This window comes from Streptomyces agglomeratus, from assembly GCF_001746415.1.
Taxonomy (GTDB): domain Bacteria; phylum Actinomycetota; class Actinomycetes; order Streptomycetales; family Streptomycetaceae; genus Streptomyces; species Streptomyces agglomeratus.
In genome coordinates this window covers 3,230,892-3,683,745 of the sequence record NZ_MEHJ01000001.1, presented here as the reverse complement: position 1 = coordinate 3,683,745, position 452,854 = coordinate 3,230,892, and the positions used below count along the sequence as shown (strand labels likewise).

Below are 452,854 nucleotides of genomic sequence, written 5' to 3'. Positions count from 1 at the left end.
GGGCCACCGGCGCTATGACGACGCCGACCTCGACCGGTTGCAGCAGATCCTGTTCTACCGGGAGCTCGGCTTCCCGCTCGACGAGGTGGCGGCCCTCCTCGACGACCCGGGCGTGGACCCGCGGGAGCACCTGCGGCGCCAGCACGAGCTGCTGTCCGCCCGGATCACGAAACTTCAGGAGATGGCCGCCGCCGTCGAAACCGCCTTGGAGGCACGGAAGATGGGCATCAAACTCACCCCGGAAGAGAAGTTCGAGGTCTTCGGCGACCACGACCCCGAGCAGTACGCCGAGGAAGTCGAGCAGCGCTGGGGCGACAGCGAGGCGTACAAGGAGTCGCGGCGCAGGACCGCGTCGTACACCAAGGAGGACTGGCTGCGGATCAAGGCGGAGGGCGAGGAGAACACCGCCCGCCTGGTCGCCGCCATGGAGGACGGCGCCGCGCCCGGTTCCGTCCGGGCCATGGATCTCGCCGAGGAGCACCGCGCCCTGATCAGCCGCAACCACTACGACTGCGGCTACGACATGCACGTCTGCCTCGCCGAGATGTACGTCGTTGACGAGCGCTTCACCACCTCGATCGACGCGGCGAAGCCGGGCCTGGCGGCCTACCTGCGCGAGGCGATCCTGGCGAACGCCGCCCGCCACGCGTAGCGCACGGCTCGGACGGCTCGGGACGGCTCGGACGGCAGGCACGGTCGTGGGCGCGGGTGAGGGCGCAGCTTCAAGGGCTCAGGGCGCCACGCACGGGCTCCGGGCGGCCCGTGTACGGCTCCGCAGGCGCCCCGGAGCCGTACACGGGCCGGCCCGCCGTCACTCCTTGGTGAGGACGACCGCCGTGCCGTACGCGCACACCTCGGTGCCCACGTCGGCCGCGTCGGTCACGTCGAAGCGCATCGTCAGCACACCGTTGGCGCCGCGCGCCCTGGCCTGCTCGACGAGCCGCTCCATCGCCTGGTTGCGGGTCTCCACCAGCGTCTTGGTGAGCCCTTTGAGCTCGCCGCCGATCATCGACTTCAGTCCCGCGCCGATCTGGCTGCCCAAGTGCCGTGAGCGCACCGTCAGGCCGAACACCTCACCGATCACGCGCTCCACCCGGTAGCCGGGTGCGTCGTTGGTGGTGACCACCAGTACGTCGGACCGCGTGTTCTGCCCGCCGCCGTAATCCTCGATGCTCATTCGCATCCACCTCCTGCCGGACAGCCTGACCGCAGACGGGCTCCTGCGCATCCCCTCGGGCCTACTGGAACCAGGAGCACACCGGTGGCGTTGATAGCTTTGGGCAGCACACCCGCAGACGACGACCCCACCCAGGAGCCCGGTACCCGTGAATACGCTTGCGCTCGGACCTACCTGGCTGGATCCGGACTATCTGCTGGAGCAGTTCGGCCTGATCGGCCTGCTGGTCATCGTCTTCGCCGAGTCCGGCCTGCTCATCGGCTTCTTCCTGCCGGGCGACTCGCTGCTGTTCACCACCGGCCTGCTGGTGACCACGGGCGTTCTGGACACCCCGCTGTGGCTGGTATGCACCCTGGTGGTCATCGCGGCGATCCTCGGTGACCAGGTCGGCTATCTCTTCGGCCGCAAGGTCGGACCGGCCCTGTTCAAGCGCCCGGACTCCAAACTCTTCAAACAGGAGAACGTCGAGAAGGCCCACGACTTCTTCGAGAAGTACGGCCCCAAGTCGCTGGTCCTGGCCCGCTTCGTGCCGATCGTCCGTACGTTCACGCCGATCATCGCCGGCGTGAGCCGGATGAATTACCGCTCGTTCATCACGTTCAACATCATCGGCGGTGTGCTGTGGGGAGCGGGCGTCACGCTGCTCGGCGCCTCGCTCGGCAAGGTCGAATTCGTCCACAAGAACATCGAAGCGATCCTGATCCTGATCGTCCTGATCTCGGTCCTTCCGATCGTCATCGAGTACCTGCGTGCCCGCAGCAAGAACAAGAAGGCCGCGGCCGCCGGAGGCGACCAGGCCGACGGCACGCCCCCCTCCTCGCGCGGCCGCCACGCCAAGCGCTGACCCGGGCAGCCCGGCCCGGGCGGGTACTGACCCGGGCGGACCCTAGAAGCCGCGCGTCCGCTTGGCCGCGCGGCGGCTCGCCCCACGGCCGGCCCCCGGCATCTTCAGGAACAGCCGGGAGATCTCTCCACCCAGATTCACCCCGATGGCGATGGCCAGCGACAGGGCCGCCGCCGTCGACAGGGACGCGAGCCCCTGGTTCAGATCGTTCTGCGCGATGCCCAGCAGTCCGAAGTACGTCGACGAACCGGGCAGCAGCGGACCGATCGCCGCCGTGACGTACGGCAGCGCCGACGCGTACTGGTAGCGCGAGAACAGCTGCCCGAAGAGGCCCACGAGCCCGGCCGCGACAGCCGTCGATGCGACCGCGGAGATCTCGCCGACGTCGTGCATCGCGCCGTACACGATCCACGCCACTCCGCCGTTCAGCGTCACGATGAGCACGGTGTTGCGTTCCTGCTGGAGCAGGATCGCGAAGGCGAAGCACAGCAGCATTGACGCCAGGATCTGCGTCACCGGCCGCTCCACGGTCACCAGGGACGTCGCCGCGTGCAGCTCGGCGTCCAGCTGCACGCCCAGATAGAGCACGACCAGCACGCCGATGACGATGGCGATGAAGAAGTACATGACTTCGAGCAGCCGCGCCGACGCGGTGATGTAGTAACCGGTCAGACCGTCCTGCACCCCCGCCACCAGGGCCCGCCCCGGCAGCAGCGCGAAGAGTCCACCGGTGATCACCGCGGAGGGCCGCACGTCCCACATCGTCGTCGTGGGCGCCAGCGTGAGGGCCACTCCTATGGCGGCGGGCGGCATCGCCGCCACCACGAACTGGTAGAACTCGGGCAGTCCGCGCCCCGCGCACAGCCACGCCAGCCGGTCGCCGAGCATCGCTCCGATCGCGGCGGCCAGGAACACCACGGGACCACCGCCGACCAGCACCGAGGCCGCACCCGCCAGCAGCCCGCTGGACGCGGTCAGCGCCCAGCCCGGGTACGGGTGACGGTTGCGCCGTATCTCCGCGAGGGTGCGGTACGCCTCTTCCAGCGTGACGTCGGTGTCCGGCGACGTGATGTCGTCGATGAGGTGGTAGACGGCCGCCAGCCGCGTGTAGTCGGTGCCCCGGCGGCGTACGGTCCTGCTCGCCGTGACCGGGTCCTCCACCAGTGAGGGCTGGTACGAGATGGACAGCAGCGTGAAGGTGACGTTCGGCTCGCAGCGGTCGAGCCCGTAGGCCCGGCTCACGCCGAACATCGCGGCCTCGACGTCCTCGGCACCCTCGCCGCCCGCGAGCAGCAGCTCGCCGATACGCAGCGTCAGGTCCAGCACGCGCGGCACGGCGGGCCCCGCCTCGTCGTGCCGCTGCACCGGCTCCGGCACCGGCCGGTCGCCCACCGGCATGCGCAGCAGCGTGCGCATCCGGTCCTGCCAGGGAGCCTCCTTGGTCAGCCGGACCATGGGCACCCCGTGGGCCGGGGTGAAGGCGGGCGGCGCGTTGCGGGCGCTGTAGGTGCTCGGGGTGTCGAAGGCCGAGACCTCCGGCGGGATGGGGTGCTCGCCCGTGGTCAGCCCTTCCGGGAGGGCGAACTCCGAGGTGGGGCTGTCCTCCTCGGGCGGTTCCGGCTGCTCCACCCCGGCCGGCGGAGTGAAGGCGCTGCGCGCCTCGTCCGACTGCGGCTTGCGGTCCTCGGGGCCCTCACTCTCGGCCCCGCTGCCGCCGCGCTTCGGCTCCGCCACTACTTGCCTCGCTTCGAGTCCTTGATCCAGTACGTTCGTATGCCCAACCCATGGCCAGACATGCCCAGTATGCGGACGGACGCCTTCCCCTTGCGCGTCGCTCAACACGCGGCGGGCGGTGCACCCCCATTGGGGTGCACCGCCCGCCGCGATGTCAGTCAAGCCCAGGGGCTCGTCAGTGGCTGCCGCCCTGCGCCTGGAGGCGCTTGTACGAAGCCTCGACCTCGGCCTCGGCCTCGGTGCGGCCGACCCAGTCGGCGCCCTCTACGGACTTGCCGGGCTCCAGGTCCTTGTAGACCTCGAAGAAGTGCTGGATCTCGAGGCGGTCGAACTCCGACACGTGGTGGATGTCGCGCAGGTGCTCGACGCGCGGGTCAGACGCCGGAACGCACAGCAGCTTGTCGTCGCCGCCGGCCTCGTCGGTCATCCGGAACATGCCGATCGCGCGGCACTTGATGACACAGCCGGGGAACGTGGGCTCGTCGAGCAGTACGAGCGCGTCCAGCGGGTCGCCGTCCTCGCCGAGGGTGTTCTCGACGAAGCCGTAGTCCGCCGGGTAGCTCGTGGAAGTGAAGAGTCGACGGTCCAGGCGGATCCGGCCGGTCTCGTGGTCCACCTCGTACTTGTTCCGCGAACCCTTCGGAATCTCGATGGTGACGTCGAACTCCACGGGTGGTTCCTCCATGATCAGCACAAACTCCGGATGGCGCTGCGTCCTTCCGGGGCGAGCCCCGGACCGTCGGCCGGTTCGGTAGGCCGGACGAGCCGGGGCGTCATGCTCCCGGCAACACGCAGTGGTTAAGTGTCCCTCACGCAGGTGTGTGATCGCGAAAGGGGCTGGTCCGAGGTGCCGGAGCGCAAAACGTGGCAGCTCGCGGCGATCGCGGCTGTCGCCGGTCTCGCCCTCTCTGCCGGTGCGGTGGCCGCGGCAGGCCCCTGGGACTCCGGTCAGCGTAAGGCCGAGCGGGCGTGGGCCGCCTCCCAGGACGGCACGGGTGGCGCACATCACCAGCCGGGGGCGCCCGACGCCCCGCCGCCCGCCCCCCGGGCGCCCGGCGTGCTCACCGCGCTCGGCAGGCCCGTACCGCCGCCCGCGGCGAGCGGCCTCGCGGACGCCCTCGACCCGCTGCTGCGCGACCCCGCGCTCGGCACGCGGCGTACCGCGTCCGTGATCGACACCGCGACCGGCGCGCAGGTGTACGGGAAGGGCGACGCGGACGGAATGGTTCCGGCGTCCACCATCAAGATCGCGACCGCGGTCGCCGCACTCTCCGCCCTCGGACCCGGCCACCGCATCGCCACCACCGTCACAGCGGACCGCGACGGGGAGAAGACCGTGCTGGTCGGCGGCGGCGACCCGACCCTGGACCGGGACGCGCTGGGCGCCCTGGCCGACGACACGGCCCGCGTCCTGCGCGACCGCGGCGCCGCCGAGACGGAGCTGGCGTACGACACCACGCTGTACTCGGGACCCGACCTTCACCCCATCGGCCCCAACGAGAACATCAGCCCCGTCAGCCCCCTGATGATCGAGGAAGGCCGGCTGGACGGCTCCCGCAGCGGGCCCGCCCCGCGCAGCGCCGACCCCGCCGCCGACGCCGCCCGCGCCTTCGCGCTGATGCTCCGCGAGCGCGGCGTCCGGACGAAGGGCGACCCCGCACCCGGCAAGGGCCCGGCCGGCGCCGAACCGGTGGCCCGGGTCTTCTCCGCGCCCCTGTCCGCCCTCGTCGAGCGCACCCTCACCCACAGCGACAACGACATCGCCGAGGCGCTCGCCCGCCAGACGGCACTCGCCTCGGACGAACCGGCCAGCTTCGAGGGCGCGGGCAGGGCCGTCGAGTCCAGCCTGAGGAAGCTGCGGCTGCCGCTGGACGGCGCCCGCTTCTCGGACGGCAGCGGCCTCGACCGCGACGACCGCATGTCCGCGGCCCTGCTGTCCGGCCTGCTCGCCCGCGCCGCCGACCCGGCCCGCCCCGCGCTGCGGCCCGTCCTCACCGGCCTGCCGGTGGCCGGTTTCAGCGGCACACTGAGCAGCCGGTACGCCGAGGACGCACCCGGTACGGGCATGGTCCGCGCCAAGACCGGCACCCTCAGCGGCGTGAACACCCTGGCCGGAACGGTCGTCGACGCGGACGGCCGGCTGCTCTCCTTCGCCTTCCTCGCCTCCGGCTCCACCGGCCCCGAAGCCGCCCAGTCGGCCCTGGACCGGCTCGCCTCCACGATCGCCAACTGCGGCTGCGAACCGTCCGCGGGGCGGCCGGGCCGGACCTGACCCCCGACAAAGTTCAGGGGTACAGGTGGAGGACAACACCTCTCCGCCGACCGGGTCGACAACGTACGGTTGACGCATGACGAGCATCGGTGGTGCGGAGATGGTCGACTGGAACCTCGCGGTGGCGACCGCGACCCGACTGGTGAGGCCAGGTCCCGAGGTGAGCCGGGACGAGGCGCGCGCCGTCGTCGCCGAGCTCCGCCGGCACGCCAAGGCGTCGGAAGAGCACGTCCGCGCCTTCACGCGGATGATCCCCGAGGGACACGAGCCGCAGAACACCCCGGTCCTCGTCGTCGACCGGGCCGGCTGGATCAGGGCGAACGTCGCCGGGTTCAGGGAGATCCTGCGCCCGCTCCTCGACAAGATGCAGGAACGACGGGGCGACGGACCCGGCGGCGCCGTGCTCGGCGCGGTCGGCGGCAAGGTGACCGGCGTCGAGGTCGGCATGCTGCTGTCCTTCCTCGCCTCGCGCGTCCTCGGACAGTACGAGACCTTCGCCCCGCCCTCCCGCGACCTGCCCGCCGGAACCGGCGGCGGCCGCCTCCTGCTCGTCGCGCCGAACATCGTGCACGTCGAGCGGGAGCTCGAAGTCGACCCGCACGACTTCCGGCTGTGGGTGTGCCTGCACGAGGAGACCCACCGCACCCAGTTCACGGCCGTGCCCTGGCTGCGCGACCACCTGGAGGGCGAAATCCAGTCGTTCCTCGCCGAGACCGAGGTCGACCCGATGACCGTGCTGGAGCGCCTGCGCGAGGCGGCCCAGTCGCTCGCCGGGGGCCGCCCCGAGGGCGAGGCGGGCGAGGACGGCGGCCGCAGCCTGGTCGAGATCGTCCAGACCCCCGCCCAGCGCGAGATCCTCGGCCGGCTGACGGCCGTCATGTCGCTGCTCGAAGGCCACGCGGACTTCGTGATGGACGGCGTGGGGCCCGATGTGGTGCCGTCCGTCGCCGAGATCCGCGAGAAGTTCCAGCAGCGCAGGGCCCGCGGCGCCAGCCGCCTGGACCTGGCCCTGCGCAAACTGCTCGGTCTGGACGCCAAGCTCCGGCAGTACCGTGACGGTGAGCGTTTTGTACGGGCTGTGGTGGAGGAAGTGGGAATGGACGGCTTCAACCGGGTCTGGACCTCCCCGAACACGCTCCCCACCAAGGCGGAGATCGCCAAACCGGCGGACTGGGTCGCGCGGGTGCACCGCAAGGCGGAGTCGTGACACGGATGCGGTCGGTGGCAGGAGAACGCCCCTCCAATCACCCATCCGAGGGACCGTAGGCGCTGGGTAGGCGTGCAATGCTCGGGGAATGGCCCGGCTCTGTCACCATCGACGCACTCTGAGTGACTGGCCTTCTCCTCCCGAGGCACACCAACTTCACCGAAGGGCACCGGACATGGGTCCCCATCCTGCGGTCGCAGCGATACGCCTGGCGGTCCGCCGCGTACTCCACGACGTACTGACCGACATCACCGACAGCACCGGCATCACCCCGCGCGCCATGGCGGGCGGCCCGCCGGGCGCCGCGCCCCACGAGCCGCCACCGGCGCCGCTCGTGCTCGTGGCGTGCTCCGGCGGCGCCGACTCCATGGCGCTCGCCTCCGCCCTCGCCTTCGAGGCGCCCAAACTCGGCATCCGGGCCGGCGGCGTCACGGTCGACCACGGCCTCCAGGAAGGCTCCGACATCAGGGCCGCCGAGGTCGTCACCCGCCTCACCGCGCTGCGCCTCGACCCCGCCGAGGCCGTCGCCGTGACCGTCGGCCGTGACGGCGGCCCCGAAGCAGCCGCCCGCGACGCCCGCTACGCGGCGCTGGACGCCGCCGCCGAGCGCCACGGCGCCGCCGCCGTCCTGCTCGGCCATACGCGCGACGACCAGGCGGAGACGGTCCTGCTCGGCCTCGCCCGCGGCTCCGGCATCCGCTCGCTGTCCGGCATGGCCGCCGTGACCGGCGCCGGCCGCTACCGCAGGCCCTTCCTCCAGATCGACCGGCAGACCGCCCGCAAGGCATGCATGGTCCAGTCGCTGCCCGTCTGGGACGACCCGCACAACACCGACCCCGCCTACACCCGCTCGCGGCTGCGCCACGACGGCCTGCCGGCCCTGGAGAAGGCGCTCGGCAAGGGCGTCGTCGAGGCCCTCGCCCGGACCGCGCAGCTCTCCCGCGACGACGCCGACGCCCTCGACGACTGGGCCGCCGAGGCGGACGCGTCCGTACGGGACGAATCCGGTCAGCTGGAGTGCGTGAAGCTCTACGCCCTGCCCCCGGCCGTACGCCGCCGGGTCCTGCGCCGGGCCGCCATCTCCGCGGGCTCGCCGGCCGGATCGCTCTTCGCGCGGCACGTCGAAGAGGTGGACCGGCTGATCACGGGCTGGCGCGGGCAGGGAGTCATCAACCTCCCCGGACGGGTGGAGGCGCGGCGGCAGGGTGGCAGACTGGTCATCCGGCAGGGCTGATGCGCTGAAGCACTACGAAAGTGACCCCGGTGGACGAGAAGGACATGGGCACCGACCTCAAGTCGGTGCTCATCACCAAGGAAGAAATCGACGCGAAGCTGGTCGAGCTGGCCGCGAAGATCGATGCGGAGTACGCGGGCAAGGACCTGCTCATCGTGGGTGTCCTCAAGGGCGCCGTCATGGTGATGGCCGACCTGGCACGGGCGCTGTCCACGCCCGTCACGATGGACTGGATGGCGGTCTCGTCGTACGGCGCGGGTACCCAGTCCTCCGGCGTCGTCCGCATCCTCAAGGACCTCGACACCGACATCAAGGGCAAGCACGTCCTGATCGTCGAGGACATCATCGACTCGGGTCTGACGCTCTCCTGGCTGCTGTCGAACCTCGGATCGCGTGAGCCGGCGTCGCTGAACGTCTGCACGCTGCTGCGCAAGCCTGAGGCGGCGAAGGTCCAGCTCGACGTGAAGTGGGTCGGCTTCGACATCCCGAACGAGTTCGTCGTCGGTTACGGCCTGGACTACGCGGAGAAGTACCGCAACCTGCCGTTCGTCGGGACGCTCGCCCCGCACGTCTACGGCGGCTGAGCCCGCGCGGCGAGCCGGGCGTCGCCTGCCGGGAACCTCCACCCTTGCCCCGCCGTTGGAGCATGGGAAGGCAGGTTCGTCAGCCGTCCCCGGCAGTCGCGGGTGACAATGCTGGGGTACCGTCCGAAGAACAGTCTTTTTAAACAGCAGCATTTACCTACGGGCAGGAGGGACGGGGCGATTACCGCCCCGTATGGATGGACGTGAAGCGATACTTCCGTGGGCCGGTCATGTGGATCGTGCTGGCCGTCCTCGCCGTGGTCGTGTTGATGCAGGTTGTCGGCTCGTCCGGCGGCTACAAGACGGTGGACACTGCCGAGGTCGTCCAGGCGATCGACAAGAACCAGGTCAAGCAGGCCAAGCTGACGACCGGTGACGAACAGGTCATCAAGGTCGAGCTCAAGGACGGCCAGAAGGTCAAGGACAGCAGCAAGATCCAGGCGAGCTACATCGGCGACCAGGGCGTCGCGCTCGCCAACAAGCTGCAGTCGAAGTTCGACAGCGGGGACATCGACAAGGGCTACACGGTCTCCCCCTCCAAGCAGAACCCGTTCGTCGGGATCCTGCTCTCCCTGCTCCCCTTCGTCCTGATCGTTGTCGTCTTCCTGTTCCTGATGAATCAGATGCAGGGCGGCGGCTCCCGGGTCATGCAGTTCGGGAAATCCAAGGCCAAACTCATCACCAAGGACACCCCCAAGACGACGTTCGCCGATGTGGCGGGCGCCGACGAGGCGGTCGAGGAACTCCACGAGATCAAGGAGTTCCTCCAGGAGCCGGCGAAGTTCCAGGCCGTCGGCGCCAAGATCCCCAAGGGTGTCCTGCTGTACGGCCCGCCCGGTACGGGCAAGACGCTGCTCGCGCGTGCCGTCGCCGGTGAGGCCGGAGTCCCGTTCTACTCGATCTCCGGTTCCGACTTCGTCGAGATGTTCGTCGGTGTCGGTGCCTCCCGGGTGCGTGACCTCTTCGAGCAGGCCAAGGCGAACGCTCCGGCGATCGTCTTCGTCGACGAGATCGACGCCGTGGGCCGTCACCGCGGCGCCGGCATGGGCGGCGGTCACGACGAGCGCGAGCAGACGCTGAACCAGCTGCTCGTCGAGATGGACGGCTTCGACGTGAAGGGCGGCGTCATCCTGATCGCCGCCACGAACCGTCCGGACATCCTCGACCCGGCGCTCCTGCGCCCGGGCCGCTTCGACCGGCAGATCGCGGTCGACCGTCCGGACCTCATGGGCCGCCTCGAAATCCTCAAGGTGCACGCGAAGGGCAAGCCGGTCACGCCGGAGGTCGACCTCCGGGCCGTCGCCCGTCGTACGCCCGGCTTCACCGGCGCCGATCTGGCGAACGTGCTGAACGAGGCGGCGCTGCTGACCGCCCGTACGGACAAGAAGCTGGTCGACAACCACGCTCTTGACGAGGCGATCGACCGTGTCGTGGCCGGACCGCAGAAGCGGACCCGGATCATGAGCGAGAAGGAAAAGAAGATCACCGCGTACCACGAGGGCGGTCACGCCCTGGTCGCGGCGGCTTCTCCCAACAGCGACCCGGTGCACAAGGTCACCATCCTGTCCCGCGGGCGTGCCCTCGGTTACACGATGGTGCTCCCGGACGAGGACAAGTACTCGACCACGCGCAACGAGATGCTGGACCAGCTCGCCTACATGATGGGCGGCCGTGCGGCCGAGGAACTGGTGTTCCACGACCCCACCACGGGCGCCTCGAACGACATCGAGAAGGCCACCGCCACGGCCCGCGCGATGGTCACGCAGTACGGCATGACCGAGCGCCTCGGCGCGATCAAGTTCGGTCAGGACGGCTCCGAGCCGTTCCTCGGCCGTGACATGGGTCACCAGCGCGACTACTCGGAAGAGGTCGCCGCGCTGGTCGACGAAGAGGTCAAGAAGCTCATCGAGACCGCGCACAACGAGGCGTGGGAGATCCTCGTCGAGAACCGCGACGTTCTCGACAACCTGGTTCTGGCCCTCCTGGAGAAGGAGACGCTGAACAAGGAGGAGATCGCCGAGATCTTCAGCCCGATCGTGAAGCGCCCGGCCCGCCCCGCGTGGACCGGTTCTTCCCGCCGTATGCCGTCGACGCGGCCGCCGGTGCTCTCCCCGAAGGAGCTCTCCCTCACCAATGGCGCCACTGCCAACGGTGGGACTCCCGCGGTGACGGCCGGCCCCGTGGACACCCCGGCCACCGAGGCGATCCCGGAGGAGCGCCCCGAGAGCTGATCGTCCGGCCCCCGCGCGGGGCCCGGAATGAACGCCGCGTCCCCCAGGTTTTAGCCTGGGGGACGCGGCGTTTTCGGCGCGGCATATTCGTACGGCCGCCCGCGGCATGTAAAGCACAGGAACGAGGCACAGATGACCGACCCGGTGACGTTGGACGGCGAGGGCACCATCGGCGAGTTCGACGAGAAGCGGGCCGAGAACGCCGTACGCGAACTCCTCATCTCGATCGGCGAGGACCCGGACCGCGAAGGGCTGCGGGCGACCCCGGGGCGCGTGGCGCGGGCGTACAAGGAAATATTCGCGGGGCTGTGGCAGCAGCCCGAGGACGTGCTGACCACGACGTTCGACCTGGGCCACGACGAGATGATCCTGGTCAAGGACATCGAGGTCTTCTCGACCTGCGAGCACCACCTCGTTCCCTTTCGCGGGGTGGCCCACGTCGGGTACATCCCGGCCACCAGTGGCAAGATCACCGGTCTGTCCAAGCTGGCGCGGCTGGTCGACGTGTTCGCCCGCCGCCCGCAGGTGCAGGAGCGGCTCACCACGCAGGTCGCCGACTCCCTGATGGAGATCCTGGAGCCGCGCGGCGTGATCGTGGTGATCGAGTGCGAGCACATGTGCATGTCGATGCGCGGCATCCGCAAGCCGGGCGCGAAGACCATCACCTCGGCCGTGCGCGGGCAGCTGCGGGATTCCGCGACGCGCAACGAGGCGATGAGCCTGATCATGGCCCGCTGAGCTCCGGGCCGGGCGGCGGGAGAGTGCCCGCCGGGCTTTCGCTCCGGCGGTGCGCATGAGCTCCTCGGGCTTTCGCTCCGGCGGTGCGTACGAGTTCCCCGGGCTTTCGCTCCCGGCGGTGGGGCTCAGGCTGTAGGGGCGGCGCCCGTTTCCTCGTCGTCCGGGAGCTTGCAGACCCGCTCCAGGAAGAAGGCCGCCGCGACGACGCCGGCGCCTGCCAGCACGGCCAGGCCCGCGTAGATGGCCTGGTCGCGGCGGGCGGGTACGTCGAGGCTGTTCATCAGCAGGTAGACGCCCACGCCGCCGTACATGCCGCAGACCAGCGACGCGACCAGCGCGCTCGCCTGGCCGAATACCACCGCGCGGGCCGCCATCAGCGGCTCCACGCCCTTCGCGCCCGGCCGGCGCTCCCGCTGGGCGCGCAGCCGGGAGCGGATCGACAGCGCGGTCGCCAGGAGCACGACGGCGATCACGGCAAGCACCACGGGCGCCGCCAGCGGGACGCTCGGCAGCGTGCCGAACGTGTCCCAGAGCCGGGCGCCGCCCCAGGACAGGACGCCGGCCACGGCGAAGAGACCGGCCAGTACCCCGAGCCGAAGTTGCTTCACCGAGAGCGCCCCTCACATCGGTTCATGTCACAGCCGGTCACGATCACGCGTCCGGTCGTTGCCGTCCGTCAGCCTAACGACTACTCGGGCAGTCGGAGTTCCAGATCGGGGCGGGCGAGTACGCCGGTGGCGCCGACGCCGTTCAGCAGGTCCCCCACGGGGCCGCGGCCGGGCAGCTGCGCCTGCGGGTCCACGTCGTGCCACGGGGCCAGCACGAAGGCGCGCTCGTGGGCGCGCGGGTGCGGGAGGGTGAGGAGCGGGTCCTCGGACACCACATCGGCGTACGCCACGATGTCGACGTCGATCGTGCGCGGACCCCAGCGCTCCTCCCGGACCCGGTCGAAGGCTTCCTCGATGGCCTGGCCGCGCTCCAGCAGCGAGGCCGGCGGCAGGGTGGTCTTGATGACGACGACCGCGTTGAAGTACGACGGCTGGGAGCCGGGGTCGACGCCCCAGGGCTCGGTCTCGTACACCGGGGAGACGGCCTTCACGCGCAGGCCGGGGGTGTCCTCCAGGGCGTCGATCGCGCCCTGGAGGGTCTCCAGGCGGTTGCCCAGGTTCGAGCCGAGGGAGATCACGGCCCATTTGGGGTTGGACAGCGTGATGTCCGCAGCGTCGACCTGTTCCACCACGGAGGCGGGCACCGGCTGCACGGTCGGGTCGCTCGTTGTGCGGTTCATACTCGGCTCCGGGTGATGGTGATGGTCACGTCGTCGAAGGGCACCGTGATCGGGGCATCCGGCTTGTGGACGCAGACCTCGACCTCCTTCACCCCGGCGTGCTTGAGGCACTGCTGGGCGATCCGCTCGGCCAGTGTCTCGATCAGGTCGACCGGCTCGCCCTGGACGACGTCCACGACCTCTTCCGCCACGACTCCGTAGTGCACGGTCTTCGCCAGGTCGTCGTCGGCCGCCGCGGGGCGGGTGTCGAGGCTGAGAACCAGGTCCACGATGAAGGTCTGGCCTTCCTCACGCTCCCGGGGGAACACGCCGTGGTGCCCGCGGGCCTTGAGGCCGCGCAGCGCGACACGATCCACGCGAATCACTCCTGCTGTCGTAGAGAACGAGGGCGCCTGCCGAGTGCGGTCGGCCTGCCACCCTTACCCGAATCTACCTGCGAGCACTGACACCGGACGCCCACGGGGGCTATGGACAGAAGCTCTTGGGGCTGGTAGCCGCCCATACCCAGGGGCCCCGGACGCCAACCTTCCACAGGCCCCTACCCACTCAGGCGGGTGTCTCGTCGTCCTCTTCCTCACCGTTTTCGGCCAGAACGGGGGAGCCGTGGTGCGACCACAGCTTCCAGCCGTCCTCTGTGCGGCGGAACACATTGGTGGCCACGATCAGCTGGCCGACGAGCGGGCCCAGTTCGCCCGCCTCCTCGGCCGGGCCGCCGCTGAGGGTGTTCTCGGTGCAGACCACCAGGGCGGTGTCGCCGAGGACGGTCACCTTCACGTCGGTGAGGAAGAACTGGATGTACTCCGTGTTCGCCATGATCAGGGCGTACGAGCGCAGGACCTCGCCCCGCCCCGACAGCACCGGCCAGCCCGGGTGGACGCAGGAGATCTCGTCGTCCAGCCAGATCGCCGACAGCTCTTCGAAGTCGCCGCGCTCCACGGCCTCGTAGAACGCCGTGTTGACCACTTCGACCTGTTCGGCGTCCGTGCGCGCGCGGCTCACAGGGCGCCCTCTACGGCCCTGGCGACCCGTACGGCGTCGGCGGTCGCCCGTACCTCGTGCACGCGTACCGCCCAGGCGCCCTCGTGGGCGGCGATGGCGGAGACGGCGGCGGTGGCGGCGTCCCGTTCACGCGCGGGCGGTGGGGCGGCACCCTCGCCGGCGGAGGCCGCCAGGACGTGGCCGAGGAACCGCTTGCGGGAGGCGGCCACCAGGAGAGGGCGCCCGAGGGCGCGCAGGGCGCCGAGCCGGGCGACCAGGGCGAGATCGTGTTCGGCCTGTTTCGCGAAGCCCAGGCCCGGGTCGACGACGATGCGTTCGGGGGCGATGCCGCCCGCGACGACGGCCTCCACGCGCGCGTGCAGCTCGGCGACGACCTCGCTCACGACGTCGGCGTACACCGCGCGGCTGTTCATCTGCTCACTGAAGCCGCGCCAGTGCATGACGACGAAGGGGGCTCCGGCCGCCGCGACGGCGGGGATCATGGCGGGGTCGGCGAGGCCGCCGCTGACGTCGTTGACCAGGACCGCGCCGGCCGCGACCGCCTGTTCGGCGACGGCGGCGCGCATGGTGTCCACGGAGACGGTGACACCTTCGGACGCGAGGCCGCGCACCACCGGGATCACCCGCTTCAGCTCCTCGTCGGCGTCGACGCGGGAGGCGCCGGGCCGGGTCGACTCGCCGCCGACGTCGATCAGGTCGGCTCCCTCGGCGACGAGGTCCAGGCCGCGCTTGACCGCGGCCGTCGTGTCGAACCAGCGCCCGCCGTCGGAGAAGGAGTCGGGCGTCACGTTGACGACCCCCATCACCGCACAGCGGTCCCACTCCGGCAGACCCTCGACCCGGCCACGCGTGCGCAACGTACTCATGCGTCCAGCGTAGGCGTCAGGTGGTGGTCCCCGGACCGCGCGAACCGCAGAAGACGCGCCCGAGGAGGTCGTAGAGGGCGGTGCGGTCGGCGTCGTCCAGGGCGTCCAGGGCCTCGTGCGTGGTGTGCATACGGGCCCGGATGGCGTCGACGGTCTCCTCGCCGGCGGTGGTGAGCACCACGTTCTTGACCCGGCGGTCGCTGGGGCTGACCTCGCGGCGTACGAGATCGCGCTTCTCCAGCCGGTCGACGATGCCGGTGATGTTGGACGCGTCGCAGGCCAGCACGGTCGCGAGGGCGCGCATCGAGGCGGGGGCCGTGCGCAGCACGCCGAGGGTCTTGGCCTGGCTGGCGCTGAGGCCGGCGTCGGCGGCGGCGACGGAGAAGTCGCCGTAGTAGCCGCTGAAGGAGTCGGCGAGCCGCTCCATGAGCTGTGCCTTGGTGGGGATCGTCCTGATCGTCTCTGCCATGGCACCAGCTTAGCGCGCGAAGCTTGACTATCTCAAAGGTTGAGGTCTACGGTCTTTTCAGTTGCTTGAGATGCTCAAGCAAACTTCCCCCAGTCACCACAGCACACCCACAGGAGCACCACCATGAAGGCGATCACCTACGGCACGTACGGCGGCCCGGACGTTCTCGAGTACACCGACGTCCGGGACCCGAAGGTCGGTCCGGACGCCGTCCTGGTCCGCGTCAGGGCCGCCGCGGTCAACCCCGTCGACTGGAAGATCCAGGCCGGTTACCTCGACGCCGCGCTCGACGCCGTCTTCCCCGTAGTGCCCGGCTGGGACGTCGCCGGTGTGGTGGAGCAGGTGGGCGTCGGAGTGACCGAGTTCGCGCCGGGTGACGAGGTCATCGGGTACGTACGGGAGGACTTCGTCTCGCGCGGCACGTTCGCCGAGTACGTCGCCGCCCCCGTGCGCACGCTCGCCCGCAAGCCCGCCAACCTCTCCTTCGAGGAGGCCGCGGGGCTGCCGCTGGCCGGCCTCACCGCGTACCAGGCGCTCCACCGGCTCCAGGTCACCGAAGGGGAGACCGTACTGGTGCACGCGGCGGCCGGCGGCGTCGGGGCCCTCGCGGTGCAGATCGCGCGCACCCTCGGGGCGCGGGTCATCGGCACGGCGAGCGAGCGCAACCACGACTTCCTGCGCTCCCTGGGGGCCGTCCCGGTGGCGTACGGCGACGGACTGGCCGACCGCGTCAAGGCGCTCGCGCCCGAGGGCGTCGACGCCGTGCTCGACCTCGTCGGCGGTGAGGCGCTGAAGATCTCGCCCGAGCTGCTCGCGCCCGGGGGCCGGCTGGCGTCCGTCGCGGACGGCGCCGTGGTGGGCCTCGGCGGCAGCTACGTCTTCGTACGCCCCGACGCCGCCGACCTGACGGCGCTGACGGAGCTGGCCGAGCGCGGCGCGCTGTCCGTCGAGGTCGCCGCCGTCTTCCCGCTGGCGGAGGCCGCCGACGCCCTGCGGCTGAGCATGGAGGGCCACACCCGCGGCAAGATCGCGATCAGCGTCGGCTGAGCGAAGCGGATCAGGCGGCCGGCTGCCCGGCCTCGTGGCGCACCCGCACCTGTTCGAGGTGGGCGCACGGCCGCCGCCGGCCCGCCGCGGCCGGGCGGGCGAACGGGCGGGGCAGGCCCAGCGTGACGAAGCCCTCCGCCTGCATCGCGGCGAAACCGATGCGCGGCAGGTCGCGGGTGGTGCGGAAGACCACGAACCGCGGCTCCCACCGCGGCCGGAACTTGGCGTTGAACTTGTACAGCGACTCGATCTGGAACCAGCGGGAGAGGAACACCAGCAGGCCGCGCCACACGCGCAGTACCGGCCCCGCCCCGATCTTCTCGCCGCGTGCCAGCGCCGAGCGGAACATCGCGAAGTTGAGGGAGACTCGGTCGACGCCCAGGCGCGGCGCGGCCTGGAGCGCGGCGACGATCAGCAGTTCGTTCATGCCGGGATCGGCGGAGCGGTCACGGCGCATCAGGTCCAGGGACATCCCGTCCGTGCCCCAGGGGACGAAGTGGAGTACGGCCTTCAGGTCTCCGTACGGTGACTCCTGGCCGTGCCCGCCGTCCGCCGCTTTGTGGGCCGTCGCGATCACGCAGTCCCCGTCGCCGGGCTCCCCGATGCGGCCGAGCGCCATGGAGAAGCCGCGCTCGGTGTCGGTGCCGCGCCAGTCGGCGGCGGCCCTGCGCACGCGCTCCAGCTCCGCCTCACCGAGGTCGCCGACGCGGCGTACGCGCGTCTCGTAGCCGCCCCGCTCAATGCGTTTGACCATCTGGCGTACGTTCCGCATGGCGCGCCCGGCCAAGGAGAAATCCGGCACGTGCACCACCGCTTCGTCCCCGAGCTCCAGCGCGTCGAGCCCGGTCTCGCGGGTCCACACCTCGCCGCCGGTCTCGCTGCACCCCATCACGGCGGGGGTCCAGGAGTGGGCCTTGGCCTCGTCCATGAATCGTTCGATGGCGCCCGGCCACGCCTCGACGTCGCCGATCGGGTCGCCGCTGGCGAGCATCACGCCGGAGACCACGCGGTAGGTGACGGCGGCCTTGCCGCTGGGGGAGAAGACGACCGCCTTGTCGTGGCGCAGCGCGAAGTGGCCGAGGGAGTCGCGGCCGCCGTGCCGGGCCAGCAGCTCGCGCAGCCGCTGCTCGTCGTCGGCGGTGAGGCGCGCCGCCGGGTGCTCGGGCCGCAGGGCCAGATAGATGGTCGTGACGGCGGTGAGCAGGCCCAGCGCGCCGAGCGAGTAGCCGACGGTCCAGGAGACCCGGCCCGCGTAGTCGACCGGGCCCTCGAAGCCGAACAGCCCGTACAGGACGTGCTCCAGGCGCTCCGCCACGCTCGGGTCGCCGATGACCTTCGCCGGGTGCGAGCTGACGATGACCAGACCCAGCCCGAGCGAGCCCGCGCCGAGGAGGAAGAAGTTCGCGAGCGCCTTCCAGCGGCTGCGCGGGTCGGGCAGGGCGGCGAACTCGCCCCGGTGGCGCAGCAGGAGAGCGAGCAGGGCGAGCGAGATGAGTACGCCGATGACCGAGTTGCGGTACGCGAACTGCGCGGCCGCCCCGGCGGGCAGCAGGACCACGGCGGCCCGCCAGGCGCGGCGCTTGTGGCGCTTGAGGCCGTGCGCGAGCAGCAGCAGCAGGACGCCCGCGCTGATCGCGAGAGCGGCCGCGAACGGGCCGAGCGCTCCGGGCAGTACCTCGGCGAAGGCGTGCATCCGGCTGTGCCGGAATCGCGGGAAGACGCCGGCGGCGATGTCGAGGAAGCCCACGAAGGTGCAGGCCGTACCGACGAGGGAGGGGACGCGTTCGGGCCTCGGACCCCGCAGGATCCGGCGTACCCGACCGGGAACCGCTCCGGTTTTATCCCCATCTAGCCTGATAGACATCGCTTCCCGTGGCTCCGCGAGATAATTTCTGTCCTTGGGCCGAAAGCAGCCGGACAATTTGCGCTCTCTAGGACGGCTCATCCGGGGAGCGGGTTCACTCGCTCCCGGGAAATTCTCAGGCAGAAAGCTTTCTCCTCATCATGGGCCTCACCAGTAACAAGGTTCTGGCGCTCGCCGCCGTGCTGGCAGTGGTGCTGTTCGTCTCCACCGTCGCGCTCTGGCCCCGCCTGGCGGGCCGCAATTGGCGTGCCGTACTGGGCAGGGTCGGTCTGCTCCTCGTGACCCAGTTGCTGCTCTTCGCCACGCTGGGGCTCGCCGCGAACAAGTCCTTCCTCTTCTACGGCTCCTGGACCGACCTCTTCGGCCAGGAGACCGAGCTGGGTGTCGTCGTCGACCACTCGGCCGGCGCCAGGGACCTCACGGTCGTCGCCACGCAGGGCATGGATGTGCAGGGCGGGTCCAAGCCGGCCGTGGGGGGCCAGATACAGAAGGTCGTCATAGCGGGCGAGCACTCGAAGATAGCGAGCCAGGCGTACGTCTATCTGCCCCCCGAGTATTTCTGGCCGCAGTACGCCGGGAAGACCTTCCCGGCGGCCCTCGTGCTCACCGGCTACCCGGGCACGGCCGAGAACCTGCTCAAGGGCCTGCGTTACCCGCGAACCGCCCACACCCAGGCGCAGAAGGGCACGATGCAGCCCATGATCCTGGTGATGCTGCGGCCCACCGTGGCGCCGCCGCGGGACACCGAGTGCGTGAACGTGCCCGGCGGCCCGCAGACCGAGACCTTCCTCGCCAAGGACATCCCCAAGGCGGTGTCGGAGTCCTACCGGGTGGGCACCAAGCCTCGGAACTGGGGCGTCATCGGGAATTCCACCGGCGGTTACTGCGCCCTGAAGTTCGCCATCCACCACCCGGGGACCTTCGGCGCGGGCGCCGGTCTGTCCGCGTACTACAGGGCGGCGGAGGACCCGACGACCGGCGACCTCTTCCACGGCGACAGGACCGAGCGCAACCGGGCCGACCTGATGTGGAGCCTGGACCATGTGAAGCCGTCGAAGACGTCGTTCCTCGTGACCAGTTCGAGGCAGGGCGAGGAAAATCTCCGGGACACGGTGAAGTTCGTCGGGAAGGTGAGGCCGCCGGCGCGGGTCTCCTCGATCACCCTGGACAACGGCGGCCACAACTTCGGCACCTGGCGGCGCGAGATACCGGCCGCCATGGAGTGGATGAGCGCCCGGCTCAGGGCGAGCTGACCGTCCGCACCTCCACCGCCGTACGGGGAACGTCCTGGGCGTCGGCGTCGATGGAACGGCGCAGCGCCTCGTGCAGACGAGCCGGTGTGAGCACGCCGAGGAAGCGTCCCGCGCTCTCCTCGTCGATGACCGCGATCCACCCGGCGTCGTGCTGGAGCATGGTGGAGAACGCCTGCTTGAGGGAGGCGCCGACGGGCAGCCATGCCTCCATGCGGCGCGCGTGTTCGCGGACGGTCCCGCTCGCGTCACGGACCTGCTCGGCGGAGATCCAGCCGTGCAGGTCGTCGGAGCTGTCCAGTACGACGGCCCAGCGGGCGCCCTCGGCGGCCAGCTTCGAAGCCGCCTTCCGCACGGGGTCGTCGAGGTGGACGACGGGCGGCTGCTCCAGGTCGCCCGGCTCGATGGGCGTGACGGACAGGCGCTTGAGACCGCGGTCGGCGCCGACGAAGTCCGCGACGTACGGGGTGGCGGGCGCGCCGAGCACGGCGGCCGGGGCGTCGAACTGCTCGATCCTGCCCTGCCCGTAGACGGCGATGCGGTCACCGAGCCGGACGGCCTCCTCGATGTCGTGCGTCACGAACAGCACGGTCTTGCGCACCTGGGACTGGAGCCGCAGGAATTCGTTCTGGAGATGCTCGCGGACCACCGGGTCGACCGCGCCGAACGGCTCGTCCATCAGCAGTACGGGCGGGTCGGCGGCCAGGGCCCTGGCCACGCCGACGCGCTGGCGCTGGCCGCCGGAGAGCTGGTCGGGGTACCGGTCGCCGTGCACGGACGGGTCGAGGCCGACGAGGTCGAGGAGCTCGGCGGCACGCTCACGGGCCTTGGCGCGCTTGACGCCGAGGAGGTGCGGGACGGTCGCGGTGTTGTCCAGGACGGTCTTGTGGGGAAACAGGCCCACCTGCTGGATGACGTAACCGATACGGCGGCGGAGCCGGACGGGGTCGACGGTGGATATGTCCTTCCCGTCGAGGAAGATCCGCCCGCCGGTCGGCTCGATGAGCCGGTTCACCATCTTCATGGTGGTGGTCTTGCCGCAGCCGGACGGCCCGACGAGCGTGACCAGTTCGCCCTCGGCCACCTCGAAGGACAGGTCGTCGACGGCGGTGGTGCCGTCGGCGTACCGCTTGGTGACGTGCTCGAATCGGATCATGAGTCCCCATTGTGGCCGGTCCGCTGTCCCCACCATGTTGCGGGAATGTGGCAGGTTCCGGCGGTTGTCAGTGGCCGGGGATAGGGTCGTCAGACATAAGTTCGGGGTCTCGGGGGAGGTGGGGCGGCATGAGCGGCCGGAGCTGTCTGACGGCGAACGACTGGATCTGCGGGGAGTACGTCCGCTCCCGTGGCCAGGAATTGGCCGACGCGACCGTGCAACATGTGTGGATCACCCTGGTCTCGGTGGTGCTCGGCCTGTTGATCGCCTTTCCGCTGGCGCTGCTCGCTCGCGGACGGGACGGACGCCGGTCGCGGTTCGCCGGTCCGGTCCTCGGCCTGACGACCGTGCTCTACACCGTTCCGTCGCTGGCGATGTTCTCGCTGCTGCTGCCGGTGTTCGGGCTCTCGGCGGCCGTGGTCGTCACGGGTCTCGTGCTCTATTCGCTGACCGTCCTCGTGCGCAACATCCTGGCCGGGCTCGAAGCGGTGCCGGCGGAGGCGCGGGAGGCCGCGCTGGGCATGGGGTACGGACGCGGACGGCTGCTGTGGGAGGTCGAACTGCCCCTGGCGCTGCCCGCGCTGCTGGCCGGGGTGCGGATCGCGACGGTGTCGACGGTCGCGCTGACGACGGTCGGCGCGATCGTGGGGTACGGCGGCCTGGGCACCCTGATCGTGGACGGCCTCGACTCGCTCTTCAAGGCGCAGGTGCTCACGGCTTCGGTGATCTGTGTGCTGCTGGCGGTGGTGGCCGACTTGCTGCTGCTGGGCCTCCAGCGGGCGCTCACCCCGTGGACCAGGGTCCGTACGCCCCGCATACGCGGGGGCGTTCGCGCCCCGGCCGGTACGACGCACACGCCCATCACCCGCATCGCGAAGGCCGGCTGATCCATGGGAGCCATCGGGGACGCCTTCACGTGGCTGGCGACCGGCGCCAACTGGCAGGGTGAGAGCGGCGTCTGGAACCGGCTCGCCGAGCACCTGTACTTCAGCGGTGTGTGCCTGCTGCTGTCCTGCCTGATCGCGCTGCCCGTGGCGCTCTGGCTCGGGCACCTGGGCCGGGGCGGCGCGCTCGCCGTCAATCTCTCGAACGTGGGGCGGGCGATCCCCACCCTCGCCGTGCTGATCCTGCTGACCCTCACACCCCTGGGCAGGCTGGGTGACCTGCCGACGATCATCGCGCTGGTGCTGTTCGCCGTACCGCCGCTGCTGACCAACGCGTACATCGGCATGCGGGAGGTGGACCGGGCGGTGGTGGAGGCCGCGCGGGGGATGGGCATGTCGGGGCGGCAGGTGTTCCTCCGGGTCGAACTGCCCCTCGCGTACCCGCTGGTGATGACCGGCCTGAGGTCGGCGGCCGTCCAGGTGGTCGCCACGGCCACGCTCGCCGCCATGGCGGGCGAGGGCGGGCTGGGCCGGATCATCACGGCCGGCTTCAACACGTACAACACGCCGCAGGTGGTGGCGGGCGCGCTGCTCGTCGCCGTCCTCGCGCTGCTGGTGGAGGGCGTACTGGTGGCGGTGGACCGGCTGCTCGCTCCGATGCGCGGGCGCGAAGCGGTGCGGCGGGCGGCCTGACGGTGTCTCCCCCTTCTCTTCCTCTTCCTTTCCTCTCTTCTTCCACTTGGATGGTGAACCTCATGAGCAGGACCTCGCGCACAGCGGGTGCGGTAGTGGCCGTGATCGCGCTGACCGGCGGGCTGGCGGCATGCGGCGGCGAAAGCCTGGAGAAGGGCAAGGACGGCGGCTCGACCGAGGCCGGTGAGGCCGGAAAGAAGGGCTCGCTGGTGGTCGGTTCGGCCGGCTTCACCGAGTCCAAGGTGCTGGCCGAGCTGTACGCACAGGTCCTCTCCGAGGCCGGATACGGCACCTCGATCAAGACCGTGGAGAACCGCGAACTGTACGAACCCGCCCTGGAGAAGGGCGAGATCGACGTCGTACCGGAATACGCCGCTACGCTTGCCGAATTCCTCAACGCGAAGGCCAACGGGCCCAAGGCGCCGGAGAAGAATCCGGTCGCCTCCAGTGATGTGACCGCCACCTTCGAAGCCCTGGAGAAGCTCGCGCAGCCGCGCGGACTGAAGGCGCTGCCGGCCGGCGGGGCCGTCGACCAGAACGCCTTCGCGGTGAGCAGGGAATACGCGGAGAAGAACAACCTCAAGACCCTTTCCGATCTTGGTAAGTCCAAGCTCAAGGTGAAGATCGCGGCCGGCGACGAGTGCGAGATCCGGCCCTTCTGCGCACCCGGTCTGAAGAAGGAGTACGGGATCGACGTCACCGGCGTCGACCCCAAGGGCGTGGGCACCCCGCAGGCCAAGCAGGCGGTCAAGGACGGGGCGGATCAGCTGGTGCTGACCACCACGACCGACGCGACGCTGGAGGGTTTCGGACTCGTGCTCCTGGAGGACGACAAGAAGCTCCAGAACGCCGACAACGTACTGCCGGTGGTCAATGCGAAGGACGCCGGATCGCCTGAGATAGCGGCCGCTCTCGGCAAGCTCACCAAGGTGCTGACGACCGGGGATCTGGTGGAGCTGAACCGCAAGATCGACGCCGACAGGGTGAAGCCCGCCGATGCCGCGAAGGAGTATCTGGAGTCGAAGGGTCTGCTCAAGAAGTAGGCGGAGTAAGGAATTGGGTAACCGCCCGGGAACAGATTGCCGGGCGGGGCCCCATCCGCCGTCTACGCACGGTAAATTTCAGGCCATGCCACGTGGACGCCACCGCCATTCCCCACCCCTGCACAGGATCCTTCCGCCATCCGCGGTCGCCGGCGCGGCGATACTCTGCGCCGCCGGTTCCTGGCTGTTCGCGGAACCGGTGGTGCTGCGCGTCCTGGTCGCGGCGGCCGCGGCCGCCGCGGTCACCGGCGCGGTCCTCATGCGCGGCTGGGACCGTGCGGCGGGCCGGCGGGTGGCCGAGCTGACGCGGGCGCGCGCGAGCGACGAGTGGAAGACCGAGGAGCGCATAGCCGACCTCGAGGCGGACGTCGAGGAGTCGCGCGAGCTGCGCGCCAAGCTGGACGCGAAGCTGCGCGCCAAGCGGGTCGAACTGGCCGCCCTGCGCGGCGAGCACGCCGCGCTGCTGCGGCGCTACGCGACCGCGGAGACCGAGCGGGCCAGCGCGCTGGAAGGCCGCCGGCTGCTGGCCATCGAGGCGGCGGCGCCCGCCAAGGCGCTGCCCGCGGTGAGCAGTACGCCGACGCCGTCCGCGTATCTGCGTGCGGCCATGGCCCTGGACAACCTGTCGCGCAACGCGGCGGAGCAGGAATCCCGCAGGTCGCGCGAAGCGCGGGGCCGTGGGGTGGGGGAGCCGGAGGGGAAGCACGAGGCGGCCGCCGGTAGCGACGCAGTGTCCTCCCCGGACCATGCCCGCCCGTCGTCCGCCGTTGTCCCGCGCCGTGTCGCGGCCGCCTCCTCGGTCGTGCCGTACGCCGACGAGCGCCGCCGCGCCTCGCGCATTCAGGGAGGCTTCGACTTCTTCGGCACCCAGAAGTCGGCCGCCGCGGCGATCGAAGCCGTCCAGCACGAGGATCTCGCGGACGTGGTGGGCGAGGAGGCGCTGGCCGACGCGCACCGGACGGCGGAGGGACAGGCGGTCGGCCAGGTCATCGACCTGACGGCTCACGACGAAACGGAACAGCTCGACGTGGCGGTCCTGCGCAGCGCGATCTCGTAACACGCGCGGAAGGGCCAGTCCGGCGCGGGCAGGCCCGTCCGGCGCGAGCAGGTCCGGCCCGTCCGGAGGGGAGTCAGGCCCGTCCGGCGGGGAACAGGCTCCGCCCGGCAGGGGCGCCCTAGCTGTATTGCCCTGTGAGGTTGGGGACGCGGCTGGCGGGTGGTTTGCCTGCGAGCGCGGTGTGTCCGCGGTGGTGATTGTAGGTGTGGAGCCAGTGTGGGAAGGCGTCGCGTCGTTCTTGTTCTGATCGGTAGGGGCGGGCGTAGGCCCATTCGTCGAGCAGGGTGCGGTTGAGGCGTTCGACCTTGCCGTTGGTCTGCGGCCGGTAGGGCCGGGTTCGCTTGTGGGCGATCCCGGCCGCCGCCAGGGCATCGTGCCAGTCGCGTGAGCGGTAGCAGGAGCCGTTGTCGGTCAGGACGCGCTCGACGGTGATCCCGGCGGTGGTGAAGAACGCGTTCGCCCGGGTCCAGAAGGCGGTCGCGGTTTCCTTCTTCTCGTCGTCGTGGATCTCGCTGTAGGCGAGGCGGGAGTGGTCGTCTACGGCGGTGTGGATGTAGCTGTAGCCGGCGCCGGACCGTGTCTTGCGGCCGGCCTGGCGGCCGAGCGCCTTGTGGCCTCCGCCATCGGGGATGTTGCCGAGTTTCTTGATGTCCACGTGTACCAACTCGCCTGGTGTGGAGCGTTCGTAGCGGCGCACTGCCCGGCCGGTGGCCCGGTCCAGGTGGGTCAGGCGGGCCAGTTTGAAGCGGGTCAGGACACGGTGCACGGTCGAGGGGACCAGGCCGAGCAGGTGAGCGATCCGGGCCGGTCCCCAGCGACGCAGGAGGCGCACCTTGATGATCCGGCGTTCGGTGCGGGTCGGGGTTCGCCGGGGGCTGTGATGCGGGCGGGAGGAAAGGTCCGCCATCCCGGCCTCGCCCAGAACTCGGTAGCGGCCGGCCCACCGCTGGGCGGTGGTTGTCGAGACCTGGAAGCGTTCGGCGGCCCGGCGCAGGGGCCATCCGTCCTCGACCACGCAGCGGGCGAGCCGCAGTCGTCCGGTCTCGGTCAGGGGTGCATTACGGTGGGGCATGAGGGCCTTTCGTCGTTCGGTGGAGATGTCGCAATCCACACCGAACCCGGAAGGCCCTTACTCGTTCAAGATCCCTCAGCCTAGAGCTGCATCACCCGTACACAACCTCCCGGGGCAATACACCTAGCCCGCGGCCGGCCCGCCGCCCGCCCGGACCAGCCCCGACTCGTACGCCAGCACCACCACCTGGACCCGGTCGCGCAGGCCGAGCTTGGTCAGGATGCGCCCGACATGCGTCTTGACCGTGGCCTCCGACAGCACGAGCCGCGCCGCGATCTCCCCGTTCGACAGCCCCTGTGCCACGAGCAGCATCACCTCGCGCTCCCGCTCGGTCAGCCGCGCCAGCGCGCTGTCGACGGCCCGCGTCTCCTTGCCCGTACTCGGCAGCATCGGCGAGAAGCGGTCCAGCAGCCGCCGCGTCGTCGAAGGCGCGACGACCGCGTCGCCACTGTGCACCGACCGGATGGCGGCCAGCAGTTCGCCCGGCGGGACGTCCTTCAGCATGAAGCCACTGGCTCCCGCCTTCAGCCCGGAGAAGGCGTACTCGTCCAGGTCGAACGTGGTCAGGATGAGCACCTTCGGCGCGTCGGGCTCCGCGCAGATGCGCCGGGTGGCCTCGACCCCGTCCAGCCTCGGCATCCGTACGTCCATCAGCACGACGTCGACCGCCGTGGAGCGCAGGACCTCGATGGCCTCCGCACCGTCGCCGGCCTCCGCCACCACCTCCATGTCGGGCTGGGCGGCCAGGACCATCCGGAAGCCGGTGCGCAGCAGTACCTGGTCGTCTACGAGCATCACGCGGATGGACATGGGGTGGGGTGGCCTTTCGTCGGCGTCGGCGTAGTCGGACAGGGGGGAAGGGCCCTCAGTGGGCCGGTTTGAGCGGCAGCAGCGCGCTGATGCGGAAGCCGCCGCCGGGGCGCGGCCCCGCGTCGAGCGTGCCGCCGACCATACCGACCCGCTCGCGCATGCCGATCAGGCCGTGGCCCTGCCCGTCCGCGCCGCCGTCCTCGTACAGCTCGTGCGCCGCGCCCCGGCCGTCGTCCTCGACGAGCAGGCCGAGCCCGTCGTCGAAGTACACGAGCCGGACGCTGGCGCCCACGTCCGGCCCGCCGTGCTTGCGCGTGTTGGTGAGGGCTTCCTGCACGATGCGGTACGCCGTGAGCTCCACCCCGCTCGGCAGCGGCCGCGGTGTGCCCTCGACCTTGAAGTCGACGGTGAGCCCCGCCGTGCGGACGTGCTCGACGAGGTCCTCGATCTGCTGGACGTCGGGCTGCGGCACGTACTCGCCGCTCTCCTGGTGCTCGCCGGTCCGCAGTACGCCCAGCAGCCGCCGCATCTCGGCGAGCGCCTGACGGCCGGTCGTCGAGATGGTCTCCAGCGCCTGCCTGGCCTGCGCTGGCGAGGCGTCCATGACATACGCCGCGCCGTCCGCCTGCACCACCATCACGGAGACGTTGTGCGCGACGACGTCGTGCAGTTCACGGGCGATACGGGCCCGCTCCGCGGCGACGGCCACCTTCGACTGCGCCTCGCGCTCCTTCTCCAGCCGCGCGGCGCGCTCCTCCAGCTCGGCGAAGTAGGCGCGCCGGGTGCGCATCGAGTCGCCCAGAACCCACGCCAGCGCGAACGGCAGGGCCATGACGATCGTGAAGAAGACCGAGGCCAGGACCGTGTTGTCGCCCTGTGGGGAGGGCCAGCGCAACTGCGCGATCGGTGCCGCGGCGAGGCCGCCGACGAGCGCGACCCGTGAGACCCAGCGCGGTCCGTCGCTGGCGGCGACGGTGTAGATGATGACGAGCATGGCCCAGTCGGCCGGATTGACCTCCACGTTGCACACCAGTTGCGCGACCCCCATCAGGATCGCCAGCAACAGCATCTTCTGCGGTGCGCGACGGCGCAGGGCCACCACCAGGCACAGGAGCGTGATGATCGGGAAGGCCGCGATGCGCGGTTCCGTTCCCATGGACGCCTGCACGGCCCACAGCAGGGAGAACCCGAAGAGCATCACAGCCCAGAAGCTGTCGACACTCGTCGGGTGCCTGCGGATGAAATCGTAGAGGCGTTGCACGTAACCCAGCGTAGGGAAATCAAATAGGTGCAGGGGTCAACCGGAGGAGCGATCCGGTGGGCCGGAGCCTACTCCCCAAGGTGGAGACTTGATGCCGTGACGGATGAGTGGGACGGGTGGCGGGAAGCGGCTCAGCAGGCGCTGTACGGTCCGGGGGGTTTCTACGTACGCCCCGGCGGACCGGGCCCGTCCGGTCATTTCCGTACATCGGTGCACGCGTCCGCGCTCTACGCCGGGGCGGTCGCGCGGCTGCTCGCGGAGGTCGACGCGTCGCTGGAGCAGCCGCGGGAGCTGGCGCTGGTCGACGTGGGCGCGGGGCTGGGCGAGCTGCTGGCGGCCGTACTCGCGGCGCTGGCTCCGGAGCTGTCGGCGCGCGTGCGGGCGTACGGCGTTGAGCGCGCGCCCCGGCCGGCCGGACTGGATCACCGCATCGAGTGGCTCACGGAGCCGCCGCCGGGCGTCACCGGGCTGCTGTTCGCGAACGAGTGGCTGGACAACGTCCCGGTGGACGTCGCCGAGACCGACGCGGCGGGTGTCGCCCGCTACGTCCTCGTCCGCCCCCGGGACGGCGAGGAGCGCCTGGGCGACCCGGTGACCGGGCCGGACGCGGACTGGCTCGCGCGCTGGTGGCCGCTGCCGCCGGACGCCGGGCCCGGGTTGCGGGCCGAGATCGGCCGCCCGCGCGACGCGGCGTGGGCCGCGGCCGTCGCGACGCTCGACGCGGGCCTGGCGGTCGCGGTGGACTACGCCCACGAGCGGACGGCGCGCCCCCCGTTCGGCACGCTGACCGGCTTCCGGGCGGGCCGGGAGGTACGCCCGGTCCCCGACGGCACCTGTGACATCACCTCCCACGTCGCCCTGGACGCGTGCGCGCTGCCGGGCGCGGAGCTGCTGTCGCAGCGCGAGGCACTGCACCGCCTGGGCGTGACCGCGGCCCGCCCGCCGCTGGCCCTGGCGACGAAGGACCCGGCCGCGTACGTACGGGCCCTCTCCGGAGCGGGCGAGGCGGCGGAACTGACGGCCCGCGGCGGCCTCGGCGACTTCACCTGGCTGAGACAACCCGTCCCACTGCCCGCCTGAAGCCTCCCCGCACCTCCCGGAGTGCCGGCAGGGGCCGTGCCGGGGCGCTCCCCGCAGGGTGTCGAACGCAACGGGCCCGTACACACCGCAGCGCTGCCCGAAGGTTCGGCACCCGAGGAGACGCCCCGGCGCGGCACCGACCCCGAAGCCCCCCGCCCGGAGCCCCCGCGACGCATTCGGCGGTGCCGGGAGGGGCCGTGTCGGGGCGCTCCCCGCAGGGCGCCGAACGCAACGGGCCCGTACACACCGCAGCGCTGCCCGAAGGTTCGGCACCCGAGGAGACGCCCCGGCGCGGCACCGACCCCGAGTCCCCCGCCCGGAGCCCCCGCGACGCATTCGGCGGTGCCGGGAGGGGCCGTGTCGGGGCGCTCCCCGCAGGGTGTCGAACGCAAGCACCCTGCACACACCGCAGCGCTGCCCGAAGGTTCGGCACCCGAGGAGACGCCCCGACGCGGCACCGACCCCGCAGTCCCGCCCCGAAGCCCCCGCCCCCACACGAAGCCCCGCACCCGCTCACCGGCGGCGATCCCGGCGGGGGGATACTGGCCGCATGACGGAGACCACGGTCGGCATCGGCGGCGCGGCGGAGAGCACCGACATGGTGCTCAACATCGGCCCCCAGCATCCCTCCACGCACGGCGTCCTCCGCCTCAGGCTCGTGCTCGACGGCGAACGCATCCAGCACGCGGAGCCGGTCATCGGCTACATGCACCGCGGCGCCGAGAAGCTCTTCGAGGCCCGCGACTACCGCCAGATCGTGATGCTCGCGAACCGCCACGACTGGCTGTCCGCGTTCTCCAACGAGCTGGGCGTCGTCATGGCCGTCGAGCGCATGCTCGGCATGGAGGTCCCCGAGCGCGCCGTCTGGACCCGTACGCTCCTCGCCGAGCTGAACCGCGTCCTGAACCACCTCATGTTCCTCGGTTCGTACCCGCTCGAACTGGGCGGAATCACCCCCGTCTTCTACGCGTTCCGCGAGCGCGAGGAGCTCCAGGCCGTCATGGAGGAGGTCTCCGGCGGCCGCATGCACTACATGTTCAACCGGGTCGGCGGCCTCAAGGAGGACCTCCCCGCCGGCTGGCTCGGCCGCGCACGCGAGGCCGTCGCCGACGTACGGTCCCGGATGGACGTGTACGACGACCTGGTCACCGGCAACGAGATCTTCCGCGGCCGCACGCGCGGCGTCGGCATCCTGTCCCGCGAGGCCGTGCACGCGTACGGGGTGAGCGGCCCCATCGCCCGCGCCTCCGGGGTCGACTTCGACCTGCGGCGCGACGAGCCGTACCTCGCGTACGGCGAACTCCAGGACACCCTCAAGGTCGCCACCAGGGCCGAGGGCGACTGCCTCGCCCGCTTCGAGATCCTGCTCGACCAGACGCACAACGCGCTGGACCTCGCGGACGCCTGCCTGGAGCGGATGGCCGACCTCGCGCCAGGCCCGATCAACCAGCGGCTGCCGAAGGTGCTGAAGGCCCCGGAGGGCCACACCTACGCCTGGACCGAGAACCCGCTGGGCATCAACGGCTACTACCTCGTCTCGAAGGGCGAGAAGACGCCGTACCGCCTGAAGCTGCGTTCGGCGTCCTTCAACAACATCCAGGCGCTGGTGGAACTGCTCCCGGGAACGCTCGTCGCCGACATGGTGGCGATCCTCGGGTCGCTGTTCTTCGTCGTCGGCGACATCGACAAGTGACCGGCTAGCGCAGCACGCCCTCCAGGAAGTCGCTGCCCAGCCGGGCCACCACCTGAAGGTCCAGGCTGTGCAGGACGTAGCGGCCGCGGCGCTGGGTGGTCAGCAGGCCGGCCTTGCGCAGGACGGTCAGGTGCCGTGAGACCTCCGGCGCGGTGATGCCGTGCGACTCGGCCAGCTCGCCCGTTGTGTACGGGGAGCGGGCCAGATTGCGGCACATCCGCATGCGCATGGGGTGGGCCAGCGCTTCCATCCGCAGCTTCAGCAGCTCGACCGACGCCGGGCCCGGCAGTTCCGGGGCGCCGACCGGGTAGTGGATCACCGGCCGCCAGCCCGGGGCGTGCAGCACCGACAGATGCGGCCACCCGAAACTCGACGGGACGAAGGTGAGCCCGGCGCCGACGTCCGGTTCCACGGCGCTGGTGCGGCCTTCGGCCAGCTTGTCGGCGTGGATACGGACCCGGCCCCCGCCCGCGCCGTCGCTCTCCTTCAGGGCCAGGGCGGGGGAGACCGCGTGCAGTGCCTCCGCGAGCCCCTTGCGGCGCAGCACCTCGCCGTTGTGCCGCGCGTCGGCGGCCAGCTGGACCCGTATACGGCGCCACGTGTCCGCGAAGAACGCCTGGTCGCAGTCTTCGAACAAGCGCCGCAGCCAGGCCCGCACGGACGCCGGGTCGGTCAGCAGACGGCGGGCGAAGTCCGTCTGCTTCGGCCCGCGCGCGGCGGCGAGGTCCAGCGCGCGCTCGCGCATCGCCGAGTCGACGAGCGGGGACGGGCTGCGGGTGCCGTACATGCTGGAGCAGGTGAACTCCAGGGCGGCGGAGACGAATCGCTCGTCGTCCAGCCTGTCCAGCGCGTCCAGGTCCTCGGCGAGCGTCGCGCCCGTCCTGCCGTCGCCGCCGTGCACGCCGGCGAACGGCATGAAGACGTCCGAGAACGTGCTGCGCCACAGGAAGTCCGCCTCGCTCATCCGGTCGGCGAGGTCCGGCTTCAGCGAGGCGGCGGCCGCCGTCGCCCAGCCGTGCAGCCCCGGGTGGTGGCCGGGCTCGGCGAGGGCGTGCAGGGCCATGCCGAGCTCCGCCAGGGGAGAGGTCTCGAAGACGATGCGCTCGGGCGGCAGGCCGGTGATGTCGATGGACACGCTCATGGGTCCATCGTGCCCGGCGCCACTGACAGCCCGGCCGCCGATTGACGGGGCTCGTCAAACGAAGCGCGTCCCGAGGTGCGGGGTGCGCAGAGTGGGCGACATGACCGCCAATCAGCAGCACATGCTCGACGTCTACCGCGCCGCCCGGCTCGGCGAACTCGCGCCGCCCGCACCGGGAATCCACGACTGGCAGGTGTTCCGGGAGGTACGCGACCACCAGCGCTCGCGTGCGGCCGTCGCCGGGCGGCCGGTCCGGACCCGGCGCCTGCGAGCCGTCCTGGCCGGCCTCTTCGCCTCCTCCGCGAAGCGAAGCCCCGGCCCACCGCCCGGCTGCGCCCGCCCCGTGGCAGGCACTGGATCAGGTGCCCGCGGCTAGGCGTACGGGCGGGTCGCCGGCATTCGGTACGTGCGGCCGACGCGCGGGTGACCGGACGTAGCCCAGGCCGGCCGGACGCAGCCCAGGCCGGCCGGACACAGCCCAAGCCTGCCGGGCTCGGCCCAGGCTGACCGGGCTCGGCCCAGGCTGACCGGACACCGCCCAGGGGGGCGGCCTCAGCCCAGGCCGACCGGGCGGAGCCCCGGCCGCCCGCGCCGCCCGCGCCCCGGCCCTCTACGCCCGCAGCCGTCCCACGAAGTCCGCCACGGCCGCCCGTACCTCGTCCGCCGTCCAGGCCAGACCGGCCGAGGACACCGTCACCTCGGTGACCGCCAGCCCCGGCGGCGTGTCCGAGAACCAGCGGCGGAAGAGCGTGACGCCCGTCTGCTCCGCCTGGCACACCGCCGCCTCCGTCAGCAGCTCCGCCGGATACGGCAGCCACACCTGGAACTGGTGCGTGTGCGGCGGCGCCGGATGCACCCGGAACCACGGCACCCCGGCGGCGCGGAAACCGTCCGCCATCGCCGCCGCCACTTCCTTCGCGTGAGCGACGTACTCCGGCAGTCGTGGCAGTTCCCGCTCCAGGCCCAGCATGGCGGAGAGCGCGGCGGGGAACTGCTGGAAGACCTGGCCGCCGTACCGGTGCCGCCAGGTCCGCGCCTCCGCGATCAGGGACGCCGGACCCGCCAGCGCCGCCCCCGACATCGCGTCCAGCGACTTGTAGAAGGACACGTACACGCTGTCCGCCAGCTCGGCGATCTCGGGGAGCGTACGGCCGAAGTGCGAGGCGCACTCCCACAGTCGCGCGCCGTCGAAGTGCACCACCGCATCACGTTCACGCGCGGATTCCACGACCGCTGTCAGCTCCTCCCACGACGGCAGGACGAAACCGGCGTCCCGCAGCGGCAGTTCCAGCATCAGGGTGCCGAACGGCTCGTCGAAATCCCGGACTTCGTCCGCCGTCGGTAGCCTCGCCGCGTGCGTCGGATGGACGGTGCGCAGACCGCTCACCACCGAGAACGCGCCGCTCTCGTGCACCTCCGGATGCGACAGGGGATGCAGCGCCACCGTCGCGTTGCCCGTACGCCCCGCCCAGCACCGCAGCGCGACCTGCTGCGCCATCGTCCCCGTCGGGAAGAACGCCGCGGCTTCCGTTCCCAGGGTCCGGGCGACGCGCCGCTCCAGCTCGGCGACGACCCCGTCGCCGTACACGTCCGCCGGCTCCGAAAGCTCGTACACGGCCCCCGCGTCCGCCGCCAGCGCGGCGAGCTGCCCGCCCACCGTCGACTCCGCCGAGGCACGCGAGAGTATGCGCTCGGACTTCCCCCAGGCCGTCAGCCTGCGCCTGCGCTGCTCCTGCTCGCTGGTGTCTGTCATCAGCCGATCATCGCGTACCGTGCGGCCTCTGCCCACAGCCTGTGGACAGCGAGGCGCCCGCGCGAATCGCTGGCGTAGCATGACGAGAAATCGTCCGGTACCCCCCGCGGACTGGAACGGAAGGCCGTCCCCGCGTGAACGTGAACGCACCAAACGCAGCACATGAGCCCCTGGACGCCAGGGACCGCCCCGCCCGCCTCACCGTCGGCGTGGTCGGAGCCGGCAGGGTCGGCCCCGCACTCGCCGCCGCGCTGCGGCTCGCGGGCCATCGCCCGGTCGCCGTGTCCGGCGTCTCGGACGCGTCCGTACGCAGGGCCGCCGCGCTCCTGCCCGACGTGCCGATCGTCACCCCCGCCGAAGTCCTGGCCCGCGCCGAGCTGGTCCTGCTGACGGTCCCCGACGACGCCCTGCCGGGCCTGGTCGAGGGGCTCGCCGAGACGGGCGCGGTACGGCCGGGGCAGCTCATCGTGCACACCTCCGGGCGGTACGGAACCCGCGTCCTGGAGCCCGCCCTGCGCGCCGGCGCGCTGCCGCTCGCCCTGCACCCCGCCATGACGTTCACGGGCACGTCCGTCGACGTGCAGCGGCTGGCGGGCTGTTCCTTCGGTGTCACCGCGCCCCAGGAGCTGCGCCTCGCCGCCGAGGCGCTGGTCATCGAGATGGGCGGCGAGCCCGAGTGGGTCGCCGAGGAGTCACGCCCGCTCTACCACGCGGCCCTCGCCCTCGGCGCGAACCACCTGGTCACCCTGGTGGCCCAGTCCATGGAACTGCTGCGCACGGCCGGTGTGGAGGCGCCCGACCGGATGCTCGGACCACTCCTCGGCGCCGCCCTCGACAACGCCCTGCGCTCCGGCGACGCCGCCCTCACGGGCCCGGTCGCGCGCGGCGACGCGGGAACGGTCGCCGCGCACGTCGCGGAGCTGCGCGAGCACGCCCCGCAGGCCGTCGCCGGATACCTGGCGATGGCCCGTACGACTGCCGACCGCGCCCTCGCGCACGGACTGCTCAAGCCGGAGCTGGCCGAGGACCTTCTCGGAGTACTGGCCGACGGTTGTGGCATTGACGGAGCACGCACCGACAGGCCGGGCACCGACAGGCCCGGCACCGACGGGTCCGGCACCGACGGGGACACGGGAGAAGACCGATGAGCGGCACCTTCGGGCCGGTCCCCACGCGTGCGGACCTCCAGTACCTGCTGGAGCACTCCGGCGCCCCCGGCCGCACCGCCGTCGTCATGACCATGGGCGCCCTGCACGAGGGCCACGCGACGCTGATCCGCACCGCGCGCCGGCACGTCGGACCCCAGGGGTTCGTCGTGGTCACCGTGTTCGTCAACCCGCTCCAGTTCGGCGCGGGCGAGGACCTGGACCGGTACCCGCGCACCCTGGACGCCGACCTCGCCCTGGCCGAACGAGCCGGTGCGAACGCCGTGTTCGCCCCGTCCGCCGACGAGGTCTACCCGGGCGGCGAACCGCAGGTCCGCATCACCGCGGGTCCGATGGGCGAGCGCCTCGAAGGGGCGTCCCGGCCCGGCCACTTCGACGGCATGCTCACCGTCGTAGCGAAGCTGCTGCACCTCACGCAGCCCGACGTCGCGTTCTTCGGGCAGAAGGACGCGCAGCAGCTCGCCCTGATCCGCCGCATGGCGCGCGACCTGAACTTCCCCGTCGAGATCATCGGCGTACCGACGGTCCGTGAGGACGACGGCCTGGCCCTGTCCAGCCGCAACCGCTACCTCGCGCCCCCCGAGCGCCGCACCGCGCTCGCCCTCTCGCGCGCCCTGTTCGCCGCCCGCGACCGTCTCATCGCGCTGGAAGCCCTGCACGCGCGTGCGGTGGCCCAGGGCGCGCCGACGACGCCCGCGCGCGTGGCCGCCCTCGCGGGCATCGGCGAGGCCCGTGCCGCGGCCGACGCGCACGCCGTCGAGCAGGCAGGGCACGCGGGCCTGAGCGGCCCGGCGGCCGTCCGCGCGGCGGCGGCCACGGTCCTGGACGAAGCCTCCCGCTTCGACCCGCCCCTCGCCCTCGACTACGTCGCCCTGGTCGACCCGTCCGACTTCACCGAGGTCCCCGACACCTACAGCGGCGACGCGATCCTCGCCGTGGCCGCCAGGGTCGGCGCCACACGTCTCATCGACAACATCCCGCTGACCTTCGTCCACGAGACCGGCGCCGCCGGCGACGAGCACGTCCGCGAGCAGGGAGCTTCGGCATGACCCGGACCGGTATACGGCTGAAGGCCCCCGCCCCCGGCTGGACCGTCGACGCCGACGTCGTCGTCGTCGGCTCCGGCGTCGCCGGCCTGACCGCCGCCCTGCGCTGCACCGCCGCGGGCCTGCGTACGGTCGTCGTCACCAAGGCCCGCCTCGACGACGGCTCCACACGCTGGGCCCAGGGCGGCATAGCCGCCGCCCTCGGCGACGGGGACACCCCCGAGCAGCACCTGGACGACACGCTCGTCGCGGGCGCCGGCCTGTGCGACGAGGAGGCCGTACGGGCCCTGGTCACCGAGGGCCCCGACGCCGTACGCCGCCTGATCGACACCGGCGCGCTCTTCGACACCGACCCCGAGTCCGGCGTCATCCAGCTCACCCGCGAGGGCGGCCACCACCGCCGCCGCATCGCCCACGCGGGCGGCGACGCGACGGGCGCGGAGATCTCCCGCGCGCTGGTCGAAGCCGTACGGTCGGCGTCCCTGCGTACGATCGAGAACGCCCTGGTCCTGGACCTGCTGACGGACGCCGACGGACGTACGGCGGGGGTCACCCTGCACGTCATGGGCGAGGGACAGCACGACGGCGTCGGCGCCGTCCGCGCCCCGGCCGTCGTCCTCGCGACCGGCGGCATGGGGCAGGTCTTCTCGGCCACCACCAACCCGTCGGTCTCGACCGGTGACGGCGTCGCGCTCGCCCTGCGCGCCGGGGCCGAGGTCTCGGACCTCGAATTCGTCCAGTTCCACCCCACGGTGCTCTTCCTCGGCGCCGACGCGGAGGGCCAGCAGCCGCTCGTCTCCGAGGCCGTACGGGGCGAGGGCGCCCACCTCGTCGACGCCGACGGCGTCCGGTTCATGCTGGGGCAGCACGAGCTGGCGGAGCTGGCCCCGCGCGACATCGTGGCCAAGGGCATCATGCGCCGGATGCGCGAGCAGGGCACCGAGCACATGTACCTGGACGCCCGGCACTTCGGCGCCGAGATGTGGGAGTCCCGCTTCCCCACCATCCTGGCCGCCTGCCGCTCCCACGGCATCGACCCGGTCACCCAGCCCGTCCCGGTCGCCCCGGCGGCGCACTACGCGTCCGGCGGCGTACGGACGGACCTCCACGGCCGTACGACGGTCCCGGGGCTCTACGCCTGCGGTGAGGTGGCCTGCACGGGCGTGCACGGCGCGAACCGGCTCGCCTCCAATTCCCTCCTGGAGGGCCTCGTCTTCGCGGAACGCATCGCCGAGGACATCGCGGCCCACTCCGCCTCGCCCGGCCCCGCCGTGCACAGCGCGGAGGCCCCCGGCCCGCTGCTCGACCCGGCCACCCGCATCACGATCCAGCGGATCATGACGGCGGGCGCCGGAGTGCTCCGTTCCGCCGCCAGCCTGGACCACGCCGCTCAGGCGCTGGAGGCCCTGTACCGCAGTGCGGCCGACGCGGCGGACCAGGAGAGCGCCACCCACGGCGACGACACCGCCCACGACGTCAAGGACGCCGAGCCGGGCGTGGACTCCTGGGAGGCCACCAACCTCCTCCTCGTCTCGCGCGTCCTGGTCGCCGCCGCCCGCGCCCGTGAGGAGACCCGCGGCTGCCACTGGCGCGAGGACCACCCGGACCGGGACGACGACGCCTGGCGCCGCCACCTCGTCGTACGTCTCACCCCCGGCCGCACCCTCGCCGTGCACCGCACCGAATCCGCGTCATTCCCGCCCGTGAACCCCGGCCCCGTACCAGCTCAGAGGGAGCAGTAACCGTGAGTACGCCCGACAACCCCCAGCTCCTGCCGACCGCCTCCGGCGGCTGCGGCGACGCCTGCGGCTGCGGCGGTGAGGAGACGTACGAACTCGACACCGCCGAGTGCAGCCTCGACCCGGACCTCGCCCAGCTCCTCGTCGCGGCCGGGCTCGACCCCGTCGAGGTGGAGGACGTCGCGAACGTCGCCCTCGCCGAGGACCTCGCCCACGGCGTGGACGTCACGACCGTGGCGACGGTCCCCGAGGAGGCCGTCGCGACCGGTGACTTCACGGCGCGCGAGGCCGGCACCGTCGCGGGTCTGCGCGTCGCCGAGGCGGTCCTGTCCATCGTCTGTACGGACGAGTTCGAGGTCGAGCGGCACGTCGAGGACGGCGACCGCGTCGAGGCCGGGCAGAAGCTGATCAGCGTCACCACCCGCACCCGCGACCTCCTCACCGGCGAGCGCAGCGCGCTCAACCTGCTCTGCCGCCTGTCGGGCATCGCGACCGCCACGCGCGCGTGGGCCGACGTTCTGGAGGGCACCGGCGCCAAGGTCCGCGACACCCGCAAGACGACTCCGGGGCTGCGCGCCCTGGAGAAGTTCGCGGTCCGCTGCGGCGGCGGCGTGAACCACCGCATGTCCCTCTCGGACGCGGCGCTCGTCAAGGACAACCACGTGGTCGCGGCGGGCGGCGTGGCCGAGGCGTTCGAGCTCGTGCGCAAGGCGTTCCCCGAGGTCCCGATCGAGGTCGAGGTCGACACGCTCGCCCAGGTGACGGAGGTCATGGAGGCGGGGGCGGACCTGATCCTGCTGGACAACTTCACCCCGGAGCAGACCGCCGAGGCCGTGGCTCTCGTGAACGGCCGCGCGACCCTCGAATCCTCCGGCCGCCTCACCCTGGCGAACGCCCGCGCCTACGCGGACACGGGCGTCGACTACCTCGCCGTCGGGGCGCTCACCCACTCCTCCCCGATCCTCGACATCGGTCTCGACCTGCGCGAGGCGAAGTAGCCATGCTGCTCACCATCGACGTCGGCAACACCCACACCGTCCTCGGCCTGTTCGACGGAGAGGAGATCGTCGAACACTGGCGCATCTCCACCGACGCCCGCCGTACGGCTGACGAGCTCGCCGTGCTCCTCCAGGGCCTCATGGGCATGCACCCGCTCCTCGGAGACGAGCTGGGCGACGGCATCGAGGGCATCGCGATCTGCTCGACCGTCCCCTCCGTCCTGCACGAGCTGCGCGAGGTGACCCGGCGGTACTACGGCGACGTACCCGCCGTGCTGGTCGAGCCGGGCATCAAGACCGGTGTGCCGATCCTGATGGACAACCCGAAGGAGGTCGGCGCGGACCGCATCATCAACGCGGTCGCGGCCGTCGAGCTCTACGGCGGTCCGGCGATCGTCGTCGACTTCGGTACGGCGACGACGTTCGACGCCGTGTCGGCTCGCGGTGAGTACGCGGGCGGCGTCATCGCCCCGGGCATCGAGATCTCCGTCGAGGCCCTCGGTGTCAAGGGAGCCCAGCTGCGCAAGATCGAGCTGGCCCGCCCCCGCAGCGTGATCGGCAAGAACACCGTCGAGGCCATGCAGTCCGGCATCGTGTACGGCTTCGCGGGCCAGGTCGACGGCGTCACGCAGCGCATGGCGCGCGAGCTCGTGGGCCCGGACGGCGACCCGGACGACGTGACGGTCATCGCGACGGGCGGCCTGGCCCCGATGGTGCTGGGCGAGTCCTCGGAGATCGACGAGCACGAGCCGTGGCTGACGCTGATCGGGCTGCGCCTGGTGTACGAGCGCAACGTCGCCCGGATGTGACCCCGGAGGCGCCCGCCCGGACGTGACCCCGGAGGTGCCGCCCGGAAGTGATCCGGGAGGTGCCGCCCGGGTGTGATTCGGGAGGCCGGCCACGGACGGACCCGCCGCGGTGCGCGCCACGGGGCCGTTCGCGACGCGTCCCGCCCGGCGCGCCGCCGTAGATCAATTAAACCGATTTTGTCCGTTTGGTGCGTATTGTCACCACATGCCCACGCCATACGGATCCCGTGGCGGCATGGCGTTCGGCGCGGACGAGCTGCGTGTGCTCCGACGCGCCCTCGCCATCGCCCTCCATCCCGCGTCTCTGTCCGACGAAGACGTCCAGGACTGCCTGCGCCTCGCCGGCTCCCTGGACGAGGCCGTCCGCGAGGCGGAGCGGCTGCGCGCGTTCCTGCTCGCCGACCTGGCCCGCTACCGCGACGCGCTCCCCGCGGCCGCCAACGGCTATCTGGGGCTCCTCCAGGACGCCCTGGCCACCGGCTACCAGCCGGTCCCCGACGACCTGGTGGCGCTGCGCGGCCTGCGCGGCACACCGGCGGGCGCGGCGCTCCTCGACCGCTGCCGGGCCATCGCGGAACAGTCCGTACGGGCCCGCCTGGCCGGCCGCAGCGCCGCCCCCCTCCCGCGCACCAGGCTGCTGGCCATCGCGGGCGGCCGGACCCCCGCCTCCGGCGAGCCGCCGAGGCCCAAGAAACCGGAGCCCGCCCGCGAGCCCCTGGAGCGTCCTATGCGCCCCACGCCGAAGCCCTCCGAGGTGTTCCCGCCCCGCAAGCGCCCGGTGCCCCCGCGGGAGCGCAGGGCGGCGGGGTAGCTACTCTGGACGGCATGGACTACGTTTCCGCGCTCCTGCCCCCCGTGGTGATGGCCGCGTTCTTCATCGCCCTGGTCACGACGATCGTCAAGACGCAGGGCGGTTCCAACAAGGCCAAGGAAGACGCCGCCGTGGACGCCACGCTCGCGCGCGCCGATTCGGCCCGTCAGGCCGGTACGCCGCAGACCGGCGACGCCTGACCGCCGGACCCCTCTTCACCGGGCGCCGCACCAGGGCGTACGGCTCATTTCGAGTCGTACGCCCTTTTCGCTGCGCAAATAACCTGCCATTACCGATTTCTCCTACTATGGTGGCGCTGTGCCTCGCCAATTGGGAGAGCTGGAAGACGCCGTCATGACGCGCGTGTGGCAGTGGAACCGTCCGGTCACCGTCAGGGAAGTCCTGGAAGACCTTCAGAAGGAACGGTCCATCGCCTACACCACCGTCATGACCGTAATGGACAATCTCCATCAGAAGGGCTGGGTCCGCAGGGAAGTCGAGGGCCGCGCCTATCGATATACGGCTGTCTCCACGCGGGCCGCCTACTCGGCCGCACTGATGAACGAAGCCTGGTCGACGAGTGACAACCCCGCGGCCGCTCTTGTCGCCTTCTTCGGCATGATGTCGGCGGAGCAGCGTGAAGCCCTGGAAGACGCGATGCGCGTCGTCGGGCGCGCCGGCCCCGTCGCGGAACAACCCGCCGGCCCGCCGGAAGCCGCACGGGACAACGAGGGCGAACAGGGCGCCGGAACTCCCGGGGGCCCGGGGCGATAGCGTCGACGTATGCCGTCAGAGCAAAAAGCCATCACCGTCCGGCGGGCGAGGACCAGTGATGTGCCGTCCGTACGCCGTCTCGTCGACACGTACGCGCAGAACCGCATCCTTCTCGACAAAGCGAACGTGACGCTTTACGAGGACATCCAGGAGTTCTGGGTAGCCGAACGCGACGAGGACGCCACCGTGATCGGCTGCGGCGCGCTGCACGTGATGTGGGAAGACCTCGCCGAAGTACGAACTCTGGCCGTCGATCCCTCGTTCAAGGGCGCCGGAGTGGGGCATCAAGTACTGGGCAAGCTGCTCCAGACCGCACGGTGGCTCGGTGTGCGCAAGGTTTTCTGCCTCACCTTCGAAGTCGAGTTCTTCATGAAGCACGGCTTCGTGGAGATCGGAGAGGCGCCGGTCGACGGAGATGTCTACAGCGAGCTGCTGCGTTCCTATGACGAGGGCGTAGCGGAGTTCCTGGGTCTCGAACGAGTGAAGCCGAACACCTTGGGCAACAGCCGGATGCTTCTGCACCTGTGATCGTCAGAAGCAGCCAGAGCCCTATGTCCGAAACGCGCACGTTTCCCGTCTTCTTGAGGTACTGAACCTCGACCGGGGGTTTGTGTTTTCCAGGGAAAAGCGGTTTCCTTTCCGCGTACTGCATTTTCGATGAAAGGAAATCCGGTGGCACAGAAGGTTCAGGTCCTTCTTGTCGATGACCTCGACGGTGGCGAGGCGGACGAGACGGTGACGTTCGCTCTGGATGGCAAGACCTACGAGATCGACCTCACCACCGCGAACGCGGACAAGCTCCGTGGTCTGCTCGACCCGTACACCAAGAGCGGACGGCGCACCGGTGGCCGTGCGGCTTCGGGTCGCGGCAAGGCGCGTGCCGCTGCCACGGGCGGCAACCAGAACACCGCCGAGATCCGTAAGTGGGCCAAGGCGAACGGTTACAACGTGAATGACCGCGGCCGCGTCCCGGCCGACATCCGCGAGGCCTACGAGAAGGCCAACGGCTGAGCATTCGCGTGAGCGGAATTCGTACGCGACAACCGGGCCCGGTGGCATTCCGTCGCCGCCGTGCCCACAAGACGTACGAGATCGGGTGTTTCCCCACGGCACCCGAATCCGGCGAAGGCCGGAAGTGTCGGTTCCACCTCGTGCCGCGGCTCGGGGGGCCGCAGCCATACGGCGGCCCCCTGCGCGCCGGCCCACCCGGGCGGTGAGGGCGCGGTCATCCGCCCGCCCGCGCCCAGTGCGCGCAGGTCGAGGGCCACGCCGCCCCATTCCAGCCAGTCGAGCAGTCCGGGGAGTTCCTCGGCGCTGCCCGCGGCCACCAGCAGCCGCATCCGGCGCCCCATGAGGGCGACAGGCCCTGTGAGCCCCGCGTGACGCCGCAGTACGGCGAAACCCGCGTCCGCGGGCAGCTCCAGTACGTCGAAGCGCAGGCCGGTCAGCAGCCGGACGGGCCGGCCCTCGCCGCCCGGCGCGGTGGCCCAGCCGAGCTCGTTTTCGTACCACTGGGCGATACCGTCTTCGGGCGGCAGCGACAGCGGCGTGCGCGGGAACGGAACCGTGGACGTCATGTCCGGACCAACTCCGGAAACGCCCCGGGGTTACGCTGCGTTCTCGTCCGACTGCGCTGTGTTGCGGCGATGGGGGCGTCCGGGGGCATTCGGCGGCGCAAGGATGTTCGCCCGTAGCTGAGGGAACGGGCGCGCGCCGCATGGAGTGTCAGTGCTTACGGGTAAGACATTCCTAGTGGGAATGGGTCGACACGCCTGCCGGGCCGTCTCACGTTCGCCATCGGCGTAGTGGATGAACGGGTATCTGCTTGGCCTGCGGGAACATCGTCTCCCACCATCAGGTTGGAGCAGGTGTCGGCTGTTCGGCAGCTCGATTCCCCGCGGAGGCGGGGGTGATCCGGACGGATGTCGGCAGTTGGAATGAGCTGTCCCGTCCTACGGGACTAGCATGCGGAAGGACTGGGAGGGGACCGACCCCTCACTGACCGACCGCTCTGAGGAGCGATTAACGATGTTCGAGAGGTTCACCGACCGCGCGCGGCGGGTTGTCGTCCTGGCTCAGGAAGAAGCCCGGATGCTCAACCACAACTACATCGGCACCGAGCACATCCTCCTGGGCCTTATCCACGAGGGTGAGGGTGTCGCCGCTAAGGCCCTGGAGAGCCTCGGGATTTCGCTCGAGGCGGTCCGCCAGCAGGTGGAGGAGATCATCGGTCAGGGCCAGCAGGCTCCGTCCGGTCACATTCCCTTCACCCCTCGTGCCAAGAAGGTCCTGGAGCTCTCGCTCCGCGAGGCCCTCCAGCTCGGCCACAACTACATCGGTACGGAGCACATCCTGCTCGGCCTGATCCGCGAGGGCGAGGGCGTCGCCGCCCAGGTCCTCGTGAAGCTGGGCGCCGACCTGAACCGGGTGCGGCAGCAGGTCATCCAGCTGCTCTCCGGCTACCAGGGCAAGGAGACCGCCGCTGCCGGCGGCCCCGCCGAGGGCACGCCCTCGACCTCGCTCGTCCTGGACCAGTTCGGCCGCAACCTGACGCAGGCCGCCCGCGAGTCCAAGCTCGACCCGGTCATCGGGCGCGAGAAGGAGATCGAGCGGGTCATGCAGGTGCTGTCCCGTCGTACCAAGAACAACCCGGTCCTCATCGGCGAGCCCGGCGTCGGAAAGACGGCGGTCGTCGAGGGCCTGGCGCAGGCCATCGTCAAGGGCGAGGTGCCCGAGACCCTCAAGGACAAGCACCTCTACACGCTCGACCTCGGCGCGCTCGTCGCCGGTTCCCGCTACCGCGGTGACTTCGAGGAGCGGCTGAAGAAGGTCCTCAAGGAGATCCGCACCCGCGGCGACATCATCCTGTTCATCGACGAGCTCCACACCCTGGTTGGTGCGGGCGCCGCCGAGGGCGCGATCGACGCGGCTTCGATCCTGAAGCCGATGCTGGCCCGTGGTGAGCTCCAGACCATCGGCGCCACCACGCTCGACGAGTACCGCAAGCACCTCGAGAAGGACGCGGCCCTTGAGCGCCGCTTCCAGCCGATCCAGGTGGCGGAGCCTTCCCTCCCCCACACGATCGAGATCCTCAAGGGCCTGCGCGACCGTTACGAGGCGCACCACCGTGTCTCCATCACGGACTCGGCGCTGGTCGCGGCGGCCACCCTGGCCGACCGCTACATCTCGGACCGCTTCCTCCCGGACAAGGCGATCGACCTGATCGACGAGGCCGGTTCCCGGATGCGCATCCGCCGGATGACCGCGCCGCCGGACCTCCGTGAGTTCGACGAGAAGATCGCCGGTGTCCGCAGGGACAAGGAGTCCGCGATCGACTCGCAGGACTTCGAGAAGGCGGCTTCCCTGCGCGACAAGGAGAAGCAGCTCCTCGCGGCCAAGACCAAGCGCGAGAAGGAGTGGAAGGCCGGCGACATGGACGTCGTCGCCGAGGTGGACGAGGAGCTGATCGCGGAGGTCCTGGCCACGGCCACGGGCATCCCGGTCTTCAAGCTCACCGAGGAAGAGTCTTCCCGCCTGCTGCGCATGGAGGACGAGCTGCACAAGCGCGTCATCGGCCAGAAGGACGCCATCAAGGCCCTCTCGCAGGCGATCCGCCGTACGCGAGCCGGTCTGAAGGACCCGAAGCGCCCCGGTGGCTCGTTCATCTTCGCCGGCCCGTCCGGTGTCGGTAAGACCGAGCTTTCCAAGACGCTCGCCGAATTCCTCTTCGGCGACGAGGACGCACTGATCTCCCTCGACATGTCGGAGTTCAGTGAGAAGCACACGGTTTCCCGTCTCTTCGGTTCTCCCCCCGGTTACGTGGGATACGAAGAGGGCGGACAGCTCACCGAGAAGGTGCGCCGCAAGCCGTTCTCCGTCGTTCTCTTCGACGAGGTCGAGAAGGCCCACCCCGATATCTTCAATTCCCTGCTCCAGATTCTGGAAGACGGTCGCCTGACCGACTCCCAGGGCCGGGTCGTGGACTTCAAGAACACGGTCATCATCATGACGACCAACCTCGGGACCCGGGACATCTCCAAGGGCTTCAACCTGGGCTTCGCGGCTCAGGGCGACGTCAAGACCGGTTACGAGCGCATGAAGAACAAGGTGAACGAAGAGCTGAAGCAGCACTTCCGCCCCGAGTTCCTCAACCGTGTCGACGACACGGTCGTCTTCCACCAGCTCACCGAGGAAGACATCATCCAGATCGTCGACCTCATGCTGGCCAAGGTCGACGAGCGCCTGAAGGACCGCGACATGGGCATCGAGCTGAGCTCGGAAGCCAAGTCGCTGCTCGCGAAGAAGGGTTACGACCCGGTCATGGGCGCCCGGCCGCTGCGCCGGACGATCCAGCGGGAGATCGAGGACATCCTGTCCGAGAAGATCCTCTTCGGCGAGCTGCGTCCCGGCCACATCGTGGTCGTCGACGTCGAGGGCGAGGGTGAGGCGAAGAAGTTCACCTTCCGCGGCGAGGAGAAGTCGGCTCTGCCCGACGTCCCCCCGATCGAGCAGGCAACGGGCGGCAGCGCCGGCCCGAACATGTCGAAGGACGCGTAACAGCGGGCTGACGGCCAAGAAGGGCGGCCCCGGAACCGAATGGTTCCGGGGCCGCCCTTTTCGTGGTCCGGGGCCCGGTGGCCGGGGTTCCGCCGGCCCGGTTCAGCAGCGGGAGGGCTTGCGCCAGGAGCATTCGAGGGCCGGTGCGGAGTCCGTGCCGGAGGTGGCGGCTCGCGGGGTGGGCGGGCGTACGAGACGGGTGGTCGTGCCGGTCGAGGACGCGAGGGTGGTCACGATCGCGTCCTCGATGCTCTTCACGGACGCTGCCAGGTGGTTGTTCAGGACGATGCTGAAGACGAGCTCGCGGCCGCCCGCGTCCGTCACGTACCCGGAAAGGCCGGAGGCGCCGGTCAGGGTGCCGGTTTTGGCCCGGGCGTTGAGGGCGGCGGGCGTCCTGCACATGCGGGAGCGGAGGGTGCCGCCGATCGCGCGGTCCGGGGCGCAGGCGACGGGGAGCGACTCGTACCAGTCGGCGTACCAGGGCGCGTCGCGTACGGCGAGGAGGAGCTTGACGAACTCGGCGGCCGGGATGTTGTTCATGCGGGAGAGGCCGGAGCCGTCGACCTGGCGGAGAGCGGCCGTGTCGAGGCCCTCCTTCTTCAGGTAGCCGGAGATGCCGGCGAGACCGGCGCTCCAGGTGCCGCTGCCCGCCGTCTCGTGTCCGATGGCCTTGGTGAGGGCCTCGGCGTGCATGTTGTTGGACAGCTTCATGAAGGGACGCACCAGCTCCTTGAGGGGCATGGAGGTGTGCGTCGCGAGGGGCGCGGCGCCGGCCGGGGTGGGGCGGCCGAGGCGGGCCGGGCCGCCGGTGACGCGTACGCCGTGGGCGGCGAGCGCGTCGGCGAAGACGGCGGCGGCGTAACCGGTCGGCTCCCAGACGGTGACCCACTCCTTGGTGGTGCTCGCGTCGAGGGGGACGTTGCCGGTGATGCTGACGGTGTTGGAACCGTGCTCGCGTTCGATGCCGAGGGTGTTCGGCCGGCCGGCGGGGACGGTCGTGGCGCGGATGTCGAGGTCCACGTAGTCGGTGGGCGGCGTCAGGGTGAGCCTGGGGGCCGCGCCGGGCCGGGTCCCGGGGGCCACGGAGACGATGACCGAGCCGGCGTCGTAGTCGGTGTCCGGGGCGACGGTGAGCGCGGAGATCTGGGCGGAGTAGTACGACGACTCGTCGTCGGCGGCCCAGGAGCGGCCGAGACGCTGGGAGTCGAAGCGGGTGTCGTCGGCGATCAGGCGGCCGGTGACGCGCTTGATGCCGGAGGCGGCGACCTCCGCGGCCAGGGCGTCGTAGTCCGCGGCGAGGGTGGTGGGGTCGCCGGAGCCGCGGAGGTAGAGATTGCCGCGGAGCAGGGAACCCTGGCGGGTGCCGGTGGAGAGGGCGTCCGTACGGAAGCGGTAGTCGGGCCCGAGGATCGCCATGGCCGCGGCCGACGTGGGCAGCTTGGTGTTGGAGGCGGGCATGAGGCGGTCGCCGCTGTCGCGCTGGTAGAGCGTTTCGCTGGTGGCGGCGTCGGCCACGACGACGCTCGCGGCGCCGCCGTCGAGGCGGGGGTCGGTGAGGATCGTGTCGATCGCCCCCTTGAGGCCGGTGTCGGAGGGACCGGCGACGGTGGTGGCGGAGGAACTCCAGATGAGGGTGCAGGCCAGGACGACAGCTGCGGGTGCCGCCCACGCGCGGGTACGGCGAGAGGCCGGGCGCTTCGCGCGGTTCACGGGTCTACTCATGCGACAGGAGCATCCCGGACGGGGGCGGCCGGGGGAAGGACGCGGACGGGTGGGCGCGGCGGCCCGGGGGCGTGTCCGGGCGGGTGCCGGTGCGGGTGGGGCGGTGGTGGCGGGTGGGGCGTACCCGCGCGCTGGTCACCCGCGCCCTGATCCGGTCGGCGGCATGCGGGTCGAGGGTCGGCAGATTGGCGGTTGGCGGTTGGCGGTTGGCGGTGGCGGTCGGCAGGCGTCGCGTTCCCTCACGTACCGGGCCGGCGGCCTCCCCAGGGGACGTAGCCGTGTACCCGGACGCCTTCCGGAAGACGGTCGAGGCCGTGTACGGCGTGGCTGCCGTCGGGGAACTGGAGTTCGCGGAGCGCCGGAAGGGCCCTCACCCTCGTGAGGTCGAGGCCGGGTCGCGGCGAATCGATCAACATGCTCACGAGACGGGGAAACAGCTCGCAAGCCCTCTCCAGTACGGCGGTGGAGGTCTCGGCGCCGAGGGAGAGGTGGGTGACGGAGGGAAGTACCAGCGAACCGGGGGCCAGTAGAAGGGACTCTCCCGTGGTCCCCAGCACCGACAGCTTCTCCAGGCGGCTGATTTCCGACCAGTCGTCGTGGCTCTGCGGAGTGCATCCGAAGTGGAGGTAAAGGTTCGTCAACTCGTCGTACCTGGACAGTTCCCGCAGTCCGCCGACGGGACCGGCCGCCTGGCTGAGCCGCAGGACATGCAGCGGGGCCCGCGAGGGGAGGTCGGCGAGCGACCAGTGGGTCTCGTCCCCGCCGAGAACGAGAAACTCCAGGTCACTCAGCGACGCGAGAGCGCGGATTCCGGTGTTCCCGATGAGGTCCAGAGAGACCGTACGCAGGGGCAGCCCTTCGACTCCGGTCAGCTCGACGAGTTCCGGGCAGCCGGCGACCGACAGCTCGCGCAGGCGCTCCTGGCCGCGCAGGAAAGACAAGTCCCGCAGGGACGGGTTCTCGCGGACACGGACGTGGGTGAGTTCGGCCTCTGCCGCGTACCCGCGCAGGGCGCGTTCGGACAGGGCGCCCCTCGCGTCGAGCATCGGCCGGGTGCCGAGTGCGCGCAGGGCCTCCAGTTCGGCGTCCGTCATGGCGGTGAAGTACAGGCCGGCGGGGTCCACACGGGCGATGACGTCGGCGGCGTAGGGCCCGGTCTCGAACCTGGACCACGACCAGATGAGCTGAGCCCGGACCCGTCGGCCTTCGTGTGCGCAGAACCGGGCGAGGTACGGGATCGCCCGGTCCGACGCCACATGGGACGCCGCGACGACGACATGCTCGGCGGTCTCCTCGTCCAGGCCCTCCGGCCCCGGCAGGAGATCCAGGATCACGGGACCGGCCGCGGCGAGTGCGCGGGCCGCCTCGAAGCTGCGCGGCGGGATGAGGGCCGCCGTGCGCGCCTCGACCTCCTGGCGTACGGCGGGCGAGAGTTCGGCGGCCTGTTCCAGGCACGCCGCTGCCAGGAGATGGACGCGGGTCCGGGCCGCGGGGTCCGCGTGCCTGTCGCCGTACGCGATGAGGCCGGCGAAGAACTCCGCTCGCTCGCGCGGGCGCGCGTGGGCGACCGCCATGCGGATGACGTCCTCCCACTGGTCGTCCGCCGCGTGGCCGATCAGTACCCCGAAGTCGCCCTCGTCGACGGCGGCCCGTGCCCCGAGGAAGTCCTGGAAGGTGCGGTGGACGAAGTCGACGGTTCCCGGCGACGGCCGGCGGAGCAGGCCGCTGCGGTGCAGGAAGTGTTCGAAGACCGCCGTCGCGTCACCCAGCGCGGCCATCTCCGGGACGGCGGGCAGGCTGTCGGCGATGATGCTCCGGGCGCGCGAACGGTCCATCTCCGTACGGCCGTTGCGGATCAGCCAGTACGCGAGGCGCTGGAGGAGCTGGATCTGGGGCTCTTCGCGCAGTTCCGGTACGCCCATGTCGCGCTCGCGGTCGCGGCGGACCAGCAGCATGGAGAGCGCCGCCGTGTACAGGTCCTTGCGGCCGAGGGGGAGGAAGCCCCGGCGGTCGCGGTGCAGGGCGCAGATCAGGCCGCACATCAGGGGGTTGGTGGCGAGGCGGCCCAGGTCGGGTTTGGCCCGTACCGCCGCGAGGAGTTGGTGTGCGTACCCGGCCAGGGCCGCGTCCTCGTCCCCGGACCCGGTACGGGCCGCCGCGTGCCAGCGCTCGATGAAGGCGGCGACGCCGGCCGGGCTCATCGCGGAGAGGGTCAGCTCGGTGAAGTCCTCGTCGGCCAGCCAGTCCTCCCGTACGGCCGAGGGGCGGGACGTGACCAGCCAGCGATTGCCGGGGCAGGCGTCGATCAGGTCGCTGAGCCAGGCGCGGGTGCGGGCGCGCTCGGCGTCCGGGATCTCGTCGATGCCGTCGACGAGGACCAGGCCGCGGCCTGCCGTGAGTACGCGGGACTCCCACCCGGCGGGCTGCTCCCCTGCGAGCGGGGAGCCCACGGCGCTCAGGAAGTCCTTGGGCGCGGGGAGCCGCTCGCCGTGGCGGGTCAGGGTGCGCAGGGGGAGTACGAAGGGGATGCGGTCGCGGAGGTAACCCATCCGGTCGGTGGCGTCGCGGCGGGCGGCCGAGACCGCCAGCCACTGCACGAGTGTGGTCTTGCCGGAGCCGGCCTCGCCGCGCAGCAGGACGCGTTCGTGGTCGGCGAGGGCCTGGTCGGCGGGGCGCGAGGCGAAGGCGGGCCGCCCGGTGGCCCGCTCGTCGGCCTCCGGGGCGGACCATTCGCCGGCGAACAGCGTCCGCGGGTCGAAGGCGATCTCGTCGCCCGGGCCGCCAGTCGTCGCCTCCAGGCTCAGATACGCCGCGTCCAGTGGCCACTTCCCGGGGGAATTGCTCAGATCGATGCCGAAGATCGTCAGCTTGCCGTGCTTCTTCGCCATGTGCGCCAGGTAACGCCGCTCGAACGCCACGTCCTGTGCTTCCGGCAGCGGGCTGCGGGCGATGAGGGCGTCGACCTTGGCGATCAGCTCTCCCTGGCGGCGGCTCTGCGCGACCAGCGTCGCCGGAACGAAGGTCGAGCGCTGGGTGAAGAAGTGGACGATGTGCAGGCAGGTGGCGTCGAGCAGGCGCTCGTACAGGTACGTGGCGTCCGCCGACAGGTGGCGCTCGGGTCTGTCGCTCGCGCGGCGCAGGGCCCGCGCGAACCGCGTGTGGCCCATTTCGACGGCCTCCACGTCGCTCAGCGCGAGGTCTCCCAGGGAGTGCAGCGTCGTGGCCAGTGCGCGTACGACGGCCTCCTCCTCGTCGGGGGACACCGGCCGCTCGCCCGTGCGGAGCGCCTGCTTGACCAGCTCGCCGGACAGTCTGTCCAGGTCGGAGCGGGTCAGGGTGCGCTTCTCGCCCCTGAAGGAGACGTAGCCGGAGAGGCGGACCGGTTTGTCGACCAGGCCGGCGCCCGGCCCCTCCGCCACGAAAAGCTTCCTGACCAGCGGTCCGGCCACGCTCGATGCGAGGCGCGTACCGATTACTGCGGGATCCACGTGCCGTCCCCCCGGGGCCTGTGCCGTCCAGTTGATCAGCGTATCGGGGGTCGTGGCGGTGACAAGGCGCACAGGCGTTTTGGGGTCTACGACGCCCGGTAGTGGGGCCGGGCCCCGTGGCGCGGGGGACGTTGGGGCCTCGGGCGGTGGGACCTTCGGCCTCTGTGGGAGGGGAACGAGGAAGCCTGGGCGGATGGCTGGTTCCAGGCCCTCTGGCGTGGGGCTAAACAGGTCAAAGTCGGGTTATTTCGATGCTTTTGCCGGGTGCTGTGGATAGCGTCAAGAGTCGAATACTTGATGACGCTAATACGGCCATTGGTAGTAGATAGGCCATTTTGGGTGGGGCGGGAGCACGGGTTACCAATGTGAAGCCAGCCCGGCGGAGTGCCGGGTTCATTCACGCCTGGAGGTTCCCCCCGTATGACGAAGTTCGACATGTTCTCCCGCGCCCGCACCTCGTCCGTCCGTACCCGTCGCAACGCTGTCGTGGCCGCCGGGCTCGGCGCGTCGATGATGCTGGGCACGGCGGGCGTGGCGTTCGCCGCCGAGGGGACCGCCGCGTCTGCCGTCGAGAAGCAGGCCCAGGTTCAGGCCAAGGCCGCCGACACGGCGAAGAAGGCCGCCGACGCGAAGAAGGCCGCCGAGGTGAAGAAGGTCGCCGACGCGAAGAAGGCCGCCGAGGTGAAGAAGGCCGCGGCGAAGGCCAAGGCCAAGAAGGCGTCCTCCTGGGAGAAGCCCGTCAAGCACTACTCGCTCAGCGCCACGTACGGCAAGGGCGGCGGCATGTGGGCCAGCAAGCACTCCGGCCAGGACTTCGCGGTGCCGGTCGGCACCCCGGTCGACGCCGTGCACGGCGGCACCGTCGTGAAGGCGGGCCCGAACGGTGGCGGCGACGGGCCGGCCTACGGCAACGCGATCGTGATCAAGCACGCCAACGGCACGTACTCGCAGTACGCGCACCTGTCCAAGATCCAGGTGACCCCGGGTGAGACGGTCAAGACGGGCGAGCGCATCGCCCTGTCCGGCAACACCGGTAACTCCAGCGGCCCGCACCTGCACTTCGAGATCCGTACGACGCCGAACTACGGCACGGCGATCAACCCGGTCTCGTTCCTCCGTGCGGAGGGCGTCAGCGTCTGACCTCCGTCAGCGGCTGACCGCGCCGACGCGTGATCCGCGTCAGTGCGTGACCCCGGGAGCCTGGCCGTGTGCCTGGCTCACCAGATCGATGGCGACCTCGAGAGCGGCCTTGCGCTTCTCCTCGGGGTCGCCTTCGGCGTCCCTGAGTACGAACATCCCCGCGTGCATCGTGAAGAGCGCGCTGACGCAGCGGACCTGGTCCGTCAGCACCGCTTCCGGGTCCTTCACCAGGTCCAGCAGCACGAACATGCGCTCCTTGAACGTCTCGCCGATGCTCAGGTCGCGCATCGTCGCCTGGTTCTCGTGCATGAAGCGGAAGAGGGGGGCGGCGGCGGAGAGGGCCAGGCTGTAACGGGTCAGGATCTCCTTCTTCGTCTCCAGGGTGCGCGGCTGCTCCTGCCCCCAGGCGATCAGCTCGTCCATGGGCCTCGTCAGGTCCTGGAAGAGGCTGATGATGATGTCTTCCTTGGTCTTGAAGTGGTAGTAGAGCGCCGCCTTCGTGACGTCGAGCCGCTCGGCGATCTCGCGCAGCGAGGTCTTCTCGTAGCCCTGCTCGGCGAAGAGCTCCATGGCGACGTCCTGAATGCGCTGACGAGTGTTGCCTCTGGACACGCTGCTCTCCCAAGAAAACTTACTTGACGCCCGGCTAGTTGCGGGTCTACCTTCCCCGAGTGTAGTCAACTTGCCGGGCGGCAAGTAAGTATCCGGGGAGCGGGGATCATGGGCGCGACGAAGCGGCAGGGCAAGGCCGGGCAGGGGAAGGGGAGCGAAGCGGCGGCTGAGCCGCGCAGTGTGCGGGTGGTGCTCCTCGCGCTCATGATCGCGATGCTGCTCGCCATTCTGGACAACATGATCATCGGCACCGCCATGCCGACCATCGTGGGCGAACTGGGCGGTCTGGCGCACCTGTCCTGGGTGGTCACGGCGTACACCCTCGCCACGGCGGCCTCCACCCCCATCTGGGGAAAGCTCGGCGACCTGTACGGGCGCAAGGGCATCTTCCTCACCGCCATCGTCGTCTTCCTCCTCGGCTCGGTCCTCAGCGGAATGGCCCAGGACATGGGCCAGCTGATCGGCTTCCGGGCCGTGCAGGGACTGGGCGCGGGTGGCCTGATGGTCGGCGTCATGGCGATCATCGGCGACCTGATTCCGCCGCGTGAGCGCGGCAAGTACCAGGGCATGATGGCCGGCGTCATGGCACTCGCCATGATCGGCGGGCCGCTCGTCGGCGGAACCATCACCGACCACCTGGGCTGGCGCTGGAGCTTCTACATCAACCTGCCGCTCGGCGCGGTAGCGCTGGCGATGGTCACCGCCGTACTGCACCTGCCCAAGAAGGAGCGGTCGACGGCGCGGGTCGACTACCTGGGCGCGGCGCTGCTGACGGTCGGCATCACGGCGATCGTGCTGGTCACGACGTGGGGCGGTACGGAGTATGCCTGGTCGTCGGCCATCATCATGGAACTCGTCGCACTCGGTGTCGCCGCACTCGTCGGCTTCCTCTTCGTCGAGGCCCGGGCCGCCGAGCCGATCATGCCGCTGCACATCTTCCGCAACCGCAACTTCACGCTGATGTCGGTGATCGGCTTCCTGACCGGCTTCGTGATGTTCGGCGCCGTACTCTTCCTGCCGCTGTTCCAGCAGTCCGTGCAGGGCGCCTCGGCGACGAACTCCGGGCTGCTCCTGCTGCCGATGCTGCTGTCGATGATGGTCGTCTCGCTGATCTCGGGCCGGATGACCACCAACACGGGCAAGTACAAGATCTTCCCGATCGTCGGCGGCGGCCTGATGGTCGCCGGGCTGCTGCTGCTCGCCCAGATGGACACCGGGACCTCGCGGCTGACCTCGGGCCTCTACATGGCGGTGCTCGGCGCCGGCATGGGCTTCCTGATGCAGATCACGATGCTCGTCGCGCAGAACAGCGTCGAGATGAAGGACATGGGTGTCGCGTCCTCGTCGACGACCCTCTTCCGTACGCTCGGCAGCTCCTTCGGCGTCTCGATCATGGGCGCGCTCTTCACCAGCCGGGCGCGGGACGCGATGGCCGAGCGCGGCGGGTCGGCCGCCACCTCGCAGTCGGCGCAGCTCGACGCGGCGAGCCTGGCGAAGCTGCCGGAGCACGTGCGGGAGGCGTACCAGTTCGCGGTGGCTTCCGGGACGCAGGCGGCGTTCCTGCTGGGCGGGATCATCGCGGTGATCGGTTTCGTGGCGGCGTTCTTCGTGAAGGAGGTGCCGCTGCGCGGGGCGGGACCGCAGCCGGACCCGGAAGGCGAGCCCGGTGCCGGTGCCGACGGCGCAGCCTCCGCCCGGTCGAGGGTGAAGGAAATCGCCTGAGCCGGTGAGCGGACCGGCACACGTCACGGCCCCCGGCGCTCGCGCCGGGGGCCTTCGCGCGTGGCCCTTCGTGCGGGGGCCATGGTGCGTGAGCGGTCGAACATGTGCCGCCGGGGGAGTGGTCGGTGCGGCCGTCGCCGGACGCACCGCGAGGTAGCGGGTGCCGCGAGGTAGTCGGTCAGTGCCGCGAGGTCGCTAGCGGCGGGAGCGCGACCGCGGCACCGGCCGCGCCCCGACGTCGGGCAGCTGGACGACCGGGAAGCTGCCGGTGGCGGTCGGCGCGTGCTCCGGCAGCCACAGCACCGCGATGGCGCCGCCGTCCTGGTGCGCGTTGCGGAACGTGAGGCGCGCCCCCAGGACCCGCGCCTGGCCGGCGGCGATGGTCAGCCCCAGGCCGTGCCCGCGCCCCGCCCGGTCGCTGCTGCCCGTACGGAACCGGCTCGGCCCCTCCTTCAGCAGCGCCTCGGGGAACCCCGGCCCGTGGTCCCGCACCCGTACGACCCGGCCCTCGACCGTGACCTCGAACGGCGCCCTGCCGTGCTTGGCGGCGTTGCCCAGCAGATTGCCGAGGATGCGCTCCAGGCGGCGCGGATCGGTGTTCACCCACGACTCGTGCACCACACGCACCACCGCGTCCGGGTGCAGGAGCGCCACCCGCCGGCTGACGAACTCGCCGAGCGCGATCTCCTGGAGCTCCGCCCGCTCCGCCGCGCTGTCGAGCCGCGCCACCTCCAGTACGTCCTCGACGAGCGTGCGCATCGCCTGCGCCCGGTCGCGTACGAGTTCCGAGGGGCGGCCCGGCGGCAGCAGCTCGGCCGCCGTGAGCAGGCCGGTCACCGGAGTACGCAGCTCATGGGCGATGTCCGCCGTGACGCGCCGCTCCGCTTCGAGCCGCTCCTGGAGCGCGTCGGTCATGGCGTCGACGGCGCGCGCGAGCTCGTCGGTCTCGTCGCGCACGACGCCGCCGACCGCGTCCCGCACACGCACCTCCGTATTGCCCTGCGCGACCTTGCCCGCGGCCGCGGCCGCCTTGCGCAGGCGGCGCGAGAGCTGGCCGCCGATCAGGACGCCGAGCGCGCAGCCGCCGAAGACGACCGAGACCGACCCGATGACCAGCGCGCGGTCGACCTCGTCCATGATCGCGGCGCTGCGGTCGGTGAACCGGGTGTGCAGCGACAGCACGTCACCGTTGCCGAGGGGCGCGGCGGCCCATACGTCGGGCACGCCGCCCCGGTGCTCCGAGACGTACGTGGCCCGGCGCCCGTTCGCCATGCTGTCCTTCAGCTCTTCGGGCAGCGCCGGGTCGTTGAGCTTGGTGCCGAACCTGGGCTCGCGCGAGGACTCGTACCAGCGCTGGGCGAACTGGAGGCGCTCGACCTGTACGTCGCGGGCGTTGTCCAGCATCGAGACGCGGGCCGCGTTGTGCACGACGAGGCTGAGCGCGACGGCGATGAGTGCGCCGACGGCGGCGATGGCGAGGCTGATCTTCCAGCGGACGCCGGTGCGCAGGGCTAGACGCATGGTGCGGTGGCCCCGATCTGTGTGCGGACGCGGGCGAACGTCATGCCTTCAACTTGTAGCCGAAGCCCCGGACCGTCTCGATCCGGTCCTGGCCGATCTTGGTGCGCAGGCGCTGCACGTGGACGTCCACGACCCGGGTGTCCCCGCCCCACCCGTAGTCCCAGACCCGCTCCAGCAGCTTGTCGCGCGACAGCACGGTGCCCGGCGCGGACGAGAACTCCAGCAGCAGGCGCATCTCCGTCGGCGTCAGACCGACCGGCACCCCGCCCCGCCGGACCTCCATGCCCTCGGTGTCGACCTCCAGGTCGCCGAAGACGAGCAGCCCGCCGTCGGGCGAGACCCCGTCGTCGTACGTACCGCCCGCCGGACCGCCCGCGTGCCCGAAGCGCCGCAGCACCGCCCGGATACGGGCCACGAGCACCGCGCCGTCGAAAGGTTTCGTCACGTAGTCGTCGGCCCCGGCCTCCAGGCCCAGTACGACGTCGATCGAGTCGGCACGCGCCGACAGCATGATCACCGGCACCGTCGACTCGTCCCTGATCCGCCGGCACAGGCTCACGCCGTCCAGCCCCGGGACCATGACGTCGAGCAGCGCGATGTCCGGCTGGTCGCGGCGGAACGCCTCCAGACCGGAAAGCCCGTCGGGCATGGCGGTGACCACGAAGCCGTCGCGCTCCAGCGCGAGCTGGGTCGCCTCGCGGATGACGTCGTCGTCCTCCACGAACAGGACATGGGTCTCGGCCATCCGCTGCTCTCTGTTCCCTCGGGTCTCGTTGCGGGGTTCTAGCGGTCCTGCGGTCGTGCAGTTCCCTGCGGTCGTGCGGTCGTGCGGTCGTGCGGTCGTGCGGTCGTGCGGTCCCCTGCGGTCCCGCAGTCGTCCGGTCGTGCGGTCGCGGGTCTCTCAGTTGTCCGACGGAGCGGTCATGGCGGGCTCCGAGTCCTCCAGGTCGCGGTCCCCGCCGACCGCCCGGCTGAAGTCGTTGTGCACCTGGTCGCGCACGGTGAACCTGCTCCCGGCCCAGCGGTACGTGATCACTTCTTCCCCGGACGGATACGCCATCGGGTCGTCTTTCCCGTACACCGGCTTCGTCAGCACTAGGTCACCGCGGTCGATCTCGGCGTAGACCGCGGGGGCCTCGGCCGCGAAGACATTCTCGTACGCGTCCCCGTTCTCGCGGTACACATACGTCCCGATGCCCACAGCGTCCCCGCACGTCATCACATTCACCACCACGTCGTTGGCCGGCCCGCCGGTCAGCTTCCCGTACGACGTGTCGACCGGGTACTCGTCCCGCACGCACGGCTTCAGGTCCCGCTTCACCGTGTCGCTGACCTTCGGATCGCCCTGGAGGAGCGCCACCGGGTTCACCCGCTTCGCGGTGGCCGACGACGGCTCGCCCAGTGAAGGAGTCGCCCGCGCCACTGTGTCCGTACGCGCCGGACCCGCGTCGCGCGCGCCCGTCCCCCCGGCGTTGCACGCCACCACGAACAGGCCGACGGCGGCGACCCCGGCCACCGCCGTGCCCCCCGCCGCCCATGAGAACCTGCCGCCCCCGTCTAGGCCGCGCAACGCTCCATCCCCCGTTCGTCACCCTGCTCCGCACGCTCCAGGGCGTGCGCGTCCAGTTCGCGGCTCTCCAGCTCCTGCCGGAGACGGGCCAGCGCCCGGTGCAGCGTGCTCTTGACCGTACCCGCCGACATGCCCAGCGCGGCGGCCGTCTCCTCGGTGCTCATCTGCTCCCAGTGTCGCAGCACGACCACGCTGCGCTGCTTGGGAGCCAGTACGCCGAGTATGTCCATCAGCAGGGCGCGGTCCGCGCGCTGTTCCGTGCCGTCCTCGACGCTCGCGTCCGGCAGCTGCTCGGTCGGGACCTCTTCGAGCTTGCGGGCCCGCCACCACTCGGTCCGCGTGTTGATCATGACGCGGCGCAGGTACGCGTCGGCCAGCGACTTGTCCGCTATGCCGTCCCAGCGGCCGTACGTACGCACGAGGGCGGTCTGGAGAAGGTCCTGGGCGTCCACCGGGTCCGGGACCAGACGCCTGGCGCTCCGCAGCAGAGCATCCTGCCGAGTGCGTACGTACTCTTCGAATTCGAGCACCTCGCCGTGCGCCATGTCAGAACCGCCTCCGTCCCACTGACAAACAGACCCCGTGACCTGCTTGCTTACGGCGGAGACGCTACGGAGGGGTTGTCACGGCACTGTGCGGGCCAGCCCTCGGCGGACGCACGGCTGTCCATCGGTTGTGTAACGGAGATGTGCTCAGGCTGTGCTCAGCTCGCGGGGAGCCGGTAGGCGCCGTTTCCCAGCGGTTCGACGAGCCCGTCGGCGACGAGCCCGTCGAGCGCACGGGCCCGCTGCACCGGTTCGTGCCACACCGCGTCGAGCGCGGCCTGCGGAACCGGTTCGGCCGCTTCCCGCAGTACGGCGAGGAGCTTGCCCCGCACCTGGCGGTCCGTACCGGCGTATGTCTGACCGCGCCGGGGCGGCCCCACGTGCGCCGGCTTGCCCGCGAGCCGCCACGCGCACTGCTGTGCGACGGGGCAGGCACCGCAGTCCGGGCTCTTCGCGGTGCACACCAGCGCGCCGAGCTCCATCGAGGCGGCGGCCCACCGGGCGGCCCTCGCCTCCTGGCCGGGCAGCAGGGCGCGGGCGAGCTTGCGTTCGGCGGCGGTTGTGGCGTTCGGCGGGTACTGGACGCCCGTGACCGTACGGGCGAACACGCGGCGGACGTTCGTGTCGAGGACCGGGTGCCGCTGCCCGTACGCGAAGGAGGCGACGGCGGCGGCCGTGTACTCGCCGATCCCGGGCAGCGCCAGCAGCTGGGCGTGGTCGCTCGGTACGTCGCCGTTGTGCCGGTCCCTTATCGCCACGGCCGCGCCGTGCAGGCGCAGCGCCCGGCGCGGGTAGCCGAGCCGGCCCCACGCGCGGACCGCTTCGCCCGGGGCGTCGGCGGCCAGGTCGGCGGGTCGGGGCCAGCGTTCCATCCACTGTTCGTACACCGGGAGCACACGGCTGACCGGAGTCTGCTGGAGCATGAACTCGCTGACCATCACGGCCCAGGCGCCGGCGTCGGGGCGGCGCCAGGGCAGATCGCGGGCGTTGGCGTCGAACCACGCGATGACGGGGGTGTGGAGGGCGGTGGCGGCGGCGGTGGCGTTCGAGTTGATTTCACTTGTCGCAGTCATGGCACCACCGATCCTGACACGTTTCGGCCCACGGCCGGACGAGGCTCGGTACGGACAGACCGGACGATCTGCGGCGGCCCGGAATGATGATCGTGAAAAGTTGGCCACAGGCGGCGGGTGGGGCAGGAGTTGGGCACGATCTCTCGTACAGTTTGCGCCGTGGGATCTATGCGCAATCCAGTCGGGCCGCTTCCCTCCTCCATTTACTGGCGCCGGAGGGCAGTCGCGCTGTCCCTGCTGGTGCTGCTCGCACTGGTGATCCTATGGGTCGTCATGTCCTCGGGCGGCAAGGACGGCAAGAACGACGGCGCCCGCGGCGGCGCCACCCCCGCGCCCTCCACCATCACCCCCGGACCGGGCTCGTCGGGCCCCGCCATCAGCGAGGACCCGGGCGGCCGTGACGAACCGGGCGGCACGGGCGGCGGCAGCGGCGGCGAGGACGGCGGCGGTGGCGGCGAGGACGGCGGAGCCGGTGCGGACGCCGGCGGCGGCGGTGACGCCGGCAGCGACGGCGCGGGCGACGGCGGGTCAGGGTCCGGTTCCGGTTCGGGTTCGGGTTCCGGTGGGAACGGCGGCGCCGGCGCGGGCGCCGGCAGTGGCGTCGGCACCGGCGGCGGTCAGCGCGTACCGGCCGACTCCAGCATCCCCAACTGCAACGCGTCCACAGTGGAGTTGTCCCTGCGCAGCGTCAAGAACGAGTACGAGCAGGGCGAGAAGCCCACGTTCGAGCTGATCGCCGAGAACACCTCGGGCGCGGCCTGCAAGATGGACTTCGGCCCGAAGGCCGCCGTACTCACGATCACCGACGACGACAACAAGACGGTGTGGACCTCGAAGGACTGCCCGGAGGGACCCGGCAGCCTGCTGCTCCGCGTCCCCGCCCACAGCACCGTCACGCACACCGTCGACTGGGACCTCAGGAAGAGCGCCCCGAAGTGCGCGACACCGTCCGCCGCGACGGTCGACGACGGGACCTACCTGCTGGAGCTGCCGGGAGCGAAGTCCCCGGCGACGTTCACACTGAAGAAGGACTAGGCCAGGACCGGCGCGCGCCGGCCGGGCGGAAGGCTGCCGCGAGCGGCGGCCCTCCGCTCAGACGTAGCGCTCCAGGATCGACGACTCCGCCAGCCGGGACAGTCCCTCGCGCACCGAGCGCGCCCGCGCCTCGCCGACCCCGTCGACCGTCTGGAGGTCGTCGACGCTCGCGGCGAGCAGCTTCTGGAGGCCGCCGAAGTGCTCGACGAGCCGCTCGATGATCGCGCCGGGCAGCCGGGGCACCTTGGCCAGCAGCCGGTACCCGCGCGGCGAGACCGCCGCGTCCAGCGTCTCGGGCGAGCCGCTGTACCCCAGCGCTCGCGCCACGACGGGCAGTTCGAGCAGCTCGGAGTGGGGCAGCGCGTCGAGCTCGGTCAGTGCCTCGTCGACGGTGCGGGAACGCTTCGCCGTCGGCTCCGGAACGTAGTCCCGTACGACCAGCTCGCGCTCCGGCTCGACGCCCGCGATCAACTCGTCCAACTGGAGCGAGAGAAGACGCCCGTCGGTGCCCAGCTCCACCACGTACTCGGCGATCTCGGTCGCGATGCGGCGCACCATCTCCAGACGCTGCGCCACCGCCGTCACGTCGCGGACCGTCACCAGGTCCTCGATCTCCAGCGCGGACAGCGTGCCGGCGACCTCGTCGAGGCGGAGCTTGTAGCGCTCCAGGGTGGCCAGCGCCTGGTTCGCGCGGGACAGGATCGTCGCCGACTCCTCCAGGACGCGGCGCTCCCCGTCGACGTACAGCGCGATCAGCCGCATCGACTGGGAAACCGACACCACCGGGAAGTTGCACTGCTTGGAGACGCGGTCCGCCGTGCGGTGGCGGGTGCCGGTCTCCTCGGTCGGGATCGACGCGTCCGGTACGAGCTGGACGCCGGCCCGCAGGATCTTGGTGATGTCCTTGTCGAGGATCAGCGCGCCGTCGAGCTTGCACAGCTCGCGGAGTCTCGTCGCGGTGAACTCCACATCCAGGACGAATCCACCGGTACACATGGATTCGACGGTCTTGTCCATACCGAGGACGATGAGACCGCCGGTGTTGCCACGGAGGATGCGCTCCAGGCCGTCGCGCAGTCCCTTGCCGGGCGCGACGGCGCTCAGCGAGGCGCGCATCAGCGCTTCGGTGCCCGAGCCTCCGCCGGACTTCCCGGATGCTGCTGCCCGGTCGATGGCTGCCACTGCACTCCTCCGGTCACACGGTTGCGGTGCCCTTGAGGCACTGAACTTCGCCTCGCGTACTCGTACGGGTGGGCGAGACCAGGGCAAAGTCTACCGGCGCTGTTCCTCGCCTTGTGGGGCCTGTGCGCGAGAGCGCCGGGGAAGGACCCTGAGAGCGTCTCCCATGTCGGCGACTTCCACGACCTTCATGCCCGCCGGGACCTTCCCCGGGTCGCTCGGGACCAGGGCGTGCGTGAAGCCCAGGCGGTGCGCCTCGGCCAGTCTGCGCTGGACGCCGGTGACCCTCCTGACCTCCCCCGCGAGGCCCACCTCGCCGATCGCGACGAGGTTCTTCGGCAGCGGGGTGTCGCTGGCCGCGCTGGCGAGCGCGAGGGCGATCGCGAGGTCGGCGGCGGGCTCGGTGAGCTTCACGCCGCCCACCGTCGCGCTGTAGATGTCGCGCTTGCCGAGGGCGGTGATGCGGCCGCGCTGCTCCAGCACGGCGAGCATCATCGACACGCGCGAGGTCTCCAGGCCCGAGGTGGTGCGGCGGGGGGAGGGGATCTGCGAGTCGACGGTCAGCGCCTGGACTTCGGCGACCAGCGGGCGGCGCCCTTCGAGCGTGACCGTCAGGCAGGTGCCCGGGACGGCCTCGGCGCGCCGCGTGAGGAAGAGGCCCGAGGGGTCGGCGAGGCCGGTGATGCCCTCGTCGTGCAGCTCGAAGCAGCCGACCTCGTCGGTCGCCCCGTACCGGTTCTTGACCCCGCGTACGAGCCGCAGCCGTGCGTGCCGGTCGCCCTCGAAGGACAGCACGACGTCGACGAGGTGCTCCAGCAGCCGAGGCCCGGCGATGGCGCCGTCCTTCGTCACGTGCCCGACGAGGAGCGTCGACATCGCGCGCTCCTTCGAGGCCCGGATCAGCGCGCCCGCGACCTCGCGGACCTGCGCCATGCCGCCCGGCGCGCCGTCGATCTCGGGCGAGGCGACCGTCTGGACCGAGTCGAGGACGAGGAGGGACGGCTTGACCGCGTCGAGGTGGCCGAGCACGGCGGACAGATCGGTCTCGGCGGTGAGATAGAGGTGGTCGTTGAGCGCGCCGATCCGGTCGGCGCGCAGGCGCACCTGGCTGGCGGACTCCTCGGCCGTGACGTACAGCGTGCGGTGGTCGTCGCTCGCCGCCTTCGCCGCCACGTCGAGCAGCAGCGTCGACTTGCCCACGCCCGGTTCACCGGCCAGCAGCACCACGGCGCCGGGGACGAGGCCGCCGCCGAGGACGCGGTCCAGCTCGGCGACGCCGGTCGAGCGGGCGGTGGCGGTGCGGCCGTCGACCTGGCCGATGGGGAGCGCGGCGGTACTCACGCGGCCGGCGGCCGTCGTCCGTACGGCGGGCGCACCGGTCTCCTCGATCGTCCCCCATGCCTGGCATTCGGGGCAGCGGCCGAGCCATTTGGCGGTCGTCCATCCGCATTCGGCGCAGCGGTAGGACGGCCGGTCCTTGGCGGATGAACGAGAGGTGCGGGCAGCCATGGGGTGACCGTACAGGTCGGCTACGACAGTCGTCGCCGCACGCCGACACTCGTTCGGCGTACGCCCGCTGCGGCCGGAATCCGGCATTCCTGTCCCCTTTTGAGCGAAGTGTTCACCCGTACGGGTTAAAAGTGCTCAAGGGGTACTAAGGGGGCTGTCTCCGTTGCCTACGGTCGCCGGGTGACAAGCAGCAGGCTGGAGCCCCCTACGCACACCACCGGCGCACACCGGGCGCAGAGCCGTGCGCCCCGGCCGGCGCTCGCGCAGGCCCCCCCGCCCCGGTACGAGCCGTATCTCGACGGCCTGTTCACGTACTGCCTGTCGGTGCTCTGCGACCACGACGCGGCGATCGCGGTGCTCGGCGACGTACTCGCCGTCGCCGAAAGGCAGCACGGACGCTGCCCGTCGCGCGAGCCGGAGCGCAAGGCATGGCTGTACGCGCTGGCGCGATGGGCCTGTCTGCGCCGGGTCGCGGAGCAGAAGCGGCGCAGGCAGGGGGCGCACGGCGGCCATCGCGCGCACGCCGCCCCCGAGCAGTCCGGCGTCGCGGCCGTACCGGACGAGACCGCCGTACGACGACAGCGCGAGCTGGCACTGCTGGCGTGGCCCGAGGCCGCCGGCACCACCCCGAGCAGCGCGAAGCACTGGAGCTGGCGGTGCGCCACGGGCTCGGCCCGCGCGAAGTGGCCGCCGTCCTCGGCCTGGACTATCCCGCCGCCCGCGAACTGCTGGCCGCCGCGGCCTGCGAGGTGGAGCGGACCCGGGCCGCGCTCGCCGTCGTCGAGAGCGGCAGCTGCCCGATCGTCGCCCGGCTGACCGGTGACAACCAGGTGCTGCTCGGCGCGGCCCTGCGCCAGGAGCTCGTCCGCCACGTCGACGACTGCCCGCGCTGCCGGCGCTCCGCCGAGCGGGCGGGGGCCGGCGGGCCCTGGCCGGGCACGGTCGCGGCCTCGCCCGCCGCGCTGCCGGTGGTCCGGGCCCCGCGGGCGGCGGCGTACGCGGCGATGACGCACGTGCCGCGGGCGCGGGTGTCCGCGCCGCGCTTCGGCCGCGACGGCTTCCCGCTCGATCCGAAGGACCACGCGGCGCGGCGCGACCGGCTGCGGACCCGCGCGGTCACCACGACGGTCGTGGCGACCGTCGTCGCCGCCCCCGTGTTCGCGCTCTGGGCGGCGTACCGGGGCGCACCGCTCACCGGCGAGAGCCACAGCGGCGCGTCGGTCACGGCGAGCGAGGCGGACAGTACCGACGGGCCCGGCGCCGGCGCGTACCAGGGTCCCGGCGGCGCCGGCGGACCCGCGTACGAGAACACGGGCAACGCCCGCACCACCCCTCACCCCGACTTCACGGCGGGCGGCCCCTCACCGGACGTGTCGGTCGAGGTCGTCAGCGGCGGTACGTCGATGCCGGGCCGGCCCGGGGAGGAGGGCTCGGGGCGGCTGTCGGTCGAGGCGCGGTCCGCCGGCAGCACCACGGTCGTCACGCTGCGGGCGACCGGCGACGGGCCGGTGTCCTGGTCGGCGTGGACGAACGCGCCCTGGCTCTACCTGAGCCAGACCTCGGGCACGCTGGAGCCGGGCCGGTCGCTCACCCTCTACGTGTCGGTCGATCACGAGCGTGAGCCGGCGGGGCCGTGGCGTGCGCGGATCGGGATCGACCCGACCGGTGCGGTGATCGCGGTGCGCGGCCACGGCCGCACCGCCCCGCCCCCGGCGAACCCGGACCCGCGCCCGTCGACACCCCGGCCGCCCACCTCCGCCGACCCGACGCCCACACCCACGCCTCCGGACCCGACGCCGACCGAGTCGACACCCCCGCCGACCCCGTCGGACCCGGTGCCGACCGAATCGACACCTCCGCCGACCCCGTCGGACCCACCGGCGACGGAGCCGGCGTCACCGACGCCGTGAGCGGGGCCTCGACCGCAACCACATCCGCAACCACGTCCAGCCCCTCCGGCGCGTGAGCAGCGGGCCCGGGGCGGAACCCAGCAGCCCGCCCCGGGCCCGTCACGCCGCCGGGCCCGTCATGTCCCCGGCCCCGTCACGCCGTCACGCCGTCCCGTCACGCCGTCGGCGTCGGCGGGTCCGTCGGCGTGGGCGGGTCCGCCGGATGCGGAGCCATCGGCAGCAGCGACGCAAGCCGCTCCTCGCACAGCTCCACCAGCCGCTCGTACGCCGGCTTCCCCATCAACTCCGTCAGCTCCGGCCGGTACGTCACGTACACCGGATCCCCCGCCCCGTGCGCGGACGTGGCCGACGTGCACCACCAGTGCAGGTCGTGACCGCCCGGCCCCCACCCACGCCGGTCGTACTCACCGATCGAGATCTGAAGGACGCGCGTGTCGTCGGGCCGCTCGATCCAGTCGTACGTACGCCGCACCGGCAGCTGCCAGCAGACGTCCGGCTTGGTCTCCAGCGGCTCCTTGCCCTCCCTGAGCGCCAGGATGTGCAGCGAGCACCCCATGCCGCCCGCGAACCCGGGCCGGTTCTGGAAGATGCAGGAGCCCTCCCAGCGGCGCGTCTGGCGCTCGCCGTCCTCGTCGGTCTGGGTCCAGCCCGACTCCGTACCGACGTCGTGGAACTGCCACACATCCGGCGTGAGCCGCGCGACATGCCCGGCGACACGCTTCTCGTCGTCCTCGTCGGAGAAGTGCGCCCCCAGCGTGCAGCACCCGTCGTCCGCGCGCCCCGCCTGGATCCCCTGGCAGCCGCTGCCGAAGATGCAGCTCCAGCGTGATGTGAGCCACGTCAGGTCGCAGCGGAAGACCTGCTCGTCGTCCGCGGGGTCGGGGAACTCCACCCAGGCGCGGGCGAAATCGAGCCCGCCCTTCTCGTCCTCCACCGGCGCCACGGGAGGAACGGCGGGAGGGTTGATCTTCGGCTGCTTTGTGGCTTTGCCCGGCTTCGCCTTTTTCGTCTTCGACACGGGGCCAAGGGTAAGCGCGCCGCCGCAGTAGCGTTCCGCCTATGAGACTCGGAGTCCTCGACGTGGGTTCGAACACGGTTCATCTGCTGGTGGTGGACGCGCACCCCGGCGCCCGCCCCCTGCCCGCCCACTCGCACAAGGCCGAGCTCCGGCTCGCCGAGCTCCTCGACGGGGACGGAGCCATAGGCGCCGACGGCGTCGACCGGCTGGTGGCGACGATCGCCGACGCGCTCCAGGCCGCCGAGGACAAGGGGTGCGAGGACGTCCTGCCCTTCGCGACCTCCGCCGTGCGCGAGGCGACCAACGCCGACGAGGTGCTGGCCCGGGTCAAGAGCGAGACCGGCGTCGATCTCCAGGTGCTGAGCGGCTCCGAGGAGGCCCGGCTCACCTTCCTCGCCGTCCGCCGCTGGTTCGGCTGGTCGGCGGGCAAGCTGCTCGTCCTCGACATCGGCGGCGGTTCCCTGGAGATCGCGTACGGCATGGACGAGGAGCCCGACGCGGCGGTCTCGCTCCCTCTAGGCGCGGGCCGGCTCACCGCCGCCTGGCTGCCCGGCGACCCGCCGGACGCGCAGGACGTGAAGGCGCTGCGCCGCCACGTACGGGCCCGGATAGCCCGTACGGTCGGCGAATTCGCCCGCTTCGGCAGCCCCGACCACGTCGTCGCGACCTCCAAGACCTTCCGCCAGCTGGCGAGGATCGCGGGCGCGGCCCGCTCCGCCGAAGGGCTGTACGTACAGCGTGAGCTGAGTCGCAAGTCGCTGGAGGAGTGGGTGCCCAAGCTCACCGCGATGCCGGCGGCCCAGCGCGCCGGCCTCCCCGGAGTCTCGGACAGCCGAGCCGCGCAACTCCTCGCAGGAGCCCTGGTCGCGGAGGGTGCGATGGACCTTTTCGGCGTCGACACGCTGGAGGTCTGCCCGTGGGCGCTGCGCGAAGGCGTCATTCTGCGTCGTCTGGATCACTTGCCGACCGCCTGACGCCCACCGGGGGAGGGCCCGTACGCTGTCCCTCGTGGCAGAACCAGTGGTGCGCATCCCTGATGCGAAGGTCGCGCTGTCCACGGCGTCGGTGTACCCGGAGTCGACGGCGACGGCCTTCGAGATCGCCGCACGCCTCGGCTACGACGGTGTCGAGGTCATGGTGTGGACGGACCCCGTCAGCCAGGACATCGAAGCGCTGCGCAGACTCTCCGACTACCACGGCGTGCCCGTACTGGCCGTCCACGCCCCCTGCCTGCTGATCACCCAGCGGGTGTGGACCACCGACCCGTGGACGAAGCTGCGCCGCGCGCAGGCGGCCGCCGAGAAACTCGGCGCGTCGGCCGTGGTCGTACACCCGCCCTTTCGCTGGCAGCGGCAGTACGCCCGCGACTTCGTCAACGGGATCTGGCGGATGGCGGACGAGACGGACGTCCGGTTCGCCGTCGAGAACATGTACCCGTGGCGCTACAAGGACCGGGAGATGCTGGCGTACGCCCCCGAGTGGGACGTGACCAAGGACGACTACCGGCACTTCACCGTCGACCTGTCGCACACCGCGACCGCCCGCACCGACACCATGGCCATGGTCGACCGGATGGGCGACCGGCTCGGGCACGTCCACCTCGCGGACGGCAGGGGTTCGGCGAAGGACGAGCACCTCGTCCCGGGGCGCGGCAACCAGCCGTGCGCCGAGCTGCTGGAGCGCCTGGCCCGGAGCGGGTACGACGGCCATGTCGTCATCGAGGTCAACACCCGCCGGGCCATGTCGTCCGCCGAACGCGAGGCCGACCTCGCGGAGGCGCTCGCCTTCACCCGCCTGCACCTGGCGTCCCGGGTGTCGCAGCAGTGAGCGGTTCCGGCAGCGGCGCGGACGACGGCGCCACGGCGCCCGGCCCCCAGCCCCGCCGCCGGGGCCGCCCGCGCCGCTCGCCCCAGGACGCGGGCCCCGGCACCCGCGAGCGGATCCTCCAGGCCGCCCGCGACGAATTCGCGGAGCGCGGCTACGACAAGGCGTCGATGCGCGGCATCGCGAAGGCGGCGGGCGTCGACGCGGCGCTCGTCCACCACTACTTCGGCACGAAGGACGACGTCTTCGCGGCCGCCATCGAGGTGTCCTTCGAGCCGGTCCTCGCGGTGTCGGCGGTCATCGGCCGGGGCGGCACCGAGGGCATCGGCGAGCGGCTGGCCCGCTATTTCATCGGCGTGTGGGAGAACCCGGCGACCCGGGCCCCCCTGCTCGCCGTCGTACGGTCGGCGCTGACGAACGAGACGGCGGCGAAGGTGCTGCGTACGTTCGTGCTGCGGCGGCTGCTGGAGCGGGTGGCGGCGGAGCTCGACGTACCGGACCCGACCTTCCGCGCGGAGCTGGCGGCCTCGCACATGGTCGGGATCGCGATTCTCCGGTACGTGATCAAGGCCGAGCCGCTGGCTTCGGCGGATCCCGAGCGGATCATCGAGCTGGTGGCCCCGACGCTCCAGCGGTACCTGACGCAGCCGTGACGCCGGGCACGGTCGGAGCGGACGCGGGCGCCAGATCCGCGCGTCCTGGCCGGACCGTGACCGGAGGCGGACCACGCCGTCCCGAATACCGGACGACTTGTCCGGATCGTGGATCCGGGGCGTACGCTCGAAGTTACTCTGGTGAGTAAGCCTCGTACGTCCCATCTGCGTCCCACTGCCTAAGGAGCGAGCGACGATGCCCGAGCTGAGGTCCCGCACAGTCACCCACGGCCGCAACATGGCGGGCGCGCGCGCCCTTATGCGGGCGTCGGGCGTAGCGAGCGCGGACATCGGCAAGCCGATCATCGCGGTCGCGAACTCCTTCACCGAGTTCGTTCCGGGGCACACGCACCTCGCCCCGGTCGGCCGGATCGTCTCCGACGCCATCCTGGCGGCGGGCGCCGTCCCGCGAGAGTTCAACACGATCGCCGTCGACGACGGCATCGCGATGGGCCACGGCGGAATGCTGTACTCCCTGCCGTCCCGCGACCTGATCGCCGACTCGGTCGAGTACATGGTCGAGGCGCACTGCGCGGACGCGCTGATCTGCATCTCGAACTGCGACAAGATCACGCCGGGCATGCTGATGGCCGCGCTGCGCCTCAACATCCCCACGATCTTCGTCTCCGGCGGCCCGATGGAGGCCGGCAAGGCCACGCTGGTCGACGGCACCGTCCGCAAGCTCGACCTGGTCGACGCTATCTCGGACGCGGTCAACGACAAGATCTCGGACGAGGACATCCTCCGTATCGAGGAGAACGCCTGTCCGACCTGCGGCTCCTGTTCCGGCATGTTCACCGCCAACTCGATGAACTGCCTCGCCGAGGCCATCGGCCTGGCCCTGCCCGGCAACGGCTCGGTCCTCGCCACGCACACGGCCCGCAAGGCGCTGTACGAGAACGCCGGCCGCACGATCGTCGAGATCACCAAGCGCCACTACGAGCAGGACGACCTGACCGTCCTGCCCCGCAACATCGCCACCCGCGCCGCCTTCGAGAACGCCATGGCGCTCGACATCGCGATGGGCGGCTCCACCAACACGATCCTGCACCTGCTGGCCGCCGCCCAGGAGGCGGAGCTGGACTTCGGCCTCGACCACATGGACCAGGTCTCGCGCCGCGTCCCGTGCCTGGCGAAGGTCGCGCCGAACGTGGCGCCCGGCGGTACGTACTACATGGAGGACGTCCACAGGGCCGGCGGCATCCCCGCCATCCTCGGTGAGCTCTACCGCGGCGGCCTGCTGAACGAGGACGTGCACACCGTCCACTCCGCCACCCTCGCCGAGTGGCTGAAGACCTGGGACGTGCGCGGCGGCTCCCCGTCCGACGAGGCCGTCGAGCTGTGGCACGCGGCGCCCGGCTGCGTCCGTTCCGCGACCGCCTTCTCGCAGTCCGAGCGCTGGGACACCCTGGACACGGACGCCGAGGGCGGCTGCATCCGGTCGGTCGAGCACGCGTACTCCAAGGACGGCGGCCTGGCCGTCCTCAAGGGCAACCTCGCCGTCGACGGGTGTGTCGTGAAGACCGCCGGTGTCGACGAGTCGATCTGGACCTTCGAGGGCCCGGCGGTCGTCTGCGAGTCGCAGGACGAGGCCGTCGACAAGATCCTCCGCAAGGAGATCAAGCCGGGTGACGTCGTCGTCATCCGCTATGAGGGCCCGCGCGGCGGCCCCGGCATGCAGGAGATGCTCTACCCGACGTCGTTCCTCAAGGGCCGCGGCCTCGGCAAGACCTGCGCGCTCGTCACGGACGGTCGCTTCTCGGGCGGTACGTCGGGCCTGTCCATCGGCCACGCCTCCCCCGAGGCGGCGTCCGGCGGCACGATCGCGCTCGTCGAGGACGGCGACCGCATCCGTATCGACATCCCCAACCGCGGCATCGAACTCCTCGTCGGGGACGAGGAACTGGCGGCCCGCCGCGAGGCCCTGGGCGGCGTGTACGCGCCGAAGAACCGCGAGCGCAAGGTCTCGCAGGCCCTGCGCGCGTACGCCGCGATGGCGACCAGCGCCGACAAGGGCGCGGTGCGCGACGTCAGCAAGCTCGGCTGAGCGCTGCCGGTCTTCGCGGCGGGCGGGACGGGGCACAGGCCCGGTCCCGCCCGCCGCCGTTTCACCAGCGCGCCGGATCCCCGTCCGCCACCGCGAACACCGACCCGTCGGGAGCGGTGGCGAAGACCTTTCCGGCGGCGGGGACGGGCGCGGGGAGAGTGGGCGCGAAGGTGTACGGCCCTTTGCCCATCCGGGGTTCGGTCTGGCCCAGCAGCCTGCCGTCGGCGGCGCCGACCGCCAGCAGCCGCCCGTCGGCCGCCGACAGGTAGACGCGGTCGCCGGCCGCGACCGGCCGTGACGCCCGGCTCACCGACGTCTCCAGCCGCCACCGCTGCGCGCGCTTCGCGTCGCCCGTACCGCTCAGATCGACGGCCACCAGGGAGCCGTTGACGCCGAAGAGGTACGCCGTGTTCCCCCGCACGGTGGCCTGCGCCTGGTCGAGCGGCGTGACCAGCGGGATCCGGCGGGCCGCGCGGGTCGTGGTGTCGAGGCGGACCACGGCCCGGGTCACGCCGTCGGTGTCGTCGGCCAGCAGGAACACTGCGCCGCCCGAGGCGCCGACCGGGCTGAGCATGCCGCTGAGCCGCTGTTCCCACAGCGCGGCGCCGCTGTCCGGATCGACGGCCACGAGCGTGGTCGACGTACCGTCCGGTGACGGCGTGGCCGCGTAGACCGGTCCCTCGCCGCCGGGCGAAGCCACCCACCGCCCTCCGGTGCCGCCGTGCCGGCGGGTCCAGCGGGTCGCGCCGGTGGCGCTGTCGACGGCCTGGACGGTCGCGTCGGCGCGCACGAGAAGCACCGACTTCGCCGTATGGAGGACGAAGGAACCGGCGGGGACGCCGACACTCCAACGGCGTTCCCCCGTACGGGGATCGAGCGCCTCCAGCCGGTCCGCGCCGGGCAGGACGACATGCAGGAGACCACCGGCGAGGACGGGAGCGCCGGCGCCCGAGGCGGACCGGGAGGCGCCGGTCTTCTCCTTCGACCAGGCGGCCTTGCCGTCCGCCGGACTCAGGCGCGCGGCCTTGACGCCGCCCGCACCGCAATAGAGGGCGCCGCTCGCGTACGAGCAGGCAGGTGCGTTGCTGCTCCCCGGGCCCGACCACAGCGAGATGTTCCAGGGACGGGCGGCCCGCCCGGCCTCCGTACCCGTGCCCGTCCGCTGAACGGCGGCCCCCGGCCCGCTACGGCCGCCGTCGTCCACCAGGGCGCGAACGCCCAGAACGCCCGCGACGGCCAGCGAGCCCACGGCCACCGCGACCACCGCACGCCGGACGCCGCGCGTGAACACCGGAGCGGCGGCTCTGCCCGGCGCCCCCGGCCCGCCGGGAACGGAACACTCCGCCTCCGCCTCCTCCTCCTCGTCCTTCACCGAGGGCATCCCCGGCGAAGGAAGGCCATCCGCCCCTTCCACCCGTTCCCCGGTCCGCTGCACCGGTATGAACGCCTGGGTGTCGTCGGAGGTCCGGTAGGCGGCGGACCGCAGCGCGGCCATCAGCGCGTCCGGTGTCGGCCGGTCGTCGGGGTCCTTGGCGAGGCAGCGCCGGAACAGCGGGACCAGTTCCTGCGGTACGCCCGCCAGATCCGGCTCGTCGTGCACCACCTGGTACGCGACGATGTACGGACTGTCGGAGTCGAACGGGCCGCGCCCGGTCGCCGCGTGGACCAGTACGGACCCCATCGCGAACACGTCCGCAGCGGGACCGACTTCGCGCGGGCGCTGGAACTGCTCGGGCGCCATGAAGGGCGGCGTACCGATCAGTTTGCCGGTCTCCGTCCGCAGGTCACTGTCGGACGGCCGCGAGATGCCGAAGTCGATGACCTTGGGCCCGTCGGCCGCCAACAGCACGTTGCTCGGCTTGAGATCACGGTGCACCACGCCGGCGCGGTGGATGTCGCGCAGTGACTCGGCAAGGCCGGCGCCCAGCCGCAGCAACTCGTCCGCACCCAGCGGGCCGTTCCGTTTGACGCGTTCGGCGAGAGTGGGCCCCTCGATGAACAAGGTCGCCATCCAAGGCCGTTCGGCGTCCGTGTCGGCGTCCACGACGGGCGCGGTGAAGGCCCCGCTCACCCGTCGGGCGGCCGAGACCTCCTGCCGGAAACGTGCCCTGAACTCGGGATCCGCGGCGAAGTCGGCGTGCACCACCTTGACGGCGAGGCGCAGCCCGGAGCCGGAGGTGGCCAGATGGACCACTCCCATGCCTCCGGAGCCGAGCACGGCTTCGAGCCGGTACTGCCCGGCATAGTCCGGATGCTCCGCTTCCGGGCCCGTCCCGGTGCTGCGCAGCGGCGGCATCGTCCACCCCCGTGTGAATCGTCCGCAAGCGAGACGCACGGAGCCTAGTCGATGATGCGTGCGAAACCGGTGGGGGTTGCTAGCCTGCGCGGCGTACGGAAGACGAACACCGACGGGGGAGGGCCTCATGGCCGTAGGAGAAGTCGAAGACAACGTGGAGAGCGCCGTCGGGGAGGCAGCCGGGACCGGGGCATCCGGGACCGCCGACGCCCCTGACACCGTCGCCACGCTCACCACGGCGGAGACGCTGGCGACCCGGTACTCCGTCGCTCCGGGCTACCGGGTGAACGTGCGCAGCGGCCCCGGTACCCAGTACGGAATAGTCAAGGTCCTGCCGTACGGCGCGCGCGTGCCGATCAACTGCCAGTGCCCCGGGACGACGGTGTCCGGGCCGTACGGCACGACGAACCTCTGGTCCAACATCGCGAACGGCCAGTTCGTCTCCGACGCGTACATCAACACCGGCAGCGACGGCTACGTCGCGGTGCGCTGCTCCGTCTGATCCGCCGACCGCCCGGACCGGGGACAATGGACCCCGTGAGCGAAACCACCGACAGCACTTCGGCCCCCGCCGCCCCCGCCACCGGCGGGGGTCCCCGGCCCGAGCCGATCCGCTTCTTCGGCACGACCTGGCTGAACCACACCGGCGGCTACGGGCTGCGCCGGGCCGGGGTCGCGGCCGGCTCCCTGGCGGCCGCGGCCGCCGGATGCCTCATCCTGCGCTTCGCCTACCAGGGCCTCGCGGTCGCCGACGTCGGCGGCTTCGTGAACATCCTGGTCGTCGCCATGTTCGCGATCTGCGGCGCGATCGCCTTCCGCCAGACCTGGCAGGGGTACGCACGCCGCCCCGACCCCACCACCGAGGCCCAGCTGCGCAGCCTGAAGGGCATCGGCTTCATCGGCTCGCTCCTCGCGTACTTCTTCCGCTCACTCACCGAGGCGCCGGGCGAGAAGCTGCGCCGCACCGAATACGAGACGGCCCTCAAACAGTACGAACGCCGCCGCGGCTCCCGCACGGGCAATCCCGCCGCCCGCAAGAAGCCCTCCAACCGCCGCCGCAGTTGACCCCCCAGAGGCACCGGAGCCGCCGCCGAACGCAGCCGGCCCGGCTCTGAGGACCGGGGGGCCGGTGAGTGATCCCGGCTCCCGCAAAGAGGCGGTGGACGGGCAAGCCCCACCGGGCACCCCACTCTCGCCGGGCCGGGCGACGAGCGGCGCCCCCACTCTCCGCCGGTCGGGCGGCAAGCGGCGCCCCGAGCCGCCGGGTCAGGCCACGAGCGGCGCCCGCGCCACCCCGTCGTCCTCGTCGTCCGCCCCGGAACGAACCCCCGGAACCCCCTCGCGGGCGGACCCCCTCACCGCCACCCCACTCCGCTCCGCCCACCCCTCCAGCGCCGCCGCGCACGCATGGTCGACGTGCCGCAGCCCACCCAGGTCCAGCCGGACCGGCCGGTCCCGCGGCACTGCCTCCAGCGCGTCGAGCAACTTGGGCAGCCGCAGGAACGTCGCATTGCCACGCACCCGCACCCGAACCCCCTCCGCCGCACCCAGATCCTCCGTGTCCACCTGCACATGACTGGTGTCCCAGGCCGTCTTCGCCACCGCCAGCAGCAACCCCACCAGCACTCCCTCGAAGAGGTTCGTCACCACGATCGCCCCGGTGGTCACCACCAGCACGACCGCCTCGCCCCGATGCTCCCGCCACAGCGGCACCACCTCCCGTACGGGAATGAGCTTCCAGCCCGCGTGCACGAGCACCCCGGCCAGCGCCGCCACCGGAATGACCCCGAGCGCCGCGGGCACGGCAGCCGCGAAGACCAGCAGCCACACGCCGTGCAGCACGCGCGAGGCCTTCGTGCGCGCCCCCGCCCGCACATTGGCCGCGCTGCGCACGACGACGGCGGTCATCGGGAGCGCCCCGAGCGCCCCGCAGACCGTGTTGCCCGTGCCCTGCGCGATCAGTTCCTTGTCGTAATGGGTACGCGGCCCGTCGTGCAGCCGGTCGACGGCGGTCGCGCTGAACAGCGACTCGGCGGAGGCGATCAGCGCGAACGCCAGCACCGTCCCGACGACCCCGACCTCCGCGAGCCGCGCGAACGCATCGGCCCCCGGCGGCTGTACGGCGTCCAGCAGCCCGTGCACCTCCACACGCCGCACCGGCAGATCCAGCGCGGCCGTCGCCCCCGCCGCCAGCCCCACCGCGACGAGGGGAGCCGGCGCCACCCGCGCCGCCGCCCGCCACCGGGGCCACCACACGAGCACGGCGACGGTCCCCACCCCCAGCGCCACCGCCACGAGCCCCGCCCCGCCGGACCCGGCACCCGGACCCGACTCGCCCGCCCCACCGAGCCCACCGGCCAGCCCCGGCAGCCCCAGCACCTTGGCCACCCCGCCCGCCGGAGCCGGGGCGTCGGCCATCGCGTACACCTGCCCGGTCACCAGCACCAGCCCGATCCCCGCGAGCATTCCCTGTACGACGGAGACCGAGATGGCCCGGAACCACCGCCCGAGCCCCAGCAGCCCCATGGCCACCTGCACCAGTCCGGCCGTCAGCACGAGCACTCCGAGCGTCCCGACGCCGTACCGCTGTACGGCTTCGTACACGAGCACGGTGAGCCCCGCCGCCGGACCGCTGACGTGCAGGCTGCTCCCGGGGAGCGCTCCCGCGACGAGCCCGCCGACGATGCCGGTGATCAGACCGAGCTCGGCCGGTACGCCGGAGGCGACGGCGACGCCCACGCACAGGGGAACAGCGACCAGGAAGACCACGAGAGAAGCGGTGAAGTCGCTTCGGCACAACGACAGACCACGCAAGGGGAACCTCCGTCTGGACGTCGAAATGCGACGAAACTCATTGTCCGGTAGAGGAGTTGGACAACACAGGACTTTCCGTCACGCAGCGGTTCCCACCGAAGCGCGAAGGAGGCGGATGCTCCGCTTCCGATCGCGCCGCCGCCCGCCTGCGCCGCCGCCGCACGCCCGCACGCCGCCTCCGCCCACCGCACGCGCCCCCATCGCTTGACGCGGCGGACCACCGGGAGGATATTCAACGCATGATGAATTACTTGCCCGGACCTCCCGGTCCCCTCGTCCCCCCGCCCACCGCGGACACCACGACCGGAACAGCGGTGACAGCCCGGGACCTCACGGTCGTACGCGGCCCCCGCACCGTCCTCCGCGCCCTCGACTTCACCGTCCCCCGAGGGGCGATCACCGGCCTTCTGGGCCCCTCCGGCTGCGGCAAGTCGACCCTCATGCGCGCCGTCGTCGGCACCCAGGCCAAAGTCACCGGCACGCTCGACGTCCTGGGCCGCCCGGCGGGTGACGCCGCGCTGCGCTCCCGCATCGGCTACGTCACCCAGGCCCCTTCCGTCTACACGGACCTGACCGTCCGCCAGAACCTGGACTACTTCGCAGCCGTCCTCCAGCCGGGCCGCGACCACCGCGAGGCCCGCCACGACGCCGTCACCCGCGCCATCGCCGACGTCGACCTCGCCTCGCACGAAGCCGTCCTGGCCGGCAACCTCTCCGGCGGCCAGCGCAGCCGGGTGTCCCTGGCGGTAGCCCTGCTCAACACGCCCGAACTCCTCGTCCTCGACGAGCCGACCGTCGGCCTCGACCCGGTCCTGCGCCGCGACCTCTGGAACCTCTTCCACACCCTCGCGGACCGCGGCGCCACCCTCCTCGTCTCCTCGCACGTCATGGACGAGGCCGAGCGCTGCCACCGCCTCCTCCTGATGCGCGAGGGCGAAATCCTGGCTGAGGACACCCCCGACGCCCTCCGCGCCCGTACCCGGTCCGCCACCGTCGAAGACGCCTTCCTCCGCCTGGTCGACGAGGCCGACTCCCGTCAGGAGACCGACCGATGAACGCATCCCGCACCCTCGCCACCGCAGCCCGCGTCCTCGCCCAGCTGCGCCACGACCGGCGCACGATCGCCCTCCTGCTCCTCATCCCGGTGGCGATGATCACGCTGCTGCGCTTCGTCTTCGACGCCTCGCCGCGGACCTTCGACTCCATCGGCGCGTCCCTGCTCGGGATCTTCCCGCTCATCACGATGTTCCTGGTGACGTCGATCGCCACCCTGCGCGAACGCACCTCGGGCACCCTCGAACGCCTGCTCGCCATGCCCCTGGCCAAGGCCGACCTGATCGCGGGCTACGCCCTGGCCTTCGGCGCCCTCGCCGTGGTCCAGTCCGCCCTGGCCACGGCGATGTCCCTCTGGCTGCTGGGCCTCGACGTCGTCGGCTCCCCGTGGCTGCTGCTCCTGATCGCGCTGCTGGACGCGCTGCTCGGCACAGCGCTGGGTCTGTTCGTCTCCGCCTTCGCGGCGTCGGAGTTCCAGGCGGTCCAGTTCATGCCGGCGGTGATCTTCCCGCAACTGCTCCTGTGCGGCCTGTTCACCCCGCGCGACACGATGCAGCCGGCCCTGGAAGCGATCTCGAACGTCCTGCCCATGTCGTACGCCGTGGACGGAATGAACGAGGTCCTGCGCCATACGGACGTCACGGCCACCTTCATCCGCGACGCCGGGATCGTGGCCTTCTGCGCCGTCCTGGTCCTCATCCTCGGAGCAGCGACCCTCCGCCGCCGCACAGCCTGACCCCGCCTCAGCCACGCCCGCCTCCATCGCCACGCCCACTCCTGCGGCATTCCGCCCACCGGACGCCCCGGCCCACCCCCCACCCCCGGTGCGAAGATGTCCCCGAGACGCCCGAGCAACGGCAGCGACCCACGCAGACGCGCGTCACACGCACGCAAGCACGCACACGCAGCCCCACCGGCGAGGTGAACCGCATGACCCAGACAGTCGCAGTCCTCGGCACCGGAAAAATCGGCGAGGCCCTGCTCAGCGGAATGATCCGCGCCGGCTGGCGCCCGGCCGACCTCCTGGTCACCGCCCGCCGCCCCGAGCGCGCCGAAGAGCTCCGCACCCGCTACGGCGTCGAGCCGGTGACCAACGCCGAAGCCGCGAAGCGCGCCGACACCCTCATCCTCACGGTCAAGCCCCAGGACATGGGCAAGCTCCTCGACGAGCTCGCCCCGCACGTCCCGGCCGACCGCCTGGTCATCAGCGGCGCCGCCGGTATCCCCACCTCGTACTTCGAAGAGCGCCTCGCCCCCAACACCCCCGTCGTCCGCGTCATGACGAACACCCCCGCCCTGGTGGACGAGGCCATGTCCGTCATCTCCGCAGGCACGCACGCCACCGCGGAGCACCTTCTCCACACCGAGGAGATCTTCGGCGGCGTCGGCAAGACGCTCCGCGTCCCGGAGACCCAGCAGGACGCGGCCACCGCCCTCTCCGGCTCGGGCCCGGCGTACTTCTACTACCTCGTCGAGGCGATGACCGACGCCGGCATCCTCCTCGGCCTGCCCCGAGCCCAGGCCCACGACCTGATCGTGCAGGCGGCCATCGGCGCGGCCGTGATGCTCCGCGACAGCGGCGAACACCCGGTGAAGCTCCGCGAGGCGGTCACCTCCCCGGCGGGCACCACCATCAACGCGATCCGCGAGCTCGAGAACCACGGTGTACGAGCCGCCCTCATCGCCGCCCTGGAAGCAGCCCGCGACCGCAGCCGCGAACTGGCCTCCGGCAACGGCTGACCCCCACGGCCTGCCCCGGGACCGCAAACCCCGGGCAGGCCAGGCCCAGCCGTCCCTCCAACACGGTCACCGCCGCCCCCGCACCCTCCCGCCTTCGTACGAACGCGTCACCTCGCGCGCCCTGCCGGCAGCGACACGCCAACGGCCCGAACCACAAGCTCATTCACCCCAGCGCCCGCCCTTCCGCAGGTAATGGACAGCAGGTGACCACCTGCCGCGCGCCAATTCGCCCCTCGCCACTCACTTCACCCGGCGGGCAGCAACCCAATGGCCCGATACGCCGCGTCCACCGTCGGCCGTGCCATCCCCCGAGCCCGCTCAGCCCCCTCCTTCAGCACCTGGTCCACATAACCGGGATCGGCAGCCAGCTCCGCATGCCGTTCCCGTACCGGCCGCAACAGCTCGACGACAGCCTCAGCGGTGTCCTTCTTCAGCGCCCCGTACGACTCATATACACCGGCCAGCTCCTCGGGGTTCCCGTCTTCACAAGCCGCGAGCACATCGAGCAGATTCGCTACCCCGGGCTTCTCCTCCCGGTCGTACTCCACCTCGCGCCCGCTGTCCGTCACGGCCCGCATGATCTTCTTCCGCACGACCTCCGGCTCGTCGAGCAAATAGACGATCCCCGCGGTCGCCCCGTGCGACTTCCCCATCTTGGAAGTCGGCTCCTGGAGATCCATGACCCGGGCTGCCACCGCCGGACGCGTCGCCTTCGGCACCACGAAGGTGTGCCCGTACCGCTGGTTGAACCGCACCGCCAGATCCCGGGTCAGCTCGACGTGCTGCGTCTGGTCGTCACCCACAGGCACCTCGTCCGTCCCGTAGGCCAGAATGTCCGCGGCCATCAGCACCGGATAGGTCAGCAGCGACAGCCGCACGCTCTCCCCGGCCGCCCGCGCCCGAACGCTCTTCTCCTTGTACTGGATCATCCGCCGCAGCTCGCCGTCCGTGGCGGTGCATTCGAGTACGTACGACAGTCGCGCGTGCTCATCCACATGGCTCTGTACGAACACAGTGCACAGCGCCGGATCCAGCCCGGCCGCCAGCAGCAGCGTCGCCGCCTGCCTACTGAGCCGCCGTACCCGCGCCGGATCGTGCTCGACGGTCAGCGCGTGCAGGTCGACGACACAGAACAACGCGTCGGCCCGGTGCTGATCGGTCGCGGCCCACCGCCGTACGGCACCGAGGTAGTTGCCCAGCGTCAGGTGTCCGGTCGGCTTGACCCCACTGAAGATCCGCGTCATCTCTCTTGCCTCCTGGTAGGAGCCGCCGCCATCAGCGGCCGGCCTCCCCGGAGGGGAAACGCGAACGGCCGCCGGAGCGGCGGCCGTTGGGTGCGTACGTGTGTGGGCGGCCGCCGTCAGGCGGCCCGCCAGCCCTGGATGCGCGTACGCGAAGTCATGACCCCCACTCTAGCGGCGCGACCCCCGGTTGACAGGGGATTGACGCCTACGTAGTGTTCTCCGAGTTGTCCGACGTGAGCACCGGCCCCGGCCGGCCCCGGACAGCCATTCCGCAGCAACCACTGAGCGAACGACTGTTGTCGTCCCGTTTTTGTGCGTGTTTGCGAAATGAGGAATCCGTGTTCGAAGGAACGCCCCCGATTAGCTCGGGAGCCAGGATTCCGCTAATGTCTCACTCGTCGGAACGGCCTCACAGCCCGAAAGACACTGCATAAACATCCGGCTTCGCCGGGTCGCCGCTGACTGGCAGTCAGGACCGAAAGGACCTGATAGAGTCGGAACCGCCGGAAAGGGAAACGCGAAAGCGAAGAACTGGAAAGCACCGAGGAAGTCGGACACGAAAGAGTCTGATAGAGTCGGAAACACGAAATACCGAACGAAAGCCCGGAGGAAAGCCCGAGAGGGTGAGTACAAAGGAAGCGTCCGTTCCTTGAGAACTCAACAGCGTGCCAAAAGTCAACGCCAGATATGTTGATACCCCGGCCCACTTCGGTGGGTTGGTGGTTCCTTTGAAAAGTCCTGGCTGTCCTTGTGACAGTCCAGGCGAACACAGCGAGGACGCTGAGAACAGCGGGCCATATTCCGGCCCGACCTGTTCCGCTCTTTCGTGTGTGTGATCCCGATTACGGGAAAACATTCATGGAGAGTTTGATCCTGGCTCAGGACGAACGCTGGCGGCGTGCTTAACACATGCAAGTCGAACGATGAAGCCCTTCGGGGTGGATTAGTGGCGAACGGGTGAGTAACACGTGGGCAATCTGCCCTTCACTCTGGGACAAGCCCTGGAAACGGGGTCTAATACCGGATAACACTTCTTCAGGCATCTGAAGAGGTTAAAAGCTCCGGCGGTGAAGGATGAGCCCGCGGCCTATCAGCTTGTTGGTGGGGTAATGGCCTACCAAGGCGACGACGGGTAGCCGGCCTGAGAGGGCGACCGGCCACACTGGGACTGAGACACGGCCCAGACTCCTACGGGAGGCAGCAGTGGGGAATATTGCACAATGGGCGAAAGCCTGATGCAGCGACGCCGCGTGAGGGATGACGGCCTTCGGGTTGTAAACCTCTTTCAGCAGGGAAGAAGCGAAAGTGACGGTACCTGCAGAAGAAGCGCCGGCTAACTACGTGCCAGCAGCCGCGGTAATACGTAGGGCGCAAGCGTTGTCCGGAATTATTGGGCGTAAAGAGCTCGTAGGCGGCTTGTCACGTCGGATGTGAAAGCCCGGGGCTTAACCCCGGGTCTGCATTCGATACGGGCAGGCTAGAGTGTGGTAGGGGAGATCGGAATTCCTGGTGTAGCGGTGAAATGCGCAGATATCAGGAGGAACACCGGTGGCGAAGGCGGATCTCTGGGCCATTACTGACGCTGAGGAGCGAAAGCGTGGGGAGCGAACAGGATTAGATACCCTGGTAGTCCACGCCGTAAACGTTGGGAACTAGGTGTTGGCGACATTCCACGTCGTCGGTGCCGCAGCTAACGCATTAAGTTCCCCGCCTGGGGAGTACGGCCGCAAGGCTAAAACTCAAAGGAATTGACGGGGGCCCGCACAAGCAGCGGAGCATGTGGCTTAATTCGACGCAACGCGAAGAACCTTACCAAGGCTTGACATATACCGGAAACACCTAGAGATAGGTGCCCCCTTGTGGTCGGTATACAGGTGGTGCATGGCTGTCGTCAGCTCGTGTCGTGAGATGTTGGGTTAAGTCCCGCAACGAGCGCAACCCTTGTCCTGTGTTGCCAGCATGCCCTTCGGGGTGATGGGGACTCACAGGAGACCGCCGGGGTCAACTCGGAGGAAGGTGGGGACGACGTCAAGTCATCATGCCCCTTATGTCTTGGGCTGCACACGTGCTACAATGGCCGGTACAATGAGCTGCGATGCCGCGAGGCGGAGCGAATCTCAAAAAGCCGGTCTCAGTTCGGATTGGGGTCTGCAACTCGACCCCATGAAGTCGGAGTTGCTAGTAATCGCAGATCAGCATTGCTGCGGTGAATACGTTCCCGGGCCTTGTACACACCGCCCGTCACGTCACGAAAGTCGGTAACACCCGAAGCCGGTGGCCCAACCCCTTGTGGGAGGGAGCTGTCGAAGGTGGGACTGGCGATTGGGACGAAGTCGTAACAAGGTAGCCGTACCGGAAGGTGCGGCTGGATCACCTCCTTTCTAAGGAGCACTTCTTACCAACCACGGTTGGTCAGAGGCCAGTTCATCGGCGAACGTCCGGTGCTGGTTGCTCATGGGTGGAACGTTGACTACTCGGCACGGTTGGTTGGAACTGTTAGTACTGCTTCGGCGTGGAAAACAGTTCGGATTGACCGGGTCGGGCACGCTGTTGGGTATCTGAGGGTACGGACCATTTGGTCTATATCTTCGCGATGCCGGCCCCAGTGCACTCGTCCGTAAGGGCGGGGTGATGGGTGGCTGGTCGTTGCTTGAGAACTGCACAGTGGACGCGAGCATCTGTGGCCAAGTTTTTAAGGGCGCACGGTGGATGCCTTGGCACCAGGAACCGATGAAGGACGTGGGAGGCCACGATAGTCCCCGGGGAGCCGTCAACCAGGCTTTGATCCGGGGGTTTCCGAATGGGGAAACCCGGCAGTCGTCATGGGCTGTCACCCATACCTGAACACATAGGGTATGTGGAGGGAACGCGGGGAAGTGAAACATCTCAGTACCCGCAGGAAGAGAAAACAACCGTGATTCCGGGAGTAGTGGCGAGCGAAACCGGATGAGGCCAAACCGTATGCGTGTGATACCCGGCAGGGGTTGCGCATACGGGGTTGTGGGATTGCACTTCAACAGTCTGCCGGCTGTTGGGCAAGTCAGAAACCGTTGGTGTAGGCGAAGGACATGCGAAAGGTCCGGCGTAGAGGGTAAGACCCCCGTAGCTGAAACATCAACGGCTTGCTTGTGCAACACCCAAGTAGCACGGGGCCCGAGAAATCCCGTGTGAATCTGGCGGGACCACCCGTTAAGCCTAAATATTCCCTGGTGACCGATAGCGGATAGTACCGTGAGGGAATGGTGAAAAGTACCGCGGGAGCGGAGTGAAATAGTACCTGAAACCGTGTGCCTACAAGCCGTGGGAGCGTCGCGCATTGAGTTTACTCAATGCGTCGTGACTGCGTGCCTTTTGAAGAATGAGCCTGCGAGTTAGCGGTGTGTAGCGAGGTTAACCCGTGTGGGGAAGCCGTAGCGAAAGCGAGTCCGAATAGGGCGATTGAGTTGCACGCTCTAGACCCGAAGCGGAGTGATCTAGCCATGGGCAGGTTGAAGCGGAGGTAAGACTTCGTGGAGGACCGAACCCACCAGGGTTGAAAACCTGGGGGATGACCTGTGGTTAGGGGTGAAAGGCCAATCAAACTCCGTGATAGCTGGTTCTCCCCGAAATGCATTTAGGTGCAGCGTCGTGTGTTTCTTGCCGGAGGTAGAGCACTGGATAGGCGATGGGCCCTACCGGGTTACTGACCTTAGCCAAACTCCGAATGCCGGTAAGTGAGAGCACGGCAGTGAGACTGTGGGGGATAAGCTCCATGGTCGAGAGGGAAACAGCCCAGAGCATCGACTAAGGCCCCTAAGCGTACGCTAAGTGGGAAAGGATGTGGAGTCGCAGAGACAACCAGGAGGTTGGCTTAGAAGCAGCCACCCTTGAAAGAGTGCGTAATAGCTCACTGGTCAAGTGATTCCGCGCCGACAATGTAGCGGGGCTCAAGCGTACCGCCGAAGTCGTGTCATTCACACATATATCCCCAACGGGAGTGTGGATGGGTAGGGGAGCGTCGTGTGCCGGGTGAAGCAGCCGCGGAAGCGAGTTGTGGACGGTTCACGAGTGAGAATGCAGGCATGAGTAGCGATACACACGTGAGAAACGTGTGCGCCGATTGACTAAGGGTTCCTGGGTCAAGCTGATCTGCCCAGGGTAAGTCGGGACCTAAGGCGAGGCCGACAGGCGTAGTCGATGGACAACCGGTTGATATTCCGGTACCCGCTTTGAAACGCCCAGTATCGAATCCATTGATGCTAAGGCCGTGAAGCCGTCCTGGAGCCTTCGGGCAAAGGGAAGTGGTGGAGCCGCCGGTCCAAGGTGGTAGTAGGTAAGCGATGGGGTGACGCAGGAAGGTAGTCCAGCCCGGGCGGTGGTTGTCCCGGGGTAAGGGTGTAGGCCGAGGGGTAGGTAAATCCGTCCCTCGTTAAGGCTGAGACCTGATGCCGAGCCGATTGTGGTGAAGTGGATGATCCTATGCTGTCGAGAAAAGCCTCTAGCGAGTTTCATGGCGGCCCGTACCCTAAACCGACTCAGGTGGTCAGGTAGAGAATACCGAGGCGTTCGGGTGAACTATGGTTAAGGAACTCGGCAAAATGCCCCCGTAACTTCGGGAGAAGGGGGGCCATCACTGGTGATCGGATTTACTCCGTGAGCTGGGGGTGGCCGCAGAGACCAGCGAGAAGCGACTGTTTACTAAAAACACAGGTCCGTGCGAAGCCGTAAGGCGATGTATACGGACTGACGCCTGCCCGGTGCTGGAACGTTAAGGGGACCGGTTAGTGCGCTTTCGGGCGTGCGAAGCTGAGAACTTAAGCGCCAGTAAACGGCGGTGGTAACTATAACCATCCTAAGGTAGCGAAATTCCTTGTCGGGTAAGTTCCGACCTGCACGAATGGCGTAACGACTTCTCGACTGTCTCAACCATAGGCCCGGTGAAATTGCACTACGAGTAAAGATGCTCGTTTCGCGCAGAAGGACGGAAAGACCCCGGGACCTTTACTACAGTTTGATATTGGTGTTCGGTTCGGCTTGTGTAGGATAGGTGGGAGACTTTGAAGCATGCACGCCAGTGTGTGTGGAGTCAATCTTGAAATACCACTCTGGTCGTGCTGGATGTCTAACCTCGGTCCGTGATCCGGATCAGGGACAGTGTCTGATGGGTAGTTTAACTGGGGCGGTTGCCTCCTAAAGAGTAACGGAGGCGCCCAAAGGTTCCCTCAGCCTGGTTGGCAATCAGGTGTTGAGTGTAAGTGCACAAGGGAGCTTGACTGTGAGACCGACGGGTCGAGCAGGGACGAAAGTCGGGACTAGTGATCCGGCAGTGGCTTGTGGAAGCGCTGTCGCTCAACGGATAAAAGGTACCCCGGGGATAACAGGCTGATCTTCCCCAAGAGTCCATATCGACGGGATGGTTTGGCACCTCGATGTCGGCTCGTCGCATCCTGGGGCTGGAGTCGGTCCCAAGGGTTGGGCTGTTCGCCCATTAAAGCGGTACGCGAGCTGGGTTTAGAACGTCGTGAGACAGTTCGGTCCCTATCCTCTGCGCGCGTAGGAATATTGAGAAGGGCTGTCCCTAGTACGAGAGGACCGGGACGGACGAACCTCTGGTGTGCCAGTTGTCCTGCCAAGGGCATGGCTGGTTGGCTACGTTCGGAAAGGATAACCGCTGAAAGCATCTAAGCGGGAAGCCTGCTTCGAGATGAGTATTCCCACCCCCTTTGAGGGGTTAAGGCTCCCAGTAGACGACTGGGTTGATAGGCCAGATGTGGAAGCCCGGTAACGGGTGGAGCTGACTGGTACTAATAGGCCGAGGGCTTGTCCTCAGTTGCTCGCGTCCACTGTGTTAGTTCTGAAGTAACGAACTGTGCCGTTTCCGGTTTGTTCAACTTCATAGAGTTTCGGTGGTCATAGCGTTAGGGAAACGCCCGGTTACATTCCGAACCCGGAAGCTAAGCCTTTCAGCGCCGATGGTACTGCAGGGGGGACCCTGTGGGAGAGTAGGACGCCGCCGAACAATTTTTACGCCCCGGCCCCCGGACTTATGTCCGGGGGCCGGGGCTTTTTTGCGTTTAAGGTCAAGTCATGCGCTACGACCTCATCATCTTCGACAACGACGGCGTCCTCGTGGACAGCGAGCCGATCTCCAACACGATCCTCGCCGCCTACCTGAGCGAGCTGGGGCACCCCACCTCGTACGAGGATTCGATCCGCGACTACATGGGTTCCGCCGTGCACCGGATTCACGATCTCGTGCTGGAGCGGACGGGCCAGCGTCTGCCCGAGGACTTCGACAAGACCCTCCACGCCCGCATCTTCGCCGCCTTCGAGCGGGAGCTGAAGCCCGTCGCCGGGGCGGAGGAGATGCTCGGGCAGCTGGTGGAGGACGGGGTCTCGTACTGTCTCGCGTCCTCCGGCAGCCACGAGCGGATCAGGGTCGGGCATCTGGTGACTGGGCTGGACGAGTGGTTCGAGGACAGCTGGATCTTCAGTTCCCAGGACGTCGGCCGTGGCAAACCGGCGCCGGACCTCTTCCTGCACGCCGCCGAACGGATGGGCGTGCCGGCGGAGCGGTGTGTCGTGGTCGAGGACAGTCCGCTCGGGGTCGAAGCGGCCAGGGCGGCGGGGATGGACGTGTACGGCTTCACCGCCATGACTCCGGCCGACAGACTCGCGGGGGCGACTGGTTGCTTCTCGGAGCTGGGGCGACTGCGGGAATTGCTGGCCTGATCGATCTACCCCAGAGTAGGTGACGGGCCTACGCTGTGCGGCCATGACAGACGCGCGCCTACGGCACGGCAGGGCTTCCCTGGGGTTGAGCTTCTTCGCGCAGGGTGTGGCGTTCGCGCTGCTGGTGACGCGGCTGCCTGCCATCCAGGACCGGTACGGGATATCCGACGGGCTGCTGCCCCTCTTTCTCGCCGCCGTGCCGATCCTGGCCGGCGTGGGCAGCGTCGCCACCGAGCAGTGCGTGAAGCGGGTCCGGCCGAGCCTCGTCCTGCGGTGGTCGCAGCCGGTGGTCATGCTGGCGCTTCTCGGAGTGGCCGCCGGTAGTGAAATGTGGCAAGTGGCCGTCTGTCTCGGGGTGTTCGGGGTGGCGGTCGGCGCGCTGGACGCGTCGATGAACATGCTGGGCGTGAACCTTCAGCGGGCGTACGGGCGCAGCATCATGCTTGGTTTCCACGCGGCGTACAGCCTTGGCGGGATCGCGGGGGCGTCGCTCGCGTGGGTGGGGGCGCACTGGGATCTGACGCTGCTCGTCTCGTATCTGCCGGTCGTGGCTGTGCTGCTGCCCGCGGCGTTCGCCGGTAGCCGGTGGTATGCCGACGCCGTGGCCGAGGCCGGCGTCGCGGTAGGGGGAGGCGGGGAAGGGAAGGCGGCCGGGTCCGGGGTCGGGTTCACGTTGTTGCTGCCGCTGTGTCTGGTCATGACGTTCGCGTACATCGGGGACTCGACGGTCTCCAATTGGAGTGCCAAGTATCTGGAGGACGTACTCGGATCGTCGGAGCAGACGGCGACTCTTCCGTACAACGTCTACATGGTGACGACGCTGGTGGGGCGGGCCGTCGGGGACTTCGGAGTGCGGCGCTTCGGGGCGGTGGCGGTGGTGCGGGCCGGGGCGCTGCTGGCTGCGGGCGGCTTCGCGGTGGTGGCGGGGGCGCCGGGGGTCGGCGTGGGGATGCTCGGATTCACGATGCTCGGGTTCGGGCTGTGCGTGATCGTGCCGCAGACGTTCGCGGCGGCGGGGCGGATCTTTCCCGGGGCGTCGAGCGACGCGGCCGTGGCTCGGCTGAACGTCTTCAATTACGTCGGATTCCTGGTGGGCGCGCCGTTGGTGGGGGCTCTCGGGGACGCGTGGAGTTACCGCGGGGCGATGCTGGTGCCGATGGTTCTGGTGCTGGTGACGCTGGTGTACGCCCGGTCGTTCGCGTCCGGGACCGACCGATACGGTGGCGGGCATGAGCGGGCGCGCGCGGTTGATGTGGGATGACGCGGTAACGGGTTACGACTTCGGGGCGAGCCACCCGATGGACCCCGTCAGGCTCGACCTGACCATGGGGCTCGTACGGGCTTACGGGCTCGACCGGGCGGTCGATGTCGTCGCCGCGCGGGCCGCGGGGGACTCGACGCTGCGGCTTGTGCACCGCGAGGACTATGTGGCGGCCGTACGAGCGGCTTCGGCGGACCCGCGGGGGGCGGACCAGGCGTACGGGCTGGGGACCGCCGACGATCCCGCCTTCGCCGGGATGCACGAGGCTTCGGCGCTGATCGCCGGGCAGTCGGTGGGGGCGGCGGAGGCGGTCTGGCGGGGTGAGGCCGCGCACGCCGTGAACTTCGCGGGCGGGCTGCACCATGCGATGCCGGGGACCGCGGCGGGGTTCTGCATCTACAACGACGCGTCGCTGGCGATCGCGCGGCTGTTGGAGCTGGGGGCGGAGCGGGTCGCGTACGTGGACGTGGACGTGCACCACGGGGACGGGGTGCAGGCGGCGTTCTGGGACGATCCCCGGGTACTGACGGTGTCGCTCCACGAGCATCCGCGGACGCTCTTTCCCGGGACCGGGTGGCCGGAGGAGACGGGCGGGAGCGGTGCGGGCGAGGGCTCGGCCGTGAATGTGGCGCTGCCGGCGGGTACGGGGGACGCGGGGTGGCTGCGGGCGTTCCACGCGATCGTGCCGGAGCTGTTGGCGGATTTCCGGCCGCAGGTGCTCGTGACGCAGCACGGGGCGGACACGCATTTCGAGGATCCGCTGGCGCACCTGGCGGTCTCGCTGGATGCGCAGCGGGCGGTGCAGACGGCGTGTCATGACCTGGCGCACGCGTACGTGGACCGTGGGGCGTGGGTCGCGCTGGGCGGCGGGGGATACGCGGTGGTGGACGTCGTCCCGCGGTCGTGGACGCATCTGGTGGGGATCGCGGCGCATCGGCCGGTTGATCCGGAGTCTGTGATTCCGGCGTCTTGGCGGGATGAAGTGTACGCGCGTACGCGGCAGTTGGGGCCGGGGCGGATGACCGACGGAGTGACGCCGACGTGGGAGGCGTGGGACGCGGGGTACGACCCGGCGGACCGGCTGGACCAGGCGGTGCTGGCGGCTCGGCGGGCGACGTTTCCCTTGCGGGGGTTGTTGGCTTAGCGGGCGGCGGGGCGGCGGGGGCGGCGGGGGCTGGGGGCCGGCGTCGGCCCGGGGTGCGGGGGTCGGGGGTCGGTGACGCCCCGTGGCGTCTCCTCGGGTGCCCAACAATTCGGGTACTCGGCGTGCTTCTGGGCGGTTGCGTTCGACACCCTGCGGGGAGCGCCCCGGTGCGTCCCCTCCCGGCACCGTGGCCCGCGAAGCCGGGGGTGGGGACGGCGACGGCCGCCCGGTGCGTGGGGTGCGCGGCCAGGGGTGGGGACGGTGCGGCCGCCACGTGCGTGGGGTGCGCGGCCAGGGGCGGGGACGGTGCGGCTGCCCGGTGCTGTGGGGTGCGAGGCCCGGGGGTGGGGGCGGTGCGTCCGTTCCCGGTGCTGTGGGTGCGCGGTCGGGGGTGGGTTACGCCAAGTGTGGGGTCTGTCGCGGGTTTTGGGGGAAAGGGGGGTGGGGGTGAGGGAGCATCGGCAGGGTGTTGAGTACCGGCGCTCTGCGTGCGCATCTGTTGGCGGCCCGGCTCGCCGGGACCGTGGCCACCTCCCGGGAGGCGAGCCTGCGGAGCTACCGGCTGTTCGCCGCGCGGGACCCCGGGGTGCTGCTCGGGCTCGACCCCGAACGGGCCTGGGACGAACTCGACGTGATGGCCCTGATGGCCGACAGGTGCGGGGTGTCCGGCGACCCCGGGTGTGTCAGTGGGGCGGATGTGATCGACCCCGATCGGACGCTGGCCGGCCTGGAGGAGTTCGCGGGGCGGCTCGGGGAAGCCGCCGCACGGGGGGTTCCGGTGCTCTTCGGGACCGGACATCCCCATCGGTTACTCGGGTTCTACGCCGATCTCGCAGACGCCTTGTCGGCGGCGGGATGCCTTGTCCTCACCCCGGCGCAGGGGCGATGTGTCGACATAACGACCCGGTTCGGAGTACGTACGCACAATCTTGACTACGTACGAGGAGTCGCGCTGGTGCGAGAACCCGGCGCGCGTGGCGCCGTGAGTGATACCGGCGCACACAGTCATTCGCCCCTCCCGGTCAGGGTCGCGCTCGCCGCTGCCGGGGAGGGTGACGGGCCCCTTCCGGGGCTCGTCGTGGGGGACCACGGATGGGTCTGCGGTGCAGGTCAGTTGGGGTTCGAGGCCATTGGACTGGCCGATACGGACGATCCCGCGCTGTTCGTCGGAGAAGCCGAGGGGCGGGTGTCCGTCGCCGTTCCGCTTGATGATGCCGTGCGGTCCGATTACTACCGACCGCTTACTCGCTATGTACTCAATCGAGCGTGTCTGTCACGGTAGGCGTCGGATCGCTGCTCCTCTTCCCCACTCGTATCACCCGCCCCTAGTCTGGGAGTGAGCGCACAACGACGAAGAGTCACCGGAGGGGAAGCCGGTGCGCGTCGGGTGCGGAAGGTACAGGTGGGTCATGGCTGCTGGCAGCGAGAGGCCTCTCAACGAGGTCAAGTTTCTGACCGTGGCGGAAGTCGCCTCGGTGATGCGAGTGTCGAAGATGACCGTGTACCGATTGGTGCACAGCGGTCATCTGCCGGCGATCCGGGTGGGCAGGTCCTTCCGGGTTCCGGAGCAAGCGGTTCACGAGTACCTCCGAGAGTCCTTTGTGGGGGTGGAATCGGCCTGACGGCGGCCTCGGATTACGTCCCTCTCCCGGTGGCGGGTAGGCTAGGCCCTCGTAGGTCGTGTGGGCCCAGACGCCCCGCACCGAGTGAAGAGAAGTGAGCGAGGGTAGTCGTGGGCTCTGTTATCAAGAAGCGGCGCAAGCGGATGGCCAAGAAGAAGCACCGCAAGCTGCTCAAGCGCACCCGCGTTCAGCGTCGCAACAAGAAGTAAGCGGCCGCTGTACGTGTATCCGCAGCCCTTCCACCGTCATGGTGGGAGGGCTGTGGTGCGTTGTGGCGCCTGTCCGGGGCCGGGTGACCCGTACGGCGCGGGCGGTTCGTGTAGCCCATGTGTGTCTGCTGTCACTTCGGGCGCCGCGCGGTCATCACAGCGCAACGTCCAACCGCTACGGTGGCGCTAGGGGAGACCGAGGGAAGGCGCTGATCTTGGGCAAGGTCGTGCTCGTCACAGGTGTGGCCCGGCAGCTGGGCGGCCGTTTCGTACGGCGTATCCAGCGTGATCCCGATGTGGACCGGGTGGTCGGCGTCGACGCGATCCCGCCCGAGCACCACCTGGGAGGCGCCGATTTCGTTCAGGCGGACATCCGCCAGCCCGCTGTCGCTCGCGTTCTCGCCGAGCACGGTGTCGACACGGTCGTGCACCTGGACGTCACCGGAACGCCGCTGGGCACCGGTGGCAGCCGTACGTCGGTGAAAGAGACCAACGTCATCGGCACCATGCAGCTCCTCGGGGCCTGCCAGAAGTCGCCGACCGTGCAGCGGCTCGTCGTGAAGTCCAGTACGAGCGTCTACGGGTCCGCGCCGCGCGACCCGGCCGTCTTCACCGAGACCACGCCGCCGAAGTCGCTGCCGAGCGGAGGCTTCGCGAAGGACGCGGTCGAGGTCGAGGGGTACGTACGCGGCTTCGCGCGCCGGCGGCCGGACGTGGCCGTGTGCGTGCTCCGGTTCGCCAATATTCTCGGGCCCTGTGCGGATTCGCCGCTGGCCGACTACTTCTCGCTGCCCGTGCTGCCCACGGTGTTCGGGTACGACCCCCGGTTGCAGTTCCTGCACGAGGACGACGTCATCGACGTACTGCGCATCGCCTCGCACGATCCGCGGCGCGGCACCATGAACAGCGGGACGTTCAATGTCGCCGGCGACGGTGTGGTGACGCTCTCTCAGTGCTCGCGGCGGCTCGGCCGGCCGACGGTACCGGTGCTGCTGCCCGCCGTCACCTGGGTCGGCTCCGCGCTGCGGACGGTCGGGGTGACCGACTTCTCGCCCGAGCAGATCCGGCTGCTGACGCACGGACGGGTCGTCAGGACCACCCAGATGCGCGAGACGCTGGGCTTCGAGCCCAAGTACACGACCGCGGAGGCGTTCGCGGACTTCGCGCGCAGCCGGGGCGCGGGGCTGCTGCCGCCCGAGCGGCTTGCCCGTACCGTCGACCGGCTCTCCACTCTCGTTAGCAAGGAGCGCACCTGACATGGCCGATGCCAAGGTCATCCCGTTCGGTGATGATCCGCGGACCCGGCGGGTCCGGCCCAAGTCCAAGGACGCCGGTGCCGGTGGCGCCGGTGCCGGGGCTGCCGCCAAGGAGTCCAGGGGGAAGCGGCCTCCCGGGCGCAAGGGCGGCCCGCTGGCGCCCGTACCCGAGCAGCAGGCGGCGCCCGAGGACGCGGCGCTCGCGCAGCCGGCTCCGGTGGCGCCGGAGGAGCCCACGGCGAACCCGGGCGGCGGGGGCGGCTGGGACCGGCGGATCGCCGGCGGGCTGGCGTTCCTGCGGCGGCGGCTCACCGGTGACTACGAGGTCGACGAGTTCGGGTACGACGAGGAGCTCACCGACAAGGTCCTGATGTCGATGATCAGGCCCCTGTACGAGAAGTACTTCCGGGTCGAGGTCAAGGGCATCGAGAACATCCCGTCCGAGGGCGGGGCGCTGATCGTCGCCAACCACTCGGGGACGCTGCCGCTCGACGGGCTGATGCTCCAGGCCGCCGTGCACGACAACCACCCGGCCGGGCGGCATCTGCGGCTGCTGGCGGCGGATCTGGTGTTCATGCTGCCGGTCGTGAACGAGCTGGCGCGCAAGGCCGGGCACACCCTGGCCTGTGCCGAGGACGCGGAGGAGCTGCTGCGGCGCGGTGAGGTCGTCGGGGTGATGCCGGAGGGCTTCAAGGGGATCGGGAAGCCGTTCAGCGAGCGGTACAAGCTCCAGCGGTTCGGGCGCGGCGGGTTCGTCTCCACGGCTCTGCGCGCGGGGGCGCCGATCGTGCCCTGTTCGATCGTGGGGGCCGAGGAGATCTACCCGATGATCGGGAACGCGCGGACGGTCGCGCGGGTGCTGGGCATCCCGTACTTCCCGCTCACGCCCACGTTCCCGTGGCTCGGGCCGCTGGGAGCCGTGCCGCTGCCCACGAAGTGGACGATCCAGTTCGGTGAGCCGATTCCGACGGACGGGTATCCGGCGGAGGCGGCGGAGGATCCGATGCTGATGTTCAACCTGACGGATCAGGTGCGGGAGCAGATCCAGCACACGCTGTACAAGCTGCTGGTGCAGCGGCGGTCCGTCTTCTTCTGAGCGTCGAGTACGGACAGCGGAAGGCAAAGGTGTGGGCCCGGTCTCCGGTGGAGAGCGGGCCCACGGTGTTGCCTGGTTCGGGTCGCGGCGGGTTACGGCGCGTTCTCCTCCTCGATGCCGAGGCCCGGGAGGATGCCGGGGAGCAGCGGCGGAACCGTGACGTCGGGGACCGGCGGGGTGTTCGGGCCGCCCTTGTCCCTGGAGGACGGTGACGACGGGGCCGGGGTGTCGGCGGACGGCGGGTCCAGGAGGTCGCCCGGGGCGCCCGGGAGGAGGCCCTCCTCCTTGGCGGTGCTGCGGGGGGACGACGGTTTCGGCTTGGCGTCGTCGCCCGTCCGGCCGCCCGCGGAGGTGCTGGTGGAGGGGGCGGGACGGTCCGTTCCCGGGGTGCCCGTGCGGTCCTGGGTGGAGCCGCTGGGGCGGTCGTGGTTCTCGGGCGACTTCGGGGCGCGCGGCAGGAGCGACTGGAGCGGGGCCACCTCTTCGTCTATGGCGTCGAAGACGGAGCTCACCTGGTCGCCCACGTCGGCCAGCTGTACGGGCAGCCTCTCGCGCAGGCTGCTCCACGCTTGGCGGTGCGACTTGGCGAACGACGACAGCGCCTGGATGGAACCGATCGAGCCGTCACGCTCGTAGGCCCGGGTGAGAAGGCGGTGGCCCTCGCCGGCGTCGTGCGTCATACCGCTCAGCGTGCGCCGGACCTCCCCCAGCTGTTCGTGGTCCAGGTCGGCGGCCCGGCCGCGCTCCATGAGGCGGCGCGCCTCCATGAGGCGGGTCGAAGCCTGGTCGAGATAGATCTCGCCACGGTCGGCGTCGTCGCCGGCCATGCCGAGCTTGACGTCTTCCATGCCTCGCTTCAGCCCGTACAGCGAATCACCCGGCAGGGCGTCGGAACTCGCAGCGGCCACTCCGCTGAAGGCTCCCGCGGCCACACCGACGGTGAGTCCGCCCGCAGCGATGCCCTTCGACCAGCGGGAGCGCGGGCGCAGTTTCCGGAGCGGGGAGGCCCGGTGGCTGCCCCGTCCGGTCCGCTGCTCGGGCACCGTAGGGCCCGTCGGCACGCCGCCTTCGGCGACCATCGCTTCCATGGCGGCGATGAGCTGGGCCCGCTGGACGACCTTGACCTCGGGGTCCAACTCCGGTGACGGCAGTGCGCCGAGACCGTTCGCCAGGGCCAAAAGCCGTGCGGGCTCTGGCCCTTCGGCCGTTTCTTCGGGCTGATCTGCCGCCGTGCCCTGGGGCGTCTGTGCCTCCAGCGCTTGGGCGAAGGCGTTCGCCCGCCGGTGCGCCGATACGTTCGCGATCACTGGCGGCACCTCCTCTCGTCATGACGATCGACTCCCCTGGGGGTCCGGAAGGTTGCACGCCATGAGCACATCCACACGATCGAGTGAGTGGCTGCGGACATGGCGTGACCGCAGGGAGCCTGCATCCCGCACAACGAGCGTGTCGGCACTTGGGTTACGCGCGACGGATGATCCGACCACAACGTCATGGAGGGTCATGGCGACGTGACCGACGGTGACCGTGTCGGCTGATCGGCGGGCGCGCTCGGGCGCGTGTCGGTGGTCGGTGGGTGAGGTGGGCGCGGGCGGGTGGATGGGTCGGCGATTTCAGCGGGCGTCGTCGGGGAGGAGGCGGGCGAGCGTACGGACGGCCCGGTACTGGAGGGTCTTGATCGCCCCCTCGTTCTTGCCCATGACGCGAGCCGTCTCGGCGACCGAGAGGCCCTGGAGGAAGCGCAGGGTCACGCACTCCTGCTGCTGCGGGTTGAGCTTGCGGACGGCTTCCAGGAGAGCCGCGTTGGAGAGGGATTCGAGGACGGAGTCCTCCGGGCTGCGCTCGACCTCGTTGGCGTCGAGCATTTCGCCGGTGGTCACTTCGAGACGGAATCGGCTCGATTTGAAGTGGTCGGCGACCAGGTTGCGGGCGATCGTGACCAGCCAGGCGCCGAAGTCGCGGCCCTGCCAGGTGAACGTCGAGATCCGGCGCAGGGCGCGCAGGAACGTCTCGCTCGTCAGGTCCTCCGCGGTCGCCTTTCCGCCGACGCGGTAGTAGATGTAGCGGTAGACCGTGTCGCTGTACTGGTCGTAGAGGCGGCCGAACGCATCGGCCTCGCCGGCCTGAGCGCGTTCGACGAGGTCCATCATGCGTGCGCTGTCGCTGTCGGCGCTGGGCCGACGGGCGGTGGACGTGCCGGTGCCCGAGCCGGCGCCGCGGCTGCGTCTGCCGACCGCCGCACCGCCGTCGGCCAGGGCATAGCAGGGGCCGACAAGTGCAGGGGTGGCAAGGGCGGGGACGGCGTACGCGGTGGGGACGAAGCCGCGCAAGCGGTCCACGACCGTTGCGCGCAGCGTAGCCAGGCCCGAGGCGTCAACCCCGACGTGTGGGTACACGGGACTCCCAGAGGCAGAGCTTCCAACACGTTCAGTGCTAGACCGGTCACTCGTCGTGCTGACGGGTGGGGTCCGGTATGCGTCTGAGGAGAATAACGCTTCGTACAGGCAGCGCTACACCCAGTTGCTAAAATCATCGATTCCGTCGCTTCTGTTACGTCTAGACGACGGTTCCAGTAGCAGTTGGTGATCAGTTGTTGATCGGATCACTTCGTAATCTGCGTGATTGCTGGATGTGTTGTGCCCGAGTGAAAGTGACGGGACTGGCGGGAGCCAGGAGGGGGTAGGGACCCCGGATTGCGCAGCGGCGGGCCGACGCGCCCCGGCCGGTGCCCCCGGTCGTTCCGGGGGGCGTGTTCGGAGGCGTGTCCGGGGGCGTGCTCTGGGCGTGCCGTCAGCGGCGGCGGCGGTGCAGGGCCATGGCCGCCGCGGTGCCGCCGGCGATCGCGCCGACCCCGGCGGCGGCCGGGATGCCGACCTTGGCGGCCTTGCGGCCGGTGCGGTAGTCGCGCAGCCGCCACTCGCGTTCGCGGGCGTACCTGCGCAGTTTCGCGTCGGGATTGATCGCGTACGGATGTCCGACGAGCGACAGCATCGGGATGTCGTTGTGGGAGTCGCTGTACGCCGCGCAGCGGGCCAGATCGAGGCCCTCGGCGGCGGCGAGGGCGCGGACCGCCTCGGCCTTCGCCGGGCCGTGCAGGGGCTCGCCGACGAGCTTGCCCGTATATACGCCGTCGACGGACTCGGCGACGGTGCCCAGGGCGCCGGTCAGGCCGAGGCGGCGGGCGATGATCGTGGCCGTCTCGACGGGGGCGGCGGTGACCAGCCAGACCTTCTGGCCCGCGTCGAGGTGGGCCTGGGCGAGGGCGCGGGTGCCGGGCCAGATGCGCTCGGCCATGTACTCGTCGTAGATCTCCTCGCCGATCGACATCAGCTCGGAGACGCGGTGGCCCTTCACGATGGACAGCGCGCTTTCGCGTGCGTCCTGCATGTGCTCGGGGTCCTCGACGCCGACGAGGCGGAACCATGCCTGCTGCCACGCGAAGCGGGCCAGCTCCTGGCGCTGGAAGAACTTCCGCTTGTAGAGGCCGCGGCCGAAGTGGAAGATCGCGGCACCCTGCATGACGGTGTTGTCGAGGTCGAAGAACGCGGCGGCCCGGTCGTCACCGACGACGGGGAACGGCGGTTCCGGTTCCGCGGGCTCGCCGGACGGCGTCGCGAGGAGGCCGTGCAGTTCTTCAAGCTCCTGCTGTTCCTGCGACGTCTTGCGTGCTGCCTCGGCTGCTGCCTCTCCCGCCAGTACGCTCCGGGCTGTCGCCGAGCGCCTGCGGGGGGTGAGCCATCCCAGTGCGGCCATGTCGTGAGCATAGCCAGTCTGTTCGGTACTTCCGGACCTGCCGGGATGCGTCGGCGTGAACTCTCCGGGGCGCCGGTGTTACGCGGCGGTCGGGCGAGAATGGCGGTATGAGTCCCCTGTTGCGACGTACGCATGCGAAGAGGAAGCCCGAAGAGCGACTGGTCACGCTGATCGGGAAGCCGGGCTGTCATCTCTGTGACGACGCGAGGGCCGTGGTCGAGGAGGTGTGCGGGGCGCTCGGCGTGCCGTGGGAGGAGAAGGACATCACACGGGACGAGGAACTGAACCGGGCGTACTGGGAGCAGATTCCGGTTGTGCTCGTCGACGGTGAGCAGCACACCTTCTGGCGGGTGGACGCGGGCAGGCTGCGCAAGGCGCTCGGGGGCTGAGCGGCCGAGCGGCCGGCGGGTGACCGAAAGAGAGCTAGGCTCATGGGCGATTTGAGCGGTCTCGGGGGCGTAGTCGTGAGGAGTGTGTACGGTTTTGCCCCCTTCGGATCTTCAACGAGCTCGAACGGTCCGTGGTTCCAGGACCGGGCGCCCGGCACGCGTGACCCCGGTCACTTTGGGCGGACAAAACGGACACCATCTTTGTGCACGCGTTCACAAAGGCATAGCCTGCTTGCGACGGGGCGGTCCTGGTACATACGGCCGCCTACAGCCCCGCTCATCCCGCAGGAGCACCGTGGCAACTGGCCGAACTCACCGACCGGCGACCCGTAGCCGAGGCATTCCCGAGGCCACCGTCGCCCGACTTCCGCTGTATCTGCGCGCGCTGACCGCGCTCTCCGAGCGTTCGGTCCCCACGGTTTCCTCCGAGGAGCTCGCCGCCGCGGCCGGGGTCAACTCCGCGAAGCTGCGCAAGGACTTCTCGTACCTCGGGTCCTACGGGACGCGCGGCGTCGGGTACGACGTCGAGTACCTCGTCTACCAGATCTCGCGCGAGCTCGGGCTGACCCAGGACTGGCCGGTCGTCATCGTCGGCATCGGTAACCTGGGCGCCGCCCTCGCCAACTACGGCGGGTTCGCCTCCCGTGGCTTCCGCGTCGCCGCGCTCATAGACGCCGACCCCGCCATGGCGGGCAAGCCGGTCGCCGGGATCCCCGTCCAGCACACCGACGATCTCGAAAAGATCATCAGTGACAACGGCGTCCACATCGGCGTGATCGCCACCCCCGCCGGTGCCGCCCAGCAGGTCAGCGAGCGGCTCATCGCCGCCGGTGTGACCTCGATCCTCAACTTCGCGCCGACGGTCCTGTCGGTGCCGGACGGGGTCGACGTACGCAAGGTCGACCTCTCCATCGAGCTCCAGATCCTCGCCTTCCACGAGCAGCGCAAGGCCGGCGAGGAAGCCGCCGCCGTGGCCGGCGCGGCGGGCGACGTCGTGACGCCCCCGCCGCTGCGGGCGGCCGCGGCCGCGAGCCGGAAGGGACCCGACGGGGACGTTCCCGCCGTGATGCCGGCATGAGTCTTCTGGTAGTCGGACTGAGTCACCGCAGCGCTCCGGTCAGTGTGCTGGAGCGGGCGTCGCTGACCGCTGAGGCGCAGGCCAAGCTGCTCCAGGACACGCTCGCCTCCGAGCCGGCGGTCGAGGCCGCCGTGCTCGCGACGTGCAACCGCATCGAGCTGTACGCCGACGTGGACAAGTTCCACGCCGGTGTCGCCGAGCTGTCCACGCTGCTCGCGCAGCACAGCGGCGTGGGGCTCGAAGAGCTCACTCCGTATCTCTACGTGCACTACGAGGACCGGGCCGTCCACCACCTGCTGTCGGTGGCGTGCGGGCTCGATTCAATGGTCGTCGGCGAGGGACAGATCCTCGGCCAGATCAAGGACGCGCTCGCGCTGGGGCAGGAGCTCCACACCGCGGGCCGGCTCCTCAACGACCTCTTCCAGCAGGCGCTGCGCGTCGGCAAGCGGGCGCACTCGGAGACCGGCATCGACCGGGCCGGGCAGTCGCTGGTCACCTTCGGCCTCGAACAGCTCGCCGCCGGCACGGGTGAGCCGGTCGGCGAGTGGGCCGCGGGCAAGCGGGCGCTGGTGATCGGCGCGGGCTCGATGTCCTCGCTGGCCGCCGCCACGCTCGTACGCACCGGAGTGGCCGAGGTCGTCGTCGCGAACCGCACGCAGGCGCGGGCGGAGCGGCTGGCGGAGATCCTGGGCGAGGCCGGGGGTGTGGCGCGCGCCGTGCCGATGGCCGATGTGGCGCGTGAACTGACACGAGTCGACGTGGTCGTCTCCTGCACGGGCGCGACCGGCCTGGTGCTCACGGCGGAGAACGTCGCCGGTGCGCTCGGGCTGACGGTGGACCACGCCACGGACGCCGCCACCGCGGCGGGACGCGGCGCGGACGCGGGTGCGCCCGCGGGCTGCCCCGAGGCCGCCGTGCCCGCCGCCCGGCAGGCCGCCGACGCCGGCTCCGTGGAGCAGCACGGCGCCTGGGCGGACAACGGCACGGCCGTCGCCCAGGTGCGTACCCGCGGGCAGGCCGGGGTGCGCACCGGCTCGCCGGTGCGGCTCGCGCTGCTCGACCTCGCCATGCCCCGCGACATCGACGGCGGCGTGCACCGGCTCGACGGCGTACGGCTGGTGGACATCGAGTCGCTGGCCGAGGCATCCGCCGACGCGCCGATGGCCGCCGATGTGGACCAGGTGCGGACCATCGTGTCCGACGAGGTCGCGGCCTTCGGCGCCGCCCAGCGCGCCGCACAGATCACGCCCACCGTCGTCGCCCTGCGCAGCATGGCCGCCGATGTGGTGAGCAACGAGGTCGCCCGGCTCGAAGGGCGGCTCCCCGGACTGGACGACAAGCAGCGCGCGGAGATCACGCAGACCGTGCGCCGTGTCGTCGACAAGCTCCTGCACGCGCCCACCGTGCGGGTCAAGCAGCTCGCCAGCGAGCCCGGCGGCGCCGGGTACGCGGACGCGCTGCGCGAACTCTTCGACCTCGACCCGCAGACGGTCGCCGCCGTCAGCAGGGCCGACCTGAACGACACCCCTGACGGTGGGAATAGAGGGCGGGCATGACTACGGATGCCTTGAAGCTGGGGACCAGGCGCAGCAAGCTCGCCATGGCCCAGTCGGGACACGTCGCCGAGGCGGTGCGCCGGATCACCGGGCGCCCCGTCGAGCTGGTGGAGATCACCACGTACGGGGACGTCTCGCGCGAGCAGCTCGCGCAGATCGGCGGCACGGGCGTCTTCGTGACCGCCCTGCGGGACGCACTGCTGAGGGGTGAGGTGGACTTCGCGGTCCACTCCCTGAAGGACCTGCCGACCGCTCAGCCGGACGACCTGACGCTGGCGGCCGTGCCCCGGCGGGAGGACCCGCGTGACGTACTGGTCGCGCGGGACGGCCTGACGCTGGCCCGGCTGCCTGCCGGTTCCCGGGTGGGAACCGGATCGCCGCGCCGCATGGCGCAGCTCAACGCGTACGCGCGGGCGCACGGTCTCGACATCGAGACCGTGCCGATCCGCGGCAACATCGACACTCGTGTCGGATATGTACGGAGCGGGGAACTGGATGCGGTGGTTCTGGCCGCCGCCGGCCTCAACCGCATCGGCAGGACCGACGAGGTGACCGAGTTCCTCCCGGTCGACGTCGTCCTGCCCGCCCCCGGCCAGGGGGCCCTGGCAGTCGAGTGCGCCGCCACGCGCGTCGAACTCGCTGCCGCGCTCGCCGAGCTCGACGACCCGCACACGCGGGCCGCCGTGACCGCCGAGCGATCCCTGCTCGCCGCCCTGGAGGCCGGTTGCAGCGCACCTGTGGGTGCGTTGGCCGACCTGCTGGCCGACGGACAGGTTGTCAACGAAATGCGCCTGCGCGGTGTCGTCGGTACCCCCGACGGCTCCGAGCTGGTGCAGCTGTCCACTACCGGTCCCGTACCCACGTCGCACAACGACGCGATCACTCTCGGACGCGAACTCGCGGACGAGATGCTCGCGAAGGGTGCGGCCGGTCTTATGGGGGAGCGAGCACAATGAGCCCCACCACCACCTCTACGCCAGTACCTTCCGTGTTCCCCGTGTCGGGGCACGTCACATTTCTCGGGGCAGGGCCAGGTGACCCCGGTCTGCTGACGCTGCGCGCCGTCGAGGCGCTCGCGAGCGCGGATGTGCTGATCGCCGAGCCGCATGTGCTCGATGTCGTACGTACGCATGTCAGGGCGGGTGTGAGCACGCCACAGCTGACGGTCGTTGACGATGTGTCAACTGCCGCCGGTATCCCCGCGATCAGGGATGCGGTCAATCTTGTCATGGAGGCCGCGCGGGGCGGCAAGCGGGTCGTCCGTGCGATCTCCGGCGACCCCGGCCTCGACGGCAACGCCGGCGAGGAGATGCTCGCCTGCGCCGCCGAGGGCATTCCCTTCGAGGTCGTTCCCGGTGTCGCGTCGGCCGTCGGCGTGCCGGCGTACGCCGGTGTGCCGCTGCGCGACGGGCGGGGGGCGGACGTGCGGTTCGTCGACGCCCGCAGCGCCGACGACAGATGCTGGTCCGAGATCGGTCAGAGCGACGCCACGGCTGTCGTCTCGACGACGCTGGACGCGGTCGCGTCGGCCGCCGGCGAGCTCGTCTCGGCCGGGCGCAAGCCCGACACGCCGATGAGCGTCACCATCGCCGGTACGACGACGCGGCAGCGGACGTGGAACGCGACGCTCGGTACGGTCGCCCAGGTCCTGAAGCAGGCCAAGGTGCTGCCTTCGCCGGACGGTCACCAGCCCGTCATAGCCGTGGTCGGCGAGCGCAGCGCCGCTGCTCAGCGCGAGCAGCTGTCGTGGTTCGAGTCGAAGCCGCTCTTCGGGTGGCGGGTGCTCGTTCCGCGTACGAAGGAGCAGGCGGCGTCGCTCTCCGACCAGCTTCGGTCCTACGGAGCCGTTCCGCACGAGGTGCCGACGATCGCCGTCGAGCCGCCCCGGACCCCGCAGCAGATGGAGCGGGCCGTCAAGGGCCTCGTCACGGGGCGCTACGAGTGGATCGCCTTCACCTCGGTGAACGCGGTGAAGGCCGTCCGGGAGAAGTTCGAGGAGTACGGGCTCGACGCCCGTGCGTTCGCGGGGATCAAGGTCGCCGCGGTGGGGGAGCAGACGGCTGCCTCGCTGGTCGAGTTCGGTGTGAAGCCGGATCTCGTGCCGAGCGGGGAGCAGTCGGCGGCCGGGCTGCTGGAGGACTGGCCGCCGTACGACCCGGTCTTCGACCCGATCGACCGGGTGTTCCTGCCGAGGGCGGACATCGCCACCGAGACGCTGGTCGCGGGGCTGATCGAGCTCGGGTGGGAGGTCGACGACGTCACGGCGTACCGGACGGTGCGCGCTTCGCCGCCGCCGGCGGACACGCGTGAGGCGATCAAGGGCGGTGGGTTCGACGCCGTTCTGTTCACGTCGTCGAGCACCGTGCGCAACCTGGTCGGCATCGCCGGCAAGCCGCACAACGTGACCGTGATCGCGTGCATCGGTCCCGCCACCGCCAAGACGGCGGAGGAGCACGGGCTGCGGGTCGACGTGCTGTCGCCCGAGCCGTCGGTGCACAAGCTGGCCGAGGCGCTCGCCGCGTTCGGTACGGCGCGGCGCGAGGCGGCTGTCGAGGCCGGTGAGCACGTGACGCGGCCGAGCGAGCGGCGTCCCGGGTCCCGGCGGCGCCGGACCACCTGAGGTGTGGTGAGAGGTGTGGGGGTCCGGGGCGTCGCCCCGGGCCCCCACACGTCGATCGTGCCGACGGGGTGACGGTAAAAGCGGTCGTTCCGGCGGCGTAGCGTGTTTGGCATGACTGTGTATGGATCCTTTCCCGGGGCCCGGCCCCGTCGGCTGCGTACCACCCCCGCGATGCGGCGGATGGTCGCCGAGACCCGTGTGCACCCGGCCGACCTGATCCTTCCGGCGTTCGTACGGGAAGGCATCAGCGAGCCCGTGGCCATCTCGGCCATGCCCGGCGTCCGGCAGCACACGCTGGAGACGCTGCGCAAGGCGGCCGTGGAGGCGGTCGAGGCGGGGGTCGCCGGGATCATGCTGTTCGGCGTGCCGGCCGACGAGAAGAAGGACGGCGCGGGGACCGCCGGCACCGACCCCGACGGGATTCTCCAGGTCGCGCTGCGCGAGGTGCGGGCCGAGGTGGGCGACGACCTCGTGATCATGTCCGACCTGTGCCTGGACGAGTACACCGATCACGGGCACTGCGGCGTCCTGGACGCGGACGGGCGGGTCGACAACGACGCGACGCTGGAGCGGTACGCCGAGATGGCGCAGGTCCAGGCGGACGCGGGCGCGCACGTGGTGGGCCCCAGCGGAATGATGGACGGCCAGGTCGGCGTCATCCGGGACGCGCTGGACAGCATCGGCAGGGAGGACGTGTCCGTCCTCGCGTACACGGCGAAGTACTCCTCCGCCTTCTACGGTCCGTTCCGGGAGGCGGTCGGCTCCTCGCTGCGGGGCGACCGCAAGACGTACCAGCAGGACCCGGCGAACCTGCGGGAGTCCATGCGCGAGCTGGCGCTGGATCTGCACGAGGGCGCCGACATGGTGATGGTCAAGCCCGCCGGACCGTACCTGGACGTGCTGGCGAAGGTCGCGGAGGCCGTGGACGTACCGGTCGCGGCGTACCAGATCAGCGGCGAGTACGCGATGATCGAGGCGGCGGCGGAGCGGGGCTGGATCGACCGCGACAAGGCGATCATGGAGAGCCTCACGGGCATCAAGCGCGCCGGCGCGAACATGATCCTTACCTACTGGGCCACCGAGGTCGCGCGGTGGATCGGCCGCCAAGGTTACGACGTTGTGTGCGACTGAGGTCGGGACGTGTCGGCTTGGCGGTTCGGCTGATGGGTGATTACCGCTCGGCGGTGCGGTCGGAGACGAGTCCGGCGATCGCCAGGTGTGTTTCGTCGTAGTGCTCACGGCGTCCGATGTACCGCTGAAGGGGACGCCATTGCTTGTGCTCAGCGTTGGCGTGCTCGACGCAGATCCGTTCGGAGGACTGTCGCTTGCGGGCTGTCTCCCACGCGGCGGTCTCCTCCGCCGATGCGTCCTTGCCGGGCTTCTTCGGCGGCGCCTGGACCTGGCCGGGAAACCGTTTGGCCAGGCCCCGATATCCGGCATCCACCTTGGCCTTGACCTGCGGGTACTGCTCGAGGAGGTCCTCGATTCCCTCGCTCTTGACCGCGGTCTGGTCATGCATACGGCCCGGCCGAATCGCGCCGGCCCACAGGGTGCGGCCCTTCTCATCGGTGACGACGGTGGCCTTCTTCGTGTTCTGCCGCATCTTGCCCGAGACGAACGCCCGGCGGCCGGGCCGGTTCGCCTTCGGGCGCCGGACGCGTACCTCGGTGTCGTCCAGCCGCAGCTCAACGCCCTTCGCGGCGGCGTAGGCGAAGACGTCGGCCAGGGTGTGCAGGCGCAGTCCCTCCTCGCCAGGGACCGCAAAGCCACGCGCGGCGAGAAGCGGACGGATCTCATGGACCGCCCGGGTGATGGTGGAGCGGTCAACGCCGTAGAAAAGGGCGAGGGCGGCGTGCGGGAGCTGGAACCGCAGGATCACCAGGGTGGCGATCACCCGATCGGTGAAAACCAGCTGATGGACCGGACCTCCGCCCTCGGCCCGTAGACGGTCGTGACCTCGACGTTCGCGCAGCCGGGCGTCCTCCCGTGCCATCCAGAGCGCGGCCAACTCGGCGATGAGCTTGCCGAGTTGATTCCGCGAGATACCAGTGCAGATAGGATGCGAGAGAGCCGTACGGGCCAAGGATCGCTTCACAACTTTCCCAACCCGTACGGCTCACTGCATGTCACGGCCTGATCAGCACTTGGTTTCGTACACCACGTCGTTAGGGCTCGCAGAGAATCAACGTGTTGCTTCCGGTGATGTGGCTCGTTGACGTGGTATGGGCATACCGCAAGAGGTTCGAGATCAACTGACTGCCAAGTTCGGGGTGTTGTTCCCACACCTGGACGAGCGGCAGCAGCGTCTGCTGATGGGAGGAGAGGCCCGCGTCCTGGGGCACGGCGGGATCCGGGCCGTCGCGCGGGCCGCCGGGGCCAGCGAGGCGACGGTCCGCAAGGGGGCGGATGAGCTGGAGGCGGGCGAGGCGCCTTTGGGGCGGGTCCGCCGGCCCGGAGGCGGCCGGAAGAAGGCCGCCGACCTGGATGCGGGACTGCGGCCCGCGCTGCTCGCCCTGGTCGAGCCGGACATGCGCGGAGACCCGATGTCGCCGCTGCGCTGGACGACTAAGTCGACCCGGAACCTGGCCGGCGAGCTGACCCGCCAGGGACACAAGGTCAGTGCCGACACGGTCGGTGACCTGCTGCGGGAGGAGGGTTTCAGTCTGCAGGCCAACTCCAAGACCATCGAAGGCAAGCAGCACCCGGACCGGGACGCCCAGTTCCGCTACATCAACGAGCAGGCCAAGGACCACATCGGCGCCGGGGACCCGGTGGTCAGCGTGGACAGCAAGAAGAAGGAACTGGTCGGCCAGTACAAGAACGCGGGGCGTGAATGGCAGCCCACGGGTGAGCCGGTGCAGGTCAAGACGCATGACTTCCTGGACCGGGAGGGGCCCGGCAAGGCGATCCCGTACGGCATCTACGACATTGCCGCGAACGCCGGCTGGGTCAGTGTCGGCACCGACCACGACACCGCCGCTTTCGCGGTCGCCTCGATCCGCCGCTGGTGGCACGGGGCCGGACAGGGCGACTACCCCCGCGCCCGTCGGCTGCTGATCACCGCCGACGCCGGGGGCTCCAACGGCTACCGCACCCGGGCATGGAAGACCGAACTCGCCGCTCTAGCCGCCGAGACTGGCCTTGAGATCACGGTGAGTCACCTACCGCCGGGCACATCGAAATGGAACCGGATTGAGCACCGGCTGTTCTCCCACATCTCCATGAACTGGCGCGGCAGGCCCCTGACCAGCCATGAAGTCATCGTGCAGTCCATCGCGGCGACCACCACCCGCACCGGACTGAAGGTCCGCGCCGAACTCGACACCGGCGCCTACCCCACCGGCGTGAAAGTCGACGACGCCCAGGTCGACGCGCTGACGATGACCCGCCACCGCTTCCACGGCGACTGGAACTACACCCTCGTGCGCCACGAGGCGCCACTTGATACCGGGTAGGGGTGAAAGACCCCTACCGCCGGCCTGTCGCAGCAGGCTGGTGAAGCTGAGGGCAGCCGATGCGTGGAGATGCACGCGGAGGTGGGAGCAGCCCTGACAACGACGGGACGCGTCGGTACTTCCAGACGGCGCGGGTCCGGCAAGCAAGACGAGACGCCGTACGAGAGGAACCAGTGTCTGACGCCCCGTAAGAGTTCCACCGGCTCCAATCTGGAAGATGCGGGCCGGGTGCAGCGCACGCCACCTCCGGGTGGCGACTCCGAAGCCGATTTGAAGGTGCCGGTGGGGAGGCCACGTTGAAAGCCTGCGGCGTAGGCGTGGCGATGCTGTCGGGGTAGAGCTGGGCGGCTCACTCGTCGACCGGTTGGTGGTGAACGTGGGAAGCGTCCTGGTGTCGCCCTTCCCGTCTGGCAGCCAGTCAGGTGGAGGGCAAGGCCCGTCGTCGGCTGACGACGCCAGGACGTGGCGGAGGCCCCGTAGTAGTCCGAGCGCGTTAATGGCGCGCACATGGCGAAGGGGGCCAGCAACTCAGCAGTCGAGGAACTGGAAGACCGGGAGGTCATCGGTGAATACCGACGAACTGGAGCACGCCACGTATGAGGCGGAGCGCCGGGTACGGGAGATCCAGGCCAAGCTGCACCGTTGGGCCCGTGATGATCCTCATCGCAGGTCGATGACCTCTTCAACCTCTGTGCCGATCCCGCGTTCTTGCTGGTCGCGTGGGATCGGGTGCGGGGTAACAAGGGTGCCAAGACCGCCGGGGTGGACGGCCGCACAGCGGCGTCCATCGCGGAGCAGACGGGCGTTGAGGAGTTCCTCGACGCACTACGAGGCTCGATCAAGGATCGTAGTTTCCGTCCGCTGCCGGTGCGGGAGCGGATGATCCCCAAGACAGGCGGCAAGCTGCGCCGCCTGGGGATCGCGACAATCGCCGACCGGGTGGTGCAGGCGTCCTTGAAGCTGGTGCTGGAGCCGATTTTCGAGGCGGATTTCCTCCCGTGCTCCTACGGGTTCCGTCCGAACCACCGGGCTCACGACGCGGTGGCCGAGGTCCGCCACTTCACGTCCCACGGGTATGAGTGGATCGTGGAAGGTGACATCAAAGCCTGCTTCGACGAGATTTCGCATCCCGACTTGCTCGACCGGGTGCGGCTTCGGATCGGGGACAAACGCGTTCTTGACCTGGTGAAGGCATTCCTCAAAGCGGGCATCCTCGGTGAGGATCGCGTGCTGCGAGAAACCAGCGCCGGAACCCCGCAGGGTTCGATCTTGTCGCCGTTGCTCAGCAACGTGGCCCTGTCGGTCCTGGACGAGTACGTAGCCCAGGGACCGGGAGGACCCGGAAGCAGCAAGCTGGGGCGGGAACAGCGTCGCCGTCAAGGTCTTCCCAACTACCGTATTTCCAGGTATGCGGACGACTGGTGCCTGATGGTCCACGGCACCGAAGGCGATGCCACAGCCCTGCGCGAGGAGATCACAGGGGTCTTGTCCACGATGGGCCTGCGCCTATCCCCGGAGAAGACCCTGATCACCCACATCGATGAGGGACTGGACTTCCTCGGGTGGCACATCCAGCGCCACCGCAAACGAGGAACCAGCCGGTACTACGTCTACACCTACCCCTCACGCAAGGCCCTCGCGGCTGTGATGGCCAAGGTCAAAACGGCGTGCCGGAAGATGGCCACGAACCAACCGCTCGACACCCTGCTCATCCAGCTCAACCGGATGCTGCCGGGCTGGTGCGCCTACTTCCGACCCGGCGTGTCCAGCGCGACATTCCAATACCTGAGCTCGTACACATGGAGCCAGGTCATGAAATGGCTGCGCCGCAAGCACCGCCGGATCACCTGGAAGGACCTCCGCCGCCGCTATTGCGAGGGAGGTTGGCGGCCAGTTGGAGAGGAACGGACGCTGTTCGACCCCGGAAAGGTGCGCACAACGCGCTACCGCTACCGGGGCGCGGCCATCCCTTCCCCCTGGCCGACCACGGCATGAGGACGATCATCGACAGCAAAGCGGGACTTGTGGAGCGCCCGGTGCCATGAGAGTGGCACGCCGGGTGCGGGAAGCGGCCCGAAGAAACGGCTCGATCGAAAGACGAGACCGCGCTTCGGGCCGACTTCACCACGCACACCATGCCCAGCGCGCGCCCACAGCCACCAGCACTCCACACGGCGCGGAACCACGGCTGTGGGACGCCCGGCAGCACACCCGCCTCACCGACCCGGAACTCACCGGCATCGCCCGCTCACAACTGAACACCCTCATCAGCGAGTTGGCGGCCCTCCAGGGTGCCCGGCGAGAGGAACAGCGCCGCCACCGACGCGGTCGCGAACGACAGCGAGCCCCCGGCGCCGGCCCCCGGCAGGCGTTCACCGACCCCGACCGGGTCCTGGCCACGATCCTCTACCAGCGCGGGTGCTTCACCCACGCCCTCCTCGGCGAACTCTTCGGAACCAGCTCGCAGACCATCACCCGCACGATCCAGGACACCCAGCCCCTCCTGGACCAGCACGGCTGCAACGTCCCCCGCTCCACCGCACGATTCACCACCCCCACCGACGTGGCCGCCTACCTCGACGCCTACGGCACCGAGCCCCAAGACAACATCAAACACGCATGTTGATTTTCTGCGAGCCCTTAGACGCGTCCCCCGCCGTGCGGCCAACTGATGCCGTCCCGGGTGGTGCAGAACGCCTGAAACGTGGAAGGCGTTGCACGGGAGGCACTGATGTCGGTCAACTTAGTGGGTTTCCTGGGAGTCGTACTGCTCGCCTACGTCGTTCCCGGGCCGGATTTCCTCGTCATCGTCCGGGCGGCGGCCAGGCGGCGCTGGGCCTTTCGGTGGTGGCCGCGCAGTCGGCCGTGGTCTTCACCGCGATCAAACTGGCGGGCGCGGCCTATCTCGTCTTCCTGGGCGTACGGGCCATCCTGGTGGCCCGGAGGTCCGGAGCGACGGCGGCGAGCACACCGGAACGGGCCGCTCCGCACGACGGGACGAAGCGAGGCAGCTTCGCCGAAGGCTTCCTGACCCAACGTGCTCAATCCGAAGGCCGCGCTGTTCTTCCTGAGCGTCCTGCCCCAGTTCGTCGACGGCGGCGGCTCCGGCTCCGTGACCAGCCAGATCCTGCTGCTCGGCGTGCTCGATGTGCTGATCGGTATCCTGTACTGGCCCTGGGTGGTCGTCGTGGCCGCCAAGCTGCGCGGCCTGCTGGCCCGGCCGGTGTTCCGCCGCCGCTGGGAGCGGACCACCGGAGTGCTGTTCATCGGCACGGGAGCGGGAGTGGCGGCCAGTTGACCCCCGTTCAGCCCCCGTGCGACGCGCCGGCGTACCTCGCGAAGTGCGACCAGGTGGCGGGGGTGAGAGTGAGGCTCGGGCCGTCGGGCACCTTGGAGTCCCGGACGTGGACTGCGGTGGGGCAAGCGGCGATCTCGACGCAGGCGCCGCCCTCGTCGTGGCTGTGGGTGGACTTGCGCCAGGCGTAGGCGACTTCGAGGCAGGCCCCGCCTTGCTCGCTGCTGTAGCTGGACTTGAACCACTCCAGTGCGGTGCTCATTGCTCTCCTAGCAGCCGGTCCAACAGGCCCTTCGTTTCTTCGGAGTTGAGGGCCTGCGTTCGCAGCATCGCATATTTGCGCTCCAGGATGCTCACCTCGTCGGGATGAGAAATGAGCTGGCTGCCGCGTTGAGTCTCGGCGTACCCGAGGTGTTGGTGGTCCGGTGATTCCAGCACGATGAAGGGGCCCGAGAGCCCTGCGTGAGTCTGTCGCCCGAGCGGCATGACCTGTAGGGCGATGCCCGGGAGATCGGCACATGATCGAAGGTGGCGCAGTGTTCCGGCGTGCACGCCATCGCCGCCCAGGCGGTCGACCAGGACCGCTTCGGAGACAATGAAGCTCGCGGTGGCGGGCTCCGCGCGCCGCAGGATGTCCTGCCGTGCCAGCCGGGCTGCGACGCGCTGCTCGATTTCCTCAGCGCGGAGCGCGGGTACGTCTGTACGGAAGACTGCACGGGCATAGCCTTCCGTCTGGAGCAGACCCGGCAGCACCTGGTTCTCGAACCACGACAGCGCGATCGCGTCACGCTCCAAGTCCATGTACTGCTCCGCCCATGCCGGGATCAGGTCGATCTCCGGCATGTTGTCGACCGCCGTCTCCAGTGCGTGTTTGGTGTCCAGCAGGCGGTCCAGCAGCCTCGCCAGGTCCGGCTTGAGCGGTCGTCTGCCCTGCTCGACGGAAGCGACCGTCTCCTCGCCCGCGCAGATCCGTTCCGCCAGCTCCCGCTGTGTGAACCCGGCGTCCTCCCGGAACCGGGCCACCAGCGCGCCCACGAGCTTCATCGCCGAGGCGTTCTTCCGCTGCCGCTTCCTGGGGTGCATGACTGTCCAACTCCCCACCGTCGTCCGTACGTCACGCCTGAACGACCCGTACGGAATTCTTGTACGGGTCCGCGCACTGCATCACCGTAGTCACACTGCGTGACGCTCGCCTCATGAACGAGACGATGCAACACCCGGTGCTGCGCGAGCGGTTCTACCGCCGGGAACGTCGGTCCGTGGCCGCTGCCAGGGACTTCGCGCGCACCGCCCTTGCCGAATGGCAGCTCGGAGTGTGCCTGGACGACGTACTGCTGTGTGTGAGCGAGCTGGCCACCAATGCCCTGGTGCACGGAGTTCCGCCGGGGCGTGGATACCGGCTCCGGTTGTGGCTCTGCGGAGACGTTCTGCGTGTCGAGGTCCACGACAGCGGCAGCGGGCTTCCCCGGGTCCGGGAGCCGGACGGGGAGTCGGGGCGGGGGTTGTTGCTCGTTGCGGCGCTGGCCGACAAGTGGGGGGTCGGGGAGCGGGAGCCGGGGAAGATCGTGTGGTGCGAGTTCGCCGTCGTGGAGGGCGGCGTACCTTCCCGCTGCGTTACTTCTTGAGCAGGTCCACCAGGCGGGACAGCCCGTCCGCCGCGTGGCCCTCCGCCACCGACCGGTCGAGCAGCTTCTGGAACGGTACGAACAGCTCGGGGCTGACGCCCTGGTCGTCGTACGTTTCGATGAAGTTGGAGAACGCCGCCTGGTTGATGCCGAGGCTGGACACGTCCGTCAGGTGCTGCCCGGAATCGACTGCCGCCGCCACGCCCGGGACCACTCCGCCGAGCATGGCCGAGACCCACGCGTGCAGCGGCTCGGCGAACTCCGCGGCCGTGATGTTCTCCGTACGGACCAGGGCGAACGCCTGCGCCACGCCGATGAACATGCCGTACATGCCGGTGAGCAGGGCGATGTCGTGGAGGGCCGCGCGGCCCGGGTCGGTGCCGACCCACTGGGTGCCGCCCAGGGCGGCGAGGGTGGGCCGGTGGGTCTCGTACGCCTGCTCGTCACCGCTGTAGAGGACGTACGCCCCCGGGGTCGCGATCATCTGCGGGACCGCCATGATCCCGCCGTCGAGGTACGACGCGCCCTGCTTCCGCGCCCGCAGGGCGAGCGCGCGGGCCTGGGCGGGGGTGCCGTTGGTGAGGTTCACCAGCGTCTTGCCGGTGAGGTCGACGGCGGCGAGGGTCTCGCCGACGTTGTCGTTGGTCGTGAAGCAGACGATCACCAGGGGGCTCGCCGCCACGGCGTCCGTGACCGTCTCGGCCGGGGTCGCCCCCTGCGCCACGAGGGGGCCGGTCTTGGCGGCGGAACGGTTCCAGACGGTGACCGGGTGGCCGGCGTCCAGGAGGGCGGCGGCGAGGGCGCTGCCCATCATGCCGAGGCCGAGGACGGAGACGGGAGACGCAGGGAAGGGCTTGGACATGGAGGCTCCTGGGTGGAGGGAAGTTTCCGACGTTTCCGGGGCCCTTCGATCCTTGCCGGGCGCTGAGTTGGCGACAAGTACCGACTATTTCGTCAGGTACTCACCTTTTGGTTAGTGGGGAGTGGTGATCCGGGGCACGGCGGCGCACCCTGGAAGGGGGCAGCGGCAATGCTGGAGGTGATCGGCCATGCACACACTCGTCGGATGGCACATCGAGATGGAGTTCGAGGAGCACGACGGCAGGACCAGGGCTGCCGCGATGGTGCGGCTCGGCGACGGCACGGAGCTGCGGGCCCACGGGTACGCCAAACGGCACCCGACGGATGTCGAGCAGCTGCGGGTCGGCGAGGAGATCGCGGCGGCGCGTGCGCTCATGGACCTCGCGTCTCAGCTGCTGGGCAAGGCCCACGGCGAGATCGATGAGGCTGCCGGACGGCCGTCGTATCCGCTGACGAGCTGACGAGCCGGCGAGCTGACGGGAACGACGGCCGAAAGCGGCCGAAGAACGGCGATGCCCCCACCGGACCGGTCCCGGTGGGGGCATCGCCGTATCGCGTGATCAGAGGCGCTCGGGCGTGCGGATGCCGAGCAGGGCCATGCCCTGGTGGAGCGTGCGGGCGGTCAGGTCGCAGAGGAAGAGGCGGTTCTCCGCGACGTCGGGCGCGGGCTCGGGCTTGATGACCGGGCACTGGTCGTAGAACGTCGTGTAGAGCGACGCGAGCTGGTAGAGGTACGCGGTCAGCTTGTGCGGCTCGTACGCCGAGGCGACCTCGGCCAGCGTCTCCCCGAACTGGTCCAGGTGCAGGCCCAGCGCGCGCTCGGCCGGGGCCAGTTCGAGCTCCGGGTGAGCCGCCGCCGTGCGCTCGCCGGCGTTGCGGAGGATCGACTGGATACGGGCGTACGCGTACTGGAGGTACACGGACGTGTCGCCGTTCAGCGACACCATCTGGTCCAGGTCGAACTTGTAGTCGCGCGCCGCGGACGTCGACAGGTCGGCGTACTTGATCGCGCCGATGCCCACCTGGGTGGCGCGCTCGGCGATCTCCTCCTCGGTCAGCCGGCCCTGCTTGTCCTTCTCGCGGACGACCACGGCCGCGCGCTCGACGGCCTCGTCCAGCAGGTCCACCAGCCGGACCGTCTCGCCCTCACGGGTCTTGAACGGCTTGCCGTCCTTGCCGAGGACGGTGCCGAAGGCGAGCTGGACCGCGTGGACGTCCTCGTTCAGCCAGCCGGCCCGGCGGGCGGTCTCGAAGACCATCCTGAAGTGCAGGGACTGGCGGGCGTCCACCACGTACACCAGCGTGCTCGCGCCGAGGTTCTGCACGCGGTCGCGGATCGCGGAGAGGTCGGTGGCCGCGTACCCGTAGCCGCCGTTCGACTTCTTCACGATGAGAGGCGACGGCTTGCCGTCCGGGCCCTTCACGTCGTCGAAGAAGACGCACAGCGCGCCGTCGGAGCGGACCGCGACGCCCGAGTCCTCCAGGATCTGGCAGGTCTCTTCGAGCATGGCGTTGTAGCCGGACTCGCCGACCACGTCCGCGTCGTTGATCTCCATGTCGAGCTTGTTGAAGACCGAGTAGAAGTAGATCTTCGACTCGTCGACGAACCGCTGCCACAGGGCGAGGGTCTCCGGGTCGCCGGCCTGGAGGGCGACCACCCGGTCGCGCGAGCGCGCCTTGAACTCCTCGTCGGAGTCGAAGAGCACGCGCGACGCCTTGTAGAGGCGGTTCAGGGACGACATCGCCGCCTCACCCTCCTCCGGGCCCCCGTGCTGGTGGTCCAGCTCGTGCGGGTGCTCGGTGAGGTACTGGATGAGCATGCCGAACTGGGTGCCCCAGTCGCCGATGTGGTGGCGGCGTACGACCTTCTCGCCCGTGAATTCGAGGATCTCGACCATCGCGGCGCCGATCACGGCGGACCTGAGGTGGCCGACGTGCATCTCCTTGGCCACGTTCGGCTGCGCGTAGTCGATGACCGTGGTGCCCGGGTTCTCGGCCAGCGGTACGCCGAGACGCGCGTCGGCGGCGCGGGCCGCGAGGGTCTCGACGATCGCCCGGTCGGTGACCGTGATGTTCAGGAAGCCGGGGCCCGAGACCTCGATCTCCTTGATCACGTCACCGGCGGGGAGCCCGGCGACGACCTGCGTGGCCAGCTCACGCGGGTTGGCCTTGGCCTTCTTGGCGAGGGCAAGGATGCCGTTCGCCTGGAAGTCGGCCCGGTCGCTTCGTCGCAGCAGCGGGTCGGCGGCTCCGGCCTCCGGCAGGGCTGCCGAGAGGGCGTCCGCGACGCGCTGGTTGACGGTCGAAGCGAGGGAATGGACCGAGGCCATGAGCTGCCGTTCCTGTCGAGAGGAAAGTTGAATGTGCAGACGAGTATTTCATGGGGGGTGTGCGGCCGTCGTCTCGTATAAAGGCAGCAGCCCGGAATACCGGCGGCAGGTCCCGTGACACGGGCGGCAGGGCTCCTGGACACGGGTGACAGGCTCCGGGACACCGGCGGCAGGCTCCTGGACGCCGGTGGCAGGCCCCGGATGCCCGTGGTTCGTCTGGGAGAATGGCTGACGTCAGCCATCGAGAGCTATGAGGGAAAGAGGACGTGCCGATCGTGGCTCAGAGCAGCACAGAGACCGACTGGGTCTCCCGGTTCGCGGACGAGGTCATCGCCGAGTCGGAGCGACGTGCCCCTGGGGCGAAACACGATGGTGCTGCCTCCCCGGTGGTCGTCGTCGCGTCCGGCCTCTCGCCGTCCGGGCCGATCCACCTGGGCAACCTGCGCGAGGTCATGACCCCGCACCTGGTCGCGGACGAGATCCGGCGGCGCGGGTACGAGGTCCGGCACCTGATCTCGTGGGACGACTACGACCGGTACCGCAAGGTGCCGGCCGGCGTCGCGGGGGTCGACGAGTCGTGGGCCGAGCACATCGGCAAGCCGCTGACGTCGGTGCCCGCACCGGCCGGGTCGGCGTACCCGAACTGGGCCGAGCACTTCAAGGCGGCCATGACGCAGGCGCTCGACGAGCTCGGTGTCGAGTACGACGGCATCAGCCAGACCGAGCAGTACACGGCCGGTGCCTACCGCGAGCAGATCCTGCACGCGATGAAGCACCGGGCCGACATCGACGCCGTACTCGACCGGTACCGGACGAAGAAGGACCCCAAGCAGCAGGGGCCGAAGCAGGGCCAGAAGCAGGGCCAGAAGCCGGTCGACGAAGCCGAGCTGGAAGCCGCCGAGGGCTCCGGGGCGGCCTCCGAGGACGATGGCAGTGGCGGCGGCGCGGGGTACTTCCCGTACAAGCCGTACTGCACCGCCTGCGGCAAGGACCTCACGACGGTGACGGCGTACGACGACGACAGCACCGCGCTGTCGTACGTGTGCACCTGCGGGCACTCCGAGACCGTGCTGCTGAGCGAGTTCAACGGCGGCAAGCTGGTCTGGAAGGTCGACTGGCCGATGCGCTGGGCGTACGAGGGCGTGATCTTCGAGCCGAGCGGTGTCGACCACTCGTCGCCCGGGTCGTCGTTCGTCGTCGGCGGGCAGATCGTGCGTGAGGTCTTCGGCGGCGTGCAGCCGATCGGGCCGATGTACGCGTTCGTCGGCATCAGCGGCATGGCGAAGATGTCCAGCAGCAAGGGCGGCGTGCCCACGCCCGCCGACGCGCTGAAGATCATGGAGGCGCCGCTGCTCCGGTGGCTGTACGCGCGCCGCCGGCCGAACCAGTCGTTCAAGATCGCCTTCGACCAGGAGATCCAGCGGCTGTACGACGAGTGGGACTCGCTGGAGAAGAAGGTCGCCGAGGGAACCGTGCTGCCGGCCGACGCGGCGGCGCACTCGCGGGCGATCAGGACGGCTGCCGGTGAACTGCCGCGCACGCCGCGCCCGCTCCCGTACCGGACGCTCGCCTCGGTGGCGGACATCACGGCCGGGCACGAGGACCAGGCGCTGCGGATCCTGAGCGAGCTGGACCCGGCGAATCCGGTCACGTCGCTGGACGAGGTGCGGCCGAGGTTCGACCGCGCCGAGAACTGGATCACCACGCAGGTGCCGGCCGAGCAGCGGACGGTGGTGCGCAGTGAGCCGGACGCGGAGATTCTGGGTTCGCTGGACGAGGCCGGACGGGAGTCGCTGCGGCTGCTGCTGGAGGGGCTCGACTCGCACTGGTCGCTGGACGGGCTCACGACGCTCGTCTACGGCGTACCGAAGGTGATGGCGGGGCTGGAGCCGGACGCGAAGCCCACGCCGGAGCTGAAGGTCGCCCAGCGGTCGTTCTTCGCGCTGCTCTACCAGCTTCTGGTCGGCCGGGACACGGGCCCGCGCCTGCCCACGCTGCTGCTCGCGGTGGGGGCGGACCGGGTGCGGAAGCTGCTCGGGGCCTGATCCCTGCGAGCTGGGAGCTGCGGGCTGCGGTTTGCGGCTCGCGGGTCGTGCGAAGGCCGCCACTTCCGGGAATCCGGGGGTGGCGGCCTTTCGCGTACGAGGGGCGGGGCCGGGACGCATCGCGGGGCGGAAGCGGGCCCGGGCGTGGCCTAGGCGATGTGCTCGGCGTCCAGTTCCCGCTGGTAGCGGATCTCGAAGCGCTTGGCGTAGTCGGACAGCTCGCCGGGGGTCGGCGGCTCGGCCCCCAGGTCCCGGAGGTACGAGCCGAACTCGCGGGCGGTGGGGACGGTTCTGTTCTCGCCGACGTACTTGCGGAACGCGCCGTAGTACCACTCCTCGGGTTCGCTGGCCTCCTCGTACTGCTCCCCGTACTGCTGCTCCTCGTACTGCTGCTCCACGTACTCCGCGGGGAGCTGGCTCCCCTGTTCCTGGTACTCGGCCGGGTCCTGCTCGTGGCGCGGGCCCGGGATGCCGCCGAGGGGGCGGGTGCGGCCGGGACCCGACGGGACCATCACGGGGGCGGGCTCGGGGCCCTCGGCGTACGCGGGGACGTACCCGTTGTCGTACGCCGCCTCCTGGGCAGCCTGGGGGCCTGGGGGGCCTGGGGGCCTGGGGAGCCTGGGGACCTGGGGGACCTGCGGCGCGGCGAACCAGGGGCTGGAGTGGGAGCCGGGGCCCTGCTCCGGGGCGTGGGGGGCCTGGGGGGCCTGGGGAGCCTGGGGGACCTGGGGGACCTGCGGCGCGGCGAACCAGGGGCTGGAGTGGGAGCCGGGGCCCTGCTCCGGGGCGTGGGCGTCCTCGGTGTCCTGGTGGTCCAGGTCGGCGTCCGGGGCCTCGTCGGGCCACTCCTCGTCGGGGTACGGCAGGCCCTGACCCGGGTCCCGGCCCTGGGTCCGGCCGCGGCCCTCGTTCTGCCGCTGATCGCGGTCCACCCCGGCCTGCGACTCCGGCCGCTGCTGCGCCTGTGCCGGAAGCTGGGCCGGCAGGGCTCGCACCTCCTGAAGCTGCGCCTGCGTCTGCGCCTCGGTCTCCGGCGCCGGGGGCAGCAGCGCCGGCTCGATGCCCGCCGCTGCCAGGCCGGCGGGGCCGGTCTGGGCGAGCGGGACGCCGTACTTCGCCAGGCGCAGCGGCATCAGCGACTCGACCGGCGCCTTGCGGCGCCAGCCGCGCCCGAAGCGGGCCTGGAGCCGCGCCTGGTAGATCAGGCGGTCCTGCTCCAGCTTGATCACCTGCTCGTACGAGCGCAGTTCCCACAGCTTCATCCGCCGCCACAGCTTGAACGTCGGCAGCGGCGACAGCAGCCAGCGGGTCAGGCGCACGCCCTCCATGTGCTTGTCGGCCGTGATGTCGGCGATCCGGCCGACCGCGTGCCTGGCCGCCTCGACGGAGACGACGAAGAGGACCGGGATGACGGCGTGCATGCCGACGCCGAGCGGGTCGGGCCACGACGCCGCGCCGTTGAAGGCGATCGTCGCCGCCGTCAGCAGCCACGCCGTCTGGCGCAGCAGCGGGAACGGGATGCGCATCCAGGTCAGCAGGAGGTCCAGGGCCAGCAGGACGCAGATACCCGCGTCGATGCCGATCGGGAAGACCAGCGAGAAGTCCCCGAAGCCCTTCTCCTCCGCGAGCTCGCGCACGGCGGCGTACGAACCGGCGAATCCGATCGCGGCGATGACCACCGCTCCGGCGACGACGACACCGATCAATATCCGGTGTGTGCGTGTCAACTGCATCGCGGCCACCCGCGATCCCCTCCCGTTACGACGGACTTGGCGGGGGTCAGCCTGGCACATGTGTGCGGGTCGCGTTGCGGGGGTATGGGCGGAGCCCGGCCTTCAAGGGGAAGGTCGGGCTCCGGTAAGTGCCTGGAAAAGGCCGGTACGTACTACTTCCCGCTGGCCGCTACTTGTTGGCCGCGGCGACCGAGGCCACGGCCTCCTTCGCCGCCTTCTGGGCGTCCTTCAGCAGGTCCGCGGCCTTCGGGGACTTGGCACCCTGGTAGCCGGCACCGTTGTAGATGACGGTGGCGACGACGTTCTCGGTACGTGTCACGACCGTTGCGTACTTGAAGTCCGCGTCCGTCTTCCGCAGGTCGTACGTGACCGTCGTCGCCTGGTCGCCGATGCCCGCGGAGGGCTCGTCCTTGACCTTCTTCGCACCGTTCGTCGCCTTCACGGCCGCGACCTGCTTCGCGTAGTACTCACCGGCGAGCTTGTCGCCGGGGCCGCGGGTCTGGTCGGACTCGTACCGCATGAAGGACACGGACAGCCAGCGGTACTGCGAGCCGTCGACGCCCTTGTTGTCCAGCCCGTTCCAGGAGCAGCCGCCGCGGGCGGACACGTCGTTCGACTTGTCGGCCGTGCCGGACTTGTCCTTCGCCTCGGGTACCAGCGAGCCGACCGTCTTCTTCTTGACCGACTTGCAGGCGTCGGGCAGTTCGGAGAACGCTGCGGGCGCGACCGTCGGCTTGGCCGACGCCGAGGGCGAGGCGCTGGCGGAGGGGGACGCGTCCTTGTCGCCTCCCGAGTCCGAGGAGCAGCCGGCGGCGACGAGCATCACCGGGACGGCTGCGCAGGCGAGTATGCGAGAGAGTCGCGGGGCTGATCGGTGCATGGTTCCTTCACTCATGGAGGCTGATCGACTGCTAGTCACTGAACTGCTCGGCGAGTCGGCGGGCGAGGGCCTGCGTCTTCTCCTGGAGTTCCTTGCTGTCGGGGAGATCGTTGGTCGTGGTCGGCTGCTCGCTGTACTGGACGGTCACGATGACGTTCGACGTACGGAACACCACGCTCACGGTACGACGCTGAGCCGTCGAGCCCGAGCGGACCAGGGCGTCGTCCAGGAAGGCGGCGTCGCCGAGACCGGCGAGGGTACGCGGTTCGAGGCCCTCCGGAGCCTGGGCGACGGCGCCGCTGTTGCCGCCGGCGCCGGTCGCGCTGTCGGACGCGCCGCCCGTCGGGCCTTCGGTGGCGCTGTCCGCCGAGCTGTCGGGCGTCGCGGTGGTGGAGTCGCCGCCGGGCTTGCCGGCCGCCTTGGAGGGCGGGGCGGTCGGGGGGTCGTCGCTGGAGCCGCTGCCGGGGGAGGCGCTGCTGTCGCCCTCGCCGTCCTCCGTGGCGCCGCCGTCGTCCGGGTCCGCGCCCTCGTCGGGGTCCGCGTCCGGGCTGCGGGTGGGTGCCGGGAGGTCGGCCGCGGTCTCCTGCTTCGCGAAGACCTCCTCGGCGCGGTCGTCGTCGCTGACGTCGGCGTCGTACGAGACGACCCGCTCGAAGTCGACCAGGAGGTGGTGCGTGGCGGCCGGGGAGTCCACCTTCCACTTGCAGCCGACCCGCCGGTCCGTGTCGTACGTCACGGCCGCGGTGCCGTCGTACGCCTTCTCCTGCTGCTCTTCGGGGAGCGTGGCGGCGCCGGGCAGGAGGTCGCGCAGGATGCCGCGGTCGACGGAGCCGCAGGGCTCGCGGAGCGTGCGGTACTTGCCGGGGGCGGCGACCGACGTGTTGGCCTCGCCCGCCTTCGCGTCGGCGGTGGAGCCGTCGGTCCCGGAGCCGCCGGTGCAGCCGGCGGTAAGCGCCGCGAGGAGCGCGACGCCGGTTACGTACACCTTTCGCTGCACGGTCCCAGGCTCCCTTCGATCAGAAATGCGGTTGCCGCGCGATGGCGGCCGGTGGACACAATGTGTATCGCACGCACTGGGCGGAACGCCGGTCCGCTGTCTCATTGGCGGTAGTTGGTGCCAGTTTTGCGTTTTCGGAGTTTCGGGGGAGTTGAGGGGTTATGTCGTATGTAGAGGTACCGGGGGCGAAGGTTCCGATCCGGATGTGGGCCGACCCGGCGACGGTCGAGGGCGGCGCGATGCAGCAGCTCCAGAACGTCGCCACGCTGCCGTGGATCAAGGGTCTCGCCGTCATGCCGGACGTCCACTACGGCAAGGGCGCCACGGTCGGCTCGGTGATCGCGATGCACGGCGCGGTCTGTCCGGCGGCGGTCGGGGTCGACATCGGCTGCGGAATGTCGGCGGTGAAAACATCACTCACGGCGAACGACCTTCCGGGTGATCTTTCCCGGCTCCGTACGAAGATCGAGCAGGCGATCCCGGTGGGCCGGGGGATGCACGACGGCCCGGTCGACCCGGGCCGGCTGCACGGGTTCCCGACGGCGGGGTGGGACGACTTCTGGGGACGGTTCGACGGAGTGGCCGATGCGGTCAAATTCCGTCAGGAGCGCGCCACGAAGCAGATGGGAACGCTCGGATCGGGAAATCATTTCGTGGAGTTCTGTCTCGACACGGACGATTCCGTTTGGCTGATGCTGCACTCCGGGTCGCGGAACATCGGCAAGGAGCTGGCCGAGTACCACATCGGCCAGGCGCAGAAGCTCCCGCACAACCAGGGTCTGATCGACCGTGACCTGGCGGTCTTCATCGCGGACACCCCGCAGATGGCGGCGTACCGGAACGACCTCTTCTGGGCGCAGGAGTACGCGAAGTACAACCGCGCGATCATGATGGGGCTCTACCAGGACGTGGTCCGCCGGGAGTTCAAGAAGGCCAGGGTGACCTTCGACCCGGTCATCTCCTGCCACCACAATTACGTCAGTGAAGAGCGCTACGAGGGCATGGACCTGCTGGTCACCCGCAAGGGGGCGATCCGGGCGGGCTCCGGCGACTTCGGGATCATCCCGGGCTCGATGGGTACGGGGTCGTACATCGTGAAGGGGCTGGGCAACGAGAAGTCGTTCAACTCGGCCTCGCACGGCGCCGGCCGCCGGATGAGCCGCAGCGCGGCGAAGCGCCGCTTCTCGGCGCGGGACCTGGCGGAGCAGACGCGGGGAGTGGAGTGCCGCAAGGACTCCGGTGTCGTGGACGAGATCCCGGCGGCGTACAAGCCGATCGAGCAGGTCATCGAGCAGCAGCGGGACCTCGTCGAGGTGGTCGCGAAGCTGAAGCAGGTCATCTGCGTCAAGGGCTGAGGCGTACGAGGCCCGACGGCCCCGGTGGGCGGCGGGGGCGGGTGCCTCGGGGCTGGACGCGCCGGAGCGCGTCAAGGGTTGCTCACGGAAGGCCCCGGCTGTGGTTGCCGGGGCCTTCTCGCGTGCCCGGGGTGCGGCTGACCTGGGTGTACGGGGGTGAACCCGGAATGTGGATTTATCCCGTTTCGGGGGTCTATGGGGGGTTACTCGGAGGGTGTCCCAGCCAGCACGAGAGACACGGGGCCGGCGTGAGGCCCCCGGCACACCGGCCGGGTTCGCGCAGTCCCGAAGAAGGTGGAATCCATGAGTGGTGTGTCCGCGAACGGCGGTGCGGGGGGAGTCCAGCAGGCCGGGCAGAAAGCGAAGGAGGAAGCATCGGTCACAGCCGGTCAGGCGAAGCAGGCGGCGGGTGAGGTCGCCGGTTCGGTGGCGGAGCAGGCGAAGGCCGTCACGGGTGAGGCCCGGCAGCAGGCCGGTACGGCAGTGCGTGACCTGCGGGGACGCGTGAACGACGAGGTGCAGGGGCAGGCCGAGCGGGCGGCGGGCACGCTGCGCAAGTGGGCGGACGATCTCGACGGCATGGCCCAGAACGCACCCGGTGACTCCCCGGTGCGCGGCCTCGTGGCGCAGGCGGCCGACGGTGGCCACCGCGCCGCCGATTACCTGGACAAGAACGGTCTGGGCGGGGTCGTGGACGACGTGCGCGGTTTCGCGCGGCGCAAGCCCGGGGTGTTCCTCGGCGGCGCGGCACTGGCGGGCCTGGCGGTCGGCCGGCTGGCGAAGGCCGGCAAGGCGCAGTCGGGGAGCAACGGTGGCAGCCGTGCGGGCGACGGCGGGAGCAGGGCCGGCGGCGACGCCGCCACGTTCCCGCAGGACCCGCCGGTGCAGGTGCCGCCGCCCGAGACCGACAGCAGCGCGGCTCGGGCTCCCGGGTGGGCCGGGCTGCCGGGTGCACCGGAGGTGTGAGTGATGTCGACGCATACGCCGCGTGCCGGGTACGACCGTGCCGCGTACGAGCGGGCCCCCTACGAGCGGGCGCAGCTCGCCGAGCGGGTGCAGGGCAGGCCGGCGCGGAGCAGCTCGGTGGGTGAGCTGCTGTCGGACGTCACCTCGGACGTACAGCTGCTCTTCCGGCAGGAGATGGAGCTGGCCAAGCTCGAAATCCGGGAGGAGGCCACCAAGGCGGGCAAGGCCGCCGGGATGTTCGGCGGGGCCGGGTTCGCCGGGTACATGGCGGCGCTCTTCGCTTCACTGGCGGCCGTGTTCGGCCTGGCGAACGTGATGGACACCGGGTGGGCCGCGCTGATCGTCACCGGGGTGTGGGCGCTGGTCGGCGCCGTCCTGTTCGTGATGGGCCGCTCGCGCATGCGCAGCGTCAGCCCGAAGCCGGAACGGACCGTGCAGACACTGAAGGAGGACGCGCAATGGGCACGTCACCCGACCAAGTAAGGGCCGACATCGAGACGACGCGGGAACGGCTGTCCGCCGACGTCGACCGGCTGGCCGACCGTACGAGCCCCCGCCGGATGGCTCGTCGGCGCAGCCGGCGGGTGCGCGGCGCGGTGTCCGGCGTGCGCAGGCGGGTCATGGGTACCGCCTCGCACACCACGGACATGGCTCAGGACCGTACGCAGCAGGCCGCGCAGTCGGTGCAGGAGGGTGCCGGGCAGGCCGCCGACACCGTGCGCCAGACGGCGGGGCAGGCGGGCGACGCGGTCAGGAAGGCGCCCGAGCAGGCGATGCGCCAGGCCGAGGGCAACCCGCTGGCGGCCGGTCTGGTCACGTTCGGCGCGGGTCTGCTGGCCGGCTCCATGCTGCCGAGTACGCAGGCCGAGCAGCAGGCGGCCGCGCAGCTCGCGGACCGGGCCGGTGGGGCCGTCGAGCCGGTGAAGCAGGCTGCCGTGGAGTCCGCGCAGCATCTGAAGGAGGACGCGACGCAGGCCGCTCAGCAGGCGGTGCAAGGGGTCAAGGAGACGGCCGCCGACGCGGCGCGTACGACGCAGGAGCAGGCGCGCGAGAAGGCCGGCGAGGTCACCGAGCAGGCTCGGGAGTCGGGCCGGACGGTGGCGGGCGAGGCCCGCGATCAGGGCGGTGGCGGACCGGACACCGCGGCCGGCGGCCGGAGCGGCGGCATCCCGCCCGGCCCGACCGGCGGGACATAGCGGGCGGCGGAGTCCCCTCACGAGGGCGGCCCGCACCGGGATCACTTCCCGGTGCGGGCCGCCGTTCGTATGTGCTCCGTGCCCGGCTGCCGGGCTGCCCCGGCGCCGACCGCCGCGCCGGCGGCCGTGGGGTCACAGCTCGCGGTGGACCTTGGTGTTGGACGCCTGGGCGCGGGGGCGGACGACCAGGAGGTCGATGTTGACGTGGCTGGGGCGGGTGACCGCCCAGGTGATGGTCTCGGCCACGTCGTCGGCGCTGAGGGGTTCGGCCACGCCCGCGTAGACCTTGGCGGCCTTGTCGGTGTCGCCCCGGAAGCGGGTGGTGGCGAACTCCTCGGTCTTGACCATGCCCGGCGCGATCTCGATCACGCGGACCGGGGTGCCGACGATCTCCAGGCGGAGGGTCTCCGCGAGGACGTGGGCGCCGTGCTTGGCCGCGACGTAACCGCCGCCGTTCTCGTACGTGCCGTGGCCGGCGGTGGAGGAGACGACGACCACCGTTCCGTCGCCGCTCGCGGTGAGGGCGGGGAGCAGGGCCTGGGTGAGGTTGAGGGTGCCGATGACGTTGGTCTCGTACATCTGGCGCCAGTCGGCGGGGTCGCTGGTGGCGACGGGGTCGGCGCCGAGCGCGCCGCCGGCGTTGTTGACCAGGACGGCGAGGGTGCGGAAGGCGGTGGCGAACTCATCGACCGCCGCGCGGTCGGTGACGTCCAGCGCGTACGCCGTCGCCTGGTGGCCGGCGGCGGTGAGTTCGGCCTCCAGCGCCTCGATGCGGTCCTTGCGGCGGGCGGTGAGGACGACGCGGTAGCCGGCGGCGGCCAGTCGGCGGGCGGTGGCGGCGCCGATTCCGCTGCTCGCTCCGGTGATGACGGCGATAGGCGTAGACATGGGGACAGGCTAGCGAGCGCGTGGTGCGTACATGATGACGGCCATCCCGGCCAGGCAGACGAGGGCGCCGACGATGTCCCAGCGGTCGGGGCGGTAGCCGTCGGCGACCATGCCCCAGGCGATGGAGCCGGCGACGAAGACTCCGCCGTACGCGGCGAGGATGCGGCCGAACTCGGCGTCGGGCTGGAGCGTGGCGACGAAGCCGTACGCGCCGAGGGCGACGACGCCGGCGCCGGTCCACAGCAGGCCGCGCCCCTGGCCGTGGGCCCCGCCCCGTACGCCCTGCCAGACGAGCCAGGCGCCGCCGATCTCGAAGAGGGCGGCGAGGACGAAGAGAGCGGCGGAGCGGGCGACGGTCATGCGTTCAGCGTGTCATGCGGCGAGAGGCGGGCCGGGGGGAAGAAATCGGTATGTTCTGGGCATGGTTGCGATGCGGATGCGCAGGGTTGTGGTGGTGGGGGCCGCTGTGGCGGTGGTGGCGACGGGTGCGGGAGGTTTCCGGGTCGCGCCGGAGGCCGATGTGTCGTACCGCGGCCACGCCGTGCTGGACGGAGGGCGGCTCGGGGTCTGGCTGGAGACGGCGAACCGCGGCCCTTCGGTACTGCGGGACGCGACCGTGCGGCTGCGCTTCTCGGTGCCCCTGGCGGGAGAGCGGGAGCTGCCGCCGCACTGCCTCTGGGGCGGGGAGCGCGAGGTGCTGTGCCGGACCGGAGGGCTGCGGGTGAGGGCGGCCGGACGGCAGTTCGCGTTCCACCTGCGGGCGTCGGGCGATCCGTCGGAGGCGGTGGTGCGGATCAGTACGGCGTGGAACGGCGGCGCGACGGACCGCAATCCGCGGAACAACGAGCACGAGGTGCTGGTGCCGGCGACCGGGGACGGCTACTTCTTCTGACCTCTGGCGCGTCAACGCATGTTGGCCTACATTTGTTGACATGAGTGCCACGCCTGCCCCGCCCGCTCCCGACGCTCCGCCGCCGCGCCGGTCCGACGCCACGAAGGCGGCGATCCTCGACGCCGCCCGCGAGCGGTTCGCCGCCGACGGGTACGAGCGCGCGACCATCCGCGCCATCGCCCGCGACGCCGGGATCGATCCGTCGATGGTGATGCGCTACTACGGCAACAAGGAAGGGCTGTTCGCGGCTGCTTCGGAGTTCGACCTGCGCATGCCGGATCTGGGACGGATCGCCGAACTGGGCGCGCTGCCGGGCAGGCACGTCGGCACCGTCCTCGTCGAGCACTTCCTCGACCGCTGGGAGGCGGACGAGGTGCTGACGGCCCTGCTGCGGGTCGGCGTCACCAATGCCGCCGGGGCCGAGCGGATGCGGGCGATTTTCGAGGAGCAGCTCGGCCCCGTGGCCGCCGGCCTCAGCCCGGACCCCGGGGAGGCGCCGATGCGGGCCGTGCTGGTCGCCTCGCAGATACTCGGCATGGCGATGGCGAGATACGTGCTGCGGCTGCCGCCGGCCGCCGGGATGACGCGGCAGGAAGTGGTCGACTGGCTCGCACCGACCGTGCGGCGGTATCTGACGGCGGAGCGGCCATAGGGCCGGCGGTCACGGACGCCCGCCCGCGTCGCACCCTGCCGTACGCCCTCGGGCCGGCGGTCAGGATGCCCGCTGACGTGCTTCCGCGCCGCCGTGCGTGCGCATGGCGTCGTCGACGATCGTCTGAAGGCTGGAGTGGTGCGCGCCGTTCCAGTAGACGCGTTGGCACGCCGTGCACTGGGCGAATACGTCGTACGAGCGCTCCGTGCCGTCCTCCAGGAAACCGCTCACCGACTCCTTGGTGGCGTCCTTGAGGTCGCCGTTGCAGGCGACACACCGCGTCCACGGAGAGAGCGCGGGCGCGAACCGGCTCAGCACGTCGTCGAGCTGCTCCTTCGGCCGGTCGCTGTAGACGTACGCGCCGGCCCACAGCTCCCGTCGCCGCAGCAGCCCCCGGTCCCGGGACAGCAGCACCCGCCGGTCGCGGGCGGAGTAGGCGGCGAGGGCCGGGTCGCCGACGTCCTCGCTGAAGTACGCCGCGTCGATGCCCAGCAGCCGCAGCCGCCGCGCCAGCGTGCCCAGGTGGACGTCGAGGAGGAAGCGCAGCGGCGCTCCCGGGACCTCCTGCGGGCGTCGCACGGCGAGCACCTCGACGCTCTCGCCCGCCGCCGGGATGTGCGCCGCCGCGACCTCGCGGCCGTCGACGAGCAGGCGTCCCGCCTCGGTGAGCGGGATGCCGAGCGACTCGACGACATGGCCCAGCGTCGAGGCTCCGTCGGTGGTCAGAGCCTTGGGCCCGCCGCGCCGGTCCGCCGCGACGAAGAGGTGCAGTTCGGGGGCGACGCTGAGGTGGATCTCCGGTCCGTTCACGCCGCCAGCATGCCATCGGGGCGTACGCCGCATCCAGGGCTTTCCGGCCGGTGAAGGCCCGGCGTGTTCGATGCGGCGTCATGGGCGCGATCCGACCCGACGGTCCGGCGACGCCGACGCGGCGTAGTAGAGGGCGTCCGGCTCGGCCCAGGACTCGCGGATGATGCCCTCGGTGACCGCCATCAGGTCGAGTTCCGCCGACCGGCCGGCGCTTGGCGCGTACGGCGGCGGGGCCGGATGCGTCCGCCGCCACCAGCGGGAACAGGCCGCGTAGATGCCGGTCGCGCACAACAGGACAGGTATGGCGAGGGCCGTCAGAACGTCGCCCACGGCGGGCCTCCTTCAGCGTCGATGCCCGTTGCATCGGCACGCCGAAGTAAATTCTGAAGATCGTATGCGGATCGCGGCCGGGCCGACCTTTGATCGAGGAGTCACCCGCCCGATGACCGGCCCGGCTACTCCCGTCCCGACCGGCGGGTCCCTGCGCGGCGGGTCCGTCCTGCGCGGGTCAGGGCCACACCAAGCAGTACGGCTGATGTCCCGCCTCGTGCAGGCGGTGGCTGAAGTCCTGCCATTCGTGCAGCAACTGGTAGACGTTGAACGCGTCGCGCGGGCCGCCGCGGTCCGGGACCGTGGACCAGATGAAGGCCGCCGCGCCCACCGACTCCTCGCCGATGCCGCGCAGCGGGTCGACGACCGTCATGGGGAGCTTGACCACCGCGTAGTCGGGGTGGAGTACGACCAGTTCGAGCGGCGGGACCTTGTGCAGGGGTATGCCCTCGATGCCGGTCAGGACCATCGCGGCCACCGTTTCCGGCTTGATCTTCGTGAACATGCCGCCCATGCCGAGCTCGTCGCCGCCCAGCTCCTCCGGGCGCATCGAGATGGGCACGCGGGCCGCGGTGGCTCCATTCGGAGCGCCGAAGTACTTGTAGGTCACCCCCACCCGGCCACTCCTGTTTCCCGTGTCCGCCTTCGCGCTCGCGTTCGCCTCGCGCTTGTCCGCCGCCCTCGCCTCGCGTTCCCGCTCGCGCTCACGCCGATGCCGGCCGCGCTGGGCCCGCTCGGGACCCAGGTCGTCGGTCCCCTCGCCCACTCCGCCACCGCGATGCATATCTCCACCCGACCACTCGCGGCCACGGCCGCGCAACCCGATCATCGTGTCAGTGACCTCCCCCACGCCCGTGCGGTGAAACACCAGTCCGCAAGACCGTCGGAGCCTCTGACACCATGGCTTGTGTGAGCTTCCCCTATGACGCCCCAGTTTCGCAGACGCTTTTCGACCGCGCGTCCCTCGTGACGCCCGGCGGCGTGAACTCTCCGGTCCGCGCATTCCGAGCCGTGGGCGGTACGCCCCGGTTCATGGTGTCCGGTACCGGTCCGTACCTCACCGATGCCGACGGCCGTGAGTACGTCGACCTCGTGTGCTCGTGGGGGCCGATGATCCTCGGCCACTCCCACCCCGAGGTCGTCGCCGCTGTTCAGGAGGCCGTCGCCCGCGGCACGTCCTTCGGCACGCCCGGCGAGGGCGAGGTCGCGCTCGCCGAGGAGATCGTCGCGCGCATCGCGCCGGTCGAGCAGGTACGCCTCGTCTCCAGCGGCACCGAGGCGACCATGTCGGCCATCCGCCTCGCCCGCGGTTTCACCGGCCGCGCGAAGGTCGTGAAGTTCGCCGGCTGCTACCACGGCCACGTGGACGCGCTCCTCGCCGCCGCCGGATCGGGCCTCGCGACCTTCGCGCTGCCCGACACGCCCGGCGTGACCGGCGCGCAGGCCGGCGACACGATCGTCCTGCCGTACAACGACCTCGACGCCGTACGGGCCGCCTTCGCCGCGCACCCCGGCGAGATCGCGTGCGTGATCACCGAGGCGTCGCCGGGCAACATGGGCGTCGTCCCGCCGGCCGACGGCTTCAACGCCGGGCTCAAGGCCCTGTGCCGGGCCGACGGCGCGCTCTACATCTCCGACGAGGTGATGACCGGTTTCCGTACGTCGAAGGCCGGCTGGTACGGCGTCGACGGCGTCGCCCCCGACCTCATGACCTTCGGCAAGGTCATGGGCGGCGGCTTCCCGGCCGCGGCGTTCGGCGGCCGCAAGGACGTCATGGCGCACCTCGCGCCGGCCGGTCCCGTCTACCAGGCGGGCACCCTGTCCGGAAACCCGGTCGCGACCGCCGCCGGCCTCGCGCAGCTGCGACTGCTCGACGACCCGGCGTACGCCCTGCTCGACGCGGTGTCGCGGGAGATCCAGGAGCTGGTCACCGGGGCGCTCACCAAGGAAGGCGTCGCGCACCGGCTCCAGTCGGCCAGCAACATGTTCTCCGTCTTCTTCACGGCCGACGAGGTACGGGACTACGACGACGCGCGGAAGCAGGAAGCTTTCCGCTACAACGCCTTCTTCCACTCGATGCTCGCCGACGGCGTCTACCTCCCGCCGTCCGCCTTCGAGTCCTGGTTCGTCTCCACCGCCCACGACGCGCGGGCCGTCGAGCGCATCGCCGCCGCACTGCCCGCCGCCGCCCGCGCCGCAGCGGAGGCGACCGCATGAGCAGCGAGACCACCGTCGTCCACGTGGTGCGCCACGGCGAGGTGCACAATCCGGACGGGGTGCTGTACGGGCGCCGCTCCGGGTACCACCTCTCGGAGCTGGGCCGGCAGATGGCCGACCGGGTCGCCGAGCACCTCGCCGGGCGCGACATCGCGTACGTCGTCTCCTCGCCGCTGGAGCGCGCCCAGGAGACCGCGACGCCGATCGCCAAGGCGCACGGCCTCGATCTGGCCACCGACGAGCGGCTGATCGAGGCGGGCAACGTCTTCGAGGGCAAGACGTTCGGGGTCGGCGACGGCGCGCTGCGCAGGCCCTCGAACTGGAAGCACCTGACGAACCCCTTCCAGCCGTCGTGGGGTGAGCCGTACATCGAGCAGGTCGTACGGATGATGAGCGCGCTGAACGCCGCGCGCGACGCCGCGCGCGGGCACGAGGCGGTCGCCGTCAGCCATCAGCTGCCGATCTGGACGCTGCGCAGCTTCGTCGAGCGGCGGCGGCTGTGGCACGACCCGCGCAAGCGGCAGTGCACGCTCGCCTCGCTCACGTCGTTCACCTTCGAGGGCGACAAGATCGTGTCCGTCGGCTACAGCGAGCCGGCCCGCGATCTCGTGCCGGCACACCTGCTGGCCGGTGCCAAGCCCGTGAAGGGCAAAGCGAAGGCATTCGGCGCGTAAATCTCTGTCCCGATCCGGCCACAGCCGGCAAAAATGTGCCGGTTCGCCGCAACCCGGTTCCGCACCACCGCCTCTTACCCGATGTCCGTTTGTATGACCGGCGGACGTCAACGGGGACGACAAGCGCGGATGGGGCGACGGTATGCGGGACATGAGTCGAAGGGGTCTGCTCGGACTGGGACTGGGAGCGGCGGCCGCGGTCGGCCTGGCCGGCTGCGGCCTTCCCGGTTCCACGGGGCCGGGCTCCGGTGGCAAGGGCGGTGGCGCCGGAACGCCGTCGCCCGCCAAGAGCGGTGACGACGTACGGCTGATAGGCGACGGCTCGACGGCCGACACCGGCAAGCAGCCGAACCAGCCGGACAAGCCCGTCCCCCTCGAGCCGAGCGAGACCCCGCCACAGTTCGTGATCTTCTCCTGGGACGGGGCCGGCGAGGTCGGCAACGGCCTGTTCCCGCGCTTCCTCAAGCTCGCCGAGGACCACGACGCGGCGATGACGTTCTTCCTCTCCGGGCTCTACCTCCTGCCCGAGTCGAAGAAGAGCCTCTACAAGCCGCCGAACAATCCCGTCGGCGCCTCCGACATCGGCTACCTGACCGACGACCACATCAAGGACACGCTGAAGTACGTCCGTCAGGCGTGGCTGGAGGGCCACGAGATAGGCACCCACTTCAACGGCCACTTCTGCGCCGGCTCCGGCACCGTGGGCAACTGGACCCCCGCCCAGTGGGAGAACGAGACCGCGCAGGCCAAGTCGTTCGTCACGCAGTGGAAGACCAACAGCGGCTGGACCGACCTCGACCCGCTGCCCTTCGACTACGAGAAGGAACTCGTCGGCGGCCGCACCCCGTGCCTCCTCGGCCAGGACAATCTGCTCCCGACGGCGAAGAAGCTCGGCTGGCGCTACGACGCCAGCTCGCCCGGCGGCCGCCAGATGTGGCCCGTCAAGCGGGGCGGCCTGTGGGACCTGCCGCTCCAGGCCATGCCGTTCCCCGGTCATTCCTTCGAGGTGCTGTCGATGGACTACAACATCCTCGCCAACCAGTCGAAGAATTCCACCCAGGGCGTTCCCTCGCGCTACCCCGGCTGGAAGAAACAGGCCACCGAGGCTTATCTCGCGGGTTTCCACCGGGCGTACGAAAGCAATCGCGCGCCCTTCTACATAGGCAACCACTTTGAGCAGTGGAACGGCGGAATCTACATGGACGCCGTCGAGGAAGCGCTCAAGGGCATGGCGGGCAAGAAAGACGTTCGCCTGGTGTCGTTCCGGCAGTTCTGCGACTGGCTCGACGTACAGGACCCGCAGGTGCTCGCGAAGCTCCGGTCGCTCGAAGTCGGACAGTCCCCGGCAGGTGGCTGGAAGTCTTTCCTTAAGGCGTCTTGACAAGGGGCTTTACGGGCACCATGGGGGGCGCGGAAGATCACTGGAACGCCCATGCGAAACTTTTCACATGAGCCTCAGCCGTGCCCCCCGCCGCCGCTCGAACCGCACCCGCCGCGCCATGTCGGCGGGCGCCGTCGCGATCGCGGGCGCACTCGCGCTCTCGGCGTGCGGGGGCGACGGCGGTACGTCGTCGGGCTCGGGCGGTGCCAACTTCGTGACCGGTGACAGTGGCATCTCCACGGTCGCCAGGGCGGAACGCCAACCGGCTCCCAAGCTCGACGGCAAGACCCTCGAAGGCAAGAAGCTCGACGTCCGGGACCTCAAGGGCAAGGTCGTCGTCATGAACGTCTGGGGATCGTGGTGCACGCCCTGCCGGGCGGAGGCGCCGCATTTCGCGAAGGTCGCCAAGGAGACCAAGGACAAGGGAGTGGAGTTCGTCGGGATCAACACCCGTGACAACTCCAGGGGTCCCGCGCTCGAGTTCGAAGAGGAGTGGGGCGTCGACTATCCCAGCCTCTACGATCCGATCGGCAAGCTGCTTCTCCGTTTTCCCAAGGGCAGCCTGAATCCGACGCTCGTTCCGTCGACGATCGTGATCGACCGTGAAGGCAAGCTCGCGGCGCGCTATGTGGGCGGCGTCAACGACAAGAAGCTGCGCCAGATGATCGACCCGTTGATCACGGAGAAGTGATCGCGTGAGTCTTCTCGCCGCCGCGGTCGCCGACCACAACCCGACGGTTCTGAGCGGTGCCCTGATACTCGCTCTGCCGATCGCCCTCGCCGCAGGTCTCGTCTCGTTCTTCTCGCCCTGCGTGCTCCCGCTCGTACCCGGCTACCTGTCGTACGTCACCGGAATCAGCGGCACCGACCTCGCGGACGCCAAGCGTGGCCGCATGGTCGCGGGCGCGTCACTCTTCGTGCTGGGTTTCACGGCCGTCTTCACGTCGACCGGGGCGCTCTTCGGTTACTTCGGTTCGACGCTCCAGGAGCACCAGGAGACGCTCTCCATGGTGCTCGGCGGGCTGATGATCCTCATGGGCGCCTTCTTCATGGGGCTGATGCCCTGGATCACGCAGCGCGAGTTCCGCTTCCACAAGCGGCCGGCGGCCGGACTGGCGGGAGCGCCCGTACTCGGCGCTCTCTTCGGCATCGGCTGGGCGCCCTGCACCGGTCCGACGCTCGGCGCCGTCCAGACGCTCGCCCTCAATGACGGGAGCGCGGGGCGCGGGGCCGTACTGACCGTCGCGTACTGCCTCGGCCTGGGTGTGCCCTTCGTGGTCGCCGCCATGGCGTTCCGGCGGGCGCTCGGCGCGTTCGCCTGGGTCAAGAAGCGCTACGTCTGGGTGATGCGCATCGGCGGAATGATGATGATCGCGACCGGCATCCTGCTCGTGACAGGCATCTGGAACGGCATCATTCAGGACATGCAGGGCTGGACCCAAGGCTTCACGGTGGGGATCTGAGTTCCATGAGCAAGACGGAGACGACCGACGAGGCGGCCGCGGCGGACGCGGCCGCCGAGACTGACGAGCAGGAGCTCGGCGCAGCCGGCGCCCAGCTCTCCACCGCCCCCCAGGAGCGGGCGGTCCCCGGCTCCTTCGGCGGCGTGATGCGGCCCGGCGCGGCCGGGCGGATCACCTGGGTCTGGCGCGAGACGACGGGCTGGTCGCGCTGGTTCTGGCGGCAGCTCACGTCGATGCGGGTCGCGCTGATCCTCCTCTTCCTGTTGTCCCTGGGCGCGATCCCCGGGTCTCTCGTCCCGCAGACCGGCGTCGACGAGACGAAGGTCGAGGAGTTCAGGGCGGCGCACGAGACGCTCGCGCCGATCTACGACGACCTCGGGCTCTTCGACGTCTACAGCTCGGTGTGGTTCTCCGCGATCTACATCTTGCTGTTCGTCTCGCTCATCGGCTGCATCGTGCCCCGCACGTGGCAGTTCGTCGGCCAGCTCCGCAGCCGCCCGCCGGGCGCGCCCGGCCGCCTGACACGGCTCCCGGCGTACACGACCTGGCGTACGGAGACGGACCCCGAGCAGGTCCGCGAGGCCGCGCTGGCGATGCTGAAGCAGCGCCGCTTCCGGTCGCACACCGCGGGGGACGCGGTCGCCGCCGAGAAGGGCTATCTGCGCGAGGCCGGGAACCTGATGTTCCACATCGCGCTCATCGTGATGCTGGTGTCCTTCGCCACCGGGCAGCTCTTCAAGTCCGAGGGCGGCAAGCTGGTCGTAGAGGGCGGCGGCTTCGCCAACACGCTCACGCAGTACGACGACTTCAAGTCCGGGTCGCTCTTCGACCGGGACCACGACCTGGCGCCCTTCAGCTTCAAGCTCGACAAGTTCGTCGGGACGTACGAGCGCAGCGGGCCGCAGCGCGGCACGCCCCGTACGTACGAGGCTCATGTGACCTACGCCAAGGGGGCGGACGGCGCCGAGAAGAAGACCGTGATCGAGGTCAACCGGCCGCTGGAGGTCGACGGCTCGAAGGTCTACCTCATCGGGCACGGCTACGCACCGGTGGTCACGGTCAGGGACGGCAGGGGCAAGGTGGTCTTCAAGGACGCCGTGCCGCTGCTGCCCATGGACTCCAACGTCACCTCGTCCGGCGCGATCAAGGTCATGGACGGCTACCGCGACAAGAACGGCAAGAAGGACCAGCTGGGATTCCAGGCGTTCTTCGTGCCGACGTTCGCGGGCGCGGGCAAGGGAACGATGCTCTCGCAGTACCCGGGTCTCGACTTCCCCGTCCTGGCGCTCAACGCGTACCACGGCAGCCTGGGCGTGAACGCCGGCCTGCCGCAGAACGTCTACCAGCTCGACAAGCGCAAGCTGAAGGAGTTCAAGGACGACAAGGGCGCCCTGCTCAAGCAGCGGCTTCTGCCCGGCGAGACCATGAAGCTGCCGGACGGCGCGGGCTCCATCACGTTCGAGAAGGGCGTGCAGGAGTGGGCGACTTTCCAGATCTCGCAGCAGCCGGGCAACGTGCCCGCGCTCTTGGGCGCCATCGCCGCGATCGCGGGCCTCGCCGGATCGCTGTTCATCCAGCGCCGCCGGATCTGGGTCCGGGCCGTACGGGGCGAGGACGGCGTCACCGTCGTCGAGATGGCCGGACTCGGCCGCAGCGAATCCTCGAAGCTCCCCGAGGAACTGGCCGACCTGGCCGCAACGCTCAATTCACAGGCGCCGACGGCACCTGATCCCGCTGAACCTGTCGAAGGAGTCCGCGCGTGAATCTCGCGGCCGCAACCAACGAGAACCTCGCCAACATCAGCAATGTGCTGATCTATTCGTCGATGGCCGTCTACACACTGGCCTTCCTCGCGTTCATCGCCGAATGGGTCTTCGGCAGCCGCAGCAAGGTCGGCCGCACGGCCGCCGCGCTGACCGCGCGGGACACGTCCGCCGCGGCTCCCGCGGTCACGGTCCGCTCCGGCGGCTCCACGACGGTCCTCGACAAGCCGAAGGTCGTCACCCGCTCCGCGGCCGGGACGCGTGACGTGCCGGACGGCCCCGGCGCGTCGGGCGGCACCGAGAAGGGCGACCTGTACGGACGCATCGCCATCTCCCTCACCTCGCTCGCCTTCCTCGTCGAGGCCGGTGGCGTGGTCGCCCGCGCACTGTCGGTGCAGCGTGCGCCGTGGGGCAACATGTACGAGTTCTCGATCACCTTCTCCACGGTGGTCGTCGGCGTGTTCCTCGCGATCCTGGCCGCGGGGAAGAACGTCCGCTGGGCCGGTCTGCCGCTGGTCACCACCGTCCTGCTGGACCTCGGCATCGCCACCAAGTGGCTCTACACCGACAGCGACCAGCTCGTCCCGGCCCTCGACTCGTACTGGCTGTGGATCCACGTCTCCACCGCGATCTTCTGCGGCGCGGTGTTCTACCTCGGCGCGGTCGGCACCCTGCTCTACCTCTTCCGCGACGCGTACGAGGCGAAGCTCGCGCGCGGCGGCGAGCCGGGCGCCTTCGCGGCCTCGGTCCTGGAGCGCCTCCCGTCGGCCGCCTCGCTCGACAAGTTCGCGTACCGCGTGAACGCCGCCGTCTTCCCGCTGTGGACGTTCACGATCATCGCGGGAGCGATCTGGGCGGGCGACGCCTGGGGCCGGTACTGGGGCTGGGACCCCAAGGAGGTCTGGTCCTTCATCACGTGGGTCGCGTACGCCTGCTACCTGCACGCCCGCGCGACGGCCGGCTGGAAGGGCCGCAAGGCCGCGTACCTGGCGCTCTTCGCGTTCGGCTGCTGGCTGTGGAACTACTACGGCGTGAACATCTTCCTGTCCGGCAAGCACTCGTACGCCGGAGTCTGACCGCACCGCGGGCTCCCGCCCCAGCGGGTGCGGGAGCCCGCCCGCGGGGTGAGGCTGGACCCATGGCGGATGTGATCGGTCCCGGCACCTGCGAGCACCACGCACACACGGACGTGCTCCGGTTCACGCTGCACCTGGCGCACCCGGTGCACCGCGTCTGGCCCGCCGTCGCCACCCCCGCAGGTCTGCGCGGGTGGCTCGCGGCCGCCGAGCCGCTGGAGCCGCGGCTGGGCGGGGCCGTCACCCTGCGGTGGCTCAACAGCGACGACAGCGGCGAGAGCACGGCCGACGGGACCACGGGCGGCGAGGGCACGGTCGCCGAGGGCACGGTCACCGCCTGGGACGTCGAGCACGTCGCCGAGTACACCGTCACCGTCCACGACCGGATCCGCTTCCACCTGGCGCCGGACGGGCAGACGAACGGCACGGTGCTGCGCTTCACCAACGAGGTGGCCGTGTCCGGCGAGGCCGAGCGGCTGAGCCGCCTCGCGGGCTGGCACCAGCACCTGGAGTACCTCGTCGAGTTCCTCGACGGCCGCCAGGACTGGTCGGCCTGGACCCTGGACCGCTACCGGGAGCTGTACGCCGCCTACGAGTCACCCGGCGGCAGACAGTCCTGAGCCGGGGCCTTCCCCTCGGGCCACGCGATCTGTACGAACCGCTGGCTGCCGTCCCGCGCGAGCTCCACGATCGGCACCGCCTTGTTGTACGGGTTGCCGTGGTTGTCCAGACAGATCCAGCCGCTCGCGCCCTCCACCTTCAGCGGCCCCTTCATCTGCGGCCACTGCGTGACGACGTCGCCGATCTCCGGCAGCTTCTCGACGGTCGCCTCCCGGATGCCCCGCACGGCCGTGGCCATGGCGTCGTACGCGATGATCGCCTGCCCGTCCCGCAGCGACGTCCTGCCGATGGGCCCGATGTCCGGGTCGGCGGCCTTGTCCAGCAGATCCGTGAACACCTTGTACGCCGCCGGGGAGCCGCCCGTCCTGGGGGCACCGGGCTCCTTCCACGCGTCGGGGTGGGCGAGCGAGGCGTACCGCACGCCGACCTTGCGGCCCAACGCGCTCTTGTCGAGCCGTTCGTCCGCGCCGAGGTAGGAGCCCTCGTCGCCGGTCAGTACGGTGAACTTCCGGTGCTGGCAAGCCCGTTTGCCCAGCGCGTTCACGAACTGCCGGAGCTGGGTGTGGCGTCCGGCGAAGAACACCGTGTCCGCGTCGCGGGTGCCGCACAGCAGCAGGGCGATCTGGCGGAAGGTGTTGGCGGTGGTGCCTTCCTCCGTGGGGTCGGGCGGGGAGGTGAACAGCTGCGGCTCGTACGGGGCGTCGTCGAGCAGGTCGGCGAAAGCCTTCTTGAGGGTGGCCGTGTAGTGGTCGCCGGGTCGCGTGTCCTGGACCAGTACGGCCTTCCTGGCCTCGACCTCGCCGAAGTGGGCGATGGCCCGGGCCTCGTCGCGGTTGGTCGGCGAGACGCGGGCGAGACCGGGGTACGGGTCCGCGCCGGGCCCGTTGGCGATGTCGTCGGCGGTGATCGTGGTCCCGATCACGGGTATGCCGGCGCCGGTCAGCTCCTTGACGGCGGCCTTGGTCTCGGCGCTGCTGGTGGCGACCCCGGAGACGGCCCGCAGGTGGTCGGGCCCGTCCACCATCTCCTTGAGCCGCCCCACGGTCGTGCGCCAGTGCTGGTTGCCCTTGCCGGTGTTGGCGAGCACGAGCCGGATCTTGGGCACCTGCTCGTTGGAGTCGTGATTGGCCGCGTACTGCTGCACGAACGCACCCTGGAGCTCGTGGAGGACCTTGGTGCTCATCCCGCTGTCGGTCGAGGTGATCGGCAGCATCACCGCCACGGTCGCGTACTCGCCGGCCTTCAGACTGTCGTTCTCCCGGTCGATGGCACGGGCGACGTCCTTCAGTGCCGCGACCTCGAAGGCGTAGCCGTCCCCGGAGACCCCCACGCACTCCGCGCCCTCCTCGGGGCGGGCCACGCCGTCCGCGCAGGACAGGTCCGGATTGGCTGCGCGGTAGCCCCCGTACGTGAGACCGGCGACCACCGCGACCGCCAGCAGCACGGTGAGTCCTTTGCGCAGGGGCGTGAACCAGAAGACCCGTCTCCACCAGTCCGTCATGACCCGCCCCCGCTCCGGTGGCCCGGATCGCGCCACTCGCGCACGGCCTGCGGCCAGGAGCGGGAAGCCTGCCAGAGGACTTCGTTGCCGGAGCTGTGCAGCTCCGAAAGAAGCCCGAGCTCGTACCCCATCTTCTCGGTCACCTCGTCGTCCGGAAGGGCCAGCGGATCGGTCAGCTGCCACACCGCGAACAGCAGTCGGCGGATGCGCAGGTGGAGCGCGGTGTCCACGCCGGGCGGCGCGGCCGACGGGTCGCCGCCGCCGAGGGCCACCTGGCGCCGTACGTCCGGATCGTCGAAGTGCGGCGCCGACGCGATGAAACGCAGCTCGTCCAGCCAGACGCGGGCGTCCGCGAGCGCGAAGGTCTCCCGCAGATACGTCACCGCGCCCTCGGTGACGCCCAGCGCCAGCTCGTGGTGGAGGCGGCGGGGGGCGCTGCGGTCCGCGTAATAGCCGCGCAGCGTCTCGTGCACCGCCCGCCACCGGCCCGCATCGTGGTCGCCGTGGCGCAGCCGGTGCAGCAGCAGCGTGCGCAGGAAGGGGTCGCCCACCAGGTGAGCCGGGTCCGAGGGCCAGTGCTCGTCGGCGAGCAGCGTACGTACGTCGCGTACGGCGGCCAGTCCCGTACGCCCCTCCTCGCCCGGCAGCCGTGATGCGGCCAGTGCCTCCGCCGACGGCACGTCGTGCGCGGGGGCGAGCACGGTGAGCCAGTCGAGCCGGGACGGCGGCACCAGCCGCGCGAGCAGCTCCGCCGCCACCTCCTGTCCCTCCCGGTCCTCGCGGAGGGTGACGGGCGCGGCGAGCAGCGAGGCGGGCGTGAACCGTTCCGGGTGCTCGTCCTGGCCGGCCGCCCGCGCGAGGAGGTCGACGCCCACGGGTCTCCCGCCGGTCAGCCGGTGCACGGCGCGGGCCAGCCGGGGCCGGGTGCGCTGGCGGGGGTCGGTCAGGTCGAAGAACTGGCGGACGTGTTCGGGTTCGAGCGGGGTCAGTCCGACGATCACGGCGCCGGAGGCGATCTCCCCGCCGCGCCGCCAGCCCAGTTCGTGCCGGACCTCGGGGAGGGCCCGGCGTACGGCGTGACGCAGCGCGGGGTGGTCGTGGCCGCGCAGGGCGGCGATGAGCACCACGTGGTCGTGCTTGCCGTCGGCGCGGTCGCGGAGTACGGGCTCGACGAGCCGGCGGCCGAGCGGCGCCTGCGCGTTGTCGATCAGGAGTACGGGGCGGCCCACCCGGCGCAGCCGCCCCATTCCCTGGTAGGCGGCGTCCAGGTCGGCCCGCAGCGCGCCGACGAGGTGACGCTCGGCCCGTACCCGGTGCTCACTGCCGCGCCGGAAGTGCAGCGCCAGCAGCGTCAGGCCGCGCTTGGCCTTGCCGCCCGCGCCGGGGTAGTTCCCGTACCAGTCGGCGGAGGAGCGCTGGCTCCGGTTGAACAGGTCGTCCAGCAGGGACTCCACGGTGGTCTCGACGACCACGTCGAGCCCCGGCCCCACACCCGAGGCCATGGCGGCGAACTTGGCGACGACCTTCGTTAGCCAGGTGCGGGTCTGGTTGCGCCAGCGGGAGCCGGGCTCGACCAGCAGGCCGAGCCGGAGGCCCTCGGCGAGGATGTTCTCGTCATCGTGCGGCTGCCAGCCGAGGCTCGCCACGGCGAGGAGGCCGGCGGCCAGCCGCGGGAACTCCACGGCCCCGGCGCCGTGCACGGGCGGCGCGAGCTGTTCGCCGAGCTCGGCGAGGGCCTCGGTGACGGGCGACCAGGACGGCGCGTGCTGGGCGGGGCGTTCCGCGAACTGCGGGCGCTCGCAGTCGATGAGGGCGACGGGCGTGCGCTGCTTGTAGCCGGTGTGCAGGCGCTTGAGTACGGCGGTCTTGCCCATTCCGCGGCCGCCCGCGAGGACCACGGCGGGCAGGTCGTCGCGGTGCTCGAAGGGCACCTTCTGGAATCCGCGCGGAGGCAGGCCGATGAGCCGTGGCGCGAGACCGTCGAGGACTGCCTCGCGGCCGAACAGCTCTCTGTCCACAGTGCCCCCCGCACCAGCAACATGTGTCGCTACGTCAACTCCAGCTTACTTAACGTGAGTTGATATGTGCACGGGTATTCGACTCCCGGGCGGGTTGTTTTGCCGGCCGGGGCGGCGGGCCCCCGGCCCGGCGTTGTTCCCCAAGACGTCGTGGGGAGCTTTCCAGAGGTACGGGACAGGCCGCCCATGCCCCGTGCCCACCCCCCGCCGAGGCCGTTCACCTGGTCTTCCACCGCGTACAACCCTTCGTCCACCACGCGTGTCATATGACACCGAAGCTGCGAACCGGCGTCGGTTCCCCAGACAGGAGCACCACCTTGCGCGTACGTACCCTGGCCGTCGTCACAGCCGCCGTCCTCGCAGTCGCCGGGCTGGGCGTGCCCGCCGCCGCGGCTCCGTCCGGTCTGCCGGACGACTTCAACGGGGACGGCTACCGAGACCTCGCGATAGGCACGCCGAAGGCGAGCGGCGGCACGGTCACCGTCGTCTTCGGCTCGGCCTCGGGCGTCAGCCCCGCCCGCTCGGTGAGCATCACCCAGAACACGCCGGGCATCCCCGGGACCTCGGAGTCCGAGGACAAGTTCGGTGACAACGTCACCAGCGGCGACGTCGACGGCGACGGCTACGCCGACCTGATCATCGGCGCACCCGGGGAGCGGATCACGGACAGGCCGACCGGCTCCGTGACCATCGTCCGGGGCGGGGCCAAGCCGTTCGCCACCGGCGCTCAGATGCTCACCGCGCCCACCGCCGAGGCCCACGCGTTCGGGGAGGGCACCTCCTTCACCGACCTCGACGGCGACGGCGACGCCAACCTCGTGGTCGTCGGCAGCAACTCCTTCTGGTGGTACGAGGACGGGAACGTCACCCAGGACGGCGCGCTCGCGCCGAAGGTGAACCTCCTCCCCGCCAACGTGCGCCTCTACGGGGTCGTCGGCGGCAACTTCTCCAGCACCGGCAGCAGCGACTACGTCCTGCACGGCCAGCGCATCGACACGAACAGCACCACCAGCTATGTGGGCCTGCTGCGCGGCGGTTCCGGCGACCTCGGCTCCGCCTACTCGGTTCTCGCCGAAGGCGCCACCGCGGGCAGCACCGCCTGGGAGCCAGCCGTCTCGCGGGGCGACATCAACGGCGACGGATTCGACGACCTGGTCACCGGCAACACCGCTGTCGGGCTGGGCGGTTCGTTCACCGTGCGGTACGGCAGGGCAGCGGGCCTGCCCGCCGCCGGCACCACCTACACCCAGAACAGTCCCGGCGTGCCCGGCGCCAACGAGGAGTTCGACTCCTTCGGCGCCGCCGTCGCGGTGGGCGACGCGACCGGCGACGGCTACGCGGACCTCGCGGTCGGCGCCTCGTACGAGGACGTGAACGACCGCCGCAACGTCGGCAACGTGGTGCTCCTGAAGGGCAGCGCGAGCGGTCTTTCCACGAGCGGCGCCCAGTCCTTCCACCAGGCCACGACCGGCGTGCCCGGCGCCGCCGAGGCGGGCGACCACTTCGGGTCCTCGCTGCGCCTGCGCGACATCAACGGCAACGGCCGCGCCGATCTGGCGGTCGGCGCGTTCGGGGAGGACGTCCTGCCCAACGGTTACGACGACGGGGCGGCATGGGTGCTGCGCGGTACGGCCTCGGGCCTGACCGCGACGGACGCGGCCTCCTTCAACGCGACGGACTTCGGCTACCCGGTCGTCGAGGGACGCAAGTTCGCCGACGTCTTCGCCCGCTGACGCACGGCGACCCGGCGGCCTCCCTGAGCAGACAACCCTCGAAGCGGCGGGTCAGGACTTGGGAGGCGTCGGGTCCTCGGGGTTGCCGTCCTCGCGCCGCTTGAGCTCCTCCTCGCGGCGGCGCAGGTCCGCTTCCCAGTCCTTCATCACCGACTCGTCCCGGGCGTTCTCGTCCTTGAGGGACTTGAGGAAGTCGGGGTTGTCGTCCGGGGCCACCCACTCCCGCTTGTGCTTGCGGTGCCATTCGGAGGGCGTGCTCCCACCCCGTGCGCCCTTGCGCACCTTGCCGACCGCCAGCCAGGCGACAGGGCCGATCAGCACCTCGCCGAAGAGCAGCACGATGATCACCCAGACCACCTTGGGAAGATGGCGGACCTCTTCCTCCGGGGTGTTCAGGCAGTCGATGAAAGCGTAGATCCACAGCGCCAGAACCAGCAGGAACGGCAGATACCTGAGCATGAGGGCAAGCTCCCAGAGCGCGGACCGCGGGGCGCGGTGGGCGGCCCCGGTGACGGGCCAAGCGTAGTGCGTACCGGATACTGGACCGCATGGCTTACGACGATCTTCGCTCCCTGCTCCGGGCGCTGGAGCGCGAGGGCGACCTCAAGCGCATCAAGGCCGAAGTCGATCCCTACCTGGAGGTCGGGGAGATCGTCGACCGGGTGAACAAGGCGGGGGGCCCGGCGCTTCTCTTCGAGAACGTCAAGGGCTCCGCCATGCCCCTGGCGATGAATGTCTTCGGGACGGACCGCCGGCTGCTCAAGGCCCTCGGGCTGAAGTCGTACGCCGAGATCAGCGACAAGATCGGCGGCCTTCTCAAGCCCGAGCTGCCGCAGGGTTTCGTCGGCGTGCGGGAGGCGTTCGGCAAACTCGGGGCGATGGCCCACGTGCCGCCCAAGAAGGTCAAGGGCGACAGCGCCCCCGTGCAGGAGGTCGTCCTGACGGGCGACGACGTCGACCTCGACATGCTGCCTGCCCTGTTCACCTGGCCCAAGGACGGCGGGTCGTTCTTCAACCTCGGCCTGACCCACACCAAGCACCCGGAGACCGGGGTCCGCAACCTCGGCCTCTACCGCCTCCAGCGCCACGACAAGCGCACCATCGGCATGCACTGGCAGATCCACAAGGACAGCCGCAACCACTACGCCGTCGCCGCGCAGCGGGGCGAGCGGCTGCCGGTCGCGATCGCCTTCGGCTGCCCGCCGGCCGTGACGTACGCCTCCACCGCCCCGCTGCCCGGCGACATCGACGAGTACCTCTTCGCCGGCTTCGTGCAGGGCAAGCGGGTCGAGATGGTCGACTGCAAGACCGTGCCGCTCCAGGTCCCGGCGAACGCCGAGGTCGTCGTCGAGGGCTGGCTGGAGCCGGGCGAGACGCTGCCGGAGGGCCCCTTCGGCGACCACACCGGCTTCTACACCCCGCAGGAACCGTTCCCCGCGCTGACCGTCGACTGCGTGACCATGCGCAAGCGCCCGCTGCTCCAGTCGATCGTCGTCGGCCGTCCGCCGACGGAGGACGGGCCGCTGGGGCGGGCCACGGAGCGCTTCTTCCTGCCGCTGCTGAAGATCATCGTCCCGGACATCGTGGACTACCACCTGCCCGAGTCCGGCGGCTTCCACAACTGCGCGATCGTCTCGATCGACAAGAAGTACCCGAAGCACGCCCAGAAGGTCATGCACGCCGTCTGGGGCGCGCACATGATGTCGCTGACCAAACTGATCATCGTGGTCGACAAGGACTGCGACGTCCACGACCTGCACGAGGTGTCGTGGCGGGCGCTCGGCAACACCGACTACTCCCGCGACCTGACGGTCGTCGAGGGGCCCGTCGACCACCTCGACCACGCGTCGTACCAGCAGTTCTGGGGCGGCAAGGCGGGCATCGACGCCACGAAGAAGCTGCCCGAGGAGGGCTACACCCGGGACGGCGGCTGGCCGGACATGGTCGAGTCCGACCCGGCTACGGCGGCGAAGGTCGACCGCCGCTGGAAGGAGTACGGCCTGTGAGCAGCGCTTCCGCCGCGTTCCCCCGGCCCGGCAGGACGAAGGCGTTCCTGCGGCTCGTGATGATCGAGCACTCGGTCTTCGCGCTGCCCTTCGCGTACATCGCCGCGCTCACCGCCATGTTCCAGCTGGACCGGAACATCCACTGGGGCAAGCTGCTGCTCGTCACGGTCGCCATGGTCGGGCTGCGTACGTTCGCCATGGCGTGCAACCGGATCATCGACCGCGAGCTCGACGCCCGTAACCCCCGCACCGCCAACCGCGAGCTCGTCACCGGCGCGGTCTCGGTCAGGTCGGCGTGGACCGGCGCGCTGATCGCCGTCGTCATATTCCTCGGCGCGGCGGCCGCGCTGAACCCGCTGTGCCTGGCGCTGGCGCCGATCGCCGTCGTCCCGATGGTGGTCTACCCGTACGGGAAGCGCTTCACGAACTTCCCGCACGCGATTCTGGGCCTCGCCCAGGCCATGGGCCCCGTCGGCGCCTGGCTGGCGATCACGGGGGAGTGGTCCTGGGACGCGGTGATCCTCGGCCTCGCGGTCGGTATCTGGATCGGCGGCTTCGACCTGATCTTCGGCAGCCAGGACGTCGAGGCGGACCGCGCGCACGGCGTGAAGTCCGTGCCGGCGCGCTTCGGCGTCCCGGCCGCGCTGTACGGCGCGCGGGCGTGCCACGCGGTGACGACGGCGCTGCTGGTCTGGTACGCGCTGGCCACCGGCGCGGGGGTGTTCTTCTGGGCCGGTCTGGTGGTCGTGACCGTGGCCTTCCTCTACGAGCACACGATCGTGAAGCCGCACGACCTGTCCCGCCTCAACCGGGCGTTCTTCTCGACGAACGGCTTCATCGGGATAGCGCTGTTCGCGTGCGCGCTGATGGACCTGCTGGTGCGCGGCCTCACGGTGTGAGGACGGGTGCCCGGCGCCGGAAGAGGAAGGCGGCGAGCACGCCGCCGATCAGTCCGAACAGGTGGCCCTGCCAGCTGACGGCGGTGTTCGTCGGCAGGACGCCCCACAGCAGCGAGCCGTAGAACACCGCGACCAGCAGGCCGATCACGATGTCGCGCGTGCTGCGGTCGACGAAGCCGCGGACCAGCAGGTAGCCGAGCAGGCCGAACACGACGACCGACGCGCCCGCCGTGACGGAGTACTCGGGGGCGGTGAGCCAGACCCCGAGACCGCCCACGAGCATGATCGTGAGGACCACGCCCGCGAAGCGGCGTATCCCGCCCAGGGCGGCCAGGAAGCCGAGGATCAGCAGCGGCACGGTGTTCGAGGCGAGGTGGTCGAAGCCGTGGTGCAGGAACGACATCGGCAGCACGTCGCGCAGCTCGCCCACCTCGCGCGGGCTCAGCCCGTACGTGTGCAGCGCTCCGGTCGCGGTGTCCAGCGCCTCCAGCACCCACAGCAGCGCGACCCAGCCGAGCATCAGTACGGCGGCGGTCCGGGCCGGACGGCTCCGGCCGCGGCCCTGGTCCACGTCGGTCGGTGGCATGGCATCCCCCTGCGGTGCGTACGGCCGGTATACGGCCTGTCAGTGGAACGTCCCGGGCACCTGACTCGGTTCCGCTCCCGGCCGCCCGGATAAGGTCGGGCACGTGGAGTCAGGACATGCACGCAGTCAGCAGCCGGGGCGGCAGCCGCAGTCGCCGCGCCGCCCCTGGGTCGTCGGTGTCTCCGGCGCGTCCGGCACGCCGTACGCCGCCGCCGTGCTGCGCGGCCTGCGGGACGCGGGGGAGAGCGTGGACCTGGTGGTCAGCCGGGCCTCGCGGCTGACTCTGCTGGACGAGACCGGGATCGCGTTCCGGGACGCGCACTGGCAGGAGGACCTGCGCACCTGGCTGGCGCGCGGCGCGGACGGGAAGCCCGGCACGTTCACGGCCGACGTCGGCGACGTGCGGTACTGGGCGGCCGGGGATCTCGCCGCCGGGCCGTCCTCGGGCTCGTACCCGGCCAAGGGGATGCTGATCGTCCCGGCGTCGACGGCGAGCGTGGCCGGGGTCGCGCTGGGGCTGTCGAAGGACCTGCTGCAACGGGTGGCGAGCGTGACGCTCAAGGAGCGGCGCCCGCTCGTGGTGGCCGTGCGCGAGACGCCGCTGAGCGGCCAGACCCTCAGGCACATGGTGGCGCTGGACGAGGCGGGCGCCGTGGTGCTGCCGGCCTCCCCGGCGTTCTACGCGGGGGCGACGCACATCCAGGATCTGGTGGACTTCGTCGCCGGGCGGGTGCTGGACGCGGCCGGGGTGCCGCACCGCCTGTACCGCCGCTGGGAGGGAGAGATCGGCGGCTCCCGCGAGGACTAGCGGGCGGGCCCGTACGCCGACCTTGATCGTCTGCAAGACTTCGCGGGGCGTTGAGCCCTGCGCGCCTTTGATGGCACACATAAACTCGCGGTATCGCTGAACAATGGAAGGCTTCAGGCATATGGACGCCGTGGACAGGCAGCTCATCCAGGCTCTCAGGGAGAACGGCAGGGCGTCGTACGCCGAACTCGGGCGGCTCGTCGGCCTCTCGGGCCCCAGCGTCACCGACCGCATCAACCGTCTGGAGGCGGCGGGTGTCATCACCGGCTACCGCGCCACGGTCGACGCCAAGTCGCTGGGTCTCGGCGTCACCGCCCTGATCGGCATCTCGCTGTCGGACGCGGCGGACCACGAGGACGTGGCCCGCAGGCTGCGCGATCTGGCGGAGATCGAGGACTGCTGGTTCATCGCGGGCGACGACTCGTACATGCTCAAGATCCGGGCGGGTGACGTCGACGGCCTGGAGAAGACGATCCGCCGGCTGTCCGGCACGCGGGGCGTCTCGCGGACGCGGACGACGATCGTGCTCTCCACGAAGTGGGAGAACCGGGTCGGGGAACTGCCCGAAGAGGGCTAGGCGTACCTTGGGTGGAGCCTGTTTTACGTAGACATATGGGAGGCGGCCGTACATGGACGCGGGGCTGAAGCGCGAGCTGGAGCAGAAGGTCCGGGCCGGGGAGCGGCTGACCCGCGAGGACGGCATCGCCCTCTACGAGTCCGACGACCTGGCCTGGCTGGGCGGCCTCGCCCATGAGGTGCGTACGCGCAAGAACGGCGACGTCGTCCACTTCAACGTCAACCGTCACCTCAACATGACGAACGTGTGCACCGCGTCGTGCGCGTACTGCTCGTTCCAGCGCAAGCCGGGCGAGAAGGACGCGTACACGATGCGCATCGAGGAAGCCGTCAAGCTCGCCAAGGCGATGGAGAACGAGAACCTCACCGAGCTGCACATCGTCAACGGCCTGCACCCCAGCCTCCCGTGGCGCTACTACCCGCGGTCGCTGAGCGAGCTGAAGAAGGCGCTGCCGAACGTCTCGCTGAAGGCGTTCACGGCGACCGAGATCCACCACTTCGAGACGATCTCCGGCATGCCGGCCTCCGAGATCCTGGACGAGCTGATCGAGGCCGGTCTGGAGTCGCTGACCGGCGGCGGCGCGGAGATCTTCGACTGGGAGGTCCGCCAGCACATCGTGGACCACCGCACCCACTGGGAGGACTGGTCGCGGATCCACCGCCTGGCGCACGAGAAGGGCCTCAAGACCCCCTCGACCATGCTGTACGGGCACATCGAGGAGCCGCGCCACCGCGTGGACCACGTGCTGCGGCTGCGCGAGCTCCAGGACGAGACCGGCGGTTTCCAGGTCTTCATCCCGCTGCGCTACCAGCACGACTTCGAGGACATGAAGGACGGCAAGATCCGCAACCGCCTTCAGGCCCGTACGACGATGGCGAGCGGCGTCGACGTGCTGAAGACGTTCGCGGTCTCGCGGCTGCTGTTCGACAACGTGCCGCACGTCAAGGTCTTCTGGGTCATGCACGGCGTGCAGACCTCGCAGCTCGCGCTCCAGCACGGCGCGGACGACATGGACGGCTCGGTCGTCGAGTACAAGATCACGCACGACGCGGACAACTACGGCACGCCGAACAAGCTGGGCCGCGAGGACCTGCTGGAGCTGATCCGGGACGCAGGGTTCCGCCCGGTGGAGCGCAATACCCGGTACGAGATCATCCGCGAGTACCCGGGCCCGGAGGCCGACCGCCGCGAGTCGCCGCAGGCGATGCGCGTCTGACACCGCACGGGCGCCCCTGCGTCCGTTTGTGGTGATTTGTGGGGTGTGGGCCGGCGGTCCGGCGGGTACCCGGGCCGCATGGCCAGTCGCAGCGCGGGTCCTGCCGGAAGCGGCAGCGGGGCGCCCGAGGACGCGTACACCGCCGAGCCCTTCCTCCCCGGCGGCCGTGCCGGTCTCCCCGGACTGCGCGAGGCCGCGGCCGGCTGCCGCGGCTGCCCGCTGCACCGGGACGCGACCCGGACCGTCTTCGGCGCCGGCAACGCCCACGCCCGGGTCCTGCTGCTCGGCGAGCAGCCCGGGGACCAGGAGGACCGGCAGGGCCGGCCGTTCGTCGGCCCCGCGGGCAAGGTGCTGACGCGGGCCCTGGACGAGGCGGGGATCGACCCGGACGACACGTACGTCACCAACGCCGTCAAGCACTTCAAGTTCGAGGTCGTCCCGGAGCGCGGCAAGCGCCGCATCCACAAGGCCCCCAACCTGCGCGAGATGACCGCCTGCAAGCCGTGGCTCGACGCCGAACTGCGCGTGGTCGACCCGGAGATCATCGTCGTCCTGGGCGCGACCGCCGGGAAGGCGCTGCTCGGCTCCTCCTTCCGGGTCACCGAGCAGCGCGGGATGCTGCTCCCCTTCGAGGGGCGCGGGGAGAGCGTGCTGGCCACCATCCACCCCTCCGCCGTGCTGCGCGCCGACGACCGCGAGGCGGCGTACGAGGGCCTGGTGTCCGATCTGCGGATAGCGGCGCGGGCGATCGGCTGACCCGTTTATCGTCGAACGCATGCCGCTGACCTTCGAACTCGACCCGCGGACCGGCCCCGGACTGCGCGACGGCGTCCTCGCCCTGTGGGCGGACGTCTCCAACGCGGGCGGCGCCGTCGGATTCGTACCGCCCGTGACGCCCGACGACATCCGGCCCGAGTGGGTCAAGCACCTGACGGCGATGAGCGACGGCCGCACGCGGCTGCTCGTCGGGTACGACGAGGACGGCGCGGTCGCGGCGACGGCCTTCATCACGCACAACACGCACCGGCTGATGCGGCACTGGGTGTGGCTCTACACGGTCATGGTCCACCCCGCCCACCAGGGCAAGGGGTACGGACGTGACCTGATGGCGGCGGTGGAGGCGGCGGTGCGCGGCTTCGAGGGCATCGACGCGATACGGCTGACCTGCCGCGGCGGCACCGGGGTCGACCGCTTCTACGGCTGCTGCGGCTACAAGGAGGTCGGGCGGGTGCCCGGCGCGATCCGGGTCGCCCCGGGGGACGACCGCGACGACATCGTCATGCTGCTGCCGCTGGAATGACCGGGGGCCCGGCAGGCTTGCCGAGGGCCTGTGCTTGACTGGTAGGGACCCTTTAGGTGCCGTTGAGAAGAAGGTCCCCCGTGAGCACCAAGCACGCAACGATCCGCTACACCGCCATGCGCCTGGGCGTCTTCGTCGCCTGCTTCTTCGTCATCTGGGGCCTGGTCCACTTCGGCGTGGTCCCGGCCGGCCTCGGCGACTCCAACCTCCTGTGGGTCCTGATGCTCGCCATCGTGGTCTCCGCGCCGCTCAGCTTCGTGCTGCTGCGCAAGCAGCGGGACGCGATGTCCGAGCGGATCGTCGAGCGCGTGGACAGCGCGAAGGCCCGGCTGGAGTCCAACCGCAACCAGGAGGACGGCCTGACGCAGTAGGCGCCGCGTAAGGTACGTCACACTCAGCAGCCCGACCGGCACCCCGGTCCCGGACACCCGTCCGGGGCCGGGGTGTTGGCGTGTGCGGGGTGGAGCGGGGCGGTGCGCGGGGGCGCGTACCCAAAGAATAACTTTGATGTTCTCAAAGTACAAGTGTTAACGTTCTCGGCATGACGACAGCAGCCGCGCACTCCCCTGACACGAGCGTCCCGCTCGTGCTGGTGGCGCGCCTCCATGTCGATCTCTGCCGCTGCATGTCCGCGGCCTGTCGCCGCCACATCTGACATCAGAAGCGACATCACGCAGCGGCGACCGCCCACGGCTCCAGCACGTCCCGTGCAGCTCACGGCCGCCGCACCCCCGTCCCCGTATCGCCGTACGTCATCAACGGAGTGTGTCCGTGTCCGCGAACTCCGCGACCGCGCCCGACAGCGCGCCCCAGAAGCAGAAGACCCGCTTCCGGATATCCGACAAGTTCCCCTTCTGGGCCCAGATCATCGCCGGTCTGGTCCTGGGCGTCCTCCTCGGCTGGCTCGCGCGCAGCCAGGACGTCAGTTGGCTCAAGACGACGCTGGAGCAGGTCGGCGGCATCTTCGTCCAGCTCCTCAAGCTGGCCGTCGCGCCGCTCGTCTTCTTCGCGATCCTGGTGTCGATCACCAACCTCCGCAAGGTCAACAACGCCGCCCGGCTGGCCTCGCGCACACTGCTCTGGTTCATGATCACGTCGCTGATCGCGGTCGCCATCGGCATCGCGATCGGCCTGGTCACCAACCCGGGCGCCGGTACGGGTCTCACCCCGAAGGACGGCCAGAAGCCCGAGGGCTCCGGCTCCTGGATCGACTTCCTGACCGGCATCGTGCCGACCGACGTCATCACGCCGTTCACCGAACTGAACGTGCTCCAGATCGTCTTCATGGCCGCCGTCGCCGGAATCGCCGCCCTCCAGCTCGGTGAGAAGGCCGAGCCGATCCTCAAGCTCAGCAACTCGGTCCTGGAGCTGCTCCAGAAGGCCCTGTGGTGGGTCATCCGCCTCGCGCCCATCGGTACGGTCGGCCTCATCGGCTTCGCCATCGCCGACTACGGCTGGAACCTGATCAGCAAGTACGCGACCTTCACCGCCGACGTCTACATCGGCTGCGCCATCGTGCTGTTCGGTGTCTACCCGCTGCTCCTCGCGACGGTCGCCAAGGTCAACCCGGTCCAGTTCTTCAAGGGTGCCTGGCCCGCGATCCAGCTCGCCTTCGTCTCCCGCTCCTCGGTCGGCACCATGCCGGTCACCCAGCGCGTCACCGAGCGCCTCGGTGTGCCGAAGGAGTACGCGTCCTTCGCCGTGCCGTTCGGCGCGACGACCAAGATGGACGGCTGCGCCGCGATCTACCCGGCGCTCGCAGCGATCTTCATCGCGCAGATCTTCGATGTGCAGCTCGGCATCCAGGACTACCTGCTGATCGCCTTCGTCTCCGTCATCGGCTCGGCCGCCACGGCCGGCCTGACGGGCGCGACGGTCATGCTGACGCTGACCCTCTCGACGCTGGGTCTGCCGCTGGAGGGCGTGGGCCTGCTGATGGCGATCGACCCGATCCTGGACATGATGCGGACGGCGACGAACGTCGCGGGCCAGGCTCTCGTGCCGGTCATCGTCTCGGCGCGGGAGAAGATCCTCGACCACGACGCGTACAACTCGGCTTCGGCTTCGCCGGTCGACGCGTACGAGGACGGGCGTGACGCCGGGCGTGACGACGTGCGTGACGCCGACGAGAAGGTCGCCGTGCCGGTCACCGCGTGACCTCCGCGCCCCGAGCGCGGACCCCTCGAAGTGCCCCTGGACGCCTTGCGCCCAGGGGCACTTGGGCTTCGGGGCGCGGGGGCGCCGTAGGCTTGCCGCGGGGCAGCCGTTGGGGTGGGGAGAGGATCCGGGACGTGGGTGGTGCTGTGAAGGGCAAGCGGATGCCGCGTGCCGTGCGTGAGCGGCAGATGATGGACGCCGCCGTGCAGACCTTCGGACAGCGGGGCTACCGGGCCGCGTCGATGGACGAGATCGCCGAGCTGGCCGGGGTGTCGAAGCCGCTCGTCTACCTTTATCTGAACTCGAAGGAAGAGCTGTTCACGGCCTGTATCCGGCGTGAGGCGAGCGCTCTGGTCGAGGCGGTACGGGCCGGTGTCGAGCCCGGCGAACCGGCGGACCGTCAGCTGTGGGCCGGACTGCGCGCGTTCTTCACGCACGCCGCCGAGAACCCGGACGGCTGGGCGGTGCTGCACAGTCAGGCCCGTACGCACGGAGAGCCGTTCGCCGCCGAGGTCGCGGTGATGCGCGAGGAGATCGTCAGCTTCGTCACGTATCTGATCGGGGCCGCGGCGCGCGAGGCGGACTGCGACTCGGAGCTGGCCGACCGGGAGGTCGCGGGCCTCGCCCACGCGCTCGTGGGGGCCGCCGAGTCGCTCGCGGCGTGGGGGAACGGTACGCCCGGTGTCTCCGCGAAGGAGACGGCCGCGACGCTCATGAACTTCGCCTGGGCGGGCCTGGAGAACCTCATGAGCGGTCAGCGGTGGGCGCCCTCACCCCGTGCGTGAGCGCGCGCGGGTTCCGGTGAGGTGGACGCGGCCGTTCACGCCGCGCACCTGGAACGCCTCGCCCGCCGCCGCGTAGGTGACGGTGGCCGGGAGCAGGACCGGCGCCCTGAAGTCCGCCCGTACGGTCGTCACCTCGGCGGGGTTCAGCTCGGCCACGCAGCGCGCGAACGTCCACATGCCGTGGGCGATCGCGCGCGGGAAGCCGAAGAGCCGCGCCGGCAGCGGATGCAGGTGGATGGGGTTGAGGTCGCCGGAGGCCACGCCGTAGCGACGGCCCAGGTTGCCGGGCAGGTCCCAGGTAGCGGCGGCGGGCAGCCGGGCGGGGGGCCGGGCGGGCGCGGGGGCGGGGGCGCCGCTCCCGGGCGTGCGGTGGCGGGCCAGATACGTACTGTGCGACTCCCAGACCAGGACTCCCGCGAGCCGCGCCTCCGTGACCATGGTGACCTCGGTGCCGCGCCGGTGGGGTGTCAGTCGCGCGGCGTACACGGTCAGTCCGGGGCGGTCGTCCGGGCGCAGCGCGTGATGGCGGGTGATCGAGACGGCGGTGTGGACGAGCCCGGTCAGCGGGAGCGGGAACGCGCGCCGGGTCATCAGGCGCAGGGCGAGCGGGAAGCCGGTGACATGCGGATAGGTGAGCGGCAGCGGATCGGTGCAGGGGAAGCCGCAGATACGTGCGTACGCCGCCAGCCGGCCGAGGTCGAAGCGGACTTCGGGGACCGTGAGGCGGGTCGCGGGGAGGTGCGCGGTGGAGGAGACGCCGCGCTTGAGGGGGGAGGTGAGGGCGCCGAGGGCGAGGAGCGGTGCGAGCGAGGTCATGGTCCGGGCTCCCTGCACGGTCGTGGATTTACTCCGGAGTAAGGTTACTCAGAGGTCAGGAACAGGTCGAGACGCCGGCGTCGCCGTACGCGCGGCCGGGCGACGCATGACAGAGGGGCGCCCGGCTGCGGGCGCCCCTCGGTGCACTTCCGTACCTCTACCGCACTGTCCCTGCCGCTACTGGCAGTTGCCCGGGGTGGGCTTGCCCGCGAAGCGTTCGCCCAGCCAGTCCATCGCCGGGAAGGCGCCCGCGGTCACCGCGCCGATGTGGCCGAGGAGCGGGTGCGAGCGCCAGTGGACGTTCGCGCCGCGCCCGCACCAGTCGGCGCGGAGCCGCTTTCCGACGGAGTACGGGATCAGCTCGTCGAGTCCGCCGTGGTAGAGGTAGACGGGGTGGCCGGGGGCGCGGGTGCCGACGTTCGACTCGCTGAGCCGCTGCTGCCAGTCGGGCTGCTCCAGCGGGTTCGTGACGGTGACTTCGGAGATGCGCTGGAAGAGACCCGCGACGGTGTCGACGGCGACGCAGTTCTTCTTCATGAAGTCGACGTAGACGCGTCCCTTGGTGTTGAGGTACTTGTCCAGATCCAGCTCGGGGAACGCCGCCTGCTGCCCGGTGGCGGCCATCAGGATCAGTCCCGCGCCGATGTTGCCGTCGTTGAAGTCGGCGACTTCGAGGAGATCGGCCGGTACGCCGCCGGTCGCCGTTCCCTTGACGTTGAGTTCGGGGGCGTACGAGTCGTGCAGTTCGGCGGCCCAGCTCGATGCCTGGCCGCCCTGGGAGTAGCCCATGATGCCGATGGGCGAGTCGTCGGCGAGACCGCTCCGCCCGGCTTCCGGGTGACGGAGGGCGGCGCGGGCGGCGTCGAGGACGGCGTGGCCCTCGGCACGGCCGACGGTGTACGTGTGGTCGCCCGGGGTGCCCAGGCCCTCGTAGTCGGTGACCACGACGGCCCAGCCGCGCTGGACCGCCTGGTTGATGAGGTTGGCCTCGACGGTGGTGCCCTTGGGGAACCCGGCACTCGGCGCGCACTGGTCGGCGAGCCCGACGGTCCCGACGGCGTACGTGACGAGAGGGCGCGGCCCGGTGCGCCCGTCCTTGGGCACGATGACGGTGCCGGACACGACGTTGGGGGCGCCCTTGGCCGTGGTGGAGCGGTAGGTGATGTGCCAGGCGTTGGTGTGGGTGGGCTGGTTGGGGAGTGGGTGGAAGGAGGTGGGGGCGGAGCTGACGAGGTCGCCGGGGGCGATGCGCGACGGCTCGGTGGCGAGGGCGGCGGGGGCGGCGGCGGTGAAGGCGAGGGCGGTGAGGACGGCTGCCGTTCTCGCCCGGAGGGGGAGGCGGGTGCGGATGGAGGTGCGGGTGCGGCTCGTGTGACTCATACGGCTCTCCCAACGTTCCGACGGGGGGCTGGGGTCGTTGCCGAGACGGTAGTGACTGACCGGTAGGTACGGAGCTGACCGGGAAGCTCAGCTTTGCTGACCCCGGATATCAACGACGCAGGGGTGAAGCAGGGACCGGGGGAGACGTGCAGGTACTTTCAGTGGCCACCCGGCCACCCGGCCACCTGGCCCCCCCTGGCCGTTGGTACGCCCTGCGCCTTCCGGCGCACAGACACGCACGCGCACCCGCGGACATCGCGCGACCCCCTGACCCGGAGGCGGGGAAGCCGAGTGAGTCACGGCCGCGAGCGGTCCGACGCGACCGCGGACGGTTACCTCCCGTCCGGCCGCCCGTGCCGATCCCGGAGCTCACCCGTACGGTCCCCTCCCCCCGCGTGGCCCTCCCCGGCCGGGCAACCGCCCACCCGGTACGCCCCCGGCGTCGTCCCCGTCCAGCGGCGGAACGCGCGGTGGAAGGACGTGTCCTCGGAGAAGCCGAGCCTGGCCGCCAGCTCCGCGATCGGCTCGCGGCCTTCCGCCAGCCCCGCGATCGCGGCGTCCCGGCGCACCGCGTCCTTGAGCTGCTGGAAGGACGTCGACTCCCGCTGGAGACGGCGCCGCAGCGTCGCCGGGCTGACCGCCAGCCGTGCCGCCGTCTCGCCGAGGGAGGGGAGCCGGGGGGACACCCGCAGGGCCTGGGCCAGGGCGTGACGGACCTGTTCGGCCACCGTGGTGCCGTACGCGCGGCGGCTGAGAAGCTCGAAGGGAGCGCGGCTCAGCATCACGTGCAGCTCCGACTCGTCCCGTACGAGCGGGGCGCCGAGCCAGTGCGCGTCGAAACCGGCGCCCGTGCGCCCGGCGCCGAAGCGGACGGGGCAGCTGAAGAGGGTGGCGTACTCGTCCTCGTGCGGCGGTGGCGGATAGTCGAAGTCGGCCCAGCACAGCGGGATGCGGCGGCCTATCAGCCAACTGCACAGCCGGTGCCAGATGATCAGCAGGCACTCGGTGAGGAACCGGTCCTCGTCGCGGTCCGGAGCGCCCCGGACGGTGAACGCCGCCCCGCTTCCCGCCCGTCGCAGTTCGAGGTCCGGGCCGCCCGGGAACAGCCCGTAGAAGGCCGTACCGCGCTCGATCGCCGCCCCCAGGTCCCGGCAGCCCAGCGCGGCGTAACACATCATCGCGAACGTGCCCGGTCTGCTCGGCACGGAGGCCAGCCCCAGGAACTCGTCCTGCGTGGCCCGGTACAGCGCCCGGAAGAGGCCGGCGAACTGCGCGGCCGTGACGCGCGCCCGGTCGTCGCCGAGCAGCAGCGGCGGGATGTTGCCCGCCTGGAGCAGCGGCACGGTGTCGAGGCCACGGCGCTCGGCGCCGCGCAGCACGGCCCGTACGTGGTGCACGGTGATCGTCCGCTTGGCCGTGGTCGCCATGGTGAACGACGGTAGCGGGGATGAGCGGCAAGGTCAGTGGTGGTGACGTTTCCCGTCATCCCCCGTGACCCCCGGCCGTACCTACCGTCGGACGCATGAGTCGAACTCGACGGCCCAAGACGCTCGCGGTGTTCACCGAGTGGACGGGTGCGCGGTACGGGGACCATCCGGCGTTGCGGGCGAAGGGACGGCCACCCGTCTCGTACGCTGAACTGCGCGACACGGTCCGGGCGATCGCCCGCGGACTGATCGGTCCGGGCACCGGGGTCCGGGCGGGCGACCGCGTGGCGATCCTCTCCGAGACCCGCGCCGAGTGGACGTACGCGCACTTCGCCGTCCTCGCGGCGGGCGCGGTCGTCGTGCCCGTGTATCCGACGGCGGGCGACCAGGAGCTGGCGTGGGTGCTCGGGGATTCCGGCGCCACAGTCGTGATCTGCGAGAACGCCGAGCGGGCGGCGCGCGTGGAGGGCGTACGCGCCAAGGCCCCGGCGGTGCGGCACGTCCTGCTGATGGACGAACTGCGCGCGCTGCCCGGTCCGGCCGCGAGCACGGACGAACTCGCCGCCCGGGCCACCGCCGTCGCGGACGGTGACCTGTCTGCGATCGTCTACACGTCGGGCACCACGGGACCGCCGAAGGGCTGCCGCCTCACCCACGGCAACCTGGGGGCCGTCCTCGACGCCAACCTCGATCTGATCGGCGGCGGGCCGGGAGACCGCACGTACCTCTATCTCCCGCTCGCCCACCTCCTCGCCCAGCTCATCGAGTTCACGACTCTCCTGTACGGCGGCGAGCTCTGCTATTTCGGCGGACGCGTCGAGGACGTGGTGAGCGAGCTGGCCGAGGTGCGGCCGACGCATCTGCCGTCCGTGCCCCGGCTCTTCGAGAAGGTGCACGCGGTGGTGCGGTCGCTCGCCGAGTCGCGGGACGGCGGACGCGAGCGGTTCGAGGAGGCGGTACGCATCGGGCTGCTCGCGGCGCGGGGGCGGCTTCCGGACGCGTTGCGGGCCTCCTACGAGGAAGCCGACCAGCAGCTCTACAGCCTGGTCAGGGCCGCCTTCGGCGGGCGGCTGCGGTGGGCGCTGACGGGGGCCGCCCCCATCGCGCCCCAGACCATGGACTTCCTGCGGGCCTGCGGCATCGAGGTCTTCGAGGGGTACGGGATGACCGAGTCGGGCGGTGTCATCTCGCTGAACCACCCCGGCGCGGTCCGTTACGGGACGGTCGGCCGGCCCGTCGCCGGCTGCGAGGTGCGGATCGCGGACGACGGCGAGGTACTGGCGCGCGGGCCGATGGTCTTCCCCGGTTATCACGGGAACGAGGAGGCCACCCGCGAGACCGTCGACGCCGACGGCTGGCTGCACACGGGGGACCTCGGCGCGCTGGACGCGGACGGCTACCTGACGATCACCGGCCGCAAGAAGGACCTGATCATCACGTCCGCCGGCAAGAACCTCACCCCGTCACTGGTCGAGACGGCCGTCCAGCAGCAGTCGCCGCTCGTGGCCCACGTGGTGATGGTGGGCGACCGTCGCCCGTACCCCGTCGCGCTGATCACCCTCGACCCGGAGGAGGTCGCCGCCTGGGCGGCTCGCGAGGGCCGCGACCCGGGCGACGGGGAGGCCCTGCGGGCGGTGGTGCGGGCGGCGGTCGACGCGGCGAACGCGCAGGTGTCGCGGCCGGCACGGCTCCGCGCCTTCGCCGTGCTCGACGAGGACTTCACGGTGGCGGCCGGCGTGCTGACGCCGACGCTGAAGGTCCGGCGGCGGGCGGTCGCCGCCCGGTACGCCGCCGAGATAGAGGCGCTGTACGCGGCGGGCGCCGACACCGGCTGACAGCGCCCGTCACCACGCGGCAGGCACGAGCCCCGTACCCCGGCCAGGAGGAGCCCCGTACCCGGACAGGGGAGTCCCGTACCCCGGACAGGCAGGAGCCCCGTTCCTCGCGGAACGGGGCTCCTTGGGTACTGCATACTCCGACCGCGATCAGGTCGGCCCGGGCAACTAGACCGGGGTGACGTTCTCCGCCTGCGGGCCCTTGGGGCCCTGCGTGACGTCGAAGTTCACCTGCTGGTTCTCCTCGAGGGAGCGGAAACCAGACGCGTTGATCGCGGAGTAGTGGACGAAGACATCCGGGCCGCCGCCGTCCTGGGCGATGAAGCCGAAGCCCTTTTCAGCGTTGAACCACTTGACGGTTCCGGTAGCCATAAGCCCTCCTATGGGCCAAAGGGTTGCCCTGCTCCAGAACCTGCAAAGAAGTCTGAAAACTACAAAAGCCTGCGGGTCACATGCTCCGCAGGCTCTGTACTGCAAGGGAAACCAAACTGCAACTTGCGGCGAGCGTAGCACGCACTTCGAGGAGAGTGGAAGAGGGAAAGATCACGTCACCCGGAAGTTTGACGGCGTCTTCCCGCAGGTCGTTCGGAAGTCGCCGAGTCGCCGAGTCGCCCCGACAGCCCCGCCGTCGGGCGCGGCGGCGGACAGGTCTAGCCTCGCGATGTGGACAATTCAACTGCTGTCGACCACCGTCGCAGCCGGCCACGTGTCGGCCACATCCAGTTCCTGAACTGCCTGCCCCTTTACTGGGGGCTGGCCCGTACCGGAGCGCTTCTCGATTTCGAGCTGTCGAAGGACACCCCTGAGCGGCTCAGCGAGCAACTCGTGCGCGGCGATCTCGACATCGCGCCCGTCACCCTCGTGGAGTTCCTGCGCAACGCCGACGATCTGGTGGCCTTCCCCGACCTCGCGGTCGGCTGCGACGGCCCGGTCATGTCGTGCGTGATCGTGTCCCAGGTGCCGCTGGCGCAGCTCGACAGGGCGCGGGTCGCGCTCGGTTCGACCTCGCGCACGTCGGTGCGGCTGGCGCAGCTGCTGCTGGCCGAGCAGTACGGCGTACGGCCCGACTACTACGCGTGTCCGCCCGACCTCGGCGTGATGATGCAGGAGGCGGACGCGGCCGTACTGATCGGCGACGCGGCGCTGCGGGCCGCGCTGCACGACGCGCCCCGACTCGGCCTGGAGGTCCACGACCTGGGGCAGATGTGGAAGGACTGGACGGGGCTGCCGTTCGTCTTCGCCGTGTGGGCGGCGCGCAAGGACTACCTCGCGCGTGAGCCGGGCGTCGTGAAGAAGGTGCACGAGGCGTTCCTGACCTCGCGCGACCTGTCCCTGGAAGAGGTCGGCAAGGTCGCGGAGCAGGCAGCGCGCTGGGAGGTCTTCGACGCGGAGCTGCTGGAGCGCTACTTCACGACCCTCGACTTCCGGTTCGGCCCCGACCAGCTGGCGGGCGTACGGGAATTCGCGCGAAGGGTCGGTCCGACGACCGGTTTCCCGGCCGATGTCACGGTCGAACTGCTCGGCTGAGCCGGTCGCCGTTCAGCGCCCGCAGGCTCCCCGGCGGGCGTAGAGAGTGACCTGGGCGCCCTTCACCCGGGCCCGGGAGCACGCGTCGAAGTGCCGCCGCAGCGTCTCGCGCTTGACGGCCTCCGCCGCGACGGTGTCCTCCGGCTGCCCGGCGGGATCGCTCAGTACGACGATGCGGCCGGCGGACAGCATCCGGGCGCGGATCCGTTCGGGGGACGACTCCCGCCCCTGCAAGGTCCCGGAGGCGGCGGGGGCCTCCTCCAGCGCCAGATCGACGAGGCCGTCGAAGTGGCCGGGGTAGGAGAGCATCCACTCGCGCCGGCGGGACGGAGCGAAGACCACTCCGTCGCCCTCCCCGGCCACCTCCCGCACCGCGTTCGCGATGGCCGCCACGTCGTCCTTGCGGCTGTCGGGGGTACGCAGGTGAAACGTCACCGGCAGCAGTGCGAGCACCAGCCCGGCGCTCACGGCCGCTCCCGCCACCCGGACCCGCTTGCGGGCGTGGCCGAGGGCCCGGTCCAGGGCCGTCCCGGCCAGCACGGCGAGGCCGATGTCGCAGTACAGGACGTACCGGTCCACGTACATCGGCCGGTGCAGCGAGGCGAGCAGGAGCGCGGCCGTCGGGACGATCGCCAGGGGCAGGGCGAGGAGGTTCAGGGCGCGCGGCCCCGCGCCGGCCGGCGGGTACGCGGCACACACCCCCACCAGCACCGCGACACCCGCGATCTCCAGCCACTCCAGAGCCGTTGGACCGCCGATCCAGGAGACCTGGCCGGACTGGCCCGTACTGAACACCACCAGGGGCAGGAGCCCGAGCGTCACGCACCCGGCGGCCACGGCCCACGCCCGCTTCGCCCGTGCGGCCCACGGCGAGAGCGCCACGGTGATCCCGTGCGCCAGGAGGACGAGCACGGCGAACTCGTGGAGCCAGCCCGCGACCGACAGCGAAACGGCGTAGGCCACCCAGGAGGCGCGGGACGGCCGGGCGGACGAGCGCGCGAGCAGATACGTCGCGAAGGCGACCAGCGCGCACACCATCGCGTACGAGCGCCCCTCCTGCGCGTACATCTGCACCTCGGGAGTCACCGCGAACGCCGAACCGCTCAGGAGGCCCGCTCGCGGGCCGGCCAGGCGGCACGCGGTCAGCCCGACCAGACCGGCGGCCACCGCCATCGCGAGGACGGAGGGGAGCCGCAGCGCGATCAGCCCGCCGTCCCAGACGGCGAAGAGGCCGTGCATGACGAAGTAGTAGAGGCCGTGCACGGCGTCGGCGGCGTCCAGCAGGTCCCGGATCTCGGCCGGGGTGCGGTGCGCGACCTGGTACGTCACCGACTCGTCGCGCCACATGGAGCCCTGGCGCCGTATGCCCCACAGGCCCATGACGAGCGTGAGCAGCGCGGGCACCAGCACGGCCCCTCGCGCGGTGACCGCCCGCCGCCCCCGAACAGCCTCCGGCGCGGCCACCGGCCGTGCCCGTTGTCCGACCTGTGCCATCCGCTCCGCCCCCCAGCATGAGCGGGCCACACTACTGGAGGGCCGGGCGCGACGACCGGGCGCCCGCTGCCGGCTCCAAGGGCTGGCGTAGGCTGGGCCGGTCCGTCCACACCCTGCCGAAAGGGACACTCCGGTGACTGAGAAGGCCGACCTCACAGCCGTCCTCGACCGCGCCGCTGAGGGTGGGCGGATCACCCCGGAAGAGGCGCTGGAGCTCTACCGCCACGCGCCGCTGCACGCGCTGGGCCAGGCCGCCGACGCGGTGCGCCGCCGCCGCTACGCCGGTACCGAGCACATCGCGACGTACATCATCGAGCGGAACATCAATTACACGAACTCGTGCGTCACGGCGTGCAAGTTCTGTGCCTTCTACGCCGCGCCCAAGAGCGACAAGGTGTGGACCCGCGACCTCGACGACATCCTGCGCCGCTGCGCGGAGACCGTCGAGCTCGGCGGTACGCAGATCATGTTCCAGGGCGGTCACCACCCGGACTACGGCGTCGAGTACTACGAGGAGCACTTCGCCGCGATCAAGGCGGCGTACCCCCAGCTCGTCATCCACTCCCTCGGCGCGTCCGAGGTCGAGCACATGGCCCGCATCTCCGGCGTGAGCGCCGAGGACGCGATCCGCCGCATCCACGCCGCCGGTCTCGACTCGTTCGCGGGCGCCGGCGCCGAGCTGCTGCCCGAGCGGCCGCGCAAGGCCATCGCGCCGCTCAAGGAGTCCGGCGAGCGCTGGCTGGAGATCATGGAGCTCGCGCACCGCCTGGGCGTCGAGTCGACCTCGACCATGCTCATGGGTACGGGCGAGACCAACGCCGAGCGCATCGAGCACCTGCGGATGATCCGCGACGTACAGGACCGGACGGGCGGCTTCCGCGCCTTCATCCCGTACACCTACCAGCCGCAGAACAACGCGCTGAAGGGCCGCACGCAGGCCACCCTCTTCGAGTACCTGCGCCTGATCGCCGTCGCGCGTCTCTTCCTCGACAACGTCGCGCACATCCAGGGCTCCTGGCTGACGGTCGGCAAGGAGGTCGGCCAGCTCTCGCTGCACTACGGCGCGGACGACCTCGGGTCGATCATGCTGGAGGAGAACGTCGTGTCCTCGGCGGGGGCCAAGCACCGGTCGAACCGGATGGAGATCATCGATCTCATCCGCAAGTCCGGTCGCGTGCCCGCGCAGCGCACGACGACGTACGAGCACATCGTCGTGCACGACGACCCGGCGAACGACCCGGTCGACGACCACGTCGTCTCCCACCTCTCCTCCACGGCCATCGAGGGCGGCACGGCGCACCCCGAGCTGAAGATCCTCAGCACCAACTAGGAGCCGGGCGCCGTGCTGACGATCCACCGCCCGCTCGGAGGCGTCCGGCCCGCCGCGGATCACCCGGGGCAGGAGCGGACGGACACCGGGCACGCGGTCGTCGTGGACGGGCGGCGCCTCGCCGCCGTCGGGCCGTACGAGGAGCTGTACGCCGCGTACGGCGACCGGGCCCGCGTCCGCGAGTGGGACGGCCTGCTCACCCCCGGCCGGTACGAGCCGGACGCCGCCGCGCTCCTCGGGGCCGCCTACTGGCCCGACCCGCGCGAGGCCGACGCCCTGGGTACCGAGCCCCTGACCGGCGCCGCTCTCGACGCGCTGGACCTGACCGGCGCCCGCTGGGGTGCCAGCGCCCGGCGCGGGGTGCAGCGGCTGCTGGCGCGCGGCACGACCGTACTAGCCGGCCCGTTCACCCGGCCGGAGGTCCGCAACGCCGTGGAGCGGTCCGGCATCCGGTGGTACGAGCAGGCCCCGGACACGGCGCCGCCACGGACGCTCGCTCCGTCCGGTGCCGCCGACTTCGCCGTGTTCGCGGGGGAGAGCGGCGACGGGCCGTGCCTGGTCACCGTGCTCGACGGGCGGCTGGTGTACCGCGGGCGGGTGTGACCCCGTCCGCGCGGTACGGCCGGGGCACGCGGCGAAGGCCGATTCCGCTGACGGCCGCTTCGGGACGTACTGCTTGAATACGGAGCATGACCCGCGCATCCCTGAACAAGCAGCCGCACGAAGTCGCGTCGATGTTCGACGACGTGGCGGCGAACTACGACCTCACCAACGACGTCCTCTCGCTCGGGCAAGACCGGGTGTGGCGCAAGGAGGTCGCCAGGGCCGTGAACGCCCGCCCCGCGCAGAAGGTCCTCGACCTCGCCGCGGGCACGGCCACCTCCTCGCTCCCGTTCGCCGCCACCGGTGCGTACGTCGTCCCGTGCGACTTCTCGCTCGGCATGCTGCGCGAGGGCAAGAAGCGCCACCCGCACCTGCCGCTGACGGCCGGTGACGCGACGAAGCTGCCGTTCCGCGACGACGTCTTCGACGCGGTGACCATCTCGTTCGGCCTGCGCAACGTGCAGGACACGGACGCGGCGCTGCGCGAGATGTACCGGGTGACCAAGCCCGGCGGGCGGGTCGTGATCTGCGAGTTCTCGCACCCGACCTGGGCCCCGTTCCGCACGGTCTACACCGAGTACCTGATGCGCGCGCTGCCGCCGGTCGCGCGGGCGGTCTCCAGCAACCCGGACGCGTACGTCTACCTCGCCGAGTCCATCCGCGCCTGGCCCGACCAGCCGGCGCTGGCGTCCCGGCTCCAGCAGGCCGGCTGGTCGAAGGTCGCCTGGCGCGACCTGACGGGCGGCGTCGTGGCGCTGCACCGCGGCACGAAGCCGCAGTAAGAGCTCCCCGTGGACTACCAGTCCGTCCTGGAGCGGATCGCGAACGACGTCGCGCCCCAGATCGGCCGCGGCCGGCCCGCCGAGTACATCCCGGCGCTCGCCGCCGTCGACCGGCGCCACTTCGGCATGGCCGCGGCGGACATCGACGGCCGGGTGTACGGCGTGGGCGACTGGCAGCGCCCCTTCTCCACCCAGTCGATCACCAAGGTCTTCACGCTCGCGCTGGTCCTGGCCACGGGCGGCGACGACCTGTGGGCGCACGTGGGCCGCGAGCCGTCGGGGAACCCGTTCAACTCCCTGGTCCAGCTGGAGTACGAGAACGGGATCCCGCGCAATCCGTTCATCAACGCCGGGGCGCTCGTCGTGACGGACCGCCTCCAGACCCTGACGGGCGACGCGAGCAGCGAACTCCTCGGCTTCCTCCGCCAGGAGAGCGGCAATCCGGACCTGGCCTTCGACCCGAAGGTCGCGGAGTCGGAGTCCGCGCACGGCGACCGCAACGCGGCCCTGGCCCACTTCATGGCGTCGTACGGCAACATCACCAACCCCGTCCCCACCCTCCTCGACCACTACTTCTGGCAGTGCGCGATCGAGATGAGCTGTGCGGACCTGGCGCTGGCAGCCCGCTTCCTGGCCCGCCACGGGATACGGGCGGACGGCTCGCGCCTGCTGACGCGCAGCGAGGCGAAGCAGATCAACGCGGTGATGCTGACGTGCGGGACGTACGACGCGGCCGGCGAGTTCGCCCACCGGGTCGGGCTGCCGGGCAAGAGCGGTGTGGGCGGCGGGATCGTCGCGGTGGTGCCGGGGCGGTGCACGCTGTGCGTGTGGAGCCCGGGGCTGGACGCGCGCGGGAACTCCGTGGCGGGGGTGGCGGCGCTGGACCGCTTCACGACCCTGACGGGCCTGTCGGTCTTCTGAAGGGGCGCCGGGCGACGCCGGACCGGAGTGGGCGGTGCTGCGCGGCCAACGGGCGCTCGCGCGAACGTGGTTGACGCCGGTCGCCCGCCGGGCAAGATGGGGCCATGCCGCTGCACTGCCCGCACTGCGGGACCGAGGTCTCCGACGACGCCCGTTACTGCCTGAGGTGCGGCCGCGAACGGCCACAGCCGCAGTACGTCCCTCCCGTACCGCTGGAGGCGATGGAGACCGCGACGGCCGCCCCCGCGCCGCCCCACCCGGTGCCTCACACGCCCCCGCCGGTGCCTCACACGCCCCCGCCGGTGCACCACACGCCCCCGCCAGTACCCCTGCCCGCGCCGTCGCCCGTGCCCGCGCCCGCGTCGCGCAGGAGTCCGGTGCGGGTCTGGGCGGTCACGCTCACGGCCGCCTTCCTCATCGGCGGCGGCGCGACCGCCGGGGTGATGCTGCTGAGCGACGACGACGGCGCCGGGCCGTCCCAGTCGCGGGACGACAAGCCCCTCGTGGTCACGAGCGACGCCCCCACGGAGGAAGCGGCGACCCCGCCGGCCTCCGACGCTCCCGCGTCGCCGCCAGCCACCACCGCGACGCCCGGGCAGGAGATCCCCGACCCCCCCGAAGTCCGCGAGACCACGGCGCCCCCTCCCGCCCCCGAAGCCCCTGCCGGCTACCGCCGGGTGTCCGACCCCGCCGGCTTCTCCCTCGCCGTCCCCGACGTCTGGTCCCGCCAGGGCGCCGACCGGGGCCAGATCACCTACGCCGGCTCCACCGGCATGGAGCACCTGCTCATCGGCGTCGTCCGCAACGCCCCGTACGCCTCGTCGTACGACAACTTCCTCACCATCGAGAGGAAGGCCCGGGCGAACCAGAAGGACTTCCGCCGCCTGCGCCTGGAACACAACACCTTCCAGGGCCGTCCGGGAGCGATCTGGGAGTACACCTTCACGGACAAGCAGACGGGCGAGACGCTGCACGCCATCGACCAGGGCTACATCGCGGCGAACGGCACCGACTACTCGATCTACACCAAGGCCAGGGACCGGGACTGGCCGTACGCCCGAAGGACCTTCGAAACGGCACTCGCCACCTGGAGCCTCGACTGACCTCCGACTGACCTCCGGGCGGCCTCCGGCCGACATCTGGCCGACCCCCGACCGACCTCCGGCGGGGGCACGCGCCGACTCCACGCCCACCCTTCCGAAGCGCCGTCCGCACCCCCCAATAGACTGCCTCTGACCTGTGCCCCCAGGGCACGTACGCGATGTCGAGTCTTACGGGAGATCCCGCCGTGACCGAGCCCCTCTCCGAGCACACCGCAGATGTGATCGTCGTCGGGGCCGGACCCGCCGGCTCCACCACCGCCTACTACCTGGCGAAGGCGGGACTCGACGTCCTGCTGCTGGAAAAGACCGCGTTCCCCCGCGAGAAGGTCTGCGGCGACGGTCTGACGCCGCGCGCCACCAAGCAGCTCGTCTCGATGGGCATCGACATCTCCGAAGAGGCGGGCTGGCTGCGCAACAAGGGCCTGCGCATCATCGGTGGCGGCGTCCGCCTCCAGCTCGACTGGCCGGAGCTCGCGTCGTACCCCGACTACGGACTCGTCCGCAAGCGCGACGACTTCGACGAGCAGCTCGCCCGCCAGGCCCAGAAGGCGGGCGCCCGCCTTTACGAGCGCTGCAACGTCGGCGAGCCGATCGTCGACCCCCGCACGGGCCGGATCACCGGCGTCAACGCCAAGCTCGGCGAGGAGAAGACCCCGGTCACCTTCCACGCCCCGCTGGTCGTCGCCGCCGACGGCAACTCCACCCGCCTCTCCCTCGCCATGGGCCTGCACCGCCGCGAGGACCGCCCGATGGGCGTGGCCGTACGCACGTACTTCACCTCCCCGCGCCACGACGACGACTACCTGGAGTCGTGGCTGGAGCTGTGGGACCGGCGCGGCCCGCAGGACCGGCTGCTCCCCGGCTACGGCTGGATCTTCGGCATGGGCGACGGTACGTCCAACGTCGGCCTGGGCATCTTGAACTCCTCCAAGGCGTTCAAGGAGCTGGACTGGCGCGAGGTGCTGAAGGCGTGGTGCGCGTCCATGCCGGCGGACTGGGGCTACACCCCGGAGAACATGACGATGCCGATCCGTGGCGCGGCGCTCCCGATGGCCTTCAACCGCCAGCCGCACTACACCAAGGGCCTGCTGCTGGTCGGCGACGCGGGCGGCATGGTCAACCCGTTCAACGGCGAGGGCATCGCGTACGCCATGGAGTCGGGCCAGATCGCCGCCGACGTCATCGTCCAGGCGACCGCCCGCGCGACCCCCGCCCAGCGCGAACTGGCCCTCCAGTCCTACCCGAAGGTCCTCAAGGAGACGTACGGCGGCTACTACACGATGGGCCGCGCGTTCGTGAAGCTCATCGGCAACCCGAAGGTCATGAAGCTCGCCACCCAGCGCGGCCTGACGCACCCGGTGCTGATGAAGTTCACGCTGAAGATGCTGGCCAACCTGACCGACCCGACGGGCGGCGACGCGATGGACCGCATCATCAACGGCCTGGCGAAGGTCGCACCGAATTCCTGACGAGCCCCGCAGTATGAGTGCTCACCGCTTGGCGGTGAGCACTCAGCCGCGCGGCAGTCGGTCGTCCTTCACGGCGGTGACGAAGGACGACCAGGCGGCCGTGCCGAAGGTGAGTGCGGGGCCGCCGGGGATCTTGCTGTCCCGCACCGGCATGACACCGGGCAGACCGTCGGCGACCTCGACGCAGCTCCCGCCGTCCGCGTTGCTGTAGGACGACTTGCGCCATGCGGCGGCGCACAGGTCGTGGGCTCTGCTCATGCTTTGTAGTCCTCCGCCACCGATTCGATCAGGGACAGGGACGCCTCCGGGGACAGCGCGGCGGCCCGGATCAGATCGTAGGACAGCCGGTACTTGGCCACCATGGCGGGAGTGTCCAACAGCTGTCCCGAGTACTGCCCTTCCGAGTATGCGACCGGCGGTGCCTCCGCGAACGTCATGAGGGCGAACATGCTGCCACTCGCGGCGTGCGCATTGGCGCTGAAGGGGAGCACCTGGACCAGGATCCGTTCGTCGTGCGCGAGGCGGCCGATGTGCGTCAACTGCCGTGCCATGAGGGCTTCTCCACCCACGGGCACCCGGAGCACGGTTTCGTGCAGCACGGCCCACAACACCGGTGTTGTGGGATTGTCGAGCAGCGCCGCACGGTCTGTTCGCGCCCTGACCCGCGTCTCCACCAGCGTGCTGTCCAGCAGGAGTGGTGCGGAAGGCGCCATCAGTGCCCGTACGTACTCCTCGGTCTGCAACAGGCCCGGCACGAGCGTGGGGGCGTACTCGCTGATGGTGACGGCCTCTACCTCAAGCTCGGCAGCGTCGGCGAAGTAGGCGGCGTGCGGACTGCTGTCGATCAGCTCCTTGCACATGCGGGCCAGGAGCCCGTCCGTTCCCAGTTCGCTGTCGATACGCCGGGCGAGGTCGAGCTGAGGCTTGCGGACGGCCGCCTCGATCAGGCCGATGTACGTCCCCGAGACGTAGACCCGCTCCCCGAGCTGTTGCTGGGTGAGCGACACCGCTTCTCGCCGCCGCTTGAGTTCTGAGCCGAAGAACGGCCATCCGACCTTGCCCTGCGCGAAGCTCAGTCCCCTGTTGGGCTTGTTCACCATTGAACTCCCATGCGTGTCAACACCGTTGTCGCCCGCCGTTCCGTCCATCGTATGTGCAGAGCGCAACGACCGGACACGGAACGTGACAGTGCGGCCCCCGGGGGCTTGAGCTTCGGGCGGCGAGGGTCGAGATTCTTTTACTGGGAATGGGGGGTGGGACTGTTCCCGCCCACCCTCCCTGCGGTGCGCCAACTCGGCGGCGTGTCATGGCGGGTGACGTTTCGTGACCGTGTCGCCACGTACCGCTGTCGCCGTGTAGCGTGCGGCACGACGAAAACGACCCCCATGCGGTGGTGGAACACCGCACAGGGGTCTGACCAACAAGATCGTTACGAGGTCGATCTCATGGCTGCTCAGCAGCTTAGTCCCGCCCTGCACGCCCCCGCCCATCCGATGGCCAAGCCCGGGTTCGGGAAACGGTCCGCCCCCGACCAGGAACCCCGCCGCGCCCGCGATTTCGCACATCTGCCCAAGCGTGAAGCGGCCGTCGCCGGTTACATCGACCGGCTGCCCGACGGCGCCGACATCTCCATCAAGGCGCTGGCCAGGGAGCTGGAGGGCTACGGGCAGTGCGCCATCGGCACCGTTCTGCGGCGGCTCTCCGAGGCCGGGCACCTGCGGCGCGTGCGCCGGGACGTGCAGGACGCGGAGGGTGCGCGGTGGGTCTTCCGGACCTTCTTCACACGCACGCCCCGCCCCGACGCCTGGTGGGCCGCGTTCCTGGGGGGCGATGTTCCGCAGTCCGGGCTGGCCGACCCCGCCCCCGTACAGGAGCCGGAAGCGCGCGGGCACGACGCCCTCGCGCGACTCGTCCACCGGCATCCGCAACTCGCGCTGTCGGCAGCGGAATGCGAGGCGCTGGCCGCACTGGCCGGGGAGTGGTTCCGGCGGGGAGCCACCGAGGCGCAGCTCGTGCGGGCCGTCGCCTCGATGCTGCCCGACCCCGTCCGGCACCCCTTCGGCTTCGTACAGAACCGGCTGGTCAAGCGGCTCCCGCCCGAGCCGCCGGCTCCGGTCCGGGGCACGTACGTCATGGAGTGCACCGACTGTCAGGCCCCAGGCACGCCGCAATCCCTGTCCGGCGGCCTGTGCCGCATCTGCCGCAGCGAGCCGTACGTACGCCCGGACGACGGCCGCCTCCCGGCGGAGGTCGTGGGCGGCAAGGCCGAGCGGCTGAGGAACACGGTCCGTACGCACAAGCTCCACTGGGCCCGCTGACGCCCGCGCCGCGCATCGGTGTCGGACCCGGCCGCTAGTTTTGTCGCCATTGCTGGAACGACACGAGGCGGTACGGGGTGGGCGGGTCGGGAGCGGTTGTAGCGGTGTCCTGTGCGGAGGGATGGGACTTCGCGGCGTGTGAGGTGCGCGGACCGATGAGCCGCGAGCGGGCCGCCGCGCGGGACGGCGCCGGGCTGCCGTACGTCGTGGTGTTCCGGGTGGCGGGGCGGGCGGCTCCGGTCGAGGTGTGGCTGGTGTCGTGGCAGGACCACTACCTCGGGGTGTGGGGGTACGACGAGCCGGGGCGGCGGACCGACGAGTTCGACCTGCGGCTGCTGGACGGCGACCGGCTGCTGCGCCGGTACACGAAGAGCCGGCAGTACGACGGGCCGGACGCGGCGGAGTTCGACGAGGACCGCTGCCGCGTCGACGCGCTGGAGCTCTTCGCCGACGGCGGGGCGGTCCGGACGACAAGAGCCGGCCGGTCCGGAGGCTCCCTCTCCACCCGTCCCTCCATCGGGGACGAGCAGCGTTGGCGGGCCCGGCCCGCGTTCGGGGAGTGGGAGCCGTTCACCGCCGGCAAGCAGGGGTTCGACGGGTTGCCGTTGGTCTTCGAGGGCGACGCGGCACCGCTGACGGAAGGCCGGGCCGGCAAGAAGGCGGAGCCGTGGCTCCCGCCCCGGCCCGCCCGGCCGCTCCACCTGGACGCGCTGTTCCGGCCGGGGACCCGGCTGTGGACGAGTTTCGAACCGATGACGGTCCTCGACGTCCGCCCGGTGGGGACCGTACGCGTACCCAGCGGGCGCCTCGTCGTCGACTGCCCGTGGACCGGTGACGGGCGCGAACTGACCGTCGGGGTCCCGGCCGGTGAGTACGTCGTGGAAAGTGCCTGGACCCACTGCGCGTACGAGTTCATGGGCGCGCACGTCGAGCATGAGGACACACCGGCCGTCCGGCTGCGCGTGAGCGACGAACCGGTGGCCGAGTGGGAGATGGGGCTCGCCCCGGAGGACGACCTCAGGGTCCTGCCGGACGGCCACGCCTATGGGTTCAGTACGGACGTCGCCGCCGGAAGCTTCGCGGACGGCGCCGCCTGGCAGCCCCTCTCCGAGCCCTTCCGGCAGGCGGCCGGGCAGCGGGCCGTCGAAGCGGAGGAGCTGGGTAACGGCTTCCTGCGCACGACGGAGGAGGCGCTCTCCGCCGACCTGTTGTCGTTCTGCACCGACGGAGACGGCACGTATGCCGTCTGGGTGGGGAGGTCGGAGTCCGGCGACGTCGCCGCCGTCGTCGTACAGACCGGACACCTCCCCGACCTCAAGGTGCTCGACTGACCAGGAGCTCTCGCTCTCCGGCCGTGCGGTGCCCGCCCGTGCGGTGACCGGCGAAATTGCGGCGGTAGTCGCTGGGGGAGACCCCGATGTGCTGCGTGAAGTGGCGGCGGAGGTTCGCCGCCGTACCGAGTCCGCATTCCTCGCTGACGCGGTCGATCGGGAGGGCGGTCGTTTCGAGGAGCGACTGCGCGCGGGACAGGCGGCGGGCCAGCAGCCACTGGAGCGGGGTCGTGCCGGTCGACTGCTGGAGGCGCCGGTAGAACGTGCGCGGGCTCATGCGGGCCCGGCGGGCCATGTCCTCGACGGTGAGCGGCTCGTGGAGACGGGACGTTGCCCACTGGAGCGCCGGGCCCAGACTGTCGTCGTCGGTCTGCGGCACGGGCTGGTCGATGAACTGGGCCTGCCCGCCCGTGCGGTGGGCGGGCACGACCAGGCGCCGGGCCAGTTGGTTCGCGACCTGGGCGCCCAGATCGCACCGGACCAGGTGCAGGCAGAGGTCGAGGGCGGCGGTGGCGCCCGCGCTGGTGAGGACGTTGCCGTCGTCGGTGTAGAGGACCGAGTCGTCGACCAGGACCTCGGGGTGGCGCGCGGCGAGCGCCGCTGTGTGCTGCCAGTGGGCGGTGGCGCGGCGGCCGTCGAGCAGCCCGGCGGCGGCGAGCGCGAAGGCGCCGGTGCACAGCGACACCATCCGCGCCCCCGAGTCGGCGGCCGCTCGCAGCGCTTCGACGAGTTCGGCCGGTACGTCCTCACCGCCCTCGGCGCACGCTTCGGGGACCGACGGCACGATCACGGTGTCCGCCCCGGCGAGCGCGTCGAGCCCGTGCGGTGTGCTGACGGAGAAGCCCGGGGCGGGGGCTGCTTTCTTCATGCCGCACAGGCGCAGGTCGTACCAGGGGTCTGCGAGGTCCGCGTGCCTGATGCCGAAGACCGTGCAGGCGATCGACAGTTCGTACAGCTCCCAGAGCGGAATGCCGGATTCCTCGACCACGGCCACGGCGACGGTGTGCATGCGCACGAGCGTACGACAGGGGTGGCAGGAATTTTGCGGAGACGGGCAGTCCTGCCACTGTCGGCGGGCGGTGGTCACTGCGAGGGTTGATCTCGCCAAGAAACCACGCACACCGCACAATTGGGGGATTTGCTTATGAACCGCGAAGACGTCACGGTCCTCGGTCTCGGACAGATGGGTACGGCCCTCGCGGACGCCCTCCTCGCCGCCGGACACAACACGACGGTGTGGAACCGCACCCCGGCGAAGGCCGGGCCGCTGGTCGCGCGGGGCGCCACGCTCGCGGCCACGCCCGGCGAGGCAGTCTCGGCCGCCGGACTCGTACTCGTCTGCGTACTCGACTACGACGCCGTACGCGCGCTCCTGGAGCCGGTGACCGGATCGCTCGCCGGCCGTACGGTCGTCAACCTCACCTCCGGCTCGCCCGAGCAGGCCAGGGAGACGGCCGCCTGGGCCGCCGGACACGGCTTCGGCTACCTCGACGGCGCCATCATGTCGACGCCGCCCGGCGTCGGCAGTCCGGCGAGCATGTTCCTCTACAGCGGCTCGCCCGCAGCCTTCGCGGTCCACCGCGAGACCCTGGCCGCGCTGGGCGAACCCGTCGACCTCGGCGAGGACCCGGGCGTAGCCGCGCTCTACGACGTCGCGCTGCTCGGCGTCATGTGGGCGACGCTGAGCGGCTGGCTGCACGCCACGGCCCTGGCGGGCGCCGACGGCGTGGCGGCGACGGCCTTCACCCCGGTCGCGGTCCGCTGGCTGACCGGCGCGGTGACGGGTTTCATGGGGGCGTACGCCGAGCAGGTGGACGCCGGCCACTACCCGGGCGACGACGCCACACTCGACGTACACCGCGCGGCGATCGGGCACCTGGTCCACGCGGGGAGGGACCGGGGCATCGACGGGCGGCTGCCCGAGCTGTCGCAGGCGCTGATCGAGCGGGCGGTCGTCGGCGGGAACGGCTCGGACAGCTATGCGCGCCTTGTTGAGTTGTTCCGCAAGGGGTGAGCGTGGGCGGTCGTCCAGTGAACGCACGACGGAGGGCCGTCGTTCCCGGGCGTGGGAACGACGGCCCTCCGTCGTACGGAAAGAAACTCAGAGCACCCGGACCGCACCGCTCGCGGGGTAGCCCGAAAGGTCCTGAATGACGACGCCCTTGCTCGGGTTGGCGGCGTCGAGGTACTGGCCGTCACCGATGTAGACGCCCACGTGGTACGCCGATCCGGCGCCGCCCCAGTAAAGGATGTCCCCGACCTGGAGGTTGGACGTGCCCACCTGGGTCCCGGCCACCGACTGGTCCTGCGAGACCCGCGGAAGGTCGATGCCCACGGTCTTGTACGCGGCCTGCACGAGGCTGGAGCAGTCCCAGGCGTTGGGGCCGGAGGCACCCATGACGTACGCGTCGCCGAGCTGCGCCTTGAGGAAGGCGACGACGGTCGCGGCGTTGCCGCTCCCGGTGGACGCCGAGGAGCCGACGGACGCGGACGCACCGGTTGACGTGTCCGCGGAGGCGCTGAGCGTCGTACGCTCCGAGGAACGCGAGGCGCGCTCTTCCGCGGCCGCCTTCTCGGCCGCTTCCTCAGCGGCCTTCTTCTTGGCGGCCTCTTCGGCCTTCCGCTTGGCCTCGGCCTCGGCCTTGCGCTCGGCCTCCGCCTTGTCCTTCTTGGCGGCCTTCGCGGCCTTCGCGGCGGCTTCGTCCTGCTGGGCCTGGAGGTCGTAGGCGTGCGCGACCTGCTGGGTGGCCTCGGCGGAGACGGCGACGGTGTTCGCCAGGTCCGCGGTGAGGGTGGGCATTTCGATGGTGGCGGTCACCGGCTCGGCATTCGCCGGCCCGGCAGCACCCGCCACCGCGATGGTGCTGAGGACGCCACCGGCAACTCCGGCACGGAGCGCGACCTTGGAGGCGCTACGACGGGGTTTCCGGTGGCTGGGTATGTGAGCGGTGAGGGACATGGGACAACCGCTATCAGGCGTTCGCGGTTCCCTTCAAGAAACGTGTGCTGCGCCACAGTTGCGCTCTGACGGCTTGAATCCGGCTTCTGCCGGGCTTTATTGACGCCGTAACGGGCAATACGGGCATCGGTGATCATGCCTGTGATCATGGGCTTTCCGCATTACGTCCCAATTGCCCGGCGCCTACCATCCGTTCACACCATTGGCCAAGCCCGCTTTTGTGGAGCCCCCGGCCGAGTGGCACAGGTCACAGATCGGCAACCCTTTGCGGCCTCGTCGGCTCGTGAACGCGCGCACGCGTCCACATTCGTCCGCCGGGCTCCCCCGCAGTGATGAGGCGGCATTCCCATATCACTCACGGGCCTCCCCGTGCGAGTTTGCCTGTAGGTGCCATCGCTTGATAGCGCACACCCCTTGCGACCAGCGGTAACACCATCGTTTGTCACGTCTGGTAGCCACTCGTGCACTTCGCGTATGAAGATCGCCGCACAGTCGCCTTGGTGATCGTTCGTCTGGTGGTGGAGATCACAAAGACGTTGTCGCAACCCGTGTCGCAGATCACAGACCGGCAGGCATAAGATGCGAAGCAGCCGGGCTTGTGAACTGCCTCACATATACGTGATCTTCGCGTGGCGAAGATCGCCGGGGCGGCGTCAGACGCAGGCCCGGGGTGCGGTCCAACGGTCAAGGACGACTGGAAGGAGCGAGGAGCGTGAATGCCTACGCGCCCATCCTCGTGCTCGGCGCCCTCGGGGCTGGGTTTGCGATCTTCTCCGTGGTCATGGCCACGCTTATCGGCCCAAAGCGCTACAACCGGGCAAAGCTTGAAGCGTACGAGTGCGGCATCGAACCGACGCCCACACCCGCCGGTGGCGGCCGCTTCCCCATCAAGTACTACCTGACGGCGATGCTCTTCATCGTCTTCGACATCGAGATCGTCTTCCTCTACCCCTGGGCCGTCTCCTTCGACGCCCTGGGGCTTTTCGGGCTCGTCGAGATGCTGCTCTTCGTGCTCACCGTCTTCGTTGCCTACGCGTACGTATGGCGGCGCGGCGGCCTGGAATGGGACTGAGGGGCTGAGGGGTCACCAATGGGACTCGAAGAGAAGCTGCCCAGCGGCTTTCTGCTGACCACCGTCGAACAGGCCGCGGGCTGGGTGCGGAAGTCCTCCGTCTTCCCCGCGACCTTCGGCCTCGCCTGCTGCGCCATCGAGATGATGACGACGGGCGCCGGCCGGTACGACCTGGCCCGCTTCGGCATGGAGGTCTTCCGCGGTTCGCCGCGGCAGGCGGACCTCATGATCGTGGCGGGACGGGTCAGCCAGAAGATGGCGCCGGTGCTGCGGCAGGTCTATGACCAGATGCCGAACCCCAAATGGGTCATCTCCATGGGCGTGTGCGCCTCTTCAGGCGGAATGTTCAACAATTACGCAATTGTGCAGGGTGTTGATCACATTGTTCCTGTTGATATCTATTTGCCCGGCTGCCCGCCCCGCCCCGAGATGCTGATCGACGCGATTCTGAAGCTCCACCACAAGATTCAGAACTCCAAGCTCGGCGTGAACCAGGAAGAGGCGGCCCGCGAGGCGGAGGAGGCGGCCCTCAAGGCGCTCCCCACCATTGAGATGAAGGGGCTGCTGCGGTGAGCGAGCAGAACAACGAAGCCCCCGGGAACAACGGCGTCCCCGCCCAGCGCGACGACACCGGCGAGATCATCGGCGTGCGCCGGGGGATGTTCGGCGCGAAGAACGGCGGCGACACGACCGGCTACGGCGGGCTCGTACGCGTCGTCTCGCTGCCGGGCGCCACCTCGCGCCCGTACGGCGGCTGGTTCGACGAGGTCGCCGACGAGCTCGAAGGCGCACTGGAGGAGCAGGGTCTCGTCCCGGAGAACGCCATCGAGAAGACGGTCGTCGACCGCGGCGAGCTCACCTTCCACATCGCCCGCGAGCACCTGGTGCAGGTCGCGCGGACGCTGCGCGACGACCCGGCCCTGCGCTTCGAGCTGTGTACGGGCGTCAGCGGCGTCCACTATCCGGAGGACAAGGGCCGCGAACTGCACGCGGTCTACCACCTGCGCTCGCTCACCCACGGCCGGCTGATCCGGCTCGAAGTGAGCGCCCCGGACAGCGACCGCCACGTGCCCTCGCTGGTCTCGGTCTACCCGACCAACGACTGGCACGAGCGCGAGACGTACGACTTCTTCGGCCTCGTCTTCGACGGGCACCCCGCCCTCACCCGGATCATGATGCCGGACGACTGGCAGGGCTTCCCGCAGCGCAAGGACTACCCCCTCGGCGGCATCCCCGTCGAGTACAAGGGCGCCCAGATTCCCGCTCCGGACCAGCGGAGGTCGTACTCGTGACCACCCCACCCGCATCAGCGCGCGAGACCACCGAAGGTCCCGTATATACAGTCACCGGCGGCGACTGGGACGAGGTCGTCCAGGCGGCGACCAAGGCCGACGACGAGCGCATCGTCGTCAACATGGGCCCGCAGCACCCGTCGACGCACGGCGTGCTCCGGCTCATCCTCGAAATCGACGGCGAGACGGTCACCGAGGCCCGCTGCGGTATCGGCTACCTGCACACCGGCATCGAGAAGAACACCGAATACCGGAACTGGACGCAGGGCACCACCTTCGTCACGCGCATGGACTACCTGACGCCGTTCTTCAACGAGACGGCGTACTGCCTGGGCGTCGAGAAGCTGCTCGGCATCGAGGAGCAGATCCCGGACCGGGCGAGCATCATCCGCGTGATGCTGATGGAGCTCAACCGGATCTCCTCGCACCTGGTGTGCATCGCCACCGGCGGCATGGAGCTGGGCGCCACCACGATCATGATCTACGGCTTCCGTGATCGTGAACTGATTCTCGATGCCTTCGAGCTGATCACCGGTCTGCGCATGAACCACGCGTTCATCCGGCCCGGCGGCCTCGCCCAGGACCTGCCCCCCGGTGCGATGGACCAGCTCCGCGAGCTCGTGAAGACCATGAAGAAGAACCTGCCGGAGTACGACAAGCTCGCCACCGGCAACCCGATCTTCAAGGCCCGCATGCAGGACGTCGGATACCTCGACCTGACCGGCTGCATGGCGCTCGGCGCGACCGGCCCGGTCCTGCGCTCGGCGGGCCTGCCGCACGACGTGCGCAAGAGCGACCCCTACTGCGGATACGACACGTACGACTTCGAGGTGGCGACCGCCGACACCTGCGACTCCTACGGCCGCTTCCTGATCAGGCTCGAAGAGATGCGGCAGTCGCTGCGGATCGTCGAACAGTGCCTGGACCGGCTCCGCGAGCCCGGCCCGGTGATGGTCGCCGACAAGAAGATCGCCTGGCCCGCGCAGCTCGCGCTCGGGCCCGACGGACTCGGCAACTCGCTCGACCACATCAAGAAGATCATGGGCACCTCCATGGAGGCCCTGATCCACCACTTCAAGCTGGTGACCGAAGGCTTCCGGGTCCCGCCCGGCCAGGCGTACGTCACCGTCGAGTCGCCCCGGGGCGAACTCGGCGTGCACGTCGTCTCCGACGGAGGCACCCGCCCCTACCGGGTCCACTTCCGCGACCCGTCCTTCACCAACCTCCAGGCCATGGCGGCGATGTGCGAAGGCGGCCAGGTCGCCGACGTCATCGTCGCCGTCGCGTCCATCGACCCCGTGATGGGAGGCGTCGACCGGTGACCGCCACACCAGCGAATCAAGAGGTGAGCCTGGGGATGCCGCAGCTCCCCGCTCCCGACTACCCGGCCGACGTACGCGCCCGGCTCGACGCGGACGCCAAGGAGGTTGTCGCCCGCTACCCCGACAGCAGGTCCGCCCTGCTGCCGCTGCTGCACCTCGTGCAGTCGCAGGAGGGGTACGTCACCCGCACCGGCGTCCGGTTCTGCGCCGAGACGCTCGGCCTGACCACCGCCGAGGTCACCGCGGTCTCCACCTTCTACTCGATGTACCGGCGCAAGCCGGGCGGCGACTACCAGGTGGGCGTCTGCACCAACACGCTGTGCGCGGTGATGGGCGGCGACGCCATCTTCGACGAGCTGAAGCAGCACCTCGGCGTCGGCAACAACGAGACGACCGAGGACGGCAAGGTCACCCTCGAACACATCGAGTGCAACGCGGCCTGCGACTTCGCGCCCGTGGTGATGGTCAACTGGGAGTTCTTCGACGACCAGACGCCCGAGTCCGCCAAGCGTCTCGTCGACGACCTGCGGGAAGGGCGGCCCGTGCGGCCCACCCGCGGCGCGCCGCTGTGCACGTACAAGGAGACCGCCCGGATCCTGGCCGGCTTCCCCGACGAGCGCCCCGGCGCCGTGGGGGCGACCGGCGGCGCCGGGCCCGCCTCGCTCATCGGCCTCAAGCTCGCCAAGGGCGAGGCGCCGCAGCACCGCGTGGTCCACCCGCGCGGAGAGGCCCAGCAGCAGGACGGGCCGCCGCACGATCCTTCGCCGTCCGAGCACCTCAGCTCGCACGACGCTCCGCAGCAGACCTCGGCGTCCGACCCCGCTCACCCGGCCGGACCGGAAACCGAGGAGGGGGAGTGATGACCTTGGCAGCCGAGATCAACGAGACCAGCCCGGAAAAGCTGCTCTCACCCGTCCTGTCGGCGTTCTGGGACGAGCCCGAGTCCTGGACCCTGGACACCTACCGGCGGCACGAGGGGTACGAGGGCCTGCGCAAGGCCCTCGCCATGTCGCCGGACGACCTCATCGCGTACGTCAAGGACTCCGGTCTGCGCGGCCGCGGCGGCGCCGGCTTCCCCACCGGCATGAAGTGGCAGTTCATCCCGCAGGGCGACGGCAAGCCGCACTATCTCGTGGTCAACGCCGACGAGTCGGAGCCGGGGACCTGCAAGGACATCCCGCTCCTCTTCGCGAACCCGCATTCCCTCATCGAGGGCATCGTGATCGCCTGTTACGCGATCCGGTCGAGCCACGCGTTCATCTACCTGCGCGGCGAAGTCGTCCCCGTACTGCGCAGGCTGCACGAGGCCGTACGGGAGGCATACGCGGCGGGCTTCCTCGGCGAGAACATCCTCGGCAGCGGTCTCGACCTCGAACTGACCGTGCACGCGGGCGCCGGCGCGTACATCTGCGGTGAGGAGACCGCGCTGCTCGACTCGCTCGAAGGCCGGCGCGGCCAGCCCCGGCTGCGTCCCCCCTTCCCTGCCGTCGCGGGTCTTTACGCGTGTCCGACTGTTGTCAACAACGTCGAGTCCATCGCGTCCGTTCCCGCGATCCTGAACAAGGGCAAGGACTGGTTCCGCTCGATGGGCAGCGAGAAGTCCCCGGGCTTCACGCTGTACTCGCTGAGCGGCCACGTCACCAGCCCCGGCCAGTACGAGGCCCCGCTCGGCATCACGCTGCGCCAGCTGCTCGACATGAGCGGCGGCATCCGCGCCGGACACCGGCTGAAGTTCTGGACCCCCGGCGGCTCCTCGACGCCGATGTTCACCGACGAGCACCTCGACGTACCCCTCGACTACGAGGGCGTCGGCGCGGCGGGCTCGATGCTCGGCACCAAGGCGCTTCAGTGCTTCGACGAGACGACGTGCGTGGTGCGGGCGGTGACCCGCTGGACCGAGTTCTACGCCCACGAGTCCTGCGGCAAGTGCACGCCCTGCCGCGAAGGGACGTACTGGCTCGTGCAGCTGCTGCGTGACATCGAGGCCGGCAAGGGCCGCATGAGCGATCTCGACAAGCTGAACGACATCGCCGACAACATCAACGGCAAGTCGTTCTGCGCGCTCGGCGACGGCGCCGCGTCCCCGATCTTCTCGTCGCTCAAGTACTTCCGGGCGGAGTACGAACAGCACATCACCGGCAAGGGCTGCCCCTTCGACCCGGCCAAGTCGACCGTCTGGGCCGACAAGCCCGCCCACCCCACGGAGGTGAACGCATGACCGTCACGACAAGTGCTCCCTCCGGAGGCGGCGAGGCGGCGGTCCCGCCCGAAGATCTCGTCTCCCTGACGATCGACGGCATCGAGATCTCCGTCCCCAAGGGGACGCTGGTCATCCGGGCCGCCGAACTGCTCGGCATCGAGATCCCGCGCTTCTGCGACCACCCGCTCCTCGACCCGGCCGGCGCCTGCCGCCAGTGCATCGTCGAGGTGGAGGGCCAGCGCAAGCCCATGGCGTCGTGCACCATCACCTGCACCGACGGCATGGTGGTCAAGTCCCAGCTCTCCTCGCCGGTCGCCGAGAAGGCGCAGCGCGGTGTGATGGAACTGCTGCTGATCAACCACCCGCTGGACTGCCCGGTCTGCGACAAGGGCGGCGAGTGCCCGCTCCAGAACCAGGCGATGTCCCACGGCGACGCGGAGTCCCGCTTCGAAGGCAAGAAGCGGACGTTCGAGAAGCCCGTCCCGATCTCCACGCAGGTGCTGCTGGACCGCGAGCGGTGCGTGCTGTGCGCGCGCTGCACCCGCTTCTCCAACCAGATCGCGGGCGACCCGATGATCGAGCTGCTGGAGCGCGGCGCGCTCCAGCAGGTCGGCACCGGCGAGGGTGACCCCTTCCAGTCGTACTTCTCCGGGAACACCATCCAGATCTGCCCGGTGGGCGCGCTAACCTCGGCGGCGTACCGCTTCCGGTCGCGGCCCTTCGACCTCGTGTCCTCGCCGTCGGTCTGCGAGCACTGCGCGGGCGGCTGCGCGACCCGCACCGACCACCGGCGCGGCAAGGTCATGCGGCGCATGGCGGCCGACGACCCCGAGGTCAACGAGGAGTGGATCTGCGACAAGGGGCGCTTCGGCTTCCGCTACGCGCAGCGCCCCGACCGGCTCACCACTCCGCTCGTCCGCAACGAGGCGGGCGTACTGGAGCCGGCGAGCTGGCCCGAGGCGCTCGAAGCGGCGGCCCGGGGGCTCTCGGCGGCGCGCGGGCGGGCCGGTGTCCTGACCGGCGGCCGGCTCACCGTCGAGGACGCGTACGCCTACGCCAAGTTCGCCCGCGTCGCCCTGGACACCAACGACATCGACTTCCGCGCGCGCGTGCACAGCGGCGAGGAGGCCGACTTCCTGGCGTCGCGGGTCGCCGGACGCGGACGCGACCTCGACGGCAGCGGCGTCACGTACAGGGCGCTGGAGAAGGCGCCCGCCGTACTGCTCGCCGGCATCGAGTCCGAGGAGGAGGCCCCCGGCGTCTTCCTGCGGCTGCGCAAGGCCCACCGCAAGCACGGGCAGCGCACGTTCGCCGTCGCGACGCACGCGACCCGCGGCCTGACGAAGGCGGGCGGCACGCTGCTTCCCGCCGCGCCCGGCACCGAACCGGAGTGGCTCGACGCGATCGCGGGCAATACGGGACTCGACGCCGAAGGGCTCGTGGCCGCCGAGGTGCTGCGCGCCGACGGCGCGGTGATCGTCGTCGGCGAGCGGCTGGCCGCCGTGCCCGGCGCGTACACGGCCGCTGTCCGGGCCGCCACCGCGACCGGCGCCTCCCTGGTGTGGATCCCGCGCCGGGCCGGTGAGCGCGGGGCCGTCGAGGCGGGCGCGTTGCCCGCGCTGCTGCCCGGTGGCCGCCCGGCCACCGACCCGCGCGCGCGGGACGAGGTGGCGGCGGTCTGGCGGGTGGCCGAACTGCCGAGCCGTTACGGGCGCGACACCGGCCAGATCATCGAGGCGGCGGCCACCGGCGAGATCGCCGCGCTGCTCGTGGCGGGCGTCGAGGTCGCGGACCTCCCCGACCCGGTACGCGCGCGCGAAGCCCTCGGCCAGGCCGGTTTCATCGTCTCCCTGGAGCTGCGGCCCAGCGAGGTGACGGACCGGGCCGACGTCGTCCTTCCGGTCGCCGCCGTCGCGGAGAAGTCCGGCACCTTCCTCAACTGGGAGGGCAGGGCGCGCATGTTCGAGGCGGCCCTCAAGCCCGACCAGATGACGCGCACGCTCGCCCCCGAGGACGCGCGGGTCCTGCACATGCTGGCCGACGCCCTTGACGTGCACTTCGCGCTGCCGGACGTACGGGCCGTACGCCGCGAGATGGACCGGCTCGGCGCCTGGGGCGGGGCGCACGCCACCGACCCCGCCGAGTCCGCCCAGCCGCTGCCGCGTCCCGGCGCCGGCGAGGCCGTGCTCGCGGGGCACCGGCTGCTGCTCGACCAGGGCCGGCTCCAGGACGGCGACGAGGCGCTCGCCGGCACCCGGCACGCGGCCGTCGCCCGGCTCTCCGCCACCACCGCGGCGGGCACCGGCGTCAAGGACGGCGACCTGCTGGCCGTCACCGGCCCCGCCGGAACGGTCGAACTGCCGCTCCAGGTTACGGCGATGCCCGACCGCGTCGTGTGGCTGCCGCTGAACTCGACGGGCGGCGGCGTCGCCACCGACACCGGCGCGGTACCCGGACAGGTCGTCCGCATCGGCCCGGCCGCCGCCACCGCCACCAGCGACGTACCGGAGGTGACCGCGTGAACACGATGCTTCTCGCGGCCGAGGACCTGTCCATGTTCGGGCGCGACCCGTGGTGGCTCGTCGCGGTCAAGGCCGTCTTCTGCTTCGCCTTCCTGATGATCACCGTGCTCTTCTCCATCGTGTGGGAGCGCAAGGTCGTCGCCTGGATGCAGCTGCGCATCGGCCCCAACCGGCACGGTCCGTGGGGCCTCCTCCAGTCCCTCGCGGACGGCGTCAAGCTGATGCTCAAGGAGGACGTGATCGTCAAGCGGGCGGACAAGGTGGTTTACATCCTTGCCCCGGTCGTCGCGGCGATCCCAGCCTTCATGGCCATCGCGGTCATCCCGTTCGGCCCGGCCGGCAACGAGATCTCGATCTTCGGGCAGCGCACCACGATGCAGCTGACCGACCTGCCGATCGCGATGCTCTACATCCTCGCGATCGCCTCGGTCGGTATCTACGGCATCGTGCTCGCGGGCTGGTCCTCGGGGTCGACGTACCCGCTGCTCGGCGGCCTGCGCTCCTGCGCGCAGATGATCTCGTACGAGATCGCCATGGGCGCGGCCTTCGCCTCGGTGTTCCTCTACTCCGGGTCGATGTCGACCTCGGCGATCGTCGAGGCGCAGCAGGACCGCTGGTTCATCATCCTGCTGCCGGTGTCCTTCATCATCTACGTCGTCACGATGGTGGGCGAGACGAACCGCGCCCCCTTCGACATGCCGGAGTCCGAGGGCGACCTGGTCGGCGGCTTCAACACCGAGTACTCGTCGATCAAGTTCGCGCTGTTCATGCTGGCGGAATACGTCAACATGGTCACCGTCTCGGCGGTCTCGGTCACCCTCTTCCTGGGCGGCTGGCGGGCCCCGTATCCGATCAGCACCTTCTGGGAGGGCGCGAACCACGGCTGGTGGCCGATGCTCTGGTTCGTCGTCAAGGTCCAGCTGCTGCTGTTCTTCTTCATCTGGCTGCGCGGCACGCTGCCGCGCGTGCGCTACGACCAGCTGATGAAGCTCGGCTGGAAGGTCCTGATCCCGGTCTCGGTGGTCTGGCTGATGCTGGTCGCCACGGTGCGCGCGATGCGTAACGAGAACGTGGAATTCCAGAACATCGTGCTCTACGTCGCCGGGGCGATCGTCGCGATCCTGCTCCTGTCCTTCGTCGCCGACATCTTCCGCGACAAGAAGGAGAAGGAGAAGGCGGCGCGGGACGGGGAGGAACCACCCGCTTTCGACCCGATGGCGGGCGGATTCCCGGTGCCCCCGCTGCCCGGCCAGGAGTTGCCACCCGTGCCCCGCAGGCGACCGCGCCACGAGCGCGAGCTGATTGTCAGTGGTGGGCCGGACACTAAGAGTGACGGTAAGGAGGCCGACGATGCCTGACACCCCAAAGCCGGGGGAAGCCCCCCGGACGCCCTGGCAGAACCCGGTGGCCGGCTTCGGCGTGACCTTCAAGGCCATGTTCAAGAAGCGGCTGACCGAGCAGTACCCGGAGCAGCAGAAGACGACGGCGCCGCGCTTCCACGGCCGGCACCAGCTCAACCGCCATCCGGACGGTCTGGAGAAGTGCATCGGGTGCGAGCTGTGCGCCTGGGCCTGTCCGGCCGACGCGATCTATGTGGAGGGCGCGGAGAACACCGAGGAGGAGCGTTACTCCCCGGGTGAGCGGTACGGCCGCGTCTACCAGATCAACTACGCCCGGTGCATCCTGTGCGGCCTGTGCATCGAGGCGTGCCCCACGCGCGCGCTGACGATGACGAACGAGTTCGAACTGGCCGACAGCAGCCGCGAGTCGCTCATCTACACCAAGGAGCAGCTCCTCGCCGGTCTGGAGGAGGGCATGGTCGAGGCGCCGCACTCGGTCTTCCCCGGCATGGACGAGCAGGACTACTACCGGGGCCTGGTGACCGAGGCCGCGCCGGGCACGGAGCGGCAGGTGGCGCACAGCAAGGGCGAGCGGCCCCAGGAGGCCGCGTCGACCTTCGGTGAGGACGAGCCGACCACGGAGAAGGTGATCGGGGCATGAACGCTCTCGCCGCCTCCGCCACTTCGACCGGCGAGGCCGTGCAGTTCTGGGTGCTCGGTACGGTCGCCGTCGTCGGGGCACTGTGCACCATCCTGATGAAGAAGGCGGTGCACAGCGCGCTGTGCCTGGCCGGGACCATGATCGTCCTGGCGGTCTTCTACCTCGCCAACGGCGCGTACTTCCTCGGTGTCGTCCAGATCGTCGTCTACACCGGCGCGATCATGATGCTGTTCCTCTTCGTGGTCATGCTCGTCGGTGTCACGGCCGCCGACTCCCTGAAGGAGACCCTCAAGGGGCAGCGCTGGCTGGCCGCCGGCTGCGGCCTCGGGTTCGGGATCCTGCTGATGGCCGGGATCGGACAGGCATCGCTGTCCACCTTCAACGGGCTGGGCCGGGCGAACGCCGCGAGCGGCGGAAACGTCGAGGGCCTGGCCGAACTCATCTTCACCAAGTACGTCTTCGCCTTCGAGCTCACCGGCGCCCTGCTCATCACGGCGACCGTCGGCGCGATGGTGCTCACGCACCGCGAGCGCACCGAGCGCGCCATGACGCAGCGGGAGATGTCCGAGGAGCGCGTGCGCGGCAAGCACCTGCCGCCGCTGCCCGCACCCGGTGTGTACGCCCGGCACAACGCGGTGGACATCGCCGGTCTGCTGCCGGACGGCACCCCGTCCGAGCTCACCGTCAACAAGACGCTGCGCGGGCGCGGTCAGATCCGCGACGTGTCGAGCGAGGCGATGGCCGACCTCAAGGCGCTGGAGCAGCGCTCCGAGGAGCGGCTCGGCCGCGAGAACGGCCGCGAGAACGGCCGGGAGAACGGCCGGGAGAACGGCCGGGACCAGGACGAATCGGAGGTCGCCAAGTGAATCCGGTCAACTACCTGTATCTCGCGGCGCTGTTGTTCACCATCGGCGCCGCGGGTGTGCTGATCCGGCGGAACGCGATCGTCGTCTTCATGTGCGTCGAGCTGATGCTCAACGCCTGCAACCTCGCGTTCGTCGCCTTCTCCCGGATGCACGGCAATCTCGACGGCCAGATCATCGCGTTCTTCACGATGGTCGTCGCCGCGGCGGAGGTCGTGGTGGGTCTGGCGATCATCGTGTCGCTGTTCCGGTCCCGCCACTCGGCCTCGGTCGACGACGCCAGCCTGATGAAGCTGTAAGGGGTCGCAAGAATCGTGGAGAACTTGATTGCGCTGCTCGTCGCAGCGCCTTTGCTCGGAGCGGCGGTCCTGCTGTGCGGCGGGCGGCGGCTCGACCGTGTCGGCCACTGGATCGGCACAGCGCTCGCGGCGGCCTCGTTCGTGCTCGGCGTGGTGCTGTTCGGCGCGATGCTGGGATACGACGTCGAGGCGCGGACCATGCGTCAGCACCTCTACACCTGGGTGCCCGTGGAGGGCTTCCAGGGGGACATCGCGTTCCAGCTCGACCAGCTGTCGATGACGTTCGTGCTGCTGATCACGGGTGTGGGCACGCTGATCCACCTGTACTCGGTCGGCTACATGGAGCACGACGAGCGCCGGCGCCGCTTCTTCGGCTACCTGAACCTCTTCCTCGCGGCGATGCTCCTGCTGGTCGTCGCCGACAACTACCTGCTGCTGTACTTCGGGTGGGAGGGCGTCGGCCTGGCGTCGTACCTGCTCATCGGCTTCTGGCAGCACAAGCCCAGCGCGGCGACGGCGGCCAAGAAGGCGTTCATCGTCAACCGCGTCGGTGACATCGGCCTGTCCATCGCCATCATGCTGATGTTCACCACCTTCGGCACCTTCGCCTTCGGGCCGGTCCTCGGGGCGACCGGGGACGCGACCGAGGGCAAGATGACGGCCATCGGGCTGATGCTGCTGCTGGCCGCGTGCGGCAAGTCGGCGCAGGTGCCGCTCCAGTCGTGGCTCGGTGACGCGATGGAGGGCCCGACCCCGGTCTCCGCCCTCATCCACGCCGCCACCATGGTGACCGCCGGCGTCTACCTCATCACCCGGTCCGGCGCGATCTTCAACGCCGCTCCCGACGCCCAGACGGCGGTCGTGGTGGTCGGCGCGGTCACGCTCCTCTTCGGTGCGATCGTCGGTTGCGCGAAGGACGACATCAAGAAGGCGCTGGCCGGCTCGACGATGTCGCAGATCGGCTACATGATCCTCGCGGCGGGCCTCGGCCCCATCGGCTACGCCTTCGCGATCATGCACCTGGTGACGCACGGCTTCTTCAAGGCGGGCCTCTTCCTCGGCGCCGGTTCGGTCATGCACGGCATGAACGACGAGGTCGACATGAGGAAGTACGGCGGCCTGCGGAAGTACATGCCGGTGACCTTCGTGACGTTCGGGCTCGGCTACCTCGCCATCATCGGCTTCCCCGGACTGTCGGGCTTCTTCTCCAAGGACAAGATCATCGAGGCGGCCTTCGCCTCGGGCGGCACGCAGGGCTGGATCCTCGGCACGGTGACGCTGCTGGGCGCGGGCATCACGGCGTACTACATGACGCGCGTGATGATCCTGACGTTCTTCGGCGAGAAGCGCTGGCAGCCCGCCCCCGACCCGGACAAGGTGCCCGGCGTCGAGCCCGGTGTCGAGGTCACGCCCGGCGAGATGCCCCATCCGCACGAGTCGCCCAAGTCGATGACGATCCCGATGATCGTGCTCGCCTTCGGGTCGGTCTTCGCGGGAGGGTTCTTCAGCATCGGCGACCGGTTCGTCAACTGGCTGGAGCCGGTGACGCAGTTCGAGCACCCGCACCCGCCGATCAGCGTCCCGGTCATCACGGGCATGACGGTCGCCGTGCTGCTGGCCGGCGTGGCCATCGCGTACCTCCAGTACGGACGCGGGCCCGTCCCGGTCGTCGCCCCGCGCGGCTCGCTGCTGACCCGCGCCGCCCGGCGCGACCTCCTCCAGGACGACTTCAACCACGTGGTCCTGGTCCGCGGCGGCGAGCACCTCACCCGCTCGCTGGTGTACGTCGACCACACCCTGGTCGACGGAGTGGTCAACGGAACGGCGGCCTCCGTCGGCGGGCTCTCCGGCCGCCTGCGCAAGCTCCAGAACGGCTACGCCCGCTCGTACGCGGTCTCGATGTTCGGTGGTACGGCGATCCTCATTGCCGCGACCCTGCTGATGAGGGCGGTCTGATCACGATGTCCTTTCCCCTGCTCACAGCGACGGCGGTGCTCCCGGCGGTCGGCGCGATCCTGACCGCCGCCGTGCCCGCCGCGCGCCGCACGGTCGCCAAGTGGCTGGCGCTGCTGTTCTCGCTCGCCACGCTGGTCCTGGCGGCCGTCATGTTCATCCGCTTCGAGCCCGGCGGCGACCGCTACCAGCTCACCGAATCCCACGCCTGGATCCCCGACTTCGGGTCAGGTACGAACTGGGCGTGGACGGCATCGCCGTCGCGCTGATCGCGCTCACGGCGCTGCTGATCCCCTTCATCATCCTGGCGGGCTGGCACGACGCCGACCCCCTGGAGACCAAGAGCTCCCGCTGGCGCCCGACCCAGGGCTTCTTCGCCCTGATCCTGATGGTCGAAGCGATGGTGATCCTCTCCTTCGAGGCCACCGACGTCTTCCTCTTCTACATCTTCTTCGAAGCCATGCTCATCCCGATGTACTTCCTCATCGGCGGCTTCGGGGACCGGGCGCACGCGGGCACCGACGCGGCGGCGGCCACCCAGCGCTCGTACGCCGCCGTGAAGTTCCTCCTCTACAACCTGGCCGGCGGGCTCATCATGCTGGCCGCCGTCGTCGGGCTGTACGTGGTCGCCGGAAGCTTCTCGCTCGCCGAGATCGCCGAGGCGCGGGCGAGCGGCGAGCTGGAGATGGCGACCAACACGGAGCGGCTGCTCTTCCTCGGCTTCTTCTTCGCGTTCGCGGTGAAGGCGCCGCTGTGGCCGCTGCACACCTGGCTGCCCAACGCCATGGGTGAGGCGACCGCCCCCGTCGCCGTGCTGATCACGGCGGTCGTCGACAAGGTCGGCACCTTCGCGATGCTGCGCTTCTGCCTCCAGCTCTTCCCGGAGGCCAGCAAGTGGGCCACGCCCGTGATCATCGTGCTGGCGCTGGTCAGCATCATCTACGGCGCCCTGCTGGCGGTCGGCCAGCGAGACATCAAGCGGCTGATCGCGTACGCCTCGATCTCGCACTTCGGCTTCATCGTGCTCGGCATCTTCGCGATGACGAGCCAGGGCCAGTCGGGCGCGACGCTCTACATGGTCAACCACGGGATCTCGACGGCCGCGCTGATGCTGGTGGCCGGCTTCCTGATCACCCGGCGCGGGTCGCGGCTCATCGCCGACTACGGCGGGGTGCAGAAGGTCGCCCCGGTGCTCGCCGGGACGTTTCTGGTCGGCAGCCTGGCGACACTTTCGCTGCCGGGCCTCGCGCCGTTCGTCAGTGAATTCCTGGTACTGGTCGGGGCGTTCGCGGCGTACCCGGTGGCCGGGGTCGTCGCCACGGTCGGCATCGTCCTCGCCGCGCTCTACACACTCGTCCTCTACCAGCGGACGATGACCGGCCCCGTGCGGTCCGAGGTGCGGGCCATGCCCGACCTCAAGGCCCGTGAGCTGGTGGTCGTCGCCCCGCTGATCGCGCTGCTGCTGCTCCTCGGCGTATTTCCCAAGCCGCTGACGGACGTCGTCAACCCGGCCGTGAAGCACACCATGTCCGACGTCCGCAAGACGGACCCCACCCCCGAGATTGAGGCGGAGGCGGCCAAGTGAGCGCATCAGCTGTCCACAGCCTGTGGACGACGGTCGCGGCGCCGAGCGCCGAGGGCGGTTTCACGGCCCCGCACATCGAGTACGCCCAGCTGTCGCCGACGCTCATTGTCGTGGGCGCCGCCGTCGTCGGCGTACTCCTCGAAGCCTTCGTGCCGCGCAGGGCCCGGTACTACGCGCAGCTGTTCCTGTCGGTCGTCGCCGTCACCGCCGCCTTCGCGGCCGTCGTGGCGCTCGCGGCCGGCGGGTACGGCACGACGAAGGCGCAGATCGCGGCGGAGGGCGCCATCGCGGTCGACGGCCCGGCGCTCTTCCTCCAGGGCACGATCCTGCTGGCCTCGCTGGTCGCCGTGTTCACGTTCGCCGAGCGCAGGCTCGACCCGGACGCGCACGGCAACCGCGTCGACTCGTTCGCCGCGCAGGCCGCGTCCGTACCGGGCAGCGAGAGCGAGAAGGCGGCGGTGAAGGCCGGGTTCACCACCACCGAGGTCTTCCCGCTCATGCTCTTCGCGGTGGCCGGAATGCTCGTCTTCCCGGCGGCCAACGACCTGCTGACGCTCTTCGTGGCGCTGGAGGTCTTCTCGCTCCCGCTGTACCTGCTGTGCGCCGTCGCCCGCCGCAAGCGGCTGATGTCGCAGGAAGCCGCGGTGAAGTACTTCCTGCTGGGCGCCTTCTCGTCGGCGTTCCTGCTCTTCGGCATCGCGCTGATGTACGGGTACGCGGGCTCGGTCTCGTACGCCAGGATCGCGAGCGTCGTCGACGGGACGGTCAAGCAGATCGACCCGGCGCTGGCCGACACCATGGGCAACGACGCGCTGCTGCTGATCGGCGGCGCGATGATCCTGATGGGTCTGCTCTTCAAGGTCGGCGCGGTCCCGTTCCACATGTGGACTCCGGACGTCTACCAGGGCGCTCCGACGCCGGTCACCGGCTTCATGGCCGCCGCGACCAAGGTGGCCGCCTTCGGCGCCATGCTGCGGCTGCTGTACGTCGTACTGCCGGGCCTGCGGTGGGACTGGCGGCCGGTGATGTGGGCCATCGCGATCGTCACCATGCTGGGCGGCGCGATCGTCGCGATCACCCAGACGGACATCAAGCGGCTGCTGGCGTACTCGTCGATCGCGCACGCCGGATTCATCCTGGCCGGTGTGATCGCGACCAGGCCCTCGGGCATCTCGTCCGTCCTCTTCTACCTGCTGGCGTACTCCTTCGTGACGATCGGCGCCTTCGCCGTGGTCACGCTGGTGCGGGACGCGGGCGGCGAGGCGACGCACCTGTCGAAGTGGGCGGGGCTGGGGCGGCGCTCGCCGCTGGTGGCCGCCGTCTTCGCGGTGTTCCTGCTGGCCTTCGCCGGAATCCCGCTGACATCCGGCTTCGCGGGGAAGTTCGCGGTCTTCAAGGCGGCGGCCGAGGGCGGGGCCGGGGCGCTGGTCGTGGTCGGTGTGATCTCGTCCGCGATCGCCGCGTTCTTCTACATCCGGGTGATCGTCCTGATGTTCTTCAGCGAGCCGAAGCCGGAGGGCCCGACGGTCGCCGTGCCGTCGCCGCTGACGATGGTGGCGATCGGGACGGGCGTCGTGGTGACGCTGGTGCTCGGTGTGGCGCCGCAGTACTTCCTTGATCTGGCCGGCCAGGCGGGAGTCTTCGTCCGCTGACCGTACGGCCTGTCCCATCCGCGCGACCGCCGCCCGGCGCCCTCCTCGTAGGGGTGCCGGGCGGCTGCTTTCGGGCGGGAGTGTCAGTGGGTGCCCCTATCGTGGGGAGCCGGGCACGGTACGTACGGGGGACAGGGCGATGGACGGGACAGGTGGCATGGTCGAGGCGGTCGAGGCCGGTGCGGTGACGCGGAGCGACGCCCTGGAGACGCTGCACCGCGTCTTCGGGTACGACGCGTTCCGCGGCGAGCAGGCGGCCGTCATCGAGCACGTGGTGGCCGGCGGGGACGCGGTCGTCCTGATGCCGACCGGCGGCGGAAAGTCGCTGTGCTACCAGATCCCGGCGCTGGTCAGACCCGGTACGGGCATCGTGATCTCCCCGCTCATCGCGCTCATGCAGGACCAGGTCGACGCGCTGCGGGCGCTCGGCGTGCGGGCCGGGTTCATCAACTCCACGCAGGACTTCGGCGAGCGGCGCGCGATGGAGGCGGAGTTCCTGGCGGGAGAGCTGGACCTGCTCTACCTGGCGCCGGAGCGGCTGCGCCTGGACGCGACACTCGATCTGCTGTCCCGGGCCAAGATCTCGGTCTTCGCGATCGACGAGGCGCACTGCGTGGCCCAGTGGGGCCACGACTTCCGGCCGGACTACCTGACCCTTTCCGTGCTGGGGCAGCGGTGGCCCGAGGTGCCGAGGATCGCGCTCACGGCGACCGCGACGGACGCCACGCACCGCGAGATCACGCAGCGGCTCGGGATGCCGGAGGCCCGGCACTTCGTCGCGAGCTTCGACCGGCCCAACATCCAGTACCGCATCGTGCCGAAGGCGGACCCGAAGAAGCAGCTGCTCTCGTTCCTGCGTGAGGAGCACGCGGGGGACGCGGGGATCGTCTACTGCCTCTCGCGCAATTCCGTGGACAAGACGGCGGAGTTCCTCTGCCGCAACGGCATCGAGGCCGTGCCGTACCACGCGGGACTCGACGGGGGGACGCGCGCGGCGCACCAGTCCCGCTTCCTGCGGGAGGAGGGGCTGGTCGTGGTGGCGACGATCGCCTTCGGCATGGGCATCGACAAGCCCGACGTGCGGTTCGTGGCACACCTGGACCTCCCGAAGTCGGTCGAGGGCTACTACCAGGAGACGGGCCGCGCCGGGCGCGACGGGATGCCGTCGACGGCGTGGATGGCGTACGGCCTCCAGGATGTGGTGCAGCAGCGGAAGATGATCCAGAGCCGGGAGGGCGACGAGGCGTTCCGGCGTCGCGCGGCGTCCCATCTGGACGCGATGCTCGCGCTCTGCGAGACCGCGCAGTGCCGGCGGGCGCAGCTCCTCGCCTACTTCGGGCAGGAACCCGGTGCGCCGTCCTGCGGCAACTGCGACACGTGCCTGACGCCGCCCGAGACGTGGGACGGGACGGTGCCGGCGCAGAAGGTCCTGTCCACGGTGGTGCGGTTGCAGCGGGAGCGCCGGCAGAAGTTCGGGGCGGGCCAGATCATCGACATCCTGCTGGGCCGCAAGACCGCGAAGGTGATCCAGTTCGACCACGACCAGCTCTCCGTGTTCGGCATCGGCGAGGAGCTGGCCGAGGCGGAGTGGCGGGGCGTCGTGCGGCAGCTGCTGGCGCAGGGGCTGCTGGCGGTCGAAGGCGAGTACGGCACGCTCGTCATGACCGAGGAGAGCGCGGCGGTGCTGAGCAGGGAGCGGGAGGTGCGGCTGCGCAAGGAGGCGAAGGCGGTGCCGGCCGCCCGGGCCGCGAAGGGGGAGCGGAAGGCGAAGGCGGCGGCGGCCAAGGCGGACCTGCCGGCGGAGGCGGTACCGGTCTTCGAAGCGCTGCGGGCGTGGCGGGCGGACCAGGCGCGGGAGCAGGGCGTACCGGCGTACGTCATCTTCCATGACGCGACGCTGCGGGAGATCGCCACGGTGCGGCCGGGGTCGGTGGCGGAGCTGGGGGGCGTCGCCGGGCTCGGCGAGAAGAAGCTGGCCACGTACGGGGAGGGCGTGCTCGGGGTGCTGGCGTCGCTGGGCGGAGCGGAGGCGGGGGACGCGGGGGCTGTGGCGGCGCCGGTCGCCCCGGCGGGCCCGGTGGCTGTGGCGGCCTCCGGGACCGCCGGGCAGGCCGGACCGGCGGCCCCGGCCGCGCCGACCGCTGACGCGGGGGCGGAATGGGACTGGGACGCGGAGCCGGACTGGGACGAGCCGGAGTAGACCGGCGCGCCGGGTCCTCGGACGACGCCGGACGAGAGCGGGGGCCCGGTCCGGCGTCGGGCCGGGTGCTGCGCGGCACCCGTCCACCCGCTCCCGTCCACCCGCCACCGCCCGACCGGCACCGCCCACCGGCACCCACCCGCCCCGCCCCACCGGCGCGTGGCAGGCGGAAGGGCTAGATGGCTGGGGTGATCCGGCCCGTTACCTCGCCCAGGCCGACCCTCGTCCCGTGCGGACCCGGCGCCCACGCCGTCATCGTCACCTCGTCGCCGTCCTCCAGGAAGGTCCGCTTGCCGGTGGTGAGTTCGATCGGGTCGCGGCCGTTCCAAGTGAGTTCCAGGAGGGAGCCCCGCTGGTTCACCTCGGGGCCGCTGACCGTCCCGGAGCCGAAGAGGTCGCCCGTACGCAGCGACGCTCCGTTCGCCGTCATCTGCGCCAGCTGCTGCGCCGCCGTCCAGTACATCGTGGAGAACGGGGGAGCCGAGACCACCTCGCCGTTGATCTTCACCTCGATGCGCACGTCGTAGCCGCCGGGCTCCTCCTCGTGGGAGTCGTCGAGGTAGGGGAGGAGGGGGAAGTCCCGGGCCGGCGGCGCCACCTGAGCCGCGTCAAGGGCTTCGAGCGGCGTCACCCACGCCGACACCGACGTGGCGAAGGACTTGCCGAGGAAGGGGCCGAGGGGGACGTACTCCCACGCCTGGATGTCCCGGGCCGACCAGTCGTTGAGCAGGAACAGTCCGAAGACGTGCTCCCGGAAGTCGGTGAGCGGGACCGGGGTGCCGTGGGCCGAAGGGGTGCCGACGACGAAGCCGACCTCCGCCTCGATGTCGAGCTTGACGGAAGGGCCGAAGGCCGGGGCCGGGTCGGCGGGGGCCTTGCGCTGGCCGCTGGGGCGCACCACATCCGTACCGGACACCACGACCGTGCCGGCCCGGCCGTGGTAACCGATGGGCAGGTGCTTCCAGTTGGGGGTGAGCGCGTCGCCGTCGGGCCGGAAGATCCGGCCGACGTTCGTGGCGTGGTGCTCGCTCGCGTAGAAGTCGACGTAGTCGGCCACGTCGTACGGAAGGTGCAGTGTGACGCCCGTGACGGGATGCAGCAGGGGCTCGATGTCGGCGCGGTGGGCCGGGCTCGTCACCCACGCGGTGAGCGCCCGGCGTACATCGCGCCAAGCGGTACGCCCCGCCGCGAGGAGCGGGTTGAGCGACGGCTGGGCGAGCAGCGCGGCGTACGGAGAGCCCAGGGCGAGCGCCGCCGCCCCCGCGTCCAGCACATGGCCGCCGATACGGACACCGACCCGGCGGCGCTCTGGCTCGTCCGGGGTGGAGAAGACGCCGTAGGGGAGGTTGTGCGGGCCGAAGAGGTCGCCTTCGGCCAGGTCGAGCGGGCTCTGCTCGGGCATCGGTGCTGCCTCGCTTTCCAGGTCGTGGAAGACAACACGTTACGTGGCCGCTGCCTGCGACGGCAGTGCCCAAAGAGTGTGCGATGTCCGGGAAAGCCCTGGTCCGCTCGGGGCTGTCGGGGCCGGTCTCCGTCCGGCCTCATCCGCCCCCGGTCCGCAGACGGCGGCACCACCGCGCCGGCTCGGTCGGGGCGGCGCCGACAGGCCGGACGGCGCCATCGGGCCGCAGAGGCTGTCCGCGGAGGGCATGATCGTCTCTGGGGGCGGTCCGGTGGCCGTTTCGGGGCGCTCGGCGGGCCGTTCGGGGTGTCGGGCCGGGTGCTGGACCGGTGCCGGAGTCGGTGCCGGACAGGGTGCTGGACACGACTCAGGGCAAAGCGTGTGTTCCTGCTGGTTTTCGGCGAGAAGGGTGGATACCGGCGCCCTTCGGACTGTGCTCGGGGCGACGGGAAGGCGCTCACTGTGATCGAAACGCGACCGGATACGCTGACTTGAGTGAAGACAGCGACACATCGACAATCCGTGTGATCGTCAGCAGACAGGAGTGACCCTCGTGACCGTCGTCGGGCCGTTCGGACTGAGCGTGCGGGACCAGGCTCTTGAGACCGATGTCCAGGCCGGGCTGGCAGCCGTCGAGGAGGGACTCCTCGACGCTACCAAGAGCGACGTCCCCTTCATCACGGAGGCCGCCCAGCATCTGGTCCGGGCCGGGGGCAAGCGGTTCCGGCCGCTGCTGGTCATGCTGGCCGCGCAGTTCGGTGACCCCCACGCGCCGGGCATCGTGCCCTCCGCCGTGGTCGTGGAACTGACGCATCTGGCGACGCTGTACCACGACGACGTGATGGACGAGGCGGACGTACGCCGCGGGGTCGCCAGCGCCAATGCCCGCTGGGGCAACTCGGTCGCGGTCCTCACCGGCGACTTCCTCTTCGCGCGGGCCTCGCACATCCTGGCGGACCTCGGGCCCGAGGCCGTACGGATCCAGGCGGAGGCGTTCGAACGTCTGGTCACCGGCCAGATCCTGGAGACGGCCGGCCCGCGCGAGGGCCAGGAGCCTGTCGGGCACTACCTGGATGTCATCGCGGGCAAGACCGGCTCGCTGATCGCGGTCTCGGGGCGTTTCGGTGCGCTGATGTCCGGCGCCGACGAGCGGGTCGTCGACATCCTCACCCAGTACGGGGAGCGCCTCGGCACCGCCTTCCAGCTGGCCGACGACGTACTCGACATCGCCAGCGACAGCCACGAGTCCGGCAAGACCCCGGGGACGGACCTGCGCGAGGGCATTCCCACGCTTCCGGTGCTGCTGTTGCGCGCACAGGCCGCCGAGCACGGGCGTCCGGAAGATCTCGAACTGTGCGCGCTGCTGGACGGGGACCTCTCGGACGACGCCCGGCTCGCCGAGGTGCTGCGCCGGCTGCGCGCGCACCCGGCGCTGGAGCAGGCGCGGCGGGACACTGTCCAGTACGCCGAGGCCGCCAGGGCGTCGCTCGCGCCGCTGCCGGAGTGCTACGCGAAGTCGGCTCTGGAGGAGCTGTGCGACGCGGTGGTGCATCGCGCGGGTTAGTGGCTCAAGTGTGACCCAGGTCACATGGTCGCGTTGAGTGTGGACGCGGATCCTCTGCGTACTCATGCCCGGACGCCGGCGCAGCAGGGCGACGGCGCCGGAACGGGGAGATTTCCGGGCATGAGCGGTATCGCGAGGACTCACATTCGCCGGCGCGGCAGCGTCGTCATCGCCATCACCGCGGTCGCGGCAGCGGCGGGCGTCGCGCTCGCCGGGGCGCCGGCCGTCGCCGATGACGGCGGTGGGAGCGGCGGCGGCAGCGGGAGCGGCGCGTCGTACTTCGTCGCCAGCCTGAACGCCGCCAACGAGGTGCCGGTCCCGGGTGGCCCCGCCGCCGGTGACCAGGACGCCGCCGCGTTGCAGTTCGTCGAGGTCAAGGGCGCCACGGTGACCTTCGCCGTGAAGTGGAGCGGCACCGGCAAGCCGACCGCGCTCCACATCCACCAGGGTGGCAAGGGCGTCAACGGCGGCGTCAGGATCGACCTCACCCCGCGGCTCGACAAGGGCAGGGGCAAGGGCGCGGCGCGGACCGCCACCGGGTCGGTCGAGGTCGCGGACGCGGCGGTGCTCAAGGAGTTCACGTCGAACCCGGCCGGCTTCTACACCAACCTGCACACCGCCGATTTCCCGGGCGGCGCGGTGCGCGGCCAGTTCCACCGGGTCACCCACGGCTTCGACGTCGACCGCGCGCTGCGCAGCTTCCAGGCGCCGGTCCTCAAGGGCAGGCAGATCTATGCGTGCGTGGAGGGGGCGGACGGCAAGCGCGCGTTCCAGCAGAGCGACGTACGGGCCGTACTCGCCGGCGGCATCGACCACTCCTTCGTACGGCCCAACTCCGGTACGCCGCAGTGGATCGCGCCCGATCGCAGCGCGGTCACCGGCTCGCTCATCAGCAGGAGCCCCAACGGCGCGGGCAACATCCCCGAACTCGACCTCAGGGCCGAGCAGTCCGGCAAGAAGCGCGGGCTGCTGGCGCGGACCACCGAGATCCTGCGCCTGAACACGGTGGGCGGCGTGGCGCCGGCCGGGAGCTGCGAGGAGGGGTCGGTCGCGGCCGTTCCGTACCAGGCGGACTACGTCTTCATCCAGGGCTAGCCACAACTACGTGCAAGGGGCACTCGGCGTCTTCCCTCTCTGGCGGGGGAGGCGCCGGCGCCGTATGTCATCCCCGAGCAGTAGATGGAGTTGATCCCGGGGTCTGACGCTTCCAGCCCGCCGGTTTGGTCTGATGGAGACCACCACTCCACACCAATTCGGGTGAGAATGGCGGCGCGGGGTGGACGAGTGCAACTGGACGACGGCCGCCAACCACGGAGGTAGGGCACACATGGCACCGAACGACAGCGCACAGACCACCGAGGGCAAGGACTTCACCGCGAACCGCCGCAAGGCCGCGCGCTACGTCGTCCCTGTCGCGGTGGCGGGGGTGGCGGCGGCGACCATCGGGCTCGTCCCGGCGCTCGCCGACTCCTCTGACCCCGACCTTCCGAAGATCACCGCTCAGCAGCTGATCGAGAAGATCGCGGCGTCGGACACGCAGCGGCTCTCCGGCACCGTGAAGATCAGCACCGACCTGGGCATTCCCTCGCTCGGCGGCATCGCCGGCAGCCTGGCGCCCGAGGGCGGGACCGGCGGCGAGGGTTCCGCCGCTGATCCGCAGGCCAAGCTGATGGAACTCGCCTCCGGTACGCACACGCTGCGCGTCGCGGCCGACGGCCCGGACCGCCAGCGCCTCTCGATCATGGGCAAGGCGGCGGAGTACAGCCTGATCCACAACGCCGGTGAGGTCTGGGCGTACGACAGCGCCTCGAACGAGGCATTCCACGCCAAGGCGCCGGAGGGCGCCGGGGATTCCGGCAAGGGCTCGGGCAAGGACTCCGGTCGGCACGAGCAGCTGCCCGAGGGCCTCCCGACGACCCCCAAGGGTCTGGCCGAAGAGGCGCTGAAGGCCGCGGACGAGACCACGTCGGTGACGGTCGACGGTACGGCGCAGGTCGCGGGCCGGGACGCGTACCAGCTGCTCATCAAGCCCAAGCAGTCCGGTTCGACGATCGGGGCCATCCGGATCGCGGTCGACGCCGAGCACGGCGTACCGCTCAAGTTCACGCTCACGCCGAGCAGCGGCGGCAAGGCCGCGATCGACGCGGGCTTCACGAAGGTCGACTTCGGGAAGCCGTCCGCGGACACCTTCGAGTTCAGCCCGCCCAAGGGCGTGAAGGTGACCGAGGCCGACGAGCTGGACTCCCCCGAGAAGGAGTTCAAGGGGCACGGGAAGGACTTCAAGGGCCAGGAGGACCTGAAGGACTTCGAGGGGCTCAACGTGATCGGCGAGGGCTGGACCTCGGTCGCCGAGATCTCGTCCCCCGGCGGCGAAGCCGGGGTCAAGGCGCCGGAGAAGGGCGAACTGCCGCCGGAGGCCGAGCAGTTCATGGACGCCCTGGGTGACAAGGTGTCCGGCGAGTTCGGCTCGGGCACGGTGTTCAAGACCCGCCTCGTCAACGCGCTGATGACGGACGACGGCAAGGTGTACGTCGGCGCGGTCACCAAGGAAGCACTGGTCAAGGCCGCGAACGCGGCCGGCTGAGCAGGCAACGGCCGAGCAGGTAACGGCTGAGCAAGTAAACGGCGAGCAGGTAGCGGACGAGCGAGCAGGTACGGGACGGGGGTGTCCGCCGTGGAGAGTGAGGCCGTCATCGCCACACGTGGGCTCACGAAACGCTTCCGCGGCGGGCAGCTCGCCGTCGACGGCCTCGATCTCACCGTGCCCGCCGGCAGTGTCTTCGGCTTCCTCGGGCCCAACGGCTCGGGGAAGACGACCACCATCCGGATGCTGATGGGGCTGATCGAACCGACCTCGGGTACGGCGACCCTGCTCGGCCGGCCCGTTCCGCGCGCCGCCCGCGCCGTCCTGCCGCAGGTGGGCGCGCTCATCGAGGGGCCGGCGCTGTACGGGTTCCTGTCGGGCCGCGACAACCTGATCCGTTACGACGCGGCCGACCCGGCGGCCGATCCGCGCACCCGCCGCGCGCGCGTCGCGGCCGCGCTGGACCGGGTGGGTTTGACGGCGGCCGGCGGCAAGAAGGCCAAGGCGTACTCGCTCGGGATGAAGCAGCGGCTCGGGCTCGCGTCCGCGCTTCTCCAGCCGCGCAAGCTGCTCGTGCTCGACGAGCCGACGAACGGTCTCGACCCGCAGGGCATGCGCGAGATCCGCTCGCTGGTGCGTGAGCTGGCGGCGGAGGGTACGACGATCTTCCTCTCCTCGCACCTGCTCGACGAGATCGAGCAGGTGTGCACGCACGCGGCGGTGATGGCCCGGGGGCGGCTCGTCGTCCAGGGCACCGTCGCCGAGCTGGCGGCAGGGGCGCGTGGGCGGCTCGCCGTCACCACACCGGACACGGCGGACGCCACGCGGGTGCTCAAGGAGCTGGGCGTCACTGGCCTCGATGTCACGCGGGAGCGGGTCACCGGGGAACTGCCGCCGGGAGACACGGACCTGGCGGACCTCAACACCGCACTCGTGCGGGACGGAGTACGGGTGAGGTCCTTCGGCGTCGAACGGGCCTCGCTGGAGGACGCGTTCGTGGCACTGACGGGGGACGGTTTCGATGTCGCGGGCTGAACCGGAAGTGCGGCCGCGGCCGGAGGAGAGTGCGCGGGGCCGCAGCCCACTGTGGACCCTCGGCCTCTTCCGGTCCGAGCTGACCCTCACGTTCCGGCGCTGGCGCACGCTCGCGCTGCTGGGGGTGCTGGCGGCCGTACCCGTACTCATCGCCATCGCCGTGAAGACCGGGGCGGGCGACGGTTCGCCGTCCGGTGGCGGCGGAGGCGGAGGCGCCGCGGGCCCGGCCTTCCTCACCCAGGTCACCGGCAACGGGCTCTTCCTGGTCTTCGCGGCCCTGGCCGCGACCCTCCCCGTCTTCCTGCCCATGACCGTCGGCGTCGTCGCCGGCGACGCGGTGGCGGGCGAGGCGAACGCGGGCACGCTGCGCTATCTGCTGGTCGCGCCGGCCGGCCGGACCCGGCTGCTGCTCGCCAAGTTCGCTTCCACGATGGTCTTCTGCCTGGTGGCGACCCTGGTCGTGGCGGTATCGGCGGTGGTCACGGGGGCCGTGCTGTTCCCGCTGGGCGACGTCACGACGATCTCCGGTACGCGCATCGGGTTCGGTGACGGCCTGCTTCGGGCCCTGCTGATCGCGGTGGTCGTGGCGGCTTCGCTGGTCGGGATAGCGGCGATCGGCCTGTTCCTCTCGACTCTCACCAACAGCGGCATCGCGGCGATGGCGGCGACGGTCGGGCTGCTGATCACGGTGCAGATCGTGAACGCGATCCCGCAACTGGACGCGCTGCACCCGTACCTCTTCCCGAACCACTGGCTGTCCTTCGCCGACCTGCTGCGCGAGCCGGTCCCCTGGGACGGCGTGATCGACAATCTCCGGCTCCAGGCGCTGTACGCGGCGGTGTTCGGCTCCGCCGCCTGGGCGCGCTTCACGACGAAGGACATCACGGCCTGAGAGACGGCGCCGTACGGCCCGGCCCCCGCCGGGGCCGGGCCGTACAGGTGGGGTTCACGAGCCGTGCGGCCGCGGCGGACCAGCCGCGGCGCCGGGGATCACAAGGGACTGCCGGGGATCACCGGCGGTGCCGCCGGGCATCACAGGCGACTGCCGGGGATCAGAAGGTGAGCTTCCAGCTGTCGATGTAACCGGTGTCCTGCGCGGCGATGTCCTGGACCCTCAGCTTCCAGACGCCGTTGGCCACCTCGCTCGACGCGTCCACCGTGTAGGTGGCGATCACGTTGTCGGCTGAGTCGCTGCCGCTGGAGCTCTTGAGCCGGTAGGCCGTCCCGTCGGGCGCGACCAGGTCGACGACCAGGTCACCGCGCCAGGTGTGCTTGATGTCCACGCCCACGCCGAGCGTGGCCGGGGCGTTGCCGGTACGGCCCGCGACGGTGACGGAGGAGGTGACAGCGGCGCCGTTGTCCGGGACGGCGACGTCGGCGGTGTTCTCGTACACGTCGCCGGGCGGGACGACCGGCCCGCTGCCCAGCGTCCAGATGGCGTGGGCGATGGCGTCGCTGTTGCGGTCCAGGGCGGTGTCGTTGATGTTCGCCGTGGTGTCGCAGGACGAGTGGTAGCAGCGGTCGAAGGCAGTGCCCGCGGTGCCGCCCCACTTCTGGACCTGGGCGCTGGTCTTCGTACGGCTGGCACCCGTGAAGAGGCCGCCGACCGGTATGCCCACGTTCTTGAAGCTGGCGTGGTCGGAACGTCCGTCGCCCTCGGTCTCGATCTCGGTCGGGACGCCGATGCCCGCGTAGTAGTCCTTGAAGGTCTTCTCGATGGCGGGGTCGTCGTCATAGACGAAGTAACCCGGGTTCGGCGAGCCGATCATGTCGAAGTTGAGGTAGCCGGAGAACTTCGAACGCTCCGTGGTCGGAAGGCTGTTGACGTACGCCTTCGAGCCGACGAGGCCCAGTTCCTCCGCGCCCCACCAGCCGAACCGCAGGTGCTTCGTCGGCTTGAGCTGGGCGCGGGAGACGGCGAGCGCGGTCTCCAGGACGCCGGCGGAGCCGGACCCGTTGTCGTTGATGCCGGGGCCGGAGGAGACCGAGTCGAGGTGCGCGCCGGCCATCAGGATCTGGTTCGGGTCGCCGCCCGGCCAGTCGGCGATCAGGTTGTAGCCGGTCGCGCCGCTGGAGGTGAACGTCGTGACGGTGGTGGTGAATCCGGCGGCGTCCAGCTTGGCCTTCAGATAGTCGATGGACGCCTTGTAACCGGGGCGGCCGTGCGCCCGGTTGCCGCCGTTGGCGGTGGCTATCGACTGGAGCTGGGTGAGATGCGCCTTGACGTTGGCGAGGGGTATGTCGGGGGCGGCGAGTGCGGCGGCCCGGGTGGTCGGGGCGGTCGGGGCGGCTGACGCGGCGGGCGCGGTGGCGGCGACCAGGCCGGTGAGGGCGAGGGCGACTGCCGCGGTACTGCCGGCGGCGGCCGTGCGTCTGCGGGTGGAGAGGCGCGAGAGGCCGGCGAAAGTGGAGAGGTTCATGTGGGGGCTCCGGATTCCGTACGGGGACAGACGGAACGTGCGAGACGCCCCGTGCCGCGGTGAGCGGCGCGGGGCGTTGGAGCTGGTGGTGCATGAGCCGTGCATGGCGTTGCATGGGCTGTGCGTGCTGCATGTTCTGGGAGAGCTTGACTCTGCGTCAAGAGCGGAAACCGGTCACCGGTGTTCGGATGCCGGACGGCGGTACGCGAGGTACGCGAGCCCGCCGTGCGTGGCCGCGCCCCGGTCGACGGCGAAGAAGATCGAGTCCGCGCGAGTGGTGAAGGGGAAGGTCTTCGCGTGTGGCGTGTCGCCGCAGTCGAGGCGCCGCCGGGTCTCGGCGCTGCCCGAGGTGACGGTGAGGGTCACCGAGCCCCGGCCCGCGCAGGCGGCCTCGACGGCAAGGCGGGTGCCGGGTTCGATCTGGCTCTGGTTGTCGGAGCCGTCGATACCGCCGGCCGCCGACAGTACGAACGTGCCCGCGTCGGAGAGCGCGTCGGAATCGGTCAGGGCCGCCGTTGCCGCGTCACTGAGTTGCTGCTCGCTGGGCGGGCCGGGCTCGTGAGTCTTGCGGGGCAGGGTGCTCACCGCCCTGGGAGGTGACTCCGGCGCTGATGGTGTGGTGCAGGCGGCCGTGCCGGCGAGAAAGGTGAACGCGGCGAGTGCCGCGCCGGCCGGGCGTACAGCGTTCTTCATGTGTCCCCCGTCGGTCGGTCCGGTCAAGGCACCATGGCGCCATGCGGGGCGCGCCGCCCCCCACTTGAGCCAAGTCAGAGCTTCGGTGGGCGCGCGATTCCGTGGGGCGCGGATTCGGTGGGCGCGCAAAGCGGTGGGCGCGGATTCGACGGAGGCCGATCCGTCGCCCTCGGGCGGGTCCGGCTGTCCCCGTCGTACGGATCGTCCGGATGCCGGACGGCGACCGGATCCCGTCATGCCGGTCGGCCCGGAAAGTGGGCCACGAAAGTCGGCCCGGTAAGTCGGGCCGCGAAAGGGGCGTTGGGCCGATCGCGTCGGGCGGTCGGCGAGCCGGGATTGCGCTAACCGGTTATAGTGGTTACGTGATCGCGCCTGCAATGGATTCGCCGCCCGGACTGACTCTGCGTACTCCGGAGGGCCGCCCGTATCTCTTCGACCCGGGCGCCCTGTGCCTCGAACTGCTGCCGACCGGCGGCCCCGGCCTGCTCGCCCGGTACGAGGTGCTGCACGAGCCGGCCGATCTGGTGCGCTGGGCGGAGCGCAGCCGGCTGCCGGCCGGGCTCGCCCCCGCCGTGAGCGCGAGCGAGCTGGTGGACGCGCACACCCTGCGCGACGCGCTCCACCGCCTGGCGACCGACCGGGCCCACGGCCGCGCACTGGGCGCGTCCGACCTCGACGTGGTCAACCGGTTCGCCGCGCGGGAGCCGCTGGTCGCCCGGATCGACGTGGGCGCGGGCGTGGGCGCCGTGCGGGCGTGGGCTCCGGGCGCCACCGGGTCCCAGCTGCTGTCGACGGTCGCCCGCGACGCGATAGACCTGTTCACCGGGCCGTACGCCCGCCGCATCCGGGCCTGCGGCTCGCACGACTGCTCCCTGCTGTTCGTCGACACCTCACGCCCCGGCCGCCGTCGCTGGTGTGCGATGGAGCGGTGCGGCAACCGCAGCAAGGCGCGCGCCCACCGGGCCCGCCAGAGCGAGAACCAGGCCGGGACGCGGGCCGAGGACCCGGCCGGGCAGCACGCCGGAAGCGAAGGAGAGAGCTGATGCCGACCGGACTCACGAAGGACGCGGGCTGGGAGATCGGGGTTTCCCGTACGCTGCCCCGCCCGCCCGCCGCCGTATGGGAGTTCATCGCGAGCCCCGAGGGTGTCGGGCTCTGGCTGGGCCCCGGTGCGGAACTGACCGCCGAGAAGGGCGCCCCGTACCGTACGGCCGACGGGGTCACGGGCGAGGTCCGCAGCTACCGGCCGGGTGACCGCGTCCGCCTCACGTACGGGAGTACGACGGTGCAGGTCGCTGTCTCCGCCGCCGGAGCGAGCGGCGAGAAGGCGGTACTCCGCTTCCATCAGGAACACCTGGCCGACGCCGGGGAGCGCGAGGCGAGGCGGACCCACTGGCGCGCGGTCATGGACGAGATCGCGGCCGCACTGGGTGACGGCTGAGGGACGACTTGGGGGACGGCTGGGGGACGGCTGGGGGCGGCTGAGGAGCGGAGTCAGCGTGCGGAAGCCGTGGCGGGGGCGGCGGCAGGGGTCTCTTCCCCGGCCGCGGCACGGGCGTCGTAGTCGGCCCGGGCGGCCGCGATCTCGTTCTGGTGCTTCTCGGTCCAGGTGACGAGCGAGCGGATCGTGGTGTGCAACGTCGCTCCGAGCGGAGTGAGTTCGTACTCCACGCGCGGCGGCACCACCGGATGTACCGTGCGCTTGACGAGCCCGTCGCGCTCCAGTTGGCGCAGCGTCACTGTCAGCATGCGCTGGCTGATGCCGTCGATCTTGCGCCGCAGTTCGGTGAAGCGCAGTACGTGGCTGTCGAGCAGCGCGATGACGAGCAGCGACCACTTGTCTGCCACGCGGTCGAGGATCTGCCGCACCTCGCAGTCCTCGCGGGTGTCCCACTGGAAGGGGTCGGTGTCGCCGTACGTCCCCTGGGAGTCGGTGACTTCGCAGTTACTCGGTGACTTCAAAGTGCCTTCTTCCATGGGACCTGATGCTGCCTCAGGATGCCAATGGTTACAAGAGAGAACCGACCGGCATCCCGATAACCGACCCGATACGAGGCTCCCCATGACCCGACGCGCGTGGGCACTTCTGCTCGTCCTCTGCGGCACCATCTTCCTCGAAGGCATCGACGTCGCCATGCTCTCGGTGGCCGTGCCGTCCATCAGATCCGACCTGGAGCTGCCGACCGGCACCGCGGCGTGGGTGATGAGCGCGTACGTCCTCGGTTACGCCGGATTCACCCTGCTCGGCGGCCGTGCGGCCGACCTGCTGGGCAGACGGCGGATGTTCCTGACCTGGCTCACGGTCTTCCTGGGCTTCTCCATGCTGGGCGGCTTCGCCACCGAGGGATGGATGCTCGTCGTCGCCCGCTTCGTGACGGGCGTGGCCGCGGCCTTCATGACCCCCGCCGCGATGTCGATCATCACCACCTCGTACGAGGAGGGCCCGCAGCGCAACAAGGCCCTGCTCGTCTTCGCCGGCACGGCCGCGGGCGGCTTCTCGCTCGGGCTGGTCATCGGCGGACTGCTGACCCAGTTCGGCTGGCGGTGGGTCTTCTTCGCCCCGGTCCTGCTGGGCGGGGCCGTCCTGCTGGCCGCGCTGCGGCTGCTGCCGGCGGAGGCGCGGCCCGCCCGCCGCGGCGGCTCCTTCGACTTCGCCGGCGCGGCGACGGCCGCAGGGGCGATGCTGCTGCTGGCGTACGGGATCGTACGGCTGGAGCACGGCTTCGACGGCTGGCAGCTCACGGGGGCCGTGGTGGCGGCCGGGCTGCTGCTCGCGACGGCGTTCGTCACGGTCGAGCGCCGCTCGCCCGCGCCCCTCGTACGGCTCGGCATCCTGCGCAAGGCGTCGATGGTCCGAGCCGATCTGGGCGCCCTGCTGTTCGTCGGCTCCTTCTTCGGCTTCCAGTTCATGGTGACGCTCTACCTCCAGGAACTGCGCGGCTGGTCGTCGCTGGAGACGGCACTGGCCCTGGTGATCATGGGAGTGGACGCGGTGCTGGCTCCGACGCTCCCCCCGCGCCTGGTCAACCGCTTCGGCAACGCGCGGGTGATCTTCGGCGGATTCCTGCTGGCGATCGTGTCGTACGCGCTGTTCCTGCCGGTGGGGCTCGACTGGTCGTACGCCCTCATGCTGCCGACGCTGTTCCTGACGGGCGCGGCGTTCGCGCTGGCGTACGGACCGCTGACGATCGCGGCGACGGACGGCATCGAGGAGCGGGAGCAGGGTGTGGCGGGCGGCCTGCTCGCGACCGCGACGCAGTTCGGCTCCGCCGTCGGCATCTCGGCGGTGACGGCGGTGTACGGCCTGGTGGTGGCCGGCGGTGACGGTTCCCCCGGAGCCACCCTCGACGCCTTCCGCGCGGCGCTGGCGGTACCGGCGGTGATGGTGGTCGTCGGAGCGGTGATCACGGCGTTCGGCCTGCGGGGCGGGCGGAGGCGGGCGGTCGACGCACCCGGGGCCACGGCGCCCGCCGCGGCTCGGCCGGGGTCGGTCCCGGTGGCGTAGGCGGAGGCGCGGGGGGTGCGGGCGTGCGGGGGGTGAGCCCCGGCCCTTGCTCCCCGGACGCAGAAGGGCTGGACGTGGTTGCGGGAGCCGGTCAGTGCTCTGCCGCAGCCATGTTCCGGCTCAGGGCCGCGCCGCCCACGGTGCGGACGTGGACGTCGGCGCGGGCTCGGCCGGCACGGGGCCGGTGCCGGACGCACCACCCGCTGCGGCACCCGCGCACACACCCGTACCCTCACCGGCGCCTGCGGCAGCACCGGCGCCTTCACCCGCACCGGCCCCCGCGCCCGTACCGGCACCCGAGGCACCCGCCGCACCCGCACCCGCCGCACTCGCACCCGCACTAGCGCCCGCGGCCACCGCGGCAAGCCGCAGCGCCTGCGCCCGCCCACGCCGGGCCGCCCGCAGCGCGTCCCACGTCAGCAGCGCCAGTGCCGCCCACACCAGCGAGAACCCGGCCCACCGCTCCGGCGGCATCGCCTCGTGGAAGTACACGACGCCGAGCCCGAACTGGAAGACCGGCGCCAGATACTGCAACAGCCCCAGCGTCGACAAGGGCACCCGTATCGCCGCCGCCCCGAAGCACACCAGCGGCACGGCGGTCACGATGCCGGTGGCGGCGAGCAGCGCCGCGTGGCCCGGTCCCTGCGTACCGAAGGTCGCGCCACCGTGCGACCCGATCCACAGCAGGTAGCCCAGCGCCGGCAGGAACTGGACGGCGGTCTCGGCGGCCAGCGACTCCACGCCGCCCAGATTGACCTTCTTCTTGACCAGGCCGTACGTCGCGAACGAGAAGGCCAGGACCAGCGAGATCCACGGCGGCCGCCCGTACCCGACGGCCAGTACGAGCACCGCCGCGAGGCCCACCGCGACCGCCGCCCACTGGGCCGGGCGCAGGCGTTCCTTCAGCAGCAGCACGCCCATGGCTATCGTGACCAGCGGATTGATGAAGTAGCCGAGCGATGCCTCGACGACCTGGCCGTTGTTGACGGACCAGATGTAGAGGCCCCAGTTGACGGTGATGACGGTCGCGGCGAGGGCGATGAGCCCCAGCTTCCGGGGCTGACGGACGAGCTGCCCGACCCATGCCCACCGGCGTACCACCACCAGCGCCAAGCCGACGACGGCGAGGGACCAGACCATGCGGTGGGCCAGGATCTCCATCGCGTCGGCGGGTTTGAGGAGCGGCCAGAAGAGGGGACGAGCCCCACATTCCGTAGGCGCCGATGCCGTACAGCAACCCCGACCGCTGTTCGTTGACCGACTTCACTCGCCCTCCCGACCCGCGCACATCATCCTGCTGAAGGTAGCGCCGACCTGGCCCGGATGTCATGTCCGTATCCCCATACGGTCATGACATCCGGCGCGCGGGGCACGGAAAGGCGGGCGCGCGGGGCGTGAAAGAGGGGCGCCCGGTCCCTCAGGACCGGGCGCCCCTCTCACCCACCGGCGCGGTGACGTCAGCCGACGGACGTCAGCCGACGACCGTCCACGTGTCGTTGCCCGCCAGCAGCGCCGCGAGGTCGCCCTTGCCGTTCTGCTCGATGGCGGCATCGAGCTGGTCGGCCATCAGAGTGTCGTAGACCGGGCGGTCGACGCTGCGCAGCACCCCGATGGGGGTGTGGTGCAGCGTGTCCGGATCCGCGAGGCGCGAGAGCGCGAAGGCCGTCGTGGGCGACGCCGCGTGTGCGTCGTGGACCAGGATCTGCGACTCGTTCTCGGCGGTCACCGCCACCACCTTGAGATCTCCGGTCGCCGCGTCCCGTACGACGCCCTTCGACCCCTCGGCACCGAAGCGGATCGGCTGCCCGTGCTCCAGCCGGATCACGGCCTCCTCGGCCTGCTGCTTGTCCTTCAGGGCGTCGAACGCGCCGTCGTTGAAGATGTTGCAGTTCTGATAGATCTCCACCAGCGCCGTGCCGGGGTGGTCGGCGGCCTGCCGCAGCACCTCGGTGAGGTGCTTGCGGTCGGAGTCGACCGTACGGGCGACGAAACTCGCCTCCGCGCCGATCGCCAGCGACACCGGGTTGAAGGGCGCGTCGAGCGAGCCCATCGGCGTCGACTTGGTGATCTTGCCGATCTCGGAGGTGGGGCTGTACTGGCCCTTGGTCAGCCCGTAGATCCGGTTGTTGAACAGCAGGATCTTCAGGTTGACGTTGCGCCGCAGCGCGTGGATCAGGTGGTTGCCGCCGATGGACAGCGCGTCGCCGTCACCGGTCACCACCCACACGCTCAGGTCACGCCGCGAGGACGCGAGGCCGGTCGCGATCGCGGGCGCGCGGCCGTGGATCGAGTGCATGCCGTACGTGTTCATGTAGTACGGGAAGCGGGACGAGCAGCCGATCCCGGAGACGAAGACGATGTTCTCCTTCGCCAGTCCGAGCTCGGGCATGAAGCCCTGCACGGCGGCGAGGACCGCGTAGTCGCCGCATCCGGGGCACCAGCGCACTTCCTGATCGGACTTGAAGTCCTTCATGGACTGCTTGGCCTCGGCCTTGGGCACCAGCGAGAGCGCCTCAGTCATGGGTGGCCTCCTTGAGAGCCGTGGCCAGCTGCTCGGCCTTGAACGGCATGCCGTTGACCTGGTTGTACGAGTGGGCGTCGACCAGATACTTCGCTCTGAGCAGGGTGGCCAGCTGTCCGAGGTTCATCTCGGGCACGACCACCTTGTCGTAGCGCCCCAGGACTTCGCCCAGATTCCGGGGGAACGGGTTGAGATGGCGCAGGTGCGCCTGTGCGATGGGCGTCCCGGCGGCACGCAGCCGGCGTACGGCGGCCGTGATCGGTCCGTACGTCGAGCCCCAGCCCAGCACCAGGGTCCTGGCCTGGTCCGGGTCGTCGACCTCCAGGTCCGGGACCTCGATGCCGTCGACCTTGGCCTGGCGGGTGCGGACCATGAAGTCGTGGTTGGCCGGGTCGTACGAGATGTTGCCCGTGCCGTCCTGCTTCTCGATGCCGCCGATGCGGTGTTCGAGACCGGGCGTACCGGGCACGGCCCACGGGCGGGCCAGGGTCTGCGGGTCGCGCTTGTACGGCCAGAAGACCTCGGTGCCGTCGGCGAGCTCGTGGTTCGGCCCGGTCGCGAACTGCACCCGCAGGTCCGGCAGCTCGTCGATCTCCGGGATCCGCCACGGCTCGCTGCCGTTGGCCAGGTAGCCGTCGGACAGCAGGAACACCGGCGTCCGGTAGGTCAGCGCGATCCGCGCCGCGTCCATGGCCGCGTCGAAGCAGTCGGCGGGGGTGCGCGGCGCGACGATCGGCACCGGGGCCTCGCCGTTGCGCCCGTACATCGCCTGGAGCAGGTCGGCCTGCTCCGTCTTGGTCGGCAGGCCGGTCGACGGTCCGCCGCGCTGGATGGCGACCACCAGGAGCGGCAGCTCCAGCGACACCGCCAGCCCGATGGTCTCCGACTTGAGCGCCACACCCGGACCCGAGGTGGTGGTGACGGCGAGCTGTCCGCCGAACGCGGCGCCGAGCGCCGCGCCGATGGCCGCGATCTCGTCCTCGGCCTGGAAGGTCCGCACGCCGAAGTTCTTGTGCCGGCTCAGCTCGTGCAGGATGTCGGACGCCGGCGTGATCGGGTACGAGCCCAGGTAGAGCGGCAGGTCCGCCTGCTGACCGGCGGCGATCAGCCCGTACGACAGGGCCAGGTTCCCGGAGATGTTGCGGTACGCCCCCGGGGGGAACGCACGGGTCGCCGGGGCGACCTCGTACGAGACCGCGAAGTCCTCGGTCGTCTCGCCGAAGTTCCAGCCGGCCCGGAACGCCGCGACGTTCGCCTCGGCGATCTCGGGCTTCTTGGCGAACTTCGTGCGCAGGAAGTTCTCGGTGCCCTCGGTCGGCCGGTGGTACATCCACGACAGCAGTCCGAGCGCGAACATGTTCTTGGAGCGCTCGGCCTCCTTCCGGGACAGGCCGAATTCCTTGAGCGCCTCGATCGTCATCGTGGTCAGCGGCACCGGATGGACGTTGTACGCCTCCAGCGAGCCGTCCTCCAGCGGAGAGGTCTCGTAGCCGACCTTCGCCATCGGGCGCTTGGTGAACTCGTCGGTGTTGACGATGATGTCGGCGCCGCGCGGCACGTCCCCGATGTTCGCCTTCAGCGCGGCCGGGTTCATGGCCACCAGGACGTTGGGCGCGTCGCCCGGCGTCAGGATGTCGTGGTCGGCGAAGTGCAGCTGGAAGCTGGACACACCCGGCAGAGTGCCGGCGGGCGCCCGGATCTCGGCCGGGAAGTTGGGCAGCGTCGAAAGATCGTTTCCGAAGGTCGCCGTCTCGGAAGTGAAGCGGTCTCCCGTGAGCTGCATTCCGTCACCGGAGTCGCCCGCGAAACGGATGATCACCCGGTCCAGCCGGCGGACCTCCTTCTCGGAGACCTTCCCGCTCGGCGTGCTGCGCTGTTCCCCGACGACGGTGTCACTCGCTCCGTCGGCACCATCGGTTCCGTCGGCCTTCTCGGCCGGGCTACTGACCTGGCTGGTCACTGAACTGGACCTCCCTCGAGGCGGCTGCTCGGGGCCGGCCGGCCAGCGGTGGCCCCAGGGCCCACCCTACGTCGGTAAGGGTCTCCTTCCCTGGAGCAGTCACATAGTGGACCCCGTTTTGAGACGCTCTGCTGCCCTGTTTTGTCACGATTCGCCAGCCCCCCGGCTTCTGATCGATTACGCTCTGTGCTCATCCTCGGATTACGTGTTACGGGTGTCTCGCTGGTATCGCCTTCAGGCGCTCAGGTGCTCATGTCACGTATTGAGGTAGGTCAGCACCGCCAGCACCCGCCGGTGATCACCTTCACTCGGCGCGAGTCCGAGCTTAAGGAAGATGTTGCTGACGTGCTTCTCGACCGCGCCGTCGCTCACCACCAGTTGCCTGGCGACCGCCGAGTTCGTCCGTCCTTCGGCCATGAGGCCCAGGACCTCCCGCTCGCGCGGCGTCAGCCGGGCCAGGACGTCCTGCTTGCGGCTACGGCCCAGCAGCTGCGCCACGACCTCGGGATCGAGCGCGGTCCCGCCCTGGGCCACCCGGAGGACGGCGTCCACGAATTCGCGTACTTCCGCCACCCGGTCCTTCAGCAGATAACCGACGCCCCGGCTCGACCCGGCCAGCAGCTCCGTCGCGTACTGCTCCTCGACGTACTGCGAGAGCACCAGTACGCCGATTCCGGGGTACTCCTTGCGCAGCCGCACCGCCGCCCGCACGCCCTCGTCGGTGTGGGTCGGAGGCATCCGTACGTCCGCCACCACCACGTCCGGCAGTTCGCCCTGCGACGCCAGGTCGCCGACGGTCTTGATCAGGGCTTCTCCGTCCCCGACGCCCGCGACGACATCGTGTCCGAGGTCGGTCAGAAGCCGCGTCAGGCCCTCCCGCAGCAACACTGAATCCTCGGCGATGACGACCCGCACTCTGTCTCCCACGGCCCCGCAGCCCCCCAGTAATTGATCTCTCCCCGTAACGTCGGACCCAGCATCCCAGGAACCGGACTGATGTGCGGCCGGGTGCGGGGATTCGTGGTGTACGACTCTCAGGGGATCGGGGGAGCGGGCCCGCCACCCGGCGAGGAACGCCGGGTGGCGGGGGTGGCGGCGGGGGTAGGTCGGCGGGTGACAGGTCGGCGGGCCGGCCGGCGCGTCAGCCGCGCCAGGGCAGCTCCGCCGTAACGGTGGTCGGGCCGCCCGCCGGGGAGTCGACGACCAGGATTCCGTCGACCGCGTCGAGCCGCTCCGCGAGCCCCGCCAGGCCCGAGCCGGCCGTTGTGTCCGCCCCGCCCTGCCCGTCGTCGCTCACCTGGAGCATCAGCCGGTCCGCCGTCTGCCACACCTCGACCGTGGCCCGGGAGGCCCGTGCGTGCTTGCTGACGTTCTGGAGCAGCTCCGAGACGGTGAAGTACGCGATGCCCTCGATGGCCGGGGCCGGCCGCGCCGGAAGGTCCACCTCGACCCGCACCGGCACCGTGCACCGGGAGGCCACCGCCGAGAGCGCCGCGTCCAGCCCGCGGTCGGTGAGGACCGCCGGGTGGATGCCGCGGGCCAGGTCCCGCAGTTCCTGAAGGGCGATCTTCACCTCGCCGTGCGCCTCGTCCACCATGCGCGCCGCGGCCTCCGGGTCGTCCGTCAGCTTCTCCTTGGCCAGGCCCAGGTCCATGGCGAGGGCGACGAGCCTGGCCTGGGCCCCGTCGTGCAGGTCGCGTTCGATGCGCCGCAGGTCGGCGGCCGCCGTGTCGACGACGACGCCCCGGTCCGACTCCAGCTCGGAGACGCGGGTGGCGAGCCTCGACGGGCCGAGCAGCCCGGCCACCATCACCCGGTCCGCGGCCGCCAGGCCGCGGATGAGCCACGGGGTGGCGAGGGTGAGGAGCAGGCCGACCGCGCCGGTAAGGCCCAGTTCGACGGGGCTGTCGAGGTAGACGTTGTGCGTGCTGTCGCCGTACAGCTGAAGTCCGTCGACTCCGGCATAGACCGGGAACGTCCACTGCCACAGCGGATACGTGAGCATCGCCCAGCCGTACGACCAGAAGGTCAGCGACACACTGAACGCGAACACCGCCCACGGCATGTGCAGGACGGCGTACAGCAGATGCCGCCAGGACGTCCCGCTCTTGAGCATCGCGCCCATCCAGGACATCGGGCCGCCGCCCGGCTTGGGCCGTACGGGCGCCGGGTCCGCCACGTCCAGTTTGAGCAGCACCCTGGCGCGGGCCCGTTCCATCGCCCCGAGACCGCGGCAGCCGGCCAGGCACAACGCCAGTACCGGTACGCCGAGGAAGGTGATCAGCAGGCCCATGCCCAGCGACGTCATCGTGACCGCGAAGACGAAGAGCAGCACGCTGATCGGCAGGCTGAGCATCAGGTAGCCGAACTCGCGCCAGGTCCGGGCCTCGATCGGCGCGCGCAGCGCGGGGGGAAGGACGTGCCTCCTCGGGGGCCGGCCCTGGGGAGCCCACTGGTCCCGGGTCTGCGGTGCGTACTCCGTGGCCATCGCTGCCGTCCGTTTCTGCTCTGGTCGTTCCGACAAGTTGCCGTGCGATTCAAGAATGCTGGGACGGCCGGGCCCGGACCATGAGGCCGGTCACCGTTTACGACCGGGGGTTTTCCCCACCCCGGCGTCGCGCTTGGCCACACCCTTGTCCGTACTCCCGGCCCTCGCCGGCGCTCCGGGAGTCCTGTGGCGGCCCCGCCACGGCAGTTCGCCCGTCACCGTGGTCGGCCCGCCCACCGGGGAGTCGACGGCGAACAGGCCGTCCACCGCACCGAGCCGGTCGGCCAGACCGGCCATGCCCGTACCACCGTCCAGCCGCGCGCCGCCCCGCCCGTCGTCCCGCACCCGGATCAGCAGGCGTTTGCCGCCGCGCCGCACATCCACCGACGCGGACCGCGCGCCGCTGTGCTTGCTGACGTTCTGGAGCAGCTCGGAGACCGTGAAGTACGCGATGCCCTCGATCGCCTCGGCCGGACGTTCCGTCAGGTCGACGCTCACCCGCACCGGAACCGTGCAGCGCGACGCGATCGACGAGAGCGCCGCGTCCAGACCTCGGTCGGTCAGCACGGCGGGGTGGATGCCGCGCGCAAGGTCGCGCAGCTCCTGCAAGGCCAGCTTCACCTCGCCGTGCGCCTCGCCGATCATCGCCGCGGCGGCGACCGGGTCCTTGAAGTCGCCGGTCAGCTTCTCCTTCGCCATGCCGAGCCCCATGGCGAGCGCCACGAGCCTGGCCTGGGCCCCGTCGTGCAGGTCGCGTTCGATGCGCCGCAGGTCGGCGGCCGCGGTGTCGACGACGACGCCCCGGTCCACCTCCAGCTCGGCGATGCGCCTCTCCAGTTCGCCGGAGGGACAGAGCAGACCGCGCACCATCGCCCGGTCGGCATTGGTCATCGCCCGCGCGAGGTACGGCAGCACCGGCCACAGCACGAAGAGCCCGGTCAACGTGACGGCGAAGGTGAGCACCCCCCACGGCAGCCGGATGAACGCGAACAGCGCCGTCCGCCAGCCCACCGGATCCTTCAGGCCGTTCCACAGCCACGGGAGGAAGCCGCCCGGCCGTCCCGCGGCCGCCGGGCTCGGCTCGTCGACGTACAGGCGGAGCAGCGCGCGTGCCCGCGCCCGCTCGACCGCGCCGAGCAGGCGCGCCCCCAACAGCCCCGCCACCACCACGGGCAGGCCGATCACCGTGACCGAGAGGCCGCCCCCGAGGACGAGAGCCACCACGACGAACACGAAGCCGATGAGAGCCATCGGCAGGTTGAGGAGGAGATGCGCGATCTCCTTCCAGGTGCCGGAGCCGTACGGGAAGCGGACGGGCTCGGGCCGGGCCGGGGGGCGGGTCCGCGGCCCGCCCGACAGCTCGGGCGTGCCGGACGGGCCGGGTGGGCCGGACGGGCCCTCCGGCCGGTCTGACCGGTCGTAATCTGGGATGTGGTCGCTGGCGCTGGCGGTCATGACGCTCACCCTGCCGGGCGCCGGCGAGGGATGCCATGGGGTAACTGGGTGCGCGGAAGTAGGGATAACCCCACCCCTGCGTGAGACGGCTGCTTACCGGGTCTTTACCAGGGCCTAGACTCCCGTGCGTACAGATCGTCGAACGCGGCCGATGTGGCCGACGCAGCCAGGGAGCGAGAGGGGCGGACGTGCCGGAACCGACGGTTCTCGCGGACGGGTACTTCCAGAGTTACTCGGTCGTCGGACTGCTCGCAGTCATCGGCGTCCTCTTCGTCGCCGTGGCCTTCGGGGCCGGGCGACTGCTGCGGCCGGTCGTGCCGACGCCGGAGAAGCTGCTGACGTACGAATGCGGCGTGGACCCGGTCGGAGAGGGCTGGGCGCACACGCAGGTCCGTTACTACGTCTACGCCTTCCTGTACGTGATCTTCGCCGTCGACTCGATCTTCCTCTTCCCCTGGGCGACGGTCTTCGCCGCGCCGGAGTACGGCGCGACGACGCTGGTCGAGATGTTCATCTTCCTCGGCTTCCTGGCCGTGGGACTGCTGTACGCATGGAAGAAGGGCGTCCTCGAATGGACGTGACCCCTGTCGACCTCCCCGAGCCCAAGCGCCTGGGAGCTCTCGCCCGCCTCGCACCGGAGCCCATGAAGGTGGTCCTGAACTGGGGTCGCCGCTACAGCCTGTGGGTCTTCAACTTCGGTCTCGCCTGCTGCGCGATCGAGTTCATCGCCGCGTCGATGGCGCGCCACGACTTCATCCGGCTCGGCGTGATCCCCTTCGCGCCGGGACCGCGCCAGGCCGACCTGATGGTCGTCTCCGGCACGGTCACGGACAAGATGGCCCCGGCCGTCAAGCGGCTGTACGAGCAGATGCCCGAGCCGAAGTACGTCATCTCCTTCGGCGCCTGCTCCAACTGCGGCGGCCCCTACTGGGACTCGTACTCCGTGACGAAGGGCGTCGACCAGATCATCCCGGTCGACGTGTACGTACCGGGCTGCCCGCCGCGGCCCGAGGCCCTGCTCCAGGGCATCCTCAAGCTCCAGGAGAAGATCGCCCGCGAGTCGCTGAGCGAGCGCTACGGCCACGGCAGCCGGCCGTCCACCGCGGCGCTGCGCAGCGGACTCGTCACTCCGCCGCCGGCCCCCGGGGAGGACGTGAAGTGAGCGACGCGAACCGCACGACGGCGTACGACGCCCTGCCCGGCGCCGTCACCGAGATCTTCGGCGAGGAAGCGACCGCCGAGCACAGCTACGACCTGCTGACCGTCGACGTCCCGGTCGGCTCCTGGATCGCGGCGCTGGAGATCGCGCGCGACAAGCTGGGCTGCACGTACTTCGACTGGCTGAGCGCGGTCGACGAGCCGGGCACGGGATTCCGCGTGTGCGCCCACGTCGTCGCCCTCGAAGGCCGTACGGTACGGCGCCTTCTGCTGCGCACGACCGTTCCGCACGCGGCGCCCGCCGTACCGTCCGCCGTCGAGGTCTACGCCGGCGCGCAGTGGCACGAGCGTGAGACGCACGAGATGTTCGGTGTCGACTTCACCGGCCACCCGCACCTGGTTCCGCTCCTGCTGCCCGAGGGCTTCGAGGGACATCCGCTGCGCAAGGACTTCGTCCTGGCGGCCCGGGTCGCCAAGGCGTGGCCGGGCGCGAAGGAGCCGGGGGAGTCGGACCACGGTGGGCCGAAGCGCCGCCAGATGCTGCCGCCGGGCGTTCCGGACCCGAACGAGTGGGGCCCCTTGAAGGGCCAGCTCCCGCCCGCGCCGGCCCGCCCCGCCCGCACCCCGCGTGCGGCAGGTGCGGCAGGTGCGGCAGGTGACCGTCCGCCGCGCCGCGCCCGCAGCGTGGCCGAGGGCTCCGCGACCCAGGCGGCGGAGGCGGCGACCCCCGCACCGGAAGGCACCGCACCGGAAGGCACCGCACCGGAAGGCACCGCCCCGAGGCCCCCGCGCCGCGCCCGCAGCGTGAGCGAGGGCTCGGCGAGCCAGGCGGCGGAAGCCGCCGCACCGGCGGCCGCACCGGCGGAGGAAGGCACTCCGGCGAGGCCCCCGCGCCGTACCCGCAGCGCGGCCGAGGGCTCGGCGAGCCAGGCCGCCGCCGGCGCATCGGCGGCGGACGCGACAGCCACCCCAGCAGCCGCGCCGGAGCCGTCCCCCGAGCTGGAGGCCCCGACACCGTCGGCGGCATCCGCCGAAGCCGGGTCCGACGCCCCGGCGGCACCGCCCGCGCCGCCCGCGCGCAGCGCGGACGCGCCCTGGCACCACGCACGCCCCGCCTTCCAGGACGAGGACGCGCAGGCGGAGACCGGTCCGCAGAAGCGGCGGAAGACGCAACCGGGCAAGGAAGCCGCCACCAGAACGGGCGCTTCCGCCGACACCGACGCCGACGCGGCGGAAGCCGCCGACGCGGCCGCCGAAGAAGCCCTGGGCGGTGACGCGGCCGCCGCGAAGGAGCCCGGCCGGCCGGCCGCCGGCTCCACAGACGAGGACACGACCGGCCCCACCCCGGACCGAGGGAGCGACGACGCGTGAACGACGTACTCGATGTCGCCCTGCGCCTGGTCATCGTCTTCGCCGTGTTCATGGTCCTTCCCCTCGTCGTGGGGCAGACCGAGCACAAGGTGATGGCACACATGCAGGGCCGCCTCGGCCCCATGTACGCGGGCGGCTTCCACGGCTGGGCCCAGCTCGTCGCCGACGGCGTGAAGTTCGCGCAGAAGGAAGACATCGTCCCGGCCAACGCCGACCGCCGCATCTTCCAGCTCGCCCCCGCCGTAGCGCTCCTCCCGTACCTCCTGGTGCTCGTCGCGATCCCGATCGGCCCGAGCGAGGGCGCGGTCGGCCAGGTCATCGACGCGGGCATCTTCTTCGTGCTCGCCGTCATGGGCGTGGGCGTGCTCGGCTCGCTGATGGCGGGCTGGGCCTCGGCCAACAAGTTCTCCCTGCTCGGCGGCCTGCGCACCGCCGCCCAGCTCCTCGCGTACGAACTGCCGATGCTGCTCGCCGCCGCCTCCGTGGCGATGGCGGCCGGCACCGTCTCGCTGCCGGGCATCCTGAACGCCTTCGAGTGGTGGTGGCTGCCGTGGCAGATCGTCGGCGCGATCGTGTTCTTCGTCGCCGGCCTCGCGGAACTCCAGCGGCCGCCCTTCGACATGCCGGTCGCCGACTCCGAGATCATCTTCGGCGCGTACACCGAGTACACGGGCCTGCGCTTCGCGCTGTTCCTGCTCGCGGAGTACGCCGGAATCGTCGTCCTGTGCGGCCTGACCACCGTCCTGTTCCTCGGCGGCTGGCACGGCCCCTGGGGCGCGGACGGCCTCGGCTGGGTCTGGACGCTGTTGAAGACCGCGATCCTCGCCTTCGGCGTCATCTGGCTGCGCGTGACCTACCCCCGGCTGCGCGAGGACCAGCTCCAGAAGCTCGCCTGGACCGTACTCATCCCACTCGCTCTCGCGCAGATCGCGCTGACCGGAATCGTGAAGGTGGCGATCCAGTAATGCCCCCGATCCCCGGCTCCGGCCTCGCCAAGGGCCTGGCCGTCACGCTGCGCACGATGACGAAGAAGACCGTCACCGCGCAGTACCCGGACGTCCAGCCCGAACTGCCGCCGCGCTCGCGCGGCGTGATCGGCCTCTTCGAGGAGAACTGCACGGTCTGCATGCTCTGCGCGCGCGAGTGCCCCGACTGGTGCATCTACATCGACTCGCACAAGGAGACGGTCCCGGCGGCAGTCCCCGGCGGCCGCGAACGCAGCCGCAACGTCCTCGACCGCTTCGCGATCGACTTCTCGCTCTGCATGTACTGCGGTATCTGCATCGAGGTCTGCCCCTTCGACGCGCTCTTCTGGTCCCCGGAGTTCGAGTACGCCGAGACCGAGATCCACGAGCTCACCCACGAGCGGGACAAGCTCCGCGAATGGATGTGGACCGTGCCCGAGCCGCCCGCGCTCGACCCCGGCGCCGAGGAGCCCAAGGAGCTCGCGGCGGCCCGCAAGGCCGCCGAAAAGCTCGCCGCGGCCCAGGAACAGGCGGCCCAGGAGCAGGCGGCACAGGAACAAGCGGCCCAGAAGCCGGCGGCCCAGGAACAAGCAGCTCAGCAGGAAGAAGAGGGGCCCGCCGAATGAGCCACCTCGCCGCAGCCGCCGAGCAGGGCTTCCTCTCCCCGACCGGCGTCGAGATCGCCTTTGTCCTCGTCGGCATCGCCACCCTCGGCGCGGCCGTCGTCACCGTCACCACCAAGCAGCTGGTGCACGCCGCCCTGTGGCTGGTCGTCGCGCTCGGCGGCCTCTCCGTCGAGTACCTCCTGCTCACAGCCGAGTTCATCGCCTGGGTCCAGGTCCTGATCTACGTCGGCTCCGTCGTCGTCCTCCTCCTCTTCGGTCTGATGCTCACCAAGGCCCCCATCGGCCGCTCCCCGGACGCCGACTCGGGCAACCGCTGGGCCGCCCTCACGGTGGCCGTCGCCGCGGCCGCCGCACTCGTCTGGGTGGTCGTGGACGCGTTCCGCACCCAGTGGATCGACCTGGACGGACCGTCCCAGGGCTCGACCAAAGTGACCGGCGAGATCCTCTTCCAGCACTGGGTGCTGCCCTTCGAGGCGCTCTCGGTCCTGCTGCTCGCCGCCCTCGTCGGCGCCATCGTCCTCTCCCGCAAGAGCGACAGCGACAAGGAGCAGCGCTGATGCACCTCGCCTATCCCGCCGTGCTCGCCGCCCTTCTCTTCTGCACCGGGCTGTACGGAGTGCTCGCGCGCCGCAACGCGATCCTGGTCCTGATGTCCGTCGAGCTGATGCTCAACGCCGTCAACCTCAACCTGGTCGCCTTCGACGTCTGGCTGCGCGACACCCTCCACGCCGGCCAGGCACTGACCTTGTTCACCATCGCCATCGCCGCGGCGGAGATCGGCATCGGCCTGTCGATCGTCCTGATGGTCTACCGCAACCGCGGCACCTCGGACATCGACAAGCTGCGCGACACCGCCGAGGGCCGGACCGCCGACGACGAGGCTTCCGCCATGGCAGACAAGGCCGCACACGAGGCCGCACAGAAGGCTGAGGCCGCCGCGTGACGACCACGACCCTCGCCGTCCTCGTCCCCCTCCTCCCGTTCCTCGGCGCCGCCGCCGGCCTGCTGCTCGGCCGCACCGCACCCGGATTCGTCCGGCCCCTCGCCGTACTGCCGACCCTCGCCGCCGCCGTGCTGGCCGTGATCGTCGCCGTACGCCAGGGCGGCGGCCGGGCGATCGACGCGTCGACGCAGCTCACCCCCACCGGCTCGGTCCCCATCGACCTCGCCCTGCACCTCGACGGCTTCGCGGTCCTCGTCGCCGTCCTGGTCGGGGTCGTCGCCACCTGCGTGCAGCTCTACTCGACGGGCTACCTGCGCGACGACCCGCGCTACCCCTCGTACGCCGCTCTCGTCTCCCTCTTCACCTCCGCGATGCTGCTCGTCGTCTACTCCGGCGACCTGATGGTGCTGCTGGTCGGCTGGGAGATCATGGGCATCTGCTCGTACTTCCTCGTCGGCCACTACTGGGAGACGCCCGAAGCGCGCGCCGCCTCCCTCAAGGCATTCCTGGTCACCAAGCTCGGCGACGTCCCCTTCCTCTTCGGCCTCTTCGCGCTCGCCGCCGACGCCGGCACCTTCCGGATCACCGGCATCCTCGGCGCCGTCGGCAGCGGCGGGCTCGACCACCCGACGCTGATCGCGCTGCTGCTCCTCGCCGGTGTGGCGGGCAAGTCGGCCCAGTTCCCGCTGCACACCTGGCTGCCCGACGCGATGGCGGGCCCCACGCCCGTCTCCGCGCTGATCCACGCCGCGACGATGGTCGCCGCCGGTGTGTACTTCGTGGCCCGTCTCCTCCCCGTCTTCGCCGCGTCCGCCGCCGCCCTGACCGTCCTCGCCGTGATGGCCGCCGTCACGATGGTCGGCTCGGCCCTCGCCGCCCTCGCCCAGGACGACATCAAGCGCGTCCTCGCGTACTCGACGATCGGCCAGCTCGGCTACATGACCGGCGCACTGGCCGTCGGCGACCGGGGCGCCGCCGTCTTCCACCTCATCTCCCACGGCGCCTTCAAGGCGCTCCTCTTCCTCGGCGCCGGCGTGATCATCCACGCCGCCGGTACCAACTCGCTGGCCGCCATGTCCCGCATGAGCGGCCTGCCCAAGCGCATCCCCGACGCCTACTGGACGATGACGATCGCCCTGTTCGCCCTCGCCGCGATCCCGCCGTTCGCCGGTTTCTTCTCCAAGGAAGCCGTCCTCGTCGCCGCCGAGCACGCCTCGCTCGGCGACACCACGGGCGTCCCCTCCGGTGCGGGCTTGACCGTGCTCGTCGCGGGCCTGCTCACCGCCCTCCTCACGGCGGCGTACGCCACCCGCCTGTGGCTGCTGGCCTTCCGGGGCCGAGGCCCCGCCGCCCCGGATCACGGCAAGCAGCCCCTCGTCATGAACGGCGTCCTGTGGGTCCTCGCTGTCCCCTCCCTCGCCTTCGGCCTCGCCGTCACCTACCTCGACGACTGGTTCGACGGCCACGCGCTCACCCCGACCGTCACCACGGCGGTCCTCGGCACCGGCGTCGCCCTCGTCGGCGGACTGGTCACGTACGGCGCCTGGCGCCACACCACGGCCATGGCCGCCCGCCCCCCGATCGGCGCCGTGGCCGCCCACCCCGAAAAGAGCCCGGCCGTCTCCGAGGCGGAGGCCATCGCCACCCACGCCCCCGCCTACGGCGACATCGCGTCGGCCCCCGACCCCGCCGACCCCGGCCGGCTCCTGCTGGGCCCCCTGCACCGGCACGCCGCCGCCGGCTTCCACCTCGACGCCGTCTACCACACCCTCTTCGTGCGGCCCGTCCTGGCGGGCGCCGAGCTGGTCCGCTTCCTGGACCGCGAGGTCGTCGAGACGTACGTACGCGGTGCGGGCACCGTCCCGCGCCTCCTCGGCGCCGTCGTCCGCCGAGCCCAGACCGGCAATGTGCAGACCTACCTCAGTGCCCTGCTCGCCGGTTCCGTCGTCCTGGCGATCGCCGCCGTCATCGTCGCCGCCGTCGGAGCGTGAGCCGTGATCGATATCAGCCCGTCCGTGATGCAGTTCCTTCTGGCGTTCATCGTCGTCGGCCCGCTCCTCGGCGCCGCCGCGGCCCTTCTCCCGGCCCCGCCCGGCCTGAAGGGCAAGAACCCGGACCAGGCCGTGCTCCGCCACGGCGTGACGGTCACCGCCGCGATCCTCATCGCGGCCGTCGTCCTCACGCTGGGCTTCGACCACGACCACCCGTCGAAGATGCAGGCCACGACCGACATCAGCTGGATCCCGGCGCTCGACGTCAGGATCCACCTCGGCATCGACGGCATCTCGCTCCCCCTCCTCGTCCTGACCGCGCTGCTGACCTTCCTCTGCGCGCTCTACAGCTACTCCAAGATGCCCGCGGGCCCCTCCCCGAAGGCGTTCGTCGCGCTCCTCCTCGTCCTGGAGTCCGGCACCCTCGCGACCTTCGCCGTCCTCGACCTGCTGCTCTTCTTCCTGGCGTTCGAGATGGTCCTCATCCCGATGTACTTCCTCATCGCCCGGTGGGGCGGCGACCAGAGGCAGCCCGCCGCCTGGAGGTTCATCCTCTACACGCTGCTCGGCTCCGTCGTGATGCTGCTCGGTCTCCTCCTCATCGGACTGCAGTCGGGCACGTTCGACATGGTGGCACTCGCCACTGACAACGGCCGTGGACTGACCACATCCGTGCAGGTCATCGCCGTTCTGGCGATCGGCCTCGGCCTCGCCGTCAAAACCCCGATGTGGCCGTTGCACAGCTGGCTGCCCGACGCCCACACCGCCGCCCCCACCGTCGGCTCGGTCCTCCTCGCGGGTGTCCTGCTGAAGATGGGTACGTACGGATTCGTCCGCATCGCACTCCCCATCGCCCCCGACGGCATGCGCACGTTCGCGCCCTACCTCGCCGCCTTCGCGGTCGTCGGCATCATCTACGGCTCCCTCGCCTGCCTCGCGCTGGCCCGCAAGGGAGCCAAGGGCGACCTCAAGCGCCTGATCGCGTACTCCTCCGTCGGTCACATGGGCTTCGTACTCCTCGGCATCGCCTCCATGACCCCCACCGGCGTCAACGGCGCGCTCTTCGCCAACATCGCCCACGGCCTGATCACCGGCCTGCTCTTCTTCCTGGTCGGCGCCCTCAAGGACCGCTACGGCACCGCCGACCTCGACACCCTCGCCGGCGCCACCGGCGCGGCCCTCTACGGCCGCGCCCCCCGCCTCGGCGGCCTCCTCGCCTTCGCGGCCGTCGCCTCCCTCGGACTCCCCGGTCTCGCCGGCTTCTGGGGCGAGATGCTGACGATGTTCGGCGCCTTCGACCCCGCCGAGGGCCTCAGCCGCCCCGCCTTCCTCACCTTCATGGCGATCGCCGGCGTCGGCACCCTGCTGACCGCCGCATACCTGCTCGTCGTCGTACGCCGCGTCTGCATGGGCGTACCCGAGCGGCAAGCGGCCGAGCCGGCGGCGATCGCCGACGTCCAGGGCTACGAGTTCGCCGCCTGGACCCCCCTCGTCGCCCTCACCGTCCTCGCCGGACTCTGGCCCGCGGTCCTCCTCGGCCTCACCGACCCGGCCGTGCAGAAGCTCCTCGCAGGAGGCAAGTCGTGACCGTGGCCGCCGAAACCGCCAGCCTCGTCCAGTCCGTCGACTGGGCGGCGATCGCCCCGCCGACGATCGCCGCGACGGTGGGCCTGATCGTCCTGGTTGCGGACCTCTTCGTACCCGAGGACAAGAAGCAGCTCCTGGGCCGGCTCTCCATCGCCGGTCTGGCCGCGGCGCTCCTCGCCCTCCTGCCCCTCCTCGACGGCGACCGCTCCACCTTCTGCCTGACCGCCGACAACGACGTGTGCAGCTACACGGCCGACCACTTCACCCTGGTCATCCAGCTCCTGGTACTCGGCGGAGCGCTGCTCACCGCCCTCCTCTCCGTCACCGAGACGACGAAGGACAAGCTCCCCGCGGGCGAGTTCTGGTTCCTCCTCATGTCATCGGCGGCGGGCGCCGCCCTGCTCCCCGCCTCCCGAGACCTGGCCACCCTCGTCGTGGCCCTCGAAGTGGCGTCGCTGCCGGCCTTCGCCCTGGTCGGCATGAAGCGCGGCGACCGCCTCTCCTCCGAGGCGGCCCTGAAGTTCTTCCTCTCCTCCGTCACGGCCACCGCCGTGATGCTGCTCGGAGTCAGCTTCGTGTACGCGACGACGGGCACCCTGCACCTCACCGAGATCGCCGTACGCCTGGACGACGTACCGGCGCAGCTCGACACCCTCGCCAAGGCGGGCGTCGCCCTGACCCTCGTCGGCTTCGCCTTCAAGACGGCGGCGGTCCCCTTCCACTTCTGGGTCCCGGACACCTATGTCGGCGCACCCCTCCCGGTGGCCGCCTACCTCTCGGTGATCGGCAAGGCCGTCGGTTTCACGGGCCTCATCCTGGTCACCGTCATCGCCTTCCCGTCGTACGCCGACGTATGGGGCCCGGCCATCGCCGTGCTGGCGGCGCTCACCATGACGGTGGGCAATGTGGCCGCCCTGCGCCAGTCGGCCACGCGCGCGTACAGCGCGGTCCGCCTGCTCGCCTGGTCCTCCGTGGGCCAGGCCGGCTACATCCTGGTCCCGATCGCGGCAGCGGCGTACTCCAGCGACAACCAGATCGGCTCCACGGTCGCGTACGCCCTGATGTACGCCGTGGTGAACCTGGGCGCGTTCGCCGTCGCCGCCCTGGTCGCCCGTACGCACCCGCTCAACCGGATCGCCGACTACCGGGGCCTCTACGCGACCCGCCCCCTCGCGGCGCTCGCCCTGGGCTTCTTCCTCCTGTGCCTCGCGGGCCTGCCGCCCGGCATCATCGGCCTCTTCGCCAAGGTCACCGTCTTCTCCGCGGCGGTCGACGCGGGCCTCGGCTGGCTGGCGGTCGTCATGGCGGCCAACGTCGTGATCGCCCTCTACTACTACCTCAAGTGGACAGCGGTCCTCTTCCGCGCCCCCGAGGGCGAGCAGCCGAAGCACGCGGTCCCCGTGCCGGTCACCCTCGCCATCGTTCTCACCGCCGTCCTGGGCATCGCCCTGTCCGGCGTACCGCAGCTGGCACTGCGCTTCGCCACCGGCAATCTCTTCCAGTAACCACGTACGGCCCAACGGACGGCCCGGTAGCACAAGGGAACTAGCACCCCTCGCTTGGCGTTGACCAGTAAGGGAGGGTCCACTGGATGTGGAAGCACCCCCACAGCAAGGGGTTCCCCCGCCGCACCATTTGGAGGGCGCACCGTGCACCGCCGGCACAACGGGCTGAGGACCGCCGTACTCCTCGGGGGACTGTCAGCACTCATCATCGTCATCGGCAGCTTCTTCGGCCGTACGGGCCTGATCGTCGCGGTTCTCGTCGCACTCGGCACCAACGCCTACGCGTACTGGAACAGCGACAAGCTCGCCCTGCGGGCCATGCGCGCCCGCCCCGTGAGCGAGTTCGAGGCGCCACAGCTGTACCGCATGGTCCGCGAGCTCTCCACCCAGGCCCGCCAGCCGATGCCCCGCCTGTACATCTCGCCCACCCAGGCACCCAACGCCTTCGCGACCGGCCGAAACCCGCGCAACGCGGCGGTGTGCTGCACCGAGGGGATCCTCCAGCTCCTCAACGAGCGCGAACTCCGGGGCGTCATCGGCCACGAGCTGAGCCACGTCTACAACCGGGACATCCTGATCTCCTCCGTCGCCGGCGCCCTGGCCTCAGTGATCATGTTCCTCGTCAACTTCGCCTGGCTGATCCCCATCGGCCGCTCCGACGACGACGAGGGCCCCGGCCTCTTCGGCATGCTGCTGATCATGATCCTGGGCCCCCTCGCCGCTTCGGTCATCCAACTCGCGGTGAGCCGTTCCCGCGAGTACCAGGCGGACGCCTCCGGCGCCCAGCTCACCGGCGACCCGCTCGCCCTCGCGAGCGCCCTGCGCAAGCTCGACGCGGGCACGAAACAGCTCCCACTGCCCGCCGAACCGCGCATCGAGACCGCGAGCCACATGATGATCGCGAACCCGTTCCGCCCCGGGCAGGGAGCCGCGAAGCTGTTCTCGACCCACCCGCCGATGGCGGAACGCATTTCCCGACTCGAGCAGATGGCAGGTCACCGCCCATGAAGACAATCCTGAACGTCATATGGTTGGTACTGAGCGGCTTCTGGCTCTTCCTCGGCTACATCGCCGCCGGGCTGATCCTCTGCATAACGATCATCGGCATCCCCTTCGGCCTGGCGTCCTTCCGCATCGGCCTCTACGCGCTCTGGCCCTTCGGCCACACCACGACCGAGCGCCGCGACGCGGGAGCACCGTCCATGGTGGGCAACGTCCTGTGGCTGGTCCTGGCGGGCTGGTGGCTGGCGCTGAGCCACATCGTCACGGGCATCGCCCTGTGCGTGACGATCATCGGTATCCCGTTCGGCATAGCGAACTTCAAGATGATCCCCATCTCGCTGCTCCCCCTGGGCCGCGAAATCGTCCCGACGGACCGCCCGTTCGCCACCCGCTGACACCACACCGCGCGCGCACCGGGCCCGGACGGGCGGGGAACGTACCGCGGGCCGACGGGACCAGGCGCTCTCCGGGGCTGCGCGGGCTTCGCGCTCTGCGGTGCCGGGAGGGCGACGCACCGGGGCGCTCTCCACGGGGTGTCGAACGCAGCCGCCCCGAACCACCCCGAATGCCCGAACCGTTCGGCACCCGAGGAGACGCACCGGGGCGTCACCGACCGCCCACGCGTACGCCGCAGCCGCGGACGCCCCGCGGCATCACCGACGCCCCCTCCGTACCCGCCACGCGTACGCCGCGGCACCCGCCGCCAGCACCGCAGCCCCCGCCACCACCGAAGACACCGGCAGCGCGAACGCCAGTCCCACGCACCCCACAAGCCCCACCAGGGCCAACACCCGCCCGCGCCCCGGCCCCAGGGTCCACGCCGAAGCATTGGCCACGGCGTAGTAGGCCAGCACGCCGAACGACGAGAACCCGATCGCCCCGCGCACGTCACCCGTCGCGGCCACCACCGCGACCACCGCCCCCACCGCCAACTCCGCCCGGTGCGGCACCTGGAACCGGGGATGCACGGCGGCCAGCACCCTCGGCAGATGCCCGTCCCGCGCCATCGCCAGCGTGGTACGCGACACTCCGAGAATCAGTGCCAGCAACGCCCCGAGCGCCGCCACGGCCGCACCCACCCGCACCACCGGCGCCAGCTCCCCGAAGCCCGCCGCGCGCACCGCATCCGCCAACGGTGCCGCCGACGAGGCCAGTTCCCCGGCCCCCAGCACCGACAGCACCGCGACCGCCACGCACCCGTACGCGACCAGCGCGATCCCCAGCGCCACCGGAATCGCGCGCGGAATCGTACGCTCCGGATCGCGTACCTCCTCACCCAGCGTCGCGATCCGCGCGTACCCGGCGAAGGCGAAGAACAGCAGCCCCGCGGCCTGAAGCACCCCGCCAGCCGACCCGCCGCCCCCGGACCCCAGCGAGGGACCGCCGCCCCCCGCGCACACGGCCACCACCATCGCGAGAACCGCCAGCACCACCGCCACAATGACCCGACCCACCCAGGCCGACTTCTGAACACCCCCGTAATTGACGGCAGTCAGCACGACGACCGCGCCGACCGCCACCACCTGCGCCTGCTCGGGCCACACATAGGCCCCGACCGTCAGAGCCATGGCCGCGCACGAGGCGGTCTTCCCCACGACGAAACCCCAGCCCGCGAGGTAGCCCCAGAAGGGCCCGAGCCGCTCCCGCCCGTACACGTACGTGCCGCCCGAGGCCGGGTACAGCGCGGCCAGCCGCGCCGACGCCATCGCATTGCAGTACGCCACCACGGCGGCCAGTGCCAGCCCCGCCAGCAGCAGCGTCCCGGAGCCGGCCGCCCGTGCCGCCGGCGCGAGCGCCACGAAGATCCCCGCGCCCAGCATCGCCCCGAGCCCGATCACGACGGCATCGAAGACCCCGAGCGTCCGGCGCAGTCCCTGTGTCATGCGCCGCACCCTACTGAGCTATCCGAGCCCGGTCTCCCGCAGCGTGATGTTGAGCCGCCCACCCGACATCCCACAGGCCGGATCCCCAGTCCCCGGCAGCACTTTCGGCACCCCGTGGTAGGCGAAGCGCGAAGGCCCCCCGAATACGAACAGATCCCCGGAGGCCAGCTCCACATCCGTGTACGGCCGCCCCCGCCCGTCCGTGTTGCCGAACCGGAAGACACAGGAATCACCGATGCTCAGCGACACCACAGGAGCCCCGGACCGCTCGTCCTTGTCCTGGTGCATGCCCATCTTCGCGTCGCCGTCATAGAAGTTGACCAGCGCGGTATCAGGGCTGTACTCGCTGTACTCCCCGTACTCCGGCCCCCCGGCCCCGTCCGGGCCACCCCCGTACGCATCGCTCACCGCCCGCCGCCCCAGCTCCGCCAGCCACCCGGGAAACTCCGCGACCCGCGCCCCGTTCACGTCGTCGGCCGTGCGCGTGTACCGGTACGGCTGCCAGTGCCACCCCACGCACACCGTCCGCACGGACATGACCCCGCCGTTGGGCAGCCGCGTATGCCGGATCGGCACCGGACCCCGCGCCCAATCCCGGCACGCCCCGACCAGCTCCCGCTGCTCGTCCACCGAAAGCCAGCCGGGCACGTGCACCGCCCCCGGCGCGATCCGCGCCCGCTCCCGGGGGAACAGCCCGGTCACGGCCGGGCCCCCACTCCCTCGAGCTCCAGCAGCTGCCGCTTGCGCTCAAGACCGCCCGCGTACCCGGTCAGGGACCCGTCCGCCCCGATCACCCGGTGGCACGGCCGCACGACGAGCAGGGGATTGCGTCCGATGGCCGTCCCCAGCGCCCGCACCCCGGCCCGCGAGACCCCGATCCGCTCGGCGAGCCTCCCGTACGACGTCGTGGTGCCGTACGGGACGCTCTCCAGTGCGTCCCACACCCGCCGCTGGAACTCCGTACCGGCTCCGGCGGCGTACTCGACGTCGAAGCGCGTCAGCTCCCCGCCGAAGTAGGCACGGACCTGCCGCGCGATCTCCTCGAAGGCGCCGGGCGCGTGCCTCCAGTCGCCCGGTACGTCGTCGAGGGCGACCCCGCCCTTCTGCCCCGGCACGGACAGCGAGGCCAGCGCCGTACCGCCGGTGGCGGTCGCGGACTCCTCGCCGGCCAGCAGCAGCTCACCGAGCGGGCTGTCCAGGGTCGCGTACAGCGTCATGGCTGGGTCCTTCCTCGCGTCATGTCCGTGACGGCTCACACGCCGCATGCCTCGGTCCGTCACGACGAGTCTGCGACGCCGCGCCACACCCCGCTGGCGGGATTCGGACGTCACGCCGGGGCGAAGCCGCGACGGGGGTGGAGCCGACGACGCCGCCTCCACCCCCGTCCCGACGCCACCACGCTCGCGACCGGCGCCCCGCGGTCAGCGGTGCCACGAAGGTCAGCGGTGGTCCACAAACGTCAGCGGTAGTTCACGAACTGCAGCGCGAAGTCGAAGTCCTTGCCCTTCAGCAGCGCCTGCACGGCCTGGAGGTCGTCACGGCTCTTCGAGCTGACCCGCAGCTCGTCGCCCTGGACCTGCGCCTTGACGCCCTTGGGGCCCTCGTCGCGAATGATCTTCGCCACCTTCTTGGCGTTGTCCTGGGAGATGCCCTCCTCGATGGACGCGAAGATCTTGTACTCCTTGCCGGAGAGCTGCGGCTCGCCGGCGTCCAGCACCTTGAGCGAGATCCCGCGCTTGACCAGCTTGGTCTCGAAGACGTCGAGGATCGCCTTGACCCGGTCCTCGGAGTTGGCCTGCATCAGGATCTTCTCGCCGGACCAATCGATCGAGGCGCCGACGTTCTTGAAGTCGTAGCGCTGCGAGATCTCCTTCGCGGCCTGGTTGAGGGCGTTGTCGACCTCCTGCCGCTCGACCTTCGAGACGATGTCGAAACTGGAGTCGGCCATGTCCTGTGGCTCCTTGTGATCGGGGGACGGGGGTACCGGTATCGGGTGCCGCACGGGGCGGGCGCGCGGCCGGGCGTCCCGGGCCGCTGCCGTAAAGCCTAGCCACCCGGACCCGCCCCGAGGGCTGATCAATCCGGTGGCGGAGCACCCCCGGGCATCAGGTATCGTTTACGTCGTTGCCACGGAACAACCGCCCCGGCGGGAGTACCGAGGCGGCATCCCATGGCGGTGTGCCCGAGTGGCCAATGGGAGCGGACTGTAAATCCGCCGGCTTAGCCTTCCCAGGTTCGAATCCTGGCGCCGCCACAGGTAGGGAAACCCCCTCCGACTGCGAAAGCAGCCGGAGGGGGTTTTCTCGTTACCGCGCCCCGTTCGGCGGTGCGGCCCGCGCTCAGTTGCCGGCGACGTCCTTCACCGCGACCGTGACCGGCACGGACCCGCTGACCAGCTCCAGCGTCAGCCCCGCCGTCGAAGGCGTCTCCAGCAGCTCGGCCAGGACCGCCGCCACGTCGTCGCGCGGCACGGGACCGCGCCCCGTCGAGACCCCGAGGGACACCAGCCCGGTCCCGGCGTCGTTCGTCAGGCTGCCCGGCCGCAGGACCGTCCAGTCCAGACCGGACCGGGAGCGCACATCGTCGTCGGCCGCCCCCTTGGCACGCAGGTACGCGTCGAACACCTCGTCACCCGCCCTCCCCGCGTCCGCGCCCATCGACGACACGATGAGATACCGGCGTACGCCGGCCCGCTCCGCCGCGTCCGCGAAGAGCACGGCCGCTCCCCGGTCCACCGTGTCCTTGCGTTCCGTGCCGCTGCCGGGCCCCGCGCCGGCCGCGAAGACGGCGGCGTCGGCGCCCGCCAGCACCTCGGCGACCTGCTCGACGGAGGCCGATTCCAAGTCCAGCACGACCGGTTCGGCGCCGACCGTCCGCAGATCCTCGCTCTGCCGGGCATCGCGCACGATGCCCGCCACCTCGTACCCGCGCGCGGCGAGCAACCGCTCCAGCCGCAGCGCGATCTGACCATGTCCACCCGCGATGACAATGCGCATGTCTCCGACCGTACGCGCCTCGGCGGGATGGTGCTCAAGGCCGGGCCGCACACGCCTGACAGGGGATCAGCCCCGCCCCTGCCGCGGCAGATCGAGTGCGACGGCCGCCGCCGAGTCGCAGTACTCGCGGACGGCGCTGGTACGGGCCACGACCCGCCCGCGGTGGATGACGACGCGGCTGTACGCCAGGGACAGCACCCCCCCGAGCCGGTCCCCGCGTACGGCGACCAACTCGGCCGGAAAGCCCGCCTCCACTCGTACCTCGGGCAGCCCCATCGCCTCCCGCGCCGCGGAACTCACGGCGCCGTACGCGTCCGCCGGACGCATCCCGCCCTGCGAGGCCAGCAGGTAGGCCGCCTCCAGCGGGTCCCCGCGCCCCACCGGATTGGCCACGTCCCGCAGCGCCCCGCTGCCCGCGGCGACGCGCACCCCGGCCGCACGCAGCAGCCGTACGGGCGCCGGGCCGCCGCCCCGGCGCTCCACCCCCGAGCAGTCGCCCTGCGGCAGGCACACCACGGTCACTCCCGCGGCCGCCAACTGCCCCGCCGCGCGGGTGGCGGCGTCCAGGGGGAGCCGGGAGAGCCCGGCGCACGGCCCGATGGTGACCCCGGGCCGCAGCCCGCCCGCCATGGCCGCGAGCCGCGCGAGCCGGGCCGGATCGTCACCCTCCGTATGGAGGTCCACCGGGCAGCCGTGCTCGGCGGCGATCTCCAGGACGGCCTCCGTGTACCCGGCCGGATCGGGGTCGAGGTCCGGGCAGCCGCCCACCACACCGGCGCCCATCTTCACGGCGTCCCGCAGCATGGCGAGCCCGTCGGCGCCCGCCAGCCCGGTGAGCAGCCGGGGAACGGCCACGGCGGTCAGATCGGCCAGACCGCGCAGCGAGCGCCGGGCCTGGAGCACCGCTTCCATGGACCTGATCCCCTGCACGTCCCCGATCCGTACGTGCGAACGCACCGCGGTCGCGCCGTGCCCCAGCTGCAACAGCACGGCCTCGGTGGTCCGGCGCTGGACGTCCTCGGCGCTGTACGACACGGGGCCGCCGGCGTCGGCGGTGAGAGCAGTGTCACTGTGGGCATGCGGTTCGGCCGCCGCGGGGAGCAGGAGGTGGCCGCCGAGGTCCACGCGCGCGCCCACGGCGGGAAGGCTGCCCGCGGTCCCGACGGCCTCGATACGGCCGCCACTGAGCCGTACGTCCACCGTGCGGCCGTCGGTGAGGCGGGCCGAGCACAGCAGGAGCGTGGTGCTTTCGGTGCTGGGCGAGCCCTCGCTGTTCCCAGGGGGGCCGCCGGGCGAACGGGGCGGCTGCGGCTGGCTGTCGGACATCGGGCTCCTGGTGGGGCGTGGGGCTCGGGCGCGCAAGATCAAGATCACGCAGCGTGAGTCGAGCCTAGGGCGCCGCAAACCAGCCTTCGAGGAGGAGCGAAATAGTCGTACCGGTGAGGGCACGAGTGGCGCACCAGTGGCGCACGAGTGGCGTACGGGACCGCTGTGACGGGCACGTGAAGGGGTACGGGAAACGGATTTGGGCGATCGGCGGGCGACCGTGTAATGTCTTCATCGCTCGCCCCAATAGCTCAGTCGGTAGAGCGTCTCCATGGTAAGGAGAAGGTCTACGGTTCGATTCCGTATTGGGGCTCTGGTGATCGGGGATCCCCGCCTTCGGGCGGGGTGATCCGGACATCAAAGCGGTGTAGCTCAGTCGGTAGAGCAAGCGGCTCATAATCGCTGTGTCACCGGTTCAAGTCCGGTCACCGCTACACACGGTAGCCGATTGTGGGGTCGGTCCTTCGATCGGCTACTCTTTTATGCGTTCATCCGTCAACCGTCCGTCCAAGGAGCACTCACGTGGCTGCCACCGACGTCCGCCCGAAGATCACGCTGGCCTGCGTGGAGTGCAAGGAGCGGAACTACATCACCAAGAAGAACCGGCGTAACAACCCGGACCGTCTTGAGATGAAGAAGCACTGCCCGCGCTGCAACTCGCACACCGCGCACCGCGAAACCCGCTAAACACAGGCTCGTATGCGAGGCCGTCCCCACTTCGGGGGCGGCCTCGTGTCGTTTGGTTCAGTCAGTTCATCGCTCATCAGGAGGTACGAGTCCATGGCGCTCGACCAGTCCTTCGTGGGGCGGGCCTATCCGCCCACCGCACCGTACGAGGTCGGCCGGGAGAAGATCCGGGAGTTCGCCGAGGCAGTGGGCGACACCAATCCCGCGTACACCGATCCGGAAGCCGCCAAGGCACTCGGTCACTCCGATGTGATCGCACCCCCGACCTTCGTCTTCGCCATTACGTTCAAGGCGGCCGGGCAGGTCGTCCAGGACCCGCAGCTCGGACTGGACTACAGCCGGGTCGTGCACGGCGACCAGAAGTTCGCGTACAAGCGCCCGGTACGGGCGGGGGACCGGCTGTCGGTCACCTCGACCATAGAGGCGGTCAGGTCCATGGCCGGCAACGACATCCTGGACATCCGCGGCGACGTCCACGACGAGTCCGGCGAGCATGTGGTGACGGCGTGGACGAAGCTCGTCGCACGCGCGGCGGAGGAGGCGTGATGGCGGCGAAGATCTCTTACGCGGACGTCGAGGTCGGCACCGAGCTGCCGGCCCAGTCCTTCCCCGTGACGCGCGACACGCTCGTGCGGTACGCCGGCGCCTCCGGGGACTTCAACCCGATCCACTGGAACGAGAAGTTCGCCACCGAGGTCGGGCTGCCGAACGTGATCGCGCACGGCATGTTCACCATGGCCGAGGCGATCCGGGTGGTCACCGACTGGGTCGGCGACCCGGCCGCCGTCGTGGAGTACGGCGTGCGGTTCACTAAGCCGGTCATAGTCCCGAACGACGACAAGGGCGCGCTGATCGAGGTCGGCGCCAAGGTCGCCGCGCTGCTGGACGGCAACCGCGTCCGGGTGGACCTGACGGCCACGAGCGACGGCCAGAAGGTGCTGGGTATGTCCCGCGCCGTGGTGCAGCTCGCCTGAAGCACGCTCTCGGTAAGGGGCACACGCAATTGCGATGTGCCCCTTACCCGGCTTGACGTCATTAGTGATTGACCACTAACTTACTCGCATGGTCAGGATGAGCGCAGAAGAGCGGCGCGAGAGTGTCATCCGCGCGGCGATCACCGAGTTCGCGCGGGGAGGCTACAACGGCACCTCCACCGAGGCGATCGCCCGGCGGGTGGGTGTCTCGCAGCCGTACCTCTTCCGCCTGTTCAAGAACAAGCAGGAGCTCTTCCTCGCCGCCGCCACCCGCTGTCTGACGGACACCCGTCTGGCGATGGCGGAGGCGGCGCGCGGTCTGGAGGGCGAGGACGCCCACATGGCGATGGCCGAGGCGTACAAGCGGCTCATCGTCGAGGACCCCGACCGGCTGCTCCTCCAGATGCAGATGTTCGTCGCGGTGTCCGCGGCCGAGGCCGCCGGGGAGCACGCCTTCGGCGAGCCGATCCGGGCCGGCTGGGAGGAGCTCTGGGACTCCTGCCACCTCCGGCTCGGGGCGGACGAGAAGGAAACGGCGCACTTCATGTCCTTCGGGATGCTGATCAACGTACTGGTCTCGCTCGGATTCCCCGCCGGCCACCGGGTGTGGTCCGGCTTCGACATGACCAAGGTGCCGGTGCCGAAGCGCGAGCAGTGAGGGCGGGGGAGGACGCCGCGCCTTCCGCTGTCCATGAAAGTTAGTAATCAATAACTAACCAAGGGGGAAACATGCCGACACCCAGCCGCTCCGACCGCTCCACAGCCACGTGGGCCCTGGTCATCACCAGCGTCGCCGGCTTCATGGCGGCGCTCGACAACCTCGTCGTGACCACGGCACTGCCGTCCATCCGCGAGGACCTCGGCGGTGGTCTCGAAGACCTGGAGTGGACGGTGAGCGCGTACACGCTCACCTTCGCTGTACTCCTCATGCTGGGCGCCGCCCTCGGCGACCGGTTCGGCCGCCGCAGGCTCTTCATGGCCGGCCTGGCGATCTTCACCGGTGCCTCGGCGGCGGCCGCGCTCGCCCCCGGGATCGACGCGCTGGTCGCCGCCCGCGCCCTCCAGGGCGTGGGCGCGGCGGTCATGATGCCGCTGACCCTCACCCTGCTCGTCACGGCTGTGCCCCCGGCCCGCCGCGGTGCGGCCCTGGGCATGTTCGGCGCCGTCACCGGCCTCGCCGTGGCCGGCGGCCCCCTGATCGGCGGCAGCCTCACCGAGCACCTGTCCTGGCAGTGGATCTTCTGGCTGAACGTACCGATCGGCCTCGTCCTGCTGCCCCTGGCCCGGCTGCGCCTGAACGAGTCGTACGCACCCGGCGCCCGGCTCGACGTCCCCGGCACACTCCTCGTCAGCGGCGGCCTCTTCGGGATCGTGTACGCCCTGGTCAACGGGCAGTCGGACGGCTGGACCAGCACCCCGGTCCTCACCGGCCTGGTCCTCGGCAGCGCGCTCCTCGGCGGGTTCGTCCACCACGGCTTCCGGAACAAGAACCCCATGCTTCCCATGCGGCTCTTCCGCAACCGTGCCTTCTTCGGCATCAACATCGCGAGCCTGCTGATGTTCCTGGGCATGTTCGGCTCGATCTTCCTGCTCAGCCAGTTCCTCCAGACCGTCCTCGGTCACTCGCCCACCGAAGCCGGCCTGCGGATGCTCCCGTGGACCGGTATGCCGCTGATCGTGGCGCCCCTCGCCGGATACCTCTCCGACCGCGTCGGCGGCCGCCCCGTGGTCGCGGCCGGTCTCGCCCTCCAGGCGATCGGCCTCGCGTGGTACGCCGCGGTCCTCGGCCCGGACGTCTCGTACGCCGCCCAGCTCCCCGCCCTGGTCCTCAGCGGCATCGGCATGGGGCTGTACTTCGCCCCCGCCGCCAGCCTGGTCATGTCAAGCGTCCGCCCCGCCGAGCAGGGCATCGCCTCCGGCGCCAACAACGCGCTGCGCGAGGTCGGCGGAGCCCTCGGCATCGCGGTCCTGGGCGCGGTGTTCGCCGCGCGGGGCGGCTACGAGTCCGCCGACGCCTTCACCGACGGCGCCGTCCCGGCCCTGTGGGCAGGCGCGGCCGTCGTGGCCCTGGCAGCCGCGGTGGCGCTGCTGATCCCGTCCCGGGCCGTTCCGGTCCCGGCGGCCGGAGCCGGATCCGGTGCCGCACGGACGGAACTCGTCCACCACTGACCTCCCGGCGGTACGGGGCGCCTCTGGCTGTCGGAGGCGCCCCGTACGCTTGTCCCCGTGCAGGAACTCCACGACGCCCCCCTCGCCCCCCTGACCACCTTCCGGCTCGGCGGCCCAGCGACCCGCCTCGTCACGGCCACCACCGACGACGAGGTGATCGCCACCGTGCGCGAGGCCGACGCGGCCGGCACCCCGTTGCTCGTCATCGGAGGCGGCAGCAACCTGGTCATCGGCGACAAGGGCTTCGACGGCACCGCCCTGCGCATCGCGACCACCGGCTTCCGGCTCGACGGTACGTCGCTGGAACTGGCCGCCGGCGAGGTCTGGACCGACGCCGTCGCCCGCACGGTCGAAGCGGGCCTCGCGGGCATCGAGTGCCTCGCGGGGATCCCCGGCTCGGCCGGCGCCACCCCGATCCAGAACGTCGGGGCGTACGGCCAGGAGGTGTCCAGCGTCATCACCGAGGTCGTGGCCTACGACCGCCGCGCCGACGAGACGGTGACCCTGCCCGCCGCCGCGTGCGACTTCTCGTACCGCCACAGCCGCTTCAAGCAGCACCCCGACCGCTTCGTCGTGCTGCGCGTCCGCTTCGCCCTGGAGGACGCGGACGGCATGTCGGCGCCGATCAAGTACCCGGAGACCGCCCGGACCCTCGGCGTCGAAGCCGGCGACCGCGTGCCGGCAGCCGTCGCCCGCGAGACGGTCCTGAAACTGCGCGCGGGCAAGGGCATGGTGCTGGACCCGGAAGACCACGACACGTGGTCGGCGGGCTCCTTCTTCACCAACCCGATCCTCTCGGACCAGGAGTACGCGGCCTTCCTCGCCCGCGCCCAGGAGCGCCTCGGAGCCGAGGTGACGCCTCCGGCGTTCCCGGCCGGCGACGGCAGGACGAAGACCTCGGCGGCCTGGCTGATCGACAAGGCCGGCTTCACCAAGGGGTACGGGACGGGTCCGGCCCGCATCTCCACCAAGCACACGCTGGCCCTCACCAACCGGGGCGAGGCCACCACGGAGGACCTGCTGGCACTGGCGCGCGAAGTGGTCGCGGGCGTCCGCGAGGCATTTGGCGTAACCCTGGTGAACGAACCGGTGACGGTGGGCGTAACCCTCTGACCCGCCCCCACTGGCTTCGCCCGTCACTCTGCCGGGATGGGTGACGCCGGGGGGCCGCGCCGCCCTCGCACTCCACGTTGCCGGGAGGGGACGTGCCGGGGCGCTCCCCGCAGGGTGTCGAACGCAACCTTGGGCGTCGCGAAGCAGCGCCGCCGCACGTTCGGCACCCGAGGAGACGCCCCGGCGCGGCACCGACCCCGCAGCCCCTGACGGCGAGGCCCGCCCGGCACCGCTCCCGAAGCCCGCCGGGTCCCGGCACCCACGACTCCGGCACCCACGAGTCCGGCACCCACGAGTCCGGCACCCACGACTCGGCACCCAGTGAGCGCGCCTCAGCCCTCCAGCCAGTGGCCGATCCCCGTCAGCAGCTTCGCCTGTACGTCGTCCGGCGCCGCCGACCCCCGCACCGACTGCCGCGCCAGCTCGGCCAGCTCCGCGTCCGTGAACCCGTGGTGCCGCCGCGCCAGCTCGTACTGCGCCGCCAGCCGCGACCCGAACAGCAGCGGGTCGTCCGCGCCCAGCGCCATCGGTACCCCCGCGTCGTACAACGTCCGCAGCGGCACGTCCTCGGGCTTCTCGTACACACCCAGCGCCACGTTCGAGGCCGGACACACCTCGCACGTCACACCCTTTTCGGCCAGCTTCCGCAGCAGCCGGGGGTCCTCGGCCGCCCGCACCCCGTGCCCGATCCGCGACGCGCGCAGATCGTCCAGACAGTCCCGGACGGACGCGGGCCCGGTCAGCTCCCCGCCGTGCGGCGCCGCGAGCAGCCCGCCCTCCCGCGCGATCGCGAAGGCACGGTCGAAGTCCCGCGCCATCCCCCTGCGTTCGTCGTTGGAGAGCCCGAAGCCCACGACCCCGCGGTCCGCGTACCGCACCGCCAGGCGCGCCAGCGTCCGCGCGTCCAGCGGGTGCTTCATCCGGTTCGCCGCGACCACCACCCGCATCCCGAGCCCGGTCTCCCGCGACGCGCTGTCCACCGCGTCGAGGATGATCTCCAGGGCCGGAATCAGGCCACCGAGCATCGGCGCGTACGAGGTCGGGTCGACCTGGATCTCCAGCCACCCGGAACCGTCCCGCACGTCCTCCTCGGCCGCCTCGCGCACCAGCCGCCGGATGTCCTCGGGCTCCCGCAGACACGCCCGGGCGGCGTCGTACAGCCGCTGGAACCGGAACCACCCGCGCTCGTCCGTCGCCCGCAGCTTCGGCGGTTCGCCGCTGGTCAGCGCCTCCGGCAGGTGTACGCCGTACTTGTCGGCCAGCTCGAGGAGCGTGCTGGGCCGCATCGACCCGGTGAAATGCAGATGCAGATGGGCCTTCGGCAGCAGTCGGACATCGCGCGCACTCAACATCCCAAGATCCTGCCGCACGCACGAGCCGCCGGGAAGCGACTTTGCCCGAACGAGTAAGTCCCCGAACGCAGAAACGGGCCCCCGGCCGAAGCCGGGAGCCCGTCGAAGCAGGGGAAGCGGGACCTCAGTCCCGCGCCTCGGCCAGCAGCTTCTGGATGCGGGACACACCCTCCGCCAGGTCCTCGTCACCCAGCGCGTACGACAGCCGCAGGTAGCCCGGCGTACCGAACGCCTCGCCCGGTACGACCGCGACCTCGACCTCGTCGAGGATCAGCGCGGCCAGCTCGACCGAGCTCTGCGGACGCTTGCCGCGGATCTCCTTGCCGAGCAGCCCCTTGACCGAGGGGTACGCGTAGAACGCGCCCTCCGGCTCCGGGCAGACGACGCCGTCGATCTCGTTGAGCATCCGCACCATCGTCTGCCGGCGTCGGTCGAAGGCGGAACGCATCTCGGCGACCGCGTCGAGGTTGCCGGAGACCGCCGCGAGAGCCGCGATCTGGGCGACGTTCGACACGTTGGACGTGGCGTGCGACTGGAGGTTCGTCGCGGCCTTGATGACGTCCTTGGGGCCGATGATCCACCCGACCCGCCAGCCGGTCATCGCGTACGTCTTGGCGACGCCGTTGACGACGACGCACTTGTCGCGCAGCTCCGGCAGGACGGCCGGGAGGGAGACCGCGGACGCGTCGCCGTAGACCAGGTGCTCGTAGATCTCGTCCGTCAGCACCCACAGCCCGTGCTCGGCGGCCCAGCGGCCGATCGCCTCGGTCTCGGCCTCGGTGTAGACCGCGCCGGTCGGGTTCGACGGGGAGACGAAGAGGACGACCTTGGTCTTCTCCGTCCGCGCCGCCTCCAGCTGCTCGACCGAGACCCGGTAGCCGGTCGTCTCGTCCGCCACGACGTCCACCGGGACACCGCCCGCGAGACGGATCGACTCCGGGTACGTCGTCCAGTACGGCGCCGGGACGATGACCTCGTCGCCCGGGTCGAGGATCGTGGCGAACGCCTCATAGATGGCCTGCTTGCCACCGTTGGTGACCAGCACCTGCGAGGCGTCCACCTCGTAGCCGGAGTCACGCAGGGTCTTCGCGGCGATCGCGGACTTGAGCTCGGGGAGCCCGCCGGCCGGGGTGTAGCGGTGGTACTTCGGGTTCTGGCAGGCCTCGATCGCGGCCTCGACGATGTAGTCGGGCGTAGGGAAGTCGGGCTCGCCCGCGCCGAAGCCGATGACCGGCCGGCCGGCGGCCTTCAGGGCCTTGGCCTTGGCGTCCACGGCAAGGGTTGCGGACTCGGAAATCGCGCCGATTCGGGCTGAGACCCGGCGCTCGGTGGGAGGAGTTGCAGCGCTCATACGGGCCATCGTCCCAGACCGCGATCCCGCTCAGCACATGGATACCGAGGGGCGGACAGGCGGCGGACAGGAAGCGTCCGGGCGGTATCTGTTCGACGCCGGGCCTGTGACCACGTACACTCACTCGTCGTTGGCCCCTCATCAGCCACTCCGCCGTGCGCACTCCGTGCACTCGGCCGGATGCGGTAGGTTGGGGGAACCACAAAGGGTCGTAGCTCAATTGGTAGAGCACTGGTCTCCAAAACCAGCGGTTGGGGGTTCAAGTCCCTCCGGCCCTGCTACACACATCTTCGCCAGGATGTGTGCGCATGTACGTACTTCTATGCACTGCCGTGCGGCTCCACCGGGCGCGGCACGGCCACGACCCGGAATCAGGTGAGTAGCGTGACGGACGCCGTGGGCTCCATCGACATGCCTGATGCCCAGGACGAGACGCCGGATTCCAGCAAGAAGTCTCGCAAAGGCGGCAAGCGCGGCAAGAAGGGCCCCCTGGGCCGTCTCGCGCTCTTCTACCGCCAGATCGTCGCAGAACTCCGCAAGGTCGTCTGGCCCACGCGCAGCCAGCTGACGACCTACACCACCGTGGTGATTGTCTTCGTCGTCATCATGATCGGCATCGTGACCGTGATCGACATGGGCTTCGCCCGAGCCGTCAAGTACGTTTTCGGCTGATCCCGCGTAGGGCGCCTCACCCGGCGCCCCTTTCGCCGTTCCACCCATATGTATCCAGGAAGAAGCAGCCACCGTGTCTGACCCGAACCTGAACGACGCCGTTGAGCCGAGCGAAAGCCCGGAGTCCGCTGAGGACCAGCTCGACATCGTCGAGGCGGCCGACGAGGACCAGGCGGAAGCTGCTGACGTCGCTGCGGGCGAGCCGGCGGAAGAGGCCGCCGTGCACGTCGAGTCCGAAGAGGCCGTCGCCGAGGAAGCCGCAGAGGCCGACGAAGACGAAGCTGTGGACGCCGCCGACGCCGAGTCCGGCGAGGACGCCGAGTCGGACGAGGAAGAGGCCGCCGAGCCCGCCGCGCCCGCCGACCCGATCGCCGCGCTCCGCGAGGAGCTCCGCACCCTGCCCGGCGAGTGGTACGTCATCCACACCTACGCCGGGTACGAGAAGCGCGTGAAGGCGAACCTGGAGCAGCGCGCGGTCTCGCTGAACGTCGAGGAGTTCATCTACCAGGCCGAAGTGCCCGAGGAAGAGATCGTCCAGATCAAGAACGGCGAGCGCAAGAACGTCCGCCAGAACAAGCTTCCCGGTTACGTCCTGGTCCGCATGGACCTCACCAACGAGTCCTGGGGCGTTGTCCGCAACACCCCCGGCGTCACGGGCTTCGTCGGCAACGCCTACGACCCGTACCCGCTGACCCTGGACGAGATCGTCAAGATGCTCGCTCCGGAGGCCGAGGAGAAGGCCGCCCGCGAGGCAGCCGAGGCCGAGGGCAAGCCGGCGCCCAGCCGCAAGATGGAGGTCCAGGTTCTGGACTTCGAGGTGGGCGACTCGGTCACCGTCACCGACGGCCCCTTCGCGACCCTCCAGGCGACGATCAACGAGATCAACGCCGACTCCAAGAAGGTCAAGGGCCTCGTCGAGATCTTCGGTCGCGAGACCCCGGTCGAGCTCAGCTTCGACCAGATCCAGAAGAACTGATCTTCTCTGGACCCCCGCTTCCGACCAGGTCAGACAGGCTCTCGCAGCCGGTCTGACCTGCTCGGTTTTTAGCCGCACAGCTATACCCGTTATCGTTGTGCGGTATGCCTCCGTCCGGTGATCGGATGGCAGGAAACTCTCACTAGGACCCGGAGAGAGCAATGCCTCCCAAGAAGAAGAAGGTCACGGGGCTCATCAAGCTCCAGATCAACGCCGGCGCGGCCAACCCGGCTCCGCCGGTCGGCCCCGCGCTCGGCCAGCACGGCGTCAACATCATGGAGTTCTGCAAGGCCTACAACGCCGCGACCGAGTCGCAGCGTGGCATGGTCGTGCCGGTGGAGATCACGGTCTACGAGGACCGCTCCTTCACCTTCGTGACGAAGACCCCGCCGGCCGCGAAGCTGATCCTCAAGGCCGCTGGTGTGGACAAGGGATCGGGCGAGCCCCACAAGACCAAGGTCGCGAAGCTCACCGCCGCTCAGGTGCGTGAGATCTCGACGGTCAAGCTCCCCGACCTGAACGCCAACGACCTCGAGGCCGCGGACAAGATCATCGCCGGTACCGCCCGTTCCATGGGCATCACCGTCGAGGGCTGAAAGTCCCCGTAGCACCTCAGTGGTAGGGCCAAGCGCTGGTCCGCACCACGACTCCACCTCCATACCCCAGGAGCAGAAGTGAAGCGCAGCAAGAACTTCCGCAGCGCGGACGCGAAGATCGACCGGGAGCGCCTGTACGCCCCGCTCGAGGCCGTCCGTATCGCCAAGGACACCTCCACCACGAAGTTCGACGGCACCGTCGAGGTCGCCATGCGTCTGGGCGTCGACCCGCGCAAGGCCGACCAGATGGTCCGCGGCACCGTGAACCTGCCGCACGGCACCGGCAAGACCGCCCGGGTCCTGGTCTTCGCGACCGGTGACCGTGCTGCGGCCGCGGAGGCCGCCGGCGCCGACATCGTCGGCTCCGACGAGCTCATCGACGAGGTCGCGAAGGGCCGTCTGGACTTCGACGCCGTCGTCGCCACCCCGGACCTCATGGGCAAGGTCGGCCGCCTCGGCCGCGTGCTCGGTCCGCGTGGTCTGATGCCGAACCCGAAGACCGGAACGGTCACCCCGGACGTGGCGAAGGCTGTCACGGACATCAAGGGCGGCAAGATCGAGTTCCGCGTCGACAAGCACTCGAACCTGCACTTCATCATCGGCAAGGTCTCCTTCGACGAGACGAAGCTGGTCGAGAACTACGCCGCGGCGCTGGAGGAGATCCTCCGTCTCAAGCCGTCCGCCGCGAAGGGCCGCTACATCAAGAAGGCCGCCCTCGCCACGACGATGGGCCCCGGCATCCCGCTGGACCCCAACCGCACCCGTAACCTCCTCGTCGAGGAGGACCCGGTCGCCGTCTGACCGGGTCGGGCCCTGGGCTCTCCCAGGGCTCACTGAGCGGCTCTGATCGGGCCCCGTACTTCCCCCCAGGGGAGGCGCGGGGCCCGATTTGCTTGTGGGTGAGCCGTTCGCGTAGTCTTCCCCAGAAGCCAAAGACCGCTGGTCGTTGCTGTGTCTTCGCAAGAGGGCGCGGTGGCCGAAGGATCCGCTAGGTGCGGACGACCCGCGCAGGTGTCGTGGAAAGCTCCCGGACACGCTCTTCAAGAGCGCAGTCGGTCGAGCTCAGCCCCGTGCGCCTGCGCCGGGGCGTTTCGTTTTGCCCAGCCCCTTCTGAGCGGTCCTCATCACCCGGAAGGAGGCCGACGCTCTATGGCAAGGCCCGACAAGGCTGCCGCGGTAGCCGAGCTCGCGGACCAGTTCCGTAGCTCGCACGCCGCCGTGCTGACCGAGTACCGGGGTCTCACCGTGGCGCAGCTCAAGACGCTGCGTCGTTCGCTCGGTGAGAACGCCCAGTACGCCGTGGTGAAGAACACGCTGACCAAGATTGCGGCCAACGAGGCCGGGATCAACACGCTGGACGACCTGTTCGCAGGTCCGACGGCGGTTGCCTTCATCACCGGTGACCCGGTGGAGTCGGCGAAGGGTCTTCGTGACTTCGCCAAGGACAACCCCAACCTGATCATCAAGGGCGGTGTCCTTGACGGTAAGGCGCTGTCCGCCGATGAGATCAAGAAGCTCGCGGACCTCGAGTCCCGCGAGGTTCTGCTCGCCAAGCTGGCGGGCGCCATGAAGGGCAAGCAGTCGCAGACTGCCTCGCTGTTCAAGGCGCTTCCGTCGAAGTTCGTCCGCACCGCGGAGGCGCTTCGTGCCAAGCAGGCCGAGCAGGGCGGTGCCGAGTAATTCGGCTCGCTTTTTGACCGACGCCGCAGGCGCAGGTCGCAGCGGGCCGGAAGTACGCCCGCCTCACATGTACATCGGCACCAGCCGAATTAGTGGAAGGACGCCATCATGGCGAAGCTCACCCAGGACGACCTGCTCGCGCAGTTCGAGGAGATGACCCTCATCGAGCTCTCTGAGTTCGTGAAGGCCTTCGAGGAGAAGTTCGACGTCACCGCCGCCGCCGCGGTTGCCGCCCCCGTCGCCGGTGGTGTCGCCGGTGGCGCCGCCGAGGCCGCCGAGGAGCAGGACGAGTTCGACGTCATCCTCACCGGTGCCGGCGACAAGAAGATCCAGGTCATCAAGGTCGTGCGTGAGCTGACCTCGCTGGGTCTGAAGGAGGCCAAGGACCTCGTCGACGGCGCTCCGAAGCCGGTCCTCGAGAAGGTCGCCAAGGAGGCCGCTGAGAAGGCCGCCGAGTCCCTCAAGGCCGCCGGCGCGGCTGTCGAGGTCAAGTGACCTCGTTGAGTCTCTGACTCAGCGCTCCACGTCCTCAGGGCGATCACCCGTTCGGGTGGTCGCCCTGAGGCGTTCCCGGGATGCCTTCCTTGCTCTTCGCGTCGGGGCGAGTATCGTGATCTTCGCCGTACGCCCCGGGGGAGCCCGGGAGCCTGGGGGCCTTGACGAACCGCACGAGGCGCGCAATTCTCAGGACGCGTCGTCATACCGATCCGGATCCGAGGCATGGATCGGCGACGTAGAGGGCAGTACTGATATGCGCATCGAGCGCATGGCTTTCCGCAGGAGTTGAGTACAGCGAGGGTGTCGAACGACCCGCTCTGGACATCAGTGAGCCAAGTGGCTACACTGACCCTTTGCGCTGCCTGTTAGCTGCCTCCTGCCCGTCACCAGGGGCATACCCTCGCTCGAGCATCTGATGGCCGACTTCCCTGACCAGGGAATTCTGCCGCTGTGCCAGCTTGGGACCGGTACGCGCGTAGTGAGTCCGAGCCCTCGGAAGGACCCCCTCTTGGCCGCCTCGCGCAACGCCTCGACCTCCAATACGAACAACGGCGCCAGCACCGCCCCGCTGCGCATCTCCTTTGCAAAGATCAAGGAGCCCCTCGAGGTTCCTAACCTCCTCGCGCTGCAGACCGAGAGCTTTGACTGGCTGCTCGGCAATGCCGCTTGGAAGGGTCGCGTCGAGGCCGCTCTCGAGAGCGGACAGGACGTCCCCACCAAGTCTGGTCTGGAAGAGATCTTCGAGGAGATCTCGCCGATCGAGGACTTCTCCGGGTCGATGTCGCTGACGTTCCGCGACCACCGGTTCGAGCCGCCGAAGAACTCGATCGACGAGTGCAAGGAGCGCGACTTCACGTTCGCCGCTCCCCTCTTCGTCACCGCAGAGTTCACCAACAACGAGACCGGCGAGATCAAGTCCCAGACGGTCTTCATGGGCGATTTCCCGCTCATGACCAACAAGGGCACCTTCGTCATCAACGGCACCGAGCGTGTCGTCGTGTCGCAGCTGGTCCGCTCGCCGGGTGTCTACTTCGACTCCTCCATCGACAAGACGTCCGACAAGGACATCTTCTCCGCCAAGATCATCCCGTCCCGGGGTGCCTGGCTGGAGATGGAGATCGACAAGCGCGACATGGTCGGTGTCCGCATCGACCGCAAGCGCAAGCAGTCCGTGACCGTTCTCCTCAAGGCTCTCGGTTGGACCACCGAGCAGATCCTCGAAGAGTTCGGCGAGTACGAGTCCATGCGCGCCACCCTGGAGAAGGACCACACCCAGGGCCAGGACGACGCGCTGCTCGACATCTACCGCAAGCTCCGCCCGGGCGAGCCGCCCACGCGCGAGGCCGCTCAGACGCTGCTCGAGAACCTCTACTTCAACCCGAAGCGCTACGACCTCGCGAAGGTCGGCCGCTACAAGGTGAACAAGAAGCTCGGCGCCGACGAGCCGCTGAACGCGGGTGTCCTCACCAGCAAGGACATCATCGCCACCATCAAGTACCTGGTCCGGCTGCACGCCGGCGAGGTCGAGACGGTCGGCGAGTCGGGCCGGAGCATCGTCGTCGAGACCGACGACATCGACCACTTCGGCAACCGTCGTCTGCGTAACGTCGGCGAGCTCATCCAGAACCAGGTCCGCACGGGTCTGGCTCGTATGGAGCGCGTCGTACGCGAGCGGATGACGACTCAGGACGTCGAGGCGATCACGCCGCAGACCCTGATCAACATCCGGCCGGTCGTCGCCTCCATCAAGGAGTTCTTCGGCACCAGCCAGCTGTCGCAGTTCATGGACCAGAACAACCCGCTGTCGGGTCTCACCCACAAGCGCCGTCTGTCGGCGCTTGGTCCGGGTGGTCTCTCCCGTGAGCGGGCCGGCTTCGAGGTCCGTGACGTGCACCCGTCTCACTACGGCCGCATGTGCCCCATTGAGACTCCCGAAGGCCCGAACATCGGTCTGATCGGTTCGCTCGCCTCGTACGGACGCGTCAACGCGTTCGGTTTCGTCGAGACGCCGTACCGCCGCGTCACCGAAGGTGTGGTCACCGACGAGGTCGACTACCTGACGGCCGACGAGGAAGACCGCTTCGTGATCGCCCAGGCCAACGCGACGCTGGGTGAGGACATGCGCTTCACCGAGTCGCGCGTGCTCGTCCGCCGTCGTGGCGGCGAGATCGACTACATCCCCGGCGACGACGTCGACTACATGGACGTCTCGCCGCGCCAGATGGTGTCGGTCGCGACCGCGATGATCCCGTTCCTCGAGCACGACGACGCCAACCGCGCGCTCATGGGCGCGAACATGATGCGTCAGGCCGTGCCGCTGATCACGTCCGAGGCGCCGCTCGTCGGCACCGGCATGGAGTACCGCTGCGCGGTCGACGCCGGTGACGTCATCAAGGCGGAGAAGGACGGTGTGGTCCAGGAGGTTTCCGCGGACTACGTCACCGTCGCCAACGACGACGGCACGTACACCACGTACCGGATCGCGAAGTTCTCCCGCTCCAACCAGGGCACCTCCGTCAACCAGAAGGTTGTCGTGGACGAGGGCGCCCGGGTCGTCGAGGGCCAGGTCCTCGCCGACGGGCCCGCCACCCAGCAGGGTGAGATGGCGCTCGGCAAGAACCTGCTCGTGGCGTTCATGCCGTGGGAGGGTCACAACTACGAAGACGCGATCATCCTCAGCCAGCGTCTGGTGCAGGACGACGTCCTCTCCTCGATCCACATCGAGGAGCACGAGGTCGACGCCCGTGACACCAAGCTCGGCCCCGAGGAGATCACCCGGGACATCCCGAACGTCTCCGAAGAGGTCCTCGCGGACCTCGACGAGCGCGGCATCATCCGTATCGGTGCCGAGGTCGTCGCCGGTGACATCCTCGTCGGCAAGGTCACGCCCAAGGGTGAGACCGAGCTGACGCCGGAAGAGCGCCTGCTGCGCGCGATCTTCGGTGAGAAGGCGCGCGAGGTGCGCGACACCTCGCTGAAGGTGCCGCACGGCGAGGTCGGCAAGATCATCGGCGTCCGCGTCTTCGACCGCGAAGAGGGCGACGAGCTGCCGCCGGGCGTGAACCAGCTGGTTCGCGTCTACGTCGCGCAGAAGCGCAAGATCACCGATGGTGACAAGCTCGCCGGCCGTCACGGCAACAAGGGCGTCATCTCGAAGATCCTGCCGATCGAGGACATGCCGTTCATGGAGGACGGCACCCCGGTCGACATCATCCTCAACCCGCTGGGTGTCCCGTCCCGAATGAACCCGGGACAGGTCCTCGAAATCCACCTGGGCTGGCTCGCCAGTCAGGGCTGGAAGGTCGAGGGCAGCGAGGAGTGGATGGAGCGCCTCAAGGTCATCGGCGCCGACGAGGTCGCCCCCGGCACCAACGTCGCCACCCCGGTGTTCGACGGTGCGCGCGAGGACGAGATCTCCGGTCTCTTCGAGTCCACGATCCCGAACCGCGACGGCAACCGGATGGTCCAGCCGTCCGGCAAGGCCAACCTGTTCGACGGCCGCTCGGGTGAGCCGTTCCCGGACCCGATCTCGGTCGGGTACATGTACATCCTCAAGCTCCACCACCTGGTCGACGACAAGCTGCACGCTCGTTCGACCGGTCCGTACTCGATGATCACCCAGCAGCCGCTGGGTGGTAAGGCCCAGTTCGGTGGCCAGCGCTTCGGTGAGATGGAGGTGTGGGCGCTGGAGGCTTATGGCGCCGCGTACGCCCTCCAGGAACTGCTGACCATCAAGTCCGACGACGTCACCGGCCGCGTGAAGGTCTACGAGGCCATCGTCAAGGGCGAGAACATTCCTGAGCCCGGCATCCCCGAGTCCTTCAAGGTGCTCATCAAGGAGATGCAGTCCCTGTGCCTCAACGTGGAGGTGCTGTCCTCGGACGGCATGTCCATCGAGATGCGCGACACCGACGAGGACGTCTTCCGCGCTGCGGAAGAGCTCGGTATCGACCTGTCCCGGCGCGAGCCGAGCAGCGTCGAAGAGGTCTGACGGGTTGTCCGGCCGCTGCTTCACCGCAGCGGCCGGCTCTCCCCGGACCCGTTCAGACCATGATTGACTCTCGACCCCGAAAGAGGGATTGACGACAAGTGCTCGACGTCAACTTCTTCGACGAGCTGCGGATCGGCCTCGCCACCGCGGACGACATCCGGACCTGGTCGCACGGCGAAGTGAAGAAGCCGGAGACCATCAACTACCGCACGCTCAAGCCCGAGAAGGACGGACTCTTCTGCGAGAAGATCTTCGGCCCGACCCGGGACTGGGAGTGCTACTGCGGTAAGTACAAGCGTGTCCGCTTCAAGGGCATCATCTGCGAGCGCTGCGGCGTCGAGGTAACTCGCGCCAAGGTGCGTCGTGAGCGGATGGGCCACATTGAGCTGGCCGCACCCGTCACCCACATCTGGTACTTCAAGGGCGTCCCGTCGCGCCTGGGCTACCTGCTGGACCTCGCGCCGAAGGACCTCGAAAAGGTCATCTACTTCGCCGCGTACATGATCACGTTCGTGGACGAGGAGCGCCGTACGCGCGACCTGCCGTCCCTGGAGGCGCACGTCTCCGTCGAGCGTCAGCAGGTCGAGAACCGTCGCGACGCCGACCTCGAAGCCCGCGCCAAGAAGCTCGAGACCGACCTGGCCGAGCTCGAGGCCGAGGGCGCCAAGGCCGACGTACGCCGCAAGGTGCGCGAAGGCGCCGAGCGTGAGATGAAGCAGCTGCGCGACCGTGCGCAGCGCGAGATCGACCGTCTCGACGAGGTGTGGAGCCGCTTCAAGAACCTCAAGGTCCAGGACCTCGAGGGCGACGAGCTGCTCTACCGCGAGCTGCGCGACCGCTTCGGTACGTACTTCGACGGCTCGATGGGCGCGGCTGCTCTGCAGAAGCGTCTGGAGTCGTTCGATCTCGAGGAGGAGGCCGAGAGGCTCCGCGAGATCATCCGTACCGGCAAGGGCCAGAAGAAGACCCGTGCGCTCAAGCGCCTCAAGGTCGTCTCCGCGTTCCTTCAGACGAGCAACAGCCCCAAGGGCATGGTGCTCGACTGCGTGCCGGTCATCCCGCCGGACCTGCGTCCGATGGTGCAGCTGGACGGTGGCCGCTTCGCGACCTCCGACCTGAACGACCTGTACCGCCGCGTGATCAACCGCAACAACCGCCTGAAGCGACTCCTTGACCTCGGTGCTCCCGAGATCATCGTGAACAACGAGAAGCGCATGCTTCAGGAGGCCGTCGACGCGCTCTTCGACAACGGCCGTCGTGGTCGCCCGGTCACGGGCCCCGGCAACCGTCCGCTGAAGTCGCTGTCCGACATGCTCAAGGGCAAGCAGGGCCGCTTCCGTCAGAACCTTCTCGGCAAGCGTGTGGACTACTCCGCGCGTTCCGTGATCGTCGTCGGCCCGCAGCTCAAGCTGCACCAGTGCGGTCTGCCGAAGGCCATGGCGCTGGAGCTCTTCAAGCCGTTCGTGATGAAGCGCCTGGTCGACCTGAACCACGCGCAGAACATCAAGTCGGCGAAGCGCATGGTCGAGCGCGGCCGCACGGTCGTGTACGACGTGCTCGAAGAGGTCATCGCCGAGCACCCGGTTCTGCTGAACCGTGCGCCCACGCTGCACCGCCTCGGCATCCAGGCCTTCGAGCCCCAGCTGGTCGAGGGCAAGGCCATCCAGATCCACCCGCTCGTCTGCACCGCGTTCAACGCGGACTTCGACGGTGACCAGATGGCCGTTCACCTGCCGCTCTCCGCGGAGGCGCAGGCCGAGGCCCGCATCCTGATGCTGTCCTCGAACAACATCCTGAAGCCGGCCGACGGTCGTCCCGTCACCATGCCGACCCAGGACATGGTTCTCGGTCTCTTCTTCCTCACGACCGACGAGGAAGAGCGCAAGGTCATCGGTGAGGGCCGCAGCTTCGGCTCGACCGCCGAGGCGACCATGGCGTTCGACAACCGCGAGCTGTCGCTCCAGGCCAAGGTCGACATCCGCTTCCCGGTGGGCACCATCCCGCCGCGTGGCTGGGTGCCGCCGGTCGCCGAGGAGGGCGAGCAGGAGTTCCAGCAGGGTGACAGCTTCCGGCTGCGCACCACGCTGGGCCGCGCGCTCTTCAACGAGCTGCTGCCCGAGGACTACCCGTTCGTCGACTACTCGGTGGGCAAGAAGCAGCTCTCCGAGATCGTCAACGACCTGGCGGAGCGCTACCCCAAGGTGATCGTGGCGGCGACGCTCGACAACCTGAAGGCGGCGGGCTTCCACTGGGCGACCCGTTCGGGCGTCACCGTGGCCATCTCCGACGTCGTCGTGCCCGAGGCCAAGAAGGCCATCGTCAAGGGCTACGAGGCGCAGGACGAGAAGGTCCAGAAGCAGTACGAGCGCGGTCTCATCACCAAGGAAGAGCGCACTCAGGAGCTCATCGCGATCTGGACCAAGGCGACCAACGAGGTTGCCGAGGCGATGAACGCGAACTTCCCCAAGACGAACCCCATCTTCATGATGGTTGACTCGGGTGCCCGAGGAAACATGATGCAGATGCGTCAGATCGCCGGTATGCGTGGTCTGGTGTCGAACGCCAAGAACGAGACGATTCCTCGCCCGATTAAGGCGTCGTTCCGTGAGGGTCTGTCCGTGCTGGAGTACTTCATCTCCACCCACGGTGCCCGTAAGGGTCTCGCCGACACCGCCCTGCGTACCGCCGACTCGGGTTACCTGACCCGTCGTCTGGTGGACGTCTCGCAGGACGTGATCATCCGTGAGGAGGACTGCGGCACCGACCGCGGCCTCAAGCTGAAGATCGCGGAGAAGGGCGCCGACGGCATCCTCCGCAAGACCGACGACGTCGAGACGAGCGTGTACGCACGCATGCTCGCCGAGGACGTCGTCATCGACGGCAAGGTCATCGCGCCGGCCAACGTCGACCTCGGTGACGTGCTCATCGACCAGCTGGTCGTGCACGGCGTCGAGGAGGTCAAGACCCGCTCGGTCCTGACCTGCGAGTCCGCGGTCGGCACCTGTGCCTTCTGCTACGGCCGCTCGCTGGCCACCGGCAAGCTGGTCGACATCGGTGAGGCGGTCGGCATCATCGCCGCCCAGTCCATCGGTGAGCCCGGCACGCAGCTGACGATGCGTACCTTCCACACCGGTGGTGTGGCCGGTGACGACATCACCCAGGGTCTGCCCCGTGTCGTCGAGCTCTTCGAGGCTCGTACGCCCAAGGGTGTCGCCCCGATCTCGGAGGCGGCCGGCCGCATCCGTATCGAGGAGACCGAGAAGACCAAGAAGATCGTCGTCACCCCGGACGACGGCAGCGACGAGACGGCGTTCCCGATCTCGAAGCGTGCCCGTCTGCTGGTGGGCGAGGGCGACCACGTCGAGGTGGGCCAGAAGCTCACCGTGGGCGCCACCAACCCGCACGACGTGCTGCGGATCCTCGGTCAGCGCGCGGTCCAGGTCCACCTGGTCGGCGAAGTCCAGAAGGTCTACAACAGCCAGGGTGTGTCGATCCACGACAAGCACATCGAGATCATCATCCGGCAGATGCTCCGCCGCGTGACGATCATCGAGTCGGGCGACGCCGAGCTGCTTCCGGGCGAGCTCGTCGAGCGCGGCCGCTTCGAGGGCGAGAACCGTCGTGTGGTCACGGAAGGCGGCCACCCGGCCTCCGGCCGTCCGCAGCTGATGGGTATCACCAAGGCCTCGCTGGCGACCGAGTCGTGGCTGTCGGCGGCGTCCTTCCAGGAGACGACCAGGGTTCTGACGGACGCGGCGATCAACGCCAAGTCCGACTCCCTGATCGGCCTCAAGGAGAACGTCATCATCGGTAAGCTCATCCCGGCCGGTACGGGTCTGTCCCGCTACCGCAACATCCGGGTCGAGCCCACCGAGGAGGCCAAGGCCGCGATGTACTCGGCCGTCGGCTACGACGACATCGACTACTCGCCGTTCGGCACCGGCTCCGGCCAGGCCGTTCCGCTGGAGGACTACGACTACGGTCCGTACAACCAGTAAGAGCGCGTGTCTGTACGTCCACAGGGCGGTCACCCTTCACGGGGTGGCCGCCCTGCGGCGTTTCCGGGGCCGGTTCAGCGCGTGCTGAGCTGCCAGAGGGACAGCAGCATTCCGGCGATGGCCGTGACGGCCGCGAGGCTGGGCAGCGGCCACCGGCCGCGCTCCAGCGTGTCGATCCGTGTCTCGTGGTCGGCCAGCTGCCGGTCGCTCTGGTCACTGCGCTGCACGAGCAGGGCGAGTGATCCGTCGACCCGGGCGAATCCCACCTCCACGGTGCCGCGCAGTCGCTCCAGCTCCAGTGCGACGGCCGCCGGGTCGTGAGGTGCGGGCTCGGTCATGGGCGGCTCCGGTGCTGCTGGAGAAGGGACAGCAGGTCACTGTCACGGCGGGGGATGCGCAGGGACCGGGGCAGCAGTCGCTGTACGGAGTCGAGCGCCATCAGCCGGCTGAGCGTGCCGGCGGCGGCGACCGCCCCGGCGGCCCACGGCAGGCTCCGCGCGAGTCCGGACGACTCGACGAGCGCCGGCAGGACGACGGCGATGGCGATGGCCGTCTGGAGGACGGTGCGGACGGTCCGCTGGGTGGCTTCCGACATCGGGGTGCCTTTCTGGGGGAGCGGGCGGGCGGCGAGGTACCGGTCAGCGGACGCGCGGGACCTTCAGGGCGTCCCAGGAGGCCCGGCCGGGCACGCCGTCGGCGTCCGCGCCCGTGTAGCCGAGCTTGCGCTGCCACCTGGCGTACGAACGCCGGTCCGCCTCCGACCAGCGCGGGCCGGGGCCCACGGTGTACGCGGCGCAGCGCTCGGCGGCCAGTCGGCGGCCCATGGCGGTGATGACCGGCGAGTTCGCGCCGGGCCGGAAGAACGCCGAGCCGGGGAACGGCTCGTAACGGGACCCGGAGGGTTCGCCGGGGCCGGCCGGGCCGCCGGAACCGGACGGCGCGGAGGGCGGCGACGCGAGACGTGCCGCGATCCGCTCCCGCATGGACGACATGCTGAAGCCGCGCGGGTCGATCTTCTGGTTCGTCCACTCCTTGTGGCCGATGACCGAGGCGGCAGACCAGCCGTGGGCGCGGCACAGGGCGGCCGACGCCCGCTCGATGGCGTCGAGCTGTGCCTTCGGCCAGGGGTCGGCCCCGTCGCCGAGGTTGACGCACTCGAAGCCGTAGAAGTGGGCGTTGCCGTCCGCGGTGTTCCTGCCGGGAGCGGGAGCGCCCCTCTCGGCGACGACCGCCCGCAGCACGTCGCCGTCGCCGGAGCCGGCGTGGTTGGTCCGGCCGTGGCCGACGAGGTGGACGGTGCCGGCCTTGTCGATCACGCCGTGGCAGAGCGGTCCGGGGAGCGAGGCGTGGCCGTTGTAGCACAACCCGACCGAATCGGCGGTGGCGCTGGTGACGGTGTGGTGGATCATCACGCCGTGGACGGGTCCCCAGCGCCCCTTGTGGTTGCGGTTGTGGGTGCGCCAGTCGCGGTGTTCCACGACGCGCAGGCCCTCGGCGCGCAGGGCTCGTACGACGGCGTCGGCGGACAGGGTGGCCATGGAGGTTCTCCTTCGGGTCGCCTGGAGGTGAGAACGCCCCGGCCCGCCGCTCTGGTCAGCGGCGGGCCGGGGCGGGGTGGGGAGCGGCGTCACATGATCGGGTCGACCCTGATGTAACGAGTGTCGTAGTTGGCGGTGTTCGTGGTGCCCCCCGACCGGTAGGCCGGTGTGGCGGTGTGCGTGGTGCCGACGGCCAGTCCGGTGACGAGGAACTGGGTCGACACGGACGCCCGGTTGGGGGAGTTCACCAGGGCGGCGCGGGCGTCGTTGGCGCTGAGCACGACGGTTCCCGCGGCGTTGCGGATGTTGGCCGACATGTAGGTGCCGACGTTCGTCGCCGTACTGAACATGTAGCAGCCGACGCTGATGATGACCTGGCCGGAGGCGGGGACGGTGAACACCGCGTTCATCGGGTCGCCGGTGGCGCTCGTCAGGGTTTCCACGTACGCGGCGGACGTGGTCGTGCCGCCGTCGGAGTTCACCCGGAAGACCGGCACCGCGCCGACGGGCACCCATGCCGAGCCGGTGTAGTTCATGAGCCGTCCGGGCGAGGCGATCCACGCGACCGTGCCGGCGACGGGCGTGGGCAGCTTGGCGTCGCGCTCCGTCGCGGTGGCGAAGCGCAGCACCGTACGCCCGTCGAGGGACTGGGCGAGGGACTGCATGTGCGCGGGCAGGTTGGCGGGATCGCTCGGCTGCGGGTAGGGCAGGTTGCTGAGCGGCGTGTACTGAGTGGTCATGCGGGACCCTCCTCCTTGCGCTGTACGGGTACGACGGGGACGACGGCTTCGGCGGGGGCGGGCTCCGGGGCCGGCGGATCAGGGTGCAGTTCCAGGGAGACCGAGACGGGCTGTCCGCCCTGTCCGGGGTCCGCCGTCTCGACGACGGGCACTCCCAGGTGGGTGGCGAGTTCCGCCGCCACCGAGGAGGCGAGCCGCAGCAGCTGCTCGTCGTCGAGGGTTACCGGCGCCGCGGGGCCGGTCTCCGGTGGTGTCTCAGGCATCGGTGTCCTCCTTCACCTGTCGCCAGGTCCTGCCGCCCGTGGCGAGGGCGTCGAGGGTCGAGTACGCCGACTGGACGGCGGCGTACGAGGGCCCGGCGGGGGCGGGGGTGTGGTCGGCGTGCGTGTCGGGTGTCAGGTCGTAGTCGGCGGGAACGCCGTTGGACCGTGTGCCGCGCAGGGTGAGCGTCTGCTGCATGGTCCCGGCGCCGGTCGACGCGGTCTTGATGCCGACCACCCACGCCAGGGTGTCGAGCTCGGCGCCGTTGGAGTCCAGGAGCCGGATCACGTCCCCGAGCTGGATCCGCGGGTCGTACAGCACCTCGACCTCACCGATGACCGGCACCGGGTACTCGCCGGCCGCGCGCATGGCGTCGGCGAGCCCACGCGCGGCCCGGTAGTCCTGCACCCAGTCGCTCGACTCGCCGAAGAACTCCTGGCGGCCGTAGTACCTCTCGCTGGCGCTGCCAGGTGCAGAGGAGGTCGCCTGGCGCTCGGTCGGTTCCGCCGACGGCTTGAGGGTCTGTACGGAGACGGATGGTTTGCCGTTCTCCAGCACCGTGTAGAGCCGCTGGGCGGTGCGGTTGGTGAACCGCAGGACCAGCCGGCCCTCCTCGCGCCGGGCCAGCATGTCCACCGCGCCCTTGACGGCGTCCGCGCCCGCCGCGTTGGAGGCGGCGAAGCGCACCGAGAAGCCGAGGGCGATGCTCTCGTCGTCGTCGACATTGGGCGGTCCGACGTCGAACTCCTCCTCGGCGAGCAGGTACTCGACCGTCACCGAGCTGTTCCCGGGGATCTCCCGGACGGCGGTGTCGCTGTAGACGGTGCCGCTGACCACACCGACGGACGTCCAGTCCTTGTAGGGCTGTACGCAGTAGTTGCGGCAGGCGTCGATTTCCTCCGTGACGGTGAGCGAGGCGATGTCGCGCGCCGATGTCAGGGTGAGGTCGGGCGCGGTCGGCGCCTTGGCGAACCGGGTGTAGTTGCGCCAGCGGAAGATGCCCCGCTCGTCGAACTCGGCGGTGGACATGCTGGCCTTGGCGATTTGCGTGAGCGACTCCCACTGCGATCCGGAGATCCGGGGGACCGAGTACAGCGGCAGGATCGCCTCGTCCAGCTCTGCCTCCTTGGACCAGGTGCCGGCCTGGGTGAACTCGGCCTCCGCGGGCATGGCGGGCAGCCCGCTGGAGAGCTGGACCCCTTCGGTGGCCATGGCCGTGACGAGCCGCAGCTGGTACAGCTCGGAGACCAGCTGGCCGGCGGACGGGTCGGTGAAGGTGGCCGCGCTGAACAGGTAGTTCGTACCGTCGGGCGCGGTGAGCCGGGGCTGTACGGTCGGCTGGACGGTCGGCCCGGTTCCTGTGGTGTCGAACAGGCCGCCGATGTGCCACACCCCCGGCTGGGTCTTGAGCTGCGGCAGGCCCCACCAGAAGTACCAGCCGCTGTTGTTGTCCCTGGTGCCGGAGTGCATGTAGATCTCGCCCTTGGAGAAGTCCACCGCCAGCCGCAGCCGTCCCGTCTCCGTACCTTCGCGGTTCAGGTCCATTTCCAGGGCCACGATGCTGCCGATGCCGACCGCGCTGTTGACCCACGCCTCGGCGAAGAGCCTGCTGCCCGGTACGGTCACGCGGCTGCGGGGGAACCACGACGCGGTGAGGCCGGCGGTTTCGGGCGCCGCCGCGTGCGGCAGGAGCGCCATCTCGTGCGGGGCGCCCTCCCTGGTCCAGCTGTAGTGCCGGGGATCGGGGAGGATCTCGGGCTGGCCGTACGGCGTCGCGAAGCCGCCGTGCAGCGACGCGTACACCAGCGTGAGCGGCTTGTTGGCGTCGAAGTCCGGGTAGCGCACCGGCGGCGCCGTGAGCACGCCCGCCTGACGCAGCAGCTCGTCGACGCACCAGGTCGCGGTGGCGACCGGGCGGCGCCAGTAGAACCCGGCGTACGGCTTGGGCAGCGCCGCGGGGCCGTGCAGCCGCTCGGCCCCGTCCAGCGCCGTGAGGGCCACGGTGTCGGTGCCGGAGGCGGCGGAGCGGTTGCGCAGGGTGCCGCGGAACGCCGGCAGGGTGCCGGCGTTCGTACCGTACGCATGGACCACCGACTGGCCGGGGCGCGCGATGTCGCCCGTGTAGCGGGACGCCCAGGGCGAGTAGAGGCTGGGAGCCGAATCGCCGTTCGTGCCGGCGATCTGGAGCTGGAGCTGGGCCGACGAGCTGCCGGAGAAGGCACGCATGGCGTCCGGGAGGTCGGTGCTGTAGCTGCGTTCCAGCTGCCAGGACTGGACCTGGTCCGTCACGTCCCTCCCGCCCAGACGGGTGGTGTGCGCGGTGACCCTCGATCCTGCTTCGAGGTCCTTGGTCAGCTGGTGGTCAGACACTCGCATCGGTCACCTCCGTCAGATCGATCGAGACGTTGCGGTACGGGAGCGGGCGGGCGGGGGAGTCGGTGTAGCCGGTGACCGCCATGGGCGGGCAGCCGTCGCCGGTGAGCTGGGGCACCGAGGTGTCGAGGTACTGGAGCTTGACGGGGCCGAGCCGGGAGGAGAACGCGGTGGTGGCGGCGAAGGAGAGGCCGGCCGAGACGTGGGTGGCGCGGGCCGGGACGGTCGCGGGACTCCAGGCGTCGGACATGCTCAGGAACGCTCCCGCGGCGTCGAAGAAGCTGAAGTAGCAGTACTGCGCGCGAGCGCGCAACGCCGAGGGCAGCACCAGGCCGACCAGTCCCTGGCCGGGCAGCGGATGGCCCTTCTGACCCGCGTATACGAAGGTCAGCGAGCCGGCGGTGTTGACCGGCAGGGCGGCGACGGCGTAGCCGTCCGTGTCTGTCGACAGGGTGAAGCCGCTCACCGACCAGTTGGTCAGGGCGCCGCGGCCTGCTGCCTGCTCGGACGGCAGGAGGTTGGCCGGAGCGGTGGGCACGTGGGTGTCGTTGAACGTGAGCACCGCTCCGTCGAGCGAGTACGTGCCCAGCTCACCGGCGACGCCCGAGGGGGTGACGAGCGCGGCCCCGGCCGGGACGGTCGCGGAGACGGTGTGGCTGGAGACCGACGCGGAGGAGAGGTAGTTGCCCGCCACGTCCTTCCAGTGCAGGCGCGCCGAACACGGGCCGGTCCGCCAGGACTTGGGCAGAGTGAACCGGACCGTCATTCCCGGTGCCACAGGGAAACCCGACCCCGGTCGGCGCCGCCAGCTGAGCTGTGCGGTCGCCTGGTCCGGCTTCCAGACGTACGCGTCGGGGTGGGCGGCGGGAACGCCTGCCGCCGTGGACAGTTGCAGGACCCCGGTGCCGGAGCCGGTCGAGGTGTACCAGTGCGGGGCGGCCGAACCTCCGGCGCAGCGGCCCTCGGCCTGGAGGCCGTCCAGGAGGTTGCGGGCCACCGGGTCGATGACGACGACCGGGCCGGGGCCGTCGATGCGCCGGGCGAGGCGGTCGAGGTGGGCCGCGTCGTCCTCGGAGAGCCGGTCGAAGCTGAACTTCGTCTTACGGGCGGTGCGTTGGGGCGCGAGCGTGGTGACCTGCCCGCCGAGCGAGGTGAACTGGGTCACCCCGAGGTCGGCGCCGCGTTCGAAGGCGGTGGCCGCCTGGCTGATTTCCCGCAGTCGTCCGGGCAGGCCGATCCAAAGGTTGCGTGTCATGTTCGGGGTGCCTCCTTGTTCGTTGTCGGCGGGCTTACCTGCGGGCCAGCTGGCGGTGGCCGGCGAGCACGGCGCGGGCGATGGTCTGGCCGTCCACCTGGACATGGACGGGCCGCTCGGCGAGCCGCTCGACCGCCGCGGCGAGCCGGGCGATCTGGGCGCGGTTGCCGCCGCCGGAGCCGAGCATCCGGTCCAGCTTGCTGAGCGGGATGACGGCCTCGGACTCGCCGGCCTCGCCGATGAGGGCGAGGGTGCCGCCGTTGCGGGGCTGGACGACGCCGCCCTTGGCGAGGTGCGGGACGGGGATCTTCGGCAGGCTGAGACTGAACTTCTTGCCGCCGAAGACGGGGACCCAGCTCGGGATGGAGACCTTGAAGCCGTTGAGCGCCCCGATGATGGTGTTGATGGCGGTGGCGAAGGCACGGAAGGGCGCGAGCAGGACGTTGCCGATGCCCTTGAGGATCGGGACCATCACCCCGATCGCGGTGGAGACCGCGCTGGAGGCGGCCTTCATTCCGGACTTGAACCCCTTGCTCACCACGGCGACGATCTTGTCGACGTTGACGAACTTGGCGATGAGTGGCGCGAGCAGGGCCATGATCAGGCCGAAGGGGCTGGCCATCATGGCGAGGTTGAGGCCCTTCTGCGCGAGCCCGGCCCCCTTGAGTCCCTTGACCAGGCCGCCCCCCATGGTCTTGCCGGTCTTGTCGGCGTTCTTGCCGGCCTTGCCGACCGACTTCTCGACCGCGTCGGCCTGCCGCTTGACGTCGCGCAGGGCGTTCTTGCTCTTGTCTGCGGAGCCCTTGAGCTTGTCGAGGGAGGACTTGAACTTGTCGGTGGCACTCTTCGACTTGCCGAATGCGCCATCGGCCTGCCCGAGGGAGGTCTTGAACTTCGCGATGCCGTTCGCATTCTTCGTCACCGACGACTGGAGCTTGCCGAGCGCACTTTGGAGTCTGTCGCTGGTCGTCCTGGACTTGCCGAGGGGACCGTCCAACTGACTGACGGCTCCGCGCAGCTTTCCCACCGCGGTGCCGAGTCTGGTGGCGCCGCTGCCCATGTCCTTGAAGGCGGTGGTCCCCTGATTGGTGGCCGTCCGCATCTTCGAAACGGATCCGCCGCTCTGCGAGAGTGCCTGGGTGAATTTCTGTGTAGCGGAGGTTGCAGTCCTGAGACTGGTGGCCAATGACATTTACTTCACCTTTTCCTGCATCAGCCGACAGTCGAACCGAGGTTCGCCATCTCTCTGCGAGTACTGCGCATCTCTTTCGACAGCCCTGCCAGACTGTCCCGAGAAAGCCGAGCCGCCTTTACTATCTCCTCCTGGCTTATTTTGGCCTGTTTCTTATCGCGTTCGAGCTTGTCCAGCTTCGCCTGTACTCCGCTGATCCTGCCAATCTCGCGTACCTTTTTCCTTACTGTCGCCTCCGCCTTGTCGATGTCGGTTGTCAGCTTCCCTATCTCGGACCTGATACGGAAAAGTTCGGCCTTCTCGCCCGATTTGTGAGCCGCGTTCGCCTCGGCCTTCTTTTCCGTTATCCCCTCTTTGAGTTTCTCAATTCTCTTGAGCTCGTTGCGGATCTCCTGGGACCTCTTCGCGTTCCTGTCCCGCTCGTTGTCGATCCGCTCTTCAAGGCGCTTTTTCTGATCGGCCCAGGGGAAAGTCACTTTCTGCTTCCCGGCGAGAGTGATACCTTTCTCGTCCATCTTGATCAGAGTGAAATCCGCTTTTACCAGCGTGAGTCCGAGCGCTATGGCGGTGATGTCGAACTTCAAACCAGTGAAACTGCTACTCAAGGCGGTTACATCAAGCTTGAGGAGGGCTACGCTGTGGGCGATGTCGCGATAGACCTCTTTGTAGTGCAGTGATTCTTTGGGGTCGATCCAGGGCGGCTGCACCACAGGTTCGTTTCCGCCTGATGCTGGTGGAGGCACAATCTCTCCCTTTCGCTACTGTTGTACTGTCGACCGATTACGGAGAAGTCGTGATGATTGGTCCATGGATCGCCTGGCTCATAGCGCTCGGCCCTGCCGTGGTGGTGGCGCCCTTCGCCGTATTTACGCTCTATGTGCACCGGCGATTGAGAAGCAAGGGCGTGCAGGTCCAGGCAGATTGCGAGCACTACTACTGGAGCAAAGAAAAACACTTCCTCCAGTACCGCTACGCGGACCAGTCCGAGCGCAGTCACGTACGGCTCGCCAATCTTTCATTCCCCGTGTCGCGCGCAAAGCGGGGGCGACCGCTGGAAGTGGTGTACGACTCGGCGAGGCCTTCCAGGTCCCGATCGCGGCACGAACTGCGCCGTCCAATTCCCTGGGCAGGGGTCAGTATCGGCATCTACCTGTTCGTGCAGCTTGTGTGCGGGATTCTCGGCGGCGTGTTCCTGGCCACCGGACTTTTCGACAGGTGAAGTTCGTCCGGTGCTTCAGGCGAAGAACTGACTGAGCTCCGAGACGCCGGGCCGCTGGGGTTGCCCCGCGCCGTCCGCCGTAGGCTCGGCCGACTCCGGTTCGTCCGCGGGGCCGTCCGAGGGACGCGGCACAGGCGCCGGGTACTCCAGAGGTTCCGCGTCTTCGTCCTGGTTGACCGTGGCGAACATCCAGTTGGCTTCGGCGAGCTGGTCGACGGTCGTGGCGAGCAGGTAGTCGGTCACCGACCACTCCGCCGCCTCGCCGTGGAGCGCGCGGGCGACCGCGCTGTCGCGTGGCATGTGCCTGACCAGCACCGCGAGCCGGCGGGTGGAGAGCCGGCCGCGGTGCCAGTCGAGCAGGTCCACGCCGTAGTGGCGGAGCAGGTCCGCCTCAAGGGCCTCGGCGTGTTCGTCGACGAACTCGCCGAGGCTCAGCCTTCCCCCAGGCCCAGCCCCGTCTCCTTGCCGTAGGCCTCAAGGATCGCGGCGATGTCCTGCATGGTGATGTCGAGCCGGTCGAAGCGGGTGAACTGCTGTTCGCCCAGAAGCAGCCGCAGCAGACCGTCGACGTCGTTGTCGTCGAGTGCGCGCAGCTTGCGGGCGGTCGCACGGGACAGCTCGGTGGGGAGCTCGAAGGTGTGGTCGTCGAGCTCGAAGGTCCAGGCCCGGCCGAGGGCTTCCAGGCGCTGGGCGCGTGCCGCGTTGACGTTGAAACCGGACATGCGAGGGCTCCTTACTGCTGGTGGATCGAGGGATCGGGGAGAGTGAAAAGCCGGTGGCCGGCGCGCGGCGGAACGGGCCGCGCGCCGGCCACCGGAGAGAACGGGGGAGAGGGGACCGGGCCCCGCACCCCTCAGGCGTACGACTTAGGCGTACGACTTGTCCTTCATGATCCAAGTGGCCAGGGTGGAGCTGTTCTCGGCGGCGAGCGCGGTGAACGTGACCCCGAGCTTCAGCGCACCCGTGCGGGTGAGAGCGATCTCCTCGGTCTCCGTCACCTGGCCGCGCGGGATGATGAAGCGGTACGTGACGTCCGAGCCGTCGGTGAACTCGATGCCCAGCTGACGCTCGTCCTTCTGCGGCTCGGCGCCCAGCTTGTACTCGTACGTGTCGACGGCCCCGGTGGCGGTCACCGGGCTCACCGCGTTGCCGCCCATGAAGAAGGGCAGCGTGTCCTTGTTGAACTGGAGCAGCTGGAACTTCACCGTCAGGTCGCGGTCGGAGTAGATGAACCGCGCCGGGCTCACCGACTGCCAGGTGTCGACCGGGTCGATCTTGTCCTTCTTGTTGAACTTGATGCCGTCGGTGGAGGTGTAGCCCAGCTCGGTCCAGCCGGTCGGCCAGGGGTCGGCGGTGTGCTTCGGCGCGGCCGGGACGGTGGTGCCGGTCGCGGTCGCGACGAGGATGCGGCCGGTGCCGGCGACGCGGATCTGGCTGCCGTTGTTGTTCGCCATGGTTACTGCTCCTTGGATGTGGTTTCGGGTACCGAAAAGGCCCTGCCGCGGATGCGGCAGGGCCGGTTCATGGGGCGCTCGGAGCGCGATCGTGCGGAGTGGATCTATGCGGGGCGGACCGAGATCCGGAACGTGGAGACGTAGCGGCTCGCCTGCGGCCGGGTGAAGTCGGGCAGCCAGCGGGGCCCGTCGGCCTCGACGACGTCGGTGATCGTCGTCGTGCCGTGAACCGTGCCGGTGGCGGGCAGCAGCGCCGCCCTCGCCGTGTTGGCGAGCGTGTGGGCGGTGGGCTTGTCGGGTCCGTACACCTCCAGTTCGACCAGTGGCTGGTCGAGGTGGAGGTCGTCGACCCAGGCCCCGCCGACGCGGGAGACGAGGACGGCCTTGGCCGTGCCGTCGAAACCGGCCGGCGGTGTCTCGTCCACGATCACGCCCGCCAGTTCCGAGCGGGCTGCGAGGAGGTCCACGACGAGAGCCTGCACATCGGGGAAGACGCTCGGGGGAGAGGGCATGACAGGGGTACTCCTTTCGTACGTGCGGATGCAGAGGGCAGACACGCAGCGGCGGAGCTGCGCCCCCCGGAGGGAGGCGGGCACAGCTCCGCCGCTGCACTTATTGTGATCGATGTCGTGCGTGCGCGCAACTAACTAGGTCGCGGACTCATTGCCCCTCACTTCCGGGCCCCCTGCGTTACGCTGCAATCAATCGAACGGACATTCGAGAGAGTGCGATGTGAGGCGCGGAACGCCGTACGGGGCGTAAGGGACGGTGAGCGTGAGGACGAGCACGACGGCAGGGCAGACAGGTGGCGGTGAGCGCCCATGGTGACCAATGCGCATGAACGGCTGACCGATGTGGTGGCGGCCGTCGTAGAGGTGGCGGCCGAGGCCGCGGAGGCGGGGACGTACACCGCCGAGATGGGCAGAGCCCTCACCGCGGTCGTCGGCAAGGTCGGCGCCCGCGTCGCTCTCGACGCGGAGGTGCGTGGCTTCACCAGCGGCTGGCAGGAGGCCGTGGCGTTGACGGCCACCCAAGTGACCACCGAGGCGCAGGTCTTCCGGATGCCCGAGCGTCCGCCGGGCCCCGCGGAAGGCCCCTGAGGCCGGCGGGCCTCGACGCGCGTTCGCTCTCTTCCCCTCTCCCTTCCCGTGCCCGCACCAGCGGCCGCGGACGCGGAAAAGGCGCCGGGCCGGCCAACCCACGAAGGGTGGCCGGCCCGGCGCCTTTCTCGTATGTCGTACGGGCTCACGTCCGCGGCGTACGCGGTTTCCGGCGCGTCGCCCGCTCGGCGGCGAACACGTCCTCCAGCCGGTAGAGCTGCGCCCGCCCCCGGCTCCCGGCCGGTGTCAGATGCCCGAGCTGCACCCACTTCCTGATGGTGGCGGGCGCGACGTCGGCCTCCTGGGCGGCGAGCGTGCCGGTGATCAGCGCGGCCCGCGAAGGGGCCGGCAGCGGCGACCGGCGAGTGCTCACAGGCGCTCTCCGTCCAGCGCCGGGGCAGCCGCCGAGCCCCGTAGTCCCAGCCGTATGCCGTCGGGCCGTACGCCGTCGGGCCGTACGCCTTCCGGTGCGTCGTCCGACATCCGCGCCGCGATCTCCTGCGTGTCCACGCCGCCCAGCCGCGCCAGCTCCGGCCAGGCGCCCTCCGCCCAGATGTGACGGAACGCCGGGTCCGTAGCGCAGTCGCAGTCCGCATCCGCGCAGCGGCAGGCAGGGTTGACGCACAGGACCGCCCGGCGCTCGGGGAAGGCGCGCATCGACACCGACTCGCACCACGGGCAGCGCCCGCGCACCCGCACCATCGTCTCGGCCTCGCCCAGGGCGCGCGCGCAGCGCCTGGCCATCCGGCGCACCTCGTCCCGTACGTGCCCGGCCAGCACCGGGTCTTCCGCGACGCTGCCGAGCAGAGCTGTGAGGCGCAGGAGCCGCCGCGGCACCGAGTCACGGCGGGGCCTGCCCAGCGCGAGCCGGTCGAAGACCGCCTCCTCCAGCTCCACCACGCCGTCGGTGATGTCGCGGATGGCGTCGGACACGTGCAGCCGTACGGGCGCGGCGGAGTGACCGGGTACGGCCAGCCCGTGCCGCTGCTCGTTCAGCAGCGCCTCCTGGCGTTCCTCCCGGATACGGGCGGAACGGGCCGACAGCTCGGCCGCACCCGGGTGGTGCGGGTTCTCGACCGACGACCGTCGGCCGGTGGCCAGTTCGGTGAGAAGTTCCGGGAACTGACGGATCAGCATCTCGGCCCAGAGTGCGGCGTCACGGACCGCGCCCGTGCCGTCGGTGGCGGGCTTCGTCATCGGGTGCTCCAAGTGCGCTCGGGTGCGGTCGGCGGTCGGGTCGTCGGAGGAAGCGGTGGCGTCGGTGGTGTCGGTGGGGTCCGTCACCGGCGGGCTCCGTCGAGGCTGACCGGCCGCCCGTTGCGCCAGAGCCGCCCGGCGCTCACGCCGTCGAACCAGCTGTCCGCCGGGGCCACGGACTCCTCGCACTGCCGCAGTACCGGGCAGCGGTCGCACGCCCGCAGGGCGGGCTCGGCGTCCGCCGCGCGACGGGCGAAGACCACGGTGGGGGGCAGGCCGGAACAGGCGGCGGCCGCGCGCCAGCCGAAGAACTCCAGGGCATCGGAGGGCGAGAAGGCGGATGGTGCGGGCATGCCGGTGCTCCCAGTGCGACCGAGTCTGACCGGATCATTGCGTTGCGAGCACGCACACTGACACGTTGCGCGTGAGCGCGCAACTAAGCTTTCGCACCCCTCCGCACAGAATGCTCACAATTCCTTGCGCGCAAGCAGGTAATTCCTTGCGCGCAAGCGCGTTAGTCTGAGTCCGCCTTGGAGGGAGGCGACCACCTGTGACCGCCAGCGAACTGGAACAGTTCACCGCCTGGATCGAAGACCTGATCCGCGCCCGGGGATACGACATCGACAGCCCCCGCGGCGGCGGAAAGTCGCGCCTCGCCGACGAAGCGGGCGTACACCGCGCCGCCATCACCCGCCTGTTGCAGGGCCAGAGCATGCCGGACCTCGAAACGACCCGACGGCTCGCCCATGTCCTGCGGGTCCCGGTGCGGGAGATGCTGATCCGCTCCGGACGGCTCTCCGAAGAGGACCTGCCCCTGCCGGACCTACAGGACAGCTCGCCCGGCGCCGGGGCGCCGGCCCACCGGCTCACCCTGGAAGAGGCCGCGGCCGGTCTCGGTGTCCCACCTGACCAGTGGGACATGTTCATCAAGGTCGCGGGCCAGTTCCTGCCGGCCGCGGCGGCGGATGTGCGGCCCGAACGCGCGGCGGCGGCGCGCGGCGGGTCCCCGGCCGTGAAGAACGCCAGGAAGGGCTGACCGTGGCCCGGGTGTGACCGGCCAGTATGATTTCGGGGCCTGTTCCCCCACTCACGCAGGCTGAACGCCACCCGAGGCGGGCGATGGGATGCGAAAGTGAGCCGTGCATGGTCGAGAGCGAAGAGTGCTCCCGATCGGCGGGCGGCTCCCACGACGAGGAGCCCGGCGCGCCGCGCGGAGTGCCCAAGGCGCGGAACCCCGCACCGGGTCTGCCCGAACCGCCGGAGGGACTCCCGGCCCTCCTCGCGACCCTCGGCGAGTACCTGGAGCACCATCCGCCGGAGGATGTCGCCGTCCTTTTACGCGCGGAACTGGAACGGCGCGAGTTCCGGGCCTACGCGAGCGGCTGGCGGGACGCGGCCGACCAGTACGAGCCCGCTCTCGAACAGGCGCGCCGCATCGCCCAGACCCGCCGCCTGAGGCTCGTCGGCCGCACCCCCGGCCAGGCCGCCGTCATTCCCTTCCCGCAGGACTCGCCCTCCGAAGGCTCCGCGGAGCCGCCTCCCTCCGGGACGGAGGAGCCGACTCCCTCCCACAGGTCTACGGACAGGGGCCCGGCGAAGGCCGGCGACGACAGCCCCCAGGCCGCCGACCCGGCTGCCCCGGCCCCGTCGCCGGGCTCCGGGCTGGTGGCCAAGAACCGGAACTCCAGGGCCCCTACCATCCCGCGCCTGACCACCCACCGGCCGGGCCGCCGCGACCGCCCGTGATGCGGGTGCGCCCATGCGGCGGCGGGCGTGGCTATTTGTTTTGACCGGAGTCGGTGAGGTAGGTACGCTCAGACCTTGTGCCTGGGCTGTGTCTGTGCTGCCGTGCGTGCTTGTGTCCGCATCGGTGAGCCAGGTCAGAACACATCGCAACCTGTGACTTCTCCGCGATCGCGGAGGCTTCCAGTGTTCGACACACCCGACCGCGTGGGTCGGAGGTGTTCCAGGTTAGTTTCACAGTGATCGGCACACAGAAACCGGAGAAGTAGTGCCTACGATCCAGCAGCTGGTCCGCAAGGGCCGGCAGGACAAGGTCGAGAAGAACAAGACGCCCGCACTTGAGGGTTCCCCTCAGCGCCGGGGCGTCTGCACGCGTGTGTTCACGACCACCCCGAAGAAGCCGAACTCGGCCCTGCGTAAGGTCGCGCGTGTGCGTCTGACCAGCGGGATCGAGGTCACTGCTTACATCCCGGGTGAGGGACACAACCTGCAGGAGCACTCGATCGTGCTCGTGCGTGGTGGCCGTGTGAAGGACCTGCCGGGTGTTCGCTACAAGATCATCCGCGGCTCGCTCGACACCCAGGGTGTCAAGAACCGCAAGCAGGCCCGCAGCCGCTACGGCGCCAAGAAGGAGAAGTAAGAATGCCTCGTAAGGGCCCCGCCCCGAAGCGCCCGGTCATCATTGACCCGGTCTACAGCTCTCCTCTTGTCACGTCGCTGATCAACAAGATCCTGCTTGACGGCAAGCGTTCCACCGCCGAGCGCATCGTCTACGGCGCCATGGAAGGCCTCCGCGAGAAGACCGGCAACGACCCGGTCATCACGCTGAAGCGCGCGCTTGAGAACGTCAAGCCCTCGCTCGAGGTCAAGTCCCGCCGCGTCGGTGGCGCGACGTACCAGGTGCCGATCGAGGTCAAGCCCGGTCGTGCGGCCACCCTCGCGCTGCGCTGGGTCGTGGGTTACTCCCGCGCCCGCCGTGAGAAGACCATGACCGAGCGCCTCATGAACGAGCTGCTCGACGCCTCGAACGGTCTTGGCGCTGCCGTCAAGAAGCGTGAGGACACCCACAAGATGGCCGAGTCGAACAAGGCCTTCGCGCACTACCGCTGGTAGTCGCTACCCACATCGAGACCGAGAGAAGATTGAGCCTTATGGCCACCACTTCGCTTGACCTGGCCAAGGTCCGCAACATTGGGATCATGGCCCACATCGACGCGGGCAAGACGACCACCACCGAGCGGATCCTCTTCTACACCGGCGTGAGCTACAAGATCGGTGAAGTCCACGATGGCGCAGCCACCATGGACTGGATGGAGCAGGAGCAGGAGCGCGGCATCACGATCACGTCTGCCGCGACGACCTGTCACTGGCCGCTCAATGAGGTTGATCACACGATCAACATCATTGACACCCCCGGTCACGTCGACTTCACCGTCGAGGTGGAGCGTTCGCTCCGCGTCCTCGACGGTGCCGTCACCGTGTTCGACGGTGTGGCTGGCGTCGAGCCGCAGTCCGAGACCGTTTGGCGTCAGGCGGACCGCTACGGCGTCCCGCGTATCTGCTTCGTCAACAAGCTCGACCGCACCGGCGCCGAGTTCCACCGCTGCGTCGACATGATCGTCGACCGCCTCGGTGCGGTTCCGCTGGTCATGCAGCTCCCCATCGGTGCTGAAGCCGACTTCAAGGGCGTCGTCGACCTCGTGACGATGAAGGCCTTTGTCTGGTCCGCCGAGGCCGCCAAGGGCGAGATGTACGACATCGTCGACATCCCCGACACCCACACCGAGGCTGCCGAGGAATGGCGCGGCAAGCTCCTCGAGGCTGTCGCGGAGAACGACGACCAGATGATGGAGCTGTACCTCGACGGCACCGAGCCGTCGGTGGAGCAGCTGTACGCCGCCATCCGTCGTATCACCCTCGCCTCCAAGGGCAGCGCCGACTCCGTCACGGTCACCCCGGTGTTCTGTGGCACCGCGTTCAAGAACAAGGGCGTCCAGCCCCTGCTCGATGCGGTCGTGCGTTACCTGCCTTCCCCCCTGGACGTCGAGGCCATCGAAGGCCACGACGTCAAGGACCCGGAGAAGGTCGTCCAGCGCAAGCCTTCCGACGACGAGCCGTTCTCCGGTCTTGCATTCAAGATCATGAGCGACCCGCACCTCGGCAAGCTCACCTTCGTCCGGGTGTACTCGGGCCGCCTCGAGGCCGGCAGCTCCGTGCTGAACTCGGTCAAGGGCAAGAAGGAGCGCATCGGCAAGATCTACCGCATGCACGCGAACAAGCGTGAGGAGATCGCGTCGGTGGGCGCCGGTGACATCATCGCCGTCATGGGCCTGAAGCAGACCACCACGGGTGAGACGCTCTGCGACGAGAAGAACCCGGTGATCCTGGAGTCCATGGACTTCCCGGCGCCGGTCATCGAGGTCGCGATCGAGCCCAAGTCCAAGGGTGACCAGGAGAAGCTGGGTGTAGCCATCCAGCGTCTCTCGGAGGAGGACCCCTCCTTCCAGGTGCACACCAACGAGGAGACCGGCCAGACCGTCATCGGCGGTATGGGCGAGCTTCACCTCGAGGTTCTTGTCGACCGCATGAAGCGCGAATTCCGCGTCGAGGCGAACGTCGGCAAGCCCCAGGTCGCTTACCGCGAGACGATCCGCAAGGCCGTCGAGCGCATCGACTACACGCACAAGAAGCAGACTGGTGGTACCGGCCAGTTCGCGAAGGTGCAGATCGCCCTTGAGCCCATCGAGGGTGGCGACGCCTCGTACGAGTTCGTCAACAAGGTCACCGGTGGCCGCATCCCCCGGGAGTACATCCCGTCGGTGGACGCGGGCGCGCAGGAAGCCATGCAGTTCGGCATCCTGGCCGGCTACGAGATGGTCGGCGTTCGCGTCACCCTTCTCGACGGTGGTTACCACGAGGTCGACTCCTCGGAGCTCGCCTTCAAGATCGCCGGTTCGCAGGCGTTCAAGGAGGGTGCCCGCAAGGCCTCTCCCGTGCTCCTCGAGCCGATGATGGCCGTCGAGGTCACCACGCCCGAGGACTACATGGGCGATGTCATCGGCGACCTCAACTCCCGCCGTGGCCAGATCCAGGCCATGGAGGAGCGCAGCGGCGCTCGCGTCGTGAAGGGCCTCGTGCCCCTCTCGGAGATGTTCGGCTACGTCGGAGACCTCCGCAGCAAGACCTCGGGTCGCGCAAGCTACTCGATGCAGTTCGACTCCTACGCCGAGGTTCCGCGGAACGTCGCCGAGGAGATCATCGCGAAGGCCAAGGGCGAGTAACTCCCCCGAGTTGACGCTTTAGGCTTGACCCGACCGCCGGGGGCTTTCCCCCGCGATCCGTATGGGAAACCCCCGGCGGTCGGCATCCCAGCAAAGATCACCTGGCGCCGATGAAGCAAGGCGTACAGAACCACTCCAGGAGGACCCAGTGGCGAAGGCGAAGTTCGAGCGGACTAAGCCGCACGTCAACATCGGCACCATCGGTCACATTGACCACGGTAAGACGACGCTGACCGCGGCGATTACCAAGGTGCTGCATGACGCGTACCCGGACCTGAACGAGGCCTCGGCCTTCGACCAGATCGACAAGGCTCCTGAGGAGCGCCAGCGCGGTATCACGATCTCGATCGCGCACGTCGAGTACCAGACGGAGTCGCGTCACTACGCGCACGTCGACTGCCCCGGTCACGCGGACTACATCAAGAACATGATCACGGGTGCGGCGCAGATGGACGGCGCCATCCTCGTGGTCGCCGCCACCGACGGCCCGATGCCGCAGACCAAGGAGCACGTGCTCCTGGCCCGCCAGGTAGGCGTGCCGTACATCGTTGTCGCCCTGAACAAGGCCGACATGGTGGACGACGAGGAGATCCTGGAGCTCGTCGAGCTCGAGGTCCGTGAGCTCCTCTCCGAGTACGAGTTCCCGGGCGACGACCTCCCGGTCGTCAAGGTCTCGGCGCTCAAGGCGCTCGAGGGCGACAAGGAGTGGGGCCAGACCGTCCTCGACCTGATGAAGGCCGTCGACGAGTCGATCCCGCAGCCCGAGCGCGACGTCGACAAGCCGTTCCTGATGCCGATCGAGGACGTCTTCACGATCACCGGTCGTGGCACCGTCGTCACCGGTCGTATCGAGCGTGGTGTGCTCAAGGTCAACGAGACCGTCGACATCGTCGGTATCAAGGAAGAGAAGACCACCACCACGGTCACCGGCATCGAGATGTTCCGCAAGCTGCTCGACGAGGGCCAGGCCGGTGAGAACGTCGGTCTGCTCCTCCGTGGCATCAAGCGCGAGGACGTCGAGCGCGGCCAGGTCATCATCAAGCCCGGTTCGGTCACGCCGCACACCGAGTTCGAGGCCCAGGCCTACATCCTGTCGAAGGACGAGGGTGGCCGTCACACCCCCTTCTTCAACAACTACCGCCCGCAGTTCTACTTCCGTACGACTGACGTGACCGGCGTCGTTACCCTCCCCGAGGGCACCGAGATGGTCATGCCGGGCGACAACACCATCATGACGGTCGCGCTGATCCAGCCGGTCGCCATGGAGGAGGGCCTCAAGTTCGCCATCCGTGAGGGTGGCCGGACCGTCGGCGCCGGCCAGGTCACCAAGATCACCAAGTAATTCGGTGGCTTGACCTGGTTGCTCCTGCACGAGCACCAAGAAGGGCCCCGGCCCCGTCGTTCGCGACGGGTGCCGGGGCCCTTCTCTCGTTGGTCACGAGTGGCGGACTCGCCACCCGGTGAAGGAGCCCGCTACGGCCGCCACAGCCACGGGGCCGCGTCCGCTCCCATGCCCACCACCACCGGGCCCCGGCCCCCGGGGCCGAGGTGCAGGGTGGCGCCCTCCAGGGACGGCGGAAGGCCGTCGCGGCGCAGCAGGCGGCCTTCCGCCAGCAGCTGGACCCGGCCGTCCCGGTCCCGCCCCAGCAGGACCGGGCCGGCCGGTGCCGTCGCGGCCCCCACAGCGCCGTAACCGTGGAAGCGCACCCGCGCCGGGCGGGCGCCGCCGATCCGGGCCGTCGTCAGGTGGGCCGTGGCCGGGCGGCGGTAGATCAGGTCGATACCGCCGTCGGCGGCGGTGAGGGCGGTGGGGGAGCCGCCCGGTGTGGGCAGACCGGTACCGGGGCGGGCCGTCACGGGCCGGCCCGGCGCGTCCTGCGTCCAGTGGTGCACCGTCTCGTGGCCCGCGGCGAAGACATGGACCCGGCCGTGCCCGTCCACCGCTGTGGCCAGGCCGTCCTGGATCTCGCCGCCGCCGAGGTCACGCCAGGCGTCCCACCGGCCTGCCGTACCGCGCACCCGCGTGCTGATGCCCTTGTCCGCGTTCCGTACGAACAGATGGACCCGGCCGTCGGGCGCCGCCACCGCGACCGGCGAGCCGATGCGGCGGCCCCGTTCGTGGCGCTTCTCCGGATTGCCGAGACCCGTCCAGGCGCCGGACTCGCCGCCGGGGGCGCGTTCCTCCAGCAGTACGATCTCGCGCGTGTTCGCCGCGCCGTGACCCGCGAGCGAGGAGAACCGCAGTCCGAAGAGCAGCTGCCGGCCGTCCGGCAGTGCCGCCGCCCCGAGCGCCGGTGCCAGCGGTCCGCCGCCGAGGTCGTCCGGCGCGCCCCACACGCCGCTGCCGGGCGCCGTCTCGCGCCAGCGCGCCACCCGGAGGCCGAGCACGCCGTACGCCGTCAGCCTTCCGCCCGGGCCGGTGGCGACGATGGGGCGGGCGCCGGGATAGCGGTAGTGCGTGGAGCGGACCCAGCCCTTGCGGTTGGTGAGCGGGCGGTCGCCGCCGACGTTGTAGTCGCCGCAGCCCGCCGCGTTCCCGCACTCCCAGTCGGGCGACCCGCCGTACGGGACGAGGTGCGACGCCTTCTTCCTCAGGACGGGCTCCGGCAGGTTCTTCGGCCAGTGCCGGTTGTAGTAGCCCCGGTACGACGTGGCGACGAACCCCGGCACCTCCCCGCCGCCCTCCGTCGCCTCGGCGACCCGCCGGATCATCGCGGCCCACGCGAAGGAGGCGGCCGCCGTGTGGTCGGCGTGGTCGGAGTATCCCGGCTGCTCGCTGTCGCGGCGCCGGGTCGCCTCGTCGCTGTGCTGGATGTCGGGGTCCGGGTCGAGGGTCTGCACGACGGTGGGCAGGTACCGCTCCATCAGCCCCGCCAGTACGTCGACGAGCCCGTCGTGGTCGTACGAGCCGGGCTTCTCCAGCGGCGAGCCGTCGGCCACGACGGTGCGCAGCGAGAGGCCGCGCGCTTCCCACAGGCTGGGCAGGCCCGTCCGGCCCCGGGTGGTGTGCATGGCCAGGTTGAGGAAGACGAGCTCGACCCGGCGGTCACCGTTCACGAGCGTGTTCAGCTCGGCCTTCCGGTCGCCGCGCAGGGTGGTGACGGACCTCTGCCACCCGGTGAAGCGGGGGAGGCCCAGGAGGACGGCGTACGCCTGACGCAGTCCCTGATGGCGCGCGGAGGAGTACGCCGTACGGTCCGCGGGCTGCGGCCCCGCGCCGGGTACGCGGTTGACGCCATTGGCCTCGCCCGCGGTGACGTACACGCACACCAGCGGGACGCCGGAGTCCAGCGTCTGCTGGGTGTCCGGGTTCATGAAGTACAGGTCGTCGTCCGGGTGGGCGAGTATCTGGAGAAGCAGCGCGCGGCGGGGGCGGGATATCGGCTTGCCGGGCAGCGGATCGGGCGCCGGGCCGGTGCGGCGCGGGGCGGGCACGGAGCAGGAGCTGACGGCGAGTCCGGCGGCCGCGGCGGCTGCCGAGGTGATCAGCGCGCGTCTGTCCGGGCCGGACCGGGGTCCGCCCTCTCCCGGGCGCGCGGGCGCGCGGCCGCCTTCGTTCGTGCTGGCCAAGGCCGCGCTCCGTCCGCTTCCCCCGCAGCGGGCGTTCCCGCGCCGCGCGTACATCCCGTCGATCGCTGAGGCGCGGCCCGCCCCCCGAGGCCGGGCCGCGATGGTCTAGACGGCCGTCGGGCGCTCCGGGTTGCCCGGCGGAGGTTCCCGGTTCGCCGGGCGGCGGACCCGTTCGGAGCAGTCGCGGTCGAGTGGCAGAGAAAGATCACCCTGCTTACGTTCGAGAAATGAACCTTCGTACTGCCGCCGCGGCCCTGGTACTGGCTGCCGCCGCCTCCGTACCGCTGTCCGGCGTCTCGTACGCGCAGCCCGATCTCGACTGCAGCGACTTCGCCTTCCAGGAGGAGGCGCAGGCGGAGTTCGACCGGGACCCCACGGACCCGCACCGGCTCGACGAGGACCCGGGGGACGACGACCGGATCGCGTGCGAGGCGCTGCCCAGCAGGGGTGAGGTCGGCACGGCGACGGCCGTGCCCCGGCCGGCGGTCACCGTCACCACCACGACGACGGCCACGGCCCCGGCGTCGCCCACGACACCGGCCGCCACGGCCACGGCCGCGGTGACGCCGGCGACTCCGGCCACGACCGCCACCGCGCCGGCCACCACCGCCGCACCCGTTCAGCCCACCGTGTCCCCGAGTCTCGGAGTGAGGGGTGGCGCGGGCGGGACCATGGAAAGCGGCAGCAGCACCGCCGAGACCGCGCTCGGCGTGGGACTGACGGCCGCCGCCGTGCTGACCGTCGGCCTCGTCGTCGCCGGGCGTCGCCGTCGCGCCGGCCGCCGCTGACCGGACGCGGTGCGGCAGGGCCTACGGCGCGCCCGGGCGTAGCCCTGGGTTTGACGTTCGTCACCTACGGGGTAATCTCTTGCGCCCGATTGGCGCGGGCTGTGCCCCGTATGGCAGACTGTCGGGGTTGCTCGGTTGAGTGCCGATGCTGCGCGCCTCCCGTCGGGAGGACCGGAAGCGAGTCCCACAGTACTCGTCGTCCCAACTGCCCCTCCGGGCAGCGCTGGGGCGGACGTACGGGAATCTTTCGGGAAGCGTCAGCGGGGCTGATACCAGGCACCCGGTGGGTGTTTTCCCCCGGCCCGCGGTCACGGACCGCATCCCCTGCTTCAGGGAAAACCTTCGGGATTTCTTACTGGCGAGGATGCGACACGCCCGACCGCGTGGGTCGGAGAAGAACCGTGCTGACACAGGCAGCCCCCGGGTCCCAGAGCGTTTCGAGAGAACAGGACTACTAGGTAGCCATGGCGGGACAGAAGATCCGCATCCGGCTCAAGGCCTACGACCACGAGGTCATCGACTCTTCGGCGAAGAAGATCGTCGAGACGGTGACTCGCACTGGTGCGTCGGTCGCAGGCCCGGTGCCGCTGCCCACAGAGAAGAACGTGTACTGCGTCATCAAGTCGCCGCACAAGTACAAGGATTCTCGCGAGCACTTCGAGATGCGCACGCACAAGCGCCTCATCGACATCCTCGACCCCACTCCCAAGACCGTTGACTCGCTGATGCGCCTGGACCTTCCGGCCGGCGTTGACATCGAGATCAAGCTCTGAGGGGCGCGGAGATGGCTAAGCAGATTAAGGGAATCCTGGGCGAGAAGCTCGGCATGACCCAGGTCTGGGACGAGAACAACCGGGTTGTCCCGGTGACCGTCGTCAAGGCCGGGCCGAATGTCGTGACCCAGGTCCGCACGAACGACACCGACGGCTACGAGTCGGTCCAGATCGCCTTCGGCGAGATCGACCCTCGCAAGGTGAACAAGCCCCTCAAGGGCCACTTCGCCAAGGCCGACGTGACCCCGCGCCGCCACCTGGTGGAGCTCCGTACCTCCGACGCCAGCGAGTACACGCTCGGCCAGGAGATCACTGCCGAGGTGTTCGAGTCCGGCGTCAAGGTTGACGTCACGGGCAAGAGCAAGGGCAAGGGCTTCGCCGGTGTCATGAAGCGTCACAACTTCGCCGGTGGCAAGGCTTCGCACGGTGCCCACCGCGTGCACCGCAAGCCTGGTTCCATCGGTGGCTGTGCCACTCCCGGCCGTGTCTTCAAGGGCATGCGCATGGCGGGTCGTATGGGCAACGAGCGGGTCACCACCCAGAACCTGACCGTCCACGCCGTTGACGCCGAGAAGGGTCTGCTGCTCATCAAGGGCGCCGTCCCCGGCCCCAACGGTGGCCTCGTCCTGGTCCGCACCGCGGCCAAGGGGGTTTGAGGAACCGATGAGCACCATTGACATCCTTACGCCGGCAGGCGACAAGGCCGGGACCGTCGAACTCCCCGCGGAGATCTTCGACGCCAAGGTCAGCATCCCGCTGATCCACCAGGTCGTTGTCGCACAGCTGGCCGCTGCCCGTCAGGGCACGCACAAGACCAAGCGTCGCGGCGAAGTCCGTGGTGGCGGCAAGAAGCCGTACCGCCAGAAGGGCACCGGCCGCGCCCGTCAGGGTTCGACCCGCGCCCCGCAGTTCGCCGGCGGTGGCGTCGTCCACGGCCCGCAGCCGCGTGACTACTCGCAGCGCACGCCCAAGAAGATGAAGGCCGCCGCTCTGCGTGGCGCCCTCACCGACCGGGCCCGCAACGCTCGCATCCACGTCGTCTCCGACGTGGTCGAGGGTGCGGTTTCCACGAAGGCCGCGAAGAACCTGCTGGGCAAGGTCAGCGAGCGCAAGCACGTGCTCCTGGTCGCCGAGCGTTCGGACGAGGCCGCGTGGCTGTCCGCCCGCAACCTGCCCCAGGTGCACCTCCTGGAGCCGGGCCAGCTCAACACGTACGACGTGCTCGTCTCTGACGACGTGGTCTTCACCAAGGCCGCTTTCGAGTCTTTCGTGTCTGGCCCCAAGGCCGATGAGACCGAAGGGAGCGACGTCTGATGGCTGAGACGACCGTAACCAGCAAGACCTTCACGGACCCGCGCGACGTCCTCGTCAAGCCGGTTGTTTCCGAGAAGAGCTACGCGCTGCTCGACGAGAACAAGTACACGTTCATCGTCGCGCCCGGCTCCAACAAGACGCAGATCAAGCAGGCCGTTCAGGCGGTCTTCGGGGTCAAGGTCACCGGGGTCAACACGATCAACCGGCAGGGTAAGCGCAAGCGGACCAAGACCGGCTTCGGCAAGCGCGCCGACACCAAGCGCGCCATCGTGACCCTCGCCGAGGGCGACCGTATCGACATCTTCGGCGGCCCGACCTCCTGACGGAGGTCGAGTCGTCCGGAATCGGACGAGGACTGAGAAATGGGAATCCGCAAGTACAAGCCGACTACGCCGGGCCGCCGTGGCTCCTCCGTAGCCGACTTTGTCGAGATCACGCGGTCCACGCCGGAGAAGTCGCTGGTCCGCCCCCTGCACAGCAAGGGCGGCCGTAACAACGCCGGTCGGATCACCGTTCGCCACCAGGGTGGCGGACACAAGCGCGCCTACCGAGTGATCGACTTCCGTCGTCACGACAAGGACGGCGTGCCGGCGAAGGTCGCGCACATCGAGTACGACCCGAACCGCACCGCGCGCATCGCGCTCCTGCACTACGCAGACGGCGAGAAGCGCTACATCATCGCACCGCGTGGGCTCACGCAGGGTGACCGGATTGAGAACGGCCCTGGCGCCGACATCAAGCCCGGCAACAACCTGGCGCTGCGCAACATCCCGGTCGGTACGACCATCCACGCCATCGAGCTTCGGCCCGGCGGCGGCGCGAAGTTCGCCCGTTCCGCGGGTGCCTCCGTGCAGCTGCTGGCGAAGGAGGGCACGATGGCCCACCTTCGTATGCCTTCCGGTGAGATCCGCCTGGTCGACGCCCGCTGCCGCGCCACGATTGGCGAGGTCGGCAACGCCGAGCAGTCGAACATCAACTGGGGCAAGGCCGGCCGCATGCGCTGGAAGGGCGTCCGCCCGACCGTTCGTGGTGTCGCGATGAACCCCGTCGACCACCCGCACGGTGGTGGTGAGGGCAAGACCTCCGGTGGTCGCCACCCGGTCAGCCCGTGGGGTCAGAAGGAGGGTCGTACTCGCTCGCCGAAGAAGGCATCGAGCAAGTACATCGTCCGCCGCCGCAAGTCGAACAAGAAGCGCTAGGAGCGGGTTTAGATGCCGCGTAGTCTCAAGAAGGGGCCCTTCGTCGACGGACACCTCATCAAGAAGGTGGACGTACAGAACGAGGCAGGCACCAAGAACGTCATCAAGACCTGGTCCCGGCGCTCGATGATCATTCCCAGCATGCTGGGTCACACCATCGCGGTGCACAACGGCAAGATTCACGTCCCGGTGTTCGTCACCGAGTCGATGGTCGGCCACAAGCTCGGCGAGTTTGCGCCGACCCGCACCTTCCGCGGCCACGTCAAGGACGACCGCAAGTCGAAGCGCCGCTAAGGCGGGGTGCGATGACTATGAACGACACCGAAGGGACAACCATGGAAGCCAGGGCCCAGGCGCGGTACATCCGCGTCACGCCCATGAAGGCCCGCCGCGTGGTGGACCTTATCCGTGGCATGGATGCCACGGAGGCTCAGGCGGTCCTGCGTTTCGCCGCGCAGGCCGCGAGCGTGCCGGTAGGCAAGGTGCTTGACAGCGCCATTGCCAACGCTGCGCACAACTACGACCACACGGACGCCTCCTCGCTGGTCATCAGCGAGGCGTACGTCGACGAGGGCCCGACCCTGAAGCGGTTCCGTCCGCGTGCTCAGGGCCGTGCCTACCGGATCCGCAAGCGGACCAGCCACATCACCGTGGTCGTCAGCAGCAAGGAAGGTTCCCGGTAATGGGCCAGAAGGTAAACCCGCACGGGTTCCGGCTCGGCATCACCACGGACTTCAAGTCCCGTTGGTACGCCGACAAGCTGTACAAGGACTACGTCAAGGAAGACGTCGCCATCCGTCGGATGATGACGTCCGGCATGGAGCGCGCCGGCATCTCGAAGGTTGAGATCGAGCGCACCCGTGACCGCGTGCGTGTGGACATCCACACCGCTCGTCCGGGCATCGTCATCGGCCGCCGTGGCGCCGAGGCCGACCGCATCCGCGGTGACCTCGAGAAGCTCACGGGCAAGCAGGTCCAGCTGAACATCCTCGAGGTCAAGAACCCTGAGATGGACGCTCAGCTGGTTGCCCAGGCCGTTGCCGAGCAGCTCTCCTCCCGCGTCTCCTTCCGTCGCGCCATGCGTAAGAGCATGCAGGGCACGATGAAGGCCGGCGCCAAGGGCATCAAGATCCAGTGTGGTGGCCGTCTCGGCGGCGCCGAGATGTCCCGGTCCGAGTTCTACCGCGAGGGTCGTGTGCCGCTGCACACGCTGCGCGCGAACGTGGACTACGGCTTCTTCGAGGCCAAGACCACCTTCGGCCGTATCGGCGTGAAGGTCTGGATCTACAAGGGCGACGTCAAGAACATCGCCGAGGTCCGTGCCGAGAACGCCGCGGCCCGTGCGGGTAACCGCCCGGCCCGTGGTGGCGGCGCGGCCGACCGTCCGGCCGGTGGCCGTGGCGGACGTGGTGGCGAGCGTGGCGGCCGCGGCCGCAAGCCGCAGCAGGGCGCACCGGCAGCAGAGGCCCCCAAGGCCGACGCTCCCGCCGCCGCTGCTCCGGCTGAGAGCACCGGAACGGAGGCCTGACCGAAATGCTGATCCCTCGTAGGGTCAAGCACCGCAAGCAGCACCACCCCAAGCGCCGTGGTATGGCGAAGGGTGGCACTGAGGTCGCATTCGGCGAGTACGGCATCCAGGCGCTGACCCCGGCCTACGTGACGAACCGCCAGATCGAGGCTGCTCGTATCGCGATGACCCGCCACATCAAGCGTGGCGGCAAGGTCTGGATCAACATCTACCCGGACCGCCCGCTGACGAAGAAGCCTGCCGAGACCCGCATGGGTTCCGGTAAGGGTTCTCCCGAGTGGTGGATCGCGAACGTGCACCCGGGCCGGGTCATGTTCGAGCTGTCCTACCCGAACGAGAAGATTGCTCGTGAGGCGCTCACCCGCGCTGCTCACAAGCTTCCGATGAAGTGCCGGATTGTTCGGCGCGAGGCAGGTGAGTCGTGATGGCGGCCGGTACCAAGGCGACCGAGCTGCGCGAGCTCAACGACGAGGACCTCGTCGCGAAGCTGCGTGAGGCCAAGGAAGAACTGTTCAATCTCCGCTTCCAGGCGGCGACCGGACAGCTCGAGAACCACGGCCGGCTCAAGTCCGTCCGTAAGGACATCGCCCGGATCTACACCCTGATGCGTGAGCGCGAGCTGGGCATCGAGACGGTGGAGAGCGCCTGATGAGCGAGAAGACTGTGACTGAGACCAACACCGACCGCGGCTTCCGCAAGACCCGCGAGGGTCTCGTCGTCAGCGACAAGATGGACAAGACCGTCGTCGTCGCTGTCGAGGATCGCGTCAAGCACGCCCTGTACGGCAAGGTCATCCGCCGTACGAACAAGCTCAAGGCTCACGACGAGCAGAACGCTGCCGGCGTCGGCGACCGCGTCCTCATCATGGAGACGCGTCCGCTGTCGGCGAGCAAGCGCTGGCGCATCGTCGAGATCCTCGAGAAGGCCAAGTAACAATCCCTGAGGGGTTTCCCTCAGGGCAGTTCCGCCAGGCTCGGCAGGGGCACTCCGGTGCCCCTGCCGGGAACCGGCAGACGATCAGGAGATAGACGTGATCCAGCAGGAGTCGCGACTGCGTGTCGCCGACAACACGGGTGCGAAGGAAATTCTCACCATCCGTGTTCTCGGTGGCTCGGGTCGCCGCTACGCGGGCATCGGCGACGTCATCGTCGCCACCGTCAAGGACGCGATCCCCGGCGGCAACGTGAAGAAGGGTGACGTCGTCAAGGCGGTCATCGTTCGCACCGTCAAGGAGCGCCGCCGCCAGGACGGCTCGTACATCCGCTTCGACGAGAACGCCGCTGTCATTCTCAAGAACGACGGCGACCCTCGTGGCACCCGTATCTTCGGCCCGGTGGGCCGTGAGCTGCGCGAGAAGAAGTTCATGAAGATCATCTCGCTCGCGCCGGAGGTGCTGTAAGCATGAAGATCAAGAAGGGCGACCTGGTTCAGGTCATCACCGGTAAGGACAAGGGCAAGCAGGGCAAGGTCATTCTGGCCGTTCCCCGCGAGAACCGCGTCCTGGTCGAGGGTGTCAACCGGGTCAAGAAGCACACGAAGGCCGGTCAGACCGCTCGCGGTTCGCAGACCGGTGGCATTGTGACGACCGAGGCCCTGATCCACGTCAGCAACGTTCAGCTGGTCGTGGAGAAGGACGGCAAGAAGGTCGTTACTCGCGTCGGCTACCGCTTTGACGACGAGGGCAACAAGATCCGCGTTGCCAAGCGCACCGGTGAGGACATCTGATGACTACCACCACCGCGCCGCGTCTGAAGCTGCGCTACCGCGAGGAGATCGCGGGCAAGCTGCGTGAAGAGTTCTCCTACGAGAACGTCATGCAGATCCCCGGTCTCGTCAAGATCGTGGTCAACATGGGTGTGGGCGACGCCGCCCGCGACTCCAAGCTGATCGATGGCGCGATTCGCGACCTCACCACGATCACCGGCCAGAAGCCGGCCGTCACCAAGGCCCGGAAGTCCATCGCGCAGTTCAAGCTGCGCGAGGGTCAGCCGATCGGCTGCCACGTCACCCTCCGCGGTGACCGCATGTGGGAGTTCCTGGACCGTACGCTGTCGCTCGCGCTGCCGCGTATCCGTGACTTCCGTGGTCTGTCGCCGAAGCAGTTCGACGGCCGTGGCAACTACACCTTCGGTCTCACGGAGCAGGTCATGTTCCACGAGATCGACCAGGACAAGATCGACCGGGTCCGGGGCATGGACATCACCGTGGTCACCACGGCGACCAACGACGACGAGGGTCGTGCCCTCCTTCGTCACCTCGGCTTCCCGTTCAAGGAGAACTGACCGTGGCGAAGAAGGCCCTGATCGCTAAGGCGGCCCGCAAGCCGAAGTTCGCTGTGCGCGCGTACACGCGTTGCCAGCGCTGCGGCCGGCCGCACTCCGTCTACCGCAAGTTCGGCCTGTGCCGCGTGTGCCTTCGTGAGATGGCTCACCGTGGCGAGCTGCCGGGCGTGACCAAGAGCTCCTGGTAGTCCCGTACTGCCCTTCGGGCGTGCGGATTTCCAGAAGCTCTCGGTAAGTATCTGGTCGGCAGGAGCCCGACACCGCATGCCGTAGGCTTGCGGGGTTGGGCGCCTGCCGCCCTGACCGACTTACTACGCCGTAGGTCCCCGCACCGCACCCGTCCCGCCACTGAGTGGGGAGAGGGATGGCGCATACAGGAAACCCCGGCGAGAGAGGCCGAAGGCCAATTCATGACCATGACTGATCCGATCGCGGACATGCTGACTCGTCTGCGTAACGCGAACTCGGCGTACCACGACACCGTGGCTATGCCGCACAGCAAGATCAAGTCGCACATCGCGGAGATCCTCCAGCAGGAGGGCTTCATCACCGGCTGGAAGGTCGAGGACGCCGAAGTCGGCAAGTCCCTCGTTCTCGAGCTGAAGTTCGGCCCGAACCGTGAGCGCTCCATTGCGGGCATCAAGCGGATCTCGAAGCCGGGTCTGCGTGTGTACGCGAAGTCCACCAACCTGCCGAAGGTTCTCGGCGGCCTGGGCGTGGCGATCATCTCCACGTCCCACGGTCTCCTGACCGGCCAGCAGGCAGGCAAGAAGGGCGTAGGTGGGGAAGTCCTCGCCTACGTCTGGTAGTCGGGAACGGAGGAAAAGCTAATGTCGCGAATCGGCAAGCTCCCCATCCAGGTTCCCGCCGGTGTGGACGTCACCATCGATGGCCGCACGGTCGCGGTGAAGGGCCCCAAGGGTTCCCTCTCGCACACCGTCGCCGCGCCGATCGAGGTCACCAAGGGTGAGGACGGCGTGCTCAGCGTCACCCGCCCGAACGACGAGCGTCAGAACAAGGCCCTTCACGGCCTGTCCCGCACGCTGGTGGCGAACATGATCACCGGCGTGACCACGGGTTACACGAAGGCGCTCGAGATCAGCGGTGTCGGTTACCGCGTCCAGGCGAAGGGCTCCAACCTGGAGTTCGCCCTGGGCTACAGCCACCCGATCGTCGTTGAGGCCCCCGAGGGCATCACCTTCAAGGTCGAGTCGCCCACGAAGCTCAGCGTCGAGGGCATCGACAAGCAGAAGGTCGGCGAGGTCGCCGCTAACATCCGCAAGCTGCGGAAGCCCGACCCGTACAAGGCCAAGGGCGTCAAGTACGCCGGCGAGGTTATCCGCCGCAAGGTTGGAAAGGCGGGTAAGTAAGCCATGGCATACGGTGTAAAGATCGCCAAGGGTGACGCGTACAAGCGCGCTGCCATCAAGCGCCGCCACATCCGCGTCCGCAAGCACGTCTCCGGTACGCCGGAGCGTCCTCGCCTGGTCGTGACGCGCTCCAACCGCAACATCGTTGCTCAGGTCATCGACGACATCGCGGGCCACACGCTCGCGTCGGCGTCGACCTTGGACGCTTCGATCCGCGGTGGCGAGGCCGACAAGAGCGCCCAGGCCCAGCAGGTCGGCGCGCTTGTCGCCGAGCGTGCCAAGGCTGCCGGCGTCGAGGCCGTCGTGTTCGACCGTGGTGGCAACAGGTACGCCGGGCGCATTGCCGCTCTGGCTGACGCCGCCCGCGAAGCCGGGCTGAAGTTCTAAGCCCCGGTTCCGGGACTAACGGACGTAACAGAGAGAGGTAAATCCAATGGCTGGACCCCAGCGCCGCGGAAGCGGTGCCGGTGGCGGCGAGCGGCGGGACCGGAAGGGTCGCGACGGTGGCGCTGCCGCCGAGAAGACCGCTTACGTTGAGCGCGTTGTCGCGATCAACCGTGTCGCCAAGGTTGTCAAGGGTGGTCGCCGCTTCAGCTTCACCGCGCTGGTCGTGGTGGGCGACGGTGACGGCACTGTAGGCGTCGGATACGGCAAGGCCAAGGAAGTTCCCGCGGCCATCGCCAAGGGCGTTGAAGAGGCCAAGAAGTCCTTCTTCAAGGTTCCGCGCATCCAGGGCACCATCCCTCACCCGATTCAGGGCGAGAAGGCTGCGGGCGTCGTCCTGCTCAAGCCGGCTTCCCCCGGTACCGGCGTTATCGCCGGTGGCCCGGTGCGTGCCGTACTCGAGTGCGCCGGCGTTCACGACATCCTGTCGAAGTCGCTCGGCTCGTCGAACCCCATCAACATCGTCCACGCGACTGTGACGGCCCTCAAGGGTCTCCAGCGTCCCGAGGAGATCGCGGCTCGCCGTGGTCTGCCCCTCGAGGACGTGGCCCCCGCGGCCCTGCTCCGTGCGCGTGCGGGAGCGGGTGCGTAATGGCCCGTCTCCAGATCACGCAGACGAAGTCGTACATCGGCAGCAAGCAGAACCACCGCGACACCCTGCGTTCGCTCGGGCTCAAGCGCCTGAACGACGTGGTTGTCAAGGAGGACCGCCCCGAGTTCCGCGGAATGGTTCACACCGTCCGCCACCTCGTGACGGTTGAGGAGGTCGACTGACATGGCGGAGAACAACCCGCTGAAGGTCCACAACCTCCGGCCCGCCCCGGGCGCCAAGACCGCCAAGACCCGTGTGGGTCGTGGTGAGGCGTCCAAGGGTAAGACCGCAGGTCGTGGTACCAAGGGCACCAAGGCCCGTTACCAGGTTCCGCAGCGCTTCGAGGGCGGGCAGATGCCCCTCCACATGCGTCTGCCGAAGCTCAAGGGCTTCAAGAACCCGTTCCGCACCGAGTACCAGGTCGTGAACCTGGACAAGCTCGCCGACCTCTACCCGCAGGGTGGAGAGGTCACGGTGGCCGATCTGGTCGCCAAGGGTGCGGTCCGTAAGAACCAGCTCGTCAAGGTGCTCGGCGCCGGCGAGGTCTCCGTGGCGCTGACGGTGACGGTTGACGCCGTTTCCGCCTCCGCCAAGGAGAAGATCGCTGCCGCTGGCGGCACCGTCACCGAGCTCGTCTGAGAGACGAGCCCGATGGCTTGAACACCGACCGGGGATGCCTCCCAAAAGGGGGCATCCCCGGTTGGTCGTTCCTAGGGGGGCATGGTCGCCGGTATGGTGGCGTGCACCGTTAACTTCCGTGCGGTACGCCCGCACGGCTTTTGACAGCTTTGTATTCGTTTTTCGTCGGATTCGTCGATCCTCAATACCGTCACCTCTGACGCAGTAGCGCGGGGGTCGCAGGAGGCACCGTGCTCACCGCGTTCGCCCGGGCGTTCAAGACGCCCGACCTGCGCAAGAAGCTGCTCTTCACACTGGGCATCATCGTGCTGTACAGGCTCGGGGCCCACGTTCCGGTTCCCGGCGTCAACTACAAGAACGTGCAGATCTGTGTCGACTCGGCAGAGACGGGCGGGCTCTTCGGGCTCGTCAACCTGTTCAGCGGTGGCGCTCTGTTGCAGATCACGATCTTTGCGCTCGGCATCATGCCGTACATCACGGCGAGCATCATCCTTCAGCTTCTGACCGTGGTGATCCCGCGACTGGAGGCCCTCAAGAAGGAGGGACAGTCCGGAACCGCCAAGATCACGCAGTACACGCGGTACCTGACGGTCGCCCTGGCCGTGCTCCAGGGCACCGGTCTGGTGGCCACCGCCCGTAACGGCGCCATCTTCCAGGGCTGTCAGGTAGCGGATCAGATCGTCCCGGACAAGTCGATCTTCGTCACGATCACGATGGTGATCACGATGACCGCGGGCACCGCGGCCGTCATGTGGCTCGGTGAGCTCGTCACCGACCGCGGCATCGGCAACGGCATGTCGATCCTGATGTTCATCTCGATCGCCGCCGGCTTCCCGGGCGCCCTGTGGGCCATCAAGAAGAAGGGCGAGCTCGCCGACGGCTGGATCGAGTTCGGCATCGTGATCCTGGTCGGCTTCGCCATGGTCGGCCTCGTGGTCTTCGTCGAGCAGGCGCAGCGCAGGATTCCCGTGCAGTACGCGAAGCGCATGATCGGCCGCAAGTCCTACGGCGGTACGTCCACGTACATCCCCCTGAAGGTGAACCAGGCCGGTGTGATCCCGGTCATCTTCGCCTCGTCCCTGCTCTACATCCCCATGCTGATCGTCCAGTTCAGCGGTGGCGGTGCAAACTCCAGCTGGGGCAGGTGGATTCAGGGGAACTTCGTGGATGGCGAGCCCATCTACATCGCCACGTACTTCTTGTTGATCGTGTTCTTCGCCTTCTTCTATGTGGCGATCTCGTTCAACCCCGAGGAAGTCGCCGACAACATGAAGAAGTATGGTGGCTTCATCCCGGGTATCCGGGCAGGTCGGCCTACCGCCGAGTACCTGAGCTACGTGCTCAACCGGATCACGTGGCCGGGCTCGCTGTATCTGGGTCTGATCGCTCTTGTGCCGACAATGGCGTTGGCGGGCTTCGGCGCGAACGCGGACTTCCCCTTCGGTGGAACAAGCATCCTCATCATCGTGGGTGTGGGTCTGGAGACCGTGAAGCAGATCGAGAGCCAGCTCCAGCAGCGCAATTACGAAGGGTTCCTCCGCTGATGCGAATCGTCCTCGTCGGGCCGCCCGGTGCCGGCAAGGGAACGCAGGCCGCGTTCCTTGCCAAGAACCTGTCGATCCCGCACATCTCAACGGGCGACCTCTTCCGAGCCAACATCAGCCAGGGCACCGACCTTGGCAAGCAGGCGAAGGCGTTCATGGACGCCGGCAACCTGGTACCGGACGAGGTCACCATCGGGATGGCCAAGGACCGCATGGCCCAGGCCGACGCCGAGGGCGGTTTCCTGCTGGACGGCTTCCCGCGGAACGTCTCGCAGGCCGTGGCGCTCGACGCGTCGCTGAAGGCCGAGGGCCAGCAGCTCGACGGCGTGCTGGACCTGGAAGTCCCCGAGGACGAGGTCGTGAAGCGGATCGCGGGCCGTCGTACCTGCCGCAACGACTCGAGCCACGTCTTCCACGTGACGTACAGCCCGCCCAAGGAAGACGGCGTCTGTGATGTCTGCGGCGGCGAGCTCTACCAGCGCGGTGACGACACCGAGGAAACGGTGCGGCGCCGGCTGGAGGTCTACCACAGCGAGACCGAGCCGATCATCGACCACTACAAGGCTCAGGGCCTGGTGGTCACCATCTCCGCGCTGGGCAAGGTCGACGAAGTGACCAAGCGCGCGATGGAAGCCCTGAAGAAGTCCTCCGACGAGGGCTGAGCGAGCGAGCAGTACAACGGTTGCGGCCGCGGTGTCCGAGAGGCACCGCGGCCGTACTGTTGGGCACGTAGGACAAGCGGTTACCGCGTAATGACAGCGAAGGCGGAAGGCACACGCATGGTGGAGATCAAGACCCCCGAGCAGATCGCGAAGATGCGCGAGGCGGGGCTGGTCGTCGCCGCCGTCCACGCGGCCACGCGCGAGGCGGCCGTGCCGGGCGCCACCACCCGGGACCTGGACGAGGTCTCCCGCAAGGTGCTCGCCGAGCACGGCGCGAAGTCGAACTTCCTCGGGTACGGCGGTTTCCCCGCGACCATCTGCACCTCGGTCAACGAGGTCGTCGTCCACGGCATCCCGGACGAGAAGACGGTCCTCAAGGACGGCGACATCATCTCGATCGACGCCGGCGCGATCGTCGACGGCTGGCACGGGGACGCGGCGTACACCGCCTTCGTCGGTACGGGTCACGCGCCCGAGCTGATCGAGCTCTCCCGGGTGACCGAGGAGTCGATGTGGGCCGGCCTGGCCGCGATGAAGCTGGGCAACCGGCTGGTCGACATCTCCAAGGCGATCGAGTCGTACATCCGCCGCCAGCCCCGTCCGGCGACGGGCAAGTACGGGATCATCGAGGACTACGGCGGCCACGGCATCGGCTCCGAGATGCACATGGACCCGCACCTGCTGAACTACGTCACGCGCAAGCGCGGCAAGGGCCCGAAGCTGGTCCCCGGCTTCTGCCTGGCGATCGAGCCGATGGTGAGCCTCGGTACGGCGCGCACGGATGTCCTGGAGGACAACTGGACCGTCGTCACCACCGACGGCACCTGGTCCTCGCACTGGGAGCACTCCGTGGCGCTGACGGAGGAGGGGCCGTTGGTCCTGACCGCCGTCGACGGCGGCAAGGCGAAGCTGGCGGAGTACGGCGTGACCGCCGCGCCGGACCCGCTCGCCTGAGCCCGACAGCCGCCTGGACCGAACAGCTTAACGATCTTGACAGTTGGGCAAACTCCCCGGATTCGTCTTTTCCGGGTGCCTGACGTAGACTGACTCGTCGGCTCGCGTGTACCCGTATGCCTGCATACGGATGCGTGAGTCGATCAAGGTAGCCGATTCGAAGGGCGAAGCGTGGCCAAGAAGCAAGGTGCCATCGAAATCGAGGGCACCGTGATCGAGTCCCTCCCGAACGCAATGTTCAAGGTGGAACTTCAGAACGGTCACAAAGTCCTAGCGCACATCAGCGGCAAGATGCGTATGCACTACATCCGCATCCTCCCGGATGACCGGGTCGTCGTGGAGCTGTCTCCGTACGACCTGACGCGTGGCCGGATCGTCTACCGGTACAAGTAGATCTTGCCCGCGCCCCGTGTCTCACGGGGTGATTGGCACTGACCCGGAGAACCTCACATCCCATGAAGGTCAAGCCGAGCGTCAAGAAGATCTGCGACAAGTGCAAGGTGATCCGCCGTCACGGCCGGGTCATGGTCATCTGCGAAAACCTGCGCCACAAGCAGCGCCAGGGCTGACGCACGACCCCCTGCATCTCGCAGAACTTCGCGCGACGCACGTAAAAACGTAATTACGCAGAACCCAGTGCCCACGGGTGCTGACACCTCCGGCGGAGGCCGGGGACCTGGTCCGTACCGCTCTCTTGATGAGGGTGGTCGGCGGCCACGGAGCGGTTCTGCGGAAGACCTCCGAGCAAACAGGAGCCATGAATGGCACGCCTTGAAGGCGTTGACCTCCCGCGCGAAAAGCGTATCGAGGTCGCCCTCACCTACGTCTTCGGCATCGGTCGTACCCGTGCCCAGGAGACTCTCGCCGCTACCGGCGTGAACCCCGACACGCGCGTCCGTGACCTCGGCGAGGAAGACCTCGTCAAGATCCGCGAGTACGTCGACGTCAACTTCAAGACCGAGGGTGACCTCCGTCGCGAGGTGCAGGCCGACATCCGCCGCAAGGTCGAGATCGGCTGCTACCAGGGTCTGCGTCACCGCCGCGGCCTGCCGGTCCACGGCCAGCGCACCAGCACGAACGCTCGTACCCGCAAGGGCCCGCGTCGCGCGATCGCCGGCAAGAAGAAGCCGGGCAAGAAGTAGTCCTCAGCCGGACGCACTGTGTGATCCGGGGGACACCCCCGGACCCCCAAGCGGTCTTCGCTGAGGACCGACCACCTCCCGTAGGAGTAATAGATGCCCCCCAAGGGTCGTCAGGGCGCTGTCAAGAAGGTGCGCCGCAAGGAAAAGAAGAACGTCGCTCATGGGCACGCCCACATCAAGAGCACGTTCAACAACACGATCGTCTCGATCACGGACCCCTCGGGCAACGTGATCTCCTGGGCCTCCGCCGGCCACGTCGGCTTCAAGGGCTCGCGCAAGTCCACCCCCTTCGCCGCGCAGATGGCCGCCGAGTCGGCCGCCCGCCGCGCGCAGGAGCACGGCATGCGCAAGGTTGACGTCTTCGTCAAGGGTCCCGGCTCCGGCCGTGAGACCGCGATCCGCTCCCTCCAGGCCACTGGCCTCGAGGTCGGCTCGATCCAGGACGTCACGCCCACCCCGCACAACGGCTGCCGCCCTCCCAAGCGCCGCCGCGTCTGACGCTTCGCGTCCGACTCTGGTTGTTGCAGTGCGCCCGGAGTGAAGACCGACCTTCACTTCCGATCGCGCTGTACTCGGGCGGTACGGTCCTTCGGGCCGTGCCGCCCGTACCCTTGTAACAGTTGGCATCAAATAGTGGGTGCCAAGACTGGAGGCATTTCTCATGCTTATCGCTCAGCGTCCGTCGCTGACCGAAGAGGTCGTCGACGAGTACCGCTCGCGGTTCGTGATCGAGCCCCTCGAGCCGGGCTTCGGTTACACCCTCGGCAACTCGCTTCGCCGTACGCTCCTCTCCTCGATCCCCGGTGCCGCTGTCACCAGCATCCGGATCGACGGCGTCCTGCACGAGTTCACCACCGTGCCGGGTGTCAAGGAGGACGTCACCGACCTCATCCTGAACATCAAGCAGCTGGTGGTTTCCAGCGAGCACGACGAGCCCGTCGTCATGTACCTGCGCAAGCAGGGACCGGGTCTGGTCACCGCTGCTGACATCGCCCCGCCGGCCGGCGTCGAGGTCCACAACCCGGACCTCGTTCTCGCGACGCTGAACGGCAAGGGCAAGCTGGAGATGGAGCTGACCGTCGAGCGCGGTCGCGGCTACGTCTCCGCCGTCCAGAACAAGCAGGTGGGCCAGGAGATCGGCCGTATTCCGGTCGACTCCATCTACTCGCCGGTGCTCAAGGTCACGTACAAGGTCGAGGCGACCCGTGTCGAGCAGCGCACCGACTTCGACAAGCTGATCGTCGACGTCGAGACCAAGCAGGCCATGCGCCCGCGTGACGCCATGGCGTCCGCCGGTAAGACCCTGGTCGAGCTGTTCGGTCTGGCGCGCGAGCTCAACATCGACGCCGAGGGCATCGACATGGGCCCGTCCCCCACGGACGCCGCCCTGGCCGCCGACCTGGCGCTGCCGATCGAGGAGCTCGAGCTCACCGTTCGTTCGTACAACTGCCTCAAGCGTGAGGGCATCCACTCCGTGGGTGAGCTCGTGGCGCGCTCCGAGGCCGACCTGCTCGACATCCGTAACTTCGGTGCGAAGTCGATCGACGAGGTCAAGGCGAAGCTGGCCGGCATGGGCCTGGCCCTCAAGGACAGCCCGCCCGGATTCGACCCGACCGCCGCCGCCGACGCCTTCGGCGCCGACGACGACGCGGACGCCGGTTTCGTCGAGACCGAGCAGTACTGATCAATCCGGTCCCGGCGGCGGGGTTCGTCCCCGCTCGCCGGACCGGCCTGATGCCGCCGGTGCGGGCTGTACGGCCCGCACCGGCGCACCAATGACTTTCGCGGGGCAGCCGCCTCGCGGGAACTGACACCGGTACCTGATACGGCCGGTGCAGACACAAGGAGAATCACCATGCCGCGTCCCGCAAAGGGTGCCCGTCTGGGCGGCAGCGCCGCGCACGAGCGTCTGCTTCTCGCCAACCTGGCGAAGTCGCTGTTCGAGCACGGCCGCATCACGACGACCGAGGCCAAGGCCCGCCGCCTGCGCCCCGTCGCCGAGCGTCTGGTCACCAAGGCGAAGAAGGGCGACATCCACAACCGTCGCCTGGTGCTGCAGACGATCACGGACAAGAGCGTCGTGCACACGCTCTTCACCGAGATCGCCCCGCGGTACGAGAACCGCCCCGGTGGTTACACCCGCATCACGAAGATCGGCAACCGTCGTGGCGACAACGCCCCGATGGCCGTCATCGAGCTGGTCGAGGCCCTGACCGTGGCGCAGCAGGCCACCGGTGAGGCCGAGGCCGCGACGAAGCGTGCGGTGAAGGAAGACGCAGCCAAGAAGGACGAGGCTGCCCAGGACGACGCTCCGGCCGCCGAGGCTGCCGAGGGCGAGTCCAAGGACGCCTGAGCGTTCTGACTCCACCGGGCGGGCCCGCATCACCCTTCGGGGCGGTGCGGGCCCGCTCTGTTTTTGCTGCTTTTGAGAGGATGCGCTGGTGAGCGAGGACATTGAGGGTGCGGCGCCGGGGTTCGTGCGGGTGCGGCTGGATCTCTCGTACGACGGCAAGGACTTTTCCGGGTGGGCGAAGCAGACCGAGCGGCGCACGGTCCAGGGCGAGCTGGAGAGCGCGCTGCGGACCGTGACGCGGTCCCCGCGCACGTACGAGCTGACGGTCGCCGGGCGTACGGACTCGGGCGTGCACGCGCGCGGCCAGGTCGCGCACGTCGACCTGCCCGAGGACGTGTGGGCGGAGCACCACGACAAGCTGCTGCGGCGGCTCGCGGGGCGGCTGCCGCACGACGTACGGGTCTGGAAGGTGGCCGAGGCTCCGGCGGGGTTCAACGCCAGGTTCGCGGCCGTGTGGCGGCGCTACGCGTACCGCGTGACGGACAACCCCGGGGGCGTCGACCCGCTGCTGCGCGGGCACGTGCTGTGGCACGACTGGCCCCTGGACGTCGACGCGATGAACCGGGCGGCCGCGCGGCTGGTCGGGGAGCACGACTTCGCGGCGTACTGCAAGCGGCGTGAGGGCGCGACGACCATCCGGACCTTGCAGCAGCTGAGCTGGGAGCGGGGAGCGGACGGGATCATCACCGCCACCGTGCGCGCCGATGCCTTCTGCCACAACATGGTGCGCTCGCTGGTGGGGGCGATGCTGTTCGTCGGCGACGGGCACCGGGACGCGGACTGGCCCGGAAAGGTGCTTGCGGCGGGCGAACGTGACTCGGCCGTCCATGTCGTACGCCCGCACGGGCTCACCCTGGAGGAAGTCGGCTACCCGGCCGACGACCTGCTGGCGGCGCGGGCCCGGCAGGCCCGCAACATGCGGACGCTGCCGGGGGCGCCGGCCGGCTCACTGGCCGGCGACGGCTGCTGCTGACGCCTGGGTCTTCCCGCGCTGGTGGATCTGGCGGAAGGTGAACTCCGCGAGGTCGTCGCTGGTCGTGTAGACGTCCTTGTCGGCCGTCGTCGCGTTCTTGCCGCTGGTGAAGCCGCTGACGGTGAAGTACGCGTAGCGGCCGTAGGCGTTGGCGGTCCTGAGGCAGACCGAGCCGCCCCGGCAGAACGTGGGAACGCCGCCGCCGGGGAGCGAGGCGAGTCCGCCGCTCGCCTGCTCCTTGGCCTTGGCGGCCTGGGCGGCGGTGTCGAAGACCGCGACGCCGACGGTGACGGCCACGCCGTCCTTGGAGTACGTCGCGCGGATGACCTGGTCGCAACCGTTGTTGGCGAGTACGCCGCCCAGCGCGCCCTGGGTCGCGGCGGAGCAGCTCGTGGTGGTGTTCGTCGCGCCCTTGGCGTACGCGCGGTCGCCCATCTTGAGCTTCTTGCCGGGGAAGAGGCTGTCGGCGCTCAGCGGGAGCGTGTCCTTCTTCGCGCTGGAGATGAAGTCCCTGGGGTTCGGCGGGGGCGGCGGCGCCTGCGAGGAGAAGGAGGGGCCGGGCTGGGCGGACTCGGTCGGCAGGGTCTCCGGCGTCGGCAGCTCGCTCGCGGAGTTGGTGTTGTCGGTGTTCGTGCCGCTGTTCGTCGTGACGACTGCTGTGGCGACGATCGCGCCGACCACGGCGGTCGCCAGGACGCCGCCGCCGATGTACATCCACCGCTTGCGGCGGGCGCGCGCGGCGGAGGCGTCGGCGAGCGCCGCCCAGTCCGGCGTGTCGGGTGCGGTGTGTGTTCCGTACGGATCCTGAGGGCTCTGCTGTCCCTCGGGGCCACCCCAGGAGGGCCCCCCTTGCCCAAAGCTCATGCCGCGCATCCTAATCCGGTTGGGTGATGCGGCGGACGGCGGCGACAATGCGGAGCATGGGACATCTTGAGGCCGCACACGTCGAGTACTACCTGCCGGACGGGCGGCCGTTGCTCGGTGACGTCTCCTTCCGGGTCGGGGAGGGCGCGGTCGTGGCCCTGGTCGGGCCGAACGGAGCGGGCAAGACGACGCTGCTCCGGCTGATCTCGCGGCAGTTGCAGCCGCACGGCGGGTCCGTGACGGTCAGCGGCGGGCTCGGCGTGATGGGCCAGTTCGTGGGGTCGGTGCAGGACGAGCGGACCGTGCGTGACCTGCTGGTCTCGGTGTCCCCGGAGCGGATCCGGGAGGCGGCCGCCGCCGTCGACCAGGCCGAGCACAAGATCCTGACGGTGGACGACGAGAAGGCGCAGATGGCCTACGCGCAGGCGCTGTCCGACTGGGCGGAGGCCGGCGGGTACGAGGCCGAGACCGTCTGGGACATGTGCTCCATGGCGGCGCTGGGGATCGAGTACGACAAGGCGCAGTTCCGCGAGGTGCGCACGCTCAGCGGCGGTGAGCAGAAGCGGCTCGTACTGGAGGCGCTGCTGCGGGGCCCCGACGAGGTGCTGCTGCTCGACGAGCCGGACAACTACCTGGACGTGCCGGGCAAGCGATGGCTGGAGGAGCGGCTGAAGGAGACCCGTAAGACGGTCTTCTTCGTGTCGCACGACCGCGAGCTGCTGTCGCGGGCCGCCGACAAGATCGTGAGCCTGGAGCCGGGGGCCACGGGGGCCGACGCGTGGGTGCACGGCGCCGGCTTCGCCACCTTCCACGAGGCGCGGGCGGAGCGGTTCGCGCGGTTCGAGGAGCTGCTGCGCCGGTGGGAGGAGGAGCGCGCGCGACTCAAGGCGCTGGTGCTGAGGCTGCGCGGACAGGCCGCGATCAGCCCCGACATGGCCTCGCGGTACCGGGCCATGCGGACCCGGTTCGAGAAGTTCGAGGAGGCGGGCCCTCCGCCGGAGCCGCCGCGCAAGCAGGACATCCGGATGCGGCTGCGCGGCGGGCGCACCGGGGTGCGGGCCGTGGTGTGCGAGGGGCTGGAGCTCACCGGGCTGATGAAGCCGTTCGACCTGGAGGTCTACTACGGGGAGCGGGTCGCCGTGCTCGGGTCGAACGGCTCGGGCAAGTCGCACTTCCTGCGGCTGCTCGCCGGGGAGGACGTCCGGCACACGGGGCAGTGGAAGCTGGGCGCGCGGGTGGTCGCCGGGCACTTCGCGCAGACCCACGCGCATCCCGAGCTGGTCGGCCGGACGCTCGTCGACATCCTGTGGTCCGAGCACTCCAAGGACCGGGGCGGGGCGATGGGGGCGCTGCGCCGGTACGAGCTGGAGCGCCAGGGCGACCAGGCGTTCGACCGGCTGTCGGGTGGGCAGCAGGCGCGGTTCCAGATCCTGCTGATGGAGCTGGAGGGGACGACCGCGCTGCTGCTGGACGAGCCGACGGACAACCTCGACCTGGAGTCCGCCGAGGCGCTCCAGGAGGGGCTGGACGCGTACGACGGGACGGTGCTGGCCGTGACGCACGACCGGTGGTTCGCGAAGTCCTTCGACCGGTACCTGGTCTTCGGTTCGGACGGGGTCGTACGGGAGACGACGGAGCCGGTGTGGGACGAGCGGCGGGTCGAGCGGGCGCGCTAGGTGTTCTGTCTCGGGAGGTTGTGGACGGGTGAGCGAGGTCTCGGCTGAGGGATCTTGAAATGGGTGAGGGCCTTCCGGTTCGGTGTGGATTGCGACGTCTACACCAACAGAAAGGCCCTCGTGCCCCACCGTAATGCACCCCTGACCGAGACCGGCCGTCTGCGTCTGGCCCGCTGTGTGGTCGAGGACGGCTGGCCCCTGCGCCGTGCCGCCGAACGCTTCCAGGTCTCGCCCACCACCGCCCAGCGCTGGGCCGACCGCTACCGGACGTTCGGCGAAGCAGGCATGAGCGACCGCTCCAGTCGCCCGCGCATCAGCCCGCGCAGGACCCCGACCCGCACCGAGCGGCGCATCATCAAGGTCCGCGTCCTGCGCCGCTGGGGGCCGGCCCGCATCGCGCACTTGCTGCGGCTGGTGCCCTCGACCGTGCACCGGGTGCTGACCCGCTACGGCCTGGCCCGCCTCACGCACCTGGACCGGGCCACCGGCCGTGTCATACGCCGCTACGAACGCGAGCGGCCCGGCGAACTCGTCCACGTCGACATCAAGAAGCTCGGCAACATCCCCGACGGCGGCGGACACAAGATCCTGGGCCGCCAAGCGGGCCGCAAGACCCGCTCGAACGCCGGCTACAGCTACCTGCACACCGCCGTCGACGACCACTCCCGCCTCGCCTACAGCGAGATCCACACCGACGAGCAGAAGCAAACCGCCACCGGCTTCTGGACCCGCGCCCAGGCATTCTTCACCCAGGCCGGGATCACCGTCGAGCGCGTCCTGACCGACAACGGCTCCTGCTACCGCTCACGCGACTGGCGCGACCTGCTGGCAGCGGCCGGGATCGCCCACAAACGAACCCGGCCCTACCGGCCGCAGACCAACGGCAAGGTCGAACGCTTCAACCGCACCCTGCTCGATGAGTGGGCCTACGCCGCCCCTACCGCAGCGAGCAGGAACGACGCGACGCCTTCCCCCGGTGGCTACACACCTACAATCACCACCGCGGACACACCGCGCTGAAAGGCCAACCACCCGCCAGCCGCGTCCCCAACCTCTCAAGGCAATACAGCTAGGGCCGCCCGCGTCGCGGCGGCGGGGCGCCTGCTCCGCCGGGCCGTTTTGACCCGTACGGGGGCAGGCGGGTAGGCTTCCAGTTCGTTATGCGTATTGGCTTGGTCGTTCTCACGCGAGGGGCCCTTACGCCGGTCCACCGGGCCGATGACCAGCGGCAGGCAGACGGGTTGCGTCCCCGGATGCCGCCAAGGCTGTCGTGATCGTCCCAGTGGCCTTGTCAGGACCCACTCACTGAAGAAGCGAAGGCTACGACCGTGCGTACGTACAGCCCCAAGCCCGGCGATGTCACGCGCCAGTGGCACATCATCGACGCGCAGGACATCGTCCTGGGCCGTCTGGCGACGACTGCCGCCACCCTCCTGCGGGGCAAGCACAAGGCGATCTACGCCCCGCACATGGACATGGGTGACTTCGTCATCATCGTCAACGCCGACAAGGTTCACCTGTCCGGCAACAAGAAGACCCAGAAGATGGCGTACCGCCACTCCGGTTTCCCGGGTGGTCTGCGCTCCGTTCGTTACGACGAGCTGCTGGCGAAGAACCCCGAGAAGGCCGTCGAGAAGGCCATCAAGGGCATGATCCCCAAGAACACCCTGGGTCGCCAGATGCTCTCGAAGCTGAAGGTCTACGCAGGTCCCGAGCACCCGCACGCTGCCCAGCAGCCGGTGCCGTTCGAGATCACCCAGGTCGCGCAGTAGTTCCGGCCACACCCCCTAAGAACGAAAGAAATCTGAGGAGAATCGTGGCCGAGACCACTGTTGAGACGCCCGTCGAGGGTTCCGAGGCCGAAGAGACCTTCGCCGAGGTGACCACCTTCGAGTCCGAGGTTCCCGTCGAGGGCGAGTACACCAGCGAGTCCCTCGCGGGCCGTTTCGGTGACCCGCAGCCGGCGGCCGGCCTTGGCCGTCGCAAGAACGCCATCGCCCGCGTCCGGATCGTTCCGGGCACCGGCAAGTGGAAGATCAACGGGCGTACGCTCGAGGACTACTTCCCGAACAAGGTTCACCAGCAGGAAGTCAACGAGCCCTTCAAGGTGCTCGAGCTCGACGGCCGCTACGACGTCATCGCCCGCATCGCGGGTGGCGGCGTTTCCGGTCAGGCCGGTGCGCTCCGCCTCGGTGTCGCCCGTGCGCTGAACGAGGCGGACGTGGAGAACAACCGCCCGGCGCTGAAGAAGGCCGGCTTCCTCTCCCGCGACGACCGTGCGGTCGAGCGCAAGAAGGCCGGTCTCAAGAAGGCCCGTAAGGCGCCGCAGTACAGCAAGCGCTAATCCGCCTGCTCGCCCGTATCAAGACGTTCGCCCCGGCGGCACATTGTGTGCTGTCGGGGCGTTCGTTTATCGCTTTGCAGCCTTGCATTTTCGGAGCATTTTCGGAGGACACCAGTGGGACGACTCTTCGGCACTGACGGTGTGCGCGGTGTCGCCAACGCGGACCTGACGGCGGAGCTCGCGCTCGGCCTGTCGGTCGCGGCGGCGCACGTACTCGCCGAGGCGGGCACCTTCGCGGGACATCGGCCGACCGCCGTGGTCGGACGCGATCCGCGTGCGTCGGGGGAGTTTCTGGAGGCCGCCGTCGTGGCGGGTCTGGCGAGCGCGGGCGTCGACGTGCTGCGGGTGGGCGTGCTGCCCACGCCGGCGGTGGCGTACCTGACGGGCGCGCTCGGTGCCGACCTGGGAGTGATGCTCTCCGCGAGCCACAACGCGATGCCGGACAACGGTGTCAAGTTCTTCGCGCGCGGCGGTCACAAGCTCGCCGACGAGCTGGAGCACCGGATCGAGGCCGTGTACGAGCAGCACCGGTCCGGGGAGCCGTGGGCCCGGCCGACCGGTGCGGGCGTCGGCCGCGTCTCCGACTACGACGCGGGCTTCGACCAGTACATCGCGCACCTGATCGGTGTACTGCCGAACCGGCTCGACGGGGTCAAGGTCGTACTGGACGAGGCGCACGGGGCGGCCTCCCGGGTGTCGCCGGAGGCCTTCGCGCGGGCCGGCGCCGAGATCGTCACCATCGGTGCCGATCCCGACGGGCTGAACATCAACGACGGATGCGGCTCCACGCACCTGGAGATGCTCCAGGCCGCCGTCGTCGAGCACGGCGCCGACCTCGGGATCGCCCACGACGGGGACGCCGACCGGTGCCTGGCCGTGGACGCCGAGGGCCGTGAGGTCGACGGGGACCAGATCCTCGCCGTACTCGCCCTCGCCATGCGCGAGGCCGGTCAGCTGCGCAAGAACACCGTCGTCGGCACCGTCATGTCGAACCTCGGCTTCAAGCTGGCGATGGAGCGCGAGGGCATCGAGCTCGTGCAGACGGCCGTCGGCGACCGGTACGTACTGGAGTCGATGAAGGCCGAGGGGTACGCCCTGGGCGGCGAGCAGTCCGGGCACGTGATCGTGCTGGACCACGCCACCACGGGCGACGGCACCCTGACGGGCCTGATGCTGGCCGCGCGGGTGGCCGCCACCGGGCGTACGCTCGCGGACCTCGCCGGGGTCATGAGCCGGCTGCCGCAGATCCTGATCAACGTGCCCGACGTCGACAAGTCGCGCGTCACCACCTCCGCCGAGCTGGCGGCCGCCGTCGCCGACGCCGAGCGCGAGCTGGGTGCCACGGGGCGGGTACTGCTGCGTTCGTCGGGCACCGAGCCGCTCGTGCGCGTCATGGTCGAGGCGGCCGACATCGAGCAGGCGAAGGCGGTCGCCGGGCGGCTCGCCGACGTGGTGAAGTCCGCGCTCGGCTAACCGCTCGTGCGCGCCGTGCGCTCACGCTGCTTCGCCCAGAAGTATTTCTGGGCGAGCAGCGTGAGCGTTCCGGCGACGACGATGCCCAACAGGTTGAGCAAGAGCTGCTCGGACGAGCCCTTGGTCTGGCTCAGGTCGCCGTAAGCCAGCGCCACGGCGGCATTGGCCGCGGCCGGGACCGTCGTCACCGAGATGGCCACGCCGACCATGGCACCGGCCTTGGCCGAGGTGAGGGACAGCATTCCGGCCGAGCCCGCCAGTACCGCAACGACGAACGAGAACCAGTCCGGGGCGTAGATGAAGCCCGTGTTGGGGCGGGCGGCGTTGAGCTTCTCCTCGGTGAACAGGTGGGTCGCGTCCATGAAGAGGCTGAACACGACCGTCACCGCCATCGCCGCCGCGAAGCCCACGATCAGCGCGGTGAACGAGCGCCAGGCCAGGCGCGGCGCGCGCTGCACCACCGCCGTGCAGAATCCGGCCAGCGGGCCGAACTCCGGGCCCACCGCCATCGCGCCGACGATCAGGATCGCGTTGTCGAGCACCACACCGCAGGCCGCGATCATCGTCGCCAGCGACAGGAACGCGATGTAGGTGACGGAGAGCGTCGACTCCTCGTGCGTCGCGTCCGACAGGTGCTCCCACAGCACGGCGTCCGCGCCCTCGCCCGGCGCGTCCTTCTCCGCCCGGTCGGCCCGCCGGGACAGCGACAGGTCGATGTTCTCGACGGCGATCGATCCGCACTCGTCGATGCCCAGCGCGCGCAGCGAGTTGATGAGGTCGTCGCCCGCCTCGCGCGCGACGTCGCACATGATGAGGTCGCCCCGGGGGTCGCGGGCCGCTCCGGGGACCACGGCGAGGTGCGTCGTGCCGACCGTCTTCTCGACCGTACGGACGACTTCGTCGGTGCGGTCGGCGGGGACGATCAGGCGCAGGTGAAGCACGGGGCGTACTCCTCAGAGTTTGCGGAGCGAGAGGCGCTTGACCTTGTGGTCGGGGCCCTTGCGCACCACCAGCGTGGCACGGCCGCGTGTCGGCGCCACGTTCTCCAGCAGGTTCGGCTTGTTGATGGTCCGCCACATCGTACGGGCGTAGTCGAGGGCCTCTTCCTCCGAGACCTGGGTGTACTTCGTGAAGTACGAGGAGGGGTCCTGGAAGGCCGTCGCGCGCAGCTTGCGGAAGCGGTTGAGGTACCAGGTCTCGATGTCCTCGGCGCGGGCGTCGACGTACACGCTGAAGTCGAAGTAGTCGGCGAGACCGACCCGGGTGCGGCCGTCCTTGCCGGGGAGGGCCGGCTGGAGGACGTTCAGCCCCTCGACGATCAGGATGTCGGGGCGGCGGACCGTGAGGCGCTCGCCCGGCACGATGTCGTAGATCAGGTGGGAGTAGACGGGCGCGGTGACCTCGTCCTTGCCGGCCTTGATGTCGGCGACGAAGCGGGTCAGGGCGCGGCGGTCGTACGACTCGGGGAAGCCCTTGCGGGACAGCAGTCCTCGACGCTTGAGCTCCTCCATCGGGTACAGGAAGCCGTCGGTGGTGAGCAGCTCGACGTGCGGGTGCTCGGGCCAGCGGGCCAGCAGGGCCTGGAGCAGCCGGGCGACGGTCGACTTGCCCACGGCGACGCTGCCCGCGACCCCTATGACGAAGGGGGTGCCGCGCTGGGAGCCGTGGCCGTTGGCCGGGTCGCCGAGGAAGGTGTTCAGGGCGCCGCGCAGGCCGGAGGTCGCCTGTACGTACAGATTGAGCAGGCGGGACAGCGGGAGGTAGACGTCGCGCACCTCGTCGAGGTCGATGACGTCGCCCAGGCCGCGGAGCTGTTCGAGCTCCTCCGCCGTCAGGGGCAGCGGCGTCTTCTCGCGCAGCGCACTCCACTCCGCCCGCGTCAGGTCCAGGTACGGCGAGGCGTCGGGCCGACGCTGGGCGCTTCGTGGCGGCGAAGTGATCACCTCAACATTGTCGGGTGTGCGGGGGCGTCGTGGGTGGTGTGCTCGGTCACGTGGGGGGCTCGGCCGTAGGGTGCGGACATGTGCGGAATCGTGGGGTACGTCGGCGGGCAGTCGGCGCTTGATGTTGTCGTCGCGGGACTGAAGCGCCTCGAATACCGGGGCTACGACTCGGCGGGCGTGGCAGTCCTCGCCGACGGCGGGCTGGCCGCGGGGAAGAAGGCGGGCAAGCTCGTCAACCTGGAGAAGGAGCTCGTGGGGCGGCCGCTGCCGGCCGGGGGCACGGGCATCGGACACACCCGGTGGGCCACGCACGGCGGGCCCACCGACACCAACGCGCACCCGCATCTGGACAACGCGGGGCGCGTCGCCGTGGTGCACAACGGGATCATCGAGAACTTCGCTGCGCTGCGCGACGAGCTCGCCGAGCGCGGGCACGAGCTGGTGTCGGAGACCGACACCGAGGTCGTGGCGCATCTGCTCGCCGAGTCGTTCTCCTCGTGCGGGGACCTGGCGGAGTCGATGCGGCTGGTGTGCCGGCGGCTCGACGGGGCGTTCACGCTCGTCGCCGTGCACGCGGACGAGCCGGACGTGGTGGTGGGGGCGCGGCGGAACTCGCCGCTGGTGGTCGGGGTGGGGGAGGGCGAGGCGTTCCTCGCCTCCGATGTCGCCGCGTTCATCGCGCACACCCGCTCCGCGATCGAGCTGGGGCAGGACCAGGTCGTCGAGCTGCGGCGGGACGAGAGCGGGGGCAAGGGCGGCGGCAGCGCCGGGGTGTCCGTCTCGGTCACCGACTTCCACGGCGCGCCCGGGAAGGCGCGGTCCTACCACATCGACTGGGACTCCTCCGCCGCCGAGAAGGGCGGCTACGACTACTTCATGCTGAAGGAGATCGCCGAGCAGCCGAAGGCGGTCGCCGACACGCTGCTGGGGCGGATCGACGGCGCCGGCTCGCTGCGGCTCGACGAGGTGCGGATCCCCGATTCCGTACTGCGGGAAGTCGACAAGATCGTGGTGGTCGCCTGCGGGACCGCCTTCCATGCCGGGATGATCGCGAAGCTGGCGATCGAGCACTGGACGCGGATTCCCTGCGAGACCGAGCTGGCGAGCGAATTCCGGTACCGCGACCCGATTCTCGACTCACGGACGCTCGTGATCGCGATCTCGCAGTCCGGCGAGACCATGGACACGCTGATGGCGCTGCGGCACGCGCGGGAGCAGGGCGCGAAGGTGCTGGCCGTGTGCAATACGAACGGGTCGACCATTCCCCGCGAGTCGGACGCCGTCCTCTACACGCACGCTGGGCCCGAAGTCGCCGTCGCGTCCACGAAGGCGTTCCTGACGCAGCTGGTCGCCTGCTACCTGGTCGCGCTGTATCTGGCGCAGGTGCGCGGGGCCAAGTGGGGGGACGAGGTCCGGGGCGTGGTGCGCGAGCTGTCCGAGATCTCGGGCGAGGTGGAGCGGGTCCTGGAGACGATGGAGCCGGTACGGGAGCTGGCCCGGTCGCTGGCGGACAAGAACACGGTGCTTTTCCTGGGGCGGCATGTGGGGTACCCGGTCGCCCTGGAAGGTGCGCTCAAGCTGAAGGAGCTCGCGTACATGCATGCGGAGGGGTTCGCCGCGGGTGAGCTGAAGCACGGGCCCATCGCGCTCATCGAGCACGATGTGCCGGTGGTCGTCGTCGTTCCCTCCCCCCGGGGGCGCTCCGTTCTGCACGAGAAGATCGTGTCGAACATCCAGGAGATCCGGGCGCGGGGGGCGCGGACGATCGTGATCGCGGAGGAGGGGGACGAGTCCGTTGTCCCCTACGCGGACCATCTGATCTGGATTCCCGCCACGCCGACGCTCCTTCAGCCGCTGGTCTCCACCGTGCCGTTGCAGGTCTTCGCGTGCGAGCTGGCGACCGCCCGGGGCAACGAGGTCGATCAGCCCCGGAACCTGGCCAAGTCAGTGACGGTGGAGTGAGCGTGATCATTGGTGTGGGGATCGACGTCGCCGAGATCGAGCGCTTCCGGGCGTCGATGGAGCGTACGCCGCAGATGGCTGAACGGCTGTTCCTGCCGAGTGAGTTGAACCTGCCGAGCGGCGACCGGCGGGGCATCGCCTCGCTCGCCGCCCGGTTCGCGGCGAAGGAGGCCCTGGCGAAGGCGCTGGGCGCGCCCGCCGGGCTGCACTGGACGGACGCGGAGGTGTACGTGGAGGACAGCGGGCAGCCGCGGCTGCGGGTGAGCGGGACGGTACTGGCGCGGGCGGAGGCGCTCGGGGTGCGGTCGTGGCACGTGTCGCTCAGTCACGACGCGGGGATCGCTTCGGCGGTGGTCGTCGCGGAGGGGTGAGGGCCGGAGGCGGGTGCGGCGACTGCCGATGGCTGTGGGTTGTGAGCTGAGGGCCGAGGCCGAGGGCGTGGGTTGAGGGCTGTGGGCTGCTTCCGGTGGGGGCTCGTTCCGGCTGAGTGTTCCTCCTGGCGGAGGGCGAAGGGTGAGGTGTTCTTCTGATGCGTGCCGCCTATGGCGTGGAGACCGTACGGACCGCCGAGCGTGAGCTGATGGCGCGGCTCCCCGAGGGCGCGCTCATGCAGCGGGCCGCGGCGGGGCTCGCCGCGGTGTGCGCGGGGCTGCTGGGGCGGGTGTACGGCTCGCGGGTCGTCCTCCTCGTCGGGAGCGGCGACAACGGGGGCGACGCGCTGTACGCCGGGGCGCGGCTCGCCCGGCGGGGCGCGGGCGTCGCCGCCGTACTGCTCGACGCCGGGCGCGCGCACCGGGGCGGGCTGGCGGCGCTGCGGGCGGCGGGCGGCTCCGTGGCGGGGGACGCGACGGCCGCTCTCGCGCGGGCCGACCTCGTGGTCGACGGGATCACCGGGATCGGCGGGCGGGGCGGTCTGCGGGACGCCGCTGTGCCGCTCGCGCGGGCCGCGCGGGAATCCGGGGCGGTCGTCGTCGCCGTGGACCTGCCCAGCGGGACCGAGGCGGACAGCGGGGAGGTGCGGGGGGAGTGCGTGCGGGCCGATGTCACGGTGACGTTCGGTACGTACAAGCCGGGGCTGCTCGTCGACCCCGCCCGGGAGTACGCGGGGGCCGTGCGGCTCATCGAACTGGGGCTGGACCTCGGCGCGGTGGAGGCGGATGTCGAGGCGCTCCAGCACGCGGATGTCGCCGCGCTCCTGCCGGCCCCGGGGGCCGGGAGCGACAAGTACCGGCGCGGGGTGGTGGGCGTCGTGGCGGGCTCGAAGCGGTATCCGGGGGCGGCGGTGCTGGCCGTCGCGGGCGCGCTGCGGGGCGGGGCCGGGGCGGTGCGGTACGTCGGGCACGGTGCGGACGCGGTCATCGCGCGCTTCCCGGAGGCACTGGTGCACGCGGGGCCGCCGTCCGAGGCCGGGCGGGTGCAGGCGTGGGTGATCGGGCCGGGGCTGGGCGAGGACGCGGGCGGGGCGCTGGGGGACGTACTGGCGTCCGACGTGCCGGTGCTCGTCGACGCCGACGGGCTGCGTCCGCTGGAGCCGGAGATGGTGCGCGGGCGCGACGCGCCGACGCTGCTGACGCCGCACGCGGGGGAAGCGGCCGCGCTGCTCGGGGTGTCGCGGGAGGAAGTGGAGGCGGGGCGGCTGGTCGCGGTGCGGGAGCTGGCCGCGCTGTACGGGGCCACGGTGCTGCTGAAGGGTTCCACGACCCTGGTCGCGCCTGCGGGCGGCACGGGCGCCGGGTTCGCGGCGCGGCCGGTGCGGGTGAATCCGACGGGCACGCCCTGGCTGGCCACGGCGGGGAGCGGGGATGTGCTGTCCGGGCTGGCGGGGGCGCTGCTGGCGGCGGGGCTCGGGGCGATGGACGCGGGATCGGCCGCGGCGTACCTGCACGGGCTGGCGGGGCGGCTGGCGGCGGGCGGGGCTCCCGTGGGGGCGATGGACGTGGCGGACGCGCTGCCGGGGGCCTGGCGCGGGGTTGTGGGGCGGGGGCGCACCGCTCCGGGGACGCCGTCCGGGACGGTGTGATCCGGGCGCGTTACGGTCACGGACGAAGCCCGCGCCCGCCCGCACCTCCCGCTTCGCGCCCCGGACAGCGCCCCCGACAGGGCATCGGACAGGGCATCGGACAGCCCCTGACGGAGCACCCCGCGCGGCCCCGCCCCTCGCCTCGTCGGACCCCCGGCCCCCGTCCGGCGGGAAGGCGAGTGGACGAGCGCGGCGCCGGTGCGGGAGGCGACCCGTGGCTGTCGTACGGCTCTGAGACACTTGGCGCGATGACCGCGATGAGCCATACCCCCATGCGAGCCCGCGCCGAGATCGACCTGGCGGCCCTGCGAGCCAACGTGCGGGCTTTGCGTGCCCGCGCCGCGGGGGCCCAGTTGATGGCCGTGGTGAAGTCGGACGCGTACGGCCACGGCGCTGTGCGGTGTGCCCGCGCGGCCCTCGACGCGGGGGCGACCTGGCTGGGGACGGCGACGCCCGAAGAGGCTCTGGCTCTGCGCGCCGCCGGGTTCGACGGGCCGCTGATGTGCTGGCTGTGGACCCCCGGCGGGCCGTGGCGCGAGGCCATCGAGGCCGGCATCGACGTGTCCGTGAGCGGGATGTGGGCGCTGCGCGAAGTGGTGGAGGCGGCGCGTTCCGCCGGGCAGGTCGCCCGCGTACAGCTGAAGGCCGACACCGGCCTCGGGCGCAACGGGTGCCAGCCGGCCGACTGGCCCGAGCTGGTGCGCCACGCCCTGGAGGCGGACGAGGTCCGGGTCACCGGCCTTTGGTCGCACTTCGCCTGTGCCGACGAGCCCGGGCACCCCTCGATCGATGTCCAGCTCGGCGTTTTCCGGGACCTCGTCGACTACGCCGAGAAGGCCGGGGCCGAGCCCGAGGTCCGGCACATCGCCAACTCACCCGCGACGCTGACCCTGCCCGGCACGCACTTCGATCTCGTACGGACCGGCATCGCCATGTACGGCGTCTCCCCGAGCCCCGAACTCGGCACGCCCGCCGACTTCGGGCTGCGGCCCGTCATGACGCTCGCCGCGTCGGTGGCGCTGGTCAAGCGGGTGCCGGAGGGCCACGGCGTCAGTTACGGGCACCACTACGTAACGGCGCGGGAGACGACGCTCGGGCTGATCCCCGTCGGGTACGCCGACGGCATTCCGCGCCACGCCTCCGGCACCGGGCCCGTGCTCGTCGGCGGCAAGTGGCGGCGGGTCGCCGGGCGGGTCGCCATGGACCAGTTCGTGGTCGACCTCGGCGGTGACACGGTGGAGCCGGGGGACGAGGCGGTGCTGTTCGGTCCGGGCGACCGGGGGGAGCCGACCGCCGAGGACTGGGCGCAGGCCGCGGGCACGATCGCGTACGAGATTGTCACCCGCATCGGATCGCGGGTACCACGCGTCTATGTGAACGAGGACCCCGACAGCTAGGAGAGCGGCACCGTGAGCGAGAGCAGCGCGCCCGGCGTGGCGGAGGTGGCGGCAGAGGCCGCGACCACCGCCGTCGGCAACTGGCGCCGGGCGGGTGTGGCCGGCACCGCGATAGGTGTGGTCGCGGCGGGCGCCGCCGCCGGTGTCGCTCTGGAGCGGCTGACCGTCGGACGCGGCATGCGGAAGAAGGCGCGGCTGGCGCTGGACGCCTCCGGACCGTACGGAGCTCTGCGCGGAATGCCGGGGCAGGCCGTGGCCGACGACGGGACCGAGATCTACTACGAAGTGGACGAGGTGGAGGCGGACGGCGCCTCGTCCGGTCCTCGCCGGCGCCGGCTCTTCGGGCGCCGCACGCCGGCTCCGGTCACCGTCGTCTTCAGCCACGGCTTCTGCCTGAGCCAGGACTCGTGGCACTTCCAGCGGGCGGCGCTGCGGGGTGTCGTACGGACCGTGCACTGGGACCAGCGCAGCCACGGCCGCTCGGCGCGCGGCGCGGCCCAGGGGCGCGGTGTCGCGGTCGACATCGAGCAGCTGGGCCGCGATCTCAGAGCCGTCATCGACGCGGCCGCGCCCGAGGGACCGCTGGTCCTGGTGGGGCACTCGATGGGCGGCATGACGGTGATGGCCCTGGCCGACCAGTACCCGGAGCTCATCCGTGAGCGGGTCGTGGGCGCTGTTTTCGTCGGTACGTCGTCGGGGAGGCTCGGCGAGGTCAATTTCGGGCTGCCGGTGGCGGGCGTGAACGCCGTACGCCGGGTCCTGCCGCGTGTGCTGCGGGCCCTCGGTACGCAGGCGGAGATCGTCGAGCGCGGACGGCGGGCCACGGCGGACCTGTTCGCCGGGCTGATCAAGCGGTACTCGTTCGGCTCCAAGGACGTGGACCCGGCGGTCGCGCGGTTCGCGGAGCGGCTGATCGAGGGGACACCGATCGACGTGGTCGCGGAGTTCTATCCGGCGTTTACCGATCACGACAAGGCGGAGGCGCTGGAGATCTTCGCCGAGGTGCCGGTGCTCGTGCTCGCGGGCGACAAGGATCTGGTGACGCCCAGCGAGCACAGCGAGGGCATCGCGGACCTGCTGCCCGATGCCGAACTGGTGATAGTGCCGGACGCCGGCCATCTGGTCATGCTGGAGCACCCCGAGGTGGTCACCGACCGGCTCGCGGACCTGCTGGCGCGGGTCGGCGCCGTACCGGCAGCCGCTAACGTTGGGACGTATGGAAGCACCGCACAGCCCGGCGGCTGATGTCACCGCCGTTCTCACCGTCCACACGCCCGAACTGATGCAGGAGTTCGGGCGCCGGCTCGCCGCAGTGCTGCGGCCCGGCGATCTCGTGCTGCTCACCGGCGAGCTCGGCGCGGGCAAGACGACGCTGACGCGCGGGCTCGGCGAGGGACTCGGGGTACGCGGAGCCGTGACCTCTCCCACATTCGTCATCGCGCGCGTCCACCCCTCGCTGACCGGCGGTCCGGCCCTGGTGCACGTCGACGCGTACCGCCTGGGCGGCGGGCTCGACGAGATGGAGGACCTCGACCTCGACGTCTCGCTGCCGGACTCGGTCGTGGTGGTCGAGTGGGGTGACGGGAAGGTCGAGGAGCTGTCCGACGACCGGCTCCACGTGGTCATCCACCGGGCTGTGGGGGACACCGACGACGAGCTGCGTCAGGTGACGGTGCGCGGCGTCGGCGCGCGCTGGGCCGGCGAGGACCTGGCCGCGCTGGGCGTCTGACGTCCGTACGTTCCGACAAGACGTCGGCAAGATGTTGCGCCGGTGAGGCCGGGCGTGGTCACATGGGTACCGAGACTGGTTAGGTCTACCTAACCACGCCTGCTCAACCGGAGCCCAGGAGGCATCCATGCCGGCTTCAGAACGCGACGCGACCCGGCCTCTCTCCATGCACGACCTGCTGGCCTCGTGCGCGGCAGCCACAGCGGTCTCCACACCGCCGAGAGAGCGGCCGCTGGAGGACGAGGCGCCCGAGGAGCCTGCCGACGAGCACACGGCGCGGCAGCGCGACGCCGCGTAGCTGTCCTGGGGGCGGCGCGCGCCGCCTGGTGCGCGGGGACGCCGACCGGCTCTCTTCACGGACGCCGCGTAGCTCTTACGAGCGTATTTACGGGACGACTACGACCTTCACGCCGACCGTCGCGAAGCTCCACAGCGCGTCGCCGTCGGGGCGCAGCATGCGGACGCCGCCGGTCTTGCTCTTCGGGTCCGGGCTCGGAATCGTCCCGTCGACCGCGGCGCTGAAGCCGATCGGCACGCCCTCGACCGTCGCGAACCGTACGACGTGTTCGACCTCCACGCCGTCGGAGCCGGTGATGACCCCCGAGCGGGAGCCCACCGCGTACGTGCCGGGCGGCGGGCTGACCGTGCTCGGCGCGACCTGGAACGTCCTGGTGGCCTTGCCCGCGCCGTTCACCAGCCACACCCGCCGCTCGGCCAGCGAGTAGACGACGCGCGTTCCCGTGCCCGACTGGGCCGGAACGGCGAGTACGTCCTTCGGCTTGGCCGGTGCCTTGGGCGGGTTCGTGGCGTGCGCCGCGGGCTTCTTGCCGGAGCCGGCCGCGGCGAGCCGGTCGGGCGAGGGGGCGTTCGCCGACGCCTGGTAGGCGAGGAAGGCGACCGCCGCCACGGCTGCCGCGGTGAGCCCGGCCACGATTCCCGAGCTGCTCCTAGCCACCTTGCTCCACCTCATGTTCGTACCACGCGCGTATTTGTGGTGACGGTAGCAGCAGGAGGCGGGAGGGACGGGGGACGCAGGGCTCCCCGAGCGCGGGCCGTAGGCTGTTTGTGTGCTCCTGCTCGCCGTTGATACCGCCACCCCAGCCGTCACCGTCGCCCTCCACGACGGTGAGTCCGTCGTCGCCGAAGCCGGCCAGGTCGACGCCCGCCGTCACGGGGAGCTGCTGCTGCCCACCGTCGACCGGGTGCTCGCCGAAGCCGGTCTGAAACTCGATGCCGTGACGGGGGTGGTCGTCGGCGTCGGCCCCGGCCCGTACACCGGCCTGCGCGTCGGGCTCGCGACGGCCGAGACCTTCGGCCTCGTGCTCGGAGTGCCGGTCCACGGCCTGTGCACCCTGGACGGACTCGCGTACGCCGCCGGGCTCACCGGCCCCTTCGCCGTGGCCACCGACGCGCGCCGCAAGGAGGTCTACTGGGCGCGCTACGACGACGCCCGCACCCGCGTGTCCGAGCCCGCCGTCGACCGGCCCGCCGACATCGCGGAGCAGCTCGCGGACCTGCCGGTGGTCGGCTCCGGGGCGCTCCTCTACCCCGAGGCGTTCGGGGACGCGCGCGGCCCCGAGCACCAGTCGGCGGGCGCGCTGGCGTCGCTGGCCGCCGAGAAGCTCGCGGCGGGGGAGCCGTTCCTGCCGCCGCTGCCGCTGTACCTCCGCCGCCCCGACGCGCAGGTCCCGAAGAACTACAAGGTGGTCACTCCCAAGTGACCGCGGTGCTGAGGGAAATGCGCTGGTGGGACCTCGATCCGGTGCTCGCACTGGAACGGGAGCTGTTCCCCGAGGACGCCTGGTCGCCCGGCATGTTCTGGTCCGAGCTGGCGCACGCGCGCGGACCGGGGGCGACCCGCCGCTATGTGGTGGCCGAGGAGGCGGGCCGCGTCGTCGGGTACGCCGGACTCGCCGCCGCCGGGGGGCTCGGCGACGTACAGACCATCGCCGTAGCGAAGGACCAGTGGGGGACCGGGCTCGGGTCCCGGCTGCTCACCGACCTGCTGGGACACGCGACCGCGTTCGAATGCGCCGAGGTGCTCCTCGAAGTGCGCGTCGACAACACCCGCGCGCAGAAGCTGTACGAGCGCTTCGGCTTCGAGCCGATCGGCTTCCGGCGCGGCTACTACCAGCCCGGCAACATCGACGCGCTCGTGATGCGGCTGACGACGACGACCGACCCGGCGGACCCCGCCGCCTCCGTACAAGGAACCGAGATTCACCATGGCTGACGAACCGCTCGTCCTCGGCATCGAGACCTCCTGCGACGAGACCGGCGTCGGGATCGTGCGCGGTACGACGCTGCTCGCCGACGCGATCGCGTCGAGCGTCGACGAGCACGCCCGCTTCGGCGGTGTGGTCCCGGAGGTCGCCTCGCGCGCGCACCTGGAGGCGATGGTCCCGACGATCGAGCGCGCGCTGAAGGAGGCCGGGGTCGCCGCCTCCGACCTGGACGGCATCGCGGTGACGGCCGGTCCCGGGCTCGCCGGGGCGCTGCTGGTGGGGGTGTCGGCGGCCAAGGCGTACGCGTACGCGCTCGGGAAGCCGCTGTACGGCGTGAACCACCTGGCCTCGCACATCTGCGTCGACCAGCTGGAGCACGGCCCGCTGCCCGAGCCCACGATGGCGCTGCTGGTGAGCGGCGGGCACTCGTCGCTGCTGCTCGCCCCCGACATCACCAGCGACGTACGGCCGATGGGCGCGACGATCGACGACGCGGCGGGCGAGGCGTTCGACAAGATCGCGCGGGTGCTGGACCTGGGCTTCCCCGGCGGCCCCGTCATCGACCGGCTCGCCCGCGAGGGCGACCCGAAGGCGATCGCCTTCCCGCGCGGGCTGACCGGCCCGCGCGACGCGGCGTACGACTTCTCCTTCTCGGGGCTCAAGACGTCGGTGGCGCGGTGGATCGAGGCCAAGCGCAGCGCGGGCGAGGAGGTACCGGTGCGCGATGTGGCGGCGTCCTTCCAGGAGGCGGTCGTCGACGTGCTGACCCGGAAGGCGGTGCGGGCCTGCAAGGACGAGGGCGTCGACCACCTGATGATCGGCGGCGGCGTGGCCGCGAACTCCCGGCTGAGGGCGCTCGCGCTGGAGCGGTGCGAGCGGGCCGGCATCAGGCTGCGGGTGCCGAGGCCGGGGCTGTGCACGGACAACGGGGCGATGGTGGCGGCCCTCGGCGCGGAGATGGTCGCGCGGGGCCGGGCGGCGTCGGACTGGGACCTGTCGGCGGACTCCTCGCTGCCGGTCACCGAGCCGCACGTACCGGGCGCCGCTCATGGCCACGACCACGATCACGTGCACGAGATCAGCAAGGACAACCTCTACTCATGACCGTCGCGCTGATGTGGGAGGCCCGCGCCGCCGAGGGGCGGGGCGAGGAACTGCTGGAGTGGGCGCGGGCGCGGGCGCGGGCCCTGGCGGCGGAGCCGGTGCGACGGGAGATCCTGCGGGCCCCGCAGGACCGGGTGCTCGTACTGACGTGGTGGGACGCGGAGTACGACGCCGTGCTTCCGGAACTGCCGGAGCCCGATGCCGGGTTGCTCGCGCGGCCGGTCCACCGTTGGCGCTTCGAGGCGGTCGAAGGGGCCTGAGCCGGCCTTTGCGGCACTGGTCCTCCGGGGCGCCGGTTCCTCCGGGGCACTGGGTAGTGTCGTGCTCATGTCTCGCCGTACGCCGCTGCCTCCGCCCCCGCCGCCCCAGCACCTCCGGGCCTGGCCCGGTCCCGAGGCGATGAGCGCCGACCGGGAGCGGGCCATGGACGAGCTGACCGCACGGGGGCTCGGTCCGGGGCGGTGGGTGCGGTTCTGGCTGCTGGTGGGCGGCGCCGCGCTCGGGTGGGGGATGGTCGGGGCGGCCCTCGAATCGTTCGAGGGGCCGGGCGACCCGCTGACCGCCGTCTTCGCCGCGGGCTTCGGCGCGATCGGGCTGGCGGGCGTCGTGACCTGCTGGATCTTCCTCGGGATGGGCGTGCGCCGCGACCGTACGATCCGTCAGCTGCTGGTGGCCTGGGCCGAGGTGGGGCGCGAGTACGGCCTGTCGGCCACGCGGTGGCGGCTTCCCGGGCTCAGCCTCGCGTGGCTGCTGTCGGCGCTGGTGGTGTGCGGGCTCGGCCTGTGGTCGTCGCTGGGCTTCGCCGTGACGGCGCGGCCGGGGTCCGAGACGTACGTGGACGCGGTCTTCTCCTTCGGGCTCGGCGTCATCCTGTGGGTGGCCGGGCTCATCGGCGCGGCGAAGGCCGTGGGGCACTACCGGTGGGCGGTGCGGGTGGGACCGGTGGGCGCGAGGAGCGGCGCGAAGGTCTGAGTCCGGCGGGCGTCGGCCGCCGGAGCGGTCGCTGCGAGCCCGGCGGCCGCCGTCGGGAACCGGGACGCGCGCCGTGGGCGGCGCTCCCGGTCACCGGGCCGCCGGGCGGCCCTCATGTCACCGGGCTCCCGGTCGCCGGGCCGTGGGCGGCCCTCCGGTCACCGGGCCGGGTGGCCGATCAGTACCGTCGGGGCGCCCGCCACCCGCGTAAGGAAGACCGTGGCGGAGTGCGGCCCCGACAGCTTCATCTTGCGGCGCAGTTCCTCCGGCTCGATCGCCGAGCCGCGCTTCTTCACGGTCAGTACGCCGACGCCCCGCTCCCGCAGCAGCGCCTTGAGCTTCTTCAGGCCGAAGGGCATCCGGTCCGTGATCTCGTACGCGGTGGCGTACGGCGTCCGGTGGAGCTCGTCGGCCGTGATGTACGCGATCGTCTCGTCGATGAGGCGCCCGCCCACCTGCCGCGCCACCTCCGCCACCAGGTGCGAGCGGATGACCGCGCCGTCCGGCTCGTAGAGGTAGCGGCCGACCTCGCCCGGCTCGGGGTCGGGCAGCCCGGTGCCGACCAGGGAGTGCGGGCCGGGAAGCAGCGTGGCGCGGACCGCCCCGGGGTCCGTACCGAACCAGAACACCGCTTCCTTCACGTCCCCGCCGTCGGAGATCCACTCCGCCTCGGCGTCGTCGGGCACCGCCTCGTGCGGGACGCCCGGAGCGATCTTCAGGGCGGCGTGCGCGGACGTACGGGCCGCCCCGATCGCCCAGGACAGCGGCGGGGAGTACGCCTCGGGGTCGAAGATGCGGCCGCGGCCGCCGCGCCGCGCCGGGTCGACGAAGACGGCGTCGTACGCGGAGGTGTCGACGGTGGTCACATCGGCGCAGCGGACCTCGACGAGCGCGGACAGGCCCAGCGCCTCCGCGTTCGCGCGGGCCACCTCCGCCGTCAGCGGGTCGCGGTCGACGGCCAGGACGGAGATCCCGGCGCGGGCCAGCGCGATCGCGTCGCCGCCGATGCCGCAGCAGAGGTCCGCGACGCTCCGTACGCCGAGTGCGGCGAAGCGCCCGGCGCGGTACGTCGCCACCGCCGTGCGGGTGGCCTGCTCGACGCCGTTGGGGGTGAAGAACATCCGGTACGCGTCCTCGGCGCCGAACTTGGCCACCGCCCGCTGCCGCAGCCGCGCCTGCCCGAGCGCGGCCGAGACGAGCGCGGCGGGGTGCTCGCGGCGCAGCCGGGTCGCGGTCGCCAGCTCGTCGGCGGGGTCGTGGTCGCGGAGCGCGGCGAGCAGGGCGCGGCCCTCCTCGGTGCGCAGGGCGGCGAAGGACTCCAGGGCGCCGGTGGCGTCCGGGGCTTGCGGCGAGTCAGGAACCGGAGGCGAGTCAGGAGGCTGAGGCGAGTCAGGGGCCTGAGGCGAGTCAGGGGCGTGCGAGGAATCCGGGGCGTCGGAGGCTGCGAGGTCGTTCACCCGGTCAATTGTGGGCCAGCCGGGGGACCGTGCGTGCCCGGTCGCGGTGTCGCCGGGGCGACACCGCCGCGCGCTGCCAGTATCCAAAGCCATGCAACTAGTACGACAAAAGGAAGAAATGACGAGGAAGGGGAGCAAGCAGGTCCGTATGGTCCTGGCCGTGCTCCTCGCCTCCGCCATCGGATCCGGATGCGCGGGCGGGGCCGCCGACCCGCCCGAGCGGGGCGCGCCCGCCGCACCCGCCGCCGGCCAGCAGCAGGCCGACCGGCAGGGACCGGCCCGGGATCTGGCCGGGTACGCCGAACGGCTGCGGCGCGCCCAGACCCTTCGCGTCGCCGCCGCCAGGAAATGGGGGCTGGCGCGGACCCCGCTCGCCGCGCCCCCGCCGCCCGCGGTCAAACCGAAGATCACCACCCGCAAGGGCTTCAGCGCGGGCCCGGGGCTGCCGCCCGTCTTCACCACCGTCCCGGTCAAGGAGCGGGTGGTCTTCCTGACGATGGACGACGGCGCGGAGAAGGACCCGAAGCTGCTGAGGATGATGACCGAGCTGGGCATCCCCTACAGCGCGTTCCTCAGCAACTACCTGGTGCGCGAGAACTACGCCTACTTCCAGCGGATGCAGGGGCGAGGTGTGTCCCTGCACAACCACACCCTCAACCACCGGTACATGCCCGGCCTCACCTACGCCCAGCAGAAGCGCGAGATCTGCGGGATGCAGGACGTCATCGAGAAGAGGTACGGCAAGCGCCCCCGGCTCTTCAGGCCGCCGTACGGCAACTACAACGCCGACACCCTGCGCGCCGCCCGCTCCTGCGGCATCAAGGCCGTACCGCTGTGGGCGGCCGAGGCGTTCCCGGACCGGATGGAGTGGCGGGAATGGGACCGCGACCTGCATCCCGGCGACATCATCCTCACGCACTTCCGCGGCAAGGGGGAGTGGAAGGGCACCATGCCGGACATGATCCGGCGGGTCATGAAGACGGTCACGGCGAAGGGGTACGCGGTCGCCAGGCTGGAGGACTACCTGTGAGGCGCGCGCACCGGCTCGCGGCCGGACTGCTGGCGGCCGGTGCGCTGGCGCTCACCGGCTGCGCGCAGTCCGTGGAGCCGATCGAGCGGCTGGGGAGGAAGGCGGTGCGCAGCGTCGCCCCGAAGACCCGGGACACGCAAGCGGCGGCGCGCCCGGCGCACGCCCCCCCGGCCCCGCGCGCCGCGGCGCACGCGCGGTGGGGCCTGCCGGCGCCACTGCTTCCGGCGCCGGCGCCCCCGGTCCGCAAACCGGCACGCCCCTTCGTCGTGGACCGCGTACCGACCCGCGACAAGGTCGTCTTCCTGACCTTCGACGACGGCGCCGAGCGCGACCCGCGGTTCGTGCGCATGGTGGACGAGCTCAATCTGCCGATCAGCATGTTCCTGACGGACAGCGTCGCCTCGCCCGGGTACGACCACTTCGACCGGCTGCGCCGGGCGGGCGGCGGGCTCAGCACGGTGCAGAACCACACCATCGACCACACCTACCTGCCCGGCCTCCCGTACACCGGACAGCGCGCCCAGATCTGCGGCCAGCAGGACCGTCTGGAGGCCCGGTTCGGGGTCAGGCCGCGGCTCTTCCGGCCGCCGTACGGGGCGTACAACAACCAGACACTGCGCGCGGCGGGCGACTGCGGGGCCGAGGCGGTGGTGCTGTGGGGGGCGTCGATGCAGATCAACGACCTGCGGTACGCGCACGGCGACCGGCTGCGGCCGGGCGACATCGTGCTGGCGCACTTTCGGGGGCCGGCCGAGCTCAAGGGGGCGACGATCACCGAGATGACGACCCGGATGCTGCGCCGGATCCAGGAGCAGGGGTTCGCAGTGGCGCGGCTGGAGGACTACCTCTGAGCCATGGCGCGCCCGGCCGGAGGACTGCCCCTGACCCCGGTGGGGGGCCGTTCGCCTACACGTACGGCGGCGCCGGATTGGCACTCCGCTTGACCGAGTGCTAACCGCGTCATAGTCTCGGCGTTGGCACTCTCCACTGGGGAGTGCCAACAGTAGCGACGGGCAGGTCCGGCACCCGCGACGACGGATCCACCTGGTCGCCACCCCACATCAGTTAACCCCGTGAGATCTCCGAAGGGGGAGACCGGACCGTGACGACCACCAGCTCCAAGGTTGCCATCAAGCCGCTCGAGGACCGCATTGTGGTCCAGCCGCTCGACGCCGAGCAGACCACGGCCTCTGGCCTGGTCATTCCGGACACCGCCAAGGAGAAGCCCCAGGAGGGCGTCGTCCTGGCCGTGGGCCCGGGCCGCTTCGAGAACGGCGAGCGCCTGCCGCTCGACGTATCCGTCGGCGATGTCGTGCTGTACAGCAAGTACGGCGGCACCGAGGTGAAGTACAGCGGCGAGGAGTACCTCGTCCTCTCGGCTCGCGACGTGCTCGCGATCATCGAGAAGTAATTCGCCCGAAGATTGCTTTTGATTTGCGCCCCTGGCCCCCAGCGAATGCCGGGTGGCCCGGGGCGCATTTCGTTTGAGAGGACAGAGAAGCTCCATGGCGAAGATTCTGAAGTTCGACGAGGACGCCCGTCGCGCCCTCGAGCGCGGCGTCAACAAGCTTGCCGACACGGTGAAGGTGACGATCGGCCCCAAGGGCCGCAACGTCGTCATCGACAAGAAGTTCGGCGCCCCCACCATCACCAATGACGGTGTCACCATCGCGCGCGAGGTCGAGCTCGACGACCCGTACGAGAACCTGGGTGCCCAGCTCGTGAAGGAGGTGGCGACCAAGACCAACGACATCGCGGGTGACGGCACCACCACCGCCACCGTGCTGGCCCAGGCGCTGGTCCGCGAGGGCCTGCGCAACGTCGCCGCCGGCGCTTCCCCGGCCGCCCTGAAGAAGGGCATCGACGCCGCGGTCAAGGCGATCTCCGAGGACCTCCTCGCGAACGCCCGCCCGATCGACGACAAGTCCGACATCGCCGCCGTGGCCGGGCTCTCCGCCCAGGACTCGCAGGTCGGCGAGCTCATCGCCGAGGCGATGGACAAGGTCGGCAAGGACGGTGTCATCACCGTCGAGGAGTCCAACACCTTCGGCCTGGAGCTCGACTTCACCGAGGGCATGGCCTTCGACAAGGGCTACCTGTCCCCGTACATGGTGACCGACCAGGAGCGTATGGAGGCCGTCCTCGACGACCCGTACATCCTGATCCACCAGGGCAAGATCGGCTCGATCCAGGACCTGCTGCCGCTGCTGGAGAAGGTCATCCAGGCCGGTGCCTCCAAGCCGCTGCTGATCATCGCCGAGGACGTCGAGGGCGAGGCCCTGTCGACCCTGGTCGTCAACAAGATCCGTGGCACCTTCAACGCCGTCGCGGTGAAGGCCCCCGGCTTCGGTGACCGCCGCAAGGCCATGCTCGGCGACATCGCCACCCTCACCGGTGCGACCGTCATCGCCGAAGAGGTCGGCCTCAAGCTCGACCAGGCCGGTCTCGACGTGCTGGGCACCGCCCGCCGCGTGACCGTCACCAAGGACGACACCACCATCGTCGACGGTGGCGGCGACTCCGCCGAGGTCACCGGCCGTGTCAACCAGATCAAGGCCGAGATCGAGTCCACCGACTCCGACTGGGACCGCGAGAAGCTCCAGGAGCGCCTCGCGAAGCTGGCCGGCGGCGTGTGCGTGATCAAGGTCGGCGCCGCCACCGAGGTGGAGCTCAAGGAGAAGAAGCACCGTCTGGAGGACGCCATCTCCGCGACCCGCGCCGCGGTCGAGGAGGGCATCGTCTCCGGTGGTGGCTCCGCTCTGGTCCACGCCGCCAAGGTGCTGGAGGACGGCCTGGGCAAGACCGGCGACGAGGCCACGGGTGTCGCGGTCGTCCGCCGCGCCGTCGTCGAGCCGCTTCGCTGGATCGCCGAGAACGCCGGTCTTGAGGGCTACGTCATCACCGCCAAGGTGAGCGAGCTCGACAAGGGCCACGGCTTCAACGCCGCGACCGGCGAGTACGGCGACCTGGTCAAGGCCGGCGTCATCGACCCGGTCAAGGTCACCCGCTCCGCGCTGGAGAACGCCGCGTCCATCGCGTCGCTGCTGCTCACGACCGAGACCCTGGTCGTCGAGAAGCCGGCCGAGGAAGAGGCCGACGCCGGCCACGGCCACGGCCACGGTCACTCCCACTGACGTTCCGCGTCACGCGAAGGCCCCCGTTCTCCCGCTGCCCAGCGGGGGGAGCGGGGGTCTTTCCCGTACGGGGACGGGCCGGTTCCCCGCGGCCGACGGGTCAGCCGATCGCGCCGAGCTGCCGCATCAGGCCCATGGCGTCCATGTGCCACCAGCCTTCCTGGATCTTCCCGTCCTGGAAGCGGAAGATCGTCGTACCGGTCATGGTGCACTGCTGCCCGGTGGGCGCGATGCCCATGAACTCACCCTTGTGGGTACCCGTCCACGTCCACAGCGTCACGACGTCGTCGCCCTCGGACACCTGCCGGTCGAGGTCGAAGCGGAAGTCGAAGGCGTCGCGCCAGCTCGTCACGTCGCTGCGGATGACGTCGGCACCGACGGTGCTCTCCTCCTCCTTGAAGGTGTCGTGGTCCCGGTAGTCGGACGCGAACAGCTCGTCGACGGTGTCGAGATTCCCTCCGACGGCGACCTCGTGGAAGAAGCGGCGGGCGGTCGCCGCGTTCAGCTGCTCCTCACGGACCACGTCGAGGTCCGTGAACGAGGGCATACCGTCACAGAGCGCCACCATCTCCTGGAAGATCCGGTCGGTCTCCGGCAGGTGGGAGTTCTTCATCGCCTCCTCGTGCGACGGGAATTCGACGATCTCGACGTAGTGGTTCGCCTGGGACCGGTCCTTGCCGATGATGTTGTGCGTGGCCGTCCGCTTGCCCTTGGTCTGCTCGACCCACTTGTCCATGAGCTGGTTCATGTCGTCGGACCGCTCGGTCTTGTAGTCGATTATCTGTACGAATTTCATGGCGCCTCCCGACCTTCGTCAGATACGTCCAGTCTAGTGAAATGACTGGTTTCTGACGGTTCAGGCCGAGTGGTGCAGCGATGTTGGATGGACCGGATCAGCGAAGGGGTGACCCGCCGCGTAGCGCGCCAGCTCGTCCAGGGACTGGTCGGCCATGCGGTGCAGCTCGTCGCCGAGCGAGCCCGCGACGTGCGGGGTCAGCAGCACGTTCGGGAGGTCGTACAACGGCGAGTCCGGCGGCGGGAGTTCCGGGTCCGTCACGTCGAGTACGGCGTTCAGGCGGCCGGAGGCCAGCTCGGGGAGCAGCGCGGCCTCGTCGACGAGGGAGCCGCGGGCGGTGTTGATCAGCGTCGCGCCGGCCGGCATCGCGGCCAGCTGGCGGGCGCCGATCATGTGGTGGGTGGCCGGGAGCTGCGGGGCGTGGACCGAGACGACGGAGCTGCGGGCGCACAGGTCGTCGAGCGGCGCGAGCGCGACGCCGAGTGCTGCCGCTTCGCGCGGGGCGACGTACGGGTCGTACAGCAGGACGTCCAGGTCGAAGGGGCGGAGCAGCTCGATGACGCGGCGGCCGATGCGGGAGGCGCCGACGATGCCCACGGTGCGGCGGTGGTTCCCGGCGCCGTCGAGTTCCGCGCGCCAGTCGTGGCCGGCGCGCAGGGCGCGGTAGCGGGCGGCGGCGTACAGGACGCGTTTGCCGGCGAAGAGGATCGCGGCGAGCGTGTACTCCGCCACGGGCAGGGCGTTGGCCGCGGCGGCCGAGGTCACGGCGATGCCGCGCTCCCAGCAGGCCGGGGTGACGTGGTGCTTGACGGAGCCCGCCGCGTGGATGACGGCGCGCAGCTTCGGGGCGGCGTCGAGCACTTCGGCGGTGAGCGGGGTGGCGCCCCAGCAGGTGAACAGGACCTCGGCCTCGGCGAGCGCCGCCGCGACGGGCGGCGCGGGGGCGGCGAGGTCGTACGCGACCAGGTGCGGGTCGGTGCGCGAGAGTTCGGCCAGGCGGGCGCGGTGCCGGTCGGTGAAGAGGCGCTCCGCGATGCCGGGACCCATGGCGAGCAGCAGGGACGGCTGGTTGTCAGTGGCGTGGTGCATGGTGGAACTCGGGCTCCTCTTCGGTCGCTTGACGTCGTCCGGCGCCGGGTGGCGTCGTGGGCGCGACGCCGGGTGACGTCGCTCGGCGCCGCGTGACATCGCCTGCCCGCGTCACTTGACGCTTCCGGCGGTGAGCCCGGCCTTCCAGTGCCGCTGGAGGGAGACGAAGGCGACGATCAGGGGGACTACGGCGAGGAGCGAGCCGGTGACGACGAGGGGGTAGAACTCCGGCTCGCCGTGGGCGTTGCTGTTCCACGCGTACAGGCCGAGGCTCAGTGGGAAGAGCTTCTGGTCCGAAAGCATCACCAGGGGGAGGAAGAAATTGTTCCAGATGGCGGTGAACTGGAAGAGGAAGACGGTCACGAAGCCCGGCATGATCATGCGCATACCGATGGACCAGAAGACGCGCAGCTCGCCGGCCCCGTCGATACGGGCGGCTTCGAGTGCCTCGTCCGGGATGTAGCCGGCGCTGAAGACACGGGCGAGGTAGACGCCGAACGGGTGGACCAGCACGGGGACGAGGACGGCCCAGTACGTGTTGACGATGCCCACTTCGCTGGCGAGCAGGTACATGGGCAGGGCCAGCGCGGTGGTCGGGACCAGCACGCCCAGCAGGACGGCGCCGAACAGCTTCTCCTTGCCCCTGAAGCGGTACTTGTCGAAGGCGTAGCCCGCGGCGACGCTGATCAGCGAGCTGACCACGGCGCCGCCGCCCGCGTAGAGCAGGCTGTTGAGGTACCAGCGGAAGTAGACGCCGTCGCTGTACGTCGCCAGGGCGGACAGGTTCGCGCCGAGGTTGAAGTCCTCGAAGGAGAAGGCGTTTCCGGCGAGCAGGCCGCCCGTGTCCTTGGTGGCGGCCGTGACCAGCCAGACGAGAGGGAGCAGCATGTAGAGCACGGCGAGGACGAGCGCGCCGTTGACGGCGGTCTTCGACATCCAGCGGCCGGCGGTGGTGCTCGTACGGCGAGAACTCATGCCTTCCTGCCCTTGCGGCCGGTGAAGCGGGTGACCGCGAAGGAGAGCAGCGCGGCGGTGAGCGCGAGCAGCACGGAGGCGGCGGCCGCGAGCCCGTAGTCGTTCCGGTCGAAGGCCGCGGTGTACGCGTACATGTTCGGCGTCCAGGTGGAGGTGACGGATGATCCGGTGCCCTTGTTGATGATCAGCGGCTCGGTGAACAGCTGGAGCGAGCCGATGACCGTGAACAGCGCGACCATGACGACCGAGGCGCGGATCAGCGGGACCTTGATGCTGAGCGCGGTGCGCCAGGCGCCCGCCCCGTCCACCGTGGCCGCTTCGAGGACCGAGCGGTCGACGGCCTGGAGAGCGGCGTAGAAGATCACCATGTTGTAGCCGAGCCATTCCCACAGCGCGATGTTGATGACGGAAGGGAGGGCGCCTTCGGGTGCGAAGAAGTCGAAGCCGATACCGCCGGCCTCCATGGCGTCGACGACCGGGCTGAGCTGGGGCGTATAGAGATAGACCCAGATCAGCGCGGCGATGATGCCCGGGACGGCGTGCGGCAGGAAGAGCGCGAGCTGGAAGAAGCGGCGGGCGCGGGCGAGCGTGGAGTCGATCAGCAGGGCGAGTGCGAGGGCTCCGCCGATCATCAGCGGGATGTAGAACACGCAGTACCCGAGGAGTACGGCGAAGCCCTCACGGAAGGCCGGGTCACCCAGCGCCGCCGTGTAGTTGTCGAGGCCGCTGAAGACGGTCTCCGTTCCGCCGAAGCCCAGTCCCGACTGCTTCTCGGTGAACAGGCTCAGCCAGACCGCGTACCCGATCGGCACCACCATCACCAGGGTGAACAGGACGAAGAAGGGGGTCAGCAGGACGCCGGCGGCGGCATGGGTGCGGGTGCGGGCCTTCACGTGGTTCTCAGCCCTCCACCTTCAGGCCGCGCTTCCTCAGCTCGGAGACGGTCGCCTCGTGCCCGGCCTCGACCGCGTCCGCGATCGTCGCGCCGCCGTTCGTGACCTTGCCGAACTGGTCCTTGATGACGGTGTTGGTGGTGCCGGTGCTCGGGCCCCACGCCCAGTTCGGGCTGATGGAGGCCCCGGCGTCCTCGAAGACCCGGTAGATGTCCTGGCCGCCGTAGAACTTCGCGTCGAACGCCGCCCTGGCCGCCGGGCGCAGTTCCGCCGCGGCCGGGAAGGCGCTCGACGTACCGGAGGAGATCCTGGCCCTGACGCCTGCCTCGGTCGTCGTCATCCACCGGGCGAACTCGACCGCCGCCCCGGTCTTCTCGCTGTCCTTGGTCACGGCGAACGTGGAGCCGCCGAGCATGCCGCTGGCGGGCTTGCCGTCCCACGACGGCATCGGCGCGACGGCCCACTTGCCGCTCTGCTCGGGCAGGGTGGCCGACAGGACGCCCGCACCCCACGAAGCGCCGAGGTAGCCGATGGTGCCTCCGCTCTTGAGGGAGTTGGTCCACTCCGGGCTGAAGGAGGCGTTGTTGCGGATCAGGTCGTCGTCGAGGAGCCCTTGCCAGTACGCCGACACCTTCTTGGTCGCGGCGTCGGTCGTGTCGACCTTCCAGGTGTCGCCCTCGGCCTTGAACCACTGGGCGCCGGCCTGCCAGGCCATCGCCTGGAAGGTGGTCGGGTCGTCGGGGAAGAAGGTGCCGATGCGCGCCTTCTTGTCGGCCTTCCTGACCTTCCCGGCGGCCTCGCGGAACTCGGCCCACGTCCTGGGGACTTCGACGCCGTACTTCTCGAACAGGTCTTTGCGGTAGTAGAGGGCCTGCGGCGAGGCGTCGAAGGGGACGGCCCAGTTCTTGCCGCCGAGGGTGGTCAGCTCGACCGCCTGCGGCAGGAACTTCCTCTTCACGTCGTCGGAGAGGTGACCGCTGATGTCCTGGACCGCGCCCTGGCTGACGAACTCGGGGAGCATCGGGTACTCGATGGAGACCAGGTCGGGGGCGTTGCCCGCCTTCACGGCGTTGGAGATCTTGGCGTAGCCGCCGGCGTTGCCCGAGGGGATCTCCTCGTACGTCACCCGGATGTCCTCGTGCGAGGCGTTGAAGGCGTCGACGACCTCCTTCGAACCCTTCGTCCACCCCCAGAAGGTGATCGAGACGGGCTTGCCGTCACTTCCCGGGGCAGCGGACTTCTTCTCCGCCGTGCCGCTGCCGCCGCAGGCCGTGAGAACGGCGAGGGCGGTGGCGGCGCCGACTATGAGGGGGGACGTTCTGTTCCAACTGGGGCTCACGACACGGCTCCTGAACAGGCGGCGGGATTGCGTTGGCCGTGATCCTTGAGCCAGTGATGAGCGAAGTCAAGAGCGAAAGATTGATTGATCGAAAAAAGATCAGACAGGTGTGGCTCCGCACGAAGCCCGCACCCGCAGTTGCGGAAGGAGCGTCAGATGCCGCCGCGGTTCCTCCTCACCCTGGCCCCGCCCGTGCCCGAGCCGCTCCATCAGCAGCCCGGTGGCCTGCCGCCCCACCTCGCGCTTCGGCGGCGCCACCGCCGTGAGCGGCGTGTCGGCGAGCGCCGCGACCTCGTCGTCGTACGCGATCAGCGCCAGGTCCTGGGGCACCCGCACACCCAGCTCCGCGAGCCGCTGCACCACCTGGATCGCGTCCACGTCGTTGTGGATCAGCGCTGCCGTCGCCGTCCCCGACGCGACCGCCTCCCGCAGGGCCTGCACCGCCGCCTCGAAGCGGTCCGGGTGCGTCTCGGCCGGTACGGAACCGATCACGTCCCGCGGCGCGCGCACGCCCAGCACGCCCAGCGCGTCCGCGTACCCGGCGCGCACGGCGAGAGCCGTCGGCGAGTCGTCGCGGGCCATCAGCAGCGGCGCCCCGTGCCCCAGTTCCATCAGGTGCCGCACGGCCAGCAGCACCCCGTGCCGGTGGTCCGAGCAGACCCGGTCGGTCCCGTCCAGCCGCGAGCCCGGCACCGGCTGCCGCTCCAGCAGGACGGTGGGCACGGGCAGCGAGGTGATCCAGTCCCCGTACGCGGACGGGTCGTCCGGCCGACGCCAGCCCGGCGCCACCAGCAGCCCCTCGGCGCCCGCCGCCAGCAGCCCCTCGGTGCGCGCGTGGTCCTCCTCCGGCCGGTAGTCCGAGATCCGCAGGATCAGCCGGGCCCCGGCCCGCGCCGCCGCCTCGTGCGCACCCCGGATCACCTCGGGGAAGTAGTACGTCGCCGAGGGGGCCAGCATGCCGAGCACCAGGCCGGCGCCCCGGCCCGCACCCGCCGGGGCCCCGTCCGGACCGCCCCGGCCCCGCGGCCACGACACCGATCCGTGCACCCGGTCGAGCAGCCCCCGCCCGGCCAGCTCCTCCACGTCCCGGCGCACCGTCACGGGGGACACCCCCAGTTGCCCGGCGAGATCCGAGACGCGGGCCGAACCCCGTTCCCGTACCAGGCCCAGCAGTCGGTCGTGACGTTCAGCAGCACTCTCGCGCACGGCGGCAGTCCCCCTCGCAGTGTGTGGCACAGAAACCAGCGTGATCGAACGATAGAAGTTTCGATCATTCAACCGCAATGCATTGACGTTTCGATCGCCCGGGCTCTAGATTCCGGCGACGCGCCAGTCCGGCCGCCCGGACCGGGCCGCCCGCTCATCGGTCCGGTCCGCCCGCCCAGCAGTCCGGACCGGGTCCGGCCGCAGTCCAGGGGAGCATCATGCCGTTCGGGAACCGCGACGACTGGGAAGCGACGGCGGACCGGCTCCTGCTCGCCGTACGCCCCTACGCCTCCCCGCGCCGCGCCCTGATCGACCTGCCCGGCTCCCGCCCCAGCCGGTCCGGCCCGCGCTCCGACGGCCTCGAAGGCTACGCCCGTACTTTCCTGCTCGCCGCCTTCCGCGTCGCGGGCGCGGCCGGCCACGACCCGCACGGGCACCTCGCCCACTACGCCGAAGGGCTCGCCGCCGGCACCGAGAAGCCCGTCCGCGACAGCGGGTTGTCGGCCACCGCACCGGACTCCTGGCCGCTGATGGCCGACGTACGCCAGGCCGTCGTCGAAGCCGCCTCCGTCGCCCTCGCCCTGCGCCTCACCCGGCCCTGGCTCTGGGACACCCTCGACGAACGCTCCCGCGACCGCGTCGTCGAGTGGCTGCGGCCCGCCCTCGGCCCGTCCCCCGTGGACAACAACTGGTGGCTCTTCGGCCTCACCGTCGCCGGATTCCTCCAGGACGCCGGCATCGAGACCGACCGCGCCCGCGCCACCGTCGACCGCTCCCTCGCCCGCGTCGAGGAATGGCACCTGGGCGACGGCTGGTACAGCGACGGCCCGAACCGCGCCTTCGACCACTACAACGCGTGGGCCCTGCACTTCTACCCCGTCCTGCACGCCCACCTCGCCGGTGACCGGGAACTCCTCGGCCGCTACGGACCCCGCCTGCGCGCCCAACTCGAAGCCGCCACCCGGATGTTCGACGCCAACGGCGCCCCCATGCCGTACGGCCGCTCCCTCACCTACCGCTTCGCCGCCGCGGCCGCCCCCTGGCTGGGCGCACTCACCGGCCACACCCCGCTCACCCCCGGCGCCACCCGCCGCCTCGCCTCAGGCACCCTGCGGTACTTCCTCGACCGGGGCGCGGTCGACGACCGGGGGCTGCTGACCCTCGGCTGGCACGGCCCGTACGCCCCGGTCGTCCAGAGCTACTCCGGCCCGGCCTCTCCCTACTGGGCGGCCAAGGGCTTCCTCGGCCTTCTTCTGCCGCCGGACCACCCGGCCTGGACCGACCCCGAAGAGCCGCTGCCCGCCGAGATCCGGGACGCCGTCACCACCCTCGGCCCGCCGAACATGCTGATCCAGTCCACGGCGGCCGACGGTCTCGTACGCCTCCACAACCACGGCAGCAACCACGCCGGCCCCGGCGAGGACCCCGGATACGCCCGCTTCGCCTACTCCACCCGCACGGGCCCGACCCACGAAGGCGCCGACGACGCGCACGACGGCGCCGACGACGCGCACGAGGGCGCCGCCCCGGACGAAAGCGCCGGCGCCGCGGACCACCACCACACCGCCGACAACCACTTCGCCCTGCTCGTAGACGGCGTCTGGACCAGGCGCGGCCCCGCCATCCCACTCTCCGGCGGCCCCGGCTGGGTGGCCTCGGCGCACACCCCCGCCCCCGGCATCCGCGTAGTGTCCGCCACCGCGGCCCACGGCCGCGCCGAACTCCGCGTCCATCTCGTCACCGGCGCCCCCGAGGGAACCCCCGTACGCCAGACCGGCTGGGCCACCGACGACCGGGCGGCCGGCCCGCTCGAACCGGCCGGCGACCGGGTGACCGCGCAACTCCATCCGGTCCACGGCTACACCACCACAACCGAATTGCGCACCGGATCGACCTCGCTCGCCGCCCGGACCCGTACCGCCGCCCTCGACGGCCGCACCACGGCGGGCGGCACGCTCTTCGTCGCCCTCGCCTCCCTGACCGCCGAGCCGGAGCCCGCGCCCGTCAGCACGCTCGCCGACGTACGCGTCACCGGCCGCACGGTCCGGGTGACGTGGACGGACGGATCGACCACCTGCCTGAGCCCGGACTACTGAGGCCCGTACTTCCGGCCGGTCTTCGAGGTGAGCCCGCCCAGCAGACCGCGCGGCGCCAGCTTCACCGCGCCCATCAGCGCCTTGTACCGCGGGTCCGGCACCGACACGGTCTTCCCCCGCGCCAGATCGCCCATCGCCGCCGCCACCAGCTTGTCCGCGTCGAGCCACATCCACCCGGGGATGTTGTCCGTCCCCATCCCGGCCCGCTCATGGAATTCCGTACGTACGAAACCGGGGCACAGCGCCATCAGCCGCACCCCGCTCCCCGCCAGATCCCGCGCCGCGCCCTGGGTGAACTGCACGACCCACGCCTTCGACGCGCCGTACGTCCCGCGCGGCACGAAGGCCGCGACCGACGCGACGTTGACGACGCCGCCGCGCCCCCGGTCCTTCATCCCCGCCGTGGCCGCGGCCGTCAGCCGCAGTACCGCCTCGCAGTGCACCTTCAGCATCGTCAGCTCATCGGCCATGGAGACTTCGAGGAAGCGCCCCTTGTTGCCGAAGCCGGCGTTGTTGACGAGAAGGTCCACCGGCTTTCTGCGGTCCGACAGCCGTGCCTCGACCGACGCGATCCCGTCCTCGGTCGACAGGTCGGCGGTCAGCACCTCGGCCTCGATGCCGTGCAGGTCGTGGAGTTCTGTCGCCTGCTCCTGGAGCCGCTCCGTGTCGCGGGCCACCAGGACCAGGTTGTGCCCGTCCGTGGCGAGGCGTCGCGCGAAGGCGGCGCCGATGCCCGCGGTCGCTCCGGTAATGAGTGCAGTCGTCATGCGGGGCACGTTAGTGCCCCACGTGTCACGCCCGCCCGCCAGGCTTTCCGGCCGATGACTGTACGAAGACGTACTTGCGCGCGGCCTCCAGGACCTCCGGGTGCAGCGCCTCACCGGCCGCCAGCGTGCGCGGCAGCAGGTCGCGTTCGGTCGTGGACGCCCTGAACTCCACGCTGACCGTGACGTCGTGGGCCGGGCGGTGCACGATCTCGATCGTGTCCCCCGCCCGTATCTCACCCGGCTCGATCACCCGCAGGTACGCCCCCGGCGCGGCCCTCCGCGTGAAGCGCCTGACCCAGCCCTTCTCGCCGAGGGCGTCCGCGAACGTACGGCACGGAATGCGGCTGCTGGTCACTTCGAGCACCAAGTCGGCGCCGACACGCCAGCGCTCGCCGATGAGCGCGCCGTTCACGTCGAGCCCGAGCGTGGTGAGGTTCTCGCCGAACGCGCCGTTCACCAGCGTGCGTCCGAGCTCGCGCTCCCACGAGTCGAGATCCTCGCGGGCGAAGGCGTACACCGCCTGGTCGTTCCCGCCGTGGTGGCGCGTGTCGCACACCGCGTCGCCGGCCAGCCCGCTCGCCCCGGTCCCCTTGGGGCCGGGCGCCGCCACCCGCACGGGCCCGTCGGCGGGCAGCTTGTGGATGCCGGTCGTGCCGCTCGGGGAATCGGTGTAGTCGACGGCCTCGGCACGGCCGGTGTTCACGGTCAGCAGCTTCATAGCCGAACGCTATCCGGCCGTGACTCAAAGTCGCTCGCGATTATTCCGCCGCAAGCCCAAGGGGCGCTTATGCTTGAAGGGTGATCGAAGCCCGTCATCTCCGCATTCTGCGCGCCGTGGCCGCCACCGGGTCCTTCTCCGCCGCCGCGCGCGAACTGGGCTGCACGCAGCCCGCCGTGAGCCAGCAGATGAAGGCCCTCGAACTCTCCGCGGGCACCACCCTCCTCATCCGTACGGGCCGCGAGATGCGCCTCACCCAGGCGGGCGAAGCCCTCGTCCGGCACGCCGCCGGCATCCTCGCCGGGCTCACCGCCGCCGAGGAGGAAGTCGCCGCCATCGCGGGGCTGCGCGCCGGACGCGTACGCCTGGTGTCGTTCCCCAGCGGCAGCTCCACCCTCGTCCCCACCGCGCTGGCGGCCCTGCGCGCGGCCCACCCCGGCACGCGCGTGTCACTGGTCGACGCGGAGCCCCCGCGCTCGGTCGAGATGCTGCGCGAGGGGGACTGCGACGTGGCGCTGGCGTTCCGGTACGGGCCCGGCGGCGCCACCGAGGACTGGGAAGACCTGGTCGTACGACCGCTGCTCACCGACCGGCTCGTCGGCCTGGTTCCCGAGGGGCACCGGCTCGCGGAGGCGGACCGGGTCGGCATCGGCGAGCTGGCCGACGAGCCGTGGATCGCGGGCTGTCCGCGCTGCCGCAGGCAACTGGTCGAGGTGTGCGAGAGCGCGGGCTTCGCGCCCCGGATCGACTTCGCCACCGACGACTACCCGGCCGTGATCGGCCTGGTCGGCGCCGGCCTGGGAGTCGCGGTCCTGCCCGAGCTGGCCATGGAGTCGGTACGTCCGAAGGGCGCGCGCACCGTGGCGCTGGAGCCCGCTGTGCGGCGCGAGATCGTGGCGCTCACGCTTCCGGACCTGGCTCAGGTGCCCGCGGTGGCGGCCACGCTCGACCAGCTGGCGCTGGCCGCGGCTCGCTGACTGCCGCGCGGGGCCGGTGGGTGGGCCGACGGCGGTGGTCGGCGGGTCGTGGCTGCGGGTCGTCGGCGGCCGGCGTCGGCAGTCGGTGGCAGTCGGTGGCCGGCAGTCGGCGTTGGGCACTCGGCGTCAGGCAGTCGATCGTGCGGGCCGCGGTCGCCGGCCCGGCCGGACGCGTGAAGAAACGTTCCTTCAGGAAGTCGGCGGGCTCGACGGCCCGGTTGACGCCGTGATGAGACGGTTGCGCGCGCGCCCCATCAGCTCTTCGCGCTCGTCCTCGGTCAGCCCGCCCCACACGCCGTAGGGCTCACGCACCGCGAGGGCGTGCGCCGCACATTCCGCGCGTACCGGGCACCTCATGCAGACCTCCTTAGCCGAGTTCTCACGCGCACTCCGCGCCGCGCCCCGCTCTCCCTCCGGGTGGAAGAAGAGCGAGCTGTCCACCCCGCGGCACGCTGCGAGCAGCTGCCAGTCCCACAGATCGGCGTTGGGTCCGGGAAGGCGGGAGAAATCTGCCATTGCTTGTCCCCTTGCATCGATGCATCGAAGTGCGTCTGGACCGTGAGGCGGCATCCACTTGTGCAAGTAGATGTAAATATGACTCATTGCGAATCTAGCCACAGACACCAGCAAAACGGAAGAAAAGCCGCTAAATGGGGCATAGCTTTACTTAGGGGGCATGGCGACCCCCGATGCGCTTCTGTGCAACCGAGCCCTCACGTAGAGTGTTGATGGCGCCCGCCCGACCCGTAACTCTTTCGAGTGACCGTCGTTGAGAGTGCGAGGCGGTTGAAGGAACAAGCGATCGGGCAAGTGTCCGAGAGCGTCAATCGCACAGGTGACGAAATATGTACCAGCCTGGAGGCTCAAGGTGACGCGCAGCTGCTGTGAGAGCCGCGGAGGACAGTCATGACATCCGTCCTCGTCTGCGACGACTCCCCGCTTGCCCGAGAGGCGCTCCGCCGCGCGGTCGCGACCGTGCCCGGTGTCGAGCGCGTGACGACAGCGGCCAACGGTGAAGAGGTTCTCCGCCGCTGGGGCGCCGACCGCTCGGACCTGATTCTGATGGACGTACGCATGCCCGGTCTGGGCGGCGTCGAGACCGTGCGACGGCTGCTCTCAGCGGACCCGGGCGCCCGGATCATCATGCTCACGGTCGCCGAGGACCTGGACGGTGTCGCGCTCGCGGTCGCCGCCGGCGCCCGCGGCTACCTGCACAAGGACGCCTCGCGCGCCGAACTGCGGGCGACCGTCACCCAGGCGCTCGCCGACCCGACCTGGCGGCTCGCCCCGCGCCGGCTCCGGTCCGCCGAGATGGGTGCGGCCCCGACGCTCACGGCGCGTGAGATCCAGGTGCTCGAAGGCATGAGCCACGGACGCTCCAACGCGGAGATCGGCCGTGAGCTCTTCCTCTCGGAGGACACGGTCAAGACCCACGCCCGCCGGCTCTTCAAGAAACTCGGCGCCTCGGACCGGGCGCACGCGGTCGCGCTCGGCTTCCGCTGGGGCCTGGTCCGATAGGACCGGGCCGGTGCGCCGCCGCGCGGGTATCACGATCCCCGTCCGCCACCTGGCGGGCGGGGTGACGGACGCCCGTGCCCCGTTCCGGCGCCGATGCCGCATCCTTGAGGGGTGGAGTTCCTCGGGGACGATTCGGTCGAGCGGGAGGGGAGGGCTCAGAAGATGAGTTCCGGCGTACCTGCTCATAACGCTTCGGTGCACAACTACGGACGTGGTGCCGCGGATGGCTCGGCACCAAGGCACCATGGACCGATGCGCGACGACGAGACGACGGTGATCGGTGCACTCGTCCGACGTGCGGTCGAGGGCGACGAGCAGGCGACGCACGACCTGCTGGCCCGCGTCCACCCGCTGGCGCTGCGGTACTGCCGCACCCGGCTGAGCCGGCTGCCCGGTGACGCCCGCCACTTCGTCGAGGACCTGGCGCAGGAGGTCTGCGTCGCGGTGCTGATGGCGCTGCCGCGCTACAAGGACACCGGCCGCCCCTTCGAGGCGTTCGTGTTCGCCATCGCCGCCCACAAGGTCGCCGACCTCCAGCGGGCCGCCATGCGCCACCCCGGCTCGACCGCCGTGCCCTCCGACGAGATGCCGGAGCGGCCCGACGACTCGCTCGGCCCCGAGGAGCGGGCGCTGCTGAGCAGCGACGCCGAGTGGGCCAAGAAGCTTCTGGCCAATCTTCCCCAGGCGCAGCGCGAGCTGCTCGTGCTGCGGGTCGCGGTCGGACTGACCGCTGAGGAGACCGGGCAGATGCTCGGCATGTCCCCCGGTGCCGTGCGGGTCGCGCAGCACCGTGCGCTCAGCCGCCTGCGCGCGCTCGCCGGGCAGTAGCCGCGCCGTACGGACGCCACGTCCTCCCGTGTGAACGTACGAAAAATGCAGGTGATCTTGCTCGTGGAATGAGACACCCCGCTATCCCGTTAGCATGGACATCCGCGCCGAGCAAGACCATTTGGGAAGGTGTCAGGCATGACTGCCAACGTCGATGGAGTGCCCGAGAAGTTCGCGATGCTCGGGCTGACCTACGACGACGTGCTGCTGCTGCCCGGCGCGTCGGACATGGCCCCCGACCAGATCGACACCTCTTCGTACATCTCGAAGAACGTACGGGTGAACGTCCCGCTGCTGTCCGCCGCGATGGACAAGGTCACCGAGGCCCGCATGGCCATCGCCATGGCCCGCCAGGGCGGTGTCGGCGTACTGCACCGGAACCTCTCGATCGCCGACCAGGCCAACCAGGTCGACCTCGTCAAGCGCTCCGAGTCCGGCATGGTGACCGACCCGATCACCGTCCGCCCGGACACCACGCTCGGTGAGGCCGACCAGCTCTGTGCCAAGTTCCGCATCAGCGGCGTGCCGGTGACCGACCCGGCGGGCAAGCTGCTCGGCATCGTCACCAACCGCGACATGGCCTTCGAGACGGATCGCTCCCGCCAGGTCCGCGAGATCATGACGCCCATGCCGCTCGTCACGGGCAAGGTCGGCATCTCCCGCGTCGACGCGGTGCAGCTGCTGCGCCGCCACAAGATCGAGAAGCTGCCGCTGGTCGACGACGCGGGCATCCTCAAGGGCCTGATCACGGTCAAGGACTTCGTCAAGGCCGAGAAGTACCCGAACGCCGCCAAGGACGCCGAGGGCCGGCTGCTCGTCGGCGCGGCCGTCGGTGTCGCCGGTGACGCGTACGAGCGCGCCCAGGCGCTCATCGAGGCGGGCGTCGACTTCATCGTCGTCGACACCGCGCACGGACACTCCCGCCTGGTCGGCGACATGGTCGCCAAGATCAAGTCGAACTCCGCCGTGGACGTCATCGGCGGCAACGTCGCCACCCGCGACGGCGCCCAGGCGCTGATCGACGCCGGCTGCGACGGCATCAAGGTCGGCGTCGGCCCCGGCTCCATCTGCACGACCCGCGTCGTCGCCGGCATCGGCGTACCGCAGGTCACCGCGATCTACGAGGCATCGCTCGCCGCGAAGGCGGCCGGCGTGCCGGTCATCGGCGACGGCGGCCTCCAGTACTCCGGCGACATCGCCAAGGCGATCGTCGCGGGCGCCGACACCGTGATGCTCGGCTCGCTGCTCGCCGGCTGCGAGGAGTCGCCCGGCGAGCTGCTCTTCATCAACGGCAAGCAGTTCAAGTCGTACCGCGGCATGGGCTCGCTCGGCGCGATGCAGTCCCGCGGCCAGGCCAAGTCGTACTCCAAGGACCGGTACTTCCAGGAGGGCGTCGGCGCCGACGACAAGCTCGTGCCCGAAGGCATCGAGGGCCAGGTGCCCTACCGGGGTCCGCTCTCCGCCGTCGTGCACCAGCTCGCGGGCGGCCTGCGTCAGTCGATGTTCTATGTCGGCGGCCGGACGATTCCGGAGCTTCAGCAGAACGGCCGGTTCGTACGGATCACCTCGGCGGGTCTCAAGGAGAGCCACCCGCACGACATCCAGATGACGGTCGAGGCACCGAACTACAGCAGGAAGTAATCTCGCACGTACACGCTGAGGGGCGGCCCCGGAGATTCCCGGGGCCGCCCCTCGTGTGTGTGTCGGGGATACTGGAACGGCATACCAAGAGGGAAAGGCCACACACGTGACTGAGATCGAGATCGGGCGCGGCAAGCGCGGCCGCAGGGCGTACGCGTTCGACGACATCGCCATCGTGCCGAGCCGGCGCACCCGGGACCCGAAGGAGGTCTCGATCGCCTGGCAGATCGACGCCTATCGTTTCGAGCTGCCGTTCCTGGCCGCTCCGATGGACTCCGTCGTCTCGCCGCAGACCGCCATCCGCATCGGTGAGCTGGGCGGTCTGGGCGTACTGAACCTCGAAGGTCTGTGGACGCGGTACGAGGACCCGGAGCCGCTGCTCCAGGAGATCGCGGAGCTCGACGACGAGACCGCGACCCGCCGCCTCCAGGAGATCTACGCCGCTCCCATCCAGGCGGACCTGATCGGGCAGCGCATCAAGGAGGTGCGCGACTCGGGTGTCGTCACCGCCGCGGCCCTGTCGCCGCAGCGTACGGCCGAGTTCTCCAAGGCCGTCGTGGACGCCGGTGTCGACATCTTCGTGATCCGCGGGACCACGGTCTCCGCCGAGCACGTGTCGGGCGCCGCCGAGCCGCTGAACCTCAAGCAGTTCATCTACGAGCTCGACGTCCCGGTCATCGTGGGCGGCTGCGCGACGTACACCGCCGCGCTGCACCTGATGCGGACCGGCGCGGCCGGTGTCCTCGTCGGCTTCGGCGGCGGCGCGGCGCACACCACGCGCAACGTGCTGGGCATCCAGGTCCCGATGGCGACCGCCGTCGCCGACGTGGCCGCGGCCCGCCGCGACTACATGGACGAGTCCGGCGGCCGGTACGTGCACGTCATCGCCGACGGCGGCGTGGGCTGGTCCGGCGACCTGCCGAAGGCCATCGCCTGCGGCGCGGACGCCGTGATGATGGGCTCCCCGCTGGCCCGCGCGACGGACGCGCCCGGTCGCGGCCACCACTGGGGCATGGAGGCCGTCCACGAGGACGTGCCGCGCGGAAAGCGCATGGACCTGGGCGCGGTCGGCACGACCGAGGAGATCCTCCTCGGCCCGTCGCACACCCCGGACGGCTCGATGAACCTCTTCGGCGCGCTGCGCCGCTCGATGGCGACGACCGGTTACAGCGAGCTCAAGGAGTTCCAGCGCGTCGAGGTGACGGTCTCCCCGGCCGAGCACAAGCGCTGACCCGAGCGGTACGCGGGAGGCCCGGCCCACGCGGTGGTCCGGGCCTCTTCGCGTGCGCTCAGGAGGCCGACTTCTTCGCGGCCGAGAAGGCGGCGTAGGCGCCTATGGCGAGGAAGAGGAAGGTCATGGGGCCCGCTTCCTCCTTCCAGATGGAGGTCAGCTCCTGGAAGTTCTGGAAGAAGACCTCCGCCACGCCGAGGTGGAGTACGTCGGCGAGGAGGATCGCGAAACCGAGCAGCTGGCCGAGGTACACCGCGCCCAGCGTGAGGATCGCGCTCACCACCGGGAGCGCGGGGTTGCCGCCGCCGGCCTTCCCGGCAGCCAGGCCGGTGAGGTAGCCGACGGCGATCGCCGCGATGCCGATCTGGTACTCGGTGGCGCCGTAGATCGCGCCGTAGATCCCGCTTGCGACGAGCGCGGCGGCGAAGGCGGCCACGACACCGAGACCGACGTTGTCGCGCGCCGGGGCCGGTGCCGGTGCCTGCGGGTAGGCGTTGTCGGCGAACGGGTTGCCGGACGGTGGCGGCGGCGGTACGGACTGGCTCATGGTGAGGATCCCCCCCAAGGGATGTGGTGCACCGTGGATGCGCACGGACGTGCGACGAGTGACGCCGAACGCTAGCAGTGCCGTACGACAGAGCACCCCCGCGTTCCGCGCTCCCCGTGCTCAGAGCCGGTGGGTCGCCCCCGTCGGGGACGCCCCGCGCGTGTCGAGGAGCAACTGGGCCTTCACCGCGAGGGCCTGGAGGTCGTACGTACGGTGGTTTTGCAGCAGCACCGTCAGGTCGGCGTTGGCGGCCGCCTCGTAGAGGGAGTCGGCGCGGGGCACCGGAACGTCGCGTACGCGCCAGTCGGGGACGTGCGGGTCGTGGTAGCCGACCTGGGCGCCGAGGTCCATCAGGCGGGTCGCGATCTCCTGTGCGGGCGAGCCCTGCTGGTCGGCGAGGTCGGGCTTGTACGTGATGCCGAGCAGCAGGACGCGCGCGCCGCGGGCCGACTTGCCGTGCTCGTTCAGGAGCGTGGCGCAGCGCTGGATGACGTACTGCGGCATGCGGCCGTTGATCTCCTGCGCGAGCCCGACCATGCGCAGGGGATGGCCGGGGGTGCGGTTGCCGTGCGGGATGTAGTTGGGGTCGACGGGTACGCCGTGGCCGCCGACGCCGGGTCCCGGGCGGAACGCCTGGAAGCCGAAGGGCTTGGTCTCGGCGCAGCGGATGACGTCCCAGAGGTCGACGCCGAGGTCGTGGCAGAGCACGGCCATCTCGTTGACCAGGGCGATGTTCACGTGCCGGTAGTTCGTTTCGAGTACGCCGACGGTCTCGGCCTCGCGCGGTCCCCGCGCGCGGACCACCTTGTCGGTGAGGCGCCCGTAGAAGGCGGCGGCCGATTCGGTGCAGGCGGGGGTGAGGCCGCCGATGACCTGGGGGGTACTGGCGTAACTGTGCAGCCGGCTGCCCGGATCCACCCGACTGGGGGAGTAGGCGAGATGGAAGTCGCGGCCGGCTCGCAGCCCCGAGCCCTCTTCGAGGAGGGGGCGCAGGAATTCTTCCGTGGTGCCGGGGTACGCGGCGGATTCGAGCAGCACGGTGGTGTGCGGCCGCAGGTGCGCCGCCAGGGTCCTGGCGGCGTCGCCGACGTGGCTCAGGTCGAGCGTACGGTCGGCGCCGAGCGGGGTGGGGGCACAGATGACGGCGGTACGGACCCGCCCCAGTTCGGCCGGGGCTCTGACAGTACGGAAGCCGCCGGCGAGCATCCGGCGCAGGTCGGCGGCGGTGAGGGAGCCGTCGCCCGGCGCGCGCCCGGCGGCGAGGTCCGCGAGACGGCGTGGGTCGGTGTCGTAGCCGATGGTGTCGATGCCGGAGGCGGCCGCGGCCTGGGCGAGGGGCAGGCCGAGATGGCCGAGTCCGATGACGGCGAGATCTGCGGGCATGGCGGTGGGCCGTCCTTCCCAATAGCCGGAGGGGAGGCAACGCGCAAGCCCTGTGGACAGTTCGAGCGAGCGCAATGTCAGACTAAGCGTAAATATGACCGTTATGCGGCATTGTGCGAAGCCGGAGTGCGGGAGTGTTGTCCACAGGCGGTGGCTGAAGACGGGCGGCACAGACAGAATCGAGGAGGCGGGGATGTGATCCCGGCCACCCCGACCACTACGGGAGGCAGCAGTGAGGACAGCGACACTGGGACCCGCCGAGCGCGCCGAGGCGCTCGCGGCGATGGCCGAGCGTGAACTGGACGTGCTCGTCGTGGGCGCGGGGGTGGTTGGTGCGGGGACGGCTCTCGACGCCGTCACGCGCGGGCTGTCGACCGGTCTGGTCGAGGCGCGCGACTGGGCGTCGGGCACGTCGAGCCGGTCGAGCAAGCTCATCCACGGCGGGCTGCGCTATCTGGAGATGCTCGACTTCGCGCTCGTACGGGAAGCCCTGAAGGAACGCGGCCTTCTGCTGGAACGGCTCGCGCCGCACCTGGTGAAGCCCGTGCCGTTCCTCTACCCGCTCCAGCACAAGGGGTGGGAGCGGTGGTACGCCGGGTCCGGTGTGGCGCTGTACGACGCGATGTCGGTGTCGTCCGGGCACGGACGCGGACTGCCGATGCACCGTCACCTCTCGCGCAAGCGCGCCCTGCGGGTCGCGCCAGCGCTGAAGAAGGACGCCCTGGTCGGCGCCCTCCAGTACTACGACGCCCAGATGGACGACGCCCGCTATGTGACGACGCTGGTGCGCACGGCCTCGCAGTACGGCGCGCAGGTCGCCAACCGGGCACGTGTGACCGGCTTCCTGCGGGAGGGGGAGCGGGTCGTCGGGGCGCGGGTGCGGGACCTGGAGGGCGGTGGTGAGTACGAGGTCAGGGCCAAACAGGTCGTCAACGCGACCGGCGTGTGGACGGACGACACCCAGGCGCTGATCGGCGAGCGCGGGCAGTTCCACGTGCGGGCGTCCAAGGGCATCCATCTGGTCGTGCCGAAGGACCGCATCCACTCGTCGACCGGACTGATCCTGCGGACCGAGAAGTCGGTGCTGTTCGTCATTCCCTGGGGGCGCCACTGGATCGTGGGCACCACCGACACCGACTGGGACCTCGACAAGGCGCACCCGGCGGCGTCCAGCGCGGACATCGACTACCTGCTGGAGCACGTGAACTCGGTGTTGGCCGTGCCGCTGACTCGTGACGACGTGCAGGGCGTGTACGCCGGCCTGCGGCCCCTGCTGGCCGGGGAGTCCGACGCCACGAGCAAGCTCTCGCGCGAGCACACGGTGGCGCATCCGCTGCCCGGGCTCGTCGTGGTCGCGGGCGGCAAGTACACGACGTACCGCGTGATGGCCAAGGACGCCGTGGACGAGGCGGTGCACGCCCTCGACCAGCGGGTCGCCGACTGCGTGACGGAGGACGTGCCGCTCGCCGGCGCCGAGGGGTACCGGGCGCTGTGGAACGCGCGGGCGAGGATCGCGGCGCGGACGGGACTTCATGTGGCACGCGTGGAGCACCTGTTGAACCGGTACGGCTCGCTGACCGAGGAGCTGCTGGAGCTGATCGCCCGCGACCCGGGACTCGGTGATCCCCTGAGCGCGGCGGACGACTACCTCCGGGCGGAGATCGTGTACGCCGCCTCGCACGAGGGGGCGCGGCACCTGGACGACGTACTGACCCGGCGCACGCGCATCTCCATCGAAACGTTCGACCGGGGTACACGCAGTGCGAGGGAGTGCGCCGAGTTGATGGCGCCGGTGCTCGGATGGGACAAGGAACAGATCGCGAAGGAGGTCGAACACTACGAGAAGCGGGTGGAGGCGGAGCGGGAGTCGCAGCTCCAGCCCGACGACCTGACGGCCGACGCGGCGCGGCTGGGGGCCCCGGACATCGCCCCGGTCCAGTGACTGCCCGTAATGCGGCGAACTCGGCAAGGGGGCGGGGAGGTTCGGCGCGACGGCTCTGACACCGCTGTGACCTGCGCGTGGTCCCTTTTGTTCGGCCGGCCGAAAGGCCCCGCCGACCCGGGACCACGATCGGTCGCGCGGTGAGGGACAATGAAGGCTCTGCCAGGGCGTGTTACTGCATCACCCTGGAACGCAGCCATCGCGGGCGAAAATCAGGGATCGCAGAGGGGACGCATGTCGGAGGCGGAGCAGTCCAAGGAGCCCAAGGAGCCCAAGGGGCGTCTTCTCGCTGGGCGGTACCGGCTCGGAGAGGTGCTCGGCCGGGGCGGCATGGGTACGGTCTGGCGCGCCGTCGACGAGACGCTGAGCCGCACGGTCGCGGTGAAGGAACTGCGCTTCCCCACGAGCATCGACGACGAGGAGAAGCGCCGGCTCATCACGCGCACCCTTCGTGAGGCGAAGGCGATCGCCCGCATCCGCAACAACGGCGCCGTGACCGTCTACGACGTCGTCGACGAGGACGACCGGCCGTGGATCGTCATGGAGCTGATCGAGGGCAAGTCGCTGGCCGACGTCGTGCGCCAGGACGGGCTGCTGACTCCGCGTCGGGCCGCCGAAGTCGGCCTCGCGATCCTCGACGTGCTGCGCGCCGCACACCGCCAGGGCATCCTGCACCGCGACGTGAAGCCCTCCAACGTCCTGATCTCCGAGGACGGCCGGGTCGTCCTGACCGACTTCGGCATCGCGCAGGTCGAGGGCGATCCGTCGATCACGTCGACCGGCATGCTGGTGGGCGCGCCGTCCTACATCTCGCCGGAGCGGGCCCGTGGGCACAAGCCGGGCCCGGCGGCCGACCTGTGGTCGCTCGGCGGTCTGCTGTACGCGTCGGTGGAGGGCACCCCGCCGTACGACAAGGGGTCCGCGATCGCGACCCTCACGGCCGTGATGACCGAACCGCTCGACCCGCCGAAGAACGCGGGCCCTCTGGAAGAGGTCATCTACGGTCTGCTGGCCAAGGACCCCCAGCAGCGGCTCGACGACGCGGGTGCGCGCGCGCTCCTCAACGATGTGATCAACCTGCCCGACAAGCCCGCCGAGCCCGAACCGTCGCCGGAGGCGACACGGGTGGTGGCGCTGCCGCCCGTCCCCGACGACGTGCTCGGCGCGGTGCGTCCGGCCAAGAGCACCGCGGCGGCGGACGAAGGCCCGGCCGCGAGCGATCGGGTGCGCGGTGCCCTGAAGTCCGTACGCAACGCGGCGGCGGCCCAGGCCGCCAGGCAGAAGCAGGGTGCGCAGGCGCGTACCCAGTCGCAGTCGCAGTCCCCGGCGGGTCCCAGGCCGCCGGCGCGGGCCTCGCTCACCGATGTCGTGCCGCGTCGCACGCTGGTGATAGTGGCGGTGGTCGCGGCGCTCGCGGTGCTCGGCACGGTGCTCGCTGTCGCGCTGAACGGTCCGGACGACAAGCCGCAGGGCAAGTCCAAGGACGAGACGTCCTCTTCGAGCGGCGCCACCGCCGGTGGCGATGCCAAGGGCGGCACGGACAAGGGCAAGGAAGCCGACGCCGGCAAGGACGCGACTCCGGGCACGGGGCAGGGTCAGGGCAACGGCCAGACCCAGGATTCCGGTCAGGGCAAGGACGACGGCAACGACGACGGCAACGACGATTCCAAGACGGAGGACCCGCCGAAGGACGGCGCGCTGCCCGAGGGCTACGTGAAGGTCAGTGACGACCGCTTCCACTTCACGATGGCCATGCCCAAGGGGTTCAGGATGAACGACGTGGCGGGCGTGAGCTCCGGCGGCATCTACAACAGGAACGGCGGTTACCCGCGCGTTCAGGTCGACTTCAACGCCAGTCCCAAGGACGACGCGGAGGCGGCCTGGGCCGCTGCCCGGCTCGGAGTGGCCGCGACCAGCAACAACTACAAGCACCTCGGAATACGGCCCGTCGACTACAACGGCTACCCCACCACCGCCGACTGGGAGTTCGAGCGCGACAGCAACGGGATGCGCACGCACGTGCTCAACCGGGGCTTCAAGGTGGACGCCAGGCGGGGTTACTCCATCATGGTGACCTGTAAGGCCAGTGAGTGGAACGGCAAGGAGTGCCGGACGCTGCGCGAGACCGCGTTCGACACGTTCAAGCCGAAGGACTGACACACATTACCGCCGGGTTGGCGAGACCCGGCGGCGCGGTCCGGTCCGGCCACGTATCGTGAGAGCTCGTGGACTGACCGTACGCGACCGTAATTGACGACTTGGTGTCGGTCACTTGGTGTCGGTCACTTGGTTCGGAGAACAGCGCGCTCTGGGGAGGCGTCGTGGACGACTACGCGGGACGGGTACTTGCCGACCGCTACCGCCTTCCGTTGCCGCCTTCTGACGCGTACGAACTGGTCGAGACCAGGGCATTCGACACGTACAGCGGCCAGGAAGTCCTGGTCCGCCAGGTGCCGTTACCCGAGGTCGTGGACGCCGAGTTCCTGGACGGCGAGGGCGGCGGGGCGGCGGCGCAGCGGCGTGCTGCCGGGCGTACGACGCGGCGGCCGGCCGATCCCGCCGTGCGGCGGGCCATCGAGGCGGCGCAGGCCGCGGCGCAGATTCCCGACCACCCGCGGCTCGACCAGGTCTTCGACGTCTTCGCCGAGGGCGGCTCGCTGTGGATAGTGAGTGAACTGGTGGCGGCGCGCCCGCTGGCGGCGCTGCTGGCCGAGAAGCCGCTCAATCCCTACCGGGCCGCGGAGATCGCCGCCGACGTGCTGACCGCCCTGCGGGTGCTGCACGCGCACGGCTGGACCCACCGGAACATCACCGTCCGTACGGTGCTCGTCTGCGACGACGGCCGCATCGTCCTGACCGGCCTCGCGGCCGGCGCGGCGGAGGAGGCGCTCTGCGGATACGCCCCCGTGCCGGTGCCGGCGGATTCCGCGGCGGACACGGAGGACGACGGCGGCAGTTGGGGCGACGCCGCAGGTGCGGCTCCCCTGCCTGAGCCGGCCGGGCCCGAGCTGTCCGGGCCCGAGCCGGGCGCGTACGGCGCCGGCACCCCCGGCGCCGGTGTGCGCACGGCGCTGCCCGCGGGCGGCGGAAACCCCGGCGCCGAGGTCCGCGCCGCGCGCGCCGGGGCCATCGCGGCGTACCGCGCGGGCGCGCGTGCGGCGGCGCGGGTGGCGGAGGAGCAGCGCCCGGGCGGCGAAGGCGTGTTGCCTGCGCAGCGTCCGGCCGTCGGGGGCCCGCGTGCGATCAGCCCGTACGTGGACACCGCGCCCGAAGGCGCTTCCACCGAGCTCGCCCGGCGTCCCGAACCGAACGGCGCCCGGCAGGACGGCGCCCGCCCGGCCGGGCCCGGCACCGTGAGCGGCTGGCACTCCGGCTCCGGCGGTGCGGCGAACCCAGCCCCCGAAGCCCCCGGAGCCCGGGCCGGCAGCAGCCGCCCGTCCACGTCCGGCGCCTACGACGACTCCTGGCACGGCGCGGTCCCCCGCTCACCCGCGGGCGACGGCATGCGGGCAGACGGCCTGCGCCGGGGGCAGGACTCCGCCGGCGCCGAGACGCCCAGTGGTCCCGCGCGGGGACAGGCCCGCAAGTGGGACGAGGTGGTGGCCGGCGGCCAGGACGGGCAGGTGCCCGCCCACCGGGGACCCGCCACTCCGCTCGCCGCCGAGCGGGCCCGCCAGGCGCGGATCGCCGTTGTCGGCGCGGTCACCGAGCGCTGGGCGCCCGAGCAGGCCGGCTCCGTCCACGGGAACTGGCAGCTCGCCCCGCCCATCGGCCCCTCGACCGACCTCTGGGCCCTGGGCGCCCTCCTCTTCCGTACCGTGCAGGGCCATGCCCCGTACCCGGAGGAGAGCGCCATAGAGCTGGTGCAGCTGGTCTGCGCCGAGCCCCCCGCCTTCGCCGAGGAGTGCGGCCCGCTGCGTCCCGTGGTCGAGTCGCTGCTGCGTCAGGACCCGACGGAGCGGCCCGACTTCGAGGAGCTGCGCGGCTGGCTCCGCTCGCTCGTACGGTCCGCGCCCGAGCCGGAGGCCGGTGCGGACATCGTGCCGCTGCCGGCCGTGGACGCCGCGCGTCTGCCCATCGTGCGCCGCCGGGGCGAGCTCGTACGACGCAGGCGCCGCGCCGGGTCGTCCGACGTGCACGGCCGCCACCGGCACAAGAAGACCAGAGCCAGGGCCGAGCCCGCCGGGCCACGGCCTCCCCGCGAGCCGCGCATCAAGGAGCCGCGGATCCAGTCGAAGCAGCGCGGCGGCCCGCGTTCGCTGGGGCGCACGCTCCTGCTCCTGATCCTCCTCGGCCTGACCGCCGCCCTCGTCTACGCGATGGTCTTCATGCCGAAGGCCGGTGAGGACGGCGGAAGCCAGGACGGCAGCCGGGGCGCGAGCACGGGCGCTCCCGAGAACGCGGGCGACAGCCGGAGCACCGGCGCGCCCACCACGCCGGGGCCCTCCGCCGGGACGGCGAGCAAGCCGCCGCCCGCGCAGCGGACGCCCGGCTCCCAGCAGCCGCAGACCTCCGTCCCGGCCGGCGACGTCGCCGAGGGGTACGCGCTCCGCAAGGACCCGGAGGGCTTCCAGATCGCCGTCGACAAGGACTGGGAACGGCGGCCGGTCAACGACGCCGGCCAGGTCCGCTACCGGGGCGGCGGCTTCGAGCTGGTGATCGTGCCCGGTCGCGACACGGTCGAGGAGCACGGCAGCGACCCGATGGACTACCAGCTCAAGAAGGAGCGTGAACTCCAGCCCGTCAGGGACTCCTCCTGGTCCACCCAGAACGGCCTGCGGCGCATCGACGTCGGCCGGCAGGCCATGGCGGAAGGCCAGTTCACCTGGCAGGACAGCAGTGGGCGCGATGTGTACGTCCGTAACCTCGCGATGATCGTCGGAGGCCGGTACCACGTCGTCCAGGTCATCGGCCCCGAGGCCCAGCGGGACGAGATCACCGAGATCTACGAACAGGCCACGGCGGCCTACCGGGTGACAGGCGGCTGACCAGGCCCTTGGGACTCCTAGACGCGGGGCAGGACAGGAGACGTGGACCACTCACACGCGATGACCGGGGGGACCGGAGGCGGCGGCCGTCTGATCGCCGGGCGTTACCGTCTCGGCGACCGGCTCGGGCGCGGCGGCATGGGGACCGTCTGGCAGGCCACCGACGAGCTGCTCGGCCGGCAGGTCGCCGTCAAGGAGCTCCATTTCGGCGGCGACGAACCGGGCGTGCCCACTGCCGACGTGCAACTGCGGCGGGAGCGCTCCCTCCGCGAGGCCAGGACCGTGGCGCAGCTCGTCCACCCGCATGTGATCGTCGTCCACGACATCGTGGAGGACCCCGGCACCGGGCTCTCCTACATCATCATGGAGCGGATCGACGGTGATTCGCTCGCGGACCGGATCACCGCCGAGGGCCCGGTCGGCGTCCGGGAGGCCGCGCGGATCGGCCTCGCGCTGGTCGGTGCGCTGCGTATGGCCCATGAGCGCGGTGTGCTGCACCGTGACCTCAAGCCCGACAACGTGCTGCTGGAATCGGGGACCGGCCGCGTCGTCCTCACCGACTTCGGGATCGCGCAGCTGGACGGCGGCACCACGATCACCGACGCCGGGGCCTTCGTCGGTTCTCCCGAGTACACCGCGCCCGAGCGGATGGAGGGCGGCCCGGCGGGCCCGGCCTCCGACCTGTGGTCGCTCGGAGTGCTGCTGTGTACGGCGGTGAGCGGCGAATCCCCTTTCCACCGGGACTCACTCGGCGGTGTCCTGTGCGCCGTGATGCATGACCCGATCGTGCCGCCCGCCGCCGCCGGACCGCTGCTTTCCGTCGTACGACGCCTCCTGGAGCGCGATCCGGAGCGCCGGCTCGGCGCGGCCGAGGCGGAGCGGCTGCTGTTCGCGTTCCTCGCGACGGGGATCGCGCCCGAGGCCGCGCCGCGTTTCACCCCGACGCAGGCGCACGTCCCTCTCGCCCCCAAGCGGTCCAGGGCCGGCGGTGTCCGGGGCGCGCTCGTCGCGAGCGTTCTCGTCGCCGTGATGGCGGGGGCCGGCGCGGCGACGGCGACGCTGTTCCTGCGCGACAGCGACGGTGACGGCGAAGGGCGGGGCGGCGGCCGTACGGGCGACGCGCCCACCCGCACGGTCACCTCGACCGTGTCGACGCGACCCGGCGACGGGGACCCCGCCCCGACCGGTACGGCCGACGCCGGCCGTACGCCCCCGGCCGGCTATCGCAGGGTGACCGACCCGGCGGGCTTCACGCTCGCCGTCCCCGAGGGGTACGAACGCTCCGCCGACGACAGCCAGGTCTCCTACATGTCGCCGGACAAGAGCATAAGGATCGGCGTACGCCAGCAGAGCCCGGTGGCGGGCGGCCCCCTCGGCGAGATGCGACGGGCGCACGCCGAGGGGCCGGCCAACCACCCCGGGTACCGCGCCGGCAAGGTCACCCGGACCACGCACAACGGGCTGGCCGCCGCGCTGTGGGAGTTCGTCCGGGACGGCTTCGAACCGGGCGACGAGGACCGGCACACGTACGACCTGTGCTGGGAGGAGGGCGGGCTGATGTACGACGTGTGGGTCTCGGCGCCGGTCGGCCGGCAGGACGACGGCAAGCGGCACTTCGACACCGCTCTGGACTCGTTCACGCGCGGATAGTCCGGCGGCGACAGTGCGCCGGCAGTCCGCCGCCAGTTCGCCCGCGGTCCACCGGCAGCCGGTCCCGGGGCAGCCGGTCCACGGGCCGGTGCACGGACCAGCCCGCGGGCCGGCCCCACGGGCCAGTCCGCGGACAGAACGCGAACCGGGCCCGGGGCCGGGCACAAGCCCCTGATCAGGGCTTATTTGCCAGTGAACACTGGCATGGTCGTGTGGGGCCGGTGAAAAGCGTTACCGACGGGTACCAAAAGGCTCGCGGGAGGCTTACTCTCCCCTTCATGACGGACTCGCAGGCCCCCGCCGCCGCCCTCGGTACGAACCCCATCGCCGCAGCTCCCGCAGGTGCGCGCACCGCGGCCGACGTGGTCACCCCCGAGGTGGTCGCCCAGCTCACGCGCGACGTGGTGGGCTCCGGCCGCACCGCGAACCACACGCCCTTCACCGGCGAGAAGCTGGCCGACCTGCCCGAGTCCACCCCCGAGGACGTCGCCACCGCCTTCGCGCGGGCTCGCGCCGCCCAGCCCGTCTGGGCCGCCGTACCCGTACGGCAGCGCGCCGCGATCCTGCTCCGCTTCCACGACCTGGTGCTGGAGCGCCAGGCCGAGGTGCTCGACCTCATACAGCTGGAGACCGGCAAGGCCCGCCTCCACGCGCACGAGGAGGTCCAGGCCGTCGCCATAGCCGCCCGCCACTACGGCCGCAAGGCCGCCTCGTACCTCAGGCCCAAGCGGCGCACCGGCGCGATCCCGACCCTGACGAAGGTCACCGAGCTGCGCCAGCCGCGCGGTGTCGTCGGCCAGATCGCACCCTGGAACTACCCCCTCGAGCTGTCGATCGGAGACGCGCTGCCCGCCTTCGTCTCGGGCAACGCCGTCGTGATGAAGCCCGACACGGAGACCGCGCTGACCGCCCTGTGGGCCCGCGACCTCCTCGTCGAGGCCGGACTGCCCGCCGAGGTCTTCCAGGTCGTCCTCGGCGACGGCCCGGTCGTCGGCCCCGAGATCGTCAAGCACGCCGACTACGTCTCCTTCACCGGCTCCACCCGCACCGGCCGCGAGGTCGCCCAGGGCGCCGCCGCCCGCCTCATCGGCGTGTCCCTCGAACTCGGCGGCAAGAACGCCATGCTGGTCCTGGAGGACGCCGACGTCGAGAAGGCCGCAGCGGGCGCCGTCCGTGCCTGCTTCTCCTCCGCCGGACAGCTGTGCATCTCCATCGAGCGGCTGTACGTCCACGCGTCGATCGCCGACGACTTCGTCGCCCGGTTCGCCGCCCGTACGAAGGCGATGCGCCTCGGCACGTCCCTCGCGTACGGCGCCGACATGGGCTCGCTGGCCGGCGAGCGCCAATTGGAGAACGTCAGGCGCCACGTCGAGGAGGCCGTCGCCAAGGGCGCCACCCTCGTCGCGGGCGGCGTCGCCCGTCCCGACATCGGCCCGCTGTTCTTCGAGCCGACCATCCTGGACGACGTCGAGGCGCCGATGGCGGTGTGCGCCGAGGAGACCTTCGGCCCCGTCGTCTCCATCTACCGGTTCACCGACGAGGACGAGGTCGTCGAGCAGGCCAACGCCACTCCGTACGGCCTCAATTCGAGCGTCTGGACGAAGAACGGCAAGCGCGGCCACGCCGTCGCCGCCCGCCTGCGGACCGGCACGGTCAACATCAACGAGGGGTACGCCCCGGCCTACGGCAGCGTCCAGGCGCCGATGGGCGGTATGAAGGAATCCGGCCTCGGCCGCCGGCACGGCTCCGAGGGCATCCTCAAGTACACCGAGGCCCAGACCGTCGCCCACCAGCGGCTGATCCCGATGGCCCCGTCCTTCGGCATGGACGACGAGAAGTACGCGGCGTTCATGAGCACCAGCCTGAAGGCGCTCAAGGTCCTGCGTTTCCGCTGATCCCAGCCCTTTTCGACGAGGAGCGCCCATGTCACAGGAGAGCTCTGTCCGCAGCCAGGAGGCTGCGGGTGATTCCGCGCACGACGACGCCGGGTACGACTACGACGTCATCGTGGTCGGGTCCGGCTTCGGCGGGTCCGTCTCCGCGCTGCGCCTGACGGAGAAGGGCTACCGCGTCGGCGTCCTCGAAGCGGGCCGCCGCTTCACCCGCGAGACCCTGCCCAAGACTTCCTGGGACATCAAGAACTACCTGTGGGCACCCGCGCTCGGCCTGTTCGGCATCCAGCGCGTGCACCTGCTCGGGAACGTCATGGTCCTGGCGGGCGCGGGGGTGGGAGGCGGCTCCCTCAACTACGCCAACACGCTCTACGTACCCCCCGCTCCCTTCTTCCAGGACCGGCAGTGGGCCGACATCACCGACTGGCAGGACGAACTCGCCCCGTACTACGACCAGGCCAGGCGCATGCTCGGGGTGCGCCTGAACCCGACCATGACGCCGTCCGACGTCCACCTGAAGGCGACCGCCGAGGCCATGGGGGTGGGCGACACGTTCCACATGGCGCCGGTCGGTGTCTTCTACGGCGACGGCAAGGACGCCGACGGTGAGACAACGGCCCGGCCCGGCGCGGAGGTTCCCGACCCGTACTTCGGGGGTGCGGGCCCGTCCCGCAGAGCCTGCACCGAATGCGGCGAGTGCATGACCGGCTGCCGGCACGGTGCGAAGAACACCCTGAACGAGAACTACCTCTACCTGGCCGAGAAGGCCGGCGCCGTGATCCACCCCATGACGTCCGTCGTCGGCCTCGCCGAGCACCCGGACGGCGGCTACCGCGTCGCCACCGTTCCCACCGACGCCCGCCGCAAGACCGCCCCGCGCGTCCTGCGCGCCCGCCAGGTCGTCGTGGCCGCCGGTACGTACGGCACGCAGACGCTCCTGCACACCATGAAGGACCGGGGCGACCTGCCGCGCGTCTCCGCGAAGCTCGGCGAACTGACCCGTACCAACTCCGAGGCCCTCGTCGGCTCGCAGACCACGAACCGCCGCTACCGCAAGAAGCACGGCGCGCCGAAGGCCGACTTCACCCGGGGCGTCGCCATCACGTCCTCGATCCACCCCGACGCCAACACCCACATCGAGCCGGTCCGCTACGGCAGGGGCTCCAACGCGATGGGCGCGATGTCCATCCTCCAGGTCCCGTACGCCGAGAAGTTCCCGCGCGCCCTGGGATGGCTCGGCAACGTCGCGCGACACCCCGTGCTGACCTTGCGGTCGCTCTCCAACTACCGCTGGTCGGAGAAGACGATCATCGGCCTCGTCATGCAGTCGCTGGACAACTCCCTGACGACGCACCGCAAGCCGGGCGGCATCGGGAAGGGCCTGCTCACCGCCCGCCCGGGACACGGCGCCCCGAACCCGAAGCAGATCCCCGAGGCGGCGCGCGCCGCGACGATCCTCGCCGAAGAGATCAACGGCTTCGCGGGCAGCAACATAGGCGAGCTCATGGGCACACCGCTGACCGCGCACTTCCTCGGCGGCTGCGCGATCGGCGCCTCGGCGGAGCAGGGCGTCATCGACCCGTACCACCGGCTGTACGGGCACCCGGGCATCTCGGTCGTCGACGGCTCGGCGGTCTCGGCGAACCTGGGCGTCAACCCGTCACTGACGATCACCGCGCAGGCGGAGCGGGCCATGTCGTACTGGCCCAACAAGGGCGAGCCGGACGTCCGCCCGGCGCAGGGCGCGGCCTACGAGCGCCTGGCGGCGATCGAGCCGAAGGCACCGGCGGTGCCGCAGGAGGCTTTCGGCGCGCTGCGGCTGCCGTTCCTCGGCATGCCGGCGATTCCGCCGAAGAAGTAGCGCCCGAGCACGGAAAAGGCGCTGCACCCCCCTCCGAGTGCAGCGCCTTCTCCGCTTTGCGCGCGGTGCGTTGTTACGCGATCGCGTCGTCCTTGCGGCGCTTCATCGCGAAGACGACACCCGCGCCGGCGACGATGGCGATGCCACCGACGATGCCGATGGTCGGCAGGACCGAGGAGGAACCCGTCTCGGCGAGGTTGCCGGTGACCGGGATCGCCCGGACGTCACCCTGCGGCTTGATGTCGGCCGGGGGCTTCTGGCCACTGGGCTTCGAGTCCTCGACGGGGCCCGGCTTGGTACCGGCCTTGACGACGGCGAACGGGTAGACGTTCCCGTTCTCGAAGCACTTGTACGTCTCGTCCTCGGCGCCGTTGTCGTAACCACCGGCGGCGATCGCCAGGCCGTCACCCGCGGGCGCGCCGCTGTCGATCATCACGCGGAGATCGATGCTGACCTTCTGGCCGGCGTCGAGCGCGAACTCGCCGAAGAAGAAGCCGTTGTTGAACCCGGTTCCGTCCAGGTCGTTGACCCACTGGCCGGACTCGGGGTCCTTGTACTCGAAGTGGGCGTACTTGTCGACGAGCTTGTCCTCGTCGCCCGCCGAGTCGAGGTACGTGGCGACGGTGTAGACGCCCAGGCTGTCGATGTCGTTCTCACCGGTGTTCTCCACGTTGAACGTGAAGTTCTTCCAGCCGCTGCCCGCGACGATCTTGTTCGGGAAGCCGCCGAGGGTGACCTGGATGGAGGCCTCTTCGCAGATCGGCTCCTCGCCCTCCTCGGGGTCGAGGGAGGGGTCCTCCTCACCGGGGTCGGTGGAGGGGTCCTCCTCGCCCGGGTCGGTCTCCGGGTCGGTGGCCGGGTCCGTCTCCGGGTCCGTGACCGGGTCGGTCTCCGGGTCCGTGACGGGGTCCGTCTCCGGGTCGGTGGCCGGGTCGGTCTCCGGGTCCGTGGCCGGGTCCGTGACGGGGTCCGTCTCCGGGTCCGTGACCGGGTCGGTCTCCGGGTCCGTGGCCGGGTCAGTGGCCGGGTCGGTCTCGGGGTCGGTGGCCGGGTCGGTCTCCGGGTCCGTGGCCGGGTCCGTCTCGGGGTCGGTCTCGGGGTCCGTCGCCGGGTCGGTCTCGGCGTCGGGGTCGGTGACCGGGTCGGTCTCGGCCGCGGGGTCCGTCTGGCCCGGGTCGGTCGTCTCCGTCTGCGTGGTGGAAGCGGGGTCACCCTCTGCGTACGCGGCCGGCGCAGCCAGGAAAGCGGCAGGAGCTATGACGGCCGTCGCGGCCGCAAGGGCCATGGCGCGGCGAAGCTTCATGTAGACCTCAGAAAGTCTGGCGTACCGCGGGACGGCGATACGAGATGTGAGGGCCGCCGTGAGTGGGGGTGCACGGGTGGCCGTTGGTTCGCATGGATGACCTGTGACCGGCGTAAAGGGTTGCCCGGAACCTCACGCGTTTCTTATGTGGCGTCCGTCACATGCGCTTCGTCGACCTCGCCCGCCGCACCGCTTCGGGCCGCGGCGAAGGGCCCCGCGGACGGGGGAGATCCACGGGGCCCCGGGCCGTCAGCACCGGCGTCAGGGCAGCGCCGGTGCCGCGGGGGCGGCGCCGGGGGGTGCGCCGCTGGTTTCGAGCGCCGGTGGCCTGCCCGGCGCACGAAGGGCGCTCGGGGTGGTGCCGATCAGGGGCAGCGACCGCCCGGCGTACGCGGGCTGCCCTCGCATCGTGCTGCCGGGCCACGCGCCGCGCAACAGTTTCGACGACATCCGGGACATGACGGGACGGGATTGGACCCTTGGCGGGCCGGACGGGCCGGACGGGCCGGACGGGCCGGACCGTGGGACACGGCCGGCCGGTTCCGGGCGTCCCCGGAACCGGCCGCCTCGGGTGACCGGGCTGCTGTCCCCTGCCGACCGGTCACACGCGCCGGGGCGAGGTCCCACGACGTACGTGCAGTACGCCGCACGCCCCGGCGGAGCCACGCGTGGTTCTCTACCTTCGCGCCGCCCCTGGCTGGTGCGGACACCGGAACCAACGAACCTCCGCCGGGCCCGGTCACGCGCCGTACGGGTGAGGATGCGCCCGAACTCAGGTCCGTCCCGGACGCGGTTTCAGATGCGGCCCCGGCACAGCTCCAGCATCGTCATCGCGAGCGCCGTGCCGGGCTTTCCGAGGGCGTCCCTGTAGTGGCCCAGGATCTCCATCTCGCGCGACAGGTTCACGCGGCGCCCGCCCGAGGTCATGCGGGCCTCCTGGATGACGGCCGAGACGGCCATGCGTTCCTGGATCAGGCCGATGATCCTGTCGTCGAGCGAGTCGATGCGCTCCCGGGCATTGCCGATCAGGTCCGCGGCCTGGTCGGTGCGGGCACCGGTCTTCTCGGTCGCGCTCGTCTTCGCAGCCGTGGCGGTGGCGGTGGCGGTGGCGGTGGGGGTGCTCATGTCCGTAACTCCTGGTGGGTGAGGGTACGGCCCCCGGGGCGATCGGGCCCGGAAACGACAGAACGCCCCGGGCCTTGTCGGCCCGGGGCGCCTGTGAAGTCGCTTGTCAGTAGCTCAAGCAGCTCGACCATGGCACCGGTCGGACCGGGTGCCATAGGTAAAGAGGAAGCTCAGCTGCTCGTGCATGGGGCCAGTATGCCCGCAGCCGTCCTGCGGTCGCCGCCGGGGTTCGTATGGTGAGACGAAGCGAACGCCGGGCCCCCGTTAGAATTGACAGTCCCGACACCCTTCACCGCCGGAAGGCCGCCCCGTGCCAGCAGTGCCCCCGCCGCCCCCGACGCCGTCCTCGTTGTCGACTTCGGCGCGCAGTACGCCCAGCTCATCGCCCGCCGTGTCCGTGAGGCCCGCGTCTACAGCGAGATCGTCCCCAGCACCATGCCGGTGGCGGAGATGCTGGCCAAGAACCCGAAGGCGATCATCCTCTCCGGCGGCCCGTCCTCCGTGTACGCCGAGGGCGCCCCGACGCTCGACCGCGAGATCTTCGAGGCCGGAGTTCCGGTCTTCGGCATGTGCTACGGCTTCCAGCTGATGGCCACGACGCTCGGCGGCGCCGTCGACGACAACGGCGCGCGCGAGTACGGACGTACTCCGCTCTCCGTCTCCAAGGCCGGCTCCACGCTCTTCGAGGGCACCCCCACCGAGCAGTCGGTCTGGATGTCGCACGGCGACGCCTGTTCCGCCGCGCCCGAGGGCTTCACCGTCACCGCGTCCACGGACGTCGTGCCGGTCGCCGCCTTCGAGAACGACGAGAAGAAGCTGTACGGCGTGCAGTACCACCCCGAGGTGATGCACTCCACGCACGGCCAGCAGGTCCTGGAGCACTTCCTCTACCGGGGCGCGGGCATCGAGCCCGACTGGACCACGCACAACGTCGTCGAGGAGCAGATCGCCTCCATCCAGGCGCAGGTCGGCACCAAGCGCGCCATCTGCGGCCTGTCCGGCGGCGTGGACTCCGCCGTCGCCGCCGCGCTCGTGCAGAAGGCCATCGGCGACCAGCTGACCTGCGTGTACGTCGACCACGGTCTGATGCGCAAGGGCGAGACCGAGCAGGTCGAGAAGGACTTCGTCGCGGCCACCGGCGTCCAGCTGAAGGTCGTCGACGCGCAGGAGCGCTTCCTGAACGCGCTCGCCGGGGTCTCCGACCCCGAGGAGAAGCGGAAGATCATCGGCCGCGAGTTCATCCGCGTCTTCGAGCAGGCCCAGGCGGAGATCGTCGCCGAGGCCGGCGCCGAGGGCGAGGACGTCGCGTTCCTCGTGCAGGGCACGCTCTACCCGGACGTGGTCGAGTCCGGCGGCGGCACCGGCACCGCCAACATCAAGTCCCACCACAACGTGGGCGGCCTGCCCGACGACATCGAGTTCGAGCTCGTCGAGCCGCTGCGCCAGCTGTTCAAGGACGAGGTCCGGATGGTCGGCCAGGAGCTCGGCCTCCCCGAGGAGATCGTCCAGCGCCAGCCGTTCCCCGGCCCCGGCCTCGGTATCCGCATCGTCGGCGAGGTCACCAAGGAGCGCCTCGACCTGCTGCGCGACGCCGACGCGATCGCCCGCGAGGAGCTGACGGCGGCCGGTCTCGACCGCGACATCTGGCAGTGTCCCGTCGTGCTGCTGGCGGACGTACGGTCCGTGGGCGTCCAGGGTGACGGCCGGACGTACGGTCACCCGATCGTCCTGCGCCCCGTCTCGTCCGAGGACGCGATGACGGCGGACTGGACGCGGATGCCGTACGACGTACTGGCGAAGATCTCCACCCGCATCACCAACGAGGTGGCGGACGTGAACCGCGTGGTGCTCGACGTGACGAGCAAGCCGCCGGGCACGATCGAGTGGGAGTGACCCCCGCTCAGTAGGTGCGGGGTCAACGCCGATGCCGTCGCTCATCCGTCTGGGCGGCGGCATCGTCGTACCCGCTCGGTACGCTGGCCTCAGGCCCGAGAATCCCGTCCATGGGAGGAACCATGACCGCTGAGCCGCTGCCCACCGAGATCTCGTGGCCGGTGCCGCCGCAGGACGGCTACACCGTGGACGACCTGTTGACGCTGCCCGACCTCCCGCCGCACACCGAGCTGATCGACGGGAGCCTGGTTTTCGTGAGCCCGCAGAGGAGTTTCCACTCTCTGGCGATGGACCTGTTGGTCCCAGGCCTGCGCACGACAGTGCCCAGGGATCTTCGGGTGCGGCGGGAGATGACCGTCGTCGTCGACAAGAGGCAGGGCCCCGAGCCGGATGTGTCGGTGATCCGCGCCGCAGCGGTGACCGACTCGCAGGAGACGCACTACCGGGCCGAGGACGTGCTCCTCGCGGTGGAGGTGGTCTCACCCGACTCGGAGAAGCGGGACCGTGAGCGTAAGCCGCAGATCTACGCCCAGGGAGGCATCGCCCACTTCTGGCGAGTGGAACGCGGCGACGACGGCCGTCCGGTCGTGTACGTCTACGAACTCGACCCCGCCACCAAGGCGTACGGCCTTGTCGGCATCCACCACGACCGGCTCAAGCTGTCGGTTCCCTTCTCCGTGGACATCGACCTGTCCGCGATCGACGAGCTGTAGCCGCCCGCGCGCGACAAGCCGCAGACCCCTGTTCACCTGCCGTACCGCGCGGTAGCTTCCGCTCCATGACGTCCGAGACACCCGCGCCCGTCCCGGCGCCCGTACCCGTCGAGCAGCTGCACTTCGCGATGCCGCCCACCCACGCGACCGCCGCCGAAGAGCGCCAGTACCGGAAGGAACGGCTGGCCGCCGCCCTCAGGCTGTTCGGGCAGTACGGGTACGAGGAAGGCGTCTCGGGGCACATCACGGCACGCGACCCGCAGTACGCCGACTGCTTCTGGGTGAACCCCTTCGGACTGTCCTTCGCCGACATGACCGTGAGCGATCTGATCCTCGTCAACGGCGAGGGCCAGGTCGTCGAGGGCCGAAGCCACGTCAACCAGGCGGCGTTTCTCGTCCACGCGCAGGTGCACCGGGCCAGGCCGGACGTCGTGGCCGTCGCCCACACGCACTCCGTCCACGGCCGCGCGCTGTCCGCGCTGGGCGAGCTGCTCGATCCGATCACCCAGGAGGCGTGCGCCTTTTACGAGGACCACGCCCTGTACGACGCGTACACCGGCGTCAGTGTCGACGAGGAGGAAGGACGGTGGATCGCCGGCGCGCTCGGACCGCACAAGGCCGTCATCCTGCGCAATCACGGGCTGCTGACCGTCGGGGACTCGGTGGACGCGGCGGCCTGGTGGTTCATCGCGATGGAACGCTGCTGCCAGGTCCAGCTCGCCGCGAAGGCGGCCGGCCGGCCCGTGCCGATCGACCACAAGGACGCCGTCGCCACCCGGGACCAGCTGGGCGGCGACCTCGTCGCGTGGATCAACCACCAGCCGCTGTGGCGCCGCATCAGCAGGGCGGAACCGGAGCTGTTCGCGTAGCCCCCTACGGGTGAAGCGGAGACCCCCCTCCGTACGGCAGAATTCCCCTACGCCGGAGGGAGGTTCCCTTCGGCGGGTTCGAGAGGGCGGCAACTTCCGTGGCTGTGCAAGAGGCACGACAGAGCACGCACAGTGGCGGTTGCACGTGCGGTGACTGCCCGCACGGCGCCCGCGAGGGACACCACCGCGCGGTGGCCGCCTTCCTCGCCAAGCGCGACGGCCTGGCCGCGGGCGAGGGCCTGCCCGCCGCCGTCGCCCACTCCGCCGGCGCCTCGCGCCAGTGGGTGTCGGACGAACTGACCCAGTCGGCCCGCGCGGTCGCCGAACGCAGCCGCGAGGCGGGCGAGGCGTGGCTGGCCATGGTGTGGCGCTCCACGCTGTTCGTGGTGTGGGGCGGCGTGATCGTGCTGACGCTCGCCGAGGCGTTCACCGCCATCGGGAGCGGCTGGACCACGGCCCGCACGGCGGGCCTCGTCGCCGCGCTCGTCACCGCCGCCCTGCTGACCGCCGCCGCGCGCACCCACCGGGCGCGCGGTGGCCTCCTGGCGCCCCTCATCGGGGAGGACAACCGGCTGTCGACCTCGCGCGCCGTCGCCGGGAGCTGGGTGCTGCTCGTCGTCTTCGCGGTGCTGGTGATCGCGATCCAGCTCGCCGGCGCCTCCGAGCACGCCGACCGCGACGCGCTCATCGCCGGTCTCGAACTCGCCCGTGGCCTCGGCATGCTGACCGTGCTCGCGCTGACCTGCGCCATCGCCGTCGTCGTACGCCATGTGGTGACCGTCCGCGTCCTCTCCCGCCTGCTCCAGAAGGTACGGGCCGACCGCCCCCGGGCCGCCGACCTCCTCACCGACGACGCGGGCCGGGGCAACTTCGCCGATGTGCAGTACGTCCTGGTGAACGCGGTCGCGGTGGTCTTCGCGGCGGTACGTCTCGCCCGGCGGCCCGAGCAGCTGCCCGACCTGCCGTGGGGCCTGGCCCTGCTGGTCGTGGTGTCGGCGGCGACGTACTTCGCGGGGAAGTTCGCGGAGGGCGGTCGGCCGGTGGTGCTGTCGGTCGTACGGGCCAGGGAGGCGGGCGACCTCGACGCGCCCATCCGCACCGGCGACGACATCGAGATCCGTGGTGCGGGCTTCGTACCGCCCGGTGCCGCGACCCCCGACCGGCTGGCCCGGATGGTCGTACGGATCGGGACGGTGCACGTCCACGTGCCGCTCATCCCGGTGCCCGGCGGTTTCGCCAACCCGACGGACACGGTGCTGACCGTGCCGGTGCCGGTGGAGGTCGAGCCGGGCCGCGTCGATGTGCAGGTCGTCACGGCGGCGGGTGCGGAGACCGACCGGGTGACGATCGACGTCACCGACTGAGCAACACCCGTGACCTGCCGTTTGAGCCGGATCACCGCTGCGTACGTATCCCTCTTCGAGAGGCGCGGGCACAATCGTGCCCGCGCCGCACGGGCGGCGCTGACGCTTCGGAGAGGCGGGACCAGACCATGACTCACGGGTATCGGGCCGGCGGCAACGGCAGCATGACGGGCACCGGCAGGGGCGCGGGCATGGGTGACGATCCGTACGGGCGCGGTGTGCGGGCCACGGCGCGCCGTTACGCGCTGCTGCCCCTGCGGATCTTCCTGGGCGTCACCTTCATCTACGCCGGCCTCGACAAGCTCACGGACAGTCAGTTCATGTCGGCGAGCGGCACCGGTTCGATCGGCGAGATGATGCGCGGCGTGCGCGACACGTCGGCGATCCCCGCCCTCGTCGATCTCGCGCTCAAGAACCCGGTGGGCTTCGGATACGCCATCGGGATCGGCGAACTCGCCGTCGGCATCGGCACGCTCCTCGGAGTCCTGGCCCGCCTGGCCGCGCTCGGCGGGGCGCTGATCTCGCTGAGCCTGTGGCTGACCGTGAGCTGGGCGTCCGATCCGTACTACTACGGCAACGACCTGATCTACCTCATGGCCTGGCTGCCGCTGGTGCTCGCCGGAGCCGCGTACTTCTCGGTCGACGCCGCCCTCGCGGCGCGCCGGCGGCGCACGCTGTAGGCCGTCCAGCTCGCCGCGCCGGCGAGCAGCAGCCCGAGGAAGATGACGGGGAGCCCCAGGTGGGCGGGGATCTGCCAGTCACCCGTGGCGTCTCCGGTGTACGCCGCGGCCGTGCCCAGCACCACAAGGCCGCTGATCAGCTTGCCGGGCTTGAACTCGTGCCGGAAGCGCGGGGGGCGCCGGCCGGTGCGACGCTCACCGTCCCGGGAGTCACTTCGCGGCACGGGTTACCTCCACTTGTCCGACGCCGACTTCGAGACGCAGCTGAAGGGTCCCGGCGGGCTTGGTGCCGGCCGGCTTCGTGGCGTCCGCCGACTGTGACGGGTCCGTCGGCTGCGCCGGCTGTGACGGCGGTGACGGCTGTGACGGGGCCGGCTGGTCCGGCTGGTCTGTTGCGTTGTCCGACGGGGCTGTTGGGGCTTGTGGGGCCGACGGGGCCGGCGGGGCCGGTGAGGCCGGCGGGTTCACCGGCTTCAGCGTGTAACTCCGGTCCTGGTCCGTCCGGACGTCGAAGTCCTGCCGCTTCTGCCCCGGCAGCTGGATGTCACCGACACCCACCGTGATGTGGACCTCCACCGTCGCGTCCCTCGGTACGACGACCCTGAGCTGCCCCGCACCCACCTCGCCCCGGGTGGCCACCGACGAGCCCGCCGGGACGCGTACGCCGCTGAGGTCCAGCGTGCCCACGCCCGAGCCGAGTTCGTACGAGGGGCGCACGTCCGAGGCGGAGGCGGGCTTCCAGGTCGTACGCATCCAGTCCGTGGAGATCTCCTTCGGCAGCGCGGAGGCGCCCGCCAGCATCACCGCCGTGACCACGGTGAGCAGGATCGTGCCGACGCCCGTACGCCCGAGGAACGCGCTGAAGGCGATGCCGAGCCCGAAGACGGCCAGTGCACAGGACAGGCCGATCTGGAGGCTCGTACCGAGCGGCTGGGCGTCCCACGTCAGGCCCGTGCCGAGCCCGGCCGCGAGTACGGCCAGCAGGAACACCCGTCCGCCGATGCCGCGCGGCCCGCGCGACGCCTGGCCGGGCCGCTGCCGCGGTGGAAGGCCGGTGGCGGGCGCCGGGCCCGTGGTGCGGCCGGGGGCCTTGGTCACGACCGTGTCCTCGGGGCCCCACAGGTAGCCCGTGCCGACCGGGCCCGTCGTACCGTCCTTGATGATCGGGTCCCGCCACCAGGAGGGCGCGCCGGGGCCGGGCGGTGCCTGGGTCTCGGGCGGCGCGACGGCGGCCACCTGCGCGGTCACCGGGTCGGCCGGACCTGTTTCGGGGTCGACCAGGCGGCGGCGCTGGGACCAGTAGGTGGCGCCGGTGAGGGCGACCGAGAGCAGGACGGCGAAGCCGAGCACGGTGCCGTTGTTCAGCATGGAGAGGAAGAGGCCGCAGCCGGCCAGGGCGAAAAGCACGGCGATGAGGGTGGCGCCGTCGACCCGCCCCGTCAGCAGCCGGCGGGCCTCGTTCTCCTCCTCGCCGTCCAGGGGGATGAACAGCCAGGCGAAGCCGTAGAAGATCAGGCCGAGACCGCCGGTGACAGCCAGTACGCCGAGGCCGATCCGGAAGATCACCGGGTCGAGGTCGTAGTGCCGGCCGAGCCCGCCGCAGACGCCGCCCACCACCTTCTGCCGCCTGCTGCGGCGCAGCGGTGGCTGCGGGTCTTCGGCGGCCGGGGGAGCGGCGGCGTCGTACGGCTGAGTCATACGTCCATGGTGAGGGGCGGTACGGCGCGGCGGCACCCGCCCCGACCCTGGTGAATCCCTGATTTCGCCCCCGGATGAGCCGTGGGCCCCGCCCCTCACCGGCTGGCGACCCGCGTCGTCGACACCCCGGCGCACGGGCTCGGACCGCGACCGGCGTGAGCCCCTCCGGAGCCGACCGGGCAGAGGTCAGGGGCACGTAGGGGGACGACCCTGATGCCCCGCCCCACACGCACGTGTGACCATCGGGACATGCCAGTCGCCACGCCCCGCCGAGCCGCGAGCTCCCGCGCACCCGAACCGGAGGAGACGCAGCCGCGCAAGCTCTACCGCAGCGCCGAAGGGCGCATGCTCGGTGGTGTCGCGCGCGGGCTCGCGGGGCACCTGGGACTGCCCGTCGTCTGGGTGCGGATCGTGTTCTTCGTGCTCTTCCTCTCGGACGGGCTCGGCGCGCTGCTGTACGCCGTCTTCTGGTTCGTGGTGCCGCTCGGCGTCGGCGGTGTGGACGCGCCCCGCTCGGCGTTCGAGACCACGCCCGACGGACGGCGCAAACTGCGCAAGCCCGACAAGGGCCAGGTCTTCGCGCTCATCGCGCTGCTCGTCGGCGCCGTCACCTTCGTCACCCATGTCGAAGTCGGCGGTCAGGCCGGACGCTACGTCTGGCCCGCCCTGCTGATCGGCCTCGGCGTCGTCCTCGTATGGCGCCAGGCCGACAACGCGCGCCGCGCCCACTGGACGGAGACCCCCCGCCGCCGCCGGATGCTGCAACTCGCGCGCGGCCTGGCGGGCGTGGCGCTGGTCGGCATGGGGCTCACCGCGTTCCTGGTGGTACGGGGGTCCGCCGCACAGCTCGGCAACGTACTGACGGCGGCGCTCGCGGTCGTGGCCGGCATAGCCCTGCTGGCCGGGCCCTGGCTGGTCCGTATGACGCAGGACCTGTCGGAGGAGCGCCTGATGCGCATCCGGGCCCAGGAGCGCGCCGAGGTCGCCGCGCATGTGCACGACTCGGTACTGCACACCCTGACGCTGATCCAGCGGAACGCGGAGGACCCGGGCGAGGTGCGGCGCCTGGCGCGGGCGCAGGAGCGGGAACTGCGCAACTGGCTCTACAAACCGGAGGGCACCGGCAAGGACGAGTCCGAGGAGCCCGACACCCTGGCCGAGGCGGTCAAGCGGGCGGCGGCCGAGGTCGAGGACAAGCACGGCGTACCGCTGGAGGTCGTGGTCGTCGGCGACTGCCCGCTCGACGACAAACTGGCCGCACAGATGCAGGCAGCGCGCGAGGCGATGGTGAACGCCGCCAAGTACGGTGGCGAGGGCGGGGCGGTGCAGGTCTACGCGGAGGTCGAGGGCCGGACGGTCTTCGTGTCCGTACGGGACCGGGGGCCGGGGTTCGATCTCGACGCGGTACCGGGCGACCGTATGGGCGTACGAGAATCGATCATCGGCCGTATGCAGCGCAACGGCGGCACGGCGAGGCTGCGTTCCGCGCCCGACGGGGGCACGGAAGTCGAGCTTGAGATGGAGAGGGCGGCGGACGGATGACCGAGACCGAGGGAACCCAGGAGAGGCCCGGCCGGCACGTGCGGGTGGTGCTGGTGGACGACCACCGCATGTTCCGTACGGGAGTGCAGGCGGAGATCGGGCAGACCGCGACGACCGGCGTCGAGGTGGTGGGCGAGGCCGCGGACGTCGACCAGGCGGTCACGGTCATCACGGCGACCCGCCCGGAGGTCGTCCTGCTCGACGTCCACCTGCCCGGCGGGGGCGGCGTGGAGGTCCTGCGCCGGTGCGCGCCGCTGATGGGGGCGGTGGAGAACCCGGTGCGTTTCCTGGCGCTCTCGGTGTCGGACGCGGCGGAGGACGTGATCGGCGTGATCCGGGGCGGTGCGCGCGGGTACGTGACGAAGACGATCACGGGCACCGATCTGGTCGACTCCGTCTTCCGCGTGCAGGACGGCGACGCCGTCTTCTCGCCCCGGCTCGCGGGCTTCGTGCTGGACGCGTTCGCGTCGACGGACGCTCCGCCGATGGACGAGGACCTGGACCGGCTCACGCAGCGGGAGCGCGAGGTGCTGCGGCTGATCGCACGGGGTTACGCGTACAAGGAGATCGCGAAGCAGCTCTTCATCTCGGTGAAGACGGTCGAGTCGCATGTGTCGGCCGTACTGCGCAAGCTCCAGCTCTCGAACCGGCACGAGCTGACGCGATGGGCCACGGCGCGCCGCCTGGTCTGACCGTCACGCGGCCGCTTCCCACGCATCGGTAGCCGCGTTACGGGGCCACCGCGTCACAGCGCCGCCGCGTGACGGGTCACGACGTACCCGCGCCCGCGTCGGTCAGCGCGTCGCGGGCGTCCATGAGGGCGAAGCCGAGCAGGTTGAGGCCGCGCCAGGTGGTGGGGGACGCGGCGCGCGCGTCGTCGGCCGCGAGACCGATGCCCCAGATCCGGTCGAGTGGACTGGCTTCGACGAGGACGCGGTCCCGGGTGGCGAGGAGGTACTGGAGAAGGGCCTCGTGCTGACCGAACTTGGCGATGCCGGCGCGTACGACGATGCCGTAGCGGTGCTCGCGCCAGGTCCGCTCGTCGAAGTCGGAGATCCGGCGGCCGAGGGCCTTCGCCTCGGCGGGGTGTTCGGCACGGAGGATCGCGGCGGCGGACTTCGGGTCGTCGAAGAGCCATGCCTTGTGGGCCATCATGTAGTGCTCGGCGGAGCGGTACGTGTGCCCGTCCTCGGTGAATTCCACGGGCCACCACTGGCTGAGGCAGCCGGGCCCGGCGGCGGCGCCGCGGGTGGGCCGGTGGCCCCAGAAGTAGAGGTAGCGCGGGCGGTGCCGGTCACCGGCGGTCTGTTCCGCGGTGATGGCCTCCCCGACGGACCTGGGGAGGGGGATACGACGATCGCTGGGCATGGGCGCACCGTCCCACACCGGGGTCGGCCGCCTCAAGGCAATTGATCTCGGACGCGGCCAGGACATCGTCGGCGAGACCGAACGACTGGATCTGCGCGACGTGGTGCTGGTCGGGCACAGTTACTCGGGCATCCCGGTGGGCCGGGCCACCGAGCGGATCGGTGACTGGGCGGTGAGGCGGCACTCGCCCCACCGCCCGCGCTCAGTGCCGCCGGCCCCGCAGCCGCCCCAGCAGCTGCTTGGCCTGGCTGCGCTTGCGGGGGTCGGACGCCGCCCGGCGTGCCTGTGCGATCGTCCGGCGCCCCTGGGGGCTGCTCGCGTACTGCTTGATCCGGTTGATGATGCCCGGCATGGTGGCCCTCCGTTCACGGTTGTGGCGTGTGGCGCGCATGCGGCACGACGTGACATGACGCGCGTGCTCACCCGCGTGCTCTGCATACGTCGCCTACCCCGTCTCCAGGGTCCGAGACCTCCATGCCGCACCCGCATCCGGACGCACGGCCACCGGCGGAGCCCTAGGCCGGCCTCGTCGCTCCCGTGAACGGCATCTCGTCGATCGGCGCCACACGGACCGGGGCGCCGGGACGCGGCGCGTGGATCATCCGGCCGTCGCCGATGTAGAGGCCCACGTGGCTGATGCCGGAGTAGAAGAAGACCAGGTCTCCGGGGGCCAGCTCCGAGCGTGAGACGCGCCGGCCGGCGTTGATCTGCGTGTACGTCGTACGGGGCAGCGAGACGCCCGCCGCCCTCCAGGCCGCCTGCGTCAGGCCCGAGCAGTCGAAGGCGGACGGCCCCGTGGCGCCCCAGACGTACGGTTTGCCGATCGCTCCGTACGCGAAGGAGACCGCCTGCCCGGCGCGCGAGTTGGGCGCCGTCTGCGCCGGACCGGTGCGTCCGCCAGTCCGGTCGCTCCCGGAGATTCCGTCGGTCCGGTCGGTACGGTCGGTCCGGTCGGCACGGGAAGCGGCGGCGGGCGATGCGCCGTGGCCGTCCTGCCGTGCGTACTGCGCCCGCTGCTCGGCCGTGAGCCGGGACAGCAGGTTCTCGGCGGCGCCGATCTTGTCCTGGATCTTCGATCTGTGTCTCCGTAAGTCCTTCTGCTGCGCGGTGAGTTCGGCCAGCCGGTCGTCCGCCTCCGCCTTCAGCTGTGCGATCTCGCCCAGCTGCTGCCGGACCCCGGTGACGGCCGCGGCCTGCCGGTCGCCCGCACGGTCGGCGATCGCCGCACGTTCCAGGTACTCGTCCGGGTCGGACGTCAGCGCGAGCTGCACGGCCGGGTCGACGGCGCCGGTGCGGTACTGCGCGGTGGCGAGGGAACCGAGCGCGTCGCGCGTGGTGTTGAGGCGCTCGGTCCTGCGGGCGGCCTCGTCGCGCAGCTCGTCCAGTGCTTCGCCGGACCTGTCCGCCTTCTCCTTCACACCGTTGTACTTCTCGGTGGCGACCTCGGCGTCGTGGTAGAGCTGATCGACCTTCGCCTTCACCTGAGCGGGGGTGAGGGCGGGTTCCGCGTGCCCGACGCCGTCGAACGCCGTGGTGCTCGCCGCCCCGGCCAGCGCGAACGTGAGGGCGGTGCGTGCGGTGCTGCCGGTGAGCGTGCGCTGCTTGGGCTTTCGGTGCGTGGCCACGAGGGCGTCCACGTCCTTCCGTCCTGTACGTCGCTGTACGTCGAGCCGCTCGCACCCGACGGCGGCCCGCACAGGGGAGCGGGACCGCCGCCGGATTCTCGGCGGTGGTGGCCGACTGCCGCTCCGGGGAGGAACGGCGGTGGGGAGTCGGTCACCTGGGGAAGGACGCTAAACCTGGGGGTCACGGGGGAGCGGAGGGTTGACCGACAGTGCTCGAAATCGGCCTGCGTATGAGCGTGGTTGAAAAGCGGAATCGCGCCGGAAGCAAGCATTCCGCTCTGCCGTGACCAAAACTGCGATGCCACCCGAACCTGGCGTCGGGGCCTGCTATGGCCAGAGCTAGGCTCCGGTTCATGGACGTACTCATCAATGTCTTCGTCGGCCTGCACATCATCGGCATCGCCTCGCTGCTCGGCGGCTTCCTGACGCAGATGAAGGCGATGGGCTCCGGCACCGCCCGCTTCGTCCCGGCGATGCTGCACGGCGCGCTGACCATGCTCGTCACGGGCGTGGTGCTGGTGGGACTCAATCAGGCCGACGACCAGGCGGTGAACAACCTCAAGATCGGCATCAAGCTCGCCGTCCTGCTCGTGATCCTCGGGCTGGTGTACGTCAAGCGCGACGACGAGAAGGTCGAGAAGGCGGTCTTCGGGGCGGTCGGGGGACTGACCGTCGCCAACATCTTCATCGCGGTTCTCTGGACCTGAGGGCTGCGCACCGCCGCGTACCACCGGTCGCGGCGTGATTCCGGTGTTCGGATCACGCCGCGACCGGTGCCGGTGCTTCCCCGGATTCCCTACGCGGGGCGGACGCTGCCGTAGATCGGCATGTAGTAGATCGACTCCTCGCGGACGTACGCGCCGGGCTTCGGAGCGTGAATCATCTTGCCGCCGCCGATGTAGATGCCGACGTGGCTGATGTCGTCGTAGAAGAAGACGAGGTCACCCGGCTTGAGGTTGTCGGTCGCGACGCGGGTGCCGACGTTCACCTGGTCCCAGGTGGTACGCGGAAGATCGACACCGGCCGCCTTCCAGGCGCCCTGGGTCAGCCCGGAGCAGTCGAACGAGCTGGGGCCCGCCGCGCCCCAGACGTACGGCTTGCCGATCTGGGCGCGGGCGAAGGCGAGGACCTTCTCGGCCTTGGCGGCGTAGGCATCGGTGCCCGTTCCGGTGCCGGTGCCAGTTCCGGTGCCCGTGCCCGTGCCGGTTCCGGGAGTCGTGCCGGTGTCCGCGCCGCTGCCCGTACCCGTACCCGCCTCCGTTCCGCTCTCGTCCGCCTGTGCCTGCTCCCGCCGGCGCTCCGCCTCCGCCTCCGCCCTGGCCTCGGCCTCGGCTTCCGCCTTCGCCTTCGCCTCGGCCTTGCGCCGCGCCTCCGCCTCGCGCTTCTTCTCCAGCTCCGCGAGCCGCGCCTTCTCTCGCGCGCTCAGCCGCGACAGCAGATCGCGGGCCTCCGCGAGCTTGCGCTGCACGTCCTGCTTCGAGGACTTGAGCGTGGCCTGCGACTCCGTGAGGCTCTCCAGGCTCCGCGTCGCCTCGGCGCGCTTCTTCGCCGCCTCCGTCTGCTGCTTCTCGAAGTCGGTGACGTCCATCCGCTGGCGTTCCGTCATCCGGTCCATCAGCCGGTTCTGGTCGAAGTACGCCTGCGGGCTGTCCGCGAGGAGCAGCGCGGCGGTCGGGGTGACCGCCCCCGAGCGGTACTGCGCCGCCGCGTAGTTGCCGAGCTTGCGCCGCGCCTCGTTCAGCTTCCCGGTGCGATCGGCCACGGCGTCGAGCAGGCCGTCGACGGATTTGCGCTGCTGGTCCGTGGCCTCTTTGGCCAGGTTGTACTGCTGTGTGGCCGTGCCGGCCTGCCGGTAGAGGGCGTCGACCTTCTTCTGCACCTCTTCGACGGTCGGCTGGGGAGCCGTCGGCGCGGCGGGTGCCGCCCCCGCTGACTGGGCGAGCAGACCGACCGAGGCGATTGCGGCCGTGGTGATACCCAGTGCGGGTGCGGTCGTGCGTACTCGGGTCACCCGGGTACGCGGCTTGCGATGCGACGCCAAGGCCGGCATCTCCTTCCGTGGACCGCCTACCGGGTTAGCTGTCGGGTTCGGGCGGAACGGAAGGTGCCCTACGGTCCGCGGGACTGCGGACTGATTCACCCCAGGTCGTGCGCGTGGGTCCCCGGCTCCGAACTGCCTCTGGGCAGGCCGGATTAGGCGTGGACGGCACGCTCCGGCGCTGTTCGCCGGTGGGGGTACGAGCTGTCCGATCCGGCACGCTAGCCAAGGTTTATGACTGCTGGGAAGCCCGATGTTCGATATGCCCGATACATTTCCGTTACATGGCCGAGTTGGTCCCGTTGCGTGCTCCGTGCGCGCCACCCAGTGACGACCGCCGGGGGCGCGTGCGCAAGGTCACACCCGGCGGCCGCGGGCGAACGGGCGTGGCGGCGCCGGGCTTCCTCCGGTCCGGCCCCCGGTCGCGGGCTGCCGCTGGTGGGAATCCGGGGCGGGCTGTCGGTGGTCCCGCCTAAGCTTGGTAGACGATGAGCAGCCTCTTTGACGACAGCTTCCTGGCCGATCTCCAGCACACGGAGTACGCAAAGGACACAGCCCCGCCGCCCCCCGAGGAGCACGCCCCGGAGGAGGTCCCGCACGACCTCTTCGGGGGTGCCTTCGACGCGCCCCCGGCGCCCAGGGACGCGCACTACAGGGACGGCGCGCCGCGCCCCGTCGTGGACGCCGCCGCGCTGCTCGACGGGCTGAACGAAGAGCAGCGCGCCGCCGTCGTGCACGCCGGATCGCCGCTGCTCATCGTGGCCGGCGCCGGCTCCGGCAAGACCCGCGTCCTGACCCACCGGATCGCGTACCTGCTGGCCAAGCGGGGTGTGCACCCCGGCCAGATCCTCGCGATCACCTTCACCAACAAGGCCGCCGGCGAGATGAAGGAGCGCGTGGAGCAGCTCGTCGGCCCGCGCGCGGGCCACATGTGGGTCTCCACCTTCCACAGCGCCTGCGTGCGCATCCTGCGCCGGGAGTCGAAGAAGCTCGGCTTCACGTCCTCGTTCTCGATCTACGACGCCGCCGACTCGAAGCGCCTGATGGCACTCGTCTGCCGCGATCTGGACCTCGACCCGAAGCGCTTCCCGCCGAAGGCGTTCAGCGCCAAGGTCTCGAACCTGAAGAACGAGCTGATAGACGAGGAGACCTTCGCGGGTCAGGCCGCCGACGGCTTCGAGAAGACGCTGGCGCAGGCGTACGCGATGTACCAGGCACGGCTGCGTGAGGCCAACGCCCTGGACTTCGACGACATCATCATGACCACGGTGCACCTGCTCCAGGCGTTCCCGGACGTCGCCGAGCACTACCGGATGCGCTTCCGGCACGTCATGGTCGACGAGTACCAGGACACCAACCACGCTCAGTACACGCTCGTACGCGAACTGGTGGGCCCCTCGGGCGAGGGCCGGTCGCCCGGCGAGCTGTGCGTGGTGGGCGACGCCGACCAGTCGATCTACGCCTTCCGCGGCGCGACGATCCGCAACATCCTCCAGTTCGAGGAGGACTACCCGGACGCGAAGACGATCCTGCTGGAGCAGAACTACCGCTCCACGCAGACCATCCTCACCGCCGCCAACGCCGTCATCGAGCGCAACGAGAACCGCCGCCCGAAGAACCTGTGGACCGAGGCCGGCGCCGGCTCCCTGATCACCGGGTACGTCGCGGACACCGAGCACGACGAGGCGCAGTTCGTCGCCGAGGAGATCGACCGGCTGACCGACGCGGGCGACGCGAAGGCCGGCGACGTCGCCGTCTTCTACCGTACGAACGCCCAGTCCCGTGTCTTCGAAGAGATCTTCATCCGCGTCGGGCTGCCCTACAAGGTCGTCGGCGGCGTCCGGTTCTACGAGCGCAAGGAGGTCCGGGACGTCCTCGCCTACCTGCGCGTCCTGGCCAACCCCGAGGACACCGTTCCGCTGCGCCGCATCCTGAACGTACCGAAGCGGGGCATCGGCGACCGGGCCGAGGCGATGATCGACGCGCTGTCGCTGCGCGAGAAGATCAGCTTCCCGCAGGCGCTGCGGCGCGTGGACGAGGCGTACGGCATGGCGGCCCGCTCGGCGAACGCCGTGAAGCGCTTCAACACGCTGATGGAGGAGCTCCGTACGATCGTCGAGTCCGGCGCCGGGCCCGCCACGGTCCTCGAAGCCGTCTTCGAACGGACCGGTTACCTCGCCGAGTTGCAGGCGTCGACCGACCCGCAGGACGAGACGCGCATCGAGAACCTCCAGGAGCTCGCCGCCGTGGCGTTGGAGTTCGAGCAGGAGCGCGAGAGCGACGAGCCCGGCACGCTGGCCGAGTTCCTGGAGAAGGTCGCGCTCGTCGCGGACTCCGACCAGATCCCCGACGAGGACGAGGAAGGGTCGGGCGTCATCACGCTGATGACCCTGCACACCGCGAAGGGGCTGGAGTTCCCCGTGGTCTTCCTGACGGGCATGGAAGACGGCGTCTTCCCGCACATGCGTGCGCTCGGCCAGACGAAGGAGCTGGAGGAGGAGCGGCGGCTCGCGTACGTCGGCATCACGCGCGCCCGCGAGCGGCTCTATCTGACGCGCGCTTCCATGCGCAGTGCGTGGGGGCAGCCTTCGTACAACCCGCCGTCGCGGTTCCTGGAGGAGATCCCGGACACCTACCTGACGTGGAAGCGCAAGGGCGCGCAGGTACCGGCAGGTCCGGTTTCGGGCGTCGCCTCGGCGCTGTCGTCCTCGCTGGCCTCGCGGTCGCGGGGCGGAGGCGGCGGCGCTTCCGGCTTCGCCACGCGGCGGACGTCGGACAAGCCGGTGGTCGCGCTGTCGGTCGGAGACCGGGTCACGCACGACCAGTTCGGGCTCGGCACGGTGATGACGGTGACGGGGACGGGGTCGGACGCGCAGGCGACGATCGACTTCGGCGACGAGCGGCCGAAGAAGCTGCTGCTGAGGTACGCGCCCGTCGAGAAGCTGTAGGGCGCGGCGCGCGGGCGCCGATGGTCTCCGACGGTTTCCGATGGGTTTCCGACGGGCGCGGTACGGCGCGGTACGGCGCGGAACGGGCATCGGGGGCGCGCGCGCGTGGGCGCGCGCCGAATCGCTGGCCGAGGGCGCCGCGTGGCGCGCCTGGGCTGGGTGCCGACTGCCCGGGCTCCGGGACGCCGGGGCGTGGGGGTCCGGCCCGGTGTGTCCCTGTGGTCCGAGGCCGCTGAGCAGGTGGCGCGCGCCGTCTACGTCGGGCTGAGGCCGTGGCCGCGGAACCACGGCAGAGGGTCGATCGCCGACCCGCCGCCGGGGCGCACCTCGAAGTGGAGGTGCGGGCCGGTGGAGTTGCCCGAATCGCCGGCGTACGCGATGACATCGCCGGCCTGGACGGAGCCGGAGCGGATCTTGGTGCTGCTGAGGTGGCAGTACCAGGTCTCCGTGCCGTCGGCGGCGGTCACTATCGCCATGTTGCCGTAAGCGGTGTTGAACTGCGTGCGGACCGTGCCGTCCGTCGCGGCCATCACCGGTGTGCCGTACCCGACCGGGAAGTCGATGCCGGAGTGCACGGACATCCAGTTGACACCGGCCTGGCCGTAGTACGCGCTGAGGCCGTGCTGCTCGACCGGGAGCGCGAACTTCGGGCGGGCGGCCTCCTTGCGGGCGGCCTCCTCGGCCCTGCGCTTCTTCTCGGCGGCCTGGCGGGCCTGGAGGTCGATACGTTCCTGCGTCCGGCTGGCGCGGTCGGCGAAGTCCTCGGCGTCCGTGCTGAGGTTGGCCAGCTGCGTGTCGAGCTTGTTGTTGACCGCCACCGGCTTCACCGAACCGGGGTCGGCCGCCGACGCGGTCGTGGTGGTGTCCTTCTTCTCCTCGGCGGGGGCGCCGCCGCCGACGCTGCCGACCGAGGCGGCGGCGATGCCTGCCACACCCATCACGCAGGCGGAGGGGACGGCGACGGTGAGGAGTGCGGAGCGTTTGGCGGGTGTACGGCGGCGGCCGCGGCCGGAGTTGCCGGCGCTGCGGCGGGCCGAGCGGGAGCCGGGGGCGGCGGCGCGGGTGACGGCCGGTTCCGCGGCCGGCGCGTGTTCGAGGTCCGGGTCGTTTTCCGGCTCGTGTTCAGGCTCGTGTTCGGGCGCGTACTCCGAGGCGTATTCGTGTTCCGCCTCGGGCGTGTTGGCGGGCTCGTCGTGCCGGTCCTGCGCTTCGTGCGGCGCTTCTTGGGATGCGTCCGGTTCGTACGCCGCAGGGTTCTCGAGGAGATCGGCCTGGGGGAACTCGGCTGTTTCGTAGAAGACTTGCTGCGCCGTGGCGGTCTCGTACACGCCGGTGTGGCCGTCCGTGTGGCCGGAGTTCCAGGCGGTGGCGTCGTACGCGCCGGTGTCGTACCCCGGCGTCGTGCTCCACTGGCCGGTGGCGTCGGCGGCCTGGGTGAACTGGGCCGAGTCGTACTGGCCCGTCTCGTACGGGCCGGTGGGGAAGTGGCTGGTGTTGAACTGGCCTGTCCCGAACTGCCCGGTCTCGAATTGCCCGGTCTCGAATTGCCCGGTCTCCAGCTGTCCCGTCCCGAACTGGCCTGTCTGGTTCCAGGTGTTGGAGTCCCACTGGCCGGTGGACTGGGCCGGAATGTCGGCCGCTGTCTGATGCGCGGGGGCGGGCCATGCCCCGGTGGTGTCGTGCTGCTGCTGTGGGTGCTGATGCGTGCCGTAGGCGTAACCGGCCGGCTGCTGGGTACCTGTGGTGTCCCAGTGGGCGGTGTCGTACTGGCCGCTGTGGCCCGCTTCGTAGTGGGTCCCCTGGGAAGGGAGCGCTCCGAAGAGGGGATCTGTCTGAAAGCTGCCGGTGGAGTAGCCGTCGTACCCGGCGTGGGCGTGCTGGTCGTCCACCAACTTCTCTCTCGCCTCGGCAATGCAGGACCTGTGGGGGCTGGGGTCCGGGAGGGGACCCCAGAGGCAAAGCAGTGGCGCGACTGTACCCGGCGGTAAGGGACGGCGACAATCTTCGCCAGATTTTCCGCGTTCCGGAAACGGGCATTCGGCCGCCTTTTGGTGGACGGCGGGCACAGCCTTGGTGCTGCGTTCGACCGTTGTTCGACCGGAGTTGGGTGCGTTCAGGCGACGGAGACCGTGCCCGAGGCGCCTGCTGCCGTGTCCTGCTCCTCGAGGGCCTGCCGGATGCCCGCGGCGACCGCCGGATGGACCGGAAGGGCAAGGTGGCCGATTCCTGTCACCCGTACGTTCTGGGCGACGAGATCCGGGTGGGTGACGCACGCTGTTTCGACCGGCTGCATCAACTGGTCGAGCTCGCTCCAGAAGCTCACGAACCGGGTGCGGCAGGACGGCGCGGGCCTGCTCAGCTCCTCGATCACGTCGGAGCCGGGCCGCATCTGCCGCACGAGGGGGTGGGCGCTCATCGGCGGCGCGACGCTGGTGCCCGAGTGCGGGGTGCCGAGCGTGACGAGCGTGCGTACGCGCACGTCGCCGCCGAGACGTTGTACGTAATACCGGGCGATCAGGCCGCCGAGACTGTGGCCGACGATGTCCACCCGAGACCGGCCCGTACGGTCGCAGATCTCCTCGATGTGGCGCCCCAGCAGCTCGGCCGCCGTGCGGATGTCGCACGTGAGCGGCGAGTAGTTGAGTGATTCCAGGTGGCGCCAGCCGTGCCTGGCCAGGGAGCGGCGCAGAACGACGAAGACCGAGCGGTTGTCGACGAACCCGTGGAGCAGGACGACGGGGAGGTGTTCCTGGCCGGTGGCGGGCAGCTGGGAGGTCTCGGGCGGCACGATCATCGGGTCGGAGGGCCGGCGCGCCGTCTCCCGGCGTTCCTGGGCGATGCCCGCCGGGTAGAGAACGAGGTGGCCGGCGAGGATCGCGAGCTCCAGGGCGGTGGCCCGCAGAAGCGCGGCCGACAGGCGCAGCTCCGGCAGATCTGGCAGACCCGGCAAACCCGGCAGACGTCCCAGACGTGGCAGGAAGAAGAAGGGCAGGACCCTCATGGCCGACCTCCCGATCGGCACGCCGGGGCGCGGCTCCGTCCCCCGTGTGCCCTCATGGGGTGCCGTACGTACGTGCCGTACACAGCGGCGGAGCTCGGCGGGTCCGGTCCACCGTGCCGTGCGGCTGACGGCACGGTGGACCGGCGACACGCCTCGACCTCGTCGTGGCTCCCCTGCGGTCGTCCCGGGTGCTGCGGCTTGTGCCGCCGTAGCGCCTGATGTGGCAGGAACGACGCATAGCGAACATGTCCCATGTGTGATTTCCCCCTCCCTGTCCACCGTGAAACGGGTGGTTGCGGGATGCTGTCGATAACGTTCGTTCACTTCCCCGTCCGCATTGGTGCGGGGCGCGTGCCAATGACGGCGCAGTCGGTACATGGAGGCAGTGATGGGTGTGACCGGGCCGATCCGCGTGGTGGTCGCCAAGCCGGGACTCGACGGACACGATCGCGGTGCGAAGGTCATCGCGCGGGCTCTGCGCGACGCCGGTATGGAGGTCATCTACACCGGGCTTCACCAGACGCCCGAGCAGATCGTGGACACCGCCATTCAGGAGGACGCCGACGCGATCGGGCTGTCCATCCTCTCGGGCGCGCACAACACGCTCTTCGTGAAGGTCATCGAGCTGCTCAAGCAGCGCGATGCGGAGGACATCAAGGTCTTCGGCGGCGGCATCATCCCGGAGGCGGACATCGCGCCGCTGAAGGAGAAGGGCGTCGCGGAGATCTTCACGCCGGGTGCGACCACTCAGTCGATCGTGGAGTGGGTCAACGGCCACGTCCGTCAGGGCGCGCAGGCTTAGGCGGGGTGGCTTCGGGGGCTGGGTCTGGTCATGGCCTGGCCCCGGCCTTCGGCCCTGGCCTCGCTTTGCCTTGCCTCGCTTGGCCATCGGCCCTGGGCCGGCCGGGGCCCGGGTTTGGCCCTCCCTGGACCGGGCCCTGAGGTCGGCTAGGTCGTGGGTCGGCCCTGTCTTGGGGCTGGGGTCGGCTGGCGTCCGGTCCGGGTTCGGCCGCTCGGGTCCTGAGCGGCGTCCCCGCCTGCCCCGCCTGGCGGTCTAGCCCTCCGACAGCTCCGACAGCATCGCCGCTCTGAGGCGGAGGGTGCCCACCAGGCGCTGGAATGCCTCGGACCAGTACCCGGCAGCGCCGGGCGACGCGTCCTCCTGCTCGTCCGGCGTTGTCGTGAGTATCTCCAGGCGGCCCGCCTCGCCCGGGTCGAGGCAGCGCTCCGCCAGTCCCATGACCCCGCTGAAGCTCCAGGGGTAGCTCCCCGCGTCCCGCGCGATGTCCAGCGCGTCGACCACCGCGCGGCCGAGTGGCTCCGCCCAGGGCACCGTGCACACCCCGAGCAGCTGAAACGCCTCCGAGAGGCCGTGCGCCGCGACGAACGCGGCCACCCACTCCGCCCGTTCGTCCTCCGGCAGGGTCGCCAGCAGCTGCGCCCGCTCGGCCAGCGACGACGTGCCGGGGCCGGTGGCCGGCGGTGTGGACGGCGCGCCGAGCAGCGCGCGCGACCAGGCGGGGTCCCTCTGGCGCACTGCCGCGCGGCACCAGGCGGCGTGCAGTTCCTCCTTCCAGCCGTCGGCCACCGGCAGGGCGACGATCTCCTGCGGTGCACGGCCGCCGAGTCTCTGCGACCAGGTGCCCAACGGGGCCGACTCGACCAGCTGGCCCAGCCACCAGGACCGTTCGCCCCGCCCCGCCGGGGGCTTGGGGGACACGCCGTCGCGCTGCATGTCCGCGTCGCATTCGTGCGGGGCCTCCACGGCGATGCGCTCGCCCCCGGTCGTGCGGCCGGAACGGTCCAGGCTGACGCAGGTGGTGGCCCGTGCCGCCATCCGGGCGGCCAGCGCGGACCCTGGCAGCGCGGAGAGCAACTCGGCGGCGGTGGCCCGTACATTGCGGCTGCGGTCGGAGAGCGCCTGCTCGAGGAAGGGCTCGTCGGCGTCGGACAACCCGGAGCGCAGGGAGTCCAGGAACATCAGGCGGTCCTCGGCGCGCTCGGTGGCCCAGGTGCCGGACAGCAGGGCGAGTGCGGCCGCCGGGGCGTGGGCGCGGACGGCGCCGAGGACGCCGACCCGCTCTGCGAACAGGCCCTCCTCCCACAGGCGGCAGACGGCCGCCGTGTCCTGGGGGTCGGGCATCGTGCCGCCGCCGTGGGGCGCGCCGCGCAGGGCGAACCTCCAGTCCGGATTGAGCCGCGCCAGCCACAGTCCGCGCGGCCCGGCCAGGGCGAGGGCTTGTGGCCGCAGGTCGGTGCGGGCGCGGGCGGCGTCCAGAAGCGTCGGGAGCAGCGCCGGCGGGGCCTGGAAGCGGCGCCGGTTCGCGGCGGCGAGCCACTGGGGGAGCAGCTCGGTGAGGTCGGGGGCGGTGCCGCGCCTTCCCCCGGCGGAGGTGGGGACGAGGAGCGGCCGGCCAGCAACTGCGCCAGTCGGCGGTGGGCGGCCGGGGGCAGTGGGGGGCGGGGTCGTGCGGGGCGGGGCGGGACGGGCGGCTGCGCGGGCGGGGAGGAGGCCCGCCCTGCGGCGTACGGTCTGCTGCGCGGCGGCGTCGAGCAGCGCTGCCGGGGTGTCCTTGCCCGGGGCGGTGGGGGTGCCGGGGGGTGGCGTACGTGGCGTACGGCGGTCGGTGCCGAGCAGGGCGGTGGTGACCAGGTCTTGCCACTCGGGGGTGGGGGTGGATGCAGCGGCGTGGGGGTCGGTGCCGCGCCGCGGCGTCTCCTCGGGCGTCGAACGTGCGGCCACCGCTGCGTTGCCTGAGGGCTGGTTGCGTTCAACGCCCTGCGGGGAGCGCCCCGGCACGTCCCCTCCCGGCACAGTGGAGGGCGATGCGGGGGTGGTGCCGGCCGCGCCCTCTCTCGGCACCGTGGGGTGCGGTGCGGATGTGGTGCCGCCTGTGCCCTCTCCCGGCAGCAGGGGGTGCGGTGTGGGGCTGGTGGTGCCCGTGCGCCCTTCCGGCGGCATGGAGTGCGGTGCGGGTGTGGTGGTGCCGCCCGTGCGCCCTCCCGGTAGCGTGCGGTGAGGTGCTGTGGTGGTGGCCGGTGTGGGGCCTTCCGGCCGCGTGGGGTGTGGTGCGGGGGTGGCGCTGGTCATCTCGCCCTCCGTGTGGTCAGGGTTCGGTCAGCGGGACGGTTTCCGCCGAGCCTTCGGGCCAGGCCGTCAGCGGTGTGAAGCCTCGGTGGCCGCACTCCCCGAAGACCGTGACGGGGGCTCCGCCCGACAGGGCGGCCAGCTTCCACAGGCCGGGGCGGGACAGCGCCCCGGGGTCTACGGGCAGGGCGAGGTCGCCCTCCGCGTCGGCCAGTTGCCAGCCTTCGCTCGACGGGATCGGTATGACCCGGCTCAGCGTCACCGGCCAGGAGTCGAGCCATGGGTCGTCGCGCAGGGCCGTCCCGTAGGCGCGGACCGCTTCCGCGGCCCCCACGCCGGGCGGCGGGGCGTCGAGCGGGACCGGGGGGACCGGGGACGCGCCCACGTCGGCCCTGAGTTGCCCCGCGCCCGGGTAGAACGTGAGCTCCGCGTCAAGCATCAGGCCGGCGGGCAGCGCCACTTCGGGCGCCCGGCCCGCCGCCCCGAAGGACAGCACCAGCGCCGTACGCCCCGACTCCCGTCCGTACAGCCATGTGCGGCGTGTGACGAGCCTGGCGTCCGAGGTGTCGTACTGGGCCAGCACCAGCCAGCGGTCGGCGACCGGAGGGCCGTCGGCGGCGGCGGTGAGGCCGACGCGGCTCCGTACGGTCGCCGCCAGCGGCTCCGGCAGCCGGTCACGCGCCAGCCACGCCGCGTCCAGCAGATGCAGCAGCGCGCATTCCTCCAGCAGCCGCGCCGGCCAGCCCGCCCCCGACGCCGGTACGGCGCCCAACTCCCTTACCCGCGCTGCCAGCCCCGGTGCCTGGGCGTCGACCATGCGGCGGGCCGTCTCCTCCCACAGCCCGTAGCCGGACTGCTCGGCGGCGGCCAGACCGCCCCGCAGCAGGTCGGCGAGGCGCTGCTCCAGCTCCGAAGCGCCCAGGGTGATGCGCTCGGCCCGCTGCTCGGCCCTGCGCCTCGCCGCTTCGGGGTTCGCCGTCTTCGCGGGCGGGCCCGCCGGGTCGCGGATCTCCTGTCCGCCCTGCCCGGTGCCGCGTGCCTCCAGCCACTCGGAGGCCCACTTGGGCACTTGGGCTACCCGCACGGCTGGTTCGTCGGCTGCCCGGAGGAGCAGCAGTCCCAGCGCGTGCTTGCAGGGGACTTGCGGCTCGGGCAACTGCACTTGCAGGCAGGGCGGGTGCCCGTCGTGTCGACCACCGTCCGGTAGGGGGAGCCGCCACTGCCTTGGCACAGCCCCCATACCGCCCCAGAAGCGCTGCTTCCCGCCTCCGACCACCGCGCGGACGCGCCAAGCGTGAGCCCGGCCCTGCGTGACGCATCGTCAGGAGCCAGGGCAAGCACCTGTTGCGCGGTCCAGCGCACCCCCTGCTGATTCATGGGAAGGACGCTACGGGCCGCCACTGACAATCGGCCTCCACCTGCGGTTTTGGCGGATCACTCGCGGCTTGACTCGACTTGGTCTTTGCGATTGGGTGCGATCTCCTGACATGCGTTCCAGATCCGGGGGGATCCCACATGAACCGCTTCATCCGTACCGCCGTCTGCGCTGCCGCGGTCACCGGTCTCGCCTTCGGCCTTGGGGCCTGTTCCGAGGCGACCGAGGCCGTGAAGGACGAGGCCGCCGAGCAGGTCGACAAGTCCATGGACGAGAAGTACGAGGTGACGTACGAGGTCACGGGCAAGGGCGTCGAGTCCATCGAGTTCTCGGGCGGCAAGGGCACGGCCATGGACCCGAAGATGGAGACGGTCAAGAAGCCCACGCTGCCGTGGAAGAAGACGGTCACGCTGCGCGGCATCATGCCGCCCGCTGTCTCCCCGATCAGCCTGACGGACACGGCCGACCTGACCTGCAAGGTCGTCTACAAGGGCGAGACGATCAAGGAAGCGACCGGCGAGAAGGCCCTGCTCGGCTGCATCGCGGTCTCGCCGATCGTGAAGTAGCTTCCGCAGCCAGGCATTTGGGCCCTGACCTGCGGCGACGGTCGATTGTCAGTGGCGTGGTGCACGGTGGATCCCACATCCGGGAAATCTGGAGGGGGATCCATGACCGTGCCCGAAACCAAGGCCGGCGCGCGTGCGGACCACGGCCGGGCCCTGCGGCCGCACGCCGAGGACGCATTCGCCGACGAGCTCAAGGCACTGGCCGCGGCCGACGACCGGCCGCGGCCCGCCAGGTGGCTCCTCTCGCCGTGGGCCGTGGCGACGTACCTGCTCGGCGGGACGCTGCCCGACGGCACGGTGATCACACCCAAGTACGTGGGCCCGCGCCGGATCGTCGAAGTCGCCGTCACCACGCTCGCCACCGACCGGGCACTGCTGCTGCTCGGTGTGCCGGGCACCGCCAAGACCTGGGTGTCCGAGCACCTCGCGGCGGCTGTCAGCGGTGACTCCACCCTGCTCGTGCAGGGCACGGCGGGGACGCCCGAGGAAGCCATCCGCTACGGATGGAACTACGCCCGGCTCCTCGCGCACGGGCCCAGCCGCGACGCGCTCGTGCCCAGTCCCGTCATGCGGGCCATGGCCGACGGCATGACCGCACGGGTCGAGGAACTCACCCGCATCCCGGCGGACGTTCAGGACACCCTGATCACGATCCTGTCGGAAAAGACGCTGCCCATCCCGGAGCTGGGGCAGGAGCAGCAGGCCGTTCGCGGCTTCAACCTCATCGCCACCGCCAACGACCGCGACCGGGGCGTCAACGACCTCTCCAGCGCGCTGCGCCGCCGGTTCAACACCGTCGTGCTGCCGCTGCCCGCGACGGCGGAGGCCGAGGTCGACATCGTGGTGCGGCGGGTCGACCAGATGGGACGCTCGCTCGACCTGCCGGCCGCGCCCGACGGGTTCGACGAGATCCGGCGCGTCGTCACCGTCTTCCGTGAGCTGCGCGACGGCGTCACGGCCGACGGGCGTACGAAGGTCAAGTCGCCCTCGGGGACGCTGTCCACGGCCGAGGCGATCTCCGTCGTCACGGGCGGACTGGCCCTCGCCGCGCACTTCGGGGACGGCGTGCTGCGATCCGGGGACGTGGCGGCCGGCATCCTCGGGGCGGTCGTGCGCGATCCGGCGGCGGACCGCGTCGTCTGGCAGGAGTACCTGGAAACGGTCGTCCGCGAGCGGGACGGCTGGAAGGACTTCTACCGCGCCTGCCGGGAGGTCTCGGGATGACACCGGGCCCCCTGCTGCTGGGCGTGCGCCACCACGGGCCGGGCTCGGCGCGAGCGGTGCGCGGCGCGCTCGACGCCGCGCGGCCCCGCGCCGTACTGGTCGAGGGGCCGCCCGAGGCCGACGCGCTGCTGCCGCTCGCGGCCGACGAGGCGATGCGCCCGCCCGTGGCCCTGCTGGCGCATGTCACCGACGACCCGCGCCGGGCCGCGTTCTGGCCGCTGGCGGAGTTCTCCCCGGAGTGGGTCGCGATCCGCTGGGCCCTGGCGCACGGCGTACCGGTCCGATTCATCGACCTGCCGGCCGCGCACTCGCTGGCGCTGACGGAGGAGGTGGGCGAGGGCGAGGGGGACGCGGAGGAGGCCGGCCTGGCCGTCGATCCGGTGGGGGTGCTCGCGGAGGCCGCCGGGTACGACGATCCCGAGCGGTGGTGGGAGGACGTGGTCGAGCACCGCGGGGGCGGGGCCGCCGATCCGTTCGCAGCGTTCGAGGCACTCACCGAGGCCATGGGCGCCCTGCGGGAGACGTACGGAGACGGGGGGCACCCCCGCGACCGGTTGCGCGAGGCGTACATGAGGCTCCGGATGCGGGCCGCGCGCAAGGAGTTCGGCGACGACTTCGCCGTGGTCTGCGGCGCCTGGCACCTGCCCGCACTCGGCGAGAAGGTCGCCACCGCCACCGCCGACCGCGCGGCGCTCAAGGGGCTGCCCAGGGTCAGGGCCGAGATGACCTGGGTGCCCTGGACCCACCGGAGGCTGGCCCGCCGCAGCGGATACGGCGCCGGAATCGACTCGCCCGGCTGGTACGGGCACCTCTTCGGTGCCTCCGACCGGCCCGTCGAGCGCTGGATGACCAAGGTCGCGGGGCTGCTGCGCGCCGAGGACCGGCCGGTGTCCTCGGCCCACGTCATCGAGGCCGTCCGGCTCGCCGAGACGCTCGCCGTCATGCGCGGCCGTCCGCTCGCGGGGCTCTCCGAGACGACCGACGCGGTGCGGGCCGTGATGTGCGAGGGGTCCGACGTACCGCTCGCGCTCGTCCACGACCGGCTCGTCGTCGGGGACGTGCTCGGCGAGGTCCCGGACACAGCGCCCGTCGTACCGCTGCAACGCGATCTGACCCGCACCCAGCGGGGGCTGCGGCTCAGGCCGGAACCGCAGGAACGGGAGCTGGAACTCGACCTCCGCAAGGAGACCGACGCCGCGCGCAGCCGGCTGCTGCACCGGCTGCGGCTGCTGTCCGTCGGCTGGGGCGAGCCGGCCGAGGCGCGGGGGAGCACGGGCACGTTCCGGGAGAGCTGGCGGCTGCGCTGGGAGCCCGAGCTGTCGGTGCGCGTCGCGGAGGCCGGAATGTGGGGCACCACGGTGCTCTCCGCCGCGACCGCGGTGGCCGAGACGCGGGCCGTCTCGGCCACCGCGCTCGCCGACGTCACCGCGCTCGCCGAGCAGTGCCTGCTGGCCGGTCTGCCCGACGCACTCCCGGTGGTCATGCGGGCCCTGGCCGACCGTGCGGCGCTCGACGCGGACGTCGGGCACCTCGCCCAGGCGCTTCCCGCGCTCGCCCGTTCCCTGCGGTACGGCGATGTGCGCGGCACGGACACGGCGGCGCTGGGCGAGGTCGCCGCAGGTCTCGCGGAGCGGATCTGCGTCGGCCTTCCGCCCGCCTGCACGGGCCTCGACGCGGACGGTGCGGCGGACATGCGCCGCCACCTCGACGCCGTCCACGCGGCGATCGGCCTCCTGGCCGGGACCGCGCCGGGCGAGCGCCGGGATGTACGCGGGCGCTGGGCGGCGGTGCTGAGCCGGCTCGCGGGACGGGACAGTGTCGGCGGAGTGATTCGCGGCCGGGCGGCGCGGCTGCTGCTGGACGACGGGCGGCTCGCGGAGGACGAGGCGGCGCGGCTCATGTCCCTCGCACTGTCGTCCGCGACGCCGCCGGCCGACGCGGCGGCGTGGATCGAGGGCTTCGTCGGCGGAGCATCCGGCGGCGGGATGCTGCTCGTGCACGACGAGCGGCTCCTCGGCCTGGTCGACACCTGGCTGACCGGCGTGTCCCCCGACGCGTTCACCGGCGTACTGCCGTTGCTTCGCCGCACGTTCTCGGCGTACGAGCCGGGAGTGCGGCGCACGCTGGGGGAGCTGATCCGGCGCGGCCCGTCCGCCGTGCACGCCGCCGGGACGGAGTCCACGGCCGGCTTCGGCCCAGGGCTCGACCGGGAGCGGGCCGACGGAGTGCTGCCGGTGCTGCGGCTCCTGCTCGGGCCGGTCGGGCCGGTCGGGCCGGTCGTCCCTCCCCGGCCCGTGGCCGGGGACACGAGGCCCGCAGGGCGTCCCGACGGGTCGGGGCAGCCGTCGGGCCGCCCGGTGGGCGGTGGTGCCGCACAGGAGCGGCTCAGGCGGTGGCGGCTCGTGCTCGGCGGGGAGGCGGCCGACGGGACCGGGTGCGCCCTGGGTGGCGGGGACGCCGCCATGGACCAGGCGCTGGGCGCACTGTACGGCGGAGGGCGCGACGCCCAGGGCGCGGCAGGCCGTACGGCCGGGCTGGGAGCCTCCGCGCCGTCCGTCGCGCGCTGGCTCGGCGACATCCGTACGTACTTCCCCGGTTCGGTCGTGCAGGTCATGCAGCGCGACGCGATCGAGCGCCTTGGACTGTCGGCGCTCCTCATGGAACCCGAGATGCTGGAGGCCGTCGAGGCGGACGTCCACCTCGTCGGGACGCTGCTCTCCCTCAGCAAGGCGATGCCCGAGACGACCCGGGAAACGGCCCGCGCCGTCGTCCGCAAGGTCGTCCATAACCTCGAGGAGCGCCTCGCCACCCGCACCAGGGCCACGATCACCGGCGCGCTCGACCGCGGCACCCGCGTCAACCGCCCGCGCCACCGGGACATCGACTGGAACCGGACCATCCGGGCCAATCTGAGGAACTACCTCCCCGAGTACGGAACGGTCGTGCCCGAACGGCTTGTCGGACACGGGCGGGCATCGCGGTCCGTGAAGAAGGACGTGGTGTTGTGCATCGACCAGTCCGGGTCGATGGCGGCTTCCGTCGTCTACGCGTCGGTCTTCGGAGCGGTCCTCGCGTCCATGCGCTCCGTCAGCACCCGCCTCGTGGTGTTCGACACCGCCGTCGTCGACCTCACCGACCAACTGGACGACCCGGTCGACGTGCTGTTCGGCACCCGGCTCGGCGGCGGCACGGACATCAACCGCGCCCTCGCGTACTGCCAGTCGCAGATCAGCCGGCCCGCCGAGACCGTCGTCGTACTGATCAGTGACCTCTACGAGGGCGGCATACGGGACGAGATGCTGAAGCGGGTCGCGGCGATGAAGGCATCGGGAGTGCAGTTCGTGGCCCTGCTGGCGCTGTCCGACGAGGGCGCTCCCGCCTACGACCGGGAGCACACGGCGGGACTGGCGGCCCTCGGCACCCCTGCCTTCGCCTGTACGCCGGACCTCTTTCCGGAGGTGATGGCGGCTGCGATCGAAAAACGACCCCTGCCCATACCCGACATGGCGACCCATCAGTAACATCCGACTTGCGTGCCCCCAGGAGGCTCGTGCGAGCATCACCTCCGTCGTTCTGTCGTTCTGTCGTTCAGTCGTTCTGTCGTTCGTCGTCTCGCATTTCGTCGTTCCGTTACTCCGCGAAGGCCCCTTCCCTTGACTGCCGTGGTCGCTCTCCCGGTTGCCGCCCTGCGCGTACTGCGCCGGGCGGGTCGGTGGCGTGCGCTGCGGGTGGTGTTGTTCCTGGGCGGCCTGCTGGCGGCAGGGTTCCTGTGGGGCGGGCAGGCGCATGCCGTCGAGGCGCCGCTGCCGGACGCCCGGCATCAGGTGTCCACCGCTGTTGCGGATGCGCCCCCGGCCCCGAAGCTGGACGCCGCCCAGGCCCACGCCCAGGCTCCGGTGACGGCGCCGGCCCCGGCCCCGGCGACCGGTGGCGTCCCCACGGACTCTCTCGGGCTGCCCGGCGCGCCGGGGGGTGTGCGCGAGGCCCTGGGGCCGGAGTCGGCGGGTGACGTCGTGCGCGGCGTCACGCGGACGCTCGGGGAGTTGCGGGAGCGCGTGGCCGAGCACCGGCCGGCGGTGCCCGGTCTGCCGGCGGCCGGGGTGCCTTCCCCTCCGGTCGCGGCAGGGGACTTGCCCGTACGGCATCTGCCCGTAACCGAACGGCCCGTCGTGCCGACACCGTCCGGCGGCGGCGCCGAGCCGTCCGTGCACCAGGGGTCTGGCGACGACCGGGCGCAGTCTGCCGGGCGCGGGTCCGTGACCGGCACGTCGTCCGTGACCGGCGTCGCGGTCGTGACCGGACCGGCGTACCACGCGACAGGTCCGCTGCGCGAAGACGCGGACCGCCGTCCGGGCCGCGTGGAGTGCGGGGAGGCCCCCGCACCGGCGCCTTCCGCCCCGTGCGGTGACGGCGTCAGGCACTCGGCCGGCGACGGCAACTCGTCGCGCCCCGGCGACAAGCACGCGGCCGCGGTCGCGGCCGGGGCCCGGTTCGGGCTGGTGCGCGGAGCCACACTGCCCGCGACCGCCGCACCGACGCACGACCGGCCGCACGAAGTTCTCGAATTCCCCGGCTAGGGCGGACCGTCCCCGCTCCATGACCTGCCGCGCGGGGGCGGGACAGGTCTGCCCGTCATCCGGAATCACCCGGACAGCCGCAAGAATTCGAAGGATCTGACGTAACCATGAACAAGAACATCCGCCGTTCCATCGCCGTCGCCGCCACCGCCGGCGGCATGTGGGCCCTCGGCACCGCCGCCGCGAGTGCGGCCGAGCTGCCCGTGTCGGTACCGCTGTCGACGCCGGACCAGGTGCAGGACGGGGTGCAGGACGGAGTCCAGGACCGGGTGCAGGACGCGGTGCAGGGCGAGGCCGCGAACCGCACGTTCGGCCAGGCGTCCGGCGCTGTGGAGGACACCGTCGCCGGGGTCGTCTCGGACGCCGAGGTCACCGAGCACGTCGATGTCCGGGACGTGCGGCACGACGCTTCGGCCGTGCTGCCCTCGTACGACCTGCCCTCGTACGACCTGCCGGCCGCTCCCTCCGCGGCCGACGTGCCCGACCTGCCCGCCGTGCCTTCCGCCGGTGACGCCTCCGACGTCGCCGCGGCCGAGGTGGACTACCTCTTCGGCCCGCTGTCCGCCTTCGCGGCCGAGGCCGAGCAGTCGCCCGCTCACGCCACCCCGCTCGCCCACGCCGTCGCCCAGGACACCCTGCCGCCGATCGCGGCCCGCGCCGTGCACGGTGTCGTCCCGGTCGCCGGCCAGGCGGTCGGCGACGTCGACGGCCTCGCCCACGGCGCGGTCGGTGACGTGGCGCCGTTCGCGCACGGTGTCGTGAGCGACGTCCAGCCGTTCGCGGGTGGCGTCGTCTCCGAGGCAGGCCCGTTCGCGGGTGGCGTCCACGGCGCGGTCCAGCCGCTCGTCCGGACCGTCGTCGACCACGTCGAGCCGGTCGCGTACGGCGTCGGCGGCAGCGTCCACACCCTCGCGCACGGTGTCGTCGGTGACGTGTCGCCGTTCGCCGGCGGCGTCGTGTCCGACGTCCAGCCGTTCGCGCAGGACCTGTCGGGCACCGTCGCCTCGACGCCGCTCGCCGGCAACGCCGTCTCCGGCGCCCACCACGCGGCCGAGTCGGTTACCCCGGGTTACGCGTCGTACCTCACTCAGGGCGTCTGACCCGTAGGACATCCACGGCAGCCGGCCGGCGGGCTGGTTGCTTTCCGGGCGGTCTCCATTGGGGTGGAGGCCGCCCGGCTCCGTGTCATCGTCCGTGCCGCAGCCCGTGCCGTAGCCGGGTGCCGCAGCCCGACCCGCAGCCCGGTGCCGCCGTCCGCTGCCGCAGCCCGGTGTCGCGGCCCCACCACCCACCGCGGACCCGTGACGGACGCGTAGCACGTGCGCTCGGTGACCGGCTGTGACCGGTATCACCGCCCAGGTGTGATCTGCGATTTAGGGACCTGTGGCCCACGGGGATAACCTGCGAGACGGACATGCCGCGTACCGGACACCGTTACGCCTTCCTTGTGACTGCGCCGTCACGTTGCCCTTCGCGGCACGCCCATTGGAGAGAACGCAACGAACCGCGATCACCAGAAAAGGGACGGACGCGCGTGGACCTGTTCGAGTACCAGGCGAGGGACCTCTTCGCCAAGCACGGTGTACCGGTGCTGGCCGGTGAAGTCATCGAAACGCCTGAGGCGGCGCGCGAGGCCACTGAGCGGCTGGGCGGCAAGTCGGTCGTCAAGGCGCAGGTGAAGGTCGGCGGCCGCGGCAAGGCCGGCGGCGTCAAGCTCGCCGCGACGCCGGACGAGGCCGTCGCCCGGGCGACGGACATCCTCGGGATGGACATCAAGGGCCACACGGTCCACAAGGTGATGATCGCCGAGACCGCACCCGAGATCGCCGAGGAGTACTACGTTTCGTACCTCCTCGACCGTACGAACCGCACCTTCCTCGCCATGGCCTCCGTACAGGGCGGCATGGACATCGAGGAGGTCGCCGAGAAGACCCCCGAGGCCCTCGCGAAGGTCCCGGTCAACGCCAACGACGGCGTGACGATCGAGAAGGCCCGCGAGATCGTCGCCCAGGCGAAGTTCCCGGCCGAGGTCGCCGAGCAGGTCGCCGAGGTCCTGGTGACGCTGTGGGACACCTTCGTCGCCGAGGACGCGCTCCTCGTCGAGGTCAACCCCCTCGCGAAGGTCGCCGACGGCCGCATCATCGCCCTCGACGGCAAGGTGTCTCTCGACGAGAACGCCGAGTTCCGCCAGCCGGGCCACGAGGAGTTCGTGGACCACGCCGCAGCCAACCCGCTCGAGGCTGCCGCCAAGGCCAAGAACCTCAACTACGTCAAGCTCGACGGCGAGGTCGGCATCATCGGCAACGGCGCCGGTCTGGTCATGTCGACACTGGACGTCGTCGCGTACGCCGGTGAGAACCACGGCAACGTGAAGCCCGCCAACTTCCTCGACATCGGTGGCGGCGCCTCCGCAGAGGTCATGGCGAACGGCCTGGAGATCATCCTCGGCGACCCGGACGTCAAGTCCGTGTTCGTCAACGTCTTCGGCGGCATCACCGCCTGTGACGAGGTCGCCAACGGCATCGTCCAGGCGCTCGCGCTGCTGAAGAGCAAGGGCGAGGAAGTCACCAAGCCGCTGGTCGTGCGCCTCGACGGCAACAACGCGGAGCTGGGTCGCAAGATCCTCTCCGACGCGAACCACCCGCTCGTTCAGCGCGTGGACACCATGGACGGCGCGGCCGACAAGGCCGCCGAGCTCGCCGCGGCTGCGAAGTAAGGGACGAGGGACTCCAACACCATGGCTATCTTCCTCACCAAGGACAGCAAGGTCATCGTCCAGGGGATGACCGGCGCCACGGGCATGAAGCACACCAAGCTCATGCTGGCCGACGGCACCAACATCGTCGGTGGCGTGAACCCGCGCAAGGCCGGTACGTCCGTCGACTTCGACGGCACCGAGGTCCCGGTCTTCGGCTCCGTCAAGGAAGCGATGGAGAAGACGGGCGCCGACGTTTCGGTCCTCTTCGTGCCGCCGGCCTTCGCGAAGGCCGCCGTCGTCGAGGCGATCGACGCCGAGATCCCGCTGGCCGTCGTCATCACCGAGGGCATCGCGGTCCACGACTCCGCCGCCTTCTGGGCGTACGCCGGTGCCAAGGGCAACAAGACCCGCATCATCGGCCCGAACTGCCCCGGTCTCATCACCCCGGGCCAGTCCAACGCCGGCATCATCCCGGGCGACATCACCAAGCCCGGCCGCATCGGTCTCGTGTCGAAGTCCGGCACGCTGACCTACCAGATGATGTACGAGCTCCGTGACATCGGCTTCTCCTCCGCCGTCGGCATCGGTGGCGACCCGGTCATCGGTACGACGCACATCGACGCGCTCGCCGCGTTCGAGGCCGACCCCGACACCGACCTGATCGTGATGATCGGTGAGATCGGTGGCGACGCCGAGGAGCGTGCCGCGGACTACATCGCCAAGAACGTGTCGAAGCCGGTCGTCGGCTACGTCGCGGGCTTCACGGCGCCCGAGGGCAAGACCATGGGCCACGCCGGTGCCATCGTCTCCGGTTCTTCTGGCACCGCACAGGCCAAGAAGGAGGCCCTCGAGGCCGCCGGCGTCAAGGTCGGCAAGACGCCGACCGAGACGGCCAAGCTGGCTCGCGCGATCCTGGCGGGTTAGTTCGCCGCCGCCGTCGGTGTTCCGTACGGCGCGGTGGTGACTCAGTACGGGCCCGTATCCCCTGGTCAGGGGGTACGGGCCCGTCCGCGTTCGGCGGTCAGCGGGTTTCCGGGACCAGCCGGGGCGGCCCGGTCATCGGCGAGTCGTGGAGCAGGGCGCGCAGTTCCTCGTCCTGGGGGGTCAGCGGCTGCGGGCCTGCGTGCACCGGGACGCCGCGCACCGGTTCGCCGGGGGCTCGCGGCGGCTCGTACCGCGTGGGGGCGGTGACCAGGGTGAAGCCCGTCGCACTGACGATCATGGCGGTGAAGAAGAGGGCCGCGCGCGTCCAGAACCGGGACCTGCGCTCGCTTCCCATCCGTACGGCCTTGGCGGGCGGCAGTTTGACGGGCGTCGCCGTGACGAGCTCGGCCAGGTGGCGCAGTCGCTCCTGGAGCAGCGCGGACTGCTCGGCGGGCGTGCCGGCTCCGGCCAGTTCCGGTAGCCGCTGGGCGAGTGCGGCGCGCGCGTTGAGCAGGCGGTTCGCCGCGGCGGGTGTGCTCGCCTCCGTCTCGGCCGCCGTGTCCGGGAGGTCCAGGCCCAGGCCGTCGTACAGCAGGAGCGTGCGGCGGTGGACCGGGGGGAGGTCGAGCAGGGCCTGGAGCAGGACGCGGCGGTCGCGGTCGGCGGGGGGCCGTTCGTGGCGCTTGTGCGCGCGACGCAGGCGGTGCCAGGGGGAGAGCGCGTACTCGTACGCCGCCGCCCTGACCCAGCCGGCGGGGTCGCGGTCGGTGGCCACGGCGGGCCAGCGCTCCCAGGCCAGGCGGAAGGCGTACTCGACCGTCTCCCGGGCCAGGGGGCGGCTCCCGGTCAGGAGGTACGCCTGGCTCAGCAGGGCGGTGGCGCTGTGGCCGTAGAGGGCGTCGAACGCCTGGGCGGGGGTGAGGGCCAGGGCGCCGTTGGAGCTTTCCGCAGGTGCGTCGGGTGCCGTTTCCCCGGGGGCGTGGGGGTCGGTGGCGCGCCGGGGCGTCTCCTCGGGCGTCGAACGTGCTGTCACCGCTGCGTTGCCTGCGGGGTGGTTGTGTTCGACGCCCTGCGGGGGGCGCCCCGGCGCGTCCCCTCCCGGCACCGTGGAGGGCGATGCGGGGGTGGTGCCGGCCGCCGGAGTGCGGGTCTCGTCCCGGAATGAGGCGAGCAGCTTCGCGTACGCCGCGCGCTTGCGGCGCCTGGGGTTCACGCGGCCGGATTCCCATGCCTTGATCGTCTCGCGCGAGACGCCCAGGGCGGTCGCCACCTGCTCCTGGGTCAGCGATTTCGCTTCGCGCAGCCTGCGCCGCTCCTTGGGGGAGGGCAACGGGTCGGCGGGGGCGGTTTGGGTGCTCTGCGTCATGAAATTCCCCCCGCAGCGCTGCACCGGGCGAAAAAGTACATAAACGTATATTGAGCGACACGGCAGTCATTCGCCTGTTACATGGATTAAGCGCGTGTCGTTGACAGCATGGCCGCGTGACTCAAGTGACCCATCGCGGTACCTGGTTGCCGACCGTGCACAGCCGCTCCTCCGTACGGGCCGCCTGCTTCGTGCGGGGAGTGATCGCCGCGGGGCTCGGCCTCGGCTCGCTCGCCGTCGTGGTGATCGTGCTGTGGATCAGTTCGCCCTACCCCGACAGCGGGCCCGGCGGAGCGCTCCGGGTCGCCGCCGGACTGTGGCTCATCGCCCATGGCGCCGAGCTCGTCCGGTACGACACCCTCTCCGGCGTTCCCGCCCCGGTCGGGCTCACCCCGATGCTGTTCACGGCGCTGCCCTTGTGGCTCGCCCATCGTGCCGCCCGGGACGCGATGGACGGGGACGACGGTGAAGACGGTGGTGACGGGGAGGGCGGCGCGGGGCTCCGCGTGGGTGGGTACGGGGGTGCGGGGGCGAGTGGTGGTGCGCCGCCGCGCGGCGCCGGGGTCGACGCCTTCTGGGGAGTTGTCGGTGGGTACGCGGGTGTGGGCGGCGCCGCGCTGCTGTACGCGTACGGGGGGCCGCTGCCCGCGTCTCCTGTCAGCGCCGCGTTGCATCTGCCGCTCGTCGCGGCCGTCGGCGCGGCCAGTGGGGTCTGGACGGCCAAGGGGCGGCCTCGCGGGCCGCTGCCGGACTGGATGCCCCGGTGGGCGCGGGAGGGCGTCGCGCGCCCCCGGTTGCGGGTCGCGCTGCGGGCGGCCGGGGCGGGGACCGGGATGCTGATCGGGGGCGGTGCGGTGCTCGCGCTGGCCTCGCTGGTGTGGCACGGGGGCGTGGCGCAGGGGACGTTCTTGCAGCTCGCGGGAGACTGGTCGGGGCGCTTCGCGCTGCTGCTGGTGCTTCTGGCGCTCGCGCCCAACGCCGCGATGTGGGGCGCCGCGTACGGGCTCGGGCCGGGGTTCGCCCTCGGCGCGGGCGCGAGTGCCTCGCCGCTCGGTGTGGTGGGGGCCCCGGCGCTGCCGCACTTTCCGCTGGTCGCGGCGCTGCCGTCGGGCGAGGGGGCCACCCCGGTCCACTGGGCGGCGCTGGCTGTCCCGGTCGTGGCGGCGGGCGGCGTCGCGTGGTTCACCGTACGCACGGCCGCGCCGCCCTTCGCCGTACGGGAGGAAGCCTGGACCGTCCGGCAGACGGCTGCCTCGGCGGCGCTGGCAGGCGTGGTGTGCGGGGCGGGGACGGCGGTACTGGCGGCGCTCGCCGGGGGCCCGCTGGGCGTGGGCGCGCTGTCGGAGTTCGGGCCCGTGTGGTGGCTCACGGGCGGGGCCGCGCTGGTGTGGACCGTGACGCTGGGTGTTCCGGCCGCGCTGGTCCTGCGCGCCTGGCGCCTGCGCGACCGGACCCCGCGCTCCTGGCGCAGGGCGGCCGGGGCCGAGGCGGTCGTCACGGCGGATGCCGGGGCCGAAGAGGTCGTCGACGATGCCGGGTCGGCGGGGCGCGGGTGGTGGCGGAGGCGGGGCGCCGGCGAGTCGCCCGCACCGGAGGCGCAGGAGGTACCGGGCGGTGCCGGGCGCCGGTGGTGGCGGTTCGGCCGGGGCGGCGACGGTGGCGCCGGGACAGCCGCCGGTCAGGTGGAGGCGAGAGCGTGGTGGCGGCCCGGTGGTCGCGGTGCTGTGGGCGACGACGTTTCGGGACCGTACGACAGCGAAGCCGATTTCCTCCCCGTCGGCGACCCCGGCGCCACTGTCGGCGCCGCCTGGCACGACAGCGGCTCCCGCGAACTCAGATGGGCGGCCCTGAAGGAGGCGTCCGGCGGTCTCATGACGAGCTTTCCCGCCTCACCCCCGGCTGCTTCCCCGTCCGGCACCGACAACGGGGACGAGGGGGACAACGGGGACGGCGGCGATCCGCCACCGCCGTCCGCCGCCCCGGAACCGCCTCCGCCCGCCTCCGCCCCGGACTAGCGGGCTACTCCTTCACGCCGAAGACCGGTCGCAGCGGCTTCGGGAGCAGGTCGTTGCAGGACACCTGAGCGGACTGGGTCAGGGAGTCCTGTACGCACGTGTAGTAGTCGCGGTAGACCAACTGGACCGTGAAGGTCGTCGCCACGATCGTCAGGGCGAGCACCGCCGTGACCAGGCCGCTCACCGCCGCCGTCGTCTGCGGCCGGCTGCTGCCCGCCGCCGGCGCCGGGGTGGCCTTGACCGCCGTGCCGTCGTTCCCCTTGGCGTCCTGGCCGCGGCGGGGCTTCGCCCGCAGCGAGCTGATGCCCCAGTACAGGGCCAGCCCCCCCAGCAGGAGCGCGACCTCGGGGAGGTCGAAAAGGGCGAAGAAGAACGCCCACATGCCGGAGAGCAGCGCGTAGCGCGCCCGGCGCTGCGCGGGGTCCGTGGGGTCCCAGCGCAGTCCCGGGCCGGTGCCTCCACCGCCCTGACCGCCCTGCCCCTCGGGCTCGCCCTGGCGCCCGGGGCCTCCGAAGCCGCCGTTGTGGCGGCCCGGCTGGCGGGGGCTCCAGCGGCTGCCGCGGGACGGGGGCGGGTTGTCCTGTCCGCCGTCCCCGTCGTCCTCGCCGCCGCCGCTCGCCGGCTTGCGCGGCTGCCACGGCTGATCGGGCTGCCCCTCGGGCGGCGGCGCGAAGGGATTGTCGTCGCCCCTCGGCGACGGAGGCGGGGTCGATGAGGACTGGCGGTCCCGCAGCAGCAACTGGGAACCCCGCTGTCCGTCATGCGTCGCGGCGAGCGGCAGGCGGAGAGCCGCACGGCGGCTTCGGTCCGTCATCTGGTGAACGTCTTCCCCTCAGACCCGTGCACAGAGGGTCTTGTGTGTCGATCTGTTCCCGTCCGGAGACGGATTGTCCCGGTCCGCAGAACGAACCTGTCCCCTGACGCTACCTCCCGGCCACGGACCCGTCCCGTGGGGGCCGCTCGGTGTGCCGGTATCGTTGCCGACGGTTGGCGTCTTCGTAGAGTTCCCCGTATCCGGGAGCGCGATTCGTTCGTACGACCATACAAACCGCACCACCGCGAGAAAGAGACCCGCCGTGGCCTCCCCGCCTCCCCCCGCCCGTCCCCCCGGTACGCCGGCCCGCCTCGTCGTGCTGGTTTCCGGCTCCGGTACGAACCTCCAGGCCCTCATCGACGCCATCGGCGACGACCCCGCGGCCTACGGCGCGCAGATCGTGGCCGTCGGCGCCGACCGGGACGGGATCGCGGGCCTGGAGCGTGCCGAGCGCGCCGGGCTGCCGACCTTCGTCTGCCGCGTGAAGGATTATTCGTCACGCGACGAGTGGGACGCCGCGCTGGCGGCGGCGACGGCGGCGTACGAGCCTGATCTCGTCGTCTCGGCCGGCTTCATGAAGATCGTGGGCAAGGAGTTCCTCGCCCGCTTCGGCGGCCGGTTCGTCAACACCCACCCCGCCCTGCTGCCGAGTTTTCCCGGAGCCCACGGCGTACGCGACGCCCTCGCCTACGGCGCGAAGGTCACCGGATGCACGGTCCACTTCGTCGACGACGGTGTGGACACCGGCCCGATCATCGCGCAGGGCGTGGTCGAGGTCCGGGACGAGGATTACGAAGACGGTGGTGCCGCTCTGCACGAGCGCATCAAGGAAGTCGAGCGACGGCTGCTCGTCGATGTCGTGGGGCGCCTGGCCCGTAACGGCTTTCACATTGAGGGACGAAAGGTAGTTATCCAGTGACCGCCGAAGGTACGAAGCGGCCCATCCGCCGCGCGTTGGTCAGCGTCTACGACAAGACGGGCCTCGAAGAGCTGGCCCGCGGCCTGCACGAGGCGGGCGTGACCATCGTCTCCACCGGCTCCACCGCCGGGAGGATCGCCGCGGCCGGCGTCCCGGTCACCAAGGTCGAGGAGCTCACCGGCTTTCCCGAGTGCCTCGACGGCCGGGTCAAGACGCTGCACCCGCGCGTGCACGCCGGCATCCTCGCCGACCTGCGGCTCGACGCCCACCGCGCGCAGCTGGAGGAGCTCGGTGTCGAGCCCTTCGACCTCGTGGTCGTGAACCTCTACCCGTTCAAGGAGACCGTCGCCTCCGGCGCCACCGCCGACGAGTGCGTCGAGCAGATCGACATCGGCGGCCCCTCGATGGTCCGCGCCGCCGCCAAGAACCACCCCTCGGTCGCGGTCGTCACCAGCCCCGAGCGGTACGCCGACGTCCTCGACGCCGTCAAGGGCGGCGGCTTCGACCTGACGACGCGCAAGCGCCTCGCCGCCGAAGCCTTCCAGCACACGGCGGCGTACGACGTCGCCGTCGCGTCCTGGTTCGCCGCCGACTACGCGGCGGCCGACGACAGCGGCTTCCCCGACTTCCTCGGTTCGACGTACGCGCGCAAGAACGTGCTGCGGTACGGCGAGAACCCGCACCAGCCCGCGGCCCTCTACACCTCCGGCACGGGCGGCCTCGCGGAGGCGGAGCAGCTGCACGGCAAGGAGATGTCGTACAACAACTTCACGGACACGGAGGCCGCGCGGCGCGCCGCGTACGACCAGACCGAGCCGTGCGTCGCGATCATCAAGCACGCGAACCCCTGCGGCATCGCCATCGGCGCGGACGTCGCCGAGGCGCATCGCAAGGCGCACGCCTGCGACCCGCTGTCCGCCTTCGGCGGCGTGATCGCCGTCAACCGCCCGGTGTCCGTCGAGATGGCCGAGCAGGTCGCCGAGATCTTCACCGAGGTCATCGTCGCTCCGGGGTACGAGGACGGCGCCGTCGAGGTGCTGGCCCGCAAGAAGAACATCCGCGTGCTGATCTGCTCCGACGCCCCGTCCGACGAGGTCGAGGTAAAGGCCATCGACGGCGGTGCCCTGCTCCAGGTCACCGACCGGCTCCAGGCCGAGGGCGACGACCCGTCGACTTGGACGCTCGCCACCGGCGAGGCGCTGTCCGACGCCGAACTGGCCGAGCTGGCCTTCGCCTGGCGCGCCTGCCGCGCCGTGAAGTCCAACGCGATCCTGCTCGCCAAGGGCGGCGCGTCCGTCGGTGTCGGCATGGGTCAGGTCAACCGCGTCGACTCCGCGAAGCTCGCGGTCGAGCGGGCGGGCGAGGAGCGCGCGCAGGGTGCGTACGCCGCCTCCGACGCGTTCTTCCCCTTCCCGGACGGCCTGGAGATCCTGCTGGACGCGGGCGTCAAGGCCGTGGTCCAGCCCGGCGGTTCGGTCCGTGACGAGCAGGTCGTCGAGGCCGCGAAGAAGGCCGGCGCGACGATGTACTTCACCGGTACGCGCCACTTCTTCCACTGACGCGCAAACGCGAGAGGCCGCAACCCCGTCGGGGTCGCGGCCTCTTGTGCGTACGGTCGTTACTTCTTGATGACCAGGGTGCCGGAGGCACGGTCGTGCCAGCCCTGGAGCTTCCCGGAGTTGTCGAAGAACGGGGAGAGGTAGACCAGGAGCTGGCCGATGCCGCACAGGAGCGCGCCGGCCATCGGGATGATCCAGCGGATGAAGCCGCCGCCGATGCCGGGGACCTGGCCCGTGTTCTCCTTGACGACCTTCAGGCCGAGGGCCAGCTTGCCGACCGTGGCGCCCAGGAAGGAGATCATCAGCCACTCGTAGAGCAGCGTGGCCAGGAAGAAGATGAGGATGACGCCGAAGAACGCGGCGAGCATGCCACCGGCCGCCTCGGCCTGGTCGTTGACACAGGCCTCGTACGCCGAACCCAGCGGGTCGAGGTTGTTGCAGTCCTCCATGCCCTCGGCAGCGCCGAACACGCCCGCGAAACCGACGGCGCTGAGGATGAAGTACAGGACCGAGATGATGACGGCGTCGATGACGCGCGCGCCGAAGCGACGGCCCATCGTGGCGACCTGGACGGTGCCCAGGACCGGGACGTTGATCAGGCCGTTGTTGGCCTGGAGGGTGCCCGGCTGCTGCGGGTACGCGCCGTAGGGCTGACCCGGCTGCTGTGCGCCCTGCTGCGGGTAGCCGTAACCCTGCTGCGGGGGCACGCCCTGCGGCGCCTGCTGCGGGTAGCCGTAACCGGGCTGGCCCTGCGGGGGCTGCTGCGGCTGCTGGCCGTACGGGTTGTTCGGGTCGCCGAAACTCATGGCGGTGTTCCTCCGTTGGAAGTGCTGGGGACGTCGCGGCCCGAGCGGAGGAACGTCACAAGGTATCGAGCGGTGCCCCCCCGCCGCTGTCCGCGGCACTGCGCCGATCATCGTTGTAGTTCACTCGTGTCTTTGTCCAGTCGGTATGCCTATGCGTTGTGCAAGTGCAACCTCGGCCAGGGCGGCCTGATTGGAACCTGGGCGGGTCCATCCGCGAGGATGGGGGCATGACTGCCCAGATTCTCGATGGCAAGGCCACCGCAGCCGCGATCAAGTCCGACCTGACCGCCCGCGTGGCGGCTCTGAAGTCCAAGGGCATCGTCCCCGGGCTCGGCACCGTGCTGGTCGGTGACGACCCGGGCAGCAAGTGGTACGTCGCGGGCAAGCACCGTGACTGTGCCCAGGTCGGCATCGCCTCGATCCAGCGCGAACTGCCCGCGACCGCCTCCCAGGAGGAGATCGAGGCAGTTGTACGGGAACTGAACGAGAACCCGGAGTGCACGGGCTACATCGTGCAACTCCCGCTCCCCAAGGGCATCGACACCAACCGCGTCCTGGAACTGATGGACCCGGCCAAGGACGCCGACGGCCTGCACCCGATGAGCCTCGGCCGGCTGGTGATCGGCGAGCCCGGCCCGCTGCCGTGCACGCCGTACGGCATCGTCCAGCTCCTGCGTCACCACGACGTGGAGATCAAGGGTGCGAACGTCGTGGTCGTCGGCCGCGGCATCACCATCGGCCGCCCGATGCCGCTGGTGCTGACCCGCAAGTCCGAGAACGCGACGGTGACGCAGTGCCACACCGGTACGCGTGACCTGTCCGCGCACCTCAGGCAGGCGGACATCATCATCGCCGCGGCGGGTGTGCCGCATCTCATCAAGCCCGAGGACGTCAAGCCGGGCGCCGCCGTGCTCGACGTCGGCGTGAGCCGGGACGAGGACGGCAAGATCGTCGGCGACGTGCACCCGGGCGTCGCGGAGGTGGCCGGGTGGGTCGCCCCGAACCCGGGCGGCGTCGGCCCGATGACCCGCGCCCAGCTGCTGGTCAACGTCGTCGAGGCGGCGGAGCGCGCCGCCGACGACGTGGCCACGGGCTGAGCGGGAAGGAACCGCCTCCCATGGGTGCTGCTACGACTCCGGACGAACCGGCCGCCGCCGCGGACGTCACCGTGAACGCGGACGCCGGCCAGGACGCGCCGGGCGGGCACGACGCCGGGGGAGCGGCCGGTACGCCGGACGCCGCCCACGGAACGCCGGACGCGCCCGGTAGGCCCGACGCCCACGGTGCGCCGGACGCCCACGGCGCCGGGGACACGCCCGCCGCCGACCGGGCGGGCGACGTGGGCGGGCCGGCCGGGACGGGCGAGCCCGAACCGGAGGCCAAGGGCGTCGTCAGCGCCCCCGGACCGGAGGGGCCCGTCCGCACCACGCGGCGCTTCCCCATGTTCACGCGGGACACCGCGCGTCCCGAGGGCGGCGGCCGCGCCGCGTCCGGTGCGGCCCCGGTGCGCCAGTGGCCGTTCCTGGCCGTCCTCGGGACGACCGCGGTCGGGCTGCTGCTCGTTGCGGTCGACGCGTTCGGGATCGGCTTCCGGCTGGGCACGCTGCTGATCGGCCTGGCCCTGATCGCCGGCGCCGTGCTGCGCCGCCTGATCCCGTCGGTCGGCATGCTGGCCGTGCGCTCGCGCTTCACCGACATGGCGACGTACGGCCTGCTCGGTACCGCCATCGTGCTGCTCGCGCTCATGGCGCAGCCCGGCCCGTGGCTGGAGATCCCGTTCCTGGAGTCGGCGGTCCGCTTCGCGGTGCGCTAGGGGCGAGAGCGTTCCGCTCGGCCCCGCCCCGCGCTTCCGTGCCCCTGAGTCCGGCCGTGGTGTCCGACGCCCGGCCGCCCGCGGGCGTGACGCGCCCGTCCTCTCCCCCGGGGGAGGACGGGCGACGGCACGGTTTTCAGCGTCAGGTACGCGTCAATTCCGATCAAGGGCTGCCGGACGCCTGTGGCACGGAGGTGACCATTCCGCCACGGTCCGGGCACGGCGCGAACAGCAGGCTTGTGGAACGCGCCGAGGCGCCGCGGTGGGAGACTGTTCCGGGAACTCGGGAGGGGGCGCGCAAGGGGCGCGCCGGACTCCCGGATGCTCCCGTGCGCTCCTGCCCCGGGAACTGACATCCTGGCTCGGCGCATCCCTTCTGACGGCCCGGAACGCGGGCGCGCGAAGGGGTGTGCGGCACGGGGACACGGGAGCACGGGGTACATCAGGCACGTACTGGGGGGACAAGGGGGAAGCAATGGCTCGTTGGAAAGCTCTACCGGAGGAGCTCGATCCGCAGGTCAAGGAGTTCGCAAGCCAGCTGCGCCGGCTCGTTGACCGGAGTGGGCTCAGCATCGCGGCGGTGGCGGACAGGACCGGGTACAGCAAGACGTCCTGGGAGCGCTATCTGAACGGACGTCTGCTCCCGCCCAAGGGCGCGGTCCTGGCCCTGGCCGACGTGACCGGTACGAACGCGGGCCATCTGACCACCATGTGGGAGCTCGCGGAGCGCGCCTGGAGCCGTTCCGAGATGCGCCACGACATGACCATGGAAGCGATCCGGATCTCCCAGGCGCGGGCCGCGCTCGGTGAACTCGGGCAGACGCCGGCGCCCGCGAAGGGCGGCCGGCCGGGCCGCCGCACCACGACGGACCCGGCCGCCCCGCCCGCGGGAATCGGCTTCGGTGGTACGGCCATGGGGCCCGGCGCGCATTCCGTCGGCCCCGGGCCGGACCCGGCCCCGGGCGCAGGCGGGCCGGGTGTCGGCGGCGCGGGTGCGCCGGCCAATGGGGCGGGCGGGCGTACGCCGGCGGGCGCGCCGCAGGACTTCCTCATATCCCCGCAGCGCAACGGCGGGGGACCGGGACCCGGATCGGCGGACGGCCAACGCCGCCGCAGGAAGACCACGATGTTCCTCGCGGGCGTCGTCGGCGCACTGCTGGTCGTCGCAGCCGCCGTACTGCTGACCGGCCTCGGCGGCACGGACAAGGACCCCGTGGCGAAGGACAAGCCGAAGCCCAGACCGGCCACTTCGGCCCCCGAGCTGCCCGCCGGCGTCAAGTGCGCCGGCGACGACTGCACGGGTGAGGACCCGGAGGCCATGGGCTGCGGGGGCGAGTTCGCCGAAACGACGGCGAGCGCGACGGTCGGCACCGCCTTCGTCGAGGTCCGGTACAGCAAGACGTGCGGCGCGGCGTGGGCCCGTATCACGCAGGCGACCGTGGGCGACAAGGTGCAGATCGCCTCCGGCGCCGCTGCCGCTGACCGGCCGGGGGCGCAGAACGGCCTGGTCGACGCCGACAGGGACGCGTACACCCCCATGGTGGCGGTGCCCAAGGGCGCCGACGCGAAGGCGTGCGCGACCCTCGTGTCGGGCGTGAAGGGCTGCACCGCTCAGTAGGACCGAAGGCGGCCGAAGAAGTACCGAAGAAAGACCGAAGAAGGGTGAATGCCCGCGCCGGAACGGGGCAGGCGCGGGACATCCCCCCACGGGTGCACGGCACCCCGGTCGGACGGCCGCCCGCGCACCCCCTCTGGCGCGGGTGGCCGTCCCGGCGTTCGGGGGTATGTGCGCCGCACCACACGGGGTCGGGAGACCGGGGCTCCCGGGGTCGGATAGCCTGACCGCTGGATATCTCTTCACGTCAAGATTCAGGCGCCCAACAAACGCCTGGGCGTGCGGGGATATTCAGCAACGAGGGGCAGGGACCCCCACCGCCAGCTGTCTTACGGAGATCGCCATGACCCGCACTCCCGTGAATGTCACCGTCACCGGCGCGGCCGGCCAGATCGGTTACGCGCTGCTCTTCCGCATCGCCTCCGGCCACCTGCTCGGCGCGGATGTGCCGGTCAAGCTGCGTCTCCTGGAAATCCCGCAGGGCCTGAAGGCCGCCGAGGGCACCGCCATGGAGCTCGACGACTGCGCCTTCCCGCTGCTCCAGGGCATCGAGATCACCGACGACCCGAACGTCGGCTTCGACGGCGCGAACGTAGCCCTCCTCGTCGGCGCCCGCCCGCGCACGAAGGGCATGGAGCGCGGCGACCTGCTGTCCGCCAACGGCGGCATCTTCAAGCCGCAGGGCAAGGCCATCAACGACAACGCCGCGGACGACATCAAGGTGCTCGTCGTCGGCAACCCGGCCAACACCAACGCGCTCATCGCGCAGGCGGCGGCCCCGGACGTACCGGCCGAGCGCTTCACCGCGATGACGCGCCTGGACCACAACCGCGCGCTGTCGCAGCTCGCGAAGAAGACCGGCTCCGCCGTCTCCGACATCAAGCGCCTCACCATCTGGGGCAACCACTCGGCGACGCAGTACCCGGACATCTTCCACGCGGAGATCGCCGGCAAGAACGCCGCCGAGGTCGTCAACGACGAGAAGTGGCTGGCCGACACCTTCATCCCGACCGTCGCCAAGCGCGGTGCGGCGATCATCGAGGCGCGCGGCGCGTCCTCGGCCGCCTCTGCCGCCAACGCGGCCATCGACCACGTGCACACGTGGGTCAACGGCACGGCGGCCGGCGACTGGACGTCGATGGGCATCCCGTCGGACGGCTCGTACGGCGTGCCGGAGGGTCTCATCTCCTCCTTCCCCGTCACCTGCAAGGATGGCAAGTACGAGATCGTCCAGGGCCTGGACATCAACGAGTTCTCCCGCGCGCGCATCGACGCGTCGGTGCAGGAGCTCAAGGAAGAGCGCGACGCGGTGCGCGAGCTCGGCCTGATCTGAGTGCCTTAGTACGTACGCACCACCGACGCCCCCGGCGGCCGATCGAATCGGCTGCCGGGGGCGTTGTCGCGTTCCGGGGGAGGTGCCTTGCGAACCTGCATCGCGATGTAGTACTTCTTATACATGAGCGAGCAGGTGCACAACAGGCTGGCGATGGTTCGGGCCGAGCGCGGGGTTTCGCGGCAGGCGTTGGCCGAGGCTGTCGGGGCGCACTACCAGACCATCGGGTACATCGAGCGCGGGCAGTACAACCCGAGCCTCGACCTGGCCCTGAAGATCGCCGAGTTCTTCGAGTTGCCGGTGGAGGCACTGTTCTCCCTCCGGCCGTTCCGGCCGCTCACCGACGAGGTCTACGGGAGGAAGCAGTGATGACCGCAGGGCAGGGGCAGACCGCCGAAATCACCACGCACGACCGGCGCATGTTCGCGCTGATGAACCGTGAGGAGGGCTCCGCCCTTCACTCCACGGCCACCCGCCGGCGGCTCTTCGTCGGCGCTCACATCCTCATGACGGCCGCCTCCGTCGTGTGCTGGAACATCGTGGTCTTCGGAGAGCGCCGGGACTGGGCCCTGGTCGTCATCCTGGCCCTGCTGCTCCCGTGGTGCTTCGCGACCGGCGTCATCAACACCGCCACCCGCGGCCTGCTCGAACTGCGGGGCCGCGTGCTCGACGAGCGGCAGCTCGCCGAGCGTGACCGGGCCCGCGCCCGTGCGCACCGGCTGACCTCCGGACTTCTGCTGGCCGCCGCGCTCGGCGTCGGTGCGGCCGGCTGGACCGGCGGCGTACCGGTCGAAGGGCTGATCGCGCCGGTCCTGGCCGCCGTCCTGGCCACGCACTGGCTGATGCCGCTGTGGGTCGCCGGACTGATGGTGCGTGACGAGCCCGCCGACGAACCCGACGGTGTGTCCGCGAAGGTCTGACGGCGGCACGAAACCGGATCGCCGCACGCGTCACAAGGGGACTAGACTGTCACCCCTTTCCAGCTGAACTCGCGCCGCCCGAACGGCGGTTCACGCAGCTGAGCCCGTGCGGCGAAAGGGACGCGGTGTCTCAAACGGCCTTACCCACCCAGCCCGGTGACCGGGACGATCTGCGGGGCAGAGATCCCGTGGCGCCCGCCGCCAGTGAGGCGACCCGGCTGCTGTGCGCGGGGGTCTACCTCGACGACGGGTACCGGGACGCGGTCATCGACGAGCTGTACGTCCACGAGGAGCGCATCGCCGCCCCGTCGTACGGCTTCGACGCCGCCCGCGTACTCGCCCACGCCCTGCGCGCCCGGCGCACCGAACTCGCCTGGGCCGCCGGGGTGGTGGTGCTGTGGGTGCTCGCCGTCCCGCTGACCGGCGGCATGTTCGTCATGCTGGTGGGCCCCTGCCTCATGCTCAGCCTCTCCGGATGGCTCAGGGGCAGCAGCCGGCAGCCGCCGTTGTACCGCCGGATCCCCGCCTTCCTGCTGCGCTGGTACGGGCGCCTCGTGCTGGCCTTCGTCCTCGCGGGTCTGGTCGTGGCCGCCTTCGGCTTCGGGGACTCGGAGGACTCCGGCGGTTACGGGTACGGCGAGGGCGGTACGAGCGGGGGATTCGGCGGGTACGACGGCTACGGGGACTCCGGCGCCTTCGGGCAGGCGGGTTCCTTCGAACCCGAGGACCTCTTCGGGCCCGTCGCCGGGTCCGGCCTCCCCTTCGGCGGCGCCGGTACCGCCTGGGGCATCCTCGCGCTGCTCGGTGTACTCACCACCGTCGTCGCGCTCCGGCGCGGCCAGTTCGCCCGCATCCTGACCGGCGAGCTGTCCCCCCAGCGGTTCCCCAACCACGCGGCCGACCCCGCGGAGCGCGGCACGGGCGTGCGCTTCGGCCGGCTCGCGCGGTACCTCCGCGTCGAGCAGCACGCCCCGCTGGTCATGTACAGCGCCTCGCAGCCGTTCTGCGGCGCGGGCAGTCCGTACCAGCCGTGGAATCTCTCCGTGGAGCTCCGTCCGCGCAAGGGCAGCACTCCCGAGGCGATCGACAACGCCAAGATCATCGAACGTATCGTCCCTCTGGTCGAGGCGCTGCGCATCCCCTCGCCGCACGGATCGCCGCAGCTCGCGGCGGCCGTACGCGACCGGCTGCGGGAGCTCAGGACCGACGAGTGCGTCTTCCTGCCGGTCACCGGGCTCACCCGGCGCGACCAGGCGCCGTACGACTCCGCGGGGTTCGAGGCCCACCGGAGAGGGTCCGTGGAGGAGGGCGGCGAGAGCCGTCGGCACTTCCTGCGCATCCGGGTCGGGGGCTGGAACGAAGAGGTCGTGGTCACGGTCTTCGTACGGGTCCACACCCAGGGCGGCATGCTGATGCTGGAGGTGGCGCCCCATGTACTGCTTCCCGTACGGAAGTTGTTCCAGGACGCCGACCGGATCGCCCACCGGCACCGGAACAACAACTGGTTCGGCAAGGTCGTCTGGGCGCTCACCCACACCCCCCGCTCGTTCGGGGACGCGCTCGCGACGCTGGGCCGGGGCGCCGTCAGCGGGTGGAAGATGCTCACCGGCGGAAACGGCGGCGCGCTGCCCGACGGGCCCGCGCGGTCCGTGCGTGAGCTGGGCTCCGACTGGGACGCCTCGCTCTTCCAGGACATGGACATCAACCGCTACCTGAAGAGCGTGCAGGACCGGGTGACCGGCGGAGTGCGGCTGGCGCTGTACGAAGCGGGCTGGCAGACCGACGAGTTCGAGCAGAAGATCGTCAATGTGGGGGCCGGTGCGGTCTTCATCGAGTCCGCGCACGGAAGCACCATCGGCATCGGCGACAAGAACCACATCACGACCAACAACAACGGCGTCGCCGGCAGGACCGGCGGCGCCGCCGGCAAGAGCGGCAACGGCAATGGCAGCGCCAACGGCACTGGCAACGATGGGGGAGTACGCAGTGGGAACACCTGATGAGCAGCGGTCCGTCCACCTCGGGACCGTGAACAACAGCGCCATCGGTATCGGCAGCGGCAACACCGTGACCAATACCAACACCACGACGAACCACGCCGCCCCGCCCCGCGACCCGGCCCACGAAGAGCTGCTGCTCGCCGTACGCCAACTCCGGGCGGACCTGGACCGGCTCGTCACCACCGACACGACCACCGTCCTCGACGCCGAGCTCGTCTCCACGGAGGAGGAGATCGAGGAGGAGGGCCGGGCCACGCCGGGCCGTCTCGCCCGGCTGCGCGCCGCGCTCACGGCCGCCGGCCCGAGCGTGGAGGTCCTCGCGTCGGGCGCCGCCGCCGTGGCCGCGGTCGGATCGCTGCTGGGGGGCTGACCCGATGGCCGGGCCGTACTGGAACGACGAGGCCCAGCGCTGGGAGAGCGGTGACGCGGGGCCGCCCGCTCCGCATGTCCCGGTGCCGCCGCCGCTGCCACCCCTGCCCTCGGTGCCGCCGGCGGATCCGCTCGCCCCGGCCGACGGGCCCCCGTCGTACGACCTCGCCGGACCGGGCGGCGCCGAACGCGGCGCCCGGTCGTTACGGGGCCGGATTTCGCCATTCGCCGCCGGGGCCGCCGTCGTCGTACTGGCACTGGGGGCGGTGGGCGTGTGGTTCACGCTGGGCCACCGCGGCGAGGACTCCGGGCGTACGGGCGCGCAAGCGCCGCAGGCCGTCGAGTCGGCCGGCAGCACCTCGCCCGCCACCGGGGCGACCGCCCCGGAAGAGAGCACCGCCGCGGAGCCGACCGGACCGCAGACCGCGGAGCCGACCGGGACGGGCTCCCCGCGGGTGCCGGCCGGGTACCGGCTGGTGGCGGACGCCGAGGGCTTCACCGCCGCCGTCCCCGAGGACTGGGAGCGCAGCCTGGAGAACGACCGCGTCTTCTACCGCACGGCCGACCGTGCCTCGCTGGTGCAGGTCTTCCAGGTGACCGAGCCCGGCATGAGCCCCGGCGAGGCCGTGCGCCTGGCGTCCGGCGGGCTGCGGAGCGGCACCGAGGGGTACGACGAGATCCGGGTGGGCCCGGTGGACGGCGCCGTGAACGAGGGGCAGTCGGCCGAGCTGGTCTACGAGTACGACAGCGAGGAGAGCGGCGGGCGCCGGCGGGGAGTCGAACGTGTCTTCCGGGTCGACGGCGGCGACCTGTGGGCCGTGCTGGTCGCGGCGCCTGCCGGGGAGTGGCCGCGGCAGCAGGAAATCCTCCGTACGGTGATCGAAAACTTCCAACCGAATGACACCTTCTGACCGTTTTTGATCCGTAACGGTCGTGATGCAGGGCACTTTCGGCCACTCATTGCGCATGGTTATCGGCTTTGGGGGGAGGGCTCCCGGTCGCCGGTCTTTACTGGCGGTACATATCGGGAACGGAAGGCGAAACGCGACGTGTCGGGACAACAGACCATTCATGTGGGCGGGAAGTGGCAGGCAGCCGCTTCCGGCGCCACGCGCGAGATCATCGACCCCGCTGACGCCAAGCCTTTCGCCGTCGTCGCCGAGGGCGGCGCAGCCGACGTCGACGCCGCCGTGGCGGCCGCCCGTGCGGCGTTCGACTCGGGCGAGTGGCCCCGTACCCCGGTGGCCGAGCGCGCCGCGCTGCTGCGGCGCGTCGGTGAGCTGCTCCAGCGCGACCGCGAGGAGATCGCACTCCTCGAAAGCCGCGACGCGGGGAAGACGCTGGAAGAGGGCCGGGTCGACGTCGACTGCGTGAGCGACGCCTTCCGGTACTTCGCCGACCTCGTCGTGGGCGAGGGCGCCGGCCGCGTCGTGGACGCCGGTTCGCCTGACATCCACAGCGTCGTCGTGTACGAGCCGGTCGGAGTCTGCGCGCTCATAGCGCCGTGGAACTACCCGCTCCTCCAGGCCAGCTGGAAGATCGCCCCGGCGCTGGCCGCGGGCAACACCTTCGTGCTCAAGCCCAGCGAGATCACCCCGCTGACGACCGTCGCGCTCGTCGAGCTGCTCGTCGAGGCGGGACTGCCGGCCGGTGTCGCCAACCTCGTGACCGGCGCCGGTGACCCCGTCGGCGCGCGGATGTCCGAGCACCCCGATGTCGACCTCGTGTCGTTCACGGGCGGCCTCGCCAGCGGTACGAAGGTCATGCAGGCCGCCGCCGTCACCGTGAAGAAGGTCGCCCTGGAGCTGGGCGGCAAGAACCCGAACGTCGTCTTCGCCGACGCCTGCGCCACCGAAGAGGGCTTCGACACCGCCGTAGACCAGGCGCTCAACGCCGCGTTCATCCACAGCGGCCAGGTCTGCTCGGCCGGCTCCCGGCTCATCGTCGAGGAGTCGGTGCGCGAGCGCTTCGTCGCCGAACTCGCCCGCCGGGCCGCGAAGATCCGCCTCGGCCGCGGCACGGCCGACGGCGTGGAATGCGGACCGCTCGTCTCCGCGCAGCAGCTGGCGAAGACCGAGATGTACGTCGCCTCTGCACTGGAGGAGGGCGCCGTACTGCGCGCCGGCGGCAGCCGGCCCGAGCCGTCCGACGTACGGCCCGAGGGCGGGTACTTCTACGCCCCGACCGTCCTGGACCAGTGCCACCGCGAGATGCGCGTCGTACGGGAAGAGGTCTTCGGGCCGGTCCTGACGGTGGAGACCTTCCGTACCGAGGACGAGGCCGTCGCCCTCGCCAACGACACCGAGTACGGGCTGGCCGGCGGCGTGTGGACGGCCGACGCCGGGCGCGCGCGGCGCGTCGCCGGACGGCTGCGCCACGGCACGGTGTGGATCAACGACTTCCATCCCTACCTGCCGCAGGCGGAGTGGGGCGGGTTCGGCAAGTCCGGTGTCGGGCGAGAGCTCGGGCCGTCGGGCCTCGCCGAGTACCGCGAGGCGAAGCACATCTACCAGAACCTGGACCCGCGCCCGGTGCGCTGGTTCGCGGGCTGACGGAGGCCCTTCCCCCTCCCCGCCCCCTTCCCCCTCCCCGTCCCCTTCCCCTCCCACAACCGGTCCCCCCGGGACCCCGGCCCCCTACGGCCGGACGGGCCCGACCTCCCGTGGTCGCACGAAAGAGGAGCAGTAACCCATGCCTGTATACGACTACGTCGTCGTCGGCGGCGGCACCGCGGGTTCGGTGATCGCGTCCCGGCTCACCGAGGACCCGTCCGTCCGCGTCGCCGTGATCGAGGGCGGACCCTCCGACGTCGACCGCCCCGAAGTGCTGACGCTGCGCCGCTGGATGGGCCTGCTCGGCGGTGAACTCGACTACGACTACCCCACGACCGAGCAGCCACGCGGCAATTCCCACATCCGGCACAGCCGCGCCCGCGTCCTGGGCGGCTGCTCCTCGCACAACACGCTGATCGCCTTCCAGCCGCTGCCGTCCGACTGGGACGAGTGGGAGACCGCGGGCGCCAAGGGCTGGGGCGCCGCCTCCATGGCGCCGTACTTCCACAAGCTCCGCAACAACATCGTGCCGGTCGACGAGAAGGACCGGAACGCCATCGCCCGCGACTTCGTCGACGCGGCGCAGGAGGCCATCGGCGTACCCCGCGTCGAAGGGTTCAACATGCAGCCCTTCCACGAGGGCGCCGGCTTCTTCGACCTCGCCTACCACCCCGAGAACAACAAGCGCTCGTCCGCCTCCGTCGCGTACCTGCACCCCTTCCTTGACCGGCCGAACCTCCACCTCATGCTGGAGACTTGGGCGTACAGGCTGGAGCTCGACGGGACCCGGGCGACCGGCGTGCACGTCCGTACGAAGGACGGCGAGGAGGTACTCGTCGAGGCGAGCCGCGAGGTGCTCGTCTGCGCGGGCGCGGTGGACACCCCGCGGCTGCTGCTGCACTCCGGCATCGGCCCGAAGGCCGACCTGGAAGCGCTCGGGATCCCCGTCGTGCTCGACCTGCCCGGCGTCGGCGAGAACCTGCTCGACCACCCCGAGTCGGTCATCGTCTGGGAGACGGACGGGCCGATACCCGAGAACTCGGCGATGGACTCTGACGCGGGTCTGTTCGTACGCCGGGACCCGGCGAGCCGGGGCCCGGACCTGATGTTCCACTTCTACCAGATCCCGTTCACCGACAACCCGGAACGCCTCGGCTACGAACGGCCCGAGCACGGTGTGTCGATGACGCCGAACATCCCCAAGCCGCACAGCCGCGGCCGCCTCTTCCTGACCAGCGCCGACCCGGCCGTCAAGCCCGCGCTGGACTTCCGCTACTTCACGGACGAGGACGACTACGACGCCCAGACCCTCGTGGACGGCATCCGCATGGCCCGCGAGATCGCCAAGGCCGAGCCGCTCGCGAAGTGGCTCAAGCGCGAGGTCTGCCCCGGGCCCGACGTCACCTCCGACGAGGACATCAGCGAGTACGCCCGCAAGGTCGCCCACACCGTGTACCACCCGGCCGGCACCTGCCGGATGGGTGACTCCTTCGACGAACTTGCCGTAGTGTCACCGGACTTGAAAATCCGCGGGCTCGAAGGCATCCGCATCGCCGACGCATCCGTCTTCCCGACGATGCCCGCCGTGAACCCGATGATCGGGGTCCTGATGGTCGGGGAGAAGTGCGCCGAACTGCTTGCCTCAACAACTGCACCGGGAGGTGATGCGTGATGACCGCTCCTGAACAGACGAACGCCGCCGAACCGGTCTTCTCCGTAAAGAACCTGTGGAAGGTGTTCGGCCCGAAGGCGGACCGAATACCCGCCGACAAGGAATGCGCCGAACTGACCGCCGAGGAGCTGCGGGCCCGCACCGGCTGTACCGCCGCCGTGCGCGACGTCTCCTTCGACGTGCAGAAGGGGGAGGTCTTCGTCGTCATGGGGCTCTCGGGCTCCGGCAAGTCCACCCTCGTACGCTGCCTGACCCGCCTCATCGAGCCGACCTCCGGCGCCATCGCCATCGACGGCGAGGACGTCCTTTCCATGGACAGGTCGCGGCTGCGCGAACTGCGCCGGCACCGCGCCTCCATGGTCTTCCAGCACTTCGGCCTGCTGCCGCACCGCTCCGTGATCGACAACATCGCCTACGGCCTGGAGATCCAGGGCATGGGCAGGGCGGAGCGCCGCGCCAAGGCCGCCGAGGTCGTCGAGAAGGTCGGCCTCGCGGGGATGGAGGAGCGCCGTCCCGGCCAGCTCTCCGGCGGACAGCAGCAGCGCGTCGGTCTGGCCCGCGCCCTCGCCGTCGACCCCGAAGTGCTGCTCTTCGACGAGCCGTTCAGCGCGCTCGACCCCCTGATCCGCCGCGACATGCAGGAAGAGGTCGTCCGCCTGCACCGCGAAGAGGGCCGCACGATGGTCTTCATCACCCACGACCTCAGCGAGGCGCTGCGGCTCGGCACCCGGATCGCGCTGATGCGCGACGGCCGGATCGTGCAGCTCGGCACCCCCGAGGAAATCGTCGGCTCGCCCGCCGACGACTACGTACGTGACTTCGTCCGTGACGTCGCGCGCGAGCAGGTCATGACCGTACGCACCGCCATGCGACCGGCCGGCGACGCCCGCGAGACGGAGACCGGGGCGTCCGTCTCTCCCGACGCCACGGTCTCGTCCGCCATCGAGGCCGTCGCCCGCACCGGCGAGCCCGCCCGCGTGATGGAGAACGGACGCTGCATCGGCATCGTCGACCACCAGGGGCTGCTCGCCGTCGTCGCGGGCATCGATACGGCAAAGGCGGTCGCCGCATGACGGCGGCCGTCACCGCGCCCGCGAAGGAGCCCGCGAACGAGCCCGCGGCGCGGCCCGCGAAGGACAAGCCGGCAGCAGGGCGCGCCCCCGGCCGGTTCGCCGCCGTCGTACGCCACCGCGCCGGCCGCAAGCTGCTGCCGCTCGCCGTCGCCGCGTTGCTGCTCGTACCGCTCGGCATCGCGCTGTGGGGCGGCGGGAGCTGGCCCGCCGGGCTGACCGTCGACGTGTCGGGTCCGCTCGACGACGCCAACGCGTGGGTCATCGACAACCGCGAGACCCACCCCCTCTTCCTGTACTTCCTGCTGCACCTCTCCAACACCGCCACCGACGCGGTCGACGCCGTCTACAGCGGTCTCGACGCGCTCGGCTGGGCCGGCTTCGCCGCCATGGCCGTGCTCTTCGCGTGGCGCGCCGCCGGACTCGGCCGGCGCGGCGCGAAGACGGCCGCCGTCGCCGCCGTCGTGTTCGCGGTGTGCGGGGTGCTCGGCATGTGGGACGCCACGCTGCTCACCATCGCGCTGATGGTCGTGGCCGTGGCCCTCGCCTCCGTACTCGGCATCCTGCTCGGGCTCGCGGCCGGACTCTCCGACCGTTTCCACCGGATGCTGCGCCCGGTGCTCGACACCATGCAGGTCATGCCGGCCTTCGCGTACCTGCTGCCGTTCGTGCTCGTCTTCGGCACCGGTACCCCCGCCGCCCTCTTCTGCACGGTCATCTACGCCGCCCCGCCGATGGCCCGCCTCACGGCCCTCGGGCTGCGCGGCGCCGACGCCGGGGTCCTGGAGGCGTCGGCCTCGCTCGGCGCGAACGGCTGGCAGCGGCTGTGGACGGCGCGACTGCCGCTCGCCCGCAAGGAAATGCTGCTCGGCCTCAACCAGACGATCATGATGGCGCTCTCGATGGTCGTCATCGCGGCGCTCGTCGGCGCCGGTGGTCTCGGCGAAGAGGTCTACTCGGCGCTGTCCACGGTCGACGTCGGCAAGGCGCTCGCGGCCGGCATCCCGATCGTGCTGATCGCGGTCTGGCTCGACCGTACGACCGCCGCTGCGGGCGAGCGCATCGGTGCCTCCGTGCCCGGCGGCTCGCGGCTGCTGCACGGGTGGCGCGCCTGGGCGCTGGTCGCGGTCGTCACCGCGGTCGTCGCCGCCGCCGGACGCGCGCTGCTCACGCGGTCCTGGCCGGAAGGCTGGACGTACGACATCTCCACACCCGTCAACAGGGCCCAGGACTGGATCACCGAGCACCTCGCCTCGGGCATCCCCGTCCTCGGCGGCACGGAGGTGTGGTCGGAGAACTTCACCCTGTGGGTGCTCAACCCGCTGCGCGACGGACTGGTGTGGCTGCCCTGGTGGGCGCTGCTGCTGATCGTCGCCGGGCTGGCGTGGCTGGTCGGGACCTGGGCGACCGCGCTCACCTCGACGCTCGCGCTGGGCGCCATTGGCGTACTCGGCGTGTGGACGAAGTCCCTCGACACGCTGTCCCAGGTGATCGCCGCGCTCTTCGTGACGCTGCTGCTGGGCTTCGCGCTCGGCATCGCGGCAGCGCGGGCGGGCCGGTTCGAACGGTGGATGCGGCCGGTGCTCGACGCGATGCAGACGATGCCGCAGTTCGTGTACCTGATCCCGGTGGTCGCGCTGTTCGGTGTCACGCGCGCCTCCGCCATCATCGCGGCCGTCGTGTACGCGCTGCCGGCCGTCGTCCGCATCACCACCCAGGGCATCCGTGAGGTCGACCCCGCCGCCCTGGAAGCCTCGCGCTCCCTGGGCGCAGGCTCCCGGCAGCAGCTCCTCCAGGTGCAGCTCCCGCTGGCCCGCCCGGCGCTCCAGCTCGCGGTCAACCAGGGTGTCGTGCTGGTCCTCGCCGTGGTCGTCGTCGGCGGCCTCGTCGGTGGTGGCGCGCTCGGTTACGACGTGGTCAAGGGGCTGTCGCGCGGCGAGATGGGGGTCGGCATGACGGCCGGCGCCGCGATCGTCTGCCTCGGTCTCGTACTGGACCGCCTCACCCAGCCCGGTACGGGCCGCTCCGGTCGTCGTCACGACAACTGACCGGACCCGGCCCCCCTTCTGCTTCATTCCTGCCTAGAAGAGAGTCACCCTCACCATGCGCATGAATACGCGAAACAGCCGCACCATCCGAACGGCCACCGCCACCGCCGCCGCCCTCGGCCTGCTCGCCCTCAGCGGGTGCGGCGCCGCCGAGACCGGCAAGAGCGACGAGGCCGGTGACAAGAAGACCGTGAAGCTGACCGTCCCCTCGTGGGTCGGCGCGCAGGCCAACACGGCGGTCGCGGCGTACCTCCTGGAGAAGGAGCTCGGGTACACCGTCAAGACCCAGCAGATGGGCGAGGTCCTCGCATGGGACGCGCTGTCGAAGGGCGACATCGACGGGATCCTGGAGGACTGGGGCCACCCGAAGGAGGAGAAGAGCTACGTCGACACCAAGAAGACCGTCGTCAAGGGCGGCGACCTCGGTGTCACCGGGCACATCGGCTGGTTCGTGCCGAAGTACTTCGCGGACAAGCACCCGGACGTCACGGACTGGAAGAACCTCAACAAGTACGCCGACGAGTTCAAGACCGCGGAGAGCGGTGACAAGGGCGAGATCCTCGAAGGGTCCCCGGACTACGTCACCAACGACGACGCGATCATCAAGAACCTGAAGCTGAACCTCAAGACGAACTACTCGGGTTCCGAGGCCAGCCAGATCACGGCCATGAAGAAGTACGCGAAGGCGAAGAAACCGTTCCTGACGTACTGGTGGACGCCGCAGTGGCTGAACGCCGAGATCGACATGGTCGAGGTCAAGCTGCCGGCGTACAAGGAAGGCTGCGACGCCGACCCCGAGAAGGTCGCCTGCGCCTACCCGAACACGCCGCTCCAGAAGTTCTTCAACGCGGACTTCGCGAAGAACGGCGGCAAGGCGGCGGAGTTCCTGAAGAACTTCAAGTGGACGACCGAGCAGCAGAACGAGGTCGCCCTGATGATCGCGGACGAGAAGCTGTCGCCCGAGGCCGCGGCCGAGAAGTGGGTCAAGGCGAACGAGTCGACGTGGAAGACCTGGATGCCGAAGAAGTAGGTTTCCAGCGCATTACGAGGGGCCTGCCGCCCGGCGGCAGGCCCCTCGGCGCGTCTCCGTGCGCGGTGGTCAGTGCGCGAAGGCGCCCGGGGTGTAGTGGCCGGCGACCATGCGGGTCGTCACGGCGAACCGGTTCCAGGCGTTGATGGTGTTGATCAGTGCGATCAGGCGGGCCAGTTCCGGCTCCCCGAAGTGCTCGGCGGCCCTCGCGTACACCTCGTCGGGGACGAATCCGTCGGTCAGGACGGTCACGGCCTCGGTCAGTTCGAGGGCCGCGGCCTCCTGCTCCGTGTAGAAGTGCCGCGACTCGTCCCACGCGCTGAGCTGGACGATCCGCTCGACCGTTTCGCCCGCCGCGAGTGCGTCCTTGGAGTGCATGTCGACGCAGAAGGCGCAGTGGTTGATCTGCGAGGCGCGGATCTTGACCAGTTCGACGAGCAGGGGGTCGAGGCCCTTCTTCGCTGCCGCGTCGAGCGTGATCATGGCCTTGTAGACGTCGGGGACGAGCTTCGCCCACTCCAGGCGGGGCGTGTGCTCGTGGGCGTACTGGGGCGTCGCGGTGGACGTGTCGGTAGTCATGGGAACGACGCTACGGCGCTGTTGGCGCACCGGTATGGTCCATTTCCATGACGGATTCATGGGCCACCTCCGGGGTCGACCTGCATGTGGAGCTGGGCGGTTCCGGGCTGCGTACGGGCCTGACGAAGGCCCTGCGGGAAGCCGTCCGTACGGGCAGGCTGGCCCCGGGGACGCGGCTGCCGTCCTCCCGCTCGCTCGCCGTCGACCTGGGCGTCGCCCGCAACACCGTCGCCGACGCGTACGCCGAGCTGGTCGCCGAGGGGTGGCTCACCGCCCGCCAGGGCTCGGGCACGCGGGTGGCGGAGCGGGCCGCGCCGCGCAGGGCGGTGCCCGCCGCCGCGGCGCGCCGGGCCGTGCGGCGCGAGCCGGCGTACAGCCTCGTGCCGGGCAGGCCCGACCTGGCGTTCTTTCCGCGTGCCGAGTGGCTGAAGGCGGCCAGGCGCGCGCTGACGGCGGCGCCGCACGAGGCGTTCGGGTACGGCGATCCGCGCGGGCGGGTCGAGCTGCGCACCGCGGTCGCCGAGTACGTGGCGCGGGCGCGCGGCGTACGGGCCACGCCGGACCGGGTCGTCGTCTGCTCCGGGTTCGTGTACGGGCTGACGCTCCTCGCCGGCGTGCTGCGGCAGCGGCGCGTACGGGAGGTGGCGGTCGAGTCGTACGGTCTCGGCTTCCACCGGGACCTGCTCACCGAGGCCGGGCTGCGCACCGCGGCCCTCGGCTTCGACGCGTACGGTTCGCGCACCGGGGAGCTGGCGGGGCTGCGGGGCGCGGGGGCGGTGCTGCTGACGCCGGCCCACCAGTTCCCGATCGGTCTCGCCCTGCATCCGGACCGGCGCACGGCGGCGGTCGACTGGGCGCGCGCCACCGGCGGACTGATCCTGGAGGACGACTACGACGGCGAGTTCCGCTACGACCGGCAGCCGGTCGGCGCCCTCCAGGGCCTCGATCCGGAGCGCGTGGTCTACCTGGGGACGGCGAGCAAGGCGCTGGCGCCGGGGCTGCGGCTGGGCTGGATGGTGCTGCCGGAGCCGCTGGTCGAGGAGGTGACGGCGGCGAAGGGGGCCGTGGACTGGGCATCGAGCGCGCTGGACCAGCTCACGCTGGCGGAGTTCATCGGCTCGGGGGCGTACGACCGTCATGTGCGCTCGATGCGGCTGCGCTACCGGCGGCGGCGCGACCAGCTGGTGGCGGCGGTGGCGGAGCGGGCGCCGGACGTACGGGTGACGGGGATCGCGGCCGGGCTGCACGCGGTGCTGGAGCTGCCGCCCGGCACGGAACGCTCGGTGGTGCAGGCGGCGGCGTGGCAGGGGCTCGCGCTGGCAGGCGTGGACGGCTTCCGGCACCCGTCGGCCCGGCGGGACCGGGACGCGCTGGTCGTCGGCTACGCGACGCCGCCGGACAGCGCGTGGGCGGGTGCGCTGGACGCGCTGTGCCGGGCACTGCCGTGACGGCCGGGGGCGCGGGGGCGGCGGCCTGCCCGGGAGCCGTCGGAGGAGGGGGGAGCCCCGACCGGACGGGGGAGGCCGGCCGGGGCTCGTACGGGGGTGGGTGCGGCGGGCCGCCCATGGGCGCCTCGTTCCGCCCCACGTAAAGATGAACGATAAACCATCCCGGTGAGTTCCCGGCGGGCCCCTCACCCTTCACGGTGGTCACCGGGTGCCCTCGTTCCCGCACCGCCGTGACCCGGTCCCCGGCCTCGCCGCGGGGCCGCCGACGCCTCGTCGGTCACCGCGTCCGACGCCTCGCCGAACCGCGCCAGCGCCAGCGCGCCCGCCACCGCCACCACGAAACCCACCGCCGCCGGTACGGCCAGGCCCTCGCGGGTACGGTCGCCGAGCCACACCACGCCCACCAGGGCCGGGCCGATCGTCTCGCCGACCACCATGCCCGCCGTCGCCGTGGTCACCGAGCCGCGCTGGAACGCCGACGTGAGCAGCAGAAACGCCGTGCCGCCGGCCAGCAGAAGGGCGTACCAGGCCGGATTGGCGGCGAGCGCCGACGGGGCCAGGTCGTCGATCAGCCGCACCGAGACCGACACCACCCCGAATCCCGTGCCCGCCCCGAAGCCCAGCACCAGCGCGCGGGCCCGGCCCGGCAGGCGGCCCGCCACCGCGCCCGCGACCAGTACGGCGAAGGCGGCACCGAGCAGCGCGTAAGGAAGAGCGGGCGGGCCCTGGCTCTCGCCCTCCGGCCCGACGGAGAGCCCGATCATCGCCAGGCCCGCGCTGACCACGCCCACCGCGGTCCACTCCAGGCCCCTCAGTCGCACCTTCAGCACGTGGGCGGCGACCACGGCGGTGACGGCGAGGCTCGCGGCCTGGGACGCCTCGACGGCGTAGATCGGGATGGTGAGCAGGGCGACGATCTGGAGGGCGAAGCTGAGGCCGTCGAGGGCCAGGCCGACGAGGTAGCGCCACTGGCGCATGGCGCGCAGCTGGAGCGTCACGTCGACCCCGCTGCCGGTGCCGGGCTTCGCGGCGCGGGCCGCGACGGCCTGGAGCACGGAGGCCGTACCGATGCAGACCGCCGAACTGAGCGCGCAGATCATCCCAAGGAGCACAAACCGACTCTAGAGGGGCGAAGATCGGGCACCCGGTTCCACCGGCGGGAGCGGGCCATCTAGTCTGTCGGACGGCCTTGAGAATCAGATCGAACGACGGGGGAGGGGCCGGTACATGGCGGCACGACGGCGCAAACTGAGGTCGGGCACGGTGCTGCTCGGCGGCATGGGCGTGCTCGCGGCGACGCTCACCGCGTGCGGCTCGGAGCCGGACCGGCGCTGCGTGGACCCGGTCACGCAGGAAGTGCTGCCGGACTACAAGTGCGACGACGACGGCAACGGCGGCAGGTACTACTACGGCGGCCGTGTCAGCGACGGCAAGGTCACGGACGGCAGCTTCGACAAGTCCGCGGTCGACCGGGGCGGCTTCGGCTCCTCCGGCTCCGGCGGCGGCTGACAGGGCCCCCGGGCTCAGGCACCAGGCACTCACCGATGAAGCGACACACGATCGAACCGCGCCCCGGCTGGCAGCAGACCGTCGAGGAGCAGGGCCTCATCTACCCGCTGACCCGCTTCCCGGACGGGTCGCTGCGCCCGTACTGGGACGAGAGCGCGTACTACGAGTTCTCGCTGCCCGAGGTCGAGGCGATGGAGGAGGTCGTCGAGGAACTGCACGCCATGTGCCTGGCCGCCGCCGGGCACATCGTCGAGCACGACCGCTTCGCCGACCTCGGCATCACGGACCCGCGCCTGGCGTCGAGGATCGCCACCTCGTGGCGGCGACGGGCCGAACTCCCCTCCGTCTACGGGCGTTTCGACCTCCGGTACGACGGCACGGGCCCGGCCAAGATGCTGGAGTACAACGCCGACACGCCCACCTCGCTGGTGGAGGCGGCCAGCCCGCAGTGGTTCTGGATGGAGGAGCGCTTCCCCGGCGCCGACCAGTGGAACTCGCTGCACGAGCGGCTCGTCGACGCCTGGAAGCACCAGGCGCACCTCCTGCCGCCCGGTCCCGTGCACTTCGTCCACTCGGACGGCGACGAGCTCGGCGAAGACCTGATGACCGTCGCCTATCTGCGCGAGACGGCCCAGCAGGCCGGGCTCGCCACCGAGGCGCTGTCCGTGGAGCAGATCGGCTGGGACCGGCTCTCGGGCCGCTTCGTCGACGGCCGGCTGCGCTTCATCCGCAGCTGCTTCAAGCTCTACCCCTGGGAGTGGCTGACGACCGACCGCTTCGGTCCGCACGTCCTGGACACCCTCGACAACGGCGGCGGCACCGGCAGCACCTGCTGGATCGAGCCCGCCTGGAAGATGCTGCTCTCCAACAAGGCGCTGCTCGCGATCCTGTGGGAGCTCTACCCCGGCCACCCCAACCTGCTCGCCGCGTATCTCGACGGCCCGCGCGAACTGGCGGCCCCCGACGGCCCCGGCTTCGTCGCCAAGCCGCTGCTCGGCCGCGAGGGCGCGGGCGTCACGATCCACGGACCGGGGACCGCCCATTCACCGGTCGTCGGTGAACAGCCCGTCTGCTACCAGGAGTTGGCACCCCTGCCGGACTTCGACGGCAACCGCGTGGTGCTCGGCGCGTGGGTCGTCGAGAACGAGGCAGCGGGCCTCGGCATCCGGGAGTCCTCGGGCCTGATCACGGACGAGTACGCCCGCTTCCTGCCGCACGTGATCCTTTAGGCGCGGAAGCGGGCCCTCGGTCACCGGACCGGGATCATGCCGGGCCCGGCCGGCGACCGGGCTCCGCCGCGCCCACGACCGCCACCAGCAGTCCCGGGAAGCGCGCCTCCAGATCCGCCCGCCGCAGCGTGTTCATCTTCGCCGTCCCCCGGTAGTGCTGCCGTATCACGCCGGCCACCCGCAGCACTCTGAAGTGGTGCGTCGACGTCGACTTGCTCACCCCGAGCCCGGCGGCAGCGGCGGAGCAACTGGCCAGGCCCTCCTCGTCGAGCGCCGCCAGTACGCGGACGACCTGTAGCCGGGCCGGGTCGGCGAGAGCCTGAAGAACGCTCTCCAGCCGTATCTCCTCCCGGGGCGGGTGCTCCAGCTCTCTGCCTCCGGCGCTCCGAACTTCCCTGTGCCGCACGGGAATCCCCCTCTTCCTGACGTCTTCACTTTTCCGGGTTGACGCGCTCTCCATCCCGGTGCAATATTGCGTGCACAAGCAACGCTTGCGCAAGCAATGAATACGGAAGGATCTCGACATGGCCTGGATCTACTTGCTCATCGCCTCGGTCTTCGAGGTGATCTTCGCCCTCGGCACCAACGCCACCGACGGCTTCACCAAGCTCGTACCGTCCCTGATCACCGCGGTCGCCGCCGGCTTCGGCATCTTCTTCCTCAGCCTCGCGCTGAAGACGCTCGACGTCGGCGTCGGTTACGCGATCTGGACCGGCATCGGCTCCGTCGGCACCGTCCTCCTCGGCACGGTGATCTTCGACGAGTCGCTGAACCTCGGCAAGGTCATCTGCTTCGTCGCCATCCTCGGCGGAATCATCGGCCTCAAGCTGGTCGACCGCGGCTCGGCCGAGGCCGAGGCGACGACCGCGCCGGCCACTGCGACGGTCCCCGAGCCGGTCCGCTGACGCGGCCCGCCACCACGACCGACGGGTGACCGACATGCCTCTGAAGATCGAGATCTGGTCCGACTACGTCTGCCCGTTCTGCCTTCTCGCCAAGAAGGTCCTGGATCAGGCGACCGAGGGCAAGGACGTGGAGATCACCTGGCATCCGTACGAGCTGCGACCGGAACCGACGCCGACCCTGCTGGTCGAGGGGGACTACCTCCAGACCATCTGGAAGAGCGTGGTCTACCCGATGGCGGCCCGCCTGGAGTCGCCGATCGTCCTGCCGGACGTGTCACCGCAGCCGTACAGCCGGCTTGCCTTCGAGGGCTACCAGTTCGCGCTGGAGCACGGCAAGGGAGCCGAGTACAACGAACGACTTCTGACGGCCTTCTTCGTGGAGGAGCGCGACATCGGCGATGTCGAGGTCCTCACCGAACTGGCCGGCGGACTGGGCCTGGACGCCGGCCGCTACCGCACCGCCCTCCGGACCGGCCGCTACTACGAGACGCACCAGCGGATCCAGCGCCACGCACACGAGGACCTCGGGATCAAGACCGTCCCCACCCTCTTCATCGGGGAGGGCCGCACCAAGGTCGAGGGCATGCCCCAACGCGCCTTCCTCACCAAGGTCGTCGACGAGGTACTCGCGGCAGAACAGCAGGCGGCGCGGCGACCCGCAGCACGACAACCCGCACCAATACCGCTCCCCGTGGCCTGAAGGCCGCCGCGCCGCACCCCCCAAGAACCCACATCACCAAGGAGAACCACGTCATGGCCTGGATCTGGCTGCTCATCGCCTCCGTCTTCGAGGTCGCCTTCGCCCTCGGCACTAACGCCACCAAGGGTTTCACCCGCCTGTGGCCCTCCGTCTTCACCCTGCTGGCGGCCGCCGGTGGCATCTTCACCCTGAGTCTTTCGCTGCGGACGCTGGACGTCGGCGTCGGTTACGCGATCTGGACCGGCATCGGCTCCGTCGGCACCGTCCTCCTCGGCTCGGTGATCTTCAAGGAGAAGATCACCAAGGAGAAGGTCCTGTGCTTCGCGTCGATCGTCGGCGGCATCATCGGCCTCAAGCTGGCCTCGGGCATCTGACCGGCCGGCTCCGGCCGGCGGTCCGGCCGGTGCTCCTCCGCGAGCAGAGCCACCCCGCCGGGAGCGTCACCGCGCACCGCCACCGCGGCTCCACCGCGCTCCCGCCACTCCGGCGCCCCGTGCCCGCACCGCCGCGCCGGCCCCTCAAGACGGAACCCCGGCCGCCAGTACCGATTCCCCGCCAGGCGGCCGGGGTTCCCACCCCTCTGCCAAAGCGATTGCGAGGAGACCATGCCTTCCCAGGGATTCCTGGACCACCTCACCGACCAGGCGGCACTGCGACCGCACGGAACCGCCCTCGTCTTCCGGGAGGAGCGGGTCACCTACGGGGACCTGCTGAGCACGGCCCAGGACCTCCGTACGCAGCTGGCGGACCTCGGCCTCCCCGCCGGGCGGCCGGTCGCCCTCTCCGTGAAGAAGTCGCCCGGCGCGATCGCCCTGGTCATCGCCCTTCTGATGGAGCGGCGGCAGATCCTGCTGCCCTCGCCGGAGCTCGGTGAGGACGTCCTTCAGACCCTCGGCCGGCAGGCATCCTGCTCCCACGTCCTGACGGTCTCGACCGAGCCCGGAGGCGGCCGCCCCACGGTGGGGGCACGAGAGGTGGCGGGGCCCCCGGGCGCCGAGGGCTTCGTACTGCCGCCGGCCGCCCAGGCGTCGCTCTTCCTCACGACCTCGGGTTCCACCGGCACCCCCAAGATCGTCCCGCTGCTCGGTGCGGCCGTGGACAACTTCCTCGACTGGGGCGCCGGACAGTTCGTGGCGCCGGGCACCTCCGTCCTCAGCTACGCCCCCCTGAACTTCGACCTGTCGCTGCTGGACGTCTGGTCCACCCTCGCGGCCGGCGGCAAGGTCGTCCTCGTCGACCAGGACCGGGCCACCGATCCGGCGTATCTGCTCGGGCTCTTCGAGCAGGAGGGCCCGGAGGTCGTCCAGGCCGTGCCGATGTTCTACCGCCTGCTGGCGGAGGCGGCGGAGGCGGCGGAGGCCGCGCGGCCCGATGGGCCGGTCTTCGGGCAGGCGCGGCACGTGATCTTCACCGGTGACGCGATGCCGTACGCCCTGCTGACCCGGCTCACGGCGCTCTTCCCCGCCGCCCGCTTCCACAATCTCTTCGGCTGTACGGAGACCAACGACAGTCTGATGCACACGGTCGACGCCGAACGGCTCTCCCCGGACGAGAAGATTCCGATCGGCCGCCCGCTCCCGGGTGTGGACGCCCTGCTGCTCGACGAGGACGGGCGGATCATCCCCGGCGAGGGCACCGGCGAACTGCTGGTCGCCACCCCTTTCCAGACTTCCGGGTACCTCGAAACCGCGCGCAACGAAGGCGTGTTCGTGCCGCACCCGGACGGCGCCCACCTCGGCGCCTATTACCGCACCGGCGACATGGTCACCCGTCGCCAGGACGGTGCGTACGTCCTGGAGGGCCGTAACGACTTCCACGTGAAGGTCCGCGGTGTGCGGACCAACATGCAGGAGGTCGAGCAGGTCATCCTCCAGCACCGGGATGTCAGGGAGGCGGCCGTGGTCGCCCTCCCCGACGAGCTGGCCGGCGTGCGCCTGCACGCCCTGGTGCAGCGCCGGGAGGGCTCGGGGCTCGGCGGCCTGTCGCTGCGCACCCACTGCGCCGCGTCGCTCCCGCGCCCGGCCATCCCCGGATCGATCGTCGTCGGCGACGTACCGCTGCCGCGCACACCGACCGGGAAGCCCGACCGCAACCTCATCAAGAAGAACCAGACCGAGAGGAACGCAGCATGAGCAGCAGAGACACCAGCGCCACGACCGACCGGATAACCGAGTTCGTCACCAGCCAGTTCCTGCCGGACGTCGACGCCTCCGAACTGGCCGCCGACTACGACCTGGTGGACAACGGCGTCATCGACTCCCTGGGCCTGATCCGGGTCATCTCCTGGGTCTCGGAGACCTTCGAGCTCCCGCTGGACGACATACCGATCGCCGCCGAGAACTTCCGTTCCGTCGAGGCCATCGACCGTTTCGTCACCGGGGCGAAGGCCCCCGCCACGGCGGTCTGAGCCGTACCGCATCCCTTTTTTCCGCGTACCCATCGACAGCGATCCCGTTGAGGAGAGAACAGAAATGATCATTCGCGGTCTGTCCGACGTGAAGCACGTGGAGTGGGGCAACGGCCTGAGCCGGCGCTTCCTGACCGAGGCCGACGGCATGGGGTACTCCCTGACGGACACCGTCGTGTTCAAGGGCACGGTCTCCAAGCTCCAGTACCAGCAGCACCTGGAGGCCTGTTACTGCATCTCCGGCAGTGGCGCGGTGGAGACGGTCGCGGGCGAGCGCATCGAGATATCGGAGGGAATGATGTACGCCCTCGACGAACACGACGCGCATCTGCTGATCGCCTCGGAGAACGAGGACTTCCGCCTCGTGTGCGCCTTCGCCCCCGCCCTGCGCGGCGACGAGGTCCACTCGCTCAGCGCGGACGGTTACTCACGCTACTGAGTCCGTTCTTGTCCACTCCGTTTCCGTTTCACCCCTCCCCCAACACCGCGCCGGCCCGCTCGACGGCGAGCGGGCCGGCGCATCCCCCTTCGACCCTCATCTCCTAAGGACCGAAATGATCACGTGGACGGCTGAACAGCGGGAGTTCCGGGACCTGATGGTCCCCCTGGCGGACGAGCTGAACGAGGGGCACATCGAGTGGGACGAGAAGGAGGAGTTCCCGTACGACAAGTGGAAGACCATCCAGCGGTCCGGACTGCTGGCCGTGCCCTTCCGTGAGGAGTGGGGCGGCCGCGGCCAGTCGCTGCCGACCACGATGTACGCGCTGGAGGGGCTCGGCTACCACTCGCGTGACGCCGGGCTCAACTTCTCCGCCTCCACCCAGATCGTCTCCACCGGCATCCCGCTCCAGCGCTTCGGCTCCAAGGCGCTCAAGGACCGCTATCTGCCGCGGATCCTGGACGGCAGTCTGATCGGCGCACATGCCATCACCGAGCCGGACCACGGCTCGGACGCGACGAACATCCAGTCGGTCGCGGTCAAGGACGGTGACGACTACGTCATCAATGGCTCCAAGATGTTCATTTCCAATGCCACGATCGCCGATGTCTTTCTGCTGTACGTGCGCACCGGCGAGGCGGGCAGCCCGCTGGGCATCAGCGTCTTCCTCGTGGAGCGCGACACCCCCGGCCTGAGTGTGGGGCCGAACATCAGGAAGATGGGCCTGCACAGCTCGCCGCTCGCCGAGGTGTTCTTCGACGAGCTGCGGGTCCCCGCCTCGAACATGCTCGGCTCCGAGGGCGCCGGATTCCTCATCCTCGACTACGTGATGAAGCGGGAGATCCTCTTCTCCTTCTCCATCAACCTCGGCGAGATGCAGCACCGGCTGGAGCGCGTCGTCGCGTACGCCAGGAGCCGGGAGCAGTTCGGCCGGCCGATCGGCAAGTTCCAGGGCGTGTCGCACAAGATCGCCGACATGAAGATCGCGGTCGAGACCGCCCGCAAGTGGCTCTACGACACGGCCGAGAAGGTCGTCGCCAACAAGGACAGCACGATCGACGTCGCCGCCACCAAGATCACGGTGAGTGAGGCGAACAAGGCCACCGCCCTCACCGCCCTCCAGATATTCGGCGGCTACGGCTACCTCACCGAACACGGCATAGAGAAGGACGTGCGCAACGCGCTCGCCGGAACCATCTATTCCGGTACGTCCGAGATCCAGCGCAACCGCATCGCGTCGATGCTCGGCCTCTGATCTCCACCGCATCACTTCCCGCACCCGTACGAGAGTCCCTGGAGGGACGTGCCATGACCGTCGTCACCGAGCAGAGCCCCGACACCTTCGAGTACCTGCTGCGACCCACCTACTTCCTCGACCACGACGCCCCGGAGATCCAGGAGTTCGTCGACCGCTGGGTCACCGACCGCGACGCCCCGGCCGCCAAGAAGGCCGTCGAGCTGTACTACGCGGTCCGTGACCACGTCTTCTACGAGGTGTACGACGCGGACCTGTCCCGCGAAGGACTGCGGGCCAGCTCCATAGCCGTCGGCGGGCAGGGCTTCTGTCTCCACAAGTCGATCCTGTACGCCGCCGCCGTCCGCGCCGTGGGCATACCCAGCCGCCTCGTCTACGGCGACGTACGCAACCACCTGGCCTCCGACCGCCTCAAGCAGCACATCGGCGGCGATGTGTTCTTCCACGGCCTGACGTCGGTCTTCCTCGACGGCCGCTGGATGAAGGCCACCCCCGTCTTCAACAAGCTGCTGTGCCGGCTGTACGGGATGACGCCGCTGGAGTTCGACGGCACCGGCGACAGCCTCTACCACCCGTTCGACGGGGACGAGGGCGACTCCTCGCAGGCCATGCAGTTCCTGCGCATGCACGGCGAGTTCGACGACCTGCCCTACGACTACGTGATGACGAACATGCGGGCCAAGCACCCGAAGTTCGTGCACGGCGACGGCACGGTGGCGGGCGGCTCGCTGGCCGCCGAGGCGTCCTGAGCCCCCGCTTCCCCGCCGACTTCCTCCTGGAGAACCGATGAGCAACGTCACCACCCCCACAGACGGCTGGCGGGCCCGCGCCCGGGTCGGCGTCGTCGTCCCGCACGCGGACGTCGGCCCCGAGTCCGAGCTCCAGGCGATGGCCCCCGAGGACGTCTTCATCCACGGCTCGCGCCTGCACTTCGGGGCGATGCGCCCCGGCGGCGAGATGGACCCCAAGATCCCGCACTCGCCCGTATACGCGTTCATCGAGCCGCCGCACGTGGACATCGCCACCGAACTGCTCGCCGCCTCGCCCATCGACTCGATCGCCATGGGCTTCACCAGCTCCTCGTACGTCGTCGGTGTGGCCGGCGAGAAGGAGCTGTACGACCGGCTTGCCGAGCGCACGCGGGGCATCCCGATCACCGGAACCACCAAGGCGGCCGTCGCGGCGGCGCGCGCACTAGGAGCGGAGCGCCTGGCGCTGGTCAACCCGCCGTGGTTCGACGACGAACTCTCCGGGCTCGGCGCGAAGTACTTCACCGACCAGGGGCTGCACGTCGTGCACCACGGGCCCTGCGGACTGCCGAGCAACCAGAAGGAGATCACCCCCGAGGCGCTCTCCGCCTGGATCCGCACCGAGGTGGCGTCCTACGAGCCGGACGCGGTGCTCGTCGCGGGCAACGGGATCCGCGCGGTCGGTGTCATCAAGGGCCTGGAGGAGGAGCTCGGCTTCTCCGTCCTCACGGCCAACCAGGTGCTGTTCTGGCACGCGCTCCACCTGGCCGGGGCCGCCGAGGCGGCCGGAGAAATCACCTCGTACGGGCGACTTTTCGGGAGTACTGATGGCCCTCTTGCCGGCTGACGGCTTCGTCGCGCAGTTCATGACACAGGACGGCGGTCGCTACACCGAACCGCTGATCTGTTGGCGGGAGGACGACACGTGCGTCTACGGAATGGTGCTGCACAAAGGCTCGCTGCGCAGAGCCGAGGCCCTGAACGGCTTCCTGAACTACCGCACGGCGGAAGAACAGGCGGAGCGCCGCCTCCACGCGGTGGGCTGACACCGGGCGCGGGCGCGGCGGGGCTGACACCGGGCGTGGGCGCGGCGGGGCTGACACCGGGCGTGTGCGCGGCGGTCCGTACGGGGCGCTCGCTCTTTCCGCGCGGGGTGGTCTTCACCGAGGCGGCGGCCGCCATGTGGGAGCAGCCGCTCCCCGTCGCCGAGGAGCAGCACCTGGCAGGCGCCGTACCGCGGCGGATACGGGAGTTCCGGGCCGGCCGGCACAGTGCCCGCGCCGGGCTCGCGAGGATCGGGCTGCGGCCGGAGCTGCTCCTCCCGGCCCCCGGCGGCGGGGTCCGCTGGCCGTCAGGGGCCGTTGGCTCCATCTCGCACAGTGGCCGCTACTGCGCCGCGGCGGTCGCCCCGGCCGCGCTGGCGGCCGGGATCGGCTTCGATGCCGCCCAGCGGACCACCGTGACGGAAGTGATGGCCCGGGCGGTCTGCCGGCCGGAGGAACTCGACCGGTGCGAACGGGACCCGTATCCGGCCGAGGAGCGGGCGACCCTCGTCTTCTCGGCCAAGGAAGCGCTCTACAAGGCACTCCACCCGCTGACCGGGGTGCCGCTCGGTTTCCAGGACGTGACCGTCACCGTCCCGGCCGCCCGGCTGACCTCGGGCCGCTTCTGGGCCCGCGTCCTCGCCCCGGGGCCGTTGAGCGGCCTGAGGGTGCAGGGCCGTTACGCCTTCACCGCCACGGAGGTCCTCACCTCCGTGGTCCTCAGTCACCACCCCACAACCGGCAAGGAGCCGACCCGATGACCACTCCCCCCTCCGCCTCCGCGTCGCTCTCCGACGCCGACCCGCGGCTTGTCGAGTACGTGCACCAGGCCGTCCGGCTCTCCTCCGAGCACGTGGCCCGTGGCGGCATCCCCTTCACCGGCCTCGTGGTCGGACGCCGGGGCGAGCTGCTCGGCACCGGGGTCAACACCGTGAGCGAGGACCGCGACGCGACCGCCCACGCGGAGATCGTGGCCCTGCGCGCGGCGGCGAAGCAGCACGGTCTGCGGGCCGTCGCCGGGTCCACCCTGATCGCCTCCGGGGAGCCCTGCGCGCTGTGCTACCTGGCTGCGCTCCACTTCGGCGTACAGCACATCGTGTACGCGGCGGACCGGCACATGGCCGCCCGGGCCGGCTTCGACTACGCCGACTCCTACCGCGTCTTCGCCACCGACCCCACGCAGTGGCCCCTCAAGGTCACCGCGCTTCCTGTGGAGGGCTCGGAGCGGCCCTTCGACGAGTGGCGCGGCGTACGACTGCACCACTGAACGACCCCGGTCCCGATCCCACCCGCACCGTACCGAGCCCGAAGGAGCCGACCGCATGACAGTGAACATCAAGGTCTGGTCCGACTACGTCTGCCCGTTCTGCCTGCTGGCGGAGGAACCGCTGCTCAAGGCCGTGGAGGGCGAGGATGTCGAGATCGAGTGGATGCCGTTCGAGCTCCGCCCGCACCCGGTGCCGACGCTGCACCCGGAGGGCGAGTACCTCCAGACCGTCTGGAAGCGGGCGGTCTACCCGATGGCGCGCCGCATGAAGGTGGACATCAAGCTGCCGGACGTCTGTCCGCAGCCGTACACCGGGACGGCCTTCGAGGGCTACCAGTTCGCGAAGGAGCACGGAAAGGGTACGGCGTACACGCCCCGGGTGCTGCGGGCCTTCTTCCAGGAGGGCCTGGACATCGGCCGGATCGACGTACTGACCGGCATCGCCGCCGAACTGGGCCTCCCGGCCGAGGAATTCCGCCGGGCCCTGGAGGACGGCACCTACCGGCAGGCACACCAGGACGCGCTGGCGACGGCGGAGAAGAACCTGATCCAGAGCGTGCCCACGATCATCGTGGGCGGCACCCACCGCATCGAGGGAGTCCCGCACCCCGCCCAGCTCCGCAAGGCGATCGACGCCGCCCAGGCCGAGGCCGCGATGGCGGAGAACACCGCGGCCGAGGGAGCGGCCGCCGAGGCCGGAGGGGCGCCCGCCGACTGGGGGGCCACCTGCGGAATCGACGGATGCTGAGCGAGGCCGCCCACTGGCGTGACCTGATCGTGCTGACCGGCCGGGTCGGTCACGCCGTAGACAAGGCGATGCTGCGCCGCCACGGCATCTGTCTCTCCGGCTTCTTCGCCCTGTCGGCGCTGAAGGAGACGGAGGGACAGGTGCTGCGTGTGCAGGAGCTGTCCGAGGCGGTGGGGCTGACGCAGTCGACGGTGAGCAGGCTGCTGAACCGGCTGGAGGACTCGGGTCTGGTGCGGCGGCGCATCGGGGACCACGACCGGCGCGCCACCTACGCCGGGCTCACCGAGGCGGGTCTCGCGGCGGTCGACGAAGCGACCGGCACCTTCGAGAAGGAGGTGGGGGCGGCTCTCGCGGCCGTTCGACCGGTCCACTGAAGCCTTCAAGGGGTAGAAAAAAACCGGACGTCCGGTATAGTCTCCTGGTGGGTAGTCACGAGGGGGCGTGGGCCCGTGCGCTGCACGGTCCGCGGCTCCCCGCTGACTGCCCACCGAGTCTTTGGCGGCCACACCGCCGGAGAGCTGGACCGAGCGGCGGGGGGTTCTACTGTGGCGACGAGCGGGGTGGGGATGGCCATGTACAGCGATGACCGTCAGGCGCGGAGCTCCGGAGCGTCGTCGTACGCACCACGCGGACCCGGCGATCACGTCGCCGGCACGGTGACGGGGGTGCTCGCCGGGCCTTCCGGGCGCGCGACCCTCGACCTGGAGGCGCTGCTGGCCGACGCGCGGCGCGCCCCCGGCGGCTGCTCGGTGCGGTTCCTGCCCGAGCTGGAACGCCTCGTCGAATCGCTGAACTCGGAGGCCGCGCTGACCACCGGGGGAGCGGCCACCGTCGCCCAGCGGCTGCGCACGGCGCTCACCCGGCCGGTGCAGCTGCGCATGCTGCGCAGCGCCGTACCCGCGATAGCGCACATCGAGCCGGCGCCGGTCTTCGTCACCGGACTGCCGGGCAGCGGCGCGGGGCTGCTGCACAACCTGCTGGCCGAGCACCCCGCCGTGGACGCCCCCACCTTGTGGGAGCTGGCGGAACCGGTCGCCCGGGCGGCCGGTCCGCGCGAGTTCCGCGCCCTGATCGGGCGCGGGCGGGCGGAGGCGGAAGCCGGCGCCCGCGCGCTGCACGGCCGGCCCGCCGGACTGCTGCGCGCGGCGACGCGCCCCGGCGGCTGCTCCTGGCTGCTGGGCAACGCCTTCCAGAGCCTGACGTTCGCGCTGTCCTGGCGGGTGCCCGGATACGCCGACCGGCTCATGGACGGCTCCATGACGGAGGCGTACCACTTCCACCGCGAGCAGCTCCAGGCGCTGTGCCACCGGATTCCCGGGCCGGCCCCACTACTGCGCGACCCCTTCCACGCCGGGCACCTGGGGAACCTGTTCGAGGTCTACCCGAACGCGCGCGTGATCGTGGTCCACCACGACCCGCTGCGCACGGTGACCGCCACCGCGGGAATCAGCCACGCGCTGCGCGGACTGGGCAGTGCCCGCAGCGATCCGCTGGAGACGGGACGGGAATGGACGGACCGTGTCGAGCGCGGGCTGACGGCCATGGAGGCCGCCCGCCGTGGTGTTCCGCGCGGCCGGATACTCGACGTTCGCCACGCGGATCTGGTGGGCGCGCCGAAGGGAGAGGTCCGCAGGGTCCTGGCGTTCATGGGTGTGGAGCAGGTGCCGGTGGTCGAAGGCAACGTGGCCGCGCTCGCGGCACGTACGGCGCGGGCGGCGAATCGCTGCGTCCCTTTCCGGCCGGCGGAATTCGGGATTTCCCGAAGTGCGCTGGCTGGCCGATTCGCTTTCTACCGAGAGCGGTACGGTCTCTGACCTCTGTACGGGATCTCCCCGGGCCGTTGCTCTGCATAATTGCTTGCGTAAGCATTACACTTGCCCGAGGGGCGCCGCTCGGCGCCCGGGGCAGGAGGTGGCCGCGATGGCCGAGGCGGCGAACGGCACGGCAACCCTTGCCGGCCTGGACCTTTACCGGCAGCTGACCATTCTCGTCGGTCAGGCGAGCGGCACGCTCGAAAAGCGAATGCTGAGAAGGCACGGCGTCACCCCGCTCGAATACATGGCTCTGTCCAAGCTCGCGGACGCGGGCGACGACAGCCTGCGCATGAACGACCTCGCGGAGGCCGTGGGGGTGAATCCGTCCACGGTGAGCCGGCTCATGGGCCGGCTGGAGGGTGGCGAACTGGCCCGCCGGGAAATCTGCGAGGCGGACCGCAGGGCGACGTACGCCCGGATCACCGATCAGGGGCAGCGGGTCGTGCGGGAGGCCGCCGCCACCTTCGACGATGACTTCGCGTCGGCACTGGACGCCGCCGCGGTCGATTCCCGTACGGCGGCCCTGGTGTCGCTGCTGCGCCAGGGATAGCCGCGGCCGCACGACCGATCGCCGGCCCCCGACCACCGTCGGGGGCCGGCTTTTTGTGCGCGGTTTCCGCCCCGTTTTCGCTATCCGGTAGAAAAAAAACCGGTGGGCAGGTATGTTTTACGCGTCGAACCGTCACTGAGGGGATGCGCGAACATGGCTGTACTGCTTGAGCCGCCGGTTGTCACCGCGGAGCGCGACGCGCCGGCCGGGGGACTCATCACCCACTGCCAGGCCGAGGACGACCGCACCTTCGAACTCTCGGCCCGCTGGCCGCGCGAGCACGGCCTGTTCGGGCCGGTGCTGGAGCGCTGGCACAATCCGCTGCTGGCCGCCGAGATCATCCGACAGTCCGCGCTCGCGGTCGCGCACACCGGTTTCGCCGTCCCGCGGGGCGCCCGGTTCCTGATGTGGAACCTGAAGTACACGCTCTCCCCGGTCGGCCTGCGCGTCGGCCCCGCACCCACCGGCGTCACGGTCCGGATCGTGTGCCGCGACGTCAAGCGGTCCGCGGCCGAACTGTCCAGCATGCGCGCGACAGCCGACCTCTACCGCGGCACGGCGCTCATCGGCCGCGGCGAAACCACCTTCACGTGTGTCTCGCCCCAGGAGTACGAGCGGCTGTGCGGCGTCAACGAGCCCGCCGCCGACCCGGCCCCCGCGCTGCCGGCCCCGGTCTCCCCGGCGCTGGTCGGGCGGACCGACCCGGCCGACGTACTCCTCGCCCCCACCGGTACCGCCGGCGCCTGGCAACTGCGCGTGGACCGCGTGCACCCCGCGCTCGGCGACCCGGCCTCCGACTCCGTCCCCGGCATGGCGCTCATGGAAGCCATGCGCCAGGCCGCCCAGCTCGCCGCCGGGTGCGGCACGGTCCTCTCGCTCGACTTCGCGGGTGAGTTCACCCGGTACGTACGGTTCGACCGCCCCGCACGGGTCACCGCCGAGGTCGTCGGCTCCGCGCGCGGCGGCGGTGTGCCGGTGCATGTGGCCGTAGAACAGGACGGCGAACTCGCCGCGTTCGGCACGCTCCAGCTCCAGCCGGTGCGCTCGGCATGAACGGAGGACCAGTGAAGACCATCACCGGGGCCACCGTGCCCGCCGCCGACGGCCCCCGCATCCTGGTGACCGGCGCGACCGGCTTCATCGGCTCCGCCGTACTGCGCGACCTCGCCGCGCGGCACGGCGGGACCGGCGGGCAGGTGCGGGCCCTGGTCAGAAACGTCCCGAGACCCAGGGTCAGCCGGCCCGTCATCGACCCGGGCATCGAGTACGTACAGGGCGACGTGACGGACCCCGAATCGTTGCGCGGGGTCTGCGACGGCATCGACGTCCTGATCCATCTCGCCTGCTACATAGGCCCCGACGAACGGCTCTGCACCGCCGTCAACGAGCTCGGCACCCACGCCGTGCTCGCCGAGGCCGCCAGGGCCGGCACCCGCCGCGTCCTCACGGTCTCCACCACCGCCGTCTACGGCGGCGGGCCGCACCGGAGCATCGGCGAACACGACGTCGTGCCCGCGCCGGTGTCACCCACCAGCCGCAGCAGGCTGCTCGCCGAGCGGGCCGTGCTCGCCGCGGGCGGCGCGGTCCTGCGGCCGGGCCTCGTCTACGGCACCGGCGACGAATGGGTCGTCCCGGCCGTGGCCGAACTGCTCGGCCGGGTGCCCGCCTGGTGCGACGGCGGCCGGGCGCTGCTGTCCGTGATCGCCGTCGACGACCTCGCCCGGCTGCTCACCACCGCGGCCATGTCGTACGACCCGGTGCTGCCGCCCGGCACGGTGCACCACGCGAGCCACCCCGAGCCGGTCTCCCTGCGGGACCTGCTGATCGAGCTGTGCCTGGGCGTGGGTCTCCCGCTGCCCCAGGAGGACCTGACGTACGACGAGTACCGCGCGCGCCTGGCGGCCGTGCCCGGCCGGGTGACCGAGCGTCAGCTCTCCCTGCTGGCGACGGACCACTGGTACCGGAGCTGCTCCGTGTGGCAGCTCACCGGCTGCCTGCCGGGGCCCGGCTTCCAGGCGCGTATGCGCGCGTACGCCCCCTGGTACCGGGCGTTCCTGGACCAGGCAACCCGGCCCGCGCCACCGACTCCGCCCGTGCCGGCCGCTCCGCGCGTCCCGCACGTCGTCGCATCATCCGTTCCGACCCGGATCGAGACCTCCGCATGACAACCCCCTCCCCATGGCGCCACCGCGCCCTCGCGCCCGTCGACTGCGCCGGACTGCGCCTGCGCAACCGGCTCGCCGTCGCCCCGATGACCCGCGTCTCCGCCACCGCGCAGGGGCTGGCGACCGCCGAGATGGCGGCGTACTACGCCGACTTCGCCCACGGCGGCTTCGGCCTGATGATCACGGAAGGCACGTACACGGACAGCGCGTACAGCCAGGGCTACGCCAACCAGCCCGGCATCGTGTCGACCACGCACACCGCCGCCTGGCAGCGCGTCACCGACCAGGTGCACGCGGCGGGTTCGCGGATCGTGCTCCAGCTCATGCACGCCGGAGCGCTGGCCCAGGGCAACCGGTTCCGGCCGGTCACCGCCGGGCCCTCCGCCGTGCGGCCGCGCGGCGAGCAGCTGGCCAACTACGGCGGCGGGGGCGCGTGGCCGGTTCCCGTGCCCATGACCCAGGAGGAGATCGCCGAGGCCGTCCGCGGTTTCGCCGCCTCCGCCGTGCGCGCACGGGAGGCGGGTTTCGACGGGGTCGAGGTGCACGCGGCGAACGGCTATCTGCTCGACCAGTTCCTCACCGACTACACCAACCTCCGCACCGACTGCTACGGCGGCCCGGTCGGGCAACGGGTCAGGCTGATGCGGGAGACCGTCGCCGCCGTACGGTCCGCGACCGGGCCCGGGTTCACGGTCGGCGTCCGTTTCTCCCAGGCGAAGGTCAACGACCACACCCACCGCTGGGCGGGCGGGGCCTGCGAGGCCGAGACGGTCTTCACGGCGGCCTGCGCGGCGGGAGCGGACTACCTGCACATCGCCGGCAGCGGCCGGGACTGGTTCACCGACGAACGCCTGGACGACGGCCGGACCGTTGCCGCCGTGGCCCGGGAGTCCACCGGGCTGCCCGTGATCGCCAACGGCGGCATGCACGACCCCGCCCGGGCCGCGCGGGTACTGGAGGAAGGGCACGCCGATCTGCTGTCGGTCGGTACGGGCGCGCTCGCCAACCCCGATCTGCCGCGCCGGTTCGAGGGCCGCACGGTGCCGGCGCCGTTCGATCCGGCGGTACTGAAGCCGCTGGCCACGCTGGCGAACGCCCGACGGGTGCGGGCCGTGCAGCCCTTGTGACGGCCTGGCGCGAACGGGCCGGGAACTCCGCGCGGGGTACGGCAACTGAAAACCATCTGGTAGGTTTTTTGTTTCAGTGAACTACAGGCGACGAAGAGTCGATCGGGGTGCGGCGTGGCGGAGCAGGAAAGAGCCAGGCGGACCCGGAACCGGCTGGTCGTCGCGGCGGCCGAAGTGTTCGAATCCATTGGGTACGAGCGGGCGACCATGGCCCGCATCAGCGCCGCGGCCGGAGTGACCAAGGGAGCCCTGTACTTCCACTTCGCCACCAAGGACGAACTGGCCAGGGCTGTTCAGTCGCGGGCCTGCGAGGGATCCGTCCGGGTGCTCTCCGGGCTCGACCGGCCCGGCGTACCGGCGCTTCAGGTCCTCATGGATCTGACCCACGCGCTGGCCCGTCTGGTGCGGCACGACAGGGTGGTACGGGCCGGCGTACTGCTCTCGCGCGAACGCGGAAGCGCCGACGCGGCGCTGGACTGTTACGCGGTCTGGCTCGGCTGTGTACAGGCGCTGCTGGTGCGCGCCGAGGCCGAGCGCGCGCTTCGGCCGGGCGTCTGCCGCGACGCCGTCACCGCTCTCGTGGTCTCCATGATCTGCGGGGCGGAGTTCTTCGCCCTCAGGGACCTGCCGGACGTCAAAGCGCCTCCTGCCGGGCCGGACGCCGTCGCGCTGGAACCCCTCGGACCGGATCGCGTGGGACCGGAACCACTCGGACCGGAACCCCTTGGACCGGACCCGGCCCTGTGTGCGGACCCGGACCGCGACCGGGCGGACGGCGCGTTCGAATGGCTGGCGCGCATCTGGGGTCTCGTCCTGCCCGCGCTGGTGGAGACCGGTGCCGGCCGGACGCTGGACGCGTCGGGCAGGGCGTCCGGCCCGTCCGCCGGCTGAGCCCCCCGTTCGGACCCCGGTTCTTCCGTTCGCTGGTTCTGTCGCTGTTTCCGCCCCTAATCCACGGCGCTGCCCTCGGCCCTGAGGTGCGGCAGTACGCCCGGGACGGCGATGCCGGGCAGTAGCGCGCGCCACAGCACGGCGATGCGCTGGGGGAGGTCCGCCCGGTTGGTGAACAGCTGGGAGAACAACTGCACACCGCTGTACGCGGCGACGAGCAGCTCGGACAGTTCGCCGGGGTCGGCGTGCGGCAGCAGCTCGCCCCGCACCTTGGCGGCGTCCAGCTGTTCGCGGAACGCCTTCACCCACAGCTCGTACGGCGTGGTGTCCTGCACTCCGAACGAGGACTGCTCGATCGAGAGCCGCACACCCGCGCGCAGCAGGACGTTCGTCTGGAGTTCGCGCGCGAGGTACAGGGTCGTGTCGATGAGCGTCTGGAGCCCGGGTTCCCCCTGGGGGAGTTCGAGGGAGTCGCCCTGCGCCGACATGACGCCCTGCGCCAGTTCCTCCTTGGAGGGGAAGTGGAAGTACAGCGCTCCGCGCGTGACACCCGCCCGGGCCAGGATGTCGTTGATGCTCGCGGTGGTGAAGCCGTGCTCCTCGAACACGGCCGCGGCGGCGTTGATGAGCGTCTCGCGCGTCTTGATCGCTCGCTCTTGTTTGGGCTTCGCCATGGATACCTCTCGAACGGGGGTAGAAAAAAACCATCCAGCCAGTATCTTATCAGTGTGCACCTGGCCCGCAGAGCCTGCGGCGCCTGGTGATTTTTGCCTGTTCCAAGGGGAGGGAACTCGCTTGTCCAGCACGCGTGCCACCATGTCTCACACCGGTTTCCAGATCGCGCGGTCCGGTTTTCAGCACGGCTTCGGGGGGTTCGGGAACGAGAAGCTGACCACTGTGGTTCCGAAGGAGTTCGTGCACCGGGCCGCGGCCGCCGAAGTGTTCCTGACCGGCTGGAAGGACACCGGTGACGACTGCTTCTCGGTGACTGCCCAGTGGCCCCGCGCGCATGCCTTCTACGGCCCGTCCTACGGCCTGCACGATCCGCTGCTGCTGGCCGAGACGATCCGTCAGACGATCCCGCTGCTGTCGCACGTCGCGTACGGCGTGCCGTTCGGGCACCGGCTGATATGGCAGGACATGCACTACACGCTCAAGCCGGAGGCGCTGCGCATGGCGCCGGTGCCGGCCGAACTGGAGTTGCGCGTCAGCTGCCACAACATCGTCCGAAGATCGAGCCGACTGGTCGGTATGCGAATGGAGTTCCTCGTCCTGCGCGAGGGCAGGTTCCTCGCCAGCGCGACCGCCCGTTTCACCAGCCACGCCCCCGCCGTGTACCGGCGGCTGCGCGGCGAGTACGGCGATCTGGACACCGCGCTGGCCGGCATGATCGCGATGCCGCAGCCGGTGGCGCCGCATCTGGTCGGCCGTGACCGGCGCGACGACGTGGTTCTCGCTCCCGGCGGAGCCGAGGGCCGCTGGCTGCTGCGGACCGACGTCACGCACCCGGTGCTCTTCGACCACCCCGTCGACCACGCGCCGGGCATGCTGCTGCTGGAGGCCGCCCGCCAGGCGGTCCAGCTCACCAGCGGCTCGGTACCGGTCGTCCCGCTGGCCATGAAGACGACCTTCACCCGGTACGCGGAGTTCGACGCGCCCTGCTGGGTCGAGACCGAGCGAATGGAGGCCGACGGTCTCGGCAGGTCCCGCGTCCGGGTCACCGTCCGGCAGAACGCTCAGGTCCTCTTCGAGACCATGGCCACCACGGCCTGTGCGACGCAAGTGAACTGAGCCCGCCACCAGGGCGGCCGCGCCCCGTGCGTTCGCTGTGACGGCACAGCGAACGCACGGCGCGCAACGCTTCCCGGCCGTACCGGCCGCCTATCCCGCCAGCACCGCGCCCAGCTGGTCGAGGCCCCAGTCCAGGTCCTCCTTGCTGATCACCAGCGGCGGGGCGATCCGGATCGTCGAGCCGTGGGTGTCCTTGACCAGAACGCCCCGGTCCATCAGCTTCTCCGAGATCTCCCGGCCGGTGCCGCGCGACGGGTGGATGTCCACGCCCGCCCACAGCCCCCGGCCGCGCACCGCCTCCACGGCGCCGCCGCCCACCATCAGGCCCAGCTGCTGGTGCAGGTGGTCGCCGAGCTCGGTGGCGCGCTGCTGGTACTCGCCGGTCCGCAGCATCGCGATGACCTCCAGCGCCACCGCGCAGGCCAGCGGGTTCCCGCCGAACGTCGAACCGTGCTCGCCCGGCCCGTACACCCCCAGCACCTCGGCCGACGACACGACGGCGGACACCGGCACGACGCCGCCGCCCAGCGCCTTGCCCAGGACGTACATGTCGGGGACGACGCCCTCGTGCTCGCAGGCGAAGGTCCGGCCCGTACGCCCGAGGCCGGACTGGATCTCGTCGGCGATGAAGAGCACGTTCCGCTGGCGGGTCAACTCCCGCACCCCCGCCAGGTATCCGGCCGGCGGGACCAGGACCCCCGCCTCGCCCTGGATCGGTTCGAGCAGCACGGCCACGGTGTTCTCGGTCACCGCGGCTTCGAGCGCGGTCAGGTCGCCGTACGGGACGATCTCGAAGCCCGGCGTGTAGGGGCCGAAGTCCGCGCGGGCCTCGTGGTCCGTGGAGAAGCTGACGATGGTCGTCGTACGCCCGTGGAAGTTGTTGGCCGCGACGACGATCTTCGCCGTGCCGTCCAGCACTCCCTTGACCTTGTAGCCCCACTTGCGGGCCGTCTTCACCGCGGTCTCCACCGCTTCAGCCCCGGTGTTCATCGGCAGCACCATGTCCATGCCGCACAGGTCGGCGAGCTGCGTGCAGAACTCGGCGAACCGGTCGTGGTGGAAGGCACGGGAGGTCAGCGTCACTCGTTCGAGCTGAGCCTTGGCTGCGTCGACGAGCCGGCGGTTGCCGTGGCCGAAGTTGAGCGCGGAGTACCCGGCGAGCATGTCGAGGTAGCGGCGCCCCTCGATGTCTGTCATCCAGGCGCCGTCCGCCGACGACACAACGATGGGGAGAGGGTGGTAGTTGTGCGCGCTGTGGGCCTCCGCAGAGGCGATGGCGGCTTGGGTGGTCGACACGGGGTCTCCGATCGTCGAAACAAGTCCATCCGGCGAGGGGCAGGGATGGTGCCCCTTTTCTATCGTCGCTCGCATGCCGGACGAAGAAACCATGCTTTGCGGTGCGGCCGCTAGGGTGGCCGGTACGCACGGCGACTGGCGTACGCGGAACGGACCGCGGGGAAGCCGTGCGGGGAACAACAGCACGAGGTGCCGCCCGCCTGGGCACCCCGGGATCACGACCGGACACTGACCGCTCGCCCCGGAGGACATCATGACTCTCCCGCTCAGCCACCCCGCCCTGTCGGCCACCGACCCCGAACTCGCCGCACTGGTCGGAGCCGAGGAGCAGCTCCAGGCCGACACCCTGCGCCTGATCCCCAGCGAGAACTACGTCTCGCAGGCCGTACTCGAAGCCTCCGGCACCGTCCTCCAGAACAAGTACAGCGAGGGCTACGCGGGCCGGCGCTACTACGAGGGCCAGCAGAACATCGACCAGGTCGAGCGGCTCGCCACCGACCGGGCCAAGGCCCTGTTCGGCGTCGACCACGCCAACGTCCAGCCCTACTCCGGCTCACCCGCCAACCTCGCCGTCTATCTCGCCTTCGCCGAGCCCGGCGACACCGTGATGGGCATGGCCCTGCCGATGGGCGGCCACCTCACCCACGGCTGGGGCGTCTCGGCCACCGGCAAGTGGTTCCGCGGCGTTCAGTACGGCGTACGCCACGACACCGGTCTGATCGACTTCGACGAGGTGCGCGACCTCGCCCTCAAGGAGCGCCCGAAGCTGATCTTCTGCGGCGGCACCGCCCTCCCCCGCACCATCGACTTCGCGGCGTTCGCGGAGATCGCCCGTGAGTCCGGCGCCGTGCTCGTCGCCGACGTCGCCCACATCGCCGGCCTGATCGCGGGCGGCGCCCACCCGTCCCCGGTCCCGCACGCGGATGTCGTCTCCACGACCACCCACAAGACCCTGCGCGGCCCCCGCGGCGCGATGCTGATGTCCCGCGAAGAGCACGCGAAGGCCATCGACAAGGCGGTCTTCCCCGGCCTCCAGGGCGGCCCGCACAACCAGACCACCGCCGCCATCGCCGTCGCCCTCCACGAGGCGGCGCAGCCCTCCTTCCGTGACTACGCGCACGCGGTCGTCGACAACGCCAAGGCCCTCGCCGAGGCGCTGCTCGCGCGCGGCTTCGACCTGGTCTCGGGCGGCACCGACAACCATCTGATCCTGATGGACCTGACCCCCAAGGACGTGCCGGGCAAGGTGGCGGCCAAGGCGCTCGACCGGGCCGGGATCGTCGTCAACTACAACACCGTTCCGTACGACCCGAGGAAGCCGTTCGACCCGTCCGGCGTCCGCATCGGCACCCCCTCCCTCACCTCACGCGGTCTGGCCACGGAACACATGCCGGCCGTCGCCGGCTGGATCGACCGGGGGGTCACCGCCGCCCGCACCGGAGACGAGGACGAACTCGCCGCGATCCGCGCCGAGGTCGCGGACCTCATGGCCGCCTTCCCGGCGCCGGGCCTCCCGACGGACTGAGGCGGGGCGCCTCGCGTCGCGTCCTCCTCACGTATCGATGAGCTGACGGCGCGGCCCCGGCGGGCCGGGATCCCGCGGTCCCGCGTTCCGCCGGGCCGTGCCGCGCCGGATCAGGGTGATTCCGGCGAAGCCGACCACGGTTCCGGCCGCCAGCCCCGGTATCGGCCACCATCAGTCAGCCGAGCCGGGGTTGCCGCCGCCGCCGGCCCGGACCGGCGTGCCCGCGTCCGACCCGGCCGGCGCGGCTCCGTAGCTGCTGACGAGGTCCGGCGGGTAGTCGCTGCCGCCGCCCGGCCCGGCCTCCGACGCCGCGCCCCCGCCCTTCCTGTCGCCCAGGACGCCCAGCGCGCTCAGCAGGCGACGCAGCTTCGCCGGATCGTCGGCCAGATGCCAGCGCTCGGCCGGGGCGGCCGAACCGTCCGTCCGCGTACTGACCCAGATCGGCCCGGCCGACCTCGGCAGATGCACGCGGTCCACCCGCCACACCGACACGTCGTGCCGCAGCCAGTGCACCGTGAGCCGGCGCCATGTGCCGCCCTCGCCCACGGCGCCGTCGATGTCCAGCGGCCGCCCCCGAACGCCGTCCACCTCCCCGGAACCCAGGTACTTCTCCAACTCCCGGTAGCGAGCTGCCGTGTGGTACAGCGCATCGGCCTGCCCGCTCTCCGGCGAGACGACCAGCACGCTGGTCGGTCCGCCCGCCACGGACTGCGACGCGCCCAGCAGGACCATCGAGAGCACCACCCCCGTCAGGGCGGCAAGTCGTCGTAACAAGCGCATGGTTCGTCCCCCGTCGACGCGTCGCTTCTCGCTGCGGTGTCACTCGACCCGGTGTCACTCCATCCGGTGTCTCTCGGTCCGGTGTCACTCACCGCGGTGTTCACTTCTCATACACCGCTCGGACCGTTCCGGTTCCGCTTCCGCCGGCTCAGTCCGCCGATTCCGCGATGTCCACCGCGCGCTCCATGGAGCGCACGCCTTCGAGCCGCAGTGTCAGCCCCTCCGGCCGCTGCCAGAGCAGCGTCGGGCCCGCCGCCCTGATCTGCCGTGCGTACGGGCGGCTCGCCTCGTCCAGGAGCAGCAGCGTCAGCCGGTGACGCTCCGGGAACCACAGGGCCGTCTCACCGTCCACTTCGGTGTAAGCGGCGGGCACCGGCGTCGACTTGTGGAAGAGCGGATCGATGGTCGCCCTGAACGCGTCGATCCGCACCTCTCCCCAGCACACCGACAGCACCCGCCGGTCGGCCGACACGGAAGCCGCCGTCGGCTCACCCAGCCCGGCCGGCAGCGCCGGTTCGAAGCCGGCCCGCAGTGACGCCTCCGCCACGGTCAGCCCCTCCCGGCAGCCGGGCCGCCCCGACGCGCCGGGCCGTTCCGGCGGCGCCGAGGCCCTCGGGTCGTACCGCACCTCCACGCCGCCGAAGTCGAACCACTCCACGACCGCCGCGCGCACCGGGGGCGTGAGCACCAGCACGACCACCAGCCCGGACAGTGCGGCGGTCAGCCGCCGCCACCGGCGCCGCGCCCAGGCCCGCAGCCGTTCCGCGCGCCCCGGCGGCTCCGCCACCGGTACGGCCACCGCCTCCGCGACGATCTGTGCCAGTACCCGCTCGGCCATCGTCGGCCCGTCGACATCCGGAACCCGCAGCCCGCGCCCCAGCCCGCGAAGCGCCTCGCCCAGATCCCCCGGCACGCGGCCGTCCCGTCCCCGCGCCGGGCCCCTGCCGCTGCCCGCGCCCCCGTCGCCCTGCCCGCCGGCTGCCCCGTCGCCCCGCGCACCGACCGCCTCGCCGGACGGGTCGCCGGGCCGATCACCGTCCCCCGTGCTCATGCTCATCACCCCCCTCCCAAGCGCCCGGCAGGATCCGGCCCAGCTTCCGCAGCCCCCGGTTCAGGCGGGACTTCACCGTGCCCCGGGGCCAGCCCAGGGCCTCGGCCGTCTCCGCCTCGTCCATCTCCAGCAGGTAGCGGTACGTGACGACCCGTCGCTGGTCGTCGTTCAGCTCGTCCAGCGCGGCCAGGAGCTGCGCGCGCCGCTCCTCCGCCAGCGCCGCCACCGCCGGATCGGCCGATTCCGGTATCACCGGTCCGGCGCCGAGCAGCGCTGCCTCCCGCCCGGTCGCGGCCTGCAGCCGACCCGCCGAGCGCAGTGTGTTTCTCGTCTCATTCACGACAATTCGCAGCAACCACGGGCGGAACGCCGAGCCGTCCCTGAAGCTCCCGAGCGACTGGTACGCCTTGAAGAACGCCGCCTGCACCACGTCCTCCGCGTCCGCCCCCGCACCCAGCGCCACAGCCGCCCTGAGCGCGATTCCTGTGTGGGCGCGTACCAGTTCCGCGTACGCCTCGGGCTCCCCGGACCGTACGCGCGCGATCGCCGCAGCATCGTCGATGCCGATGCGGCCCCCCTCCAGGGTCCCCTCCCGCGTCCTCACACTCTTGATACACCGGAGAACCGAGTTGGGTTCCACACCTGAGAGAATGAGTTCATGGCCTCTGATCGTCCCCGCGTGCTCTCCGGCATCCAGCCCACCGCAGGCTCGTTCCACCTCGGCAACTACCTTGGCGCCGTGCGCCAATGGGTCGCCCTCCAGGAATCGCACGACGCCTTCTACATGGTCGTCGACCTGCACGCGATCACCGTTCCGCAGGACCCCGCCGAACTGCGTGCCAACACCCGGCTGGCCGCGGCCCAGCTGCTGGCCGCCGGCCTCGATCCGGACCGCTGCACGCTCTTCGTACAGAGCCACGTGCCCGAGCACGCCCAGCTCGGCTGGGTCATGAACTGCCTCGCCGGATTCGGTGAGGCGTCCCGCATGACGCAGTTCAAGGACAAGTCCGCCAAGCAGGGCTCCGACCGCGCCACTGTCGGCCTCTTCACGTACCCGATCCTCCAGGTCGCGGACATCCTGCTCTACCAGGCCAATCAGGTCCCGGTCGGCGAGGACCAGCGTCAGCACATCGAACTGACCCGCGACCTCGCGGAACGCTTCAACGGCCGCTTCGGCGACACGTTCACCATCCCGGCGCCGTACATCCTCAAGGAGACGGCGAAGATCTTCGATCTCCAGGACCCGGCGATCAAGATGAGCAAGTCGGCGTCGACGCCGAAGGGCCTGATCAACCTGCTCGACGAGCCCAAGGTGACCGCCAAGAAGATCAAGAGCGCGGTCACGGACACGGACACCGTGATCCGTTACGACGCGGTCGAGAAGCCGGGCGTCAGCAATCTGCTCTCCATCTACTCCACGCTCACCGGCGAGACCGTCGCCGAGCTGGAGAAGAAGTACGAGGGCAAGATGTACGGCGCGCTCAAGACGGACCTCGCCGAGGTGATGGTGGAGTTCGTCACGCCGTTCCGCACGCGCACGCGGGAATACCTGGACGACCCGGAGACGCTGGACTCGATCCTGGCGAAGGGCGCGGAGAAGGCCCGTACGGTCGCCGCGGAGACGCTCGCACAGGCGTACGAGAAGGTCGGTCTGCTGCCCGCCAAGCACTGATCGCGCGGGCCCGGCCCGAAGTCCGGACCAAGGACTCTGGCCACGAGGGCGGCCTGCCCGCCACACTGCACACTGGCAGCACCACACAGGACGACGTACCGGACGACGGAGGAGAACGACGTGGGGACCGTAACGCTCGGCGTTTCGATCGCGGTCCCGGAGCCGTACGGCAGCCTGCTCCAGGAGCGGCGCGTGAGCTTCGGGGACCCGGCCGCCCACGGCATCCCCACGCATGTCACCCTCCTGCCACCCACCGAGGTCGACGCGGCGCTGCTGCCGGCCGTCGAGGCGCACCTCGCCGCCGTCGCGGCGTCCGGGCGCTCCTTCCCGATGCGGCTGGCGGGTACGGGTACGTTCCGTCCGCTCTCCCCGGTCGTCTTCGTGCAGGTCGTCGAGGGTGCGGCGGCCTGCGCACGGCTCCAGAAGCGGGTCAGGGACGGGTCGGGGCCGCTCGTGCGCGAGCTCCAGTTCCCGTACCACCCGCACGTCACGGTGGCCCACGGCATCTCCGAGGAGGGCATGGACCGGGCGTACGAAGAGCTCTCCGACTACGAGGCGGAGTGGGCCTGCGCCGGGTTCGCGCTGTACGAACAGGGTGCGGACGGGGTGTGGCGCAAGCTGCGCGAGTACGCGTTCGGGGGTGGGCCGGCGGGTGTCGTGCCGGCGCAGAACTCACCGGTGGACCAGCCCGCGGCGCCTTCGCTGCGGTCCTGAGCCCCGGGGAAGCGCCTGGCGGGGCCGTTCCCGCCTGCCCGCGCCTTTCCGGGCCGGTGCGGGCGGGTCAGCCGGCCGCTGGACCGTGACGCTCGGCGGGAAAGAGCCGACCGACACGTCCCCGGCCCCTCACCGGCCGGTTCGGCCCCCGCCCCCGGCCGCTCACCGACCCACACGTCCCCGGCCCCTCACACCGGCAGCCGCCGGAACAGCGGGCGGGGCAGGTGGCGCAGGGCCGCCATCACCGCGCGCAGCTCTCCCGGTACCCACACCACCTCCGAGCGCCGCCGCAGCCCCGTCTCGATCGCCGTGGCCACCGCCTCCGGCGTGGTCGCCAGTGGGGCTTCCGGCAGGCCGGCCGTCATCTTCGAGCGGACGAATCCGGGGCGTACGACCATGACGTGCACGCCCGTCCCGTGCAGCGCGTCACCCAGGCCCTGCGCGAAGGCGTCCAGGCCGGCCTTGCTCGACCCGTAGATGAAGTTCGCGCGGCGGGCGCGCTCGCCCGCCACCGACGACAGCACCACCAGCGAGCCGTGGCCCTGCCCCTGGAGCGCCTTCGCGCACACCAGGCCGGCCGAGACGGCCCCTGTGTAGTTCGTCTGCGCGATCCTGACCGCCGACAGCGGCTGTTCCTCGTCGCGCGCCTGGTCGCCGAGTACGCCGAAGGCCAGCAGCACCATGTCGATGTCCCCCTCGGCGAACACCTTGCCGAGCTTCTCCTCGTGGGCGCAGGGGTCGAGCGCGTCGAAGGCGACGGTACGGACCTCGGCCCCCAGCGCGCGCAGTCCGGCGGCCGCCGTTTCGAGGGCGGGGGAGGGCCGGCCGGCCAGCCAGACCGTACGGGTGCGGCGTGCGATCAGGCGGCGGGCCGTGGCCAGGGCGATCTCCGACGTGCCGCCGAGGACGAGCAGGGACTGGGGGGTGCCGAAGGCGTCCTTCATGAATGCGCTCCTGAGGCTGCTGGGACGAAAGCCGGGCGGACGGTGAAGGGTCCGCCCCGTCAGAGGAAAAGCCGGCGGGACAGCGAACGATCCGCCCCGTCAGAGGGAAAGCCGGCGGGACAGGTCCGACGTGAACACGCCGCGCGGGTCGATTTCGGCGCGCAGTGCCCGGAAGTCCGCCAGCCGCGGATACATCGCGGCCAGCAGGTCCGGCCGCAGCCGGGAGTCCTTGGCCAGGTAGACGCGGCCGCCGGCCGCCACCACTTCCTCGTCGAGCCCGTCGAGGAAGCCGTCGAGCCCCGCCAGCCCCGCCGGGATGTCCAGCGCGAGCGTCCAGCCGGGCACCGGGAAGGAGAGCCAGCCGGGATCGCCGTCCCCGAACCGTTTCAGTACGGCGAGGAACGACGGGCAGCCCCGCCCCGAGATGCGCCCGACGATCCGGCGCAGCGCCTCCTCCTGCCCGTACCCGACGACGAACTGGTACTGGACGAATCCGCCGCGCCCGTAGACGCGGTTCCAGTGCGGGACGCCGTCCAGCGGGTGGAAGAACGTCGACAGCTTCTGGATCTCGCCGGTGCGGCGCGCGCGGGGCGCCCTGTGGTACCAGAGCGCGTTGAACAGCCCCACGGACCCACGGCCGAGCAGCCCTTCCGGTACGAAGCCGGGCGCGGCCGGGAGCCTGCCCGGCCGGAACGCGAGCGGCTCCCGGCGGGCGCGCGCCGGGAGCGCGTCCAGCGGGGCGTGATCCCCCCGGGTGAGCACCGAGCGCCCCATGGCCGCGCCGCGCGCGAGCAGGTCGATCCAGGCGACCGAGTAGCGGTAGCGGTGGTCGGTGGCGGTGAGACGGGCCATCAGGTCGTCGAGGTCGGTGGCGCGTTCGGTGTCCACCGACATCAGCGACGTCTCGACGGGGAGCAGTCGAACGGTCGCCGAGAGGATGACGCCGGTCAGGCCCATGCCGCCCGCAGTGGCGTCGAAGAGGTCCGTTCCGGAGGGGGCGGTCCGTACCTCGCCGTCGGAAGTGAGCAGATCGAGCGAGACGACGTGGCGGGAGAAGGACCCCGAGCCGTGATGGTTCTTGCCGTGGATGTCGGCGCCGATCGCGCCGCCGACCGTCACGTACCGCGTCCCGGGCGTCACCGGCACGAACCAGCCGAGCGGCAGCAGCACTTCCATCAGCCGGTGCAGGCTCACGCCCGCGTCGCACACCACGACGCCCGCCCGGGCGTCGATCGTACGGACTCGGTCGAGGCCGGTCATGTCGAGTACGCAGCCGCCCGCGTTCTGCGCCGCGTCTCCGTACGCCCGGCCGAGTCCGCGCGCGATGCCGCCGCGCGCCCCGTCCGCCGCGCAGTCGAGGACCGCGTCCGCCACCTCCTCGTACGAACGCGGCCGGACGAGGCGGGCCGCGGTGGTCGGGGCGGTGCGGCCCCAACCGGTCACTTCCACAGGGGCGGTGTCGACAGGCATGACAGTGACCGTATCGCCCCTAAACATCATAGTTCAGTAATCGCCTGGTGTGCTGCGCAAATGGGTGATTGGTGGTGTGTCGTCGGCAATTAACATGACTAGTCTGCTTAATCCGAGCAGAGTCGCCCCTTGCCTGAGCCCGGCCGACCGGCCGGGTCGCCGCTACGGAAGAGGGGTGACAGATGCGAGAGGTTGATCGCTGTCTGCTGTCGGCCATGCGGGACTGCGGTACGGACCCACGCGTGGCGGCCGCCGCCCGGGGGCTCTCCTGGTGCGGTGAGCACGGCGCCGTCTGGATCGCCGCCGGCCTGCTGGGCGCGGGGGCCGACCACCAGCGACGGCACGCCTGGCTGCGCGGGACGGCGCTGATCGGCGCGGCGCACCTCGCGAGCATGGCCGTCAAGCTGGCGGTACGCCGGGCCCGCCCTCAACTCGCCGTCCTGGAGCCCCTGGTGAGTACGGCCGGACGGCACTCCTTCCCCAGCTCCCACGCGGCGTCGGCAGCCGCCGCGGCCGTGGCCTTCGGTGTGCTGCGCCCGGCCGGCCACCGCGTGGTGACGCCGCTGGCCGCCGCGATGTGCGTGTCCAGGCTGGTGGCCGGCGTCCACTACCCGACGGATGTGGTGGCCGGTGTCCTGCTCGGCGGGATCACCGCCGGCCTCGGCGCGGCCTGGATGACCGGTCCGGTGGCCGCCCCCCCAACCGCCCACGCGGCCTCACCTGTCTGCCCGACGTCACTCCTCACTCCAGCCGCCGGCGCTGTAGGTGCGGCTGTCGCCGAAAGGGGCGCCGCGCATGTCTGAGCGCAGCAGCACCACCGGCACCACCACCAAGACGACGACCACGAACACCACGAACACCGTGAGCACCACCACAACAGCCGCCGCCCCCGCCGTCATCGGCCGGCCGCGCCGCACCGCGCCCCGCCGGGCGCCGGGACGACGGCCGCTGAGCCTGCCCGCCGCCCTGCTGCGCACCGTACGCCCCCGCCAGTGGGTCAAGAACGTCCTGGTCCTCGCCGCACCCGCCGCCGCGGGCGAGCTGGACTCGTACCTCGCGGTGGGGCGACTGGCCGTCGTCTTCGTCCTGTTCACCGCCGCCGCGGCCGCCGTCTACCTGATCAACGACGCGCGCGACGCCGAGGCCGACCGCGCGCACCCCGTCAAGTGCCGCCGCCCCGTCGCGGCCGGGCAGGTCCCCGTACCCGTGGCGTACGCGACCGGGGCTCTGCTCGCCGTTCTCGCGCCGGTCGCGGCGGCTCTGCTCTGCGACGCGATGACGGCCGCCCTGCTCACGGCGTACGTCGTCATGCAGCTCGCGTACTGCGTGTGGCTCAAACACGTCCTCGTCGTGGACCTCGCCGTCGTCACCACCGGCTTCCTGATGCGCACCATGATCGGCGGCGTGGCGCTGCACATCCCGCTCTCCCGCTGGTTCCTGATCACCGCGGGCTTCGGAGCGCTCTTCATGGTCGCGGCGAAACGTTACTCCGAGGCCGTGCAGATGGCGGGACGCCCGGAGAAGCGCGGCGCCACCCGCGCCCTCCTCGACGAGTACACCACCGGCTACCTGCGCTTCGTCTGGCAGCTCGCGGCCGGGGTCGCCGTGCTCGGGTACTGCCTGTGGGCCCTGGAGAGCGGCGGCACGGCGAACGGCGGTCTGCTGCCGTGGCGCCAGCTGTCGATGGTCGCGTTCATCCTCTCGGTGCTGCGGTACGCCGTGTTCGCCGACCGGGGCACGGCCGGGGCCCCCGAGGACGTCGTGCTGCGCGACCGGGGACTCGCGGTCATCGGCCTCGTATGGGTGGCGTTGTACGGGCTCGCGGTGGCCGATCTGTGAGAGGGCCGGCCGCGAGGGGCGTGAGCCTGTCCGAGCTGCGCGGCTTCGTGCTGGCCGGCGGGTGCGCGTACACCGTCGACCTCGCCCTGTTCGTAGGGCTGCGCGGCCCGCTGGGGTGGGACCCGCTCGCAGCGAAGGCGGTGTCCTTCGTCGCCGGGTGCTCGGTCGCGTACGCCGGGAACGCGCTCGGCACCTACCGGCGCAGGGCGACGGGCCGCGGCCGGGCCCGGCGGTACGCGCTCTTCTTCGCCGTCAACGTCGCCGGAGCGCTCGTACAACTCCTCTGCCTCGCCGTCTCCCACTACGGTCTCGGCCTGACCTCGCCGCGGGCCGACACCGTCTCGGGAGCGGTCGTCGGCATGGCGCTCGCTACCTGTCTGCGCTTCTGGGGGACACGGACGCTGGTTTTCGTCCCGGAGGGTAGGCGCACGTCATGGACTGGCTGAAGAACCTGCCCGTCGTCGGCCCCTACGTCACGCGGCTGTCGGCGACGCACGCATGGCGCACGTACGAGACGCTCGATCGCGTCCACTGGACCCGGCTGGCCGCCGCGATCACCTTCATCAGCTTCCTCGCGCTCTTCCCTCTGATCACCGTCGCCGCCGCGATCGGCGCGGCGCTGCTCTCCGACGATCAGCTGCACCGTCTGGAGAGCAAGATCGCCGAGCAGGTGCCGGGCATCTCCGGGCAGCTCGACCTCGCGTCCCTCGTGGAGAACGCGGGCACCGTCGGCGTCGTCGCCGGTGCCCTGCTGCTCTTCACCGGCATCGGGTGGGTCGGCTCGATGCGGGAGTGCCTGCGGGCCGTCTGGGACCTGGACGACGCCGACGACGGCAACATCTTCCTGCGCAAGCTCAAGGACGGCGGGGTACTGGCCGGCCTCGGCCTCATCGGGCTCTCCTCCTGGGCCGCCTCCTCGATCGGCTCGACGGCCGTCGACTGGACCGCCGAGCGGACCGGCGTGTCGGACAGCGGCGCGGGCGGCGTGCTGTTGCAGACCGCCGCACTCGCCCTCGCGGTCGGCGCGGACTTCCTGATCCTGCTGTACGTCCTGACCCTGCTGCCGGGCGTGCAGCCGGTCAGGCACCGGCTGATCACCGCGTCGCTGATCGGCGCGATCGGCTTCGAGCTGCTCAAGGTGCTGCTGGGCAGCTATATGAAGGGCGTCGCGGCGAAGAGCATGTACGGGGCGTTCGGCGTACCCGTGGCGCTGCTGCTGTGGATCAACCTCACGGCGAAGCTGCTGCTGTGCTGCGCGGCCTGGACGGCGACGCGGCACGACCGTGAGCGGGCGGCGGACGAGGAGCGGGCGGCGGGCGGGAAGAAGGCGGAGGAGACACCGACCGGCACCCCACCCGCCGACACCCCGTCGCCCGGCACCGCACCCACCGGCACGTCGCCCGACACCCCACCCACCGACACCCCCCAGGAGCGGCCCGGCACCCCGCCCCCTAGGGGCGCGGGCGGCGGCGCGTCAGGGCGGGCAGCGGCCAGCGCCGGTTGACCAGGAAGACCCCGGCGGCCAGTACCACCAGCACGCCGCCCGCCACCGCCAGCGCGGTACCGACGCCGCTGGCGGCGTCGTCGCTCGCCGCGAGCCGCGTCCGCGCGTCGTCGGCGGCGGCAGCGCTGTCACTCGCGCCGCCCCCCTTGGCGCTCTTGCCGCCCCCGCCCGGCGCGGTCGGCGCGCCCCCGCCCGTCGCCGCGGACTTCGGCGGCACCAGCTCCCCGACCGGCGTGACCTTGCCCGCGGCCTCGAAGCCCCAGTCCAGCAGGCGGGCGGCCTCCTTGTAGACGGCGCTGCCCTCGCTCGCGGACGGGTTCATGACCGTCACGAGCAGCACCTTGTCACCCCGCTGCGCGACACCCGTGAACGTCGCCCCCGCGTGAGTGGTGTTGCCGTTCTTGACGCCCGCCATGCCCTTGTACGGCTCGACACCCCAAGCCCCCGTCAGCAGACGGTTCGTGTTCTGGATCTGGAAGCTCTCGCGCTTCTTCCCCTTCTTCTTCTCGCCGGGGAACGTGGCGCTCGCCGTCGAGCAGTACTCGCGGAAGTCCTTCTTCTGCATGCCGCTGCGGGCGATGAGCGTCAGGTCGTACGCGCTGCTGACCTGGCCCTTCGCGTCGTAACCGTCGGGCGAGACGACGGTGGTGTCCAGTGCCTGGAGCTCGTCCGCGTGCGTCTGCATGTCCACGACGGTCTTGTCCCACCCCCCGTTCATCTCCGACAGGACGTGCACGGCGTCGTTGCCCGACCGCAGGAACACGCCCAGCCACATGTCGTGGACGGAGTACGTGTGGTCCTCCTTGATGCCCACGAGGCTGCTGCCCTCGCCGATGCCGGCCAGGTCGGTGTCCTTCACCTTGTAGACCTGCGACTTGGACAGCCGCGGCAGGACCGTGTCGGCGAAGAGCATCTTCAAGGTGGACGCGGGCGGCAGCCGCCAGTGGGAGTTGTGCGAGGCGAGTACGTCGCCGGATTCGGCGTCCGCGACGATCCACGACCGGCCGCTCAGCTCCTTCGGGAGAACGGGCGCCCCCCGGCCGAGCTTCACCTGCGTACCCGGCAGGCCGAGTTGCGCGCCGCCGACCGTCGACATCATCGCGGGGGGCTGCGGCTGCCGTTTGCCGGGCTTGTCGTCCGTTGGCGCCGCGTGCGCGGGCAGTGCGGTGAGTGCGGGCAGCAGCGCGGCGGAGAGGACCGTCAACGCGGTCTTTTTTACGACGGACACGAACGAGAACGTACAGGGCACCGGGGTGGTTGTGGACATGGCGGTGGTGACCCGCCGCGACGTGCGCCGGGTGGGCGCAGCAAGGATGTTCCCACCCCGGCGGCGGGGGTCCGGGACCTGCGGCGATACTGGGCCCATGAAGCTCAGCCGTTCCGTCTCCTGGTTCCTGCTCGCCTTCGGGGTGTGGAGCTGGTTCATCTGGGTCACTTTCGTCAAGAATCTGGCGAAGGACAGCAGCGGGCTCGCCTTTGACGACGCGGGTGACCCGACCACGTACTTCTGGGTCCATCTGCTGCTCGCCGTCACGTCCTTTCTTCTGGGGACGGCTGTTGGGGTGATCGGGTTCCGTGGTGTGCGGGCCCTGCGACGTGAGCGGAGCCAGGGATAACTGTGGTCGTCGTCTTCGTACTCGTCGCGCTGTCGGTCGTCGCCCTGCTGGCCGGGGCGCACTGGTACGTCTGGCGGCGTCTGGTCCGTGACACGACCGCGCCGGGCAGCGTCCTGCGCCGGGTCGGCACCGTGGCGGCGGTGCTGCTGCCGGTGCTGGCGGTCGGGGCCCTGGTCGGGGCGCGGGCCGGCGCACCGTTCTGGGTGCAGCAGGTGGTGGCCTGGCCGGGGTACCTGTGGCTGGCCGTGCTGCTGTACCTCGTGATGGCGCTCGTGGTCGGCGAGGCGGTGCGGCCGCTGCTGCGGCGGGCGCTGCGGCGGCGGGAGCCCGCGGCCCCGGCCGACGGGACCCCGGCCGCCGGTTCCCCCCCGACGGGTCGCGGCCCGGACGCCGGTGCGGGGCAGGCCGCCCCGCCGCGCGCCGCCGCCGGGGCGGCCGCCGCCCCCGCGCCGGGCCCGGGCGACACGGACACGGTGACGCAGCCCGCGCCGCCCGTACCCGTGGCACCGGTCGCGCCCGGCGGGCCCGGCGGCTCCACGGCTTCCGGGGACTTCTCGCGCCGGCTGTTCGTCTCGCGGGTGGTGGGGGCGGGCGCGGCCGCGGCGGCGCTGGGAACGGTGGGATACGGGACGTACGGCGTGATGCGGGGCCCGCGGCTGAAGCGCGTCCGGGTGCCGCTGGCCAAACTGCCGCGTTCCGCGCACGGGTTCAGGATCGCCGTCGTCAGCGACGTACACCTCGGCCCGGTCCTCGGGCGCGCCCACACGCAGCGGATCGTCGACACGATCAACTCCGCCCAGCCCGACCTGGTCGCCGTAGTGGGCGACCTGGTCGACGGCAGCGTGGCCGACCTGGGCCACGCCGCCGAGCCGCTGGCGCGGATCAGGTCCCGGCACGGAACCTTCTTCGTGACCGGGAACCACGAGTACTTCTCCGGCGCCGAGCAGTGGGTCGAGCACGTGCGCGAGCTGGGCATGCGGCCCCTGGAGAACGACCGCGTCGAGATCGCCGGCTTCGACCTCGCCGGTGTGAACGACATCGCGGGGGAGAGCGAGGGCCAGGGCCCCGACTTCGTACGGGCCCTGGGCGACCGGGACCGTACCCGCGCGTCGGTCCTTCTCGCCCACCAGCCGGTGGTCGTCCACGACGCGGTACGCCACGGAGTGGACCTCCAGCTGTCCGGCCACACGCACGGCGGCCAGCTCTGGCCGGGCAACTACATCGCCGCCCGGGCGAACCCCACGGTGGCCGGTCTGGAGCGGTACGGCGACACCCAGCTGTACGTCTCGCGGGGCGCCGGCGCGTGGGGCCCCCCGGTGCGCGTGGGCGCGGACTCCGACATCACGGTGGTCGAACTGGCATCCCGCCAGGCGTAGCGCACGGGCATGAACCGCACTCTCCTGCGTGACGCCCGGCGACCGCGAGCCGACTCGTCCCCCGAAAGGGTGAGCGGGACGGGCAACTGACCTTTCCTCGGGCGCAGTTCGTGTGGTTGGCTGGTGCGGATCTCCGGGGGGAGTGCGGATCTTACGCATGCCGGCAGGTGGGCGACGAGGAGAGCGCGGCAGTCATGAGGTCGGTCCGATTACGGATTATCGCCATGGTCACGGTCCTGCTCGCCGCCGGTGTCGGTGGCTGGCAGCTGTTGTCCCCGGGGGGCGGGAACGACGCCCCGATCAAGGTCGGTACGACCGACGACGTCTCGGGACTCGATCCCGCCGGTGCGTACGACGCCGGATCGTGGGCGCTCTACAGCAACCTGTACCAGTCGCTGATGACCTTCGACCCGGGCGCCGCCTCGCCGGTTCCGGACGCCGCGAGCCGCTGCGGCTTCGTCGACGAGACGCTCCGGACGTACGAGTGCGAGTTACGTGACGACCTGACCTTCTCCAGCGGGCGCCCGCTCACCGCCGAGGATGTCAAGCACTCCTTCGACCGGGTCCTCGCGATCAGCTCCGACGTCGGGCCCAAGTCCCTCTTCGCGTCGCTGAAGTCCGTCAGGGCCGAGGGCCTCACGGTCACCTTCGACCTCTCCAGCCGCGACGCCACCTTCCCGTACAAGGTCGCCACGGGCGCGGGGGCCATCGTCGACCGCGCCGCGTACCCGGCGCGCAAGCTGCGCAGGGGTGACGAGGTGGACGGCTCGGGACCGTACGTCCTCAAGTCGTACGAGAAGGGCGTCGGCGCCCGGCTGGAACCCAATCCCAGGTACCGGGGAGCGGTCGAGCAGGTCAAGAACGCGATCAGTGTCCGGTACTTCAAGGAGTCCGAGCACCTGGACAGGGCGTGGAAGGCCAAGAAGGTCGACGTCACGCACCGGCAGATGCCGCCGTCGGTGATCGCCCGGCTCGCACCGGGCGATCCGGACCTGCGGATCAACGAGGCGGGCGGTTCGGAGATCCGCAACCTGGTCTTCAACGTCCGCAAGGACTCGCCGCTGGCCGAGCGCGCCGTGCGGCAGGCCGCCGCCGCGCTCGTCGACCGCTCCGGCATCGCCTCGTCGATCTACCACGGCACCGTGGAACCGCTCTACTCGCTGATCCCGCAGGGCGTCACCGGCCACAGCACGCCCTTCTTCGACCGGAACTCCACGCACGACGCGGCGGCGGCCCGGCAACTGCTGCTCGGCGCCGGCGTGCAGACCCCGGTCCGGATCGACCTCGGGTACGCGCTGGGCGGTGCGGCCAGGCAGGAGGCGGCCGAGCTGAAACGGCAGCTCGAAAGCGGCGGCCTGTTCGCGGTGCGGCTCGTGGAGAAGGACCACTGGGAGGACTTCCAGGCCGACTACATGGCGGGCCGGCTCGACGCGTACACCGTCGGCTGGGTCATGGACTTCCCCGACCCCGACAACTTCAGCCAGCCGCTCGTCGGCAGCGGGAACAGCCTCGGCAACGGCTATGCGAACCGCGAGATCGACCGGCTGATCCTGGACACCCAGCGGTCGAGCGAGCGGGGCCGCACGGCGGAATCCTTCAGGAAGCTCCAGCTGATCGTGGCGCGGGACGTGCCGCTCGTGCCGCTGTGGCAGAAGAAGGACTACGTACTGAGCAGCAAGGACGTCTCCGGCGGGCAGTACTTGTCGGACGGTACGGGCGTGTGGCGCCTGTGGGCGCTGGACTGGCTGTAGAGGCGGAGGCTCAGGCCGTCTTGCGCGCTGCCGCCGCCTGGGCCATCCCCGGCAGGAAGTCCGTGAACAGCTCGTGCACTTCGCGTACGAGCGGACGCAGCACCCGGAAGCGGGCGAGCGCGACCCCGCGCGTGGTGAGGCGGGCGCCGCGTTCGGCGAGGCGGTAGCTGCGCTCCCGGTCCTCGGACCGGTCGAAGACCCAGTACAGGACGAGTCCCATCTGGGAGAGCCACATCAACTCGGGGAGGATGTCCCGCAGTTCCTCGGCGACCTTGGCCTTGGAGCCCGCGAGCACCTCCCGGTGTACGGCGATGGCCGCCTCGCGGGCGTGCTCCGACTCCGGGGAGAAGGGGCTCAGCGGGCTCTCCGGGTCGGCCGCGTTCTTGAAGAACTGGGCGGCGAACTCGTGGTACGGCGCGGCGATGTCCAGCCACGCCTTCAGCACCCCGGCCAGCCGCGCCTCCAGGTCGGTCTCCTTGTCCAGTACGGGGCGGACCGCCGCCTGGTGTTCGGCGGCGATCCGGTCGTAGAAGCCCTGGACCAGGTGTTCCTTGGAGCCGAAGTAGTAGTACGCGTTCCCTGTGGAGACTCCCGCCTCCTTGGCGATCGCCCGCATGGTCGTCTTGTCGTAACCGCGGTCCTGGAAGAGCTGGAGGGCGGTTTCGAGGATGAGCGTGCGGGTCTGCTCGCTCTTGGGGGCCTTGTCTTCAGTCACGGTGTCCGAGCCTAACCGGATACCGCGCACCGGTCGTCGCAGGGCACCGGGACGCCTGCTCCGGCCGTCGCACCCGTGCCCGCCCCGGCCATCCTCGCGTCGCGGTACTTGGCCGCCGCGAGCATCGTCACCCGTACGAAGGGGGCGCCGGCCGGGGTGGCGAGCCAGTGGGCCTTGGCGCGGTGGTCGGCCAGCGCCCAGAGGCAGACCACCCAGGCGGCGAGGCCGCCGTAGACCTGGCCCTTGTCGCCGATGACGGTGATTTCGCGCAGGGTGCGGTCGTGGTCGAGAACGGGGAACCTGCGCCGCGCTTCGACCGACCCCGCCGGCACCAGGTCCAGCGGCACGAGCCGGCGCTGGCGCAGCAGCCAGTTGTGCAGGTGGACGCAGAGGGGGCACTGGGCGTCGTACAGGATCGTCAGCCCGCTGACGGTCAGTCGGCTCATCGTGCTCACGCCCCGGCGGGCACGGTGGTGGTCCAGCCCTGCGGCGGGACCGGGGGGAGCTGCTCACGCTCCATGAGGGAGCGCCGGCGGATCTTGTTGAGGACCCAGACGTTTCCGAGGTGCATGACGCCGAGGACCAGCAGTACGACACCGAGCTTCACCGAGAGCGCCTCGAAGAGCCCGCGGGCGTTCTCGACGGCGTCCGCCGCCTTCAGGTAGAGGGCGACGAAACCGAGGTTGACGAGGTAGAAGCCGACCACCAGGAGGTGGTTGACCGCGTCGGCGAGCTTCTCGTCCCCGCGCAGGACGCTGGCGATGAAAATGCGCCCGTTGCGGCTGAGGGTGCGTGCGACCCAGACGGTGAGCGCGACGCTGATCAGCAGGTACGCGACGTAGGCGACAACAGTGAGGTCCATACCCCACCCCTTCTTGAACGTGTTCAAAAGGCTGGCAGGAATGAATCTAGGCTGATTTTTGAACATGTTCAAGTCAGTGGGCGCGCTTCATTAAGGTCTCTTCTGGATAATCCGCCTCGGATCGAATTGCTCTACGCTGGCAGGTATGACCGCCATGACGCCCGCGCGCACCGAACCGGACCTGTCGTTCCTCCTCGACCACACCAGCCACGTCCTGCGGAGCAAGATGTCCGCCGCCCTGGCGGAGATCGGCCTCACCGCCCGCATGCACTGTGTGCTCGTCCACGCCCTGGAGGGGGAGCGCACCCAGATCCAGCTCGCCGAGATCGGCGACATGGACAAGACCACGATGGTGGTGACGGTGGACGGCCTGGAGAAGGCGGGCCTGGCCGAGCGCCGCCCCTCCAGTACGGACCGGCGGGCCCGGATCATCGCCGTCACCGACGAGGGTGCCCGCGTCGCCGGGAAGAGTCAGGAGATCGTCGACCGCGTGCATCGCGACGCCCTGGCCACACTCCCCGAGGCGGACAGGGGAGCCCTCCTGCGCGCCCTGAACCGCCTGGTCGACGACGGTCTGGCGAGGCCCGTCGAGGCCCCGCGCACCGCCCGCCGGGCGCGCCAGTCCAGGTAGGTCCCGAGGCGGAGCCAAAAGTAAGACCGAAAAAAATAGTCTGCAACAAAACCATCTGCTACGGTCTCTCCTGTCGCCCCAACTGACAGGAGAGACCGCATGTTTGCCGCATCCGACTCCGCGCCGCCGCCCGCTTCTCCCGCCGCCCCGCGCTCGCGCCGGCTCGCCCTCGGGGTCATCGCCACCGGGACGCTGATGATCATCCTCGACGGCTCCATCGTGACCGTGGCGATGCCGGCCATCCAGAACGACCTGGGCTTCACCCCCGTCGGCCTCAGCTGGGTGGTCAACGCCTACCTCATCGCGTTCGGCAGCCTGCTCCTGCTGGCCGGGCGGCTCGGCGACCTGATCGGCCGCAGGCGCATGTTCCTGGCCGGCACCGCCGTCTTCACCGCCGCCTCGCTGCTGGCCGGAGTGGCGACCTCGCCCGCCGTACTGGTCGCCGCCCGCTTCCTCCAGGGCATCGGCAGCGCGATGGCCTCCGCCGTCAGCCTGGGCATCCTCGTGACGCTGTTCACCGAGCCCAGGGAGCGCGCCAGGGCCATCGCCGTCTTCAGCTTCACCGGGGCGGCGGGAGCGTCCATCGGCCAGGTCCTCGGCGGCGTACTCACCGACGCGCTGAACTGGCACTGGATCTTCTTCATCAACCTGCCGATCGGGCTCGCCGTCCTCGCGATCGCCGTGCGCGTCCTGCCCGGTGACCGCGGCCTCGGCCTGAGGGCGGGCGCGGACGTCCTCGGCGCCGCCCTGGTCACCGCCGGCCTGATGCTCGGCATCTACACCGTCGTCAAGGTCGAGGAGTACGGCTGGACCTCGGTGCGCACCCTCGGCCTCGGCGCCCTCGCCGCCGTACTGCTCGCCGCGTTCCTCGTCCGTCAGGCCACCGCGAAGAACCCGCTGATGCCGCTGCGGATCTTCCGCTCGCGCAGCGTCTCCGGCGCCAACCTGGTCCAGATCCTGATGGTCGCCGCGCTCTTCTCCTTCCAGATCCTGGTCGCCCTCTACCTCCAGAAGGTGCTCGGATACGGCGCCGCCGAGACCGGCCTCGCGATGCTCCCGGCAGCCGCCGTCATCGGTGCCGTCTCCCTGGGAGTCTCCGCCCGCCTGAACGCCCGCTTCGGTGAGCGCAACGTCCTGCTGGCGGGCATCGTGCTCCTCGTCGGCGTCCTCGCCCTCCTCACCCGCGTCCCCGTACAGGCCAGTTACGCCGTCGACCTCCTCCCGGTCATGCTGCTCGCCGCCGGCTTCGGTCTCGCGCTGCCGGCGCTGACCACACTCGGTATGTCCGGCGCGAACGAGGAGGACGCCGGTCTCGCGTCCGGCCTGTTCAACACGACCCAGCAGATCGGCATGGCCCTGGGCGTCGCCGTCCTGTCCACCCTGGCCGCCTCCCGGACCGAGAGCCTCGCGGCGGACGGCCGGACTGCGGCCGAGGCCCTGACCGGCGGCTACCACCTCGCCTTCGGGGTCGGCGCCGGGCTCCTGGTCACCGCCTTCGCGGTCGCCTTCACGATGTTGCGCCGCCCCGAGCGGCAGGCCGCGCAGGAGCCCGAGCGGCAGGCCGACCCGGAGCCGGCCGCCGACGCGCCCGCTCCCGCCCACGCCGCGGCCGTCTGACCCGCCTTCTCACCCCGCCCCACCCGACAACCCGGCCCCACCCCACCGCACCGAACCGCAAGCCACCCCGACCACCGAAAGGCTGCATCCCATGAGCGAGAACACCGCCACCGAGACCACCACCGGCACCACGAAGAACGACGGCCCGGCCCCCCGGGTGCTCACCGACCAGGAGCTCTCCCTCCTGATGAGCCGGCAGCAGTTCGGCGTACTCGCGAGCGTCAGGAGCACCGGCCACCCGCACCTGTCGACCGTCCTCTACGACTGGAACGCCGAGGAGCGCGTCCTGCGGGTCTCCTCCACCGCCGACCGCCTCAAGGTCCGCCAGCTGCGCCGCGACCCGCACACCTCACTGCACGTCAGCGGCCCGGACGTCTGGTCGTTCGCCGTGGCGGAGGGCGAGGCGGAGATCGTCGACCCGGCCGACGGGGCGGCCCCCGGCGAGCAGCCGCTGCCCGACCGGCGCGTGGTGATCCTGATCCGGGTCTCCCGCCTGTACGGGACCGCCCTGGACATCCCCTCCCAGGACTGAGGAAGCAGTGCGTACCCCTGATTCGGGGCCGGCCTCAGGCGCAGAGCGAGCGGGCGTAGTTGACCTGGCCCATGACCAGGGGAAACGTATGGGGGCCGAGGGCCGGGACGACCGTGGAGTGGTGCCGGCCGCCGCTGGTCACCGTGACCTGGACGTAGCCGGTGGTGACCTTCTCCTTCATCAGCAGGAAGAGCAGCCCCAGCAGGCAGAAGACGAAGAAGACGACGGCCAGCACGATCGCGACCGCCGGCATCCTCTCCTCCGTGCGGGACATGTCGGTGACCGTCCACACCGCGCCCTTGAGCGGCATCGTGCCGGACGGGGTGACGATCGAGTCGGGCATGACGGTGATGTCACCGACCGACATGAGCGGCGCGGCGGCGAAACCGGGCGGCGGTCCGGCGTACGGCACCGGATGCTGCGGGTAGCCGTAGCCCGGGGCGGCGTCGGGGTAGCCGTAGCCGGGGACCGGGCCCCACTGGTAGGCGCCGTTCGGGTCGCCGTCCGCCGCGTACGGGTTCGGATCACTCATGGTTCCGTGCTCCCCTCGGCCTGCTGCGCATTCCCCCCGATCCTGGCACAGAACGGCCCCGCCGCCCGGAAGAACCGGGCAACGGGGCCGTCGTGCGCGTACGGATCAGCAGCGTCCGGAGCCGGACACGGCCAGGATCAGAAGCGACGCGTGATCAGCGCGCGCTTCACTTCCTGGATCGCCTTCGTGACCTCGATACCGCGAGGGCAGGCGTCCGTGCAGTTGAACGTCGTACGGCAACGCCACACGCCGTCCTTGTCGTTCAGGATCTCCAGGCGCTGCTCGCCGCCCTCGTCACGCGAGTCGAAGATGAAGCGGTGCGCGTTGACGATCGCCGCCGGGCCGAAGTACTGGCCGTCGTTCCAGAACACCGGGCACGAGGACGTGCACGCGGCGCACAGGATGCACTTGGTGGTGTCGTCGAAGCGCTCGCGGTCCTCGGCGGACTGGAGACGCTCGCGCGTCGGCTCGTTGCCCTTCGTGATGAGGAAGGGCATGACGTCGCGGTACGCCTGGAAGAACGGGTCCATGTCGACCACGAGGTCCTTGAGGACCGTGAGGCCCTTTATGGCCTCGATCGTGATCGGCTTCTCCGGGTTGATGTCCTTGATCAGCGTCTTGCAGGCGAGCCTGTTCTTGCCGTTGATCCGCATCGCGTCGGAGCCGCAGATGCCGTGCGCGCACGAGCGGCGGAAGGTCAGCGTGCCGTCGGTCTCCCACTTGATCTTGTGGAGACCGTCGAGCACACGCTCCTTCGGGTCGATCTCGATCGGGAAGTCCTGCCACTCGGCCTCGGCGGAGATCTCCGGGTTGAAGCGGCGGATCCGGAACGTGACCGTGATGTACGGCGAGGGGACGGCCGCGGGCTTCGCGTCGTCGACCTTGTCCAGAGTCGGGGTAGCCATCAGTACTTACGCTCCATCGGCTGGTAGCGGGTCTGGACGACCGGCTTGTAGTCGAGACGGATCGACTCGGTGCCGTCGTCGCCGACCTCGCGGTACGCCATGGTGTGGCGCATGAAGTTGACGTCGTCGCGGTTCGGGAAGTCCTCGCGGTAGTGACCGCCGCGGGACTCCTTGCGCGCCAGGGCGGAGACGGCCATGACCTCGGCCAGGTCGAGCAGGTTGCCCAGCTCGATGGCCTCCAGCAGGTCGGTGTTGAACCGCTTGCCCTTGTCCTGGATCGAGACGTTGAGGTAACGCTCGCGCAGCTCGCCGATCTTGGCGACGGCCGTCTTGATCGTCTGCTCGGTACGGAACACCATCACGTTGGCGTCCATCGTCTCCTGGAGCTCCCGGCGGATGTCGTGCACCCGCTCGGCCCCGGTGTTGCTGCGCAGGCGCTCGACCTGCGCGACGACGAGCGACGCCGGGTCCTCGGGAAGCTCGACGTAGTCGTTCGCCGCCGAGTACTCGGCGGCGGCGATGCCGGCGCGCTTGCCGAAGACGTTGATGTCGAGCAGCGAGTTGGTGCCCAGACGGTTCGCGCCGTGCACCGAGACGCAGGCGACCTCACCGGCGGCGTACAGACCGGGAACGACCGTGGTGTTGTCCGCGAGGACCTCACCCCTGACGTTCGTCGGGATGCCGCCCATGGCGTAGTGCGCGGTCGGCTGGATCGGGATCGGGTCCGTGTACGGCTCGATGCCCAGGTACGTACGCGCGAACTCGGTGATGTCGGGGAGCTTCGCGTCGAGCTGCTCCGGCGGCAGGTGCGTGAGGTCGAGGAAGACGTGGTCGCCCTCGGGACCGCAGCCGCGGCCCTCACGGATCTCCGTGTAGATGGAGCGCGAGACGACGTCACGGGACGCGAGGTCCTTCATGACCGGCGCGTACTTCTCCATGAAGCGCTCGCCGTCCTTGTTGCGGAGGATGCCGCCCTCACCGCGGGCGCCCTCCGTCAGCAGGATGCCCATGCGCCAGATGCCCGTCGGGTGGAACTGGAAGAACTCCATGTCCTCCAGCGGCAGCCCGCGACGGTACGCCGCGGCCTGGCCGTCACCG

At 70.7% G+C, this 452,854-nt stretch carries 428 protein-coding genes, 4 tRNA genes, 3 rRNA genes, 8 pseudogenes and 2 riboswitches (2 of these 445 only partly in view); of the genes and pseudogenes, 299 read left to right on the top strand and 144 right to left on the bottom strand.

All coding sequences use genetic code 11. The features are described 5' to 3' along the window. Window positions 1-652, top strand: partial view of a MerR family transcriptional regulator gene (locus AS594_RS15870; RefSeq protein WP_069932805.1) — the 3' portion only. It extends 107 nt beyond the left edge of the window; 652 of the gene's 759 nt are visible here — the last part of the coding sequence; its start codon lies beyond the left edge, outside the window; the stop codon is at window positions 650-652. A gap of 159 nt (window positions 653-811) precedes the next feature. Here the strand turns inward: AS594_RS15870 and AS594_RS15865 are convergent, their stop codons facing one another. Continuing rightward, a complete protein-coding gene (locus tag AS594_RS15865; protein WP_069927657.1) occupies window positions 812-1,177 on the bottom strand; it encodes a YbjQ family protein in 366 nt (121 codons plus the stop codon). Window positions 1,178-1,325: 148 nt separating this feature from the next. On the opposite strand from AS594_RS15865, the gene AS594_RS15860 reads away from it, so the two are divergent. Beyond that, window positions 1,326-2,021: a DedA family protein gene (locus tag AS594_RS15860; RefSeq protein WP_069932806.1), complete on the top strand. Its 696-nt coding sequence runs from the start codon at window positions 1,326-1,328 to the stop codon at window positions 2,019-2,021. Window positions 2,022-2,063: 42 nt separating this feature from the next. Here AS594_RS15860 and AS594_RS15855 read toward each other — a convergent pair whose 3' ends face one another. Together AS594_RS15855 and AS594_RS15850 are read right to left on the bottom strand one after the other, a co-directional pair. Beyond that, a complete protein-coding gene (locus AS594_RS15855; protein WP_069927655.1) occupies window positions 2,064-3,755 on the bottom strand; it encodes a threonine/serine exporter family protein in 1,692 nt (563 codons plus the stop codon). A gap of 175 nt (window positions 3,756-3,930) precedes the next feature. Continuing rightward, window positions 3,931-4,425: an inorganic diphosphatase gene (locus AS594_RS15850; RefSeq protein WP_069930540.1), complete on the bottom strand. Its 495-nt coding sequence runs from the start codon at window positions 4,423-4,425 to the stop codon at window positions 3,931-3,933. Between the two features lie 177 nt (window positions 4,426-4,602). Between AS594_RS15850 and dacB (AS594_RS15845) the strand changes: the two genes are divergently transcribed. The 6 genes from dacB (AS594_RS15845) to folE all read left to right on the top strand — a co-directional run bounded on the left by dacB (AS594_RS15845) (window position 4,603) and on the right by folE (window position 12,021). Further along, window positions 4,603-6,027, top strand: a complete 1,425-nt coding sequence (dacB, locus tag AS594_RS15845) for a D-alanyl-D-alanine carboxypeptidase/D-alanyl-D-alanine endopeptidase (protein WP_069932807.1) — start codon at window positions 4,603-4,605, stop codon at window positions 6,025-6,027. A 76-nt stretch (window positions 6,028-6,103) separates the two neighbouring features. Next, complete coding sequence (locus AS594_RS15840; protein ID WP_069932808.1) at window positions 6,104-7,234, top strand: zinc-dependent metalloprotease; 1,131 nt, start codon at window positions 6,104-6,106, stop codon at window positions 7,232-7,234. Between the two features lie 175 nt (window positions 7,235-7,409). After that, window positions 7,410-8,468, top strand: coding sequence for a tRNA lysidine(34) synthetase TilS (gene tilS / locus AS594_RS15835; protein ID WP_069927652.1), 1,059 nt, complete (start codon window positions 7,410-7,412; stop codon window positions 8,466-8,468). A gap of 44 nt (window positions 8,469-8,512) precedes the next feature. Then, entirely contained in the window at window positions 8,513-9,052 is a 540-nt protein-coding gene (hpt, locus tag AS594_RS15830; protein WP_069930539.1) for a hypoxanthine phosphoribosyltransferase, read from the top strand. A gap of 197 nt (window positions 9,053-9,249) precedes the next feature. Continuing rightward, window positions 9,250-11,283, top strand: a complete 2,034-nt coding sequence (gene ftsH / locus AS594_RS15825) for an ATP-dependent zinc metalloprotease FtsH (protein WP_069927651.1) — start codon at window positions 9,250-9,252, stop codon at window positions 11,281-11,283. Window positions 11,284-11,415: 132 nt separating this feature from the next. Continuing rightward, entirely contained in the window at window positions 11,416-12,021 is a 606-nt protein-coding gene (gene folE, locus AS594_RS15820) for a GTP cyclohydrolase I FolE (protein WP_069927650.1), read from the top strand. 125 nt (window positions 12,022-12,146) lie between these two features. Here the strand turns inward: folE and AS594_RS15815 are convergent, their stop codons facing one another. The 6 genes from AS594_RS15815 to AS594_RS15790 form a co-directional block, all read right to left on the bottom strand. Then, window positions 12,147-12,629 carry a DUF3180 domain-containing protein gene (locus AS594_RS15815; RefSeq protein WP_069932809.1) on the bottom strand — a complete coding sequence of 161 codons (483 nt, stop codon included), beginning with the start codon at window positions 12,627-12,629 and terminating at the stop codon, window positions 12,147-12,149. 80 nt (window positions 12,630-12,709) lie between these two features. Continuing rightward, window positions 12,710-13,309 carry a 2-amino-4-hydroxy-6-hydroxymethyldihydropteridine diphosphokinase gene (gene folK / locus AS594_RS15810; RefSeq protein WP_069932810.1) on the bottom strand — a complete coding sequence of 200 codons (600 nt, stop codon included), beginning with the start codon at window positions 13,307-13,309 and terminating at the stop codon, window positions 12,710-12,712. Further along, entirely contained in the window at window positions 13,306-13,665 is a 360-nt protein-coding gene (gene folB / locus AS594_RS15805; RefSeq protein ID WP_069932811.1) for a dihydroneopterin aldolase, read from the bottom strand. Before folB ends, folK begins: the two co-directional genes overlap by 4 nt. 190 nt (window positions 13,666-13,855) lie before the next feature. Continuing rightward, the gene (locus AS594_RS15800; protein ID WP_069927646.1) at window positions 13,856-14,308 is read right to left on the bottom strand and encodes a nuclear transport factor 2 family protein; all 453 of its coding nucleotides are present in this window, start codon (window positions 14,306-14,308) and stop codon (window positions 13,856-13,858) included. Beyond that, window positions 14,305-15,174 (bottom strand): dihydropteroate synthase, encoded by an 870-nt coding sequence (gene folP, locus AS594_RS15795; protein WP_069927645.1) that lies wholly within the window; start codon window positions 15,172-15,174, stop codon window positions 14,305-14,307. The genes AS594_RS15800 and folP overlap by 4 nt, the downstream gene beginning before the upstream one ends. Before the next feature lie 16 nt (window positions 15,175-15,190). Next, window positions 15,191-15,643 carry a MarR family winged helix-turn-helix transcriptional regulator gene (locus AS594_RS15790; RefSeq protein WP_069927644.1) on the bottom strand — a complete coding sequence of 151 codons (453 nt, stop codon included), beginning with the start codon at window positions 15,641-15,643 and terminating at the stop codon, window positions 15,191-15,193. A gap of 123 nt (window positions 15,644-15,766) precedes the next feature. Here AS594_RS15790 and AS594_RS15785 point away from each other — a divergent pair, with 123 nt between their 5' ends. Next, window positions 15,767-16,690: an NADP-dependent oxidoreductase gene (locus AS594_RS15785; RefSeq protein ID WP_069927643.1), complete on the top strand. Its 924-nt coding sequence runs from the start codon at window positions 15,767-15,769 to the stop codon at window positions 16,688-16,690. 10 nt (window positions 16,691-16,700) lie between these two features. On the opposite strand, the gene AS594_RS15780 is transcribed toward AS594_RS15785, so the two are convergent. Beyond that, window positions 16,701-18,554, bottom strand: a complete 1,854-nt coding sequence (locus AS594_RS15780; protein ID WP_069932812.1) for a phosphatidylglycerol lysyltransferase domain-containing protein — start codon at window positions 18,552-18,554, stop codon at window positions 16,701-16,703. A gap of 140 nt (window positions 18,555-18,694) precedes the next feature. Here AS594_RS15780 and AS594_RS15775 point away from each other — a divergent pair, with 140 nt between their 5' ends. Continuing rightward, on the top strand, window positions 18,695-19,807 hold the full coding sequence (locus tag AS594_RS15775; protein WP_069932813.1) for an alpha/beta hydrolase: 1,113 nt from the start codon (window positions 18,695-18,697) through the stop codon (window positions 19,805-19,807). On the opposite strand, the gene AS594_RS15770 is transcribed toward AS594_RS15775, so the two are convergent. Beyond that, complete coding sequence (locus AS594_RS15770; protein WP_069932814.1) at window positions 19,794-20,960, bottom strand: ABC transporter ATP-binding protein; 1,167 nt, start codon at window positions 20,958-20,960, stop codon at window positions 19,794-19,796. The two genes, AS594_RS15775 and AS594_RS15770, sit on opposite strands and share 14 nt — an antisense overlap. A gap of 128 nt (window positions 20,961-21,088) precedes the next feature. Here AS594_RS15770 and AS594_RS15765 point away from each other — a divergent pair, with 128 nt between their 5' ends. From AS594_RS15765 to AS594_RS15750, 4 genes are all read left to right on the top strand, one after another. After that, window positions 21,089-21,847: an ABC transporter permease gene (locus tag AS594_RS15765; protein WP_069932815.1), complete on the top strand. Its 759-nt coding sequence runs from the start codon at window positions 21,089-21,091 to the stop codon at window positions 21,845-21,847. 3 nt (window positions 21,848-21,850) lie between these two features. Next, window positions 21,851-22,537 carry an ABC transporter permease gene (locus AS594_RS15760; protein WP_069927638.1) on the top strand — a complete coding sequence of 229 codons (687 nt, stop codon included), beginning with the start codon at window positions 21,851-21,853 and terminating at the stop codon, window positions 22,535-22,537. A gap of 62 nt (window positions 22,538-22,599) precedes the next feature. Continuing rightward, the gene (locus AS594_RS15755; RefSeq protein ID WP_069932816.1) at window positions 22,600-23,580 is read left to right on the top strand and encodes an ABC transporter substrate-binding protein; all 981 of its coding nucleotides are present in this window, start codon (window positions 22,600-22,602) and stop codon (window positions 23,578-23,580) included. Window positions 23,581-23,665: 85 nt separating this feature from the next. Next, window positions 23,666-24,637 (top strand): hypothetical protein, encoded by a 972-nt coding sequence (locus AS594_RS15750; protein ID WP_079148189.1) that lies wholly within the window; start codon window positions 23,666-23,668, stop codon window positions 24,635-24,637. Window positions 24,638-24,755: 118 nt separating this feature from the next. On the opposite strand, the gene AS594_RS15745 is transcribed toward AS594_RS15750, so the two are convergent. From AS594_RS15745 to AS594_RS15735, 3 genes are all read right to left on the bottom strand, one after another. Beyond that, complete coding sequence (locus AS594_RS15745; protein WP_069932818.1) at window positions 24,756-25,709, bottom strand: IS481 family transposase; 954 nt, start codon at window positions 25,707-25,709, stop codon at window positions 24,756-24,758. A gap of 123 nt (window positions 25,710-25,832) precedes the next feature. Further along, window positions 25,833-26,519, bottom strand: a complete 687-nt coding sequence (locus tag AS594_RS15740; RefSeq protein WP_069927635.1) for a response regulator — start codon at window positions 26,517-26,519, stop codon at window positions 25,833-25,835. A gap of 55 nt (window positions 26,520-26,574) precedes the next feature. After that, complete coding sequence (locus AS594_RS15735; RefSeq protein WP_069927634.1) at window positions 26,575-27,780, bottom strand: sensor histidine kinase; 1,206 nt, start codon at window positions 27,778-27,780, stop codon at window positions 26,575-26,577. Window positions 27,781-27,876: 96 nt separating this feature from the next. Between AS594_RS15735 and AS594_RS15730 the strand changes: the two genes are divergently transcribed. After that, window positions 27,877-28,860, top strand: a complete 984-nt coding sequence (locus AS594_RS15730; RefSeq protein ID WP_069932819.1) for an SAM-dependent methyltransferase — start codon at window positions 27,877-27,879, stop codon at window positions 28,858-28,860. A gap of 550 nt (window positions 28,861-29,410) precedes the next feature. Further along, on the top strand, window positions 29,411-30,553 hold the full coding sequence (locus AS594_RS15725; protein ID WP_069932820.1) for an NADH-quinone oxidoreductase subunit D: 1,143 nt from the start codon (window positions 29,411-29,413) through the stop codon (window positions 30,551-30,553). 4 nt (window positions 30,554-30,557) lie between these two features. Here AS594_RS15725 and AS594_RS15720 read toward each other — a convergent pair whose 3' ends face one another. Then, window positions 30,558-31,688, bottom strand: a complete 1,131-nt coding sequence (locus tag AS594_RS15720) for a DUF5937 family protein (RefSeq protein WP_069930537.1) — start codon at window positions 31,686-31,688, stop codon at window positions 30,558-30,560. A gap of 106 nt (window positions 31,689-31,794) precedes the next feature. Between AS594_RS15720 and AS594_RS15715 the strand changes: the two genes are divergently transcribed. Next, a complete protein-coding gene (locus AS594_RS15715) occupies window positions 31,795-32,070 on the top strand; it encodes a hypothetical protein (RefSeq protein ID WP_069933903.1) in 276 nt (91 codons plus the stop codon). 234 nt (window positions 32,071-32,304) lie between these two features. Here the strand turns inward: AS594_RS15715 and AS594_RS15710 are convergent, their stop codons facing one another. Continuing rightward, window positions 32,305-33,447, bottom strand: coding sequence for a threonine aldolase family protein (locus tag AS594_RS15710; RefSeq protein WP_069932821.1), 1,143 nt, complete (start codon window positions 33,445-33,447; stop codon window positions 32,305-32,307). A 140-nt stretch (window positions 33,448-33,587) separates the two neighbouring features. Here AS594_RS15710 and AS594_RS15705 point away from each other — a divergent pair, with 140 nt between their 5' ends. The 10 genes from AS594_RS15705 to AS594_RS15660 all read left to right on the top strand — a co-directional run bounded on the left by AS594_RS15705 (window position 33,588) and on the right by AS594_RS15660 (window position 41,801). Then, a complete protein-coding gene (locus AS594_RS15705; RefSeq protein ID WP_069933904.1) occupies window positions 33,588-34,595 on the top strand; it encodes a Rossmann-like and DUF2520 domain-containing protein in 1,008 nt (335 codons plus the stop codon). After that, window positions 34,592-35,662 carry a pantoate--beta-alanine ligase gene (panC, locus tag AS594_RS15700; protein ID WP_069932822.1) on the top strand — a complete coding sequence of 357 codons (1,071 nt, stop codon included), beginning with the start codon at window positions 34,592-34,594 and terminating at the stop codon, window positions 35,660-35,662. Before AS594_RS15705 ends, panC begins: the two co-directional genes overlap by 4 nt. Further along, window positions 35,659-37,401, top strand: coding sequence for an L-aspartate oxidase (locus AS594_RS15695; RefSeq protein WP_069932823.1), 1,743 nt, complete (start codon window positions 35,659-35,661; stop codon window positions 37,399-37,401). Before panC ends, AS594_RS15695 begins: the two co-directional genes overlap by 4 nt. A gap of 2 nt (window positions 37,402-37,403) precedes the next feature. Beyond that, on the top strand, window positions 37,404-38,396 hold the full coding sequence (nadC, locus tag AS594_RS15690) for a carboxylating nicotinate-nucleotide diphosphorylase (RefSeq protein ID WP_069932824.1): 993 nt from the start codon (window positions 37,404-37,406) through the stop codon (window positions 38,394-38,396). 2 nt (window positions 38,397-38,398) lie between these two features. After that, entirely contained in the window at window positions 38,399-39,205 is an 807-nt protein-coding gene (locus tag AS594_RS15685) for a type III pantothenate kinase (RefSeq protein WP_069927627.1), read from the top strand. A gap of 235 nt (window positions 39,206-39,440) precedes the next feature. Continuing rightward, window positions 39,441-40,016: a hypothetical protein gene (locus tag AS594_RS15680; RefSeq protein WP_069927626.1), complete on the top strand. Its 576-nt coding sequence runs from the start codon at window positions 39,441-39,443 to the stop codon at window positions 40,014-40,016. Between the two features lie 14 nt (window positions 40,017-40,030). Beyond that, window positions 40,031-40,216, top strand: a complete 186-nt coding sequence (locus AS594_RS15675) for a hypothetical protein (protein WP_069932825.1) — start codon at window positions 40,031-40,033, stop codon at window positions 40,214-40,216. 118 nt (window positions 40,217-40,334) lie between these two features. Beyond that, window positions 40,335-40,790, top strand: coding sequence for a BlaI/MecI/CopY family transcriptional regulator (locus tag AS594_RS15670; RefSeq protein ID WP_069932826.1), 456 nt, complete (start codon window positions 40,335-40,337; stop codon window positions 40,788-40,790). Between the two features lie 9 nt (window positions 40,791-40,799). After that, window positions 40,800-41,318, top strand: a complete 519-nt coding sequence (locus tag AS594_RS15665) for an amino-acid N-acetyltransferase (protein ID WP_069927623.1) — start codon at window positions 40,800-40,802, stop codon at window positions 41,316-41,318. A gap of 144 nt (window positions 41,319-41,462) precedes the next feature. Next, a complete protein-coding gene (locus tag AS594_RS15660; protein ID WP_069932827.1) occupies window positions 41,463-41,801 on the top strand; it encodes a histone-like nucleoid-structuring protein Lsr2 in 339 nt (112 codons plus the stop codon). Here the strand turns inward: AS594_RS15660 and AS594_RS15655 are convergent. Continuing rightward, window positions 41,780-42,367, bottom strand: a complete 588-nt coding sequence (locus AS594_RS15655; RefSeq protein ID WP_069932828.1) for an SCO3374 family protein — start codon at window positions 42,365-42,367, stop codon at window positions 41,780-41,782. The two genes, AS594_RS15660 and AS594_RS15655, sit on opposite strands and share 22 nt — an antisense overlap. A 451-nt stretch (window positions 42,368-42,818) precedes the next feature. Between AS594_RS15655 and AS594_RS15650 the strand changes: the two genes are divergently transcribed. Then, a complete protein-coding gene (locus AS594_RS15650) occupies window positions 42,819-45,347 on the top strand; it encodes an ATP-dependent Clp protease ATP-binding subunit (RefSeq protein WP_069927620.1) in 2,529 nt (842 codons plus the stop codon). 102 nt (window positions 45,348-45,449) lie between these two features. Here the strand turns inward: AS594_RS15650 and dacB (AS594_RS15645) are convergent, their stop codons facing one another. Both dacB (AS594_RS15645) and AS594_RS15640 read right to left on the bottom strand, forming a co-directional pair. Beyond that, window positions 45,450-47,069 (bottom strand): D-alanyl-D-alanine carboxypeptidase/D-alanyl-D-alanine endopeptidase, encoded by a 1,620-nt coding sequence (gene dacB, locus AS594_RS15645; RefSeq protein WP_069932829.1) that lies wholly within the window; start codon window positions 47,067-47,069, stop codon window positions 45,450-45,452. Window positions 47,070-47,308: 239 nt separating this feature from the next. After that, a complete protein-coding gene (locus tag AS594_RS15640; protein ID WP_079148190.1) occupies window positions 47,309-50,557 on the bottom strand; it encodes an NACHT domain-containing protein in 3,249 nt (1,082 codons plus the stop codon). Between the two features lie 420 nt (window positions 50,558-50,977). Here AS594_RS15640 and AS594_RS15635 point away from each other — a divergent pair, with 420 nt between their 5' ends. Beyond that, window positions 50,978-51,697, top strand: coding sequence for a M23 family metallopeptidase (locus AS594_RS15635; protein ID WP_069932830.1), 720 nt, complete (start codon window positions 50,978-50,980; stop codon window positions 51,695-51,697). 39 nt (window positions 51,698-51,736) lie between these two features. Here AS594_RS15635 and AS594_RS15630 read toward each other — a convergent pair whose 3' ends face one another. Further along, a complete protein-coding gene (locus AS594_RS15630; RefSeq protein ID WP_069927616.1) occupies window positions 51,737-52,267 on the bottom strand; it encodes a TetR/AcrR family transcriptional regulator in 531 nt (176 codons plus the stop codon). A gap of 150 nt (window positions 52,268-52,417) precedes the next feature. On the opposite strand from AS594_RS15630, the gene AS594_RS15625 reads away from it, so the two are divergent. Continuing rightward, window positions 52,418-54,031, top strand: a complete 1,614-nt coding sequence (locus AS594_RS15625) for an MDR family MFS transporter (protein WP_069935132.1) — start codon at window positions 52,418-52,420, stop codon at window positions 54,029-54,031. Between the two features lie 195 nt (window positions 54,032-54,226). Here AS594_RS15625 and cseC read toward each other — a convergent pair whose 3' ends face one another. The 5 genes from cseC to AS594_RS15600 all read right to left on the bottom strand — a co-directional run bounded on the left by cseC (window position 54,227) and on the right by AS594_RS15600 (window position 58,740). Then, complete coding sequence (gene cseC, locus AS594_RS15620) at window positions 54,227-55,552, bottom strand: two-component system sensor histidine kinase CseC (RefSeq protein WP_069927615.1); 1,326 nt, start codon at window positions 55,550-55,552, stop codon at window positions 54,227-54,229. A 40-nt stretch (window positions 55,553-55,592) separates the two neighbouring features. Continuing rightward, complete coding sequence (cseB, locus tag AS594_RS15615) at window positions 55,593-56,297, bottom strand: two-component system response regulator CseB (RefSeq protein ID WP_069927614.1); 705 nt, start codon at window positions 56,295-56,297, stop codon at window positions 55,593-55,595. Window positions 56,298-56,453: 156 nt separating this feature from the next. Further along, window positions 56,454-57,122 (bottom strand): hypothetical protein, encoded by a 669-nt coding sequence (locus tag AS594_RS15610; RefSeq protein WP_079148191.1) that lies wholly within the window; start codon window positions 57,120-57,122, stop codon window positions 56,454-56,456. Then, window positions 57,110-57,667: a SigE family RNA polymerase sigma factor gene (locus AS594_RS15605; RefSeq protein WP_028810284.1), complete on the bottom strand. Its 558-nt coding sequence runs from the start codon at window positions 57,665-57,667 to the stop codon at window positions 57,110-57,112. The genes AS594_RS15610 and AS594_RS15605 overlap by 13 nt, the downstream gene beginning before the upstream one ends. 158 nt (window positions 57,668-57,825) lie before the next feature. After that, a complete protein-coding gene (locus tag AS594_RS15600; protein ID WP_069927611.1) occupies window positions 57,826-58,740 on the bottom strand; it encodes an HhH-GPD family protein in 915 nt (304 codons plus the stop codon). A gap of 159 nt (window positions 58,741-58,899) precedes the next feature. Between AS594_RS15600 and AS594_RS43930 the strand changes: the two genes are divergently transcribed. After that, window positions 58,900-59,775 carry a hypothetical protein gene (locus AS594_RS43930; protein WP_079144580.1) on the top strand — a complete coding sequence of 292 codons (876 nt, stop codon included), beginning with the start codon at window positions 58,900-58,902 and terminating at the stop codon, window positions 59,773-59,775. A gap of 57 nt (window positions 59,776-59,832) precedes the next feature. Here AS594_RS43930 and disA read toward each other — a convergent pair whose 3' ends face one another. Together disA and radA are read right to left on the bottom strand one after the other, a co-directional pair. Continuing rightward, complete coding sequence (gene disA / locus AS594_RS15590; RefSeq protein WP_069927610.1) at window positions 59,833-60,957, bottom strand: DNA integrity scanning diadenylate cyclase DisA; 1,125 nt, start codon at window positions 60,955-60,957, stop codon at window positions 59,833-59,835. A gap of 90 nt (window positions 60,958-61,047) precedes the next feature. Next, window positions 61,048-62,463, bottom strand: coding sequence for a DNA repair protein RadA (radA, locus tag AS594_RS15585; RefSeq protein ID WP_069927609.1), 1,416 nt, complete (start codon window positions 62,461-62,463; stop codon window positions 61,048-61,050). A gap of 180 nt (window positions 62,464-62,643) precedes the next feature. On the opposite strand from radA, the pseudogene AS594_RS15580 reads away from it, so the two are divergent. After that, window positions 62,644-64,373: pseudogene (locus tag AS594_RS15580) on the top strand (BACON domain-containing protein). A 154-nt stretch (window positions 64,374-64,527) separates the two neighbouring features. On the opposite strand, the gene AS594_RS15575 reads toward AS594_RS15580, so the two are convergent. Further along, on the bottom strand, window positions 64,528-65,391 hold the full coding sequence (locus AS594_RS15575) for a DUF3109 family protein (protein ID WP_069927607.1): 864 nt from the start codon (window positions 65,389-65,391) through the stop codon (window positions 64,528-64,530). A gap of 41 nt (window positions 65,392-65,432) precedes the next feature. On the opposite strand from AS594_RS15575, the gene AS594_RS15570 reads away from it, so the two are divergent. The 4 genes from AS594_RS15570 (at window position 65,433) to ilvD (ending at window position 69,915) form a co-directional block, all read left to right on the top strand. After that, complete coding sequence (locus AS594_RS15570) at window positions 65,433-66,365, top strand: Ppx/GppA family phosphatase (protein ID WP_069927606.1); 933 nt, start codon at window positions 65,433-65,435, stop codon at window positions 66,363-66,365. 34 nt (window positions 66,366-66,399) lie between these two features. Continuing rightward, window positions 66,400-67,218 (top strand): sugar phosphate isomerase/epimerase family protein, encoded by an 819-nt coding sequence (locus AS594_RS15565; protein ID WP_069927605.1) that lies wholly within the window; start codon window positions 66,400-66,402, stop codon window positions 67,216-67,218. Beyond that, window positions 67,215-67,868 (top strand): TetR/AcrR family transcriptional regulator, encoded by a 654-nt coding sequence (locus AS594_RS15560; protein WP_069927604.1) that lies wholly within the window; start codon window positions 67,215-67,217, stop codon window positions 67,866-67,868. Before AS594_RS15565 ends, AS594_RS15560 begins: the two co-directional genes overlap by 4 nt. Window positions 67,869-68,064: 196 nt before the next feature. After that, window positions 68,065-69,915: a dihydroxy-acid dehydratase gene (gene ilvD, locus AS594_RS15555; protein WP_069932834.1), complete on the top strand. Its 1,851-nt coding sequence runs from the start codon at window positions 68,065-68,067 to the stop codon at window positions 69,913-69,915. Window positions 69,916-69,976: 61 nt separating this feature from the next. Here ilvD and AS594_RS15550 read toward each other — a convergent pair whose 3' ends face one another. Beyond that, the gene (locus tag AS594_RS15550; RefSeq protein WP_069932835.1) at window positions 69,977-72,211 is read right to left on the bottom strand and encodes a serine/threonine-protein kinase; all 2,235 of its coding nucleotides are present in this window, start codon (window positions 72,209-72,211) and stop codon (window positions 69,977-69,979) included. Between the two features lie 127 nt (window positions 72,212-72,338). Here AS594_RS15550 and AS594_RS15545 point away from each other — a divergent pair, with 127 nt between their 5' ends. Continuing rightward, on the top strand, window positions 72,339-72,713 hold the full coding sequence (locus tag AS594_RS15545; RefSeq protein WP_107357930.1) for an SH3 domain-containing protein: 375 nt from the start codon (window positions 72,339-72,341) through the stop codon (window positions 72,711-72,713). A gap of 26 nt (window positions 72,714-72,739) precedes the next feature. Then, window positions 72,740-73,276, top strand: coding sequence for a hypothetical protein (locus AS594_RS15540; protein WP_069932836.1), 537 nt, complete (start codon window positions 72,740-72,742; stop codon window positions 73,274-73,276). Window positions 73,277-73,477: 201 nt separating this feature from the next. Here AS594_RS15540 and AS594_RS15535 read toward each other — a convergent pair whose 3' ends face one another. After that, a complete protein-coding gene (locus AS594_RS15535) occupies window positions 73,478-75,025 on the bottom strand; it encodes a SulP family inorganic anion transporter (protein ID WP_240509019.1) in 1,548 nt (515 codons plus the stop codon). A 239-nt stretch (window positions 75,026-75,264) separates the two neighbouring features. On the opposite strand from AS594_RS15535, the gene AS594_RS15530 reads away from it, so the two are divergent. The 3 genes from AS594_RS15530 (at window position 75,265) to proC (ending at window position 77,818) form a co-directional block, all read left to right on the top strand. Beyond that, window positions 75,265-76,080 carry an ABC transporter ATP-binding protein gene (locus AS594_RS15530; RefSeq protein WP_079148193.1) on the top strand — a complete coding sequence of 272 codons (816 nt, stop codon included), beginning with the start codon at window positions 75,265-75,267 and terminating at the stop codon, window positions 76,078-76,080. Next, complete coding sequence (locus tag AS594_RS15525) at window positions 76,077-76,814, top strand: ABC transporter permease (protein ID WP_069927599.1); 738 nt, start codon at window positions 76,077-76,079, stop codon at window positions 76,812-76,814. The genes AS594_RS15530 and AS594_RS15525 overlap by 4 nt, the downstream gene beginning before the upstream one ends. Before the next feature lie 194 nt (window positions 76,815-77,008). After that, on the top strand, window positions 77,009-77,818 hold the full coding sequence (gene proC / locus AS594_RS15520; protein WP_069927598.1) for a pyrroline-5-carboxylate reductase: 810 nt from the start codon (window positions 77,009-77,011) through the stop codon (window positions 77,816-77,818). A 245-nt stretch (window positions 77,819-78,063) separates the two neighbouring features. Here proC and trpS (AS594_RS15515) read toward each other — a convergent pair whose 3' ends face one another. Next, a complete protein-coding gene (trpS, locus tag AS594_RS15515) occupies window positions 78,064-79,062 on the bottom strand; it encodes a tryptophan--tRNA ligase (RefSeq protein WP_069927597.1) in 999 nt (332 codons plus the stop codon). Window positions 79,063-79,917: 855 nt separating this feature from the next. Here trpS (AS594_RS15515) and AS594_RS15505 point away from each other — a divergent pair. The 11 genes from AS594_RS15505 to AS594_RS15460 all read left to right on the top strand — a co-directional run bounded on the left by AS594_RS15505 (window position 79,918) and on the right by AS594_RS15460 (window position 92,361). Then, window positions 79,918-81,443: ribosomal RNA gene (locus tag AS594_RS15505) — 16S ribosomal RNA — on the top strand. A 301-nt stretch (window positions 81,444-81,744) separates the two neighbouring features. Continuing rightward, window positions 81,745-84,869 (top strand): 23S ribosomal RNA (locus AS594_RS15500). A 74-nt stretch (window positions 84,870-84,943) separates the two neighbouring features. Next, window positions 84,944-85,060 (top strand): 5S ribosomal RNA (rrf, locus tag AS594_RS15495). Together the 16S, 23S and 5S rRNA genes form the textbook arrangement of a ribosomal RNA operon. Before the next feature lie 68 nt (window positions 85,061-85,128). Further along, entirely contained in the window at window positions 85,129-85,773 is a 645-nt protein-coding gene (locus AS594_RS15490; RefSeq protein WP_069927596.1) for an HAD family hydrolase, read from the top strand. A 43-nt stretch (window positions 85,774-85,816) separates the two neighbouring features. Next, on the top strand, window positions 85,817-87,034 hold the full coding sequence (locus tag AS594_RS15485; protein ID WP_069932837.1) for an MFS transporter: 1,218 nt from the start codon (window positions 85,817-85,819) through the stop codon (window positions 87,032-87,034). Beyond that, on the top strand, window positions 87,003-88,178 hold the full coding sequence (locus tag AS594_RS15480) for an acetoin utilization protein AcuC (RefSeq protein ID WP_069930531.1): 1,176 nt from the start codon (window positions 87,003-87,005) through the stop codon (window positions 88,176-88,178). The genes AS594_RS15485 and AS594_RS15480 overlap by 32 nt, the downstream gene beginning before the upstream one ends. A gap of 466 nt (window positions 88,179-88,644) precedes the next feature. Further along, entirely contained in the window at window positions 88,645-89,460 is an 816-nt protein-coding gene (locus tag AS594_RS15475; protein WP_069932838.1) for a phosphatase, read from the top strand. Between the two features lie 127 nt (window positions 89,461-89,587). After that, window positions 89,588-89,800 carry a helix-turn-helix domain-containing protein gene (locus tag AS594_RS15470; protein WP_014046653.1) on the top strand — a complete coding sequence of 71 codons (213 nt, stop codon included), beginning with the start codon at window positions 89,588-89,590 and terminating at the stop codon, window positions 89,798-89,800. A gap of 110 nt (window positions 89,801-89,910) precedes the next feature. Next, entirely contained in the window at window positions 89,911-90,009 is a 99-nt protein-coding gene (locus AS594_RS41080; RefSeq protein ID WP_003948845.1) for a 30S ribosomal protein bS22, read from the top strand. Between the two features lie 215 nt (window positions 90,010-90,224). Further along, on the top strand, window positions 90,225-91,265 hold the full coding sequence (locus AS594_RS15465) for an NAD-dependent epimerase/dehydratase family protein (RefSeq protein WP_069927593.1): 1,041 nt from the start codon (window positions 90,225-90,227) through the stop codon (window positions 91,263-91,265). A gap of 1 nt (window position 91,266) precedes the next feature. Beyond that, window positions 91,267-92,361, top strand: a complete 1,095-nt coding sequence (locus tag AS594_RS15460; protein ID WP_069927592.1) for a lysophospholipid acyltransferase family protein — start codon at window positions 91,267-91,269, stop codon at window positions 92,359-92,361. A 92-nt stretch (window positions 92,362-92,453) separates the two neighbouring features. Here the strand turns inward: AS594_RS15460 and AS594_RS15455 are convergent, their stop codons facing one another. The 3 genes from AS594_RS15455 to AS594_RS15445 all read right to left on the bottom strand — a co-directional run bounded on the left by AS594_RS15455 (window position 92,454) and on the right by AS594_RS15445 (window position 96,114). Then, entirely contained in the window at window positions 92,454-93,668 is a 1,215-nt protein-coding gene (locus AS594_RS15455; RefSeq protein WP_069927591.1) for a DUF5667 domain-containing protein, read from the bottom strand. Window positions 93,669-93,974: 306 nt separating this feature from the next. Continuing rightward, entirely contained in the window at window positions 93,975-94,757 is a 783-nt protein-coding gene (locus AS594_RS15450; RefSeq protein WP_069927590.1) for an ECF subfamily RNA polymerase sigma factor, BldN family, read from the bottom strand. Between the two features lie 394 nt (window positions 94,758-95,151). Next, window positions 95,152-96,114, bottom strand: a complete 963-nt coding sequence (locus AS594_RS15445; protein WP_069927589.1) for an HAD family hydrolase — start codon at window positions 96,112-96,114, stop codon at window positions 95,152-95,154. Window positions 96,115-96,221: 107 nt separating this feature from the next. Here AS594_RS15445 and AS594_RS15440 point away from each other — a divergent pair, with 107 nt between their 5' ends. From AS594_RS15440 to hemB, 6 genes are all read left to right on the top strand, one after another. Continuing rightward, on the top strand, window positions 96,222-96,503 hold the full coding sequence (locus AS594_RS15440) for a glutaredoxin family protein (protein ID WP_069927588.1): 282 nt from the start codon (window positions 96,222-96,224) through the stop codon (window positions 96,501-96,503). Window positions 96,504-96,798: 295 nt separating this feature from the next. Then, window positions 96,799-97,581, top strand: a complete 783-nt coding sequence (locus AS594_RS15435; RefSeq protein ID WP_069927587.1) for a redox-sensing transcriptional repressor Rex — start codon at window positions 96,799-96,801, stop codon at window positions 97,579-97,581. Next, on the top strand, window positions 97,578-99,137 hold the full coding sequence (locus AS594_RS15430; protein ID WP_069932840.1) for a glutamyl-tRNA reductase: 1,560 nt from the start codon (window positions 97,578-97,580) through the stop codon (window positions 99,135-99,137). Before AS594_RS15435 ends, AS594_RS15430 begins: the two co-directional genes overlap by 4 nt. Further along, the gene (hemC, locus tag AS594_RS15425) at window positions 99,134-100,093 is read left to right on the top strand and encodes a hydroxymethylbilane synthase (RefSeq protein WP_069927585.1); all 960 of its coding nucleotides are present in this window, start codon (window positions 99,134-99,136) and stop codon (window positions 100,091-100,093) included. Before AS594_RS15430 ends, hemC begins: the two co-directional genes overlap by 4 nt. After that, window positions 100,090-101,757 (top strand): bifunctional uroporphyrinogen-III C-methyltransferase/uroporphyrinogen-III synthase, encoded by a 1,668-nt coding sequence (locus AS594_RS15420; protein WP_069927584.1) that lies wholly within the window; start codon window positions 100,090-100,092, stop codon window positions 101,755-101,757. The genes hemC and AS594_RS15420 overlap by 4 nt, the downstream gene beginning before the upstream one ends. Window positions 101,758-101,868: 111 nt before the next feature. Beyond that, window positions 101,869-102,888: a porphobilinogen synthase gene (hemB, locus tag AS594_RS15415; protein WP_069932841.1), complete on the top strand. Its 1,020-nt coding sequence runs from the start codon at window positions 101,869-101,871 to the stop codon at window positions 102,886-102,888. 40 nt (window positions 102,889-102,928) lie between these two features. Here hemB and AS594_RS15410 read toward each other — a convergent pair whose 3' ends face one another. Next, window positions 102,929-103,852, bottom strand: a complete 924-nt coding sequence (locus AS594_RS15410) for a transposase family protein (protein ID WP_079148194.1) — start codon at window positions 103,850-103,852, stop codon at window positions 102,929-102,931. A gap of 127 nt (window positions 103,853-103,979) precedes the next feature. On the opposite strand from AS594_RS15410, the pseudogene AS594_RS15405 reads away from it, so the two are divergent. From AS594_RS15405 to AS594_RS46145, 4 genes and pseudogenes are all read left to right on the top strand, one after another. Then, a pseudogene (locus AS594_RS15405) lies at window positions 103,980-105,179 on the top strand (ISAzo13 family transposase); the annotation flags it as partial. A 741-nt stretch (window positions 105,180-105,920) separates the two neighbouring features. Continuing rightward, window positions 105,921-107,207 carry a group II intron reverse transcriptase/maturase gene (gene ltrA, locus AS594_RS15400; RefSeq protein WP_240509018.1) on the top strand — a complete coding sequence of 429 codons (1,287 nt, stop codon included), beginning with the start codon at window positions 105,921-105,923 and terminating at the stop codon, window positions 107,205-107,207. Between the two features lie 130 nt (window positions 107,208-107,337). Next, window positions 107,338-107,838: pseudogene (locus tag AS594_RS15395) on the top strand (helix-turn-helix domain-containing protein); the annotation flags it as partial. Between the two features lie 411 nt (window positions 107,839-108,249). Beyond that, a complete protein-coding gene (locus AS594_RS46145) occupies window positions 108,250-108,510 on the top strand; it encodes a LysE family translocator (protein WP_240509016.1) in 261 nt (86 codons plus the stop codon). 7 nt (window positions 108,511-108,517) lie between these two features. On the opposite strand, the gene AS594_RS15385 is transcribed toward AS594_RS46145, so the two are convergent. Both AS594_RS15385 and AS594_RS15380 read right to left on the bottom strand, forming a co-directional pair. After that, window positions 108,518-108,769 carry a DUF397 domain-containing protein gene (locus AS594_RS15385; protein WP_069932842.1) on the bottom strand — a complete coding sequence of 84 codons (252 nt, stop codon included), beginning with the start codon at window positions 108,767-108,769 and terminating at the stop codon, window positions 108,518-108,520. Continuing rightward, entirely contained in the window at window positions 108,766-109,551 is a 786-nt protein-coding gene (locus tag AS594_RS15380) for a helix-turn-helix domain-containing protein (protein ID WP_240509260.1), read from the bottom strand. Before AS594_RS15380 ends, AS594_RS15385 begins: the two co-directional genes overlap by 4 nt. Window positions 109,552-109,703: 152 nt before the next feature. Here AS594_RS15380 and AS594_RS15375 point away from each other — a divergent pair, with 152 nt between their 5' ends. After that, complete coding sequence (locus tag AS594_RS15375) at window positions 109,704-110,132, top strand: ATP-binding protein (RefSeq protein WP_069933909.1); 429 nt, start codon at window positions 109,704-109,706, stop codon at window positions 110,130-110,132. Here AS594_RS15375 and AS594_RS15370 read toward each other — a convergent pair. Continuing rightward, entirely contained in the window at window positions 110,122-110,994 is an 873-nt protein-coding gene (locus tag AS594_RS15370; RefSeq protein ID WP_069932844.1) for an NAD(P)-dependent oxidoreductase, read from the bottom strand. The two genes, AS594_RS15375 and AS594_RS15370, sit on opposite strands and share 11 nt — an antisense overlap. 187 nt (window positions 110,995-111,181) lie before the next feature. On the opposite strand from AS594_RS15370, the gene AS594_RS15365 reads away from it, so the two are divergent. Then, entirely contained in the window at window positions 111,182-111,454 is a 273-nt protein-coding gene (locus AS594_RS15365; RefSeq protein ID WP_069927577.1) for a DUF1876 domain-containing protein, read from the top strand. Between the two features lie 99 nt (window positions 111,455-111,553). Here AS594_RS15365 and argS read toward each other — a convergent pair whose 3' ends face one another. After that, window positions 111,554-113,323, bottom strand: coding sequence for an arginine--tRNA ligase (gene argS / locus AS594_RS15360; RefSeq protein ID WP_069927576.1), 1,770 nt, complete (start codon window positions 113,321-113,323; stop codon window positions 111,554-111,556). Between the two features lie 266 nt (window positions 113,324-113,589). Here argS and lysS point away from each other — a divergent pair, with 266 nt between their 5' ends. Next, window positions 113,590-115,368, top strand: coding sequence for a lysine--tRNA ligase (gene lysS / locus AS594_RS15355; RefSeq protein ID WP_069932845.1), 1,779 nt, complete (start codon window positions 113,590-113,592; stop codon window positions 115,366-115,368). A gap of 149 nt (window positions 115,369-115,517) precedes the next feature. On the opposite strand, the gene AS594_RS15350 is transcribed toward lysS, so the two are convergent. The 3 genes from AS594_RS15350 to AS594_RS15340 all read right to left on the bottom strand — a co-directional run bounded on the left by AS594_RS15350 (window position 115,518) and on the right by AS594_RS15340 (window position 118,978). Further along, the gene (locus tag AS594_RS15350; protein WP_069935130.1) at window positions 115,518-117,110 is read right to left on the bottom strand and encodes a DUF2637 domain-containing protein; all 1,593 of its coding nucleotides are present in this window, start codon (window positions 117,108-117,110) and stop codon (window positions 115,518-115,520) included. Between the two features lie 160 nt (window positions 117,111-117,270). After that, window positions 117,271-117,981 (bottom strand): DUF3558 family protein, encoded by a 711-nt coding sequence (locus AS594_RS15345; protein WP_069935129.1) that lies wholly within the window; start codon window positions 117,979-117,981, stop codon window positions 117,271-117,273. Window positions 117,982-118,012: 31 nt separating this feature from the next. Beyond that, the gene (locus AS594_RS15340) at window positions 118,013-118,978 is read right to left on the bottom strand and encodes a hypothetical protein (protein ID WP_069932847.1); all 966 of its coding nucleotides are present in this window, start codon (window positions 118,976-118,978) and stop codon (window positions 118,013-118,015) included. Window positions 118,979-119,139: 161 nt separating this feature from the next. On the opposite strand from AS594_RS15340, the gene AS594_RS15335 reads away from it, so the two are divergent. From AS594_RS15335 to AS594_RS15320, 4 genes are all read left to right on the top strand, one after another. After that, window positions 119,140-120,333, top strand: coding sequence for an RtcB family protein (locus AS594_RS15335; protein ID WP_069932848.1), 1,194 nt, complete (start codon window positions 119,140-119,142; stop codon window positions 120,331-120,333). 303 nt (window positions 120,334-120,636) lie between these two features. Beyond that, window positions 120,637-121,299: a hypothetical protein gene (locus AS594_RS15330; RefSeq protein ID WP_141746841.1), complete on the top strand. Its 663-nt coding sequence runs from the start codon at window positions 120,637-120,639 to the stop codon at window positions 121,297-121,299. A gap of 3 nt (window positions 121,300-121,302) precedes the next feature. Further along, window positions 121,303-121,782 carry a phage holin family protein gene (locus AS594_RS15325; RefSeq protein WP_079148467.1) on the top strand — a complete coding sequence of 160 codons (480 nt, stop codon included), beginning with the start codon at window positions 121,303-121,305 and terminating at the stop codon, window positions 121,780-121,782. Then, entirely contained in the window at window positions 121,758-122,495 is a 738-nt protein-coding gene (locus AS594_RS15320; protein ID WP_069927570.1) for a DUF3618 domain-containing protein, read from the top strand. The genes AS594_RS15325 and AS594_RS15320 overlap by 25 nt, the downstream gene beginning before the upstream one ends. A gap of 132 nt (window positions 122,496-122,627) precedes the next feature. On the opposite strand, the gene AS594_RS15315 is transcribed toward AS594_RS15320, so the two are convergent. Further along, window positions 122,628-123,383 (bottom strand): SDR family NAD(P)-dependent oxidoreductase, encoded by a 756-nt coding sequence (locus tag AS594_RS15315; RefSeq protein WP_069927569.1) that lies wholly within the window; start codon window positions 123,381-123,383, stop codon window positions 122,628-122,630. Between the two features lie 9 nt (window positions 123,384-123,392). Beyond that, window positions 123,393-123,743 carry a YnfA family protein gene (locus AS594_RS15310; protein ID WP_069927568.1) on the bottom strand — a complete coding sequence of 117 codons (351 nt, stop codon included), beginning with the start codon at window positions 123,741-123,743 and terminating at the stop codon, window positions 123,393-123,395. A gap of 61 nt (window positions 123,744-123,804) precedes the next feature. Between AS594_RS15310 and AS594_RS15305 the strand changes: the two genes are divergently transcribed. Continuing rightward, complete coding sequence (locus AS594_RS15305; RefSeq protein ID WP_069927567.1) at window positions 123,805-124,275, top strand: hypothetical protein; 471 nt, start codon at window positions 123,805-123,807, stop codon at window positions 124,273-124,275. Between the two features lie 40 nt (window positions 124,276-124,315). Next, window positions 124,316-124,927: a TetR/AcrR family transcriptional regulator gene (locus AS594_RS15300; protein ID WP_069927566.1), complete on the top strand. Its 612-nt coding sequence runs from the start codon at window positions 124,316-124,318 to the stop codon at window positions 124,925-124,927. A 60-nt stretch (window positions 124,928-124,987) separates the two neighbouring features. Here the strand turns inward: AS594_RS15300 and AS594_RS15295 are convergent, their stop codons facing one another. From AS594_RS15295 to AS594_RS15285, 3 genes are all read right to left on the bottom strand, one after another. Then, window positions 124,988-125,737: a Mut7-C RNAse domain-containing protein gene (locus AS594_RS15295; protein ID WP_069927565.1), complete on the bottom strand. Its 750-nt coding sequence runs from the start codon at window positions 125,735-125,737 to the stop codon at window positions 124,988-124,990. Between the two features lie 78 nt (window positions 125,738-125,815). After that, window positions 125,816-126,067, bottom strand: a complete 252-nt coding sequence (locus AS594_RS15290) for a hypothetical protein (protein ID WP_069927564.1) — start codon at window positions 126,065-126,067, stop codon at window positions 125,816-125,818. A 178-nt stretch (window positions 126,068-126,245) separates the two neighbouring features. Continuing rightward, on the bottom strand, window positions 126,246-126,851 hold the full coding sequence (locus AS594_RS15285) for a hypothetical protein (protein ID WP_079144584.1): 606 nt from the start codon (window positions 126,849-126,851) through the stop codon (window positions 126,246-126,248). Window positions 126,852-126,967: 116 nt separating this feature from the next. Between AS594_RS15285 and hemL the strand changes: the two genes are divergently transcribed. The 8 genes from hemL (at window position 126,968) to AS594_RS15245 (ending at window position 135,261) form a co-directional block, all read left to right on the top strand. Beyond that, on the top strand, window positions 126,968-128,284 hold the full coding sequence (gene hemL, locus AS594_RS15280) for a glutamate-1-semialdehyde 2,1-aminomutase (protein WP_069927563.1): 1,317 nt from the start codon (window positions 126,968-126,970) through the stop codon (window positions 128,282-128,284). Next, entirely contained in the window at window positions 128,281-128,958 is a 678-nt protein-coding gene (locus AS594_RS15275) for a histidine phosphatase family protein (RefSeq protein WP_069927562.1), read from the top strand. The genes hemL and AS594_RS15275 overlap by 4 nt, the downstream gene beginning before the upstream one ends. 142 nt (window positions 128,959-129,100) lie before the next feature. Further along, window positions 129,101-130,339: a polysaccharide deacetylase family protein gene (locus AS594_RS15270; protein ID WP_069927561.1), complete on the top strand. Its 1,239-nt coding sequence runs from the start codon at window positions 129,101-129,103 to the stop codon at window positions 130,337-130,339. Window positions 130,340-130,406: 67 nt separating this feature from the next. After that, window positions 130,407-131,030, top strand: a complete 624-nt coding sequence (locus AS594_RS15265) for a TlpA family protein disulfide reductase (protein WP_069927560.1) — start codon at window positions 130,407-130,409, stop codon at window positions 131,028-131,030. Between the two features lie 4 nt (window positions 131,031-131,034). After that, a complete protein-coding gene (locus AS594_RS15260; protein ID WP_069927559.1) occupies window positions 131,035-131,802 on the top strand; it encodes a cytochrome c biogenesis CcdA family protein in 768 nt (255 codons plus the stop codon). Window positions 131,803-131,807: 5 nt separating this feature from the next. Next, window positions 131,808-133,565, top strand: a complete 1,758-nt coding sequence (gene resB / locus AS594_RS15255; RefSeq protein ID WP_069927558.1) for a cytochrome c biogenesis protein ResB — start codon at window positions 131,808-131,810, stop codon at window positions 133,563-133,565. Next, window positions 133,562-134,641, top strand: a complete 1,080-nt coding sequence (gene ccsB / locus AS594_RS15250) for a c-type cytochrome biogenesis protein CcsB (RefSeq protein WP_069927557.1) — start codon at window positions 133,562-133,564, stop codon at window positions 134,639-134,641. The genes resB and ccsB overlap by 4 nt, the downstream gene beginning before the upstream one ends. Before the next feature lie 62 nt (window positions 134,642-134,703). After that, the gene (locus AS594_RS15245; protein ID WP_069927556.1) at window positions 134,704-135,261 is read left to right on the top strand and encodes an SRPBCC domain-containing protein; all 558 of its coding nucleotides are present in this window, start codon (window positions 134,704-134,706) and stop codon (window positions 135,259-135,261) included. Here AS594_RS15245 and AS594_RS15240 read toward each other — a convergent pair. After that, a complete protein-coding gene (locus AS594_RS15240) occupies window positions 135,231-136,763 on the bottom strand; it encodes an ABC transporter substrate-binding protein (protein WP_069927555.1) in 1,533 nt (510 codons plus the stop codon). The two genes, AS594_RS15245 and AS594_RS15240, sit on opposite strands and share 31 nt — an antisense overlap. Then, window positions 136,760-138,781: a hypothetical protein gene (locus tag AS594_RS15235; RefSeq protein ID WP_069927554.1), complete on the bottom strand. Its 2,022-nt coding sequence runs from the start codon at window positions 138,779-138,781 to the stop codon at window positions 136,760-136,762. The genes AS594_RS15240 and AS594_RS15235 overlap by 4 nt, the downstream gene beginning before the upstream one ends. A 317-nt stretch (window positions 138,782-139,098) precedes the next feature. Between AS594_RS15235 and AS594_RS15230 the strand changes: the two genes are divergently transcribed. Next, entirely contained in the window at window positions 139,099-140,514 is a 1,416-nt protein-coding gene (locus AS594_RS15230; RefSeq protein ID WP_240509014.1) for an FG-GAP-like repeat-containing protein, read from the top strand. Between the two features lie 51 nt (window positions 140,515-140,565). Here the strand turns inward: AS594_RS15230 and AS594_RS15225 are convergent, their stop codons facing one another. After that, on the bottom strand, window positions 140,566-140,973 hold the full coding sequence (locus AS594_RS15225) for a PLD nuclease N-terminal domain-containing protein (protein WP_069927552.1): 408 nt from the start codon (window positions 140,971-140,973) through the stop codon (window positions 140,566-140,568). Window positions 140,974-141,062: 89 nt separating this feature from the next. Between AS594_RS15225 and AS594_RS15220 the strand changes: the two genes are divergently transcribed. Continuing rightward, window positions 141,063-142,520 (top strand): menaquinone biosynthesis decarboxylase, encoded by a 1,458-nt coding sequence (locus tag AS594_RS15220; protein ID WP_069932850.1) that lies wholly within the window; start codon window positions 141,063-141,065, stop codon window positions 142,518-142,520. Further along, complete coding sequence (gene mqnP / locus AS594_RS15215; protein WP_069927550.1) at window positions 142,517-143,419, top strand: menaquinone biosynthesis prenyltransferase MqnP; 903 nt, start codon at window positions 142,517-142,519, stop codon at window positions 143,417-143,419. Before AS594_RS15220 ends, mqnP begins: the two co-directional genes overlap by 4 nt. On the opposite strand, the gene AS594_RS15210 is transcribed toward mqnP, so the two are convergent. Next, on the bottom strand, window positions 143,409-144,005 hold the full coding sequence (locus tag AS594_RS15210; protein ID WP_069927549.1) for a rhomboid family intramembrane serine protease: 597 nt from the start codon (window positions 144,003-144,005) through the stop codon (window positions 143,409-143,411). The genes mqnP and AS594_RS15210 overlap by 11 nt on opposite strands. A gap of 103 nt (window positions 144,006-144,108) precedes the next feature. Between AS594_RS15210 and AS594_RS15205 the strand changes: the two genes are divergently transcribed. The 8 genes from AS594_RS15205 to AS594_RS15170 all read left to right on the top strand — a co-directional run bounded on the left by AS594_RS15205 (window position 144,109) and on the right by AS594_RS15170 (window position 150,848). Continuing rightward, complete coding sequence (locus AS594_RS15205) at window positions 144,109-144,813, top strand: UbiX family flavin prenyltransferase (RefSeq protein ID WP_069932851.1); 705 nt, start codon at window positions 144,109-144,111, stop codon at window positions 144,811-144,813. A gap of 121 nt (window positions 144,814-144,934) precedes the next feature. After that, on the top strand, window positions 144,935-145,390 hold the full coding sequence (locus AS594_RS15200) for an Lrp/AsnC family transcriptional regulator (protein ID WP_069927547.1): 456 nt from the start codon (window positions 144,935-144,937) through the stop codon (window positions 145,388-145,390). Window positions 145,391-145,442: 52 nt separating this feature from the next. Further along, the gene (gene mqnE, locus AS594_RS15195; protein WP_069927546.1) at window positions 145,443-146,606 is read left to right on the top strand and encodes an aminofutalosine synthase MqnE; all 1,164 of its coding nucleotides are present in this window, start codon (window positions 145,443-145,445) and stop codon (window positions 146,604-146,606) included. A 78-nt stretch (window positions 146,607-146,684) separates the two neighbouring features. Next, on the top strand, window positions 146,685-147,362 hold the full coding sequence (locus AS594_RS15190) for a UdgX family uracil-DNA binding protein (protein WP_069930528.1): 678 nt from the start codon (window positions 146,685-146,687) through the stop codon (window positions 147,360-147,362). A 19-nt stretch (window positions 147,363-147,381) separates the two neighbouring features. After that, entirely contained in the window at window positions 147,382-147,906 is a 525-nt protein-coding gene (locus AS594_RS15185) for a GNAT family N-acetyltransferase (RefSeq protein WP_069927545.1), read from the top strand. Window positions 147,907-148,022: 116 nt separating this feature from the next. Further along, complete coding sequence (locus AS594_RS15180; protein ID WP_069930527.1) at window positions 148,023-148,277, top strand: DUF4229 domain-containing protein; 255 nt, start codon at window positions 148,023-148,025, stop codon at window positions 148,275-148,277. 400 nt (window positions 148,278-148,677) lie between these two features. Continuing rightward, on the top strand, window positions 148,678-150,063 hold the full coding sequence (locus tag AS594_RS15175) for a dicarboxylate/amino acid:cation symporter (RefSeq protein ID WP_069935128.1): 1,386 nt from the start codon (window positions 148,678-148,680) through the stop codon (window positions 150,061-150,063). 161 nt (window positions 150,064-150,224) lie between these two features. Next, entirely contained in the window at window positions 150,225-150,848 is a 624-nt protein-coding gene (locus tag AS594_RS15170; protein WP_069933911.1) for a TetR/AcrR family transcriptional regulator, read from the top strand. Here AS594_RS15170 and AS594_RS15165 read toward each other — a convergent pair. The 3 genes from AS594_RS15165 to AS594_RS15155 all read right to left on the bottom strand — a co-directional run bounded on the left by AS594_RS15165 (window position 150,834) and on the right by AS594_RS15155 (window position 154,471). After that, entirely contained in the window at window positions 150,834-151,664 is an 831-nt protein-coding gene (locus AS594_RS15165) for a MaoC family dehydratase (RefSeq protein ID WP_069927543.1), read from the bottom strand. The genes AS594_RS15170 and AS594_RS15165 overlap by 15 nt on opposite strands. Window positions 151,665-151,841: 177 nt before the next feature. After that, window positions 151,842-153,044: a lipase family protein gene (locus AS594_RS15160; RefSeq protein ID WP_079144585.1), complete on the bottom strand. Its 1,203-nt coding sequence runs from the start codon at window positions 153,042-153,044 to the stop codon at window positions 151,842-151,844. A gap of 332 nt (window positions 153,045-153,376) precedes the next feature. Then, window positions 153,377-154,471 (bottom strand): AraC family transcriptional regulator, encoded by a 1,095-nt coding sequence (locus AS594_RS15155; RefSeq protein WP_069935127.1) that lies wholly within the window; start codon window positions 154,469-154,471, stop codon window positions 153,377-153,379. Window positions 154,472-154,566: 95 nt separating this feature from the next. On the opposite strand from AS594_RS15155, the gene AS594_RS15150 reads away from it, so the two are divergent. Continuing rightward, on the top strand, window positions 154,567-156,306 hold the full coding sequence (locus AS594_RS15150; protein WP_069932854.1) for an AMP-dependent synthetase/ligase: 1,740 nt from the start codon (window positions 154,567-154,569) through the stop codon (window positions 156,304-156,306). Window positions 156,307-156,474: 168 nt separating this feature from the next. On the opposite strand, the gene AS594_RS15145 is transcribed toward AS594_RS15150, so the two are convergent. Next, entirely contained in the window at window positions 156,475-156,678 is a 204-nt protein-coding gene (locus AS594_RS15145) for a cold-shock protein (protein WP_003984261.1), read from the bottom strand. Between the two features lie 291 nt (window positions 156,679-156,969). Here AS594_RS15145 and AS594_RS15140 point away from each other — a divergent pair, with 291 nt between their 5' ends. Further along, a complete protein-coding gene (locus AS594_RS15140; RefSeq protein ID WP_069927540.1) occupies window positions 156,970-157,833 on the top strand; it encodes a menaquinone biosynthetic enzyme MqnA/MqnD family protein in 864 nt (287 codons plus the stop codon). 12 nt (window positions 157,834-157,845) lie between these two features. Here the strand turns inward: AS594_RS15140 and AS594_RS15135 are convergent, their stop codons facing one another. Continuing rightward, window positions 157,846-159,237, bottom strand: coding sequence for a glycosyltransferase family 39 protein (locus AS594_RS15135; protein ID WP_240509013.1), 1,392 nt, complete (start codon window positions 159,235-159,237; stop codon window positions 157,846-157,848). 223 nt (window positions 159,238-159,460) lie between these two features. On the opposite strand from AS594_RS15135, the gene mqnC reads away from it, so the two are divergent. From mqnC to AS594_RS15105, 6 genes are all read left to right on the top strand, one after another. Continuing rightward, a complete protein-coding gene (gene mqnC, locus AS594_RS15130) occupies window positions 159,461-160,657 on the top strand; it encodes a cyclic dehypoxanthinyl futalosine synthase (protein ID WP_069927539.1) in 1,197 nt (398 codons plus the stop codon). 12 nt (window positions 160,658-160,669) lie between these two features. Continuing rightward, window positions 160,670-161,260, top strand: coding sequence for a hypothetical protein (locus AS594_RS15125; protein WP_069932856.1), 591 nt, complete (start codon window positions 160,670-160,672; stop codon window positions 161,258-161,260). Window positions 161,261-161,346: 86 nt separating this feature from the next. Beyond that, on the top strand, window positions 161,347-162,042 hold the full coding sequence (locus tag AS594_RS15120) for a demethylmenaquinone methyltransferase (RefSeq protein ID WP_069927537.1): 696 nt from the start codon (window positions 161,347-161,349) through the stop codon (window positions 162,040-162,042). Between the two features lie 9 nt (window positions 162,043-162,051). Further along, a complete protein-coding gene (locus AS594_RS15115; RefSeq protein ID WP_069927536.1) occupies window positions 162,052-162,963 on the top strand; it encodes a glutaminase in 912 nt (303 codons plus the stop codon). Between the two features lie 104 nt (window positions 162,964-163,067). Beyond that, the gene (locus AS594_RS15110) at window positions 163,068-164,066 is read left to right on the top strand and encodes a zinc ribbon domain-containing protein (RefSeq protein WP_079148709.1); all 999 of its coding nucleotides are present in this window, start codon (window positions 163,068-163,070) and stop codon (window positions 164,064-164,066) included. A 185-nt stretch (window positions 164,067-164,251) separates the two neighbouring features. Continuing rightward, entirely contained in the window at window positions 164,252-165,535 is a 1,284-nt protein-coding gene (locus AS594_RS15105; RefSeq protein WP_069927534.1) for a geranylgeranyl reductase family protein, read from the top strand. 42 nt (window positions 165,536-165,577) lie between these two features. On the opposite strand, the gene AS594_RS15100 is transcribed toward AS594_RS15105, so the two are convergent. Together AS594_RS15100 and AS594_RS15095 are read right to left on the bottom strand one after the other, a co-directional pair. Then, on the bottom strand, window positions 165,578-165,793 hold the full coding sequence (locus AS594_RS15100; protein WP_069927533.1) for a DUF397 domain-containing protein: 216 nt from the start codon (window positions 165,791-165,793) through the stop codon (window positions 165,578-165,580). Then, on the bottom strand, window positions 165,790-166,632 hold the full coding sequence (locus tag AS594_RS15095; RefSeq protein ID WP_240509012.1) for a helix-turn-helix domain-containing protein: 843 nt from the start codon (window positions 166,630-166,632) through the stop codon (window positions 165,790-165,792). Before AS594_RS15095 ends, AS594_RS15100 begins: the two co-directional genes overlap by 4 nt. A gap of 348 nt (window positions 166,633-166,980) precedes the next feature. Here AS594_RS15095 and AS594_RS15090 point away from each other — a divergent pair, with 348 nt between their 5' ends. Continuing rightward, complete coding sequence (locus tag AS594_RS15090) at window positions 166,981-167,853, top strand: hypothetical protein (protein WP_069927531.1); 873 nt, start codon at window positions 166,981-166,983, stop codon at window positions 167,851-167,853. Between the two features lie 155 nt (window positions 167,854-168,008). Then, window positions 168,009-169,184, top strand: coding sequence for a DUF4241 domain-containing protein (locus AS594_RS15085; protein WP_079144588.1), 1,176 nt, complete (start codon window positions 168,009-168,011; stop codon window positions 169,182-169,184). Here AS594_RS15085 and AS594_RS15080 read toward each other — a convergent pair. Next, window positions 169,168-170,193 (bottom strand): helix-turn-helix domain-containing protein, encoded by a 1,026-nt coding sequence (locus AS594_RS15080; RefSeq protein ID WP_069927529.1) that lies wholly within the window; start codon window positions 170,191-170,193, stop codon window positions 169,168-169,170. The two genes, AS594_RS15085 and AS594_RS15080, sit on opposite strands and share 17 nt — an antisense overlap. Window positions 170,194-170,328: 135 nt before the next feature. Between AS594_RS15080 and AS594_RS15075 the strand changes: the two genes are divergently transcribed. Further along, on the top strand, window positions 170,329-171,198 hold the full coding sequence (locus AS594_RS15075; RefSeq protein WP_069927528.1) for an NAD(P)-dependent oxidoreductase: 870 nt from the start codon (window positions 170,329-170,331) through the stop codon (window positions 171,196-171,198). 87 nt (window positions 171,199-171,285) lie between these two features. Here the strand turns inward: AS594_RS15075 and AS594_RS15070 are convergent, their stop codons facing one another. Beyond that, window positions 171,286-172,143, bottom strand: coding sequence for a C40 family peptidase (locus tag AS594_RS15070; RefSeq protein ID WP_069927527.1), 858 nt, complete (start codon window positions 172,141-172,143; stop codon window positions 171,286-171,288). A 712-nt stretch (window positions 172,144-172,855) separates the two neighbouring features. Here AS594_RS15070 and AS594_RS15065 point away from each other — a divergent pair. From AS594_RS15065 to recQ, 15 genes and pseudogenes are all read left to right on the top strand, one after another. Continuing rightward, the gene (locus tag AS594_RS15065) at window positions 172,856-173,215 is read left to right on the top strand and encodes an NADH-quinone oxidoreductase subunit A (RefSeq protein WP_003956195.1); all 360 of its coding nucleotides are present in this window, start codon (window positions 172,856-172,858) and stop codon (window positions 173,213-173,215) included. An 18-nt stretch (window positions 173,216-173,233) separates the two neighbouring features. Further along, window positions 173,234-173,788, top strand: a complete 555-nt coding sequence (locus tag AS594_RS15060) for a NuoB/complex I 20 kDa subunit family protein (RefSeq protein ID WP_069927526.1) — start codon at window positions 173,234-173,236, stop codon at window positions 173,786-173,788. After that, on the top strand, window positions 173,785-174,507 hold the full coding sequence (locus AS594_RS15055) for an NADH-quinone oxidoreductase subunit C (RefSeq protein WP_069927525.1): 723 nt from the start codon (window positions 173,785-173,787) through the stop codon (window positions 174,505-174,507). Before AS594_RS15060 ends, AS594_RS15055 begins: the two co-directional genes overlap by 4 nt. Beyond that, window positions 174,504-175,829 (top strand): NADH-quinone oxidoreductase subunit D, encoded by a 1,326-nt coding sequence (locus AS594_RS15050; protein ID WP_069927524.1) that lies wholly within the window; start codon window positions 174,504-174,506, stop codon window positions 175,827-175,829. The genes AS594_RS15055 and AS594_RS15050 overlap by 4 nt, the downstream gene beginning before the upstream one ends. 35 nt (window positions 175,830-175,864) lie before the next feature. Beyond that, window positions 175,865-176,689 (top strand): NADH-quinone oxidoreductase subunit NuoE, encoded by an 825-nt coding sequence (gene nuoE, locus AS594_RS15045; protein ID WP_420877787.1) that lies wholly within the window; start codon window positions 175,865-175,867, stop codon window positions 176,687-176,689. Beyond that, window positions 176,686-178,047 carry an NADH-quinone oxidoreductase subunit NuoF gene (nuoF, locus tag AS594_RS15040; RefSeq protein WP_176733126.1) on the top strand — a complete coding sequence of 454 codons (1,362 nt, stop codon included), beginning with the start codon at window positions 176,686-176,688 and terminating at the stop codon, window positions 178,045-178,047. The genes nuoE and nuoF overlap by 4 nt, the downstream gene beginning before the upstream one ends. Continuing rightward, window positions 178,044-180,551: an NADH-quinone oxidoreductase subunit G gene (locus AS594_RS15035; protein ID WP_069927521.1), complete on the top strand. Its 2,508-nt coding sequence runs from the start codon at window positions 178,044-178,046 to the stop codon at window positions 180,549-180,551. Before nuoF ends, AS594_RS15035 begins: the two co-directional genes overlap by 4 nt. Before the next feature lie 5 nt (window positions 180,552-180,556). Then, on the top strand, window positions 180,557-181,909 hold the full coding sequence (nuoH, locus tag AS594_RS15030; protein WP_069933912.1) for an NADH-quinone oxidoreductase subunit NuoH: 1,353 nt from the start codon (window positions 180,557-180,559) through the stop codon (window positions 181,907-181,909). After that, entirely contained in the window at window positions 181,902-182,552 is a 651-nt protein-coding gene (gene nuoI / locus AS594_RS15025; protein WP_069927520.1) for an NADH-quinone oxidoreductase subunit NuoI, read from the top strand. Before nuoH ends, nuoI begins: the two co-directional genes overlap by 8 nt. Further along, the gene (locus tag AS594_RS15020) at window positions 182,549-183,418 is read left to right on the top strand and encodes an NADH-quinone oxidoreductase subunit J (protein WP_069927519.1); all 870 of its coding nucleotides are present in this window, start codon (window positions 182,549-182,551) and stop codon (window positions 183,416-183,418) included. Before nuoI ends, AS594_RS15020 begins: the two co-directional genes overlap by 4 nt. After that, window positions 183,415-183,714, top strand: coding sequence for an NADH-quinone oxidoreductase subunit NuoK (gene nuoK / locus AS594_RS15015; RefSeq protein WP_069927518.1), 300 nt, complete (start codon window positions 183,415-183,417; stop codon window positions 183,712-183,714). Before AS594_RS15020 ends, nuoK (AS594_RS15015) begins: the two co-directional genes overlap by 4 nt. A 15-nt stretch (window positions 183,715-183,729) precedes the next feature. Then, window positions 183,730-185,670 (top strand): NADH-quinone oxidoreductase subunit L, encoded by a 1,941-nt coding sequence (nuoL, locus tag AS594_RS15010; protein WP_069932859.1) that lies wholly within the window; start codon window positions 183,730-183,732, stop codon window positions 185,668-185,670. Between the two features lie 5 nt (window positions 185,671-185,675). Further along, a pseudogene (locus tag AS594_RS15005) lies at window positions 185,676-187,252 on the top strand (NADH-quinone oxidoreductase subunit M). Further along, window positions 187,249-188,904 carry an NADH-quinone oxidoreductase subunit NuoN gene (gene nuoN, locus AS594_RS15000; protein WP_069927515.1) on the top strand — a complete coding sequence of 552 codons (1,656 nt, stop codon included), beginning with the start codon at window positions 187,249-187,251 and terminating at the stop codon, window positions 188,902-188,904. The pseudogene AS594_RS15005 and the gene nuoN overlap by 4 nt, the downstream one beginning before the upstream one ends. A 139-nt stretch (window positions 188,905-189,043) precedes the next feature. Continuing rightward, the gene (recQ, locus tag AS594_RS14995; RefSeq protein WP_069927514.1) at window positions 189,044-191,104 is read left to right on the top strand and encodes a DNA helicase RecQ; all 2,061 of its coding nucleotides are present in this window, start codon (window positions 189,044-189,046) and stop codon (window positions 191,102-191,104) included. 175 nt (window positions 191,105-191,279) lie between these two features. Here recQ and fahA read toward each other — a convergent pair whose 3' ends face one another. After that, a complete protein-coding gene (fahA, locus tag AS594_RS14990; protein WP_069927513.1) occupies window positions 191,280-192,506 on the bottom strand; it encodes a fumarylacetoacetase in 1,227 nt (408 codons plus the stop codon). Between the two features lie 553 nt (window positions 192,507-193,059). Between fahA and AS594_RS14985 the strand changes: the two genes are divergently transcribed. The 5 genes from AS594_RS14985 (at window position 193,060) to AS594_RS14965 (ending at window position 198,581) form a co-directional block, all read left to right on the top strand. Beyond that, entirely contained in the window at window positions 193,060-194,070 is a 1,011-nt protein-coding gene (locus AS594_RS14985; RefSeq protein ID WP_069927512.1) for a polyprenyl synthetase family protein, read from the top strand. Window positions 194,071-194,190: 120 nt separating this feature from the next. Next, window positions 194,191-195,165: a CHRD domain-containing protein gene (locus AS594_RS14980; protein WP_176733127.1), complete on the top strand. Its 975-nt coding sequence runs from the start codon at window positions 194,191-194,193 to the stop codon at window positions 195,163-195,165. 232 nt (window positions 195,166-195,397) lie between these two features. Further along, a complete protein-coding gene (locus tag AS594_RS14975; RefSeq protein ID WP_069927511.1) occupies window positions 195,398-196,654 on the top strand; it encodes a LolA family protein in 1,257 nt (418 codons plus the stop codon). A gap of 90 nt (window positions 196,655-196,744) precedes the next feature. After that, window positions 196,745-197,689 carry an ABC transporter ATP-binding protein gene (locus AS594_RS14970; protein ID WP_069933914.1) on the top strand — a complete coding sequence of 315 codons (945 nt, stop codon included), beginning with the start codon at window positions 196,745-196,747 and terminating at the stop codon, window positions 197,687-197,689. Then, window positions 197,676-198,581 carry an ABC transporter permease gene (locus AS594_RS14965; RefSeq protein WP_069927510.1) on the top strand — a complete coding sequence of 302 codons (906 nt, stop codon included), beginning with the start codon at window positions 197,676-197,678 and terminating at the stop codon, window positions 198,579-198,581. The genes AS594_RS14970 and AS594_RS14965 overlap by 14 nt, the downstream gene beginning before the upstream one ends. Window positions 198,582-198,741: 160 nt before the next feature. Here AS594_RS14965 and AS594_RS14960 read toward each other — a convergent pair whose 3' ends face one another. Continuing rightward, the gene (locus AS594_RS14960; protein WP_069927509.1) at window positions 198,742-200,109 is read right to left on the bottom strand and encodes a M28 family metallopeptidase; all 1,368 of its coding nucleotides are present in this window, start codon (window positions 200,107-200,109) and stop codon (window positions 198,742-198,744) included. Between the two features lie 174 nt (window positions 200,110-200,283). Next, the gene (locus tag AS594_RS14955) at window positions 200,284-200,802 is read right to left on the bottom strand and encodes a hypothetical protein (protein WP_069927508.1); all 519 of its coding nucleotides are present in this window, start codon (window positions 200,800-200,802) and stop codon (window positions 200,284-200,286) included. A 377-nt stretch (window positions 200,803-201,179) separates the two neighbouring features. Here AS594_RS14955 and AS594_RS14950 point away from each other — a divergent pair, with 377 nt between their 5' ends. Continuing rightward, window positions 201,180-201,845: a CGNR zinc finger domain-containing protein gene (locus AS594_RS14950; protein WP_069927507.1), complete on the top strand. Its 666-nt coding sequence runs from the start codon at window positions 201,180-201,182 to the stop codon at window positions 201,843-201,845. Further along, window positions 201,845-202,243: an SRPBCC family protein gene (locus AS594_RS14945; RefSeq protein WP_069932860.1), complete on the top strand. Its 399-nt coding sequence runs from the start codon at window positions 201,845-201,847 to the stop codon at window positions 202,241-202,243. The genes AS594_RS14950 and AS594_RS14945 overlap by 1 nt, the downstream gene beginning before the upstream one ends. Window positions 202,244-202,296: 53 nt before the next feature. Here AS594_RS14945 and AS594_RS14940 read toward each other — a convergent pair whose 3' ends face one another. Then, window positions 202,297-202,779 carry a winged helix-turn-helix transcriptional regulator gene (locus AS594_RS14940; RefSeq protein ID WP_069927505.1) on the bottom strand — a complete coding sequence of 161 codons (483 nt, stop codon included), beginning with the start codon at window positions 202,777-202,779 and terminating at the stop codon, window positions 202,297-202,299. Window positions 202,780-202,864: 85 nt separating this feature from the next. Between AS594_RS14940 and AS594_RS14935 the strand changes: the two genes are divergently transcribed. Further along, window positions 202,865-204,307 carry an MFS transporter gene (locus AS594_RS14935; protein WP_069935125.1) on the top strand — a complete coding sequence of 481 codons (1,443 nt, stop codon included), beginning with the start codon at window positions 202,865-202,867 and terminating at the stop codon, window positions 204,305-204,307. A 120-nt stretch (window positions 204,308-204,427) separates the two neighbouring features. On the opposite strand, the pseudogene rarD reads toward AS594_RS14935, so the two are convergent. The 6 genes and pseudogenes from rarD to AS594_RS14905 form a co-directional block, all read right to left on the bottom strand. Beyond that, window positions 204,428-205,574: pseudogene (gene rarD, locus AS594_RS14930) on the bottom strand (EamA family transporter RarD). A gap of 204 nt (window positions 205,575-205,778) precedes the next feature. Then, window positions 205,779-206,828, bottom strand: coding sequence for a 2-oxoacid:ferredoxin oxidoreductase subunit beta (locus AS594_RS14925; protein ID WP_069927503.1), 1,050 nt, complete (start codon window positions 206,826-206,828; stop codon window positions 205,779-205,781). Further along, a complete protein-coding gene (locus AS594_RS14920; RefSeq protein WP_069932862.1) occupies window positions 206,821-208,788 on the bottom strand; it encodes a 2-oxoacid:acceptor oxidoreductase subunit alpha in 1,968 nt (655 codons plus the stop codon). Before AS594_RS14920 ends, AS594_RS14925 begins: the two co-directional genes overlap by 8 nt. 255 nt (window positions 208,789-209,043) lie before the next feature. Continuing rightward, window positions 209,044-209,703 (bottom strand): response regulator transcription factor, encoded by a 660-nt coding sequence (locus tag AS594_RS14915; RefSeq protein ID WP_069932863.1) that lies wholly within the window; start codon window positions 209,701-209,703, stop codon window positions 209,044-209,046. A gap of 226 nt (window positions 209,704-209,929) precedes the next feature. Continuing rightward, a complete protein-coding gene (locus tag AS594_RS14910) occupies window positions 209,930-211,276 on the bottom strand; it encodes a sensor histidine kinase (protein WP_069932864.1) in 1,347 nt (448 codons plus the stop codon). 90 nt (window positions 211,277-211,366) lie between these two features. Then, window positions 211,367-212,731: a sensor histidine kinase gene (locus AS594_RS14905; protein WP_079148198.1), complete on the bottom strand. Its 1,365-nt coding sequence runs from the start codon at window positions 212,729-212,731 to the stop codon at window positions 211,367-211,369. 188 nt (window positions 212,732-212,919) lie between these two features. Between AS594_RS14905 and AS594_RS14900 the strand changes: the two genes are divergently transcribed. The 12 genes from AS594_RS14900 to AS594_RS14845 all read left to right on the top strand — a co-directional run bounded on the left by AS594_RS14900 (window position 212,920) and on the right by AS594_RS14845 (window position 224,274). Next, the gene (locus AS594_RS14900) at window positions 212,920-213,312 is read left to right on the top strand and encodes an NADH-quinone oxidoreductase subunit A (RefSeq protein WP_240509011.1); all 393 of its coding nucleotides are present in this window, start codon (window positions 212,920-212,922) and stop codon (window positions 213,310-213,312) included. Beyond that, window positions 213,303-213,893, top strand: coding sequence for an NADH-quinone oxidoreductase subunit B (locus AS594_RS14895; protein ID WP_069927499.1), 591 nt, complete (start codon window positions 213,303-213,305; stop codon window positions 213,891-213,893). The genes AS594_RS14900 and AS594_RS14895 overlap by 10 nt, the downstream gene beginning before the upstream one ends. Then, a complete protein-coding gene (locus tag AS594_RS14890; protein WP_069935124.1) occupies window positions 213,890-215,260 on the top strand; it encodes an NADH-quinone oxidoreductase subunit C in 1,371 nt (456 codons plus the stop codon). The genes AS594_RS14895 and AS594_RS14890 overlap by 4 nt, the downstream gene beginning before the upstream one ends. After that, window positions 215,257-216,225 (top strand): complex I subunit 1/NuoH family protein, encoded by a 969-nt coding sequence (locus tag AS594_RS14885; protein ID WP_069927497.1) that lies wholly within the window; start codon window positions 215,257-215,259, stop codon window positions 216,223-216,225. Before AS594_RS14890 ends, AS594_RS14885 begins: the two co-directional genes overlap by 4 nt. Then, the gene (locus tag AS594_RS14880) at window positions 216,225-216,851 is read left to right on the top strand and encodes a NuoI/complex I 23 kDa subunit family protein (protein ID WP_069927496.1); all 627 of its coding nucleotides are present in this window, start codon (window positions 216,225-216,227) and stop codon (window positions 216,849-216,851) included. The genes AS594_RS14885 and AS594_RS14880 overlap by 1 nt, the downstream gene beginning before the upstream one ends. Further along, window positions 216,848-217,408, top strand: coding sequence for an NADH-quinone oxidoreductase subunit J family protein (locus AS594_RS14875; RefSeq protein ID WP_069927495.1), 561 nt, complete (start codon window positions 216,848-216,850; stop codon window positions 217,406-217,408). The genes AS594_RS14880 and AS594_RS14875 overlap by 4 nt, the downstream gene beginning before the upstream one ends. Continuing rightward, window positions 217,408-217,794, top strand: a complete 387-nt coding sequence (gene nuoK, locus AS594_RS14870) for an NADH-quinone oxidoreductase subunit NuoK (protein WP_069927494.1) — start codon at window positions 217,408-217,410, stop codon at window positions 217,792-217,794. The genes AS594_RS14875 and nuoK (AS594_RS14870) overlap by 1 nt, the downstream gene beginning before the upstream one ends. Then, a complete protein-coding gene (locus AS594_RS14865; RefSeq protein WP_069927493.1) occupies window positions 217,791-219,785 on the top strand; it encodes an NADH-quinone oxidoreductase subunit 5 family protein in 1,995 nt (664 codons plus the stop codon). Before nuoK (AS594_RS14870) ends, AS594_RS14865 begins: the two co-directional genes overlap by 4 nt. A gap of 27 nt (window positions 219,786-219,812) precedes the next feature. After that, window positions 219,813-221,372 (top strand): NADH-quinone oxidoreductase subunit M, encoded by a 1,560-nt coding sequence (locus AS594_RS14860; RefSeq protein WP_176733207.1) that lies wholly within the window; start codon window positions 219,813-219,815, stop codon window positions 221,370-221,372. Continuing rightward, on the top strand, window positions 221,369-222,877 hold the full coding sequence (locus tag AS594_RS14855) for an NADH-quinone oxidoreductase subunit N (protein WP_069927491.1): 1,509 nt from the start codon (window positions 221,369-221,371) through the stop codon (window positions 222,875-222,877). Before AS594_RS14860 ends, AS594_RS14855 begins: the two co-directional genes overlap by 4 nt. A gap of 144 nt (window positions 222,878-223,021) precedes the next feature. Then, window positions 223,022-223,885 carry a zinc metalloprotease HtpX gene (htpX, locus tag AS594_RS14850; protein ID WP_069927490.1) on the top strand — a complete coding sequence of 288 codons (864 nt, stop codon included), beginning with the start codon at window positions 223,022-223,024 and terminating at the stop codon, window positions 223,883-223,885. Further along, a complete protein-coding gene (locus tag AS594_RS14845; RefSeq protein ID WP_069927489.1) occupies window positions 223,882-224,274 on the top strand; it encodes a YccF domain-containing protein in 393 nt (130 codons plus the stop codon). The genes htpX and AS594_RS14845 overlap by 4 nt, the downstream gene beginning before the upstream one ends. A 258-nt stretch (window positions 224,275-224,532) precedes the next feature. Here AS594_RS14845 and AS594_RS14840 read toward each other — a convergent pair whose 3' ends face one another. The 4 genes from AS594_RS14840 to AS594_RS14825 all read right to left on the bottom strand — a co-directional run bounded on the left by AS594_RS14840 (window position 224,533) and on the right by AS594_RS14825 (window position 227,710). After that, a complete protein-coding gene (locus AS594_RS14840; protein ID WP_069932866.1) occupies window positions 224,533-225,762 on the bottom strand; it encodes an APC family permease in 1,230 nt (409 codons plus the stop codon). A gap of 18 nt (window positions 225,763-225,780) precedes the next feature. Continuing rightward, window positions 225,781-226,464, bottom strand: a complete 684-nt coding sequence (locus tag AS594_RS14835; protein WP_069932867.1) for an alpha-ketoglutarate-dependent dioxygenase AlkB family protein — start codon at window positions 226,462-226,464, stop codon at window positions 225,781-225,783. Continuing rightward, on the bottom strand, window positions 226,461-226,979 hold the full coding sequence (locus tag AS594_RS14830; RefSeq protein ID WP_069927486.1) for a methylated-DNA--[protein]-cysteine S-methyltransferase: 519 nt from the start codon (window positions 226,977-226,979) through the stop codon (window positions 226,461-226,463). The genes AS594_RS14835 and AS594_RS14830 overlap by 4 nt, the downstream gene beginning before the upstream one ends. Window positions 226,980-227,221: 242 nt before the next feature. Continuing rightward, window positions 227,222-227,710: a YajQ family cyclic di-GMP-binding protein gene (locus tag AS594_RS14825; RefSeq protein WP_069927485.1), complete on the bottom strand. Its 489-nt coding sequence runs from the start codon at window positions 227,708-227,710 to the stop codon at window positions 227,222-227,224. Between the two features lie 224 nt (window positions 227,711-227,934). On the opposite strand from AS594_RS14825, the gene AS594_RS14820 reads away from it, so the two are divergent. Continuing rightward, window positions 227,935-228,016, top strand: a tRNA-Tyr gene (locus tag AS594_RS14820). 85 nt (window positions 228,017-228,101) lie between these two features. Here AS594_RS14820 and AS594_RS14815 read toward each other — a convergent pair. Beyond that, window positions 228,102-228,758 carry an SDR family oxidoreductase gene (locus AS594_RS14815; RefSeq protein WP_069932868.1) on the bottom strand — a complete coding sequence of 219 codons (657 nt, stop codon included), beginning with the start codon at window positions 228,756-228,758 and terminating at the stop codon, window positions 228,102-228,104. A gap of 66 nt (window positions 228,759-228,824) precedes the next feature. Then, entirely contained in the window at window positions 228,825-230,084 is a 1,260-nt protein-coding gene (locus AS594_RS14810; RefSeq protein ID WP_069935123.1) for an amidohydrolase family protein, read from the bottom strand. A gap of 240 nt (window positions 230,085-230,324) precedes the next feature. On the opposite strand from AS594_RS14810, the gene AS594_RS14805 reads away from it, so the two are divergent. From AS594_RS14805 to AS594_RS14770, 8 genes are all read left to right on the top strand, one after another. Beyond that, window positions 230,325-230,397 (top strand) — tRNA-Thr (locus AS594_RS14805). Window positions 230,398-230,445: 48 nt separating this feature from the next. Beyond that, window positions 230,446-230,518: transfer RNA gene (locus tag AS594_RS14800), tRNA-Met, on the top strand. Window positions 230,519-230,606: 88 nt separating this feature from the next. After that, the gene (gene rpmG / locus AS594_RS14795) at window positions 230,607-230,771 is read left to right on the top strand and encodes a 50S ribosomal protein L33 (protein ID WP_003956487.1); all 165 of its coding nucleotides are present in this window, start codon (window positions 230,607-230,609) and stop codon (window positions 230,769-230,771) included. A gap of 93 nt (window positions 230,772-230,864) precedes the next feature. Next, a complete protein-coding gene (locus tag AS594_RS14790) occupies window positions 230,865-231,317 on the top strand; it encodes a MaoC family dehydratase N-terminal domain-containing protein (RefSeq protein ID WP_069927482.1) in 453 nt (150 codons plus the stop codon). Next, complete coding sequence (locus AS594_RS14785) at window positions 231,317-231,745, top strand: MaoC family dehydratase (protein ID WP_069927481.1); 429 nt, start codon at window positions 231,317-231,319, stop codon at window positions 231,743-231,745. Before AS594_RS14790 ends, AS594_RS14785 begins: the two co-directional genes overlap by 1 nt. 97 nt (window positions 231,746-231,842) lie before the next feature. Further along, complete coding sequence (locus AS594_RS14780) at window positions 231,843-232,403, top strand: TetR/AcrR family transcriptional regulator (protein ID WP_069930519.1); 561 nt, start codon at window positions 231,843-231,845, stop codon at window positions 232,401-232,403. A gap of 71 nt (window positions 232,404-232,474) precedes the next feature. Continuing rightward, window positions 232,475-233,914, top strand: a complete 1,440-nt coding sequence (locus AS594_RS14775) for an MFS transporter (protein WP_079144592.1) — start codon at window positions 232,475-232,477, stop codon at window positions 233,912-233,914. A gap of 57 nt (window positions 233,915-233,971) precedes the next feature. Beyond that, a complete protein-coding gene (locus AS594_RS14770; protein ID WP_069927480.1) occupies window positions 233,972-235,027 on the top strand; it encodes a UDP-N-acetylmuramate dehydrogenase in 1,056 nt (351 codons plus the stop codon). A 332-nt stretch (window positions 235,028-235,359) separates the two neighbouring features. On the opposite strand, the gene AS594_RS14765 is transcribed toward AS594_RS14770, so the two are convergent. After that, on the bottom strand, window positions 235,360-236,379 hold the full coding sequence (locus AS594_RS14765; RefSeq protein ID WP_069927479.1) for an adenosine deaminase: 1,020 nt from the start codon (window positions 236,377-236,379) through the stop codon (window positions 235,360-235,362). 124 nt (window positions 236,380-236,503) lie between these two features. Next, window positions 236,504-237,730, bottom strand: coding sequence for a pyridoxal phosphate-dependent aminotransferase (locus tag AS594_RS14760; RefSeq protein WP_069927478.1), 1,227 nt, complete (start codon window positions 237,728-237,730; stop codon window positions 236,504-236,506). Between the two features lie 205 nt (window positions 237,731-237,935). Between AS594_RS14760 and AS594_RS14755 the strand changes: the two genes are divergently transcribed. The 9 genes from AS594_RS14755 (at window position 237,936) to AS594_RS14715 (ending at window position 250,141) form a co-directional block, all read left to right on the top strand. Further along, window positions 237,936-238,008, top strand: a tRNA-Trp gene (locus AS594_RS14755). Window positions 238,009-238,114: 106 nt separating this feature from the next. Beyond that, on the top strand, window positions 238,115-238,402 hold the full coding sequence (secE, locus tag AS594_RS14750; RefSeq protein ID WP_028812393.1) for a preprotein translocase subunit SecE: 288 nt from the start codon (window positions 238,115-238,117) through the stop codon (window positions 238,400-238,402). Between the two features lie 73 nt (window positions 238,403-238,475). Next, a complete protein-coding gene (gene nusG, locus AS594_RS14745) occupies window positions 238,476-239,378 on the top strand; it encodes a transcription termination/antitermination protein NusG (RefSeq protein WP_069927477.1) in 903 nt (300 codons plus the stop codon). Between the two features lie 161 nt (window positions 239,379-239,539). Further along, window positions 239,540-239,974, top strand: a complete 435-nt coding sequence (gene rplK / locus AS594_RS14740) for a 50S ribosomal protein L11 (protein ID WP_028812391.1) — start codon at window positions 239,540-239,542, stop codon at window positions 239,972-239,974. A gap of 78 nt (window positions 239,975-240,052) precedes the next feature. Then, window positions 240,053-240,775, top strand: a complete 723-nt coding sequence (rplA, locus tag AS594_RS14735) for a 50S ribosomal protein L1 (protein ID WP_069932869.1) — start codon at window positions 240,053-240,055, stop codon at window positions 240,773-240,775. A gap of 348 nt (window positions 240,776-241,123) precedes the next feature. Next, window positions 241,124-241,654, top strand: coding sequence for a 50S ribosomal protein L10 (gene rplJ / locus AS594_RS14730; RefSeq protein ID WP_069927475.1), 531 nt, complete (start codon window positions 241,124-241,126; stop codon window positions 241,652-241,654). A 108-nt stretch (window positions 241,655-241,762) separates the two neighbouring features. Continuing rightward, window positions 241,763-242,149, top strand: a complete 387-nt coding sequence (gene rplL, locus AS594_RS14725; protein ID WP_069927474.1) for a 50S ribosomal protein L7/L12 — start codon at window positions 241,763-241,765, stop codon at window positions 242,147-242,149. A 511-nt stretch (window positions 242,150-242,660) separates the two neighbouring features. Beyond that, window positions 242,661-246,143, top strand: coding sequence for a DNA-directed RNA polymerase subunit beta (gene rpoB, locus AS594_RS14720; RefSeq protein ID WP_069927473.1), 3,483 nt, complete (start codon window positions 242,661-242,663; stop codon window positions 246,141-246,143). Window positions 246,144-246,241: 98 nt separating this feature from the next. Then, the gene (locus tag AS594_RS14715) at window positions 246,242-250,141 is read left to right on the top strand and encodes a DNA-directed RNA polymerase subunit beta' (RefSeq protein ID WP_069927472.1); all 3,900 of its coding nucleotides are present in this window, start codon (window positions 246,242-246,244) and stop codon (window positions 250,139-250,141) included. A 74-nt stretch (window positions 250,142-250,215) separates the two neighbouring features. Here the strand turns inward: AS594_RS14715 and AS594_RS14710 are convergent, their stop codons facing one another. The 9 genes from AS594_RS14710 to AS594_RS14670 all read right to left on the bottom strand — a co-directional run bounded on the left by AS594_RS14710 (window position 250,216) and on the right by AS594_RS14670 (window position 258,210). Next, window positions 250,216-250,479, bottom strand: a complete 264-nt coding sequence (locus tag AS594_RS14710; protein WP_069927471.1) for a hypothetical protein — start codon at window positions 250,477-250,479, stop codon at window positions 250,216-250,218. Next, window positions 250,476-250,736: a hypothetical protein gene (locus AS594_RS14705; protein WP_069927470.1), complete on the bottom strand. Its 261-nt coding sequence runs from the start codon at window positions 250,734-250,736 to the stop codon at window positions 250,476-250,478. Before AS594_RS14705 ends, AS594_RS14710 begins: the two co-directional genes overlap by 4 nt. Before the next feature lie 43 nt (window positions 250,737-250,779). Further along, window positions 250,780-251,679, bottom strand: coding sequence for a peptidoglycan-binding protein (locus AS594_RS14700; protein ID WP_069927469.1), 900 nt, complete (start codon window positions 251,677-251,679; stop codon window positions 250,780-250,782). 89 nt (window positions 251,680-251,768) lie between these two features. Continuing rightward, window positions 251,769-252,419 (bottom strand): hypothetical protein, encoded by a 651-nt coding sequence (locus AS594_RS14695; protein ID WP_069935122.1) that lies wholly within the window; start codon window positions 252,417-252,419, stop codon window positions 251,769-251,771. Continuing rightward, window positions 252,416-252,682 (bottom strand): hypothetical protein, encoded by a 267-nt coding sequence (locus AS594_RS14690; protein ID WP_069927467.1) that lies wholly within the window; start codon window positions 252,680-252,682, stop codon window positions 252,416-252,418. Before AS594_RS14690 ends, AS594_RS14695 begins: the two co-directional genes overlap by 4 nt. Further along, a complete protein-coding gene (locus AS594_RS14685) occupies window positions 252,675-255,056 on the bottom strand; it encodes a hypothetical protein (protein ID WP_141753598.1) in 2,382 nt (793 codons plus the stop codon). Before AS594_RS14685 ends, AS594_RS14690 begins: the two co-directional genes overlap by 8 nt. After that, window positions 255,043-256,308, bottom strand: a complete 1,266-nt coding sequence (locus tag AS594_RS14680; RefSeq protein WP_069927465.1) for a hypothetical protein — start codon at window positions 256,306-256,308, stop codon at window positions 255,043-255,045. Before AS594_RS14680 ends, AS594_RS14685 begins: the two co-directional genes overlap by 14 nt. 34 nt (window positions 256,309-256,342) lie before the next feature. After that, entirely contained in the window at window positions 256,343-257,410 is a 1,068-nt protein-coding gene (locus tag AS594_RS14675) for a hypothetical protein (protein WP_240509010.1), read from the bottom strand. A 110-nt stretch (window positions 257,411-257,520) separates the two neighbouring features. Beyond that, window positions 257,521-258,210, bottom strand: a complete 690-nt coding sequence (locus tag AS594_RS14670) for a hypothetical protein (protein ID WP_069927464.1) — start codon at window positions 258,208-258,210, stop codon at window positions 257,521-257,523. Between the two features lie 17 nt (window positions 258,211-258,227). Here AS594_RS14670 and AS594_RS14665 point away from each other — a divergent pair, with 17 nt between their 5' ends. After that, window positions 258,228-258,719 (top strand): DUF3592 domain-containing protein, encoded by a 492-nt coding sequence (locus AS594_RS14665; RefSeq protein WP_141746842.1) that lies wholly within the window; start codon window positions 258,228-258,230, stop codon window positions 258,717-258,719. Between the two features lie 15 nt (window positions 258,720-258,734). Here AS594_RS14665 and AS594_RS14660 read toward each other — a convergent pair whose 3' ends face one another. The 4 genes from AS594_RS14660 to AS594_RS14645 all read right to left on the bottom strand — a co-directional run bounded on the left by AS594_RS14660 (window position 258,735) and on the right by AS594_RS14645 (window position 260,685). Further along, window positions 258,735-259,085 (bottom strand): hypothetical protein, encoded by a 351-nt coding sequence (locus AS594_RS14660; protein ID WP_069927462.1) that lies wholly within the window; start codon window positions 259,083-259,085, stop codon window positions 258,735-258,737. A gap of 65 nt (window positions 259,086-259,150) precedes the next feature. Then, entirely contained in the window at window positions 259,151-259,441 is a 291-nt protein-coding gene (locus AS594_RS14655; RefSeq protein ID WP_069927461.1) for a hypothetical protein, read from the bottom strand. Window positions 259,442-259,585: 144 nt separating this feature from the next. Further along, window positions 259,586-260,173 carry a phage tail tube protein gene (locus AS594_RS14650; protein WP_069927460.1) on the bottom strand — a complete coding sequence of 196 codons (588 nt, stop codon included), beginning with the start codon at window positions 260,171-260,173 and terminating at the stop codon, window positions 259,586-259,588. 104 nt (window positions 260,174-260,277) lie between these two features. After that, a complete protein-coding gene (locus AS594_RS14645; protein ID WP_069927459.1) occupies window positions 260,278-260,685 on the bottom strand; it encodes a hypothetical protein in 408 nt (135 codons plus the stop codon). Window positions 260,686-260,994: 309 nt separating this feature from the next. Between AS594_RS14645 and AS594_RS14640 the strand changes: the two genes are divergently transcribed. After that, on the top strand, window positions 260,995-261,273 hold the full coding sequence (locus AS594_RS14640; protein WP_069927458.1) for a hypothetical protein: 279 nt from the start codon (window positions 260,995-260,997) through the stop codon (window positions 261,271-261,273). 145 nt (window positions 261,274-261,418) lie between these two features. On the opposite strand, the gene AS594_RS14635 is transcribed toward AS594_RS14640, so the two are convergent. The 3 genes from AS594_RS14635 to AS594_RS14625 are packed head-to-tail and all read right to left on the bottom strand — an operon-like array spanning window position 261,419 to window position 262,823. Then, entirely contained in the window at window positions 261,419-261,646 is a 228-nt protein-coding gene (locus tag AS594_RS14635; protein ID WP_069927457.1) for a hypothetical protein, read from the bottom strand. Beyond that, complete coding sequence (locus AS594_RS14630; protein ID WP_069927456.1) at window positions 261,643-262,557, bottom strand: hypothetical protein; 915 nt, start codon at window positions 262,555-262,557, stop codon at window positions 261,643-261,645. The genes AS594_RS14635 and AS594_RS14630 overlap by 4 nt, the downstream gene beginning before the upstream one ends. Beyond that, window positions 262,554-262,823 carry a WhiB family transcriptional regulator gene (locus AS594_RS14625; protein ID WP_069927455.1) on the bottom strand — a complete coding sequence of 90 codons (270 nt, stop codon included), beginning with the start codon at window positions 262,821-262,823 and terminating at the stop codon, window positions 262,554-262,556. The genes AS594_RS14630 and AS594_RS14625 overlap by 4 nt, the downstream gene beginning before the upstream one ends. A 197-nt stretch (window positions 262,824-263,020) precedes the next feature. On the opposite strand from AS594_RS14625, the gene AS594_RS14620 reads away from it, so the two are divergent. From AS594_RS14620 to tuf, 6 genes are all read left to right on the top strand, one after another. Further along, on the top strand, window positions 263,021-263,506 hold the full coding sequence (locus AS594_RS14620; RefSeq protein WP_069927454.1) for a helix-turn-helix domain-containing protein: 486 nt from the start codon (window positions 263,021-263,023) through the stop codon (window positions 263,504-263,506). 107 nt (window positions 263,507-263,613) lie between these two features. Continuing rightward, the gene (locus AS594_RS14615) at window positions 263,614-264,216 is read left to right on the top strand and encodes a hypothetical protein (protein WP_069927453.1); all 603 of its coding nucleotides are present in this window, start codon (window positions 263,614-263,616) and stop codon (window positions 264,214-264,216) included. Window positions 264,217-264,481: 265 nt separating this feature from the next. Then, window positions 264,482-264,853, top strand: a complete 372-nt coding sequence (gene rpsL / locus AS594_RS14610) for a 30S ribosomal protein S12 (protein WP_003948652.1) — start codon at window positions 264,482-264,484, stop codon at window positions 264,851-264,853. Between the two features lie 2 nt (window positions 264,854-264,855). Further along, window positions 264,856-265,326 carry a 30S ribosomal protein S7 gene (gene rpsG, locus AS594_RS14605; RefSeq protein ID WP_028812383.1) on the top strand — a complete coding sequence of 157 codons (471 nt, stop codon included), beginning with the start codon at window positions 264,856-264,858 and terminating at the stop codon, window positions 265,324-265,326. Window positions 265,327-265,364: 38 nt separating this feature from the next. Continuing rightward, window positions 265,365-267,494: an elongation factor G gene (gene fusA, locus AS594_RS14600; RefSeq protein WP_069927452.1), complete on the top strand. Its 2,130-nt coding sequence runs from the start codon at window positions 265,365-265,367 to the stop codon at window positions 267,492-267,494. Window positions 267,495-267,642: 148 nt separating this feature from the next. Then, complete coding sequence (gene tuf / locus AS594_RS14595) at window positions 267,643-268,836, top strand: elongation factor Tu (RefSeq protein WP_069927451.1); 1,194 nt, start codon at window positions 267,643-267,645, stop codon at window positions 268,834-268,836. Between the two features lie 131 nt (window positions 268,837-268,967). Here the strand turns inward: tuf and AS594_RS14590 are convergent, their stop codons facing one another. Continuing rightward, the gene (locus tag AS594_RS14590; RefSeq protein WP_240509258.1) at window positions 268,968-270,983 is read right to left on the bottom strand and encodes a PIG-L family deacetylase; all 2,016 of its coding nucleotides are present in this window, start codon (window positions 270,981-270,983) and stop codon (window positions 268,968-268,970) included. Between the two features lie 308 nt (window positions 270,984-271,291). Here AS594_RS14590 and AS594_RS45410 point away from each other — a divergent pair, with 308 nt between their 5' ends. The 32 genes from AS594_RS45410 (at window position 271,292) to truA (ending at window position 289,621) form a co-directional block, all read left to right on the top strand. Continuing rightward, entirely contained in the window at window positions 271,292-271,852 is a 561-nt protein-coding gene (locus tag AS594_RS45410) for a hypothetical protein (RefSeq protein ID WP_069927449.1), read from the top strand. A gap of 464 nt (window positions 271,853-272,316) precedes the next feature. Beyond that, window positions 272,317-272,625, top strand: coding sequence for a 30S ribosomal protein S10 (gene rpsJ, locus AS594_RS14580; RefSeq protein ID WP_003948644.1), 309 nt, complete (start codon window positions 272,317-272,319; stop codon window positions 272,623-272,625). A gap of 11 nt (window positions 272,626-272,636) precedes the next feature. Further along, window positions 272,637-273,281: a 50S ribosomal protein L3 gene (gene rplC / locus AS594_RS14575; RefSeq protein WP_069927448.1), complete on the top strand. Its 645-nt coding sequence runs from the start codon at window positions 272,637-272,639 to the stop codon at window positions 273,279-273,281. Between the two features lie 7 nt (window positions 273,282-273,288). Continuing rightward, complete coding sequence (gene rplD, locus AS594_RS14570; protein WP_069927447.1) at window positions 273,289-273,939, top strand: 50S ribosomal protein L4; 651 nt, start codon at window positions 273,289-273,291, stop codon at window positions 273,937-273,939. Further along, complete coding sequence (gene rplW / locus AS594_RS14565; protein WP_028812375.1) at window positions 273,939-274,262, top strand: 50S ribosomal protein L23; 324 nt, start codon at window positions 273,939-273,941, stop codon at window positions 274,260-274,262. Before rplD ends, rplW begins: the two co-directional genes overlap by 1 nt. A gap of 39 nt (window positions 274,263-274,301) precedes the next feature. Then, the gene (gene rplB / locus AS594_RS14560; protein ID WP_069927446.1) at window positions 274,302-275,138 is read left to right on the top strand and encodes a 50S ribosomal protein L2; all 837 of its coding nucleotides are present in this window, start codon (window positions 274,302-274,304) and stop codon (window positions 275,136-275,138) included. A 12-nt stretch (window positions 275,139-275,150) separates the two neighbouring features. Further along, window positions 275,151-275,432, top strand: coding sequence for a 30S ribosomal protein S19 (rpsS, locus tag AS594_RS14555; protein ID WP_028812373.1), 282 nt, complete (start codon window positions 275,151-275,153; stop codon window positions 275,430-275,432). Between the two features lie 41 nt (window positions 275,433-275,473). Further along, window positions 275,474-275,821 carry a 50S ribosomal protein L22 gene (gene rplV, locus AS594_RS14550; RefSeq protein WP_069927445.1) on the top strand — a complete coding sequence of 116 codons (348 nt, stop codon included), beginning with the start codon at window positions 275,474-275,476 and terminating at the stop codon, window positions 275,819-275,821. Further along, complete coding sequence (gene rpsC / locus AS594_RS14545; protein WP_028812371.1) at window positions 275,821-276,666, top strand: 30S ribosomal protein S3; 846 nt, start codon at window positions 275,821-275,823, stop codon at window positions 276,664-276,666. Before rplV ends, rpsC begins: the two co-directional genes overlap by 1 nt. 5 nt (window positions 276,667-276,671) lie before the next feature. Then, entirely contained in the window at window positions 276,672-277,091 is a 420-nt protein-coding gene (gene rplP / locus AS594_RS14540) for a 50S ribosomal protein L16 (protein ID WP_028812370.1), read from the top strand. After that, complete coding sequence (gene rpmC / locus AS594_RS14535) at window positions 277,091-277,315, top strand: 50S ribosomal protein L29 (RefSeq protein ID WP_028812369.1); 225 nt, start codon at window positions 277,091-277,093, stop codon at window positions 277,313-277,315. Before rplP ends, rpmC begins: the two co-directional genes overlap by 1 nt. Then, a complete protein-coding gene (rpsQ, locus tag AS594_RS14530) occupies window positions 277,315-277,599 on the top strand; it encodes a 30S ribosomal protein S17 (protein ID WP_014154586.1) in 285 nt (94 codons plus the stop codon). The genes rpmC and rpsQ overlap by 1 nt, the downstream gene beginning before the upstream one ends. A 97-nt stretch (window positions 277,600-277,696) precedes the next feature. Further along, a complete protein-coding gene (gene rplN / locus AS594_RS14525) occupies window positions 277,697-278,065 on the top strand; it encodes a 50S ribosomal protein L14 (protein ID WP_003966950.1) in 369 nt (122 codons plus the stop codon). Between the two features lie 2 nt (window positions 278,066-278,067). Continuing rightward, entirely contained in the window at window positions 278,068-278,391 is a 324-nt protein-coding gene (gene rplX / locus AS594_RS14520; RefSeq protein ID WP_069927444.1) for a 50S ribosomal protein L24, read from the top strand. Beyond that, complete coding sequence (gene rplE / locus AS594_RS14515) at window positions 278,391-278,948, top strand: 50S ribosomal protein L5 (protein WP_028812366.1); 558 nt, start codon at window positions 278,391-278,393, stop codon at window positions 278,946-278,948. Before rplX ends, rplE begins: the two co-directional genes overlap by 1 nt. Window positions 278,949-278,950: 2 nt before the next feature. Then, entirely contained in the window at window positions 278,951-279,136 is a 186-nt protein-coding gene (locus tag AS594_RS14510; RefSeq protein WP_004571834.1) for a type Z 30S ribosomal protein S14, read from the top strand. 222 nt (window positions 279,137-279,358) lie between these two features. After that, complete coding sequence (rpsH, locus tag AS594_RS14505; protein ID WP_028812365.1) at window positions 279,359-279,757, top strand: 30S ribosomal protein S8; 399 nt, start codon at window positions 279,359-279,361, stop codon at window positions 279,755-279,757. A 21-nt stretch (window positions 279,758-279,778) separates the two neighbouring features. Further along, window positions 279,779-280,318, top strand: a complete 540-nt coding sequence (gene rplF, locus AS594_RS14500) for a 50S ribosomal protein L6 (RefSeq protein WP_069927443.1) — start codon at window positions 279,779-279,781, stop codon at window positions 280,316-280,318. A 3-nt stretch (window positions 280,319-280,321) separates the two neighbouring features. Further along, window positions 280,322-280,705: a 50S ribosomal protein L18 gene (gene rplR, locus AS594_RS14495; protein ID WP_028812363.1), complete on the top strand. Its 384-nt coding sequence runs from the start codon at window positions 280,322-280,324 to the stop codon at window positions 280,703-280,705. A 46-nt stretch (window positions 280,706-280,751) separates the two neighbouring features. Next, on the top strand, window positions 280,752-281,354 hold the full coding sequence (gene rpsE / locus AS594_RS14490) for a 30S ribosomal protein S5 (protein WP_028812362.1): 603 nt from the start codon (window positions 280,752-280,754) through the stop codon (window positions 281,352-281,354). After that, the gene (gene rpmD / locus AS594_RS14485) at window positions 281,354-281,536 is read left to right on the top strand and encodes a 50S ribosomal protein L30 (protein ID WP_028812361.1); all 183 of its coding nucleotides are present in this window, start codon (window positions 281,354-281,356) and stop codon (window positions 281,534-281,536) included. The genes rpsE and rpmD overlap by 1 nt, the downstream gene beginning before the upstream one ends. Window position 281,537: 1 nt before the next feature. Further along, window positions 281,538-281,993: a 50S ribosomal protein L15 gene (gene rplO, locus AS594_RS14480; protein ID WP_069927442.1), complete on the top strand. Its 456-nt coding sequence runs from the start codon at window positions 281,538-281,540 to the stop codon at window positions 281,991-281,993. A gap of 230 nt (window positions 281,994-282,223) precedes the next feature. Then, a complete protein-coding gene (gene secY, locus AS594_RS14475) occupies window positions 282,224-283,537 on the top strand; it encodes a preprotein translocase subunit SecY (protein ID WP_069927441.1) in 1,314 nt (437 codons plus the stop codon). After that, complete coding sequence (locus AS594_RS14470; RefSeq protein WP_069927440.1) at window positions 283,537-284,199, top strand: adenylate kinase; 663 nt, start codon at window positions 283,537-283,539, stop codon at window positions 284,197-284,199. Before secY ends, AS594_RS14470 begins: the two co-directional genes overlap by 1 nt. 117 nt (window positions 284,200-284,316) lie before the next feature. Further along, the gene (map, locus tag AS594_RS14465) at window positions 284,317-285,153 is read left to right on the top strand and encodes a type I methionyl aminopeptidase (protein WP_069930517.1); all 837 of its coding nucleotides are present in this window, start codon (window positions 284,317-284,319) and stop codon (window positions 285,151-285,153) included. Between the two features lie 171 nt (window positions 285,154-285,324). Further along, complete coding sequence (infA, locus tag AS594_RS14460; RefSeq protein ID WP_003956442.1) at window positions 285,325-285,546, top strand: translation initiation factor IF-1; 222 nt, start codon at window positions 285,325-285,327, stop codon at window positions 285,544-285,546. Window positions 285,547-285,608: 62 nt separating this feature from the next. Further along, the gene (gene rpmJ / locus AS594_RS14455; protein WP_009740505.1) at window positions 285,609-285,722 is read left to right on the top strand and encodes a 50S ribosomal protein L36; all 114 of its coding nucleotides are present in this window, start codon (window positions 285,609-285,611) and stop codon (window positions 285,720-285,722) included. Between the two features lie 192 nt (window positions 285,723-285,914). Next, window positions 285,915-286,295, top strand: a complete 381-nt coding sequence (rpsM, locus tag AS594_RS14450; RefSeq protein WP_069927439.1) for a 30S ribosomal protein S13 — start codon at window positions 285,915-285,917, stop codon at window positions 286,293-286,295. A gap of 93 nt (window positions 286,296-286,388) precedes the next feature. After that, on the top strand, window positions 286,389-286,793 hold the full coding sequence (gene rpsK, locus AS594_RS14445) for a 30S ribosomal protein S11 (protein ID WP_017949643.1): 405 nt from the start codon (window positions 286,389-286,391) through the stop codon (window positions 286,791-286,793). A 163-nt stretch (window positions 286,794-286,956) separates the two neighbouring features. Next, window positions 286,957-287,979, top strand: coding sequence for a DNA-directed RNA polymerase subunit alpha (locus AS594_RS14440; protein WP_003956430.1), 1,023 nt, complete (start codon window positions 286,957-286,959; stop codon window positions 287,977-287,979). Window positions 287,980-288,150: 171 nt separating this feature from the next. Further along, the gene (gene rplQ / locus AS594_RS14435) at window positions 288,151-288,648 is read left to right on the top strand and encodes a 50S ribosomal protein L17 (protein ID WP_028812355.1); all 498 of its coding nucleotides are present in this window, start codon (window positions 288,151-288,153) and stop codon (window positions 288,646-288,648) included. An 88-nt stretch (window positions 288,649-288,736) separates the two neighbouring features. Beyond that, on the top strand, window positions 288,737-289,621 hold the full coding sequence (gene truA, locus AS594_RS14430) for a tRNA pseudouridine(38-40) synthase TruA (RefSeq protein WP_069935120.1): 885 nt from the start codon (window positions 288,737-288,739) through the stop codon (window positions 289,619-289,621). Here truA and AS594_RS14425 read toward each other — a convergent pair. After that, window positions 289,595-290,485 (bottom strand): hypothetical protein, encoded by an 891-nt coding sequence (locus AS594_RS14425; RefSeq protein WP_069927437.1) that lies wholly within the window; start codon window positions 290,483-290,485, stop codon window positions 289,595-289,597. The two genes, truA and AS594_RS14425, sit on opposite strands and share 27 nt — an antisense overlap. A 47-nt stretch (window positions 290,486-290,532) precedes the next feature. On the opposite strand from AS594_RS14425, the gene AS594_RS14420 reads away from it, so the two are divergent. The 5 genes and pseudogenes from AS594_RS14420 (at window position 290,533) to glmM (ending at window position 295,978) form a co-directional block, all read left to right on the top strand. After that, window positions 290,533-292,161: an ABC-F family ATP-binding cassette domain-containing protein gene (locus tag AS594_RS14420; RefSeq protein ID WP_069927436.1), complete on the top strand. Its 1,629-nt coding sequence runs from the start codon at window positions 290,533-290,535 to the stop codon at window positions 292,159-292,161. 120 nt (window positions 292,162-292,281) lie between these two features. Next, window positions 292,282-293,234: pseudogene (locus AS594_RS14415) on the top strand (IS481 family transposase). Between the two features lie 255 nt (window positions 293,235-293,489). Beyond that, a complete protein-coding gene (gene rplM / locus AS594_RS14410; protein WP_069927435.1) occupies window positions 293,490-293,933 on the top strand; it encodes a 50S ribosomal protein L13 in 444 nt (147 codons plus the stop codon). Window positions 293,934-293,977: 44 nt separating this feature from the next. Continuing rightward, on the top strand, window positions 293,978-294,505 hold the full coding sequence (gene rpsI / locus AS594_RS14405; RefSeq protein WP_069927434.1) for a 30S ribosomal protein S9: 528 nt from the start codon (window positions 293,978-293,980) through the stop codon (window positions 294,503-294,505). Between the two features lie 114 nt (window positions 294,506-294,619). Then, the gene (glmM, locus tag AS594_RS14400; RefSeq protein WP_069927433.1) at window positions 294,620-295,978 is read left to right on the top strand and encodes a phosphoglucosamine mutase; all 1,359 of its coding nucleotides are present in this window, start codon (window positions 294,620-294,622) and stop codon (window positions 295,976-295,978) included. Here glmM and AS594_RS14395 read toward each other — a convergent pair. Both AS594_RS14395 and coaA read right to left on the bottom strand, forming a co-directional pair. Further along, window positions 295,975-296,919: a DUF389 domain-containing protein gene (locus tag AS594_RS14395; protein WP_069927432.1), complete on the bottom strand. Its 945-nt coding sequence runs from the start codon at window positions 296,917-296,919 to the stop codon at window positions 295,975-295,977. The genes glmM and AS594_RS14395 overlap by 4 nt on opposite strands. A 12-nt stretch (window positions 296,920-296,931) precedes the next feature. Continuing rightward, window positions 296,932-297,921 carry a type I pantothenate kinase gene (gene coaA / locus AS594_RS14390; RefSeq protein WP_069927431.1) on the bottom strand — a complete coding sequence of 330 codons (990 nt, stop codon included), beginning with the start codon at window positions 297,919-297,921 and terminating at the stop codon, window positions 296,932-296,934. 78 nt (window positions 297,922-297,999) lie between these two features. Between coaA and glmS the strand changes: the two genes are divergently transcribed. The 7 genes from glmS (at window position 298,000) to AS594_RS44675 (ending at window position 305,327) form a co-directional block, all read left to right on the top strand. Continuing rightward, the gene (gene glmS / locus AS594_RS14385) at window positions 298,000-299,883 is read left to right on the top strand and encodes a glutamine--fructose-6-phosphate transaminase (isomerizing) (protein WP_069935119.1); all 1,884 of its coding nucleotides are present in this window, start codon (window positions 298,000-298,002) and stop codon (window positions 299,881-299,883) included. A 2-nt stretch (window positions 299,884-299,885) separates the two neighbouring features. Further along, the gene (locus tag AS594_RS14380) at window positions 299,886-300,254 is read left to right on the top strand and encodes a holo-ACP synthase (RefSeq protein ID WP_079144595.1); all 369 of its coding nucleotides are present in this window, start codon (window positions 299,886-299,888) and stop codon (window positions 300,252-300,254) included. 158 nt (window positions 300,255-300,412) lie between these two features. Next, on the top strand, window positions 300,413-301,903 hold the full coding sequence (locus tag AS594_RS14375) for a bifunctional ADP-dependent NAD(P)H-hydrate dehydratase/NAD(P)H-hydrate epimerase (RefSeq protein ID WP_069927429.1): 1,491 nt from the start codon (window positions 300,413-300,415) through the stop codon (window positions 301,901-301,903). Between the two features lie 257 nt (window positions 301,904-302,160). Beyond that, window positions 302,161-303,300 carry an alanine racemase gene (alr, locus tag AS594_RS14370; RefSeq protein WP_176733208.1) on the top strand — a complete coding sequence of 380 codons (1,140 nt, stop codon included), beginning with the start codon at window positions 302,161-302,163 and terminating at the stop codon, window positions 303,298-303,300. A 12-nt stretch (window positions 303,301-303,312) separates the two neighbouring features. Then, the gene (locus tag AS594_RS14365) at window positions 303,313-304,545 is read left to right on the top strand and encodes an alpha/beta fold hydrolase (protein ID WP_069927428.1); all 1,233 of its coding nucleotides are present in this window, start codon (window positions 303,313-303,315) and stop codon (window positions 304,543-304,545) included. Next, window positions 304,517-305,029, top strand: coding sequence for a tRNA (adenosine(37)-N6)-threonylcarbamoyltransferase complex ATPase subunit type 1 TsaE (gene tsaE / locus AS594_RS14360; RefSeq protein WP_069927427.1), 513 nt, complete (start codon window positions 304,517-304,519; stop codon window positions 305,027-305,029). The genes AS594_RS14365 and tsaE overlap by 29 nt, the downstream gene beginning before the upstream one ends. A 127-nt stretch (window positions 305,030-305,156) precedes the next feature. Continuing rightward, complete coding sequence (locus tag AS594_RS44675) at window positions 305,157-305,327, top strand: hypothetical protein (protein ID WP_167368022.1); 171 nt, start codon at window positions 305,157-305,159, stop codon at window positions 305,325-305,327. Between the two features lie 87 nt (window positions 305,328-305,414). Here the strand turns inward: AS594_RS44675 and AS594_RS14355 are convergent, their stop codons facing one another. After that, a complete protein-coding gene (locus AS594_RS14355; RefSeq protein ID WP_420877785.1) occupies window positions 305,415-305,999 on the bottom strand; it encodes a hypothetical protein in 585 nt (194 codons plus the stop codon). A gap of 97 nt (window positions 306,000-306,096) precedes the next feature. Between AS594_RS14355 and tsaB the strand changes: the two genes are divergently transcribed. The 5 genes from tsaB to AS594_RS14330 all read left to right on the top strand — a co-directional run bounded on the left by tsaB (window position 306,097) and on the right by AS594_RS14330 (window position 309,330). Next, on the top strand, window positions 306,097-306,750 hold the full coding sequence (gene tsaB / locus AS594_RS14350; RefSeq protein ID WP_069927425.1) for a tRNA (adenosine(37)-N6)-threonylcarbamoyltransferase complex dimerization subunit type 1 TsaB: 654 nt from the start codon (window positions 306,097-306,099) through the stop codon (window positions 306,748-306,750). Window positions 306,751-306,767: 17 nt separating this feature from the next. Beyond that, entirely contained in the window at window positions 306,768-307,262 is a 495-nt protein-coding gene (gene rimI / locus AS594_RS14345; RefSeq protein WP_069927424.1) for a ribosomal protein S18-alanine N-acetyltransferase, read from the top strand. Continuing rightward, complete coding sequence (gene tsaD, locus AS594_RS14340) at window positions 307,255-308,358, top strand: tRNA (adenosine(37)-N6)-threonylcarbamoyltransferase complex transferase subunit TsaD (RefSeq protein WP_069927423.1); 1,104 nt, start codon at window positions 307,255-307,257, stop codon at window positions 308,356-308,358. Before rimI ends, tsaD begins: the two co-directional genes overlap by 8 nt. Further along, entirely contained in the window at window positions 308,355-308,618 is a 264-nt protein-coding gene (locus tag AS594_RS14335; RefSeq protein ID WP_069927422.1) for a hypothetical protein, read from the top strand. Before tsaD ends, AS594_RS14335 begins: the two co-directional genes overlap by 4 nt. 67 nt (window positions 308,619-308,685) lie before the next feature. After that, window positions 308,686-309,330 (top strand): hypothetical protein, encoded by a 645-nt coding sequence (locus AS594_RS14330; RefSeq protein ID WP_069930513.1) that lies wholly within the window; start codon window positions 308,686-308,688, stop codon window positions 309,328-309,330. 158 nt (window positions 309,331-309,488) lie between these two features. Here AS594_RS14330 and AS594_RS14325 read toward each other — a convergent pair whose 3' ends face one another. Beyond that, window positions 309,489-310,652: a THUMP-like domain-containing protein gene (locus AS594_RS14325; RefSeq protein ID WP_176742748.1), complete on the bottom strand. Its 1,164-nt coding sequence runs from the start codon at window positions 310,650-310,652 to the stop codon at window positions 309,489-309,491. Between the two features lie 226 nt (window positions 310,653-310,878). Here AS594_RS14325 and AS594_RS14320 point away from each other — a divergent pair, with 226 nt between their 5' ends. The 4 genes from AS594_RS14320 (at window position 310,879) to groL (ending at window position 314,951) form a co-directional block, all read left to right on the top strand. After that, window positions 310,879-311,817: a polysaccharide deacetylase family protein gene (locus tag AS594_RS14320; protein WP_079148201.1), complete on the top strand. Its 939-nt coding sequence runs from the start codon at window positions 310,879-310,881 to the stop codon at window positions 311,815-311,817. Further along, the gene (locus AS594_RS14315) at window positions 311,814-312,668 is read left to right on the top strand and encodes a polysaccharide deacetylase family protein (protein WP_069927419.1); all 855 of its coding nucleotides are present in this window, start codon (window positions 311,814-311,816) and stop codon (window positions 312,666-312,668) included. Before AS594_RS14320 ends, AS594_RS14315 begins: the two co-directional genes overlap by 4 nt. Before the next feature lie 251 nt (window positions 312,669-312,919). Next, window positions 312,920-313,228, top strand: coding sequence for a co-chaperone GroES (gene groES, locus AS594_RS14310; RefSeq protein ID WP_028812332.1), 309 nt, complete (start codon window positions 312,920-312,922; stop codon window positions 313,226-313,228). 94 nt (window positions 313,229-313,322) lie between these two features. Then, window positions 313,323-314,951, top strand: a complete 1,629-nt coding sequence (groL, locus tag AS594_RS14305; RefSeq protein ID WP_069927418.1) for a chaperonin GroEL — start codon at window positions 313,323-313,325, stop codon at window positions 314,949-314,951. A gap of 100 nt (window positions 314,952-315,051) precedes the next feature. Here the strand turns inward: groL and AS594_RS14300 are convergent, their stop codons facing one another. The 6 genes from AS594_RS14300 to AS594_RS14275 all read right to left on the bottom strand — a co-directional run bounded on the left by AS594_RS14300 (window position 315,052) and on the right by AS594_RS14275 (window position 321,249). Next, a complete protein-coding gene (locus AS594_RS14300) occupies window positions 315,052-315,747 on the bottom strand; it encodes an ester cyclase (RefSeq protein WP_069927417.1) in 696 nt (231 codons plus the stop codon). Between the two features lie 60 nt (window positions 315,748-315,807). Next, the gene (locus AS594_RS14295) at window positions 315,808-316,836 is read right to left on the bottom strand and encodes a hydroxyacid dehydrogenase (RefSeq protein ID WP_069932880.1); all 1,029 of its coding nucleotides are present in this window, start codon (window positions 316,834-316,836) and stop codon (window positions 315,808-315,810) included. A 111-nt stretch (window positions 316,837-316,947) separates the two neighbouring features. Further along, window positions 316,948-317,811: a carbohydrate ABC transporter permease gene (locus tag AS594_RS14290; RefSeq protein WP_069927415.1), complete on the bottom strand. Its 864-nt coding sequence runs from the start codon at window positions 317,809-317,811 to the stop codon at window positions 316,948-316,950. Continuing rightward, the gene (locus AS594_RS14285) at window positions 317,808-318,704 is read right to left on the bottom strand and encodes a carbohydrate ABC transporter permease (RefSeq protein WP_069927414.1); all 897 of its coding nucleotides are present in this window, start codon (window positions 318,702-318,704) and stop codon (window positions 317,808-317,810) included. Before AS594_RS14285 ends, AS594_RS14290 begins: the two co-directional genes overlap by 4 nt. Window positions 318,705-318,711: 7 nt before the next feature. Then, window positions 318,712-320,043: an ABC transporter substrate-binding protein gene (locus tag AS594_RS14280; RefSeq protein ID WP_069927413.1), complete on the bottom strand. Its 1,332-nt coding sequence runs from the start codon at window positions 320,041-320,043 to the stop codon at window positions 318,712-318,714. Between the two features lie 99 nt (window positions 320,044-320,142). Then, complete coding sequence (locus AS594_RS14275) at window positions 320,143-321,249, bottom strand: substrate-binding domain-containing protein (RefSeq protein WP_069927412.1); 1,107 nt, start codon at window positions 321,247-321,249, stop codon at window positions 320,143-320,145. Window positions 321,250-321,467: 218 nt separating this feature from the next. Here AS594_RS14275 and AS594_RS14270 point away from each other — a divergent pair, with 218 nt between their 5' ends. Beyond that, window positions 321,468-323,345, top strand: coding sequence for a DUF2264 domain-containing protein (locus AS594_RS14270; RefSeq protein ID WP_069927411.1), 1,878 nt, complete (start codon window positions 321,468-321,470; stop codon window positions 323,343-323,345). On the opposite strand, the gene AS594_RS14265 is transcribed toward AS594_RS14270, so the two are convergent. Both AS594_RS14265 and AS594_RS14260 read right to left on the bottom strand, forming a co-directional pair. After that, complete coding sequence (locus AS594_RS14265; protein WP_069927410.1) at window positions 323,339-324,112, bottom strand: SDR family NAD(P)-dependent oxidoreductase; 774 nt, start codon at window positions 324,110-324,112, stop codon at window positions 323,339-323,341. The genes AS594_RS14270 and AS594_RS14265 overlap by 7 nt on opposite strands. 25 nt (window positions 324,113-324,137) lie before the next feature. After that, window positions 324,138-324,830, bottom strand: coding sequence for an MOSC domain-containing protein (locus tag AS594_RS14260; RefSeq protein WP_069927409.1), 693 nt, complete (start codon window positions 324,828-324,830; stop codon window positions 324,138-324,140). An 80-nt stretch (window positions 324,831-324,910) separates the two neighbouring features. On the opposite strand from AS594_RS14260, the gene AS594_RS14255 reads away from it, so the two are divergent. Next, window positions 324,911-325,807: a LysR family transcriptional regulator gene (locus tag AS594_RS14255; protein WP_069927408.1), complete on the top strand. Its 897-nt coding sequence runs from the start codon at window positions 324,911-324,913 to the stop codon at window positions 325,805-325,807. A gap of 189 nt (window positions 325,808-325,996) precedes the next feature. Here the strand turns inward: AS594_RS14255 and AS594_RS14250 are convergent, their stop codons facing one another. Then, the gene (locus tag AS594_RS14250) at window positions 325,997-326,323 is read right to left on the bottom strand and encodes a WhiB family transcriptional regulator (RefSeq protein ID WP_069927407.1); all 327 of its coding nucleotides are present in this window, start codon (window positions 326,321-326,323) and stop codon (window positions 325,997-325,999) included. Window positions 326,324-326,713: 390 nt separating this feature from the next. Here AS594_RS14250 and AS594_RS14245 point away from each other — a divergent pair, with 390 nt between their 5' ends. The 4 genes from AS594_RS14245 (at window position 326,714) to AS594_RS14230 (ending at window position 331,025) form a co-directional block, all read left to right on the top strand. Beyond that, window positions 326,714-327,325: a response regulator transcription factor gene (locus AS594_RS14245; protein WP_003948568.1), complete on the top strand. Its 612-nt coding sequence runs from the start codon at window positions 326,714-326,716 to the stop codon at window positions 327,323-327,325. A 252-nt stretch (window positions 327,326-327,577) separates the two neighbouring features. Further along, the gene (locus AS594_RS14240) at window positions 327,578-328,153 is read left to right on the top strand and encodes a sigma-70 family RNA polymerase sigma factor (RefSeq protein ID WP_028812321.1); all 576 of its coding nucleotides are present in this window, start codon (window positions 327,578-327,580) and stop codon (window positions 328,151-328,153) included. Between the two features lie 138 nt (window positions 328,154-328,291). Continuing rightward, window positions 328,292-329,794, top strand: coding sequence for an IMP dehydrogenase (gene guaB, locus AS594_RS14235; protein WP_069927405.1), 1,503 nt, complete (start codon window positions 328,292-328,294; stop codon window positions 329,792-329,794). Window positions 329,795-329,900: 106 nt separating this feature from the next. Continuing rightward, entirely contained in the window at window positions 329,901-331,025 is a 1,125-nt protein-coding gene (locus AS594_RS14230; RefSeq protein ID WP_069927404.1) for a GuaB3 family IMP dehydrogenase-related protein, read from the top strand. Window positions 331,026-331,083: 58 nt separating this feature from the next. On the opposite strand, the gene AS594_RS14225 is transcribed toward AS594_RS14230, so the two are convergent. Further along, on the bottom strand, window positions 331,084-331,572 hold the full coding sequence (locus tag AS594_RS14225) for a hypothetical protein (protein ID WP_069927403.1): 489 nt from the start codon (window positions 331,570-331,572) through the stop codon (window positions 331,084-331,086). 120 nt (window positions 331,573-331,692) lie between these two features. Then, window positions 331,693-332,955 (bottom strand): nucleotide sugar dehydrogenase, encoded by a 1,263-nt coding sequence (locus AS594_RS14220; RefSeq protein WP_069927402.1) that lies wholly within the window; start codon window positions 332,953-332,955, stop codon window positions 331,693-331,695. Window positions 332,956-333,187: 232 nt separating this feature from the next. Here AS594_RS14220 and AS594_RS14215 point away from each other — a divergent pair, with 232 nt between their 5' ends. The 6 genes from AS594_RS14215 to AS594_RS14190 all read left to right on the top strand — a co-directional run bounded on the left by AS594_RS14215 (window position 333,188) and on the right by AS594_RS14190 (window position 345,288). Then, a complete protein-coding gene (locus AS594_RS14215) occupies window positions 333,188-334,897 on the top strand; it encodes a glycerol-3-phosphate dehydrogenase/oxidase (protein ID WP_069927401.1) in 1,710 nt (569 codons plus the stop codon). 234 nt (window positions 334,898-335,131) lie between these two features. After that, a complete protein-coding gene (locus AS594_RS14210) occupies window positions 335,132-337,054 on the top strand; it encodes a serine/threonine-protein kinase (RefSeq protein ID WP_069932881.1) in 1,923 nt (640 codons plus the stop codon). A 164-nt stretch (window positions 337,055-337,218) separates the two neighbouring features. Next, complete coding sequence (locus AS594_RS14205) at window positions 337,219-339,885, top strand: protein kinase (protein ID WP_069927399.1); 2,667 nt, start codon at window positions 337,219-337,221, stop codon at window positions 339,883-339,885. Between the two features lie 60 nt (window positions 339,886-339,945). Beyond that, window positions 339,946-341,535, top strand: a complete 1,590-nt coding sequence (locus tag AS594_RS14200; protein WP_069932882.1) for a serine/threonine-protein kinase — start codon at window positions 339,946-339,948, stop codon at window positions 341,533-341,535. A gap of 278 nt (window positions 341,536-341,813) precedes the next feature. Next, a complete protein-coding gene (locus AS594_RS14195; protein ID WP_069932883.1) occupies window positions 341,814-343,430 on the top strand; it encodes a succinic semialdehyde dehydrogenase in 1,617 nt (538 codons plus the stop codon). A 28-nt stretch (window positions 343,431-343,458) separates the two neighbouring features. Then, the gene (locus AS594_RS14190; protein WP_069927396.1) at window positions 343,459-345,288 is read left to right on the top strand and encodes a GMC oxidoreductase; all 1,830 of its coding nucleotides are present in this window, start codon (window positions 343,459-343,461) and stop codon (window positions 345,286-345,288) included. 73 nt (window positions 345,289-345,361) lie between these two features. On the opposite strand, the gene AS594_RS14185 is transcribed toward AS594_RS14190, so the two are convergent. From AS594_RS14185 to AS594_RS14180, 3 genes are all read right to left on the bottom strand, one after another. After that, window positions 345,362-346,591 (bottom strand): LPXTG cell wall anchor domain-containing protein, encoded by a 1,230-nt coding sequence (locus AS594_RS14185; protein WP_141743765.1) that lies wholly within the window; start codon window positions 346,589-346,591, stop codon window positions 345,362-345,364. A gap of 261 nt (window positions 346,592-346,852) precedes the next feature. Further along, complete coding sequence (locus tag AS594_RS43925; protein ID WP_141743766.1) at window positions 346,853-347,050, bottom strand: hypothetical protein; 198 nt, start codon at window positions 347,048-347,050, stop codon at window positions 346,853-346,855. Between the two features lie 336 nt (window positions 347,051-347,386). Further along, complete coding sequence (locus AS594_RS14180) at window positions 347,387-347,716, bottom strand: chorismate mutase (RefSeq protein WP_069935118.1); 330 nt, start codon at window positions 347,714-347,716, stop codon at window positions 347,387-347,389. A 270-nt stretch (window positions 347,717-347,986) separates the two neighbouring features. Between AS594_RS14180 and guaA the strand changes: the two genes are divergently transcribed. From guaA to AS594_RS14155, 5 genes are all read left to right on the top strand, one after another. Continuing rightward, window positions 347,987-349,609, top strand: a complete 1,623-nt coding sequence (guaA, locus tag AS594_RS14175; RefSeq protein WP_069935117.1) for a glutamine-hydrolyzing GMP synthase — start codon at window positions 347,987-347,989, stop codon at window positions 349,607-349,609. A gap of 122 nt (window positions 349,610-349,731) precedes the next feature. Beyond that, complete coding sequence (locus AS594_RS14170) at window positions 349,732-350,322, top strand: Uma2 family endonuclease (RefSeq protein ID WP_069927392.1); 591 nt, start codon at window positions 349,732-349,734, stop codon at window positions 350,320-350,322. A gap of 65 nt (window positions 350,323-350,387) precedes the next feature. Next, window positions 350,388-351,191, top strand: a complete 804-nt coding sequence (locus AS594_RS14165) for a class II aldolase/adducin family protein (RefSeq protein ID WP_069927391.1) — start codon at window positions 350,388-350,390, stop codon at window positions 351,189-351,191. 98 nt (window positions 351,192-351,289) lie between these two features. Continuing rightward, a complete protein-coding gene (locus AS594_RS14160) occupies window positions 351,290-352,555 on the top strand; it encodes a hypothetical protein (RefSeq protein WP_069932886.1) in 1,266 nt (421 codons plus the stop codon). Between the two features lie 191 nt (window positions 352,556-352,746). Beyond that, on the top strand, window positions 352,747-353,235 hold the full coding sequence (locus tag AS594_RS14155; RefSeq protein WP_069930512.1) for a DoxX family protein: 489 nt from the start codon (window positions 352,747-352,749) through the stop codon (window positions 353,233-353,235). On the opposite strand, the gene AS594_RS14150 is transcribed toward AS594_RS14155, so the two are convergent. Beyond that, window positions 353,142-353,459 carry a hypothetical protein gene (locus AS594_RS14150; protein WP_069927389.1) on the bottom strand — a complete coding sequence of 106 codons (318 nt, stop codon included), beginning with the start codon at window positions 353,457-353,459 and terminating at the stop codon, window positions 353,142-353,144. The two genes, AS594_RS14155 and AS594_RS14150, sit on opposite strands and share 94 nt — an antisense overlap. Next, entirely contained in the window at window positions 353,446-354,933 is a 1,488-nt protein-coding gene (locus AS594_RS14145; RefSeq protein ID WP_069927388.1) for a PspC domain-containing protein, read from the bottom strand. The genes AS594_RS14150 and AS594_RS14145 overlap by 14 nt, the downstream gene beginning before the upstream one ends. Window positions 354,934-355,182: 249 nt before the next feature. Between AS594_RS14145 and AS594_RS14140 the strand changes: the two genes are divergently transcribed. Beyond that, entirely contained in the window at window positions 355,183-356,475 is a 1,293-nt protein-coding gene (locus tag AS594_RS14140; protein ID WP_069927387.1) for a PspC domain-containing protein, read from the top strand. Next, window positions 356,472-357,167: a LuxR C-terminal-related transcriptional regulator gene (locus AS594_RS14135; RefSeq protein WP_069927386.1), complete on the top strand. Its 696-nt coding sequence runs from the start codon at window positions 356,472-356,474 to the stop codon at window positions 357,165-357,167. Before AS594_RS14140 ends, AS594_RS14135 begins: the two co-directional genes overlap by 4 nt. A gap of 76 nt (window positions 357,168-357,243) precedes the next feature. Here AS594_RS14135 and AS594_RS14130 read toward each other — a convergent pair whose 3' ends face one another. After that, complete coding sequence (locus tag AS594_RS14130) at window positions 357,244-357,843, bottom strand: NADAR family protein (protein WP_069927385.1); 600 nt, start codon at window positions 357,841-357,843, stop codon at window positions 357,244-357,246. Window positions 357,844-357,901: 58 nt separating this feature from the next. Here AS594_RS14130 and AS594_RS47925 point away from each other — a divergent pair. Continuing rightward, window positions 357,902-358,021, top strand: a pseudogene (locus tag AS594_RS47925) (alpha/beta hydrolase); the annotation flags it as partial. Between the two features lie 24 nt (window positions 358,022-358,045). Here AS594_RS47925 and AS594_RS44670 read toward each other — a convergent pair. Both AS594_RS44670 and AS594_RS14125 read right to left on the bottom strand, forming a co-directional pair. Then, entirely contained in the window at window positions 358,046-358,195 is a 150-nt protein-coding gene (locus AS594_RS44670) for a hypothetical protein (protein ID WP_167368021.1), read from the bottom strand. 163 nt (window positions 358,196-358,358) lie between these two features. Further along, window positions 358,359-359,468, bottom strand: a complete 1,110-nt coding sequence (locus tag AS594_RS14125) for a C40 family peptidase (protein WP_069930511.1) — start codon at window positions 359,466-359,468, stop codon at window positions 358,359-358,361. A gap of 353 nt (window positions 359,469-359,821) precedes the next feature. Here AS594_RS14125 and AS594_RS14120 point away from each other — a divergent pair, with 353 nt between their 5' ends. Continuing rightward, window positions 359,822-360,175 carry a hypothetical protein gene (locus AS594_RS14120; protein WP_069932888.1) on the top strand — a complete coding sequence of 118 codons (354 nt, stop codon included), beginning with the start codon at window positions 359,822-359,824 and terminating at the stop codon, window positions 360,173-360,175. Window positions 360,176-360,264: 89 nt separating this feature from the next. On the opposite strand, the gene AS594_RS14115 is transcribed toward AS594_RS14120, so the two are convergent. Further along, entirely contained in the window at window positions 360,265-361,518 is a 1,254-nt protein-coding gene (locus AS594_RS14115; protein ID WP_167368020.1) for a C40 family peptidase, read from the bottom strand. After that, window positions 361,517-361,678: riboswitch (cyclic di-AMP (ydaO/yuaA leader) on the bottom strand. (Overlaps the previous gene by 2 nt.) A 316-nt stretch (window positions 361,679-361,994) precedes the next feature. Here AS594_RS14115 and pcrA point away from each other — a divergent pair. Further along, on the top strand, window positions 361,995-364,454 hold the full coding sequence (gene pcrA, locus AS594_RS14110) for a DNA helicase PcrA (RefSeq protein ID WP_069927381.1): 2,460 nt from the start codon (window positions 361,995-361,997) through the stop codon (window positions 364,452-364,454). A 254-nt stretch (window positions 364,455-364,708) separates the two neighbouring features. Here pcrA and AS594_RS14105 read toward each other — a convergent pair whose 3' ends face one another. Beyond that, on the bottom strand, window positions 364,709-366,343 hold the full coding sequence (locus tag AS594_RS14105) for a M23 family metallopeptidase (protein WP_069932889.1): 1,635 nt from the start codon (window positions 366,341-366,343) through the stop codon (window positions 364,709-364,711). Between the two features lie 224 nt (window positions 366,344-366,567). Further along, the gene (locus AS594_RS14100) at window positions 366,568-367,455 is read right to left on the bottom strand and encodes an esterase/lipase family protein (RefSeq protein ID WP_069927379.1); all 888 of its coding nucleotides are present in this window, start codon (window positions 367,453-367,455) and stop codon (window positions 366,568-366,570) included. A gap of 388 nt (window positions 367,456-367,843) precedes the next feature. Here AS594_RS14100 and AS594_RS14095 point away from each other — a divergent pair, with 388 nt between their 5' ends. Next, window positions 367,844-368,257, top strand: coding sequence for a coenzyme B12-dependent isobutyryl CoA mutase small subunit (locus AS594_RS14095; protein ID WP_069927378.1), 414 nt, complete (start codon window positions 367,844-367,846; stop codon window positions 368,255-368,257). A 252-nt stretch (window positions 368,258-368,509) separates the two neighbouring features. Here AS594_RS14095 and AS594_RS14090 read toward each other — a convergent pair whose 3' ends face one another. Together AS594_RS14090 and AS594_RS14085 are read right to left on the bottom strand one after the other, a co-directional pair. Further along, complete coding sequence (locus tag AS594_RS14090) at window positions 368,510-370,546, bottom strand: DUF5691 domain-containing protein (RefSeq protein WP_478078920.1); 2,037 nt, start codon at window positions 370,544-370,546, stop codon at window positions 368,510-368,512. A 16-nt stretch (window positions 370,547-370,562) separates the two neighbouring features. Then, window positions 370,563-371,920, bottom strand: a pseudogene (locus AS594_RS14085) (SWIM zinc finger family protein). Between the two features lie 138 nt (window positions 371,921-372,058). Here AS594_RS14085 and AS594_RS14080 point away from each other — a divergent pair. The 7 genes from AS594_RS14080 to sucD all read left to right on the top strand — a co-directional run bounded on the left by AS594_RS14080 (window position 372,059) and on the right by sucD (window position 381,907). Continuing rightward, window positions 372,059-372,484 carry a hypothetical protein gene (locus AS594_RS14080; protein WP_069932890.1) on the top strand — a complete coding sequence of 142 codons (426 nt, stop codon included), beginning with the start codon at window positions 372,059-372,061 and terminating at the stop codon, window positions 372,482-372,484. Between the two features lie 102 nt (window positions 372,485-372,586). Beyond that, window positions 372,587-373,708: an ATP-binding protein gene (locus AS594_RS14075; protein WP_069927375.1), complete on the top strand. Its 1,122-nt coding sequence runs from the start codon at window positions 372,587-372,589 to the stop codon at window positions 373,706-373,708. After that, window positions 373,705-377,229, top strand: a complete 3,525-nt coding sequence (locus AS594_RS47920) for a DUF5682 family protein (protein WP_079148708.1) — start codon at window positions 373,705-373,707, stop codon at window positions 377,227-377,229. Before AS594_RS14075 ends, AS594_RS47920 begins: the two co-directional genes overlap by 4 nt. Window positions 377,230-377,370: 141 nt before the next feature. Further along, entirely contained in the window at window positions 377,371-378,285 is a 915-nt protein-coding gene (locus tag AS594_RS14065) for a hypothetical protein (RefSeq protein WP_069932891.1), read from the top strand. 107 nt (window positions 378,286-378,392) lie between these two features. Continuing rightward, window positions 378,393-379,385, top strand: a complete 993-nt coding sequence (locus tag AS594_RS14060; RefSeq protein ID WP_069927373.1) for a hypothetical protein — start codon at window positions 378,393-378,395, stop codon at window positions 379,383-379,385. Window positions 379,386-379,819: 434 nt separating this feature from the next. Continuing rightward, window positions 379,820-381,001, top strand: a complete 1,182-nt coding sequence (gene sucC, locus AS594_RS14055; protein ID WP_069927372.1) for an ADP-forming succinate--CoA ligase subunit beta — start codon at window positions 379,820-379,822, stop codon at window positions 380,999-381,001. Between the two features lie 21 nt (window positions 381,002-381,022). After that, window positions 381,023-381,907: a succinate--CoA ligase subunit alpha gene (sucD, locus tag AS594_RS14050; protein ID WP_069927371.1), complete on the top strand. Its 885-nt coding sequence runs from the start codon at window positions 381,023-381,025 to the stop codon at window positions 381,905-381,907. A 97-nt stretch (window positions 381,908-382,004) separates the two neighbouring features. Here the strand turns inward: sucD and AS594_RS14045 are convergent, their stop codons facing one another. Beyond that, window positions 382,005-383,273, bottom strand: coding sequence for a helix-turn-helix domain-containing protein (locus tag AS594_RS14045; protein WP_069927370.1), 1,269 nt, complete (start codon window positions 383,271-383,273; stop codon window positions 382,005-382,007). A gap of 116 nt (window positions 383,274-383,389) precedes the next feature. On the opposite strand from AS594_RS14045, the gene AS594_RS14040 reads away from it, so the two are divergent. Continuing rightward, window positions 383,390-385,288, top strand: a complete 1,899-nt coding sequence (locus AS594_RS14040) for a cell division protein PerM (RefSeq protein ID WP_141746844.1) — start codon at window positions 383,390-383,392, stop codon at window positions 385,286-385,288. Window positions 385,289-385,292: 4 nt separating this feature from the next. Here AS594_RS14040 and AS594_RS14035 read toward each other — a convergent pair whose 3' ends face one another. Then, entirely contained in the window at window positions 385,293-386,102 is an 810-nt protein-coding gene (locus AS594_RS14035) for a hypothetical protein (RefSeq protein WP_069935115.1), read from the bottom strand. 262 nt (window positions 386,103-386,364) lie between these two features. Between AS594_RS14035 and purN the strand changes: the two genes are divergently transcribed. Beyond that, window positions 386,365-387,021 carry a phosphoribosylglycinamide formyltransferase gene (gene purN, locus AS594_RS14030; protein WP_069927367.1) on the top strand — a complete coding sequence of 219 codons (657 nt, stop codon included), beginning with the start codon at window positions 386,365-386,367 and terminating at the stop codon, window positions 387,019-387,021. Beyond that, a complete protein-coding gene (gene purH / locus AS594_RS14025; RefSeq protein WP_069927366.1) occupies window positions 387,018-388,580 on the top strand; it encodes a bifunctional phosphoribosylaminoimidazolecarboxamide formyltransferase/IMP cyclohydrolase in 1,563 nt (520 codons plus the stop codon). Before purN ends, purH begins: the two co-directional genes overlap by 4 nt. 59 nt (window positions 388,581-388,639) lie before the next feature. Here purH and AS594_RS14020 read toward each other — a convergent pair whose 3' ends face one another. Continuing rightward, window positions 388,640-389,386, bottom strand: coding sequence for an RDD family protein (locus AS594_RS14020; RefSeq protein WP_069927365.1), 747 nt, complete (start codon window positions 389,384-389,386; stop codon window positions 388,640-388,642). A 227-nt stretch (window positions 389,387-389,613) separates the two neighbouring features. On the opposite strand from AS594_RS14020, the gene AS594_RS14015 reads away from it, so the two are divergent. The 14 genes from AS594_RS14015 to AS594_RS13950 all read left to right on the top strand — a co-directional run bounded on the left by AS594_RS14015 (window position 389,614) and on the right by AS594_RS13950 (window position 405,808). Then, on the top strand, window positions 389,614-390,483 hold the full coding sequence (locus AS594_RS14015; RefSeq protein ID WP_069927364.1) for a bifunctional methylenetetrahydrofolate dehydrogenase/methenyltetrahydrofolate cyclohydrolase: 870 nt from the start codon (window positions 389,614-389,616) through the stop codon (window positions 390,481-390,483). 20 nt (window positions 390,484-390,503) lie between these two features. After that, window positions 390,504-391,199, top strand: coding sequence for a DUF3017 domain-containing protein (locus AS594_RS14010; RefSeq protein WP_069927363.1), 696 nt, complete (start codon window positions 390,504-390,506; stop codon window positions 391,197-391,199). Between the two features lie 475 nt (window positions 391,200-391,674). Beyond that, a complete protein-coding gene (locus AS594_RS14005; RefSeq protein ID WP_069935114.1) occupies window positions 391,675-392,817 on the top strand; it encodes an XRE family transcriptional regulator in 1,143 nt (380 codons plus the stop codon). 340 nt (window positions 392,818-393,157) lie between these two features. After that, window positions 393,158-394,147, top strand: coding sequence for a malate dehydrogenase (locus tag AS594_RS14000; RefSeq protein WP_069932894.1), 990 nt, complete (start codon window positions 393,158-393,160; stop codon window positions 394,145-394,147). Between the two features lie 123 nt (window positions 394,148-394,270). Further along, complete coding sequence (locus AS594_RS13995; RefSeq protein ID WP_069927360.1) at window positions 394,271-394,516, top strand: helix-turn-helix transcriptional regulator; 246 nt, start codon at window positions 394,271-394,273, stop codon at window positions 394,514-394,516. Continuing rightward, window positions 394,516-395,067: a hypothetical protein gene (locus AS594_RS13990; RefSeq protein WP_069927359.1), complete on the top strand. Its 552-nt coding sequence runs from the start codon at window positions 394,516-394,518 to the stop codon at window positions 395,065-395,067. Before AS594_RS13995 ends, AS594_RS13990 begins: the two co-directional genes overlap by 1 nt. A gap of 125 nt (window positions 395,068-395,192) precedes the next feature. Then, a complete protein-coding gene (locus AS594_RS13985; RefSeq protein WP_176733131.1) occupies window positions 395,193-397,067 on the top strand; it encodes a hypothetical protein in 1,875 nt (624 codons plus the stop codon). Next, on the top strand, window positions 397,054-397,437 hold the full coding sequence (locus AS594_RS13980; protein WP_240509009.1) for a hypothetical protein: 384 nt from the start codon (window positions 397,054-397,056) through the stop codon (window positions 397,435-397,437). The genes AS594_RS13985 and AS594_RS13980 overlap by 14 nt, the downstream gene beginning before the upstream one ends. Window positions 397,438-397,441: 4 nt before the next feature. Then, entirely contained in the window at window positions 397,442-398,347 is a 906-nt protein-coding gene (locus AS594_RS13975) for a hypothetical protein (RefSeq protein WP_069927357.1), read from the top strand. Window positions 398,348-398,485: 138 nt separating this feature from the next. Beyond that, window positions 398,486-399,988, top strand: a complete 1,503-nt coding sequence (locus tag AS594_RS13970) for an aldehyde dehydrogenase family protein (RefSeq protein WP_069927356.1) — start codon at window positions 398,486-398,488, stop codon at window positions 399,986-399,988. A gap of 139 nt (window positions 399,989-400,127) precedes the next feature. Continuing rightward, complete coding sequence (locus tag AS594_RS13965) at window positions 400,128-401,660, top strand: GMC family oxidoreductase (RefSeq protein WP_069927355.1); 1,533 nt, start codon at window positions 400,128-400,130, stop codon at window positions 401,658-401,660. After that, window positions 401,660-402,733 carry a quaternary amine ABC transporter ATP-binding protein gene (locus AS594_RS13960; protein ID WP_069927354.1) on the top strand — a complete coding sequence of 358 codons (1,074 nt, stop codon included), beginning with the start codon at window positions 401,660-401,662 and terminating at the stop codon, window positions 402,731-402,733. The genes AS594_RS13965 and AS594_RS13960 overlap by 1 nt, the downstream gene beginning before the upstream one ends. Further along, the gene (locus AS594_RS13955; protein ID WP_069927353.1) at window positions 402,730-404,778 is read left to right on the top strand and encodes an ABC transporter permease; all 2,049 of its coding nucleotides are present in this window, start codon (window positions 402,730-402,732) and stop codon (window positions 404,776-404,778) included. Before AS594_RS13960 ends, AS594_RS13955 begins: the two co-directional genes overlap by 4 nt. Before the next feature lie 61 nt (window positions 404,779-404,839). After that, on the top strand, window positions 404,840-405,808 hold the full coding sequence (locus tag AS594_RS13950; RefSeq protein WP_069930509.1) for an ABC transporter substrate-binding protein: 969 nt from the start codon (window positions 404,840-404,842) through the stop codon (window positions 405,806-405,808). A gap of 69 nt (window positions 405,809-405,877) precedes the next feature. Here AS594_RS13950 and AS594_RS13945 read toward each other — a convergent pair whose 3' ends face one another. Next, the gene (locus tag AS594_RS13945; protein WP_069932895.1) at window positions 405,878-406,387 is read right to left on the bottom strand and encodes a carboxymuconolactone decarboxylase family protein; all 510 of its coding nucleotides are present in this window, start codon (window positions 406,385-406,387) and stop codon (window positions 405,878-405,880) included. A 47-nt stretch (window positions 406,388-406,434) separates the two neighbouring features. Here AS594_RS13945 and pdxR point away from each other — a divergent pair, with 47 nt between their 5' ends. Beyond that, window positions 406,435-407,835 carry a MocR-like pyridoxine biosynthesis transcription factor PdxR gene (gene pdxR, locus AS594_RS13940; protein ID WP_069932896.1) on the top strand — a complete coding sequence of 467 codons (1,401 nt, stop codon included), beginning with the start codon at window positions 406,435-406,437 and terminating at the stop codon, window positions 407,833-407,835. Between the two features lie 185 nt (window positions 407,836-408,020). On the opposite strand, the gene AS594_RS13935 is transcribed toward pdxR, so the two are convergent. Further along, on the bottom strand, window positions 408,021-408,935 hold the full coding sequence (locus tag AS594_RS13935) for a DMT family protein (protein WP_240509256.1): 915 nt from the start codon (window positions 408,933-408,935) through the stop codon (window positions 408,021-408,023). 127 nt (window positions 408,936-409,062) lie between these two features. On the opposite strand from AS594_RS13935, the gene AS594_RS13930 reads away from it, so the two are divergent. Then, window positions 409,063-409,344: a hypothetical protein gene (locus tag AS594_RS13930; RefSeq protein ID WP_069927351.1), complete on the top strand. Its 282-nt coding sequence runs from the start codon at window positions 409,063-409,065 to the stop codon at window positions 409,342-409,344. A gap of 35 nt (window positions 409,345-409,379) precedes the next feature. Then, window positions 409,380-410,573 (top strand): glutathionylspermidine synthase family protein, encoded by a 1,194-nt coding sequence (locus AS594_RS13925; protein ID WP_069932897.1) that lies wholly within the window; start codon window positions 409,380-409,382, stop codon window positions 410,571-410,573. 34 nt (window positions 410,574-410,607) lie between these two features. On the opposite strand, the gene AS594_RS13920 is transcribed toward AS594_RS13925, so the two are convergent. Continuing rightward, window positions 410,608-410,985, bottom strand: coding sequence for an ArsR/SmtB family transcription factor (locus tag AS594_RS13920; RefSeq protein ID WP_420877897.1), 378 nt, complete (start codon window positions 410,983-410,985; stop codon window positions 410,608-410,610). A gap of 112 nt (window positions 410,986-411,097) precedes the next feature. Here AS594_RS13920 and AS594_RS13915 point away from each other — a divergent pair, with 112 nt between their 5' ends. From AS594_RS13915 to AS594_RS13820, 20 genes are all read left to right on the top strand, one after another. After that, the gene (locus tag AS594_RS13915) at window positions 411,098-411,478 is read left to right on the top strand and encodes a DMT family transporter (protein WP_069927348.1); all 381 of its coding nucleotides are present in this window, start codon (window positions 411,098-411,100) and stop codon (window positions 411,476-411,478) included. A 34-nt stretch (window positions 411,479-411,512) separates the two neighbouring features. Beyond that, complete coding sequence (locus AS594_RS13910; RefSeq protein ID WP_107358103.1) at window positions 411,513-412,178, top strand: DsbA family oxidoreductase; 666 nt, start codon at window positions 411,513-411,515, stop codon at window positions 412,176-412,178. A 53-nt stretch (window positions 412,179-412,231) separates the two neighbouring features. Then, the gene (locus tag AS594_RS13905) at window positions 412,232-412,552 is read left to right on the top strand and encodes a DMT family transporter (RefSeq protein ID WP_069927346.1); all 321 of its coding nucleotides are present in this window, start codon (window positions 412,232-412,234) and stop codon (window positions 412,550-412,552) included. Between the two features lie 231 nt (window positions 412,553-412,783). Continuing rightward, window positions 412,784-414,310, top strand: a complete 1,527-nt coding sequence (locus tag AS594_RS13900) for an AMP-binding protein (protein ID WP_069935113.1) — start codon at window positions 412,784-412,786, stop codon at window positions 414,308-414,310. After that, window positions 414,307-414,585, top strand: a complete 279-nt coding sequence (locus AS594_RS13895; RefSeq protein ID WP_069927344.1) for a hypothetical protein — start codon at window positions 414,307-414,309, stop codon at window positions 414,583-414,585. Before AS594_RS13900 ends, AS594_RS13895 begins: the two co-directional genes overlap by 4 nt. Window positions 414,586-414,649: 64 nt before the next feature. Beyond that, window positions 414,650-415,024 (top strand): ectoine synthase, encoded by a 375-nt coding sequence (locus tag AS594_RS13890; RefSeq protein WP_069927343.1) that lies wholly within the window; start codon window positions 414,650-414,652, stop codon window positions 415,022-415,024. Between the two features lie 115 nt (window positions 415,025-415,139). Continuing rightward, window positions 415,140-416,279, top strand: coding sequence for an acyl-CoA dehydrogenase family protein (locus tag AS594_RS13885; protein ID WP_069927342.1), 1,140 nt, complete (start codon window positions 415,140-415,142; stop codon window positions 416,277-416,279). 53 nt (window positions 416,280-416,332) lie between these two features. Further along, window positions 416,333-417,028 (top strand): transglutaminase-like domain-containing protein, encoded by a 696-nt coding sequence (locus AS594_RS13880; protein ID WP_069927341.1) that lies wholly within the window; start codon window positions 416,333-416,335, stop codon window positions 417,026-417,028. A 37-nt stretch (window positions 417,029-417,065) separates the two neighbouring features. Further along, entirely contained in the window at window positions 417,066-417,875 is an 810-nt protein-coding gene (locus tag AS594_RS13875; protein WP_069932901.1) for a maleate cis-trans isomerase family protein, read from the top strand. Continuing rightward, window positions 417,856-418,074, top strand: a complete 219-nt coding sequence (locus AS594_RS13870) for a DUF6253 family protein (RefSeq protein ID WP_069927339.1) — start codon at window positions 417,856-417,858, stop codon at window positions 418,072-418,074. Before AS594_RS13875 ends, AS594_RS13870 begins: the two co-directional genes overlap by 20 nt. Before the next feature lie 35 nt (window positions 418,075-418,109). Continuing rightward, on the top strand, window positions 418,110-418,832 hold the full coding sequence (locus tag AS594_RS13865; protein ID WP_069932902.1) for a 4'-phosphopantetheinyl transferase family protein: 723 nt from the start codon (window positions 418,110-418,112) through the stop codon (window positions 418,830-418,832). After that, the gene (locus AS594_RS13860; RefSeq protein ID WP_069932903.1) at window positions 418,829-419,338 is read left to right on the top strand and encodes a nucleoside deaminase; all 510 of its coding nucleotides are present in this window, start codon (window positions 418,829-418,831) and stop codon (window positions 419,336-419,338) included. Before AS594_RS13865 ends, AS594_RS13860 begins: the two co-directional genes overlap by 4 nt. A 55-nt stretch (window positions 419,339-419,393) precedes the next feature. Beyond that, window positions 419,394-420,086 carry a DsbA family oxidoreductase gene (locus AS594_RS13855; protein ID WP_069932904.1) on the top strand — a complete coding sequence of 231 codons (693 nt, stop codon included), beginning with the start codon at window positions 419,394-419,396 and terminating at the stop codon, window positions 420,084-420,086. After that, the gene (locus tag AS594_RS13850) at window positions 420,080-420,460 is read left to right on the top strand and encodes a MarR family winged helix-turn-helix transcriptional regulator (RefSeq protein ID WP_069927335.1); all 381 of its coding nucleotides are present in this window, start codon (window positions 420,080-420,082) and stop codon (window positions 420,458-420,460) included. The genes AS594_RS13855 and AS594_RS13850 overlap by 7 nt, the downstream gene beginning before the upstream one ends. Window positions 420,461-420,658: 198 nt before the next feature. Further along, window positions 420,659-421,900, top strand: a complete 1,242-nt coding sequence (locus AS594_RS13845) for a sulfotransferase family protein (protein WP_079148468.1) — start codon at window positions 420,659-420,661, stop codon at window positions 421,898-421,900. 106 nt (window positions 421,901-422,006) lie between these two features. Beyond that, a complete protein-coding gene (locus AS594_RS13840) occupies window positions 422,007-422,450 on the top strand; it encodes a MarR family winged helix-turn-helix transcriptional regulator (RefSeq protein ID WP_069932905.1) in 444 nt (147 codons plus the stop codon). Between the two features lie 153 nt (window positions 422,451-422,603). Continuing rightward, window positions 422,604-423,503, top strand: coding sequence for a ScbA/BarX family gamma-butyrolactone biosynthesis protein (locus AS594_RS13835; protein WP_069932906.1), 900 nt, complete (start codon window positions 422,604-422,606; stop codon window positions 423,501-423,503). Window positions 423,504-423,514: 11 nt separating this feature from the next. Further along, the gene (locus AS594_RS13830; RefSeq protein WP_240509008.1) at window positions 423,515-424,615 is read left to right on the top strand and encodes an NAD-dependent epimerase/dehydratase family protein; all 1,101 of its coding nucleotides are present in this window, start codon (window positions 423,515-423,517) and stop codon (window positions 424,613-424,615) included. Then, window positions 424,612-425,742, top strand: coding sequence for an oxidoreductase (locus tag AS594_RS13825; protein ID WP_069932907.1), 1,131 nt, complete (start codon window positions 424,612-424,614; stop codon window positions 425,740-425,742). Before AS594_RS13830 ends, AS594_RS13825 begins: the two co-directional genes overlap by 4 nt. Window positions 425,743-425,856: 114 nt before the next feature. Next, entirely contained in the window at window positions 425,857-426,633 is a 777-nt protein-coding gene (locus AS594_RS13820; protein ID WP_069932908.1) for a ScbR family autoregulator-binding transcription factor, read from the top strand. Window positions 426,634-426,689: 56 nt separating this feature from the next. On the opposite strand, the gene AS594_RS13815 is transcribed toward AS594_RS13820, so the two are convergent. Continuing rightward, a complete protein-coding gene (locus AS594_RS13815) occupies window positions 426,690-427,307 on the bottom strand; it encodes a ScbR family autoregulator-binding transcription factor (protein WP_069927328.1) in 618 nt (205 codons plus the stop codon). A 142-nt stretch (window positions 427,308-427,449) separates the two neighbouring features. Between AS594_RS13815 and AS594_RS43920 the strand changes: the two genes are divergently transcribed. After that, entirely contained in the window at window positions 427,450-428,424 is a 975-nt protein-coding gene (locus AS594_RS43920) for a ScbA/BarX family gamma-butyrolactone biosynthesis protein (RefSeq protein ID WP_079148206.1), read from the top strand. 90 nt (window positions 428,425-428,514) lie between these two features. Here AS594_RS43920 and rocD read toward each other — a convergent pair whose 3' ends face one another. Further along, window positions 428,515-429,720 (bottom strand): ornithine--oxo-acid transaminase, encoded by a 1,206-nt coding sequence (gene rocD, locus AS594_RS13805; RefSeq protein WP_069932909.1) that lies wholly within the window; start codon window positions 429,718-429,720, stop codon window positions 428,515-428,517. Between the two features lie 121 nt (window positions 429,721-429,841). Continuing rightward, a riboswitch (ZMP/ZTP riboswitch) is annotated at window positions 429,842-429,933 on the top strand. Between the two features lie 40 nt (window positions 429,934-429,973). Between rocD and AS594_RS13800 the strand changes: the two genes are divergently transcribed. After that, the gene (locus AS594_RS13800) at window positions 429,974-431,245 is read left to right on the top strand and encodes a serine hydroxymethyltransferase (protein WP_069932910.1); all 1,272 of its coding nucleotides are present in this window, start codon (window positions 429,974-429,976) and stop codon (window positions 431,243-431,245) included. 171 nt (window positions 431,246-431,416) lie between these two features. Here AS594_RS13800 and AS594_RS13795 read toward each other — a convergent pair whose 3' ends face one another. The 3 genes from AS594_RS13795 to AS594_RS13785 form a co-directional block, all read right to left on the bottom strand. Next, entirely contained in the window at window positions 431,417-432,019 is a 603-nt protein-coding gene (locus tag AS594_RS13795) for a hypothetical protein (protein ID WP_141746845.1), read from the bottom strand. Between the two features lie 154 nt (window positions 432,020-432,173). After that, the gene (locus AS594_RS13790; protein ID WP_240509007.1) at window positions 432,174-433,076 is read right to left on the bottom strand and encodes a hypothetical protein; all 903 of its coding nucleotides are present in this window, start codon (window positions 433,074-433,076) and stop codon (window positions 432,174-432,176) included. Further along, window positions 433,057-433,680 (bottom strand): RNA polymerase sigma factor, encoded by a 624-nt coding sequence (locus AS594_RS13785; RefSeq protein WP_069930505.1) that lies wholly within the window; start codon window positions 433,678-433,680, stop codon window positions 433,057-433,059. Before AS594_RS13785 ends, AS594_RS13790 begins: the two co-directional genes overlap by 20 nt. A gap of 54 nt (window positions 433,681-433,734) precedes the next feature. On the opposite strand from AS594_RS13785, the gene trpS (AS594_RS13780) reads away from it, so the two are divergent. Together trpS (AS594_RS13780) and AS594_RS13775 are read left to right on the top strand one after the other, a co-directional pair. Next, window positions 433,735-434,748 (top strand): tryptophan--tRNA ligase, encoded by a 1,014-nt coding sequence (gene trpS / locus AS594_RS13780; RefSeq protein ID WP_069927324.1) that lies wholly within the window; start codon window positions 433,735-433,737, stop codon window positions 434,746-434,748. Window positions 434,749-434,868: 120 nt separating this feature from the next. Then, window positions 434,869-435,462: a 2'-5' RNA ligase family protein gene (locus AS594_RS13775; protein WP_069927323.1), complete on the top strand. Its 594-nt coding sequence runs from the start codon at window positions 434,869-434,871 to the stop codon at window positions 435,460-435,462. 188 nt (window positions 435,463-435,650) lie between these two features. Here the strand turns inward: AS594_RS13775 and AS594_RS13770 are convergent, their stop codons facing one another. Next, window positions 435,651-436,406: a decaprenylphospho-beta-D-erythro-pentofuranosid-2-ulose 2-reductase gene (locus tag AS594_RS13770; protein WP_069927322.1), complete on the bottom strand. Its 756-nt coding sequence runs from the start codon at window positions 436,404-436,406 to the stop codon at window positions 435,651-435,653. A gap of 99 nt (window positions 436,407-436,505) precedes the next feature. Then, entirely contained in the window at window positions 436,506-437,876 is a 1,371-nt protein-coding gene (locus AS594_RS13765) for a decaprenylphosphoryl-beta-D-ribose oxidase (RefSeq protein WP_069927321.1), read from the bottom strand. Between the two features lie 182 nt (window positions 437,877-438,058). Between AS594_RS13765 and AS594_RS13760 the strand changes: the two genes are divergently transcribed. Genes AS594_RS13760 through AS594_RS13745 form a run of 4 tightly spaced genes read left to right on the top strand, consistent with a single transcriptional unit; the run spans window position 438,059 to window position 441,219 of the window. Then, complete coding sequence (locus tag AS594_RS13760; protein ID WP_079144611.1) at window positions 438,059-438,679, top strand: phosphatase PAP2 family protein; 621 nt, start codon at window positions 438,059-438,061, stop codon at window positions 438,677-438,679. Next, window positions 438,672-439,715 (top strand): decaprenyl-phosphate phosphoribosyltransferase, encoded by a 1,044-nt coding sequence (locus AS594_RS13755; RefSeq protein ID WP_079144612.1) that lies wholly within the window; start codon window positions 438,672-438,674, stop codon window positions 439,713-439,715. Before AS594_RS13760 ends, AS594_RS13755 begins: the two co-directional genes overlap by 8 nt. Next, on the top strand, window positions 439,676-440,161 hold the full coding sequence (locus AS594_RS13750) for a GtrA family protein (RefSeq protein ID WP_079144613.1): 486 nt from the start codon (window positions 439,676-439,678) through the stop codon (window positions 440,159-440,161). Before AS594_RS13755 ends, AS594_RS13750 begins: the two co-directional genes overlap by 40 nt. Further along, window positions 440,149-441,219, top strand: a complete 1,071-nt coding sequence (locus tag AS594_RS13745; protein ID WP_079144614.1) for a YihY/virulence factor BrkB family protein — start codon at window positions 440,149-440,151, stop codon at window positions 441,217-441,219. Before AS594_RS13750 ends, AS594_RS13745 begins: the two co-directional genes overlap by 13 nt. On the opposite strand, the gene AS594_RS13740 is transcribed toward AS594_RS13745, so the two are convergent. Beyond that, on the bottom strand, window positions 441,167-442,447 hold the full coding sequence (locus tag AS594_RS13740; protein WP_240509006.1) for a D-alanyl-D-alanine carboxypeptidase family protein: 1,281 nt from the start codon (window positions 442,445-442,447) through the stop codon (window positions 441,167-441,169). The genes AS594_RS13745 and AS594_RS13740 overlap by 53 nt on opposite strands. A gap of 136 nt (window positions 442,448-442,583) precedes the next feature. Here AS594_RS13740 and AS594_RS13735 point away from each other — a divergent pair, with 136 nt between their 5' ends. From AS594_RS13735 to AS594_RS13725, 3 genes are all read left to right on the top strand, one after another. Further along, on the top strand, window positions 442,584-442,835 hold the full coding sequence (locus AS594_RS13735; RefSeq protein WP_069927318.1) for an SCO4848 family membrane protein: 252 nt from the start codon (window positions 442,584-442,586) through the stop codon (window positions 442,833-442,835). Between the two features lie 2 nt (window positions 442,836-442,837). After that, the gene (locus tag AS594_RS13730; protein ID WP_069935112.1) at window positions 442,838-444,211 is read left to right on the top strand and encodes a metallophosphoesterase; all 1,374 of its coding nucleotides are present in this window, start codon (window positions 442,838-442,840) and stop codon (window positions 444,209-444,211) included. 194 nt (window positions 444,212-444,405) lie between these two features. Beyond that, window positions 444,406-445,962, top strand: a complete 1,557-nt coding sequence (locus tag AS594_RS13725) for an ABC transporter substrate-binding protein (RefSeq protein WP_069927316.1) — start codon at window positions 444,406-444,408, stop codon at window positions 445,960-445,962. A 10-nt stretch (window positions 445,963-445,972) separates the two neighbouring features. Here the strand turns inward: AS594_RS13725 and AS594_RS13720 are convergent, their stop codons facing one another. Genes AS594_RS13720 through AS594_RS13710 form a run of 3 tightly spaced genes read right to left on the bottom strand, consistent with a single transcriptional unit; the run spans window position 445,973 to window position 447,539 of the window. Then, window positions 445,973-446,677, bottom strand: a complete 705-nt coding sequence (locus AS594_RS13720) for a TetR/AcrR family transcriptional regulator (protein WP_069927315.1) — start codon at window positions 446,675-446,677, stop codon at window positions 445,973-445,975. An 11-nt stretch (window positions 446,678-446,688) separates the two neighbouring features. Then, complete coding sequence (locus AS594_RS13715; protein ID WP_079148209.1) at window positions 446,689-447,123, bottom strand: thiol-disulfide oxidoreductase DCC family protein; 435 nt, start codon at window positions 447,121-447,123, stop codon at window positions 446,689-446,691. A 5-nt stretch (window positions 447,124-447,128) separates the two neighbouring features. Then, window positions 447,129-447,539: a hypothetical protein gene (locus tag AS594_RS13710; protein WP_069932913.1), complete on the bottom strand. Its 411-nt coding sequence runs from the start codon at window positions 447,537-447,539 to the stop codon at window positions 447,129-447,131. Between the two features lie 145 nt (window positions 447,540-447,684). Between AS594_RS13710 and AS594_RS13705 the strand changes: the two genes are divergently transcribed. The 3 genes from AS594_RS13705 (at window position 447,685) to AS594_RS13695 (ending at window position 450,319) form a co-directional block, all read left to right on the top strand. Next, a complete protein-coding gene (locus AS594_RS13705) occupies window positions 447,685-448,170 on the top strand; it encodes a MarR family winged helix-turn-helix transcriptional regulator (protein WP_069932914.1) in 486 nt (161 codons plus the stop codon). 99 nt (window positions 448,171-448,269) lie between these two features. Then, window positions 448,270-449,787, top strand: coding sequence for an MFS transporter (locus AS594_RS13700; RefSeq protein WP_069935111.1), 1,518 nt, complete (start codon window positions 448,270-448,272; stop codon window positions 449,785-449,787). Window positions 449,788-449,878: 91 nt separating this feature from the next. Continuing rightward, window positions 449,879-450,319, top strand: coding sequence for a pyridoxamine 5'-phosphate oxidase family protein (locus AS594_RS13695; RefSeq protein ID WP_069927310.1), 441 nt, complete (start codon window positions 449,879-449,881; stop codon window positions 450,317-450,319). A 34-nt stretch (window positions 450,320-450,353) separates the two neighbouring features. Here AS594_RS13695 and AS594_RS13690 read toward each other — a convergent pair whose 3' ends face one another. From AS594_RS13690 to sdhA, 3 genes are all read right to left on the bottom strand, one after another. After that, window positions 450,354-450,851 (bottom strand): hypothetical protein, encoded by a 498-nt coding sequence (locus AS594_RS13690; RefSeq protein WP_069927309.1) that lies wholly within the window; start codon window positions 450,849-450,851, stop codon window positions 450,354-450,356. A gap of 137 nt (window positions 450,852-450,988) precedes the next feature. Then, window positions 450,989-451,756 (bottom strand): succinate dehydrogenase iron-sulfur subunit, encoded by a 768-nt coding sequence (locus tag AS594_RS13685; RefSeq protein WP_069927308.1) that lies wholly within the window; start codon window positions 451,754-451,756, stop codon window positions 450,989-450,991. Beyond that, window positions 451,756-452,854 carry the 3' portion of a succinate dehydrogenase flavoprotein subunit gene (gene sdhA, locus AS594_RS13680; RefSeq protein WP_069927307.1) on the bottom strand. 656 nt of this gene lie beyond the right edge of the window, so the window shows 1,099 of its 1,755 coding nt (coding positions 657-1,755); its start codon lies off the right edge, out of view — the gene reads right to left on this strand; it ends in the stop codon at window positions 451,756-451,758. Before sdhA ends, AS594_RS13685 begins: the two co-directional genes overlap by 1 nt.

Bases quoted from the DNA above. Each gene is read 5' to 3' on its own strand.
- tsaE (WP_069927427.1), top strand. From the start codon at position 304,517: ATGGAAGCACCGCACAGCCCGGCGGCTGATGTCACCGCCGTTCTCACC.
- fusA (WP_069927452.1), top strand. From the start codon at position 265,365: ATGGCCACCACTTCGCTTGACCTGGCCAAGGTCCGCAACATTGGGATC.
- AS594_RS14960 (WP_069927509.1), bottom strand. From the start codon at position 200,109: ATGAACCTCTCCACTTTCGCCGGCCTCTCGCGCCTCTCCACCCGCAGA.
- AS594_RS14845 (WP_069927489.1), top strand. From the start codon at position 223,882: ATGAAGACAATCCTGAACGTCATATGGTTGGTACTGAGCGGCTTCTGG.
- nuoK (WP_069927494.1), top strand. From the start codon at position 217,408: ATGCACCTCGCCTATCCCGCCGTGCTCGCCGCCCTTCTCTTCTGCACC.
- folP (WP_069927645.1), bottom strand. From the start codon at position 15,174: ATGAGTACGTTGCGCACGCGTGGCCGGGTCGAGGGTCTGCCGGAGTGG.
- AS594_RS14695 (WP_069935122.1), bottom strand. From the start codon at position 252,419: ATGACCACTCAGTACACGCCGCTCAGCAACCTGCCCTACCCGCAGCCG.
- AS594_RS15090 (WP_069927531.1), top strand. From the start codon at position 166,981: ATGGCTGCTCAGCAGCTTAGTCCCGCCCTGCACGCCCCCGCCCATCCG.
- AS594_RS13840 (WP_069932905.1), top strand. From the start codon at position 422,007: ATGGCCGAGGCGGCGAACGGCACGGCAACCCTTGCCGGCCTGGACCTT.
- cseC (WP_069927615.1), bottom strand. From the start codon at position 55,552: ATGCGTCTAGCCCTGCGCACCGGCGTCCGCTGGAAGATCAGCCTCGCC.
- AS594_RS14180 (WP_069935118.1), bottom strand. From the start codon at position 347,716: ATGAGCACCCCCACCGCCACCGCCACCGCCACCGCCACGGCTGCGAAG.
- AS594_RS13750 (WP_079144613.1), top strand. From the start codon at position 439,676: ATGGGTGGCGTTGTACGGGCTCGCGGTGGCCGATCTGTGAGAGGGCCG.
- AS594_RS15165 (WP_069927543.1), bottom strand. From the start codon at position 151,664: ATGACCTCGCTCGCACCGCTCCTCGCCCTCGGCGCCCTCACCTCCCCC.
- AS594_RS13745 (WP_079144614.1), top strand. From the start codon at position 440,149: ATGGACTGGCTGAAGAACCTGCCCGTCGTCGGCCCCTACGTCACGCGG.
- AS594_RS13965 (WP_069927355.1), top strand. From the start codon at position 400,128: ATGCCTGTATACGACTACGTCGTCGTCGGCGGCGGCACCGCGGGTTCG.
- rplE (WP_028812366.1), top strand. From the start codon at position 278,391: ATGACTACCACCACCGCGCCGCGTCTGAAGCTGCGCTACCGCGAGGAG.
- AS594_RS13725 (WP_069927316.1), top strand. From the start codon at position 444,406: ATGAGGTCGGTCCGATTACGGATTATCGCCATGGTCACGGTCCTGCTC.
- AS594_RS14145 (WP_069927388.1), bottom strand. From the start codon at position 354,933: ATGACTCAGCCGTACGACGCCGCCGCTCCCCCGGCCGCCGAAGACCCG.
- AS594_RS15285 (WP_079144584.1), bottom strand. From the start codon at position 126,851: ATGCATCGCGGTGGCGGAGTGGGCGAGGGGACCGACGACCTGGGTCCC.
- AS594_RS14420 (WP_069927436.1), top strand. From the start codon at position 290,533: ATGCGGAGCATGGGACATCTTGAGGCCGCACACGTCGAGTACTACCTG.
- rpsH (WP_028812365.1), top strand. From the start codon at position 279,359: ATGACCATGACTGATCCGATCGCGGACATGCTGACTCGTCTGCGTAAC.
- AS594_RS14120 (WP_069932888.1), top strand. From the start codon at position 359,822: ATGGACGTACTCATCAATGTCTTCGTCGGCCTGCACATCATCGGCATC.
- AS594_RS15070 (WP_069927527.1), bottom strand. From the start codon at position 172,143: ATGTCCCTCACCGCTCACATACCCAGCCACCGGAAACCCCGTCGTAGC.
- AS594_RS14245 (WP_003948568.1), top strand. From the start codon at position 326,714: ATGACATCCGTCCTCGTCTGCGACGACTCCCCGCTTGCCCGAGAGGCG.
- AS594_RS14625 (WP_069927455.1), bottom strand. From the start codon at position 262,823: ATGCCCGCACCATCCGCCTTCTCGCCCTCCGATGCCCTGGAGTTCTTC.
- AS594_RS13950 (WP_069930509.1), top strand. From the start codon at position 404,840: ATGAATACGCGAAACAGCCGCACCATCCGAACGGCCACCGCCACCGCC.
- AS594_RS15075 (WP_069927528.1), top strand. From the start codon at position 170,329: ATGAACCGCGAAGACGTCACGGTCCTCGGTCTCGGACAGATGGGTACG.
- AS594_RS14200 (WP_069932882.1), top strand. From the start codon at position 339,946: ATGACCGGGGGGACCGGAGGCGGCGGCCGTCTGATCGCCGGGCGTTAC.
- glmS (WP_069935119.1), top strand. From the start codon at position 298,000: ATGTGCGGAATCGTGGGGTACGTCGGCGGGCAGTCGGCGCTTGATGTT.
- radA (WP_069927609.1), bottom strand. From the start codon at position 62,463: ATGGCTGCCCGCACCTCTCGTTCATCCGCCAAGGACCGGCCGTCCTAC.
- AS594_RS14115 (WP_167368020.1), bottom strand. From the start codon at position 361,518: ATGCCGGCCTTGGCGTCGCATCGCAAGCCGCGTACCCGGGTGACCCGA.
- proC (WP_069927598.1), top strand. From the start codon at position 77,009: ATGACCCAGACAGTCGCAGTCCTCGGCACCGGAAAAATCGGCGAGGCC.
- AS594_RS13790 (WP_240509007.1), bottom strand. From the start codon at position 433,076: ATGAGCACGGGGGACGGTGATCGGCCCGGCGACCCGTCCGGCGAGGCG.
- AS594_RS15550 (WP_069932835.1), bottom strand. From the start codon at position 72,211: ATGCCGCCGCTGCGCAGCACCGGGACGGGCCCGGAAGCGGAGCATCCG.
- folK (WP_069932810.1), bottom strand. From the start codon at position 13,309: ATGAACCGCACAACGAGCGACCCGACCGTGCAGCCGGTGCCCGCCTCC.
- rplV (WP_069927445.1), top strand. From the start codon at position 275,474: ATGGAAGCCAGGGCCCAGGCGCGGTACATCCGCGTCACGCCCATGAAG.
- AS594_RS15770 (WP_069932814.1), bottom strand. From the start codon at position 20,960: ATGATCCGATTCGAGCACGTCACCAAGCGGTACGCCGACGGCACCACC.
- fahA (WP_069927513.1), bottom strand. From the start codon at position 192,506: ATGCCCGAGCAGAGCCCGCTCGACCTGGCCGAAGGCGACCTCTTCGGC.
- trpS (WP_069927597.1), bottom strand. From the start codon at position 79,062: ATGACGCGGATCTTCAGTGGGGTCAAGCCGACCGGACACCTGACGCTG.
- rplR (WP_028812363.1), top strand. From the start codon at position 280,322: ATGGCATACGGTGTAAAGATCGCCAAGGGTGACGCGTACAAGCGCGCT.
- AS594_RS13710 (WP_069932913.1), bottom strand. From the start codon at position 447,539: ATGGACCTCACTGTTGTCGCCTACGTCGCGTACCTGCTGATCAGCGTC.
- hpt (WP_069930539.1), top strand. From the start codon at position 8,513: ATGGGCACCGACCTCAAGTCGGTGCTCATCACCAAGGAAGAAATCGAC.
- rplO (WP_069927442.1), top strand. From the start codon at position 281,538: ATGGCGGAGAACAACCCGCTGAAGGTCCACAACCTCCGGCCCGCCCCG.
- AS594_RS15530 (WP_079148193.1), top strand. From the start codon at position 75,265: ATGATGAATTACTTGCCCGGACCTCCCGGTCCCCTCGTCCCCCCGCCC.
- AS594_RS13800 (WP_069932910.1), top strand. From the start codon at position 429,974: ATGACTCTCCCGCTCAGCCACCCCGCCCTGTCGGCCACCGACCCCGAA.
- AS594_RS43925 (WP_141743766.1), bottom strand. From the start codon at position 347,050: ATGTCCCGGATGTCGTCGAAACTGTTGCGCGGCGCGTGGCCCGGCAGC.
- AS594_RS15110 (WP_079148709.1), top strand. From the start codon at position 163,068: ATGCCGCTGCACTGCCCGCACTGCGGGACCGAGGTCTCCGACGACGCC.
- AS594_RS14225 (WP_069927403.1), bottom strand. From the start codon at position 331,572: ATGAGCCAGTCCGTACCGCCGCCGCCACCGTCCGGCAACCCGTTCGCC.
- AS594_RS14910 (WP_069932864.1), bottom strand. From the start codon at position 211,276: ATGGCCACGGAGTACGCACCGCAGACCCGGGACCAGTGGGCTCCCCAG.
- AS594_RS14955 (WP_069927508.1), bottom strand. From the start codon at position 200,802: ATGAAGAACGCTGTACGCCCGGCCGGCGCGGCACTCGCCGCGTTCACC.
- AS594_RS14155 (WP_069930512.1), top strand. From the start codon at position 352,747: ATGGGTGACGATCCGTACGGGCGCGGTGTGCGGGCCACGGCGCGCCGT.
- AS594_RS14045 (WP_069927370.1), bottom strand. From the start codon at position 383,273: ATGACGCAGAGCACCCAAACCGCCCCCGCCGACCCGTTGCCCTCCCCC.
- rplP (WP_028812370.1), top strand. From the start codon at position 276,672: ATGCTGATCCCTCGTAGGGTCAAGCACCGCAAGCAGCACCACCCCAAG.
- AS594_RS15635 (WP_069932830.1), top strand. From the start codon at position 50,978: ATGACGAAGTTCGACATGTTCTCCCGCGCCCGCACCTCGTCCGTCCGT.
- AS594_RS13835 (WP_069932906.1), top strand. From the start codon at position 422,604: ATGGCTGTACTGCTTGAGCCGCCGGTTGTCACCGCGGAGCGCGACGCG.
- AS594_RS14940 (WP_069927505.1), bottom strand. From the start codon at position 202,779: ATGGAAGAAGGCACTTTGAAGTCACCGAGTAACTGCGAAGTCACCGAC.
- AS594_RS15540 (WP_069932836.1), top strand. From the start codon at position 72,740: ATGGACCCCGTGAGCGAAACCACCGACAGCACTTCGGCCCCCGCCGCC.
- AS594_RS14330 (WP_069930513.1), top strand. From the start codon at position 308,686: ATGTCTCGCCGTACGCCGCTGCCTCCGCCCCCGCCGCCCCAGCACCTC.
- recQ (WP_069927514.1), top strand. From the start codon at position 189,044: ATGGACGGGACAGGTGGCATGGTCGAGGCGGTCGAGGCCGGTGCGGTG.
- AS594_RS15380 (WP_240509260.1), bottom strand. From the start codon at position 109,551: ATGAAGCTCGTGGGCGCGCTGGTGGCCCGGTTCCGGGAGGACGCCGGG.
- sucD (WP_069927371.1), top strand. From the start codon at position 381,023: ATGGCTATCTTCCTCACCAAGGACAGCAAGGTCATCGTCCAGGGGATG.
- AS594_RS13925 (WP_069932897.1), top strand. From the start codon at position 409,380: ATGAAGCGACACACGATCGAACCGCGCCCCGGCTGGCAGCAGACCGTC.
- AS594_RS15695 (WP_069932823.1), top strand. From the start codon at position 35,659: ATGACCCGGACCGGTATACGGCTGAAGGCCCCCGCCCCCGGCTGGACC.
- AS594_RS14015 (WP_069927364.1), top strand. From the start codon at position 389,614: ATGACTGCCCAGATTCTCGATGGCAAGGCCACCGCAGCCGCGATCAAG.
- AS594_RS14640 (WP_069927458.1), top strand. From the start codon at position 260,995: ATGGTGACCAATGCGCATGAACGGCTGACCGATGTGGTGGCGGCCGTC.
- AS594_RS14080 (WP_069932890.1), top strand. From the start codon at position 372,059: ATGAACCGCTTCATCCGTACCGCCGTCTGCGCTGCCGCGGTCACCGGT.
- hemC (WP_069927585.1), top strand. From the start codon at position 99,134: ATGACTACGGATGCCTTGAAGCTGGGGACCAGGCGCAGCAAGCTCGCC.
- rpsG (WP_028812383.1), top strand. From the start codon at position 264,856: ATGCCTCGTAAGGGCCCCGCCCCGAAGCGCCCGGTCATCATTGACCCG.
- rplQ (WP_028812355.1), top strand. From the start codon at position 288,151: ATGCCGCGTCCCGCAAAGGGTGCCCGTCTGGGCGGCAGCGCCGCGCAC.
- AS594_RS14645 (WP_069927459.1), bottom strand. From the start codon at position 260,685: ATGCCCTCTCCCCCGAGCGTCTTCCCCGATGTGCAGGCTCTCGTCGTG.
- AS594_RS14265 (WP_069927410.1), bottom strand. From the start codon at position 324,112: ATGACGACTGCACTCATTACCGGAGCGACCGCGGGCATCGGCGCCGCC.
- AS594_RS13700 (WP_069935111.1), top strand. From the start codon at position 448,270: ATGTTTGCCGCATCCGACTCCGCGCCGCCGCCCGCTTCTCCCGCCGCC.
- AS594_RS15060 (WP_069927526.1), top strand. From the start codon at position 173,234: ATGGGACTCGAAGAGAAGCTGCCCAGCGGCTTTCTGCTGACCACCGTC.
- AS594_RS13870 (WP_069927339.1), top strand. From the start codon at position 417,856: ATGGCCCTCTTGCCGGCTGACGGCTTCGTCGCGCAGTTCATGACACAG.
- AS594_RS15210 (WP_069927549.1), bottom strand. From the start codon at position 144,005: ATGCCACCGACCGACGTGGACCAGGGCCGCGGCCGGAGCCGTCCGGCC.
- AS594_RS15145 (WP_003984261.1), bottom strand. From the start codon at position 156,678: ATGGCTACCGGAACCGTCAAGTGGTTCAACGCTGAAAAGGGCTTCGGC.
- AS594_RS14650 (WP_069927460.1), bottom strand. From the start codon at position 260,173: ATGGCGAACAACAACGGCAGCCAGATCCGCGTCGCCGGCACCGGCCGC.
- AS594_RS15420 (WP_069927584.1), top strand. From the start codon at position 100,090: ATGAGCCCCACCACCACCTCTACGCCAGTACCTTCCGTGTTCCCCGTG.
- AS594_RS15755 (WP_069932816.1), top strand. From the start codon at position 22,600: ATGAGCAGGACCTCGCGCACAGCGGGTGCGGTAGTGGCCGTGATCGCG.
- AS594_RS14680 (WP_069927465.1), bottom strand. From the start codon at position 256,308: ATGACACGCAACCTTTGGATCGGCCTGCCCGGACGACTGCGGGAAATC.
- folE (WP_069927650.1), top strand. From the start codon at position 11,416: ATGACCGACCCGGTGACGTTGGACGGCGAGGGCACCATCGGCGAGTTC.
- AS594_RS13695 (WP_069927310.1), top strand. From the start codon at position 449,879: ATGAGCGAGAACACCGCCACCGAGACCACCACCGGCACCACGAAGAAC.
- AS594_RS14320 (WP_079148201.1), top strand. From the start codon at position 310,879: ATGCAACTAGTACGACAAAAGGAAGAAATGACGAGGAAGGGGAGCAAG.
- AS594_RS14185 (WP_141743765.1), bottom strand. From the start codon at position 346,591: ATGAAGCTTCGCCGCGCCATGGCCCTTGCGGCCGCGACGGCCGTCATA.
- AS594_RS45410 (WP_069927449.1), top strand. From the start codon at position 271,292: ATGAACCTTCGTACTGCCGCCGCGGCCCTGGTACTGGCTGCCGCCGCC.
- rimI (WP_069927424.1), top strand. From the start codon at position 306,768: ATGCGCTGGTGGGACCTCGATCCGGTGCTCGCACTGGAACGGGAGCTG.
- AS594_RS14440 (WP_003956430.1), top strand. From the start codon at position 286,957: ATGCTTATCGCTCAGCGTCCGTCGCTGACCGAAGAGGTCGTCGACGAG.
- AS594_RS15330 (WP_141746841.1), top strand. From the start codon at position 120,637: ATGAGTGGTGTGTCCGCGAACGGCGGTGCGGGGGGAGTCCAGCAGGCC.
- AS594_RS15275 (WP_069927562.1), top strand. From the start codon at position 128,281: ATGAGCAGCGAGACCACCGTCGTCCACGTGGTGCGCCACGGCGAGGTG.
- AS594_RS14925 (WP_069927503.1), bottom strand. From the start codon at position 206,828: ATGACTGAGGCGCTCTCGCTGGTGCCCAAGGCCGAGGCCAAGCAGTCC.
- AS594_RS14140 (WP_069927387.1), top strand. From the start codon at position 355,183: ATGCCAGTCGCCACGCCCCGCCGAGCCGCGAGCTCCCGCGCACCCGAA.
- AS594_RS14875 (WP_069927495.1), top strand. From the start codon at position 216,848: ATGAGCCACCTCGCCGCAGCCGCCGAGCAGGGCTTCCTCTCCCCGACC.
- AS594_RS15180 (WP_069930527.1), top strand. From the start codon at position 148,023: ATGCGCCTGGGCGTCTTCGTCGCCTGCTTCTTCGTCATCTGGGGCCTG.
- nuoE (WP_420877787.1), top strand. From the start codon at position 175,865: ATGCCGCAGCTCCCCGCTCCCGACTACCCGGCCGACGTACGCGCCCGG.
- AS594_RS15785 (WP_069927643.1), top strand. From the start codon at position 15,767: ATGAAGGCGATCACCTACGGCACGTACGGCGGCCCGGACGTTCTCGAG.
- alr (WP_176733208.1), top strand. From the start codon at position 302,161: ATGAGCCATACCCCCATGCGAGCCCGCGCCGAGATCGACCTGGCGGCC.
- AS594_RS43920 (WP_079148206.1), top strand. From the start codon at position 427,450: ATGTCTCACACCGGTTTCCAGATCGCGCGGTCCGGTTTTCAGCACGGC.
- AS594_RS14290 (WP_069927415.1), bottom strand. From the start codon at position 317,811: ATGAGTTCTCGCCGTACGAGCACCACCGCCGGCCGCTGGATGTCGAAG.
- AS594_RS15745 (WP_069932818.1), bottom strand. From the start codon at position 25,709: ATGCCCCACCGTAATGCACCCCTGACCGAGACCGGACGACTGCGGCTC.
- AS594_RS15525 (WP_069927599.1), top strand. From the start codon at position 76,077: ATGAACGCATCCCGCACCCTCGCCACCGCAGCCCGCGTCCTCGCCCAG.
- AS594_RS14000 (WP_069932894.1), top strand. From the start codon at position 393,158: ATGACCCGCACTCCCGTGAATGTCACCGTCACCGGCGCGGCCGGCCAG.
- AS594_RS15675 (WP_069932825.1), top strand. From the start codon at position 40,031: ATGGACTACGTTTCCGCGCTCCTGCCCCCCGTGGTGATGGCCGCGTTC.
- AS594_RS13850 (WP_069927335.1), top strand. From the start codon at position 420,080: ATGCTGAGCGAGGCCGCCCACTGGCGTGACCTGATCGTGCTGACCGGC.
- AS594_RS14905 (WP_079148198.1), bottom strand. From the start codon at position 212,731: ATGACCGCCAGCGCCAGCGACCACATCCCAGATTACGACCGGTCAGAC.
- AS594_RS14270 (WP_069927411.1), top strand. From the start codon at position 321,468: ATGCCGTTCGGGAACCGCGACGACTGGGAAGCGACGGCGGACCGGCTC.
- AS594_RS15790 (WP_069927644.1), bottom strand. From the start codon at position 15,643: ATGGCAGAGACGATCAGGACGATCCCCACCAAGGCACAGCTCATGGAG.
- AS594_RS14655 (WP_069927461.1), bottom strand. From the start codon at position 259,441: ATGTCCGGTTTCAACGTCAACGCGGCACGCGCCCAGCGCCTGGAAGCC.
- AS594_RS13735 (WP_069927318.1), top strand. From the start codon at position 442,584: ATGAAGCTCAGCCGTTCCGTCTCCTGGTTCCTGCTCGCCTTCGGGGTG.
- rplL (WP_069927474.1), top strand. From the start codon at position 241,763: ATGGCGAAGCTCACCCAGGACGACCTGCTCGCGCAGTTCGAGGAGATG.
- AS594_RS13770 (WP_069927322.1), bottom strand. From the start codon at position 436,406: ATGAAGGACGCCTTCGGCACCCCCCAGTCCCTGCTCGTCCTCGGCGGC.
- AS594_RS15840 (WP_069932808.1), top strand. From the start codon at position 6,104: ATGACGAGCATCGGTGGTGCGGAGATGGTCGACTGGAACCTCGCGGTG.
- AS594_RS15740 (WP_069927635.1), bottom strand. From the start codon at position 26,519: ATGTCCATCCGCGTGATGCTCGTAGACGACCAGGTACTGCTGCGCACC.
- AS594_RS15710 (WP_069932821.1), bottom strand. From the start codon at position 33,447: ATGACAGACACCAGCGAGCAGGAGCAGCGCAGGCGCAGGCTGACGGCC.
- AS594_RS14685 (WP_141753598.1), bottom strand. From the start codon at position 255,056: ATGCGAGTGTCTGACCACCAGCTGACCAAGGACCTCGAAGCAGGATCG.
- AS594_RS15225 (WP_069927552.1), bottom strand. From the start codon at position 140,973: ATGCTCAGGTATCTGCCGTTCCTGCTGGTTCTGGCGCTGTGGATCTAC.
- rplD (WP_069927447.1), top strand. From the start codon at position 273,289: ATGAGCACCATTGACATCCTTACGCCGGCAGGCGACAAGGCCGGGACC.
- AS594_RS13855 (WP_069932904.1), top strand. From the start codon at position 419,394: ATGACAGTGAACATCAAGGTCTGGTCCGACTACGTCTGCCCGTTCTGC.
- AS594_RS15765 (WP_069932815.1), top strand. From the start codon at position 21,089: ATGAGCGGCCGGAGCTGTCTGACGGCGAACGACTGGATCTGCGGGGAG.
- rpsQ (WP_014154586.1), top strand. From the start codon at position 277,315: ATGAGCGAGAAGACTGTGACTGAGACCAACACCGACCGCGGCTTCCGC.
- AS594_RS14880 (WP_069927496.1), top strand. From the start codon at position 216,225: ATGCCCCCGATCCCCGGCTCCGGCCTCGCCAAGGGCCTGGCCGTCACG.
- AS594_RS13715 (WP_079148209.1), bottom strand. From the start codon at position 447,123: ATGAGCCGACTGACCGTCAGCGGGCTGACGATCCTGTACGACGCCCAG.
- AS594_RS15625 (WP_069935132.1), top strand. From the start codon at position 52,418: ATGGGCGCGACGAAGCGGCAGGGCAAGGCCGGGCAGGGGAAGGGGAGC.
- rpsJ (WP_003948644.1), top strand. From the start codon at position 272,317: ATGGCGGGACAGAAGATCCGCATCCGGCTCAAGGCCTACGACCACGAG.
- AS594_RS13825 (WP_069932907.1), top strand. From the start codon at position 424,612: ATGACAACCCCCTCCCCATGGCGCCACCGCGCCCTCGCGCCCGTCGAC.
- AS594_RS44675 (WP_167368022.1), top strand. From the start codon at position 305,157: ATGCCGGCTTCAGAACGCGACGCGACCCGGCCTCTCTCCATGCACGAC.
- AS594_RS15470 (WP_014046653.1), top strand. From the start codon at position 89,588: ATGGCTGCTGGCAGCGAGAGGCCTCTCAACGAGGTCAAGTTTCTGACC.
- AS594_RS13815 (WP_069927328.1), bottom strand. From the start codon at position 427,307: ATGGCGAAGCCCAAACAAGAGCGAGCGATCAAGACGCGCGAGACGCTC.
- AS594_RS14710 (WP_069927471.1), bottom strand. From the start codon at position 250,479: ATGACCGAGCCCGCACCTCACGACCCGGCGGCCGTCGCACTGGAGCTG.
- nuoI (WP_069927520.1), top strand. From the start codon at position 181,902: ATGCCTGACACCCCAAAGCCGGGGGAAGCCCCCCGGACGCCCTGGCAG.
- trpS (WP_069927324.1), top strand. From the start codon at position 433,735: ATGGCCTCTGATCGTCCCCGCGTGCTCTCCGGCATCCAGCCCACCGCA.
- AS594_RS15120 (WP_069927537.1), top strand. From the start codon at position 161,347: ATGACCCGCGCATCCCTGAACAAGCAGCCGCACGAAGTCGCGTCGATG.
- AS594_RS14825 (WP_069927485.1), bottom strand. From the start codon at position 227,710: ATGGCCGACTCCAGTTTCGACATCGTCTCGAAGGTCGAGCGGCAGGAG.
- AS594_RS13995 (WP_069927360.1), top strand. From the start codon at position 394,271: ATGAGCGAGCAGGTGCACAACAGGCTGGCGATGGTTCGGGCCGAGCGC.
- AS594_RS15600 (WP_069927611.1), bottom strand. From the start codon at position 58,740: ATGACTGCGACAAGTGAAATCAACTCGAACGCCACCGCCGCCGCCACC.
- AS594_RS13975 (WP_069927357.1), top strand. From the start codon at position 397,442: ATGGCCGGGCCGTACTGGAACGACGAGGCCCAGCGCTGGGAGAGCGGT.
- AS594_RS47920 (WP_079148708.1), top strand. From the start codon at position 373,705: ATGACACCGGGCCCCCTGCTGCTGGGCGTGCGCCACCACGGGCCGGGC.
- AS594_RS14190 (WP_069927396.1), top strand. From the start codon at position 343,459: ATGTCACAGGAGAGCTCTGTCCGCAGCCAGGAGGCTGCGGGTGATTCC.
- AS594_RS14705 (WP_069927470.1), bottom strand. From the start codon at position 250,736: ATGTCGGAAGCCACCCAGCGGACCGTCCGCACCGTCCTCCAGACGGCC.
- AS594_RS14615 (WP_069927453.1), top strand. From the start codon at position 263,614: ATGGTCGAGAGCGAAGAGTGCTCCCGATCGGCGGGCGGCTCCCACGAC.
- rpmJ (WP_009740505.1), top strand. From the start codon at position 285,609: ATGAAGGTCAAGCCGAGCGTCAAGAAGATCTGCGACAAGTGCAAGGTG.
- AS594_RS14980 (WP_176733127.1), top strand. From the start codon at position 194,191: ATGAGCGGTATCGCGAGGACTCACATTCGCCGGCGCGGCAGCGTCGTC.
- AS594_RS14965 (WP_069927510.1), top strand. From the start codon at position 197,676: ATGTCGCGGGCTGAACCGGAAGTGCGGCCGCGGCCGGAGGAGAGTGCG.
- AS594_RS15170 (WP_069933911.1), top strand. From the start codon at position 150,225: ATGCCGCGTGCCGTGCGTGAGCGGCAGATGATGGACGCCGCCGTGCAG.
- argS (WP_069927576.1), bottom strand. From the start codon at position 113,323: ATGGCCTCGGTCCATTCCCTCGCTTCGACCGTCAACCAGCGCGTCGCG.
- AS594_RS13755 (WP_079144612.1), top strand. From the start codon at position 438,672: ATGTCTGAGCGCAGCAGCACCACCGGCACCACCACCAAGACGACGACC.
- AS594_RS15265 (WP_069927560.1), top strand. From the start codon at position 130,407: ATGAGCCTCAGCCGTGCCCCCCGCCGCCGCTCGAACCGCACCCGCCGC.
- AS594_RS14260 (WP_069927409.1), bottom strand. From the start codon at position 324,830: ATGAAGCTGCTGACCGTGAACACCGGCCGTGCCGAGGCCGTCGACTAC.
- AS594_RS14425 (WP_069927437.1), bottom strand. From the start codon at position 290,485: ATGAGCTTTGGGCAAGGGGGGCCCTCCTGGGGTGGCCCCGAGGGACAG.
- ilvD (WP_069932834.1), top strand. From the start codon at position 68,065: ATGCCCGAGCTGAGGTCCCGCACAGTCACCCACGGCCGCAACATGGCG.
- AS594_RS14935 (WP_069935125.1), top strand. From the start codon at position 202,865: ATGACCCGACGCGCGTGGGCACTTCTGCTCGTCCTCTGCGGCACCATC.
- AS594_RS44670 (WP_167368021.1), bottom strand. From the start codon at position 358,195: ATGCCGGGCATCATCAACCGGATCAAGCAGTACGCGAGCAGCCCCCAG.
- AS594_RS15035 (WP_069927521.1), top strand. From the start codon at position 178,044: ATGACCGTCACGACAAGTGCTCCCTCCGGAGGCGGCGAGGCGGCGGTC.
- AS594_RS15335 (WP_069932848.1), top strand. From the start codon at position 119,140: ATGTCGTATGTAGAGGTACCGGGGGCGAAGGTTCCGATCCGGATGTGG.
- AS594_RS14765 (WP_069927479.1), bottom strand. From the start codon at position 236,379: ATGTTGAGTGCGCGCGATGTCCGACTGCTGCCGAAGGCCCATCTGCAT.
- AS594_RS13910 (WP_107358103.1), top strand. From the start codon at position 411,513: ATGCCTCTGAAGATCGAGATCTGGTCCGACTACGTCTGCCCGTTCTGC.
- AS594_RS14355 (WP_420877785.1), bottom strand. From the start codon at position 305,999: ATGAGGTGGAGCAAGGTGGCTAGGAGCAGCTCGGGAATCGTGGCCGGG.
- AS594_RS15300 (WP_069927566.1), top strand. From the start codon at position 124,316: ATGAGTGCCACGCCTGCCCCGCCCGCTCCCGACGCTCCGCCGCCGCGC.
- AS594_RS15605 (WP_028810284.1), bottom strand. From the start codon at position 57,667: ATGGCGCACGGCGAGGTGCTCGAATTCGAAGAGTACGTACGCACTCGG.
- AS594_RS15080 (WP_069927529.1), bottom strand. From the start codon at position 170,193: ATGCACACCGTCGCCGTGGCCGTGGTCGAGGAATCCGGCATTCCGCTC.
- AS594_RS15750 (WP_079148189.1), top strand. From the start codon at position 23,666: ATGCCACGTGGACGCCACCGCCATTCCCCACCCCTGCACAGGATCCTT.
- AS594_RS15245 (WP_069927556.1), top strand. From the start codon at position 134,704: ATGGCGGATGTGATCGGTCCCGGCACCTGCGAGCACCACGCACACACG.
- AS594_RS13930 (WP_069927351.1), top strand. From the start codon at position 409,063: ATGGCGGCACGACGGCGCAAACTGAGGTCGGGCACGGTGCTGCTCGGC.
- AS594_RS15445 (WP_069927589.1), bottom strand. From the start codon at position 96,114: ATGGCCGCACTGGGATGGCTCACCCCCCGCAGGCGCTCGGCGACAGCC.
- AS594_RS14690 (WP_069927467.1), bottom strand. From the start codon at position 252,682: ATGCCTGAGACACCACCGGAGACCGGCCCCGCGGCGCCGGTAACCCTC.
- AS594_RS14785 (WP_069927481.1), top strand. From the start codon at position 231,317: ATGGCGGCGAAGATCTCTTACGCGGACGTCGAGGTCGGCACCGAGCTG.
- mqnE (WP_069927546.1), top strand. From the start codon at position 145,443: ATGGACGCGGGGCTGAAGCGCGAGCTGGAGCAGAAGGTCCGGGCCGGG.
- AS594_RS15865 (WP_069927657.1), bottom strand. From the start codon at position 1,177: ATGAGCATCGAGGATTACGGCGGCGGGCAGAACACGCGGTCCGACGTA.
- AS594_RS13955 (WP_069927353.1), top strand. From the start codon at position 402,730: ATGACGGCGGCCGTCACCGCGCCCGCGAAGGAGCCCGCGAACGAGCCC.
- AS594_RS14665 (WP_141746842.1), top strand. From the start codon at position 258,228: ATGCTGGTGGAGGCACAATCTCTCCCTTTCGCTACTGTTGTACTGTCG.
- rplJ (WP_069927475.1), top strand. From the start codon at position 241,124: ATGGCAAGGCCCGACAAGGCTGCCGCGGTAGCCGAGCTCGCGGACCAG.
- AS594_RS14470 (WP_069927440.1), top strand. From the start codon at position 283,537: ATGCGAATCGTCCTCGTCGGGCCGCCCGGTGCCGGCAAGGGAACGCAG.
- AS594_RS15220 (WP_069932850.1), top strand. From the start codon at position 141,063: ATGGCTTACGACGATCTTCGCTCCCTGCTCCGGGCGCTGGAGCGCGAG.
- AS594_RS14335 (WP_069927422.1), top strand. From the start codon at position 308,355: ATGACCGTCGCGCTGATGTGGGAGGCCCGCGCCGCCGAGGGGCGGGGC.
- AS594_RS14810 (WP_069935123.1), bottom strand. From the start codon at position 230,084: ATGTCCGACAGCCAGCCGCAGCCGCCCCGTTCGCCCGGCGGCCCCCCT.
- AS594_RS15485 (WP_069932837.1), top strand. From the start codon at position 85,817: ATGACAGACGCGCGCCTACGGCACGGCAGGGCTTCCCTGGGGTTGAGC.
- AS594_RS13705 (WP_069932914.1), top strand. From the start codon at position 447,685: ATGACCGCCATGACGCCCGCGCGCACCGAACCGGACCTGTCGTTCCTC.
- rplB (WP_069927446.1), top strand. From the start codon at position 274,302: ATGGGAATCCGCAAGTACAAGCCGACTACGCCGGGCCGCCGTGGCTCC.
- AS594_RS14780 (WP_069930519.1), top strand. From the start codon at position 231,843: ATGAGCGCAGAAGAGCGGCGCGAGAGTGTCATCCGCGCGGCGATCACC.
- AS594_RS14840 (WP_069932866.1), bottom strand. From the start codon at position 225,762: ATGACACAGGGACTGCGCCGGACGCTCGGGGTCTTCGATGCCGTCGTG.
- AS594_RS13990 (WP_069927359.1), top strand. From the start codon at position 394,516: ATGACCGCAGGGCAGGGGCAGACCGCCGAAATCACCACGCACGACCGG.
- rplF (WP_069927443.1), top strand. From the start codon at position 279,779: ATGTCGCGAATCGGCAAGCTCCCCATCCAGGTTCCCGCCGGTGTGGAC.
- rpsK (WP_017949643.1), top strand. From the start codon at position 286,389: ATGCCCCCCAAGGGTCGTCAGGGCGCTGTCAAGAAGGTGCGCCGCAAG.
- AS594_RS14010 (WP_069927363.1), top strand. From the start codon at position 390,504: ATGGGTGCTGCTACGACTCCGGACGAACCGGCCGCCGCCGCGGACGTC.
- AS594_RS14830 (WP_069927486.1), bottom strand. From the start codon at position 226,979: ATGACGCTGTACGCGACCCTGGACAGCCCGCTCGGTGAGCTGCTGCTG.
- AS594_RS14815 (WP_069932868.1), bottom strand. From the start codon at position 228,758: ATGCGCATTGTCATCGCGGGTGGACATGGTCAGATCGCGCTGCGGCTG.
- AS594_RS14375 (WP_069927429.1), top strand. From the start codon at position 300,413: ATGCGTGCCGCCTATGGCGTGGAGACCGTACGGACCGCCGAGCGTGAG.
- rpmD (WP_028812361.1), top strand. From the start codon at position 281,354: ATGGCCCGTCTCCAGATCACGCAGACGAAGTCGTACATCGGCAGCAAG.
- AS594_RS13900 (WP_069935113.1), top strand. From the start codon at position 412,784: ATGCCTTCCCAGGGATTCCTGGACCACCTCACCGACCAGGCGGCACTG.
- map (WP_069930517.1), top strand. From the start codon at position 284,317: ATGGTGGAGATCAAGACCCCCGAGCAGATCGCGAAGATGCGCGAGGCG.
- pcrA (WP_069927381.1), top strand. From the start codon at position 361,995: ATGAGCAGCCTCTTTGACGACAGCTTCCTGGCCGATCTCCAGCACACG.
- rpmC (WP_028812369.1), top strand. From the start codon at position 277,091: ATGGCGGCCGGTACCAAGGCGACCGAGCTGCGCGAGCTCAACGACGAG.
- AS594_RS14300 (WP_069927417.1), bottom strand. From the start codon at position 315,747: ATGAAATTCGTACAGATAATCGACTACAAGACCGAGCGGTCCGACGAC.
- AS594_RS15385 (WP_069932842.1), bottom strand. From the start codon at position 108,769: ATGAGCACCGCACTGGAGTGGTTCAAGTCCAGCTACAGCAGCGAGCAA.
- AS594_RS15150 (WP_069932854.1), top strand. From the start codon at position 154,567: ATGAGTCGAACTCGACGGCCCAAGACGCTCGCGGTGTTCACCGAGTGG.
- AS594_RS14005 (WP_069935114.1), top strand. From the start codon at position 391,675: ATGGCTCGTTGGAAAGCTCTACCGGAGGAGCTCGATCCGCAGGTCAAG.
- AS594_RS14075 (WP_069927375.1), top strand. From the start codon at position 372,587: ATGACCGTGCCCGAAACCAAGGCCGGCGCGCGTGCGGACCACGGCCGG.
- AS594_RS13885 (WP_069927342.1), top strand. From the start codon at position 415,140: ATGATCACGTGGACGGCTGAACAGCGGGAGTTCCGGGACCTGATGGTC.
- AS594_RS13685 (WP_069927308.1), bottom strand. From the start codon at position 451,756: ATGGCTACCCCGACTCTGGACAAGGTCGACGACGCGAAGCCCGCGGCC.
- AS594_RS15365 (WP_069927577.1), top strand. From the start codon at position 111,182: ATGCACACACTCGTCGGATGGCACATCGAGATGGAGTTCGAGGAGCAC.
- AS594_RS13845 (WP_079148468.1), top strand. From the start codon at position 420,659: ATGTACAGCGATGACCGTCAGGCGCGGAGCTCCGGAGCGTCGTCGTAC.
- guaB (WP_069927405.1), top strand. From the start codon at position 328,292: ATGACTGCCAACGTCGATGGAGTGCCCGAGAAGTTCGCGATGCTCGGG.
- AS594_RS15680 (WP_069927626.1), top strand. From the start codon at position 39,441: ATGGCGTTCGGCGCGGACGAGCTGCGTGTGCTCCGACGCGCCCTCGCC.
- AS594_RS13765 (WP_069927321.1), bottom strand. From the start codon at position 437,876: ATGCCTGTCGACACCGCCCCTGTGGAAGTGACCGGTTGGGGCCGCACC.
- AS594_RS13860 (WP_069932903.1), top strand. From the start codon at position 418,829: ATGACCACTCCCCCCTCCGCCTCCGCGTCGCTCTCCGACGCCGACCCG.
- resB (WP_069927558.1), top strand. From the start codon at position 131,808: ATGAGCAAGACGGAGACGACCGACGAGGCGGCCGCGGCGGACGCGGCC.
- AS594_RS15325 (WP_079148467.1), top strand. From the start codon at position 121,303: ATGTCGACGCATACGCCGCGTGCCGGGTACGACCGTGCCGCGTACGAG.
- hemB (WP_069932841.1), top strand. From the start codon at position 101,869: ATGACTGTGTATGGATCCTTTCCCGGGGCCCGGCCCCGTCGGCTGCGT.
- AS594_RS14060 (WP_069927373.1), top strand. From the start codon at position 378,393: ATGAACAAGAACATCCGCCGTTCCATCGCCGTCGCCGCCACCGCCGGC.
- AS594_RS15085 (WP_079144588.1), top strand. From the start codon at position 168,009: ATGAGCCGCGAGCGGGCCGCCGCGCGGGACGGCGCCGGGCTGCCGTAC.
- AS594_RS15760 (WP_069927638.1), top strand. From the start codon at position 21,851: ATGGGAGCCATCGGGGACGCCTTCACGTGGCTGGCGACCGGCGCCAAC.
- AS594_RS13690 (WP_069927309.1), bottom strand. From the start codon at position 450,851: ATGAGTGATCCGAACCCGTACGCGGCGGACGGCGACCCGAACGGCGCC.
- AS594_RS14035 (WP_069935115.1), bottom strand. From the start codon at position 386,102: ATGACGGACCGAAGCCGCCGTGCGGCTCTCCGCCTGCCGCTCGCCGCG.
- AS594_RS15655 (WP_069932828.1), bottom strand. From the start codon at position 42,367: ATGACGTCCACGGTTCCGTTCCCGCGCACGCCGCTGTCGCTGCCGCCC.
- groL (WP_069927418.1), top strand. From the start codon at position 313,323: ATGGCGAAGATTCTGAAGTTCGACGAGGACGCCCGTCGCGCCCTCGAG.
- AS594_RS14135 (WP_069927386.1), top strand. From the start codon at position 356,472: ATGACCGAGACCGAGGGAACCCAGGAGAGGCCCGGCCGGCACGTGCGG.
- AS594_RS15345 (WP_069935129.1), bottom strand. From the start codon at position 117,981: ATGCACCGATCAGCCCCGCGACTCTCTCGCATACTCGCCTGCGCAGCC.
- AS594_RS15185 (WP_069927545.1), top strand. From the start codon at position 147,382: ATGCCGCTGACCTTCGAACTCGACCCGCGGACCGGCCCCGGACTGCGC.
- AS594_RS14220 (WP_069927402.1), bottom strand. From the start codon at position 332,955: ATGCCCGCAGATCTCGCCGTCATCGGACTCGGCCATCTCGGCCTGCCC.
- rpsC (WP_028812371.1), top strand. From the start codon at position 275,821: ATGGGCCAGAAGGTAAACCCGCACGGGTTCCGGCTCGGCATCACCACG.
- rplK (WP_028812391.1), top strand. From the start codon at position 239,540: ATGCCTCCCAAGAAGAAGAAGGTCACGGGGCTCATCAAGCTCCAGATC.
- AS594_RS14700 (WP_069927469.1), bottom strand. From the start codon at position 251,679: ATGGCCACCCTGTCCGCCGACGCCGTCGTACGAGCCCTGCGCGCCGAG.
- tilS (WP_069927652.1), top strand. From the start codon at position 7,410: ATGGGTCCCCATCCTGCGGTCGCAGCGATACGCCTGGCGGTCCGCCGC.
- AS594_RS15305 (WP_069927567.1), top strand. From the start codon at position 123,805: ATGGTTGCGATGCGGATGCGCAGGGTTGTGGTGGTGGGGGCCGCTGTG.
- AS594_RS15630 (WP_069927616.1), bottom strand. From the start codon at position 52,267: ATGGAGCTCTTCGCCGAGCAGGGCTACGAGAAGACCTCGCTGCGCGAG.
- AS594_RS15200 (WP_069927547.1), top strand. From the start codon at position 144,935: ATGGACGCCGTGGACAGGCAGCTCATCCAGGCTCTCAGGGAGAACGGC.
- AS594_RS15780 (WP_069932812.1), bottom strand. From the start codon at position 18,554: ATGTCTATCAGGCTAGATGGGGATAAAACCGGAGCGGTTCCCGGTCGG.
- AS594_RS15315 (WP_069927569.1), bottom strand. From the start codon at position 123,383: ATGTCTACGCCTATCGCCGTCATCACCGGAGCGAGCAGCGGAATCGGC.
- AS594_RS13890 (WP_069927343.1), top strand. From the start codon at position 414,650: ATGATCATTCGCGGTCTGTCCGACGTGAAGCACGTGGAGTGGGGCAAC.
- AS594_RS13960 (WP_069927354.1), top strand. From the start codon at position 401,660: ATGACCGCTCCTGAACAGACGAACGCCGCCGAACCGGTCTTCTCCGTA.
- AS594_RS14170 (WP_069927392.1), top strand. From the start codon at position 349,732: ATGACCGCTGAGCCGCTGCCCACCGAGATCTCGTGGCCGGTGCCGCCG.
- AS594_RS13760 (WP_079144611.1), top strand. From the start codon at position 438,059: ATGCGAGAGGTTGATCGCTGTCTGCTGTCGGCCATGCGGGACTGCGGT.
- AS594_RS15100 (WP_069927533.1), bottom strand. From the start codon at position 165,793: ATGAGCAGAGCCCACGACCTGTGCGCCGCCGCATGGCGCAAGTCGTCC.
- AS594_RS15375 (WP_069933909.1), top strand. From the start codon at position 109,704: ATGAACGAGACGATGCAACACCCGGTGCTGCGCGAGCGGTTCTACCGC.
- rpsM (WP_069927439.1), top strand. From the start codon at position 285,915: ATGGCACGCCTTGAAGGCGTTGACCTCCCGCGCGAAAAGCGTATCGAG.
- AS594_RS15570 (WP_069927606.1), top strand. From the start codon at position 65,433: ATGAGACTCGGAGTCCTCGACGTGGGTTCGAACACGGTTCATCTGCTG.
- AS594_RS14090 (WP_478078920.1), bottom strand. From the start codon at position 370,546: ATGACCAGCGCCACCCCCGCACCACACCCCACGCGGCCGGAAGGCCCC.
- AS594_RS13905 (WP_069927346.1), top strand. From the start codon at position 412,232: ATGGCCTGGATCTGGCTGCTCATCGCCTCCGTCTTCGAGGTCGCCTTC.
- AS594_RS14095 (WP_069927378.1), top strand. From the start codon at position 367,844: ATGGGTGTGACCGGGCCGATCCGCGTGGTGGTCGCCAAGCCGGGACTC.
- AS594_RS14210 (WP_069932881.1), top strand. From the start codon at position 335,132: ATGTCGGAGGCGGAGCAGTCCAAGGAGCCCAAGGAGCCCAAGGGGCGT.
- AS594_RS13915 (WP_069927348.1), top strand. From the start codon at position 411,098: ATGGCCTGGATCTACTTGCTCATCGCCTCGGTCTTCGAGGTGATCTTC.
- AS594_RS13945 (WP_069932895.1), bottom strand. From the start codon at position 406,387: ATGACTACCGACACGTCCACCGCGACGCCCCAGTACGCCCACGAGCAC.
- AS594_RS13935 (WP_240509256.1), bottom strand. From the start codon at position 408,935: ATGATCTGCGCGCTCAGTTCGGCGGTCTGCATCGGTACGGCCTCCGTG.
- AS594_RS14675 (WP_240509010.1), bottom strand. From the start codon at position 257,410: ATGCGGACGGCCACCAATCAGGGGACCACCGCCTTCAAGGACATGGGC.
- AS594_RS13895 (WP_069927344.1), top strand. From the start codon at position 414,307: ATGAGCAGCAGAGACACCAGCGCCACGACCGACCGGATAACCGAGTTC.
- rplW (WP_028812375.1), top strand. From the start codon at position 273,939: ATGGCTGAGACGACCGTAACCAGCAAGACCTTCACGGACCCGCGCGAC.
- AS594_RS15650 (WP_069927620.1), top strand. From the start codon at position 42,819: ATGTTCGAGAGGTTCACCGACCGCGCGCGGCGGGTTGTCGTCCTGGCT.
- AS594_RS15190 (WP_069930528.1), top strand. From the start codon at position 146,685: ATGGCCAGTCGCAGCGCGGGTCCTGCCGGAAGCGGCAGCGGGGCGCCC.
- AS594_RS15240 (WP_069927555.1), bottom strand. From the start codon at position 136,763: ATGACGGACTGGTGGAGACGGGTCTTCTGGTTCACGCCCCTGCGCAAA.
- AS594_RS15775 (WP_069932813.1), top strand. From the start codon at position 18,695: ATGGGCCTCACCAGTAACAAGGTTCTGGCGCTCGCCGCCGTGCTGGCA.
- AS594_RS14295 (WP_069932880.1), bottom strand. From the start codon at position 316,836: ATGCACCACGCCACTGACAACCAGCCGTCCCTGCTGCTCGCCATGGGT.
- AS594_RS15725 (WP_069932820.1), top strand. From the start codon at position 29,411: ATGACGGAGACCACGGTCGGCATCGGCGGCGCGGCGGAGAGCACCGAC.
- nuoH (WP_069933912.1), top strand. From the start codon at position 180,557: ATGCTTCTCGCGGCCGAGGACCTGTCCATGTTCGGGCGCGACCCGTGG.
- AS594_RS15460 (WP_069927592.1), top strand. From the start codon at position 91,267: ATGGCCGATGCCAAGGTCATCCCGTTCGGTGATGATCCGCGGACCCGG.
- AS594_RS15155 (WP_069935127.1), bottom strand. From the start codon at position 154,471: ATGGCGACCACGGCCAAGCGGACGATCACCGTGCACCACGTACGGGCC.
- AS594_RS14250 (WP_069927407.1), bottom strand. From the start codon at position 326,323: ATGGCAGATTTCTCCCGCCTTCCCGGACCCAACGCCGATCTGTGGGAC.
- AS594_RS15440 (WP_069927588.1), top strand. From the start codon at position 96,222: ATGAGTCCCCTGTTGCGACGTACGCATGCGAAGAGGAAGCCCGAAGAG.
- rpsS (WP_028812373.1), top strand. From the start codon at position 275,151: ATGCCGCGTAGTCTCAAGAAGGGGCCCTTCGTCGACGGACACCTCATC.
- panC (WP_069932822.1), top strand. From the start codon at position 34,592: ATGAGCGGCACCTTCGGGCCGGTCCCCACGCGTGCGGACCTCCAGTAC.
- pdxR (WP_069932896.1), top strand. From the start codon at position 406,435: ATGACGGATTCATGGGCCACCTCCGGGGTCGACCTGCATGTGGAGCTG.
- AS594_RS15430 (WP_069932840.1), top strand. From the start codon at position 97,578: ATGAGTCTTCTGGTAGTCGGACTGAGTCACCGCAGCGCTCCGGTCAGT.
- AS594_RS14130 (WP_069927385.1), bottom strand. From the start codon at position 357,843: ATGCCCAGCGATCGTCGTATCCCCCTCCCCAGGTCCGTCGGGGAGGCC.
- AS594_RS15370 (WP_069932844.1), bottom strand. From the start codon at position 110,994: ATGTCCAAGCCCTTCCCTGCGTCTCCCGTCTCCGTCCTCGGCCTCGGC.
- hemL (WP_069927563.1), top strand. From the start codon at position 126,968: ATGGCTTGTGTGAGCTTCCCCTATGACGCCCCAGTTTCGCAGACGCTT.
- AS594_RS14165 (WP_069927391.1), top strand. From the start codon at position 350,388: ATGACGTCCGAGACACCCGCGCCCGTCCCGGCGCCCGTACCCGTCGAG.
- rpsE (WP_028812362.1), top strand. From the start codon at position 280,752: ATGGCTGGACCCCAGCGCCGCGGAAGCGGTGCCGGTGGCGGCGAGCGG.
- AS594_RS15490 (WP_069927596.1), top strand. From the start codon at position 85,129: ATGCGCTACGACCTCATCATCTTCGACAACGACGGCGTCCTCGTGGAC.
- AS594_RS15545 (WP_107357930.1), top strand. From the start codon at position 72,339: ATGGCCGTAGGAGAAGTCGAAGACAACGTGGAGAGCGCCGTCGGGGAG.
- AS594_RS14975 (WP_069927511.1), top strand. From the start codon at position 195,398: ATGGCACCGAACGACAGCGCACAGACCACCGAGGGCAAGGACTTCACC.
- AS594_RS14775 (WP_079144592.1), top strand. From the start codon at position 232,475: ATGCCGACACCCAGCCGCTCCGACCGCTCCACAGCCACGTGGGCCCTG.
- AS594_RS14950 (WP_069927507.1), top strand. From the start codon at position 201,180: ATGGATTCGCCGCCCGGACTGACTCTGCGTACTCCGGAGGGCCGCCCG.
- AS594_RS14240 (WP_028812321.1), top strand. From the start codon at position 327,578: ATGCGCGACGACGAGACGACGGTGATCGGTGCACTCGTCCGACGTGCG.
- AS594_RS14760 (WP_069927478.1), bottom strand. From the start codon at position 237,730: ATGAGCGCTGCAACTCCTCCCACCGAGCGCCGGGTCTCAGCCCGAATC.
- AS594_RS14790 (WP_069927482.1), top strand. From the start codon at position 230,865: ATGGCGCTCGACCAGTCCTTCGTGGGGCGGGCCTATCCGCCCACCGCA.
- rplC (WP_069927448.1), top strand. From the start codon at position 272,637: ATGGCTAAGCAGATTAAGGGAATCCTGGGCGAGAAGCTCGGCATGACC.
- AS594_RS15665 (WP_069927623.1), top strand. From the start codon at position 40,800: ATGCCGTCAGAGCAAAAAGCCATCACCGTCCGGCGGGCGAGGACCAGT.
- AS594_RS15270 (WP_069927561.1), top strand. From the start codon at position 129,101: ATGCGGGACATGAGTCGAAGGGGTCTGCTCGGACTGGGACTGGGAGCG.
- AS594_RS15480 (WP_069930531.1), top strand. From the start codon at position 87,003: ATGAGCGGGCGCGCGCGGTTGATGTGGGATGACGCGGTAACGGGTTAC.
- rplX (WP_069927444.1), top strand. From the start codon at position 278,068: ATGAAGATCAAGAAGGGCGACCTGGTTCAGGTCATCACCGGTAAGGAC.
- AS594_RS14895 (WP_069927499.1), top strand. From the start codon at position 213,303: ATGGACGTGACCCCTGTCGACCTCCCCGAGCCCAAGCGCCTGGGAGCT.
- ftsH (WP_069927651.1), top strand. From the start codon at position 9,250: ATGGACGTGAAGCGATACTTCCGTGGGCCGGTCATGTGGATCGTGCTG.
- AS594_RS14195 (WP_069932883.1), top strand. From the start codon at position 341,814: ATGACGGACTCGCAGGCCCCCGCCGCCGCCCTCGGTACGAACCCCATC.
- AS594_RS15020 (WP_069927519.1), top strand. From the start codon at position 182,549: ATGAACGCTCTCGCCGCCTCCGCCACTTCGACCGGCGAGGCCGTGCAG.
- tsaD (WP_069927423.1), top strand. From the start codon at position 307,255: ATGGCTGACGAACCGCTCGTCCTCGGCATCGAGACCTCCTGCGACGAG.
- AS594_RS14860 (WP_176733207.1), top strand. From the start codon at position 219,813: ATGCAGTTCCTTCTGGCGTTCATCGTCGTCGGCCCGCTCCTCGGCGCC.
- AS594_RS14100 (WP_069927379.1), bottom strand. From the start codon at position 367,455: ATGAGGGTCCTGCCCTTCTTCTTCCTGCCACGTCTGGGACGTCTGCCG.
- AS594_RS15160 (WP_079144585.1), bottom strand. From the start codon at position 153,044: ATGAGTCACACGAGCCGCACCCGCACCTCCATCCGCACCCGCCTCCCC.
- AS594_RS15685 (WP_069927627.1), top strand. From the start codon at position 38,399: ATGCTGCTCACCATCGACGTCGGCAACACCCACACCGTCCTCGGCCTG.
- AS594_RS14945 (WP_069932860.1), top strand. From the start codon at position 201,845: ATGCCGACCGGACTCACGAAGGACGCGGGCTGGGAGATCGGGGTTTCC.
- AS594_RS13880 (WP_069927341.1), top strand. From the start codon at position 416,333: ATGACCGTCGTCACCGAGCAGAGCCCCGACACCTTCGAGTACCTGCTG.
- AS594_RS13875 (WP_069932901.1), top strand. From the start codon at position 417,066: ATGAGCAACGTCACCACCCCCACAGACGGCTGGCGGGCCCGCGCCCGG.
- AS594_RS15310 (WP_069927568.1), bottom strand. From the start codon at position 123,743: ATGACCGTCGCCCGCTCCGCCGCTCTCTTCGTCCTCGCCGCCCTCTTC.
- cseB (WP_069927614.1), bottom strand. From the start codon at position 56,297: ATGGCCGAGACCCATGTCCTGTTCGTGGAGGACGACGACGTCATCCGC.
- dacB (WP_069932829.1), bottom strand. From the start codon at position 47,069: ATGAGTAGACCCGTGAACCGCGCGAAGCGCCCGGCCTCTCGCCGTACC.
- AS594_RS14020 (WP_069927365.1), bottom strand. From the start codon at position 389,386: ATGAGTTTCGGCGACCCGAACAACCCGTACGGCCAGCAGCCGCAGCAG.
- AS594_RS15320 (WP_069927570.1), top strand. From the start codon at position 121,758: ATGGGCACGTCACCCGACCAAGTAAGGGCCGACATCGAGACGACGCGG.
- AS594_RS15715 (WP_069933903.1), top strand. From the start codon at position 31,795: ATGACCGCCAATCAGCAGCACATGCTCGACGTCTACCGCGCCGCCCGG.